This window comes from Micromonospora antibiotica, assembly GCF_017599305.1.
GTDB lineage: Bacteria > Actinomycetota > Actinomycetes > Mycobacteriales > Micromonosporaceae > Micromonospora > Micromonospora antibiotica.
Window position 1 is genome coordinate 339,712 of sequence record NZ_JAGFWR010000001.1, and the last position, 458,909, is coordinate 798,620.

Consider the following 458,909-nt stretch of genomic DNA (forward strand, 5'->3'; position numbering starts at 1 on the left):
GGTCTGCCACGGCGGCCCCTTCGTCTCCGTGGTGAAATGCCGGGACAGCCGCTTGCGCCAGGTGGCCCAGGTGCGGCCGGACCGCTTGTGGCAGATCCGGGCGGCCAGTCGGCTCCAGGTGTCGACCGCGCCGATCTCCGGGGACAGCTCGACGAGGTCGCGGACGGCCAGCGCGTACTCGGACACCGCCTTCGAGCGGTACCGGGCCTCGTAGTCGGCGGCCAACTGCTCGCGCGGGACGAGGCAGTGCCGCTGATGCCGTCCCGTCGGCGGGGTCGGCGTGCTGGTGTCGGAGGTCATGCGCGGACCTTTCGCAGAGCTGCCGGATCGGGGGTTGGTTCGTACCCGTACCCAGCCATGATGACCGCCTCCATCAATGCCCGTGGTCGGTTTCTGGCCGGGTGGTTGTCCGGGTAGGACGCTGCTGTCGTGGCCCCGGTTCCGTTGCCCCGAGAGCGCCCGGCCACGCTCCACTTTGGCCGGGTGGCACCCGTGCTGCCCGGCCAAAGTGGAGTGTGCTGGACGGCCCGACCGGTCGTTGTGCCTGGCGTGCGGGGGCGGCCGCCGACGGTTGGGCGGCCGGCCGGGCACACCTCGACCGATGGGTTCCATCGGCGGGTACTGCGTCGTCAGAGGTGGAGACATGGGAAGCGGAAGATCGACCGGGGGCGCGCCACCGTGCCTGGACCGTCGTCGGGTGGGCCGGTGCCTGCGGTCGGCGGCGTTGTTCGCGGAGGGGGCGGTGGCGATGGCGCTGGTGTTGGGCCGCGAGGACGCCGTCGGCTGGGCGGGTGCCGTCGCGGCGGTGTTGCGCAGCACCGCCGAGCTGGTGGAAGGCCCGGCGCAGCGCTGATCTCCCGGGTGTCGGGGGCCGGTTCCGGCCCCCGACACCCGGGGCGACATGGCGGCGGCGGCAGGCGTGGTGTTCCCTGGAGGGACCACCGGTCGTCCGGCGTCGCCGGTCGTCGTTCCCACGAGGGGCGGCGGCCCGGGACGACCCCCCGGCGACCCGATGTCACAGCGAGGTGACCATGAGTCAGATGCCAGCGGCGGTGTCGATCCGGGAGGTCGGGCCGCGCGACGGGCTCCAGAACGAGGAGCCGATCCCCACCGGGGCCAAGGTGCGGTTGCTCGACGCGCTCTCCGGCACCGGGGTCCGTCGGATCGAGGCGGTGTCGTTCGTGCACCCCAGGGCGATCCCGCAGATGGCCGACGCCGACGAGGTGTGGCGGCAGGCCGGGAAGGTCGACGGGGTGCGTTACTCGGCGCTGGTGCCCAACACCCGGGGTGCCGAGCGGGCCCTGGCCGCCGGTTTCACCGAGATCGAGGTGGTGGTCTCGGCCAGCGACACGCACAACCGGCGCAACGTCAACCGCTCCACCGACGAGTCGCTCGACGACATCGCCGAGCTGATCGACCTGCTGCACTCGGCGGGCGCGCGGGCCGAGGTGATCGTGGCGACCAGCTTCGGCTGCCCGTACGAGGGGGACGTCGATCCGGGGCGGGTCGCGGGGATCGTCGAGCGGGTGGTCCGCGACGGCGCCGACCGGGTCGCGTTCGGCGACACCACCGGCATGGGTACGCCCCGGCGGGTCCGCGAGCTGGTCACCGCCGTCCGCGACCGGGAGCCTGACGTGCCGGTGCTGCTGCACTTCCACAACACCCGGGGTACCGCGCTGGCGAACCTGCTGACCGCCCTGGAGTTGGGGATCACCGAGTTCGACGCCAGCGTCGGCGGCCTCGGCGGCTGCCCGTACGCGCCGGGGGCGAGCGGGAACCTGGCCACCGAGGAGGCGGTGCACATGCTGCACGACATGGGCATCGACACCGGCATCGACCTGGACGCCCTGATCGGGGTGGCGGAGTTGGCCGAGGAGCTGCTCGGCAAGCGGTTGCCGTCGGGGGTGCTGCGGGCCGGCCCGCGTACCCGGTTGACCGCCCGGCCCTGACCGCGACGGGGAGGGGCCGGCGTGGTGCCGGCCCCTCCGTCGGATCGTCCGCTGGGTCAGCCCACGGTGAGCAGGCCCGGCCAGCTGTCCTTGAAGACCTGGCTGCCGGTGCTGCTGCGGCGGTCGTTGGCGCTGAGGGTACCGGCGAACAGGCTGCTGACCCGGTTCGCCTCGGTGGTGCTCGGGTACGGGTTGGTGCAGCTCGTGCCGGCGCTGCCGCCCGACATCAGGATCGCGCAGTTGCCGTTGTAGTTGTCGGGCAGGCCGAGGATGTGCCCGATCTCGTGGGTCATGATCCGCAGCGGGCTGTACTGGGCGGCCTGCTGGGTGTCGATGTAGACCCGGCCGTTGCCGAGGCTGGTGCGCTGGGCGTACGAGCCGCCGCCGGTGATCTGGTAGATCCGCAGGTTGGTGCCGCAGTTCGCGGTGAGCGTCAGGTTGTTGGTGGCGTTGTTCCAGATCGACGCGGCCTGGTTGGCGATGCCCGCGTAGCTGGGCGCCTGGCTGGTGTTGTAGCAGATGGTCATCGCGGCGGAGGCGGGCGCGGGGTTGGCGACCGTGAGGCCGAGGGTCGCCGTCGCCGTCGCCAGGGCGGCGACGGCGAGGCGCTTGATGCGTGAGTTCATGACTCACTCCAATCCGGAGGGGGTGTCTGGAGCGTAGCCACATCGATAGTTGAGTATCAATATCCAGAGCGGAAGTCGGTCGGGTGGTCGGGTGAGGCCCGGATGCGCTAGCCTAACGATCGTTCAGGCTGGTCGGCGCGTCCACGACGCCGACGGCGCGGGTGGCGGTCGGGCGCGTCCACGGGGCGCGGGCGAGGGGGTCGGCGTGACGCTCGACGGTGCGGCACTGGAGCAGCTGCGCAAGCGCGCCCGCTCCGGCGGGGCCGACAAATACCATGCGGCGAACGCCGGCAAGGGCAAGCTCTTCGCCCGGGAGCGGGTCGCCATCCTGGTCGACGAGGGCTCGTTCGTCGAGGACGGCCTCTATGCCAACGCACTGGCCGAGGGGCTGCCCGCCGACGGCGTGGTCACCGGCACCGCCACCATCGACGGCCGGCCCGTCTGCCTGATGGCCAACGACTCCACGGTCAAGGCCGGCAGCTGGGGCGCGCGCACCGTCGAGAAGATCATCCGGATCATCGAGCGGGCCTACTCGACAGGCGTGCCGATGGTCTACCTGGTCGACTCGGCCGGCGCCCGGATCACCGACCAGGTCGACCTCTTCCCCGGCCCCCGCGGCGCCGGCAAGATCTTCTGGAACCAGGTCCGCGCCTCCGGGGCGATCCCGCAGGTCTGCGCGTTGTTCGGGCCGAGCGCCGCCGGTGGGGCGTACATCCCGGCGTTCTGCGACGTGGTGGCCATGGTCGAGGGCAACGCCAGCATGTACCTCGGCTCCGACCGGATGGTCGAGATGGTCACCGGGGAGAAGACCACCCTGGAGGCGATGGGTGGGGCCCGGGTGCACTGCGCCGAGTCCGGCGTCGGGCACTTCCTGTGCAGGACCGAGGCCGACGCGCTCGACGTGGTGCGGGACTACCTGTCCTACCTGCCGTCGAACTGGCAGCAGCAACCGCCGGCCGCGCCGGCCGTCGCCGCGCCCGCCAAGGCCGACCTGGCCGCGCTGGTGCCGGCCAGCGAGCGGCAGGCGTTCGACATGCGCCGGTACGTCAAGGGCCTGCTCGACGACGGCTCGTTCTTCGAGATCCAGGCACTCTGGGCCAGGGAGCTGACCATCGGGTTCGGCCGGCTCAACGGCGAGGTCGTCGGCGTGGTCGGCAACAACTCGATGTTCAAGGGCGGGGTGCTCTTCGTCGACTCGGCCGACAAGGCGACCCGGTTCGTGCAGCTCTGCGACGCGTTCAACGTGCCGCTGCTGTTCCTGAGCGACGTGCCCGGGTTCATGGTCGGCAGCGCGGTGGAGAAGCAGGGCATCATCCGGCACGGGGCCAAGATGATCACCGCGATCTCCGAGGCGACCGTACCCAAGATCTGTGTGGTGGTGCGCAAGGCGTACGGCGCGGGCCTGTACGCGATGGCCGGCCCCGGCTTCGAGCCGGACGCGACGATCGCCCTGCCCACCGCGAAGATCGCGGTGATGGGTGCCGAGGCGGCCGTCAACGCCGTCTACGCCAACAAGATCGCCGCGATCCCCGACGAGGCCGAGCGGGCCGCGTTCGTCGCCGCCAAGCGGGCCGAGTACGAGCGGGACATCGACGTGGTACGCCTCGCCAGTGAGCTGGTGATCGACACGATCGTCGAACCGCACGAGCTGCGCGCCGAACTGGTCCGCCGGTTCACCGCCGCCCGCAGCAAGGACCGGCACTTCTCCCGCCGCCGGCACGGTGTCACCCCGGTCTGACCGACCGCCGCCGGTGACCCGCCTGACCCGCCGCCCGCAACACGAACCGCCGCCCCGACCACACCGGTCGGCACCGGACCGCCCGGTCACTGACCGCCGGGCCACCGCCACCGCCGTCGACCGGGACCGACCGGTCGTCCAGCCGATCCGCCGTCCCCGGCGTCACGAGCGTCCGGGGGAGGCACCCGCACAGGAGGAACCGATGGACTTCCGGCTCAGCGAGGAGCACGAGGCGCTGCGGGAGAGCGTGCGGGACTTCGCCCGCGACGCCGTCGCCCCGGTGATCGCCGAACACTACGAGCGGCACACCTTCCCGTACGAGATCGTCCGGCAGATGGGCAAGATGGGGCTGTTCGGTCTGCCCTTCCCCGAGGAGCACGGCGGCATGGGCGGCGACTACTTCGCGCTCTGCCTGGCCCTGGAGGAGTTGGCCCGGGTCGACTCCAGCGTGGCGATCACCCTGGAGGCGGCGGTCTCCCTCGGCGCGATGCCGATCCACCGGTTCGGCACCGACGAACAGAAGGCCCGGTGGCTGCCGAGGCTGCTCAGCGGCGAGGCTCTCGCGGGGTTCGGGCTCACCGAGCCGGGCACCGGCTCGGACGCGGGCGGCACCCAGACGCGGGCCGTCCTGGACGGCGACGAGTGGGTGATCAACGGGTCGAAGGCGTTCATCACCAACTCGGGCACCGACATCACCGCGCTGGTCACCGTCACCGCGGTCACCGGCACCAACCCGGACGGCTCGAAGGAGCTGTCCACCATCATCGTGCCGTCGGGGACACCCGGCTTCACCGTCGCGCCGGGGTACTCGAAGGTGGGGTGGAACGCCTCGGACACCCACGAGCTGACCTTCGACGACTGCCGGGTGCCGGCCGGGAACCTGCTCGGCGCGCGGGGTCGGGGCTTCGCCCAGTTCCTGCGGATCCTCGACGAGGGGCGGATCGCCATCGCCGCGCTGGCCGTCGGCCTCGCCCAGGGCTGCGTCGACGAGTCGGTGAAGTACGCGAAGGAGCGCCAGGCGTTCGGCCAGCCGATCGGCAACTACCAGGCCATCCAGTTCAAGATCGCCGACATGGAGCTGAAGGCGCACACCGCCCGGCTGGCCTACTACGACGCCGCCGCGCGGATGCTCGCCGGTGAGCCGTTCAAGCGGCAGGCGGCGATCGCCAAGCTGCACGCCAGCACCGTCGCGGTGGACAACGCCCGGGAGGCCACCCAGATCCACGGCGGCTACGGCTTCATGAACGAGTACCCGGTGGCCCGGTTCTGGCGGGACTCCAAGATCCTGGAGATCGGGGAGGGCACCTCCGAGGTGCAGCGGATGATCATCGCCCGCGACCTGGGCATGTGACCGTCCCGCCCGGGCGGGTGGGGCACCGCGTGGCGACAGCGGTTTGTCGGGTATCCGCAGCCCTTCGTCAGTAGGCCGACGAAGGGCTGCCCGGCGTCGTATCCCGACCGTACCCTTCCTGCCCATGACCCCGGATCATGATCACTCGCCCGGCGTGGGTGGTCGTACCCCGATCGGGGAGCTGGTGCGGTCCCACCGCCTGGCCGCCGGTCTCACCCAGGTCGACCTGGCGCAGCGGGCCGGGGTCGGCGTGCGGACGGTCCGTGACCTGGAACGCGGCCGGTCGCACCGGCCGCAACGCACCACCACCGAGCTGATCGCCGGGGCGCTCGGCCTGACCGGCCAGGCCCGGGCCGGCTTCCTGGCCAGCGCCCGTGGCCAGGCCCTCCCCGCCCCGACCGACCCGGGTGGCGGCGGCCCGCCGCACCGACCTGTCGTCGGCACCGTCCTGCGGGACCTCGACCTGCCGGGTACGCCGATGGCGCTCCCCCCGGCGGTCGAGCTGATCGGCCGGGAACGGGAGCTGACCGAGCTGACCGGGCTGCTCACCGGCGACGGCTGGCCCCCGGTGCTGAGCCTGGTCGGCCTGGCCGGGGTGGGCAAGACCGCGCTCGCCCTGGCCGTGGCGCACGCGGTGGCGCACGCCCACCCCGGCGGGGTGGCCGGCGTGCTGGTCGGCACCGGCTCCGACGGCAACGACGTGCTCTCCGCGGCCTGCGCGGTGCTCGGCGCGGCCCGGCTCGCCGAGTTGGCCGCCCGGCTCCGGGGCTGCCCGGCGCTGCTGCTGGTCGACGCGGTCGAGCGGGCCCCCGACCCGGTGGCCGAGGTGCTGCACCTGCTCGTCGCGGCGGTACCCACCCTGCGGGTGGTGGTGACCGGACGACACCCGGTCGGCATCCCCGGTGAACTCGTCCGCCCGGTGGCCCCGCTGGAGGTGCCCCCGGCCGACGTGGTCGACCCGGCCGAGCTGGCCCGCTGGCCGGCGGCGGCCCTGTTCACCACCCGACTGACCCGGGTCCGCCCCGAACCGCCCGGCCCCGACGAGCTGCCCGCCCTCACCGCGCTGGTACGCCGGCTCGACGGCCTGCCGTTGGCGATCGAGCTGATGGCGGCCCGTGGGCGGATTCTCGACCTGCCCGAACTGCTCGACCGGTACGGCGACCGGGTGCTCGACCTGGCCGGCCCGGAACTCGGCGGGCGGGGTTGGGAGGCCGCGCCATCGGGTCGTACCGGCGAACCGGCCCGCACGGCGGTGGCGGTGACCCTGCGGGAGGCGGTGGCCACCAGCTACCGGCTGCTCGACGACGGCGAACAGGCCGCCCTGCGTCGACTCTCGGTCTTCGCCAACCGGTGGTCGGTGGAGCTGGCCGAGGAGCTGCTCGCCGACGACGTCGACCCGGATCCGGCGACGGTGGTCGATCCGGTGCCCCTGCTCGACCGGCTGGTCGAGTTGGGCCTGCTCAGCGTCCGGGGTACCGGGTCGCTGCGGTTCCGCCTGCTCGACGCGGTCCGCGAGTACGCCGTCGAGCAGGCCGCCGGCCGGGGGGAGTTGACCGCCGTACGACGCCGGCACGCGGTGGTGATCACCCGGCTGGTGACCCGTACCGCGCCGGATCTGGTCGGCGCGCGACAGCCCGCGGCCGCCCGCCGGCTCGACGAGGCGACCGGGGACATCGGCGCGGCCCTGGCGCACGCCGCCGGGGACGACCCGGTCACCGCGCTGCGGTTGGCGGCCCGACTGACCCGCTGGTGGCGGATGCGGGGGCGGGACGTCAGCGGTCGGCAGTGGCTGCGGCGGCTGCTCGCGGACCCGCGTACCGCCGATGCCGATCCGGTCCTGCGGGCGTGGGCGCTGCTCGGGGTGGCCCGGCTCGCCGCCGAGCACGGCGCTGCGGCACAGGAACTGTCCGCCGCCCGCGCCGCGCTCGTGGTGCTCGCCGGCCGGGCCGACGTGGCCGGTGAACTGACGGCACGGATCGTGCTCGGCACCCTGCTGGTCGCCACCGGGGGCTACGACGAGGCGGCCGAACAGGCGCACGCGGTGCTGACCCTGGCCACCCGGCACGGCCGGACCCGGGACATGGCCGTCGCCCAGCACCAGCTGACCTGGCACGAGATCCGCCTCGGTGACCTGCCGGCCGCCCGACGTCGACTTGCCGCGGTGGACCGGCTGGCGGCCCAGTGCGGGGAGCCCCGGCTGCGCCTGCTGGCCCGCGCCGACCTGGCCGAGGTGGCCCGGTTGGAGGGCCGGCACGGCGACGCGGTGGAGCAGGGTCGGCGGGTGGTCGCCGCTTTGGTCGGGGTGGGGGACCCGGGGCACCGACGGCGGGTGCTCGGCACGGTGGGCCTGGCGCTGGCCCGGTCGGGCCGGGTGGACGAGGCGGCCGAGGTCCTGGCCGAGCTGCGCTGCGACGGTCGTCCGGGCCCGTCCGGGACCCGGACGGCGGCGGAAGCGGGGACGGTGGTGGGTCGTCCGGCCGGGGGTGGGCCGGTCCGGGCGGAGGAGGGGGTGTGCGCGTTGATCGAGGGCACGATGGCGCTGCACCGGGGGGACCGGGAGCTGGCTGCGGAGTGGTTCGCGGTGGCGGTCGCCGCCGGGGAGCTCGGTCAGGACCGACGGGACGTGATCGAGGCGCTGGTCGGGCTGGCCGCGAGCACCGGTTCCGCCGAGGTGCGGCAGCGGTTGGCGCAGGTGTGCCGGCGCAGCGGCATCCGGCTGCTACCGGAGGAGGAGAACCTGCTGGCCTAGGTGTGGGAACGCCCGTCGGCCGAGGCGCAGGAAAGCCCGTCGGTCGAGGTGCGGGGGTGGCGCGAGCGAACAAGCCCCCTGGTCAAACCCCTCGCTCAATCGCTCGCGCCGGCACCCCCCGGTGCTCCCCCCGCGCGATGAAGGCTAGCCAGCCGGGACATCCGATTTGTGGGGATCGGCGAGTGTGCGTCCGGTGGGTCGGACGGGTTCTGCCGCTTTTTCTGCCGGTGGGTCGCCCGGGTCCCTGTGGGCGGGTCAGCAGGCGGACGCCGGCTCGTCGGTGGGTGCCTGGTCGGTGCTGCCGGCCGTCGCCCCCGGGTGGACGGCGTCGCGTACCCGGCGCAGCCCGTCCAGCATCGCGGCCAGGGTCTCGGGTTCGAGCTGGCCGGTGAACCACTGCTCGATGATCCGCAGGTGACCCGGCAGGGTCTCGTCCAGCCGCTGCATGCCGGCCGGCGTGACCACCGCGTACGAGCTGCGCCGGTCGGACGGGCAGGCGCGACGGCGGAGCAGCCCGTCGCGTTCCATCCGGTCCACCACCCGGGTGACGCCGCTGGTGGACAGGGAGGTCTGGGCGGCGAGGTCGGTCATCCGCAGCTGGTTGCCCGGCGAGCGGGCCAGGCGCATCAGCACCTCGAACTCGACTGCGGAGAGGTCGTGCTCCTCGTACTGCGCGGTGAACCGGGCGGTGAGCCCGGCGTGCGCCTCGACCAGGAGGCCGACGGCGGTGATCCGGGGGTCGTCGAACACGTTTTCGTTCACCAGACCATCCTAACAGTGCTTGACACGGGGAATATTGCTGTGGCTATAGTTGCTCAGGCAGTCGTTGGGCTACTAAACAATCTTCCCCGGAGGGCAGTTACATGACCAGCACCGAGTCGGTTACCCGCGACTGGGACGGCCTGACCATTCCCGCCGCCGGCACCTACCTGCTGGACGCCGCGCACAAGCGGGTGGGCTTCGTCGCCCGGCACATGATGGTCAGCAAGGTACGCGGCGAGTTCGCCGACGCGACCGCCACCATCACCGTCGCCGAGGACCCGTTGCAGTCCGCGGTCACCGCCACCATCCAGGCGGCCAGCATCAACACCGCCCAGGCGGACCGGGACGGCCACCTGCGCAGCCCCGAGTTCCTCGACGTCGAGCAGTTCCCGACGCTGGAGTACCGCAGCACCGCCGTGAAGTCGCACGACGGCAACGAGTTCGTCCTGCTCGGTGACCTGACCATCAAGGGTGTCACCCGTCAGGTCGAGCTGGAGGTCGAGTTCGAGGGCGTCGGCCGCACCCCGTTCGGCACCGACGTGTTCGGCTTCACCGCCAGCACCGAGATCGACCGTGAGGAATTCGGCCTGACCTGGAACGTCGCCCTGGAGACCGGTGGCGTGCTGGTCGGCAAGAAGATCAAGATCGAGATCGAGGGCGAGGCCATCCGGCAGGCCTGAGCCACCCCGTTCCCGGGCCCCCGCTCTCCACGAGCGGGGGCCCGACGCGTACGGGTGTGGATTGTCACTGACCGGCGACGGCGCTTCCCGGTGCCGGGGCGACGGCGGCGGGGTAGAGAAGGCGGCAAGCGCATACCCGGTGGGCACTGGCCCCGGCGCGTGGGCGCTCTTACCGTTGTGGTTCACACTGCGCACCGGGACGCTCACCGTCCCGGGCGTCTCACGCCGGGAGGAAACAATGGGTAGGGACGTCGAGCAGGGCGCCTTCTCCCGGGAGGACCGGATCCGCTACCGGCAGAAGGTACGGCGGTGCCTGGACGTCTTCGCGTTGATGCTCGACGACTTCGGCTTCGACGCCGACCGGCCGATGACCGGCCTGGAGATCGAGCTCAACCTGATGGACCCGGACGCCGAACCGGCGATGCGCAACGACGAGATCCTCGCCGCGATCGCCGACCCGCTCTTCCAGACCGAGCTGGGACAGTTCAACCTGGAGCTGAACGCGGCACCCCGGCTGATCGAGGGGGCCGGGTTCGCCAACTACGAGACCGACCTGCGCAGCAGCCTGGACCGGGCCGACGAGCGGGCGGCCAAGTCGGACGCCCGGATCGTCATGGTCGGCATCCTGCCCACCCTGACCGAGCAGCACCTGGTGGCCGACAACCTCTCCACCAACGAGCGCTACCGGGTGCTCAACGACCAGATCGTCGGTGCCCGGGGCGAGGACATCGAGCTGGACATCCGGGGGGTGGAGCAGCTCCGGACGCACACCGACTCGATCGTCCCCGAGGCCGCCTGCACCAGCCTCCAGTTCCACCTCCAGGTGGCCCCGGACAGCTTCGCCGACTACTGGAACGCCTCCCAGGCCATCGCCGGTGTCCAGGTCGCGGTGGGCGCGAACTCGCCGTTCCTCTACGGCCGGCAACTGTGGGCCGAAACCCGGATCGCGCTGTTCCAGCAGGCCACCGATACCCGCCCGGACGAGCTGAAGGCCCAGGGGGTACGCCCCCGGGTGTGGTTCGGTGAACGCTGGATCACCTCGATCTTCGACCTGTTCGAGGAGAACGTCAGGTACTTCCCGCCACTGCTGCCGATCTGCGCCGACGAGGACCCGGTCGAGGTGCTGCACGGTGGCGGCGTCCCGCAGCTGTCCGAGCTGCGGTTGCACAACGGCACCGTCTACCGCTGGAACCGCCCGGTGTACGACATCATGAACGGCCGTCCGCACCTGCGGGTGGAGAACCGGGTCCTGCCGGCCGGCCCGACCGTGGTCGACATGCTGGCCAACGCCGCCTTCTACTTCGGGTTGGCGCGCGGGCTGGCCGAGTCGGACCGGCCGATCTGGAGCCAGCTCACCTTCAGCTCCGCCGAGGAGAACTTCCACGCCGCCGCCCGACGGGGCATGGACGCGGTGCTGCACTGGCCCCGGCTCGGCGAGGTGCCGGTCACCAAGCTGGTCCTCGACACCCTGCTGCCGAAGGCGGCCGTCGGGTTGGACCGGTTCGGTGTCGCCCCCACCGAGCGGGACCGCCTGCTCGGCATCATCGAGCAGCGCTGCCGTACCGGCCGCAACGGCGCGGTCTGGCAGACCGAGACGGTGTGGGCCGCGCAACGGCACCGCAACCTGGACCGGGACGCGGCGCTGCACCACATGGCCAACCGGTACGCCGAGCTGCAACGCAGTAACGAGCCGGTGCACACCTGGCCGGTCGACTGACCCCCTTCATCCCGCCTGCCCTTTTCCGCCCTGCCCCACCCCTTCCGCCCTGCCCCACCCCTTCCGCCCTTCCCTCGACGCAGCGTTGCCCAGGTCGGCGACGGCGGGTCGGCGGAGACCGTTTACCGCGAAGGGCGTATGCCTGGCTGGCATATTCATGCCGCAATGTCATACCTGCTTCGCCTGACGGTGTGTCGCGACGCCGGATGGGTGTGTGCCGCCGACGCGGGAGGGCGGTGCCCGACGAGTCGGAGGGCCGGGCGAGACGCGGCCCGGAGAGGGCCGGCATCCGGGAAGGTCAGGGGGTGCGGCGTCCGGGGCGGGGCCGGGGCACGGCGGGTGGGTCCGCCGGCAGGCTGGCCGGCGACCCGGGGTCCTGCTCCGGAGACCCACTGGCCGGCAACCCGCCGGTCGGAGACCCACCGGCTGGCAGCCCACCGGCCGGCGGAGCCGTCGGGGCGGCCCGACCCCGGCGGACCGGCCGGGCCCGTCCCACCGCCGAGGGCGTCGGCTCCCCACCCGGGGCGTCGGTCGGGGTGGCCGGGGGGTCCGCCGGGGCGGCCGTGGGATCAGCACGGGTGTCCGGGTCGACACGGGCGCCCACGTCGGCCCGAGCGCCCACGTCGGTGCGGGCGTCCTGGTTGGCCCGCGCGTGCAGGTCCGCAGGGACGCCCAGGTCCGTAGGGGCGTCCACGTCGGCGCGGGCGTCCGGATCGGACGGTGGGACCGGATGGGTGTCGGCCGGCCGGTCGTCCAGCTCGCCGGTGCGGGGGTGCGGTACGGATGCCGTCCGCGCGGCGGCACGCCGCTCGGCCCGCTGGGCGAGCGAGGCCACCAGCACCGACCCGGCCGCCCCGACGATGACCGCGTACGGCGCGACGAGGTGGGCCGAGACCTGGGCCGGCGAGATCGTGGCCAGCCGGGGGACGGCGAGGAAGTAGGCGACGGCGACGAGCAGCGGGCCGGCGGCACCGGAGACCACCGCACCGAGTCGCAGCTCCGCCCTACGGGCGGCCCGCCGGGCGGCCAACGCGCCGATCAGCAGCGCCGAGCCGAGGGCGAGCAAAGCTCCCGGCCAGTAGAGGTGGTCCCGCAACCAGAAGCGGGGGCTGTCCTGGGCGATCTGCCAGATGCCGAGTTGGGCGCTGGTCAGCCCCCGTCCGGCGAGCACCCCGTCGACGACGGAGACCACGGCCAGCAACCAGAGCCAGCCGACGGTGGCGGTCACGTTCGTCGCCGCGGCCCGGGAGTGCAGCGTCCACACCGCCACCACCAGCCCGATGAGTACGCCGACCCCGGCGTATCCGGCCGCGACGGTCTGCGGCGAGAAGGTGTCCGGCACGGAGGCGGCCCGGGACGGCACCGCGACCAGCAGCACGGTGATCAACGCGCCGACCGCGCCCGCCACCGCGAGGGTGACCCGGTGCAGGGCGCCGCCGGTCTCGACGTCCGTACCGCGTTCGTGCAGCCGCTGGGCGCAGACCGCCCCGCCGACGGTGGAGACGGCGGCGATCCAGGTCGCCCAGGCGAGACTGGCGAACCAGGACGGCTCGGTGGCCCCGACGTCGACCGGTGCCCAGTTGATGATGCCCAGGCCGTAGCCGAAGCCCAGTTGCGCGGCACCCACGCCGGCGGCGACGCCCACCGCCGTGAGCACCGATCCTCCCCAGCTCCGTCCCGCCATGCCGGGACTGTAGCGTCCCCTGGTCGGGGCGGCGAGTCGGACGAGCGGCGGAGCACGGCCGGTGACCGGTGGGCAGCGGCCGGTACCGTCTCGGGGACGAGGCGGGAGCGGCATGGACGACGAGTACACCGAACAGGACACTACGGAACGCGACCGGCCCGGCCGGGGCAGGCTGCTGCTCGGCGGCACCCTGGCGACGGTGCTGCTGGCCGCCGTCGGTGGCACCGTCGGGTGGGTGCTGGCCGACCCCGGTACCCCCGACACGGGGGCCAACCCGGCGGCGGGCCCCGGACCGGCGAGCCCGTCCGCCGCACCGACCACCGTCCCGCCGACCACCGCGCGGGCCACGACGCCCCCGCCGCCCGCCGCAACCAAGGGTGGCCTGACCGTGCCCCGGCTGGTCGGTCTCGATTTCGAGAAGGCGCGCGACGAACTGCATGACCGCAAGCTCGGCTGGCGGCTGGTCTTCGGCACCGGCTCCGGGCGGACGGTGGTCCGTACCGTGCCCGCCCAGGACACCTCGGTCCGGCCGGGCACCACGGTGCGGGTCGAGGTCAGCGGGCCGGCCCCCGAGGTCGAGGTGCCGGACCTGGTCGGCGAGGACTGTTCGGACGCGGCTGACGAGCTGGGTGACGTCGGCCTGTTCCCCCGGTATCCGACCGGGAACCGGGGCGAGGTCACCGCCCAGGTGCCGGCGGCCGACGCGACCGCGCACTGGAACGACGCGGTGGCGATCTCCTGCGGTGACGGTCCGACGCCGACGGCCGAGGCGACGCCGACGGGGTAGGGGGCGGGTCGTCGCGTCCATCCCGGTGGATGGTGCCCCGGACCGTTACGTTGGGGGCCGAGGGCCACGACCGTCTGGCCGGCCGGGGAGACCGACCCCGGATCCGGGGCCTACCGCCCGCCAGGTGGCGAGAGGACGTGCGATGAGCGACGACCGCCAGGAGCCACCCGCCGACGACGCGACCCGTCCCCTGCCGCCGGCACGACCGGGGGCCGGTGGGCCGCCCGACGCCACCGCCCGGCAGGAGCCGGCGGACGCGACCCGTCCGTTGCCGCCGGTCGGTGGCGGGCCGGCCGGTTCGCCGGTGTGGTCCGGGCGGGCCGGGGTGCCACCGCCGCGTCCGGACGAGCCCCGGGAGCCGGCCGAGTGGTACGGCGAGGATCAGCGCGGCCGGCGCTGGTGGACGCCGATCCTGCTGGGCGTCCTCGGGTTGCTGCTGCTCGGGCTCGTCGGAGCAGGGATCTGGCTGGCCCTGCGGGCGGCGGATTCCCCGTCGGACGAGACACCGACCCCACCGCCGACCGCCCCGACCACGACCGCCCCGACCCGTGCCCCGACGACGAGCGCGCCGACCACCGCAGCGCCGACGACTCCGCCGACCACCCCGCCGACGACCGGCCCCGCCGCCATCGCCGTGCCACCCCTGGTCGGGCTCTCCCAGGAGACCGCGGAGAACCTGCTGGGTCGACTCGGCCTGTCCGCCCGGGTACAGACGCGGGAGTCGGACCGGCCGGCCGGCACCGTCCTGTCCACCGACCCGGGGCAGGGTGAACTGGTGTCGCCGGGGGACGAGGTGACCCTGGTGGTGGCCGCCGAGCCGACGGCGTCGCCGACCGGGGCCGGCACCGCCACGCCGACGGCCAGCCCCACCGGGTGACGGTTGCGCCGCCGGCCCGGGTCGACGTCCGTCGCCGCGCCACCCTGCCGTCTGGTGCCCACCGGGCCCGTCGGGGCTCACCACATCCGGCGTCGGGTGCCCACCAGACCCAGACCGGCCAGGGAGATGGCCAGCCCGAGCAGACCGGAGTAGAAGAGCGACTGGGCGACGGTCTGCGGGTCGTCCGAGGGACGTCGGGGCTCGGTGAGCGTGGACGTGCCGCCGCCCGCCCCCGACTGCGCGCCGTTCGGGTCGGCCGTCGGTCCGGCGGCGGCGTCGGCCGGTCCGCCGGGGCCAGGGTCGGCCGGTTCACGGGCGGCGGCGTCGGCCGCTGCGCCCGAACCTGCGTCGGCCGCTGCGGCGGAGCCGGGGTCGGTGGGCGCGGCGGGGTCGCCGGCCGGGAGGTCGCCCTGCCCGACCACGGTGATCTCGGGCGCCGGTACCGGCTCGGCGAGCCGGGTGGCCGATGTGGCCGGGTAGTGGGTCACCACCGCGACGGTGATGACCGCGCCGATCAGGGCGAGCAGTCCGAAGGCGTATCGGATACGGGACCTGTGGTGCCGCCGCGCGGCGGGCAGATTGACCATGGCCATCCCAGGTTCAGGGGCCGGAACGCGCGGGGTGGAGACGTTCGCCGGGGTGGGCGTACCGAGTCTATGGCGGCGGTACGCCCTCCGACCTGGTAATCGGGGAGTCAGCCCACCGCGATCGGTGCGCGGTTGACCGGCCGGCGCGAACGGGCGGGGTGCTGACGGGGCACGGTCGCCGCCCGGAGCTGGGTCAGCCCGGCCTGCTGGACAAAGATCGACCGGCGGCTGACGGCGTCTCCCGACGCGTTCAGCTGGTAGCCGTCAAGCCAGAGCCAACCGTCGTACGTCGGCCAGTCGAGCACCCGGATCACCCGGAAGGTGATCGGCCTGAGGAACTGCACGCTGGCGGCACGCGTCACGTGCAGAACGTCACCGGAGCGGGGAGGCACATGGGCTCCTGGGAGGGTATGGCCGGCGTCGCGGGCCGGCCGGTGCGGAACGGGGACGAGGTGCGGGTCCGGCGACGGGGTTGTGCCTCGCGGGCCGGTGCTCGGTGTGGTGCTGGTCGGGCCGTACCCGCTGGTGGTGGATCGCCACCCGACCATCACCCGGCTGCTCACGGGTGTTACCGCTCCCACCGCCGCAGCCTCCGGGCGTGCAGCGGTGGGGTCATCAACCCGAGGCAGGTCTCGATGACACAACTGGTCCGGGGCGCCCGCCGGCCCGTCCGCTCCCCCGGTGATGATCACTCGGTGAGATCGGTCGAAGGCGGTGAGTTACTCGAACCATACGGACAGACTGCATCAGCGTCGTGCTGGATGCAAGTTGCACGTCGACTTTTGCCGATACGTGAGTGCGACACGTGAACCGGGCGCTTGATCACGCCGACTCCGGGGCGGCACACTGGACGCCGGTTCCGCCCGCCGCGGCCGGTCGGCGACCGGGCTCCACCCCTGCCGCGAACGATGCCCGCCGCCCATGGTCGCGCCCTTGGCGGTAATGGACGCGGGCGCGATCGACCGGAGGTAACCGGGTGGGCCCGAGGCACCAGCTTTCCCCGTCAACAGGACCCGGGGCGACCCGATGAGCGAACGGCGGAGCCCGACCATCCGGCGTCGCCGGCTCGGGGCCGAGCTGCGCCGGCTGCGCGACGGTGCCGGGATCACCATAGAGGCGGTCGCCGAGCAGTTGGAGTGCTCCGCCTCCAAGGTCTCCCGGATCGAGACCGGTCACACCTCGGCGACCCCGCGTGACGTCCGGGACATGCTCCGCATCTACGGGGTGGTGGGCGCGGAGAGCGACGAGCTGGTGCAGATCGCCCGCGAGGCGCGGCAGAAGGGCTGGTGGCACCCCTACAGCACGGTGCTCGTCGGGGCGTACGTCGGCCTGGAGGCGGCGGCCGGTTCCATCCGGGCGTACGAACAGCAGGTCGTGCCCGGTCTGCTGGAGACCGAGGAGTACGCCAGTGCGATGATCCAGGCGGCCCGTCCGGACATCTCTCCCGATCAGGTGCAACAACGGGTGCGTGTCCGATTGGGCCGTCAGTCGTTGTTGACCCAGGACGATCCGGTCGATCTGTGGGTGGTGCTCGATGAGGCGGTGTTGAGTCGGCCGGTGGGCGGCGACGCGGTGATGCGTGGTCAGCTCAGACGGCTGGTGGAGGTGGCCGAACTGCCGAACGTGACGCTGCAGATCCTGCCTTTCGAGGTGGGAGCGCACGCCGGCATGGACGGGACCTTCACGATTCTCGGTTTCCCCGACTCGGTTGATCCGGATGTCGTGTACGCGGAGAACGCCACGGGTGGGCTCTTCCTGGAGAAGAGCGACGAGCTACAGAAGTACAACTTCATCTTCGATCAGATTCGGGCAGCGGCCAGGCGACCGGAGGAGTCCATCGCACACATCGCAGAACTGGCAGAGGAGCCGTTGTGGAAATGGCGACCAAGAGGTTCCCCGAGGACCTGACGCAGGCGACCTGGTTCAAGAGCTCAAAAAGTGGGCCGAACTGTGACAACTGCGTCGAGGTAGCTTACGTGATCGGGGCGGTCGGGGTGCGGGACTCGAAGGACAAGACAGGTCCCGCCCTCGTATTCGCCCCCGGGGAATGGAACGCCTTCGTCGCCGACGCTCGGAACGGCGCGTTCGGCCAACACTGACCAACGCAGCGTGGCGTTGACCGCGGGTCGGTCGGGGGACACTCCCCGGCCGGCCCGTCGCCACTTGCGCCCCCGCATCGTTGAACCTCGGTACGGCGCTGGTCGATGACCCGCCACACGCGGCGGCAACCAAGCGAGGCAGGCGAGAGCACATGACGACGATCGGTTCAGAAAACCTCACCCACGGCCCGGGCCGGGTCGAGCGCTTCGGCGGCAAGTACCGCAGCGCCCGCCGCGACACGATGCTCACCGAGGTGGGCGCCGGCGACACCGACTTCGATGGCGACGGTGTCCTCGCACCCGAGCAGGCCGGGCCACCGATGACGTCGCTCGACCCGAACCCGCTCGCCGAGCCGTCGTTTCCCAAGGACACCTGGTACACGGAGGCACCCGAGTCGATGATCGACCACCCGCTGCTGCGTGGCCTGCTGCTGGAGTTGCCGCCCAAGGGGAGCGTACCGCCGCCCGGCTGGCTGGACCGGTGGTTCGAGGCGACCCGGGCGATCCTGGAACTGCTATACGTGCAGGGAGCCGGCCGCAGCCGGTGAGGCGGGCAGGCCGACCAGCGCGGGTCCGGTGCCCGGCAGCGTCCGCTCCGTGAGCCGGTTGTGCCGCAGGCCGTGGCGTACCCCGATGGCGAGGACGGCCAACCCGCCGACGGTGAGCGCGACCCCGGTGACCCCGTTGCCGGCACCCAGGTCCAGCCCGGCGGCGGTGAGCAGCCCCGGCACGGTGGCCAGCGCGGTCACCTGCACCGGTAGACCGACCAGCGGGTGCCCGGCGGCGGCCCGTAGACCGTACGGCGCGGGGGTCTCCGGCGCGGCGGCGAACGCGCCCGCGCCCGCCCGCAACCTGCGGACCCGGCGCACCGTGCAGACCGCCACCGCGAGCGCCGGCACCGCCACCAGTGGAAGCTGCCCGGCGGCCCGGTCGACCGGGGTGTCCCCACCGCTGACCGTGCCGGCGACCAGCACCGTCGCGGTCAGTGCGAGCCCGGCCACGGAGAGGGCGAGCAGCCATCCGGTACGCCGTCGCAGTGCGCGGGCCCGATCCAGCCGGGGGAGGCCGTCCGCCACGACGCCGGCGGCGAGCCAGACGGCGGCGATCGACAGCAACACGATGAGATGCCCATCCATGGACACAGCCTTGCCCACAACGGCGGGCGGTGAATCCGGGGCGGGCCCCTGTTCCACCCGGACGCGCCCCCGTAGGGGTGGACCGGTCAGTCGGCCGGCCGGGATCCGCAGTGGACCCTCAGACCGCGAAGGTGGCCGGCCGTTCGGTGGCCGGGGCCGGTGGCCGGGCCTTCCACAGGCCGGTCTTCTGGCCGGCGAGGCGGGTCAGGTAGGCGGGGTTGAGGATGACGTACCGCCGCCAGAGCCGCTTCGGCTCCAGGCCGAGCCGCCAGAACCACTCCAGGCCGGCCCGCTGCATCCACGGCGGCGGCTGCCGGAGCAGGCCGGCGTGGTAGTCGAAGGCCGCGCCGACGGCCATCAGCGGCATGTCCAGCAGGGGCCGCATCGCGTACGTGAAGACCTCCTGGCGGGGGCAGCCCAGGCCGACCAGGACCAACCGGGCACCGCTGGCCCGGATCCGGTCGGCGATCTCCACGTCCTCGCCGGGCTGCACCGCGCGGAACTTCGACGGCTCCACCCCGGCGATCTTCAGGGCCGGGAACATCCGCTCCAGCGCCGGGATCAGCTTCGCCAAGGTCTCCTCGGTCGAGCCGTACAGGTAGACCGGCAGGCCCTCGTCGGCGAAGCGGCGCAGCACGTGCAGGGTCAGCGTCGGGCCGTAGACCCGGTCGGCCAGGCCGGCGTGGTGCAGCAGGTTGAGCGCCCAGCGCACCGGCTGGCCGTCCGGGGTGACCACGTCGAAGGAGTTGAGCCGGGCGTTGTGCGCCGGGTCGAGCACCCCGGTCATCACCCCGTGCACGGCCAGCGCGGTCAGCGCCAACGGCCGGCGGTCCCGGGCCGCCGCGACGACCTGCTCGGTGGCCGAGGTGTAGTCGGTGGCGTCGACCAGGACGCCGAGGACGTTGCGCTTGCCCTGTGCGGTCATGCTCCCGGCACCCACTTGTCGACGTTGGCCTGGTAGATCTCCCGCATGATCATGGGTACGTCGTAGACCTGCTTCCAGCCCGGGTAGTCGGCCTGGAACGCCTCGTTCGAGCCGATCCACCACTTGTGGTCGCCGATCCGGTTCGCGTCGACGTACTCGGTGATCATCTCCTGGCCGGTGATCTGCTCGGCCAGCGCGAACGCCTCCCGGTTGGAGGTGTTGGAGTGCCGACCGCCACCGAGGTTGTAGACCGCCGCCGAGCGCGGCTCACGGAAGAACGCCTCGAACGCCGACACCACGTCGGAGCTGTGGATGGCGTCGCGGACCTGTTTGCCCTGGTAGCCGAAGATCTTGTAGGTGCGGTGCTCCATGTTGGCCCGCATCACGTACCCGAGGAAGCCGTGCAGCTCGGTCGCGGAGTGCGCCGGGCCGGTCAGCGTGCCGCCCCGGAAGCAGGCCGTGCGCATGTCGAAGTAGCGGCCGTACTCCTGCACCATCACGTCCGCGGCGACCTTGGAGGCCCCGAAGACCGAGTGCAGGCAGGCGTCGATCGACATGTCCTCGCGGATGCCCTGCTCGTACGGGTGGCCCGACTCGATCTCCCAGCGGGTCTCCTGCTCCACCAGCGGCAGGCTGTTGGGGCGGTCCCCGTAGACCTTGTTGGTCGAGCAGTGGATCACCGGCGCCTCGATGCAGTGCTCCCGCACGTTCTGCAGGACGTTGAGGGTGCCACCGGCGTTGACGTCGAAGTCGGTGAACGGGTCCCGTACCGCCCAGTCGTGCGACGGCTGGGCGGCGGTGTGGATCACCACGGCGATGTCCCGGCCGTACCGGGCGAAGAGCTTGCCGAGGGTGTCCCGGTCGCGGATGTCGATGCTGTGGTGCGCGTACGCCGACCCCAGCTCGTCGGTCAGCCGCCGGACGTTCCACGCGGTCGAGGCCTCGGCGCCGAAGAACTCCTGCCGCATGTCGTTGTCGATGCCGACCACGTCCAGACCGAGCCCGGCGAAGTGCCGGACCGCCTCGGAACCGATCAGACCGCCCGACCCGGTCACCAACGCGACACTCACACGACACCCCTGGTCAAAGGTAGGAGGCTGGAAAAACCACCGGAGCATAGCCTGACGTCCGGTACGCCCCGATACGAAGTGAGGGCCCCGCGACTGCGGAGCCCTCGTCTGATGGTGGGGATGGGGGGAGTTGAACCCCCACGTCCTTTCGGACACACGGACCTGAACCGTGCGCGTCTGCCATTCCGCCACATCCCCGTGGCACGACCGTCGAACGCGGTGGTGCGTCGACCCCGCCGTCTCCGGCGGGCCCGGAACATCCTACCCGGTCCTGCGGTCTCGCCTCGACCGGTTACCGTTCCTGCGAGCGGTCACCCTTCGTGGCGGACGAAAGAGTAGCACGGGCCTGGGGGCCGCTCCGAACGGGCCGCCGCGCGGTGGCCGAGCGGCGCGCGAGCTGCACGCGCGCCGTCCAGATACCATCATGTCCTCGGGACCCGAGGAGGAGCCGGTGAGCGTGCTGCAACGCTTCGAGAAGCGTCTGGAAGGCCTGGTCGAAGGGGCCTTCGCCAAGGTCTTCAAAGGGGTGGTCCACCCCGTGGAGATCCTCAACGCCATGCAGCGGGAGGCCGAGGCGCACAAGGCCATCCTCGCTGGTGGCCGCACCCTGGTGCCCAACCGCTACGTGATCGATCTCTCCCCGTACGACCACAGTCGGTTGGCGCCGTACGCCGCTGCGTTGGCCCAGGAGCTGGCCCAGTCACAGGCGGAGTTCATCGGTGAGCAGGCGTGGACGGTCTACGGCGACGTGATCGTCGAGGTCGAGCGGGGCGAGGGGCTGGACACCGGCATGTTCCGGGTCACCGCCGAGGTCTACACCGGCGGCGAGGTCGCCCCGGTGTCCTCCCCGGGCGGCTACGACCCCGGCCCGCCGGCCTACCCGGCGTACGACCAGGGCGGTGGCTACGGCCCGCCGCCCGGCCACGGCGGTGGCGGCGCGCGCAACGTCCGGCTGGTCTCGGGCGACGGCCGCACCTATCCGTTGCAGATGGGCTCGACCGTGATCGGCCGGGGCGACCAGGCCAACCTGCGCCTGCCCGACGTCGGGATCTCCCGGCGGCACGCCCGGCTGGACTTCGACGGCGGCCAGGTGGTGCTGACCGATCTCGGGTCCACCAACGGGACCATGGTCAACGGCCAGCGGGTCTCGGCGGTCGCCCTCAACCCGGGCGACATGATCCAGCTCGGCACCACGACGCTGACCTTCCGCGTGGACGGCTGACCCGCCTTGCCGGAACTCGTCATCACCGTCGCCCGGTTCGGGTTCCTCATCCTGCTGTGGATCTTCGTGTTCACGGTGGTGGGTGTCATCCGTCGGGATCTGTTCGCCGGTGCCCGGTCGGGCCGGCTGGTGGCCGCGCCGCGGGGGGTCGGCGCCTCGACCCAGCAGCAGGCGGCGAAACCGGCGAAGGCGAAGCGGGGCCGGGCGGCCCACCAGTTGGTGGTCACCGCCGGCCAGCTCGCCGGCACCCGGATCACCCTCGGCGAAGCGCAGATCACCATCGGTCGGGCCGAGGACTCCACCCTCGTCATCACCGACGACTACGCCTCCGCGCGGCACGCCCGGCTGGTGCCCCGGGACGGTCAGTGGTTCGTCGAGGATCTCGGCTCGACTAACGGCACGTACCTCGATCGCGCTAAGGTCACCGGACCGACCCCCGTCCCCCTCGGCGTGCCGATCCGTATCGGCCGCACCTCTCTCGAATTACGGCCATGACTCTGACCCTGCGCTATGCGGCCCACAGCGACCGCGGTCTGATCCGAGACGGAAACCAGGACTCCGTCTACGCCGGGCCGCGGCTCCTCGCCGTCGCCGACGGCATGGGCGGCATGGCCGCCGGTGACGTCGCCAGCAACATCGTCATCGGTGCCATGGCGCCGCTCGACGAGGACGTCCCGGGGGACGCGCTCGTCGACGCGCTGCGATCGGCCGTGGGCACCGCCAACCAGCAGCTCCGCGACACCGTGGACGCCAACCCGCAGCTGGAGGGGATGGGCACCACGCTCACCGCGACCCTCTTCTCGGGCAGCAAGCTCGGCATGGTCCACATCGGCGACTCGCGTGCCTACCTCCTGCGCAACGGCGAGTTCGCCCAGATCACCAAGGACGACACCTACGTCCAGATGCTCGTCGACGAGGGACGGATCAGCGCGGAGGAGGCGAGCAGCCACCCCCAGCGCTCGCTGCTCACCCGCGCCCTCGACGGCCGGGACATCGACCCGGAATACAGCGTCCGGCAGGTGCTGCCCGGGGACCGCTACCTGATCTGCAGCGACGGCCTCTCCGGCGTGGTGAGCGCGGAGACCATCGGTGACAGCCTCCGGGAGTACACCGACCCGCAGCAGTGCGTCGAGCGGCTGGTGCAGCTCGCCCTGCGCGGCGGCGGACCGGACAACATCACCGTGATCATCGCGGACGCCACCGACCAGGACATCGTCGAGGCGAGCCCGATCGTCGGTGGAGCCGCCGCCCGGGACCGGGGGATGGCCACCGCGGCCGACGACTCCACCCCGGCGGCCCGCGCGTCGGCGCTGTCCGCCCCGCGCCCGCCCGCACCGGAGGAACCCGCCGCCAACCGGGACGACGACCCGGAGCGCCCCCGCCGGCCGCTGCGTACCGTGGCGATGCTGGCGGCCCTGCTGGTCATCCTCGGTGGTGGCCTCTTCGCCGGCTGGAGCTACACCCAGCGGCAGTATTACGTCGGGGCGACCGACAACGGGCAGCTCGCGGTCTTCCGGGGGGTCCCCGGCCAGGTCGCCGGCCTCGACCTGTCCAGCGTGAACTCGACCAGCCAGGCCAAGCTCGACGACCTGACCCTGGCCGCCCAGGAGCAGGTCAAGCAGGGCATCCAGGCCAAGAGCCGGCCGGACGCGCTGCGCCGGTTGGCCGAGCTGACCAGCGAGGACCCGGGCAACCCGAACCTGAAGCCGGTCTGCCCGCCGGTTCCCTCCCTCGTCACCGGCTCCCCGGTGCCGGCGAACCCGCCGGTGACGCCCGGTCCCGGTACGCCCAGCCCCGGCCCGACCGGCAGCACGGGGACCACCTTCACCCCCACGCCGTCCACCACACCCGACGCCTCGGCCTCCGACGCGGTTCCGCCGGCCGGAGACCCGGCGGGCTGCCGGTCGCCCGAGTGACCGCCGGCTGAGATCCGAGGGACACCTTCTTGACCGCAGCGGCCCAGCCGGTAGTCTCGCCCGCCACGACGGGCGAGCGGCCCGGCGTACGTATGGCGCGGTCCCGGCGTAACGCCGAACTGTCCCTGCTGGCGCTGGCGATGGTGCTGGTGGCCGCGTACGGGGCGATCGTCGAGGCTAATTTGCTCGACACCGTCACCCGCGACTTCTGGATGCCGGCCGCCGCACTGGGGCTGGTCTTCTTCGGTATGCACCTGGTGATCAGGTGGTTGGCACCGTTCGCCGATCCGGCCCTGCTGCCGGCGGTGGCCCTGCTCAACGGCATCGGGGTGGGCTTCCTGCGTCGCCTCGACCTGGGCAAGGCCGCCCCCGCCGACCGGGAGACGCTGGCCATCTTCGCCGGCACCGGTGGCCGCCAGCTGGCCTGGACGCTGGCCGCGGTGATCCTGGCCGCCGGGCTGCTGGTGGTGATGCGCGACCACCGGGCGGTCTCCCGGTACGCGTACACGCTGGGGTTGGCCGGCATCGTGCTGGTGATGATCCCGGCGGTGCTGCCCGGCCGGTTCTCCGAGATCAACGGCGCGAAGCTGTGGATCCGGGTCGGTGGGTTCAGCATCCAGCCCGGTGAGTTCGCCAAGCTGGCACTGCTTGTCTTCTTCGCCTACTACCTGGTCCGCAAGCGTGAGGTGCTGTCGCTGGCCAGCCGCCGCGTCCTCGGCATCGACTTCCCGCGTGGCCGGGATCTCGGCCCGGTGGTCGGGGTCTGGCTGATCAGCCTGCTGGTCCTGGTCTTCGAGAAGGACCTCGGCACGTCGCTGCTCTACTTCGGCATGTTCGTGGTGACGCTCTACATCGCCACCGAACGGGTCAGTTGGCTGCTGATCGGTCTCGTCCTCTTCTTCGGCGGCGCCTACCTCGCGTACGTGCTCGGTGGCACGGTGGGTGGGCCGTTCGCCAACTTCTACACCCGCGCGGAGATCTGGCTCGACCCGTTCGCCGAGCCGTACGACCGGGGTTACCAGCTGGTGCAGGGGCTGCTCGGCCTGGGCAGCGGTGGCCTGTTCGGGTCCGGGCCGGGCGCCGGGGAGCCGCTGGAGATCCCCGAGGTGCAGAACGACTTCATCTTCGCCGGCATCGGTGAGGAGATCGGCCTGTTCGGGTTGACCGCGCTGCTGGTGGTCTACCTGCTCGTCGTCGAGCGGGGGCTGCGGGCCGGGCTGGCGGTGCGGGACTCGTTCGGCAAGCTGGTCGCCGGTGGTCTCGCCTTCACCCTGGGGCTCCAGGTCTTCGTGATCGTCGGCGGGATCAGCAAGCTCATTCCGCTGACCGGTCAGACCACCCCGTTCCTGTCCGCAGGTGGCTCGTCGCTGATGGCGAACTGGCTGCTCATCGCGGTGCTGCTGCGTATCTCCGACGCCGCCCGGCGGCCGGTGGCCCAGGGTGGCGGCCCGGCGGCCCGGCCGGGTGGCGGCCCGCCGGAACAGCTGCACGGTGCTCCCACGGAGGTGATCCGCCCGTGAACGCGCCCCTGCGCCGCGTCGGCGTCGTCGTCATGGTCCTGTTCGGTCTGCTCTTCGCCAACCTGAACTGGATCCAGGCCTACAAGGCGGACGAATACCGCAACAGCGATTACAACGGCCGGGTCCAGGTGGCCGAGTACGAGCGCCGGCGGGGCAACATCGAGGCCGGCGGCACCGCCGTGGCCACCAGCAAGGAGACCGGCGGCAAGCTGAAGTTCCAGCGCAGCTACCCGGCGGGGACGAAGTACGCCCACGTGCTCGGCTACAAGCCGGTCAACCTGGGTGACACCGGCATCGAACGGCTGGAGAACGACTTCCTCGCCGGAACCAGCGACGCCCTGCTCGGCAACCGGATCAAGGACATGTTCACCGGCGACGAGAGCGGCGGCGGCAACGTGCTGCTGAGCATCTCGAAGCGGGCCCAGGACACCGCCTACGAGCAGTTGCGCAACAACCGCAACGGGGTGAAGAAGGGCGCGGCCATCGCCATCGACCCGCGTACCGGTGCGGTGCAGGCGCTGGTCTCGATGCCCAGCTTCGACCCGAACCCGCTGGTCGACCACGACACCAACGTCGCCTCCGCGGCCTACAACAAGTACGAGCAGGACCCGGACGGCCCGCTGAAGAACCGGGCGCTGTCGGAGGTGCTGCCGCCCGGCTCCACCTTCAAGATCGTGATCGCCGCCGCCGCCCTGGAGAACGGGGTCGGCAAGGACACCGAGATCCCGGCCGGGCCGAGCTGGACCCCGCCGACGTCGGGCACGGAGATCCGTAACGCCGCCGCGTCGATCTGCCCGGAGGCGCAGGTCACCCTGATGGACGCGGTCACCGAGTCGTGCAACACCGGCTTCGCCCAGCTCGGCGTGAAGCTCGGCGCGGACACGGTGAAGGAGAAGGCCCGGCAGTTCGGCTTCGAGCAGGGCGACCTCACCGTCGGGCAGCTCGGCGAGGGGGGCCTGCCGGTGGCGGCCAGCCGGACCGGCGACATGCAGAACCCCGACGGCGGCACCGACCCCGCCGCGCTGGCGCAGTCCTCGATCGGCCAGAACAACGTCCGGATGACCCCGCTCCAGGGGGCGCTGATCGCCGGTTCGGTCGCCAACAAGGGCCGGCAGATGCGTCCCTACCTGGTCAAGCAGCTCCTCGGGCCGGACCGCACCACCAGCTACTACAACGCCCAGCCCCGGGAGCTGCGCCAGCCGGTCAGCGGCCAGGTCGCCGACGACCTGCGGGACATGATGGTCAGCGTGGTCAAGAACGGCACCGGCAGCTCGGCGGCCATCGACGGCTACACCGTCGGTGGCAAGACCGGCACCGCGCAGTCCGCCCCGGACCGGCCCGACCACGGCTGGTTCATCGGCTTCGCCCTGGACAAGAACGGCAACGCCGTCTCCGCGGTCTGCGTGGAGCTGGAGCAGGCCGGCAGCGGCGGCAGCGCCGAGGCGGCCCGGATCGGCGGCAAGATCATGCAGGCGGCCATCGCCGATGCGGGGGGCCGCTGACATGCTCAGCCCCGGGGTGCAGCTCGGCAACCGCTACCGTCTCGACGAGCGGATCGCCAGCGGCGGCATGGGCGACGTGTGGCGCGGCACCGACCAGGTGCTGGGCCGTACGGTCGCGGTGAAGAGCCTGCTCCCGGCGCTGCTCGACGAGCCCGGCTTCGCCGAACGGTTCCGGGGCGAGGCGCGCACCATGGCCACCATCAACCACCCCGGCGTGGTCGACGTCTACGACTTCGGCAGCGACCAGGAGATCGCCTTCCTGGTGATGGAGTACGTCGAGGGCGACGCCCTGTCGGCGACGCTCAGCCGGGTCGGCCGGCTCACCCCGGCCCGGACGATGGCGCTGCTCGCCCAGGCCGCCGACGCGTTGCACGCCGCCCACGAGAAGGGCATCGTGCACCGGGACGTCAAGCCGGGCAACCTGCTCGTCCGGCCCAACGGGACGCTGGTGCTGACCGACTTCGGCATCGCCCGGTCCGAGCTGGTCGGTCAGCTCACCGCCGCCGGATCGGTGCTCGGCACCGCCTCGTACATCTCCCCCGAGCAGGCCACCGGCGCGGTGGCGACCCCCGCCTCCGACGTGTACGCCCTCGGTGTCGTGGCCTACCAGTGCCTGGCCGGTCGGCGACCCTTCGAGGGCGACAACCCCCTCGAAATCGCCATGCGGCACGTCCGGGACACTCCCCGGGCCCTGCCCGGGGACATCCCGCCGCAGGTCAAGGCGATCGTGGAGCGGGCCATGGCCAAGGAGCCCGGCCACCGCTGGCCGAGCGCCGCCGCGCTGGCCGCCGTTGCCCGGCAGGCCAAGCAGGTCCTCTCCCAGCAGGCCCGCGCGGGGGGTGGACATCCCGGCCCGGTGTCCGGTGGCCCGGTCTCCGGTGGTCCGGTCTCGGGTGGCCCGGTCTCCGGGGCGGCGCCGGCCTCCCCCGCCGGCCCGATGGCCCGTGCCCAGGTGCCCGCCGTACCCCGGCAGCAGCCGGCGGCGCTGGCCCACCAGCACCGTCCGCCGGTCAGCGGGCAGGCCCGTCCGCCGGTCGGTGGGCAGTCCCGGCCACCCGTCAGCGGTCAGGCCAGGCCGCCGGTAGCAGCCCGGCACCCGCAGCCACCGGTGGCGCAGCAGCGCCCGCCGGTCCAGGCCACCCCGATGACCCGGCCCTACCCGCAGCAGCCCCGGGGCGCGGCGGCAGTCCCGTCGGCCCCGCTGCGTGCCGACCGACCCATGGGGTACGCCCGGCAGCCGCTCCCACCCCCGGCCCCGCCACAGCGTTCCCGGTCCGGCATGGTGACCCTGGCGATTCTGCTGGCGGTACTGGTGCTGGTCTGTTCCGGGGTGCTGGCCTACGCGGCGCGACAGCGGACCAGCGCCGGTGATCCCAGCGCGCCCCAGATGACGTCCGGCGCGCTGAGTGCCTTCGGACGCGACGATCCGGCCGGGACGTCGTACCGTCGGGTGGTACGGCTCGAACCGGGTGCCGGCGAGACGACGACGAGCGAAGGACGACGAACGCGATGACAGCCCAGGCCCGCCTGCTCGGTGGCAGGTACCAGGTCGGCGAGCTGCTCGGTTACGGCGGCATGGCCGAGGTGCACCGTGGCCGGGACCTCCGGCTCGGTCGGGACGTCGCGATCAAGATGCTCCGGACAGACCTGGCCAGGGACGCCACCTTCCAGATGCGGTTCCGCCGCGAGGCGCAGAACGCCGCCTCGCTGAACCACCCGGCGATCGTCGCCGTCTACGACACCGGCGAGGAGACCGCCCCGACCGGCGAGACCCTCCCGTTCATCGTGATGGAGTTCGTGAACGGGCGGACCCTCAAGGAGGTCCTCGGCGTCGAGGGGCGGCTCCAGCCGCGCCGGGCGTTGGAGATCTGCGCCGACATGTGCGCGGCCCTGGAGTTCAGCCACCGGCACGGGATCATCCACCGGGACATCAAGCCCGGCAACGTGATGCTGACCCAGACCGGTCAGGTCAAGGTGATGGACTTCGGCATCGCCCGTGCCCTGGCCAGCGGCGCCACCACGATGACCCAGACCAGCGCGGTGATCGGCACGGCCCAGTACCTCTCCCCGGAGCAGGCGCGCGGTGAGGCCGTCGACGCCCGCTCCGACGTGTACGCCGCCGGCTGCGTGCTGTTCGAGCTGGTCTGCGGTCATCCGCCGTTCGTCGGCGACAGCCCGGTCAGCGTGGCGTACCAGCACGTGCGGGAGGCCCCGCCGACGCCCAGCGACATCAACCCGGACGTGACCCCGGCGATCGACGCGATCGTGCTGAAGGCGCTGTCCAAGAACCCGCTCAACCGCTACCAGAGCGCCGGTGAGATGCGGGCCGACCTGCTCCGTGCCGCGGCCGGCCGGCCGGTGATGGCGACCCCGGTGATGAGCCAGGACGAGACCACCCCGATGGCGGCGGCTGCGGCCGGTTACCCGACGCAGGTGGTCGGTCAGCAGACCCGGCACATCCCGGCCCGGGTCGGTGACCCGCAGCGGCGCAAGAGTTCCGCCTGGGTGATCGCGGCGTTCGCGGCGGTCGGCGTGCTGGCGGTGATCGCCCTGGTCGCGGCCCTGCTGATGAACGGCGACGAGACCAAGACGAGCCCGGTGCCCAACCTGGCGGGCAAGACGCAGGACGCCGCCTTCACCGAGATCCGCAACGCCGGCCTGGTGCCGGCGACCGGTGACCAGGTCTTCGACAGCACCTGCAAGGTGGGTACGGTCGCCCGGCAGGACCCGCCGGCCGGCACCCCGCTGGCCGAGAACCGTCAGGTGACGGTGAACATCTGCGGCGGCAAGCCCGAGGTCAGCATCCCGACCGGCCTCAAGGGCAGCAAGGTCGACAGCGCGCAGGCCCGCCTGAAGGACGCGAAGTTCGTCGTCACCGTCGTGGACAAGGACAGCGAGGAGAACGAGGACATCGTCCTCGACGTGTCCCCGCCCGAGGGGGAGAAGGTGCCGGAGGGCACCAAGGTCACCCTGACCGTCTCCCGGGGCAACGTCCGCGAGGTGCCGAACGTCAAGGACCTCAGCCAGGCGGAAGCCATCCGGGCCATCGAGAACGCCGGTTTCAGGGCCAACCCCGAACTCGGCTCGGAGGTGCCGGCGGACGAGGCCGGCAAGGTGCAGAGCCAGAACCCGAAGGCCGGCACCAAGAAGACGAAGGGGAGCACGGTCACCATCGTGGTGAGCGTGCCGGAGGTGACCGAGCCGCCGACCCCGCCGACCCCGACCACGCCGGTGCCGACCACCACACCGCCCGGTGACGGCACCGGGGGCGGGTTCCCGCTGCCCACCCCGCCGTTCCGGGTCGAGGACCAGTGACCCGTACCCTGCGATGACGTTCAGGCCCGGTCCGGTTGGACCGGGCCTGGCTCTTTCGGCGGTGACCCACCGGCACCGGTCGGCGCGTGCCCCGGCGCTCGGGCGGCGTCGGCCGTGTCAGTTGGTGGCGAAGGCGGCCCGGCGGCGGGCGTCGACCTCGGCGGCCAACTCCGGGGCGCGTTCCAGGGCCTCCGGGTGCCCGCAGGCGGCGACCCAGTTCGCCAGCATCAGGTGGCCGCCCTCGGTGAGCACCGACTCCGGGTGGAACTGCACCCCCTCGATCGGCAGGGTCCGGTGCCGCATCGCCATCACCACACCGGACTCCGTCCAGCCGGTGACCTCCAGCTCGTCGGGGAGCGTCTCGGGGAGCACCGCCAGCGAGTGGTAGCGGGTGGCGGTGAACGGGTCCGGCAGGCCGGCCAGCACTCCGACGGAGTGGTGCCGCACCTCGGAGGTCTTGCCGTGCAGCAGCTCCGGTGCCCGGGTGACGGTCCCGCCGAACGCCTCACCGATCGCCTGGTGGCCGAGGCAGACGCCGAAGATCGGTAGCTCCCCGGCGTACCGGCGGATGACGTCGAGGCAGATGCCGGCGCGGTCCGGGCTGCCCGGCCCCGGCGAGAGCAGGACGCCCGCCGCGCCGACCCGGCCGACCTCGGCGACGTCGATCTCGTCGTTGCGTCGGACCTCGCACTCCACCCCGAGCTGGCCCAGGTACTGCACGAGGTTGAACACGAAGGAGTCGTAGTTGTCGATCACGAGGACACGCATGGGCTCACTGGTCCGGAGAGGGGGCGGGTGGGGTGTTGTTGCGGTCGGTGTCGTACGGCAGGTCGTGCCCGTCGCCGGCCGGCGCGTCGGGATCGACGGCGGAGTCGCCGCCCGGGTTGCCGGAGTCCTGGGTCACCTGGACGTCGTCGAAGGGCAGCAGCGGCTCGGCCCAGGGGAAGATCACATACCAGAGCAGCGCCACCGTCGCGGTGGCGAGCAGCACCGATCCGATGAGCTTGCCGGGCAGCCCGAAGGGCAGCTTGCGCCAGATGAACGAGTACACCGTGGTCAGCCTCGCAGTTCCGGCGGTGGGCCCTCGGACTTGGGCTGCGCGCGGTCGAGCTCGGCGTGGACGATCAGCCGCTGGTAGTTGTCGAACTTGGGGTTGCAGGTGGTCAGGGTGAGCAGTTTGCGGGTGGCCTTCGCGTTCGGCTCGCCCGGCACCGGAGCAACGACCTCGACCTGGTCGGGGCGGACGATCCGGGTCTGGTAGACCTTGTAGACGTACCAGTCCTGCTTGCCCTCCAGCAGGATCGCGTCTCCGGTCTTCAGCTCGTCCAGCCGCCAGAAGGTGGCCCGGTTGCGGTGCCCGGCAACGGAGAAGTTGCCCACCTCGCCGGGGAGCGCGCTCTTCGGGTAGTGGCCGGGGGCGTACCGGATGTCCTCCTGGGTGACGCCCTCGACGACCACCCAGTTCTTGTCGAGGCTGGGGATGTAGAGCCCGGCGATGGGCTTGCCCTCGGCGGGGGCGACCTGCTTGGCCGGGGTGCTCGGGCTGACCGTCGGATCGCCGGTCGGGCCCCACGCCTGTTCCAGTTGCTTGTTGAGTTTGCTCTGGTGGGCGTCGACGAGGGCGGACTTGCCCCAGATCTCGTACCCGGCGAACAGGAGCACCACCAGTCCGAAGGTGATCAGCACTTCGCCGCTGACCCGTACCCCGGTGCGCAGCCGTGAGCCGAAGCTGGGCCGGGTCAGCTCCGAGTAGACGCTCTTGTAGCCCTCCCCGGTCTGTTCCGGGCGCAGCTGCACGACCCGCTCACCCCGCCGGGGCGGGGGTGGTGGCGGGGCGGGCTCGTCGGAGCCGGGGTGTTCGGGGGCGGGCGGCACCGCACCCATCAGGGCGGTGGAGTCCAGCGCCGGGTTGTTCGGTCGGGCCGGCACCACCGGCAGGAGCGCCGTGGCCGCCGGGTCCGCCGGGCGGTCCGGTCCCGGCCGGCCGTGCTCCACCGGCCCGTTCCCGGGTACGCCCCGACCGTGGCCCGTGCCGGGGGCGGGGGCGCCCGGCCAGGCGGGTGGCGGTTGGCGTGCCGGGAGCACGGGGGCGGGCCAGGGGCCGGTGGGTTCCGGTCGGGCCGGCTCGGTGCGGGTGGCGGCGGGCGGCGCGGACCGGTCGACCCTGGGGAGGAACGCGGTCGGCTCGTCGTGCTGGTCGCCGCCGTGCGGGCCCCCGCCCTGCCGGGTCATCGCGGCACCGTCGCCGATCGCAGCGCCGTGGAGTCCTCGAACGCGGGCACGGTGACGGAGCCGACGTGCTCGGAGTAGCCGAGCTGGTAGTGGTCGACCGCCTGCTTGAACAACCCGACTCCCTGCGAGCCGGCGAGGGCCTGCTGGAGGGCAGCGGGATCGCCGATTGCTACGATCTTGAATGGTGGCGAGTACACCCGGCCGTGCAGCAGCAGGGTGTTACCGACGCAGCGTACCGCGCTGGTGGAGAGCACGCGGACGTTCATGATGGACATGGCCTCCGCGCCTCCGGCCCAGAGGGCGTTGACCACGGCCTGCACGTCACCCTGGTGGACGACGAGGTCGTCGTTGGTGGCGCCCTTGGGCAGGGTGCCGTCGTTGCGGCGGGGGGCGTCGTTCAACTCGACCGTCACCCCGGAGCCGGTGAGCGCGGTGAAGCCGGCCGCCTGTTGGAGGCCCTGGGCGCGGTCCCGCTGCTCCTTGATCGGTGCGTCGGTGTCGGCCAGCGTCTCGGTCTCGCCCTCCACGTCGGCGCGCAGCCGGGCGGCGCGCAGCTCGCTGGCGGCCACCTGCTCCCGGCGGTCCTCGATCAGCTGGGTGAGCTGGGGCCGGCGGTCCTCCCGCAGGGCGGTGCCGCCCGCCGTGGTCGCCGTGGTGGTGAAGAGCAGTCCGGCGGCGGCGGCGATCAGCGGCACGCCGATCGACCAGCCCGGTCGGCGCTGCCGGGGGCGGCGGGGCAGGAAGGCGGCGACCGCCCGGCGCATGGCCTTCTGCCAGGACGCCGCACCGGATGTGTACTCCATCCTGCGTTCCTCTCCCGTCGTCTGGTGACGTCCGTCACGGTGCGGATCGGGTCGTCCACGGCGCGTCGACCCGACCGAATCCGGTCACCGTGGGCACCGGATCGACCCCATTCATGGCCTGAACCGGCCTTCCGGACTACGCTAGCTGTCGAACATTATTGGCCATGGACCGTCGCCCCCGCGCCCGGTTGTCAGGCCGGACGAGGTCGTCACCCCTCTGGAGAGCGTCGTGCCCAAGTCTCAGGTCCGTAAGAAGAAGGTGTACACCCCGCCGACGGACGTCCGTCCGACGACGACCGCGGCGACGCGCAAGCCTAGCCCGGTGTGGCTGCCGGTGACCGCTGTCGCGTTGATCGTCGGCGGCATCGGCTGGCTGGTGGTCTACTACCTCTCCGAGCAGGAGTATCCGGTCGCCTCGTGGGGTTACTGGAACCTCGCGGTCGGTTTCGGCGCGATGGTGGGTTCCCTGGTGCTGCTCTCCCGCTGGCGTTGAGCCCGGCGCTGCGGCGCCCTCCACGACACGACCCAGGTCATCGCGTACGCCCCCAGCCCGGCGCTTCGGCGTCGGGCCCCCTATGGTGTCCGCAGGGCGGCGTGGCCTGGTGCGAGAAGATTCACGTTACCGTCGGGTAACTTTCGCGTAGGCTGCACCGCATGACCGAGCGGAGCGAGGTCGTCGACCGGTCCGGTCGGGGGTGCGGCGGCGGTAGGCCGGGCACCTCCTGAACCGGTCCCGGCCGCCGCGCCGCTCGCCAGGCAGCAGACCGGGAGGCCAACTCGATGGGCAGCGTCCAGATCGTCACCACGGTCCTCGCCGCCGCCATCACCGCGGTGGCGGTGTGGCTCGCGGTGCGTGCGGTGCGGAAGATGGTGGCCGTCATCCGGCTGGGGCAACCCGCGCCGGAGCGGTTCACCGACAAGGGCACCCGGGCGAAGACCATGCTGGTCGAGACGGCCGGCCACACCCGGATGCTCAGGTGGGGCGTGGTGGGGGCCGCGCACTGGTTCGTGATGGTCGGCTTCATCGTGCTGTCACTGCTCGTGCTGGAGGCGTACTTCGAGGTCGTCTCGTCGACCGGCGGGCTGCCGCTGATCGGTGGCCTCGCCGTGTACGGCCTGGTCACCGAGGTGATCGCGGTGCTCGGCACGGTCGGCATCGGAGTGCTGATCGCGATCCGGGTCCGCAACCGGCCGACCCGGCCGGGTGGGCGCTCCCGGTTCACCGGCTCCACCATGTGGCAGGGCTACTTCGTCGAGGCGGTCGTCCTCGCCGTGCTGGTCATGGGGTTCGTGATCCGGGGCTTCAAGGTCGCCACCGACCACTTCGAGTACCCGCTCTGGGCCACCCCGGTCAGCCACGCCGTCGGCGCGCTGCTGCCCGCCTGGCCGGCCGGCGTGAGCATCGCCGCCCTCGTCAAGATCGTCATCTCGATGACCTGGCTGATCGTCATCGCGCTGAACGTGACGATGGGCGTCGCCTGGCACCGCTTCCTGGCGTTCTTCAACATCTTCTTCAAGCGCGAGCCGGACCGGCCGGCCGGCTCCGGGCTCGGCCCGCTGCGGCCGATGACGAGCCAGGGCAAGCCGCTCGACTTCGAGGAGGCCGACCCCGAGAAGGACCAGTTCGGCGTCGCCCAGGTCGAGCAGTTCACCTGGAAGGGGCTGCTCGACTTCAGCACCTGCACCGAGTGCGGGCGCTGCCAGTCGCAGTGCCCGGCCTGGAACACCGGCAAGCCGCTGTCGCCCAAGCTGCTCGTGCTCAGCCTCCGCGACCACGCGTACGCCAAGGCGCCCTACCTGCTGGCCGGGGGCGGCAAGGACCTGACCGGTGAGGAGAAGGCCACCGCCGCGCAGCTCGCCCACCTCGACGTGCTCACCCTCGCCGAGGCCGACAAGCCGTTGATCGGTGACGCCGAGGCCGGCGGTGTGATCGACCCGGACGTGCTGTGGTCCTGCACCACCTGTGGGGCCTGCGTCGAGCAGTGCCCGGTGGACATCGAGCACGTCGACCACATCGTCGACATGCGGCGCTACCAGGTGCTGATCGAGTCGAGCTTCCCGTCCGAGGCCGGCGTCATGCTGCGCAACCTGGAGAACAAGGGCAACCCGTGGGGTGCCCCGCAGAACACCCGCGAGGACTGGACCAAGGGCCTGAGCTTCCCGGTGCCCCGGGTCGGCGAGGTCGACGACTTCGAGTACCTGTTCTGGGTCGGCTGCGCCGGGGCGTTCGAGGACCGGGCCAAGAAGACCACCCGGGCGGTCGCCACCCTGCTCAACGAGGCGGGCGTCTCCTTCGCCATCCTCGGCGAGGGCGAGACCTGCTCCGGTGACCCGGCCCGGCGGATCGGCAACGAGTTCGTCTTCCAGATGCTCGCCCAGCAGAACGTCGAGACCCTCAACGAGGCGTTCGAGGGCCGGGACAAGACCAAGCGCAAGATCGTCGCCACCTGCCCGCACTGCTTCAACACCCTCGGCAACGAGTACGGCCAGCTCGGTGGCGAGTTCGAGGTGGTCCACCACACCCAGCTCCTGGCCCACCTGGTCAGCACCGGCAAGCTCACCCCGGTGCAGCCGGTCGACGGCGGCGTCACCTACCACGACCCCTGCTACCTGGGCCGGCACAACCGGGTCTTCGCGGCCCCCCGGGAGGTGCTCGGCAGCGCCGTCAACGGCGGTGGCAGCGCCGACGGCACCCTGATCGAGATGCCCCGCAACAGCGAGCGCTCCTTCTGCTGCGGCGCCGGCGGCGCCCGGATGTGGATGGAGGAGAAGATCGGAAAGCGGATCAACGTGGACCGGGTCGAGGAGGCCATGTCCACCGGGGCGCGCACGGTCGCCGTCGGCTGCCCGTTCTGCTCGACGATGCTCAACGACGGGGTGAACGGCAAGGGCGCCGGCGAGCAGGTCGAGGTGGTCGACGTGGCCAGCGTGCTGCTGCGCTCGGTCAAGCCGGACACCGCCCCGGGCGAGAAGGAGACCGCGCCGACCGCCGGCTGAGGTCGTACCCCCGCCGGGGCGGACGCACGACGGCGGCGGCACCCACCGGTGCCGCCGCCGCAGCGGTCGTCAGGACGTCGTGCTGGTCAGGACGTCGTCGTGGTGATGATGGCGGCCGTGGTGGTCACCGTGGTCGCCATCATGATCGCGGCCTGGGTCTCCTCGATCGCCTTCTTCGTCGCCGCGGACGCCCAGTCCCCGTCGGCGATCTCCGTGGTGCGGGCCTTGAGCCGCTCCTTGGGCAGCTCCCGGAAGAGCTTGCGGTCCAGCCCCACCGCGCGGGTCAGGCCGAGCAGCGCGGCCGTCCGGGCCTCCACCGGGCCGTCGGCGAGCAGCGCGTCGAGCATCCGCTGCCGGGCCGCCGTCTCCGCCGCCGGCTCCGCGCCGGTCGGCGACGGATAGCGGGTACGCGGAAAGACCAGCAGCACCCGGTCGGAATCCCGGCGCAGCACCCCCGAGTCGACCAGACCCGACAGCACCCGGTCGGGCAGCCCCTTGGCCAGCCGGCTGATCCAGTCCTTGGGTCGGCGACGCTTGCCGTCGGCGGCCACCCGGGCGAGGGCGTCGTCGAGCACCGGCCGGCCGACCGGAGTCGGGTCGGTCACCACCAGCCGGTCGTCGGCCACCTCGACCCGGGCGGCGAGGGCCAGTTCGAGCAGGACCGCCCCGGACAGCCCGTAGTCGAGGTGCGGCCGGCCGAGCCGGTTCACCCCGGTGTCGTCGTAGGCGAGCAGGACCAGTTCGTCGGCGAGGGTGAGTGGTGCCATGCCGTCCACGCTAACCCGGTGGCGCGAGTCCCGCCGCTGGGCCGACCCGACGACACCGGTGACGGTGAGCCACGCCCCGGTGACTGCGGGACGCGGTCGTGAAACAATCACGCCCATCGACTCTCTGCTGCTCGGTACGCTGTTGCCCCTGGTCGGCTTCGTGCTGCTGACCGCCGGCAACGCGTTCTTCGTCGCGGCCGAGTTCGCCCTGGTCACCGTCGACCGGGCGGAGATCGACCGGCGGGCCGAGGCCGGCGACACCACCGCCGCCACCGTCCGCCGGGCGCTGCGCGAACTGTCCTTCCAGCTCTCCGGGGCGCAGCTCGGCATCACCCTCACCGCGCTGCTCACCGGCTACCTGGCCGAACCGGCCCTCGCCCGGCTGTTCGACCCGCTGCTGGCCCCGCTGGGCGGTGCGGACCGGTTCGGTCCGCTGCTCGCCCTGGCGTTGGCCACCCTCCTCTCGATGCTCTTCGGCGAGCTGGTGCCGAAGAACCTGGCGCTGGCCCGGCCGATGCCCGCAGCGCTGGCCACCGCCGGGCCGATGCGGGCCTTCTCGCGGACCTTCGGCTGGCTGATCAGAGGGCTGAACAACTCGGCCAACCGGCTGGTCCGCCAGCTCGGGGTGGAGCCGCAGGAGGAGTTGGCCAGCGCCCGCTCCCCGGAGGAACTGGGCCTGCTCGCGGCCATCTCGGCCCGCGCCGGGGCGCTGCCACCGGACACCGCCATGCTGCTGCGGCGCACCATCCGCTTCGGCGACAAGCGGGCCGCCGAGGCGATGACCCCCCGGGTGGACGTGATCGCGCTGCGGGCCACCGCCACCGTCGCCGAGCTGCTCGACCTGTCCCGCCGGACCGGTCGGACCCGGTTCCCGGTCTACGAGGAGACCCTCGACCTGGTCACCGGGGTCGCGGCCGTACCGGACGCGCTCGGGGTACCGCTGGCCGCGCGGACCGGCACCACCGTCGCCTCGGTCGCCCGCGAGCCGGTGTACGTGCCGGAGAGCCTCGACCTCGACGGCGTGCTGGCGGCGTTGAAGGCCGCCGGGGCCGACCTGGCGATCGTGGTCGACGAGTACGGCGGCACCGACGGGGTGGTGACCGTCGAGGACCTGGTCGAGGAGCTGGTCGGGGAGATCGCCGACGAGTTCGACCCGGCCACGGTGGACGACGCCCACGACACCGGGCTGACCGTGCCGGGTGGGGAACGGACCGTCCTGGTCGACGGGGTGCTGCGGGAGGACGAACTGTACGAGCAGACCGGGTTCCGGCTCCCCGAGGGCCCGTACGAGACGCTGGCGGGGTTCCTGATGGCCCGGTTGGGGCACATTCCGATGCCCGGCGAGACGACCGGGGCGGACGGTTACGAGTTCACCGTCGTCGAGGTGGAGCGGCACCGCATCGAACAGGTCCGGGTGGTCCGCCCCGAGGAGCCGCACGTCGATGACTGAGCTGCTGGTCGCGGTGCTGCTGCTGCTCGGCAACGCGTTCTTCGTGGGCAGCGAGTTCGCGTTGATCGCGTCCCGGCACACGGTGGTGGAGCCGTTGGCCGTGACCTCGAAGCGGGCCCGGTGGGCGTTGTCGGCGATGAACCAGATTCCGCTGATGATCGCCGGGGCGCAGCTCGGCATCACCGTCTGCTCGCTCGGGTTGGGCGCGATCGCCGAGCCGGCCCTGGCCCACCTGCTGGAACCGGTGTTCCACGCGGTGCTGCTGCCAGCGGGCGCGGTGCACCCGGTCTCCTTCCTGATCGCCCTGGGTGTGGTGGTCTTCCTGCACACGGTGGTCGGGGAGATGGTGCCGAAGAACATCACCCTGGCCGGGCCGGAGCCGTCGGCGCTCTGGCTGGGGCCGGCGATGTTGGCGTTCTGCCTGGCCACCAAGCCGTTGCTGGTGGCGATGAAGTGGGCGTCCCGGCAGGTGCTGCGACTGTGGGCGGTGGAGGCCGCGGACGCGGTCAAGACGGTCTTCACCGCCGAGGAGCTGGCCGGGTTGGTGGCCCAGGCCCGTACCGAGGGGCTGCTCGACGCCGAGGAGCACGCCCGGATCACCGGCGCGTTGGCGTTGCACGCCCGGACGGCGGCGGACGCGCTGCAGCCGTGGTCGACGGTGACCACGGTGGCCGAGGACGTCTCACCGGCCTCTCTGGAGGTGCTGGCGACCACCACCGGCCGGTCCCGCTTCCCGGTGGTGCAGCGTTCCACCCGCCGGGTGCTGGGCTTCGTGCACGTCAAGGACGTCCTGGGGTACGCCGGGGCGTCCCGTCGGGCGCCGGTGCCGGCCGAGGTCTACCGACCGCTGGCCGTGGTGCCACCGGACCGTACGCTGGCCGATCTGCTGCTGGCGATGCGACGCGAGCGGCGGCACATGGTGCTGGTGAGCGACGGTCGCCGCCCCCTGGGTGTGGTCACGCTCGACGATGTATTGACAGCAATCGTTGGAAATTGAGCGAACACCCTTTGTGTGCAAGCGATTGCACTGATGTGATGGAGGGCCCACCCGCCTTGATTCCCCACCGGGACTCCCCCTAATGTTGCACCGGCCGCTGTGGGTCGTCTGCCTCCTTCTTCCCCTTAGCGAGGCGCCCGGCGGTCGGTTGCAAAGGAGTCGACGCCGGTGGCAACCATGCCCCCTCAACGTCACGTCCAGGGCCAGCCGCCCGCCCGGCCGGCAGTCCTTCGGCGGGTCGCCCGCCGCCTGCTCACCGTGGTCGCGGCGGTCGCCGTCGGTGCCGGGATGCTCGCTGTGCCGGCCCACGCCGCGCCGTCGCCCGAGGAGATCGAGGCGGCTCTCGACAAGCAGTGGGAGCAGCTCGAACCCACCATCGAGAACTACAACAAGGTCCGGGCGCAGCTGAAGGTCAACCGCAAGAAGTCGGCCGACCTGCAGAAGAAGATCGAGCCGTTGGCCCTGCAGAGCGAACTGGCCCTCGGCCGGGTGGGTGACCTCGCCTCCCGCTACTACAAGTCCGGGCCGTCGCAGGAGTTGAGCGCGCTGCTCACCACCAGTCGGCCGGGCACCCTCGCCGCGCAGCTGACCATTCTGGACCGGCTCGCCGCCGAGCAGCGGCGGGAGGTCGAGGCGGTGCTCGTGGTGCGTCGCAAGTACGACGCCGAGAAGCAGAAGCTCGACACCCTGATCGCCGCCGAGGTGCAGCAGGAGAAGGACCTCGCGGCCAAGAAGACCAAGATCAACGCCGAGATCAAGCGGCTCCAGGCGGCCATGCCGAAGACCACCGTCAAGGTGAACGGCTGCCCCACGATCAACGGGGTGGTCAGCTCCGCCGCCCGGACCGCGATCGCCACCGCCTGCGCGCAGGTCGGTGACCCGTACGTCTGGGGCGCCACCGGGCCGAACTCGTTCGACTGCTCCGGGCTCACCCAGTTCGCCTACAAGGCGGCCGGCATCTCGCTGACCCACTTCACCGGTGCCCAGTGGAACGAGGGCAAGGCCATCCCACGCTCCGAGGCCCGCCCCGGCGACCTGGTGTTCTTCTTCAGCGACCTGCACCACGTCGGCCTCTATCTGGGCAACGACATGATGGTGCACGCACCCCGGACCGGTAAGCCGGTCCAGGTGACCAGCATCAACTACATGCCGGTGGCCGGCTTCCGCCGACCCTGACCAGCGCAGACGCCAACCCCCGGCCCGCTGGGCCGGGGGTTGGCCCGTCTTCCGGTCACGGAGTGTGCCGGCCCGGCGGGTTGCGGATCGATAACGACCATCTCTACTCTGGTCAATCGTCGGTCGGCACCAGGTCCGCCCCACCCGGGGTGGCGTCGGCCGGCACCGCCGAGTCGCCTCCGGGCGAGCCGGGGACCCAGGTACGCCGGGGTGAATCCGCAACCACTGCGGTAGGGCGCTCCCTTCCCGCCCGAACCCGTCAGCTAACCCGGTAGGCGGTCGAGGAAGAAGGAGCCCGGAGCCCGGTGGCACACGATGCCCCGCGCCCACCGTCACGCCGGTCGACCCAGGTCGCCCGCGAGACGACGGTGCCGCGCCCACGTTGGTCCCGCTTCACCACCACCCTCGCCACCCTGGCCGCCGTCGCGGTCGCCCTGACCGGTGGCGCCACGGCAGCCCACGCCGACCCCTCGGTCGCCGAGATCGAACGACAGATCGACCAGGACTGGAACAAGCTCGAACCGATCATCGAGCAGCACAACGCCACCCGCACCGACCTGGCCGCCAAGCGCCGGCAGGCCGACGAACTGGGCAAGCGGATCGCCCCGCTGCAACGGCGGGTGGACCAGGCGATGAACCAGGTCAGCGGCCTCGCCGTCCAGGCGTACAAGGGCGAGAACATGTCCACCGTCAATGCGCTGCTCGGCAGCCACAGCCCCAGCCAGGTGGTCGAGCAGCTGGGGTTGCTGGACCGGTTCGCCAGCCGCCAGCAGCGCGAGGTGCGGACCGTCGCGGCGCTGCGCGACGAACTCGCCGCGACCAAGGCGCCGTTGGACGAGATGGTCGCCCAGCTGACCCGTACCGAGGCCCAGTTGGCGGCGAAGAAGAAGCAGATCAACACCGAGATCGACAAGTTGCAGAAGCTGCGGCTGAAGGTCTACGGCAACGGCGGCGGGGGATCACTGCGCCCGGCACCCTGCCCGGCCGGCTACCCCGGCGGCCCGTCCGGCACGGCCGTCAAGTTCGCCTGCGCCCAGATCGGCAAGCTGTACGTGTGGGGCGCGGCCGGCCCCAACAACTACGACTGCTCCGGGCTGACCATGGCCGCCTGGGCGAAGGCCGGGGTGTCGCTGCCGCACAACGCCCGGCAGCAGCGCCAGGTCACCGACCGGGTCAGCCGGGCCGACCTGCGCCCCGGCGACCTGGTCTTCTACTACTCCGACCTGCACCACGTCGGGATGTACGTCGGGGACGGCTGGGTCGTACACGCCTCCCAGGCCGGCAAGCCGATCACGATGAAGCGGGTCGACGACGGGCCGGTCAACAGCTACGGCCGACCCGGCTGAGCCACGCGTCCGGGCCCCCCGGATCCGGGGGGCCCGGACGCGGTGTGCCGCACTCCGGTACGACCGTGCTCCGGCGGCCCGTCCCCGGGATGCGGCCCGCACCGCCAGGCTGTGGTCCACGCCCTTGAGGTGCGGCCGGGCTGGTGGGTTGTGGCCGGTGCCGCCGAGGTGTGGTCCGCATCCTCGGGTGCGGCTGCGCCGGTGGGCTCGTGGCCCGCGTCCGTGGGTTGCGGCCCGCGTCCGTGGGTTGCGGCCCGCGTCCGTGGGTTGCGGCCCGCGTCCGTGGGTTGCGGCCCGCGTCCGTGGGTTGCGGCCCGCGTCCTCGGGGTGCGGCCCGCGTCCTCGGGGTGCGGCCCGCGCCGGTGGGGTGTCGGTCAGCGGGTGGGCCAGATGCGCCAGTTCTGCCAGGAGCGGCTCTGCGTCGGCCCGCGCTGGCCCTGGTAACGCGACCCGTACACCTCCGAGCCGTAGGGGTGCTCGGCCGGCGAGGAGAGCCGGAAGATGCAGAGCTGGCCGATCTTCATGCCCGGCCACAGGGTGATCGGCAGGTTGGCCACGTTCGACAGCTCCAGCGTGACGTGGCCGGAGAAGCCCGGATCGATGAAGCCGGCGGTCGAGTGGGTGAGCAGGCCCAGCCGGCCCAGGCTCGACTTGCCCTCCAGCCGGCCGGCGAGCTGGTCGCCGAGCGAGATGACCTCAAGCGTGGAGGCGAGCACGAACTCACCCGGGTGCAGCACGAACGGTTCGCCCGCCGGCACCTCGACCATCGACGTCAGGTCGTCCTGCTGCACGGCCGGGTCGATGTGGGTGTAGAGGTGGTTGTTGAAGACCCGGAACAGCTTGTCGAGGCGCACGTCGATGCTGGACGGCTGCACCAGACTCGGCTCGAACGGCTCCAGCGCCAGCGTGCCGGCCTTGATCTCGGAGACCAGGTCCCGGTCGGAGAGCAGCATCGGGCCACCCTATCGAGCACGCCAGTCCGCCCTGCCCACCGGGCCGTCCCGCCGGCCTCGTCGGCGCGTCGGCCGCCCCGACCCACCGGGCCGCCCGCGGTCGTCGTCGGCGGTGGCTGCGGGGCGGATGCCGGGCCCTTCCACCTGCGTGTCGGACTGATTTTCGAACGCCTGTTCGATAGGATGACGGCATGGCATCCTGGTCCGCATTCGCCGCCGACGAGCCACGACTCGCCGACGGGATCCGCCTTCTCCTCCAGCAGTACGGGCCGGGTTTCGGCTACCTGGCCACCGTCCGCGCCGACGGTGGTCCCCGGGTGCACCCGGTCTGCCCGCTGGTCACCGACGGCGGGCTCTTCTGCTTCGTCGTCGACTCACCCAAGCGACGCGACCTCGAACGTGACGGCCGCTACGCGCTCCACTCGTTCCCGTCGGAGGAGAGCGACGACGAGGCGTATCTCGCCGGTCGGGCCGAGCCGGTGACCGATCCGGCCCGGGTGGCGCTGGTGGCTGCGATCGGTCGGGCCGCTCCCCAGGTCGACTGGCGGCTCTTCGAGTTCAGCGTGGACGTCGCCATGCTGACCCGGCGTGACCACGGCGGCCAGTTGCGCCCCGACGGCGGGCGTCCCGCCGTGCAGGTCTGGCTGGACCCGACAGCGGGCCGGCCGGGTGTCGCCGACCTGCCCGACCAGCGGCCGGCCCGGCGTGGTCGGCACGGGTTCGACACCCGGCGTACCGCCGCCTGACCCGGAAGACGACGGTGCCGGCCCCGTCCGGGAAGGACGGAGCCGGCACCGGTGCCTGCGGTGTGTCGGTCAGGCCGACGCGCGGTAGGCGGTCCACGCGTTCACCATGCGGCTCGCCTGACCAGCGGTGAACTGGTACATGCACGAGTCGTAGGTGTAGTCCATGAAGTTGGTGATCGGGTCCTTGCCGGACGCGGTGCAGGTGTCCCGACCGGTCGGGCACTCGAAGGCCGGCTCACGCTCGGCCGGGGTGTCCGAGACGCCGTCGCCCGAGCCCGAGCAACCGCCCTGGAAGGTGTGGTAGAGGTTCAGCCAGTGGCCGACCTCGTGGGTGCCGGTGTCACCCAGGTTGTAGTTGGTGGCGGCGCCACCCGGCAGCGACTCGCCGAGCACCACGACGCCGTCCATCACGTCCAGGGTGCGCTTGGGGAAGGTCGCCCAGCCGAGCAGGTCGTCGCTCAGCTCACCCAGGTAGAAGTTGAGGGTGTTCTTGCCACCGGTGCGCAGCTGGGTCTTCATCGCCCGCTCGGCCGAGGAACCCTGCACGATCGGGTACCACGACGCGTTGGTGACCCGGTTGATCTTCTGGAGCTGGAAGGTGAAGCCGGTGGCCGCACCGCCGGTCGCACCGCTGTACGCCTGGTTGAGCACGCTGATCTGCTCGTTGATCATAGATTCGGGGATGTTGCCCCCGGCCCGGGTGCTGTCCCGCTGGATCACGTGGACGACGACCGGGACGGTGATCGGGGCCAGCGCCACCGTCGTGCCCTCGCTCGAACCGGTGCGGATGCTGGACTTCGACCGCAGGGCGCTGTTGCGCAGGGCGGCAGCGAAGTCCGCCTCCCGCTCCTTGACCTGCGTGGCGGTCAGCTGGTTCGGGTCGTGCCGCTTGTGCGCGGCCTTGCTGCCGCCGCGAACGCGCGCGTCGGAGTGGACGTCCTCGTGGACGTCGGCCGGCTCCGCGCAGGGGGCGTTATCGGGGGCTGCGGAGTACGCGGAAGCCGCAGGCACGACGCCCACCGCAGCGGTGCTCAGCAGCAGCGCGAAGGTCGTCGATGCGACACCGGCGGCACGCCGGGTCAGCAGGTTGGGACGTAGTCCCATGGGCCCACCTCTTTCTGGCGGCGCGACAGGGGGTATGTCGCGCCGAGGTCGTGAACGTGGGGGTGACGTTACAACTGATCGACACGTTTGAGAACGTCCCTAAGCTGCTTCTGTGAAACATCTGACCGTTTCATTTCAGCAGTTGGTGGTCGATCGGCTACGGAAGGTGTCCGGCGACGTGCGGGGGTGCCAGGGTGCGCGGGCATGGTCACCTCAGGTACAGTGGTCCCGCTTGCGGGTGTAGTTCAATGGCAGAACATCAGCTTCCCAAGCTGACAGTGCGGGTTCGATTCCCGTCACCCGCTCCACCACGAAGGCCCTGACCAGGATGCGCATCCTGGTCAGGGCCTTCGATGTTTCAAGGTCAACGATCATGCGCCGTGCCATTGGCGTGCCATTAGCCCTGCTCGCCGCCAGCCTCGTCCCGGTCAGTCGGCCGCTTCCTGCCCTTCTTCCCGCCGGCCTTCTTCCCGCTCTTGCCCTTGCCGCCGGTCGCCTTCGTGGTCTTCTTCCGGTCGGCCCGCACCGCCTCGTGCAGCGCCTGGGCGATGGCCCGGTCGGCTTCCGCCGTGGCGTGCTGGTAGATCAGCGCCGCCTGCGGCGAGTCGTGCCCCATCCGGGCCATCAGGTCCCGGGTGCTGGCCCCGGTCTGGGCGGCGAGGGTGTTCCCGGTGTGCCGCAGGTCGTGGAAGTGCAGGTTGGGCTGACCGATCCGGGAGACGTTCGCCTTCCAGTCGATGAGCTTGTTCAGGTTGCCCCGCCAGATCGGGCGCCCACTCTCGGTGGTGAACACGAACGCTTCCGGGTTGTCGTCGACCTCGGCGGCCAGGTGGTCACGGACGACCGCGACGACCGCCGGGGGCAGGGTGATCGTGCGCCGGCCCGCCCGGGACTTCGGCGGACCGAGCACTAAGCCGACCCCACGCTGTTCGGTGTACGCCTGCCGTACCCGGATGGTGCCGGCCACCGCGTCGACGTCCTGCCGTTGCAGCGCGGCGACCTCACCCCAGCGCAGGCAACCGAAGGTGGTGACGAGGACCAGGGCGCGGTACCGGGGTGGCACGACGTCGGCCAGCTTGAAGACCTGGGCGAGGGTGAGCACCGGGCGTTCCGCCGGCTTTTCCTGGTCGGCACCCGGGATGCGGCACGGGTTGCGGGGCAGGATCATGTCTTCCTTCACCGCCGTCATCAGCACCGCCCGCAGCAGCCGGTACGCCTTGGCCGCCATGCTCACCGAGACGCCGTTGCCGAGCAGTTCCGCCCGCCAGTCGCGGACCATCGGGGTGTCCAGCCGACCCAGCTCGACCCCACCGAGGTACGGCACGATGTGCTTGTCGAGCAGCCAGCCGTACAGGTGCACGGTCCGGGGTCGCAGGTTCGGCCGCTGATCGATCCAGCGTCGCGCGTAGTCGGCAAGCTTGATCTTGGCCTGGGTCGGGTCGGTCCACTCGTGCCGGGCAATCTGCGCCTCAACCAGCGTGAGGTACCGGTCCGCGTCGGACTTCCGGGCGAACGTCTCCGGCGCGTTGCGTATCTGCCCGTCCGGGCCGGGGTACCGGGCCTGATAGCGCCCCGACGGCAGCTTGCGGACGCTGCCGAACCGGCGGTGACCTTCCTTGTTAGCCATCACGCCACCCGCTGAAGGTCGCGCCACACACCCGAGGCGGTCAGCGGCTCCACCCGCCCGGACTCGACGTGCGCGGCCAGGTCGACGGCCTTGATCCGGACGCTACGGCCGAGCTTGTGGAACGGGATACGCCGTTCGGCGACCAGCCGGCGGACGTACCGCTCACTCATGTTGATCCGGGCCGCGGCCTGCTCGATGGTCAAAACCTCGTCCACTGTCGCCTTCCTCTCCGTCGTGCCGTGCGTTGTGCTGAGTTGCCGAAAGATCGGGCGACCCCTGGGCAGCCCGGTTCTTCACGGCGAGTAGTTCGGACCGCCAGCGGGCGCGTTCGCTGATCGACCGCATGAGCCGATGGGACAGCGGCCCCACGTCCGGGTCGTCGGGCCGGGCGAGTTCCCAGGCGTGCCGGACCCGTTCGACGGTGTCGCCCTGGTCGTCGACGAGCTGCCCGGGGCCGCCGGCCGCGCCGCTGTCGGCGTTGGCGCTATCGGTGGTGACGCCGAGCAGCGCCCGCACCCAGGCCCGGACGTCGTGCTTGTGGTCGCTGAGCGTCTTGCCGGACCAGTCGCGGGAGATGAGGATGCGCCGGCCGCCGATGCCGAGGGTGTCCCGCTGGTGGACCTTGCCCCTACAGCGGCCCGGCTTGAGCTTCGCGTTCGCCTTCTTCGGTTGGACGCCGTAGAGCAGCCAGTTCGCACACCGGTCGGTGCAGGGGGTGACGCGCAGTTCCCGCCACAGCCGATCGAGGTGTTTGCGTTGCCGGTCGGTGCTGGCCTTGTGCACGTCGCCGGTGTGCTTGGTGATGTACTTCGTGACGTACCGGATGGTCCGTTCGGCGTCGGTGGTGCCGGGCATGACGCCCCGGGCGTCGACCTGGGTACCGAAGCGGACGACGTGCACCGGTTCGGCGTGCGGGTCGTTGTCAATGGCGTCGAGTGCTTCGCCCCAGGTGGCCAACGGGCACCGGGTGTCCGGGTCGACCCACGCCGAAGCGTCCTCGTCCCACACCGGGGGTCGGTCGGCGGTGTACCGCTGGACGTCGACCGCCGGCCACCACACCTGGTGATAGGTGGCCGCCGCGACGGTGCGGAGGGTGTCGCGGGGAATCGTGCCCCGGATGGCGAAGTGGGCGTGTGGGGCGAGTCGGCGTTGTGGCTCGACGCAGCCGGCGTACTGGACGTTCCAGCCCTCGCAGCGGCGCAGGTTCTGCCAGAACCGGTCCAGGAGGCGGGGGAAGTGGACGGCGTCCCAGGCGGCGCGGCGGTAGTCGTACCGGTCGGGGTTGACCGGGGTGCCGTCGGGGCGGACCGGGCCGTAGGAGTCGAGGGTGAGGGTCAGCCACATCGACGGCCGGTAGGTGGTGCCGTCCGCAGCGGTGTAAGTCCTGCCGACCGTGCGCCGTTCGACCTTTCGGCGTGGCAGCTCGGGTGCGTCCTGCCGCCGTTTGGTGGAGCGCTTGCGCCGGCGGCCGGTGTCGTCGGAGTCCTCGTCGATGCCGGCGTGGGGTGGTCCGACCCGCCCGCGTAGGCCCTCCGCCGTGATGGCTTCTTCGACCTCGCTGATTCCCTCGTCGAGTTCTTCGACCTGCTCCCACTCGGCGGCGCGGATGGCCTCGTCGCGGGAGAACTCCAGGTGTGCGCGGAACAGGATGAGCGCCTTCTGTTCCTCGGTCGCGGGTTCCGGTGGCGGTAGGGGTTCGTCGTCGCGGTGCCAGCCCTCCCGGATCTGGGCCTGCCGCAGTCGGCGGTTCTTCTTGGCACACGGGGCGCACTTGTCTTCCCGGGTGGCCCCACAGGGCAGGTCGATAACCTCGGTCAGGCCGGTGTCGAGGTCGGTGCGGCGCATGGCGAGGGGGCGTACGCAGACGCCGTACTCGGCGGCGATCTCCTTGAGCACGTCGACCGAGCGCGGGAGCGCCATGCGGGCCGCCCGCGACCCCGGCCGAGGAACAGCAACCGGGGTCGGGGCGACGGGTTCGAGGCCCGGGAGGGTCGGAGCAGTCATCGGCCCACCCCCGCCGTGAGCGGAATGCGGTGGTTCCGGGTGTGGGTGCGCCGGTACTGTCCGGGCTCACCAGAAACCCGAGTGACGAGGTCGACATGAGCGGCGATGACGGTACGACGGTGCTGTGGCGTCCGACCGGGCCGGAAGAGTTGGATCTCGTCCGCGAGTCCGGATGGCGGGCGTGGCCGCCGCGTCTGCCGGATCAGCCGATCTTCTACCCGGTCCTGAACGAGGACTACGCGGTGATGATCGCCCGGGACTGGAACGTGCCGGCGTCCGGCGTCGGTTACGTCACCCGGTTCCGGGTGGAGTCGGAGTTCCTGCGCCGGTACCCGGTCCAGCAGGCCGGCGGGAAGACCATCCTGGAGCTGTGGGTTCCGGCTGAGGAACTGGACGAGTTCAACGCGCACATCGTCGGGTTGATCGAGGTCGTGCACGAGTTCCGGTAGCCACCGGCCGGCGGCGACGGTGGCGGTCATCGGATGATCCCGACGACGTGCGGCCGGTTCGAGGGGACGACACGCGGAGGCAGCACGGCCGCCGGGGCAGAGATGGCAGCCGGGGCCGGGACAGCCGGCGGGACAGGGTCGGCCGGACGCTCGGGTTCCGGGTCGGTGGTGGCCTGCTCGGGCACGTCGTACCAGTCGCCCGGGGGTTGGTCCGGTTCGGGAGCCGGCGGCACGGCGGGGGCGTTGGACAGGACGACCTTGACCAGGGCGAGGAACGCCAGCGACGGTACGGCTGCCACGGTCCAGCCCCACACCGACGGTTCGGCTTCCGCGACCTGGGCGGCGAGGGACAGCAGCGCGAACGCGACCAGGAGCGAGCCGACCAGGCCGACGGGCCGACCCGTGCGACGGCGGGCGCGGAGTTCCAGGCCGAGGTAGATGGTCATGAGTTCGACGGCTACGGCGTTGGCCCAGCCGATCCAGTCGGGTTGGCCGTGGGTGACGGACAGGTCGTGGACGTGGGTGAAGGCGGCTGCGCCGGCCATGGTGCCGATGGCGAGCAGGATCACCAGGCGTACGGCGGTTTCGGTGCGTGTGGTCATCGCCACTCCTGCATCGGCTTCTCGCGGATGGTGAGGTCGATGCGGATGCGCCGGTCGGCCATGTCGGGGCGGCGGTTGACCATGTGCGCGAGGCCGTGCAGGGCGGCGGCGGTCTGGTCGGCGGGGCCGACGAGCCGGATGCGCAGCGGACGCCGGAACCGGTTGATGACACGGGCAAGGGTGGTCATGGCGGTTACCTCCGGGCCGGTCGGATATCAGTGCGGATGTAGTCGGGAGGGGTGCCGAGCGTGGCGACGGCTTCGGAGAGGCAGCGCCACAGCGCCCACGCCTCATCGGGGGTCAGGGACATCCGCCGCCGGCCCGCACCGACCGCCAGATAGACGGGGTACGGGTCGGGTCGGTCGGGGTCGACGCGGACGGACACGGCGGTGACCGGTTCGGGGGTGCGCAGCCGGTAGAAGCGCCGGCCGTCGGTGCCGGTCATCGGGGTTCGCCCTGGTCGGTGTCGAGGATGGTGCGCAGCGCGTCGGGCAGCAGTGGCCCGCGTCGGGGCCGGGGCAGGGACGGCCGGGCCGGTTCCGGGGTGGACTCGCGGCCGACCTGGGCGAGGATGTCCGCCGCGTCGGCCGGAGCCGGGTATCGCTGGGCCAGGTCGCGGATGTCGTCGTCGCTGACGTAGGAGAACCGGACCCGCATCGGTTCCGGGGTGCCGTCGAGGATCACGTACCCCACGCCCTTGGCCCATCGGGGCATCTGGTCGGCGAGGGCGCCCCGGTTGCGGGCACCGTCACCCAGCACGAGGTCAACCTGAGCGGCTTCGGTCAGTCCGAGGGCGATGCGGGTCGGGAACAGGTCCCGGAACGGCAACACCTCCTTACGCGGGTCCTGCAACGCCGCCACTACCAGCACCCCGACCCCGGCACCCTGCGACAGCAGCAACCCCAGCGAGCCGGCGATGCGCTTACGGAGGTCGACGTCTTGCAGGTACGCGGTCAGTGCGGCCATCTCGTCGATGACGACCACGACCAGGGGGTCAGCCTCGGTCGGCGTGTGCACCCGCACGATGCCGGCGAGCCGGGTCTGACGCTCCCGCATCACCGTCACGGCCTCGTCGAGGAGATCGGCCATGGCCTCGAACGACTTGCACGCGAACCGGGCGAACAGCGGCCGGCCCATGGCGAACTCCATCCCGCCTTTCGGGTCGATCACCCACAGCCGCACCAGGCCCGACGTGATGCCACCGGCCAGCGAGCGGACCAGCGACCACAGCACCGAGCCCTTCCCGGAGCGGGTGGCCCCGCCGATCAGCACATGGGTGGCGAGCAGGTGCAGCGACCACGTCCCCAGGTCCTCCCGCCGCGCCAACGGCAACGCCGTGAAGTCGGGAACGGCCGGGATGTCGAACGGCGGCACGACCGGCCGCAGCGCGTCGGTGCGGACGAGCACCAGGTAGACCAGCGTCGGCCGGTCCCGGAACCGCAGCCGATCCACCCAGCCGAGCAGCAGCGCCCAGTAGCCGGTACGGGTAGGCGGGGTGTCGGGGCGCTCGGAGTAGACCCGGGCGTGCCGCCGGCCGAAGGCGTACGCGAGGTTCGCGGTGACCTGTTGGAAGTCGGCCGGGGTCTGCCCCCGGACCATCCGCACGGTCAGCACATCCAGGGCCTGATCCGAGCGCACCCGCAGCAACTGCGGCAGGACCGGCAGATGGTCATACGTTGCGGCCAGGCCGCACAGGGTCATCGCCTCCTGCCAGGCCCGCCGGTAGACGACGACCTGACGGAACCGGCCGAGCAACGGCCCGGCGCACCACCGCCACCAGGACGCCTCATCACGCCACCGCCACAACGCCGACACCGCCGATGCCAGGACCAGCGGCACGATCAGGCCCGGCCAGCCGTACTCGGTGTAGAGGACGACGGCGGCCACGGCCAGGCCGACGGCGACCGGGTGACGCAGGCACCACCAGCACACCCGGGCGGCCCAGCGCAGCACCAGGCCGAGCACGACCAGCCACATCGGCAGGACAAATCGCTTCGGTCGGACCACCATCAGATCCCCGGCGGTCACCATCACCACCCCGCCACGGGGCCGGCGCATCATCGCCCACCCCGCAGGGACACGAACCGGCCCGACGCATCCCGGACCGGAGGAAACGGAAGGACGAGCTGCCCGACACAGCCAGCACACCGGCCATCGGCACCGGTGGACGGGTCGAACCGGGACTGACACACCTCGCACCGAGGCGAAGCCGGGGCAGCCGAACGCCTACGCTTGGACACGTCACTACCTCTCTCGACAGAGCAGGGGAAAGAGACACCAAGGGGGCGGGGCTGCCGTCCGCCAAGACCAGACAGCCCCGCCCCCAACCTTCAGCGGCTACGCCGCCGTCTTCTTCGCCACACCCGCCGGGGCACGCATCCCGGTCGCCCGCAGCGAGTACGCCATCCGGTTGTTGTTGGTCACGTACGGCGTGACCGTCATGCCCTCGAACTCCACCGCCTCGAACGGCGTACCTGTCGGCGGCACCGGCTGGTAGTCGGCGGAGATCTTGACCGTTGTCTCCCGGGAGCGCTTGCCAAGCTCCGGGTCCAGGTCCATCACCCGCACCTGCCACACCCGCTGACCGGTCAGCTTGTCCTTCGCCGGGCTACGCCGCCCGGTCTTCTCGTCGTAGTCCTCGACCTCACCCAGCGACTCGGGGACCAGGGCGCACCCCGCCGGGAACACGTCCTCACAACGCACGGCGAACCTCGTACCGCCACGCAGAGCCATCGCTCAACCTCCAGGTTGTTGGCATGTCTGCCAAGTGGAACTCCAAGGTAGACCCCACTTGGCAGACAAGTCAACAAGCTTCGCGGTCCCCTGCGGATCAGTCGACGTGCCAACTCCCGTACGAACCGATTGACATCAATGTGACAGAACCTTGCTTTTCGAACTACGCACGAGGGAAACTGGCCGGCCTTCACTGTCAGCGTCCGACCATGTGCGGAGTGTTTGTGACCACCCCTGATGACCCGCAGAGCCAAGCCCGACACAATGAGACGGAGGCGCGGCCTGTCAGCGCTTTCGAGGCTCAGGAGAGATACCGAGAAATCGGCAAGAACTACGAACTGGCAATTGATCAGCTCCGCACGGCCAGATCCGCCCAGTTCGCATACTGGCTAATCCTGATTTCCAGCTTCGCACTAATTGCACTACTTGCCTACTCGGTAGTTGTCGGGCTATGGCACGAGAAGCCCGTCACAACCCGCTATGTCGGGCTGATTGCACTGTTGGTTTTGTGCATTGGCATGGGTTGGCTCGTCCTCAAAAACCGCCGCAAGATAATTGAGTTCGATGTGATGGTGCGCAACCTCGGGCATGACCGCCAGAGTGCCGCCACTCGAATACCATCAGAGTCCCTGGAGTCGCTCCGTCTGTACCGGGAGGCGTCGCAGGACATTGTTGCACAGTTCCGCACCCGCGCTACTCGCAACCTCAGGGCACACAATACCGTTCAAGCCATTATCATCATCGGCTCCGTAGTCGCCTCCACCACCACGGCAGTCATGGCCGGGGAGCACCCGTTGAGCTGGGTTTCAACAGGTCTCACCGCCTTCATCAGCATCACCGCAGGGCTGGCTGCCTACTTCAAATTCCGCGAGCGCGGTTACAACTTGCAACTGACTGCCGATGAAATTGAGAAGCACTACAACGCCACACAGTTCCGTTTGAACGAATATGCAGAACACGGCGACGGAAAGGAAGCGTCGAGGCTGCGCCTATTCGCACAGAATGTCGAGCGCTTGCGCGACGAGCAGCGCAAACGTGAACTCCAACTCGAACAGTCACCAGGGCAGAAAGAGGAGCGATAAAGGCCAGTCGGGAAATATTGCCCAACGGGTGATGCTCCAGCCCTCGGTTTGACCTATGCCACTTCGAGGGTGGAACCACCAAAGGCGGCGGCATCGGGCTACGTGGTGGCTTTGCCGCCGAAGCCGTGCGGGACCATCGAGGCCAGGGCGGCGGCTCTGGCCTCGATGATCATCATCCGTGCTTGGTATTCGGCGGGTTCGCGGTGTGCGGCTTGGCTGGTGACCTGGCCGGGCCACTTGCGGTAGAGCAGGCCGTATTCGCGGGTGAAGTAGCCGGGGGTGACGGCGTTGGCGGCCAGGAGAAGGCCGGTGTCTTCGGAGGCGGGTAGGGCCATCCAGCCGCCGAGGGCGAAGACGAGGTCCCGGCGTAGGCACAGGGTCGCGGGGTGTACGGATGCCCGGTAGTCGTTGGCCTGCCAGAAGGCCAGGACCGCGCCCCGGTCGATGACCCCTCCGGCCGGGTCTTTGTCCCATCCGGCGGTCGACCCGTCGGGCAGCAGGTCGAGTACCCGCGAGGTGGTCCATCCGATCTTTGGGTTCGCCTCGAACGCGGCGATGTCCCGAGCAAGCGCGCCGGGGGTCAACTGGTCGTCAGCATCGAGAACCTTGATGAGGTCACCGTCAACCCGGGACAGCGCAAGGGTTCGGGCGACACCAGGCCCGCCCGGTCGGCCGGTGCCGAGGCTGATTCGGGGGTCGTCGGGCAGGACGTCGGTCAGGGCTCCGGTCTGTCCGTCTTCCTGGACGAGCCATTGCCAGTCCCACCCCGGCGGCATCTCCTGCTTGGCCAGCGATGCGTACGCGCCAGCCAGGTACTCGATGCTGGGCGCGTGGACCGGGGTGATGACCGAGACGAGCTGCGTCAAGTTTTCCACCGCTGGAGTTTGTGGGAGTAGACAAGCTCGGTCCGGTCCCCCGGCATCACCACGTCAGCCACCTCGACCACCCGGCCGGTGGTGTCGACGGAGGTCTTCCGCACGGTGAGTACGGAGACACCCGGGTCGATGTCCAACAGTTCGGCCTCATCCGGCGACGGCGGACGCGCCCGGATCTCGTCGTCGATGCGGTCCAACTCGATGCCGAGGGTATAGAGCTGATGCTGTGTACCGCCGGGCCAGGGTTCCTTGCTGGCGTCGAGCAGGTCCGGGTTCGCGGCGACCAGGTCGTAGGGCAGGTAGGAGTACGACACGGTCAGCGGTGCGTTCTCGTGCCGCGAGGATGTCCAGTAGACCCGGCGCAGCAGCGGCGCACCCGGCTCGACCTGGAGGGCCGCCGCCATCTCGGCATCGGCATCGACGCGGGTGTACTCGGCGTGGAACTTGAGGTCATCGACGGTCAGGCCGGTGTCGTGTTCCGTCGCGCCGGTCTTCAACCGTTCGTCCTCGTCGAGCAGGACCCGGTCCTTCTCCCACTGGTACCGCTCGGTGTTGCGACGGCGTACCCGCTGGCGGGGTGCCCGCACGTAGGTGCCGCGCCCCTGCTCCGCGCGGACCAGGCCCCATTCACGGAGCTGCCGGATGGCGTTGCGGACGCTCGTGCGGGACAGCCCGGACGACTCGGCCAGCTCGGTTTCGCTCGGCATCAGCGTCCCGGGGGCAAGCTCCCCGCCCATGATCTTCACCCGCAACTCTTCCGCGAGTTGCAGGTAGCGAGGGCGCCAGTCCCGGCCATGCACACCGGTCACCGTACCCCCTAGACGTTCCAACGTCTGCCAGGTGGTCCCCCCAGCCGGCCGCTCCGGCACCACCGGCACCACCACCGCCCCTGCTCGCGGGGGCTGCCCACGACGCCCACCAGGACCACGCGCCCCAGCACCCCGCCGGCCGTTGGTGCTCACCGCGTCTCTCCCGCCCGCCCGCGCCGCCCGGCCTGTGCCTGCATGGCCTCTCGGGCGTGGGTCAGTTCCTCGATGAGCCGGTCGACGTTGGTCAGCGTCAGGAGCACGGTTTGCGTGGTGCCGTAATGGGTCGCGTCGAGCTTGATCGCCGGGTCGCGGCGGGTGAACCGGTCGATGAGCAGTTGCAGACTCACCCACCCGGTCCCCTCCCGCCCGATCGTGGCCAGGTACCCCCGGTGCATCGGATCGTTCGGCCCACAACCCCGACACCACGGCGGACACACCACCGGCCGAGGCGACGCCGGCAGCCGCCGGTTCGTGGGAAAGCCGTCACTCATCGCCGGCCCCCTGCCCGCCGGCCTGCGCCAGCAACCCGCGCAACTGCGCCACCAACTCGGCCGCCTCCGGCAGCGACAACTCCGCCCAGGCGTTCCCCGCCCGACACGACGCGTGCACGCACACCAGCGGAGCACCGGGGGTCTCCGCACTGATCAGGTACGTGACGATGAGCCCACTCGCCCGCTTCTCACCAACCCGGAGCATGTGGCCGCGATGACGACGGGCCATGTGCGCCATCACCGGCGGCACCAGATAGCCGCAGCGTTCCGGCGTGCACCAGTCCGGGTGACTCGTGACCGGGGCCGGCTTGCTCAGGCGGGTCATCGTGTCCACCGCCCACCATGGCCCCGGTGCGCCTGAGCCACCGTCATCAACGGCGCATACCGCAGCACGGGCAGTTCCCGCGTGACGCCGACCGACCACCACGGCGCAGGGCCGACCGATCCGCCGGACGACGCCGACGGCGTGTTGCCGCTGGTGGTCGGGATCGGTGTACGTCGGCGGGGTCGCCAGGACGAGAACCAACCGTGTCGACGGTGAGAGCCGGGCATCGCACCTCCACAGGTAGACGAGGAACCGGCGGCCGACCACAAGCGTTGGTTGTGGCCGGCCGCCGGCCCGGATGAAGGCACGGCGCACCGTCCGACGCCGGACGGGTCGGATATCGCCGAGCCAACTTGTCTACGCGGCTACCGCAACCGGTCCCACAGGACGCCGCGCATAGGTGCGACCAGGGCCGACACCGCGACCACCCCTGACACGAGCCGTCACCCCGGCCGCACACCAGGAAACGTATCTACAAGTGGACGAGTTGTCTAGACGTCGAAACGCGTCGCTTGCTTGGCACTTGGTACAACAAGTGCCAGGTACGGTGAACAGGTGCCCACCCCGCACTACGGACAACCCCGCTACCGCACCATCGCCGACGAACTCAGACGCCGCATCGAGAGCGGCGTCATCCCGCCGGGAGCCCTTCTGCCCGCCGAGAGCGCACTTACCGCCGAGTTCAGGGCAGCGCGCGGCACGGTTCGTCAGGCCATAGCCGCATTACGCGAGGCAGAGTTGGTGGTCACCGATCACGGGCGCGGGACATACGCTGTGTCTCGCCGAAACGCGCCAGGACAGGATGGGTGTTCCCAGACGGAGATGCAACAGCGCCACATCGCTGCGGATGCAGAATTGGCAGCCATTTTCGCTGTCGATGTAGGCACGGCACTTTTGGAGCAGCAGAGTCTCACCCGAACAAACGGGGCCGTCGGAACAGTCGTCAGAACCTACCGATTGCTTTATACGGAGAGCTAGAGCAGTTCACACCTTCGATACGTCTTCAAGGCGGCCGTGAATGGGCGGCACGCGCCGTCGCTAGGGCGCGCGTCCATGGCTCCGCTGGCGCCCCGACTCCGGCCAGACAGCATGCCCGACGGCTGGCGTGAAAGCGGGGAGCCCAGGGGCCGCCGCAGATCGACAGATCGCTGACGGGTGAGAGGTGGGGCGGCCGGCCAAGCCGCGAGGCCACGAGCCCGGGCGGCGTAGGGAGGGCACGCCGGCCGTGTCGGCAAGCTGGCGATGGTCGCGGGGTTGCGGTTACTGCGCCTCCGGCGGGGGGGGGGCTTGGGCTCCGAGATGGTTGCAACCCGTCGCCGGGTTGCGGTCCGTGGTTGGTTGCGCGGGCCATCCCGCCCCACCGTCGACCCGGGCAAGCCGAGCAGGCCACCGCCCGCCCGCCAGCGTCCGACTGTGCGTCAACGCCGTCTTCATGTGGCGGGCAGGGCGCTGGCCCCGCTCCCAGGAGTGGCGGCTCGATGACAAACGGGATGGCACTCAGCCCTGATGTGGCTCCGCACTACGAAGTTGTTACTGCTCGACTTCGTACCGGCCACGGAATGCGTGGGCCGGGGATGCGGTCACTCAATCTTTGCAGCTGCGACAGTGCAACCCGCAGTTGCTCGTCGGAGAGAGTCTTTGAGTTTTCATGAACTAGTGAGTTGCGAATTCTCATTAGTAGCCGAAAATTGTTGATTTCATCGTCTGACCAGATATTTTTGTCGCGCATGACCGCAAGAATGATTCCTAAAGGGCCTTCAGCGGAAGCCATGCCGATCTCTCGCGCAACAAATTTGCGTGCATTTATTTCAACCTTTGAGATTAGCTCTAGGAACAGTTTAGACCCGTTAGTTCGCCGTGCTCGACGCGATTTGAATTGAAAGTCAATTATCTCGTATAGCGTCTCGCCGGCGATGAAGGCGGCGCCTCCGAGAATGAATTGGAGCCAGGGAAAGCTATTGCCCTGGACTCTCTCCATATTGATGACGAAAACAATTATAGTAGTACAAATAAACCCGACTTTGATTACTTGATAAAAGAGGTTCCTCCGCATGCCGCGCAGCTTCCCAAGGTAGTGAGTTCTGGCGTCAGCTGCCGATATCCGGCGGATCGCTTCTGCGAGATCGTCTTTTCTGATGCTTCCTTCGATTCCGTCGGTCGCGCGAGTATGTTCAATCTCGTTGAGGATGCGGTCCCGGGTTGAGGCTAGGTAGCTAGACAGCAACTCCGAAGCTGCGGGGGTGAGGTTGGAGCTCAGGGGATCTACGTTCTCGTTCTTGTCTTTACTCACGATCGCCTCCGCACTGCAATAATCGCATACCCCTGTGCAATCGCGCCAGCTGTGACGCATCCGATCAAGCCAAACCATTGCAGCTTAGAATTCAGGTAACTCCCGAACACTCCCGCTAGTATGGCTGCAACAAATGCTAATAGCTGCGCCGTTACGACCCCCGGGGATGGTGGAGGGTTGGGGTCCTGTCGAGGGCTTCGCACTTCCTTGTTTGCTTTTACCACCATAGTGGTCGTTATCTCGGGAGCGTTCACTACGTCTGCGCGTTCGGCTTCTTCGAGGCGCGACGTCTCTCTTGAAAGCGCTAGGCTGAATTCATGTACAGATTCGGCGAATTTACTTACTGCCGGATCGGTCATCCCGCCCGGTATCAGGATTTCGATGGTGATTAAGCGGTCCGGCGCTTGCGCTGCAGAAACTCGCTCCCCCGAGAAGGAGTATGAATATCCCTCAGGTGCCTCCCCATGCTCAGCGGTACCTTGTGGCCGAGTAGCAGCAGACCGTGAGTCCACAGACGCTCCACGTCTTAGGGGGCGAGCATCGCTCTAGGTAACTCTCTGATGCTAGATGAGATCTATCCCCTTGTCGTGGTCGGGTTCATGCCCGATTCGTTGCCCAATGTGGCGGTCGGCATCGGGTAGTCGGGGTGCCGTTGAGTGGGTGGGCGATGTCGCTCTTGTGTCCATGGCCTAGCCGCTACCACGCCCGACCGCCGTGTGTCTCAAGCTGAAGTCCAGCTGAGGCCCCTGGGAGGCGGGAGGCCCGGTTGCTGTCGATAGCAGTGGTGACAGCAACGGAGCTGGACGCTGGAGAGCGGCAGCGGAGAGCTTCGGATCAGCGCCTGACGTCAGAGACGTGTGGGACTGTGCCCGGACGGGACCGCTTGAACCCAAACAGTGCCAATCCCTGCCACCCGAGTCTCGACGCCCCGCGGAGACGTCGAGCTCAGAGTGCCGAAACCGACCCCTGTCACAGATCAGCTGGTGGCCGCGTGCCGCACATCAGTCGACGGAGGAAGATCAAGCGACTTGCGCTGCTGCTGAATTGTTCTGTTCTGGATCAAGGCACCGTGCTGCGCACGGTGCGACGCGGTGGTCCCGTCCGGCGGCAAGCCGCCCCGGCCGCCTCCGGCACCGGGGCGGGAAGCCGCCGAGAACCGACGGGCTGCCGCGTCCAGGCCCGTCCCGACCGGCTCGGGACCAGGCCGTGACGATCGCCAGCTTGGTTGGCCTCCGCCGGGCTTCCGGCGATCGACTGCCGCACCGGCTCCGCCGGCTTGCCATCGAATCGCGTAGACGAGCCGATCGGGCGTCTGGAGACTGCAGTCCATGAGAGAGCCGTTCGTGCTGCGCCGCCCTGGTGGCGCGCGGTGGGTCGTTCATCCACCTGAGGACCCTTACGGCGACGGTTACGTGTTCACCGTCGCCACCGAGCTGCACGAGGACGGGATGACGGCTTCGACCGTGGCCATGATCGACGGCTTGTGCAGCAGCCCGGACATTGTCGCTCTGCCGGTCTTCCTCGACTCCCTGGCCGCAGGGTGGGAGGGGTGGCAGGGCGTCCGCACCTGGACGTCAATGGAGCGGGAACTCTGCTTCGACGCGCGTCACGACGGGCGCGGTTACGTCTCGCTCGGCGTAACCCTCCGTCCGCCGGGGTTCGACCCCGATGACACGGGATGGTCAGCCAGAGCGGTCTTCGTGCTGGAAGCGGGCGAGGAGATGACCCAGGTGGCCGCCGACCTCAGCGCCCTGCTCCAGCTGTAGCAATCCCCTCGTGGCGTGCCATTAGCGTGCCATTAGGGCAGGACAACCGGGGTCAACCCAGGCCACCGGGGACCACCGCGACCAGGCCGCCGGCCCTTCGCCCTGCCGCCCATCGTCGATTCCCAAGCTGACAGTGCGGGTTCGATTCCCGTCACCCGCTCCACCACGAAGGCCCTGACTCGGATGTGAATCCGAGTCAGGGCCTTCGATGTTCTGTGGCCAACCAGCGCGCACCGTGCCGATGGCGGGAACATTAGCGGGCAGTACAGCACGACGCTGCTTACCTGGCTCGAAAGCCAGCTGATCACGGGCTCGGCCGACAGCGGGTTGTCGCGGTGACAGGTCATGACCTTGGGCCGGGGTAGCGGCTCCACGTGCCGCCTGCGTTGGTGGCTTGGCGGTTGCGACGAGACATGCAACCCCGGTCCCACCGGTCCCGACAAGAGATCCACGTGCAGGACGAACGCGCGGAAGCCCTTTCGCTGGCCGTTGATCCGTTCTGGCGTGATTGACACGTTGAGAACACCTCCGTGAAGTGACGTCGCCCAGGCGGCGACCCCGGCGACCTGAAGCCCTCTGGATCGGCATGGCGGGGCAGCGGATACACGTGCGCGTCCTTTAGACCTGATGACGTGAACGATTCACACCGACGGCCGAAGCGGTGTCGACGTCAGCACACTCCGCCGCCCGCCGCCCGCCGCCCGCCGCCCCGCCCGCCGCCCGTCACCCCGCCCGCCGCCTGCCGCCCGCCGCCCCGCCTGCCGCCCCGCCGGTCGCCTGCCGTCCATCACACCCTCCTGCACACCTGTCACGCCCCACTCACCGCCTGATTCGTTGACGACATCAGCTCGAAAGGACGCGCCAGGACCACCCGGCCCGCGCGCTCCCGGGCCGACCTGGACGACAGCCCGGGGCGGAAACCTCGCCACTACCCCCGCCAAGGATCATGTGGGGTGCCATCGACCCTGCTCCGAGGAGATCGCCGTGCCGGCGAAGCTGACCAGGGACGAGGCCGTCGCCCTCGTCGAGCGGATCATGCGGCTCGACTATGCCGACGACGGCGAGCTGAACTACTGGCTGGACAGACTCGCACGCGACCTCGTCTGTCCGGACGTCTCCGATCTGATCTTCACGACCACCCCGGAGCTGACGGCCACCGAGGTCGTCGACCGCGCGCTGGCCTACCGGCCGATCGTGCTGCAGGCGACCCCGTGGTCGGAGACCGAGGAGCAGACCCGGCCTGACTGACCCACGTGGGCGCGGGCACCCGGCACGGGAACGGCGGGGGCGGCGTCGGGACGTACCCTGGTGATCATGCGGATTGGCATCGTGATCCTTCCCGACCAGCGGTGGCCGGAGGCGCGTCGGCGCTGGCAGCAGGTGGACGCGTGGGGCTTCGACCACGCCTGGACGTACGACCACCTGGGTTGGCGGGATCTGGTCGACGGCCCGTGGTTCGACTCGATGTCGACGCTGACCGCCGCTGCCACGGTGACCGAACGGATCCTGCTCGGCACCCTGGTCGCCTCGCCCAACTTCCGGCATCCGGCGGCGTTCGCCCGGCAGGTCACCACCCTCGACGACATCTGCGGCGGGCGGCTGATGCTGGGTCTCGGCGCGGGTGGGATCGGCTTCGACTCGGTGGTGCTGGGCGGGGAGACGCTGCCGCCCCGGCCGCGGGTGGACCGGTTCGGCGAGTTCACCGAGCTGCTGGACCTGATCCTGCGGGAGGACGGCACCACCTGGCGGGGTGACTGGTTCTCCGCCGTGGACGCCCGCAACAACCCCGGCTGCTTGCAGCAACCCCGGGTGCCGTTCGTGGTGGCCGCCAACGGGCCCCGGTCGATGCGGTTGGTCGCCCGGTTCGGTCAGGGCTGGGTCACCACCGGCACCGGCGAGGAGGACCTGACGGCCTGGTGGGACGGGGTGGCGACGCTCTGCGCCCGGATGGACCGTACCCTCGACGAGGCCGGCCGCGAACCGGCCAGTCTGCCCCGGTACCTCTCCCTGGACTCGGCACCGGTCTTCTCGCTGAGCAGCGCGGACTTTTTCGCCGAGCAGGTCGCGCGGGCGGCGGCGCTCGGCTTCACCGACGTGATCACGCACTGGCCCCGGGCCAGCAGCTGGTACGCGGGGGACGAGGCGGTGCTGGCGGACGTCGCCACCCGGCTGCTGCCGGAGCTGCGCACGCCCTGACCGGTCGCCGCACGCCCTGACCGGTCGCCGCACGCCCTGACCGGTCGCCGCACGCCCTGACCGGTCGCCGCACGCCCTGACCGGTCGCCGCACGCCCTGACCGGTCGCCGCAGCACGCACTGGCGGGGGCCGCACACACTGACGGGGTGCGGCCCGGGGCTGGTTCAGGTGCCCAGGTCGCCGGTGCGTGTCCCGCCGTCGCCGGCCGAGACCAGCCGGAACCGGATGCAGACGATCTCGGTGTCGTCGGTGACCGGGGTGCCGGCCCGGGCCCAGAAGCCGGCGTGCCCCGCCCGCCAGTCCTCGATCGAGCGGTCGCCCTCCCCCTCGGAGCGGGCGAAGTCCCAGGGGACCCGGGCGAAGGGGACGACGTCGATCCCGGTCACCTCGACCACTCCGACGAGGGTGTCCCGGTCGTCGACCAGGGCCAGCCGCTCGCCGACGTGCTCCAACTCCTCGGTCTCGTCGGCGTACTCGGTGAGCAGACCGGCGGTGGCCGTCTTCACCCCGGCCAGCACCAACGTGTTGAGGGTGCTGCGCAGCTCACCGGGGGTGCCGAGGGCGAGCGTGCGGAGTCCGCCGATCCGTGGCCACATGCGGCCGAGGCTACCGGGGTGCCGCTGTCCCGTCGCCCGATTTCGACGCCCCACGGTCGGCCCCGCTCGTGCGGTTCACCTGGCCGGGCTGACACCGGAGCGTGGGTCAGGGCAGGTTAGCGGGGGTGAGTAGCCCGCGGGCGCCCAGTTCGGCGGCGACCGGGTCGGGCAGGTCGACGACCACGGCGGCGACGCCGACCCAGTGTGCGCCCCGGGCGGCGCAGAGGTCCCGGACGGCCCGCACCTGGGCTCCGGTGGCGACCCAGTCGTCGACCATGAGCACCCGGTCGTCCGCGCCGAGCCGGTCGTCGCGTACCGCCAGGTCGACCTGCCGGCCCCGGAAGTCGGGTGGGCTCTGCGCCCAGGTCAGCGGGCCGGCGGGGAGTCGGCCGTCGCCGGGCTTGTGGGCCGGGACGAAGCCGACACCGAGGGCGGTCGCGGCGAGCGGCCCGAGCATCAACCCGGTCACCGCGGGGGCGACGACGACGGTCGGCCGGTCGGTGCGGAACGGTGCGACCAGGGCCGGTCCGAGCCCGGCCAGCACCTGCGGGTCCCGCCACCAGCCGGAGACGTCGCTGACCAGGTGGCTGCTGCCCGGCCCCGGGTCGACCCAGCGGAACAGCTCGACCAGGCGGGCGCGCAGCGCGGCGGTCATGGCCCCATCCTCGCGGGTACGCGGCGCGGCGGTCATGGCCCCATCCTCGACGGTGAATGCCAGCGGTGGCATTCTGGCCCGTGCGGCCCACCGGCCGTCGGCTGATCGGTCACACGTATCACTGTAATTCCGGGCATACCACCATGATCGCGTTGACTTCGGAAGTGCTTCTGTCGTTACCGTCCGAGCCGCTATGAAGGCATACGAAAGGACCGAGCCGGTGGTTGGCAGGCACTCCCGTACCCGGATCTTCTCCTCGCCCGCCGGCATCGCGGCCACCGCCGCGCTCGGTGTCGCGCTCGCCGTCGGCGGCACCGTCGGCGCGGTGCAGTTGACGGCCGACGACGCGCCAGCCCCCGTGGTCGTGGACCCGGTCACCCCCGGCGTCGTCGGCACCACCGCCGCGCCGACCCCGAGCCCGAGTGCCAGCCCCACCGTCTCCCCGACCGCCAGCCCGTCGCCCACCGCCACGGCCAGCCCGAAGGCGACCCGGACCCAGGCCGCCTCCCGGAGCAAGCCGCGCACGCCCGCGCCCAAGCCGTCCGCCACCACGAAGAAGGCGGCCCCGAGGAGCAACGTCGTCGACAGCGGCTCGTGCGGCGCGTCCTTCTACGACGAGGGTCAGTTGACCGCCAACGGGGAGAACTTCGACCCGAGCGCGCTGACCGCCGCGCACAAGACCCTGCCGTTCAACACCAAGGTCCGGGTGACCAACCCGGCCAACGGCAAGTCCGTCACCGTGCGGATCAACGACCGTGGCCCGTTCGTCGACGGGCGCTGCATCGACCTGTCCCGGGCCGCCTTCGCCGCGATCGCCTCGGTCGACCTGGGTGAACTGACGGTCAGGTATGAGGTGCTGGGCTGACGGCGAACGGTGACAGCAGCGGGACGGCCGGGTAGAACACCCTCAATCGTGGGGCTAGGTTCATTCTCCGGCCCGGTTCCATCAGGCATGCTGTCCCACGTACGTAAACATGCCTTCCAGTTGGGCCGAGGCCCACTGAGTCCCGGGTCCCGCGCCGGCGTCGGCGCGGCCGTCGGGCTGCTCGCGCTCGTCTCGGCGATCGAGTCGGCCGACGGCCGTGCGGTGCACTACGTCGCACTGATGACGGTGGCGCCGATCCTGGCCGCCGGTTTCGCCTCGTGGCGGGCGGTGGCCGGGGTGGGTTTCCTCGCGCTGCTGGTCGGGGCCGGTTTCGCGGTGGCCGATCCGGCGATGAAGCTGACCACTGCGGTGTCCCTGGTCGGGATCGCCTTCGCCACCGTGGTGGCGGCGAGCGTGGCGGCGGTCCGGCAGGGGCAGGTGGTGCAAATCGGCGAGCTGTCCCGGCTGGCCTCGGTGGCTCAGCAGGCCGTGCTGCGTCCGCTCGGCCCGCAGGTCGGGACCCTGGCGGTGGCGGCCCGGTACATCTCCCCCACGGCCACCGCCGAGATCGGCGGTGACCTGTACGAGGCGATAGACACCCCGTACGGCGTCCGGATGATCATCGGGGACGTGCGGGGCAAGGGGCTGGACGCGGTCCGGCTCGCCAGCATCGTGCTCGGCTCCTACCGGCACGTCGCCTATGAGCGGCCCGACCTGCGGGCGGTGGTGGCCGACCTGGACCGGGCGGTGGCCCGCAACGTGGGGGACGAGGACTTCGTCACCGCGGCCGTGGTCGAGGAGCGCGGCGGGACGCTGACCATCGTCAACTGCGGCCATCCGGCACCGTTGCTGCTGCGTCGGGGCGCGGTGATCCCGCTGGAGCCGCCCGCGCCGGCCCCGCCGCTGGGTTTCATGCCGGTGGTCCGGCCCCGGGTGGAGCGGCTGGAGCCGGGCGACCGGCTGTTGCTGTTCACCGACGGTCTCGGTGAGGCGCGGCGGGACGGCGAGTTCTTCCCGACCGCCGACCGGGCGTGGCGGCTGCTCGGCCACGGCACGGTCGGCGACGGTCTGGCCTCCCTGGAGACCGCGCTGGTCGAGTGGGTGCACGGGCGGCTCGACGACGACATCGCCCTGGTGCTGATGGAGTACACCGGGCCGCGTAGCGGGGTGACGGTGGCGGTGCCGTCGTGGGAGGTCGGCGCGGCGGAGAACTGACGCGCGCCGGGCTGTGATCGCCGTCACTTCGACGATCGGGTTGTCGCTGCCTACCGGTGAGTAATACAGTGGGGGTTACTGATCGGTAACACCTGTCCGGAAGCGGGGCCAGCGAGCATGACCCACTACAAGAGCAACCTTCGGGACCTTGAGTTCAACCTGTTCGAGGTCTTCGGGGCGGACCGGACGTTCGGCCAGGAGCCGTACACGGACCTGGACGTCGACACCGCCCGCAGCTTCCTCTCCGAGGTCGACCGCCTGGCCCGTGAGGACCTCGCGGCCAGCTACCAGGACAGCGACCGCAACCCGCCGGTCTTCGACCCCGCGACGCACACCGCGCCGCTGCCGGAGTCGTTCAAGAAGTCCTACCAGGCGTTCATGGACTCCGAGTTCTGGCGGCTGGACCTCCCCGAGTCCCTCGGCGGCAGCAGCGCCCCGCGCGCGCTCTGGTGGTCGCTCGCCGAGCTGGTGCTCGGCGCCAACGCGCCCGTCTGGATGTACGCCTCCGGCCCGTCCTTCGCGCACGTGCTGGAGGTCGAGGGCACCGACGAGCAGAAGAAGTGGGCCAAGCTCTTCATCGACCAGCAGTGGGCCTCCACCATGGTGCTCACCGAGCCGGACGCCGGTTCGGACGTCGGCGCCGGCCGGGCCCGTGCCGTCCAGCAGCCGGACGGCTCCTGGCACATCGAGGGCGTGAAGCGCTTCATCACCTCCGGCGAGCACGACCTGAGCGACAACATCGTCCACTACGTGCTGGCCCGTCCGGTCGGCGTCGAGGGCGTCGGCGGCCCGGGCACCAAGGGGCTGTCCCTGTTCGTCGTGCCGAAGTTCCACTTCGACGCCGAGACCGGCGAGCTGGGCGAGCGCAACGGCGTCTACGCCACCAACGTCGAGCACAAGATGGGCATCAAGGTCTCCAACACCTGCGAGCTGACCTTCGGCGAGCACGGCGTACCGGCCAAGGGTTGGCTGCTGGGCGAGAAGCACGACGGCATCCGGCAGATGTTCATGATCATCGAGTACGCCCGGATGATGGTCGGCACCAAGGCGATCGCCACCCTGTCCACCGGCTATCTCAACGCCCTGGAGTACGCGAAGAACCGGGTGCAGGGCGCCGACCTGACCCAGCAGGCCGACAAGGCCGCGCCCCGGGTCACCATCACCCACCACCCGGACGTGCGCCGTTCGCTGCTGATGCAGAAGTCGTACGCCGAGGGGCTGCGGGCGCTGGTCTGCTACACCGCCACCTGGCAGGACAAGATCGCGGTCGCCGAGGCGGCCGGCGACGAACCGGCCACCAAGCTGGCCAGGCGGGTCAACGACCTGCTCCTGCCGCTGGTCAAGGGCGTCGGCTCCGAGCGGGCCTACGAGCTGCTCGGTCACGAGTCGCTCCAGACCTACGGTGGCTCCGGCTTCCTCCAGGACTACCCGCTGGAGCAGTACGTCCGGGACGCCAAGATCGACACCCTGTACGAGGGCACCACCGCGATCCAGAGCCTCGACCTGATCTTCCGGAAGATCGTTCGGGACAACGGCCGGGCGCTCACCTCGGTCGCCGGTGAGATCCAGGAGTTCATCAGCACCGAGGCCGGCAACGGGCAGCTCAAGGAGGAGCGGCAGGCGCTCGGTCGGGCGCTCGCCGAGATCCAGAACATCCTCGTCGTGCTGACCGGTTGGCTCGGTGAGGCCCAGGGCGGCGACACCCGCAGCCTCTACAAGGTCGGCCTGAGCAGCCGCCGCTTCCTGCTCGCCCTCGGCGACCTGGTCGTCGGGTGGCTGCTCCAGAAGCAGGCCGACGTGGCGCTGAAGGCGCTGGCCGGTGAGGTCTCCACCACCGACCAGGCGTTCTACACCGGCAAGGTGGCCGCCGCCCGGTTCTTCGCCCGTGAGGTGCTGCCCCGCATCGGCGCCGACCGCCGGATCATCGAAGGCGCCGACCTGGACATCATGGACATCCCGGAGGAAGCCTTCTGACCTGACCGCCGTCCCGACCGGGTCGAGCCGGCCGGATTCGGCGGGTGACGCGTATGGGGCCGATGTGGCGGTGTCCGGGAGTCTGGACATCACCACATCGGCCCTTCTGCGTCGACGATGAGGATCGGGACAGCGTCACCTTGAGGCGCGCGGGAAGCGGTCGGGAGAGGGGGCCAGATTTGCCGGGTGCGATCCCGGTAGGAGGGCTGCTGGGCGGGTAACCCGCGCGGACCACGTCAGGGCACGCCCAACGGCCACCGCACGGGGGAGTGCAGCGCACATGGGCATTGGTAGCGGCATCTTTCTCATCGCGCTCGGCGCGATCATGACGTTCGCCATCCGGGCCGACGTCTGGTGGATCAACCTGCGCGCCGTCGGCTGGGTCTTCATCCTGGCCGGCCTGGCCGTGCTGCTCACCACGCTCTGGTTCTGGCAGGACCGGCGCAAGCGGGCGCGCACGCTCATCGTGGAGGAGAACCGGCTCTCCCACCCGACCGCGATGATGCCGCCGCCGCCCGATCCGCCGCCGCCCACCGCACCCCCGTCCTGACCGGCCGCCCCGCTGGACGACACCGGCCGCTGACCGGCCGCCGCGGGAAGACGTCACCAGAGCCGGGCTGCCCGGCGGGTGGGTCGGGTCAGCCGCGGGCGGTGTGCCGGTCGACGACCGGGGTGTCGCCCGGTGTCAACTCCGCCCACGGGGCTGCCGCCCGGTGCACCACCAGACCGGTGGTACGCAACCCTTCCCGGTCGGCCCCTTCCGGGTCGAGGAGCGCCGACAGCAGCGAGATGCCCGGGTTGTGGGCGACGAGCAGGACCGTGTGGGCCTCCGGCTCGACCATCCGCACCAGGTCGAGCAGGTCGCCCGGGTGCGCCTCGTACGCGGCGGCGGCGTACCGCACCACCGGTGCTGTCCCCGCCGGGCCACCCTCCGGCGGGACCCCGGTCATGCCCAGCGCCACGTCGTGCCAGGTCTGCCTGGTCCGGCGGGCCGCCGAGCAGATCACCACGTCGGGGAGGAGACCCTGCCCGGCCAGCCACGCCCCGGCGGCGGCGGCGTCGGCGTGCCCGCGTGCGGTCAGTCGCCGGTCTACGTCGGAGCCGCTCCCGGGCTGTTCGGCCTTGGCGTGCCGCAGCAGCACCAGTGTCCGTGTCTCGGCCTCGCCGTCCGTCATTCCCCCAGCTTGCCTGATTGACGCGAGTGTCGCCTGGGTATGTCAGTGGGGCCACTCGCTCATCGATGCCCTCGATGGCCGTGGCGGGTGGGTAACGCCAGCTGACAGCCAAGGAGGCGACGTCATGGGCATCGGTGCCAGCATCTTCCTCATCGCGGTGGGTGCGATCTTCGCGTTCGCCGTCGACGCCGACCTGGGATGGCTCAACCTCGACGTGGTGGGCTGGGTGCTGATGCTCGCCGGCCTCGTCGGGCTGCTGACCACCCTCTTCTTCTGGAACAGCCGTCGCCGGGCGGTGGTGACCACCGCCGTGCGTCAGGACCAGGTCGTCGCCGACCGGGTCGTGCCAGTGCAGGGCGGCCAGGTGGTACGCGAGGAGTACCGCGAGGCGCGCGGCCCGGGTTACCCGGTCTGACCGCACCGCACCACATGATCTCAGGGGCCCCGCAACGGCGCGGGGCCCCTGAACTGTTCCCTGCTCAGGCCGGCTCCGGCTTGCCGCGCGGCCGGAGCGACCGCCCCCGGACCGGCCGGAGACTAGTGATCAGGCGAAGAGGGCGAAGTAGATCGCGATGTGGTGACAGAGGGCGGCGAGCAGGGTGCAGGCGTGGAAGAACTCGTGGTGGCCGAAGACGGTGGGCCAGGGGTTGGGCCGCCGCAGCGCGTAGAAGACCGCGCCGATGCTGTACATCGCCCCACCGGCGGCGAGCAGCACCAGCACGGTGACCCCGCCCTGGCGCAGGATCTGCGGGAGGATCGCCACCGATACCCAGCCGAGGGCCAGGTAGAGCGGGGCGGAGACCCAGCGCGGAGCGTGCGGCCAGATCAGCTTGACGGCCACACCGGCCAACGCCCCACCCCAGACCAGGCCGAGCATCAGGGTGGCCATCCGCCGGTCGAGCAGCAGCACACAGAGCGGTGTGTAGGTGCCGGCGATGAACACGAAGATCATCGAGTGGTCCATCCGGCGCATGATCTGGTAGCCGCGCTCCGACCACACCCGGCGGTGGTAGAGGGCGCTGGTGCCGAAGAGGCCGCAGACGGTGACGCTGTAGATCAGGCAGCTGACCAGGGGCGCCCAGCCGGGACGGGTGGCCGCGACGGCGCAGAGCACGGTGCCGCAGACGAGCGCGACGAAGAACGCGTAGGTGTGCAGCCAGCCGCGCATCCGGGGCTTACCGATGTCGACAGGCTTGAGTCGAAGCGGTGCGGAGGTGGTCACGGAATCAGGTTACGGCACCGTAGGTTACTTCTAGGTAGTGCGACCCGTCACCAGACCTGTCGAGTCTAGCGACCCTGGACGGCACATCGATCGGGGAGTATGGCGGGATGCGCATCCGACCCGTGGGCCGGCACGCCCTCCTGCTCGACTGTGACGACCCCGGCCAGGTGGAACGGTGGCGGGCCGAGTTGTGGCGACGCCGCGCCGCCGGTGAGCTGGACGCCGCCGAGATCGTCCCGGCGGCCGGCACCGTCCTGCTCGACGGGGTGCCCGACCCGGAGTCGACGGCCACCCGGATCGCCGGCTGGACCCCCGACCCGGTCACCACCACAGCCGACGCCGGCACCGTCGACGTTCCCACCGTGTACGACGGTGAAGACCTGCCCCTGGTCGCCGCGCACTGGCGACTGACCGTGCCCCAGGTGGTGCAACGGCTGCGGGACACCGAGTTCCGGGTGGCGTTCTGCGGCTTCGCCCCCGGCTTCGGCTACCTGACCGGCCTCCCCCCGCAGTACGCGGTGCCCCGACTGCCCACCCCGCGCCCCCGGGTGCCCGCCGGCTCGGTGGCCCTGGCCGGCCCGTACGCGGGGATCTACCCGACCGCCTCGCCGGGTGGCTGGCTGCTGGTGGGGCGGACCACGCTCACCCTCTTCGACGTGGCCGCCGACCCACCGGCCACCCTCACCCCCGGCACCCGGGTCCGGCTGGTGACCCGGTGATCGAGGTGCGTCGGGCGGGACCGCGTACCACCGTGCAGGATCTGGGGCGGCCCGGGTGGGCGCATCTCGGCGTACCCCGGTCGGGGGCGCTGGATCCGGCGGCGCTGGCGCTGGCGAACCGGCTGGTCGGCAACCCGGCGGACGCCGCCGGTCTGGAGTTGACCCTCGGCGGCGGTGAGCTGCGGCTGACCCGGGCCGGCACGGTCGCGGTGACGGGGGCCGACGTCGAGATCCGGGTCGACGGCCGCCCCGGCGACGTGGGCCGGCCGTTGGCGGTGCCGGCGGGGGCGGTGCTGCGGATCGGGTCGCCCCGGCACGGGCTGCGCAACTGGCTGGCGGTCGACGGGGGGATCGCCGTCGACCCGGTGCTCGGCAGCCGGTCCACCGACACCCTCTCCGGCCTCGGCCCACCCCCGGTCGGCGACGGCGACCGGCTCCCGCTCGGCCCGCCGGCCGGGCCACCCGCCCCGGTGGACTTCACCGTCGGCCGGCCGGTGCCGGACGAGCTGTGGCTGACCCTGCGCCCCGGCCCACGCGCCGACTGGTTCACCGCCGACGCGCTGGCGTCGCTGCTCGGCACGGCGTACACGGTGAGTCCGGTGAGTGACCGGATCGGTGCGCGACTTGTCGGCGCGGCGCTGCCCCGCGCGGTGGCCGGGGAGCTGCCGAGTGAGGGCGTGGTGCTCGGCGCGGTGCAGGTGCCCGCCGACGGCCAGCCGTTGATCTTCCTGGCCGACCATCCGACCACCGGCGGCTACCCGGTGATCGGGGTGGTGGACGACGTGACCGGGCTCGCGCAGGCCCGACCGGGGACTACGGTGAGATTCCATGGACCTCAACGCTGACCTCGGCGAGGGATTCGGCATCTGGCGGCTCGGCGATGACGAGGCGCTGCTCGACCTGGTCACCTCCGCCAACGTGGCGTGCGGCTTCCACGGCGGCGACCCGTCGACCATGCGGCGGGTCTGCGCCGCCGCCGCCGAACGCGGCGTCGCCGTCGGCGCGCAGGTCGGCTACCGGGATCTGGCCGGCTTCGGCCGCCGGCACATCGCGTACGGCTTCGACGAGCTGCGTGACGAGGTGACCTACCAGCTGGGGGCGCTAGACGCGTTCTGCCGACCCCACCGCACCCGGGTCCGCTACCTCAAACCGCACGGCGCGCTCTACCACGCGGCGGCCACCGACGAGGTGCAGGCCGCCGCCCTGGTCGCGGCGGTCAGTGGGTATGACCACGAGCTGCCGATCCTCTGCGCGCCCGGCTCCACCCTCGCCCAGCTCGCCGTCGGCGCGGGCCTGCGGGCGGTCCCCGAAGGCTTCGCCGACCGGGGTTACCTGCCCAACGGGGCGCTGGTGCCGCGTACCGCGCCGGGCGCGCTGGTCACCGACCCGGAGGAGGTGGCCGTCCGGGCGGTCCGGATGGCCACCGAGCAGACGGTGGTGGCGGTCGACGGGACCGTCGTGCCGTGCCCGGTCGCGTCGATCTGCCTGCACGGGGACAGCCCCGGCGCGGTCGCGTCGGCCGCCCTGGTGCGGGCCGCGCTGATCGACGCCGGGGTCACCCTCACCCCGTTCGCCTGACCGTCCCCGGTGGCCCGGCGGCCTGATGGCCCGGCGGGTGGGTCAGTTAGGACCGTTCCCACCGCCGGGCCGTTGCCGGTCGCGGTCTGCTGCTGCGGCGGCGGGCGCTCAGGTGTCCAGGCCGCGCAGTACCAGCGGGACGCGGGTCGCGCCGTCGTCGACGACCCGCACCGGGACGCCCCAGTCCTGCCGGGTCAGGTGGCAGGCGGCATGCTCGACGTCGGCGTCGCAGGTGGCGGCCTGGGCGGTCACCTGGAGCACGCCCTGGGGTACGGCCGGGTCGATCACCAGCCGACGGGACAGCTCGGTGCCGGTGCCCGCCCCCTCGACCAGCAGCTCCGGCGGCGAGGCCGAGACGACCAGCCGGGTCGACGGCCCGTACGTCTCGTCCAGCTTCTGCCCCGGCGCCGGCGTGAAGATCACGTCCAGGGTCACCTCGCCGGCCGCGACGTCGGTGGGTTTGCGTTCCAGTCGGTGCCGGGGACCGTCCACGGTGTCCGCCCCGGCGGCGGTCAACGCGCCCGGGGCGAGCCGGGTCAACCGGTGCGCGGCCGACTCCACCACCAGCACCCCGCCGTCGGCGGTGAGCACCAGGTCGCTCGGCTCGGCCAGCCCCTCGGCCACCGTGGCGACCAGGCCGGTCGCCGGGTCGAAGCGGCGTACCGCGCCGTTGTAGGTGTCGGCGATCAGCACCGAACCGTCGGGCAGCGCGCACACCCCCAGCGGATGCTGGAGCAACGCCCGGTCGGCCGGCCCGTCCACGTGCCCGAAGTCGAACAGCCCCTGCCCGACGGCGGTGCCGAGCACGCCGTCCTGCACGTAGCGGATGGCGCTGGTCTCGCTGTCGGCCACCCACAGCCGCGCGCCGTCGGCCGAGACGGACAGGCTGGACGGCTGGGCCAGCCACGCCTCGGTCAGCGGCCCGTCGCGCAGCGCCTCGACGGTGGTGCCCGCCCACATGCCGGCGGTCCGCTTGATCGGGTCGAACCACCAGAGCTGGTGGATGCCGGCCATCGCCACGATGACCTTGTCGTCGTACCAGGCCAGGTCCCACGGGGAGGAGAGGTCGACGGAGCGCGCGTCGTGGGCGTGGTCGTCGACAGTGGAGCGCCACTGCCGGCCGGTGCCGGCGACCGTGGTCACCTCGCCGGTGTCGAGGCGTACGCCACGCAGCAGGTGGTTGACCGTGTCGGCGACCAGCAGGTCGTAGCCGGCGACCTCGGCGACGTGCGCGGGCAGCAGGCAGAGCCCCTGCGGCTCGGCGAAGCTGGCCGACGCGGCCGGCCCGTCGACCCGGCCCCGCTCGCCGGAGCCGATCCGCCGGACCGGCGTCTCGCCGTCGGGGGCCAGCTCCACGAGGCTGTGCCGGGCCGAGTCGGAGACCAGCAGGTTGCCGCCGTCGAGCAGCACGGCCTTGCCGGGGAAGCGCAGCGTCGTCTCCGGTGGCGTCGGCGGCACGTACGGCCCGTCGCCCCGGTGCAGGGTGCCCTTCGCCTCATGGGTGGCGATCAGGTCGTCGACCAACCGGATCAGCCCCTCGGCGTGGCCCTCGCCGGCCATCGTGGCGACCACGTAACCCTCCGGGTCGACCACCGCCAGGGTGGGCCACGCCTTCGCCGCGTACTGCTGCCACATGTCCAGCTCGGGGTCGTCGAGCACCGGGTGGTGCACGCCGTACCGCTCGACGGCGGCGGCCAGCGCGGCCGGGTCCTTCTCGTGCTCGAACTTCGGCGAGTGCACCCCGACGACGACCAGCACGTCGGCGTACTTCTCCTCAAGCGGGCGCAACTCGTCGAGCACGTGCAGACAGTTGATACAGCAGAAGGTCCAAAAATCGAGCAAAATGATCTTTCCCCGCAGGTCGGCGAGCTTCAGCTCCCGCCCACCGGTGTTCAACCAGCCCCGACCACGCAACTCTGGTGCCCGTACCCGTGCGCTCATGCCCCCATCGTGCCGCACCGCCTGCCGACGGGTCGCACGAAGGGCTCAGTGGTCGGGTGGCCGTGCCCAGGACAGGAAGCGGTCGGTGAGATTGTTCGACCGGCCGCTGTCGAGCTGGGTGAGGTGCTCCTCCGCCTCCCGTTGCAGCGCCGACAGCAGGGCCAGCAGAGCCGGCCGATCGTCGGCGAACGCGGCGCGCAGGGCGAGTTTCGCCTCCCCGCACGGCCACGGGTTCGCGTCGAGGCGGCACAGCCAGATCGGGCGCAGCGGCCGATGGGCGAGCCCGTCGAGCGGCGTCACGTCGACACCATCGAGCCGTGAGCTGCCGGCTTCCTTGCCGCCGACCTTCCTGCCGTCGGCTTCGCCGCTCCGGTTTTCGGTTTCGGGGTCGTCCGTTTCACCGCCGCCCGTGGTGCGGGTGGCCGAGGCGCTGCCGGAGGCGGGGAGGGGAGCCAACGCACCCCGGCGCGGCGGACGTACAGCTCGCGCCGTCGTCGGGCCAGGCCGTCCGGCCCCAGCTCGTACGCCTCGATCCAGGTCCAGCCGTCGTACGTGTGGCGGTCGGGCAGCTCACGGATCACCCGTACCGTGATCGGCCTGACGAACTGCGGGCTGACCTCGTGGGTCAGGTGGATCAGGTCGCCGCCCCTCAGTCTCGGTTCTTTCATCGTCCCGGCCCCCGGTTCCGGCTGTCCGTCCAGCGATCCGGCACGACGACGTTCGTCATCCGGCCCGGCCCCCGGTAGGGCGGAATGAACGGGCCGATCGGACCGGGGACGATCGGCGGCGCGGGCGGTGGTGGGGGCTGCGGGGCTGGTTTGGGGTGGGGCTTCGGAGCGGGTTTCGGCTGGTCGTCCTTCTTCACGGGACCTCCTACCCATCGGTGCTGGCTCGCCATGTCGCCGAGATAGCGGTATCGGTGCGAGCGGAAACCGCTATCTCGGCGACATGAAGTCGGTCTCCTGATCCCGACCCCCGCCGGTGGCCGGGTTGGTGACACTCCGGTGTGGAATCCGCTACTCTCGGCGGCGAAGTGTGATGGCGGTGACCTGGTCGATCGATCACGACCACAGATCAAGCAGACCATTCCTGGTGACGTGATCGAACGGTCACCGATCGGCAGTGACTCGTATCCACTAGGCATCGACTAGGCATTTCCGCAGTCGACGACACGCCACCGAGGGGGACATGCCGGCTCGTGCCAGGGACGCGACACCGAACCTCGCCCTCTACAACCTCCGTGACAGGGGCGGGCAGACACAGCAGGATGTGGCCGACGCACTCAACCGGCTGGGCGTGCCGCGTGGAAAGAGATTGGCGATCACTGCCAACCAGGTCAGCAGGTGGGAGCGAGGTGTCACGTACCCGTCTGCGCTGTATCGGCAACTCCTCGCCGAGCACTTCGGCGTCTCGGTGCAAACGCTCGGGTTGACGCGTCAGCGCATCACCCCAGATCAGGCCGTATCCTCCGCGTTGGACTCGGGAGGCTTGGTCATTCAGCATGGGTCGGATGCGACAGTGCATCCTCAGGTCGAAGCCAATCAGGACGAATGGCGAGCCGTCCGACGGAAGTTGAACGGCCACCGGGTGCCGCTGGCACGAGAGGCTGCCCGGCTGTACGGCAGCGAGCACCGGCTTGGTGACACGGGCCTGATCACGGCATCGGGCTGGCTACCCCCTGCCCCGATTGAGCTGAGTGAGTTCGGTATCGCATTCTCGCCGGCATCGTCGCCGCCGCTGGTAACGGGCACCGAGGACGCGGCGGCCCCCGTTCGCCCGCTGATCTCACCGGATCGCAGACACCAGCGTTACAGTCTCGCGCTCCGCGACGTCGAGCAGCCGCAGCTCTTCGAGAACCGGCTGGCCTGGCACCTCACCGGGGTCGACTGGCTCCGCACGGACCGCGCGTTGACCTTCACCGAGGGGACCTACTTCGGTGGTGTCGACGTCTCCGAGGCTCTGGCCCACGAGATGGCTGCCTCCCACATCACCGGCGACGGCAGCGGGATCCTGCCCGCATCATGGCGCAATCTGGCGTTCCGCCGGCTGGTGGGTGACCCGTTCGCGTCGGATCACCGGCCAGTAGTGCCGTCGTCCGTCGACACGCTGACGTTGCGGGCCGACCCCGACGGGGTGACCTTCGTGCTGCACCACCGGGCGGTGGGCAAGGTGGCGATGGCGGGTGGAACCCTGCACATCATGCCCGCCGGTGTCTTCCAACCGTCGAGCGTCCTGCCGGCGGCGCAGGCCGACGATTTCGACCTGTGGCGCAACATCGTCCGGGAGTACAGCGAAGAGTTCCTCGGCAACGCCGAGCACGGTGGCGAGGGTGCACCGGCCGACTATCACGCCGAGCCGTTGGCGTCGCTCGTCGAGGCGTACCAGGCCGGTGGTGTTCGGGTCTTCTGCCTGGGCGTGGCATTGGACGCCCTCACCCTGTGGGGAGAGATCCTGACCGTCGCGGTGTTCGACGGTCCCACGTACGACCGGCTCTTTGCCGACATGGTCACCTTCAACGCTGAGGGCACGGTGGTCACGACGGGCCGGCTCAAGCCGACATCGGCGCTGCCGTTCACCCGCCACACCATCGACGAGATCACCAGCGGCGGGCAGCTCGCGCCGGCTGCCGCTGGCTGTATCCAGCTTGCCTGGGAACACCGCCGGACGATCCTGGGAAGGGATTGACGTGCACGTATTGGTTACCGGTGGGCTGGGTTTCCTCGGGCACGCCGTCGCTCTCGACCTGCTCGCCGCCGGCCATCGGGTCACCGTGCTGAGCCGGGGGCGTACCGACCGTAAGCCGGCACCGGGTGCCGACCTGGTGACCGGCGACCTCCGCGACCGCGCCGGGATCGCGGCGGTCGTTCGGACCGGGTCTTACGACGGTGTCGTGCACCTGGCCGCGCTCACCAGCGGACGCGACTCGCTTGCCAACCCGCTGACCTACTTCAACGTCAATGCCACCGGCACGCTCCACCTGCTGATGGCGTTGGATTCGGTACGCGACCGGGCGGCCCCGGCGTCGTTCGTGCTCGCCTCTACCAACATCGTGTACGGGTCACAGCGCAGCGGCACGCTGTCGGAAGACCTGGAGGTGCACCCGGAGAGCCCGTACGGCGCGTCGAAGGTCGCGGCGGAGCAGATGGTGGCCGGGTATGCCGCGACCGGCGCGTTCGGGGCGATGACTGTGCGCCCGTTCAACGTCGCCGGGGCGGTCGACGGGATCGCCGACACCGACCCGGTGCGGCTTATCCCAAACGTCTTCCGCGCGATGACCGGCCAAATCGACTACCTCACCCTCAACGGCGACGGCTCAGCTGTACGGGACTTCGTGCACATCGCCGACGTCGCCACCGGCATCCGCCTCGCCCTTGACGCGTGTACACCCGGCACCCACCATGTCCTCAACCTGGCCTCCGGGGTCGGAACGAGCATGGCCGGGGTGATCGCCGCCGCCGAGCAGGTCACCGGCCGGTCCGTGGCGGTGCGGCAACGGCCCCCGAAGCCGGAGCCGTCACACCTGGTGGGGGAGATTAGCAGGGCGCGGGCGCTTCTCGGCTGGGAACCGGCCTGCTCCGGCCTGACTCGGATGATCACGGACGGTTGGACAGCCTGGCAACGCCTCGGCTGAGCCCGGCTGACGAACCTTGTGATTGCTGTCGTCAAATACGCCTCGGGTGCGGATCTGACCCGATGTGAACGCTCTCCCCTTCAGGGCCGAGCTGAGGTCTCCGACCTGCTCATTATTCGGTGCTCGGTAGGGCGACCTCTATATAGGCCCGTAAGGTCTCATATGCCTCGTCCCAGGCTGGCACCCTCCCTGATGTGGGACCACTGCACGCTCTCACCAGCTCCGACAGGACATCGGATACGAGTTCCGGACGACGTCGCGAAAGATCAATCAGCGCGCCTTTAGCCTGCTGCCGTATGTCGGCTTCATTATGCCTCAATAGTAGTATAAAAACCCTTTGGAGCTTGCCGGTAGGTGGAGCCTGACACAGCGCTCTTACGGCTTTGGTTCCTATAAACCCAAACTCGGTGGTGGCGAGGGTGGTCAGGGCGGTGATGACGGGTGGGGTGAGTGCTCCGCCGTCGGCCAGCGCGGATCCCGCGTGGATGCGGATGTGCGGGTCGGTGGTGGTGGTGGCGAGGGTGGTCAGGGCGGTGATGACGGGTGGGGTGAGTGCTCCGCCGATGGCCAGCGCGGATCCCGCGCCGATGCGGATGTGCGGGTCGGTGGTGGTGGTGGCGAGGGTGGTCAGGGCGGTGATGACGGGTGGGGTGAGTGCTCCGCCGTCGGCCAGCGCGGATCCCGCGCCGATGCGGATGTGCGGGCTGGTGGTGGTGGTGGCGAGGGTGGTCAGGGCGGTGATGACGGGTGGGGTGAGTGCTCCGCCGTCGGCCAGCGCGGATCCCGCGCCGATGCGGATGTGCGGGTCGGTGGTGGTGGTGGCGAGGGCGGTCAGGGCGGTGATGACGGGTGGGGTGAGTGCTCCGCCGTCGGCCAGCGTCGATACTGCGCCGATGCGGAGGTCCCGGTCGGTGGTGGTGGCGAGGGTGGTCAGGGCGGTGATGACGGGTGGGGTGAGTGCTCCGCCGTCGGCCAGCGCGGATCCCGCGCCGATGCGGATGTGCGGGTCGGTGGTGGTGGTGGCGAGGGTGGTCAGGGCGGTGATGACGGGTGGGGTGAGTGCTCCGCCGATGGCCAGCGCCGATCCCGCGCGGATGCGGATGCGCGGGTCGGTGGCGGTGGCGGCGAGAGTGACCAGTGTGGCGGTGATGGCTGGGGGCAGCGGGCCCAGTCGCGCGGCGATGCCAGCCAGTCCGCACCAAATCTGGTGGTTGGCGGAGGTGAGTTTGGTGGCCTGGCTTTCCAGGGCAGCATGGAATCGATCAGCGGCCTTGGTGCCGCTCAACGCCGCTAACCGTGCCGATAGGGCGCTCCGATATGCGGCGAAACGGCACCTGCTGTGCTTCTGGTCCAGCCACTCGTCGATTGCCTGGTTGATCACCGCGTCGATGGTCGCGGTCTTCAGGGGTGTGTCGTCGGCGAGGACCCGGAGCATGAACAGGAAGTCCCGGCCCAGCAGTTCCTCGTACGGGCTCGGGTTGCCCTCGGCCGGATAGATCGCCTTCGCCACCACGTCGTCGATCTGTTCGACGTAGTCGGTGCCGATCAGGCCGAGCGCGAGCAGGATCGGCTCCTCGTAGCGGGGGTCGTGCAACCGGCGGCGGATTTCGCTGATCCGGTCGGTGGCCGAGCCACGGAACGCCAGCGCCCGGCCGGCGTAGTACTCCTCGAAGGTCAGGTGGGCGAAGCCGTACCGGCCGGGAGCACGCTCGACCAGCAGGCCGGTGTGCGTGTCGGCCTTGTCGACGAAGTCGAGCACCCCCAGCCCGGCCTCGGTGCGGAGAGGGTCGGCGGCCTCCAGCACCCGCGGATCCCACCCGGTGCCCTGGTGCGCCGCCCACAACGGACCGAGCACTTCAAGTAGCTCTGCCCGGGTGGCGGCGCCCTCCGGGCGGTGCTCGTGCATCCACCAGCCCAGCTCGGTCAGCCACCGGGTGAGGATCCGCTCGTCGGGCAGGTCGGCCTCGGCGACCCCCTGGGCGCTGCGCCAGGTGCGGCCGAGCGCGTTGCACACCTCCACGTACGCCTCGACCCGCCGGTGCGGGAGCCGGCCGCTGGCCCGGTGCACCAGCACCAGCGCGGTCAACAGCAGCGGGTTGGCGGCGAGCCGGCGTACCCCGGCGTTGGTCGTGAGGGCCTGTTCGATCGCGGTGGCCTCGCGTGCGCCGGCCAGTCGGGTCGCCTCGGCGGACCGGCCCGGGGTCTCGGCGCGTTCGACCTCGCGGCAGTAGACGTCGAGGAACCGGGTGATCGTCGGGTCGTCCATGTCCTGGAGCCGCACCGCGCGGAACGGCTCCGGCAGCGGGGCGGCCTGATAGCCGGCGATTCGGCTGGTCACCACGAACCGGTTGCCCTGCCGGGCGTGAGCGGTTACGAAGTTGACCACCGCCGTGACCACGCCCCGGCGCAGCTCCGCCGAGGCGATCTCGTCCAGGCCGTCCAGCAGCACCAGGCAGCGGCCGGCGTCGAGTTGGCGGCGCAGCAGGTCGGTCAGGCCCGGCAGGGTGCACTCGGCGCGGCGGAGCTGGCGGGGCAGGAACTTGCCGATGCCCCCCTCGGGGAACCCCTGGCGGGCGTACTCGCCGATGCGGAGGTAGACCGGGAACAGCGCGTCCCGGCCCTGGACCTGCTCGCCGCTGATTAGCGCTCGGGCGTGGGTCAGGGCGAGGTAGCGCAGCAGAGTGGTCTTACCCGTTCCCGGATCGCCCAGGACCAGTAACTGGGCGGCGTCGCGGGCCGCATCGAGGACCGGCTGCCTTGCCGGCTGTTCGGTCTCGGCGGCGAACCGGTGGCCGTACTGCGTCTGCAATCGGTCGAGGGCGGCCTCGAAGCCGGTGTGGTCCAGCTCCTCCGCGGCCACCAGGGCGGCCAGCCGCTCCCGCTCCCGCTCGAACCAGGCCCGCGCCCGATCGCCGGGATTGCGGTCCCGCCGCGCCTGTAAGCCGACGAACACCTCGCCCAACGGAAGCTGCACGGTGGTGTTCCGGACCACCCCGACGGTACGCAGGTAGCGGTGCTGGTCGATCAGCCAGCGCAGGTAGGCGACCCGGTCGTCGTCGGTGGCGTCGACCGCGCCCAGGCGCTCGGCGATGCGGGTGGTCGCCTGGGCGGTCGACGCGGCATCGGAGCGGCCGAGCATCCCCTGGAGGGCCGCCTCGCGGCGTACCTCGGCGTCCAACCCGTCGAGCAGGGCCTTGAACGCGGGCCGCAGCAGGCCGATCCGGTCGAACCGCTCGTCGTCGGAGGCGGCCGGGCCCAGCGAGTCGACGGCCCGTTCCGCCAGCCGCACCGGCGAGGTCGGCACACCGGGGACGAGCACCTTCGACAACTCGGGAGCGCCCTCGTGCACCCAGAAGCCGTCGTTGACGTCGAACTCGGCCAGCCGGTCACCGTACGACCTGTTCAGTTCGGTGAGGGCGCGGCACAACGCCCGTTCCAGGGCCTTGCGTTCCGGGTCTCCCCACACGCGGGCCTTGACGCCCTTGGCGGCGGCGGTGCCGATCTCCTTGCCGAGCTGCGCCAGGATCGACTTTGCCAGCGCCGTGGCCAGCGCGACAGGGTCCATGGCCGGCAAGTGTAGGCGTCACCGACCACAAGAGAGGGTCACATAGCCGACCGGCTCCCGGTCGGCACGCACGTCGATACCCGGCCGGACCGGGCATCGCGACCCGGACGTCGGTCGGGACGGTCGACGCGCCGGCCCGCCGCGTCAGCGGGTCAGGTCGACGGTGACGGTGACCCGGCCCCGGTCGTCCCGGCGGGCCACCGCGTGCCCGGCCCGGTCGACCCCGTCGAGGTTCAGTGAGATCGGGCCGCCCTCGCCCAGGAAGTTCCGCCACCACTGCTTGGCGTCGGGCATCGCGACCTGGATGACCACCGTGTCACCGGTCTGTCGGTAGGCGACCGGGGTGCTGAACGTCCGCCCGGAACGGCGACCGGTGTAGGTGACCACGACCAGGTGCCGCCGGAGGAACCGCCCCCAGCGGGGCGACGACCGCAGCGCCATGACCCGGGTGTTGAACGACCGTGCCAATCCCGAGGGAAACGATCCTCGTTGACCCATCCGGGCCTCCGTCGTCGATGTGAGAGCTCCACGCCGACCGTAACACCGACCGGTCCCCCGGAACGTGAGGGAGAACCACGATTGCCGGCCAGGACCGGGGGGAGTGACACCGGCGTACACCGATATGCCTGTCAGTCATATTTATGCCTGTCAGGCATACCGCTCTCCATGCACGGTGTGGGTCGCCGGCGCCGCGCCCGGAGGGGCGAGGCGCAGGTCGCCGCCGCGCCCGGAAGGGCGGTGGGTCGCCACCGCCACCGCCCACCGCCACCGCCACCGCCCACCGCCACCGCCACCGCCCACCGCCACCGCCACCGCCCACCGCCACCGCCACCGCCCACCGCCACCGCCACGGCCACCGCCGGAGGGCCGGCGGTCAGGACGGGGGACGGCGGTCACGCCGGAGGGGCGGCGGGCACGGCGGAGCCGCGCGGGAGGGTCCGACCCTGCTCGCGCGGCCCCGGACGGGACGGTCAGCAGCGACCGACCATCGTCTTGACGTCGTAGGTGGTGTTGACCCAGGTGTCGGCCACGTAGCCGGTCACGCCCGTCGCCGGGTTGGTGATCCGGTCCCAGGTGGACGACGGCCAGTAGCCGCCGCTGACGTACTCGCCGAAGGTGTAGCAGGCGATGTTCACCGTAGCGCCGTAGTTGACGGAGCCGGCGATACCGTAGGTGGTGCCGGGCCCGGTGCGGATGTTGAGCGACGGGTTGGCCAGGATCGTCCCGGTCACGCCGACCGGCGGGTTGCCGCCGCCGAGGCGGGCCACGGCGGCCTGCGCGGCGGACAGATAGCCGGCGTACGCCCCGTTGTTGTACGTCGACCAGGGCTGCCAGTTGCTGCCGCCGCTGGAGATGCTGTAGGCGGCGTTGGCGTTGCACTGGGCGTTGTACGCGCAGCTGTCGGTGACGGTGGGGTGGTAACAGTTGTTGATCTGCCACAGCCCTCGGTCCAGCGAACCGTTCGAGCAGCCGCTGGTGGGGCCATTGCTGCCGACCGCCGACGGGTTGCAGGAGGACTCGGCCATCGCCACGGCCACGGCCGTGACCAGCGGGTTGTTCCGGAACCCGGCGGCGTACGCCACCTGGGCACACAGGTCGATGCCGACCGCGTTGACGCCCACCCGGTTCGCCTTCGCACCGGTGGCGGGGCCACCGACGCTGGCCGGCTTGGCCTGGTCGGCCGGGCGGGACGCTGCCTTGGTCTGGTCGGCCGGGCGGGGGGCCGGCGCGGCCTGGGCGGCCGGGCCGGTGGTGGCGGATGCGGCGGTGGCGGGGGTGGGCATGGCGCTGACGCCGACGACGGCGACCAGCGTCAGGCCGAGGGCCAGACGCAGGGCACGTCGGGCCGCGGGGGCGGCAAGGGGGAGACGCATCGTGATCCTTTCGGCGGACGACCGGAGGGGAGCCGGGCCGGGTGGGGGCGTCAGCGCCCGGTCCACTCCGGGTCGGCGTAGGACCAGCCGAGGTACGGCGCACCGGGCCAGCTCTGCGAGACGCGGCGGACGGTGGCCGCCGAGGTGATGTAGTTGCCGTTGCCCTCGGAGAGCATCACGTGGCCGTAGTACCCGTTGATCGACGCGGCGGCGTAGAAGACCAGCGCGCCGGCCGGCGGGGTGCCCGTGGTGCGGATCATGCCGCGCGACAGCAGCGAGTTGTAGTGCACGATCGCCGACGCGTAGCCGCTGGCCGCCCGACCGTAGGCGTGCCCGACGAAGTTGTCGCACCAGCCGTCCCACTGGTGGTTGGAGTCACCCAGGTCCCCGTTGGTGTACGCCTGGCCGATCACCGAGCGGGCCCACGCCATGGCGCGGTCCTCCCGGGTGCCGGTGGGTGGCGGGGTGGTGGAGCACTCCGGCTCACCGGCGAGGTACTGGTTGAACCCCGGCGTGTTGGTGTAGTAGTCGCTGATCCAACCGCTGGCCGGGGAGCTGATCCGGTGCCAGACGGTGTTGCCGGAGATGTTGCGCCCGCGTACCGCGCACTCGGCGACGAACCCGGTGCCGTCGCCCAGGAGCGCCACCGAGCCGGCGTTCGCGTCGTACGGGCTGGTGCGGACCATCAGGCCGGCGCCGCCCGTGCCGGCGACGCTGTAACCGGAGATGCCGGCGAACGACGGTGCGGCCGTGCCCACCAGGACCACCGCCGTGACGGCGCAGGCGGTGAGGATCCGCCCCACGAGTCGCGGCAGTCCCCGGCGGGGCACTGCGCCGGTGGCATTCGTACCGTTCGGCTGGTACACGCGGTTCTCCTTGTCGAGAGTTCGGCACCGCCCCGGAATCGGCGCGGTGGGCCCGTCGGACGGTGGCTCGCGCGGTCCGGTATCCCCGGGGTGAACGCGATTTCGAGCCGTTCGGATGCGTGCCGGGGCCGACACTCCCCGTGAGATCATATTCAGCGGCACCTATCCGGCGGGTGGCTGCTCCGGGGTCGATCCTGTCCTGACGCCCGCCTGTAAAGCACTGGCATGACACACGTTGACACCAGGGTTTACACGCAGGGGAGGGCCCATGACGGGGCGAAGTGGACGACTTGACGGCCAGGTTCCCGCCGACGCCGGGGACCACGACGACAACGGCCGGAATCATGCGGGCGTTGCCCGGGACCACGACGGCGAGGGCGGCGGACACGACGGCGAGGGCGGGGATCACGACGGCGAGAGCCGGCACCGCGAATTCGTCGCTGACCTGGCCCGGCTCCGGCGCGAGGCCGGGCAACCGTCGCTCCGGAAGATGTCCGCGACCGCGCACTACTCGCACACCGCGCTGGCGGGTGTGCTGTCCGGGGCCCGCCTGCCGTCGCTGGAGCTGACCATGGCGTTCGTCCGGGCCTGCGGCGGTGACGAGGCGGCCTGGCGGGCCCGCTGGCACCGGGAGGCCGGCTCGGGGCCGCCGCAACCGGGCTCGCAGCCGGCGGGGTCGCAGCCGGCGGGGTCGGAGCCGGCGGGGTTGCAGCAGCCGGGGTCGCAGCCGGCGGGGTCGGAGCCGGCGGGGTTGCAGCAGCCGGGGGTCTCGACACCGCGACGGCCGGTGACGCGACGGCCGGCGGTGCCCCGGTGGGCGCTGGCCGCGACGGCAGGGCTGACCGTGCTCCTCGCCGGCTCGATCGTGCCGCTGCTGGTCGACGCGCGCTCCCACCCGAACCGGCAGGCCGAGCGACCCGTGGACACGTCGCTCCCGGCACCCGCCGCCGCTCCTCCGACCGACGGGGCCGACCCGCAGGAGGAACGCTGCCAGGTCGACGCGGTCAGCGCGGAAACCGTCCCGGTCCCGGACCCCGACCCGAAACAGCCGCCCTACGGGAGCCTGACGCTGCGCTACTCGCCGCGCTGCCGGGCCGCCTGGCCGCTGTTCGTCTCCACCGAGCGGGTCCCGACCGGGGCGACAGTCCGGCTGTCGGCCACCCGCCCGTCCGACGGGGCGGTCACCCGGTTCGACTACCCGTTCATGGTCAAGCGCCAGGTGTACAGCGTGTTCGGCAACGTCCTGCGGACCACCCCGGGGTGCGTGTCCGTCACCGTCGACATCACCGCGGCGGACAACCGCAGCGTGCTGGCGAGCGCGCGGACCCCCTGCGTACGACCCGACGCCCGGACATGACACCGCCCTCCGCGCCGGGCGCGGAGGGCGGTGCTGGCTCGTCGGTCAGACGTGCTGGGTCTCGGTCGTCGAGGGGTGCAGCTCGGCGGTGGTCTCCGTGACGAACCGGCCGGTGCTCGCGCTGCGGTGGACCTCCTGGTCCCCGCCGCCACCGACCTGCTCGGTGGTGGTGTGCCGGGGGTCCCGCTCGGTGGTGCTCTCCTTGACGAACCGGCCGCTGCGAGCGCTGCGGTCGACCTCGTTCTCGTTGCCTGCCATGGGGGTTACCTCCTCGGGCCACGTCACTGTGCCCCATAGACTGCCCAGCCCACAGCGCCCGAAACACCGACGGCGGGGCACGGTCCACCGTGCCCCGCCGTCGGTACGCCGTTACTGGCCGGCCGGCTTCAGGCAGAGCACCCGGTCGACCCCGCCGCCCGGCAGCACCACGTGCGGCTGGGTCGGATCGGTGCACTTCTCCTTGGCGTCCACCTTGGACACCACCGTGAAGGCACCCGGTTCGTTGCAGCCCGCCGCGCTCGCGTTCTCACCGGACTGCTTGACGCAGGAGCCGACGGCCGGGTTGAAGGGAGCCGGCCCGTCGTCCGAGCCGATCTTGCCGAGGAGCATCAGCAGGCCCAACGGGACGGCCAGGATCAGCACCGCCACGATCAGCACCAGGGCGAGCACCCGTCCGTTGCGTACCTTCGGGGCGGGCTGCTCGGCCTTCTGCTCCGGCTCCGGGTCCGGCTTGAACGCGTCGAAACGCCCCTGCTCCGATTCCGCCGGCCAACTGGCGGTACCGGACTGCTGACCAGCCGGTGCGGACTGCTGACCGGCGGCCGGGAACTGCTGACCGGCGGGCGGGAACGGGGAGGCGTACCCGCCGTGCGCGGGGTCGTGCGCCGGGTGGCCGTAGCCCGGCACGGGTGCGGCACCGGCCGGTGCGCCGCTGGTCGGGCCGGCACCGTACGGCTCGGCCGGCCGGTCCGTCGGCCCGTGCGGGCGGGTGCCGTTCATCGGCCGGTTGCTGCCGGCCGGGTCGGCGAAGGCCGGGATGCCGCCACCGAACGCGGGCGGGGCGGCCGGCGGCGCGGACGAGGGCGCGTCGGCACCGAAACCGTGCGCCCGGTCCTGACCGTCGAACCGGGACCGCTCCGGACCGTCGAACCGGGTCCGGTCCTGGTCGTCGAAGCGGGGGCGTTCCGGCTCGTCGAACCGGGGCTGCTCGGCACCGTCGAACCGGCTGCGGTCCTGGTCGGCGAAGCGGGGGTCGTGCTCGGGCCGGTGGTCGTCGTGCTCCGGGGTCTCCTCCGCAGGCTCCGGGCGGGCCGGTCGCCCGTACACCCGGGGCTGCGGAACCGCCGGACCACCCGGACGGGCCCCCTGGTCGCTGGGGGGGACGACCCGGCTGGCCATGGGTACCGAGGCGCTGGCGGAGGCCCGGCCGACAGCACCGGCCTCCCCGGCGTCGGCGGCCGGCACCTGGGCGCGACCGGCGCCGGCGCTCTCGGCCTCGGGGGCGAGTCGCTGGGCGGGCAGTGCCGGACCGGCCGACAACTGCGGCTGCTCCGGCGCACCCCAGGCCGCTGCCTCACGGCCGTGCGGCGACTGCTCGGCGGGCCCACCGAACGCGGCCGGCGGGACGTAGTCGGCGGGCGGCGCGGCGGCCAGGCTCGCCCCGGGGACGCGCTGCTCCTGCGGCGGGAGCGGCACCGCGTTGGCCGGTGAGATGCCGGGGGCCGGCCCTGGCTGGTAGATCGGCTGGTCCTCGTTGCGCCGGGGCTCCCACGCCCCCTCGGCGGGCTGGCCGGCGGGCTCGGGGTGGCCCCACGCCTGCCCGGGCGCCCACGGCTCGGCGTCCGGCACGACCGGGCGCTCGACACCCGTCCGCTGTGGCGGGTGGTGGTCACCGGCGGCACCGCCCCAGGCGGGGGGGCCGTCGGGTGCGGACACCGACGCGGACGCCCGCCCCGGCAACTCCGGGGGCGTCCAGGCCCCGGGCTCCGGGCGGTCCTCCCGGGAGGGTACGGCGGCGGCACCCCGGGTGCCGGCCTGTGGTGCCGGCCACTCCTGGCCCGGTGCCGGGTCGTCCTGTTCGGTGCGGGGCGGGGCCCCGGCGGGCCAGGCATCGAGGGCGGGCTGCTCGCGGCGGCCCTCCCAGCGGGCCGTGGCGGGCTCTTCCGGTGCCCCCCACGACGGCTGCCGGTCCTCCTGCGACCCGTTCGACCAGTCACCGGGACGACCGGCGTCGTCCGGTCCGGACCGGTTGGCGGACCAGCCGCCGGAGCGGGCCGGATCGTCCTCGGTGGACCAGCCCTCGGCACCCGGTGCGGTGCCCGGCGACGCGTGGCCGCCCGGGTGTCCACCGGTCTCCGGCTGCGGCCACCCCGCCTGGTTCGTGGGCTCCGGCTGGGCCGGTACGGGCACCGAGGCCCGACCGGCGGAGCGGTGCGCCTCGTCGGGGTGCGCCGGAGCACTGGTCGCCCAGCCGCCGGAGTTGCCCGGCCCGTCCTGCGGGTCGGCCGGCCAGCCACCCCGCGCCGGATCGGCCCCGGCCCGGTCCTCGGCCGGCCAGCCGTTACCCCGGGCGGCGTCGCCCGGCCAGCCGTTGGTGCCCGCCGCCTCGTCCCGCTGTGGTGCGGGCGCGGTACCCCAGCCGTTGGTGCCGGGGGCTGCTTCCTGCTGCGCGGCCTCCTGGCCCGCCCAGCCGGCGGGCGAGGTCGGGGCCGGATCGGCCGGAGTGGACCAGCCACCGCCCGCCGGCTTGTCGGGCTGCGGCACCCGGGCGGCACCCCGGGCACCGGCGTCGGACTGCGCCCAGGCCGGGGCGGGCTGCTCGGACTGCGCCCACGCGGGCTGCGGAGTGGACTCGGCGTTTCCGGCGGCCGGTGCGGGCGCGGTTGCCCAGGCGGGCTGCTCCGGCTGTCCGGCCCAGGCGGGCTGCGACGGGCCGGCCGGTGGGGTCCACGCCTCGGTGGGCGGTGACTGCCGGGCCGGCGGGGCCCACGCCTCGGTGGGTTCGGACTGTTGCGGAGCCTGCGCGCCACCCCAGGCCGCCGGTGGGGCGGGGGGTGTCCAGGACGGACCGGTCGGGTTGGCCCGGCCGGTGGGGGGTGGTGGCGCCCAGCCGAGGTCGGGCGTGGCGGGGGTGCCGTACCCGGGGTCCTGCTGCGGCTGTCGGTCGCCGTACGGCACCGGTCCGCCGGAGCCCGGCGGCACCTCGTCCGGCTCCTGGCCGGGGCGGTGCTGGCCCTCGGACGTCATGGGTGCGCCTCCTCCATCACATGTCGGCCGCCGATGCCGTCCGTCCGGTCGGCCGTGTCGCCGGTGCCCGGCGGGTCGGCCGTGCGGGCTCCCCGCACGGTATCCGGTTCGCGCGCGTGGCACCCAGGGAGCACCGGCCGTCACTCCACGTCACCGGGCGGTGTCGATCGGCATCCATCGGGCGCGATCGGTGCCCAGGTCGGCGGTTGGCGACCGGAACCACCGTACCGGGCGTCATGGCGAGGGGGAATCCCGGTCTCAGGGGGTTGAGAACGCCGACGACCCGCCCGGGGCCCGGGCGGGTCGTCGATCTGGAGGAGGGGGAGAAAAGTCGGTGTGGCGTCAGCTCAGGTGACGCTGGGCGATCGCGAGGATCTCCTCGCGGACCGCGGGCGAGTTGGCGGAGCGCAGCGCGTGCTCGATGGCACGGGCCCGACGGGTGGCGTCACGACGGGTGCGGATTCGCTCGATCATGCTCATGGTGTCTTTCCTTCGGCTATTCGGTTGTCGGCCCCTTGATGACTCCATTGAACACCCGCCGGCCGCCGATTGCCATCGATTATTAGGTGAGCTGCAACACGGGCCTAAGGATCGTAGGTCAGGGGGCGATCTGGGCCACTGTTTCTTCCCCCAACGGCCACGGCCGGTGTGCCGGGTGTTCACCCTGGGCACACCGGCCGTGGCCGGAACGTCACCGGTCTCAGGTCCAGGCGAGCAACGCCGCCTCCGGGTCGGCGAGGAAGTCCCCGATGTCGCGCAGGAACTTCGAACCCAACTCGCCGTCGATGATCCGGTGGTCGAAGGAGAGCCCCAGGGTGGTCACCTGGCGTGGCTTGACCTTGCCCTTGTGCACCCACGGCATCTCGCGGACCGCACCGAAGGCCAGGATCGCCGACTCACCCGGAGGCAGGATCGGGGTGCCGGTGTCCACCCCGAACACCCCCACGTTGGTGATCGTCAGGGTGCCGCCGGACATGTCCGCCGGAGAGGTCCTCCCCGCCTTGGCCGTCTGCACCAGACCCGTCATCGCATCCGCCAGCTCACGCAGCGTGAGTCGACCGGCGTCCTTGATGTTCGGCACGATCAGGCCACGTTCGGTGGCCGCCGCGATACCGAGGTTGACGTACTCCTTGACGACGATCTCGTCACCGGCCCAGGTCGAATTGACCATCGGGTGCCGCCGGACCGCCAGCAGCACCGCCTTGGCGACCAGCAGCAACGGCGAGACCCGGACGTCCCGCCACTCCCGCCGCCCGCGCAGCCGGTCCAGCGCCTTCATCGCCCGGGTCACGTCCACGGTCAGGAACTCCGTGACGTGCGGTGCGGTGAACGCCGAGCGGGACATGTTCTCGGCGGTGAGCCGACGTACCCCCTTGACCGGGATGCGCTGCTCGCGGTCCGCGCCGAAGCTCGCGGCCGAGGTGGCCGGCGACGTCGCCGCCAGCGGCTCGGCCACCGCCGTGCTCCCGTCCACCGCCCGCTGTACGTCCGCACGGGTGATCGACCCGAGCGGACCCGACCCGGTCACCGTGGCCAGGTCGACCCCGAGGTCCTTGGCGAACTTGCGCACCGGCGGCTTCGCCAGCACCGGGCCGGCGACCCGGCCGTTGCCGTTCACCGTCGGCGCGACCGGCGCCGCAGCGACCGGCGCCGCAGCGACCGGAGCCGCAGCCACCGGCGCGACCGGAGCCGGCGTCGTGACCTGGGCCGGCCCGGTCGGCCGGGGGCTGGTGTCAGGTTGCCGGGGCGGGCCGTCCCTGCGCTGCCGACGCTTGGCCGGCGCGTTGCGCGGGCCGTAACCGACCAGCACGGCGGTACGCCCACCCGGGGCGACCCCACCGATCAGACCCGGCTCGACCATGCCCTCGGCGGGCGCGACCTGCACCGCCGCCAACGAAGCGGCCGACGGGGTGGGCAGGTCCGCCGACGCGGCGGCGGTCGTCGACTCCGGCACCGGCCCGGCACCCGGGTCGGTGTCGATCGCGATGATCGGGGTGCCGACCTCGACCGTGCTCCCCTCCGGGTGGAAGATCGACCGCACCTCACCGGCCCACTTCGCCGGGATCTCCACGGCCGCCTTGGCCGTCTCCACCTCGACGATCGGCTGGTTCAGCTCGATGACGTCGCCCACCTTGACCAGCCAGGCGAGGATCTCCCCCTCGGTCAGACCCTCACCCAGGTCGGGCAGGTTGAACTCCTTGATCCGGGACATCGCGCTCACCAGCCGAAGGTGCGGTCGACGGCGTCGAGCACCCGGTCGAGGTCGGGCAGGTACTCCTCCTCCACCCGGCTGGCCGGGTAGGGGGTGTCGAAACCGGTGACCCGCAGCACCGGCGACTCCAGGGAGTAGAAACACTCCTCGGTGACCCGGGCCGCGATCTCCGAGCCCAGCCCCAGGTTGCCCGGGGCCTCGTGGACGACCACGCACCGGCCGGTGCGCCGCACCGACTCGTAGACGGCGGTCAGGTCCAGCGGCGAGAGCGTACGCAGGTCGACGACCTCCAGCTCCCGGCCGTCCTCGGCGGCGGCGGTCGCCGCGTCCAGCGCGGTACGCACCATTGGCCCGTACGCCAACACGGTCGCGTCGGTGCCCGGCCGCACCACCCGGGCGGAGTGCAGCGGGTACGCCCCGGACAACGGGGCGTCCAGGTCGACCGGACCCTTCTCCCAGTAGCGCCGCTTCGGCTCCAGGAAGACGATCGGGTCGTCCGAGGCGATCGCCTGCTGGATCATCACGTACGCGTCCTGCGGATTGGCGCAGGTCACCACCTTCAGCCCGGCGGTGTGCGCGAAGTACGCCTCCGGCGACTCGGAGTGGTGCTCCACCGCGCCGATGCCCCCGCCGTAGGGGATCCGGATCACCATCGGGATGGTGACCTTGCCCTGCGAGCGGTAGTGCATCTTGGCCACCTGCGACACGATCTGGTCGTACGCCGGGTAGACGAAGCCGTCGAACTGGATCTCGCAGATCGGCCGGAAACCCCTGATGGCCAGGCCGACGGCGGTGCCGATGATGCCGGACTCGGCCAGCGGGGTGTCGATCACCCGCTGGTCGCCGAAGTCCTTCTGCAACCCGTCGGTGATCCGGAAGACGCCGCCGAGCTTGCCGACGTCCTCGCCCATGATGACGACCTTCGGGTCGTTCTCCAGGGCCCGGCGCAGACCGGTGTTGAGGGCCTTGCCGAGGGTGAGCGTCTCCGTGGCCATCAGTGCGCGCTCCCCTCGAACGACTCCAGGTAGGTGCTGAACCGGGCCCGCTGGGCGTCCAACTCGGGCGAGCCGTGCGGGTAGACGTGGTCGAACATCGACACCGGGGCCGGGTCGGGCAGTTCGAGCACCCGTTCGCGCAGGTGCACCGCCTCGGCACGGGCCTGCTCGTCGACCTCGGCGAAGAACGCGTCGTCGGCGATCTGCTGCTTGTCGAGGAACGCCTTCATCCGGGCGATCGGGTCCTTGGCCTGCCAGGCCTCGACCTCACTGGCGATCCGGTAACGGGTCGGGTCGTCCGAGGTGGTGTGCGCGCCCATCCGGTAGGTGTACGCCTCGATCAGGCTGGGGCCCTGGCCGAGCCGGGCGTTGTCCAGCGCATGCCGGGTCACCGCGTACGACGCGAGCACGTCGTTGCCGTCGACCCGGACACCGGGGAAGCCGAAACCGCCGGCCCGCCGGTAGAGCGGCACCCGGGTCTGGCGTTCCAGCGGCTCGGAGATGGCGTACTGGTTGTTCTGGCAGAAGAAGACCAGCGGGGCGTTGAAGACGCTGGCCCAGACGAACGCCTCGTTGACGTCGCCCTGACTGGTGGCGCCGTCGCCGAAGTAGGCGATCACCGCCTCGCCGTCCTCGGTGCCGGTCTTGCCGTCCATGTGGACGCCCATCGCGTACCCGGTCGCGTGCAGGGTCTGCGCCCCGATGACGATCGTGTACATGTTGAACTTGAACTCGTTCGGGTCCCAGCCGCCCTGGTCGACGCCACGGAACAGGCCGAGCGGCATGATCGGGTCGATGCCCCGGCAGTAGAGGACGCCGTGCTCCCGGTAGGTCGGGAAGGCCATGTCCTGGCTGCGCAGAGCCCGTCCGGAGCCGACCTGGGCCGCCTCCTGACCGAGCAGCGAGGCCCACAGGCCCAGCTCGCCCTGCCGCTGCAACGCGGTCGCCTCGGCGTCGAGCTTGCGGACCAGCACGAGGTCGCGGTAGAGGCCGCGGTACTCCTCGTCGGTGAAGTCGACGCGGTACTCGGTGCCGTCCGGGCCGGTCGCGCTCTCGATCCGCTCCCCGGTGGGGGTGAGCAGCTGTACGAGTTCCGGCTCAGCGGTCGCGGCGGCTCGCCGGGACCGGGGTGCGGCTCGCCGGCCGCGGCTGGAGACCGCAGGGTCGCCCTTTGCCATCCGTCTCTCCCTGTCGTGTCTGTGCCCGAGCCGGGGGGTCACCCGTCCGCGCACAACGTGCGCCGGCCCGGCTGTTGCCGGACTGGTTCCTGGCGGCCGTGCCTAGCCCCGGTGGGGGTTGCCGCACGACCTGAGCCGGATCCATGGGTCGAACCCGGTTCGGGAGCGTCGGCGAGCAGCCATGCCTGCCACGGGGTACGCGGAGGTGCGGCTGCGTTGCCGTCGTGCCTGAATGATTGCAGAGGAGGTGAGCGGCCCCACAGTATGGCCCTCCCGCCGGTGGCGACATGTCCGCTTGGTGACCCGTGGACTTTTTTGTCGCCGCGCCGGCCGCGCTGCGCCTGCGCCGCCCCGCGCCGCGCCGCCCCGCGCCGCGCCGCCCCGCGCCGCGCCGTGCCGGCCGCGCTGCCGGCGGGCGATCGTCGCCGGACCGGCCGGGTGACGGACTTTTTGTGTGTCGACACGCTGTGGTGCCTGGTGAACTGGGCGTCACTGGGTCAAGCTGACCGGTATTGGTGGGCGTTTGGCGCATAATGTCCGTTCTGATCCGTGCTGCCCACCGGCGAACACGTCCAGGTCGACGAGGGAGTGTGCGGTGTCCGAGCCAGGTGACGGTCCTCCGGTCCCCCTCCTCGGCCGACACCGGGCCGGCGGCGGCAGCTACCGGCGGATGATCGGCGTCCACCGGGCACCCGGCGTCGGTGCGCCGCACCGGGGCTACCTGTTCACCGTCGCCCTGCTCGCCGGGGCCGCCTCGATGCCGGTGCTCGCCGCGATCAGCGCCGGCTCGGCCACCGTGGGCAGCACCGCGTTGCCGGACGACGGCACCCCGTTCCTGCCCACCCCGTCGGTCGGGCCGGTCGTCGTCCCGGTGCCCGCCACCGGTCAACCGGCCCTCCCACCGGCCACCGCACCGGCACCGCCCGCCACCGCCCCGGCTCCCGCCACCACCGGCCCCGTCCACCGTCGGGCTGTGCCCGCCGCCACGCCCCGGCCGATCCGCCGGACGTCGGCACCCAACGCACCGTCCCACCCCATCCCCACCCCCCACCCGACCCCCACCGCCACACCCCACCCCACGCCGAGCCCGAGTCCGGACCCGGACCCGGACGTCGAGCCGACCGCCACCCTCTCCGAGCCACCGCCGGACCCGTCGCCGACCTCGGCACCCTCCGACACCGCCACGCCCACCTCCGCACCCCCGCCCACCCCCGCAGCCACGTCGACCCCGGAGCCCGGCCCGACGCCCGGGTCCACGTCGCCTCCCGCGCCCACCCCGACGCCAGGCCAGACCGCCTCCCCCGAGACCCGACCCACCGTCACGGTCACGCTGGTCCCCACCGCGCGGCCCCGACCCACCGCGACGGCGATCCCGGCCGGCACGACCCACCCCACGCGTCCACGGTCGCAGACCCGTCCCGTACCGCGCGTCGGACCAACCGCCGGTCGCCCGGCGATCCCGGTCGCCCGCCCGTCGGCCACCCCGGTCCCCGCACCGCAGGCACCCGCCGTGCCCGTGTCGCAGACCTCCGCCGGGTCCGCGTCGACCCTCCACGACACCACCGACCCGGACGGTACGGTGACGAACGAAGCCGCAGGCTGAGCCGCAGCGGCCCGGATGCCGTCGGTCGACCCGTCGACCACTGCGGTGTGCCGGATCGGGCACCACGGATGCGGGGGCGGAACGCTGAGTACGCGCGACGAGGGCGGCGACCGGGCCGCCCCCGACCTGGCCGACCCTGCTCCGTTCGGAGGGTCACCTGCCGCTGCCGAGCCGGTCGGGTCGGGGGCGGTGGCGACCCGGGTGGCCCGGCTGGTGACCGAGGTGACCGCGCCGGCCGTGCTGGTCACCGCGCTGACCGTGGCGATCGGCTGGCACGGTGCGGGTGGGGCGCGCGGACTGGCCTGGGGGCTGCTCGCCACGGTCTTCGCCGCCGGTATCCCGTTCGCGTACATCCTGGGTGGGGTGCGGCGGGGTCGACTCACCGATCATCACATCGGTCGCCGTGAGCAGCGTCGGGTGCCGTTGCTGCTCGGGCTCGCCTCGGCGGCCACCGGGCTGGCCCTGCTCGCGGCGCTCGGTGCACCGCGCCCGGTGCTGGCCCTGGTCGCGGCCGGGGTGGTCGGCCTGGTGGTCGCGGTGGCGGTCAGTCACTGGTGGAAGATGTCCATCCACTCGGCGGTGGCCGCCGGCACGCTGGTGGTGCTGGTGCTCACCTTCGGCCCCCGGCTGCTGCCGGCCGTGCCGCTGCTCGCCCTGGTCGGCTGGTCCCGGGTGCGGCTGCGCGACCACACGGTCGCGCAGGTCGTGGTGGGCGCGCTGGTCGGCGGCCTGGTGGCCGGGCTGGTCTACGCGCCGCTCTCCTGAGCCCCCGTGCCGCCGGGCAGACCTGGCGCAGCGCCCCAGGCCGGTCGCAGCGCCCGGCGACCAGTGCCGGTGGGACGGGTGCCGGTGGGATCGGTGCCGGGTGGTCGGTCCGGGCAGTGACGAGGTCGGGGGCGGTGATCCGGTCCGGGCGGTGACCCGGCCGGGCGGTGACGAGGTTCGGGCGGTGACGAGGTTCCGGGCAGTGACCAGGTCCGGGCGGTGACGAGGTCCGGCGGTGACGAGGTCCGGCGGTGACCCGGTCGGGGCGTGGGCCCGGCGGGCGGTTCAGGGTTCGGGGCGGAGCATGGGCGGGTGGAGCCGGGTGGCCGGGCCCCGGCGGAACAGTTGGGCAGGTCGCCCCCGGTCGCCCTCGGTGGCCCGGCCGGCGGGGCTGACGAAGCCGGGGGTGCCGGTGACCTTGCGGTGGAAGTTGCGCGGGTCCAGCCGGGTGCCCCAGACCGTCTCGTAGACGGCCCGCAGCTGGGCCACGGTGAACTCGGGCGGGCAGAAGGCGCTGGCCAGCGGGGTGTACTCCAGCTTCGCGCGGGCCCGTTCCAGGCCGTCGGCGACGATCCGGTCGTGGTCGAAGGCGAGCTGGCCGGGGGTGAGCCGGTCGACCGGCACCCACTCCGCCGAGGCGGCGTCCGAGCCGGCCACCGGGGTGGGCAGGTCGGGCAGCAGGGCCAGCCAGGCGACGGTGACCACCCGTCCGCGCGGGTCGCGGTCCGGCTGGCCGTACGTGCCGAGCTGCTCCAGGTGGCCGGCCGGCTCGGGGAGCCCGGTCTCCTCGGTCAGCTCCCGGACGGCGGCGTCGGGCAGATCCTCGTCGATGCCGACGAAGCCGCCGGGCAGCGCCCACCGGCCCTCGTCCGGTGGGATGCCCCGGCGGACCAGCAGCAGGTGCAGCGCGTCGGCGCGCACGGTGAGGACCACCAGGTCCACCGTCACGGCGAAGGGCGGGTAGTCGGTCATCTCTTTATCACCACCTTGACGATAACCTATCAGAGTGGTTATCGTCGGGTGGACGAAAAAGAGGAAGGTGTGAGACATGGCCGACGTGACGAGGCGACTCTTCCTGCGCCACCTGCGCGGGACACCGACCAACTGGGTGCGGCTGCACGTCGACGGGCGGGTCCGGCGGGAAGGGACCGGCCAGTCGTTCTGGTACCGACCGCTGACCGCCGTGCTGAGCGAGGTGCCGGTCGACGACCGGGAGCTGCCGCTGCTCTTCCACGCGCGTACCGGCGACTTCGCCGACATCACCGTCCAGGCCACCGTGACCTACCGGGTGGCCGACCCGACGCTGGCCGCCGCCCGGCTCGACTTCTCGATCGACCCGCGCACCGGTAAGGCCCGGTCCCGACCGCTCGACCAGGTGGCCACCCTGCTGGCCGAGCTGGCCCAGCAGCCCGCCCTGGACCTGCTCGCCCGGGTCCCGCTGGCCGAGGCGCTGACCACGATCGCGCCCATCCGGGAGGCGGTCTCCGCAGCGCTCGACACCGAGCCCCGGCTCGCCGACATCGGGGTGGCTGTGGTCAGCGCCCGGGTGGTCGCCGTCCGGCCCGAACCCGAGCTGGAACGCGCCCTGCAGACCCCCACCCGGGAGGCCGTGCAGGTGCAGGCCGACCGGGCCACCTACGCCCGCCGGGCCCAGGCCGTCGAGCAGGAACGCGGCATCGCCGAGAACGAACTCCAGAACAAGATCGAGCTGGCCCGCCGGGAACAGCAGCTCGTCGAGCAGCACGGCGCGAACACCCGCCGCCGGGTCGAACTCGACGCCGCCGCCGAGCTGGCCACCGCCCAGGGCAAGGCGGAGCGGGAACAGGTCGCCAACGCCGCCGCCGCCGAACGGGCCCGGGTGTCCGCCACCGCCGAGGCGGACAAGGAACGGCTGCTCGCCGCCGGTGCCGCCGACAGGGAACGGGTGCTCGCCGTGGCCAAAGCCGAGACGGTACGCGCCGTCGGCGCCGCCGAGGCCGAGGCGGAGGCGGCGAAGCTGGCCACGTACGCCACCCTGCCGCCCGGGGTGCTGCAAGCCCTCACCGTCCGGGAACTCGCCGGCCAGCTCCCGCCGATCGGCCAGCTCACCGTCACCCCGGACCTGCTGGCCGACCTGCTCGGCCGGCTCACCGGCCCGACCGGAACGGTGGACCGGTGAGCGGCACACTGACCCCCCGGGTGGTGGTGGTCCGCCGCCGCAGCGAGCTGGAGGAGTTGCTCGCCCGGCACGGCACCCGGGCGGCGGCCCAGTGGTACCTGCGCGCCCGGGGCCGGGACCTGGCCGAGGTGGTGGACCGGCACGAGGCCCTCCAGACGGCGCTGACCGCCGTCGGGGCCGCCGTACCGGCCGACTGGCGGCGTGGCACGGTCGACCGGGACGACCTGCCCCGGTTCCTGTTCGGCCCGGAGGACGTGATCGTCGCCGTCGGCCCGGACGGCCTCGTCGCCAACGTGGCGAAGTACCTCACCGGGCAACCCGTCGTCGGCGTCGACCCGGAACCGGGCCGCAACGCCGGGGTGCTGGTCCGCTGCACCGGCGACCAGGTGGCCGCCCTGCTGCCGGCGGTGGCCGCCGGGACCGCGCCGCTGCGCCACCGGGCCATGGTCCGGGCCACCCTCGACGACGGACAGGAACTCGTCGGCCTCAACGAGGTGTACGTCGGGCACTCCTCCCACCAGTCGGCCCGCTACCTGCTCGACGTCGGCGGGGACGGCCGGCCCCGGCAGGAACGGCAGTCGTCCTCCGGGGTGGTCGTCGGCACCGGCACCGGGGCCACCGGCTGGTGCGCCTCGATCGCCCGGGACCGGTCGGCAGCCGTCCCGCCGCCCGCCCCGCAGGAGCCGGCCCTGTGCTGGTACGTGCGGGAGGCGTGGCCCTCACCGGTCACCGGGGTCGAGCTGGTCGCCGGCCGGCTCGACGGCACCGACGCGCTGGAACTGACCGCCGAGTCCGACGGTCTGGTGGCGTTCGCCGACGGGCTGGAGGCCGACCGGCTGACCCTGCGGTGGGGCCAGCGGGTACGCCTCGACGTCGCCCCCGGCCGGCTGGCCCTGGTCGAGCCGTAGACCGGCCGGGGACGTCACGGGGCCACCCCGGCGCGTCGCCGGGTGGTCAGCGCGTCGCCAGGCACGCAGCGCGTCGTCGGACGGTCAGGGGGTGTCGTCCCCCAGCCGTTGCCGGTTGGCCTCGATCCAGGCGTCCAGGGCGACCGGGTCGTCGGGGTCGATGCCGTCGGCCATCAGCTGGGCCACCGCCGCCGTCGCCGGGCTGCGCCGCTCGCCTGTCGAATAGAGCCGGGCGAACTCCGGCACCAACTCCTCGATCGCCTCGTCGGTCTGGGTGCCGGCCCGTTCGGGCAGCCCCCGCCGCCGGGCCGCGAACGCCGCCCAGGCCCGCAGCACCCGGGGCAGCAACGCCGCGTCGTCCATGTCCAGCACGGCCCGCCGGTGCACCCAGTCGAGCAGGAACAACCCGGCCACCGCCGGGCTCCAGCGCAACGGGTCGGCGTCCGGGAAGCTCGCCGAGTGGTCGAAGAGCAGCCCCAGGCAGAAGTGCAGCGAGGCCAGCTCGGCGTCGCTGTCGAGGGTGTTCAGCCCGTGTCGGGCCGCCTCGGGGGAGGACAGGAAAGCCCGGACCAGCGTGGTGCGCTCGTCGGCGCTGAGCGGCTGCGCGTCCCAGCCGGTGGTGCCGGCGCTCGGCTCGGGCAGCACCGCCAGCCGTGCCCCGACCAACGCCCGGTCGGTGGCGAGCGAACCCTCGGCGGGCAGGTCACCCAGGTCGTCGGTGATCGCCAGGTGACGACCCACCTCGCCGTGCATCCGGGCCGGGTCCTCCTCCCGGAACCAGGTCAGGTCGTCGTCGGCGCACATCTGCCGGACCTGCTCCAGGATCCGCTCGGCCGGCCCACCCACGAAGACGTCCTTGGTGATGCCGATGTTGTGGTCGACCAGTGCCACCAGGGCGTGCTCCGGCCCGCCCGACTCGTCGTCGTAGGCGAAGGTGGCCAGGTAGGAGGTCTGGTCGCCGTACACGTCGCCGTACGACCAGGTGCCGGTGAGGTGGACCCGGCCGAGCTGACCGGCCCAGGCCGGGGCCTGCGCGCCGGGGCGGACCTTCGCCGCGCCCTCGGCATCGGGCACCAGCGCGGCGAAGACCTGACGGATGGTGGTGGCGGCGGCCGTCCGGCGGCGGGAGGTGGCGGCGAGGAAACCGGAGACGAATTCCCGGACCGCCGTTTCCCGGTCGGTCTCGGCGATCGCGTAGACGCTGCCCAGCAGCGCCGTGCCGAGCATCTCGGCGTCGAGCGCGCAGTCCAGCCTGGTCACGTCGCGGGCCGCGGAGAGCACCGCGTCGTAGGGGGTCTTTGGCGTGGCCATGGCACGACCCTACGCCGCCGCGCAGCCCCGGACACCTGTGCCGGCGGCGGCGTTCACCGGGTGGCGTCCTGCCAGGCGCAGCGGGCGAGGGCGTACCGGTCGAGGAGGGCCCGGACGGGGATGAGGACGTATTCCGCGCCGACCCGGGAGACCGCCTCGGTGAGCCGCTGCTCGGCCCGCTGTCGGGCCCGTCGGGCCGCCCAGCGGATCACCGGCCGGGTCACCGCGGCCACCAGCAGACCGGCGAGCAGCCCACCGAGCAGGAGCACGGTCGGCAACGGTGCCTCCCCCACCCGGGGGTAGTCCAGCGCCGGCAGACCCAGGGCACGCAGCGCGTAGCCGAGCACCAGCCAGCCGAGCCCGGCCACGGCGGCGAGGGTGACCAGCCACTGGAGGGCGCCGACCAGCCGCCACCAGAACGGCCGGCGGTCCATGCCCAGGTCGGTGCCGGCGACCGCGCCGTCCAGCGCGTCCGGCAGGTCGGCCAGCCGGGACCGGGCGGCGGCGGTCACCGCGGCCGGCCAGGGTGCCGGGAGTTTCTCGCCGGACCGGTCGCCGACGGCGCGGATGGCCAGCCCGAGGGCGGACTGCTGGGCGGCGGTCGGGTCGGGCACGGAGGTGGCCGCGAGCACGGGCTCCGCCGGGCGCTGCGGATCGGTGGTCGGGCCGGGCAGGTGCAGCCGGTGCAGCGGGTCGGGGCGCAGTTTGCGCCAGCCGCGTACCAACGGCCAGCCGGTGGCCCCGCCGGCCCGGTGCCGGTACGCCCCCTCGACCGCGGCGGCCACCGCCGGCACCCCGGCCGACTCGGCCAACGCCCGGTCCAGGGCGCGGACCGTCGCGGCGTCCGGGACGTGCCCCGGGGCTTCGACGGCGACCAGTTCGCCCAGGGCCGCCGCCACCGTGTCGGCGTCGCCGGAGAGCCGGCGCAGCGCGGCCTGCCGGTCCGACACCGCCCGTTCCAGCGCCTCCCGTAGCCCGGTCATCCCGTCCGGCTCGACCGCCGTGGTGGCCAGCAGCGGCACCCCGTCGAGCCCGTCGACGTCGAGCAGCCGGCGCAGGTCGGCCAGCACCCGGGGCAGCTCGGCCGGGGGCAGCCGGTCGGCCTGGTTGAGCACCACCACCGTCACCTCCCGGTGCCGGTGGAACTCGCGCAGGTAGCTGTTGTGGATCACCCGGTCGGCGTACTTCTGTGGGTCGACCACCCAGACCACCAGGTCGACCAGGCCGAGCAGCCGGTCCACCTCCAGCCGGTGGGACCGCTGCACCGAGTCGAAGTCGGGCAGGTCGAGCAGGATCAGACCGTGCAGGGCGGACTCGTCGTCGCCGTCGAGCGCGCTCTCCCGGACGAACCGGTGCCGGGGCAGCACCCCGACCCAGTCGAGCAGCCGGTTGCCGCCGTCCAGCGGCCCCCAGACGCAGGCGTGCGCGACACCGGTGGTGGGCCGGCGCACCCCGACCGGGGAGAGTTCCATCCCGGCCAGGGAGTTGAACAGGCTGGACTTGCCGCTGCCGGTGGCGCCGGCCAACGCCACGACGGTGTGGTCCCGGGACAGCGACAACCGGGTGCCGGCCCGCTCGACCAGGGTGTGCGCGCCGACCAGCCGGGTGTCGGGCACCTCGCCGTCGACCGCGTCGAGGAACCGGCGGATCGCGTCGAGGCGGGCCACCAGCGCGTCGGCGTCGACCCGCTGGTCACGCCGGAGCGCCTCGCGCATCCGACCGACGATGTTGGTCACCGGGTGCCGTCCTCGGAGGTCGGGGTCGGGATCGGTAGGGCCTGGCCGGTCTGGCCGGCGAGGCCGCTGTGGTGCCGGGCCAGCTCGACCCGGCCGCCGGCCCGGCGCAGCGCCGCGCCGACCTCCGCACCGGGTCGGGCCCCGTCGGTGCGGGCCAGGTAGCGGGCCGCCTCCTCGTCCAGCAGCGCGCGGACCCGTTCCAGCAGGTCACCCCGGGCCTTCGCGGCGAGGGTACGCACCGCCTGGTCACCGAAGATCGCCTGGAGTACGGCCTGCGCGGCGACGGTGGTGCCGGCCCCGGTGGCCACCTCCAGCCCGGTCGGGATGAACGCGGTGGAGGCGAAGACGGCGATCATCACGGCCAGCCCGGTGGCGTTGACCGCGTACGCGGCCGTCCGGGCCACGAACCGCCGGTCGCCGCCCTCCTCCCGGACCAGCTCCAGCACCCCGCGCTGCCAGTCCCGGACCAGCCGCTCGGCCCGCTCGGGCAGGTCGGCCGACGGGTGCGCCAGCGGCGGGTCGAGCAGCGCGGCCCCGGCCGGGTTCGCCTTCCAGGCGGTGTACGCGTTCTCCGCCGCCTCGGAGGCGACCCCGCGCAGCAGGGTGACCAACTGTGACTCGATGGCGTTGCGCAGGTCGGTGGCGGGGGTGGCGGGCCGGCCGGTGACCGCGGCGACGACCCGGTCGCGCAGCCGGCCGATCCGGGCCTCCAGCGTCCGGAAGAACTCGCCGGTGCCGACGAACTCCTGCCAGCGGGCGAGGACCTCGCCGCGGAGCAGCCGGCCGTCCTTCAGCCCTTCGGTGACGGTCCGGTGCGCGCCCTGGTAGGCGGCCCGGACCCGGTCGTCGAGGGCGTCGGCGGCGACCATCTGCTCGTCGGCCGCGTCGGCGAGCATCTCCACCGTCGGGTGCAGTGAGGCGAGTGCGCCGTCGAGGGTCTGCCGGACCACGGCGGCCCGGGCCTCGGCGTCGGCGGCGAGCCGGGCGAACCAGGTGCCCAGCGGTGCGGTGACCCGGTCGGGCAGCAGGCCCTGGCCGTCGACCCAGGTCTCCGGCAGGACGAACAGCGGTGCCGCGCCCAACTCCTGGGCGGCGAGCATCTCGGACAGGTGGGCGGCGATCTCGTCGGCGGCCTCGGGGGGCACCCGGTCCAGCACCATGGCGATCGCGGCACCCCGGGAGCGGGCGGTACGCAGCAGCTCCCACGGGACGGCGTCGGCGTACCGGGCGGCGGTGGTGACGAAGAGCCAGAGATCGGCGGCGGCGAGCAGTTGGCCGGCGAGGGCCCGGTTGGCGTCGACCACCGAGTCGATGTCGGGGGCGTCGAGGAAGGCCAGCCCCGGGGGGAGCGCGGGGGCGGTGACCAGGTGCAGGGTGCCCGGGTCCTCGCTGGGTTCGTTGGTGCGGGTCAGGCCGGGCAGCAGCTCACCCTGGCGGAACCAGGCGGCGTCGGCGGGGTTGCAGACCAGCACCGGGGAACGGGTGGTGGGGCGGAGCACGCCGGCGGCGCTCACCCGGGCCTGGACCAGGCTGTTGACCAGGGTCGACTTGCCCGCGCCGGTGGAGCCGCCGACGACCACGAGCAGCGGGGCGTCGAGTCGGGCCAGCCGGGGCAGCAGGTAGTCGTCGAGCTGGTCGGTCAGCGCCCGGCCGGTGTGCCGGGCCGGCTCGGCCGAGGGCAGCGCGAGCGGAAACCGGGCCGCGCCGATCGCGGCCCGCAGGCCGGTGAGGGCGGCGGGTAGGCCGTCTCCGGTGGGGCCGGGCGGCGTCTCGTCGGTCTCCGACGGCCCGGTGCGGGCGGCGACGGTGGGCGCGCCGGACCGGGTGGCGGGATCGCCGTGCGTCGTCACCGCTAAAGCGTGCCCGACCGATGCAACAGAGACAACCGGAGGGTAGTAACGGTCGGGTTGCGTCGGGTCGGCTCAAGTCGACTTGCGCTTTGGCGATCGCGTGGCACTATTGAGTCAAGTTCACTCAAGTGTGGTGTGGTCGCTGCGGGCGGCCCTCCCGGGCAGGCCCTCCGACCTGCCCACCCGTAACGAAGCGAGGAAGCGAAGATGGCACGTGCGGTCGGTATCGACCTCGGCACGACGAACTCCTGCGTCAGCGTTCTCGAGGGCGGTGAGCCCACCGTCATCGCCAACGCTGAAGGCTCGCGGACGACCCCGTCGATCGTCGCGTTCGCCCGTAACGGCGAGGTGCTCGTCGGTGAGGTCGCCAAGCGCCAGGCGGTGACCAACCCGGACCGGACCATCCGCTCGGTCAAGCGGGAGATCGGCACCAACTGGACCGTCGACATCGACGGCAAGAAGTACACCCCGCAGGAGATCTCGGCGCGCACGCTGATGAAGCTCAAGCGGGACGCCGAGGCGTACCTGGGTGAGCAGATCACCGACGCGGTGATCACCGTTCCCGCCTACTTCAACGACGGGCAGCGGCAGTCCACCAAGGAGGCCGGCGAGATCGCCGGGTTCAACGTGCTGCGGATCGTCAACGAGCCGACCGCGGCGGCCCTGGCGTACGGGCTGGACAAGGGTTCCAAGGAGCAGACCGTCCTCGTCTTCGACCTGGGCGGCGGCACCTTCGACGTGTCCCTGCTGGAGCTGGCCGAGGGCGTCGTCGAGGTCAAGTCGACCAGCGGTGACAACCAGCTCGGCGGTGACGACTGGGACCAGCGGATCATCGACCACCTGGTGAAGACGTTCCGTGGTGAGCACGGCATCGACCTGGGCCAGGACAAGATGGCCCTCCAGCGGCTCCGCGAGGCGGCCGAGAAGGCCAAGATCGAGCTGTCGGCGGCCACCACCACCAACATCAACCTGCCGTACATCACCGCCGGCTCGGCCGGCCCGCTGCACCTGGACGTGACGCTCAGCCGCGCCGAGTTCCAGCGGATGACGCAGGACCTGCTGGACCGCTGCAAGGGCCCGTTCGAGCAGGCCGTGAAGGACGCCGGCATCAAGATCGCCGACGTCGAGCACGTGATCCTGGTCGGCGGCTCCACCCGGATGCCGGCCGTCACCGACCTGGTCAAGCAGCTCACCGGTCGCGACCCCAACAAGGGCGTCAACCCGGACGAGGTCGTCGCCGTCGGCGCCGCCCTCCAGGCTGGCGTGCTCAAGGGTGAGGTCAAGGACGTCCTGCTGCTCGACGTGACCCCGCTGAGCCTGGGCATCGAGACCAAGGGCGGCATCTTCACCAAGCTCATCGAGCGCAACACCACCATCCCGACCAGGCGCTCCGAGGTCTTCACCACGGCCGACGACAACCAGCCGTCGGTGCTGATCCAGGTGTTCCAGGGCGAGCGCGAGATCGCGGCGTACAACAAGAAGCTCGGCACCTTCGAGCTGACCGGCCTCCCGCCGGCGCCGCGCGGCGTGCCGCAGGTCGAGGTCGCCTTCGACATCGACGCCAACGGCATCGTCAACGTGCACGCCAAGGACCTGGGCACCGGCAAGGAACAGAAGATGACGATCACCGGCGGCTCCTCGCTGCCGAAGGACGACATCGAGCGGATGCGCCGCGACGCCGAGGAGCACGCCGACGACGACAAGCGTCGCCGCGAGGAGGCGGAGGCCCGCAACGTGGCCGAGGCGCTCCAGTGGCAGACCGAGAAGTTCCTCGCCGAGAGCGGCGACAAGCTGCCGACGGAGAACCGGGAGCAGCTCAACGAGGCCCTCGGCGAGCTGCGCGGCGCGCTCGGCGGTCAGGACATCGAGAAGATCAAGGCGGCCCACGAGCGGCTCGCCCAGGTCTCCCAGCAGGCCGGTTCGCTGCTCTACGCGCAGCAGGCCGAGCAGGGGGAGCAGCCGGGCGCGGCTGGTCCGGGTGCCGGTGCGGGCGCGGGTGCCGGTGCGGCCGGAGCCCCGAAGGCGGGCGGCCCGGACGACGTGGTCGACGCGGAGATCGTGGACGAGGACAAGAAGTGACGGTCCGCGCCGGACACGAACTCACCGCACAGGGATCGAGGTAGTCGTATGACGGAGAAGCCACGAGCCGCCGACCCGGGCGCCTCCGGGTCGACGCCGGGTGGCTCCGAGCCCGCCGACGACGGGCCGCGGGTCGTCATCCGGAACAACCGCAAGCTCGGCAGGACCGAGGAGTCGCCCGCCGCCGCCGACGCCGGGGCGGACGCCCCGGCCGAGGGGCTGGTCGAGGAGGCCGAGGTGATGGTCGACGAGATCGAGGCCGAGGCGACCGCGCTCGACGGGCCGGCACCGACCGGTCCGCCGGTGGTGGACGCACCCGCGCAACCGGTCGACGGCAGCCCGACGGGCTCGCCGCTCGGCGCGGAGCTGGAAGCCCTCCGGGCCGAGCTGGACGAACGGACCCGGGACCTGCAACGGGTGTCGGCGGAGTACGCCAACTACCGCAAGCGGGTGGACCGGGACCGGGGCGTGGTCCAGGAGCAGGCGACCGGCTCGGTGCTCGCCGCGCTGCTGCCCATCCTGGACGACCTGGACCGGGCCCGGGAGCACGGCGACCTGGTGGGGCCGTTCGGCACGGTGGCCGAGCAGCTCACCACGGCGCTGGGCAAGTTCGGCCTGACGCCCTTCGGCGAGAAGGGCGACCCGTTCGACCCGACCCGGCACGAGGCGGTCGCGCACCAGACCTCGCCGGACGTGGACGAGCCCACCTGCGTCCAGGTGATGCGTCGGGGCTACCTGCTCGGTGAGCGGCTGCTGCGGCCGGCCATGGTCGCGGTCGCCGACCCGGAATAGTGCACGGCCATCCGGTCGCCCCGCCCACCCGCACCCGGTGGGCGGGGCGACCGGGCCACATCTCACGGAAGGGGGTGGACCGGTGAGCTCCAAGGACTGGATCGAGAAGGACTTCTACGCCACGTTGGGCGTGGAGAAGTCCGCCTCCTCAGACGAGATCAAGAAGTCGTACCGGAAACTGGCCCGGGAATCGCACCCGGACCACAACCCCGGTGACCCGAAAGCCGAGGAACGGTTCAAGGGCGTCTCCGAGGCGTACGCGGTGCTCGGCGACGACGCCAAACGCCGCGAGTACGACGAGATGCGCTCGCTGTTCGGCTCGGGCGCGTTCCGTCGGGGCGCGCCCGGCACGGGTCAGCCCGGCGGTGTCCCGTTCGACGTCTCCGACCTGTTCGGCGGCGGTGGCGGGGACACCCGGTTCGGTGGTGGCGGCTTCACCGACCTGTTCAGCTCGATCTTCTCCGGCGGTGGTGCCGGTGGTGCCGGTCCGACGCGGGCACGTGGCCCCGCCCGAGGCCGGGACGTGGAGACCGAGGTGGCCCTCGACTTCGACGACGCGGTACGAGGTGTCACCCTGCCGTTGACGCTGCGCGCGCCCGGGGTCTGCGACACCTGCCACGGCAACGGCGCGAAGCCCGGCACCCAGCCCACCACCTGCCCGGTCTGCCACGGTGCCGGGGTGACCACCCGCGACCAGGGGTCGTTCAGCTTCTCCGAGCCGTGCCGCAACTGCCAGGGCGTCGGCACGGTCGTCGAGGAGAAGTGCCCCGAGTGCCACGGCACCGGCGGGGTCACCAAGACCCGCACGTTGAACGTCCGGTTCCCCGCCGGGGTGGCCGACGGGCAGCGGATCAGGTTGGCCGGGCGGGGCGAGCCGGGTCAGCGCGGCGGGCCGGCGGGCGACCTGTTCGTCCAGGTCAAGGTACGCCCGGACGACCTGTTCGGGCGTACCGGTGACGACCTGACGCTGGCCGTGCCGATCACCTTCGCCGAGGCGGTGCTCGGCACCGACCTGCGGGTGCCCACCCTGGACGGCGCGGTGACCCTGCGCGTACCCCCGGGGACGCCGTCCGGGCGGGTGCTGCGGGCCCGGGGCAAGGGTGTGGTGCGCCGCGACGGTCAGGCCGGTGACCTGCTGGTCACGTTGGACGTGGTGGTGCCGGCGACGGTGTCGGACGAAGCCCGGGCGGCGTTGGAGTCGTTCGCCGACGCGACGCCGCCGGCGGCCCGGGAACATCTCGACGCGCGGGTGCGTCGGGTCGGTTGACCGGTTGACGGGTGCGGAGGTGAGTGGAGATGTCGGACGGGTTCGTCGGTTCGGGTGACGCCGCCTACGAGGCCAAGGTGCTGATGATCTCGGTCGCGGCACGGATGGCGGGGATGCACCCGCAGACGTTGCGTCAGTACGACCGGCTCGGCCTGGTGCAGGCCGGTCGGGCGGCCGGTGGTGGGCGACGCTACAGCGTGCGGGACGTGGTCCTGCTGCGTGAGGTCCAGCGGCTCAGCCAGGACGAGGGTGTCAACCTGGCCGGGGTGAAACGGATCATCGGGCTGGAAGGCCTGGTGGAGCAGGCCCAGCAGCGGGTGGCCCGACTGGAGGCGGAGTTGGACGCCGCCTACCGCCGGATCGCCGAGCTGGAGACGCTGGCCAGCGGTTTCTCCCGGGGTGACCTGGTGCCGACCAGTCGCACCTCCACGGCGCTGGTGGTCTGGCGTCCCCGCCGCACCCCCGACCGCTGACCCTGGCCCGGCCCGCCGGGTCGGCGGTGGTCTGCGGTCGGGGTTTTCCGGCGGTGGGTGGTCGTTCCGGCTAGCCTGTTGTCAGGTCCAACCAGGTCAATTCGGACTCCGACGGCGGGGGGAACCGTGGCGGAATCGGCGAAGAAAGTGGCCCGGCAGGCGGAGGAGCGGCTCAACAAGGTGGCCGAGAACGTCCGGGAGAAGTTCGACCGGGTCACCGAGGGCAAGTTCTCCGACACGGTGAAGAACGGCAGGTTCGCCGAAGGGACCGACCCCGGGGCGGACCGGGAGCGGACCGGGGAGAAACGCCGCAACCAGGGCGGATCGGCACGCTGACGATCCGTCGACGTGCGGGCCGGGACCCACGGGGGGTCCCGGCCCGTTCGCCGTCCGGCTGTGGGTGCTGCGGGTGCGCCGCCGGTCAGCCGAGCCGGCGGTTGTCCCGGACCAGGCCGCCCTCGCACCAGTCGTGGTAGGTGAAGAGTTCCTGCCGGGCCAGCAGCGCCCGACTGTTGTACGCCCAGTTGCGCAGCAACTCGTCGCCGTCGCGCTCGGCCTGCTCCACCAGTTTGCGGAAGCGACGCCTGGGGTGGGCGCGGAAGTTCGTCCGGATGCCGTCGGCCGCGTAGATGTAGAGGCAGTGCAGGGCGAAGCGGCGCGCGGGGCAGGCCGGGTCCAACGCCAACTCGAACAGGGTGAGCACTAGGTGGTCGCCGGAGACCAGCAGGTCCCAGTCTTGTGGCAGCGAGGTCAGCGGCACCGAGTCCGGCTGGTACGCCCAGGCCCGTAGCTCCCCCGGCGACGGGTCGACGGGGTTGGCGAAGCCGTGGAACGGCGGATCCTGCACGCTCACCGGCAACCTTCCGCTCACATCCACGGGGTGCCTCCGTCCGCCCGCGGGACCCTGTCCTGCTGGGGCGCAACGCTAGCCGCCGCTGCCCGGCCGGCGGAAGACCCCGCCGGGAGCAATTCGGCAACGGAGGCCCTGGCCAGGCCACCTGTGTGAGGGGCCTGGCCGGGCGGTTCTCAGTCCGTGGCGGGTACCGGCTGGGGCTGTCGGGCGGCGATCCGTCGACGCAGCCGCTGCTTGAACCAGCGCATGTCGGGCAGGCGGGCGAGCATCGGACCGGTGATCACGGTGATCAGCACGTACGCCGTGGCGAGCGCCGCCAGTTTGGGTTCGACGGTGCCGGCGGCGACGGCCAGACCGGCGATGACGATGGAGAACTCGCCGCGCGGCATCAACGCGAAGCCGGCCCGCCAACGGCCCGGTTCGGCGATGCCGGCCCGGCGGGCCGCCAGGTAGCCGGTGAGCAACTTGGTCCCCATGGTGACCACGGCCAGCACGATCGCGGGCAGCAGCACCGGCGGCATGTCCCGGGGGTCGGTGACCAGGCCGAAGAAGACGAAGAAGACCGCGGCGAAGAGGTCCCGCAGCGGGGAGAGCAGTTCGGTGGCGTGGTGCGCCACCGGCCCGGACAGGGCGATGCCGACCAGGAACGCCCCGACGGCGGCGGAGACCTGGAGCCGGGCGGCGATGCCGGCGACCAGCAGGGTCAGGCCGAGCACCCCGAGCAGCAACGCCTCCGGGTCCTTCGCCGACAGGGCGGCGGAGATCAGGTGGCCGAAGCGGATGGCGACGACCAGCACGAGCACCACGGTGAACACCGCGACACCCAGCGCGATCCCACCCTTGACCAGGCCCACGCCGGCCAGCAGCGCGGTCACCAGCGGCAGGTAGAGCGCCATCGCCAGGTCCTCGATGACCAGCACGGAGAGGATGACCGGGGTTTCCCGGTTACCGACCCGGCCGAGGTCGCCGAGCACCTTGGCGATCACCCCGGACGACGAGATCCAGGTGATGCCGCCGAGCACCACGGCGGCCACCCAGCCCCAGCCGAGCAGCAACGCGAAGCCGAAACCGGGCAGGGCGTTGAGCGCCGCGTCGATCAGGCCAGCCGGGGCCGCCGAGCGCAGGTTGCCGACCAGCTCGTTGGCGCTGTATTCCAGGCCGAGCATGACCAGCAGCAGGATGACGCCGATCTCGGCGCCGACGGCGAAGAACTCTTCGCTCGCGGCCAGCGGGAGCAGGCCACCGTGCCCGAAGGCGAGCCCGGCGAGCAGGTAGAGGGGGATGGGGGAGACGCCGAACCGGCGGCTGAGCCGGCCGAGCAGCCCGAGCAGCAGCAGGAGCGCGCCGACCTCGATGAGCAGTGTGGTGGTTTCGTGCATCCGCCTCAGCCGTCCGGGTCACTGTCGGCGAGGATGGCTGTCACACCGTCGAGACCCTGCCGGGTCCCGACCACGACCACCACGTCACCGGCCGCGAAGCGGAAGGTGGGATCGGGCGAGACGTTGACCTCGCCCTGCCGGAGCACCGCCACGATGGAGGCGCTGGTGCGGGTACGCGCCTTGGTGTCACCGAGCCGCTTGTTGACGTACTTCGACCCGGCCGGAATGGCGATCTGCTCGGTGAGCAACCCGGCCGCCTGCTCGCGCAGGCCGGAGAGCTGACCCAGCATCAGCGACGCGCCGAGGATGTCGGCCAACGCCTCGGCCTCGTCGTCGGTCAGCGGGATGTCATGCTGGCAGGAGTCGGGATCGTCCGGGTCGTAGAGGACCAGGTCGCGGCGGCCATTGCGGTGGGAGACCACGCCGAGCCGGCGACCGGACTCCGTCATCAGATCATGACGTACGCCGATTCCGGGTAGGGCGGTCTGTTCGACACGTACTCGCACGGACGAGAGGCTATACCCTGCGCCCAAGCTGGGCCCGTTGGACGTCTGTGCTGCTGGCGAGCGCTTTCCGGCCGGTACCGCCTGTGCTCGCCGACTCGCCGGTCGGTAACCCCGACCCGCGCTGCGGGATCAGGGGGAGGCTCTGCGCGGTGTGACGTAGGTTCCCTTGCCCTGGTGGCCTTCGACGAGGCCCTCCGCCTGAAGGATCAGCAGTGCGGAGCGCACGGGTTCGGCGGAAACCTCGTAGTGCGCGATCAACTCACGCAGGGATGGCAACTTGTCGCCCGGCGAGTACTCGCCGGAGGCGATCTTGTCGCGGATGTCCTGGGCGATGCGCTGACGGTCGGAAACTCGGGGCATGGCGGCAACTCCTGGTAGGCCCCAAGATCCTCCCATGGCAGCACGCGACCCGCCAAGACTTTGCGTGCTTTGCATGGTGAGTGGTTGTCTTCCAATGGTTTGCATTGTATGTTGCTTCGGCGGGGCCTTCAGCGGAAAGCCTGGTAGGCAAACCGGCCTCCGGTTGGCATCCGTGGGCTGGCACGACTGGGCCAGAAGGTGCGTCAGTCGTGCCAGCCCTGAGATCGGCATGGACCGCGTCCGGTGGCGGCCATGCGAAGCGGCCCTGTCGTCGTACCGCCGAGGTGGGCTGCGACGGCAGGGCGGGCAGCCCGGCCGGACCAGCAGCACGGCCGGGCTGCCCTTCCAGCACCGCGCCACCGAGCCGTCCCACGAAGGAGCGCCATGGTGTACGAGTCGCCGCACCCACCGTCGAAGCTCGACCCTGGTCAACTCGGTTGGGTCGACATTGCGGTGTCCGAGCCGTCGCGATACCGGCTTCGGCGCGAGATCGCCCCGGGTCAGCTGGGCGGGGCGCGATGACCGGGCGGTACGTCGTACATCTGCCGGTCAGCGCTGCGGACCTGGCGCGGGCCAAGATGCTCGCCCGGACGGCGGCCCGCTCGCTGGCGTTCCTCGCCCACGTCGACCCCGGCGAGACCACCGTCTCCGCCGAGGATGATCAGGGGGTACGCCACCGGGTCTTCTGCGACAACCGGCTGGACAGTGGCCGGCGGTGCGTGCTCCGGGCCGACCACGAGACCCCCTGCACCGCCCGCCTGCCCCGCTGACCCGGGGCTGGTCGGTGACTGGCTGCCGGCGAACCGGTTTGCGGGTGCCTTCCGACCAAATCAGGACGGCAGGCGTCGCCAGGCCGCCGCCCGGCCCAGCCCCTCCGAAGCGATCGCGCCCTCACGGCGTAGGCGGTCCAGTACGACACGGATCGTCGGGTCACTGATGCCGGGCAGCGCCGTGCGGATATCGGCGACCCGGAAGATGCGCGGAGCGTGGTGGAGCACGTAGTCGAGCACCCGGTCCTGCTTCGAACCGTCTGCCCGACCCGAAGCCGCGCGTTCGGCGAACATGCGATACGCGGTCGCCAGGATGTTGACGAAGTAGGTCAGCCACGGCCAGGGATCGGCCTCGCCGTCGTGCCAGCCATGTGTCGAGTCCAGCAGTGCCTGGTAGTAGCCGTCCGCGCTCGCGGCGATCTGCTGCTCCAGGCTGACGTACCTCGACACCGAGTAGCCGGCATCCATCAGCAGGGCGTTGGTGAGTGCCCGCGTCACCCGGCCGTTGCCGTCCTCGAAGGGGTGCACGACGAGGAGGTCGAGTACGAAGAGGCCGACGAGGAGCACCGGATGGTGACGCCGCGCCGTCGCCTCGGCCGCGTAACGATCGATCAGTTCGGCGACGAAGTGGGGCGTGTCCGACGCTCGTACGGGCCGGAAGCGGACAGTCAGTTCGCCGGTGGCGGCGCGGTCGACGACGACGTTGTCCTCGGTCTTGAACTGGCCACCCGGCGCGGCGGTGTGGGCGAAGAGCAACTTGTGCAGATGGAGTAGGAGGCCCGGATTCAGTGGTCGCCAGGAGCCCTGGAAGAGGTAGTCCTGCGCGTCCCGGTAGCCGGCCAACTCCTGTTCGCTGCGCGTTCTCAGGTTGGTGACCCGGCCGGCGAGGATGCGGTCAGCCCGGGCGCTGTCGTCGACGACGATCCCCTCGATGGCCGACGAGGCGGTGATGCTCGCTACCCGGGCCCGGTCGGCCAGCTGGTTGAGCAGCCCGGGTAGCTGGTCGCGGTAGAGATCCTCCGATCCCCGGCCGATGTCCACCGTGCTCAGTGCCGTCACGACCGGGCCGGGAACGTGACCGATGCAATGGTCCAGTTTGGCGAAGCTGAGCACGGCAAACTCCCGGAAAAGTCCCCAACGGTGACGTGAATTATTTAGTTTAGTAGTTTCTTTGGGTAGTTTGCTGCGCGAGCCCCGGCGCGTTCGGTCTCGACTCATTGTGATGCGAGTCACACCAGCAGAGTTGAGCGGAATAGGCTCAACTCTGGTGGTGTCTCTTACTAGTGGACACGCCGATCCCGGGGGAGCCCATGAACACGGAACGACTCACCACCAAGAGCCGCGAAACCATCACCGGTGCCGTCGCGCTGGCCAACCAGCGTGGTCACGCCACCGTGGAACCCTGGCACCTGCTGTCGGCACTGCTCGACACCGACGGTTCCACCGCTGCCGGCCTGCTGCGCGCTGCGGGTGCCGACCCCGCCGAGCTGCGCCGGGCCGCCCAGCGCGCGGTCGACGCGCTGCCCGCCGCCCGTGGGTCCAGCATCGCCGAGCCCACCCTCGCCCGCGAGTTCGTCAACGCCATCGGGGCCGCCGAGCAGATCGCCCGGCCGCTCGGCGACGAGTACACCTCCACCGAGCACCTGCTGGCCGGCCTGGCCCGGGTGGGTGGCGCGGTGTCCAATGCGCTGAAGTCCGCCGGGGCCACCGAGGAGAACCTGGTCGCCGCGTTCCCGACGGTGCGGGGCGGGGACCGGCGGGTCACCACCGCCGACCCGGAGCAGACCTACCAGGCGCTCACCAAGTACGGCGTCGACCTGACCGCCAGCGCCCGCGACGGCAAGATCGACCCGGTGATCGGCCGGGATTCGGAGATCCGCCGGGTGATCCAGGTGCTCTCCCGGCGTACCAAGAACAACCCGGTGCTGATCGGCGAGCCCGGCGTCGGTAAGACCGCGATCGTCGAGGGCCTGGCCCAGCGGATCGTGGCCGGCGACGTGCCCGAGTCGCTGCGGGACAAGAAGCTGGTCTCGCTCGACCTCGGCGCGATGGTCGCCGGGGCGCAGTACCGGGGGCAGTTCGAGGAACGGCTCAAGTCCGTCCTGGAGGAGATCAAGAACTCCAACGGGCAGGTCATCACCTTCCTCGACGAGCTGCACACCGTGGTCGGCGCGGGCAAGGGCGAGGGCTCGATGGACGCCGGCAACATGCTCAAGCCGATGCTGGCGCGCGGCGAGCTGCGGATGGTCGGCGCGACCACCCTCGACGAGTACCGCGAGCACATCGAGAAGGACCCGGCGCTGGAACGTCGCTTCCAGCCGGTGCTGGTCGGCGAACCCACCATCGAGGACACCATCGGCATCCTGCGCGGCCTCAAGGAACGCTACGAGGTGCACCACGGCGTCCGGATCACCGACGCCGCCCTGGTCGCCGCCGCGTCGCTGTCCGACCGGTACATCACCGACCGGTTCCTGCCCGACAAGGCGATCGACCTGGTCGACGAGTCCGCGTCCCGACTCCGCATGGAGATCGACTCCCGGCCGGTCGAGGTGGACGAGATCGAACGGGCGGTCCGCCGGCTGGAGATCGAGGAGATGGCGCTGGCCAAGGAGCCCGACGCCGCCTCCGCCGAGCGGCTGGAGCGGCTGCGTAAGGAGTTGGCCGACAAGCGCGAGCAGCTCACCGCCCTCTCCGAACGCTGGCAGACCGAGAAGAGCCACATCACCAAGCTCTCCACCGCCAAGGAGGAGCTGGAACGCCTCGGCGGCGAGGCCGAACGGGCCGAACGCGACGGCGAGCTGGAACGCGCCGCCGAGCTGCGCTACGGCCGTATCCCGGCGCTCAAGGCCGACCTGGCGCGGGCCGAGGAGGAACTCGCCCGGCTCCAGGCCGACGGCGCGATGCTCAAGGAGGAGGTCGGCGCGGACGACATCGCCTCCGTCGTCGCCTCCTGGACGGGCATCCCGGCCGGCCGGCTGCTGGAAGGCGAGACCGCCAAGCTGCTGCGGATGGAGGAGTCGCTGGGCGGCCGGGTCGTCGGCCAGGCCGAGGCCGTCGGTGCCGTCTCCGACGCGGTACGCCGGGCGCGGGCCGGCGTCGCCGACCCGGACCGCCCCACCGGCAGCTTCCTGTTCCTCGGCCCCACCGGCGTCGGCAAGACCGAGCTGGCCAAGGCGCTCGCCGAGTTCCTCTTCGACGACGAGCGGGCCATGGTCCGCATCGACATGAGCGAGTACGGCGAGAAGCACTCCGTGGCCCGCCTGGTCGGTGCCCCGCCCGGCTACGTCGGCTACGAGGAGGGCGGGCAGCTCACCGAGGCGGTGCGCCGCCGCCCCTACTCGGTGATCCTGCTGGACGAGGTGGAGAAGGCCCACCCGGACGTCTTCGACATCCTGCTCCAGGTGCTCGACGACGGCCGGCTCACCGACGGTCAGGGTCGTACCGTCGACTTCCGCAACGCGATCCTGATCCTCACCTCCAACCTGGGGTCGTCGGTGATCAGCGACCTGACGCTCGCCGACGAGCAGCGCCGGGAGGGGGTGCTCGCGGTGGTCCGCTCGCACTTCAAGCCGGAGTTCCTCAACCGGCTCGACGACATCGTGGTCTTCGCCGCGCTGCGCGGGGACGACCTGCGGTCGATCGTCGACATCCAGCTCACCCGGCTGCGTCGGCGCCTCGGCGACCGCCGGCTGGCGTTGGACGTCAGCGACGCCGCCCGGACCTGGCTCGCCGAGCACGGGTACGACCCGATCTACGGTGCCCGCCCGCTGCGCCGCCTGGTCCAGTCGGCCATCGGCGACCAGCTCGCCAAGGCCCTGCTGGGTGGCGTGATCCGGGACGGCGACACGGTACGGGTCGACCTGTCCGACGACAAGAACGCCCTCACCGTCACCTCCACCTGACCCCCGCCCCGCCGCCCCGCCCCTCCCGCCTCGCCAAGTGCCGCCCCGCCCCGGTGATCAAGAGGTTTACGTCACGAGAGCGCTTTCCCTCGACGTAAACCTCTTGATCACCCCCGCCCCGGCCTTCCTGCGCCGGTGATCAAGAGGTTTGCGTCACTGGGAGCGCTCTCTGGTGACGCAAACCTCTTGATCACCGCGGTCGGGCGAGAGCGGCGTGCGGTCGGGCGGAGGCTGAGCGCGGTGGGCGGGAGCTGAGTGCGGTGGGCGGGGGCTAAGTGGGGTGGGTTGGGTGGGGGTGGGGGTGGGGTGGGTGGTCAGGGGTGGGGCGGGGAAAGGAGAGGGGCATGTTCGGGATGCGGAAGAAGAGCGGCGACCCGGAGCTGGACGCCGCCGTGCGGGAACTCGCCGGGGCGGACACTGTCGCCTTCGGCGGGGTGGGGTTCGCCGGCACGCTGCTGCCGGTGACCGAGGCGTACCGGCGGGTGGGGGAAGCGTTCGCGCAGCGCCCCCGGCAGGCCCGTGAGCAGGTCGACTGGCTGCTGCGGCATGGCTCGCCGGCCGGCCGGGCGTACGCGGCGACGCTGTTGGAGGAGGTCGATCCGGCGGCGGCCCGGGATGCCTGGGCGGCCCTACGCGGCATCGACGACGAGTTCACCACCTTTACCGGCTGCACGATGGGCAGCACCACGCTGGGCGGGTACGCGGCGGACCGGTTGGCTGGTCAGCACACCGACGATGACACTCGGTAGCTGACTGTTCACTCAGAATCCGCTGAGTTTCCCCAGGTGCGCGGGGTGCGCGGGGTTGTTACCGTCTCCGCCGATGCACTTGGGGAGGTGGTCGGGGTGAACGGTTCGGTCGCGTACGTCGTGGCAACGTTGGGATGTCTGATCGGGGTCGCCGGGATCGTGGTGGCGGCGGTGGCTTTCAGCCGAAGTCGGAAGCCGAACCGGCCGACACCGGCGAAGGACCCGTTCCGCGACACCGACTCCGACGCGCTGCGCGGGGACCCCCGCAAGCTCAAGCCCGGCGACATCGTCGAGATCCGTGGGGTGTCCTACGCGGTTCGTGGCTCGGTGCACCTGGTCGAGGGCGGCTGGAGCTGGGCCGAGCACCTGCTGGACACCGTCGAGGGCGACAAGCGCTGGCTCTCCGTCGAGGAGGACCCGGACCTGGAGCTGGTGCTCTGGACGGCCGAGCCGGCCGCCACGATCACCCCGGGCGCACCCACCCTCGACTTCGCCGGCCGCCGCTACTCCTGGGAGGAGTCCGGCCAGGCCCGCTACTCGGCCACCGGCAGCACCGGCCTCGACCCGTACGGCACCGTCCGCTACCAGGACTACCGGGGCCAGGGCGGCGAGCGGCTCTCCTTCGAGGCGTACGGGGACGCCGGCTGGGAGGTGGGCCGGGGCGAGCGGCTGCACCGCGCGGACGTGATGGTGTACCCGCAGTCCGGCCCGGAAGGGTCCTGATCGTGCTGGTCAGCCTGGACACCCCGTACGTCGACACCTGCGCCGCCGACCTGAGCCTGGCGCTCGGTGGCCCGGAACGCCCCGCCCTGCACATCCGTGACGTGACCCTGCCCGGCGGTGTACGGCTGCGGCTGCGCCTGCTCGGCGCGTCCCACCAGGTCGTCCTCACCACCCCGACCGGGCTCACCACCCCGGCCGCTCCGACCGGGCTCGCCGACGCGGACATTCCGACCGCGCTCGGCGCCCCGGCCGCCTTGACCGGGCTCGCCGACGCGGACATTCCGACCGCGCTCGGCGCCCCGGCCGCTTCGACCGGGCCCGGCGGCGCGGACACCTCGGCCGGGTGGGCGGACGCGACGGGTCCGGCAGCGGCGGGTGGGCTGGTCGAGACGGTCGCCTGCCTGCCCGGTCGGCCCCCGCACCTGCCCGGCGACCTGCACGACGAGGCGGGTGGCTACCGGTTCACCGCGACCGTGCTGCGCCCCGCGGAGGGGGAGCTGCACACCCGGATCGCCGCGCTCCGCGCCGACCTGGCCGACGACCCGTACGCCCTGGTCGGGGTCTTTCCGGGGGACCCGGACGCGGTCACCGCGCTGGCCGTACGCCCCGACGCGCCGGACGGCACGGTGGGCTGGCGCACCTGGCACGCGTACCCCCAGACCAACGAACTGGTCCTGACCGAGACGGTGGTGACGCTCCCGCACGATCGGCGAGCCCCGCAGTCGCGAACGAGGGAGACACCGTGACGTACCGACGTTGGTTCGTGGTGGGGGTGGCCTTCGCGGTCGTCGGCGCGTTGGTCGCCGCCTTCGCGATCTTCTACGGCAACTTCTCGCCCCGGGGCTACATCGAGGACCGCTACACCCGGGCGGCGGCCCGGGACATCGGGCGGGACGCCGTCGCGTACACCTCGAACCGGACCCCGAGCCAGGTGGCGGACGACGTCACCGGTGCCTGGAAGCCGGCCGACCAGTACGTCGACGGTAGCGGCGTCTACCTGCGCTACGACGACGACTCGCTGGTGATCCTGCCGATCGCCGCCGGCTCGCTGATCCTGCTGGAGCGGATGCGCACCGCCTACCCGCGTTACCACTCGACGGTGGGCAGCCACTGGGGTTGGGGTCGGGGCAGCACCGTGCGTGGTGGCGGCCCCGGCTCCGGCAAGTGACGCGTACCGATCCCGACCGAACGAACCCCTGGAGCACGCTGTGCAGAACCTGGTCACCGACCTGCTGGTCACCCTCGCCTACGGGGTGGTCGGTGTCGTCCTGATGGCCATCGGCTACGTGCTGGTGGACGTGGCCACCCCGGGCAAGCTCCACGAGCTTATCTGGACCGAACGCAACCGTAACGCCGCGTTGCTGCTCACCTCGAACCTGGCCGGCGTCGGCATCATCGTGGTGGCCGCGATCGCCGCGAGTGAGGACGACTTCCTGCTCGGCCTGGTCGGTTCCGCCGCGTACGGGATCGTCGGCCTGGTCATCATGGCCCTGGCGTTCGTGCTGCTCGACGCGTTGACCCCGGGCAAGCTGGGCACGCTGCTGGTCGACCAGCAGCCGCACCCGGCGGTCTGGGTGTCGGCGATGGTGCACCTCGCCACCGGCGCGATCATCGCCGCCGCCATCAGCTGATGACCACGGCGAAGCAGCCGGCGAAGCCGAAACAGAACGTGGGTGCCTGGGTCGTCTGGATCGTCGTCGGCCTGATCGTGGTGGTCTGCGTGGGCAGTAGCCTCTTCAACCGGGACTCCGGGGGCACCACCGTGCCCGCCCCGGCGGCCGACGAGCGCGCCGACACCGTGCCGCTGCTCGCCCAGGCGACCGCCAGCCAGGGCATCTGCTACGGCTGGCGGCTGGAGGAGTCGTTCCTCTCGCCGGTGAGCGTCGGCTCCAACCTCGGTGACGGGGTGGCGGTGGAGGAGGACGACCGCTGCCCGCGCTGGGTGCAGGTCCGGGCCCGGATCATGTACACCGCGGAGAGCAGCGAGAGCAGCGACTCGGCGACCATCACCGTGACCGGCTCGGGCGACTTCTCCCGGGCCGACCTCTACGCCGTGCAGACCGGTCTGACCCGGTTCGGCCTGCACGAGGACGTCTTCGTGGACGACCCGGGCTGGGCGATCTGCCGCGCCGCCGTGGCGTTGCCGCTGCTGGTCGCCGAGACGGGTGCGGCACCACCGGCGGCCACGCCGACCGCCGACCCCGGCGCGGTGGCGGCCCCGCTGCCGGACACCGGCAGCGACTTCTGGCGGGACCGCTGGGGTACGGTGCTGGCCGCCGCCGGCCTGCTGCTGGTCGCCGTCCTGCTGATCACCGTCGGGTTCGTCCAGCGCGGCCGGCAGCGGGCGGCGACGCCGGCCGGGCGTTTCCGGGGGGCGCGGTGAGCACGGTCGACGACACCCCGGCGGTCCGGCCGCGCTGGCGGTGGGCCCGCGCGTCGGTGCTGCTCGCGGTCTTCGTCTGCGCCGCCTGCGGCCTGGTGTACGAGTTGGCCCTGGTCGCGCTCGGCAGCTACCTGATCGGCGACACGGTCGGGCAGGCGTCGATCGTGCTCGGCGTGATGGTCTTCGCGATGGGGATCGGGGCGTTGGTCGCCAAGCCGTTGCAGCCCCGGGCCGCCGCCGCGTTCGCGGTGATCGAGCTGACCCTGGCCCTGCTCGGCGGTCTGTCGGTGCTCGGTCTCTACGCCGCGTTCGCCTGGCTCGACCTGTACGGCCCGGCGCTGGTCGGCACCGCGTTCGTGCTGGGGCTGCTGATCGGCGCGGAGATCCCGCTGCTGATGGTGATGCTGCAACGCATCCGGGAGCAGGCCGCCGGCAGCGCGGTCGCCGACCTGTTCGCCGCCGACTACGTCGGCGCGCTGCTCGGCGGGCTCGCCTTCCCGTTCCTGCTGATCCCGGTCTTCGGCCAGCTCAAGGGCGCGTTGGTGGTCGGCGCGGTGAACGCGGTGGCCGGCCTGGCCCTGGTCTGCACGGTGTTCCGCGCCGAGCTGAGCCGCCGGGCCCGGCTCGTGCTGGGCGCCGGTTCCGTGGTGGTCGCCCTCTGCCTGGGGTACGCCTGGGTCACCGCCGCCGACTTCGAGGTGACCAGCCGTCAGCAGCTCTACCGCGACCCGGTGGTGCACGCCGAACGCTCCCGCTACCAGGAGATCGTGCTGACCCGGTCGGTTCGCGAGGTCGGCCACTCCGTCACCGACCTGCGGCTGTTCCTCAACGGCGACCTCCAGTTCAGCTCGATCGACGAGTATCGCTACCACGAGGCGCTGGTGCACCCGGCGATGCGTGGCCCGCGCGGTGAGGTGCTGGTCCTCGGTGCCGGCGACGGCCTCGCGGTCCGCGAGATCCTGCGCTACCCGGACGTGCGCCGGGTGACCGTGGTCGACCTCGACCCGGCGGTGGTGGCGCTGGCCCGGTCCGAGCCACAGCTGCGCGCGCTCAACGGCGGTTCCCTCGACGACCCCCGGGTCCGGGTGCTCAACACCGATGCGTTCGGTTGGCTGCGGACCGCCGGCGAACGCTTCGACGTGGTCGTCGCCGACCTGCCCGACCCGGACGAGACGGCCACCGCCAAGCTCTACACCGTCGAGTTCTACGCCCTGATCCGTTCGGTGCTCGCCGAGGGCGCCCGGCTGGTGGTGCAGTCCGGGTCGCCGTACTTCGCGCCCCGGTCGTACTGGTCGATCGAGGCGTCGATCCGTGAGGCCGGCTTCGCCACCGTGCCGTACCACGTCGACGTGCCGTCGTTCGGTGACTGGGGGTTCGTGCTCGCCGCGCCGGGCGGCACCCCGCCGCCCCTGGAGTTGCCGGCCGACGCGCCCCGGCTGCGTTTCCTCGACCCGGGGGTGCTGCGGGCGGCGGCGGCCTTCCCCGCCGACCGGGGCCGCCTGGACGTGCCCTCCTCCACCCTGTTGCGACCCAGGGTGCTCGACTACGCCCGCAGCGAGTGGCGCGGCTACTAGCCTCGGAGACGATGTCACCGTCGCTGCGCCGCCGGCTGCCACCGCGTGCGGTGGACGCTGCGGCGTACCTGCAGGCGTTCGTGCTGTCCGGGGTGGCGACGGTGCTGGTCACCCGGGCGTTCCTGCACGCCACCGGCTACCCGCAGCTCGGCGGCGGCGGCCTGCACATCGCGCACGTGCTCTGGGGTGGCCTGCTGATGACCGTCGGCCTGGGCGTCGCGCTGGTCTTCCTCGGTGGGGCCGCCCGGATGGCCGGCGCGGTGCTCGCCGGGGTCGGTTTCGGGCTGTTCATCGACGAGGTCGGCAAGTTCGTCACCGCCGGCACCGACTACTTCTACCGGCCGGCCGCCGGGATCATCTACGCCGTGTTCGCCCTGCTGGTGGTGATCACCCAGGCGCTGCGCGAACGGATCCGGCTGACCCCCGGCGAACGGGTGGCGAACGCGTTGGACGTGATCGTCGGCGGGGTCGGCCGGGGGTTGACCGACCGCCGCAGGGTGGCCACCCTGCGGCTGGTCCGGGGTGCCGGCCCGGAGGTCGAGTCGGCGGTCTCCGCGCTGCTGGACGTGGTGCCGCGCCGGGAACCACCGCCACGGCGGTTCTGGCAGCCCTGGGTGGCCCGGCTGCGTGACGCGCTGCTCCGGCTGACCGCCCAGCGTTGGGTGGTGCTGCTGGTGGTGGCCTACCTGGTCATCGAGCCGGTGGCGACGGTGGTGGCGGTCACCACCGAGGGGGTGACCGGCGAGCTGGACCAGCTCGGCGAGTGGGGCGCGGTGCTCGGGGTGTCGGCCACGGCGGTGGTCGCCGGGGTGCTGAGCATCCGCGCCGCGTTCCTGCTCCGTAACGACCGGCGGGCCGCGTTCCGGCTGTTCAAGCTGGCCCTCCTGGTCGACCTGCTGTTCGGGCAGATCTTCAACTTCACGGTCAACCAGTTCGGCGCGGTGACCGGGCTGGCGGTGGACCTGCTCCTGCTCGGTGTGGTGACCGCCGAACACCGCCGGTTGGTGCGCGAGTCGTGACCCCGGGGGAGCGCCCGCCTGATCCGCTTCGGTCGCGGCCCCGCGCCCGGCCGATGGATGATTCGGCAGGTCGATCATCGGGTACGGCTCCGTCGTAGCCGGTACGACGGGACTGCGGACGTTACCGTGGTGCGGTGATCTAGGAAGGAGAATCATGGTCGATTCCCACAGCACGCCCGCCCGGACCCGTCCGGGTCTGGTGACGCTCTCCAGCTATCTGCTGATGTTCTTTGCGGCGCTCCAACTGATCGGGCTGATCCTCACCCTCGCGATCAGCGGCAAGCTCCGCCAGGCGTTCGAGGACGCGTTCGAGGGGACCGCGAGCGAGGTCGAGGGGCTCGGCACCGCCGTCGTGGTCTTCGCCGTCGCCGCGTCCGCCATTCTGCTGCTGATCGCGCTGGCCCTCGTCGTCCTGGCGATCTTCAACAACCGGGGCAAGAACGGCAGCCGGATCGCCACCTGGGTGGTCGGCGGCATCATGGTCTGCTGCGTCGGTGGTGGACTGGTCAACGGTTCCGCCGGTTTCAGCGGTTCCGCCGGCTCCGGCTCCGGCAACGCGCCGAGCGCCGAGGAGTTGGAGCGCAGCATGAACGCCGTGCTGCCCTCCTGGTACAACCCGGTCAGCACCCTGCTCGGCGTGCTCAGCCTGTTGGCCCTGCTGGCGGCGCTGATCCTGCTCGCCCTGCCGAAGTCCAACGAGTTCTTCCGCAAGCCCAAGGGCGGCTGGGAGCCGCCGGTTCCCGGTGCCGCCTACCCGGCCACCCCGGGCTACCCGGCTACCCCGGGCTACCCGGCGACGCCCGGTTACCCGGCGACGCCGGACTACCCGCAGCCCGGCACCCCCGGCCAGCCCGGTGCCCCCGGACCGTCGTCGACCCCGGGTCAGCCCGGCCCGTCGGCGTCCACCCCGGGCGTGCCGGACCAGCCGCAGCCGTCCGACGGCCAGTCCTGGCAGCCGCCGTCGGGTGGGGAGCCGGACCGGCCCGCCGGAGGCAGCGGCCCGGACGACCCGCAACGCCCCGCCGGCAGCTGACGGGCGCGTAACAGCGACACCGACGATTCCCTCCGAGTAGGTTGCACACCGACGCCTACCGGAGGGAATCGTCGTGTCGTACCCGGATCAGGTGCCGGCCCGCCGGCCGGTCGTCGTCACCACGGCGGCGGCGCTGCTCGGGCTGATGGCGCTCGCCGCCGGGGTCTACGCCGTGACCACCCTGCTCGCCCTGCGCGGCACCGTCGACCGGTTCCGGGTGGCCGCCGCCGACACCGCCGCCGACCCGGGCGACGTCGACGGCGTGATCCGACTGCTGCGGCTCGGCACGGTCGGCGCGGCGGTGCTGACGGTGCTGGTGGGGCTGCTGCTGGTCGGCCTCGCCGGTGGGCTGCTCGCCCGTCGTCGGGCGGCCAGGATCGGCGTCTGGGTGGTCTGCGGGCTGGGCCTGCTCGCCGGTGGGTGCGCGCTCGCGGCGCTGGTCGGCCAGCGGGTCAGACCGCTGCGGCTGGGCAGCGGGGACCAGGGCGTCGCCGACCTGTTCGGCACCCTCGACGACGCCTACCCGTCCTGGTGGGTGCCGGTGAACGCGGGGGTTTCGGTGGGCCAGGCCCTCGGCTACCTTGTGGTGGCCGTGCTGCTGGTGCTGCCGGCGGCGAGCACCTGGTTCGCCACCCGCCGCCCGGTGGGCCCCGGGTCCGGGCCGCCCCCGTTCACCCCGGCGTCCGAGCCTGACCCCGGTGCCGTTCCGCCGGTGCCGCCGCCCCGTTGAGGAGCAACCGTGACCGCCGACCGACCGGCTCCGGGCCGCCGCGCGCTGATCACCGGTGCCACCGCCGGCATCGGTGAGTCGTTCGCCCGCCAACTCGCCGCCGAGGGCTGGGACCTGATCCTGGTGGCCCGGGACGCCACCCGGCTCGACGCGACCGCCGCCGAACTGACCGGCCGGTACGGCAACCAGGTCCAGGTCGTACCGGCCGATCTGTCCACCGACGACGGTTGCGCCCGGGTGGAACGGCGACTGACCACGGGCGACCCGGTGCACCTGTTGGTCAACAATGCCGGGCTCAGCCTCAGTCGGCCGTTTCTGCGTTCCACCGTCGCCGACGAGACCCAATTGCTCCGGTTGAATGTGCACGCGGTACTCCGGCTCACTCTCGCCGCGCTCGGGCCAATGATCGAACGCGGCGATGGGGCAGTGATAAATGTCTCTTCGGTTGCCGGGTTCGGCCCGGTGATGCCGGGCTCCACCTATCCGGCCAGCAAGGCATGGGTCACCAGCTTCAGCGAGTCGATCGGGCAATCCACCCGGGTGGCGGGCGTGCACGTGATGGCGCTCTGCCCCGGCTACACCCGCACCGGCTATCACGAGCGCACCGGCATCGACATGTCCGGCATGCCACGGTGGATCTGGCTGCAGGCCGACGACGTGGTCGCCGAAGCCCTGCGTGACCTGCGGAAAGGCAAAACGGTCAGCGTGCCGGACTGGAAGTACAAGCTGGCCGTCGCGAGCCTTCGACACGTACCGCGGCGGTTGTTGCGGGGTGCCTTCCGGGACCGGCGGGGGCAGCTCGATCCGGCCGGGGAGTGAGCGGGCGTCGGCGCGGTACGGCGCGCGGGCCGCCCGCTGTCCTGCGACAACTCTGCCCGTGCGATCGCGCAGCGTAGCCGTCCATCGCCAGTCATCGGTCGATCGGGTGACCGATCCGGGTGGGCCGCACACACGACCCACAGACTTGCGCAGTACCCTCTATCGGCATGGGGGACCACGACGACCTGCGTAAATTCATCACTGACCTGGCTGTGGTCCATGGCCGGGTCGTGCTCTCCTCGGGGCGGGAGGCGGAGTGGTACGTCGATCTGCGTCGCGTGACTCTCCATCACCGGGCCGCTCCCCTGGTCGGTCGGGTGATGCGGGAGCTGACCGCCGACTGGAATTACGACGCGGTCGGTGGGTTGACCCTGGGTGCCGATCCGATCGGCATCTCGATGTTGCACGCCGCCGCGGAGACCGATCGACCCCTGGACGCCTTCGTGGTCCGCAAGGCCGGCAAGGCGCATGGTCTCCAACGGCGGATCGAGGGTCCTGAGGTGGCCGGCCGGCGGGTACTGGCGGTGGAGGACACCTCGACGACGGGCGGCAGCGTGTTGACGGCCGTCGAAGCACTACGCGAGGCCGGGGCGGAGGTCGTGGGCGTGGCGGTTATCGTCGACCGTGGCGCCAGCGACGTCGTACGCGCCGCCGGACTGCCGTATCGGGCGGCCTTTACGTTGGCTGACCTCGGCCTTGTGGCGTGAAAATTTGCCGATTCGGATCTGCTGATATGCAGGCGGATCGATGCTGCTGGTGGAAGGATGGAATACGTGGGAACTGCGTTGGCTGAAATGACCATGCCTCAGATCTCGCCGCTTGCCGGCGAGCCGATCGAACGTGCCGATGCCGAGCGGCTGGCGGGGGTCCTCAAGGCCCTCGCCGACCCCGCTCGGCTGCGGCTGCTCAGCCTGATCCAGTCGGCGCCCGAGGGCGAAGCGTGCGTGTGTGACCTCACCGCGCCGCTCGGCCTCTCGCAGCCGACGGTCAGCCACCACCTCCGCATCCTCACCGAGGCCGGCTTGCTGGAGCGGGAGAAGCGTGGTGTGTGGGCCTACTACCGGCTGGTGCCGTCGGCGATCGCTACGATCGCCGACCTCCTCACGCCGCCGCGCAAGCGGGCCACCAAGAAGGCCCGCTGACTGCACCCGTCGCCCCCACCAGGGGGTGACGTCCGATGGCGTACCAGGGGTGGCGTCATCGGGTGGTGACGGTTCTCCGTCACCGGTCAGTTTGCTGATCCACCACCGTGCCCGCGGTGGCGTACGCGTATGCAACGGCCGGTCCTCTCCCCGAGGGCCGGCCGTTCGTCGTCCCGGCGTTCAGCGGCCCTGACCGTGCTCCGGGTACCGTCCACCGTCCTGCGGCGGCTGGGGCTGACCGTAGGTCTGCGGCGGGAACTGCTGGTCGCGGCCGTGCGGCTGGCCGGGCTGCCCACCGCCGTGGGGCTGCTGCTGCCCGTGCTGCTGCGGGTCACCGTACTGCTGCCCGTGGTGCGGGTGGTGGTGCTCGACGGCGTCCCGGACGGCCTCGACCGCCCCCACCGCGCTCGCGGCGGCGACCACCGCGACGGCCTCACCGCGCCGACGGGCCTTACGGTCGCGCAGGAACTCGAAGAAGATCGGCAGCACCGAGATCAGGATGATCAGCGCGACCACCGGCAGGATGTACCGGTCGATCTTGTCGCCGATGGCGTTGTAGATCTGGTCGGCGAGCAGGTAGCCGATCAGCAGGATGCCGTCGACCCAGAGGATCGCCCCGACGACGTTCCACAGGAGGAACTGCTTCGCCGGCATGCCGAGCGCACCCGCCACCGGGTTGAGGAACGTCCGCACGATCGGGATGAACCGGGCCAGCACCACGGCCTTGGCCGGGCCGAACTTCTGGAAGTAGAACTCCGCCTTCTCCACGTACTCCTTCTTGAAGAGTCGGGAGTTGGGGCGCTCGAACATCCGGCGGCCGTAGCGGGCCCCGAGCCAGTGCCCGAGCTGGGCCCCGACGATCGCGCAGACCGGCCCACCGATCAGCAACCCGGCCAGGGAGAGCCGGGTGCCGTCGCCGAACATCGCGTCGGCCACCGGCGAGGCGGCGACCCCGGCCAGGAAGAGCAGCGAGTCGCCGGGGAAGAAGAACCCCACCAGCAGACCGGTCTCGGCGAAGAGGATCACCCACACGCCGACCAGTCCGAAGGTCTGGAGCAGATCCTTGGGGTCGAGCGGATTCAGTGCGACCGTCTCGGCGACCACCCGCGTCTTCTCACCTGTGTCCACGGCCACACACCATACCGAGCCCGCGAAGCGTCGGTCGCGGCACGCGCCCCTTCGACCGGCATCTCACCCCGGACGGGCCGCGACGCGGCCCCACCCAGGCCACGACGCGCCCGGATCGGGCCAGGACGCACAGCCCGCCCAGACCGGACGCGTCTGCTCAGGCCACGACGCGCGCCCGCTCAGGCCACGAAGTGCGACCGGCGGCGGCGGGCCGCCAGATAGCTGCCGACCCCGGCCACCAGCAGCACGCTACCGATGGTGACCACCAGGCCGGTCGGGGAGCCGGTGATCGGCAACGAGCCGTCGTCGCCGCCCTGACCACCCGCGGCGGGATTCACCAGGATCTTCGCGGTGTCGTTGCTCGGGTCGAGGTCCTTCGCGCCCACCGGGCCGTTGCTCAGCTCGACCTTGCCCGTCAGGGTGCCCGCCCGATCGATGCGGAACGAGAACGGCAGGGCGACCTTTCCGCCCTTGTGGATGAGGTCGTACTGGTAGCAGGAGTACGCGCGGGCACCCGGCCGGCCGCCCTCCTCGTCCTGGATGTCGGCGTCGAGGCAGTTCTTGGGCACCTTGGCCGCGTAGGCGCCCTTCGGCACGGTCATCGTGACGATCGTGTAGAAGTCGCGGCCGCCGTTGGACGACGAGGCCGGTCCCCGGTTGGTGTAACCGATCTTGACCGGTACGGTCTCGCCCACCTTGGCGGTGATGCGCACCTCGTCGGCCGCCAGGTCGGCCCGCTGGTTGCCGGTGACGGTCAACTCGACGGGGGTTTCGTTGTCGGCCGGCTCGATGTCGGTCTGCGGTACCCGGGACGTGCCGCCGGGCAGGCGGGTACCGGTCGACTCCAGCCGCAGCACACCGCCGGTCCCCTGCTGGTCGAGCGTGTACTTGGGCCGCTCGTCCGCCCAGTCCTGCGGGGTCAACCAGGTGGCGGTGCCGGTCTGGGTGTTCGGTGCCGAGACGTCGCCGGGCACGGTGACACCGAAACCGCCACCGACCCGGAACACCCGGCCTGGCGCGATCACGTCGTCGAAGGTGCAGACGAACAGGTTCGGCGTCCAGTGGTTCAGGCCGCCCTTGCTGCCGTAGCGGCAGTTCTGGTAGCGCTTCGACGGGGTGAGACCGTACATGGCCGACATGAGGAGCACCGCGCCCTGGACGGTCTCCTTCCCCTGGTTGCCGACCGACAGCCCCACCGGCGCCGTGGCACCGGGACCACCGGTCAGCGTCACCGCGGGACCCGCCACCAGATCGACCCCCTCGCCGATGGTGACGGTCGAGGTGGTGCTGCTCGTACCCCACTTGGAGCTGGTCACGGTGAAGCGGATCTTGCCATTCTGACCCACCTTGGCGCCTGCGCGTGGCAGCACCGGAATCAGGAGCAGGTCATGGCTTTCGCTGTCGATGGCCGAGCAGGTCAGGACGGTGCCCTCGCGGGTGCAAGCCGAGCCCAGTGGATTGCGCACGTCAGCGAAGGCATCGACGGCGCTGTAGTCCACGGTGACGGTGTGCTCGAGCGGGGAATGATCGCCCAGCCAACCGAGGGACACCCGTCTGCCCGGCCCGCCCGGGGTAAGGGTGATGTTGTCGGCGGTGATGTCGAACCCTGCCGCCGCGACCACCTCGGGAGAAGCGGCAGGGCTGACGGGGGCAGCCGGGGCAGGGCCGGCGGAGGCGGTGACGAACGCGCCCACCGCACCGAACCCGGCCAGCCAGCGTCGCATTGTGTGCTTACGCATCAATGTTCCTGTCCTGCAAAAGGGTTGGCAGTCGTGGCGTAGCGTACGGAACAACTCGGGCGGTTACCGCCCCGCTACGGCGGGCAGCGAGCCGAATGGGTCGAACGATTGGCGACTTCCACCGCAACGGCCACGGTCTGCCGTGCCGTGTGGACGCAGTGGGTGTCGCCGACCGTCAGAGGCGGGGGTCGACCGGCTCCGACTCGCAGGCGAGGATCGCGAAGACCAGCGCGTGCCGACGCCACAGCGGGACGTCGGCGGCGTACCCGTCCAGGGCGGCCAGGCCGAGCGCGTGCTCGCGCAGCGCCAGCCCCCGCTTACGGCCCAGTGAGCGGCGACGCAACGCGGCGAGCTGGGCGGGATCGGTGTAGCCGGGGCCGTAGATGATCCGCAGGTACTCCCGCCCCCGGCACTTGATCCCCGGCTGGAGCAGCGAACCGCGTGCCGACCGGGCCGCCGGACCGGCGTACGGCTTGACCACCATCCCCTCGCCACCGGCCCCGGTCAGCGCCGACCACCACTCGGTGGCCTCCGCCACCGCCGCCTCGTCGGCCAGCTCCACCACCTGCCGTCGGGTCGGGGTGAAGAACTCCGGGTCGGCCGCGCAGAGCCGGTCGGCCAACGCCAGGTGCCAGCCGTGGTCCCGGTCGGTGAAGGTCACCTTCGCCCCGGCCAGCACCGCGAACGGCGCCAGGGTCACCCCGCGTAGCCCTTCGGTGGGGGCCACGTACGCCCGGTAGGCCGCCGAGTAGCCCTCGATCTCCGCCAAGCGGGCCGCCATCCGGTCCCGCAGCGTGTCCACCGGCAACCCGCGGGCGCTCGCGGCCTCCAGCGCAGCCAACGCCGCCGGCACCGCCGCCCGGCCGGCCGCCCCGACCCCGGCGTACTGCTCGCGGATCAGCCCGCCCGCCTTCGCCGACCAGGGCAGCAACTCACAGTCCAGCAGCAGCCGGTCGGTGCCCAGCTCGTCCCACAGCCCGGCCGTGCCGACCGCCGCCCGGACCCGGTCCAGCAACTCCCCGTCCAGCGGGGGGCCGAAGAACGGCCGACCGGTACGGGTGTGCACCACCCCACCGCCGAACCGGCCGGGTTCCCGCTCGACCAGCACCACCGCCCGGGAACCCATGTGCTTCTCCTCGCACACCACCTGCTCCACCCCGGCCGACCGGTAATCCTCGAACGCCTGCGCCGGGTGCTCCAGGAACCCCTCCACGGTCGACGTCGAACACGGGGCCATGGTCGGCGGCAACCAGACCAGCCGGCCCGGGTCCACCGCGAACCGGCTCATCACCTCCAGCGCGGCGGCGGCGTTCTCCGCCGGCACGGTCAGCGTGCCGTAGGCGTGCTCCAGGTGCCGACGCCCGGTCACGTCGGCCAGGTCGAGCACCGTGTCCGGGCGGGTCGGCGGGCTGACCAGCGGCCGGGCCGGGGCGTACCACTCCCGCTGGGCGTCGACCGAGACCAGCTCCCGTTCCGGGTAGCGCAGCGCGGTGAGCTTCCCGCCGAAGACGCAACCGGTGTCCACGCAGATCGTGTTGTTGACCCATTGCGGCGTCGGGGTCGGGGTGTGCCCGTACACGACCGTCGCCGCACCCCGGTAGTCGCGCGCCCACGGGTAACGCACCGGGAGGCCGTACTCGTCGGTCTCGCCGGTGGTCTCGCCCCAGAGCGCGAACGAACGGACCCGGCCCGACGCGCGGCCGTGGTAGGCCTCCTTCAGGCCGGCATGCGCCACCACCAGCCGGCCACCGTCCAGCACGAAGTGGCTGACCAGGCCATCGATGAAGGTCGCCACCCCGGCCACGAACGCCGGGTCCTCGGCGTCGAGCTGCGCCATCGTCTCGGCCAGGCCGTGGGTGAGTTTGACGTCCTGGCCCCGCAGCTTGCGCAGCAACTTGTGCTCGTGGTTGCCCGGCACGCAGATCGCGTGCCCGGCCGCCACCATGCCCATCACCAGGCGCAGCACGCCGGGGGAGTCCGGGCCGCGGTCCACCAGGTCACCCACGAATACGGCGGTACGACCAGCCGGGGGCACCGCGTCCACCGGGCGACCCGCGTCGTCGCGGTGCAGCAGGTAACCCAGCCGCGTCAACAACGACTCCAGCTCCGCCCGGCACCCGTGCACGTCACCGACGATGTCGAACGGCCCGGTCAGCTCCCGCCGGTCGTTGAACAGCTTCTCCAGCCGGATCCGCGCGGCGTCGATCTCCTCGACCCCGCGCAGCACGTGCACCCTGCGGAACCCCTCCCGGGCCAACTGCCCGGACGACCGGCGCAGGTCACGTTGCATCCGGGCCAGCACCTGCCGGCCGTGCGTGCGGTCGGTGCGGGCCTCGGTCCGTTCCCAGGCCAGCGCCTCCGGCACGTCCAGCACGATCGCCACCGGCAGCACGTCGTGCTCCCGGGCCACCGCGACCAGCCCGGCGCGGGCGTGCGGCTGGAGGTTCGTCGCGTCGACCACGGTGAGCCGGCCCCGCCGCAGCCGCACCCCCGCCACGTGGTGCAGTGCCCCGAACGCGTCGGCGGAGGCGGACTGGTCGTTCTCGTCGTCGGCGACCATCGCCCGGAACGCGTCCGAGGCGAGCACCTGGCTGGGCGCGAAGTGCCGGGCGGCGAAGGTGGACTTGCCCGAGCCGGAGACACCGACCAACGCCACCAGGGCCAGCTCGGGAATGTCGAGAGTGGTCATCGGGTCGCCTCCTGGCTGCCCACGGCGGTGAGGACGGCGAGCTGGGTGGGGTGGCCCAGCTCGGGGTCGTGGTCACCGACCCCGCTGATCGTGGCCGTGTAACCGTGGTCGGCGGCCACCCGGTCGACCCACGCCGCGAACTCGGCACGGGTCCACTCGAACCGGTGGTCGGGGTGCCGGAACCGTCCCGCCGGCAGCCCCTCGTACCGCACGTTGTATTCCGCGTTGGGGGTGGTCACCACGAGCGTGCCCGGTCGGGCGTGACCCAGCACGGCATCCTCCAACGCGGGCAGCCGCGCCGGGTCCAGGTGCTCGACGACCTCCATCAGCACCGCCGCGTCATAGCCGCGCAACCGGTCGTCCCGGTAGGTCAACGCCGACTGCCACAGCCGGACCCGGTCCTGCTGCCGCTGGGGCAGCCGGTCCAGCCGCAGCCGACGGGCGGCCACGGTCAGCGCCTGGGGAGCGACGTCCACGCCCACCACCTCGGTGTAACGCCGGTCGGCGAGCAACGCGGTGAGCAGCGCACCGCCGCCACACCCCAGGTCCACCACCCGGCTCGCGCCGCTGGCCGCCAGCGCGGCGAGCACCGCCTCGCGCCGCCGCACCGCCAGGGACGCCCGCCCAGGGTCGGCGTCCGCCGGGCCGGTGGCCTCGTCGACACTGTCGTCCGGCACGGGTACGTCGGCCAGCCGCAACTCGGCCAGCCGGGCCATCGCCTGCCCGGCCAACGCACGCCGGTGCGCCAGGTAACGCCGGATGATCAACACCCGGTCCGGGTGGTCGGCCAACCAGCCCGCCCCGGCCCGCAGCAGCTTGTCGATCTCGTCCGGGGCGACCCAGTAGTGCTTGGCGTCGTCCAGCACCGGCAGCAGGACGTACAGGTGGTTGAGGGCGTCGGCGAGGCGGACCGTGCCGGTCAGGCAGAGGTCGACATACCGGCTGTCACCCCATTCGGGGTGCTGTTCGTCGAGCGGGAGCGGGGCTGCGGTGACCGCCCAGCCGAGCGGGGCGAACAGCCGTACCGCCAGCTCCGCACCGCCCCGGCAACGCAGCACCGGCACCCGGATGCTCAGCGGGATCGCCGTGCCGGCCAGCTCCGGGCGGTCCCGGGACACCCCGCGCAGCGCGGAGCGGAACACCGTGGACAGCGCGGAGGACAGCAGGCTCGACGCGGCGTAGGCACGGTCGTTGACGTACTGCCCCAGGGTGAAGTGTTCCGGGGTGGACGCCGCCCGCCGCCCCACTCCGAGGCGCTGCGGATCAACCTCGACCAGCAGGGCGGCCGTGCACCGCTGCTCCGTCGCCTCCGGGTAGAACACGTGCGCGGTGCCCGCCGGCAGGTCGAACTCCTGCACCCGGTCGGGGTGCTTGACCAGCAGGAAACCGAGATCCGTCGCCGGCTGGTGGGTGGTGGTCAGGGTGAGCAGCACGCGCCCATGATCCCAGCGTGGCCGATCCGGCGTCGTCCTCATTTCCCTCGGGCCGTCGCTCCTCGGGCCGTCGCTCCTCGGGCCGTCGCTCCTCGGGCCGTCGCTCCCCGGGGCGCAGCGGTCCGGAGCCGTCGCTCCCGAGGGCCGTCGCTCCCCGGGGCTGCCGCTCCCCGGGGCCGCAGCGGTCCGGGTGCGCGGGCGGCGAGGCGCAACGCCCGGCGGGTCCGGCCCGGTCGGGTGCGCAGGCGGTGGAACGCGACGCCCCGCCGACCCGGGCGGGGTCGACGGGGCGTCGGAGGTGCGGCGGAGGTCAGGCCACGAAGCGGGTCCGGCGGCGGCGGGCCACCAGGTAGCCGGCGGCACCGGCGACGAGCAGCAGTGCGCCGACCCCACCGACCAGGGCCGTCGAGCTGCCGGTGATCGGGAGCGGGCCACCGTCACCGGCGCCCGCGCCCCCGTCACCCCCGCCGGGGCCGTCCGTGCCGCCGTCGGGGCCGGTCGCGTTGACGAGCAGCTTCGTGACGTCGTTGGCCGCGTTGGTGTCCTCGGTGAACCCTTCACACTCGCACTTGGCGTTGATCGTCACGGTGCCTGCGGCGTCCGGGACCACCTTGTCGATCCGCAGGTCGAACGAGAAGGTCTGCTTCTCGTTCACGGCGAGGTAGATGTCCGGGAGGCAGCGGTACGCCTTGGCGCCGGGCGTGCCGGCCTCCGACCAGTCCGCGTCGCCATCGGCGAATGGCATGCAGGTGTCGGGCACCTCGACGGCGGTGGTGCCGGTCGGCACGACGACGTCCACCTTCGTGACGGGGCTGCCGCTACGGCTGAAGTCCAGCGACGCCGGTCCGTCGTTACGGACGCCGATGGTGGCATTGACCACCTGACCGGCCTTGCCCTTCACCGAGTTGCCGATCGCGGCCAGGTCCGTCCCGTTCTTACCGGTGGCCTTGACCACCACGCTGGACCAGTTGTTGTAGGGGTCGGTGTCGGACTGGAGACCCCGCCGGTTGCCACCCTTGCCCAGGCTGAGTTCACCGCCGTCGCCGGGCTTGCCGATCGAGACGCCCAGATGCGCCAGGTACGTCGTGAAGTCCTCGAACTCCGCCACCGTCATCCAGTTGTGGTAGCCGTAGCTGCGGCCCGGGGCGTAGGCGTCCTTGCCGAGCAGGTACGGGGCGTCAGCGGTCCAGCTCTCACCGGGAGCCGCGACGAGGTCGGTGAAGCTGCACGTGCGCAGCTGGTCACCCTCGTAGGTGCAGTTGCTGTACTTCTTGCCGGGGCGGATGGCCCGGTCGTGGTCGAAGACCGCCACGGCACCCTTGACGGTGCTCTGCCCGACGTTCTGCACCGTGAGCGGGGCGGTGAAACTCCCACCGGGGGCCGTGGACCGCGTCACCTCGGTGCCGCCGGCGAGGTCGACACCCTCGCCGACCCGGACCTTGGCGGTGTGGCTGGCCGACTTGGCACCGTCCGCGCTGACCGTCACCTTGAGGTCGCCGCTGTCGCCGTCCTGGGCGTCGGCGGTCGGTGCGATGACGACGTTGAAGTAGCCGCCGATGCCCCACTCCTCGAGCTCGACCTCGAACGGGTCGGTGCAGACCAGGACGCCCTGCTGCGGCGAGGTGCAGTCACCGCTGCCCACGCTCTCCGGCTTGACCGTCACCTTTCCGCTGAGCCCGGCGAAGTCGTAGCGTACGCTCAGGCCGCGCAGGACGGCCGGCACGGAGCTGTGCAGCGTGGGCGAGTTCGTCTTGCCTTCGGAGCCGAGTGCGACGGTCGTGTCATCGAAGTAGATGCCAAGATTGACCTTTGCGCTCTCGGCCGACGCCGGGGTGGCCGAGGCGGCGACGAATGCTCCGGCCACGCTCAGCCCGGCGAGCCAGCGCCGGGTCGAGTGCTTGAGCATCATGGATTTCCTCCCGTGGGTGAGCAGCGAAGCCTGCGAATCCTATGGATCTCGCGCTTCCCGTGCTGCCCGTGATGCCGCGCGGGTCCAGAGATGGGCCGAACGGGCCGGCTGAACCGACACAACGGCCGGGTCGGGTCCGTGGACGGTTGCGGCGAGCCGCCGGACCGGGTCGCCGACGGGACTCGGATGGTGGAGGAGGATCAGGCGACGAAGCGGGTCCTGTGACGGCGGGCCACCAGGTAGCCGCCGAGGCCGGCAACGAGCAGCCCCCCACCCAGTGCGGCGAGAGATGCGGCGGCGCCGCCGGTGATCGGCAGTGAACCGTCCCCGTCCGGTTCCCCACCGGCACTGCCGTCGGCGGCCGGCAGGAACACGATCTCCGCCCGGTCGTTGCGGTGATCGGTGTCACCGTCGAGGGTGGTGGTCACCGCCCCGGCGGTCCGTCGGGTCAGCCGGTCGACGCGCAGCGTCAATGCGTAGGAGAAGGTCTCCCCGGCATCGGCGAAGTCCCCGGGACCACCGCACCCGTAGGACGGTGCACCAGGCTCGCCTATGTCGCCACCGTTCCACTTCCCGTCGGTGACCGGGTAGCAGTTCCAGACGATGTCGACCACCGTCAGGCCGTCCGGGATGTCGACCTGCACCAGGGGTTGTTCCCGCCACGTCTCCACGGTCGTCGGCCCCAGGTTGCGGAAGCCGATCGTCATCTTCACCCGGTCACCGACCCGCACCCGGGCCTCGTCGCCCACGGCGGCGGCGTCCGCCGTCCGGTCGCCGGTGATGGTCACCCGGACGTCGGTCCAGCTGTTCCGGACAGCGGGATCGGTCCGTGCCGCGGACGGCTGGGCGACCAGGCGCAGCTCGATGCCGTTACCGGGAGTGTCGGGCGGTTTCGGGGCGGTCGGGTCGTTCTCGACCAACGCCCAGTCGTCGGTGGTCCACCACTGGAGCCGGTTGGTCAGCACCAGGCCGCTGCGGGCGATCCGGTTCACCCTGAACGGCAGCGGATCCGAGAGGCGGTAGGTGACGCCCGGTTCGAGTTCCGTGTCGAAACGGCAGACGAGCGGGGTGCCCTCCCTCCACCGGCAGTTGCGGAAGTTGTCGCGGTACGTCAACAGCCAGTCCGGATCCATGGTGAGCACGACACCGCGTTCGGGTCCGGGGCCGGCGTTGCGCACGGTGCCGGTGACGTCGAGCAGGTCGCCGGGTTCGACGCTCAGCTCCGCCTTCGGTGCGGTCTGCAGGTCGACCCCCTCGACGACGGTCACCGTGGTGGTCCGGGTGCCGCTGGCCGCGGACGACGTCACGTCGAAGCGAAGCTCGACCCGGGTGTCCAACGGCGCGTCGGACCGGGCGTCGATCTGGAAGAACAGGGTGGGAAACTCGTTCGACATGGCCGCCTTGCCTTTTTTGGCGGTGCAGCGCAGGTGCCTGTCGGGTTGGGCGCAACTCCAGCCGTCGCCCGAGGTGGTGAGGCGGCCGACCTTGTCCAGCTCGGATAGGTCCAGGCCGAGGTGGAAGGGCTCGCCTTCGGCGAGGTGGGTGATGTCGATGCGGACCTGACCCGAGGTGCCGTGCCCGGGGGCGACCAGCAGGTTCCGCGATTCGATCTTCACCGCGCCGGCTGCGGTCGGCGCGGCGGCGGCGGAGACGAACGTGCCAACGGCCAGGGCGGGGGTGGCGGCCGTGCCGACGAACACGCCGACGGCGACGAGGGTGGCGAACCAGCGCCGTAGGTGGTGCCGAAGCATGAGGACTACCTCCCGGCGGGTGACGGAAAGTGGTCAGCCTCTCACGCAGGTCACACTCCGCGTTGCCCCGCCACGCCGGGACGTCGTCGGTCGGCCCGCACCGTCAGCGGTAGTCGTCCTCGTCGGCGGTGACCACCCGGGCCTGCTCCATCGCGTCCCAGTCGTCGACCTCCAGCCCCCGGTGCGGCTCCGCGTCGGTCTCGTCCGGACCGACCACGGCGGCCTGCTCGACCGCGTCGGCCGGCTCGGCCTCCGGGTCGCGTTCCTGCGGGTCGAGGTGGTCGCTCGGGGTGAAGTCCTCGTGGGGCTGACCCATCGTCCCTCCCTGGTGCCGGCGGCCTGTCCACCCCACCGTACGGGCTGGTGGCGGAGGTCGCCCGGTGGGCGCGGGAACGCGGGAACGTCCCACCGGGGACGTCGGGTGGTGTCAGGATGGGTCGGTGGGCTTCCTGATCCGACTGGTGATCACGGCGATCGCGCTGTGGGTCACCACGCTGATCGTGCCCGGGGTCGACGTCACCGGGCGCAACGGCGCGAACACCGCGCTCACCCTGCTGGTGGTGGCGCTGATCTTCGGCGTCGTCAACGCGGTCCTCAAGCCGGTGATCAAGGTGGTCGGCTGCGTGTTCTACCTGCTCACCCTCGGGTTGTTCGCGCTGGTGGTGAACGCCCTGCTGTTCATGCTGACCGATTGGCTCGCGCGCGCCCTCGACCTGCCGTTCCGGGTGGACGGTTTCTGGGCCGCCTTCTGGGGGGCCATCGTGATGGCCGTGGTGACCTGGTTGATCAGTGTCGCCGTACCGGACCGGTGGGAGCGCCGGTGAGCCGACCGGTGGACGGCCACCGGGGCGGTGGTGCCCGCCGTCGCCTCCTGCGGGATACTGCCGACGGTGGACAGCGCGGTCCGGCGCACCGATGGAAGTCAGCGGCCAGCGCGGCCGAGAGCGGTAAGTAAGGAGCTTTTCACATGCCCATCGCTTCCCCCGAGGCTTACGCGGAGATGCTGGACCGGGCCAAGGCCGGCCGGTACGCGTACCCCGCGATCAACGTGACCTCGTCGCAGACCCTGAACGCGGCGCTGAAGGGCTTCGCCGACGCGGAGAGCGACGGCATCATCCAGGTCTCCACCGGTGGTGCCGAGTACCTGTCCGGCCCGTCCGTCAAGGACATGGTGACCGGTGCGGTGGCGTTCGCCGCGTACGCGCACGAGGTGGCCAAGAAGTACCCGGTCAACATCGCGCTGCACACCGACCACTGCCCGAAGGACAAGCTGGACGGTTTCGTCCGGCCGCTGATGGCCATCTCCCAGGAGCGGGTGAAGGGCGGCCAGGAGCCGCTGTTCCAGTCGCACATGTGGGACGGCTCGGCCGTGCCGGTGGCGGAGAACCTGCAGATCGCCGCCCAGCTCCTCGACGAGGCCGCCAAGGGCAAGATCGTCCTGGAGATCGAGGTCGGCGTCGTCGGTGGCGAGGAGGACGGCGTCGAGAACGCCATCAACGACAAGCTCTACACCACCGTCGAGGACGGCCTGGCCATGGTCGAGGCGCTCGGCCTGGGCGAGAAGGGCCGCTACATGGCGGCGCTGACCTTCGGCAACGTGCACGGCGTCTACAAGCCGGGCAACGTCAAGCTCCGGCCGGAGATCCTCAACCAGATCCAGGAGGCGGTCGGCGCCAAGTACGGCAAGGACAAGCCGCTCAGCCTGGTCTTCCACGGCGGCTCCGGCTCGCTGCTGGAGGAGATCCGGGAGGCGCTCGACTACGGCGTGGTGAAGATGAACATCGACACCGACACCCAGTACGCGTTCACCCGGCCGGTCGCGGACCACATGCTCCGCAACTACGACGGCGTCCTCAAGATCGACGGCGAGGTCGGCAACAAGAAGCAGTACGACCCGCGTACCTGGGGCAAGCTGGCCGAGGCCGGTCTCGCCGCCCGGGTCATCGAGGCGTGCGAGCACCTGCGCTCCACCGGCACCCGGATGAAGTGACCCTTCCGCGTATCCGCCGACGGCCGGCTCCCCGCCCGGGGAGCCGGCCGTCAGTGTCGCGGCGGTGACCGGGACGGACCTCAGCCGGTCGCGGTGAGCACCCGGACGGCCTCGTGGACGTCGTCGGTGAGGTGGATGCTGGCGGACAGGTCACCGGCCGGCGACCCGGCGAACAGTGGGCGCAGCAGCGACTCGATCGGCAACTCCCGGGTCCAGTACGCCTGGTCGAGGAAGACGTACGCCCCGCTCGCGCCGTCCGTGCCGTAGTACGTCTTCGTCGCCGCCTGGAACACCTCCTGCACGGTGCCGGCCCGGCCGGGCGCGAAGACGATCCCGCCCCGGGCCAGCCGCAGGATGGTGTCCTCCCGGATGGCGTTGGAGAAGTACTTGGCGATCCGCCCGGCGAACAGGTTCGCCGGCTCGTGCCCGTACAACCAGGTGGGGATGGCCAGCCCGCCGGAGCGGGCCCAGTCCAGGCCGGGGCCGCGCTGCTGCGGCACGGTGGCGACGTAACGGTCCCGCACCGCCAGCGCGGCGGCCGTGTACCGGTCGTGATCGGTGAAGTCGGGGGCCACCGCCAGGAGGTCGATCGCGGTGTCCAACTCCCGCGCCGGCCAGGCCGCCAGGAACGCGCCCAGGTTGGCCGCCTCCATCACCCCGGGGCCGCCGCCGGTCACCACCAGCCGGTCGGCCCGCGCCAGCTCCCAGCCCAGCACCGCCGCCATCCGGTACGGCACACTGCCGCGCGGCACCGCGTGCCCACCCATCACCCCCACCACCGACTGCGGCCCGTGGGTGGCGAGCCAGGTCCGGGTCGCGTCGGCCAGGGCGTTGTCCACCCCGTGGTCGTGCAACCGCTGCCCGAGCGCCTCCTTCACGTCCGGCAGCGCGCCACCGTGGGCGCGGAAGTGCTCGTAGACCCGGGTGTCGTACATCCCGGCGAACCCGCCGTCGGCGAACCCCTCGGCCAGGTCGGTCGGGGTGTACAGGTGGGCCGGCTGGGTCGGGTAGGGCAGGCCGGAGAAGGGCGGCACCACGTTCGCCCCGCGCCGGACCAGGTCCGCGCCGACCTCCCGGCCGGCGAACCGGCAACCCACGAAGAGGGTCCCGGTCACCTCCGTGGCGGTCAGGTCGGGAACCGGATCGAGGTCGAGGCGCAGCCCCTGCACGGTCAACCCGGCGAGGCTGCCGGCGACCAGGTGCCGGTCGAACTCGGCCCGGGTCTCGATCTCGTCATGACTGGTGTCGTGCGGCGCGATGACGTCCGCGGGAGGTGGGGTCGGCACCCCGCCATCCTGCCCCCACCCCGCCACCCCCGCGCGGCGGCAGGGGCACCGACGACAGGAGCCCGGCGACCGAGGTCGCCGGGCTCCTGCGTAACCGGGTCCTGGGGAGGCTCCGGACCAATAGTTGTAGTGGAAAATATCTTCGTGCGGCATGGGCCGCAGGGTCGACCGGCGGGACCGCTGGGGTGGATCGCCCGAGCCGCGCGGGTCGCCGGTGCGACCGCAGGGCCGGTACGGATGGCCGAGGGTTCACCCGACAGGGTCCCGGGCGTGACGTAGACCTCCACCGTTCAGCCACCGTATGCACCCGACCCCCTCGCGCGGTGCAGGGCGAAGCGGGTTGAATGGGGCGATGCAGAACCTGTTGCCTGAGCCTCCGGCCACCCTCCTGCCCGCGCACGACGACGCGGACGCCGCGCTGGCCACCGCCGCCGAGCACGGCACCGACGAGGCGTACGCCGAGGTCGCGGCCCGCTTTCCCACCCACAGCGCGGCCTGGGCGGCCCTGGCCACCCGTGCCCTCGACGGCGGTCAGGTGATCGCCGCGTACGCGTACGCCCGCACCGGCTACCACCGTGGCCTGGACCAGTTGCGGCGCAGCGGCTGGAAGGGGCACGGCCCGGTCCCGTGGTCGCACGCCCCGAACCAGGGCTTCCTGCGCTGCCTCTACGTCCTGTCCCGGGCCGCCGGGGAGATCGGCGAGGCGGACGAGGCCGCCCGGTGCGCCCAGTTCCTCCGCGACTGCGACCCGGCGGCCGGGGACGCCCTCGCCAGCGCCTGACCGGCCGGTCGACGCCGGCCCGCCCCCGACAAGTCCGTGCGGGGTGGGCCGGTGCCGACGGTTACGGGCCGCTCAGAGCCCCTCGGCCACCGCTGCGGCGATCTTCAACCAGGCGTCCCGGGTGGCCGAGGAGAGCCCGCCGTACCGGATCGGCTCACCGGTGTCGATCAGCCGCTCGTACGGTGCGAGCAGCACCGCCCTGGTCCGGGCGGCGAAGTGTTCCTGGATGGCCGGCAGGTCGATCTCCTTGCGCGACGGTGGCATCGACACCACCGTCACCGCCTGCCGGACGAGCCGGTGCCGGCCGCTCTGTTCCAGGTGGTCGAGCATCCGGGCGGCCGTCTCCGCCGAGTCGTTCCGGGCCGACATGGTGACCACCAACTGGTCGGTGGCGTCCATCGCGGCCTGCCAGTTCTGCGCCCGGACGTTGTTCCCGGTGTCCACGAAGATCAGCTTGTAGAACCGGCTCACCACCTCGCGGATCTCGGCGAACGCCGCCGCCGTCAGCATCTCGCCCCCGGTGGCCGACTCGTCCGAGGCGAGCACGTCGAACATCCCCTCGCCCTGCGAGCGGACGTACTGCGACAGGTCCCCGATCCGGCCGTGCGGCCCCTGGAACTGCCCGAGGTCACGCAGCATGTCCCGGACCGTCCGGGAGTGGAAGTCCTGCTGCGCCCGCATCCCCAGGGTGCCCTGGGTCTCGTTGTTGTCCCAGGCCAGCACGTAACCGCCGCGCTTCTGTCCGAAGGTCATGGCGAGCAGCAGGATGGCCACCGTCTTGCCGGCGCCGCCCTTGGGGTTGACCACGGTCACCTGGCGCAGCCCGCCGAAGTTGCGGCGCACCATCTCGATGTCCCGCTTCACCTCCTGCTCGTGCTGCCCCGGCGGGAGTTTCACCAGGCCGATCCGGTTGACCACGGCCCGTACGCCCATCGTGGCGATCGGGTCGGCTGGCCGGATCTGCCGACGGCGGGCGAAGTCCTCGGCGGTCGGCGCGATCCCGCTGTCCGGTGACCAGCCCAGCTCCGGGTAGCCCACCGGGTCGGGATAGGCCGCCGAGGGCCCGGCGGCCGGTGCCGTCCCGGCCGGCGGGGGCTGCTCCGGCCACGACGACCGGTGCCAGCCGCCGGGCACCTGCGGTCCGGGCAGCAGGCCGGATTCCCCGGGACCCGTCACCCCGGGCCGGGCCGGTCCGGGAGTTGCGGGTCCGGTCGGTTCGGGGCCGTGGGTGGCGGGTCCGGGAGTTGCGGGTCCGGTCGGTCCGGGGCCGTGGGCGGCCGGGCCGGGAGTTGCGGGTCCGGTCGGTCCGGGGCCGTGGGCGGCCGGTCCGGGAGTTGCGGGCCCGGCTGGCCCGGGGCCGTGGGCGGCCGGGCCGGTCGACCCTGGGCCGTGAGCGGCCGGTCCGGGCGTGGCCGGCGCGGAGGCGGTCGGGTCGAGCGCGTCCGGTCCGGCCTCGTCCGCCGCGTGGCGCTCCGGCCCGAGGCGTTCCGGGCCGGGATAGGTCGGGCCGGGATGGGTCGGGCTGAGGTGCTCCGGCTCGGGGAAGGTCGGGCCGAGGTGCTCCGGGTCGGGGTGGGCCGGATCGGATGCGGCGGTATGGCCGGGCCCGGGTCCGGCGGGGCCGAGATCCGCGTCGGGGGCGGTGGGCCTCGGCGGCGGTCCGGCAGCGGTCGGGGTCGACTCCTCGACGCCGACCGCGAGTCGCTGGGGCGGCAGCGCCCAGGGCGACTCGCCTCGGCCTGCGGGCTGTGCCGGCACCGCCGCCACGACTGCCGCCGCCTCCGGTCCGGGCTCCTGGACCGGGGTGGATCTCGGCCGCTGGAGGGGCCCGAACCTGCCGAGATTCCACTCGGTCGGGTCAGTGCCGTGCGCCACGACGGTCGCGTTACGCGCAGGGGACGGCGGGGCTGGGTGGGGTGGGCCGTCGGGCGGGTCCGTGGGCGCCGACGGAGCAGCCCCCCGGGCCGGGCCGGGCGGCGGCACCGGTGGGCCGGCGAGCGACGGATCCAGCGAGAAGGGCAGGTCGATGTCCACCCGCCCGGACCGGCCCGTCGCCGCCCGCCCGGGTGGGTCGTCGTACCTCGGCGGGTCGTCGTACCTCGGCGGGTCGTCGTATCCCGGGGGGACGTCGTATCCCGGGGGGAGGGCGGGGGTGGGGGTGGGGGTCGGTTCCGGGTGGGTGGGCGTCCAACCGTCACCGGGTGGGGCCCAACCACCGTCGGCCGGCGTCGGCGTCACCTCCGCCGCGAGCGACGGGTACGCCGTCGGCGGGAAGACCGGCGGGGGTTCACCGGCCCAGTGCGGCACCGGTTCGGTCGGGTCGGGCGGCCAGAGCGGTTCGATGTCCCGCTCCGGCACCGGCGGCTGGCCGGGCAGTCCTGCCCGGTCGGCGTTGTCGTCCACCACGGCTCCTCCCCATTCCTCCCGCCGAGGATAGGCCGTCCCGTTGCCGTCACGCCGGGTGACGGACGCGGGTGGGTGGTCAGCCCGTGAAAACCGCCCAGGCCCCGGGCTCGGTCCACCAGGAACGCTTCCGGCTCAACTCGCCCTCGACCCCGTCGTCGAGGAACGGCACCCGTTCGTCACGGGGGATCACGGCCACCGCCCGGCCCCGGGCCCGACGTACCTCGTAGCGGATCTTCTTCTTCCTACCCAACGTGGAGCGGGTCGGCACGGGAACGGCCACCGCGACCTCCACCAGACCGTCGGTCGGGTCGCCGGCGGTGAGCAACGGCAGCGAGTCGAGGGTGGCGTACCCGCCGGCGTTGCCGATCGCGCAGGCCAGGATCGGGTCCGCGCCGTCGGTGAGCACCGCGTCGTCCACCTCCACCCGGCCACGCCAGTGCAGCGGCCGGCCCGCGTCGTCGGCAGCGCCGAGCAGCGCACCGTCCAGGGTCACCGAGCCGCCGTCGTTGCGCAGCAGGTCGAGGCGGCGCACCCCGCCGTCGAGCACGGCCGCCGCCACCGCCGCCGGGTCCCGGGGCAGGCCGAGCTGCCCGGCCAGATCCCGGTGCGGGCCACCCCGGGCCGGATCGAGCGGGAGTACGCCGATCGGCGGCAGATCGGGCACCGTACGGTTGCCGGCCAGTTCGGCGGGGCGACGGCTCGGCGGTGGGGCGTACCGGCGGACCAGGCGGCGCACGACGGCGCGCAACTGGGCGTCGGTGGCGGTGGCGACGACCAGCCGGACCTTGCTGTCCGGGTCGGGCCAGGTGAGGCCGTCGGGGCGGGCCGGGGCGTCCAGCCGGGCCAGCACCTCGTCGACCTCGGCGTCGGAGCGGGCGACGACCGTCTCCACCCGGGCCCCCCGGGCGGTCAACGCGTCCGCACAGGCCAGCACCGGCACCCGGGGCGTCTCGCAACGCTCCCCGTCCCGCTCGGCGGGCGGCTTCCCGGTGGGGTCGGAGGTGCCGCCGCAGCAGCCGTCGCCGCTGCCGCAGCCCCCACCGGGAGCGTCCCGCTCCGAGCCGAGGGTGAGCAGCACCACGTCGTACAAACCGGGCCTCCTGACCTTCGACGCGAACCCCTGCTGGCCACGCCGTTCCTACTTGTTAGCCTGACACCCCGGGCTCGCCAACCGGTCGCCACCTGGCACCCGAGCCTTCTGGAGGCGGAAAAGATGCCAGCGATCGTGCTCATCGGCGCTCAGTGGGGCGACGAGGGCAAGGGCAAGGTTACCGACCTGCTGGGTGAGCGGGTCGACTACGTCGTGCGCTACTCCGGCGGCAACAACGCCGGCCACACCGTGATCACCCCGGACGGGCAGAAGTACGCGCTGCACCTGATGCCGTCAGGTGCGCTCTCCCCGAGCGCGATGATCGTCATCGGCAACGGGGTGGTGGTCGACCCGAAGGTGCTGCTCGCCGAGATCGACGGGCTCGCCGAGCGGGGGGTGGACGTGTCCCGGCTGCGGATCTCCGGCGACGCCCACCTGATCATGCCGCACCACCGGGCGCTGGACCGGGTGGTGGAGCGCTACCTCGGCTCGGCCCGGATCGGCACCACCGGGCGCGGCATCGGCCCGGCGTACGGCGACAAGGTCGCCCGGATGGGCATCCGGCTCCAGGACCTGCTCGACCCGGGCATCCTGCGCAAGAAGCTGGAACTCGCGCTGCGCGAGAAGAACCAGCTGCTGTTCAAGGTCTACAACCGCAAGGCGATCGACGTCGAGGAGACCGTCGAGGAGTACCTGCGGTACGCGGAGCGGCTGCGGCCGTACATCGCCGAGACCCGGGTGATGCTCTGGGACGCCCTCGACCGGGGCGAGACGGTGCTGCTGGAGGGTGCCCAGGCCACCATGCTCGACATGGACCACGGCACGTACCCCTTCGTGACCTCGTCGAACCCGACGGCTGGTGGGGCGTGCGTGGGTGCGGGCATCCCGCCGACCGCGATCACCGGGGTCATCGCGGTGAGCAAGGCGTACACCACCCGGGTGGGGTCCGGTCCGTTCCCGACCGAGCTGTTCGACGACAACGGCCAGCACCTGCGCAAGGTCGGCCACGAGTACGGCACCACCACCGGCCGGGAACGCCGCTGCGGCTGGTTCGACGCCGTCGTCGCCCGGTACTCCTGCCGGCTCAACGGCGTCACCGACCTGGTGATCACCAAGCTGGACGTGCTCACCGGCCTGCCCAAGGTCCCGCTCTGCATCGGGTACGAGATCAACGGCGAACGCTTCGACGACATGCCGATGACGCAGACCGACTTCCACCACGCCACCCCCATCTACGAAGAGCACGACGGTTGGTGGGAGGACATCAGCAAGGCCCGCACCGAGGACGAGCTGCCGGACAACGCCCGCCGCTACATCGCCCGCATCGAGGAACTCACCGGCACCCGCGTCAGCGTCGTAGGCGTAGGCCCCGGCCGCGAAGAAAACGTAGTCCGCCACCCCCTCCTCCCCTAACCCCGCCCCCTCCCCCCCCCGGCCCCCTCCCCACCCCCCGTCGCGGTCCCGCTCCGCCCTCGGTGATCAAGAGGTTTGCGTCACGGATTGGCCTTTCGTTGACGTAAAGCTCTTGATCACCTGTGGAAACCCGGGGGTTGTCCACAGGGTTATCCACAGGGGTGGAAGTGGGGGTGGGTGGGGCGTGAGGGTGGCGGGGTGATGCCGCTCGAAATTCTCCGTCGGATCGCCCTCAGGCAGGACGGGATGGTCACCACGACGCAGGCCCTCGCGGCCGGGCTGACCCGGGACCATGTCCGGCAGCTCTGCCGCTCCGGCCGGTGGATGCGGCTGTCCCGTGGCTGCTACGCGCCCACCGGGCGGCCACCGGACGCGGTCGCCCGGCGGGCCCGCATCCGGGCGGCAGTGACGAGCCTCGGCCCCGACGCCTTCGCCGTCCTCGACAGCGCCCTCCTGCTGCACGACATCGCCGGGCCACGCCGACCCGCGGTCCACGTCTCGGTGCCGGTGGACCGACCCCGACCGCAACGGCACACCGACCCCACGCTCGTCGTCCACCAGTTCACTGTGGCCCCGGGCGACCTCGCCGAGGTGGATGGCATCCTCACGACCTCGCCGTTGCGCACTGTGACGGACATGATTCTCCGGCTCGACCGGTACCCGGCGGTGTCCGTGCTCGACTCGGCACTGAACCGCGGACTCGTCACCCCGGAGGACCTGGCCAGCGCGCCGACGCTCATCCGGGGCCGGCGAGGTGCCCCGGCGGCCCGCAGTCACCTCGCCGAGGTGGACGGACGCGCCCAGTCACCACTGGAGACCTGGTCACGCTTGCGTTGCGTGGACGGTGGAGTCCCGCCCGACACCCTGCAACAGGAGGTCCGGGACGAGGACGGGCACCTGCTCGGCATCGGTGACCTCGGCTGGCGGGCCGCGCGGCTGATCGCCGAGGCCGACGGTGCCGCCCCGCACGGCACCCCCGAGGCACTCTTCGCCGACCGTCGCCGGCAGAACCGTCTGATCAACGCGGGGTGGCGGATCCTCCGCTTCACCTGGTCCGACGCGCTCCGCCCGGACTACATTCCCCACACCGTCCGCCAGGCCATGTCCCTCACCCGCACCCCGCCCCACCCCGAATCCCCACACTGACCCCGCTCCACTCCGGATTCCACCCACCCCGGATTCCACCAACCCCGCCGAGCCCCACCCCGGATCCACACCTCCCTCCACCCCACCGAGCCACACCCCATCGAGCCCCCACCCCATCGAGCCCCAACCCACCCCGCTGCCCTCACCCCAAACCCTCACCCGCCCTACCCGCCCTAGCCGGTGATCAAGAGGTTTGCGTCAAAGTTGATCTCTAATCTGACGCAAACCTCTTGATCACCGGGGCGGGGCGGGGGCGAGGCGGGGCGGGGCGCGGGGGCGGGGGCGAGGCGGGGCGGGGGCGGGGTGGGGGCGAGGCACGGTGGGGTGGGGGAGGGGTGGGTAGGATTCGTCGCCGTGCGCGTACTTCTTCTGGGCGGTGGCGGGCGGGAGCATGCGCTCGCGCTGGGGTTGGTCGAGGATCCGGCTGTGGAGGTCCTGTTCGCGGCGCCCGGTAACCCGGGGATCGCGGGTGTGGCGGAGCTGCGGCAGGTCGATGCCGTCGATCCCGTCGCGGTGGCCGAGTTGGCGGTGGAGGTCGGTGCCGACCTGGTGGTGATCGGGCCGGAGGCACCGCTTGTCGCCGGGGTGGCCGACGCGGTACGCGCCAAGGGCGTCCCCGTGTTCGGTCCGTCGGCCGAGGCGGCCCGGCTGGAGGGTTCCAAGACCTTCGCCAAGGAGATCATGACGGCGGCCGGGGTGCCGACCGCCCGCGCGTACACCTGCACGGATGCGGAGAGCGTCGGGCGGGCGCTGGACGAGTTCGGCACGCCGTACGTGGTGAAGAACGACGGGCTGGCCGCCGGCAAGGGCGTGGTGGTCACCGACGACCGGGACGTCGCGTTGCGGCACGCGCAGGAGTGCGGCCGGGTGGTGATCGAGGAGTACCTGTCCGGGCCCGAGGTCTCCCTGTTCGTGGTGACCGACGGTGAGGCGGCCCTGCCGTTGTTGCCGGCGCAGGATTTCAAGCGGGTCGGCGACGGCGACGCCGGCCCGAACACCGGCGGCATGGGGGCGTACGCGCCGCTGCCGTGGGCACCGCCGGGCCTGGTCGACGAGGTGCTGGCCGACGTGGTCCACCCGACGCTTGCCGAGATGCGCCGCCGGGGCACCCCGTTCGCCGGCCTGCTCTATGTCGGGTTGGCGCTGACCGCCGCCGGCCCCCGGGTGATCGAGTTCAACGCCCGCTTCGGTGACCCGGAGACCCAGGTGGTGCTGGCGTTGCTGCAGACCCCGCTCGGTGGGCTGCTGCACGCCGCCGCGACGGGCACGCTGGCCGCGCACCCGCCGCTGCGGTGGCGTGACGGTGCGGCCGTCACCGTGGTGGTGGCCGCCGAGGGTTACCCGGCGACCCCGCGTACCGGTGACGTGATCACCGGTGCCGACCACCCGGGCGTCATCCACGCCGGCACCGCCCGCCGGGCCGCCGACGGCGCGTTGGTCTCCGCCGGCGGCCGGGTCCTCTGCGGTACGGCCACCGGCCCGGACCTGACCGCCGCCCGCGATGCCGCCTACGCCCTGGTACGCGGCATCGAGTTGGCCGGCTCGCACCACCGCAACGACATCGCCGCCACCGCGATCGACGGCCGGATCACCGTCCCGGACTGATTTGCGGCCCGCGCGGTGGCCGGGGAGCCCGCCCGACGCTGAGCGCGGCGGATCGCTCCTGGGGCGGTGGTCGGCTCACCGCCCGACGCCAGACCGACGCCAGTGCGGCGACCAGTTCGCTGTCCCGGACCGACCGCCGCCAGTGAGGCGGCCCGGTCACCGTTGAGGGCGGCCCGTTCCCTGGCAGCGGCCGTCCCCGGACAGCAGCTGTTCCCGACCGGCGGCCGCCCCCTGGCAGCAGCTGTTCCCGACCGGCGGCCGTTCCCGAGCAGCGGTCGGTTCACCGTTGCGGCGAGGGGCCGTCGCCGGCGCAGCGGGCGGTCGCCGGGGCCACCGGGTTGTCCTGCGGGTCGGCCGTCAGAGCAGGGACAGGGCGGCGGCGATGACCCGTTGGGCGGTGGCGCTGAGTTCCTCGCCCTTGGCGTCGGTGCTGGTGATCGAGTATTCCACCCGGAAGCGGCCGTCCCGGGTGGAGGCGGTCCCGGCGAGGTAGCCGTACCGGGAGCCGGTCTTGATCCACAGGGTTTCGCCGTCGGGCAGCGGGAACGCGGTGAGCCCGGCGCTGTAGCGGGCCGGCCCACCGCTCACGTCCGGCACGCCGGGCAGGGTGAACATCGTGCTGAGCTGGGCCGCCGGCACCACCCGACCGGCGAAGAGCGCGGTGAGGAAGGTGTCCAGGTCGGTGAGACTGGAGATGATGTTGCCGGCGGCCGGGGTGAAGGTCTGGCTCCAGGTGGTCACGTCCACCAGTTCCGTCCGGCCGTCCCGGTCGACTGCCTGGTAGCCGTGGGCGTGTGGGCCCCGGATGCGGAGGGCGTCGCCCGGTGCGTAGGTGTCGCGCAGGCCGAGCGGTCGGGCGATGCGCCGGTCCAGTTCCGTCGCGTACGGGTGGCCGGTGACCTTCTCGATGAGCAGCCCGGCGACGATGTAGCCCATGTTGGTGTAGTGCTGCCTCGTGCCGGGGTCGAACTCGCGGGGGTTGTCGAGGCCGAGCCGGACCAGCTGTTGCGGGGTCCACCTGTCGTACCGGTGGGCGAGTTGCCACTCGATGTCGTCCGGCACGCTGGGGCTGGGTAGGCCGCTGGTGTGGTCGAGCAGCTGCCGGACGCTGACCGTCGGGTAGTCGGCGGGGAGCAGCCCCGGCAGGAGCCGCTGCACCGACGCGTCGAGGTCGAGCCGGCGTTCGGCCACGAGTTGCAGCACCATGGCCGCGGTGAAGGTCTTGGTGACGCTGCCGACCCGGAACCGGGCGTGTGGCGGTGCGGGGTGCTGGCTGCGCAGGTCCCGTACGCCGGTGGTGCCGGTCCAGCAGCCGTCCGGCGTGGTGATCCTGACCTGGGCGCTGGTGGCGTCGGCGTCGGGCAGCCCGGCTATCGCCTGCCGGACGGGGGTCGGGTCGAGGGTGCCGGGCCGGCAGCCCGGAGCTGCGCGCCGGTCACCGACGGTGGAGGTGGGAGCGGCGAAGGCGAGCGTCCCGGGTGCCGTGACGCCGAGCAGGGCGCCGAGCGTGGTGGCGACGAGGACCGTACGCCGATTCATGATCTTCATGGTGTCGAGCCTGCCGGTCACGGGGAGCGACGGCATCGGGGACAGCCCCCCACGGCACCCGGATCGTCGGCTCGGGGAGACCACCCCGGGGCCGACGGCCCGCCGAGCGTCCACCGTGCCCGTGCCCGCGCCCGGACCCGCCCGGCACCCAGGTCGACCCTGCCCGCAGACCGTCGCCCGACGAGGTCAGGGACAGGTCAGCCGTAGTAGCGGCGGAGTTCCCGGGTGAGCACCTTGCCGGTGGCGTTGCGCGGCAGGTACTTCACGAAGATCACATCCCGGGGTACGGAGAACCGGGCCAGGTAGTGCCGGACGTACTCGCGTACCGCCTCGGGGTCGAGGGTCTCGCCGGGGTGCAGGGCGAGGAACGCGGCGAGCCGTTGCCCGTACTCCGGATCGGGTACGCCGAGCACGGCGGCCTCGCGGACCTGCGGTAGCCGGGCGAGCAGGTCCTCCAACTCGGACGGGAACACGTTCTCCCCACCGGAGACGATCATGTCGTCGGCCCGGCCGTCGACGAAGACCAGCCCGTCGGCGTTGACCCGGCCGAGGTCGCCGGTGTCGAGCAGCCCGTCGTGGATCTCCCGGCGGGCCCCCGAGGTGTAGCCCTCGAACAGCATCTCGTTGCCGACGAAGATCCGGCCGACCCGCCCGGCCGGCACCGGCTTCCCGTCGTCGCCGAGGAGTTCCAGTCGGGTGCCGTGCGGGGGGCGACCGGCGGTGGTGGGTGCCTGGCGCAGCTCGGCGGGGCCGGCGATGGCGGCCCAGGAGACCTCCGTCGAGCCGTACAGGTTGTAGAGGACGTCGCCGTAGGTGTCCATGAACCGGGTGGTGAGGTTGCCGGGCAGCGCCGAGCCGCTGACCGCGACCACCTTCAGCGCCGGCCGGGGCTCCGGTGGCGGCACGTCGAGCAGGCGTTGCAGCATCACCGGTACGGCGAACAGCGCCTGGCACCGGTGGGTCACGAGCGCGTCCAGCGTGGCGGCCGGGTCGAACCGGCGGTGCAGCACGATGGTGGCGCGCAGCGCGAAGGCGACCTGGAGTGCCGCGTACCCCCAGGTGTGGAAGATCGGGGCGGCGACCAGCACGGTGTCGTGGGTGTGCAGCGGGATGCGGTCGATGATGGACACCAGCGGGCCGAAGCCGGTCGGGACGGGCCGGCGGGCGCCCTTGGGTGTGCCGGTGGTGCCGGAGGTCAGCACGATGGTCCGGCCGTCGTGGGCGGGCGGGGTGAGCCGGTCGGCGGGGAGCGCGGCGGCGATCAGGGCGTCGAGGCCGGCTTCGTCGACCCGGTGCACCTCGGCGGGGACGCCGAGGACCCGTTCGGCGAACTCGGTGTCGTGCACCAGCAGCCGCAGCCGTTGCTCGTCGGCGACGGTGGCGAGTTGCGCGGCGGACAGTCCGCTGTTGACCAGCACCGCGTCGGCGCCGAGCAGGGTGGCCGCGACGATGCCCTCGATGAGCCCGTGGTGGTTGCGGCACAGCAATCCGACCCGGTCCCCGGCCTGTACGCCGAGCACGCTGCGCATCGACCGGGCCAGTCGTTCGGCCCGGTCGAGCAGTTCCCGGTAGGTGAGTTCGTGGCCGTGCTCGTCGACGACGGCGACCCGGCCCGGGTCGCGGGCGGCGGCCTGCCGCAGTTCGCCGGCCATGCCCCAGCCCCACTGGCGCAGTGCGGCGAGTTGTGAGGCGACCCGGACGGGGTGCCCGGGGGTGAGCAGTCCCCGCCTGGTCAGTGTGGCCACGATGAACGGCAGGTCCATCCGGCGACCTCCTTCGGGGTACGACGTGGGGCCGGCCGGGGCCCTCACCAGGGATTCCTTTCCGATCATGCGTCGTCGCCGGCCGACCGCCCAGTCGACGTCGCCCGTGGTGGACGGGCGGTGACGGGGCGGTCGACCGGTGGCGACGGTCAGCGGATCTGGACGCCGGAGATGGCGCGGGAGATGACCAGCCGTTGGATCTCGGAGGTGCCCTCGAAGATGGTGTAGATCTTGGCGTCCCGGTACCAGCGTTCGACCGGGTGGTCGCGCAGGAAGCCGGCCCCGCCGAGGAGCTGCACGGCCCGGTCGGTCACCGAGACGGCCACCTCACCCGCCTTGAGTTTGGACATCGAGCCTTCGCCGGCGGTGAACGGCCGGTTGTTGCGGCCCATCCAGGAGGCCCGCCAGACCAGCAGCCGGGCGGCGTCGATCTCCATCTTCATGTCGGCCAGGGCGAACGCGACGGCCTGGTTGGCGATGATCGGCCGGCCGAACTGGACCCGGTCCTTGGCGTAGTCGAGGGCGTACTCGTAGGCGGCGCGGGCGACGCCGAGCGCCTGCGCGCCGACGGTCGGCCGGGACAGCTCGAAGGTGCGCATCGCGGCCTGGCCGCTGGACCGCTGGCCGGACCGGGCCCGCGCCAGCCGCTCGTCCAGCGCGTCCTTCCCGCCGAGCAGGCAGCGCCCCGGCACCCGGACGTCGTCGAGGAAGACGTCGGCGGTGTGCGAGGCGCGTAGGCCCAGTTTCTTGAGCTTGCGGGTCGCGTGCAGCCCGGCCGTCCCCGGCGGTACGACGAACGCGGCCTGCCCACGGGAGCCCAGCTCGGGGTCGACGGAGGCGGTGACCACGTGCACCCCGGCGATCCCGCCGTTGGTGGCGTACGCCTTCTGCCCGGTCAGCACCCACTCGTCGGTGGCCTCGTCGTAGACGGCTCTGCTGCGCATGGCGGAGACGTCGGAGCCGGCCTCCGGTTCGGTGGTGCAGAACGCGGCGACGGCGGGGGCGTCGACGGTGCCGAAACACTGCGGCACCCATTCGACCATCTGGTCGGGGGTGCCGGTGCCGTAGATGGCGGCGACGGCGAGTGAGCTGCCGAAGATGCTCAGCCCGATGCCGGCGTCGCCCCAGAAGAGTTCCTCACTGGCGATCGGCAGGGACAGCCCGGTGGGGTCGGCCCAGCAGGTGGCGAGGAACTCGAAGCCGTACAGGCCGATCTTCGCCGCCTCCTGGATGATCGGCCAGGGGGTCTCCTCCCGGGCGTCCCACTCGGCGGCGGCCGGGCGCACGACCTCGGCGGCGAAGCCGTGCACCCAGTCCCGCAGATCCCGCTGTTCCTCGTTCAGGTCGAGCGAGAACTCGGTCATCGTCAGGCCTTGGGGATGTCGAACAGGTTGGCGATGTTGGCGGCCAGGCCCAGGTCGCCCTTGGCCTTCAGCTTGCCGGTCATGAACATCATCACCGGGTTGGCCCCACCGGAGACGATCCTCAGGAACTCGACCGGGCCCATGGTGAGGGCGAGCTTGGGGTCGTGCTGCGGCGGCTCGTTGACGGTGCAGGTGCCGTCGGCGATGACGATCTCGTAGGTGTCGGTGCCACCGTCGGGCCGGCCGGTGATGTTCCAGTGGATGACGGCGCTGGTGGTGCCGGCGCGGTCGGCGCGGAAAATCTGCGGCATCCGACCGAAGACCTCGCTGAGCACCTTGCCGCGCAGGTCGCCGGACATCACCTCGGCGATCTTGTCGTCCGGGGTGGACTTGACCAGCTGGGCGAACTCCTTGGGGCCGAAGTTGGCGAAGTTGGCCGGGTCGAAGTCAGTCATGGGAGTGGCACCTCTCGGGGCGGACGATTTTGGTTACTCAAGCGTAACCTTACGCACGAGTAGGTATGCTCGCAAGAGTGTCCAGCACACCCAGCTTCAAGCGCCTCCCCCGGGCCGTACGCGAGCAGCAGATGCTCGACGCGGCCGTCAAGGTCTTCTCCCGACGCGGCTTCCACGCCGCCAGCATGGACGAGATCGCCGAGGACGCGGGCATCTCCAAGCCGATGGTCTACGCCTACCTCGGCACCAAGGAGGAGCTGTTCATCGCCTGCCTGCACCGGGAGACCGCCCGGATGATGCTGGCCATCGCGGGGGCCGCCGCCCCCGACCTCCCGCCCGACCAGCGGCTCTGGCGTGGGCTGCGGGCCTTCTTCGGCTTCGTCGGGGCGCACCGCGACGGCTGGGCGGTGCTCTACCGGCAGGCCCGGGGCTCCCAACCGTTCGCCACCGAACTGGCCGCGATGCGCGCCCGGCTGGTCGAGGTGGTCGCCGGGATGCTCGACCACGCGCTGCGCGCCCGGGGCCGGGAGGTCGCCGCCACCGAGCTGGAGGTCGTCGCGTACGCCCTGGTCGGCGCGAGCGAGTCGCTTGCCGACTGGCTGGCCGACCACCCCGAGGCCGAGCCGGAGAAGACCGCCACCCGGATGATGAACGTCGCCTGGCTCGGTGCGGCCCAACTCCTCGACGGCGTCACCTGGCGGCCCCCGACGGACTGAGCAGTCCCGGCGACCACTGTGCGCAGGCCCGGTCGATGGTCGCCGGACCAGCCGTGCCCGCCGGGCCGACCTCGCCGCCAGCCCTGCTCACGCCCGCCGGGCCGACCGCCTCCGGCGTGCCGCCGCAGCGGTGGTCAGCGGCCTGCGGCGGCGCGGCGACGGGCCCGGTGGCGCAGCCAGCGGGCCAGCTCCACCAGCCCGGTGGCGGCCAGCGAGAGACCGATGCCGACGAGCAGTCCCCGGACCGGGTCCCGCTCGAACGCCAACCCACCGAAGTAGCCGAGCAGGCCGCAGTACCCGCTCCAGACCAGCGCGGCGACGGCGTCGAAAAGCAGGAAGCGGGGGAGCGGATACCGGACGGCCCCCATGGTGAGCGTGACGGCGGTCCGGCCGCCCGGGACGAAACGGGAGGTGGTGAGGATCGAGCCGCCCCGCCGGTCCACCGCCCGGCGGGCCCAGTCCGAGCCGGCCCGTCGCCGGCTGCCGTCGGGCGAGCAGGCCAGCCGGCCTGCCCCGCCCCGGCCGATGCCGTACGAGACGTGGTCGCCGACGAGCGCGCCGAACGCCGCCGCCGTGATCACGGCGGCCAGGTTCGGCTCGCCGCTGGCGGCGAAGACCCCGGCGGTGATCACCACGGTCTCGCTGGGTACCACCGGGAGGAACGCGTCGACCGCGGTCACCACGATGATCACCAGGTACACCCAGGGTGAGGTGACGGTGTGGTGGAGCAGGTCGAGCACCGACTGCATGCCCTCATGCTCGACGCTGGGCCACCGCCCCGGGGCCGAGTCGCCGGATCAGGCGCACCGACCGGATCAGGGCCGCCGAACCGGGTCCACCGGCCCGGGGCCGGGCGGGCCGGATCAACGGCTCTTCACGGTCGAGGATCATGGGAGGTTCTCCTGCGAGGATGAGCGGGTGATCGTGCCGATGAGGCATTCGTCGATGGGATCAAGGCTCCGCGGGATCGACGGCCCAGGACACGGGTGCTGAGCCCCCATGGGGGGTGGATGAAACTCCACTGCACAACCCACGCCCGCCCGGCCAGGATCGAGACATGAGTACAGGCATCACCCGCCCGGCCCCTTCCCGACGGGATCGGATCGGGCTGCGATTCGTTCTGTTGGGGCAGTCGCTGATTTTGACGTTCGCCTCGGTTCTGGGCCTGGCCCTGTGCTGCCTGTGGATCACCGCGGTGCTGGTCGTCGGGGCCGGAATCGGGATTCCGGTGGCCCTGGCGCTGACCGTTCTGGTGCGCTGGCTGGCCGACCGGCACCGGGAGTGGGCGACGAACAGGCTCGGTGAACCGATCGCCCGCCCGTACCGACCGATCCCGGCCGGGAACTGGTGGACCCGGCTCTGGGCGATCCTGCGAGACCCGGCGAGCTGGCGGGACTGGCTCTGGTTGGGGATCAACTCCGTGATCAGCGCGTTCACCGTCGGGATGTCGTTTCTGCTCTTCCTCGGCGGCCTCTTCTACCTGATCTACCCGTTCCTGTTCTGGGTGACCCCACCCACGGTGTTCCGCACCCCCTTCGGCCCCCAGTTCGAGCTGCACAGCGTCCGGCAATCGTTGGTGATGCTGCCGCTCGGACCGATCTTTTTCACGGTCTGGTACGGCAGCGCAGCCGGGCTGGCGAACCTGAACGCCCGGGTGATGCGTTCGCTGCTGGCCCCGACCGAGCAGGTGCAACTGCGTGCCCGAGTGGAGGAATTGACGTCGTCCCGGGCCGAGACCGTCGACACCCAGGCGAGTGAACTACGCCGGATCGAACGCGATCTGCACGATGGCGCGCAAGCCCGGCTCGCCTCGCTCGGGATGAGTCTCGGGCTGGCCGAGCAACTGCTGACCGATGATCCGCAGGCGGCTCGCCGGTTGCTGGCGGAGGCCCGCGAGTCGACGACCAGTGCCCTGGTCGAACTGCGTGACCTGGTTCGCGGCATTCACCCGCCGGTGCTGGCCGATCGCGGTCTGGACGGCGCACTGCAGGCGCTGGCCCTGGTCAACCCGGTGCCCACCTCGGTCGTGATACACCTATCCGGCCGGTTGCCGGCACCGGTCGAGTCGGCAGCCTATTTCGCGGTCGCCGAGGCCCTGACCAATGCGATCAAGCACGCCGAAGCGAACCGGATCCTGATCACGCTCGAGTGCGTCGAGGAGGCCGGCGGACTGTTGTCGATCCTCGTGTCGGACGACGGGCGTGGCGGAGCAAGCATCGACGCCGGTACCGGTCTGCGAGGCGTCGCTCGTCGCCTGGCCGCCTTCGACGGCACTCTGGTCGTCGACAGCCCGCTCGGCGGCCCCACCGAAGTGAGGATGACGCTGCCATGCGAATTGTCATAGCCGAGGACCTGGCCCTGCTGCGCGACGGCCTGGTCCGGATCTTCCAGGCCTACGGTTTCGACGTGCTGGAGGCCGTCGACAACGGCCCGTCCCTGGTCCGGTCACTGCTCACATACCAGCCCGACATCGCGGTCGTCGACGTCCGGCTGCCACCCACCTTCACCGATGAGGGTTTGCGAGCCGCTATCGACGTCCGTGAACAGCTCCCCGGGTTACCGGTGATGGTGCTGTCGCAGTACGTCGAGCAACTCTACGCCAGGGAATTGATGTCCGATCGGGCCGGAGCCGTTGGATATCTACTGAAGGACCGGGTTTCGGACGTCGGGCATTTCATCGACAGCGTGCGCCGGGTAGCGGCCGGAGGCACCGTGATGGACCCGGACGTGGTAGCCGCACTGATGACCCACCGCGCCTCGGATCTCCCGTTGCAGGCGCTGACTCCACGTGAACGCGAAGTGCTTTCACTGATGGCCGAGGGGCGATCGAATGCTGCGATCGCCGCGCGGATGTTCGTCACCGAGAAGGCCGTCAGCAAACACAGCAACAACATCTTCACCAAGTTGGGGCTCGAACAGTCCGAGGAGGACAATCGTCGGGTTCTCGCCGTCCTGGCCTATCTGGAAGGCTGATTTCGCCGTCCCGCCGCTCCGGGGCAAGGGGGAGTTTCGTCCACCCCCACAAGGGTTCGGGCACCCGTGTGCTTCTGCGCTGTTGCCTGGAGGCTGGTGCTGTCGAAGAAAGCACCACCTTGGGAGGATCGTCATGACCCAGTCCCACTTCTTGTCGTCGTCGCGCAATCGCGGGGCAGCCCTGACGCTGGCCTTGCTCCTCGCCGCCGGGTCGGCCGCGTGCAGTGATTCATCGGCGTCCACCCCGGCCGCGACGGGAGGCTCCCAAGCTCCCTCCAGAGTCGCGGTTTCACCCGGCCCGACCGTGTCGTCGAAGGCTTCGACGTTGCACATGATCGACGTCGGAGGGCGTCAGTTGGCCTTCCATGTCACCTCCGGGCACCTGCCCGCCATCGTCTTGGACGCGGGCGGCGGTGAGGATTCCTCCTACTGGAAGGACCTGACCCCGCGACTCTCACAAGACACTGGATCCATGATCATCACCTACGACCGGGCAGGTCTGGGCGACAGTGATGAGGTATCCGGCCCGTGGGACGTCCAGTCCGCTGTCGCCGACCTGCAGGCCGGTCTACGCGAGCTCGGCGTGACGCGCGAGGTGGTGCTGGTGGCACACTCGCAGGCCGGTGAGGTTGCCACGAATTTCGCCCGCGCCAACCCGCAGTGGGTCTCCGGCGCGGTGCTCGTCGACGCGAACCTGCCGCCGTTCTTCACCGATGCGCAGATCGCCCGCCTCGTGGCCGCCAGCACGTCGCAGATCGAGGAGGCGAAGAAGCAGCCCACTACGAAGGAGAACCGACAGCTCATCGCCACGGCAACGAACTTCGGCCCTGCCCATCACGCCTACCACAAGGTCTCGTGGCCGAAGACGGTACCGGTGATCGTCATGGTCGCCGAGAAGACACCCTTCGACGGCTCCCCGGAAGACGCGCAGCGGTGGCGCGATGCGGCCGCCAGCTTCGCGGAAGCCGGGCCCGACCGCGAACTTGTCACTGCTAAGGGAAGCTCACACGACATCCCTCTTGACCAGCCCGACTTCGTCCTCGACGAGATCAAGAAGATGGTCAGCCGCTTCTGAGCAGCAGCACACGCGCAACCGGGTAACCACGCAGGCGTGACTCGCGCTCACCTCGGTCAGAGGTGTGGCGCGAGTCACGCTCCCCGGAGAGATCGACAGGCAGGCTTCAGACCCCGACTAGACCCTGATCTGTGAAGAGCCGGACCAGCTCCGGCCGGGGCAAGCCGACCCCACGACCGAGCCCCGGCGACCGTTCGGCCCACCGCCCGGGGGATCAGCCCCCCGCTGGGGAGCCGGGAGCGGATCGCGGGCCGGTAGGCCGTGCTCCCGCTTGTCGGCGGCGGTGGGACCGTGCGAGGTGAGCACCACCGGGGCGGCCAGCGCCCCGGCCACCGCCGCCGGCCAGTCGGTGGGCGTGGGGTCGTACACCGGGCGGGTCCGCAGCAGACGGGCGGTGAGGGCCGCCTGCCGGTCCAGGTCGCCGGGTGGGCCGGGGTGCAACCGGTCGACACCGTCGTAGCGGCGGCAGATCCGCAGCGCCGGGCGGGCCGGGTCGGGGTGGGTCAGGTCGAGGTGGGTGAGGGCGAGGCCGTCCACCCCACCGGCCACGTCCAGGGCGTACCGGTGGGCGACCGCGTCGAAGTGGCCGAAGCGGAACCGGCCCTGCCACGGGTTGGTCGGGTTGTGCGGATCGGTCAACGGCAGCGCCCGGTCCTCGGTGACCAGCGGACCGGGCCCGTGCCGGGTGGTGACCGTCCGCACCACCCCCAGCCGGTACGCCGACCCGGCCGCCCCCGCCTCGGCGAGCAGCGCCTCGGCGTTGGCGAAGGTGGTGGTGCTCCACGTGGTGTACGGGTGGAAGCCGTGCCACTCGTCCAGCAGCACCCCCTGTGCCCCCTCGAAGACGCAGGTCCCCGCCCGTAGCACCCCGGCCAGGTACGACCGGTCGACGATCGCCACCCGGTCGGCGAAGCCGGTGAACGCCGGCAGGCAGTCCGCCACCGGTGGGGCGTCCAGCGGACCGAGTTCGGCGGTCAGCCGGTCCCGCAGCACGGTGAGCCGGCGGCGCAGCAGTTCCGGGTCCCGGCAGTCGGCCACCCGGGGCGCCTCGTCGGGGTGGGCGAGCCCGTACCGGACGGACTCGCCCACCCCCAGCCCGCAGGAGCCGTGCCGGGCGGCCCCCCGGGCGATCTCCCGGAGCCGGTTGGCGGCCCGGTGGTACGGCGTGGCCAGCAACGCCTCCCCGTCGACGGTGAGCCGGTCGAGGGCGTCGGGCACCCCGACCGAGGCGAGGTGGTCGGCCTCGGCGGCCAGCGCCAGCGGGTCCACCACCTGCTGCCGGGCCAGGTGGGTGCGTACCCCCGGGTGGAACGTCCCCGCCCCGAACTGGGCGAACGTGTGGTGCCGGCCGTCGGGCAGCACCACGTTGTGGGCGGCCTGCGCACCCCCGTTGAACCGCACCACGGTGTGCACGTGGCGGGTCGCGCAGAGCCAGTCCACGACGGTGCCCTTGCCGGCGTCGCCGTAACCGAGGTCGACCACGATCACGTGCCGGCCGGGCCCGGTCCGGTCCCGTCCCGTCGGGACCGGACCGGGCCGCCGGGTCGCGGGGGCGGGGACGTCGGTCACAGCCGGGTCACCCCACCGGCGTGGCGCGACCCGGTCGGGGCCGGCAGCGTGGAGACCTCGGTACGCCGGCCGCCGGCCAGCGGGGCCAGCGCCTTCGACACCGTGCGGCCAGCGGTGGAGCCGGCCCGGTCGAGGTCCCGCAGCCCCTCGTCGAGGTCGATGGCCTGCTCGCCGAGGCCGACGGTGAGCGCGATGGTCTCGCAGACCGCGTCCAGGTCGTCGAGGACGACGGCGCGCTGCCCGAGCAGGTCCCGCCAGAAGTCGAGCACCTTGGCGTTGCCGGCGTAGTGGCTGCCGGCGGGGAGCAGGTAGTAGGTGTCCCAGCGGCGGGTCACCTCGTCGACGATCTGCCGCAGCGGCACGTCCTCGCCGAGGTCGTCGCCGATCAGCCGGCGCACCTCCCGCCGGCTCACCCGGGGGTACGCCAGCTCGTCGCCGATGATGAACAGGTAGCCGCGCCGCCCGCGCTTCTCCCAACTGTCGGTGACCGTGTGCCGGGCCATGAAGTACATCGCCAGCTCGTACGACTCGGTCATCTGACCGCCGCCGCCGCCCTCCAGCACGATCCGGCCGAGGTCGTCGTCCATCCGGTTGTCCGACTCGAACTGCCCCACCTGCAACGGCACCCGGTCACAGGTGGCGTCGCCGATCGCGCCGAACAGCACCTGCGGGTCGCGGGCGTAGCCCTGGCGCAGCAGCAGCCCGAGCAGTTGCGGCAGCTTGGCCTGGAGGGTACGGGGCACGTGCCCCATCGAGCCGGTCACGTCGAACAGCACCGCGATGGGTGTCGACTGCGGGTGCTCGGCGTTGTCGCGGCTCTCCCGCAGGGCGTCGTGCGGGTCGAGCGCCGGGTGCACGGTGCGGGCCCCGCTGTCGCTGTAGGAGAACGCGCTGGTGCCCTTCTTCTTCCGGTAGCGGTCGGCGGCGTCGTACACGTCGGTGGACCAGATTCCGCTGCCCATGGCAGCCTCCCTAGGGGTTGAGGGTGAACGGTCGGAAGGTGCGTGGCCCGTAGAGCCGGTCGAGCACCTCGTCGAGTTCGCCCAGCAGTCGCCAGGCGTCGTCGGGTCGGGCGGCCAGCGCCGGGCGGCGGCAACCGTCGGCGAAGGCGCGTAGTTCACGGGGGGCACGGTCGCCCATCAGCCAGCTCATGCACGCCGCGGCCATCGCCAGGTCGGTGCCGGGGCCGGCGGGCCGCCGCGCGGTGACCTCCGGCGGGTACCAGTCCTCGTGCCCGGGGACCAGCGCCGGGACGGTGGCGCCGTCGACGGCGGAGAAGCACCAGTCGACGAGCACCACGCCGTGCGCGTCCGGCTCGATCAGCACGTGCCGGGGGAGCACCGCGCCGTGCACCACGCCGGCCCGGTGGGCCAGGCCGAGGGCGACCAGCAGCCGCCGCCACATCCAGGCCGCGTCCCGGGCGTCCAACCCGTCGGGGTACGCCCGGCGTACCGCGTCGAGGTCGTGCAGCCCGGGTACGGCGGCGAGCACGGTGATCCGGCGTTCGGCCCCGTTGGCGGCGTCCCGGTGCCGGAAGGTGTCGACCAGCCGGGGCACGTACGGCAGGTGGCGCGGGTCGCCGCGTTCCTCGATCTGCCGCAGGGCGTGCGCCTCGCGGGCCAGCAGGTCGTTGTCGGCCGGGTCGCGGGGCAGTTTGAGCAGGCGGTCGGCCCCCACGTCGTAGAGGTCGGCGAGGTCACCGACGTGGGCGAGCGCCCCGAGCCGGTATCCGCCGAGCACGACGGTGGCCGGGCCGGTGGCGGCGCGGCCGTCCGGTGCCTGTCGGCCGGCGGTGGCCGTCGGGTCGCCGGGGGTGCCGGTCGGGTCGCCGGGTGCCGGGGTCCGGGTGGCCTGCCAGCGGGTGGTGACCTGGATGAACGCGTCGGTGGCGGCGGCGCGTACCTGATGGTCGAGCGCGCCCAGCCGGTCGGGGTGCAGGGCCGCGACCAGCTCGCGGTAGCGCTGCGCCGGGGTGTCGACGCCGAACAGGTCGGCGTCGGTGCGGGCCGCCGTGACCAGCCGGATCGCCTCGTCGGTCCTCACCGGACGGTCTCCTCCCGGGCGGGGCGCAGCAGCGCCGGGTGCAGCAGCCGGGCGTCGCCGGCCCGGTAGAGCCGGGCCCGGGGGCCGCCCCGGGCACCGCCGCGTTCGGTGTTGCCGCCGGTGCTCTCGACGAAGCCGGGGACGGAGAGCACCTTGCGGTGGAAGTTGCCGGCGTGCAGCGGGTGCCCCCAGACCGTCTCGTAGACGCCGCGCAGCTCGGCGATGGTGAACTCGGGGCCGAGGAAGCGGGTGGCCAGCGGGGTGTATTCGAGCTTGGAGCGGGCCCGTTCCAGCCCGTCGTCGACGATCCGGGCGTGGTCGAAGGCGAGCTGCCGGCTGGGCAGGGCGGTGACCGGCAGCCACCCGGCCTCGTCGGCGTCGCTGTCGGCGACCGGGTCGGGCAGGTCGGGGGCGAAGGCGAGGTGGGCGACGGAGACGATCCGCATCCGGGGGTCCCGGTCGGGTGCGCCGTAGCTGGCGAGTTGTTCCAGGTGGACCCGGCGCAGCCGGTCGCCACCGAGGCCGGTCTCCTCGGCGAGTTCGCGGCGGGCCCCGGTGGTGAGGTCCTCGTCGGGCTGGACGAAGCCGCCGGGCAGCGCCCAGTGCCCCTGGTAGGGGGGTTGGCCACGCCGGATCAGCAGCAGGTGCAGCGCGCCCTCGCGGATGGTCAGCGCCACCACGTCCACGGTGATCGCGGTCGAGGGGTAGGCGCTGGGGTCGTATCCGGCGAGGAAGTCCTGCTCGTTCACGGCGTCCCTCTCAGGTTGAGAATTACTCTATCTGAGAACAACCTAGCTGACGAAGAAGTGCTCCGCAACAGGTTGAGCTGGTGCAGCGGCCGACCGGCGCTGTGCGTCCCGTCACGCGGGCCGCCCGGCCTCAGCGGACGGTGCCCACCAGGTGGGGGCGGCCGGTCCGGGTGTCGTGCAGGGCGAAGTCCCAGCCCGGGGCGGCGCTGAACGCCACCGTCGACGGCAGCGGCACCGGCAGCTTGAACCCCACCTCCACGGTGTACGCCTCCGGCAGCCGGCTCTCCAGGGCGGCCAGGCAGCGCGCCTTGCTCCACATGCCGTGCGCGATCGGCCGGGGGAACCCGAACAGCCGCGCCCCCAGCCGGGAGGTGTGGATCGGGTTGTGGTCCCCGGAGACCCGGGCGTACTCCGTACCGACGCGGGGGGTGAGCCGCCAGTGCGCGGTGGCGGCCGGCGGCGCGGGGCGCCCACCCGGGTCGCGCCCGGCACCCCCGCCGGCCCCGCGCTCCCGACCGAGGTACGTCGACACCCCGCGCCACACCTCCTCGCCACCGACCGAGCCGACCAGGACGACGTCGACCTGCCGCCCCCGGGCGTGCGGCCGGAGATTCTCGGCGTACGCGACGAAGTCCCACGGTTCGTCGGCCCGGACCGGGCGGTGCACGGTGATCCGGTTGCCCAGGTGCACCACCCCGGCCAGCGGGAACGGGAACTCTGGCAGGGTCATCAACCGCAACGCCAGCGGGAACCCCAGCACGTGCGGGTAGGTCGCCGGCAGCGTGTCGGCCAGCCGGAAACCGCAGACCCGGTCGTACCCGGCGAGGTGGGCCCGGTCGACGGTGACCCCGGCGACGGCCAACTCGACCGGGGGTGCGGCGTCCGGCCGGCGGGACCTGCCGATGCCGGGCAGCGCGTCGCGCAACGCCCGCCGGTAGAGCGCGCCCGGTCGGGGCAGACCGGGCAACTCCACCCGGGCCCGCCCGGCCCGCGCCGCCAGGTCCCCGTCGGCGTGCCCCGCGGTCGGACCCGCCGGACCCCCGGTGGCGTACGCCGACAGGTCCGTGGTGGCGGGTGTCGTCGGATCCTCGGGTGCCGGCGGACCCCCGGAGGCGTACGCCGACAGGTCGTGGGTCTCGTCGACGCTGCGGTCGGGTCCCGGGCCGGCGGCGCGGGCGGCGGCCAGCGCGGCCGGTGAGATGACCTCCGTCGGCCCCTCGATCAGGTCGCCGACCGACAGTTCGCCGTCGCCGGACTCCTCGGGTCGGTTCCTGCGCCGCGCCATCACGCCCCCAGCAGACTCTGGCCGCAGACCCGGACCACGTTGCCGCTGACCGCGCCCGAGGCCGGCCAGCCCAGCCAGCCGATCGTCTCGGCGACGTCCACCGGCAGGCCGCCCTGCGCCAGGCTGTTCATCCGGCGACCCGCCTCCCGGACCACCAGCGGAATACGGGCGGTCAGCCGGGTCTCGATGAAGCCGGGGGCGACCGCGTTGACGCTGATCCCCCGCCCGGCCAGTGCCGGGGCGAGCGAGTCGACCAGGCCGATCACCCCGGCCTTGCTGGTCGCGTAGTTGGTCTGGCCCCGGTTGCCGGCGATCCCGGCGATCGACGAGACGGCGACCAGCCGGCCGCCCTCGGGGATCAACTCCCGTTCCAACAGCACGTCGTTGATCCGTTCCTGACTGGAGAGGTTGACGTCGAGCACCGCGTCCCACCGGTCGGCGTCCATCCGACCCAGCGTCTTGTCGCGGGTGATGCCGGCATTGTGCACCACCACGTCGACCCGTCCGTGCCGCTCGGCCAGGTGGTCGGCGAGCCGGGTGGGGGCGTCCGCCGTGGTGAGATCGAGCTGTACGGCGGTGCCGCCGATCTCGTTGACGACCGCCGCGAGGGCGTCCCCGGCCGCCGGGACGTCCAGCGCGACGACCTGCGCGCCGTCGCGGGCGAGCACCCGGGCGACCGCCGCGCCGATGCCCCGGGCCGCGCCGGTGACCAGCACCACCTGCCCGGCCAGCGGCCGGTTCCAGTCCGCCGGTACGACGGCCGGGCCGGTGCCGACCCGGACCACCTGCCCCGAGACGTACGCGGAGCGGCCGGAGAGCAGGAACCGCAGGGTCGCCTCCAGACTGGTCGGGGTGCCGGCGTCACCGGTCGCGGTGACGTGGACCAGTTGCGCGGTGACGCCCCGACCGAACTCCTTGCCGATGCTGCGGGTCAGCCCCTCCAGGGCCCGCTGGGCGGTGGCCTCCCGGGGCGAGCCGCACTCGGCCGGCGGGGTGCCCAGCACGATCACCCGACCGCTGGGCAGCACCGCACGGGCCTGCGGGTGGAAGAAGTCGTAGAGCTGGCGCAGGCCGGTGGAGTCGGTGATGCCGGTGGCGTCGTAGACCAGGGCCCCGAACCGGGCGGACGTCCCGCCCCCGGCCGGTGCGCCGCCGTTCCCCGCCCGCTCGTCCCGGCCTGCGGGTCCGTCGGCTGCGGCGGCGGCGCCGTGCCCGGCGGTCGGCCCGTCGGCTGCGGCGGAGTCGTCGCGCCCGGCGGCGGGTGGGGCGGTGCCGGTGCCGGTGCGCACGTCGACCCCGGCGGCGGTGAGGATGGCGGCGACCGGGTCGGCGAGTCGGCCGCCGGTGGCCGCGCCGAGCAGGACCGGGCCGGGCAGCAGCGGGTCGCCGGGGTTGTGCCGGCGCAGTCGCGGTGGATCGGGCAGCCCGAGGCGCTTGACCAGCGCGCGGCCGGCCCCCGATTGGACGAAGCTCGCGTACCTGTCGGTCATGGGCGTAGCCTACTGGCCAGTAGGTTGTGGGCAAGTCCTGAAACGGAGGCGGGATCGTGCAGAGCATCCGGCGGGTCGCGGTCATCGGCGGCAACCGCATCCCCTTCGCCCGGTCCAACTCCCGGTACGCCAGCGCGTCCAACGCGGACCTGCTCGGCGCGGCGCTGGACGGGCTGATCGCCCGGTTCGGGCTGGCCGGGCAACGGGTCGGTGAGGTGGTCGCCGGGGCGGTCCTCAAGCACTCGAAGGACTTCAACCTGACCCGCGAGGTGGTACTCGGCTCGAAGCTCGACCCGCACACCCCCGCGTACGACATCCAGCAGGCCTGCGGCACCGGCCTGGAGGCAGCGATCCTGGTCGCCAACAAGATCGCCCTCGGGCAGCTCGACGTGGGCATCGCCGGGGGCGTCGACACCACCTCCGACGCGCCGCTGGCGATCAACGAGGACATGCGCCGCACCCTGCTGAAACTCAACAGCGCCCGAACCCTCGGCGAGCGGCTGAAGATCGCCGCGAAGCTCCGCCCGCACCAGCCGTTCCGGCCCGAGCTGCCGCGTAACGCCGAGCCCCGCACCGGGCTGTCGATGGGCGAGCACGCCGCCCGGACGGCGCTGCGCTGGCAGATCGACCGGCGCTCCCAGGACGAGTTGGCGCTGCGCTCGCACCAGCGCCTCGCCGCCGCGAACGACAGGGGCTTCTTCGACGACCTGATGACCCCCTATCTGGGGCTGACCCGGGACCAGAACCTCCGCCCCGACACCAGCCTGGAGAAGCTCGGCGCGCTCCGGCCGGTCTTCGGCACCCGGGGCCCGGACGCCGAGCAGGCCACCATGACCGCCGGCAACTCGTCCCCGCTGACCGACGGCGCGTCCACCGTGCTGCTCGCCTCCGAGCAGTGGGCGCGTGAGCACCAACTGCCCGTACTGGCCTGGTTCTCCTGGTCGGAGACGGCGGCGGTGGACTTCGTGCACGGCGACGAGGGACTGCTGATGGCCCCCGCGTACGCGGTGCCCCGGATGCTGGACCGGGCCGGGCTGACCCTCCGGGACTTCGACTTCTATGAGATCCACGAGGCGTTCGCGTCGCAGGTGCTGGCCACCCTGGCGGCCTGGGAGTCGGCGGAGTTCGGCAAGGACCGGTTGGGGCGGGACGCCCCGCTGGGCGCGATCGACCGGGACCGGCTCAACGTCAACGGCTCGTCGCTGGCCGCCGGGCACCCGTTCGCCGCCACCGGTGGCCGGATCGTGGCGACGCTGGCGAAGTTGCTCGCCGAGAAGGGCGGCGGTCGGGGACTGATCTCGATCTGCGCGGCCGGCGGGCAGGGCGTGACCGCCATCCTGGAGCGCTGACCGCAGGCTCCACCACCCGGCCGGGCCGCGGGATCGCCGCCGGGCGGGACACGCACCCCATCGGGGGACGAACCACCCGAAGGCTCACTTTTACGTGCTGACCTCCGCAGGATGAGGGCGCTACTCGTCCCGTTCCAGGAGGTTTGTGGTGAAACGTAGCCGTTGGCTTCTCGCCGTGCTCTCCAGCGCGGCCCTGGCCCTCCTCCCCGGGGCCGCCCCGTCGGCCGGTACGCCGGGCGGCGCGGCCCGGACCGCCACGCTTGTCGACGACGCCTCCCGAGGGCCGGACGACAACCGATCCGGCCACGGCGGACAGCCCACCACCCGCGCCGAGCAGCCCACCGCGCGCGCCGAGCACAGCCGGCCCCGCACCCCGCAGCCGCCGCCTGACACACCGGGCCTGTGCCGGCCCGGCCTGCCGCCGGACGCCCCGCAGACCACCCGGTTCTATGACGACAACCGGCTGCTCGGGCCGGCCGTACTGCCGACACAGTCCCCGGTCGGCCCGCTGCTCGCCGGCTACCGACGGTTCGGCGCGCAGAGCGAGTCCCAGTGGATCTCGAACTACACCCTCAACGGGGCCGGGACCACGCTGGTCTTCCCGCCGGAGAACGGTTTCTTCCTCGGCCCGGACGGCAAGCCGGTGAAGCAGCGGCAGACCATGCTGCCCGGTTACCGCCTCGACCGCTTCGGCTTCACCGGTGGCGCCTTCCTGGCCCCGCTCGGCACCCCGTTCAACTCCCGCTCCCTCGCCCCGCAGAGCCTGAACACCCCGCCCACGCCGCCGGCCACCACGCCGGCCGCACCGCTGGCGAACTACCACACCTACTGCGTACTCAAGCCGTTCGACGTCGACTCCGGCCCGATCGCCCCCTGGTTCGCGCAGCCCGGCATGGGCACCCAGTTCCAGCTCAACCCGGAGTACGTGCCGCAGGCCGGCAAGCTGCTGACCGTGCAGTGGTTGCTCGACCACCACGTCATCGTCGAGGAGTATCTGGGTGGGGACACCCCGCCCTGCCCGACCGACACCGTGCCGCGTCAGGGTGGGGCGGGCGGCGGGCTGCGTGCCGCACCGGTCTGCTGATCCGCTGCCGTCCCTTCCCCGCCCCCTGGAGGTCACCGTGGACCGGCACGAGTTGCGTAACGCCCTCTTCGCGACCGGGATCTCCCCGGACGCCTTCGAGCTGGAGGGGGTGCACGAGCACGTTCCCCTGCCACCCGACTTCTGGTTCCTGCGCCGGTCCGCCGACGGGCGGTGGGAGATCGGGGCGTACGAACGCGGGGTGTACGACGTCCGCCTGGCCTACGACACCGAGCCGGAGGCGTGCGCGGGGCTGTGGCGGGCACTGACCGGTCGTCCCACCCCACCCTGACGTGCCGCCCGGCCCCGGCCTGGCCGGGGTGATCCACTCATCGGGGGCGGAACAGCGGTGTACCGGCCCGCGCGATACCGCTGTTCCGCCTCGCGGGAGTCGATCAGTCCGCCCCGCTGGGATCGATCAGGTCGATCTCAGCGGACGGTGTTGTCGGGGCTTCCTACCGTGGTGTCAGCCCGCCCGGACGTCCTGGTGGCGGTGTCCCGTCGAGGAGTGTCATGCCCGGTCGTGCCCTGCTGCGTACCGCTGCCGTTGCCGTTGCCGTCGTGCTCGCGGCCGGCGGTTGTGCCCCCACCACGAGGGATGTCGAGGGACCCCCGGCGGTCGGGGCGGCCGGCGGCCCGGCGGGGTCGGGCCACGCGAGGACCGGCTCCGGCGACACCGGCACGGTCACCGACGGCGGGGCCCCGGGCGTGGGGATCAAGGAGGCCGACCCCACCGCCGGCCCTTCGACCGGCGGTCCCACCGGCAGCCCTTCGACCGGCGGTGGCGGGGACAGCGACGGCGTCAAGTCCGGTACGAAGGCGAACGGCCCCACCATCAGCTACTTCCGGGTCACCGACAAGCCGCGCTGCCCGGCCGGCACCACCGTCAATCCGATCGCCGGCGGCGGCGTGCTGATGGAGTGGCGGGTCGGCAACGTGACCTCGGTGGCCCTGTCGGTCGACGGCCCCGGCATCTACCGCGACGACTACCCGTCGGCCGGCAGCGAGGAGTTCACCTTTCCCTGCTCGGGCCGGGAGGGCGACATCCAGCGGCACACCTACACGTTGACGGCGCGCAACGTGTACGGCAAGCAGACCAAGACCATCGTGGTCACCGCACCGGTGCATGACATCCCGAAGGTCTGACGCTGATTTCCGTGGACCACGCGGCCCGGCCGGCTCCGCCCGCCGGAAAGGTACGGCCGAGGCGGCGACGCCGCTGGTAAAGTCCGGTCCGCACAGACCTTCATTGAGACACGTATTCCGACGGGGGAGTGGAGATGCGCCGACAGTCCGGAGCACCAGACGGGACGGTCATGTCGGCTATCTACCCCAGGGTGGCGTTCATCAATGGGCTCCCTCAATATCGGGATCGTCGCGCATGTTGATGCGGGAAAGACGAGCCTGACCGAGCGGCTTCTTCAGCACACCGGTGTCATCGACCAGGTCGGAAGCGTCGACGCCGGTAGCACCCAGACCGACTCCATGGAGATGGAGCGGCGTCGTGGGATCACCATCCGGTCGGCGGTGGTGTCGTTCACCATCGACGGTCTTCCGGTCAATCTGATCGACACACCCGGGCATCCCGATTTCATCGCCGAGGTGGAGCGGGCGCTACGGGTGCTCGACGGCGCGATTCTGGTGGTCTCGGCCGTCGAGGGGGTGCAGGCCCAGACCCGGATTCTCATGCGGACGCTGGCCCGCCTGCGGATTCCCGTCCTCGCCTTCGCCAACAAGATCGACCGCGTCGGTGCCCGCTACCAGGAGTTGCTGGACGGCATCGGGGAGAAACTGACCCCTCGCCGGCTCGCGATGAGCACGGTGACCGGTCCCGGCACCGCCGGGGCGCGGGCGCTGTCCCTGCCGTTGTCCGCTGGCGGGCGGGCCGCGTCGGTGGCCGACCTGCTGGCCGAGGGGAGCGACGCGTTCCTTGAGTCCTACCTCGATGACACGACGCACCTCACCGAGGGCGACTACCGCGCGGAGTTGAGCCGCCAGGTGCGGCAGGCGCGGGTGGTGCCGGTGTACTTCGGCTCGGCCATCACCGGCGAGGGCGTGGGCGAACTGTTGCGGGCCGTCCGGGAGTTCCTCCCACCGTCGGCCGGCGACCCGGTGGCGCGGTTGCGGGCGAGCATCTTCAAGATCGACTGGGCGCCCGGCGGCGAGAAGGTCGCCTACGCGCGGGTGTACTCCGGCCGGCTCACGGCCCGCGAACCGGTGGACACCTACCGCCGTGGCCGCACCGGCGAGGTGATCGGGGGAAACGGCAAGGTGACGTCGGTACGGGTCTTCGCCCAGGGCACCACCACCCACGAGACTTCCGCCGGGCCCGGCGACATCGCCAAGGTGTACGGGCTGGCACACGTGCAGGTCGGCGACCAGCTCGGTGCACCCGAAGGACTGCCATCCGGTGGCTTCTTCGCGCCGCCCAGCCTGGAGACCGTCGTCCGGGCCGCCCGACCCGCACAGAACGCGCAGTTCTACCAGCGCCTGCAACGGCTGGCCGAGGAGGACCCGCTGATCAACGTACGCCGCAACGAGGCGGACCGGACCGTCTCGGTGGCGCTCTACGGCGAGGTGCAACGCGAGGTCATCAAGGACCTGATGCTGGACCGGTACGGCATCGAGGTGGTCTTCGAGGAGACCACGACGGTGTACGTCGAGAAGGTGGTGGGCGTCGGCCACGGGCTGGAGGTGATCTGGCAGAACGAGTTCGCCGCCACCGTCGGCCTGCGCATCGCACCGGGCCCCACCGGCAGCGGAGTGCGGTACCGGATCGAGGTCGAGCCCGGTGGGCTGCCCGCCGCCTTCCACAGGGCGATCGAGGAGACCGTCCGGCAGACGTTGCAGCAGGGGTTGCACGGCTGGGAGGTCGTCGACTGCGTGGTCACGTTGACCGACACCGCGTACTGCAGCCCGATCACCTCGGCCGGCGACTTCCGCAAGCTCACCCCGCTGGTGCTGATGACGGCGCTGAGCGCGGCGGGGACAACGGTGCACGAGCCGGTCAACCAGTTCGAGGTGGAGGTGCCCGACGACACGGTCCGCGCGGTCATGTCCCGGCTGACCGCCGCGCGGGCGATCGTGGACCAGTGCGACACCCACGGCCCGGTCAGCCGCCTGCACGGCACGATCCCCGCGAGCAGCGTCCACGACATCGAGCGGCAACTACCGGGCCTGTCCCACGGCGAGGGCGTCTTCGTCTCCGCGCTGAGCGGCCACCGCCGCACCACCGGCACCCCGCCGACCCGACGACGCACCGACGGCAACCCGCTGCACCGCAGGGAGTACCTGGCACACGTACTCAAGCGGGGGTGACCGGTCGCCCGGCTCCACGCGGACACCGGGTGGCACGCGACCGCCGCCCTGGTCGGCCCGACCAGGGCGGCGGTCGTCGGGTAGGAGAGAATGAGGTACGTGACGACGATCCCGAACGTGCTCGCCCACCGGTACGCCTCACCCGAACTGGTCGCCCTCTGGTCCCCGCAGGAGAAGGTCCGGATGGAGCGGCGGCTCTGGCTCGCCGTGCTCCGCGCCCAGCGGGACCTCGGCGTGGCGGTGCCCGACGGCGTGGTCGAGGCGTACGAGCGGGTGGTCGACCAGGTCGACCTGGCGTCGATCGCCGAGCGGGAGCGGGTCACCCGGCACGACGTGAAGGCCCGGATCGAGGAGTTCAGCGCGCTCGCCGGGCACGAGCACGTGCACAAGGGGATGACCTCCCGCGACCTCACCGAGAACGTCGAGCAGCTCCAGGTGCGCGCCTCGCTGGAGCTGATCCGCGACCGGGTGGTCGCCGCGCTGGCCCGGCTGGCCTGGCTCGCCCACGAGCACTCCGGCCTGGTGCTGACCGGCCGTTCGCACAACGTCGCCGCGCAGGCCACCACCCTGGGCAAGCGCTTCGCCTCGGCCGCCGAGGAACTGCTCATCGCGTACGAGCGGCTGGAAGACCTGATCGACCGGTACCCGCTGCGCGGCATCAAGGGCCCGGTCGGCACCGCGGCCGACCAGCTCGACCTCTTCGACGGGGACGCGGAGAAGGTCGCCGAGCTGGAGCGTCGGGTCGCCGGTCACCTCGGTTTCGCCCGGGTGCTGGACAGCGTCGGGCAGGTCTACCCGCGTTCGCTGGACTTCGACGTGCTGTCCGCCCTGGCGCAGGTGGCTGCCGCGCCGTCGTCGCTGGCCACCACGATCCGGCTGATGGTCGGTCAGGAGCTGGCCACCGAGGGCTTCAAGCCGGGTCAGGTCGGCTCCAGCGCGATGCCGCACAAGATGAACACCCGTTCGTCGGAGCGGGTGAACGGCTTCGCGGTGATCATCCGGGGTTACCTGTCGATGGTCGGCGAGCTGGCCGGCGACCAGTGGAACGAGGGGGACGTCTCCTGCTCGGTGGTCCGCCGGGTGGCCCTGCCGGACGCCTTCTTCGCCGCCGACGGGTTGTTCCAGACCTTCCTCACCGTGCTCGACGAGTTCGGGGCGTACCCGGCGGTGATCAGCCGGGAGCTGGAGCGCTTCCTGCCCTTCCTGGCCACCACCAAGATCCTGGTCGCGGCGGTGCGCCGGGGCGTCGGCCGGGAGGCCGCCCACGAGGTGATCAAGGAGCACGCGGTGGCGGTCGCCCTCGCCATGCGGGAGAAGGGCGCCCCCGACAACGACCTGTTCGACCGGCTGGCCGCCGACTCCCGCCTCGGCCTCACCCGCAGCGAGATCGACACCCTGGTCGCCGACCCCGCCACCTTCACCGGTGCCGCCCAGGCCCAGGTGGACGCGATCACCCGCCGCATCACCAGTGTCGTCACCGCCCACCCCGAAGCCGCCACCTACTCCCCACCCCCCATCCTCTAACCCCCCGCACGCGTGGCCCGGCATCGGCTCACCCCCGTGATCAAGAGGTTTACGTCAGCCGTGGAGATCAACCAGCCCCAAACCTCTTGATCACGCTCTCCGGGCCTGGCCAGGCGTCGGCTCTCCCCGGTGATCAAGAGGTTTGCGTCACTAATGGAGATCGAATTGGCGTAAACCTCTTGATCACCGGGGCGAAGGGGCGGGGCCGAGGGGGTGGGGGAGCTGGGGGTGGGGGAGCTGGGGGTGGGTTAGGGGGTGGGGGTTTCGGGGGCGGAGGTGAGGTTGGGGGCGCTCGCCGGTTCGGCGATGCCGCCGGGGGCTTCGGTGAAGCCGGGGTCGTGGGCGGTCTCGGCGGCGATGAGGGGCTGGTCGTGCGGCATCACGTCGGGGACCTTAGGAGCCACGATCACCGCGGTGCCGTAGGCGCAGATCTCCATCCACATCTCGCCGCAGTCGCGGCTGTCGAAGCGCATTCCCACCACGGCGTTCGCGCCGATGCGCAGGGCCTCCTCGCCGAGCCGGGCCACCGAGTCGGTACGCCAGCGGGTGAGGTTGTCGGGGGCCATCGGGTCGTACGCGCCGCCGCGCAGGTTCTTGACCCCCTCGCGGTACGGGTTCCGGGTCCGCGCCATCGACGACACCACTTCGCCGAGGATCTGGCGGATCTCGTAGCCGGGCAGTTGATCCGTCGTCACGACCAGCACGGTTCCGATGCTGTCAGTAGTCGCAGGGCGTCGGAGCGTGCCGTGTGTGGCTGGTCGGATGCTGCAAAACGAGGCGGCGCGGACGGCCGGCACGCGACCGGCCATCCGCACCGCCCGGGGTGGTAACCGTCAGACACCGGCCGTCGAGGTGATCCAGGCCCGGTTGTACGCGACGCTGCCGTAGTTCTGGATGCTGGACCCGTCGGCGGTGGAGGCGACGCCGACCTGCCTGCCGTCGTAGAACTGGGGGCCGCCGGAGTCGCCGCGCCACGCGTTGCCGTTGACCCGGGTGCTGCGGATCGCCTGGCCGCCGTACGCGTCGCTGGCGTTGGTGCTGGTCACCCGCACCGAGGCGGTCTTGAGCTGGTTGGACGCCCCGCAGCCGCTGTAGCAGGTCATGCCCCAGCCGTAGATGGTGTTGGTGGAGCCGACGGGCGGGTTGCTGCCGGCCAGGCTGACCGGGGTGTTGGTGACGGTGCTGGCGAGCCGCAGCAGGGCGAGGTCGTTGCGGGTGTAGGAGGCGCTGACCGTACGGGTGGTGCCGCCGGAGGCGTAGTAGACGCTGCCGACCCGGACGGACATGGTGCCGCTGACGCAGTGCCGGGCGGTGAGTACCCACTGGGCGGCGATGACGCTGCCGGAGCAGGTGAACGACCCGTTGCTGAAGACGGCGGCGGCCCAGGGGGCGGAGGAGACGGTGCTGCCGCCGATGATCGGCTGTGGGCCGGCCGGGGCGGCGGTGGCCCCGGAGGCGGCGACGAGGACACCGGCGAGGGCGGTGGTCAGCACCGCGAGCGTGGAGCGGAGGCGCATGTCGGGGGACTCCTTCGGCTCGGGCCCGGGATCGCCGGGCCGGGTCGGCCGCCGGGGCGGGGGTGGCCCGCCGGTACGGCGACCATGCATCGACACTTGGCGATAGAGGTTAGGGGTGGCCCGGCTCGTTCACAAGATTCTGATCTGGATCGGTCGATGTGACAGAGCTGACCCACGACGCGCTCGTCCCTGTTTGTCGGATACCGGTCGCAAATCTGGCGTTGGGCCACGTATTGCCTGCTCAGGGCGGGTGTGTGGGGGCGACGCGTCGACAATCGGCAACAAAACCGCATCAGAGCGGCAACGAACGGATCTCGGCCGCCCGTCCGGACGACCGGTAACGTCGATCACTGCCTGAACTGCGCCCGGCCGGTGCGTCCGGACCGGAATCTGCCAGGTACGCTGGCCTCGCTCGCCCGTAGTGGGCCGGCACCCAACTGCGTACACAGTCAGGAGTGCCCAGTGCCTCGCGTCGTCGTCGACGTCATGCTCAAGCCCGAGATCCTCGATCCTCAGGGCCAGGCCGTCGCAAACGCGCTGCCGCGGCTCGGCGTCAGTGACGTCGCCTCCGTCCGGATCGGCAGGCGGATCGAGATCGAGTTCACCGGCGAACCGGACCTGGACCGGGCCCGGGAGATCGCCGACAAGCTGCTCGCCAACCCTGTCATCGAGGACTTCACGGTCCGGGTCGAGGCCGACGAGACCGCGGACGCGCACTCGTGACCGCCCGGGTCGGAGTGGTGACCTTCCCCGGCTCGCTGGACGACGGGGACGCCGCCCGCGCCGTGCGGATCGCCGGCGCGGAGCCGGTCCGGCTCTGGCACGGTGACCCGGAGCTGCACGGGGTGGACGCCGTCGTCCTCCCGGGTGGCTTCTCCTACGGCGACTACCTGCGTTGCGGGGCCATCGCCCGGTTCGCCCCGGTGATGGAGACCCTGGTCGACGCCGCCCGGGGCGGCCTGCCGGTGCTCGGCATCTGCAACGGCTTCCAGATCCTCTGCGAGGCCCACCTGCTGCCCGGCGCGCTCACCCGCAACCAGCACCTGCACTTCCGCAACCGGGACCAGGGCCTCCGGGTCGAGTCGGTCGGCACCGCCTGGACGAACACCTTCCAGTCCGGCCAGGAGATCCTCATCCCGGTCAAGAACGGCGAGGGCTGCTACGTCGCGGACACCGCCACCCTCGACGCACTGGAGGCCGAGGGGCGGGTCGTCGCCCGTTACGTCGGCGGCAACCCGAACGGTTCGCAGCGGGACATCGCCGCGATCACCAACGCTGCCGGCAACGTGGTCGGCATCATGCCCCATCCGGAGCACGCGGTCGAGGCGCTCACCGGCCCCTCGCTGGACGGCCTCGGCTTCTTCACCTCCGTGCTCAAGCACCTGGTGGGGACGCCGGCGTGACGGTGCGCGGCGGGAACATCGGTCGGCTCCACCGCCCCACGGGCGGGTACGAGCGCAGCGAGGAGAGGTCATGACCACCCACCAGGACCCGGCCGTTCGGGCAGCCGCGGGCTCCGGCCCGGCGGAGCCGCACGCGGCTGTCGCGCCCCCGGCCGGCACAGCCGCAGCCGGCCGGCACAGCGGTCCGGCACCGGCCATCGACTGGACGGACGGCGTGGACACCGTGCAGCGGGCCACCACCACCGGCGACGAGCTACAGCCGTACGCCGAGCTCGGCCTGCGCGACGACGAGTACGACCGGATCCGGCACATCCTCGGCCGCCGCCCCACCCAGGCCGAGCTGGCCATGTACTCGATCATGTGGAGCGAGCACTGCTCCTACAAGTCGAGCAAGGTGCACCTGCGCCAGTTCGGCGAGAAGGCCCCGCCCAGCGACCGGCTGCTCGCCGGCATCGGGGAGAACGCGGGCGTCGTCCGGGTCTCCGACACGCTGGCCGTCACCTTCAAGGTCGAGTCGCACAACCACCCGAGCTTCGTCGAGCCCTACCAGGGTGCGGCGACCGGTGTCGGTGGCATCGTCCGGGACATCCTGGCGATGGGCGCCCGCCCGGTCGCGGTGATGGACCCGCTGCGCTTCGGCGCGGCCGACCACCCGGACACCGCCCGGGTACTGCCCGGCGTGGTGGCCGGCGTCGGCGGCTACGGCAACTGCCTCGGCCTGCCCAACATCGGCGGTGAGCTGGTCTTCGACCCCTGCTACCAGGGCAACCCGCTGCTCAACGCGCTCTGCCTGGGCGTGCTGCCGGTCGACCGGTTGCAGAAGAAGGACGCCGCCGGCCCCGGCAACATCGTGGTGCTGCTCGGCGCGAAGACCGGCCGGGACGGCATCGGCGGCGTGTCGGTGCTGGCCAGCGCCACCTTCGACGAGGGCAGCGAGCAGCGCCGCCCGTCGGTGCAGGTCGGTGACCCGTTCATCGAGAAGCTGCTGATCGAGGCGTGCCTGGAGCTGTACGACGCCGAGCTGGTCGTCGGCATCCAGGATCTCGGCGGCGCGGGCCTGACCTGCGCGCTCACCGAGACCGCCGCGTCGGCCGGCACCGGGATGCGGGTCTGGCTGGAGCGGGTCCCGCTGCGCGAGCCGTCGATGGAGCCGCACGAGATCCTGGCCAGCGAGTCCCAGGAGCGGATGCTGCTGGTCGTCACCCCGGACAAGCTGGAGCCGGTGCTCAAGACCGCCGAGAAATGGGGCGTGCTCGCCACCGCGATCGGCGAGGTCACCGCCCCCGCTCCCGACGGCCGGCCGGGCCGGCTGCTGGTCACCTGGAACGACCACGTGGTGGTCGACGTGCCGCCGGGCTCGCTGGTCGACGACGGTCCGGTCTACGCCCGCCCGATGCGGGAGCCGGCCGACCTGATCCTGCTCCAGGCCGACCGGGCCGAGACGCTGCCCCGGCCGAGCACCCCGGAGGCGCTGCGGGAGACCCTGCTGCGCATGATCGCCTCGCCGAACCTGGCCGACAAGACCTGGGTCACCGAGCAGTACGACAGGTACGTGCTGGGCAACACCGTGCTGGCCCAGCCCGAGGACTCAGGCGTGATCCGGATCGACGAGCAGAGCGGCCTCGGGGTCGCCCTCTCCGTCGACGGCAACGGCCGGTACGCCCGCCTGAACCCGTACCAGGGGACGAAGCTGGCGCTCGCCGAGGCGTACCGGAACGTGGCGGTGACCGGTGCGAAGCCGATCGCCGTGACCAACTGCCTCAACTTCGGCTCGCCGGAGGACCCGGGCGTGATGTGGCAGTTCGCCGAGGCCGTCCGTGGCCTGGCCGACGGCTGCCTGGAGCTGGGCATCCCGGTGACCGGCGGCAACGTCAGCTTCTACAACCAGACCGGTGCCGCCGCGATCCACCCGACCCCGGTGGTGGGTGTGCTGGGGGTGCTGGACAACGTGGCCGACCGGGTGCCGATGGGCTTCGTCCCGCGTACCGGCGGCGACCACGACCAGTTGTTCCTGCTGGGCGACACGCACGTGGAGCTGTCCGGCTCGGAGTGGGCCTGGGTGACGCACGAGCACCTGGGCGGGATGCCGCCGCAGGTCGACCTGGGCCGGGAGCGCCAGCTCGCCGAGCTGATGGCCGAGGCCGCCCGGGTGGGTCACCTCAGCTCCGCACACGACCTGTCCGACGGCGGTCTCGCCCAGAGCCTGGTGGAGTCCTGCCTGCGTCGGGGGGTCGGGGCCCGGATCGGGGTGCCGGAGCGCTTCGCCGACGGTTCGCTGCCGTTCGTCTTCCTCTTCAGCGAGTCCGCCGGCCGGGTGCTGGTGACCGTCCCGCGCGGGCACGAGAAGGCGTTCACCGCCCTCTGCGACGAGCGGGCCGTGCCGTGGGAGCAGATCGGCGTGACCGACCCGGCGAGCGGTGCCCTGGACGTGCACGGCCAGTTCCGGATCGGTCTGGACGAGCTGCGGGCCGCGCACACCGCGACCCTGCCCCGGCTCTTCGGCGGGCCGGAAGCGGCCCAGGTGCAGGTCGAGGCGGTCCGGACGGGCACCACCACGATCGCGCCGGCCACCGCCGGGCAGCCGGTGGACGTGCCGGACCGGCAGCAGCCGGCGGACGCGGACGACCCGGCCGGCGAGGTCGTGGCCGCCCCGACGACCGCCGCGCCGGTCTCGGGTGGCCCGGTGCCGGGTGGTCCGGAGACCGGTACCGCACCGGACGCCTCCGCTGACTCCACGCCGGCACCGGACGCCCCGACGGGCACCACCCCGGCGCAGGCCCCCTCCGGGGCGGACGACGCGCCGACGGCCGGTGGACAGGGCACCGACGTACCGACGGCGGGGTCCACCCCGCAGGCCGGCGCGGACGACGCCGCGGCCTCCGGGGCCGGTGACGGCGACGGGCAGCGTCCGACGCCCGACCAGCGCTGAGGCGGTGGCCTCGGTCGTCCACGCCCAGCCCGGATCGGGTGCCCGGTTCGACTGGGGGCTGACCGGGGCGGCGGAACTCGGCCGGGTCTGCGCGGCACTGGTGGTGGTGGACGTGCTGTCGTTCACCACCGCCGTCGAGGTGGCGGTGGCCCGGGGGATGCGGGTCCACCCGTTCCCCTGGTGCGAGCAGGCAGCCGACTACGCGGTGCGGGTCGGCGCGGTGGCTGCGGTGGGTCGCCGGCAGACGAGCGCGGAGCACCCGTGGTCGCTCTCCCCGGCGGCGCTGGGCAGCGCACCGCTCGTCGCCGACCTGGTGCTGCCGTCACCGAACGGTTCCGCGATCAGCGCCGCCGCCAGTGCCACCGGGCGGCCGGTGGTCGCTGCCTGCCTGCGCAACGCCCGCGCCGTCGGGCATTGGCTGCTCCGCCACGGGTACGGCGGGACGGACGCACCGGTGGGGGTGGTGGCCGCCGGTGAACGCTGGCCGGACGGCACGCTGCGCCCCTCGGTGGAGGATCAGTTGGGCGCGGCCAGCGTGCTGGACGCGATCTCCGGGGTGCCCGGGGGACTCTCGGTGGAGGCGGCGGTGGCGCTCGCCGCCCTGGCCAGCACCCCCGACATACCGGCGGCGGTACGCGGGTGCGTCTCCGGTCGGGAGTTGATCGAGGCGGGCTTCGCCGGTGACGTCGAGGTCGCCGTGCAACGGGACGTCTCGACCGTGGTGCCGGTGCTCCGCCAGGGCGTCTTCTCAGCCGGCTGAAACGGCCCGGTGTCTTCTCAGCCGGCTGAAGCGGCCCCGGCCGGCGCGGACCGGCCCGCTGCCGGTGGCTGCCCCGCCGCGACACCCGGGCCGAAGCCGGCCGTCTACCTGGGCTGTCGGGCGTTCCCGGCCTGACCGTCGGTCGCCCGGGTGTGGGTCACAGCGACTGCGGGCCGCCCGGTGTGTCGGGCGGCCCGCAGTCGTCGGTGTCGTCGGTGGGTCAGTCGTCCAACCAGTCGAGGCGGCGTCCGCCGCGCTCCGGAGCCGGCCCGTCCGGCCGGGCCCGTCCGGCCGGGGGCTGGTCGCGGCCGGCCTGTGGCTGGTCGCCGTAGTATCCACCCTGTTGCTGGTCGTAACCCTGCTGGTCGTATCCGCCGGTGCGCTGCGGCGGCGGCTCCTGAACGTATCCGCCCGGTGACTGCTCGGCACCGTAGCCACCGGTCTGGCCGTACCCGCCCTGCGGGGAGCCGTAGCCGGGTTGCTGGTCGTAGCCCGGGCCCTGCTGGTCGTACCCGGCGGGCTGGTCGTAACCACCCTGGTGGGCCCCACCACGCTGCTCGTAGCCGCCGTGCTGACCGCCGCCACGAGGGTCGTAGCCGCCCTGGTGGGCACCCCCGCCCTGGTGGCCCCCGGTGGGCTGGTCGTACCCGCCGTGCTGGCCGCCGTAGCCCTGGGCCGGACCGGAGTCGTAGCCGGCCTGCTGGCCGTAGCCGCCGCCGGGGTAACCGCCGGTCGGCTCCCCGCCCCGGCCGTAGCCGCCCTGCTCGGGCTGGCCGTAACCGGCCGCGCCGGACTGGCCGTAGGCGTCCGGCTCCGGCTGGTAGGTGCTGGTCGGGTAGGGGTCGGCCGCCGGGGCGTACGAGGTGCTGTCGCCGGTGTACCGGCCGGTGGGCTCGTCGTAGCGGTCGCCGCCGTAACCGCCGGCCTGCTCCTGCGCCGGATAGCCGGCGGCACCGGCCGTCGCGCCGTAGTCGCGACCACCGTAGCCACCGCCCGAGGCGGGGGCGTTGCCGTAACCGCCGCCGGAGGCGGGGGCGTTGCCGTAGCCGGCACCCGAGGCGGGGGCGTTGCCGTAGCCGGCGCCGGAGGCGGGCGCGTTGCCGTAGCCACCAGCCGGTGCGGGCGACGCACCGTAGGCACCCGCCGCGCCGGCAGCTCCTGCCGCACCGGCTGCGCCGTAGCCACCACCGGAGGCGGGCGCGTTACCGTAGCCGCCCGGCTGACCGTAGCCGGCCTGGCCGGCGGGCTCCTCGCCGTAGCCGCCGGCACCGGCCCAGTTGTCCTGCGGTGCGCCGTAGGGCTGCGGCGGGGCCGCGTACGGATCCGGCGGGACGTCGTCGACGACCGGTCGTTGCAGCATCGTCGGCGCGTCGCTCAGCGCGGAACTGCCGACCATCGTCGGGTCGGGGCCGGCACCGACCCGATTGACGACCCGGGTCTGGTCGTCGGTGCCGCGTGGGCTGCGGGGACCGGGGACGCCGCCTGCCGCTCCGGCACCGGCCGGACCGTCGCCGTCGTCGGCGTTCTTGCGACGGATCCAGAGCAGCACGATGGTGCCGACACCGGCCGCCACCAGCAGGCCGCCGAGCAGGATGATCAGGAAGGAGCCGAAGCCGCTGTCGTCGTCCTGGGACGCCGCCTGCTGCTGCCCACCGGTCGGTTCGGTGGTCTCCTCGGCGGTGGTGTCCCCGGTCGTCTCGTCCGTCGGCGTCGCCTCAGCCGTGGTCGACGGGGTGGCGCTCGGGCTCACCTCGACCTTCAGGGCCAGGCTGATCCGCTGGTTGCTCAGGCTCTGCCCGGCCCCCGCGCTGATCGGCTTGGTGGCGACGATGCCGTCCTTGCTGGCACCGAGGACCATCGAGCCGGGCGCGATCGGGTTCGCACTGGACCCGGTGATCCGGAAGTTGCCGCTGCCGTCGCTGGTGGTGTTGAACTGCTTGCCGGTGGAATCCTCCAGGCCCACCACCGCGTTGGGCACCGCGTCTCCGGTGGCCGTCACGACCACCTTGCCGGAGATCGACTTGACCGTCGGCTTGTCCTGCGGCGCGGTGGTCTGCGGCGCGGCCTTGGCAACCAGGGTCACGGTCGTGCTGGCCGAGTTCTCGGCACCGTTGGCGTCGACGGCCTTGACGGTGATGGTGGCGGAGCCGTTCGACGCGTCGTCGGCGAGGCTGAAGGTGGCGCTGGACCCGCCGCTCTGGTCGACCTTGGTGCGACCGCAACCGTCCACGCAGCGGAGCTTGCCGTTGCTGGAGGTGACAGAGACGTCGACCGGGGAGTCGTCACCCACGGTGAGCGAGTAGTTGACCCGGGTGGACTTCCCGGCCTCGACGGAGCTCGGGGACGCCGACACGTTGGTGACGCTCGGAGCGGCGAAAGCGGGTGTGGCGGGGACGGTGAGCAGGGCGCCGGCCACCAGCGCTACGACCACACCGGCCCGCTGCGTCCAGGCACGTCGGTGTGTTGACACGTCAACCGCCTTCCGGTCTGACCTCCCCGGCGGGGGCCGGGGATCATCACGGTACGAATACGCCGTCGGCAACTATGCCTTGTCTGACCGGATCGGCGCGACCCAGGGGCCAGCGTGGCATCCGAGAGCCAGGGGTCGTATCGTCCCGTCGTGTCCTCTCCGCACATTAAGTCCGCCGCGGTGCTGGCGGCGCTGACGGCTCTCGATGAGGGGCGTACGCCCGAACGACCGGTGTATCGGGAGGCGGTCCGTACCCTTCTGACCGTCCTCGCGGAGCGTGCCCCCGGCCGATCGGTGGAGGTGCGTGTCCCACCTTACGGTGCAGTTCAGTGCGTAGCGGGTCCGCGACACACGCGGGGCACCCCGCCGAACGTGGTGGAGATGGCGCCGGACACCTGGTTGGCGCTCGCTACCGGTCGGTTGTCGTGGGCGCAGGCGGTCACGGACGGTCGCGTACAGGTGAGCGGAAACCGGGCGGACCTCACCGACCATCTGCCGCTCTAGCTGCACCGTTAGGCGCGAGCGGGTGACTGGGTGGAGGGGGATCGTGACTTTCTGTATTGACTCGTGTTCGCGTACACTGTCAGGCGACGACAGTGGTCCAGGGCCGAAAGGCGCGGAGCAGCCCCCGGCTCCGCCAGGCCAGTCCAGACCAGCATGAGGGAGCGGCAGTGCCCCGAGGCGATGGCCGGCTGAGCCACGACCTTGACCCCCAGCGACCCGGCCCCCAGGACGCCTGTGGCGTCTTCGGCGTCTGGGCCCCGGGTGAAGAGGTTGCCAATCTCACCTATTTCGGTCTGTACGCCCTCCAGCACCGCGGCCAGGAGGCCGCCGGCATCGCGGTGAGCGACGGATCGGGTGTGGTGGTCTACAAGGACCTGGGTCTGGTGGCCCAGGTGTTCGACGAGCCGACGCTGAAGAGCCTGCGGGGCCATCTGGCGATCGGGCATGCGCGTTACTCCACCACCGGTGGCTCGACCTGGGAAAATGCCCAGCCGACGATCCGTTCGACCACGTCGGGCACCACGATCGCCCTGGCGCACAACGGCAACCTGGTCAACACCGCCGAGCTGCAGAAGGAGGTCGCCGAGCGCGGCCTGCTCGACGACGGGGCCACCAACGACACCTCACTGGTGACCATGCTGCTGGCCAGCCGCCCCGACCTGTCGGTGGAGGCCGCCGCGCTGGAGGTGCTGCCGCAGCTGCGCGGCGCGTTCAGCTTCGTCTTCATGGACGAGTCGACCCTCTACGCCGCCCGTGACCCGCACGGCGTCCGCCCGCTGGTGCTCGGCCGGTTGGAACGCGGCTGGGTGGTGGCCAGCGAGACCGCCGCGCTGGACATCGTCGGCGCGAGCGTGGTGCGCGAGGTGGAGCCGGGTGAGCTGATCGCGATCGACGAGGAGGGGCTGCGGTCCAGCCGGTTCGCCGCGCCGGAGCCCAAGGGCTGCCTCTTCGAGTACGTCTACATCGCCCGCCCGGACGCCACCATCGCCGGCCGCAACGTGCACGCCGCCCGGGTGCAGATCGGCCGGCAACTCGCCAAGGAGCACCCGGTCGAGGCGGACCTGGTGATCCCGGTGCCCGAGTCGGGCACGCCGGCCGCCATCGGTTACGCCGAGGCGTCCGGCATCACCTACGGCGCCGGCCTGATGAAGAACCCGTACGTCGGGCGTACCTTCATCCAGCCGTCGCAGACCCTGCGTCAGCTCGGCGTACGACTCAAGCTGAACCCGCTGCGGGAGAACGTGCGGGGCAAGCGGCTGGTCGTGGTCGACGACTCGATCGTGCGCGGCAACACCCAGCGGGCGATCGTGCGGATGCTCCGCGAGGCGGGTGCGCTGGAGGTCCACGTCCGGATCTCCTCCCCGCCGGTGAACTGGCCGTGCTTCTACGGCATCGACTTCGCCACCCGGGCCGAACTGCTGGCCAACGGGCTGGACAACGAGGGCATCCGGCGGTCGATCGGTGCCGACACCCTCGGTTACGTCTCGCTCCCCGGTCTCATCGCCGCGACCGAACAACCCCGCAGCCGGCTCTGCCGGGCCTGCTTCGACGGGGAGTACCCGATCGACCTGCCGGCCGGGAACCTGATCGGCAAGCACGTGCTCGAAGGGGTGGGCCGGCGGGTCGCCGACGCCCCGGACGCCTCCTCCGAGCACCACACACCGCTCGTCGCCACTCCGGGCGGCGCGACCGCCCACCGCCCGTAGTACACCGGGGCCGTCCGGCCACCGTCGGCGCGGCACCGAGAACCACAAAGGGGAGAACCGTGACCTACGTGTCCGAGCGCAGCGGCGCAGGAAGTAGCCCGAGCGGCGCCGGTGGCGACCGCCAGCCCTGGACGGCGGGCACCAGCCGCACCACCCGCAAACGCTCGGTCTCGTACGCCGACGCCGGGGTGTCGATCGAGGCGGGCGACCGGGCGGTGGAGCTGCTCAAGTCCAAGGTGAGGGAGACCCGGCGGCCGGAGGTCATGGGTGACCTGGGCGGCTTCGCGGGCCTGTTCCGGCTGGACACCAAGAAGTACAAGAACCCGATCCTGGCGTCCTCCACCGACGGGGTGGGCACCAAGCTGGTCATCGCCCAGCAGCTCGACATCCACGACACGATCGGCATCGACCTGGTCGCGATGGTCGTGGACGACCTGGTGGCGTGCGGGGCCGAGCCGCTGTTCCTGCTCGACTACATCGCCACCGGCGAGGTCGTGCCGGACCGGGTCGCCGAGATCGGCGCGGGCATCGCCGACGGTTGCCGGTACGCCGGCTGCGCGCTGCTCGGTGGCGAGACCGCCGAGCACCCGGGCGTGCTGCGTCCCGACGAGTACGACGTCTCCGCCACCGGGGTCGGGGTGGTGGAGGAGAGCGAGATCCTCAGCCCGGACCGGGTCGAGGTGGGCGACGTGGTGATCGCGATGCGTTCGTCCGGGCTGCACTCCAACGGCTACTCGCTGGTGCGGCACGTGCTGCTCGGTGCCGGCCGGATGCGGTTGGACGTGGTGATCGACGACTTCGGCCGGCAGCGCACGCTCGGCGAGGAGCTGCTCACCCCGACCAAGATCTACGCGCAGGACTGCCTGAAGCTGATCACCGAGGCGGAGGTGCGCTCGATCGCCCACGTCACCGGCGGCGGCATCCCCGGCAACCTGGTCCGGGTGCTGCCCGAGCACGTCGACGCGGTGGTCAACCGGGCCACCTGGAAGCCGCAGCCGATCTTCGACCTGATCCAGTCCAAGGGCCGGATCGAGGACTCGGACATGGAGTCGACGTTCAACATGGGCGTCGGCATGTTCGCCATCGTCTCCGCCGAGGACGCCGACCGCGCGCTGGCCACCCTCGCCGGCCGGGGCGTGGACGCCTGGCAGGCCGGCGAGATCATCGAGGGCACCGGCAACGTCCAGATGGTCGGCCAGCACACCCGGGGCTGATCACCTTGCGCTGATCGGCCGAGCATCTGATCGGGGGTTCACCCGAGCGGCCATCGCCGCCTAGCCTGAAGGACACTTCGGGCAAGCGGGAGGAGGGTCGATGACTGCTCGTGTCCGGTCCGTGACGGGCATGCGGGGCGTCGCGGCGATCCCGTCGTACGTGGTGATGCAGCCGACGACGCTGTGCAACCTCGACTGCGCGTACTGCTATCTGCCGCACCGGGCGGTCGACCGGCGGATGCCGGTGGCGGTGGCCGAGGCGGTGGCCGCCGCGGTGGCCCCCTGGGCGGCGCAGGGCCGGTTCTCGGTGGTCTGGCACGGCGGGGAGCCGCTCGCCGCCGGGCGGGAGCATCTGGCCGCGCTGATCGCCCCGTTCCCCGCCGGGGTCGAGCACCATGTGCAGACCAACGCCACGTTGATCGACGACGCCTGGTGCGCGTTCTTCGTCGAGCACGGGGTGCGGGTCAGTGTGAGCGTGGACGGCCCACCCGACCGCAACGGGGAGCGGGTGACCCGGGCCGGCCGGCCGGCGTACGACCGGATCGTCCGGGGGATCGCCGCGTTGCGTCGGCACGGTCTGCCGTTCTCGGCGCTGGCGGTGGTGAGCCGGCCGACGCCGGGGCTCGCCACGGAACTGTACGACTACTTCCTCGACCTGGGTTGTGACGTCCTCGGCCTGAACATCGAGGAGACCGAGGGGGTCAACACCCGCAGCAACGCCTACGACGCGGCGACGGTGACCGGGTTCTGGGCGGAGCTGGTGTCGGCCTGGCGGCGGACACCGCGGCTGCACCTGCGGGAGGTGGAGTGGTCGTTGCGGTACGCGGCGGCGGTGCTCGACGGCGCGGAGGGTGACCTGCTGCCCCGGCAGCTCGACCCGATCCCGACGATCGGGCACGACGGCTCGGTGACCGTGCTCTCCCCCGAGCTGGCCGGCTTCTCCGACGCCCGCTACGGCGACTTCAGCAGCGGCAACGTGCTGGCCACCCCACTGGCCGAGATCCTGGCCGGGGCGGCGGGCACGGACTGGGTGGGTGAGTTCCTCACCGGTGTCGAGGCGTGCCGGTCATCCTGCCCGTACTTCGGCTTCTGCGGCGGTGGCCACGCGGCCAACCGCTACTTCGAGCAGGGGCGGTTCGACGGTACGGAGACCGAGCACTGCCGCAACAGCAAGATCCGCCTATTGGAGGGAGTGTTGGAGCATGCCCGAGACCACGAGTCACCGGTCGCCTGAGCGCGTCGGGGCTGGCACGGACCAGGTCGCCGACCGGGTGCGGGAGGCCGCTGGGGAGATCTCCGCCCTGCTCCACGAGGCTGACGCCGCGCGTCGTTCCCGGTCGGAGGCGTCGGGCGGGGAGGGTGCCGGCGCGGTGTGCGCCTGGAACCACTTCGAGAACATCCCGACCTTCTACAACTGGAACAACCGACCGCGTTGAGCCCGGCGACGACGGTTCACCGCACCGGCCGGGTAGCGGTGGCCGCCGGGATCAGGGACCGCGCCGATCGGCCGGAGCGTGCTCCGGGACGGCGGGGTCCCTGATCGTCGGTGGTAGCGCCGCTCTGGTCGGGCACATGCGTGAGCACGCGGAGAGTTGCCGCGTGCTCAATGTGACCGGAGGTCAGCGGGTCGCCGGAGCCCAGGGGTCCGGATCGTCGCCCGCATGATCCTCGTCGTCGTCGTCGACATACTCTTTGTAGTCGTCGTCGAAGTGCTGTTCGGACTTCCCACCAGCACTCGCCAATTCGCGCTGCAAGGCGGTGAGGTCGGTGTTCGGGGAGTGGTACTTCAACTCCCGGGCCACCTTTGTCTGCTTGGCCTTAGCACGGCCGCGCCCCATGGCTCGACCCCCTCGCACAGAATGCGGGGCAGCCCGAAGGCGGGCCCCGATGACGTCAGGCATCTCTCGTGGCTCTTACGGTACATGGGGATGCCACCGTTCGGCACCTCGGGTTACCGTCTGCCGGCCCTGCGCGTCGCAGTCACCCGGCCGTCACCGATTGTACCGGGTAAGGGGTGATCGCCGGAGCTGCCCATGACGCCGGTCAAACCATCCCAAAAGCCACGTAATCCCCATGCTGTCGAGCGGGTGTCCCCACCCCGGCGGCGGTCGGGCCGGGAACCCGGTGGGCCGCCGGGGGCGGTGTCCCGGGCGCGGCCGGCCGCCAGGCCCGGGACGGACGCTCACCGCAGGTGGATGGCGCGCAGCCGGCCCACCTCGGCCATCCGGCGCTCGGCCAGCCGGTCGGCCGCCACGGCCGGCGGCACCCCCTCGTCGTCGGCCAGCCGCAGGATCTGCCGGGTGGTGTCGAAGATCCGGGTGGCCCGCAGCTTCGCCCGGTCGAAGTTGAAGCCCTCGATCTCGTCCGCGACCTGGATCACACCGCCGGCGTTGACCACGTAGTCGGGGGCGTAGAGGACCCCCCGGTCGGCGAGCTGCTTCTCGATGCCCGGATGGGCGAGCTGGTTGTTGGCCGCCCCGGCGACCACCCGGGCCCGCAGCGCCGGCACGGTGTCGTCGTTGAGCGCCCCGCCCAGGGCGCACGGGGCGTACACGTCGATGTCGGCGGCGACCAGCGCGGAGGTGTCGTCGACCAGGGTGACGCCGGGATGGTTGGTCCGCGCCCACGCCAGTGCCCTCGGGTCGACGTCGGTCGCCACCACCTCGGCCCCGTCATCGACCAGGTGACCGGTCAGGTGCCGGCCGACCTTGCCGAGCCCGGCCACCCCGACCCGACGCCCGCGCAGGCTCGGGGTGCCCCACACGTGCTCGGCGGCGGCCCGCATCCCCTGGAAGACCCCCCAGGCGGTGAGGACCGACGAGTCGCCCGCGCCGCCGTGCTCCACGCTGCGGCCGGTCACGTAGCGCGTCTCCCGCGCGATCACGTCCATGTCCGCCACGAAGGTGCCGACGTCGCAGGCGGTGTAGTAGCGCCCACCCAGGGACTGCACGAACCGGCCGTACGCGCGCAGCAGCGACTCGCTCTTGAGCTGGTCCGGGTCACCCCAGATGACCGCCTTGCCGCCGCCCAGGTCCAGCCCGGCCAGGGCGTTCTTGTACGCCATCCCCCGGGACAGGTCCAGCACGTCGGCCAGTGCCGCCGCTTCGCTGGCGTACGGGTAGAACCGGGTGCCGCCGAGCGCGGGGCCCAGCGCGGTCGAGTAGATACCGATGATCGCCCTGAGGCCGCTCTGCCTGTCCTGACAGAAGACGACCTGCTCGTGACCGGCTGATCCCGGGTCGTCGGTGCTCGCGAATACGCCCATGGCACGCTCCTGTGTCGGTGTGCGCCCTCGTGGGGCGCGGACCTGGTCGGCTGCCGGCGGGGATGGTGCCGGCCCCTGACCAGCCTAGTGGCGGTCGGAGACCGTGCCGTAGCCCGACGGGCCCGGCACCGGGTCGTCCGCCGCCGACCGGCCCCGGTCCGGCCGGACCACCCGGCACCGGGTCACCTGCCGCCCGCCGGGCACCGGCCCGGCCGGGCACGACGGCGGCGGCACCGGCACCGGGTTTCGTGGGAGGATCGCGCGGTGCCGTCGCTCTTCGCTTCTTACCTGCGCGTGTACGAGCCGCTGACCGCCTTCGACCGGGACCGTCAGTCGTACTGGCGGCGCTACGTGCGGGAAGGGCGGGCGGTGGCCCCGTTGGAGGGGCCGGGCCGGCAACGGACCTCGGTCATCGCGGCGCTCGGCGCGGGCTGGACCCGGCTGCCCGACCTGCCCGACGAGGCGTACGTGCTGGAGATCGACGATGCCCTGCTGGTCTGCCCCTGGAACCTGCGGGTCCGGGTCGCCGAGGCGGCGCTGAGCGCCCGCGAAGGGGTGCCGTCGGTGATCGCCGACGCGTTCGTCCCGCCGATCCTGGCCGGGCAGGCCAAGTCGGTGGTGGAGGACTGGCGCAGCGGTGCCCGGGTGCTGGAGCACGGGGTGCCCCGGCTGCACGAGCAGATCGCCACCTGGGGCGTACCGCTGCGGTGGTTCGTGCTCTTCGAGGGGGGCGAGCGGGACCTGGTCACCCGGCCGGGGCGGCGGGCGTTGCGCTACCGGACGGAGATCTCCAGGGCCCGGCGACGGGCCTCCCGGGCGCTGTCGGTGCTGAAGAAGTCGATCGGTGAGGCGCCGATCACCGAGGCGGTGGAGGAGGCCGCCCGGTGGTTGGAGGAGTTCCACCCGCGCTCGGTGGTCGAGCTGGACTACGGCGGTCTCGTGCAGTTGCTCTCCGACGAGACGCTGGCGGGGGACGACTCGCCGGAGCTGGTGGCGACGGGTCTGGCCGGGCTCTCCCGGGGTGAGGCGGACGAGGCGTCGGCGGCCTATGACCAACTGGTTGCCAGGTGGCGGGCGATCCAGTTGCTGGAGCGGTGCAATTAGCCATAAAACGCCCAGTAACAACGCCAACCATGAGACAGTCTCGTAGTTGACGCATCACGAACCGTGATCATGAGTCCGAATAAGGTACTTTCTGCCGTGTAAAAGTCAGATAAATCGGGCATGGTTCATCCGTCCGTCTAGGGACCTTCGGCCGTTCGGCCCATGTCGGACATCGGGGACTAGCCGGACCATGGGAGACGCGTCGGCCGGCGGGACCCCGGCCGATGTCTATCCATGTGGAGGAGTGACCGATGGCATCGCGAACGCACGAACCAGAGCCGCTACTCACGCCGGCCGAGGTGGCGTCGATGTTCCGTGTCGACCCGAAGACGGTGACCCGGTGGGCCAAGGCGGGGAAGCTCAGCGCGATCCGAACCCTGGGCGGACACCGTCGGTACCGTGAGTCGGAGGTGCGGGCGTTGCTACAGGGACAGATCCCCCAGCAGCGCCAGGGGGACTGACCCGGTCAGAGCGTTTCGACCTCAGGGGCGGGCGGACGTCGCGGCAAGCGGCGACCGACCGCCCCTGAGTCATGTACGTGGTTGGTGCGGTCACCGGCCGGGCCGACGGTCACGGCCCGACGGTGACCCGGATACCGATGGTGCCCGCCTCGCCCCGGCGCAGCCGGCTGCCGAGCAGGGTCAACCGGCCCAGCAGCCGGTACTTGCGCTTGAGCAGGTCACGCACCCGGCTGCTCTCCTGCGGCCCACAGAGCACCGCGTGGCCCGGCACCGCCTCGCCCAGCGGACGGCCGCGCACGTCACAGGGGGCCACCGTCACCGTGCCGTCCCGCCGGATCCGCTTGACCTTGCCCGAGTCGGCGACCGTCCAGATCGCCAGGGTGTCGTCGTCACGGACCGCCCAGACCGGGGTGGACACCGCACGACCGTCCTTGCGGAACGTCGTCAGCAGGACGTACTTCTCCGCCGCCAGGCGGTCCAGATCGGTCACGCCGCCCAGGATACGGCGACCGCTCCCGGATAACGTGCAGGTCGTGACCGGAGAACCTCGGCTGGGCGACGTGTTCGGAGAACTGCTGCGCGACGCGTACGCGGTGCACACCGGGATCGGCCCCCGGCCGTTGGTCGGCGGACGGCTGCCCCGACCGGTCATCGAGATCATCGAACGGGACGACGGACTGGTCAACGGGGCCCCCGCCGCGCACTACCTCGACGGGCCGGAGCACTGGCAGCCGTACGACCACCGGGCCGTGGACCGGACCCGGGGGGCCACCCTGGACGTCGGCGTCGGGGGCGGGCGGATCGCGCTGGTGCTCCAGGAGCGCGGGGTGCCGGTCACCGGGCTGGACACCTCACCGGGGGCGCTGCGGGTCAGCCGGCACCGGGGGGTCCGCGACCTCGTCCTCGGCACCGTCGACGAGCACGTCGCCGATGGCCGCCGCTACGACACGTTCCTGCTGCTCGGCAACAACCTGGGGCTGATCGAGGGGCGGGAGCGGGCCCCGGCGTTCCTCGCCGCGCTCGCCGCGCTGGCCCGGCCCGGCGCGCAGGTCATCGCACACGGCACCGACCCGTACGGCACCACCGACCCGGTGCACACCGGCTACCACGAGTGGAACCGGCAGCGGGGGCGCCTCGGGGGGCAACTACGGTTGCGGCTGCGCTACCGCGAACTCGGTACCGAGTGGTTCGACTACCTGGTCTGCTCCGCCGAGGAGTTGGCCGAACTGGTCCGGGGCACCCCGTGGCGGCTGACCGACGTGGACGACCGCGACGCCCCGTACTACCTGGCCACCCTGCGGCTGGCGGGGCCCGGCGGGCGGTGATCGGGGCCCGGTGGGCGGTGAGCGGGGGCGGGGGCCCGGTCGGGCCCCCGCGTCCGGATCAGACCTGGACGGTCGGGGGAAGCGGCTCCGGGGGGAGGCCACCGTCGCCGTCGACCACCTCGTCCGGGGTGCCGTCCTCGTCGATGTCGACCATGGTGATGTCGACCTTGCCGTCGCCGTCGGTGTCGAACTGGAACAGGTCCGCCCGGCCGTCGCCGTCGGTGTCCACCACCCACACGTCGGTCTTGCCGTCGTTGTTGGTGTCGGCGCGGAGCAGGTCGACGCGCTCGTTGCCGCGCGTCTCCACGACCGCCGTGCCGTCGGTGGTGCCGCTGCCGTCCACGGTCTCCGGTGCCTGGCTCATGTCGACTGGTTCCTTCCCTTGACGTTGGCCCGTCTGTACCCGGTGCGACGATCCCCCACGCATACCGCCGGGAACGGTGCTGCATAGGGTCGCACCCATGAGCGAGCGAAGCGAGCGGTCGGGCGTGCCGGAGACCCCGCACGTCACCGTGCGCAGTGAGGGAGCGTCCATGAGTCGTCTTGTCGTCGTCGGGGCCGGCACGATGGGGCTCGGCATCGCCTACGTGGCGGCCGGCGCGGGCTACGCCGTCGAGTTGGTGGAGGTGGACCGGGGACGGGCCGAGGCTGCCGCCGTCCGCCTCGACGAGCTGTGCGCGCGGGCGGTGCAGCGGGGCAAGGCCGGTGCCGACGAGGCCGCCGCGCAGCGGGCCCGGATCACCCTGCGGGGCGCGCTCGCCGAGGTCGCCCCGGCACCGGAGGTGATCGTCGAGGCGGTCCCCGAGCGACCGGAGCTGAAGCGGTCGGTGCTCGCCGAGGCGGAGCGGCTGCGCCCGGCGCTGCTGGGCAGCAACACCTCCAGCATCCCCATCGGCGAGTTGGCCGGGGGCCTGGCCCGACCGGAGTCCTTCCTCGGGCTGCACTTCTTCAACCCGGTCTGGGCGATGGCCCTGCTGGAGGTGGTGGTCGGCGCGGCCACCGCGCCGGAGACCACCGCGGCGGCCGTCGCGCTCGCCGGCCGGCTGGGCAAGGACCCCGTCGTGGTACGCGACCTGCCCGGCTTCGCCACCTCCCGGCTCGGGGTGACCCTCGGCCTGGAGGCGATCCGGATGGTGGCCGACGGGGTGGCCGCACCCGCGGACGTGGACAAGGCGATGGTGCTCGGCTACCGGCACCCGGTCGGCCCGCTGGAGCTGACCGACCTGGTCGGGCTCGACGTGCGGCTGGACATCGCCCGCACCCTCCAGGCCGCCTACGGTGACCGGTTCGCCCCGCCACCGCTGCTGGTCGAGATGGTCGCCGCCGGGAAGCTCGGCAAGAAGTCCGGCCAGGGCTTCTACGCGTGGAAGGACGGTCGCCGGCAATGAGCGGACTGCGGGTGGAGGAGCTGCCCGACCGGGTGGTGGTGACCCTGGACCGGCCGGAGAAACGCAACGCCATCGACGCCGACCTGATCGGTGCGCTGCACGACGTCTGCGCCGCGCTGGAGGCCCGGCCGCGGCTGCTGCTGCTCACCGGCGGCACCGACGGGCTCTTCGCCGGCGGGGCCGACATCGGTCAACTGCGCGAGCGGGGCCGGCTGGACGCCCTCGCCGCGATCAACTCGGCGGCCTTCGCCCGGCTCCGGGCCCTGCCCATGCCGAGCGTGGCCGCCGTCGACGGCCCCGCGTTGGGCGGCGGCGCGGAGCTGGCGTACGCCTGCGACCTGCGGGTGTGCACGGCCCGCGCGGTCTTCGGCCAGCCGGAGGTGCGGTTGGGCATCCTGGCCGGCGCGGGGGCGACCCACCGGTTGCCGGCGCTGGTCGGCGAGGGCCGGGCCAAGGAGCTGCTGTTCACCGGCCGGCGGGTCGACGCCGACGAGGCGCTGCGGATCGGCCTGGTCAACCGGGTGGTGGCCGGACCGGCGGAGCTGCTGCCCACCGCGCACGGACTGCTCGACGAGATGGCGAAGGGTTCCGCGTTGGCGTTGCGGCTGACCAAACTGGCGGTGGACGCCCCGCCCGCCGCCCACCCGCAGCTGGACCTGGTCAGCCAGGCGGTGCTCTTCGAAGACGAGGAGAAGCACCGTCGGATGACGGACTTCCTGGAACGTCGGCGACCCCGCTGAACGGCGGTGGGGGCGGCACCACACCCGGTGCCGCCCCCACCCACGTCGCGTCAGTGCCGGATCGGTACGCCCGCGTCGGCCAGCGCCTTGATCAGCCCGGCGGACTCACCGAAGCCGATGACCAGCACCGCCTCCGGCTTGTAGTTCTTGATCTCGCCGGCCAGGCTGCCGAAGTCGACGGGCGGGGCCTTGGCGTCGGCCGGCGGCTCGTAGGTGAACAGCTTCACCCGGTCGGTGCCGAAGCCGGCCCGCTCCAGCTCGGCGCGGACGGTCTCCTGGAGGCCCTCGCCGTAGGAGTCCTTGCGGGCCACCACCACGATCTTGTGCGGTCCGTCGCGGAGGATCACGTCGGCCAGGGCCCGGCCCTGGAGGCTGTCCGGCGGGGCGGTCCGGAAGTAGAGGCCCTTGTCGTCGGCCTGGCTCAACCCGGAGTCGGTGTTGGACGGCGAAAAGAGGATCTTGCCGGCCGCCACCACGTCCGGCAGCACCGCGCTGGAGATGCCGGAGGCGGCGGCCCCGATGATGACCTGGACCTTGTCCTTGACGTGCGAGGCCACGGTGGCCTTGGCGACGGCCGGGTTGGTGCCGTCGTCACCGTCGATCCACATCACCGGGTCGCCGAGCACCCCACCGGCGGCGTTGATCTCCTTGAGTGCCAGCGCCACGCCGGCCGCCAACGGGGGGTTGGCCAGGGCCAGGTCACCGGTCTTGGGCAGCAGGCCACCGAGGATCAGCGGGGAGCCGTCGCTGCTGTCGTTGCGCCCGCCCCGCTGCTTCTTGGGCTTGGGGGCGGCCTTGGTGCTCACCCCGGACTCGTCCCCCGCACCGACGAACTCGGTCTTCGCGTCGTTGATCTTCTGGTTGTCGAAGTGCAGGGTCGCGTAGCTGGCGGTGGCCGGCTCCCCGAGGTCGGTGAAGCCGGCGCGGGTCAGCGACGGGCCGCGGTACTCGATGTCCTGGGCGTCGCGGGCCAGGGACAGGCAGCTCGCCGCGTCGGTGCAGCGCTGACCGTTGGTGGTCACCCCGACGATCTGCTTGGCGATGTCGGCCGGATCGGTGCTGCCCGCCAACTGGGCGGCCAGCGCACTGATCATGACCGCGTCGTACGACTCCGCCGCGTAGAGGTAGTCGGTCAACTTCGGGTCGATGGAACGTAGCCGCTGCTTGAAGTCGTCGGTGAGCGGCGTGAGCGGGGTGGTGCCCTTCATGCCGTCGACGAGATCCGCCCGGTCCTTCAGCTCGGCGGCGAAGGAGTTGAGCATGTTGCCGTCGGTGCCGTACAGGCGTACCTGCGGGGCAGCCGTCTCCTCGGGCTTGTCGGTCGTCCCGCAGGCGCTGGTGACGAGCAGGAACGACGCGCAGGCCGCCAGGATGGCCGCGCGCGGGCCGCGTGTAACGAGCATGGTCGTCCTTCCTCCGGCGCAGGTCCGGTGGGCACCATAGCGTGCCGACGACAACCGTGGGACCAGGGAGGCCGCCCTGGTCGCCGGCCCGACAGCGGACCGTACGCTCTGTCACGTCGGCTCAGCGGGTGGTCACCATCTCGGCGCTGTCTTCGCTTGACCTGGCGTCCTACTGTGCCGCAGGTGACCGACGTACCGGATCAGACGCTGGCCGACGCTACCGCCGTGCTCCATTCGGCGCTGACCGGGGACGGCGCCGCGGTGGCCGGCACCTTCGACGCCGTGGTGGACCGGTCCGGCCTCGCCGGTGCCTACACGGTCGCCTGGACGCTGGCCGCCACCATGGTCGGCGACCCGCCACCGCCGGGCACCTGCGCGTTGGACTTCCCGGGCATCGACGACGCGGGGTACGACACCCGCTGGGTGGCCCGCTTCGTCAGCGCGTACGCCAACCACGACGCCGACACCGGTGAGGCGCTGTTCGGGGCGGCGGTCGCCGACGGGCAGCTGCCGGACTGCCTGCTCACCCTCGCCGGTTCGACCGTGGCGACCCTGCGCAGTCGGGCCGGTTGACGGCGCGACGCCCGTGCGGACGCCGCGCCGGCCGGCTCAGTACGCGTGGTACGCCACCAGCGGCTCGTACTCGTAGCGCAGGTTGGTGAAGCGGACCTTGAAGTTCGCGCCGTCGCGCACGTTGGTGGCGACGGTGATCCAGTCGGACTTCGCCGGCAGGTAGGTCAGGTAGTTGCACTTGTTGGTCTTGTCGATGAAGACCACACACGCCTCGGTGCCGAACTCGCTGCTGTTCTTGACGTTGACGTCCTTGCACCTGGTGCTCGCCTTGTACGGCCCGGCGTCCCCGCCCCACCCGCCGACCTGGAAGTACGACCGGACCGCCCCGCCATAGCAGGTGGCGGCCGACGCGGAGAGGTTCGCCTCCGGGGCGGCCTGGGCGGGTGTGCCGAACCAGAGCAGGGGCAGGGTGGCGGTGAGCGCGGTCAGGCGGGCGGTCCGGGATGCCATGGTGGTGCCTCCAGGGAAGAGGGGCGGACCCTGCGTCGTGCACAGGGTGCGGTGAGTGGCGATGATATCTGTCGATCTCTGATCCCGCTGTGACACAACCGTGAACCTTTTGTGGTACCTGTGACCCATGTCCGAGGCGATGCTCAGCAAGGTGCGGAAGCTGTTGGCCCAGGCAGAGGACGCCGCCTGCACCCCCGCCGAAGCGGCCGCCTTCACCGCCAAGGCCACCGAACTGATCGCCCGCTACGGCGTCGACCGCGCCCTGCTGGCCGCCCGCGACCCCACCACCGACCCGGTCGGCGACCGGCTGGTCGACGTCGTCGCCCCGTACGCCCGGGACAAGGCCGGGCTGCTCGCGGCGGTGGCCGACCCGCTGCGCTGCCGCTGCATACGCCGACCCGCCGGCACCGGCTTCGCGCTGCACCTGTTCGGCTTCGCCAGCGACCTGGAACGGGTCGACCTGCTCTTCACCTCGCTGCTGGTGCAGGCCGCGCACGGCCTCGCCGGTACCGTGGTCCCACCCGGCGAACACCCGGCGGCGTTCCGGCGCTCCTGGCTGGCCGGCTTCGCCCGGGTGATCGCCGAACGGCTCCGGGCCGCCGAGGCGGGCGCGGTGGCGCAAGACGGCACCCCGTCGGTCGCACTGGTGCTGGCCGACCGTTCCGACCGGGTGGCCCGCCGGGTCACCGAGGTCTATCCCCGGCTGCGGACCGCGCCCACCCGCCGGCTCGCCGGCTCCGGGTTCGGCGCGGGGGAGGCGGCCGGCCAACGGGCCGACCTCGGGGGGCCCGACGCGGTGCACGCCCCGACCACCCCACCCCACCCCGGACTCCCCGGACGGTGAACACCGGTGGGGTCAGTGCGGGCCCGGGGCGGCGCCGGTGAGGGTGGCGAGGTAGCGGCCGAGCAACTCGTGCCAGCCGGCCGTCAACGCCGCACGGTAGCCCTCGGCGGCCTCACCGTGCCGGTCGAAGTGCCGGTGCTCCAGCTCGATGCGGGTGCGCCCCGACTCGTCCGGCAGGAACAGCACCTCCACCTCGCTGGCGCGCGCCGGGTCGGGCACCGGGAGCCGGTCGGGGCCGAGTTGCCAGGTGAAGACGAGCCGCCGTGGCGGGTCCCAGGTGAGCACCCGGCCCCAGTCGCCCCGGAAGCCGTACGGGCCGATCTCGTAGAGCATGCCGCCGGCCCGGGGCTCCATCCCCAGCTCGGCGAGCGCCGCCGGGCCGGACCAGGTGTACTCCCGGACCCACCAGTCGGCCAGTGAGCCGGTGAAGACCGCGAAGGCCTGCTCGGCGGTGGCGGGGACGAGGAGCGTGGAGCGCAACGAATACCGGTCGACGTCCTGATGGACGCCCTCCGGATTCGCCTTCTCCTGCCCCATAGGCCCGGACCATACCGGCTGATGAGGCGCTCTGCAGCCTCGCGTACTGGCCCCTTCCGGACAATGGACATGGACCGGGCGCGGTTGGGCATCACCGGGCGGGAACGGGCTCGGGTGACGGCCACCGTGCAGCCGCGAAGCGGACGGCCCGCGACTGCGCGACAGGGACACCGTGCCCGGCGGCTACCGGGGCGCGGTGGTCGCGGGGGGAGGTCTCGATCGGCACAGGGCCAGATCGCGGGTGCAGCTACCCGGGGTCGGGGCGGCGGTGGGCTGCCGGTGGGCATTCCGGCCGGAACGGGGGCAGGCCGGGTGGGCGCCGCGTCTGGGCCGGATACACGAAAACGGTGACCGCGTTTCCGCAGGTCACCGCTCTCTGTAGCCCGGCGAAAGGCTATGTGGCCAGGGGCGGGGTCGAACCGCCGACCTTCCGATTTTCAGTCGGACGCTCGTACCAACTGAGCTACCTGGCCTGGTGCTTCGGGACATGTTACCCGGAGGGCGGGTTCTCCGCCGACAGGGTGACACGTCCCGATACGCAGAACGCCGCGCAATGGTGCACGCGGCGTCGGCGCTGGCGGTCCTGACGGGACTTGAACCCGCGACCTCCGCCTTGACAGGGCGGCGAGCACTCCAACTGCTCCACAGGACCTAGCTTTGTTGCCTCCGGCTGGGCCGGATCGTGCCCCCAACGGGATTCGAACCCGTGCTACCGCCTTGAAAGGGCGGCGTCCTGGGCCGCTAGACGATGAGGGCGGCCCCGCCATCATTGCACACTCGCAACTTCAAGCGGACTTGCTCCCATCCGGCCCCGCCGGAGGCATGAGAAGCATATGCCATGCCCCGGCGGTCGACCAAACCGGTATGCCCGCCGGGGTGCGGCCCGGCAAAGTAGCAGGTCAGCGAGGTGGTGCGATGCCGAAACGGCGCTTGAGGTCGCCGATGACCTGCGGCACGGCGCCCAGGGTGCGGCTCCGGTCACCCCCGCCGTCGTGCATCAGCACCACCGCACCGGGGCGGGAGGCGCTCCTGATCCGCCCGGAGATCACCCCGGAAGTGGGCTTCGCCCAGTCCTGGGGGTCGACGGTCCAGTGCAGCGACCGCATGCCGAGTTCCTTGGCGACCTGCACCACCTCGGGCGTCCACCGGCCACCGGGCTGCCGGTAGAACGGCACCTTCGCGCCCGGAACGGCCTTGGTGATGGCCTGGTTGGTGCGCACCAGGTCGGCCCGGATGTCGGCGACCGGCCGGCGACCCAGGTCGACGTCGTGGTGCCAGCTGTGGTTGCAGAGCTGGTGCCCCTCGCGGACGATCCGGGCCACCAGCTCCGGGTGCTTGCGGACCTGGGTGCCGACCACGCAGAACGTCGCCTTGACCTTCGCCGCCCGGAGCTGGTTGAGCACCTTCGGCGTCCAGGTCGGGTCGGGTCCGTCGTCGAAGGTCAGCGCCACCGCGCGTACCCCGGTCGCCTTACGCAATCCGGCGGGCAGCGTCTTGGGCTTGGGCCGCAGCCGGGGCTTCGGCTTCTTGGTCGGCGGCGGCGTCGGCACCGGGGTCTGGGCCGGCTCGGGTGCGGAGGTCGTCGGGGCGGGCGCGGCGGCCGGCCGGACGTGCCGGGGCTTGTCTCCACAGCCGGCGACCAGCAGGAGCAGACCCAGGACAACCGCCAGGACGGGGCGTGAACGCATCGTCACTCCGAGGGATGGGGGTACGCGGACGGCCCCGACGGTAGTTCACGAAAGCGAAATATGTCAGGCCAGGTCGGTCCCGGTGGACTGGTCCAACGAATCCCGGACGGCCAGCGCGAGCGACACCGCCTCGGCCAGGTCGACCGGTCGGACCACTCCGGCGGGCAGGGTGTCGGCCCGCCAGCCCGGCCCGGCGGCGAGCACCAGCAGCGGTCGGCGGGGCACCGCGAGCAGGGCGGAGAGCTGCCCCGGATCGGCGGTGGGGCGGGTGTGCGACCAGACCACCACGGCCGCCGGCCCGGTCCGGTTGACCGCCTCGACCAGCGCGGCCACCGGCACCCGGGCGCCGAGCATCCGGTACGCCACCCCCGCCTCGGCCAGCGCCGCGGCGAGCGCCTCCAGGGGCAGGGTGTGCTGCTCCTCGTCGGCGCAGGACAGCAGGATGCGGGCCGGCCCGGTGGCCCGGCCGGAGCGGGCGACGGCGGCGAACGCCTCGGAGACGCACCGGGACATCAGGTGCTCCACGTCGATCAGGCCGGCGGTGGCCACGAACCGCTCACCGATGCCGGCCAGCACCGGCCGGAGCAGCCCCTCCCAGGTGGCGATCACCCCGTCGGTGGCCAGCGCCTGGGAGATGGTGTCGCCGATCGCCGCCGCGTCCAGTCGCATCGCGGCGCGGGCCAGCCCCCGGGCCGCCGGTCCCGCCCGGCCGACGGGGATGGCCTGTCCGCCGCCGTCCCGGCTGGCCCCGGCCGGCAGGCGTACCGCGGTGCCGGGGCTCTGCTTCGCCCAGCGGGCCGCCTCCGCCGGGCTGACCCCCTCGGCGGTGAGCTTCCGCATGATCTCCAGGCGGGCCAGGTCGGCCGGGGTGTAGCGCCGGTGGTGACCGGGGACGTGCTCGCTCGGGCCGAGGCCGTAGCGCTGGTGCCAGGTACGCAGGGTGGTGACCGCCACGCCGAGCCGGCGTGCCACGGCCCCCGCGCTCAGCGGCTCAGCGACCACCCGACCGCTCCGACGCGTCGTCCACCCGGCGGCCGGACGGTATTGCGGAGCCGGCGGCGGGACCCCCGGCGGGAGCCTCGGGACCCCCGGCGGGAGCATTGGGGTCGGCGACGGCAGGAGCGTCGGGGCCGGTGGTGGTCGGGGCCGGCCGGAGCAGTCGGCTCACCACGCCACCGAGCCAGGGGGCGTACGGGCGCGGGTCGGCGTCGATCTCGGTCATCAACCGGGTCGGGTCGACCCAGCGCAGCTCGGCCACCTCGTCCGGGTCCGGCCGCAGGGTGAGTGCGGCCGGCACGTCGGCCCGCAGCACGTGGTCGTACTCGAACTCGACCCGACCGGTGGCCGGGTCCTCGGCGTAGTAGAGGTAGACGCCGACCTCGGTCAGCGACACCGGCCCGGCGCCCAGCTCCTCGGCGAGCCGGCGGTTGGCGGCCTCCGCCAGTGACTCGGCCGGCAGCGGGTGCCCGCAGCACGAGTTGGCCCAGCGCAGCGGGAACCGGGTCTTGACCGGGGCCCGCTGCTGCAGGAGGACCCGGCCGTCCGGGTCGACCAGCAGCACCGAGAAGGCCCGGTGCAGGCGACCGGGTGCCTGGTGGGCGGCGGCGACGGTGGTTTCGCCGAGCACCCGTCCGGTGTCGTCGACCAGCTCGACGAGGTGAGCCTCCCGGGATTTCACGCGGTCACCGACCCGCGCCGGTGATGCGGTTGGCGGCCAGCTTGCCGGAGATCAGCACCATCGGCACACCGACACCGGGCTGGGTGCCGGAGCCGGTGAAGACCACGTTGGGCAGGCTGCGGTGCAGGTTGGACGGGCGGAACGGCCCGGTCTGGAAGAGGCTGTGCGCGGCGGCGAACGGCGTACCGGCGGCCATTCCCTGCTCCTCCCACTCGGCGGGGGTGATCGTACGCAACACCTCGATGCCGGCGCCGAACCCGACGTACCCGCGCTCCTCCAGCGTGGCGACGAGCTGGTCGGCGTAGCGCCGGCTCAGGTCGCCCCGCCAGTCGAACGGGGCCCGGTCGAGGTTGGGCACCGGGGCCAGCACGTAGTAGGTGTGCCGGCCGTCCGGGGCGACCGACGGGTCGGTCCGGCTCGGGTTGGTGACCAGCAGCGACGGGTCGCTCATCAGCTCGCCGCGCCTGATCACCTCGTCGAAGGTGCCTTTCCAGGACCGTCCGAAGTGGATGTTGTGATGAGCGATCTTCCCATACCCCTGCGTCGATCCGACGTGCAGGACCACGCAGGACGGCGAGTAGGTCAGCTTCCGCTGCCGACCCTCGGGGAGCAGGTCGCGGTAGGCGACCGGCAGGTCCGGGTTGAGCACCACCACGTCGGCCGGGATCAGCTCGCAGTCGGCGGTGACCACGCCGGTGGCCCGGCCGTTGGCGGTCTCCACCCGGGCGACGGTGGTGTCGTAGCGGATCTGGACGCCGTGCTTCTCGGCCGCGCCGGCCATCCCCTTGGAGACGGCGTGGATGCCGCCGCGCGGGAAGTAGACCCCGGCCACCGAGTCGAGGTACGCGATGACGCTGTAGATGGCCAGCGCGTCGTGCGGCGAGAGCCCGGCGTACATCGCCTGGAAGGAGAAGATCCGCTGGGTACGCGGGTCGGAGAAGAACTGGTTGATCTTGGTTTGGAGTCGCCGGAACGCCCCGTTCGCCAGCAACTTCAGCAGGTTGCCGGTGAGCAGGTCGGTCGGGGCGTCCAGGTTGCGGTCGATGAAGTCGGCCCGTTCCCAGTTCCACAGGTTGCGGGCGTAGTCGACGAACCGGAGGTAGCCGTCGGCCTCGCGGGGGCCGCAGACCCGGGAGATCTCGGCCGCCATCCGGGTGGTGTCGGTGATCACGTCCAGGGTGGAGCCGTCCGGGTAGTAGGCCCGGTAGGCGGGGTCGACCGGGGTCAGGTCGAGCCAGTCGTGCAGCTCCTCGCCGACCGCACCGAGCGCCTCGGCGATCAGGTCGGGCATGGTGAGCACGGTGGGGCCGGTGTCGAACTCGTACCCGTCGACGCTGAGCCGACCGGCCCGTCCGCCCGGCACCGGCTCGCGTTCCAGCACGGTCACCTGCCGGCCGCTGCCGGCCAGGTGCAGCGCGCACGCCAGGCCGCCCAGGCCCGCGCCCACGACCACCACCCGGTCCGTACGTCCCGTCACGGTCCGCACGCGACCACCTCCTTCAGAAAGTTGCCCATCATGCCCGCCGCGTCGCGGCGGCGGTGGCGAGACCGGTCAGCGCGGTGCGCGCCGTCTCGTCGATCGACGCGGTCTCCAACGCGGCGAGCGCGTCGGTGACCCGGTCGGAGATCATGCGCTCGACCCGGCCGACCGCTCCGGTGTCGGCGACGATGTCGGCCAGCCGGGCGACCTCGCGGATGCCGACGGCGGTGCCGGCCCGCTCCAACGCCCGCCGCTGGCCGCCGGTGGCGAGTTGGCGGGCGAGCATCAGCAGCACCGTCGGCTTGCCGGTGCGCAGGTCGTCGCCGGCCGGCTTGCCGGTCGCCGCCGGGTCACCGTAGACGCCGAGCAGGTCGTCGCGGAGCTGGAACGCCTCGCCGACGGCCAGCCCGTAGCGGGTGTACGCGGCGATCAGCGGCGCGTCGGGCTCGGTGCCGGCCAGGCAGGCGCCGAAGAGCAGCGGACGCTGGACGGTGTAGCTGGCCGTCTTGTAGCGGGCCACCCGCAGCGCCCGGTCCACCGACCAGTTCGCCGCGTCGTTCTCGCCGAGCACGTCGAGGTACTGCCCGGCGATGGTCTCGACGCGCATCTGGTCGTAGCAGCGCCGCACCTCCAGCATCCGGGCCGGCGGCACGGTGGCGTGGGCGAGCAGCCGGTCCGCCCAGACCAGGCAGAGGTCGCCGATGAGGACGGCAACCGACTCACCGAACCGACCCGGATCGCCGGTGTGTCCGGCGGTGACGTGCCGGGCGGCGGCGGCCCGGTGCACGGTGGGCAGGCCCCGTCGGGTGTCCGAGGCGTCCATCACGTCGTCGTGCACCAGGGCGAAGGTGTGCAGCAGTTCCAGGGCGGCCAGCGCGGGCAGCACGGTGGGCAGTGGCGCGTCGCCGCCCACCACGCCCCGCCAGCCCCAGTAGGCGAAGGTCGGGCGGACCCGCTTGCCGCCGGCCAGCACGCAGTCGCGTGCCGTCGCGGCGAAACCGCCCATCGCTGCGTCGATCTCGGTCAGCGTGTCGACCTCGCGGGCGAGGAACGCCGACAGGGTGCCGTCGACGTCGTCGACCAGGTCACGGGCGAAGGCGGCCAGTACGCCGTGGACCGGATCGTCCGTCGCTCCCGGCTGTGCCGGCGCGACGCGGAGCGCGTTACCCGCAACTGCGTCGTTGGCCATGGGGGCGAGCGTACCCTAGGGTTACGAGTTGCGTCGATTGCTGCGTCGAATCAGAGGAGGCCCGGTGGACACCGATCTCACCGCTGCCTATGCCCGCTGCCAGGAGCTGCACAGACACCACGGGCGCACCTACTATCTCGCCACCCGGCTGCTCCCCGCATGGAAACGCCGACACGTGCACGCCCTGTACGGGTTCACCCGCTACGCCGACGAGATCGTGGACCGCACCGAGGACCTGCCCCCCGCCGAGCGGGCCGCCCGGCTGGACGCCTGGGGTTCCCGCTTCGTCGCCGGCCTGCACGGTGAGCCGGTCGACGACCCGCTGCTGCCGGCGGTGCTGCACACCATCGCCGTGTTCGACCTGGACCGGACCGACTTCGCGTCGTTCCTGCGCAGCATGGCGATGGACCTGACCGTCATGTCGTACCCGACCTACGACGACCTGCTCGACTACATGGAGGGCTCGGCGGCGGTCATCGGCACCATGATGCTGCCCATCCTCGGCAGCTCCGACCCGGTCGCCGCCCGGGAACCGGCCCGGCAGCTCGGGTTCGCCTTCCAGCTGACCAACTTCATCCGGGACGTCGCCGAGGACCTCGACCGGGGCCGCACCTACCTGCCCGACGAGGACCTCGCCAAGTTCAACGTCACCCGCGAGGACCTGCTCGCCGCCCAGGCCGCCGGCCACAGCACCGACAAGATCCGCGACCTGATCGAGTACGAGGTGACCCGCGCCCAGGCCCACTACGCCGCCGCCGCGCCGGGCATCACCCTGCTCGCCCCCGCCTCCCAGGCGTGCATGCGCACCGCCTACGCCCTCTACGGCGGCATCCTCGACGAGGTCGCCGCCCAGGACTACGACGTGTTCGTCAAGCGGGCCGTGGTGCCCCAGCGGCGACGGCTGGCGGTGGCGGCGAAGGCCCTGCTGACCCGTACCGGCACCCCGGTCGTGGTGCCCGGCCCGGCCCTGACGTGAGCGGCCGTACGGCGGTGGTGTTGTTCACCCGCGACCTGCGGGTGCACGACCACCCGGCGCTGGCGACGGCCTGCGCCGCCTTCGACCGGGTGGTGCCGCTGTACGTCCTCGACCCGACGTTGGCCGACCACTCGCCCAACCGCACCCGGTTCCTGCACCAGTGCCTCGCCGAGCTGCGGGACACCCTGCGCGGGCTCGGCGGTGACCTGGTGATCCGCCGGGGTGACCCGGTGGCCGAGGCGGTCCGGGTGGCCCGGGAGGTGGGTGCCGAGGGCATCGGCCTGTCCGCCGACGTCAGCCGCTACGCCCACCGCCGGGAACGCCGGCTGCGCGCCGAGTGCGACCGGCACCGGCTCGCCCTGCGGCTCTTCCCCGGCGTCACGATCGTCGAGCCGGGGGCACTGCGACCCGGCGGCGGCGACCACTACCGGGTGTTCACCCCCTACCACCGGGTCTGGTCGGTGGCGCAGTGGCGCGAGGAGCTGGCCGCGCCCCGGCGGGTCACCCTGCCCGACGGGGTTGCGGTCGGCCGGCTGCCGGCCCTGCCGAAGGGCGAGTCGCCGCAGGCCGCGGTCGGCGGCGAGACCGTCGGGCAGCGCCGGCTCACGCAGTGGTTGCCGACCCTGCGCCGGTACGACGACATCCACGACGACCTGGCCGGTGACGAGACCTCCCGGCTCAGCCCGTACCTGCGGTTCGGTTGCCTGTCCCCGCTGGCGGTGGCGAACCGGGCCGACGACCGGGGGCACCCGTTCGTCAGGCAGCTCTGCTGGCGGGACTTCTACCACCAGGTCACCGCCGCCTTCCCGGAGATCGCGGCGAAGGCGTACCGGCGCGGGGCCACCGAGGACTGGCGGTACGACGCGGCGGCGCTGACCGCCTGGACCGAGGGTCGGACCGGAATGCCGATCGTGGACGCCGGGATGCGCCAACTGCACGCCGAGGGGTGGATGCACAACCGGGCCCGGCTGATCACCGCCGGCTACCTGACCAAGGTGCTCGGCCTGGACTGGCGGCCCGGTCTCGCGGTCTTCTCCCGCTGGCTGCTCGACGGGGACGTGCCCGACAACTCCGGCAACTGGCAGTGGGTGGCCGGCACCGGCAACGACAGCCGCCCCTACCGCGGGCTCAACCCGGTCCGCCAGGCCGAACGCTACGACCCCGACGGCGGGTACGTGCGTCGTTGGGTGCCCGAGCTGGCGGCGGTGGCCGGCAAGGCCGTGCACCAGCCGTGGCGGCTGCCCGCCGAGGTGCGACGCACCCTCGACTACCCGCCGCCGCTGGAGGTGCCCGACGCCGACCCGGTCTGGCTGCGCTGAGGTCTGGTCCGTCGGCCGGGTCGGCGGTGCCGGGCCGCTTGCGCCGGGCCGGGTCCCGGGCGGTGCGGGGTCGGGTCCGGCGGTGCGGGGCCAGGGCCGGCGGTGCGGGGTCGGGTCCGGCGGTGCGGGGTCGGGTCCGGCGGTGCACGCGGGCGGGAATTCCGGGGTGGACCGGTGGCCGGGGGTGGGGTCGTGCGGAATGCTGACGGGATGGCAGAGCCGGAACTGGTGGACGTGGTCGTGGTCGGGCTCGGCGTGGGCGGCGAGGAGGTGGCCGGGCGACTCGCCGAGGCCGGCCTCAGCGTCGTCGGCGTCGAACGGGACCTGGTCGGCGGGGAGTGCCCGTACTGGGGGTGCATCCCCAGCAAGATGATGATCCGGGCGGCGAACGCCCTGGCCGAGGCGCGACGGGTCGACGGGCTGGCCGGGTCGGCGCAGGTCCGGGCCGACTGGGCGCCGGTGGCGAAACGCATCCGGGAGGAGGCCACCGACACCTGGAACGACCGGGCCGCGGTGGACCGGTTCACCGGCAAGGGCGGGCGGTTCCTGCGTGGCAGCGGCCGGCTCGACGGTCCCGGCCGGGTCCGGGTCGGTGACCAGGTGTTCCAGGCCCGGCGGGGGATCGTCCTCGGCACCGGTACCCGCCCGTCGATCCCGCCGATCGAGGGGCTGGCGGGCACCCCGTACTGGACGAACCACCAGGCGATCGAGGTGGCGGAGCTGCCGGCGACCCTGCTGATCATCGGGGGTGGGGCGATCGGGCTGGAGCTGGCGCAGGTCTTCGCCCGGTTCGGGGTCGGGGTGACCGTGCTGGAGGCGTCCGGCCGGGTGCTCGCCCTCGAAGAGCCGGAGTCGTCCGAGGTGGCCGCCGCCGCGTTGCGTGCCGACGGGGTGGAGATCGCCACCGAGGTCAAGATCGAACGGGTCGGCCACGACGACGACACCTTCACCGTGTACGCCGCCGGTGACCGGTCGTTCAGCGCCGAGAAGCTGCTGGTGGTGACCGGTCGCCGGGCCCACCTGGACGAGTTGGGGTTGGACACCGTCGGGGTGGACGCCACCCAGCGCTACCTGCCGGTGGACGACCGGATGCACGTCACCGACGGGATCTGGGCGGTCGGCGACGTGACCGGCGAGGGCGCGTTCACCCACATCGCCATGTACCAGGCGTCGATCGTGGTCGCCGACGTGCTCGACCGCGCCCGGCGGGCCGAGGGCGGCCCCGACGCCAGCGGCACCGCCAGCGTGGTGGGCGGTGCGATGGGCGCGGCCAGCGCCGTCGGGGGTTCGATGGGCGCGGCCGGCCCGAGCGGCGCCGCCGGCACCGTGCCCCGCGCCGACTACCGGGCGCTGCCCCGGGTCACCTTCACCGACCCGGAGGTGGGCGCGGTCGGGCTCACCGAACGGCAGGCCCGCGAGCGGGGCATCAACGTGCAGGTCGGCTTCACCGAGCTGTCGTCGTCCACCCGGGGCTGGATCCACGGTGGCGAACCGGGCGGCTTCATCAAGGTGATCGCCGACGCCGACCAGGGGGTGCTGATCGGTGCGACGTCGGTCGGCCCGGCCGGGGGTGAGGTGCTGTCGGCGCTGGTCGTGGCGGTGCACGCGGCCGTACCGGTCAGCCAGCTGAGGCACATGATCTATGCGTACCCGACGTTCCACCGGGCCATCCAGAGCGCCCTGAACGACCTGAGCTGAGCCCGGCGCACCGGCCGGCGCGGCGCAACCGCCGGGTCGGCCGGTCCGGTCCGGCCTCGGAGCAGGGGGCCGGGTTCCCGGTCCGCGCCGGCCGGGCGGGGTTCCCGGTTCATGCCGGCCGGGTGGGGTTCCCGGTTCATGCCGGCCGGGTGGGGTGCGCGGTTCGTGCCGGCCGGGCCGGAATTACTGTCCGTGCCGGCCGGCTCCGGCGGCGAAGCGGGCCGAGCCGGCTGTGGCGTCCGCCGCCAACGAGTCGATGCCGTAGGCGAACTCGGTGGCGAACGCCTCCGGCTCGGGCCGGCCGGCACCGGCCAGCACCGAAGCCCGGTCGTTGCGCAGGCAGGTCTGCGGATGCCGGGCGATCTCGGCGGCCAGCCGCTCGGCCGCCGTCCGCGCCTCACCCGGCGCGACCACCCGGTTGACCAGCCCTATCGCGTACGCCTCGTCAGCGGGCACCGGGCGGCCGGTGAGGATCAGGTCCATCGCCCGGCTCTGGCCGATCAGCCGGGGCAGTCGTACCGTGCCGCCGTCGATCAGCGGCACTCCCCAGCGTCGACAGAACACCCCCAGCACCGCGTCCGACTCGGCGACCCGCAGATCGCACCAGAGCGCCAGCTCCAGGCCGCCGGCCACCGCGTACCCGGAGATCGCCGCGACGACCGGCTTGGACAGTGCCATCCGGGTCGGACCCATCGGGCCGTCGCCGTCGGGCTCGACCCGGTTGCCGCTCGGCGTGCCGATGGCCTTGAGGTCGGCACCCGAGCAGAACGTGCCGCCCGCGCCCCACAGCACCGCGACCCGGGCCTCCGGGTCGGCCTCGAACGCGCGGAACGCGTCGGCGAGCGCCCGCGCGGTCGGCCCGTCGACGGCGTTGCGCGACGCCGCCCGGTCGAGGATCACCGTGGTCACCGCCCCGTTCCGGGCAACATGCACCGCCATCCCCCCAGCATCCCCCGCCCACCCCCGCCCGGCCACCCCGCCTGCGCCCGCAGGCCCCGCCGGTTGCGCGGGGCTTGCGGGTGCGCTCCCCGCCCCGCCTGCCCGCCCGCCCCGCCTGCCCGCCCCGTCTGCCCGCAGGCCCTGCCTGCTGTGCGGGGCTTGCGGGCAGGGCTTGCGGGTTGCGCTGGGGCGGGGTCCCTTGGGGCTTGGGCGGCCCATCGGCACGGCAATGGCGGGGATCTGCGTGGGCGGGTGGTGCCGGGGCGTGGTCGGCCGGTGCGGCCCGGTGTCACGCGGGCGCGGGGTGGGGTCAGCGGCGGTCGGTGATCCGGGTGAGGAAGGTCTGCCAGGCGGCGGGGGTGAAGGTCAGGGTGGGGCCGTCGGGGTCCTTGGAGTCGCGGACGGCGATCATCCCGGGCAGGTTGCCGGCCACCTCGACGCAAGCGCCGCCGTTTCCACTGCTGCGGGTGCTCTTGCGCCAACGGGCGTGGTTCAGTTCCATGTCTGGGCCACCTTCGTGATCAGATCGACGGACTGCCAGTGGGACAACGCCTCGCCGCGCACGTTCTCCCACGCTGTCATCATGGCCGCGAGGTCATCGAGATCGCTAATCACCTGCCCCTGGAGTTGGTTGTCGAGATAGCCGGCCACCCGGTGATCCGGGTTCGTCGCGATCACGAAGGGACCGTTCAGGCCGGCGTACTCGCCGACGGTGGCCGGCACGACGTGCACCCGGACGTGCGGCTGGTCGCAGGCCGTGGCGAGGGTGAGCAGCTGCTCGTGCATGGTCCGCCGGCCGCCGACCGGCCGGCGCAGGACCGTCTCGTCGAGCACCACCGTGAGCTGCGGCGGATCGTCACGCTTCAGGATGGACTGGCGGGCGAGCCGGGCCGCGAGGTGCCGGTCGACGTCACCCCGGGGCAGCGTGCCGGCACCGAGCAGGACGGCTCGGGCGTACGCCTCCGTCTGGAGCAGGCCGGGTAGGACGGCGGGCTCGAACCAGCGCAGCGACAGGGCATCGCGTTCGATCTCCTGCCAGGGACGGAACCACACCGGCTCACGACGTCTTGAAGTGTCCGGCCAAATGTCTACGATGTCCCGCCGCAGTGCCTCCGCTGCGGCCACCCGGTGCCGGGCATGCGGGATCCGCCCTTCACTCAGCCAGCGGCCCACCGTCTTGGGATCGACACCCACGCGCTCGGCGAGGGATTCAGTGGTGTAGCCGGTTTCGTTGAGTGCCGCGCGCAGCGCATCGTTCACGACTCCTCCATCGGACGTCTCGAATTTCTGGTCACCATACGCCTACGCGGTGTATCTGTCTGACCACACCGAGGCACGATCTGCTGGAGGGCGGCGCGACCGGTGGAGGCGAAGGAACCCGGTGGTCGACGTCCAGCCCGGGGCCGCCCCGCCGAGGACGGGTGGGGCGGCCCCGATCCACCCGGAAGGAGAACCGCAGTGCGACACCGCTCCCTGCACCACACCCGACCGCACCTGCCCATGCGTCCACTGTGGCGGTGTCGGGGCTGCGGCGCGGAGTGGCCGTGCCAGCCGGCCCGGCTCGCCCTGCTGGCGGAGTACCGCGAGGACCGGACCGGCCTGCTCGTCTACCTGAGCACCCTGATGGCCGAGGCGGGTACGCAACTGTCCCAGCTCAACGGGAACGTCGTACCCGAGAATCTGATGGGTCGTTTCCTCGGGTGGGCCCGAGCGCGCGGGTCGGACGCCAGCCCCTGACCCCGGCCGGCGGCCCACCCGCCGGGGCGCTGGTGGGCGGGATGCCGCGGCCGGTTGGTGCCCGCGTCCCGGCACGCCGCTGATCAGGGCAAAGGGCAGATTCAGCGGGATGCCGCGGCCGGTTGGTGCCCGCGTCCCGGCACGCCGCTGAACAGGGCAGAGGGCAGATTCGTCCCGGCCGCCCGGTTTGCGGCCCGGTCAGCCGGGAAGTCGGAGAACGTGCGAGCGTTGATGACGAAACTCGAACAGGCCGCCGCGTTGGACCAGGCCGGCGACCGGTTGCAGCGTGCCGTCCAGGCGACCCTGCGCCCACAGCGGGTGCGTGACCTGCTGCACGGCGTCTTCCTGGGCCATCCGCTGCACCCCGCGATGGTGCAGGTGCCGGTGGGGGCCTGGATCAGCGCGGCAGTGGTCGACCTGCTTCCCGGCCAACGTCGAGCAGCCACCACACTGGTCGCGCTGGGCACCGTGAGCGCGCTACCCGCCGCCGTGGCCGGACTCAACGACTGGGCGGAACTCTCCCGGGACCAGCGTCGGGTGGGACTCGTCCACGCCGCCGCCAACACCGTCGGCCTCACCCTGTACGCCGGCTCCCTCGCCGCCCGGTTGACCGGCCGGCACGGCGTCGGCCGGGCGCTGGCCTACCTGGGGCTGGGTGCGGCGAGCGCCGGGGCGTACCTCGGTGGGCACCTGGCGTACAAGCAGGGCGCGCAGGTCAGTCAGAGCGTCTCGGAGCTGCACCGGATGAGCGACGGTTGGCATCCGGTGGCCGAGCTGGCCGCGCTGCCGCAGCGGAAGCTGGTGACCCGCGAGGTGGACGACGTCTCGGTCATCCTCTACCGGCACGGCGACGAGGTCACCGTCCTGCTGGAGCGCTGCCCGCACCAGAGCGGTCCGCTCGGTGAGGGTGAGGTGCAGGAGATCGACGGGCACGCCTGCGTGGTCTGCCCCTGGCACGGCTCGGCGTTCCGCCTCGACGGCGGCGAGGTCGTCCACGGTCCCTCCGCCACCGACCAGCAGACCCTCCCCACCCGCGTGGTCGACGGCACCCTCGAAACCCGCCTCCCCTAACCCGGAAGTACACCTACTTCCTCCAGACCAGGGCCCCTTCCTTCCTCCAGACCAGGGCCCCTTCGCGCAGCGGAGCGACAAGAACTAACCCCATCCCTCCAACCCACCTACCCCGTCTCTCCCCCGCCCCGTTGATCAAGAGACCTAGGCCCAACATCCCCGTTGATCAAGAGGTTTGCGTCAAATCCCCCCGTTGATCAAGAGGTTTAGGTCAAAGTTGATCTCCAAATTGACGTAAACCTCTTGATCAACGGGGCGAGACAGGCCGGGCGAGGCCAGGCGGGGCGAGGTGGGTGGGTGGGGGCGGGGGTCAGTCGCGGCGGTGGCGGCCGGTTACCAGGTCTCGGGCGGCGGAGGCGCGGCTGCCCATCGAGCGGCCCGGGGTGCGGCCGGCGGTGCGGGTGGTGGACATGCGGGCGGCGGCGATCCGGGCGGCCGAGGTGCGGCCGGCGGTCACCCGGACGGGGCGGCGGCGCAGGCCGAGCACCGCACCGATCTGCGCGCCGACGATGCTCGCCACCGCCAGTACCGCCGACACGGCCAGCGGCCGGTTGATCGCGTCGGCCGGGGTGGCCCGGGACGCCCCGGCGGCCATCGCCGGTGGCACGCCGACCGGTCGCTCGGCGGGCGGTTGGGCGGTCTGCGGGGTGGCCGTCTGCGGCGTGGCCGGACCGATCTTCCCCGGCTTCGGGGTGGCCGGACCGGTCGGCTTCGAGGCGGCGGGTCCGGTCGGCTTGCCCGGGGTGGCCGGTGAGCCGGGGGCACCCTGGTGTTGCGGGTCGGCCTGGCCGCCCGGCGTGGTGACCGGCGGGCGCGGGGACGGTTTGCGGGGCGTGTTCGGGACCAGGTGGCCGCTGGCGTGCCGACGGGCACCGGTGTCGTCGGCCTCGGTGGGGAGTTTGATGAGCTGGCCCGGCCGGATCCGGTCGGCGTCGCGCAGGTCGTTGAGCCGGGCCACTTCGGGATAGCGGTCGAAGTCGTCCAGGTAGCGTTCCGCGACCTCTCCCAGGTAGTCGCCCCGGGCCACCCGGTACATCGGCTTCGCCGTCGACTTCCCGTCCTCGACGCCGGTCCGGGGGACGGGACCGAGGCCGGAACCGGGGACCGCGCCGTGGGTGACACCGGCGCTGGCACCGAGGCCGGCGCTGGGGGCGGCACCGAGCCCGGTACGGGAGGTGTCCAGGGTGGTCGCCACGCCGGTGCCGGCGGCGGCCGGGAGCGGCTGGGCCAACGTCACGGCCGCGCTCGCCGCCGGGCTGGCCGCGACGATCAGGGCGACCGAGCCCAGCAGGGCTGCTGCCGCCCGCTGCTGCCGGCTCATCCCGGGCAGCCGGGGCGTCTGCCGGCGGGTGATCTGGGCACCCATCTCCACCAGCACCGAGAAGGCGAACGTCGCCCAGCCGAACCAGCCGACCAGCGCCAGTGCCCGGATGAAGAGCTGGCCGTCGTCCCGGCTGGTCAGCACGGAGCCGACCTCGGTGAGGGTGGGCAGGTGGTCCGGCAGCGGGTTGCCGGCGAAGGCGAGCAGGGCGATCGGGGCGCCGACCAGCAACGCCACCAGCACCACCAGCGACCCGAAGCCGGTGAGCAACTGCCCGGTACGTCGGGCAGTGGAACCACGCGGTGTGGCCATGCTGCCCTCCTTCCTACGGTCTGCCGGTGCGGGACACCGGATGGGTGGGCCTACGGTCTCGGTGCGGGACCCCGGTGAGCGGGCCTACGGTCTGGGTGCGCAACGGACGGAATCCGCCAGGTCGACGGGCTCATGGTCGGTCGGTGAGGGTGCGGGCGGTCGCCTCGCCGACGACGGTGACGGTGCGGTCCATGCCGATCAGGCCGAGCATGTGCCGGCGGTAGACGACGGTGACGCGTACCCGGATCTGTTTCTCGCCGGCCACCACCGGGAAGCTGACCTGCTGGCTGGTCACGTCGGAGTTGCCCCGCAGGTACTGGGTGACGGCCGCGCGGGCACCCGGCTCGTCGATCACCTTGGGCCGGCCCTCGATCGCGGCGGCCCGGTCGATCACCTGCCCGCCGCTGCGGGCCGCCTCGGCGGCCAGGTCGTCGGCGCGTTGCAGGGTACGCAGCTGACCCGCGCCGTCGTACGCGACGCCGATGATCGCCAGCACGCCGATCATGGTGACGGCGAGGAAGAGGCTGATCCGGCCCTCGTCGCCGGTCGGACGCGTGGTCACTGCCGGGTCCGGTAACGGTCCAGGGGGGAGGCGAAGGTCGCCTCGACCCGTTTGTCACCCATCGGCAGCCCGGGGAAGCGCATGCCGGCGAAGGAGACCGTGCAGCTCACCCGGACCCAGATGCTCACCGGTTCGCCGAGCGGCCGCCGGAACGCCGTGCCCACCGAGGTGTGGTCGGAGTTGCGCGTCGAGCCCCAGACCGTGACCTGGGGTGCGCTCGTACAGTTGAGGCCGCGCCAGTCGAGCTGCCGGCGGGCGGCCGTCCGGGCGGCGCTCTCCGCCGTGCCGGCGTCGCGGGCGATCGAGGCGGCCCGCGCGGCGTCGTGCGCCGCCGCCTCCACCGCCTCGTCGGCCACGGCAACCCGGCCGGCCACCCCGGCCAGCATCAGCAGCGCCAGGAACGCCGGGGTCAGCACCGCCACCTCCACCGACACCGATCCCCGGGTACGCCCCGCCGCCCAATCGGCCGACACGTCGCCCGGGTTGTGCCCGGCGGCGGGTCCGACCACCTCGTCGGGGCTGCCGGATCGCGGGGCGTGGACCACGGCCCGGTCGCCCCGGACACGTCGTCGGGCGGGCCGGGTCAGCAGCTCGCGCCAGGTACGCCGGGGCGGGTGGGCGGTCACGGGTTGGTCCACCGTTCGGCCGTGCCGTGGGCGGTCTGCCGGACGTCGAACCGGACGGCCGGGATGACGCTCAGGGACTTCCCGGTGACCGTGCAGGTCACCTCGGTGGCGGTGGCGGCGCAGGTGGTCTTCGCGCCGACCAGCCAGTCCCCGGCGGCACCCAGGAAGTGTTTGGCGCGGGCCTCACCCGCCCCGGCCGGCGCGTCGAGGACCCGTTGCGCGTTCACCCCGCTCTGGGCGGCGTGCATCGCCGTCGACCGGGCCACGAACCAGGCGGCGATCTGGACGGAGCTGAAGAGCAGCACCAGCACCGCCGGCATCACCACGGCCAGCTCCACGGGGTTGGCCCCCCGGTCCGTACCCCCGGCGGTGAGCCTGCGGTGGGCGGCCCGGCCTACGGCGCGGAGCCCGGTCGGGGCGTCCCGCCCGGCCGTGGACGCGCACGGGGGTGCGCACCGGGACCTGGCGGTGGGGGCCGTCCGGTCCCGGCGCGAGCCGGTCAGGGGGAGACTGGTCACGGGTTGTCGATGCTGTTCATCCAGTCGGTGGCCTTGGTCAGGACGATGCCGGTGACTGCGACCCCGGCCACCACCAGGCCGGCGATGATCACGGCGGTCGGGACCGGGCTGTCGCCCCGCTCCGCCTCACGGCGTAGCTCGGCCAGGCGGGCCACGGTGGCCGCGTAGAGGAAGGTGACGAGGTGCATGGCGGGACTCCTTGGGGAGGTGGGTTACTCAGAGGCGGGCGATGAACGGATAGAGGACGAAGGCCAGCAGCACGAAGACCAGCAGCGAGCCGGGAATGTCCAGCCGACTGGTGACGCCCTCGGCGCGGGCCAGGTTGTCGGTGCGGATCTGGTCCCGGAGCGACTCGGCGCGGCTGCGCAGCGTCTCGTGCACCTGGGCGCCCTCGCTGCCGGAGGACCGCATGATCGCCCCGACGTCACCCAGCTCCGGGATGCCGATCTTCTCGGCCAGCGCCTGCAACTCGTCCCAGGGCGAGTGCATCTGCATCTGGGCGATCCGCAGCGACTCCCTGATGCGGGCGAAGACCCAGCCGTCGCAGACCGCCGCCGCGCGTTCCAGCGACTGCACCGGGCCGTGCGCCGCCGACAGCTGCAGCGCCACCAGATCCAGGTAGGTGCAGACCGCCGAGCGGAACTCGTCCCGGGCGGCGTCCGCCTTGGCCAGCACCGCTTGGTGCGCGAGCAGCGCGCAGACCAGCGCCAACCCCAGACTGCCCAGCACCGGTACGGCCACCGGAATGCTCACCCCGGCGAGGAAGAGCAGGGCCCCCGCCACCGTCGGGATGGTCAGCCCGACCAGGCCGGAGAGCAGGATCGACATGGTGTACTGCTCGGGGGTCTGGTCGAGCAGGGCGAGCTGGCGGTGCGGCGGGCGCAGCCAGCGGGAGAAACCACCCAACCAGTCCGGCCCCCGCCCGGCGGTGACGGCGGTGCCCGGCGGTTGGTGCAGTCGGCGCAGCGCCGGGCCGAGCGCCGGGGAGGCCGGCAACACCTCCCGGACCAGCAGGAACACGCCGAGTCCGATGGCGGCACCGCCGAGCACCGCGATGGTGAGCTGCCAGTTGAGCATCATGCGACCAGCTCCGCCGGGTCGGGGCGGGGCAGGAACCGGGGCGGCGGTGGGGGCTGGCTCATCGCGCGCACCCACACCAGCAGGGCGATGAACGCCGTCGCGAGCACCGCCATCAGCACCTGACCGAACAACGTCCCGTACGGCCGGACGTACTCGGTGTTGACCAGCCCGTACGCCAGCACGGCCAGGGTCATCCCGGTGAGGAAGCGGACCGCGAACCGGGGCTGGGTGCGTTTGGCCTCCACCTCGCGCCGGGTGGCGACCTCGGCGGAGGCGGCCGACGCGATGGAGCCGAGGACGTCGCCGAGGCGTTCCCCCCGGTCGGTCAGGTGCAGGATCAGCGCGGCGACCACCTGGTCGCAGACCGGGTCACCGATCTCGTCGGCGAACGCCAGCAGGGCTGACCGGGCCGTCCAACCGGCCTGGAGACGGGCGGCGAGCAGCCGTACCTCCTCCTGGATCTGGTCCGGGACGGTGGCGATGGTGACGATGATCGCCTGCTGGAGGCCCTGCCCGGTGTTGGAGACGTCCTTGAGTCGGCGGGTCCACTCGCCGACGGCCTCGATCCGGGTGATGGCCCGTTCCTCGGCCCGGCCCACCGCGAACAACCAGGGCACCCCCGGCACCGCCACCGCCACGATCAGCCCCACCACCGGCAGCCCGGTCAGCAGGAACGCCAGTGCCCCCGCCACCGCCGCCGCACCGAGCGTCATCTGGTGGGCCCGCTGGTCCCGCCGGTTGGTGCCCGAACCGAGCCAGAGCCGACGCAGCCCGGTGGTCGAGGTGCGGGTCGGGCGGGTGGGCTTGGTGGTGCCGAACAACGCCACCACGGCCAGCACCATTCCGCCGACACAGGCCGCCCCGGAGACCACGGCGAGCAGTTCGATGGTGCTCATCGGCGCACCACCGGGGCGAGGCGGCTGTGCCGGGGGCGACGCCACGCGCCCGCCCCGGCCTCGATGAAACGGGACAGCAGCCGGGCGTCGTAGCCGACCCGCAGCAGCTGGCCGCGGACCCGTTCCGGCAGGTGGCGGGGGATGGCCCGACCGTCCGGGCCGGGCCCGAACACGGTGGTGGTGGTGATCCGGTTGGCGTCGCCGACGCCGATCACCTCCTCGACGTGGGAGACGAACCGGTGCTTGCGTCCGCCGATCGCGGTCTCGTCCTCGACGGTGACGTAGACGATCAGGTCGAGGGCGTTGCCGGCCATCCGGCGGGCCTGGTCGACGGTCATCTCCCGGCCGTGCGCCAGCGCCAGCTCGATGATCCGCTCGCTCACCCCGCCGGGGGTACGGGCGTGGATGGTGCACATCGATCCCCGGCTGGTGGTCATCGCCTGGAGCATCGGCACGATCTCCCGGGACCGGACCTCGCCGACGATGATCCGCAGTACGCCCATCCGCAGCGACACCGGGATCAGGTCGGCGATGCTCACCTCACCGGCCGGTCGACCGTCCAGGCCACGTTCGCCGTGCCCCTCCCGGGATTCGAAGCTCATCACCGCCCGGTGCTTGTCGCCGCGCCGGGCCGGCAGCAGTTCCCGGCTCTCCTCCAGCAGCACGTACGGTTCGTCGGGCGGGATCTCGTCCATCAGCGCCCGGATGACCGTGGTCTTGCCGGCCCCGGCCAGCCCGGCGACCATGATGTTCAACCCGGCCCGCATGGACGCCCGCAGGAAGTCACGCAGCAGCGGGTCGATCATCTCGTCCAGGTCGGGGCGGCTGCCGGCCAGGTCGTCGAGGCTGACGTCCAACGTGTTGTGCTTGCGGATCACCGCGTAGGGGCGGTGGCTGACCAGGAACACCGCCGCCAACCGGCTGCCGTCGGGCAGTTGCAGGTCAAGCGTCGGCTTCGAGGTGGACAACGACCGTTCGGTCGCCCCGGCCCGGCGGGCCGCCGCCTGGAGGATCTCCACCAGCTCGTCGTCGCTGTCGGCGATCGGCTCACCCCAGTCGACGCCGCCGCCGTGGCGGGTGATGCGCACCTGGTCGCAGCCGAGGATGTGCACCTCCTCGATGGTGTCGTCGACCAGCAGGGTCTGTAGCCGGCCCAGCCCGACCAGCTCGGCGGTCACCTGGTCGAGCAGGGTCCGTTCCTCGTCGGCGCTGAGCGGGGTGCCGGCCCGGCGTACCGCGTCGGCGTAGCCGGAGACCACGGCCACGGCGAGCCGGGCCCGCTCGACCTCCTCGGCGTCGGCGTCGAACTCCCGGCCGCGCTGCCACTGGGTGAGTCGTTCGCTCAGCTCCCGGCGCAGCTCGCGGACCACCGCGAAGTCCACCTTCGGCCGGGGTGGCGCGGTCGGCGCGGGTACCGGCGGGGCGGCGGCCGGTGGCGTCGCCGGGGCGGTGGCGTGGTGCCGGCCGTTCACCGGGGCCAGCGGCGGCATGGTGGAGGTGACCCCGGGCGGCGGGGTGCGGGGGTCGTGGGAGACCGGCTCAAACCGCATCCGGCACCCCCTGCGCCGGGGTCGGCCAGGCCAACCGGGCCCGCCGCTGCTCCAGCAGCTCCCGCACCGGGGTCTCCAACGCGGCCGCCGCGCGCATCAGCGGCCGTCCGGCGCGGATCGTGCCGCCGAAGCTGAGCGCCTGCGCGGTACGCGGGTCCTGCGGCAACCGGGCGATCACCGGCACCCCCAGGGCCTTGCCGATCTCGCCGGTGCCGTGCCCGTCGCCGACCACCACCAGTCGCAGCGTGCCGGGGGGCACCCGGTGGTTGGTGAAGTCCCGTTCGATCGCCCGGATCATCGACCGGGTGCCGGAGAGGCCGGGCAGCTGCGCCTGGGTCACCAGCAGCACCACGTCGGCGGCGCGCAGCAGCGGCCACGGCGGCCCGAAGACCTGCAGGCGTCCGCAGTCGACGATCACGTCGTAACCGGGCCGGCCCTTCTCCAGGGTGTGGAAGTAGTCGGCGAACCGTTGCCACAGCGGGGCGACGCTGCCGGCCTGCGCCGGGTCGACCACGCCGGGCAGCAGCAGCCGTTCCCGCCTCGGCGCGTCCAGGTCGACCAGTTGGGACCAGAACGTCGACTCCAGGCTGCCGTCGCGCAGCTCGCCCACGGCCAGCTCACCGATGCCGCGTGGCCCGTCGAGGGCACCGCCCAGGTAGCCGGCGAGCACCGAGCCGCCGGCCGGGTCGCACTCGGCGAGCACCAGCCGCCGGTGCCAGCTCAGGGTGCAGGCCAGCGCCGTGGTGGTGACGCCGGGTGAGCCCTTCGCGGAGACCAGCGCGATGATGGCCATGGTCAGGCCGCCTCGGTCAGCACGAGGGCGATCCGGTCCTGCGCGGCCAGCACCACCACCGCCGGGACGTCGCGTACGGCGAGTGCCAGGTAGATCACCACGTCGTCGTTCTCGGGGACGACGGCGTCGATCACCGTGGCGGTGAACCGGGTGGCCGACGGCTGGTTGTCGGCATCCTCGTCCGGGGTGCTGACCAGCAGCACCTTGTCACCGGGGTGCAGTTTGCGGGCCGGCACCTTGCTCGGTTCGAGGCCCAACGCGATCTGCTGCTGCCCCTGGCCGAGCAGTGGGGCGTCGGTGAGCTGGGCCATGGTGAGCAGCGAGCCGGGGACCAGGGACACGGCGGCCCGCTTGCCGACCACCTCGTCCCGCTTCTTCGCCGGCACCGGGGACAGCCCCGCGCCCCCGGAGACCTGCACACTGACCAGGTCGTCGGCGGCCAGGATGCGGCCCACCTCGACCGGGCGGGCGACCGCCAGGTAGCTGCCGGTGGCCCGCACCGAGGTGACCGCGAAGGCCGCGCCGAGCCCACCCAACGCGATCAGCAGCACGGCGAGCCCGAGCAGACCGGGCCGGGTACGGCGCTGCCGGACCACCTTGGGTGGGGCGACCGGCGCGTCCACCGGACCGCTGTTACGGGTGGCCAGACTCACTGGGACATCTCCGTTCGTGGCTGCGGGGCTCGCAGGATCGAGCGGTGGGCGCTCATCGGGTCACCACCTGGAGTTCCTTGATCTGGATCTCGACGACGCCGCTGGTGCGGGTCTGCGCGATGTCACCGCTGCGGCCACCGCCGACCCAGTGCACGTTCCAGAAGGTGGTGGCGCTGACCCGGTAGTTGTTGGCCTTGGGGTAGCCGTCGTATCCGCAGGTGGGCGACTTCTTGCCGGCGTTCGGGCCGGTCGTCTTGTAGGGCGTGCCGGGGCCGGTGCAGGTGACCTTCTTGCCGTTGCCCATGGTCCACACGGTCCGTTGGACCTTGGCGGTGATGGTGACGGTCAGCCCCCGGTCGCTGGCCGAGGCGGTGAGCGGGCCGAAGTAGTTCTGGCCGGGGCTGGCCCACATCCAGACCGGCAGGCCGACCAGGCCGGGGCCGACGCTGCGCCGGGGCGCCACCGAGGCCCTGGGCGGCAGCAGGCTGATCGAGGCGAGCGCCCGGCGGGCCAGCTCCTCCGGGTCGGGCGGGGTGCCGAACCCGGGCGGCGGCCCGTCGAGCAGCACCATCGACTGGTCGCCCAAGTCCCCGCCGTTGCAGGTCCGGACGTACCACACCTTGCCATCGGCAGCGTCGGGCTGCGGCTCGGCCACCTTGTAGTAGCAGCCGCTGGCGTTGTCGAACCAGCCGAGCAACGGGTTGTAGCAGGGCAGCGGCTTGCCGTTCCACTGGCACTTCGGGGTGGCGCCGGGGCTGTTCGGCCCGCCCGGTCCGTCGCCGCCGCCGGGATCACCGGGGGTGCCCGGCTCGTCGTCCCAGACACTGCAGTCGTTCTGACCCGGCGGGCACTCCACCCCCGGGCCGGCGGCCTGCGCCCGGGCCGGCGCGGCGAACCCGGCCGCGAGCACGGCCACCAGCAGGCCGGCCAGCACCCGACGGAGGGGGAGACGTTCGGTGCTCCGTGTCAACATGGCTGGTCCTCGTGTGCCGCGCCGGCGCTGATCAGCCACCGGCCGTCCGGGTAGCGGGTCGCGGTGGCGGTCGCCAGGTGCCGGCTTCCGCCGGAACCGGGCACCACCCGCTTGTCCTTGACATAGACCAGCCGGTAGCCGGTGGCGTCCAGGCAGTCCTGGATCTCCACGGTCGGTGGGTCGCCGTCCAGGCTGACGGAGGTGACGGTGGGTGCGGACTTGAGCGTCCCGGTGCGTACCGCGCCGTGCCGGCGGGTGTCGTCGATGGCGACCCGGACCCGGGTGAGCAGCGGGTCGGCCAGGAACCGGGTCAGCTTCGGGTGGCGGGGGTCGCTGTCCCGGCTCGCCTCACGGGAGGCGTCGAGATAGCCGGCGTACGCCGCCAGCGCGGCCCGCTCGGCGGCCCGTTCGGCCTCGGTCGGCTGGCGGGTGTCGCTCGCGGGCCGGGGTGCGGGCGCGGTGGTCGTCTCCGGTGAGTCGCCGCAGCCGGCGGCGGAGCCGGCCACCACGGCGACGACCAGGCAGGTGGTCCAGCGGCGGGAATGCCGAGTACGCATTGCCGTGCCCCTCCTCGGTATCACCCGGCGGCGGCGGTCGTGGCGGCCTCCGGGCATGCGGCGGTACGCCGGGATGATGTCGATCGGACATGTCCGGGTGCTGTCGCATTTACCTGTGCGGATCTTCTGCCAACTGTGGAGCGTGGTGTCCGGTGTGGGCGGTGACGCGGCTGCGCGGGGTTGCGTCCCACCCAAGGGGCGAGCATAGGCTGACGTGCGCCGATGCAACAGAGGCAATTCAACTGCGCACTCTCGGTGATGGGCAGGAGTGACGACACGTGGGCGATGTCCAGGGGGGCCGGCCGGGGCGACCGGTGCCGGCCGAACGAGGGCCGGTGCCCGTCGACCGGCCCGGCCCGGCCGTCGAACCGTCCGCGCCACCGGGGGATTTGGGGTGGGTCGAGGCGGCCGGTCCGATCCGTTCCCCGGCCGTCACGGCCACCACCGCTCACCCGTCCGGACGGGTGAGGGCGGTTCCGGGCTCCACCGCCGCCGACGAGCTGATACCGGACCGTTACGTCGGCCCGGACGGGAAGTCACCCTCCGTGTTTTTTCTGCGGCGGCTGGCGGGGGCCCTGGCGGTCGTACCGGTCCTGCGGCTCGCGGTCGCCCGGTACGCCGTACCCCCGGGGGTGGTGGACCGGGCCGGGTGCGACGGCTGCGGCGCCCCGATCGGGCTGGACCGGCCGCTGCCGGCGCTCGGGCCGGTGGCCCGCTGCCCGGCCTGCCGGGGGCGGATCGGCGCGACGCCGCTCGCGGTCGAGGCGCTGTTGCTGGCGGCCGTGGCGGTGCTGGTGCTGGTCGACGGTCCGCTGGCCGAGCGGGCCGCGCTGGCCTGGTGGCTCGGCTGGGCGATCCCGCTGGTCCTGGTGGACCTGGCGGTGCACCGGCTGCCGGACCGGCTCACCTGGCCCGCCGCCGTCGGCACCTGGGCGTTGCTCGGGGTGGCCGCGTCGACCGGGGCGGGTGCCGGGCCATGGCTGCGCGCGATGGCGGCCGGCGCGGCGCTCGGTCTGGCCTTCGCCACCACCACGCTGCTGCTCGGCCGGCGCGGCTTCGGGCTCGGCGACGCCAAGCTGGCGCTGGGGGTGGGGGCGCTGCTCGGTTGGCAGGGCTGGGGCCTGCTGGTGACCGGCCTGGTGCTGACGTTCCTGCTGTCGGCACTGGTCAGCGTGGTGCTGTTGGCGAGTCGTCGGATCGGCTGGTCCAGCCACCTACCCTTCGGCCCGTTCCTGGTCGCCGGCACCTGCGCCGCCCTCCTGCTGACCGGCTGAGCAGACCCGGCCGCTGACCCCGCTCAGTGGCCGGCCCGATCCCGCTCAGCGGCGGGCCCGGGGGCGGTGGGGACCGGTTCCCGCCCGGCCGGGACGCCACGACGGCGCAGCGTCCCGGCGACGGCGCGGGCCGTCACCGGGGCGAGCAGCAGGGTCACCGCCACGCCGAGGAGCAGGCCGGCGAGGACGTCGTGCGGGTAGTGCACGCCGACGAACACCCGGGAGAGCGCGGCGAGCAGGGCCAGCGGCACGGCGAGCAGACCCCACCGGGGGGACAGCAGCAGCACTGCGGTGGCCAGCGCCCCGGCGATGGTGGCGTGGTTGCTCGGGAACGACCAGTCGCCCACCGGCGGGCACTGCCCGGCCAGGATGGCCACCGCACCCCGGCAGGGCCGGTCCTCGTCCACCAGTGACTTGAGCACCTCGCTGCACCCGTACGCCAGGACGACGGCGGCCGGCGCGACCAGCGCCAGGGCCCGGCCCCACGGGTCGGCGTGGCGCAGCCGGGACACGGCGACGGCCACCAGCAGCAGGCCGAGCAGCAGGATCACCCCCTCGGTGAAGTGCACCGCGAACCACTGCACCGGGGTCGGGGCGGAGTCGGCCACGTCGACGGCGTCGCGGTACCACTGCTCGCTGATGTCAGGAATGTCTGCGGTAAAAGTCTTTTCCATCACTCACCTCACCAAAGTGTCATACCGCTTTCAGTGCCACCGAGGTGGAGGAAACCGGTGGAACCGTCACATGCTGCGGGATGCGACGGCGGTTCGCCGCCCGCGTCACAGCGAGTTCACAGCGCCCCCGCGATTGGCCGCCCACCGCCGCCGGGTACCTCCCCACCGTGCAGATGGACGAGACCTGGCAGATCCGGCGGACCGCCACCGACCTGGACCGACTCAGCGAGACCGAGTCGGTCTTCGCCCTGTCCAACGGCTGGGTGGGCTGGCGGGGCACCCTCGACGAGGGCCAGCCCTACGGCATGCCGGGCAGCTACCTCAACGGGTTCCACGAACGGCGGCGACAGAGCTACCCCGAGGACGGGTACGCCTTCCCGCAGGAGAGCGACACCGTGATCAGCGCGCCCAACGCCGCCCTGATCCGGCTCTGGGTGGCCGGCGAACCCCTCGACCTGCGCACCGGGACCGTCCGCGCCCACGAGCGCACCCTCGACCTGCGGGCCGGCGTGGTACGCCGACACACCGAGTGGATCTCACCGGCCGGGCACGGGGTACGCGTCCGCAGCACCCGGCTGGTCTCCCTGCCCCGGCACGCCGTCGCCGCCGTCGACTACCAGGTCGAACCGCTCGACGACCGGCCGGTCGAGATCCGGGTCTGCTCGGACGTGCTCGCCAACGAGCCGGTGCCCGAACGGGCCGACGACCCCCGGGCCGCCTCGATCGTGCCCGACCCGCTCGACGCCGAGCTGCACCGCCCCGACGGCCACCGGGGCGTGCTGGTGCACCGCACCGACCGCAGCGCCCAACGGGTCGCCGTCGCGGTGACCCACGAGACGGACGTGCCGACGGGGTTCACCGACGGCGACGACCACACCCCGGACCGGCTGCGCACGACCCTCGAAGGGCGGCTCGCCCCCGGGCAGCGGCTCCGCCTGACCAAGTACGCCGCGTACGAGTGCACCCCGGTCGACGGCGGCACCCCCGACGAGCTGGCCGACCTGGTCACCGCCGAGGCCGACGCCGCCCACCGGCACGGGTTCGACGCGCTCCTGGCCGACCAGCGGGCCACCCTCGACGAGCGGTGGCGCACCGCCGACGTGGAGATCGACGGCGACCCGGAACTCCAGCAGGCCGTCCGGTTCTCCGTGTTCCACCTGCTCCAGGCGGGCCGGGTCGACGGCGACCGGACCATCGCGGCGAAGGGACTCACCGGCAACGGCTACGACGGGCACGTGCTGTGGGACACCGAGAGCTACGTGCTGCCGGTGCTGACGTACCTGCTGCCCGGGGTGGCCCGGGGGGCGCTGCGCTGGCGGCACGACCGCCTGCCGCAGGCCCGGGACCGGGCCGCCGAGCTGCGGCTCACCGGGGCCACCTTCCCGTGGCGCACCATCGGCGGCCGGGAGTGCTCCGGCTACTGGCCGGCCGGCACCGCCGCCCTGCACGTCAACGCCGACATCGCCGACGCGGTGCTGCGCTACGTCACGGTCACCGGGGACCAGGAGTTCCTCGCCGACACCGGGCTGGAACTGCTGGTGGAGACGGCCCGGCTGTGGGCCGGCTACGGCCACTGGTCCGACGACGGCGCGTTCCACGTCACCGGGATCACCGGCCCCGACGAGTACGCCGCCCTGGTCGACGACAACGTCTTCACCAACCTGATGGTCCGGCGCAACCTGCGGGGCGCCGCCGACGCCGCCGGCCGGCACCCGGAGCGGGCCACCGCCCTCGGTGTCGACCCGGCGGAGATCGCCGGCTGGCGGGCCGCCGCCGACGCGGTGCACCTGCCCTACGACCGCAAGCGCGGCGTGCACCAGCAGGCGGCGGGCTTCACCGAGCAACCCGAGTGGGACTTCGCGGCGATGACCGACGACGACTACCCGCTGCTGCTGCACTACCCCTACCTGGAGCTGTACCGGCGGCAGGTGGTCAAGCAGGCCGACCTGGTGCTCGCCATGCAACGCTTCCCGGGGGAGTTCACCGCCGAGGAGAAGGCCCGCAACTTCGCCTACTACCAGGCCCGCACCGTCCGCGACTCGTCGCTGTCCGCCGGCTCCCAGGCGGTGCTCGCCGCCGAACTGGGTCACCTCGACCTGGCGTACGACCTGTTCGCCGAGGCGGCCCTGCACGACCTCGCCGACCTCGGCGACAAGACCGGCGACGGGCTGCACCTGGCGGCCCTGGCCGGGGCGTGGACGGCGGTGGTGGAGGGCTTCGGCGGGTTGCGCGACGACACCGGGGTGCTCTCGTTCGACCCCCGGCTGCCGGCCCGGATCGACCGGCTCGCCTTCCACCTGCGCTGGCACGGGCACCGGCTACGGGTCACCCTGACCCGCGACGGGGCCCGCTACGAGCTACCCGACGCCGACCCGGAGACGACGGTCGACCTGCGGCACGCCGGGGAGCCGGTGACGGTCACCGGCGCGGCGGCGGTCACCCGGCCCCTGCCGCAGGTGCCCGACCCGGGGCCGGAACCGCCGTCACCGCACGGCCGGCGGCCGGCCCGCCGGGCCTGACCCGCCCCGCATCCGCTCCCGCACCACCGCCAGCTCCTCGAAGGCGTACGCCCAGTTGTGGCACTTGAAGCTGCGCAGGCCGGTGATCGGGGTGTGGCAGTCGAGGCAGTGCACCCCGGCGATCGCGTCCGGCACCTCGGTGTTGACGTAGCGGCGGTCACCGAGGATCACCGTGGCGATCATCAGCGGGTCGTGCACCCCCTTGAGGGCCGAGGCGACGATGTCCAGCCAGGTGGTCCGGCGTCCGCACTTGGGGCAGTCCGGTTCGTCGCCGCTGACCCACAGGGGTGCGCCGATGCTCTGCGCCGGCATCCCGAGCAGCTTCTCCAACCGGCGTACGTCGTGTTCCGGGGTGGTCCAGCGGTGCCGCCCCGGCAGCGAGGCGGGTGAGTCGTACACGGCCCGGAACAGGGCCGGGTCCACCTCCACGGTCTCCCGGTCAGTGTTCATCGGATGCCTCCTCGCCGACAGTCGGTGTCACCGTCATACCGGCCCGGGGCGGTCCCGTGCTGCCGGCTCGCCGACACGGCGGGTCAACATGTCGTCGCCCGGGGTGCTAGACATCAGGGCGCGACGTGCCCGCCGCCCGGCGGTGGGTCGTCCCGCAGCGACGTGAGGGGAAAGGGAGGGCCGGTGACCGCGCCGACCGACGCCGAGATGGGGCCGAACGTGGCCCGGATGTACGACTATTACCTCGGCGGGTGCCACAACTTCGCCGCCGACCGGGCCGCCGCCGAGCAGATCCTGCGGATCTTCCCGGACACCGGGATCGCCGCGCAGGCCAACCGGCACTTCCTGCGCCGGGCCGTGCGGCACGCCGCCGAGCTGGGCGTACGCCAGTTCCTCGACATCGGTGCCGGGCTGCCCACCCAGGGCAACGTGCACGAGATCGTCCGCCGGGTCGCCCCCGAATCGACGGTGGTCTACGTCGACTACGACGACGTCGCCGTCACCCACGCCCGGCGGTTGTTGCCGGCCGACGGGCGGACCAGCGTGGTCCGGGGCGACCTGCGCCGGCCGGACGAGTTGCTGGCCCACCCCGACGTGCGGGCGGCGATCGACTTCGGTCGCCCGGTGGCCGTGCTGCTGGTGGCGGTGCTGCACTTCGTCACCGACGCGGAGCAGCCGTGGGACGCCGTCGTCCGGCTGCGGGAGGCGACGGTTCCCGGCAGCCCGCTGGTCGTGTCCCACCTCACCACCGACGGTGCCCCGCCGCTGCCCACCCGGCAGGGGCAGGCGGTCTACCAGCGCAGCAGTGCCCCGCTGGTGCCCCGCCCGCACGCCGATGTGCTGCGTTTCCTCGACGGGTACGACCTGGTCGATCCGGGGCTGGTCCGGGTGGCCGAGTGGCGGCCCGACGGGGAACCCCGGGAACGGATCTCCCACGGCTACGCGGGGATGGGCCTGCGCCGCTGACCGTCGCGCCGGGTGATCCGCTGTCCGAGGTGGAGCACCAGCAGGGCGACCACGGCACCGGCCGCGCCGAGGGCGTACATGGTGGGCACGCCGGAGGGCAGCGTCGCGCCGCCGACGGCGGTGCCCAGGCCGATCCCGAGATAGATGGCGGACGAGTTCAGCGACACCACCAGGGGGGCCTGCTGCGGCGCGGCGGCGATCAACCGGTGCTGCTGTGCCGGGGTCTGACACCAGCTCGCCGCGCCCCACGCGCCGACCAGCAGCGCCACCAGCACCGTCGGGGCGGACCCGGCGGTGCTGAGCGCACCGAGCACGCCCAGCGCGACGGCCAGCGCGGCATAGCCCGTCGCCAGCACCGGCACCGCACCCCACCGGTCGGTGGCGTACCCGGCGGCGACGTTGCCGACGACCGCCCCCACGCCGTAGAGCAGCAACATCAGGTTGACCTGGTACGCGTCGACGTCGAGCGCGCCGAGGGTCGGCACCGCGAAGGCGTACACGGTGTAGCAGGCGGCCATCCCGATCACGGTGAGCGGCAGGACGGCGAGCACGGCCGGTCGGCGCAGCGCCGTCAGCCGGGCGCGCAACGGGACCGCCGGGCCGCCGGGCAGCGCGGGCATGGCCAGCCGGACGGCCGCCGCGACGGCGAGCGCCAGCAGGGCGACCGCGACGAGGGCGGCCCGCCAGCCGAGCCACCGCCCGGTCAGCCCGCCGAGCGGCACGCCCAGCGCGGTGGCGACGGTGAGCCCGCCGATCACCACGGCCAGGGCCCGGCCCCGTTGCGCGGGCGGCACCAGCGAGGCGCCCACGGCACCGGCGTTGGGGGTGTACGCGGCGGCGCCGGCGGCGGCGACGATCCGGCCGAGGAGCAGCACCGGCAGCGTCTCGGCAGCCGCCGCGACGAGGTTTCCGGCGGCGAGCACCAGCAGCGCGGCGACGAGCAGGCGACGGCGTGGCAGCCGGGCGGCCAGCGTGGACAGCAGTGGGGCGAGGATCGCGTAGGAGATCGCGAACACCGTCACCGACTGCCCGGCGGCGGTGGTGGTGGTCCGCAGTGCGGCGGCCATGTCGGGCAGCAGCCCGGCGACGACGAACGCGTCGGTGCCGACGGCGAAGGTGCCGGCGGCGAGGATCAGGGTGAACCGTAGGCCGCGCCCGGGTCCGGCGGTGGTGGCCGGCCCCGGGCCGGTACGGGTGTGCGGGTGGGACATGAGGTCTCCGGTTGGCGGGACGGCGTGCGGCGGCACGGCGGGCCGTGCCGGGCACGGGGACTCGGGGGTGGACGGTCGTCGGGGCCGGCGGGTGCGCCGGCCGGGGTCGCCGGTCGGGCGCGGGTGGGCCTGCGGGTGGTGGCGGGGTGCGCCACCGGTCGGTGCGACCGTGGGTCGGGGGTCGCGGAGGTCGCGGGCGGGCGTCAGCCGCGCAGTTGCGCGTAACGGCGACGGGTGCGCTCGGCTGCGCCCGCCGGAGCGGATTCGAGCAGGTCGGCCAGGGTGTGGCTGGCCAGCTCGCGACGCCAGGCCAGGTCGGCGCGGTGCATCACGGTGCTGATGGCACACGGGGTGCGGAACTCCGGCGCGGAGGGGTCCACCCCCGCGCCCCGCTGGCGGATCTCGGTGCACCGGAACGGGTTGTCGGGCCCGTCGACCGCCACCAGCACGTCCATCACCGTCACGTCCGCCGGTCGGCGGGCGAGTCGGAACCCGCCGCGCGCGCCGGGTACGGACTGGAGGATGCCGGCCCGGGTCAGGGCCTGGAGGCACTTGGTGAGGTACGCCGGGGGCAGCTCGAACCAGTCGGCGAGCCGGGCGGCGGGCATCGGGTGTTCGTCGCCGATCCAGGCGAGCGTGAGGCAGCAGTGCAACCCCCACTCGACCTGCTCGCTCATCCGCATAACCAGGATATTAGCTGTCCTGATTATGCGGCGGGGGGCGACACCGACGGCCGGTTACCCCGCGCGCCGGGTCCGGTGCGGGACCAGGGCGGCCGGCCGGCCGGAACCCCGGTCACGGCCGTCGCGCGTGCCGGTGCCGGGTGGGGCGGTCGCCGTGGGCGTGGACACGGGCCGTGGCGTGCTCATATGCGCAGCGCATAATGGTTACGGTCTCCGCGCTGTCCGGTGGAGGCGAGGGGCAGCGACGGCCGCCGGTCGGGGGTCGGGGCGACGAGCGGAGACGGCGGTACGGTGACCCAGGCGATGCCGAACGTGACCCGGAACACGCGTCAGCGCGGCGAGGTGCTGGCGTTGCTGCGCGAGGTCGACGGTTTCCACACCGCGCAGCAACTGCACCAGATGCTGGTGGCCCGCAAGGCGCGGGTGGGCCTGACCACGGTCTACCGCACCCTGCAACTGCTCGTCGACGCCCAGGAGATCGACTCCACCCGGCTGCCCGGCGGTGAACAGCTGTTCCGCCGGTGCAGCCAGAGCCGGCACCATCACCACCTGGTCTGCCGCCGGTGCGGCAGCACGGTGGAGGTGGCCGGGCCGGCGGTCGAACGGTGGGCCGACCAGGTCGCCGCCCAGCACGGCTTCACCGAGGTCGGGCACACCTTCGAGATCTTCGGCACCTGCGCGCAGTGCGCCCGTTGACCCGCAGCACACCGCACCGCCCCCGGCGATAACCGGACCCCCGTCGTCGGCGGGCCGCCGCCCGTGTCCGACCGTCGGGCACCGTCCGGTTGTCACCCGCGTCCGCTCGTCCGGCACCCGCTCGGGTTGTCGCCCGCATCCGGTTGTCGGGCACCGTTCGGGTGGTCGCCTGCGTCCCCGCTGCCCGGCCCCGCTCGGGTTGCCGCGTGTGCGGTGCCGTCCGGTGTGCCGGACCGCATTGGTGTCCTCCGGTCCGGCACACCGGTGCGGTCAGCAGTTGCGCAGCTCGGGTGACTGGTTCAGGAGCTGACCACGGGTGGAGATGAAGCGGCGGTAGGGCTCCGAGTCCACCGCCGCGGGGCGGAACGCGGCGACCCGGTGGCAGTTCTGGAACGCCAGCTTCACGCCGAAGTGGCGCTCCAGGCTGGCGCGGATGGCGTCGCTGGCCAGTGCGCGCAGCAACTGCCCCCGCTCCGCCTCGCCGGGCGGGGGTACGGAGTTGTCCGCCCGCTCCGCGCCCGACGACTCCAGGTCGGCGACGACCCGGCTCACGGTCTGCCAGGCGTACGGCAGGGATTCCCGAACGCAGGCGACGAAGTCCCGGTCGTCGACCGGGCCCGCTTCGGCGGCTTCCAGCAGGGCGGGTGACACGGTGAGAGACATGATCCTCCTCAACTGATAATGATAACGATTGTCGTTAGCGCTGACCCCGTGAGCACACCACGTCACTCCGCCCGCGTCAAACACCGACACTCCCGACGGTGCGCACGCAGCGGAGGGTGGGTCTCAGGTGGACCCGACCCGGCGGGCGTGGTCGGGTAACCTGTGGCTCAGCGGGCCGTTAGCTCAATGGCAGAGCTGAGGACTTTTAATCCTTAGGTTCTGGGTTCGAGTCCCAGGCGGCCCACCAGCAATCGCAGCCGAGCTGCGGAAATGCCTGACGAACATCAGCAGGCACCACCAGGGCGGCAGTTCGGCCCCGCTCCTGGTCCGCACGCAGATCCTGCCGAGCGTCGCCCGCGTCCGGTAAGGGCGGCCGGCCACCTCGCACCAGCCCGCCCGCGACTGCGACCGGCAGGTGTCGACCCGTGCCGCTGGTCCGCGCGGGACCCGGCAGCATCGGTGCGGGTTCCACCCCGTTGCCGGGGTCGTCGGCAGGGACAACGGGCGTCGATCGAGCCTGAGAATTTTTGATCATAATTATGGTGATTTTGCATACAGCAAGTGCGGCAATATGTCGTCATTTCGGGTCAGTGTCGGCATTTCGCGCCGGGGGCCGAGGCATAAATCAGCTTCTACCGGCGCTAAGATGGAGCAAACGTGGTGCGGGGCTTCTCCGGTTGCGGCTCGCGACCTTGAGGTTGCGGGGTGGCCGTGTGTGCTCTGCCGCCCTGCGTGTGCTATGAAGGTACGGCGACTTCCTATGGCCCATAGGTTGCAGCCGGTGGCTCGTTGCATGACTGGTCGCTTGAGTTGGTGCCTCCAGGACGAGGCTGAGGGATCAGGGAGGCAAGGGTGGCCCGAGTCGGATTGGTGGCGTCGCGGGTGACGACGGCCGCAGCCGACCTGGCTGACAAGGTCGGCTTCGACAAGGTCACCCTCTCGGCCGTGGCTCGCATCCTCGGCATCGCCGAGCCCAGCATGTACTCGCACGTCCGTAGCGTCGCGGAGCTGCGTAAGGGTGTCGCCGTGCTCGCCGCCACCGAGTTGGCGGACTGCATCGGGGAAGCGCTCGCGGGTCGGGCCGGCAAGGACGCGTTGGTGGCGTTCTCCAATGCCTACCGGGAGTTCGCCCGCACCTGTCCGGGCCGGTACACCGCCACCCACATCCAGCTCACCGAGGAGGAGCTGTCCCGGTCGACGGGCCACCAGCGCATCTTTGCGATGACGATGGCGATGTTCCGCGCCTACGACCTGAGCGAGGGTGAATTGACCGACGCGGTCCGGCTCGTTCGGAGTTCTCTGCACGGCTTCGTCTCACTGGAGTCGATCGGTGGTTTCGGGCATCCCCGGGACGTGCAGAAATCTTGGGAAAATGGCATCGAAGCAATTCACGTGATGCTCACCGAGTGGCCCTCGTCCGGCGCTGCGCGATAGGCGACCCCCGGCGGTAGTCCGCCGCCAGCAAGCGCGCTCCCCCGGCCGCGCATTTAATGCCTGGGGTAACTCTTCATTCCCGTTTTCCGGGTGCCGTCGTACGCCTCACTATCACTCTGAGTAATTGTAGAGTGACCCGTTGCGTCCGGGCATACACATTGATAGATTTGCACTGATGTTTACATGTGTAACAGCGCCCGACCCGGCGCGAGGGAGGCTTCAACGGGTCAATCACTCCGCACTGCACCGTGATTTTATTGTGGAGGCAAAGATGACTACGGGGACGACAGATTCGACGAGCGATGACGTGAATTATTCGGGGGATTCGAGGCACCACCGGGTCGAGGGGGGCGAGACCAGCCCGACCGTGGAACAGGTTCCCCTCCACGAGCTCAGCGGGTCCTGCTCGCCGAGAATCGCCGGAGCGGACGGATCCCACGTACAGACGCTCGCGGTGTGCGCCGGGCAGCTACCGCCGATCATCGTGCACCGGCAGACCATGCGGGTGGTGGACGGCTGGCACCGGTTGCAGGCCGCCGGCATCCGGGGGGACGCCACCATCCCGGTCCGGTTCTTCGACGGAAACGAGCAGGACGCCTTCGTCCTGGCCGTACGACTGAACGCCAAACACGGTCTGCCGCTCTCGGCCGCCGACCGGCGGGCCGCCGCCGAACGTATCGTCGCCTCCCATCCGAGCTGGTCCAACCGGGCCATCGCCGCCGTGGTCGGCATCGCCGACAAGACCGTCGCCTCGATCCGACGGCAGCGCAACGAAGGCGTCGCCTCGGAGGTGAGCCGGGTCGGCCTCGACGGCCGGACCCGGCCGGTCTCCAGCGCCGACGGACGCCGACGTGCCGGTGAGTTCATCGCGCGGCATCCGGACGCGTCGCTGCGGGAGATCGCCCGCAGCGTCGGCATCTCACCCGGAACCGCCCGCGACGTCCGGACCCGCCTGGAGCGTGGCGAGGACCCGGTCGCCACGAAGCAACGAGACACCGACGCCAGGCAGGACACGGCACCGGTCCGCCAGGTGACGCGACCGCCCCGGGACGATCTCGCCGCCCGGCGCACCAGCGTCGAGCAGCCGACGCCGGTGTTGGACCTCCGGCGGGACCCCCGGCTCCGCTTCACCGACGCCGGCCGCCTCCTGCTGCGGTTCCTGGAGTTCCGTGCCCTCGACGAACTGCAACGGCGACGGCTGTTGGAGGCCGTGCCGACCTACCAGTCGGGCGCGGTGGCACGCATCGCCCGGGAATGCGCGCGGAGCTGGCAGATGTTCGCCGATCAGCTGGAACGGCGGGAACGCTACTCCGCGTGACACCGGCACCAACGGCGCCGCCGGGCGGAGATCCGGCGGCGTCGTTCGTGCCGGTCACCGGACGGGGGCACAGCGCTCCCCGTCGTTGCGGTACTCGTGCCGCGTGCCCTCGTGGACGATCGACGACACCGCGTCCACCAACCGATCGACGTGTTCCACCGGAGTCCCCGCGCCGAAGCTCGCGCGTATCGCGTGCTGGCTGCGCCCCTGCGGCCGGGAGTCCCGCCCGGAAGCGGGACCCTGGTGCACGGCACCGACCAGCACACGCATCAGGGGATGGGCGCAGAACAGGCCGTCCCGCACGCCGATCCCGTGCTCGGCTGAGAGCGCTGCCGCCACCTGCGAACTCCTCCACCCCTCGATCACGAAGCTGACCACGCCCACCCGTGGTGCCCCGTCGCCCAGCAGGGAGAGCAACGTGACACCCGGAATGGCGGCCAGGCCGCCCGTCAGCCGGCGCAACAAGGCGTCCTCCCGCTCCACGAGAGCGCTGAACCCCGCCTCGGCCAACGCCCGGCAGGCCGACGCCACGGCGTACGCACCCACGACGTTGGGCGACCCGGCCTCGTGCCGGGTGCTGCCGCCGTGCCACTGCACGTCGAGGGTGCCCGCCGCCGTCACCTCCACCCGCCGGCTCGCCCCGCCGCCGGCCAGGTAGGGCCGTGCCGCACCCAGCCAGTCGGCCCGACCGGCCAGGACACCGGCCCCGAACGGGGCGTACATCTTGTGACCGGAGAACGCCACGTAGTCGACGCCCAGGGCGCCGACGTCGATCGGTCGGTGCGGTGCCAGCTGGGCGGCGTCGAGCACCAGGCGGGCACCGGCGGCGTGGGCCACCGAGGCCAGCTCCGCCACCGGCCACAGTTCGCCGGTCACGTTCGACGCCCCGGTCACACAGACCAGCCCCGGTCGTCCCCGGCTTCGTCCGGCCAGCGCCGCGGTCAACCGGTCGACCGCGTCCTGCGCCGAGCACGGTGCGGCAAGGACGGTGGTCGCACCGTCGTGCCACGGCAGCAACGCGGCGTGGTGCTCGGTCTCGAAGACATACACCTCGGTGTCCCCCGGAAGGGCCCCGGCGAGCAGGTTGAGCGAGTCGGTCGTCGAGCGGGTGAACAGGACCTCGTCGTCGGGCCGGACACCGAGATGCTGGCGGACCGTGTCCCTGCTGCGCTCAAGCAGCGCGGTGGACAGCTGCGAGAGATAGCCCGCGCCGCGGTGCACGCTCCCGTAGTACGGCAGGAAAGCCGCGACGTCGTCCCACACCCGTTCCAGGGCAGGGGCGCTCGCCGCATAGTCCAGCGCCGCGTACGTCACGTGTCCGCCGGTGACCAGCGGCACCGTGACGTCGCGACCCAGGACCGGCAAGGGTGCGCGAAGCGCCGGATCGATCGGCGCAGAGGTGGAAGTGGCCGGCATGGAGGACCTCCTGTTCCTGGGTGCACGCCCGACGGGCACGGACTGGTTCCCTCGACACGGTGAGCGCGGGCCCCGGGCCGGAGAGCCGGTTCACCTCACCGCCGCGGACGCGGCCCCCGAGGCGGCGCCGACGACTGCCGGCCGCCCCAGCCGGTCGCACAGATCCCGCGCTCCCAGCACGGCCAGAGCCATGCTGGTGAGGGTCGGATTGCACGCCGTACGCGTCGGGATGACACCGTTGCCGGCCACGTACAGCCCGCGCACACCCCAGACCTGCGAAACCGGGTCACAGACACTGGTGCCGTCGTCCGAGACTCCCATCCGTACGGTGCCCTGGTAGTGCAGGGAGCTGCCGGGCGGATGCACCCAGGGCACCTCCCCCTCGACCGGCCGGCCGAGCAGCCGGCTCAGCCGCAGCACCGCCTCCCGCGCCGCCCCGATCGTGGCCCCGTCTGCCGGGCTCGGCCGGTGACGCAGCCGCATCACCGGCAGGCCGGCCCAGTCACGCTCGTCATCGCTGAAGGTCACCCGGTTGCCCGCAGCCACGTCCTGCGGCACGAAGAGGTGCACCGCGGCCCACGGGTGCGGGGCAGGGACCGGCAAGGTGGTCGGATCGAGGGGAGTCACCATCCCGTGGAACGGGAAGGTCAGGTCGTCGTAGGGAATCCAGGTGACGCCCCGGGCCGGGCCGGCCGGCACCTCACCGGCGAAACCGTGCAGCTCGGCGGCGAGCGACACCTGAGCGTGCTCGTTGAGGTACCGACCCAGCGCCGGTGGTCGGATGCCCGAGGCGAACAGCAGTTGCGGGGTACGCAGCGAGTCTGCGGCGACCACCACGTGCCCGGTGCGCACGGTGGAGACCGATCCGGTGGCGAGATCGCGCAGCTCCACCCCGGTCACGCCACCGTCGTCGGTCAGGACCCGGCTGCACAGGGTGCGGGTACGCAACACGACGTGGCGGCGCCGGTCGCCGAGCAGCCCGCCGAGGACCACGTCGACACCGGCCCGCCGTACCGACCCGTTCTCGACGGTCAGCGCCATGGGCAACGGCTGAACGCGCCGGTGCGCAGCGCGGCCGTCGTCGAGTGCGGCACCCAACCGTCGCCGTATCCGTGACTCGACGGGCGAGTCGGCGAACTGCCGTGCCGAGACGCGCAGCAGACGTTCGGCGACCCCGAGCGCCCCGTCGAGCACGGCCGGGTCGAGAAAGTCGATGCGCTCGGCACCGGCGGGCCGTGGGCAGGCTGCGAACCACTGGGTGGCCATGCCGCCGACGTTGCAGGCGGCCTGCGCGGCGGGGAGGGAGCCGCCCGGGTCCACCGGGAACAGGCCCGGACGGCTGAGAAAGGCACCGTCACGTTGACCGCGCGGAACGTTGTGGGCGATGCCGGAGGCGACCGTCGTGCCATGCCGGACCCGCAGCGGCCCCTGTGACGCGACCTGGGCCCGGTCGAGTTCCCCCGGATCCGTGACGTGACTCAGATGCCGGCCCGGTGGCTCGGTCACCGCCGGACCAGCCTCGACGATCAGGATGCGCACGGCCGGTACGGTGTCCGCGACCAGCCGCGCGTAGACGGCACCGGTGAGGCCGCTGCCGACGATGACGACGTCCGCGACGTCGGTGGACTCGCTCATCTGTGCTCCTCAGCCGGAGTCGAGGTGCGGACCGCGGTCACAGTGACCGTGCGATCACGACGCGCTGTATCTGGTTCGTCCCCTCGATGATCTGCAGCAGCTTGGCCTCCCGCATCCAGCGTTCGACCGGATGGTCCCGGACGTAGCCGTACGCGCCGAGCACCTGGACGGCGTCGGTGGTCGCCCGCATCGCCACGTCGGTGGCGAAGAGCTTGGCCCGGGCGGCCATCGCCGTGACGACGCCGTCCGGCTGGCCCTCGTCCAGGGCCCGGGCGGCCTCCCGGACCAGGGCCCGCGCCGCGGCGACCTCCGTCGACATGTCCGCCAACAGGAACGCCACACCCTGGAAGTCGGTGATTGGACGATCGAACTGCCGCCGGTGCCTGGCATAGGCGGTGGCGTACTCCAGGGCTGCCTGGGCGAGCCCGACGGCACAGGAGGCGATGCCGAGGCGGCCCCGGTCGAAGAGCCCGGCCGCGATGAGGAAGCCCTTGCCGCGTCGGCCGATCAGCCGGTCGGCCGACACCCGCGCGGCATCCAGCACGACGGAGGCGGTCGGCGACGACTGCACCCCCATCTTCCGTTCCGGCCGCTGCGGCGAGACACCCGGCGTGTCGGCGGGGGCGAGCAACACCGACAGTCCCCGTACGCCCTCGCCACCGGTGCGGCAGAAGACGTTGTAGTAGTCGGCGACGCCGGCATGGCTCGTCCAGGCCTTCGTGCCGTCCACGACGTAGACGCCCGCGGCCTCGTCCAGGCGGGCCGCGCAGGCGATCGCGCCGACGTCCGACCCGGCCGCCGGCTCGGAGATGCAGTTGGCACCGAGCAGGTCACCGCCGAGCATGTCGGGCAACCAACGGCTGCGCTGCTCCGGGCTGCCCCACCGGGCCAACGGGTAGCACGACAACACGTGGATGTTGACGGACTGCGCCACCGCCAGCCAACGGCTCGCAAGTGTCTCCAACACGCTCAGGTAGACCTCGTACCGCTGACCGCCACCCCCGTACTCGACCGGGTAGGGCAGGCCCAGCAGGCCCACCCGGCCCAGCGTGCGGAGCAGGTCCCGGGGAAAACTGCCGCGTGCCTCGAACTCGTCGACGAGGGGCGACAGCTCCTTGTCGGCCAGTTCCCGGGCCAGCGACAGCAGGTCCCGGACCTCCGTCGCCTCCGCCGTCCCCGGAGGTGCTCCCTGCGGGGTCCGCCCCGTCACCACCGGGTCGCCGCCGGCCACGTCGCGTCGACCCGGCGGACCGCGTACTCCCAGTACGACCGGATGGACAGATCGGCGTAGATGAAGTCGCGCTTGAGCTGGACGTCCTCGTCGGAGGCCCAGACGTACGGCACGCCGGTCTGCTCGGCCAGCAGTTGCAGGCGGCACGCCCGCTCCAGGACCTGCGCGAGCACCGCGGCGTGCCGGACGCTCCGACCGACCACCACCCCGCCGTGGTTGCGCAGCAGCAGACCCTCGCCACTGCCGAGGCTCTTGGCGATCGCCTCGCCGGTCGACTGGTCGAGCACCGTGTTGCTGGTCTGCGTGAACAGCCCGAGCCGGCCGGTGAAGTAGGAACCGTCGTGCGAGAGGGGCCGCAGGTGCAGATCGGTGGCGCCGAAAACGAGCGTGTACGGCGCATGGCTGTGCACGATCCCGTTGACGTCCGGGCGGGCCCGGTAGATGGCCTGGTGCAGCGGCAGCTCGGGGGGCGCCAACGGGTCCACCGGAGCGTGCGGGTCCGTCGACGCGGCCACCACCTGGGCCGGGGTCGCCTCGTCGAAGCCGCAGAGGGCGTTCTTGATGAAGAACACGTCCGAGCCGGGCCTACGTGCCGAGATCTGACCCTGGTTGAAGTCGTCGTGACCGTCGAGCGACAGCATGCGTGCGCCGTACGCGATCTGCCTGCTCAGGTGCGCCGGAACCGGACGAGGAGTCACCTGGTCGGCCTCGGGGCTCATCGTTGGTCCTTTCCGCCGTCGCCGCCCATGACGGCCAGCATCTGGTCGAAGACGTCGTGTGCGTGGTGCACGCCCACCGGCAGACTGGTGGCCGCGGCAGCGATACCGATCGCCCCGGCGGCGGCGGTCCGGATGGACCCCACCGTGTGCACCAGGGCGAGCGACTGCCCGTCCCAGCCGAGTCGCAGCTCGTGGTCGCTGACCGCGTCACCCGCGCGTAGCGAGGCCACGTCGCTGACCTCGTGCTCGGTCAGCGACGTCCACAACCGGCTCAGCTGAACCGCCGTGGTGCTGGGCCGGTGCGCCTTGCGGGCCGGGTGACGCTCGAAGACGGCGGCCTCGGGGACCGCGCCGGTGACGCCGGCCCGGGCCATGGTCGTCACCACCTCGGCGACGCACCGCACCGCCCTGCTCAGCAGGTAGTTTCCCAGGGTCAGGTTGGGGGCGGCCACCACGGCGACGGACCGGCCCAGCCGGCCCAGCACGGCCTGCTGCTGCTCGTCCAGTCCCGAGACGCACTGGACCAGCGGGCGACGCCAGTGGTGACAGAGTTCGGCGACGCCGGTCAACGCCGCGGGCGCGGAGCAGTCGACGACGACGTCGGGTGCCGTCTCGGTGCGTGGATCGGGCAGGGCGCGGGAGGCGTAGACGCGTACCTCGTGCCCCTCGGCCCGGGCCAGGTCGCGCACCGCGGTGCCGAGTCGGCCCCGGCCGACCACTCCCACTACCGGCTCAGACATGCGCCGACTCGTCCTGTGCCGCGACCAGGGCGACGATGCCGTCGACCGACCGAAGTCGATCATCCTCCTCGTCCTGGTCGATCTCGATGCCGAAGGTGTTCTCGATCGCGTCGATCATGCGGATGTAGGACAGCGACGAGTACCCCAGCGCCGGAAGCGATCCGCCCGCCCGGTCGAGGTCCGCCTCGCTGAGCCCGCCCTCGGCCGACTCGGTGATGATGCGCGCGACTTTCTGTCGAATTCTGGTGCCGCTTTCCGACATGACCATCTCCTTGCACGTTGCGGCTATCGGGATCGATACGTGGCGTCTCAGCCGTCGGTGCGGTCGACGGCGAACAGTCCTTCGAGGGCCGCCATCGCCGGCTTGCCGGCGGACCCCCGGGGGATCTCGGGGACGACACGGACCAGGCTGGGAATCTTGTACGGTGCGAGCCGGTCGGCCAGGAAGCGTCGGGGCCCCGAGGGGTCCAGCGAGTCGTCGGCGGCCAGCACGGCAGCCAGGGCGGGCACGCCGTGCCGGTCCAACACCTGGAGCACCACGGCGTCGCGGACACCGGCAGCCGCCCGCAGGGCCTCCACCACCTCGGTGGCATCGATCTTCCGGCCGCCCACGTTGATCACCCGGTGGCTGCGTCCACTCAGGAACAGGCTGCCGTCGGCCAGGTAACCGCGGTCACCCGTGCGGTAGTAACCGTCGTCGGTCATCCGGCTCTCCAACAGCCCCGGGGCGTTGAGGTAGCGGGTGCCCATGGACTCGCTGCGTACCTCGACGGGACCCGGGTTCGCCCTGGTCCCCGCGCGCAGCAGTACGCCCGGCAGCGGCCCACCGAGGCCCAGGTCGGTCAGTGGATCGGTGGCGAAGGTGAGCGGGCCGGCCTCCGCGGCGCCGAAGTAGTTCCGCAACGGCACCCCGGTCGCCTCGACGAACCGGTGTTTCGTGCCGGGATCGAGCGGCGCCGCCGACGAGATGGCCATGCGTAGCCGGCCGAACGAGCCGTCGGTCACCGGTCGGCGTACCAGCGAGTCGTAGAGGGCGGGAAAGCCGACCAGCCGGGTGGCGGCGCACGCCGCGACCGCCCGGCCCACCGCACTGCCGGACGGCAGACCGTTGGGCAGGTGCAACCGGGCACCCACCAGGAACGCCGACAGCAGCGAGGTGTTGAAGGCGAGGCCGTTCGACAGGGACGCGAAGCAGGCGATGCTGTCGTCGGCGTCCAGGCCCGTCCCCGTCGCCCAGTTGACTGCGGCCCGGTGCACCGCCTGCCCGCGGAACTCGATGCAGTGGGGCCGCCCCGTCGAGCCGGAGGTGAAACGGCAGACCTCGGTCTGCGGGTCGAGTGCGGCGCGGCCGGCGGACGGGGCGCCGGTGACGGTCAGGGTGCCCAGCTCACCACGTGGGGTGCCCCAGCCGGGCGCGGGGGAGTCGTGCACCAGGAGGTCGAGGCCGCAGTCCTCCCGGATCGCCGCTGTCTCCTGCACCCCGCTGACCCGGTCGATGAGGAAGGGGACCGCGCCGCAGCGGAGGGCGGCCAGGTAGGCGACCACGTAGGCGACACCGTTGCCGGCCCGGATTCCGATCCGGCCACGGTCTCCTCCCGGCAGCAACCCGGCCAGCGTGTCGGCCCAGACCGCACTCGACCGGATGAGCTCACGGTAGGTCAGTGTGGTCTGCCGGTCGGAGACCGCCGGCCGGTCGCCGTGCCGTCGGGCGGCGTCGTCGATCACCTCGATCAGCATGTCTCAGGCCTCGTCATGGGCGTAGGCGCGTTGCAGCCGGTCGAGCTTGACCGCCACGACGCCGGCCTGACCGACCAGGGCCACGTACAGGGCTTCGTCCCTCTGCGGCAGCGCACTGAGCCGGTGCCAACCGGCGGCGTCGAACCCGCCGATGGTGGTGATCGCCAGTCCCGCGTCGGCGGCACCCAGACACAGCAGGTGGGCCAGTACGCCCGCCCGGAACAGGGCCGCGTCCACGCCGTCGATGCCGAGCTGGAAGATGGCGTCCCGGGGGGCGTGGAAGACCACCGCCGCAGCGGCATGTCGGAGGTGCTCCTGACCCATGCAGATACGCACCAGTTCGTCACCGTCGACCACGTGCTCCGCCACCGGCTCCGGGGCGAGCGTCCCGTCGTACACCCGGTAGGCCCCGGCCGCCAACCCCGCCACCCGGCGGGCGAGCACGGTGATGCCGAACGTGCCGGTCACGGGAAGGTCCCACGGCAGGCGGGTCCCCGTGGCCCTCAGCGCCCGGCGGACGTCGCCCACCGGCACCGTCTCGCCGGTGAAGTCCTTGGCGGAGCGTCGTCGCGGCGCCGCCACGGCCAACGGGCCGGCAGCCGCCACCCGGGCCGCGGTGAACGACCCGGTGCCGCTGTCCGCGACGGGCGTTCCCGGCTGCGGTCGGGCCGGAAGACGTTGCCAGCACTGCTGTTCGGGGTGCTCGGGCAGCGTCTGCCTCAGCGGGGCCCGGTGCTGGTCGACGCAGGCCCAGCTCTCCCGAGGTGCGGACGACGGAGCGGTCGGCGAGTCCAGCCACAGTGCGCTGTGGACGAAGCGGCAGCGGCCCGGCAACCCCAACACCTGATCCAGCGGGCGCACCTCGCGTGCTGTCAGGCCGCGTGTCCGCTCGAAGCGCGACTGAGCGAGACAGAGCAGATGTGTGCTCAGGTGGGCGGCGTCCAGGTGCGCGTAGAGGTAACCGCGGTCGCCGTACTTCCGCATCGACAGCCACGGGCGCACGTTGGTGAGCAGCAGGGTCCTGCCGGGCCCCGGCAGCGGCAGGCCGCCAGGCCACTCGGCTGGTCCGATGCGGCACTGCAGATGGACCGACCGGCGTGCGGCGTCCACCGCGAAGACCGCCAGTTCCCCGGCGTGCTCCGCGACGACCGCGTGCTCGTACGGGTAGAGCGCCCCGGCCGAGGGCACCGAGATCCCACCGTGCCGGGATCCCCGGCAGGCCACCTCGAGGAGTTGCAGCACCGGATGGAGCTCGGCCGGTACCGGGATGCGCCCGGGGCGTGGCGCGTCGGCGGCCGGCGCCGCGAGCGCCATCCGGTGCCAGAAGGCGACGACGTCCGGCTCGGCCTCGGTGGAATGGCGGGCCAGCGACGCCGGGATGCCCCGGTCGCCGTCGAGACCGTCGGCGAGACCCCCGGACACATCTTCGCGAGTGTTCCAGGAATTGTGGTACGCGACCGAAGATCGATCCATCAGCAGTCCGCTTCTCGTCTGCCGGCGCCACAATTCAACCATGCCGCAGGAGTGGCGGATGGTGTGCGCCGAGATGCGTGTGGAATTGCTTGTCGGCCGACCGCTGAAACAGGTCCGGCGCGAAATCAACCATGCCAGACCAACTATTGGCGGTCCAGCCCGGCAACTGCGGGATTCCGCAGTTGTACGGATGCGGTCGCGGTCAGTGGGTCCGCGACAGGATCGTGAGCAGTGCCTTCTCCAGGTCATCGGCTGAGGCGGGCCCGATACGCCGGGCCCGCCACGCGACGAAGTCGTCCGGGCGCACCAACAGGACGCCGGACCCGTCGATCCCCACCGAGGCGGCCCACGAACCTTCCGGGTCCCCACCGGACGTCTGGTCGATGCAGTGCACCGCCAGCCGCAGACCGAGCCGTCGGCTGACCTCGTCCGCCACGGCGTGCCAGGCCTGACCCTGCGGGCCGGCGAACAGGGTGAGCCGGTAGTCGACCAGGTCGAGGGTCGACACGGTGGCACCGTCGTGCCGCAACCAGCGGTGCGGCAGGCGGGAACCGGGTGCGCCGTCCAGGTCGAGCTCGACCTCCTCGGTCGAGGGCAGCGCCGGCACCGGATCCAGCACCGCTGTCGACGCGTACCGGTAGCCGAGGTGCACCACGGGCGCGTGCAGGGCACCGGCGTCGGCGCGACGTCGCGCCCCGGCGCTGCCCGTGGCCCAGTGCAGGGACGGGTCCGCCAGGCGGAGCGTCGACTGTTCCAGAGCCGTCCGGGCGACCGGGCGGCGCTCCGCCTCGTAGGTGGCCAGCAGGTCGGGTCCGGCTGATCCGGCCAGCACGTGTGCGATCTTCCAGGCGAGGTTGTGCGCGTCGGCCACCCCGGTGTTCATGCCGAACGCGCCGACCGGCGGCACGACGTGCGCGGCGTCGCCGGCCAGGAAGACGCGGGCGGCGCGGAACCGATCGGCCAGCGCGGCCCGTACCTGCCAGGTCAGCGTGCTGATCACCGCCACCGGGAGGTCGGCGCGGCCGACTGCGGCGCGGATCAGGCTCCGACACCGTTCGGGCGTGAAGTCCTCGGCGTGCTGGCCGGCGGTGGGCGAGTACCGCACGACGTAGAGCCACTCGTCCCGCCCGTCCACGGGCAGCAGGCCACCGGCCGCCTCCGGGGTGGTGATGTCGCACATGACGAACGGTTGGCCCTGCGTGAACTCGTCGAGGTCCGCCTGGAACAGCACGCTGACCAGCGGATCGCCGATGGCGCCCCGGCCGGTCACGCCGATGCCGAGGGCCTCTCGCACGCCGCTGCGCGCGCCGTCGGCGGCGACGAGGTAGTCGCAGGTCACCTCGTACGGCCCCGGCGGGCCGGTCAGGCTCACGGTGACCCCGTCCGGCCCCTGCTCGAAACCGGTGAGCTCGGTCGAGAACTCGAGGCGGGCTCCCAGCGCCCTGGCGCGGTCGATGACCACGCGGTCGAGCCGTCCCTGCGGGCAGGTGCCCCGCAGGATCTGCGGCGTCGTCCGCCGGAACGGCTCGGCGCGGGGGGGTGCCTGCCGGGCCAGCGCGGGCAGGTCCGCTTCGGCCAGGGTCGGTGTGCTGATCATCTCCAGGTTGCCACCCGACATGTCCACGCACACGCGGTCCACCTCGTCGGCGATCCCGGCGGTCCGCAGCAGCTCCACCGTCCGGGGCCCGATGCCCATGGCGCGGGGGTGACGCAGCGGTGCGGGATGCCGTTCGACGAGGAGCGTCGAGACCCCCGACCGGGCCAGGAACATCGCGGTGAACAACCCGACGGTGCTGCCTCCGACGATCACGACATCAGTTTTTCGAGGTGCCACGGGATCTCCTTCTCCGAGTCCATGCGGTTGCCTTGCCGTGCCAGCGATAGCCGTTTTCGCGGGGCGCGTCAACTGGTGTTCAAAATTGCGTGCGGGTGATCCGGACAGGCATTTCCGGCTGTTACGGTGCCCCTGCGTTCGGCGCGAACGTCAGCCCGATCCCCCGCCCTTGCGGCTGCTGTCCCTCTTTTCGCGGAAGGACCATTCGCCTTGATGATGAACGAGGTCTACTTCGACTCGGTCGGCGTCCGTCTCGGCCGTAGGCTGGACCTCCGCGAGGCGGTCGCGGACGGCCGCTACCCGGACGCCGAGTACGTGGGAAACGCGCTGCTCGCGGTGTGCGTGTCGGACGACGAGTTCGCACCCGACCTGGCCGTCGCGGCCGCACGGCAGGCCCTGGAACGGCGTCAGCCGTCCGCTGCGGACGTCCGGCTCCTGCTGCACCACGGCACGTACTTCCAGGGGCAGGACGTGTGGACGCCGTCCTCGTACGTGCAACAGCAGACGATCGGCGGCAGCGCTCCGGCGATGGAGATCGACCAGAAGTCCAACGGAGGTCTGGCCGGTCTGTTGATCGGCGCGTCCTTCCTGTCCGCCTGTCCGGACGACGCCACGGTGCTGATGACCACCGGCGAACGATTCTGCCTCCCCGGTTTCGACCGATTTCGTACGGAGAGCGGGACGGTGATGGCGGACGGTGGCACCGCGCTCCTGCTCAGCTCCCGGCCCGGCTTCGCCCGGGTGCTGTCCTGTGTGCTCAACGCCGACCCGTCGCTGGAGGCGATGTATCGGGGCACCCGGCTCAAGGACGCGCCGCACGCCGGGGACAAGCCCCTCGACCTGCGGGGCCGCAAGGCCCGGTTCATGCGCAAGAACCTCGACGATCTCGAGGACATCTCCCAGCGGATCGCCAGCGGGTTCTGCGACACGATCGGTCAGGCGTTGGACGAGGCCAAGGTCGCCGCGGCCGACGTGCGGCGCTTCGTCCTGCCCAACAACGGTCGCACGGTCCGCTGGTGGACGATGCTGGCCGAGATGGGTGTCCCGGACGACCGGACCACCTGGGAGTTCGGGCGTCGGGTGGGACACCTCGGCGCGGGGGACCAGGTGGCCGGTCTGGAGCATCTGCTGACCACCGGGTGCCTGGCCGTGGGTGACCACGTCGTCCTGGCCGGGAGTGGCTACGGCTTCAACTGGGGCGCGGCCGTCCTGGAGATCGTGACGATTCCGGACTGGGCCCGAGCCTGACCGTCCGGCATGCCTGCCTTTCGAAAGGAGCACCATGTCTTTTCCAGCCCTGGTCGAGCCTGCGGCCGCCCTTCCTGACGGCGAGGCCGCTCGGCAGGCGCACCAGCTGATCCTCGGCGGCTTCGGATCGACCGGTCAGCGGCGGCTGGCGGCCGGCCGCGTTCTCGTCGTGGGCGCGGACGAGGTCGGTGGGCTCGTCGCCGCCCACCTCGCCGACTCGGGCGTCGGTGTCATCGGCGTCGTCGATGCCGCACCCCCACAGCCCTGGGACGATCACCTCGGCATTCCGGACGGCGGCTGCGCCACCCGCGCCGAGGCGTGGGTGACCGCTCTGCGGCGGACGCGCCCCGCCCTGCGGGCCGAGGTGGTGCCCGGGCGCTTCGACCTCGCGAGCGCCGAGTCCATGGTCGACTCGTACCACCTGGTTGTCTGTGCGGGCGAGGACGCCGCCCGTTGCCAGCTCGTCGACGACGTGTGCGCCCGGGCCGGGATCCCCTTCGTGTGGGGCGAGCTGGACGGCGGCCGGGCTCGCCTGTCGGTGTTCTGGGACGGGCAGGGGCCGGGCTTCCGCGATCTGCACCACGAGCGGCCAGGCGCCTACTTCCGGGGCATGTCGGGGACGCTGCGGCTGTGGGGCGGGTGGTTGGCCGCGGCCATGAGCATGGAGGTGGTCAAGCTGCTCACCGGCACCGGTGAGCCGCTGGTGGGTCGTGTGATGACGTACGACGCGACGCTGGGTGAATGCTCGGTCCGGCCGTACGAACGCCGGCCCGGTGTGGACCGGCCGGCCGAACTGACTGCGGCGGAGCCGTTCTTCGGTCTGTTGTCACCGGCGGCGGCCGAAGCAGCCCGGGGCGGGACCATCTCGGTGCTCGCCCTGCGCGACCTGGTGGCAGGCGGCGAGAAGTTCGCGTTGGTGGACGTACGGGAGCCCGAGGAGTACGACTACGTGCACCTGCCCGGCTCGACGTTGATCCCCAAGGGCGAGTTCTTCAGCGGGGACGCCACCGAGCGCCTTCCGCGCGACCGCCGGGTCGTGTTGATCTGCCGGTCGGGGATCAGGTCGGCGGAGGTGCTGGCCCTCGTGCACCGCAGCGGTCTCCCGGACGCCGTCCACGTCGGAGGCGGGATCCTCGCGTGGGCGCACCAGCTGGATCCCTCCATGCCGGTCTACTGAGGGCGGTCGAGCCGCTGCTCTGCTGAGGGCGGTCGCGCCGCTGCGCCCGGGTTCACCGTCCGGGCGCAGCGGCGCGCGTCGACCAGGGTTACGTGCTGGCGACCTGCTGGATGAACGCCGCCACCCGACTCTTGATGCGCTCCACCTTTTCCGGCACCGTGAGCGTCTCCTCCATCCGCAACCCCGGCGGGAGGGCTTTGAGCCCCCGCACGTAGAGGGAGCAGTTCAGGTCGGCGCACATGTACAGCCCGACGGTGTCGCCCTTGCGTCCGGCCGGGCCGGACTTGCGCGCTGCCATCAGCGTGACACCACCCGAGCCGTGGGTGGTGAGGCACAGCGAGCACATGTTGCGCTGCAGGCCCGGCAGCCTGTCCGGGTGTCGCAGCATCACGCCGATCGGCGCGTCGTCCTCGCCCTCCTGCCAGACGAGGTAGCTGCGTTCGGGTGCCCGTGGGTCGGTCCACCCGAGGAAGTCGAGGTGCTTCCACGGAAGCTCCTCCACCTCCCGCGGTAGCGAGATGCGTCGTGACTCTCCCTTTGAGCAGTTTATGAAGGAATCGCGGATCGCGGCCTCAGCCAGCTGCTTCATGGAGCGACTGTAACAACACAAATCACCTAAGGCAAACGGCTATATGCTATAGGTAGAGAGGTGAAGAAGACCTTCATCCGGCAGGTCACCCGTCCCGACGAGGAGACACGATGAGTACGGACCAGGCAACGACAGATCAGAGCCCGCCACCGAGCCTGGACCGGGCGCTACTGGGCAAGGTGATGCTCCTGGCCCTCGGAGGATTCGTCGGGCTGCTGGACAGCACCATCATCGGGGTGGCCGTACACAGCCTGTCGGCTGCGTTCTCCGCCACCCTGGCCCAGACGCAGTGGGCCTCCACGGCCTATCTGCTGGCGATGGCGGTCGTCATCCCCGCCACCGGGTGGGCGACACAGCGCTTCGGTTCGGCAGCGACCTGGGTCGCCTCGCTGAGCGTCTTCCTGGTCGGCTCGCTGGCCTGCGGACTGGCCTGGTCGCTGGGCAGCCTCATCCTCTTCCGCGTGGTGCAGGGCCTGGGCGCGGGCATGCTGTTCCCGCTCATGCGCATCCTCGTGGTGGAGATCGCCGGACGGGAGCGGATGGGCCGCGCCATGGCCGTCATCGCCATTCCGGTGCAGATGGCACCCATTCTGGGGCCCGTGGTGGGCGGGGTCCTGATCGAGAGCCTGTCGTGGCGCTGGGCCTTCCTGGTCAACGTGCCGATCGTGCTGGTCGCCGTGATCCTGTCCGCCCGCCACCTGCCCAACCGCAAGGGGCAGGACGCGCCACGACTCGACGTCTTCGGCCTCGTCACGATGGGTCTGGGCATCGCCGGGTTGCTCTACGGGCTGAGCATGCTCGTCGACGGAACCCCACCCACCGCCGTGCGGGTCTGGGCACCGCTGCTGCTGAGCGTGGTCTCGCTGGCCTGGCACGGCATCCGGGCGAGCCGCGCCACGCGTACCGGAGTCGTCGAGTTCGACCTGTTCCGGGATCGCGCCTTCACCGCCTCGACGGCGATCACCCTGCTCAACAACGCGGCCCTGTTCGCCGTCGTCTTCCTCGTCCCGTTGCTCCTACAGGAGGGCGACGGCCGCGGTGCGGTCGACGCCGGCCTGGCGCTCGCTCCACAAGGCGCCGGGATGCTGGTCGCTGTGCTGGTCGTCGGCAAGATGGTGGACCTGAAACACAACTCCCGGGTGATGGTCCTCGGCGGGCTGGCGGTGGTCGCGGTGACCACCGTCCCCCTGGCCTTCGCCGAACCCGGATCGGCGCAGTGGCTGATCGTCGCCGCGCTGTTCGTCCGTGGTATCGGCCTGGCCTTCGTGGTGTCACCCACCATGCTGACGCTCTATCACTCCCTGAGCCAGGAGCGCGTCCCGGCCGCCACCACGGCGAATGCGATCATCCAGCAGATCGGGGGCGCGGTGGGCACCGCGGCAGTCGCGCTGCTGCTGCAACCGCTGACCCGGCAGCAGGGCAGTGAGCTCGGCGGCTTCCACGCCACCTTCTGGGTGGTCGTCGGGGTCGTGGTGCTGACCGCGGTGCCCGCGGTGTTCCTCCCGGCACGGCGCAAGCCGGTCGTGAGCTGAGCCGGGCGGCCGGGTGGCGCAGCCGGTCACCGGTGTCCACGGACACCGGACCGGCTGCCCACCCGGTGCCGCGACGAGCAGGCCCGGCTGCGGAGCCGGATGGGCGTACGCGGTCCTCAGGCGTGCCAGGCGGACACCACCCGGGCGGCCTGGTCCCCGTTGAGCCGTGGATCGCAGAGGGTCGTGAACGGACCAACCGGTTCGTTGCCGGCGACCGGCACGCACTCGGCGACGGTGTTGGGTGTCGTCTCCAGGTGGAGTCCCCCGGGTACGCCCTCCCCGGCGAGGACCGCCAGTTGAAAGCGTTCGACCTCGGCGACCACGTCGGCCACGGAGCGCGTCTTGCGACCGCTGGGGCTACGGATGGTGTTGCCGTGCATCGGATCGCAGAGCCAGATTGCCGGATGCCCCGCCCGGCGTACGGCTCGGACCAGCGGCGGCAGTGTGTCGGTCACCCGGCCCGCCCCGAGCCGCGCGATCAGCGTGAGCCGGCCCGGACGGCGCTGCGGGTCGAGCTTCGCGCACAGCTCGAGCAGTTCACCGGCGCTGATTCCCGGACCGACCTTGCATGCCACCGGGTTGTCGATGGCCGCCATCACCTGGACGTGGGCCCCGTCATGACGCCGGGTGCGCTCACCGATCCAGGGCCAGTGCGTCGAGGTCAGCAACGAACTGCCGCCGGGGGCCCGCCGCAGCAGGGGAATCTCGTAGTCGAGCAGCAGCGCCTCGTGACTCGTCCACACCGGGTCGACGCCCGCCTGCCCGGGGTGGCGGCCCAGCAACTCCAGATGCGCCAGCACGGTGCGAGACATCCGATATCCGTGGTACAACCGCACCGGGTCCGGGGAGCGGTCCGCCATGGTGTGCCCGGGACGATTCACCAGCGCCCCGCGGAAGGCGGGCAGGTCCACACCGTTCACCCGCTCGAACGGCTCGGAGCGGGGCTTGGCCAGTTGACCTGCCAGTCGTCCGACCCGCAGGACCGGTAGCCCGGAACCAGCCGTCATCAGGGCGGCGAGTTCGTCGATCAGACGGATCCGGTCGCGGACGTGCGTGGCCGTGGCCTCCCGGGGATCCTCGACGCAGTCACCGCACTGCAGGACGCGACGCCGGCCGTCGGCGACCTCGGCCAGCAGGCGACTCAGCTCTTCGACCTCAGGCGAGGTGACCAGCGGTGCGCTCCAGGCCAGGGTGGCGCGGGCCCACTCGAGCAGGTGGCGGTTGCGCCAGACCGGTTGCTGGTGCGGCGGTTCCTTGAATCCCCGCCACACGTCGCGCAATCCGTCCGGCACGCGGATCTCGTCGTCGGCGAGGACGTCGTACCGGAATGCCTTCTCGGTCACGGCAGACTCCTTTCAGTTGCTGAACGTCGTGCTGATCGCCGTCGTCGAGCGATCGATGACAGGACTCTTCGGGTGGGCGAGTGCGTAGTTCCGCACTTGGACGTGCGCGGTGGACGGTCTGCCCGGGTCGGGCCGGGATGTTCGCCGGCCGGCTGCGCTTCGGCCTGGCCGGCTGCGCTCCCGCCGTGCCGGCTGCGCTCCCGCCGGGCCGGCTGCCGGGCGGGCGGTGGCGGCGGCGCCGGGGTCGCCCCGACGTCCCCACGCACCAGCAGCGGCGGGGCGTGCCGCCGGTCAGGCGAAGGCCTCGAAGCCGAGAGGCTCCCGGGCGAGCAGCCCTGCCAGGTAGGTGGCCACCGCACTGCCCTCGGGATAGTTCCTCGTCAACCGGACCATCTGCCGGGTACTGATGAAACCCATTCGCCAGGCGATCGCCTCCAGGCAGGCGACGGGCTCGTTGCGGTGCTGGAGCAACTGCACGACGTTCCCGGCGGCCAGGAGGCTGTCGTGCGTGCCGGTGTCCAACCAGACCGTTTCCGGTCCGAGACCGACGATTCTGGCGCGACCCTCACCGAGGTAACGATTGTTGAGATCGGTTATCTCCAGTTCACCGCGGGCGGAGGGTGTGAGTGCCCGCGCGTGATCCACGACGTCGGGAGTGTAGAGATAAAGGCCGGTGACCGCCTGGTTCGATGATGGGGAAATCGGCTTCTCCGCCAGTCGGACCAGGCTCCCGTCGCGGTCGAGTTCGGCGATTCCGTACCGGGTGGGATCGGAGACGGGGTAGGTGAACAACGTGCAGCCCGACACCTGCTCGGCTTCTGCCCGAAGCAGCGGGCCCAGGTCGGTGCCGTGGAATATGTTGTCGCCCAGCACCAGGCAGACGTTCTCGTCGCCGATGAAGTCGGCGCCCAGGAGAAATGCCTCCGCCAAGCCACCCGGCCTTTCCTGGACGGCGTACTCGATATTCAGTCCGAGTTCCGCTCCCGTCTCGAAGAGTTGTTGGTAGAGCGACAGGTGGTCAGGGGTGGAGATGATCAGGACGTCCCGGATGCCGGTAAGCATGAGAACGGACAGCGGGTAGTAGATCATGGGTTTGTCGTAGACCGGCAGCAGCTGTTTGGACAGGGCCTTCGTTGCGGGCCTCAGCCGCGTACCCGAGCCGCCGGCGAGAACGATACCGCGCATATTTCAACCTCTCCAGGAGAAGATGTTCGGTGGTGGATCACCACCAGTCGTTTCCGCCGGCACCGACTCTGCCGGCACCATTCGACCGTTTCGGTGGGGCTGTTTCGCACCCGGTCTCGTCGCGGGTCACGTGATCGAGGCAAGTCGATCTAGCGTGGCCCGACGTTCGCCGTGGCTCTGGTGGTCCCGACACCCGGTGCGCCCTCGCCGGGGTGCGTGGGACCAGTGCGGGTTCGGTCAACGGCGATTGGTCGGCGTCACTGCCGGACGGCCGGGTCCCGGGTGGCTGTTGAACATCGACGTGCTTCGGGCAAGGTGATTTCGATCATGGCCCGAGTGGATTGCCTGATGCGGCGGAGTTCTTCGCCAACTGCACCGTACCGACTCTTCTCGGCGGTGTCCTCCAGCCGTTGACGACAGCTTGTCAAAGTTGCAGCGACTCATGTAGACCAATTTGTGGCCCGTAGCGGCCGTGGCCCCGGGCGGACAATGGAACGAGGAAGAGGTGGCTCGATGTGCCCTCTCACCGTGAAGGACGATCGACGTCCTTTGGAGGCCCTGCTGGACCTGCTGGAACGGCACGAAGAGGCGCAGGTCGGGGCGGCGGCTGCGATCCGGTCGGTCCGGGCGAAGGTCGCGGCCCTGGCGACATGTGGATGGCCGGTCACGGCGGGCGCCACCGGTATAGAAGAGGTGGCGAGCTGGTCGCGGATGGAGGACTTGCTCAAGAACGCTGCGGTTCACGCCGCCGGTGAGATGATGTGGATGGATCCGCCGGCACCGGCCCAGCAGATTGTCACCGACGCCGTGAATCGCCACCGTACGGGCATCGACGCCGGGCTGGTGATCCGAGTGATCCGACAGAATGCCTCCGTCGGCGCCGCACGGATCGCGGGACCATTGCAGAAAATGGCTTCGGTCAGCGTGCAGGTGCGCAGCACACAGCTCGTTCCGTTCCGTTTCCTGGTCGTCGACGACGATCTTGCCCTGATCTGGCCGACCGGCCCGGGCAATAGGATTTCCGGCCACCTGCTCGTACGACAGGAAACTGTCGTCGCGCTGCTGCGACGCGTCTTCGAGTTCTGCTGGAGTACCACCACGGAAAGCCCCACGGCCGTGACGCCGGGCGTCGCACCCGACGATCGGGACCCGATCGTCCGGTACACCTCCACCGACCTCGTCGACAGCCCGTTGCGCCTGACGGAGCAGCAACTGATGATCCTGCGGCTGTGGGCACGTGGCCGGCCAGACACCGCGATCGCCCGTGAGCTGCAACTGTCGGCCCGCACCCTGCGGCGGCTCGTCTCCGCGCTGCTGCGGAGGCTGGGCACCAGCAGCCGCTTCGAGGCCGGAGTGGTGGCCGGCCGCATCGAGGGCCTGTTGGACTTTCCGTCGTAACCGATCGTCGACGACAGCTCTGGGGAGCAGACATGGACAGAGGTACCACGCGCGCTGTGCTCGTCACCGGCGCCAGTCGCGGGATCGGCCGGACCATCGCCGTACGGCTCGCAACCGCGTCGACCGTGGTCGCCGTCCACTACCGTCGCGACGACGCGATGGCTGCGGAGACGGTGGACCTGATACGTGCCCGGGGTGGGACGGCGTTCGCCGTCCGTGCCGACTTCGCCGACGACTCGGGTCTGGACGTGCTCCTCGACGGACTGGCAGCGGGTCTCCGACACCACACCGGCGACACCACGCTCGACGTGCTGGTCAACAACGCCGGGGTGGGCTGCCGGGCGGATGTCGCCAAACTCGTCCCGGAACAGCTCGACCGGGTGTTCGCGATCAACGTGTGTCTCCCGGTGTTCCTGGCGCAGCGGGCCCTTCCCCTGATGCGCGACGGGGGTCGGATCGTCAACATCTCCTCGCTGGCCACCCGGGTGGCGCACCCCGAGATCGTCGGTTATGCGATGAGCAAGGGGGCACTCGAGGTCTTCAGTCAGGCACTGGCCGAGCAGCTCGGTCCACGTGGGATCACGGTGAACAGCGTCGCTCCCGGCCTCATCGACACGGAGTTCCACGGTGACCGGCTGCGGCAGCCGGGAACGGCGGCGGAGCTGGCGTCGAAGGCCGCGCTCGGCCGGATCGGTCAGGTGGACGACGTCGCCGACGTGGTCGCCTTTCTGGCGTCCGATGCCGCACGCTGGATCACCGGTCAGCGCATCGAGGTCGCCGGCGGGACCTCGCTCTGAACCGGGAGTCGCCAGGCAGTGGGCGCGGCGCCCCGATCGTGCGGCTGTCGCCCGCGACATGAGAATGTCCGCATCCGGCCACGACCGGCAATGGTCAGATGCGCGCCTGTACCGGTCGGCGACGGTCTGGCAGCCTTACCCGTGAGCCGCCCACCGATCGCCCCCGGTCGCCGGCAGCTCGATGTCATGACGATTCTGGAATACCAGCGCGGCTGACCGTCGGCACTGTTGCCGCCTGCCCCGCGCGCCGGCCGCCTGATGCGGCCCGCCGGGGTCGTACGCCCTGTACAGCCAACCGCGTCGAACCATGGTCGAGTCCGTGCCCCGACCGGGTCGGCCGGAAGAGACCGATTGTGGTCGGTCGGTCCTCACTTCGGCGTTCACTGAGGAGATCCGTTGACTAGTGGTGCTGCGCGGCCAGGCGGTGGTCGACTCGAATCGTTGACCGGCGCGCGATTCGTCGCCGCGTCGATGGTGTTCCTGTTTCACGTGGCGACACTGCGGCTGTTCGCCGACGGCACCGGTGTCTCCGGTGCGCTCACCTCTGCGACCAAGAGCGCCGCCACCGTCGGCGTCTCCTTCTTCTTTCTCCTCAGCGGCTTCGTCCTCACCTGGTCCGCCCGGCCCGACGACACGTACCGTGGGTTCCTCCGGCGACGGCTGGTCAAGATCTATCCCAACCACGCGGTCACCTTCGGGCTGGCGATGCTCGTCTTCGCCGCTGCCTCCACACCGTGGTCCACCGCGCTGCTCAATCTGCTGCTGTTGCAGGCATGGGTGCCCAAGCCGGACGTCTTTCTCAGTGTGAACGGCCCCAGTTGGTCGCTGTCCTGCGAGTTGTTCTTCTATGCGATGTTCCCCCTGCTGCTGCCCCGGCTCGCCCGGATCAGGGCCGGGCAGTTGTGGGCGTGTGCGGCCGGCGTCGCCGGTACGGTGATCGCGTTGCCCGTGCTCGGGTCGCTGCTGCCGGCGTCACCGCGGTTCCCGGAGGGCTTCGCCGGCACCGTGCTGGCCGACCAGTCCGTCGACCAGATGTGGTTCCTCTACGCCTTTCCGCCGGTGCGGCTCCTGGACTTCGTACTCGGGATGCTGATGGCGAGGATCGTGCTGACCGGTCGGTGGGTGGGCCCGGGGCGGGGCGTCGCCTTCGCGCTGACCGTCGTCGGTTACCTGGTCGGCCTCATCGTCCCGATGACGTACACCGTCAACGCGGTCCTCATCGTGCCGTTGGCGCTGCTGGTGCCCGCACTGGCGGTGGGCGACGACCGCGCGGGCCGGTCGTGGCTGAGCAGCCCGGTCATGCGTCGGCTCGGGGAGGCGTCGTTCGCGTTCTACCTGGTGCACGAGATCGTCCTGATCGTCCTGCGGGCGGGCATCGGCTTCGACCGTGAACTCGGACGGGGTGCCGGCCTGCTCTTCGTCGCCCTCGCCTTCCTGCTCAGCCTCGGCCTGGCCGTTCTTCTCCACCGCCTCGTCGAGTCACCTGCGATGCGCCGGTGGGGCCGACCGCCGCAGGGCAAGCGCATCGAGACCGACGCCGCCGTCCGGGTCGAACCGTCGTAGCCGATCCGCCTGGCATCCCCGCTCATCCCCGTCAACCAAACGTGAGGAATCGTCATGCGCTTCTTGTTCGTCACGGGTGGGAGCCCGGCCACGGTCTTTCCGCTGACGCCGCTGGCAACCGCCGCGCGCAACGCCGGTCACGAGGTGATCGTCGCCTCGACGGAGGAGACGCTGCCCGCCATCGTCGGGGCCGGCCTGCCGGGCCTCTGCGTCTCACCGGTTCCCATCCGCCACCACATCACCACCGATCGCTCCGGAGCTGCGATCACGGAACCGACCGATCCGGAGGCTCACATGATCTACATCGGTCATGCCTTCGGCCGGTTGGCGGCGGCCTGCATCGACCCGCTGCTCGACTTCGCTGCGCAATGGCGACCGGACGTCGTGGTGGGCGGCATGCTCACCTTCGCGGCGCCGCTGCTCGCCAGCAGGTTGGGCGTTCCCTACGTGCGGCACTCCTGGGACACCGGTGAACCACCTGTCGTGGATTCGGCCGCCGAACGGGAACTACGCCCGGAGCTGGAGCGCCTCGGCCTGGACCGGCTTCCCGTTGCCGACCTCTGGATCGACATCTGCCCGCCGAGCCTGCGTCCGGCCGACGCCGGCCCGGCCCAGCCGATGCGGTTCGCCCCGACGAACATGCAGCGCCCACTGGAGCCGTGGATGTACGTCCGGGGCGAGCAGCGCCGCATCGTGGTGACAGCCGGCACGAAGGTCGCCCGCGGCAACTTCTTCGACTACCTGGTCGACCTCGTCGGCAAGGTGAAGACGGTCGGGGCCGAGGTCGTCGTGGCGGCGCCGGCAGCCGTCAGCGACGAGCTGTCGCAGCGGCTCGGTGTGCGGGCCGGCTGGTTGCCGCTCGACGTGGTGGCCCGCAACTGCGATGTGCTGGTGCACCACGGTGGCGGCGGCACGGCCCTGACCGGCATGGCGTGCGCCGTGCCGCAGCTGCTGATACCGAACATGCCCAAACTCCTGGCGCCGTCGCGTCGTCTCGCCGACTCCGGTGCGGCCGTCATGCTCCTGCCGGGCGAGGACACCGCCGAGGCGATCGCGGCCGGGGTCGACCAACTGCTCCACCAGCCGATCCACCGAGAACGTGCGGCGGTGTTGTCCCAGGAGATCATGACCATGCCGTCAGCGGCCGATGTCGTGGACGTGGTGGAGAAGTTGTGCTGAGGCACCCCGACACCGTCCCGCCGGCCCGGTCAGAGGCGACGGCGTCCCATCCGTTCCGCCGTGGAATCGACCCACTCTGGAGGACCAGCCCTCATGTATGAGGATCAGTTCCGAGGTCAAGTCGCCATCGTCACGGGTGCGGCCGGCGGTATCGGGGAGGCTGTCGTCTCCGCCCTCTGCCGGGCCGGTGCCTCGGTGGCGGCCCTCGACGTCGACGGTGACCGCCTGTCGGCGCTCTTCGGTGCCCACGACGACGTGCCCGGCACCGTCACGCAATTCACCGCCGACGTCCGCTCCGCCGTCGAGGTCGAGGACACGGTGGCCGCAGTGGAGGAGCGACTGGGCCCCGTCGCCTTCCTGGTGAACTGTGCCGGGGTGCTGCGGGCGGCGACCGCGGTCGAGCTGACCGAGCGGGACTGGGACGACACCCTCGCGGTCAACGCCCGCGGCGTCTTCCTCATGTCGACGGCCGTCGCAAGGCGGATGACGCCGCGCCGACGGGGCAGCATCGTGACCGTGGCCTCGAACGCGGCCGGAGTACCCAGGGTGCGGATGTCCGCCTACGCCGCATCGAAGGCGGCGGCGACCGCCTACACCAAGACGCTCGGGCTCGAACTGGCCAGCAGCGGCATTCGCTGCAACGTGGTCGCCCCGGGCTCCACCGACACGGCGATGCTGCGGGGACTGTGGGGCGGTGGTGACGGAACGTCCGTGTCCGTCGCCGGTGTCCCGACCGAGTACCGCGTGGGCATCCCGCTCGGCCGCCTCACGACCGTCGCCGACGTCACCAACGCCGTGATGTTCCTGCTGTCCGACCAGGCGGCCAACGTCACGATGCACGACTTCTACGTCGACGGTGGCGCCGCCCTCGGGCGTTGACCCGTCCGGACCAGGGAGATGAACTTGGACACCACCACTACGCCGTACGCGATGCCGGACCCCTGCGAACTACCCGTCAACACGGCCGGCTGGCGGCCCGATCCGCGCCGTGCCGTGCTGCTGGTGCACGACATGCAGCGCTACTTCCTGAGGTCGTTGCCGGCTTCGGGTCAGCCCGGCGGGGCACTGATCGCGAACACCGCAGCGCTGCTGCGCCGTTGCCGACAGCTCGCGGTGCCTGTCGTCTACACCGCGCAGCCCGGGGACATGACGCAGGTCCAGCGCGGACTGCTGCGGGATTTCTGGGGCCCCGGCATGACCGCCACCGCACAGGACCGGCAGATCAGCGACGAACTGGCCCCGGGTGAGCGCGACACCGTCTTGACGAAGTGGCGCTACAGCGCCTTCCACCGCACCGCACTACTGGATCACCTCCGCGACGTCGGGCGGGACCAACTGCTGGTGTGCGGGGTGTACGCGCACGTCGGATGCCTGATGACAGCGGTCGAGGCGTACTCCCACGACATCGAGACGTTTCTCGTCGGCGATGCGGTGGCCGACTTCTCGGCTGAACACCACCGGATGGCCCTGCGGTACGCGGCCGACCGGTGCGCCGTCGTGCTCTCCACCGAGGCCGTCCTCGCCGAGCTGGGCCAGCGGTCGGTGCCCGCAGAATCCGTCAACCCTATCGAGGGGGAGCTATGCCGTTCGACGATGGACGTTTCGCCCGGTTGATGGATCAGGTGCTGGGGGCGGAGCCGCCGGCGTTCGCCCTGTTGCATCGGCCGGAGGCCGTGGGTGGCCGGGTCGAGCTGCTCGTCGGTGACGTCGGGTGCGTGCGTACGCTGGCCGACCTGCCGTTGCCCCGGTTGACGGGGCCAGGACAGCCCCGGCACGACCTGTTGGCCATGGTGCCGTACCGGCAGCTCACCGAGACCGGGTTCGAGTGCCACGACGACGGTGCCCCGCTGGTCGCGATGACCATCCGTGAGCAGGCGGTCGGTTCGGTGGCGGCCACGTCGAGGTTGCTGCCCGACGGCGTGATAGACCTCGGCACCCCGCAGTTCGACATCGGGGACGACGAGTACGCGGAGATCGTGCGCCGGGTGCTCGTGAACGAGATCGGACACGGCACGGGTGCCAATTTCGTCATCAAACGCACACTCACCGCGCCGTTGCGCAGCTCGCCCGTCCAGACCGCGCTCACGGTGTTCAACCGGCTGCTGGCCGACGAGCGTGGCACGTACTGGACGTTCGTCATCCACACCGGCTCCCGCACGTTCGTCGGCGCGACACCGGAGCGACACCTCAGTCTCTTCGACGGCACCGCGATGATGAACCCGATCAGCGGGACCCTGCGTTACCGGCCCGGTGGACCGGCGCTGTCCGAGGTGCTCGACTTCCTGGCCGACCGCAAGGAGACCGGGGAGCTGTACATGGTCCTGGACGAGGAGTTGAAGACGATGGCCCGGGTCACCGACCGGGGCGGGCGGGTGGTGGGTCCATTCCTGAAGGAGATGGGCAACCTGGCCCACACCGAGTACCTGATCGAGGGGTCGACGTCACTCGACGTGCGGGACGCCCTCCGCGAGACGATGTTCGCGCCGACCGTGACGGGCAGTCCGGTAGCGAACGCCTGCCGGGTGATCAGGCGTTACGAACCCGACGGGCGGGGCTACTACAGCGGCGTGGCGGCACTGTTCAGCCGGGACGTCAACGGCGGTCGCTCACTGGATTCGGCGATCCTGCTGCGTACCGTCGAGATCGTGGACAGCCGACTACGGATCACGGTCGGTGCGACGCTGGTGCGTGACTCCGACCCGAGGCTGGAAGTTCTCGAAACGCACGCCAAGGCGCAGGGTGTGTTGCGTGGACTCGGCGTGGCCCCGGGGCCCGACCGTACGGCGTCCGCCAGGTCGAGCCTCGCGGGTCACCCCGCGGTACAGGCGGCGTTGGCGGCGCGCAACACCGACCTGGCGCGTTTCTGGTTCGATGACCGGGACGGGCGCACCGGGGTGCCGCAGGTCGCGCAGCTCGCGGGACGGCGGGCGGTGATCGTGGACGCGGAGGACTCGTTCACCGCCATGCTGGCCCATCAGTTGCGCGAGTTCGGGCTACAGGTGACCCTGTGCGGGGCCACGGAGCCGTTCCCCCGGGAAGAGGCCGACCTGGTCGTCATGGGGCCGGGCCCGGGCGACCCGAACAACCGCGACGACGTACGGATCGACCGTCTGCACACCCGCATCCGGGACCTGCTGCACGCCGGTACGCCGTTCCTGGCGGTCTGTCTCAGCCATCAGGTCCTCGGTTCGCTTCTCGGGCTCGACCTGGTGCGACGCAGACGACCCAACCAGGGCGTCCAGCGGGACATCGAGTTCTTCGGCCGGCGGGTCCGGGTCGGGTTCTACAACACCTTCGCCGTCCGCAGCGCCGACGACCATCTGTGGCCGGCCGGGGTGGGGCCGGTGGCGGTGAGCCGGGACCCGCGGACCGGTGAGGTGCACGGGTTCGTCGGTTCACACTTCCGGTCGGTGCAGTTCCATCCTGAGTCGGTGCTCAGCACGGACGGCACCTCCATATTGGCCGAGATGGCCACGTCCGTGCTGTCCGGATCCGTGCACGAACTGGCCGCCGTCGACACGTCACGCGGATGACACCGAATTCATCGCCGAGGGGCACAGTGTCCACAATTCTCGTCGCCGGTGGCGGCATCAGCGGGCTCGCCGTGGCCCTCGGGCTGTCCCGCCAGGGCCGGCACCGGATAGAGGTCTTCGAGCGCAACGCCCAGTTCGCCGAGCTCGGAGCCGGAATTCAACTGGCCCCGAACGCCTTCCACGCACTCGACCTGCTCGGTGTGTGCGATCAGGTGCGGTCGCGGGCGGTCTACATCGACGAACTGGTCCTCAGAGACGGCCGGTCCGGGGAACGACTGGTGACTCTGCCGGTGGGAGCCGACTACCGGCGACGATTCGGTAACCCGTACGCCGTGGTCCATCGGGGTGATCTGTACGCGCCGCTGCTGGCCGCGTGCCGCGCCGAGGAACGGATCCGGCTCAGAGCCGACAGCCCCGTGGTCGGGTACCGCACCTCCGACGAGTCGGTCGTCTGCGAGCTGGCCTCCGGTGAACAGGTGGTGGGCGACGTCCTGATCGGTGCGGACGGGATCCGCTCCCGGGTGCGGCACCAGCTCGTCGGTGACGGTGAGCCCCGGGTCACCGGGCACACCATCTTCCGCTCCGTGGTCCCGACCAGCTCCGTCCCCGCCGAACTGCGGTGGAACGCGGTGTCCCTCTGGGCGGGCGAAGGTTGGCACCTGGTCTCCTACCCGATAGCGGGTGGGCGGGAGCTGAACATCGCCGCAGTTCGTGACGACGGAGCCACCCGGGCGGTCAGTGGTGAACCCGTCGACCAGCACCTCGTACCGGCCGCCTTCCCGGAGGCGGGAGGGCAGGCACGCCGGCTGCTGCACCTCGGCCGGCAGTGGCGCAGGTGGGTGCTGTGCGACCGGCCGCCGGTGGCGCGGTGGGTGCAGGGGCGGGTCGTCCTGATCGGCGACGCCGCCCACCCGATGCTGCAGTACGCCGCCCAGGGCGCCGCGCTGGCGTTGGAGGACTCCGTCGTCCTCGCCCGGTCGCTGAGGTGCGACCCCGACGAGATCCCGGGCCGCCTCCTGCACTTCAACGAGGTACGCCGGGAGCGCACCTCCCGCGCGCAGGAGGCGGCGCGGTGGTTGGGCGATGAGCTGTACCACCCTGCCGGCGTCCGGGCGCGGACACGGGACGCGATGCTGAAGTCGATGACCGCCGACGATCTCATGGAGGCGGTGTCCTGGGTGCACGGTTTCCGGTTGGGCGCGCAGGAGGCGTCACCCGCACCGCCGTGACCGGCACCCGGCGGTCACCGCCACAGTGTCAGCCAGAGATCGGCTTGGAACCCGGACGATCGCGGGTCGAAGGTGACGGTGCGAATCTCGACCAGGGCGAGAGCGTCGTCGTCCGTACGTGTGCAGAGCCAGAGGCCGGACCGTGGTTCGACGACTTTGCTCTTCCTGTCGGACGGGGCGGCTTCGTCGCACTCCTGCGGCGTCGAGGGTTCGCGCGGCACGGTGGCCATGCCCAGATAGAAGATCATCCGCAATATGCCCTCGTCGCAGTTGTCGTAGAAGGCGAGGTCCCGGGCGTCGCTTGAGGTGCCCACCCCGGTGGGTCCCGTAGCGAGTGTCACGGCTGCACGGTCCGCGTCGACCGTCGACCGGGTCGCCGTGTTCTTCGTCCTCCAGTCGGAGGCGCACTGGCCGGCGACAGCCGTGAGGCGGCGCTTCTCGTACACCAGGGAGTAGTGCCTGGGCAGCTGATGCCTGACGATGACAGCTGCGAGCAGCAGCAGCAGGAGTAGTAGTAGCGCGCGGACGGTGGGGGACTTCAGAAAACGGCGGACGCCCGACTCGGACGCGATTTTCAGATAGGACTCGACGACGTCGTCCATCGCCCTCGACCCGGCCAGTTGGTCGGCGATGTGTGGCCCGTCCCAGATCTGCAGATCGACGCCGTGTGCGGATCGTGCCCATTGCTGGAGTTGGTGCTGTGTGGCGATTGCCATTCCCTGGGCCGTGAAGAAGATCACCCGTTGCACCGGTCGTCCGGTGGTGCATGCTTTCGTGACGTCACTCCTGACCTTCTTCGGAAGGTCGTTCTTCTGGATTGTGCAGCAGAAGGCGAGGTCCCCGTCGGGGGAGAAGGTCTCGCTCCAGTAACTCTCGCCGTCGCGCCCCTGGTCACCGCCGGCGCTGACCGGGCCGGTGGAGATCCGAACATTCGGGGCGATGAATTTGCTGGTCAGGTGATGGCAGATCTGCTCAAAATCGTGATGCCCGTTCCTCTCTCCGAGCAGGTCCAGGGCGATGCGGATCTGCGTGGCCCGATGGATCTGGTTGACGGTCGTCAAGGCAGCCGCCGGGGCCGGCGCGTCAGCAGTCGGATGAGGTGCCGCACCACAGTGGTCATCGCTCGATCTGCCCTGTCTTCTCGGGCGGCCGGAGAGGCGCCCTGCCGGATCGCCTCAACTCCTCCACCGCGCAAGGGGGTGCTACGCGTAGCCCGTGATCGTACCAACGCGGCTGCCAGCAACGGGGCCTTCGCCTCGCGTGGGAGCGGACGTGCCGGGACGGGGTGGGGTGGGACCGGGGCGGGAGCCCGGCGGCGCTGTCAGCCGACGGCTCAGCCGGCGGCCGGCTCCCGGGTGTCGGCCGGTACGACCATCGGCGCTCCGGTGACCGGGTCGGGGACCACCTGGTTCGGCATCCCGAACACCTCGGCGACGAGCCCGGCACCGACGGTCGACGCCGGGTGCCCCTCGGCCACGATCCGGCCGTCGCGCATCGCGACCAGGTGGGTGGCGTACCGGGCGGCGTGGTTGAGGTCGTGCAGCACGGCCACCACGGTGCGTCCCCGGGTGACCAGGCGGTGCAGCACGTTGAGCACGTCGATCTGGTGTGCCACGTCCAGGTAGGTGGTGGGCTCGTCGAGCAGGACGAGGGGTGTCTCCTGGGCGAGCACCATGGCGATCCAGGCCCGTTGGCGTTGCCCGCCGGAGAGTTCGTCGACCCGCCGGTCGGCCAGCTCGGTGGTGCCGGTGGAGTCGAGCGCCGACTCGACGGCCTCCTCGTCGGCGTGGGAGAAGCGGCGCAGCACCCGCTGGTGGGCGTAGCGGCCCCGCCCGACCAGCTCGCGGACGGTGATCCCCTCGGGCGCGGACATGGTCTGCGGCAGCAGCGCGATCCGCCGGGCGCGTTCCTTCGCCGGCAGGGTGACCAGGTCCGATCCGTCGAGCGTGACCCGACCCTCGGCGGGGCGGAGCAGCCCGGAGAGGGCGCGCAGGAGCGTCGACTTGCCGCACGCGTTGGGCCCGATGAGCACGGTGAACGAGCCGTCGGGCACGGCGAACGACAGGTCGGCGCTGACGGTCCGCTGGTCGTACCGGAGGGTGACGTTCTCGGCCCGCAGCCGCGCGGTCAGCTGGTCGACCATCGGGTCCTCCTGATCTCGTGGACGAGCAGCCAGAGCAGGTACGCGCCGCCGAGGGTGACCGTGACGACCCCCACCGGCACGGTCAGCGGGATCACGTGTTGGGCGATCAGGTCGGCGCCGAGCAGCAGCAACGCCCCGACCGCGGCGGTGGCGGCGAGTGGCAGGCCCGGTGCCCGGACGAGCCGGCGGGCGATCTGCGGGGCGGCCAGGGCGACGAAGGAGATCGGGCCGGCGACGGTGGTGACCGCACTGACCAGGGCGACCGCGATGACCACGAGGACGGCGCGGTTGCGGTCGACCGCGACTCCGCTGGCGGCGGCGACGTCGTCGCCCAGTTCCAGTTGGGCCAGGGCCGCCGCCCACAGTGGGGTGACGGCCAGCAGCACCAGGATGATCGCGGCGGCCGGCCAGACCACGTCGGCGGTGGCGGTGTTGAGGGAGCCGGCGCCCCAGGCGGCGGCGAACAGCGCCGTCTCCAGGTCGGCGCGCAGCAGCAGCCAGGTGTTGGTGGCGGCGAGCATCGAGGAGACGCCCACCCCGACGACGATGAACCGGAACCCGGAGAGCCCGTCCCGGTAGGCGAGCAGGTAGATCGCCAGCGCCGCCAGCAGGCCACCGGCGAGTGAGCCGAGCATCAGCAGGTGCCAGCCGCCGCCGAGAAGCAGCAGGGCGGTCAGCATGCCGGTGAACGAGCCGTTCGCCAGGCCGATGATGTCCGGGCTGGCCAGCGGGTTGCGGGTGATGGTCTGGAAGATCGCCCCGGCGACGCCGAGCGCCGCGCCGAAGGCGACGGCCGCGGCGATGCGGGGCAGCCGCCACTCCAGCACGACGGTGCGGGTCAGCCCGTCGATCCGGCCGCCGAGCACGCCGAGCACCTCGTCGAGGCGCAGCGGGAAGTCGCCCAGCCAGAGGCCGACCACCCCCAGCGCCGCGACGACGAGCGCGGCGGCGGCGCCGACGGCGGCTTCGCGTACGCCGACGGTCACGTGCCGGTGGTCGGTGCCGAGCAGCAGCCGGCGACCCCCGGCGGTGCGGCGGACCGGCCGGCTCACAGCGCGGTCGCCCGTCGGCGTCGGGCCAGCGCGATCAGCACCGGAGCACCGACGAACGCGGTGACGATGCCGACCGGCATCTCACTGGGCAGCACGGCGACCCGGCCGAGCACGTCGGCCAGCAGCACCAGCATCCCGCCGGCCAGCAGCGACCCGGCGAGGATCCGGCGCTGGTCGGTGCCGACACCCCAACGCACCAGGTGCGGCACCACGAGCCCGACGAACGAGATGGGGCCGGCGATGGCGCTGGCCCCACCGGCGAGCAGGGTCACCGCACCGAGCACGAGCAGCCGGGTCCGGACCAGGCTGACGCCCTGGGCGGCGGCCAGGTCGGGGCCGAGCGCGAGCGCGTTGAGGCTGCGGGCCGCGACCAGCGCGGCGAGCAGCCCGGCCACGATCAGCGGGAGCACCGGCAGCAGCACTGCGGTGTCACGTTCGAGCAGGCTGCCGGCGTTCCAGCCGCGCATCCGGTCGAAGGTGTCGGGGTGGGTGAGGGTGATCCCGGTGGTCAGGCCGGCGAGCACGGCACCGGTCGCCACCCCGGTCACCAGCAGCCGGGTGGGGGTGGCCCGCAGGTCGGCGGCGCCGCCGACGGCGTACACGGCGGTGGCGACCAGGAGCGCGCCGAGCAGGGCGAGCCACATGTAGCCGGCCGGCGAGGTGATCCCGAAGAAGGCGATGCCGGCGGCGACGAACGCGGCGGCACCGGCGTTGACGCCGAGGATGCCCGGTTCGGCGAGCGCGTTGCGGGTGAACGCCTGCATCAGCGCGCCCGCGACCCCGAGGCCGGCTCCGACGAGTAGCCCGGCGAGGGTGCGCGGCAGGCGCTGCCCCCAGACGACGTACTGCGCGGTGTCGCTGCCGGCGCCCCGCAGCGCCTCCCAGACGTCCGCCGGGGGCACCGGGTTCGCACCCACGAAGACCGACAACACCACCGACCCCACGAGTACGACGACCGCCCCGACCAGCCACCGCCGGGCGGTACGCCGACGCGCGGCACGGCCGGTGGTCGGCCGTACCGCGCGGGCGGGTGTGGTGGCGGTCAACTCGACGCGGTGAGGATGCGTTCGAGGTCGTCGAGGACGGCCTGCCCACCGACCGTGCCGACCCCGGTGATCCAGAAGGACTGGTCGACGAGGTGCAGGCGGGGGAAGGCGGCGGCGTTGGCGGTGACCGAGGCGGGGATGGTGCTGCGGTCGTTGACGTCGACGGTGGTGACGAAGACGTGGTCGGCCTTGGCTTCCAGCACCCGTTCCGGGGAGACGTCGACCGAGATGGAGTTCTCCCAGTCGCGCTCGGGGGTCTTGAAGCCGACGCACTCCAGTGCGCTGCCGGCGAACGAGGTGGGGCCGTAGAGGGTGAGGACGCCGTCGCGGGGGCGGATGAGCTGCGCGCTCTTGCCGGCGGTGCCGAACTTCTTGGCGATGTCCGCGCACCGCTGCCGGAAGTCGGTGAGCAGCTTGTCGGCGGAGTCCGCACCGCCGAGCGTGGTGGCGGTGAACTTCACGTTGTCCTGCCACGGGTCGGCCTGGGACGCCATGAACACGGTCGGGGCGACGTCGGTGAGCTGCTGGTAGAGGGCGGAGTGCCGGGATTCGGTGCCGATGATCAGGTCGGGCTTGAGGGCCGCGATCTTCTGCACGTTGGGTTCCTGGACGGTGCCGACGGTGGTGATGCCGGCGGCCTTGTCGCCGAGGTACTTGGGCACGCCGGCGGCCTCGTTGAGCACGGCCGCGCCGACCGGGGTGAGCTGCAACGCGATGGCGGTGTCGAGCTGGACCGGTTCGAGGACGACGACCCGGGTCGGCTTGTCCGGCACGGCGGTCTTGCCGCGCGCGTGCTCGACGGTCCTGGTGTCGCCGACGCTGCCCGCCGGCTCGGAGTCGTCGGAGCCGCAGGCGGCCACGGCGAGCACCGCCGCCGAGGCGACGGTGAGGGCGAGGAGGCGTCGGCGGAGTGTTCGAGGGGTCGGCGTACGCATGGTGCGAGGTTCCCGTCTGGCTACTTACAGTGATTGTCCACTAACATTTTTAGGTTAGCATTACCTAATCATCCACCTCGTCGCGGGCCGGGCGGTCGTGCCAATAGCCCTGTGTGTGGACCTGCTGTGGATCGACGCGCGCCTCGGTGAAGAGCCTGCGCACCTGCGCAATCCTGCTACTCTCCGTAGCTGTCCAGGCGTAGAACTGTGCCCCCGACGATGCCGCCGCCGGCCCGTACTCGGCCAACCAGTCGCCCACCATGGCGGTGAGGACCGTCCCGCCCGGTGCCCCGCGACGCAACCGGACCTCGACCGTGTGGCCGGCGGTCACCTCGTCGAGGGTGGCGGCGTCCGCCGCGACGCCGGCCTCCAGCAGGACCGTCGCCCGCACCCCCGGGCCGAGACCGGACAGGATGCCGCGCACCGCCGGGTACGCCGTCTCGTCCGCGGCGATCAGCACCCGGGTCGCCGGCCCCGGCTCCCACTGCACGCCGTACCCGGGTTGGCCGGCCCCCACGTGCGGGCCCGACAGGAGCAGCCGGTCGCCCGGCCGGGCCGTCGCCGCCCAGCCGCTCGCCGGGCCGTGCGGCTGGTGCAGGTAGAAGTCCAGGTCCAGCTCGCCCGTCGCCGGCCGGGTCCGGTACGCGGTGTAGCTGCGCAGCCTCGGGCGCACCTCGCCGGGAACGGACCGCCACTCGCGTCGCCACGTCTGCTCGGGCAGCCCCGCCCGCAGCGCGGTCGGATAACCACCGTCGACCGGCAGCATGATCTTGATGCGCTGGTCGAGCTGGTACGGCGCCATCTCCCGCAACCGCTCGTCGCCGAGCGTCACCCGGACGAACCCGGGCGACACCCGCCGGGTCGCCGTCACGGTCGTCGCGAACAGGACGTTGGGCGAGTTGCCGAATGCTGACATGCCGGCAGAGGTTAGCGTGCCCCGTCCGGGCAGCTCACCGCCCCGGACCCCGGCGGGTGATCAGGGCCCACCCGGCTCGTGCCCGGGTCACCCCCGGCGGCGGCGTTCCCGGGAACCGGCCACTGGACCAGGAAGAATGCGCAGAACATTGACGGTGACCATGGCGATGATCCAATCTGACGCCGGCCCGGGTCAGGAAGTCCGGGCTTTCATTGCGTCGGCGAAGGAGCTCGCATGCCACACATCACGTTAAATACCAACGAACCCGGAATCCGTGGCCTGTTCCGCTTCCGGCCGGAGACGGCGTTGCCACTGAACGGGCTGGTCGAGGCGCTGCTGTGTGCACCGGGCACGTTGACCCGGGGCGAAAGGGAACTCATCGCAGCCTATGTGTCCGGCCTCAACGAGTGCCGCTACTGCTACTCCGCCCACGCGGCGTACGCGGCGGCGCAACTCCCCGAGGGCATGCCCCTGGTCCAGCAGGTGCACGACGACGTCGACAGCGCCCCGGTGTCGGCCAAGATGCGCGCGCTGCTCGACGTGGCCGGCGCGGTGCAACGCGGTGGTCGGGAGGTCACCGCAGACCTGGTGGCCGCCGCCCGGGCCGAGGGCGCCACCGACGTGGAGATCCACGACACCGTGCTGATCGCCGCCGCGTTCTGCATGTTCAACCGCTACGTCGACGGCTTGGCCACCGTCCTGCCGGACGACCCGGACTTCTACACCGACCGCGCGCAGCGGATCGCCGCCCACGGCTACCTCGGGGTACTGCAACAGGAGGTCATCCACGAGTGACCGGCCCGGCGGGCACCGGCAGGTCGGCGGGCGTCGGCGCGGCACGCCGTCACCGGGCCTGCCGGAGCGCGTCGGCGAAGTCGGCGACCTTCGCCGACCGTGGTACGCGGTGAGCCGCCCGCCCACCGGGTGCCGCGGCGGATCGTCGACCCGGGCGGATCAACGCGGGTCGACGGGTGCGCCCGGTCCTTTCTGGATGGTGTGGCCTGGCTATTGTCAGCGGGTGATCCATCGAGGGATCTCTTTTGCACGGGGAGAGTAGATGATGTCTTGGCGCCTTCGCGCGCTTTCCGCCACCGTGGCAGCTGCCGCGGTGGCCCTGTCGATCACCACTGCGGGCGGGGCGGCAACGGCCGCCGGCCCCGTCCTGGAGATCACGTCGATCGCCTTCGACCGGCCGCAGGTCGACGTCACCCAGGACTACGCCGTGGTCGACCTGACGTGGACGATCACCGACCGGGCGGCCAGGGCCCAGCGCGTCAACGGCGCGGTCGAGCTGCGCCAGTTCGCCGGAGACGAGCAGGTCGGCCAACCCCACACGGTCTCCTACGACCTGCTCGGGGGTCGTACGCAGGTCGGGGGCACCGGAACGGCCCAGCAGTCCACCTACGTCTACGAGTTCGTGGTGCCGCGTTACTCCGTCGCGGCCGAGACGGTCTGGCGGGTGACCAAGGTGACCATCGCCGACGACGTCGCCCACGCCCGTACGGTGCGTGACCCGGGCCCGGCGGCGTTGGCGGTGACCCAGCTCGTCGACTCCCAGGGGCCGGTGGCGGAGCAACTCTCCTTCGACTTCGGTCAGCCGAGCGGCTTCTACGATGACGGTTCCGGGGTGACGTTGCGCTACCGGGTGCAGGTCGTCGACGAGTCCGCCTTCAGGAAGGGCAAGCTCACGCTCGCCGGCCCGGGAGGTGCCCGGCTGACCTCCACGTTCCAGCTCGTCCAGAGCGGTTCGCAGTGGTCGTGCAACGGTGAGACGGTCTATGAGCCGACCTGGGCGTTCTGCCCCGTCTCGATCGTCGTGCCGGCCGGTTCACCGTCCGGCACGTGGCGGGTGGCCCGGCTCGACCTGACCGACAGTTGGGGCAACACCCGGACGGACACCTCGCCGCAGGGGCCCGAGCCGATCCAGGTCAGCCGCAACGACGTGGTCAGCGCGTCGGGCTTCGCGCTCGTCCCGGCGCAGGTGAACAACTGGCGGGGGCAGGCGACGACGTCGCTCAGCTTCACGCCGCACGGTGCGGTTGGTGGCCTGACCGCTGTCGACGTGGACCTGTCCTGGTGCTCCCAGCTGTCACACACCCCGACCGTGGGTGAGAACGGCGTGGCCTCGGTGGAGATCCGGGTGCCGGCGGGCTGGGCCAGCTCCTGCCGGATCGACGGGATCAAGCTGACCGACGGCGCGGGTAACGTCGCGTTCTACGGCACCACCTACGCTGCTCCCGAACTCGACCTCACCGTCACCCGGGTGCCGGACGAGAAGGCGCCGGTGGTGCTCTCGGCGATGCTGCCCAAGGCGACCTGGACGTCCCAGGAGACCGCGGACGCCTGGGGCCTCGGCTTCGACGTCACGATCGAGGTCGACGAGTTCGCTCCGATCTCGTCGACCAGCGCGACGATCTACGACAGCACCGGAGCTTCGCGGGGCGGCATGTACGGGGGGCAGCACGACGACGGCACCGGTCTTCTCCACCTGGCGGTGTCGACCGGCCGGTTGGAACCGGGCCGGTACACGATCGGGTTCACGCTGGACGACCAGGCTGGAAACTCGAGTTCGTGGGGCTATCCGAACAATGCCGGCACCCCGCTTCCCGGCGGTCCGTTGACCCTGACCGTGGTCGCTGACTGACGGTCGGACGGACCGCCCGGTCGGGCCGTTCCTCCGAGCGGGGCGGCGGGCCGCCCCGGCCCGGGTCCTGCCGGAAACCGGAGGGCGACCCTGTCGCCGTGCCCCGATGTCGGGCCGACGCCACCTGGCGTCGGCCCGACGTCTTTTCGGGCACCCCGACGGGTTCGACCCCGGCCGATGACCCCCCGCCGGACGGCAACTCCGCGTGACGTATCCTGTACGCGACTCTGGGTAATTGTTGAGGGTGATTTGACAGTCTCGATCCTGTTATGTCATTGCAAGTTGTGATCAATCTTGACCTTCTTGATAAACGCTTCCTAAGGTCTCTTTTGGTCGCCGGCATGATCAGGAGAGAGAATTGATGGACGAGGTGTCCCTTTCCGATCGCCTGAGCGACCAGCTGAGGCGTTTGTGCGAGGCCAGCGGAATCAGTGCGGCAGAACCGGTGGAACTGCTGGAAAGCCTGCTCGGGCCCGCCGGCCCGCAGCCGTTGTCGGCCCCGCCGCGTTGGCCGTCCAACATCGCCGACGATCACACTCCGGTGGAGTTCTCCATCGCTTTCAGCGGCACCGAACCGCCCACGGTGCGGATTCTCGGCGAGACGCTGGGAACGCCACCCGGCCGGTTGACCAACATGTTCGCCACCCGGCGGTTCCTCGACCGGCAGGCACACCGCGCCGGACTCTCCACCACCAGGCTGGATTCGGTACGCGACCTGTTCGCCACGTACGACCCGCAGGGTGTCTTCGCCCTCTGGTGCTCACTGGTCTTCCGCAACGGACGACGCCCCGAGTTCAAGGTCTACCTCAATCCGGAACTCCGCGGGGTCGACCGGGCACCGGGCCTGGTCTCCGAGGCCCTGCACCGACTCGGCCTGGGCCGGTCCTACCGGGCGATGCTCGACCACGGCATTCGGCCGGGCGAACTGGGTCACCGGGACCGGCTGACGTTTTTCGCCCTCGACCTGCACGACGGTGCCCAGGCCCGGGTCAAGCTCTACCTGACCCACCACGACGCCGAGGTGTCCGACGTCGTCCGGGCGGCCGGCGTGGTCCACGACGTGGACGCGACCAGCCTCGCCGAGTTCGCCGCACTGGCCGGCGGCGGCCGGACCCGGTTCGCCGGTCTCCCGCTGGTCGGTAGCTACACCCTGGTCGAGGGGGTCGACCGGCCCGTCGGCTACAGCCTCTACGTGCCGATCCGGGGCTACGTCCGGGACGACGAGGAGGCGTACGACCGGGTGGTGGCGGTACTGGACCGCTACGGGTTCGACCGCACGGTGCTGGACCGGGCGCTCGCGGCGGTGGCCCGCCGACCGCTACGCGACGGGGTCGGGCTGATCCCGCACCTGTCGTTGCGGTTGGGCGCCCCCCGCCCGGGGGTGACCGTCTACCTGTCCGCCGAGGCGTACCAGGTGAGCCCCCCGGTACGCCGACCGTCGACCGTGGACCTCGTGGCACTGGCGACCCCCACCGGCCGGGCCGGCGCTCGACACCCCTGATCCCCCAAGGAGCGAACCGTGGTCGTGGACCTGCACCAGATGTTGCCCCCGTACCGGATCAAGGTGGTCGAGCCGATCCCCTTCCTCAGCCCGCAGGAGCGGCGGGCGGCCCTCGCGGAGGCGGGATACAACCCGTTCAACCTGCGCGCCGACCAGATCACCGTCGACCTGCTGTCCGACTCCGGCACCGGGGCCACCTCGGCGGCGCAGGAGGCCGCCGCCGCGCTCGGCGACGAGTCGTACGCCGGGGCACGCTCCTGGTTCCGGTTCCGCGACGAGGTCCACGACCTCACCGGCTATCCGCACATCCTCCCCGTGCACCAGGGCCGGGCCGGCGAACGCGTGCTCTTCAGCGGCCTGCTCAAGCCCGGCCAGCTCTGCCTCAGCAACACCCACTTCGACACCACCCACGCCAACGTCGAGCTGGCCGGCGCGGAACCCCGGGACCTCCCCTGCCCGGCCGCGTTCGACCTCGACAGCCCGGAACCGTTCAAGGGCGACATCGACCTCGACGCGTTGGAACGTACCCTCACCGGGCCGGAGCGCGACCGGGTCGGCCTGGTCCTGATGACCATCACCAACAACGGTCTCGGCGCGCAACCGGTGTCGATGGCCAACCTCACCGCCGTGCGGGACCTGTGCCGCCGCCACCGGGTGCCGTTCTTCCTGGACGCGGCCCGGTTCGCCGAGAACGCCTGGCTGGTCGGGCAGCGCGAGCCGGGCTACCAGGACTGGACGCCACGACAGATCGCCACCCACGCCTTCGGGCTCGCCGACGGCTGCGTGGTGAGCCTCAAGAAGGACGGCCTGTCGGCCATCGGCGGGCTCATCGGGCTACGCGACGACGACCTGCACGCCCGGTGCGAGGCCAACCTGATCGCCACCGAGGGCTTCTCCACCTACGGCGGGCTGGCCGGCCACGACCTCGAACGGCTCGCCCAGGGGCTACGCGAGGTGGTCGACCCCGGCTACCTACGGGCCCGGGCCGCCTCCACCGCCCGAATGGCCCAGCTGATCAACGAGGCCGGGGTGGACACCGTCCAACCGGCGGGCATCCACGCCCTCTACCTCAACGCCGGCCGGCTGCTGCCGCACCTGTCGCCGCACGAGTTCCCCGGCCATGCCCTCGGCTGCCAGCTCTACCTCGACGGGGGCATCCGCTGCGCCGAACTGGGCTCGCTCTACCTCGGCGGGATGGACGACCGGCACCGGCTGGTCACCCCGGCCCCCTTCGAGCTGGTGCGCCTGGCCATCCCACGCCGGGTCTACACCGACACCCACCTCGAGTACGTGGCCGCCGTACTCGCCGACATCGCCAAGGAACCCGGGCGGGTCCCCGGGTACCGGGTGGTCTCGTCACCACCCCTGCTGCGTCACTTCAAGGTGCGGTTGACGCCGCTGACGGCGGCGGGCAGCGCCGACTGACCCCACCCGCGACGCTGCGGCTCCGGCCCGGGCCCCACGGCCCGGGCCGGCGTGCACCACCGCCCTGGCCGGCGGCACCACAGCCGTGGGTCGCCGCCCGGCGGGTCGGAGGCCGCCGCCCGCCGCTCAGGCCGTAGCGGGCAACCGGGCCAGGGCGTGCCGCACCAACTCGATCAACGCCTGCTTGCTGGAGGCCCGGTCCCGCGCGTCACACCACAGCAGCGGCACGGTCTCGTCCAACTCCAGCGCGGCGCGGATCTCCTCCTCGGTGTAGGGACACTCACCGTAGAAGCGGTTGACGGCGGCGACGAAGGGGATACCCCGGCGCTCGAAGTAGTCGACCGCCGGGAAGCTGGTGCCGAGCCGGCGGGTGTCGACCAGCACGATCGCGCCCACCGCACCCTGCGCCAGCTCGTCCCAGATGAACCAGAACCGGTCCTGCCCCGGGGTGCCGAACAGGTAGAGCACCACGTCGTTGCTGATGGTGATCCGACCGAAGTCCAACGCGACAGTGGTGCTGGTCTTGCCCTCGACACCGGTGATGTCGTCGACACCGATGCTGGCCTGGGTGAGGACCTCCTCGGTGACCAGTGGCGGAATCTCGCTGACCGATCCGACCAGGGTCGTCTTGCCGGTGCCGAAGCCACCCGCCACGACGACCTTCACCGATTTCCGATCCACGTGTATCAGTCCCTCTTGTCTAGATCCGCTGGAGGCCGGCGAGTACCGTCTCCAGCAGCCACCGGTCGGCGATCTTTTCCTGTGCCGGCGAGCCGATGTCCAGAAAGCCCTGCTCGTGGAGCACGTCGACCATCACCTTGGTGATGGTGAGCGGACGGTGCAGGTAGGCGCCGATCTCGGCAATGGAGATCCAACCGGTGCACTGCTGGAGGATCTCCCGGTATTCCTGCTCCAGCCGGGTCTGGTCGGCCGGCAGGGCGATCACCTGGGTGGCCAGGTCGAGGCTGGTGTTACGGGGACTCGTCCGCCCGTTGACGAGGATGTAGAGCGGCACGAGCCGGCCGGCCTCCGCCTCGTCGTCGCCGTCCCACACGTCGTGGGTCACGATTTCAATCCGGGTCGGTCGGCGAGCATCACGCCGTCGAGGCGGGCCTCGGAGCCGAGGTAGTCGCCGATCCGGGTCACCAGGCGACTCATCTCGTACGCGACGGTGCCCATGTCGACGGACTGTTCACAGAGCACCGCCAACCGGGCGTTCTGGCCGGCGGCGGCGACGAACAGCGTCCGTCCCTCGTACTCGATGATGACCTGCTGGACCGGGCCGCTGTCGAACCGTCGGCCCATCCCCGCCGCGATGCTGTGCAGGGACGACGCGCCGGCCGCCAGCAGCTCCCCGGCGTCCTGCGGGAGCGACGTGGACTTCTGCACGATCAGCCCGTCGGTGGACAGGACAACCGCGTAGACAACGTCAGGGACCTCTACCAGATCGTCCAGGATCCAGGTCAGATCGTTCTGCGGTGCCGAGTGGGTCATACTTTCCTGCCTTGGTCGTCTCTGCTGGCTGGATCTCCGTTTTTCGCCGCCCGACCAGCGGCCCAGGCCCGCTGGTATCTGGTGAACCGGTCCCTGGCCTCCTCGGGTGACCGCACGGCAGCCGGGGCCGCCTCGGACGCCGGTGCGGGCAGGCCGTCCTCGCGCAGCTCGGGAGCGAGATGCTGCTGCGGCCGTCGGTGCGGCAGGGGGGGCCGGTCGGCGACCTGAGGGCCGGACGCACCACTGCGGACCGCACCACGCTGCGCCGGAACGTCGGTCATGATGCCCCCGATGCGGTCAGGCTGCCGGTCCCCGGCAGGATCGGCCGGTGCCTGCACCGACCCACCCGCCGCCGTGGCCACCATGGCGGCGGGCCGGGCCCCGGCGGCAGGGTGCAGCTCACGCCGGCCACCGCCGACCGGCAGCACCGCACCGACGCCGGGACGCGACATCGCCGTGGCGACCGTGCCGAGCGGCAGGACGCCCGGGTCGGTGCGGTCCAGATCGGCGGGGAACGGGTCGGTGGCGATCACCCGGTCGGGCAGCAGCACGATCGCCAGCAGACCCCCGTACGCCGAAGCGCGCAGGCTCACCTGGACGCCGTCCCGCTTGGCCAGTTCCGCCACCACGTGCAGACCGACCTGCGCGCCGTCCTTGAGCGCCGTCACGTCCGGGGTCGGCGCGGTGGCCAACAGCTCGTTCGCCCGTTCCAGCGCGTCCGCCCGCATGCCCACGCCGGCGTCCTCGATCTCCACCGCGATGCCGCGCTTGACCTCGATGCAGGTGACCCAGACCGTGGTCTCCGGCGGGGAGAACGCCAACGCGTTGTCCAGCAACTCGGCCACCAGGTGGACGGTGCCGGCGACCGCCGGCCCCACCACCGCCACGTCAGGTGCGCTGCGCAACGTGATTCGCTGGTACTGCTGGGCCTCCGCGAAGGCCGCCAACAGCACCCGCCGGACCGGCACCGGGTTCTGGAAGCGGCGACCGATCTGGCCGCCGGCCAGGATGACGAGGTTCTCCAGGAAACGGCGGGTCTGGGTGAGCTGGTGGTTGATGTCGAACAGCTCCGCCAGCAGCTTCTCGTCACCGATCCGGTTCTGCAGATCCTCGATGACCTTCAGACCGCGTTGCAGCGGGCGTTGCGGACGGCGCGCGACACCCATCAGCATCGCGATGCCCGCCGCCCGGGTCTTCGCCTCGTCGACGGCAGCGCCCGCCGCCGCCTGCAACGAGCGGTTGATGACCTCGGCGACCCGACCGATCTCGTCGCTGCCGTAATCCTGCAGGGGCAACTCGGCCGCCAGGTCGACCTTCTCCCGCCGGCGTAGCCGCTCCATCATGGCGGGTAGCTGCTTGTCGACCACCGACTCGGCGTCCCGGCCCAACTGGGCCAGGCGGACCGACAGCGCCCGGTCCACCAGGATCTGCGACTGGCGGACCGCCCAGATGATCGCGGCGATGACGACGAGCAACGCGATCAGACTGCCCAGGGAGGCGGTCAGGAGCTGGGTGTTGCCGGTACGCAGCGTCCGGGCCGACACGGTGTCGGCCTGCACCACGGTCAGATTGATCAGATCGTCGGAGACCTGTCGGGTGAGGGTTTCCCACTGGGCCCGGTTGAACGACAGCGCGCGGGGCGCCCCGGAACGCCAGGGCCCATTGCTGACCAGCGCCTTTTCCGCCGCGACGAGTTGCTTCCAGGAGTCGCTCGCGGTGATCTCGGCATAGCGTCGGCGGGCCTGCGGTTCCAGGTGTGGCGCCACGTTGGTGAGGCCGGCGTGATAGGCCCCCACCAGGTTGGTGAAGTCGAGATGGTCCTCCGGGCTGAGGGTGCGCGCACCGAAAGCACCGTCAATGGTGGAACCGGCCCGCGACATCAGGTCACTGGCCCGGAACGCCTCGGTCGCGGCGATGCCACCCTGGGCGGCGATGACGTCCGGGACGATTCTCGCCTGCGTGTCGAAGAGGCCGGTCGCGGCGTCGAGCAGCCGGTTGTAGAAATCGTAGACACCCGTCCCGTTGGCGGACCGGGAATCGATGGTGCTCCGTACGCTGGCCATTTCGTCCAACAGGTCGGCCAGCGTCTCCCACCGCGTCACGATCGAGTCCGGGGCGCTGGCCAGCGCCGAGTCGGCGGCGGGGCGCAGGGCCGCCAGCAGCTGGTCGGTCTGCTGCCGCTGCTCGATGAGCCTGCTCAGGTCCCGCGACGGCTGGGTCAGGTAGCTGACGCTCAGCCGCCGTTCCTGCTGGATCGACGACAACGCGGACACCGCCGGGATCGACACCTGCCGGACGCTGTTGGCGACCTGACGGTTGTAGAAGCCCTGGAAGATGAGATAGCCGGAGGCGACGAGCCAGACGACCAGGGCGACGACGCTGGGAATGAGCACCAGCCTGATCACGCGTCGTTTGATTGACTGCGGTCGACCGGCACGCCGACCCGATGTCGTCGGGGGGGCCTGATCGTCTGAGGCGCGGCGCGGGTCTTCGCGGTCGGCCTGTTTGTGCGCCAAGTCGTCGTATCCAATCCTGGTCAAGCCATAGACACCAGCGGTCCTGCGCCACTGGTCGACGCCGATGTGTGCCAACCCTACCGTCTATCCGGTCAGGCACCGGGCCACAATCCGGCGACTGTGGACGGTCGCGCCATTCGTACTGGTCAGACATTCGGAATGAGCCGTGGTCGATCACGCCCACCCGAATGACGTGACGTGTGTCACGGCAGCGGGGCGGAAGCGCGCCGGGAACGCCCGACCGGAGCACCCCGCAGAATTTCTCCGGACACCACGAAACCGGCGGACGGTCACCGGCGTCCAGTGTGTGCCGCGGTGCGATCACCGCTGGCGGGAAGCTCAGGTGGACGACCCCCGCGAACGACCGCGGGGCCGGGTGGAGGAGCACGGCATGGCGAAGGTGAAGTGGATTACCGGGATGGCGCTGCTGGTGTGCTCCGGGGCGCTGATGGCCTGCGGGGACACCACCGCCACGCCCACCGGGGCCGCGTCGGGCAGCGCCACGCCGTCGAGCACCGGCACGCCGTCCGCTGCCGCGACGCCCAGCGGCACGGCGCTGCCCGCCGACCCGGCGACGTCCCCGCCGACCCCGGCGCCGGCCAAGCCCACCGGGAAGCCGGCGACCACGGCCAGCGTGACCCCGGTGCTGTCCGGCAAGCGGGAGGTCACCATCGTCCGCGTGCAGTCGACCGAGTCCGGGGTGTCCCTGGACGGCGGCGCGCTGGTCGAGGTCGACGACGACAGCGGACGCCAACTGTTCGTGCCGACGCCGGCCGGTGCCGGCAAATACCTGATCAAGTCGTACGGCAAGCGCGACAACCACCCCGCCAGCGACGACCCGGCCTGCTGGCAGGTGGTCAACCCGGCCAATGGCGGGTCGCTCACCGTCGAGGGGGCGGCCTGCAACCCCCGCAAGTCGGCCCAGCTGTTCACCATCGCGAGCGCGGGCAAGGGCGCGTACGCGATCAGCAACAACTCGGCGTTCCTCCAGTTCTCGCCGAGCCGTGGGCTGATCCTGGAGGAGCTGGGCGACGCGCCGCTGCGGAGCACGTTCCGGCTGGTCGACAACGGCCCGGCCCGTACCCCGGCCGGCGGCTGACCCGCGATCGGGAGACGGTGCCGGCGGGCCCCGTCCGGCACGGCGAGGGGGCGGCGTCCGGTCGACCGAACGCCGCCCCTTGCCGGCGGCCACGGCGGGCTGGGCCTGGCCTCGGGGTCGGTCTGGCCCCGGGGTCGACCCCCAGCCCCGGGGTTGGCGATGCGGTGCGGGTCGGCGGTGCGGTGCGGGGTTGGAGTCGCGGTGCGGGGTCGGCGATGCGGTGCGGGGTTGGAGTCGGGTGCAGCGGGTACCGCAGCCGGTATGCGGATCGTGATCGTGGGGGCCAGTGGCAACGTGGGCACGGCGGTGCTGCGCCGGCTGGGCCGGGAACCGGGGCTGGACCTGGTCGGCGTCGCCCGCCGGCTGCCCGGCCCGGACGCCGGGGCACCCTACGCCGGGATGCGCTGGCACTCCTGCGACGTCGGGGCGCCGGGCGCGGTCGACCAGCTCACCGCGATCTTCACGCAGGCCGATGCCGTCGTGCATTTGGCCTGGCAGATCCAACCCAGCCACGACCAACGCACCCTGCACCGGACCAACGTCGGCGGCAGCCGCGCGGTGACCGAGGCCGTCGTCCGGGCCGGGGTGCCCGCCCTGGTGTACGCCTCGTCGGTCGGCACCTACGCGCCCGGCCCGAAGGACCACCCGATCAGCGAGCGGTGGCCGGCGACCGGGGTGCCCGGCTCCTCGTACAGCCGGGACAAGGCCGAGGTCGAGGCGATGCTGGACACCGTCGAGGCGGCACACCCGCAGCTGAGGGTGGTCCGGCTGCGCCCCGGGCTGATCTTCCAACGGGACGCGGGCACCGAGATCACCAGGTACTTCCTCGGGCCGCTGGCCCCGGTGCGGCTGCTGCGGTACGGGCGGATTCCGCTCGTACCGGCCAACCGTCGGCTACGGATGCAGGCGGTGCACGCCGACGACGTCGCCGACGCGTACGCCCGGGCGGTCCTCGGTGAGGCACGCGGCGCGTTCAACGTCGCCGCGGACCCGGTGCTGACCCCGGAGCTGGTGGCCCGGCACTTCCAGGGCTGGACGGTGCCGGTGGCCGCCCCGGTGCTGCGTACCGCCGCCGCGCTGACCTGGCGGCTGCGGCTGCAACCGGTGGATGCCGGCTGGGTCGAACTGGGACTCAACGCACCGCTGATGTCCAGCGCACGGGCCGAGACCGAACTCGGCTGGCAGCCACGGATCGACGCGGTGACCGCGCTCAAGGAACTGTTCGCCGGGATGGCCCATGGCGCGCACACCGCAGGCCCGCCGATGTCCGGCGACACCGACCTGCCCGGCCGCCCCGCCGGCCTGCTCCGGGGTCGGGCCCCCGGCCAGGGCGACCCCTACTGACCGGCGACGCCCCGCCCCTGCACCGGACCGACCCACTCGTGCACGTCCTGCTCGTGCACGTCCTGCTCGTGCACGTCCTGCTCGTGTGGCCGGCTTGCGTGCGGCCTGTTCGTGTACGGCCCGTTCGGGTGTGGCCGGCACGCGCGGCCTGTTGGTGTGTGCCGGCTCGTGTGCGTCCTGTTCGTGTGTGGCCGGCTCGTGCGGCTGGCAAGGTCACGCTCGATCCTGGTTGTAGTGGTCTCCGCCCGCTCGGATGCCACTACAACCAGGATCGAGCACGATCTTGCCTGGCGAGTGCGGGGCGGTGGCGCAGCGCAGTGCGGGGTGGCGCAGTGCGGTGCGGGGCGTGGCGGGTGGCGCAGCGCGGGGCAGTGCGGGGTGGGGCAGTGCGGTGCGGGGCGTGGCGGGTGGGGGTGGCGCGGTGCGGGGCTTGGTATGCGGAGGGGGTGGGTCAGGCGTGGGAGAGGGCGAACGCGGTGAGGAAGCCCAGGACGGTGATCAGGCCGACCAGCAGGTGCGCGTCCTCGAACGCCTCCGGGACCATGGTGTCGGTGATCATCGCGAGGATCGCCCCGGCGGCCAGCGCGGTGATGGTGGCCAGTACCTCGGGTGGGGCACCGCCCAGCAGGGTGTTGCCGAGCAGCGCGGCGACCCCGCTGATCAGGGTGATCGCCGTCCACAGTGCGAAGACGTAGCGGCGGGAGCGGCCGGCCCGGCGCATCCCGGCGGCGCTCGACAGCCCCTCCGGTACGTTGCTGAGGAACACCGCGATCACGGTGACCAGGCTGACCGGGCCGCCGGTCAGCAGGCTCGCGCCGATCACCACCGATTCGGGTACGCCGTCGAGCAGTGCACCCACCGCGATCGCCGACCCGGACCCGGGCTGCTCCTGCTCGGAGGGCTGCTCCTGGCCGGACCGCTTGCGGTGCCGGGCGCCCCGTCGGGCGAGGAGCACGTTCGCCCCGGTGTACGCCAGCGCCCCGCCCGTCGCCCCGAGCGCGGTCGGCAGCAGACCACCCTGATCGTGCGCCTCGGCGATCAGCTCGAACGACACGGCGGAGAGCAGCACGCCCGCGCCGAACGCCATGATCGACGCGACGACCGTGCGGGGTACCCGGGCGAAGTACCCGACGGCTGCCCCGATCAGCAGGGCGGAACCGGCCAACAGGCCCCACGCCCCGGCTTGCAACCACTGTGGCATTCCGGGGACCGTACCCGCCCCGGGAGCGCGTCAACCAGACCCGCGCCCGGTCCCGCCCCGGCGGCACCCGGGCTGCCCGGCGACCCGGCGGCATCCGGGCTGCCCGGCGACCCGGCGGCATCCGGGCTGCCCGGCGACCCGGCGGCATCCGGGTGGCCGGGGACGCGGCTCGGATCGGATGGTCAGAAATCGGCGAAGAGGTAGGGCAGGGCGCGGGGGAAGAGCCGGCGCAGCTCCGCCGCCGCCGCCGGGCCGACGTCACCCAGCCCCCGCAGGTGCACCTCGGCCGGGTCGAGCACCCCGTAGGCCAGCGCGGACAACCCGGCGGCGGTGAGCGTGACCGCCGGCACCGCGACGCCGGAAGTCACCACCGACCGGCCGGCGGAGGACAGCTCCAACCGGCCGGAGGTGCCGTCGAGCAGGTGGGTGCCGGCGAGCCAACGGTCGTCGACCAGCTCCACCCGGACCCGGCCGGGCCCGGCGGGCAGCCCGGCGAGGGCGTCCACACCAAGCAGGCGGGCCATCGGGGCGGGCGAACCGGGTCGGGTCACCCGGGCCTCGACGTGCACGGCCAGATCGGTCAGCCACAGTTCGGGCAGGTCGTCGGCGGGGAGCCGGAGGCTGATCCGCTCCACCTGGTCGACGTGCCGGGCGAGGAACTGCAACAGCAGGGCGCGCGCGTACGGGTCGGCGGCGAGCAGATCGTCCCCGACCAGTTCACCACCGTGGTCGTCGATCCGGTAGGTGAGCGCGCCGACGACGCTGCCGTCGATCGTCGCGGTGATCAGCCAACGGTCGTCCCGGTCACGCAGCCCGACGTCCCGGAACTCGGGGAAGATCGCGAAGCCGTGCCGCTCCCGCAGGCACCGCTCGGTGAACGACCGGTAGCGGGCGTACCCGGAGCCGATCCGTTCCCAGGTCACCGTGCCGGGCAGCTCGGCGCGCAGCAGCGGTGCCAGGTCGGCCGGGGAGAACCGGGCGGTACGCGCCCGGGGCAGCCCAACGTAACCGAACCGCTCGTAGAAGCTGGCCCGGAACGGGTACAGCGCGCTCACCGGGTGCCCGCCGTCGCGCATCTCGTCGAGGAGCTGACGCAGCAGGGCGCGCACGTAACCCTGGCGGCGGGCCAGCGGGTGGGTGGTCACCCCGGCGACCCCGGCCATCGGCAGTACCGCGCCGCGCAGGTTCTGCCGCATCGGTACGGCGCTGGCGGTGGCCCGCGCCTCGCCGCCCTCCTCGACCACCAGCGTCCGGTTGCCCTTGTTGTAGGGCAGGTAACGGTGGAACGCCTCGACCCGTTCCCGGCTCAGCGGGGACGCTTCGAAGGCGTACGCCTGGAGCGGGAAGCTGGTGGTCAGTCGTTCCTCGGCGGCCAGGCGACGGATGAGCATCCGTCCATCCCAACCCGGCCGGCGGCCGGCCGCAACCCGGTTGGCCCGGTTCAGCCCTCGGTCACGTCGGAGACCACCACGGTGACGTTGTCCGGCGCACCGGCCTGGTGGGCCAGTTTGACCAACTGCTCGCCGCAGTGCTGGCGGTCCTGGTAGCTGGTGAGCGCGCCGTGGATCGCCTCGTCGGCGACGTAGTCGGAGAGCCCGTCGCTGCACAGCAGCACCCGGTCCCCGGCGAACACGGTCAGCACGCCGATCGCGGGTGGCGCGTCCGCCCCCTGCACGGCCCGGGTCACCAGGGACCGCTGCGGGTGGTGGCGGGCCTGGTCGGGGGAGAGCGCACCCTGGTCGACCAGCGCCTGGACGAAGGTGTCGTCCCGGGTGAGCTGGGTCAGCTCGCCGTCGCGCAGCAGATAGCAGCGGGAGTCGCCGACCTGGGCGAGGACCAGGGTGTCCCCGGCGAGCAGGCCGGCGGTCAGCGTCGTACCCATGCCTTCGCGGGCCGGGTCGGCGGAGATGGCGGCGCGGATACGGCGGTTGGCGGTGGAGACCACGGCCCGCAACGCCTCGGCGGCCTCGTCGGTGCCGGTGGGCGGGACCAGCTCGTCCAGGATGCGGATGACGATCTCGCTGGCCACCTCGCCGGCGGGCAGCCCACCCATGCCGTCAGCCACCGCGACCAGGCGTTCACCGGCGAGGGCTGAGTCCTCGTTGTTGGTGCGGACCAGGCCGACGTCGTTGAGGATGGCCGAGCGGAGGATCAGCGTCATGCGTCAAGCTTGCCGGATACACCCTCCCTCCGTCTCTACGCACTAGTACGTAGGGTGGGAGAAATGATCCCGGTGTCGATGGTGGGTCGCGTCGGAGAGCTGGCGGAGCTCGACCGGGCGTGGTCCACCGTGGCCGGATCGGGCCGGTCGGCACCCGCCGTCACGGTGATCACCGGGGCCGCCGGGGTGGGCAAGAGTCTGCTGGTCGCGGCGGCCGTCGAGCGCCTCGCTCCCCGTCCGGCGGTGATCCTCACCGGCACGGCGCGGGTGCACGATCCGGCCCCCTACGACTGGTTGGCGGCGGTGCTCAGCGTCCGCGACGTCGGGCCCCTGGACCTGCCACCGGACGCGCTGGCCTGGTTGGCGCAGCAGCCGACCGCGCCGCGCGAGCGGTACGCCCCCGGCACGCTGCTGCGGCTCGCCGTGCGTACCGTCCGGTTGCTGGTGGGTGCCGGCCCGGCCGTGCTGGTGGTGGAGGACCTGCACGACCTCGACCCGGCCAGCCTCAACCTGGTCGTCGAGCTGGCCACCGCGCCGCAGCTGCCGGCGCTGCTGGTGGTGGCGAGCCGGCCGCCGGCCGACGCGGTCGCACCGGACCTCACCCGCCGCGTCCTGGCCCGCCTCTGCGGGGTACGCGGTGCGGTGCGCCAGCATCTCGGCCCGCTCGGCGTCGCCGAGGTGGCCGAGATCCTCACCCAGGTGTACGACGAGGGCCCGCCACCGGCGCGGGTCTGTGCCGCGGTCTGGCAACGCACCGGCGGCAACCCGTACGCGCTCACCGAGCTGTTGGCCGTGCACGCGGGTCGGGGGATGGCGGCGTTGGTGCGTGAGCCACTGCCGGAGCACCTGCGGACCCCGGAGCGCAGGCCCGTGCCCCGGCCCGCCGCCCCACCCGACGCCGAGCTGACCGGTCGGGAGGTGGACGTGCTCGGCTGCCTGGTCGCCGGGATGTCCAACAAGCAGGCCGCGCGGGCGTTGGGCATCTCGGTGCGGACGGTGACCGTGCACGTGTCGAATCTGCTGCGCAAGACCGGTTCGGCGTCGCGTACCGAGGCGGCGCTCTGGGCGGTGCAGCACCGGGTGCCGGGCGCGGGTCAGCTGCGGGGGTAGCGCAGCAGCAGGCTGGCGGCGACCTCCTCTTCGCCGAGGGCGGCGTAGCCGTGCGGCACGTCGGAGGTCCAGCGCAGGTGGCCACCGGCGGCGGCGGTCAGCGGGGCGTCGAGCGGGCCGGCGCGGAGCATCCCGGCGAAGACCGTGACGTGTTCGGTGACCCCGGGCCGGTGGGCGGGGGAGACCTGTTCCCCGCCGGGGCGGACCCGTAGCCGGTACAGCTCGTAACTGGCGTCGGTGTCGGTGAACGACTCCAGCAGGGTGGCGACGACCGTGGCGCCCCGCACGGTCGGGGTGGCGGCGGGCCCGGCGAGCACGGCGGCCAGCGGTACGCCGAGCTGGGCGGTGATCGCGTAGAGCGTCTCCAGGGTGGGGTTGCGGGTGCCGTTCTCCAGCGCCGAGAGGGTGGCCTTCCCGACTCCGGCGGCCCGGGCGAGCGTGGACAGGGAGATCCCACGCTCGGCGCGGAGGGCGCGGATCCGCTGGCCGACCGCCCCGGCGTCGGCGTCGAGCGGGGGCCGGCGGGCTGGGCGAGGCGGGGTCATCCGGCTATGGTGCTACACGCCGCCGTTCCGTAAACGGAACGATGGGCGACCTGACCCGACCCGGCACGCCGGGGCGGTCTGCGGGTCGTCGGTGGGGAACGGACGCGAGGGAGGCTGTGGTGGGGGATCGGTTGCAACCGGTGCTGGCCGGCGTGGTGACCGCCGTGGTCGGCTTCGCCAGCTCGTTCACCGTCGTGCTGGCCGGGCTGCGGGCGGTCGGCGCCAGCGAAGCGCAGGCCGCCTCCGGGCTGCTCACGGTGAGCGTCGCCGCCGGGATCTGCGCGACCTGGCTCGGCCTGCGGCACCGGATGCCGATCGCCATCGCCTGGTCCACGCCGGGCGCGGCGCTGCTGGTCGCCACCGGGCCGGTCCCCGGCGGCTGGCCCGCCGCCGTGGGCGCGTTCGCGCTGTGCGGGCTACTCATCGTCGCCGCCGGCCTCTTCCCTGCCCTCGGCCGTGCGGTGGCCGCGATCCCCGCCCCGGTGGCGGCCGCGATGCTGGCCGGGGTGCTGCTGCCGCTGTGCACCGCCCCGGTACGCGCGCTGGTCGAGGTGCCGGCCCTGGCCGCCCCGGTGATCGTCACCTGGCTGGTGCTGCACCGGTTCGCCCCCCGGTGGGCGGTGCCGGCCGCGCTGGTGGCGGCGGCGTTGGCGATCGCCCTGACCACGACCGGCGTGGGAGTCACCCCCGGTGACCTGCGGCCGGTGGTGTCGCCGACCGTGCCGACGTTCACCCTGCCCGCCGTGTTCGGCCTGGCGCTGCCGCTGTTCCTGGTCACCATGGCCGCGCAGAACGTGCCCGGCACGGCGGTGCTACGCGGCTTCGGCTACCGGCCGCCGCTCGCCCCGGCGCTGCGCGCCACCGGGCTGGCCAGTGCGCTCGGTGCCGCCACCGGCGGACACGCCGTCAATCTCGCCGCGATCACCGCCGCCCTCGCCGCCGGCCCCGACGCCCACCCCGATCCGGATCGGCGCTGGATCGCCTCGGTGACCGCCGGCATCGGCCTGGCGCTGCTCGGGCTCGGCGCCGGCGCGGCGACCACGCTGGTGCTGCTCTCCCCGCCCGTGCTCATCGAGGCGGTCGCCGGGCTCGCGCTGCTCGGCGCGTTGGCCGGTGCCCTCACCGCGGCCCTGACCGCGCCCCCCGCGCCCCCGTCTCCCCCCGCGCCCCGGTCTCCTGCCACGCCCCTCGTTCCCGCCACGCTCCCGTCTCCTGCCACGCCCTCCGCTTCCGCCACGCCCTCCGCTTCCGCCACGCCCTCCGCTTCCGCTGTACCCCTCGTTCCCGCGACCTCCGTCCCGGCGTCCACCGCTCTGCCGGCACCCGCGACCCCCGTCCTGCCGGCACCGGTGTCCACCGCTCTGCCGGAGCCGGCGACCGCCACTGCGTCGGCGGTCGTTTCCGATCCCCGGAGCCGGGAGGCCGCCGTGGTCACCTTCGTGGTCACCGCCTCGGGGGTGAGCCTGCTCGGCGTGGGCGGGGCGTTCTGGGGACTGCTCGCCGGCTGGCTGATGCTGCTGCTCTTCCGTCGCCGCAGGCCCGTCCCTGCCACCTGACGGGCCTGCGGCGACCGGTCCGACCGCCCCACCGCCGCGCCCCCACCCGGGATGGCGGGACGCGACGCGGTTCCGCCGCCCTCCCGGCACCTGCTCCCGCGTCAGGAGGGCGTCGCACCGAACCTTCTCGGCCACCGTTCAGCGAGGGGGAACTACGTCTGCGCGTCCTTTCGAGCTGACGGCGTCAACGACTCATCTGCATGCCTGCTGGCTGCCGGCTCGCCCGCTCGCCACCTGGCTGCCCGTTCACCGGCTCGCCACCTGGCTGCCCGCTCACCCGTTCGCCGGCTCACCACCTGGCCCATCCGTTCACCCGTTCACCCGTTCGCCCGTTCACCCGGGCGACCGGTCCCGGCTTCGCTGCGGTGCCGTGCCTCAGGCCGGTGATTCGTTGACGCCGTCAGATCGAAAGGGAGCGCAACAGGTACTGGTGCCCCGGTGGCATCGCTGTCGAGGTGCAGCTTCGAGTACCCGCCTCGACCGGGCTCCCACCGCCACCGGGCTCCCACCGCCACCGACGCCCGGCGGGACCGCTGTCGAGGTGGGGGGCTCGCGCACCGGAGCGGATGCCGCCGGCGCGTCGGTGCCACGGCGACCGGCCGGGCCGCCGTCGGCGTCGCCTGGCGGGTATGGGGCGGGTGGGTCACTCCTCCGGAGGCAGCTCACCCACGGGGACGTGCAGGCGTACCTGGTCGTCGGTGACCGTGGCGATCTGGTCGGCCAGCACGTACACCGCGCCGGTGCGGGCCAGTTCGGTGGAGACCTTGAGATAGCCGGTGCGCAGCAGGCGGGCCGCCAGGTCGGCCGGGACGTCCGGCTCCTCGACGGCTGCCGACTCGATCAGCTCGTTCAGACTGCCGCCCGGGTCGGCGGTCGACGCCTGCACGGTCACCGCGTTGGGATCGCCCCGCTGGACGAGGTCGACGGTGCCGATCTCGACCCCGACGGTGTCGACCACCCGCATGCCGGTGGTGACCCGGGAGATGACCGCCCGCTCTGCCATGCCCTGCTGCTCCATCACCGCCCGGTTCCCTGCGCCGCCCGCCGCTAAACCGCCGGACGTCCCGCCGCTAGACCGCTGGGCCCCAGGCGCCGGGCGGACGCGGGGACAGCTCCCGCCAGGCGTCCGTGCCCTCCAGCAGGGCCCGGACGGTCTCCTCGGCCTCGTCGGCACTGCCGTGCTCGTAGAACTGGGAGACGCCCTCCGCGCCGCCGGCCCGCTGCTCGACGTGCCACCGGTCGGCGTCGACCCGGAGGAACACGTCCCGCCGGGCCAGTCGTCCCCATTTGCCGTTCCACCAGTGCCTACGCTGCTCCATGGCCGGACTCTATCGAACATGTGTACGAAAAAAGTCGGCCCCCGCGGGAATTCCGCAGGGGCCGATGTGCACCGGTCGGTCAGCGCGGGGCGGGCGGCTCCGTCCGGCGTCCGAGCACGTCGTCGAGCGCGCCGCGCTGCCCCGGAGCGGTGTGGCCGCCGGCCAGCAGCGCGTCGCGGATCTCGGTGAGCAGCTTGACCTCCTCACTGGGGGCGGCGGGCGGCGGCTCCTCGCCCCGCTTGCGCCGCTCGGCGAGCCGGTTCATCGGGTAGACGACCAGGAAGTAGAGCGCCGCCGCGGTCAGCGCGAAGGTGATCGCCGCGTTGACGAAGGCGATCCAGTCGAACGGGATGCCGCGGAACTCCGGCGTCGAGCCCTTGAGGCCGTCCTTCTTGCCGGTGATCAGCACGATGATGACCCGGACCAGTGGTTCGAGGAACGACTTGGTCAGCTGGGTGACCACGCCCGTGAACGCGGCACCGATGACGACACCGACCGCCAGGTCGACGACGTTGCCACGCATGATGAAGTCTTTGAAGCCCTTGAGCATCTGCTGCACTCCTGTGCCGTCCGATTCTCCGTCGGGGACAACCTATGCCCCGGTCGGCGGCTCCAGAAAAGCACCGGCCTCGATCGCCGCCCGCCCGGGGTCGCCGTCCCGGATGGCCGCCACCAGTCGGCCGTGGTCGACGTACCGCTGGGGTTGCAGGGTGTCACCGATCGCGTGCGCGACGGTGCTGCGCAGGGCCGCGCCGACCGAGGCGTACAGCTCGGCCAGCATGGCGTTGTGGGCGGCGGCGACCACCGCCGTGTGCAGGGCGACGTCCGCCTCCACGAACTCGGCGACCCGGCCCGACCGCCAGGCGGCCTCCCGGGTGGCGAGCGCGCCGTCGAGCGCCACCAGATCCTCCGGGGTACGCCGCAGCGCGGCCAACCGGGCCGCCTCGACCTCGAACGCCCGGCGGACCTCGACCACCTCGGCCATCCGGTCGTCGGTGAGCCGGCGGGCCACCACCGGGGCCAGCTCGTCGGTCGACACCACGTACGTCCCGGAGCCCTGCCGGCACTCCAGCACCCCGGCGTGCACCAGTGCCCGGACGGCCTCGCGGACGGTGTTGCGCCCCACCCCGAGCGCCGTCACCAGTTGCGGCTCGGTGGGGATGCGTCCACCGACCGGCCATTCGCCGCCGAGGATCCGGCCCCGGAGCTGCTCGATCGTCTGGTGCACCCGCTGACCGCGCGGGGGCACGGGTGGGGAATCGACGGACGGTGTCACCGGTTACACCAACTGCCGAAATTCATCCCATGATTGTAGGTTCGAGGTCATGACCCCGCCAACCGCACCCGCCGTCGAGGCGCCGATCGAACCGCCCGCCCACCGGCCGGCACACCGCGCCCCGTCGCCGGCCACCGGCGGCGCGCTGGTGCTGGTCGGGATGCTGCTGGTCGCGCTCAACCTGCGGGCCGCGGTGACCAGCCTCGGCGCGCTGCTCGACGAGGTACGCACCGGGCTCGGTCTCTCCGGCACGATGGCCGGGTTCGTCACCACCCTGCCCACCATCGCCTTCGCCGGTCTCGGCGCGCTCACCCCGTGGCTGATCCGCCGCTGGCCCGCAGCCCGGGTGCTGGTGGTGGCGATGCTCGCCCTCACCGTCGGTCAGGTGCTCCGGGTGGTCACCGACTCGGCGGCGATCTTCGTGCTCACCAGCGCGCTCGCCCTGGCCGGCATCGCAGTGGCGAACATCCTGCTGCCGATGCTGGTCAAGCAGCACTTCCCACACCGCACGGGGCTGGTCACCGGGGCGTACACGATGGCCCTGACGGCGGGTACGACGGTGGCCGCCGCCTCCGCCGTGCCGGTGGCGCACGCCTTCGGCTCCTGGCGGGCCGGGCTGGGCGTGTGGGCGGCGTTGGCGGCGGTGGCCGTACTCCCGTGGGTGCCGCTGGCGTTGCGGGCGCGCGCCGCCCGACGGACCGCGCCCCCGACGGCGGGCCCGGCCGTCCGCACCCGGGTCCAGCCGGCCCGCACCCGGCTCGGCTGGGCGATGGCGGTCTACTTCGGCGCGCAGTCACTGAGCGGGTACGCGGTGATGGGCTGGCTGGCCCAGCTCTTCCGGGACGCCGGCTTCCGACCGGAGAGCGCCGGACTGCTGCTCGCCGGGGTCACCGCGCTCGGGGTGCCGGTCGCCCTGCTGATGCCGACGCTGGCCGGCCGGCTCCGGACGCTGCGCCCGCTGGTGTTCGGGCTGACCGCGTTCTCCGCGGCGGCCTACCTGGGGTTGGCGCTCGCACCCCGGGACGGGGCGCTGCTGTGGGTGCTGCTGCTCGCCTTCGGTCAGGGCGCGTTCCCGCTGATCCTGACCACCATCGGCCTGCGGGCCCGCACCGCCGACGGCACGGTGGCGCTGTCCGCCTTCGCGCAGAGCACCGGATACGTGATCGCCGCGCTCGGGCCGCTGCTCGTCGGGGTGCTCTACGAGGCGACCGGTGGGTGGACCGCGCCGATGGGATTCCTGCTCGCCGCGCTGGCGGTGCAGACGACCGCGGGCATGGTGATCGCTCGTCCCCGGTTCATCGAGGACGAGCGGTGAGGAAACCGGTCAGGACGAGGCGGGGGTGGGATCGCCCGCGACGGCCTCATCGACAGTCGGGTAGGTGTGCAGCACCTCGACCAGCCCACTGACCTCGAGGATGCGCAGCACGCCGCGCTGCGGGGCGGCCAACCGGACCACGCCGCCGGCCTCGTCGCAGCTGTTCTTGGCCCGGACGAAGACCGACAACCCGGTCGAGTCGCAGAACGACACCTCGGCCAGGTCGAACACCAGCCGGCTGCGCCCCTTGTCGAGCAGGTCGGTGATCTGGTCCTGCAACTGCGGTGCGGTCGCCATGTCGAGTTCGCCCGCGACCGACACGACGACGACGTCGCCGCGCTGTTCCGTGTGCACCGTCAGGGACATTCAGACCTCCTGTTATTGGTGGAACGGTATCCCACGAACAGCGGGACACGCAGAACGGGAGCGCTTCCGGTGGGACCGATCATTCCTTTGCTGCGGGGCAACTACCGGGTCTGCCTCCGGTGATAGAGTCCGGCCGGCCCAGCTCACAGGAGGTAACCATGGCGTTGACCGCAGACGGAGGCGACCGACTCGTCGAGCTACTGACCGGGCACGGCGAGCGGGTGGTGCAGCGGTGGACCGAGGTCGTCGCCACCTCGCTGCGCGGTCGGCTCAGCCAGGCCGAGCTACGCCTCCAGGTGCAGGAGCTGCACGCTAGCATGATCAATGCCGGCGGTGCCGGCCTGGCCGACCTCCAGGCGCCCTCGGCGGGCGAGCTGCGGGCGGTGCTCGCCGACCTGTCCCGCAGCCGGGCCCGGCAGAGCTTCACCGCCACCGAGACCGCGACCAGCATCTACGCCCTCAAGGACGTCCTGGTCGAGCTGGCCGAGACCGACGGCGTCGAGCTGTCGCTGCGGGACGTCCTGGACTTCACCGGCCTGGTCGACCGGATGGGGCTGCTCACCTTCGAGACCTACGTGCAGACCCGCGAGGGGCTGATCGCCGACCAGGCCGAGCAGCTGCTCGAACTCTCCACCCCGGTGGTGAAGATCTGGGACGGTGTGGTCGCCGTGCCGCTGGTCGGCACCCTCGACTCGGCCCGCGCCCAGGTGGTGATGGAACGACTGCTCCAGACCCTGGTCGACACCGGCTCGCCGTACGCCATCATCGACATCACCGGCGTGCCGGCGGTCGACACCCAGGTCGCCCAGCACATCCTCAAGACGGTGGTGGCCGCCCGGCTGATGGGCGCCGACTGCATCATCTCCGGCATCCGCCCGCAGATCGCGCAGACCATCGTCGCGCTCGGCATCGAGTTCGGCGACATCGCCACCAAGGCGAGCCTGGCCGACGCGCTGCGGCACGTGCTGCGCCTCACCGGGGTGGAGGCGTCCCGCCGCCACCCGCGTCGGGAGGCGTGATGGAACGGGTGCCGATCCTCAAGATCGGCGACATCCTGCTGGTCTCCATCCAGATCGACATGTCCGACCAGACGGCGGTCACCCTCCAGGAGGACCTGGCCGAGCGGATCGTCGCGACCGGCTGCCACGGCGTCATCATCGACATCACCGCGCTGGACATCGTCGACTCCTTCGTCGGCCGGATGCTCTCCACCATCGCCTCGATCTCCAAGGTGCTCGACGCCGAGACGGTGGTCGTCGGGATGCGTCCCGCGGTCGCCATCACCCTGGTCGAGCTGGGCCTGTCGCTCAACGGCATCCGCACCGCGCTGAACGTGGAGCGGGGCATGGAGCTGATCGCGGCGACCCGCGACGACGACCTCGGGTACGACGACCCCGAGGACGTGGAGTCCGGGACGGCGGCGACATCGTCATGACCGCGGGAGTCGACCTGGGCCCGAAGACCCAGGCGATCGGCAGTGACGAGGACGTCGTCCGGGTCCGTCAGCTGGTGCGTACCGTGGCGGTGGCGGTCAAGCTCTCCCTCGTCGACCAGACGAAGCTGGTGACCGCCGCGAGTGAGCTGGCCCGCAACACCCTCATCTACGGCGGTGGCGGCACCGCCGAGGTGACGGTCGTCGAGGACGGCCGGCGGCGCGGGGTGCGGATCGTCTTCGCCGACTCCGGGCCGGGCATCGTCGACCTGGGTCTCGCCCTCACCGACGGCTACACCACCGGCGGTGGCCTGGGCCTCGGCCTCAGCGGCTCCCGTCGACTGGTCGACGACTTCGACATCCAGACCGCCCCCGGCGAGGGCACCCGGATCACCATTACCAAGTGGTCCCGATGATCCACGACATGGTGCCGGACGCGGGCCACTGGTACCGGGTGGAGAGCGGCAGCGCCGCCAGCACCGTACGACGCGCGGCGGAACGCCTCGGCGGGCAGCTCGGCCTCGGTGAGAACCGGGTCGCCGAACTGGCCATCGTCGCCGCCGAGCTGACCAGCAACCTGGTGAAGCACGCCCAGGAGGGTGTCCTGCTGCTGCGCCCGGTGCGCACCGGCGACGCCGCCGGGGTGGAGTTGATCGCGGTCGACTCCGGCCCCGGGATGGCCGACCTGACCGTCTCCTCCCGCGACGGCCACTCCACCACCGGCACCCTGGGCATCGGCCTCGGTGCCATCACCCGGCAGGCCAGCTGGTACGACGCCTGGTCCCGGCCGGGGCGGGGCACCGTCTTCGCGGTGCAGGTGTGGGCGAAGGAGGTGCGGGCCACGCCGGCCTGGGCGGCGGGGCTGACCCGGCCGATCACCGGCGAGCAGGTCAGCGGCGACAGCCACGCGATGCGTACCGAACAGGGGCGGCACCAGGTGCTGGTCTGCGACGGGCTGGGCCACGGGCCGTTGGCCAACGTGGCCGCCGAGGCGGCCGTCTCCGCCTTCCGGGTCGCGCCGGCCGGTCCGCCAGCCACCGTGGTGACGCACCTGCACCGTGCGATGTCGCACACCCGGGGGGCCGCGTTGGCGGTGGCGGAGCTGGACCCGGCGGCGGGTCTGCTGCGCTACGCCGGGCTGGGCAACATCGCCGGGACGGTGCTGGCCCCGGACGGCACCCGGCGGGGGCTGGTGTCGCTGCCCGGCATCGCCGGCCACCAACGTCCGACGGTGCGTGAGTACGACTACCCGTTCCCGGCCGGCGCGACCCTGGTGATGCAGAGCGACGGGGTGGTGGACCGGTGGCGGTCCGAGGACTATCCGGGGCTGACCGGGCGGGCGTCGGTGGTCGTCGCGGCGACCCTGCTGCGCGACGCCGGAATCCGCCGGGACGACGCCTGCGTGCTGGTCGCGAGAACTCCGTCGTGACCGCCCGCGAGCCACTCCTGCGGATGGCGTTGCGGGTGGAACAGGACATCTTCGGGGTACGCCAGCGGGGCCGGGAGGTCGCGGCGGCGATCGGGCTGGAGCACCAGGACCAGGTGCGGTTCGCCACCGCGCTCAGCGAGGTGGCCCGGGACCTGCTGCGTACCGTGGCCGGCGCGGACGTCAGCTTCGCCCTCGTCACGGAGCCGGACGGGCGGCGGTTCCTCAGCGTCGACCTCGCCCCGTTGCGTCCGCTGCCGGGCAACCGGTACGAGCCGCAGTCCGGCGCGGTGGCGCGATTGGTGGACACCCTGGGGCTGGCGGAGGCCGCGGGATATACGGTCGTGAGGATGTCCCGACGTGTCCCGGCCGCCGCTGCGGCGCTGACCCCGCCGCGCCTGGCCGAGCTGCGCGCCGAGCTGGGCACCAGCGCCCCGGCCAGCGCCCTGGACGAGTTGGCCACCCAGAACGGGCAGCTCATCGCCGCTCTCGACGAGGTACGCAGCCAGCGCGACGAGTTGGCCGTGCTGAACGCCGAGCTGGAGGAGACCAACCGGGGCGTGATGGCGCTCTACACCCAGCTCTCCGAGGAGCTGGAGGCGACCAACCGGGGCGTGGTGGCGCTCTACGCCGAGCTGGACGAGAAGTCGGCCCAGCTGCGCGCGGCGAGCGAGTCGAAGAGTCGCTTCCTGGCCAACGTCAGCCACGAACTGCGGGCCCCGGTGACCGCGATCATCGGGCTGGGGCGGCTGCTGACCGACTCCGCGTCGGACCCGCTCACCGCCGAGCAGGCCCAGCAGGTCGAGCTGATCCGGTCCTCGGCAGCCGACCTGCTCTCCCTGGTCAACGACCTGCTCGACCTGGCCAAGGCGGAGGCTGGCCGGATCGAGCCGGAGTGGGTGCAGGTCGACCTGCGGGCGGTCTTCGGGCAGCTGCGGGGGACACTGCGGGCGCTCACCCTGCGTTCCGAGGTGGAGCTGGCGGTGGAGGAGCCGCCCCCGGGCACCGAGCTCCGCTCGGACGAGGTGCTGCTGGCCCAGGTGCTGCGCAACCTGCTGCACAACGCGGTGAAGTTCACCGACCGGGGTGAGGTGCGGATGTGCGCCGAGCGGGTCGACGACCGGGTCCGGATCCGCGTCTCGGACACCGGGCCGGGCATCCCCGCCGAGCTGCACGAACGGATTTTCGAGGAGTTCTACCAGGTGCCGGGGACCAGCCGGCGCAGCGGCACCGGTCTCGGTCTGCCGTACGCGCGGCGGTTGGTGACGCTGCTCGGCGGCACCCTGACGTTGGCCAGCGAACCGGGTCGGGGCAGCAGCTTCACGGTGGACCTGCCCGTGGCGGGGGTGTGAGGTGGCCGGCGTCCCGGCGACGATCCTGGTGGTCGACGACAGCCCCACCAAGCGCTATCTGCTGGTGAGCTGGCTGACCCGGGCCGGTTTCACGGTCTGGGAGGCGGAGAACGGCACCGAGGCGCTGGCCCGGGTCGGGGTGGACCCGATCGACCTGGTGGTGCTCGATGTCCGGCTGCCGGACCTGAGCGGCTTCGAGGTCTGCGAACGGATCAAGGCGGACCACCCGGCCATTCCGGTGATCCACGTGTCCGCGCACGCGGTCGACGTGGTGGACCGTACCCAGGGACTGACCCGGGGTGCGGACGCCTACCTGGCCGAGCCGATCGAGCCGGAGGAGCTGGTTGCCACCGCGCATGCGGTGCTGCGCTACTACCAGGCGCGGCAACGGGCCGAGTTGCTCGCCGAGCGGCTCACCGGGTTGGCCGACACCACCGTGGCGGTGCACGCCGCGCCGACCTTCGCCCGCCTGTTGCAGGAGGCGGCGGCCGGCGCGGCGCAGATCTTCCGCAGCCCGGCGGTGGTGGTCGCGGAGACCTTCGACGGGGATTGCCTGGCCGGGGTCGCCGCCGGTCCGGGCGCGACGGCGGAGGTCGTACCGTGGGTGGTCGACGACACCGGCGTGCCGACCGGGGCGACCGTGCGGGTGGACGCCCCCGACGGGTGGGGGTTGGTGCGCTGGCCGGACGGTGACACGGTGACCGTGGCCGCCGCCAAGCTGCGGGAGGACCGCGCCCCGCTGTACGTGGTGGTGCCCACCGCCACCCAGACCGCCCGGACCCCGGTGCTGGTGCAGCTCGCCCAGGCGGTCGCCTCGGCGGTGGAGGCACAGCGCTCCTACGACGAGGAACACCGGATCGCGGTGACCCTCCAGCGGAGCCTGCTGCCCCGACGGCTGCCCGACGTGGCCGGCCTCGACCTGGCGGTGCGTTACGAGCCGGCCAGCGCGCAGACCGAGGTGGGCGGGGACTTCTACGAGCTGGTGATGCTCGACGGGCACCTTTTGGTGGCGATCGGCGACGTCGCCGGTCACTCGCTGCACGCGGCGACGGTGATGGCCGAGCTGCGGCACGCGATGCGGGCGTACGCGGTGGAGGGGCATCAGCCCGGGGTGATCCTGGAACGGCTCAACGTGCTGATGCGTACGCTGCTGCGCAACGAACTGGCGACCCTGTGCATCCTGCTGCTGCACCCGTCGACGGGCCGGATCAGACTGGCCAGCGCCGGGCACCTGCCGGCGCTGGTGACGGTGGACGGCCGGGTGGAGTACGTGCAGCAGTCGGCCCCGCTGCTGGGGGTGCGCGCGGACCGGCCGGAGGATCTGGAGTTCACCCTGCCGGCGGGCGCGACGCTGGTGCTCTACACCGACGGGCTGATCGAACGGCGGGACACCACCATCGACGACGGTCTGGCCGCGTTGGCCGCCTGCGCGACGGTGGTCGACGACGACCTGGACGGCTTCTGCCAGCGGCTGCTGGTCGAGCTGGCCCCGCCGGAGATCCACGACGACGTCGCGGTGGTGGCGGTCCGCCGCCGCTGAGTGGTTCCGACTGCTTCCGGAGTCTGCCCCACCACGCGGTGGATGCCCTTGTGCGTCACCGGGCGCCACCACCACCCCACCCCACCCACCCCCACCCCACCCCCGCCGCCCGATGCGGGCCCCGACTCCCGATCCGGCCCCGGCGGTGGTCCGCCGGCTCGACCGAGCCACCGAGGTCCCGCAGTCCCAACCCCTGTCGTGGTTACTGAGGGTGCTCAGAGACGGGTTGACTCCCGACGTCGCTCACCGTAACTAAGAGCCAACCTCGAATTACTCCCCTCTCCATCCTTTGCTCTGCTGCCCTATCCGCGACAGCGTGCTGAGCTGCAACTTTGACAATCACCATAGGCGCGTCGCTTTTCCAACCTGACACGGTGAGTAGCTGTCGCCTCGATGGCAGCAGAGCAAAGGATGCGGAGTGGGGAGATGGGGGGTGGCGGCTGGTGTTACTCATCGTTATCGACAGGGGTGGGCTGGTTGGCGCGGGGATCGCCGGAAGTGGGGACCAGGATCGTGGAGAGTTCCTGCGGCCATGGCGACGACGAGAGCTCTCCACGCGGTGCGGCTGACCACCGGTGTGGTCCCCGGACTGGTCCGGGCGGTGAGGTCGTCGGCCGACCACCGGGCGGGCTGAGCGACCCACCGGGCGGGCCCCGAGCGACCCGGCGGCCGGGCCCCGAGCGACCCGGCGGCCGGGCCCGGCCGGCCGAGCCGGCGGCGAAGCTGGTCGCCTGCTCTCCGCGCCGGTCGGGCCGACGCCGTCCGGTGCGGGTCGCTGGCTCGGACGTGGGTGGGGATCAGTGCAGGGAGCGGGCGTAGCCGGTGGGGGTGTGACCGGTGACCGCGGCGAAGTCGCGGGCCAGGTGGGCCTGGTCGCTGTAGCCGAGGTCGGCGGCGAGGGCGGCCCAGTCGGGCAGCCCGGTGACGACCTGTTCGATCGCCTCCAGCAGGCGGTAGCGACGGATCACCCACTTGGGACCGACGCCGACGTGGTCCAGGAAGAGCCGCTGCAACCGCCGGACGGAGAGATCGTGCCGGCGGGCCAGGTCGTCCACCCGCAGCACGCTACGGTCGGTGCGGATCGACTCGGCGAGGGCGATCGCCTCGGCCGCCGCCGGGTCGGGCTGTGGCGCCCAGGCGAGCAGGAAGGCGTCCAACGCCCGCCGGCGCTCGTCGTCCGTACCCCCGCAGCGGGGCGACGCGACGGCGGACCCGGCGGCGCGGGGCGTGGTCGGGCCAGCGGGGTGGGTGGCGGCGGCACCGGGGGTGGTCGACCCGGCGGCGCGGGCGGCGATCGGGTCGGTGCGGAGCGGGACGTCCCGGTCGGTGAGTTCGGCGACCGGGCGACGCCAGAACGGGCGGAAGCCGCCGGGACGGAACTGGATACCGCTGACCGTTCCGGTGCCGGTCAGGGTGACCGTGAACAGCCGCCGACCGACCCCGGCCACCTCGGCGGTCTCCGGGCCGCCGGCATCCTGCCGGAAGACGACGTTGACCGCCGGGTGCGGCACCACCTGCTGGGTGAACGGCGCGGTCAGCGCCCAGTCGGCCAGCCAGTAGTGCTCCACCCACGGGCGCAGCGCGGGGGCCGGCAGGTGCCGCCGGAACCGCAGCTCCCGGCGCAGCCGGGCCGGATCGAGGATGCCCCGGTCATCCGCGCGTGGCTGTCGCATTCGTTCAAGACCACCTTCATACGCTGGCCGTATGCCAACGAAGACTAGTGAGCTGCTGGCCGCCGCCGCCCCGGGGACCGTGGAGTTGGTCCGGGCGATCGGCGACGACCAACTCGACCTGCCGACCCCGTGCGCGGAGTACGACGTCCGCGGACTGATCAACCACGTGTACGACGTGGCGGTCAACTTCCAACGCCTCGCCGCCGGGCAGGAGACGGACTGGTCGGTCAAGACCGATCACGTGGCCGAACCGGGCTGGCGGGACCGGTTCGCCACTGAGGTGAAGCAGCTCGTCGTGGCCTGGGACGACCCGGCCAGCGAGGAGGGCGTCGCGCCGGCGATGGGGCTGCCCCGGTCGACGATCGGCCTGATGGGGGTGGTGGACCTGGTGGTGCACGGCTGGGACCTGCGCGGGCCACCGGCCAGCCGTACCAGCCGGCGCGGGAGAGCATCGCGGCGCTGCACGGCTTCATGGACGAGATGGGCCCGATGGGCCGGCAGATGGGCGCCTTCGGCGCGGAGGTGCCGGTCGGGGCGGACGGGACCGAACTGGACCGGCTGCTCGGCCGTACCGGTCGCGATCCGGCCTGGACGAGCTGACCGCTCCCGCCCACCGGGTCGCCGCACCCGGTGGGCCGGGCCGCCCACCGAACCCGCCGGACCCCCTCGCCGGATCGACGGAGTCGCTTGACATCGACTATTCACTGGATGAATAGTTGGCCGGGTGTCCACGTCGCACGTGCTGCTCGGGTTGCTGGCCGCCGGCAACCGGCACGGCTACGAGCTGAAGCGCGCCCACGACACCCGGCTGCCCCGGGCCAAGCCGCTCGCCTTCGGCCAGGTCTACGCCACCCTGGGGCGCCTGCAACGGGACGGCCTGGTGGTCACCGCCGGTCAGGAACGCGAGGCCGGCCCCGACCGGACCGCCTACGCGCTCACCGACCAGGGCCGGGCCGCGCTCGCCGGCTGGCTCGCCGCCGTCGAGCCACCCATGCCGTACGTCACCAGCGCGCTGTTCACCAAGGTCGCGGTGGCGTTGCTGGTCGCCGACCTCAACGCGGCCCGGTCCTACCTGATCGCCCAGGCGCGGGCGCACACCGACCGGCTGCGCGAACTCACCGCCGTCAAGACGGCACCCTCGACCACCCTCGATGACGTCGTCGCCGTCGACTACGCCGTCGCTCACCTCGACGCCGACCTGAGGTGGCTGCGCACCACCCTGGCCCGCGTCGCCGACTGGCACCGGGAGGTGCACCCGTGAGCCGACTCCAGGCCCGCGACGTGGTCCGGTCGTACGGCCCGACACCGGCCCTGCGCGGCGTCAGCCTCGACGTCGCCGACGGCGAGATCGTCGCCGTGACCGGACCCAGCGGCTGCGGCAAGTCCACCCTGCTGCACTGCCTCGCCGGCATCCTGCGCCCCGACGAGGGGGCGGTGCGCTGGAACGGCGAGCGGATCGACACCTGGCCCGAGGCGGCGCGGTCCCGGCTGCGCCGTACCGAGTTCGGGGTGTTGTTCCAGTTCGGTCAGCTCGTCCCCGAGTTGACCGCGGCGGAGAACGTCGCCCTGCCCCTGCTCCTCGCCGGCACGGGGCGGCGAGAAGCAGGGCGGGCGGCGGGCGAATGGCTGGACCGCTTCGGCGTCGGGCACCTCGCCGACGTGCGCCCCGGCGCGATGTCCGGTGGGCAGCAGCAACGCTGCGCCACCGCCCGCGCCCTGGTCACCGGGCCCCGGGTGATCTTCGCCGACGAGCCGACCGGTGCCCTCGACACGCTCAGCGGCGAGGAGGTCCTCACCCAGCTCGTCCAGCTTGCCCGGGAACAGGGCACCACCATCGTCCTGGTCACCCACGAACCCCGGATCGCCGCGTACGCCGACCGCGAGGTGATGCTCCGCGACGGCGTGGTCGACCCGACGGGCCTCGGCCTGGACGAAACCCTCGTCCCGCTCCCGGCGGCCGGCCCCGGCACGGACCCCCGGTGAGGCCGGGCGTCGCGCTGCGGCTCGCCCTGGCCGGCAACCGCACCGACACCGTCCGGGTCGTGCTCACCGCGCTCAGCGCCGCCCTGGCCAGCCTCGCCGGGCTGGCCGCCCTCACCGTGCTGGCCATCCCGACCCCACCCGGCGGACGGGGCAGCAACAACTCCGAGCAGTACACCAACGCGCTGCTACGCGAGCCGGGCCTGCGCGGCGGCACGGCGGTCGCGTTGCTGCTGCTCGCCGTGCCGGTGCTCGCCCTGGCCGGGCAGTGCGTGCGGCTCGGCGCCCCGGCCCGGGACCGGCGACTCGCCGGGTTCCGGCTGGCCGGGGCCACCCCCGGGCAGGTGACCGGGCTGGTCGCGGTGGAGGCCGGGCTGGCCAGCCTGCTCGGCACCCTGGCCGGGCTGGGGACGTACCTGGTGGGCCGGGTGCTGCTGCACCGGCCCGACGCCCGGGGGCTGCTGCCGCTGCCCACCGACGTGCTGCCGTCGCCGCCGGTGATCGCGGCGGTGGTGCTCGGCCTGCCGGTGCTGGCCGGGCTGGTCGGTGTCGTCCTGCTGCGCCGGGTCACCGCGACCCCGCTCGGCGTGGTCCGGCGGACCCGCCGGGAACGTGCCCCGAGGCCGTGGGCCGGGCTGCTGATCCTGGCCGGGCCGACCGCGTTCGGCCTGCTCGCCCCGATCAACAGGTGGTACGCCGACCGTGCTCAGGACCCACCGGCGCTGCTGGAGCCGGCGCTGATGGCCGGCGGTGCGCTGGCCGCGCTGGTCGGGGTGGTGGTCGGCACCGGCTGGCTGTCGTACACGGCCGGGCGGTTGCTGCACCGGTGGGGTCGCGGGGCGGCCGTGCTGCTGGCCGCCCGTCGGTTGACCGCCGACCCGTGGGCCGGCAGCCGGACCCTGGCCGCCCTGCTGGCGGCGGTGATCGTGGGGGCGGGTGCGGCCGGGCTCCGGGCCTCGATGATCGCCGACATGGCGGCGAACCGGGCCACCGGCCAGGGCCTGGCCGGCGGTGAAGACTTCTACCTGAACACGATGGACCTGGTCGACCGGGCCGCCCAGCTGGCCGTGGCGCTGGCCGCCGGTGGCCTGGTCGTCGCCCTGGTCGAGGGGATCGTCGCCCGCCGCCGGACGTATGCGGCGCTGGTCGCCTCCGGGGTCCCCCGCAGCGTCATCGGCCGTTCCGTCGGCTGGCAGGCGCTGGCCCCGGCGGTGCCGGCCATCGTATTGGCGCTCGCCAGTGGCCTGCTGCTCATCTGGGGCGTCGCGGGCCGCCCACGCACCTACGGGGCGCACTCCTTCCAGGTGTGCACGGGCGACGCCGTCCGGTGCGCCGACCCGTCGGTCCTGCGCACCGTGTGGGTGCCCGAGGTCGTGGTGACACCCGAGCTGCCGTGGGCGCAACTCGCCTGGGTCGGTGCGGGTGCCCTGGTCGCCGTGCTGGTCACGGTCGGTGTCGGCCTGCTCTTCCTGCGGATGAGCACCGCCGTCGAGGAACTCCGCACCGGCTGACCGCGATCAGCCGGTGCGCAGCGGCAACCGCCCGCCGGTCCCGGGCCGGCCCGCCGAGCGTTGCCGGCCCGCCGAGCGCTGCCGGCCCCCGGCCGGCCCGGGGACCCGCCCCGGCCCGGCGGGGACCGGTGGCGGCGGTCAGGCGCGGCCCAGCCGGTCGAGGATCCAGGCGTTGATGAACGCCTCCTCACGCCAGGCGTCGTACCGGCCGCTGGGGCCACCGTGGCCGGCACCCATCTCCGTCTTGAGCAGGTAGTCGCCCTGCGGGGCCACCGCCCGCAGCCGGGCGATCCACTTGGCCGGCTCGTGGTAGAGCACCCGGGTGTCGTTGAGGCTGGTCACCGCCAGGATCGCCGGGTAGTCGGCGGCGGTGACGTTCTCGTACGGGGTGTACGACTTCATGTACGCGTACACCTCCGGGTCGGCGAGCGGGTTGCCCCACTCCTCCCACTCGGTGACGGTCAACGGCAGCGACGGGTCGAGGATCGAGGTGAGCGCGTCCACGAAGGGCACCTGCGCCACGATCCCGGTGAACGCGTCCGGGGCGATGTTGGCGACCGCGCCCATCAGCAGGCCACCGGCCGAGGCGCCCCGGGCGACCAGTCGGTCGGCCGCCGTCCAGCCGGCCTTGACCAGGTGCCGGGCGCAGGCCACGAAGTCGGTGAAGGTGTTCTTCTTGGCCAGCATCTTGCCCTCGTCGTACCAGCGGCGGCCCAGTTCACCGCCGCCCCGGATGTGCGCCACGGCGAAGACGACGCCCCGGTCGAGCAGGCTGAGCCGGGCGACCGAGAACCATGGGTCCATGCTGGCCTCGTACGAGCCGTACCCGTAGATCACGGCGGGGGCGGAGCCGTCGCGTGGGGTGTCCCGGTGGCAGACCAGCGAGATGGGCACCCGGGTGCCGTCGTCGGCGAGCGCCCACTCGCGGTGCTGCTCGTAGTCGGCCGGGTCGTACGCGCGGCCGTCCGGCCCGGGGAGCACCGGCTTGCGGCGACGCAGCGTCAGTTCCCGGGTGACCAGGTCGTAGTCGTAGACCGAGTCGGGGGTGACCAGCGAGGTGTAGCGGAACCGCAGCTGCCGGGTGCGGTATTCCGGGTTGGCGTCCAGCCCGACGCTGTGGATCGGCTCGGGGAACTCGATGTCGTGGCCGTCGCCGCCGCCGACGGGGAGCACCCGCAGCCCGGTCAGCCCGTTGCTGCGCAGCGAGACGACCAGGTGGTCGGCGAACGCGTCGACCGACTCCAGCCGGGTGCCGGGGCTGTGCGGGATCAGCGGCACCCAGTCGCCGGGGGCGTCCGCCGAGGTGTACGCCAGCGCGAAGTCCTCCGCGCCGTCGTTGTGCAGGATCAGGAACCGGTGGCCGTGGTGCTCGACGCTGTATTCGACGCCCTGCCGGCGCGGGGCGATCACCGCCGGCTCGCCGGTCGGGTTGTCGGCCGGGATGACCCGTACCTCGCTGGTGACCTTGCTGGTGCTGTCGATCAGCACGAACCGCTCGGATCGGGTCAGCTCGACGCCCACCCAGAACCGCTCGTCCTCCTCCAGATGTACCACCACGTCCTCGCCCGACGGGGTGCCGACGGTGTGCCGCCACACCCGGTTGGGTCGCCACGCCTCGTCGACGGTGATGTAGAACAGCACGGTCGCGTCGGCCGACCAGGCGGTGCCGTAGAAGGTGTCGGGCACCTCGTCGCCGAGCAGTTCGCCGGTGCTCAGGTCCTTGATCCGCAGGGTGAAGCGTTCGTCGCCGGAGAAGTCCGTCGAGTAGGCCAGCCACCGCCCGTCGGGGCTGACGTCGAACGCGCCGAGGGAGAAGAAGTCGTGCCCTTCGGCGAGCTGGTTGCCGTCGAGCAGCACCTCTTCGCCGTCGAGCGGGGCGCCGTCCGCGCTGACCGGCGGGTCGGTCTCGTCGTCGCGGACCGCGCGGCGGCAGTGCACGCCGTACTGCTGGCCCTCGATCGTGCGGGTGTAGTACCAGTGGCCGCCCTTGCGGGTGGGCACCGACAGGTCGGTCTCCTGGGTGCGCTGCTTCGTCTCGGCGAACAGCGTGCCGCGTAACGCTTCCAGGTGCGCGGTGCGCTGCTCGGTGTAGGCGTTCTCGGCGGTCAGGTGGGCGATGGTCGCCGGGTCGTCCTTGGCGGCCAGCCAGGCGTACTCGTCGACGACGGTGTCGCCGTGGTGGGTGCGCTCCGCGCGGACCTGTCGGGCGACGGGCGGGGTGGTCTCGGTGGTCACGCCGCCACGTTACCGGCCCGTCGCGCTGCGCGGCGCGGTCGAACCACCACCCACCTCTTTAGAACATGTGTACGATGACTGTCATGTCGACGCCAGCGGGTTCGAGCGGTGCAGCGGAGATCACCCGCCGGTTGGCCGGGATCTGCGGTCCCTCCTTCGCCCGGTTCGCGGGCGCGGCGGACGAGGTCGCCGGCCGGCTCGCCCGGTGGGTGGCCGTCCCGGGTGGGCCCCGGGCGGCGGCCGAGGTGCTGCGGCTCGCCGCCCGGCACGACCTGTCGGTGGTGCCCCGGGGCGCGGGCACGAAGATCGACTGGGGTGCCGCGCCGGCCCGGGTCGACATCATGCTCGACACCGGCCGGCTCGCCGGGGTCGGCCACCAGCCGGCGGCCTCCCCGGTGGTCGAGGTGGGTGCCGGCACCCCGCTGCGGGCGGTGCAGGCCACCCTGGAACGCGCCGGCCGTCGGCTGGCCCTCGACCCGCCGTCCCCCGGTGCCACCCTCGGTGGGGTGCTCGCCGCCGACGAGTCCGGTCCGCTGCGGCACCGGCACGGCACCCCCTGTGCGCAGCTCGTCGGCCTGCGGTGGTTGGACGCCGACGGTGAGCTGGTCAGTGCCGGCCGCAGCGCCGCGGAGCTGTCCGGGGTGAGCGCACCCGTCGGTCTCGACCTGGGCCGGTTGCTCTGCGGTTCGCAGGGCGGGCTGGGCGTGCTCGTCTCGGCGACGCTGCACGCGCAGGCGCTGCCGGCGAGCCAGGTCTGGGTGTCCCGGCCGGTGTGGAGCCCGCTGGAGGTGCACGACCTGGTCCGGGCGGTGTTCGCCGCCGACCTCGACCCGGCGGCCGTCGAGCTGGACCTGCCGGCCACCGGGTCCCCACCGCGCCCGGTCGCCGCCCCGGCGGCGGGCGCGACGTCGGGGCCGCCCGGTCGACCGATGTCCGCCGCCGAGGCGGCGGCCCGGGCCAACCATCCCGCGATGTCCGGCCGGCGGGCCGATCCGCCGCCCGCCCGGGGCAGCGCCGGTGAGCTGGCGATCCTGCTGGAGGGTGACCGGTCCGAGGTGGCCGAGCGGGCCGACCGCCTGTTGGCCGTGCTCGGTGGCGCGGCGAGCGTCGCCCCGTTCGCCCCGGCCTGGTGGGGGCGCTACCCGTTCGCCCCGGGCGACACCGCGTTGCGGGTCGAGGCCCCGACCAAGGATCTGCACGCCGCCGTCTACGCGTTGCGCGACGCCGCCGGCACACCCCTGTCGGTACGCGGCTGCGCCGGTGCGGGTGTGGTGCACGCCGCGCTGCCCGGATCGTTCCCCGTCGACCGGGTGGCCGGCATCCTGGCCGCCGTCCGGGGGGTGTTGCTCGCCCGCCGGGGCCGGTGCGTGGTGGTCGCCGCTCCCGCTGCGGTCCGCCGTGAGGTCGACGTTTGGGGTGAGGCGGCGGTGATCCCCCGGCTGCGGGAGGCGAAGGAGCACCTCGACCCGCACCGCCGGCTCGCCCCCGGCCGCCTCCCCGGCGGCCTCTGATCAACCCCCGGCGACCTCTGACCAGCCCTGGCGGCCTCTGAGTGTCGAGGGGATCGGGGGTGGATCAGGAGAGGGCGTCGTTGCGCAGCACCAGGATGGCGATGTCGTCGCGGGGTGACTCGACCGAAAAGTTGATCGCGGTGGCCCGCAGTCGCGCCGCGACCACGTCGGCGGAGTAGCCGGCCAGCGGCGCGGCGGCCTCCCGGAGCCGCTCGGTGCCGAAGAGTTCCCGGCCGCGTCGCCGCTCGGTCACCCCGTCGGTATAGAAGATCAGCGCATCGCCCGGCGCGAGCAGGATCTCCTCCGCCGGTGAGGTGATCGAGTCGAGCAGGCCGAGCGCGGTTCCACCGGTCCCGACGAAGTTCGCCCCGCCGGGACCGTGCAACAGCACCGGTCGGTCGTGCCCGGCCAGGTGCAGCGAGACGTCGAGCCCGTCGCCGTCGTCCGGCCCGACCGCCGCCAGGGCCAGCGTGCAGTAGCGTCCCCCGCCGCGCTCGACAAGCGTGTCGTTGAGCCGGGCCAGCACCTCGGGCAGCGGCTTGCCGTCCCCGACGAGCACCCGGATCACGTCCCGGACCAGCCCGGTCACCGCCGCCGCCTGCACCCCCTTGCCGGACACGTCGCCGACCACCACCAGCCAGCGCCCGTCCGGCAGCGGCACCACGTCGTAGAAGTCGCCGCCGACCTCGGCCTCGTCCCCGGTCGGGACGTACTCGGCGGCGAAGCCAACGCCCTCGACGACCGGGAGCACCGGCGGCAGCAGCGACTGTTGGAGGGTCTGCGCCACCCGACGCCGTTCGGCGTGGATCCGGGCGTTCTCGATGGCGAGGCCGGCCCGCCGGGCCACGTCCTCCAGCACCGCCACCTCGTCGGCGTCGTGCCGGTGCCGCTGGTGCCGGCCCACGGCCAGGGTGCCGAGCTTCTGGCTGCGGGCGACCAGCGGCACGGCGAAGCCCTCCATCGGCCCACCGAGCGGCACCTGGGACCCGGTGCGCGACGCCTCGCGCAGCCGGGCCTGGACCGAGTCCGGACCGGATTCCTGGAGCACCTTGTGCAGTTGGGGCAGGACCGACTCGTCGGCGTGGCTGCACGCGGCCAGCTTGAGCCGGCCCCACTCGTCGGTGGTGTGCACCGCGCACCACTGGCCGAGCCGGGGCACCACCAGTTGCGGGATCAGCGCCATGGTCAGGTCCACGTCGAGCGACTGGGCGAGCAGTTCGCTGGCCTCGGCGAGGAAGGTCAGCCAGGCCGAGCGGCGGACGTCGGCGCGGCGCAGCCGGTCGTTCTCCAGGTGCAGCGAGAGCCGTTCGGCGGCGAGTACGGCCAACGGCCGGGCGTACGCCGACGGTGCGGCGTCCAGCTCCAACTCCCCACCGTACGGTCGGTGCACCGCCAGCGGCACCCGGAGCAGCTCGTTGCCGGCGCGCGGCTGGCGGCCGTACCGGGCCAGCACCTGCGGGCCCTCTCCCTCGCCCCGGTCGAGCCGGATCACCCCGCCGGCCGCGCCCACCATCTCGGCGACCCGGGTGAGCAGGTCGGTGGCGAACTCGGGCAGCGGTTCGTCGGCGTACGGGTCGGGCCTGGTCTGGGTCAGTTCGCTCATCGCTGCGGCGCTCGGTGCGGTGGTCGCCAGGTCGCTCTCGGCCTGCCCGGGTGGCGGGTACGGGGACAGCGGCCCGTCGCTGTGGTCGCCATGGCGGTCCAGCCGGAACCACACCCCTTTGCCGGTGGGCAGGTAGGTGGTGCCCCAGCGGCTGGCGAAGTGGTCGACGAGCAGCAGCCCGCGCCCCCGGGCGGAGACCTCGCCGATCTCGTCGGTGTCGTTGCGGCTGCCGACGATCAGCTCGTCGACCGGCCCTGCGGCGAAGTCGGAGACGGTGACGGTCAGGCCGATCCGGTCGGCGACGACCTCGATGTCCAGTTCGGTGCGGGCGTGCTCGACGGCGTTGGTGGACAGTTCGGTGGTGAGCAGCAGTGCCTCGTTGAGCAGTTCGTCGAGGTCCGCCTCGGCGAGCACGGAGCGGACGACGGCGCGGGCGGCGGCCGGGGTGCGCCGGTCGGCGGGCAGTCGGACGCGCCGGACGTGCTCGTCCCGTCCCGCGTCTGTCCCGGCCCCCGGCTCCGTTGACACCCCCGTATCCTCTACCGCGACCGCCCGGGTGCCAAGCCGCACCACGCACCGTCACACCTGTCGCACCGATCGGCAGGTTGACGACACCCCGTCGTCGGGTGCGGGTCGGCGACCAACGGCTACGTGTCGACCTGTGGTGGTGGCGGGGTCGGGCCGGGTGCCGGGACCGCGTCCCGCCTGCGGTGTCGCTGTCGGGGCGGTGGTGGCACCGGCAGGGACATGTCGGGCACGTCGTGTCCGCTGCCCGGGTCCGGACGCGGGCACAATGAGGGAAAGTCGGCGTGTCGGCACGCCGGGGACCCTCCGAGCTGAGCGAGGAAAGATGACCGCGAAACAGTCGGTGACGGCGGACGTGTCCGCTTCCGAGCATGACGCGCTCCTCGGTGAGCTGTCGGAGGCGCTGCGGCGGGTCGGCCGGGGTGACTTCAAGGTGCGGCTGCCCCGGCGTGCGGGTGCGGCCGGTGAGGTGGCGGACGCCTTCAACGAGGTGGTGTCGCTCCAGGAACGGCAGCACCTGGACCTGCGCCGGATCAGTCGGGTGGTGGGCCGGGACGGCCGGCTGACCGAGCGCCTCGACGAGGAGGGCCTGGACGGCTCCTGGGCGGAGGGCCAGCGGGCGGTCAACTCGCTGATCGACGACCTGGGCCGGCCGACCACCGAGATCGCCCGGGTGATCATGGCGGTGGCCGACGGTGACCTCTCCCAGCACATGGAGTTGGAGATCGACGGTCGCCCGCTGCGCGGTGAGTACCTGCGGATCGGCCGGACGGTCAACACGATGGTCGGGCAGCTCTCGTCGTTCTCCAACGAGGTGACCCGGGTGGCCCGGGAGGTGGGCACCGAGGGCAAGTTGGGTGGTCAGGCGGACGTGCGGGGTGCCGCCGGCACCTGGAAGGACCTCACCGACTCGGTGAACACCATGGCGTCGAACCTGACCGGTCAGGTGCGGTCGATCTCGCAGGTGGCGACGGCGGTGGCCCGGGGTGACCTGTCGCAGAAGATCACGGTCGGGGCGCGCGGCGAGGTCGCCGAGCTGGCCGACACGATGAACTCGCTGACCGACACGTTGCGCCTGTTCGCCGAGCAGGTGACCCGGGTGGCGCGGGAGGTGGGCACCGAGGGCAAGCTCGGTGGGCAGGCCGACGTGCCGAACGTCGCGGGCACCTGGAAGGACCTCACCGACAGCGTCAACTCGATGGCGTCGAACCTGACCTCTCAGGTGCGTAACATCGCGCAGGTCTCCACGGCGGTGGCCCGGGGTGACCTGAGCCAGAAGATCACCGTGGCGGCGCAGGGCGAGATCCTGGAGCTGAAGGACACCGTGAACACGATGGTGGACCAGTTGTCGTCGTTCGCCGACGAGGTGACCCGGGTGGCCCGCGAGGTCGGCATCGAGGGCAAGCTCGGTGGCCAGGCCCAGGTACGCGGGGTCTCCGGCACCTGGCGGGACCTGACGGAGAACGTCAACCAGCTCGCCGGCAACCTGACCAGCCAGGTCCGCAACATCTCCCAGGTCTCCACGGCGGTGGCCAAGGGTGACCTGTCGCAGAAGATCACGGTGGACGCGCAGGGCGAGATCCTGGAGCTGAAGAACACCGTCAACACGATGGTCGACCAGTTGTCGTCGTTCGCCGACGAGGTGACCCGGGTGGCCCGCGAGGTGGGCACCGAGGGCAAACTGGGCGGTCAGGCGCAGGTGAAGGGCGTCTCCGGCACCTGGCGCGACCTGACCGACAACGTGAACTCGATGGCGTCCAACCTGACGTCCCAGGTGCGCAACATCGCCTCGGTGACCACGGCGGTGGCGAAGGGCGACCTGAGTCAGAAGATCACCGTGGATGCCCGGGGTGAGATCCTGGAGCTGAAGTCCACGGTCAACACGATGGTGGACCAGTTGTCGTCGTTCGCCGACGAGGTGACCCGGGTGGCCCGGGAGGTGGGCACCGAGGGCAAGCTCGGCGGGCAGGCCCAGGTACGCGGGGTCGCCGGCACCTGGCGGGATCTCACCGACAACGTGAACTCGATGGCGTCGAACCTGACCAGTCAGGTGCGTAACATCGCGCAGGTCTCCACGGCGGTGGCGAAGGGTGACCTGTCGCAGAAGATCACGGTGGACGCGCAGGGCGAGATCCTGGAGCTGAAGAACACCGTCAACACGATGGTGGACCAGCTCAGCTCGTTTGCCGACGAGGTGACCCGGGTGGCCCGTGAGGTGGGCACCGAGGGCAAGCTCGGCGGGCAGGCGCAGGTCAAGGGTGTCTCGGGCACCTGGCGCGATCTCACCGACAACGTGAACTCGATGGCGTCCAACCTGACGTCCCAGGTGCGCAACATCGCCTCGGTGACCACGGCGGTCGCCAAGGGCGACCTCGGTCAGAAGATCACGGTCGACGCGCAGGGCGAGATCCTGGAGCTGAAGAACACCGTGAACACGATGGTCGACCAGCTCAGCTCGTTCGCCGACGAGGTGACCCGGGTGGGTCGCGAGGTCGGCATCGAGGGCAAGCTGGGCGGTCAGGCCCAGGTCAAGGGCGTGAGCGGCACCTGGCGGGACCTCACCGAGAACGTGAACCAGCTCGCCTCGACCCTGACCACCCAGCTCCGGGCGATCTCCCAGGTCTCCACGTCGGTGACCCGGGGCGACCTCACCCAGCGGATCGCGGTCAAGGCGCAGGGCGAGGTCGCCGAGCTGAAGGACAACATCAACCAGATGATCGTCACCCTCCGGGAGACGACCAAGAAGAACGCCGAGCAGGGCTGGCTCGACTCCAACCTGGCCCGCATCGGTGGCCTGCTCCAGGGCCAGCGGGACCTGGGCGAGGTCTGCCGCATGATCATGATGGAGGTGACCCCGCTGGTCGACGCGCAGCTCGGCGCGTTCTTCCTGGCGGACACCTCCGACGGGGTGATGCGGCTGCGGCTGACCGCGTCGTACGGGTATGTGGCGCGGGGGCACGACGTCACGTTCGGGCCCGGTGAGGGGCTGGTCGGTCAGGCGGCGCTCTCCCGCCGGACGATCCGGCTCAACGCGCTGCCCGACGGGCGGATCACCCTGCGGTCGGGGCTGGCCGAGACGCTCCCGTCCGACCTGGTGGTGCTGCCGATCCTGTTCGAGGGGGAGCTGCTCGGGGTGATCGAGTTCGCCAGCGTGGCCCGCTTCTCGGAGCTGCACCTGGCGTTCCTGGAGCGGCTGGTGCTCACCATCGGTGTCGCGGTCAACACCATCCAGGCCAACCGGCGTACGGAGGAGTTGCTGGCCCAGTCGCAGCGGCTGGCGTTGGAGTTGCAGGACCAGTCGGCGGAGTTGCAGCGCACCAACGCCGAGTTGGAGGACAAGGCGAAGCTGCTCAGTGAGCAGAAGGGCAACATCGAGACCAAGAACCGGGAGATCGAGCTGGCCCGGCTCGGCCTGGAGGAGAAGGCGCAGCAGCTCACCCGGGCGTCGGCGTACAAGTCGGAGTTCCTGGCGAACATGAGCCACGAGCTGCGTACCCCGCTGAACTCGCTGCTGCTGCTGGCCCGGTTGCTGGTGGAGAACTCGGAACGCAACCTCACCCCGAAGCAGATCGAGTTCGCCCGGACGATCCACGGCTCCGGCTCGGACCTGCTGCGCCTGATCGACGACATCCTGGACCTGTCCAAGATCGAAGCCGGTCGGATGGACGTCGAGCCGACGGAGATCCGGTTCGCCGAGATCCGCAACTACGTGGAGCAGGCGTTCGCCCCGCAGGCGGAGGACAAGAACCTCGACTTCCAGGTGCGGGTGGCCAAGGAGTTGCCGCCGGCCCTGGTGACCGACGCCCAACGGTTGCAGCAGATCCTGCGCAACATGCTCTCCAACGCGGTGAAGTTCACCGACAACGGCGCGGTCACCCTGCGGATCGCCCCGGCGGCGGAGAACGCGGTCTTCGACGTGCCGGCGTTGACCAACGCCCGCCAGGTGATCGCCTTCACCGTGATCGACACCGGCATCGGCATCTCCGACGACAAGCTGAGCATCATCTTCGAGGCGTTCCAGCAGGCCGACGGCACCACCAGCCGACGGTACGGCGGCACCGGGCTGGGCCTGTCGATCAGTCGGGACCTGGCCCGGCTGATCGGCGGCACGATCACCGTGACCTCCGCGCCGGGGCAGGGTTCGACGTTCACCCTCTTCGTACCGGATGTGCTGGCGCCGGACGCGGTGGTGGCGCCGCAGTCACCGTCGCCGGAGCGTGCGGGCCTGCCGGCGTCGCTGCTGATGCCGCCGATGGAGTTGCTGCCGGCGCCGGAGGCCCCGGCCACCCGGCAGTTGGACGGCGCGACGGTACTGATCGTCGACGACGACGTACGCAACGTGTTCGCGTTGACCAGCGCGTTGGAACTGCACGGGATGACCGTGCTGTACTCGGACAACGGCGCGGACGGGGTTCGCGTGCTGGCCGAGCATCCGGAGGTGGACATCGTGCTGATGGACGCCATGATGCCCGACCAGGACGGTTACGAGACGACCCGGCAGATCCGCCGGAACCACCGCTTCGCGGACCTGCCGATCGTCTTCCTCACCGCGAAGGCGATGCCCGGCGACCGGGAGTCGGCGCTGGCGGCCGGGGGTAGCGATTACATCACCAAGCCGGTGGACCTGGACGGGCTGATCGAGCGGATGGCGTCCTGGATCAGTGGCAGCCGAGACAAGGAGAATTCGTGACCCAGACTGCCAAGGCGCTGCTGGTCGACGACCGTCGGGAGAACCTGATGGCCCTGGAGGCGATCCTCCAGGGGCTCCCGGTGCAGTCGGTGGCCGTGGAGAGCGGTGAGGCGGCGCTGAAGCAACTGCTGGTGGACGACTTCGCGGTCATCCTGCTGGACGCCCAGATGCCCGACATGGACGGCTTCGAGACGGCCAGTCACATCAAGCGCCGGGAGCGGACCCGGCACGTGCCGATCATCTTCCTCACCGCCGCCGACAAGGACGCCCAGTTGGCGCTGCGCGGCTATGCGGTCGGCGCGGTGGACTACCTGACCAAGCCGTTCGACCCGTGGGTGTTGCGGGCGAAGGTGTCGGTGTTCGTGGAGCTGTGGGTGAAGACCCGGCAGTTGGCGGCGCAGTCCGACGTGGTGCGTGAGCGTGACGCCCAGTGGCGGGTGCTCACCGACGCGGTGGACGCGGCGGCCACCCTGCTGCGGGTCGAGGACGACCCGGAGGCCCGGCAGCGTGCCCTGGACATCCTGGAGCAGGCCCGCTGGGGCAACACCGCCTGACCGACGCACCGACCCGCCGCGCCGTCGACCGCCGGAGCGACGCACTCGTCATGCGTCGGTCGACGGATGCCGCTGCGGGCAGTCCACCGACAGGGCGACGCCGGAGCGTCAGGCGGCGGGTGGGTCGGCGTGGCCGGTGGTCGCCCGCCGGGCCCGCCAGCGTTCGCCGAGCGAGTCGAGTTCCTCCTGGATGAAATAGAAGAAGTCCCGCATCTCGGCCACCCGTTCGCCGCCCGGGGTGGCGGTGCCGCCCAGCGCGGTGACGCCCGCGTCGGCGATGTCGATGAAGTTCTTGTAGAGGCCGGTCTTGGTGATGGTGCCCTCGTACCAGGGGTTGTCGGGCAGCCGGTAGTGGTCCCGGCGCGAGCGCGGGACCGGTTCGCGGACCAGCATGCTGACCTGGGTCAGGTGGCGTACCGCGCCGGATACGGCTGCCGCGCTGACGCCGAGCCGCTCGCCGATCTGGGCGGCGGTCAGCGGGCCGTCGGCGCTCATCACGGCGAACAGCACCCGGGCGGACATCCGGGGGAAGCCGACGTCCGCGAAGGCCATCGCCATCCGTTCGACGAAGAGGTGGACCTCGTCGTCGTGGCCGGGTCGACGGTCGTCAGGCATCGGACGCTGCTCCTCGGGCTCGGAACGGTTCAGGCGATGGTGCCGCACCGAACAGAGTCTTCACAACTTTGTGAAACGAGTGTAGCTTCCGAATTGTGGAAACTCCGATAGCGGTGACCGGCCTGGTGAAGACCTTCGGCCGCACCCGGGCCCTCGACGGGCTCGACCTGAACGTCCGGGCCGGTGAGGTGCACGGCTTCCTCGGCCCGAACGGCGCCGGCAAGTCGACCGCCATCCGGGTCCTGCTCGGGCTGCTGCGGGCGGACGCGGGGGCCGTCCGACTGCTCGGTGGTGACCCGTGGCGCGACGCCGTCACGCTGCACCGCCGCCTGGCGTACGTGCCGGGCGACGTCACCCTCTGGCCGCAGCTCTCCGGCGGCGAGGTGATCGACCTGCTCGGACGGATGCGCGGCGGGCTCGACCCGAAGCGCCGCGCCGAGCTGCTCGCGTCGTTCGAGCTGGACCCCCGCAAGAAGGGGCGCACCTACTCCAAGGGCAACCGGCAGAAGGTCGGCCTGGTCGCCGCGCTCGCCTCCGACGTCGAACTGCTCATCCTCGACGAGCCCACCTCCGGGCTGGACCCGCTGATGGAGGAGGTGTTCCAGCACTGGATCGACCGGGCCCGCCGCGACGGCCGTACCGTGCTGCTGTCCAGCCACATCCTGGCCGAGGTGGAGGCGCTCTGCGACCGGGTGACGATCATCCGCAACGGCCGCCACGTCGAGACCGGCACCCTGACCGAGCTGCGTCACCTGCACCGCACCGCGATCGACGCCGAACTGGCCGGCCCGGTCGACGGCCTGGCCGACCTGCCCGGCGTGCACGACCTGCGGGTCGACGGCGACCGGGTCCGCTTCGCCGTCGACACCGTCGCGCTGGACGCCGCGCTGCGCCGGCTCACCGAGATCGGGGTACGTAGCCTGGTCAGCCAGCCGCCGACGCTGGAGGAGCTGTTCCTGCGCCACTACGAGACCCCGGCCCCCGACGCCCCGGTCTCGGCCGCGCCGGGCAGCGACCAGCCGACGGGGGTACGGCGATGAGCACCCTCACCGGCACCGGTCACCTGGCCCGGCTGATCCTGCGCCGGGACCGGATCGTCCTCCCGCTCTGGGTGCTGCTGCTGACCGTCCTGCCGGTGTCCTACGCGGGCAGCTTCTTCGCGCTGTTCCCCACCGCCGCCGAGCGGGCCGCGTACGTCACCGGCACCGCCCGCAACCCGTCGGTGGTGGCCCTGCTCGGCCCGGTCTACGGCGACAGCGTCGGCGCGTTGACCGCCCAGCGGGGCGGCTTCCTCCAGGTGATCGTCGGGCTGGCCGCCCTGCTCACCGTCATCCGGCACACCCGCACCGAGGAGGAGGCCGGTCGACGGGAACTGCTCGGCGCGACCGTCCTCGGCCGGTACGCCGGGCTCACCGCCGCGCTGCTGGTGACGTACGCGGCCAGTCTGCTGCTCGGCCTGCTCACCGCCGCCGGGCTGGCCGCCACCGGGCTGCCGGCTGCCGGCTCGCTGGCGTACGGGCTGTCGGCGGCGCTGGTGGGGGTGGTCTTCGCCACGGTGGGCGGGTTGGCCGCCCAGCTCACCCAGACCGCCGGTGGGGCGCGCGGGATCGCCGTCGGGGTGCTCGGGGTGGCGTTCACGCTCCGGCTGGTCGGGGACACCTCCGAGCACGGGTGGCCGAGTTGGCTCTCCCCGCTGGGTTGGGCCGCGCGCATCCGCGCCTACGCGGGGGAGCACTGGTGGGTGCTGGCCCTGCCGGTCGCGCTGACCGTGCTGCTGGCCGTGGTGGCGTACCCGGTATCGGTGCGGCGGGACCTCGGGGCCGGCGTGCTGCCGTCGCGGCCGGGTCCGGTGCGGGCCGGGCGGGTGCTGTCCGGGCCGTTCGGGTTGGCCTGGCGGCTGCACCGGGGGCCGCTGCTGGGCTGGTCGGTGGGCTTCCTCCTGCTCGGGTCGGTCGTCGGTGGCGCGGCCGAGGCGGCCGGCCGGTCGGTCGCCGGCAACGCCGCGTTGGAGCAGGTGATGGCCCGGCTGGGTGGCGCGTCGGGGCTGGCCGAGGCGTACCTGGGGGTGTCGTTGGGGGTGGCCGGGCTGGCCGCCGCCGGCTACGGCGTCCAGGCGGCGTTGCGGATGCGGTCGGAGGAGGCCGCCGGTCGGGCCGAGCCGGTGCTGGCCACCGGGGTGCACCGGTCGACCTGGCTCGCCGCACACCTGGTGTTCGTCCTGCTGGGGCCGGTGGTGGTGCTGGCGTTGGTCGGGCTGGCGGCCGGCCTGACCTACGGGCTCAGCATCGGTGACGTGCCGGGGCAGCTGCCCCGGATGCTCGGTGCCGGCCTGGCGCAGGTGCCGGCGGCCTGGGTGCTCGCCGGCCTGGCGGTGCTGCTGTACGGCCTGTTGCCCCGGCTCTCCCCGGCGGCCTGGGCGGTGCTCGCGGTGGTGGTGCTGCTCGGTCAGCTCGGCGCGGTGCTGGAGCTGAGCCAGTGGCTGCTGGACCTGTCGCCGTTCACCCACACCCCGCAGGTGTTGCGCGCCGGCTGGAGCGTCACTCCGCTGCTGGCCCTGACCGTGCTGGCCGGGGTGTTCTGCGCGGTCGGCTTCGCGTCCTTCCGCCGCCGCGACATCCCGGTCGGCTGACGGCACGACATCTCCCGGCTGGCCGGCCGCGCCACGACGCGTCGGCCGGCGGGCCCCCTTGCCGGGGGCGGGCCCGACCGGTCAGCCGGAGGGGGTCTCGTTACGGATCATCAGGGCGGAACGCAGGCCGGTGATGTCGAGGACGCGCAGCAGGAAGTCGCCCACGTTGCTCAGGATCAACAGGCACTGGGAGTGGCTGGCCTTGCGACTGAGCACGACCAGCGTGCCGAGCCCCTGCGAGTCGCAGAAGGTCACCCCGGCCAGGTCGAGCACGATGCGCGGCGGAGGCTCGGCGAGCACCTCGTTCACGACGGTCGACAGTTGGGCGGCGGTGAGCATGTCGATCTCACCGGCCAGGCGCAACACCACTTCGTCGCCAGTCCGGTGTACCGTGATGGACAGCTCGGCACGATCCACGCCGTCAGCCTAGCGCGATCCCACCAACCTGGCCCGGTGAGACGATCCGCCGTGCCGATCACCGGGCGAGCGGCAGGTCCGCCCACCGGCTCCGGTGGGGTGAGCCGGGTAACCCGGCCCCGGGGTGGCTGCGGATTCCCCGCCCGGCGCTGACACAATGGGCCGCATCGTGACCGATACCTTTTCCGCCGGGACCGGCCGCTACCCGGCCGACGCACCGGCCTCCGAGGCCCTGTTCGACCGCGCCCAGGCCATCGTGCCCGGCGGGGTCAACTCCCCTGTGCGCGCGTTCCGTGCCGTCGGTGGCACCCCGCGCTTCATGGTCCGGGGGGAGGGTCCCTGGCTGTACGACGCCGACGGGCGACGCTACGTCGACCTGGTCTGCTCGTGGGGGCCGCTGATCCTGGGCCACGCCCACCCCGAGGTGGTCGAGGCGGTGCGGGAGGCCGCCACCCTCGGCACCAGCTTCGGCACCCCCACCCCGGGTGAGGTGGAGTTGGCCGCCGAGATCGTCGAGCGCACCCCGGTCGAGCAGGTCCGGCTGGTCAACTCGGGCACCGAGGCGACCATGTCGGCGATCCGGCTGGCCCGCGGGTTCACCGGCCGATCCAAGATCATCAAGTTCGCCGGCTGCTACCACGGCCACTCCGACGGGCTGCTCGCCGCCGCCGGCTCCGGTGTCGCCACCCTCGGCCTGCCCGACTCTCCCGGGGTCACCGGCGCGGCGGCCGGCGACACCATCGTGCTGCCCTACAACGACCTCACCGCCGTCGAGGCGGCGTTCGCCGCCCAGGGGCCGCACATCGCGGCGGTCATCACCGAGGCCGCCGCCGGCAACATGGGCGTCGTCGCCCCCCGTGACGGCTTCAACTCCCGGCTCGCCGCAATCGCCCACGCCCACGGCGCGCTGCTCATCGTCGACGAGGTGATGACCGGGTTCCGGGTCTCCCGCGCCGGCTGGCACGGCCTCGACCCGTCCGACGCCGACCTGTGGACGTACGGCAAGGTGATGGGGGGCGGGCTGCCCGCCGCGGCCTTCGGCGGGCGCACGGAGATCATGTCCCGGCTCGCCCCGGCCGGCCCGGTCTACCAGGCCGGCACCCTCTCCGGTAACCCGCTGGCCTGCGCCGCCGGCCTGGCCACCCTGCGGCTGGCCGACGACGCCCTCTACCGCCGGCTCGACGACACGGCCGCCGTCGTGGGCAAGCTCGCCGCCGACGCGCTGGCCGCCGCCGGGGTCCCGCACCGCCTGTCGTACGCGGGCAGCATGTTCTCGATCTTCTTCACCGACGCCGACGTGGTCGACTACGACAGCGCCCGCACCCAGCAGGTGCCCGCGTTCAAGGCGTTCTTCCACGCGATGCTCGCCGCCGGTGTCTACCTGCCGCCGAGCGCGTTCGAGTCGTGGTTCGTGTCGGCGGCGCTCGACGACGCCGCCCTGGAGCACATCGCCGCCGCCCTGCCGGCTGCGGCGACAGCAGCGGCAGCGGCAGGCCACGGGGGGTAAACACCAATGAGCAAGACCGTCGTCCATGTGCTGCGGCACGGCGAGGTGCACAACCCGGACCGGATCCTCTATGGCCGGCTGCCCGGCTTCCGGCTGTCGGAGCTGGGCGTGCAGATGGCCAAGGCCGCCGCCCAGGCCGTCGCCGAGCGGGAGGTCGTGCACGTGGTGGCCAGCCCGCTGGAACGCGCCCAGCAGACCGCAGAGCCGATCGCCGGGCAGTTCGGGCTCCCGGTCGGGGTGGACGAGCGGCTGATCGAGAGCGCCAACTGGTTCGAGGGCAAGAAGGTCTCGCCCGGGGACGGCTCGTTCCGCGACCCGCGCAACTGGTGGGTGCTGCGCGACCCGGTCACCCCGAGCTGGGGTGAGGCCTACCGGGCCATCGCCGAGCGGATGTTCGCCGGGCTGCACGCCGCCCGGGTGGCCGCCGAGGGACGCGAGGCGGTCATCGTCTCCCACCAGCTTCCCATCTGGACGCTGCGCCGCTACGTCGAGCGCAAGCGGCTCTGGCACGATCCGCGCCGCCGGCAGTGCGGGCTGGCCAGCCTCACCTCCTTCCATTTCGACGGGGCGAAGGTGGTCGGGATCGGCTACTCCGAGCCGGCCGCCCACCTGATCGCCATGTCCGCGACAGCCCGGACGGCCAAGGGGGCCTGAGATGCGTTCCCGGAGGCCGTTGGCCGTCCTGCTCGCCGCCGTCACCGCCGGGGCGGCGCTGGTCGGCTGCTCCTCCGGCACCGACGAGAGCCGGTGCGCCAACAACGGCGGCATCGTCGAGTGCGCCCCCGACCAACGTTCCGCCGCCCCGAAGATCGCCGGTGACCTGCTCACCGGCGGTGGGTACGACACCTCCCAGGCCCGGGGCCAGGTGGTGGTGCTCAACTTCTGGGGTTCCTGGTGTGCGCCCTGTCGCGCCGAGGCCGACGACCTGGAGGCCACCTACCAGGCCACCAAGGCATCCGGGGTGACCTTCCTCGGCATCAACGTGCAGGACAGCCGGGACAAGGCGATCGCCTTCGAGGAGGGCCGGGTCACCTACCCGAGCCTGTTCGACCCGGCCAGTCGGCTGGCGCTGGCGCTGGACATCCCGCCGAACACCATTCCGGCCACCGTCGTGCTCGACCGGCAGGGCCGGATCGCCACCGTGATCCGGGCCGCCGTCACCACCGACGGGCTGCGCCCGATCGTCGAGCGGATCGCCGCCGAAGAGCCGGCGTCGACCGGTTCCCGCTGATGGGCGAGACGTTCCGCGAACTCGCCCAGTCCGGCCCGCTGCTGCTGGCGATCGGCGCGGCGGCGCTCGCCGGGCTGGTCAGCTTCCTGTCCCCGTGCGTGCTGCCGCTGATGCCCGGCTACCTGTCGTACGTGACGGGGCTGGCCGGCACCGACCTGGAGGGCCGCGCCCGGCCGACCACCCCGACCGGCGCGGACCCCGCCCCGGGCGGCGGCCCGGCACCCGGCGAGGGCCCGGCCTCCGACGGCGGTTCGGCCCCCGACGGCGGTCCCGGCGGCACGGTGGCGGTGGCGACGCGGGGGGCGGCCCGGCCGGTGGCGGCGGTCAAAGGCCGGGTGCTGGCCGGGACGTTGCTGTTCATCGCCGGCTTCACCGTCGTCTTCACCGCCACCGCGATCCTCTTCGCCGGATTCGGTCGGATCTTCTTCGACTACGAACGCACCTTCCAGGTCGTCATCGGCGCGCTGATCGTCCTGCTCGGGCTCAGCTACCTGGGCGTGCTCCCCGGGATGCAGCGGGAGCTGCGGATCCGCCGGCTGCCCGCCGCCGGGCTGCTCGGTGCGCCGGTGCTCGGCGCGGTGTTCGCGTTGAGCTGGATGCCGTGCACCGGCCCGACGCTGGGTGCGGTGCTGGGGATGGCCGCCACCGGTGGGCAGACCGACCGGGCCGTGGTGCTGGCGGTGGCGTACTGCCTCGGGTTGGGGTTGCCGTTCGTGGTCTTCGGGTTGGGCTTCCACCGGCTGCTCGGGGTGTTCCGGGCGGTCCGGCGCAACAGCCGGTGGGTGACCCGGATCGGCGGGGTGCTGCTGATCCTGATCGGCCTGGCGCTGGTCACCGGCGGCTGGCAGAACTTCGTGATCTGGTTGCAGACGACAGTGGGCCCCGGCGAGGTGAGCATCTGATGACGACCGTCGACGACCGGCCGGCCAGCCCACCCGCCGAGGCCCCCCGCCGCCGGCCGAACCCGGCGCTGGCCCTGCTGCGCAACTCGTGGCGGCAGCTCACCAGCATGCGTACCGCGTTGATCCTGCTGTTCCTGCTCGCGGTCGCGGCGATCCCCGGCTCGGTGCTGCCGCAGCGCGGGGTCAACCCGGAGAACGTCGACAGGTACTTCGTCGAGCACCCCGAGCTGGCTCCGCAGCTCGACCGGATCGGCGCGTTCGAGGTGTTCGGTTCGGTCTGGTTCTCCGCCATCTACCTGCTGCTGTTCACCTCGCTGGTGGGCTGCATCCTGCCCCGGATGCGCGAGCACGTGCGGGCGTTGCGGGCCCGGCCGCCGGCCGCGCCCAAGCGGATGGACCGGCTGCCGCAGCACACCGTGCTGGAGTCGCCGGGGGCCGCCGACCCGCAGGCCATCGCTGCGGTGCTGCGCCGCCGCCGGTGGCGGGTGCAGGTGCGTGGCAACGAGGTCTCCGCCGAGAAGGGCTACCTCAAGGAGACCGGCAACCTGCTGTTCCACACCTCGCTGGTCGCCGTGCTGATCGGCGTCGCGCTCGGCTCGTGGTACGGCTGGCACGGCAACCGCCTGCTGGTCACGGGCGCGGACAACGCCTTCTGCAACACCCGCCAGCAGTACGCCGAGGCGAAGCTCGGCCCCCGCGTGGACAGCGCCGACCTGCCGTCGTTCTGCCTCACCCTGGACAGGTTCGACGCCCGGTTCCTGCCGACCGGTCTGCCGGAGAGCTACCGCGCGACGGTGACCGTGGACCGGCCGGACGGCTCGGACCGGCGCACCGCCGACTTCTCGGTCAACTCGCCGCTGCGGCTCGGCTCGGCCAACGTCTACCTGCTGGGCCACGGCTACGCCCCGATCCTGAAGTACACCGACCGGTACGGCCGCAGCCAGACCAGCGCGGTGCCGTTCCTGACCAGCGGCGACGCCAACCTCACCAGCGAGGGGGTGGCCGCCTTCCCGGACGCCAACGTCGACCCGGCGACCGGCCGGCGGGACGCGAACCAGCAGGTCGCCTTCGAAGGGCTCTACCTGCCGACCGCCCCGGACACCGCGCCGTTCGCGTCGTCGCGGTTCCCGGAGGAGCGCAACCCGGCCGTGGTGCTGGCCGCCTACCGGGGCAACCTGGGGCTGGACGCGGGCATCCCCGGCTCGGTCTACCAGCTCGACCAGCGGCAGGTGACCAACGGCAAGCTCAAGCAGGTCGGCAACAAGAAGCTCGCCCCGGGTGAGACGTGGACCCTGGACGACGGCAGCAAGCTGGAGTTCCTCGGCACCAAGCGCTACATCACCCTGTCGGTGCGGCACGACCCGGGCGAGAAGCTGATGCTGGGCGCCTGCGTGGTGCTGCTGGTCGGCCTGATGGGTTCGTTGTTCGGCCGGCGTCGGCGGGTCTGGTTCCGGGTGACGCCCCCCGACAGTGGATCTCCGACGGGCGGTAGTAGTTTGGTGTCGGCCGGTGGGCTGCCGCGCACCGATCATCCAGGGTTCGCCGAGGAGTTCGCGTCTCTCGTCGCTGCGGTACGCGACGACGGGCGGCCCGACCGGTGGGCGCGAGAGGGAGTCGAGTGATGTCCGCAGTCTCCGACCAGTTGGTGACGTTCGCGATCCTGGTGTACCTGGTCGCGATGATCAGCCACGCCGTCGAGTACGCCCTGGGCAACGTCCGCGCGGTGTCGGCCCGGGTCGCCCCGGCCCGGGAACTGGTCGGCGCGGGTGTCGGCGGCGGAGGTGTCGACAAGGTCGACGCCGCGACTACGCCCCCCACGAGTGCGCCGCCGTCGGCCCGGCCGAGCCGTTCGGCGGGGCGGGCCAGGCTGGCCGGGCGGATCGCCGCCGGGCTGACCGTGCTCGCCGCCGCGCTGCACCTCGGCGCGCTGGTCACCCGGGGCATCGCCGCCGACCGGATGCCCTGGGGCAACATGTACGAGTTCGTGCTGACGGTCACCTGGATCGGGACCGCCGCCTGGCTCGTGGTGCTCTGGAAGCGGCCGGCCCTGCGTCAGCTCGGGCTGTTCCTCACCCTGGTCATGGTGCTGCTGCTGGCCTTCGCCGAGCTGAAGCTCTATGTCCCGGTGGTGCCGCTGATGCCGGCGCTCCAGTCGTACTGGTTCATCATCCATGTGTCGACGATCGTCTTCTCCTCCGGCATCTTCCTGCTGGGCGTGGTGCCGGCGGTGTCGTTCCTGCTGCGCAACGGCTACGAGCAGGGGCGGCGCAGCTTCCCGTACACGTTGGCCCGGCGGCTGCCCGGGGCGGCTGACCTGGAGCGGCTGACCTTCGCGCTGCACGCCTTCGCGTTCCCGATCTTCACGTTCGCGGTGATCGCGGGTGCGATCTGGGCCGAGGCGGCCTGGGGTCGGGCCTGGGGCTGGGACCCGAAGGAGACCTGGGCGTTCATCTCCTGGGTGGTCTACGCCGGTTACCTGCACGCCCGCGCCACGCCCAGTGTCCGGCGCAACGTGGCGACCTGGATCGCGGTGCTGGGCTTCCTGACCGTGCTGATGAACCTGTTCGGGGTGAACTTCTTCTTCACCGGCCTGCACTCGTACGCCGGGGTGGAGTGAGTCGGCCGGTGAGCACCCGGTCGACGCCCAGGGTCACCTGGTAGGCGACCTCCGGTACGTCGGCCAGGTCGAGGTGCTCGGCCCGCAGGGCGAGCTGGGCGTGCAGTTCCCGGGCCACCGCGTCGCGGATCTCCTTCAGCAGCGGGGAGAGTCCGTCCGGGTCGCCCACGGTGTACGCGTCGTCCATGCGTCCCATCCTCTACCGGAGGACCAGGTGTGTCGATGCCCCTGGCCGGCAGAACGTCTACCTCTCCCGAAGTCGGTCAGCGGTACCGACCGCCAGCGGTCGTCGGTGGTCGTGATGCCTTCCCGTTGGCTGACACCTTGACGCTCCATAAGGCTGATGACATCATCGCCGAACGATGTTTGCGTAAACAATTTAGGGCTTAAATCGGACATTGGCTTCGGCTGCGGCGTCCGGGTGGGCGGCGCTTCTTGTCGATGTTTGCGTAAACATCGACAAGGGTGACGTGGTCGACGTTGACGGCCGGTGGGGGAGACGCCGTGACCCCCGGCCCATCCGTCTGCGAGGAGAGAGGACAACGACCAGCCGCTGGACACCGACTCGCCCGGCTGACAGTTCCCTGAACTCCGCCGTACCGCCACCTGGTCACTCCCGACGCGGCGGACCCGGACGAGAACCTCGTTCCCCCGCTATTGGAGCCGCACATGTTTCCGAAGCAGACAGGCGCCAGATCCGGCGCCGCCCCGCTTTCCCGTCCCGTCCCCCTCCTTGTCCTGCTCCTGCTGCTCGCCCTGGTCGCGGCGGTCGGCACGGTCCTCCTCCCCACGGTGAGCGAGGCCATCACCCGCTCCTCGCAGACCATGTACACCCCGCCGTCCGGCACCCCCGCCCCCGGCACGCTCTACCCCAGGGGGATACGGCTGGAGCACAGCGGGTCGGCCAACGGCACCATGCTCGCCACCTTCGAGCAGTACACCAACGGCAAGCCCGTCTTCCCGATCTACCGCAGCACCGACACCGGCAACTCCTGGACCAAGATCTCGGAAGTCGCCGACACGCAGAACGGCTGGGGCATGCGCTGGCAACCACAGCTGTTCGAACTGCCCACCGCGATCGGCAATTTCCCCGCCGGGACCATCCTGGCCGCCGGCGACTCCGTCCCCAGTAACCGCTCCGGCTTCAAGATCGACATGTACGCCAGCACGAACCAGGGGCAGACCTGGACCTTCGTCAAGAACATCGTCAACGGCGCAGGCAGACCGGTCTGGGAACCCTTCTTCCTGGTCAACGGCAACAGACTCATCGTCTATTACTCCGACGAGCGGGACAGCAACCACAGCCAGAAGCTGGTGCACCAGGTCAGCACGGACGGCATCAACTGGGGCCCCGTCGTCGACGACGTGGCGACCTCCACCCGAAGCGACCGACCCGGCATGTCGACAGTTGCGAAGCTGCCGAACGGCAACTATGTGATGACGTACGAGTACGGGGGCTCGCCGGCGGGAAACCTCGCGGTCTATTACAAGATCTCCTCCAACCCCGAGGCGTTCGGCTCAGTCACCGGCCAGGTCCTGAGGTCGACCGACGGCCAGACCGCCTTCTGGAACCCGTACATCACCTGGCTTCCCACCGGCGGCTCCAACGGCACCCTCGTCGTCAGTGCGCAAAGCACGACCGACGTGTTGGTCAACACCCAGGGCGGTGCCGCGAACGCCTGGACCCGTGTCGATTCCAAGGTCGCCGGCGGGTACAGCCGCGGCATGGTTCCGCTGGCCGACGGCCACAGCCTGGTGGTGCTCAGCGGCGGCTACAACGGCAGCACCGTCAACTCCGTCACGTACAGCACCATCGACCTGGGCGGCGTCGTGCCGACGACACCGGCCCCGTCCACGGGGACAACGACGGCGAGGCTGATCGGCGCCCAGTCGGGTCGTTGCCTCGACGTGCCGAACAGCAACTCCGCAAACGGGACCAGGCCGGCGCTCTGGGACTGCCACACCGGGGCCAACCAGCAGTGGACGTACAACGCCTCCACCCGCCAGTTGCAGTCGCTCGGCAAGTGCCTTGACGTCTCCGGTCAGAGCACGACGCCGGGCGCCACGGTGGTCCTCTGGGACTGCGGCAGCGGTGCCAGCCAGCAGTGGACCCTCACCAACAACACCGTGGTGGGAGCCCAGTCCGGGCTGTGCCTGGACGTCGCCAACAACGCGACCGCGAACGGATCAGCGGTGAACATGTGGACCTGCAACGGAGGCGCCAACCAGCGGTGGACCCGCGGCTGACACCAACCTGACGTCGGAGGGATCCGGAACGCCTCGTTCTGGATCCCTCCGACGTCTTTCTCGGATGGCGTCAAGAACCGACCGCTGCTTTATCGTGTCGTTCAACAGCCCGTCGGGCTGTGAAAGGAGCACCGTAGCGATGATCCCAGCGTCGCCGGACGGTGTGCCGCGGGCCCGCGCAGGATCGTCAGGCACCACCCGGCGTCACCGGCGCGTGTCGATGGCGGACGTGGCCCGAGCGGCCGGGGTCTCCGCGCAGACGGTATCCCGCGTCTCCACCGGCCATCCCGGGGTTGTCGCGTCCACCCGCCAACAGGTTCTCGCGGCGATGCAGCAGTTGGGCTACCGGCCCAACAGCGCGGCCCGGGCGCTGAAGAACGGCGAGTTCCGCACCATCGGCGTCATCATCTTCACGCTGTCCACCACGGGAAACAGTCGGCTGCTCGAAGCGATCGCCACCCACGCCAGCCGTGCAGGTTACGTGATCACGCTCATGCCCGTGGCGACACCCACCCAGCACGGCGTGCTGGGCGCGTTCACCCGACTGGGCGAGCTGGCGGTGGACGCTGTCATCGTGGTGATGGAGGTGCATCTGCTCGACGCCGCGATGTTCGTCCTCCCGCCAGGGGTGCATGTCGTGGTCGTCGACTCCGATGCCGGCGACCGTTACAGCGTGGTGGACACCGATCAGGCCGACGGTGCGCGGCAGGCCGTCCAACACCTGCTCGACCTCGGCCACCACACCGTCTGGCACGTCGCCGGGCCGCCGGAGTCCTTCGCCGCCGGGCGTCGGGCGACGGCGTGGCGCTGCGTGCTCGAAGGGGCGGGTCGGCCCGTACCGTCGATGTATCGCGGCGACTGGTCGGCCGAATCCGGCTACCGCGCCGGCCTCCTGCTGGCAGACGAGGCGTCGTGCACCGCGGTCTTCGCCGGCAACGACCAGATGGCCCTCGGCGTGCTGCGGGCGTTGCACGAGAAGCAACGGATCGTTCCCCGCGACATCAGCGTGATCGGCTTCGACGACATCCCGGACAGCGCCTCGTTCATCCCACCGCTGACCACGATCCATCAGGACTTCGCCGAAGTGGGCCGCAGATGCGTCGAGACCGCGCTGCGACAGATCCGCAACCAGCCCGTCGAGCCCGGTACCAGCCTGGTGCCGAACCGGCTGGTGACACGGGCCAGCACGGCAACACCGCGAACCGCCTGACCAAACCGGGCCGCTCCGGCCGGTGCTTCCGCGCCTGGCTCTGAAGTGGTCAGGTGCCGAACCAGCCGGGGACGTCGAGGCGGAAGGAGTCCGGCGGGGTGACCGCGCGCAGGTCGTCCTCCAGGGCGGCCACCCGCTCCGCGCCGAGCCGGGCTACCCACTGCTCGCGTAGCGCGTCGAAGATCGTCGCCGAGCGGCGTAGCCCGTCGACACCCTTCTCCGTCATCCGGACCAGCTTGCGGCGGGCGTCGGCCGGATCGTCGGCGCGTTCCAGGTAGCCGAGGGCGACCAGCCGGTCGACGGTCTTGCCGGCTGCCTGCTTCGAAATGCCGAGGCGTTGACCCAGGTCGGACGCGGTGGTGCCGGCGACGCCTACCGCCTGGAGGACGAAGCCGTGCGCCGGCCGCAGCTCGGGGTGGCCCTGCCGGGCCAACTCGGCGTGCAGGTCGTCGACCAGGCTGCGGAAGCCGGCGAGCAGCAGCAGGGGCAGCACGAAACCGGGCCGCTCGGGGTCACCCGTCGACATGTTCGACAACCTGGTTTACTGTTTCGACAACCACGTTGACCATCGTACGTGAGGGGTACCGCCATGTCCCGACCGACCTTCACCATCCACACCCTCGACACCGCGCCCGACGCCGCCCGCCCGACCATGGCCGGCGTGCAGCGGAAGCTCGGCCACCTGCCCGGCGCGGTCGGCCTGCTGGCCGAATCCCCCGAACTGCTCAAGGGGTTCCTGACCGCCTCCGCCACCTTCGAGGCCACCGACCTCGCACCGGTCGAGCGGGAGGTGGTGGTGCTGACCGTCGCCACCCGCAACCGGTGCCACCTCTGCGTGGCGATGCACACCGCCACCCTGCACCGGCTGGGTGCCGCCGCTGACCTGATCGCCGCGCTGCGCGACGGCACCGAACTGCCCGAACCCCGGCTGGCGGCGCTGCGCCGGTTCACCCGCGCCGTCCTCGATCACGCCGGTGACGTGCCGGACGACGAGCTGACCGCCTTCCTCGACGCCGGCTACCGGCCCCGGCACGCCCTCGACGTGGTGCTCGGGGTCGGGACGTACACCATCTCGACCCTCGCCAACCGGCTCACCCGCGCCCCACTCGACCCGCCCCTGACCGCGTACGCCTGGGAGCCGGCGGCCTGACCGGCCGACTCCATCCGAGAATAGACATCCCCTTTCGATGGCACGAAACTAAAGGAAAGCTTTAGTTTCGTGCCATCGGTCGACCACAAACTAAAGTTTTCCTTTAGTTTGTTACCCTTGTCGGGTGGCACCATCCGGCCAGCGGACGAACCGGCGCGCGCTGTTCCAGCTCGCTGCTCGTCAACACGGCTACGTCACCGCCGCGCAGGCTCGGGACACTGGATACTCGTATCAGGCGCAGAAATACCACGTTGATCACGGCAACTGGGTGCGGGTTGACCGAGGAGTCTTCCGGCTGGTGGATTGGCCGGCGCATCCGGCGGACCATCTCGTCCGTTGGGTGCTGTGGAGCGGAGCGGTGGGCGTGGTGAGTCATGCCAGCGCGCTCTCCGTACACGACCTTGGTGATCTCGACCCGGCCAGGGTGCATCTGTCGGTTCCCGCGCGGTTCCGACGCTCGGCCCCGGAGATCGTCCTGCACCGACCGCTTCCCCCCGAAGTGGACATCGAAGATCGAGAAGGGTTCCGGGTGACGACCCCGAGTCGCGCACTTGCCGAGTGCGCACAGGCAAGGATCGAGCAACAGTGGCTCGACGGTGCTGTCGCCGAGGCGCTCAGCCGGGGCCTCATCACCCCACGGCGCCTGCGTGCCGCCGCCACGGAACTGGGCCCGACGGCAGAGCTGGGTGCGCATACCGCGCTGCTGGCGGCAGGCCGATGAACAGGAGATACTCGACGCCTTCCGCGCTCCGCGCTGCCCTCGACAACCGCGTCCTCGAACGTGCGCGACTGCTCGGCAGAGACCCCAACTGGCTCCGTCGCCGCCTTGCCTTCACCCGGCTCCTGGTGCGACTCGTCCATCAGAACACCGATGCCTGGGTGCTCAAGGGCGGTATGGCGGTCGAGCTGAGGCGGCCCGGGCTCGCACGATCGACCCGCGACGTCGACCTGGTGATAAGGCCGGGTCTGGTAGCAGATCCGGGCGACGGAACGGAACTCCACGAGGCGCTGGTCGAGGCACTGCTCACCGACCCCGATGGTGACGGGTTCAGCTACTCGGCCACCGCGCCGACTCGGCTACGCGACGACGCGTACGGCCGTCCGGCCTGGCGCTTCTCGGTCGAGAGTCGTCTTGCCGGCCAACTCTTCGCCAAACTCAAGCTGGACGTGGTGGCGCGACCCGAGGAACTGGGCGGCGTCGAGCTGCGCGAACTGCCTGACGACCTGGCATTCGCCGCCATCCCCACCCGGGCGATCTGGGTAGCTGACCTGCGGCAGCAGTACGCCGAGAAGCTGCACGCCCTGACGCGGCTCTACGAGACCGGGCTGTCCACCCGGGTCAGGGACCTGGTCGACCTCGTCCTGCTGGTGGAGGACGGTGTGCCGGCTGATGAAACGCTGGTCAGGCGGGTGCACCACGTCTTCTCCATCCGAGGTACCCACACCGTGCCGGATGATCTCCCCGAACCACCGCCATCGTGGAACGTCAGGTACGAAGTCCTGGCAGCGGAGATCGGTCTCGTGGTGGCGTCTGCGATTGAGGCGCACAAGATTGTCTCCGGGCACTGGTCGCAGGCTCGTGCCACAGGGAGCAGTGACACACCCGAATGAACGGGAACACCCATGTTGGTCTGACCGAACTGAATCTCTAGTTCGCGCTGCTGGCCGACCAGAAACTGAAGCTCACCGACAGGCGCGGGCGGTCCAGCCGAGGAAGCGCTCGTACAGTGCTCCGGGTTTCGGGGTGTCGTCGGGGTGGAGCCGGTACAGGTCCTCGACGGCGGTGTACAGCATCCCGGCCAGGTAGATCGACAGGGCGACCCGGCTGTTCCGGTAGTCGGCCGTAAGGGTCAGCCGGGCGTTGGCGCAGGGCCACGGACCGCCGCAGGCCCGGCAGAGCCACAGCGGCCGGAGTGGGACGTGGAGCCGGGAGCGCTGAGCAGGGCTGGTCATCGGGTGCTCCTCACCTCGCCTGTGGACCTGGGGTGGGTCGTGGCGTCGCCGACGTGCCGGCGCTCCCGGCGTGCGGGACGTCCGTCGCCGACGTGCCGGACGGCCCCGCCACGGTTCCGCCCGTCCTTTCGGTCGGATCCGGGCGGTTCCGGGTGTGCACAGTCTGATCAGGACGGAATACGATCGGAAGGCGATCGGTCACCCTGTGTGTTCCCCGGCGGTGGCGGTGAGGTCGGTGAGGAACGCGGTCTGCGATGGTGAGGAGACGTGCGGATGGACGAGCGCTTACGGGTGCTGATCGAGGAGCTGCGGCACATGCGGGCCGCCCGGAAGATGACCCAGGAGGAGTTGGCCAAGGCGGTCAACTACTCGCCGTCCACCGTGGCGATGGTCGAGACCGGGGCGCGCAAGCCGCCGCCCGACTTCTGGGAGCGGGTCGATGCGGCACTCGACACCGGCGGCGCGTTCGCCCGGATGCTGGCCCGCCTCGGGTCGCCGCAGTGGATGCGGGAGTGGGAGGCCAACGAGCGGCAGGCCACCGTGCTCCGGTCATTCGAGAATGTGGTGGTGCCGGGGCTGCTCCAGACGGCGGCCTATGCCCGCGCGCTGTTCCGCAGCGTCGGTCTCTTCGACGAGCAGGAGGTGGAACAGCGGGCCGAGGCGCGGTTGGCCCGGCAGGCGGTGCTGGCCGTTGAACGACCGCCGCAACTCGTCGCGGTGCTCGACGAGCACGTGTTGCGTCGCCCGGTCGGCGGACCGGTAGTGATGCGTGAGCAACTGCTGCGGCTGGTGAAGGTCGCCACCGAGCACACCCGGGTCCGGCTGCACATCGTGCCCGCCTCGGTCGGGGCATATCCAGGTGTCGCCGGGGCCTTCGTGCTGGCTACGCTGCCTACTGGGGAGGATGTCGTCTATCTGGACGATCAGCTCAAGGGTCAGGTGATCGACCACACCGAGGACGTGCTGGCGGTCCGGTCGGCCTGGGAGTCGATCCAGGGGGAGGCGCTGCCGCTCCAGCAGTCGATCGATCTGTTGACGGAGGTGGCGAAGTCATGGAGCTGACCGGCGCACGGTGGCGCACCAGCACCCGCAGCAGCACCAACGGCGGCAACTGCGTCGAGGTGGCCGACAACCTTCCCGGGCTGGTCGCCGTCCGCGACAGCAAGGACCGCGACGGTGGCGTGCTGACCTTCAGCCCGGCCGCCTGGCGGTCGTTCGTCGCGCTCGCCCGCACCCGCTGACCCGCCCCGGCGAGGGTCTGCCTCCGTAGAATCCTGTCGTATTACAACGTGTTCCGCTTGCGGGGTGCGCGAGCGCGAGTAAGTCTGGACCGACGAGGGCCTGGACAACGCCAGCCGCAACGGCGTCGGCGTGGACGAGACGACCCAGGCCCTGCATGCCCCGTCGGGCCTGCGGCACGAACGTGCTCTCGGGGATTTGCTGCTCATCATCATGGGATGGCCGAGAGTGGTCGAGTGATCGCTGCGCTGTGTGACCGCATCGGCGCGACGAACACATACAAGATCATCGGGGCCCGTGCACTGCGCGGCACTGACCTCGACGAATGGAGGAGGCGAGTCCTATGAGCGAGCCGGACTTTGACCGGATGACCAAAGACGAGGTCGTGGCATGGTTCCAGCAGACCGACAGCCTGGCGCCGGTCATCAGGTCCATGACGGCGACGCCGGCCTCCGGCACCGCACCCGAGACGCCGATGGTGCTGGTCAGCACGCGGTTGCCTGTGGAGTTGGTGAAGCACCTTGACCGCCTTGCCGAGCAGGCCGCAAGCCGTCGCTCCGACGTTATCCGCGAGGCCTTGACCAGCTACGTCACCGTTCGCAGTGAGCCCGTTAGTCACGACGAAGCCGAACATGCCCTTGATGTGCTGCGTCGTATCGTCACCGCCCGTACCACCGAAGGCTGCGCCGACGCGGCATGACCACGGCAGGCCACCTCTGCGCGGCCGACGTCCAGGTCGACCCGGTGGGGCCGGCTCCGGGTCAGTCGCGCAGAAAGGGGAGCAGCAGGGCGGTCAGCTCGGCGGGGCGCTCCTCGAACAGCCAGTGGCCGCAGTCGGCGACCACCCGGCCGTCGACCGTGCGGGCGTAGCGGCGTACCTGGTCGGCGACCTGACCGCCGAGGCTGGCCGCCGCGCCGACGGCCAGCACCGGCATCGGCAGCGGATTCTCCCGGTACGCCGTGTTGTCCGCCACGTCCTGCGCGAAGGCCCGGAAGTAGCCGAAGCTCGCCAGCAGGTGGGCCGGGTCGGTCAGGTGCCGGGCGTACTCCTCGATGTCGGCCGGGCCGATGCTGCCCTTGTTCACCATGATCGAGTCGGTGAAGCGGTCTACCCAACGCGCCTCCCGGCCGGTGACCAGGTCCTCCGGTAGGCCGTTGGTGACGTTGAAGAAGCCGAAGTTCCACACCGCCGGCCCGGCCGTGCTCAACGCGGGGAACGCGTAGATGCTCTCGTCCGGGATCGGTGCCTCGGTCAGCACCAACCGGGACACCGTGTCCGGGTGGGCGGCGGCGTAGGCGTACGCGACCATGGTGCCCAGGTCGTGGCCGACCAGCCGGATGTCGTCGGCCAGGCCCAGGCCGGTCAGCAGCCCGTGCAGGTCGGCGGCGACTGTCTTCTTGTCGTAGCCGCCGGGTGGGGCGTCGCTGTCGCCGAAACCGCGCAGGTCGGGCGCGATCACCTGGTACGACGTGGCCAGCTCCGGCAGCAGCGCCCGCCACATCCGCCAGCACTGCGGATAGCCGTGCAGCAGCACCAGGGTCGGCCCCCGGCCGCCCCGGACGTAGTTGATCCCCACGTCACCGACCTGTGCCCGCTGCTCGGTGAAGCCCGCCGGAACGCGTCCGTCGCCCATGCCCGCTCCCGTCCCGCACCTCGACGGCCCGACCGGCCGACCCACCGTCACCCGTCCAACGAGCAGCTGTCGACCGGAGAGACGCACCTGCCCGCACGGAGAGACGTGCGCCGAGATCTTGGCAGGAAATGGCCCCTCTGAGGGCCTCTTCCTTCCACGATCTCTGAGCGGGGCGGTCGCCGCCCGCGAGGGGAGGCGTGCCCGCCCGCGAGGGGAGGCGTGCCCGCCCGTGAGGGGGCGTGCCGGTCCGGGTGGGGAGGCGCACACCGCCGGGCCCCACCCGGCGTGGGCGGTGCCGGCGGGGGTGCGGGAGACTGGCCGTATGGCGGCACGTGGCTTCCCGTACACCGATCTCAAGGACTTTCTCGCGGCCCTGGAACGGGCCGGCGAGCTGCGGCGGGTGACCGTCCCGGTGGACCCCACGCTGGAGATCAGCGAGGTGGTCACCCGGACGGTACGGGCCGGCGGGCCGGCGCTGCTGTTCGAGCGGCCCACCCGGGGTGAGATGCCGGTGGCGATCAACCTGTTCGGCACCGAGAAGCGGATGGCGATGGCGCTCGGCGTCGAGTCGCTCGACGAGATCGGCGACCGGATCGGCGCGCTGGTCAAGCCGGAGCTGCCGGTCGGCTGGTCCGGCATCCGCGAGGGCCTGGGCAAGGTCATGCAGCTCAAGTCGGTGCCGCCGCGCAAGGTGAAGACCGCCCCCTGCCAGGAGGTGGTCTACTCCGGTGACGACGTCGACCTGGGCCGGCTGCCCGGCCTGCAGGTCTGGCCCGGCGACGGCGGGATCTTCCACAACTACGGGCTGACCCACACCAAGCACCCCGAGACCGGCAAGCGCAACCTCGGCCTCTACCGCCTCCAGCAGCACTCCCGCAACACGCTCGGCATGCACTGGCAGATCCACAAGGACTCCACCGCCCACCACGCGGTCGCCGAACGGCTCGGCCAGCGGCTCCCGGTCGCCATCGCCATCGGCTGCGACCCGGTGGTCAGCTACGCCGCCTCCGCGCCGCTCCCCGGTGACATCGACGAATACCTGTTCGCCGGGTTCCTGCGCGGCGAACGCGTCGAGATGGTCGACTGCCTGACCGTGCCGTTGCAGGTGCCGGCGCACGCGCAGATCGTGCTGGAGGGCTACCTCGAACCCGGCGAGCGCCTGCCCGAGGGCCCGTTCGGCGACCACACCGGCTTCTACACCCCGGTCGAGCCGTTCCCGGTGCTGCACATCGAGACGATGACCACCCAGCGCAACCCGGTCTACCACTCGATCGTCACGTCCAAGCCGCCGCAGGAGGACCACGGCCTCGGCAAGGCCACCGAGCGGATCTTCCAACCGCTGCTCAAGCTGCTGATCCCGGACATCGTCGACTACGACCTGCCGGCCGCCGGGGTGTTCCACAACTGCGCGATCGTATCGATCCGCAAGCGCTACCCCAAGCACGCGCAGAAGGTCATGAACGCGATCTGGGGCGCGCACCTGATGTCGCTGACCAAGCTGATCGTGATCGTCGACGAGGACTGCGACGTGCACGACTACAACGAGGTCGCCTTCCGCGCCTTCGGCAACGTCGACTACGCCCGCGACCTGCTGCTCACCGAAGGCCCGGTCGACCACCTCGACCACTCGTCCTACCAGCAGTTCTGGGGCGGCAAGGTCGGCGTCGACGCCACCCGCAAGCTGCCCACCGAGGGCTACACCCGGGGCTGGCCGGAGGAGATGACCATGTCGCCGGAGGTCACCTCCCTGGTCGACAAGCGCTGGAAGGAGTACGGCATCTGATGGCCACCGCCGTCGCCCCCGCCGCCCGCCCCGGCCGGGTCAAGTCCTTCCTCAAGCTCGTCGCGATCGAGCACTCCGTCTTCGCGCTGCCGTTCGCGTACCTGTCGGCGCTGACCGCGATGCAGGTCAACGGCGGTCGGGTGCGCTGGCTCGACCTGCTGCTGATCACCGTGGCGATGGTCGGGGCACGGACGTTCGCCATGGCCGCCAACCGCATCCTCGACCGGCGGATCGACGCCCGTAACCCACGTACCGCCGGGCGGGAACTGGTCACCGGGGCGGTGAGCGTGCGGACGGCCTGGACCGGCGCGGCCGTCGCCCTGGTGGTCTTCCTCGCCGCCGCCGCCCTGCTCAACCCGCTCTGCCTGGTGCTCGCCCCGCTCGCCGTGATCCCGCTGGTCGTCTACCCCTACGGCAAGCGGTTCACCGACTGGCCGCACGCCATCCTGGCCATCGCCCAGGCCGTCGGCCCGGTCGGCGCCTGGCTCGCCGTCACCGGCACCTTCGCCGGCTCGGGGCCCGCCTGGCTGCTCGGCGCGGCCGTCGGCCTGTGGATCGGCGGCTTCGACCTGATCTACGCCTGCCAGGACGACGAGGTCGACCGCCGGATCGGGGTACGCAGCGTCCCCGCCCGCTACGGCCGGCGCTTCGCCCTGCACGCCTCCACCGTCGCGCACGTGGTGACGTTCGCGCTGTTCATCTGGTTCGGTGCGCTGGTCGGCTACGGCTGGCCCTGGTGGATCGGGCTGGCGCTCACCGCGGTCGCCTTCGGCTACCAGCACGTGGTGGTCACCCCCACCGACCTCAGCAAGGTCAACCGGGCCTTCTTCACCGCCAACGGTTTCGTCGGCATCGCCCTGTTCGCCTTCGCCCTACTCGACCTGGTACTCCGCCTCAACCTCGACGCCTGACCCCGCCCCTCCCCTCGCCCTGCCCCCTGCCCCTGCCCCTGCCCCTGCCCCTGCCCCCTCGCCCCGGTGATCAAGAGGTTTGCGTCAGGTGATCAAGAGGTTTGCGTCAACTTTGATCTTCAAGTTGACGCAAACCTCTTGATCACCGGGGCGGGGCGGGCCGGGGCGGGCCGGGGCGGGGGTGGGCCGGGCCGGGGTGGGGTGGGGTGGGTGGGGGTTAGGGGTGGGTGGGGTAGCGGGCGCTTTCCAGGGTCCAGTCGATGGTGCCGCGGACGGCGTTCGCTATGCCGTCGAGGTGGGTGGTGACGGATTTGTCCAGCGCGGGACCGAACGACGGGACCGCGGCGCGTTGCGCCTGGAAGCGGGCCATCGTGTCTCGCCACCGCTCGGCGACCAGCTCCACCGCCTCCGCCACCGGTACGTTCCGCTCGGCGGCCAGCGCCAGCACCAGGTTGTGCCCACCCGAGGTGACCCGGTCCCGTTCCATCGAGGCGAGGTCGTTGTACCAGGAGAGCAGGTCGTTGCCGAGGGTGCCGATCCGGCGCAGCAGCGGATGGTGGTACACGGCGTCGGGCAGCACCCGGCCCCCGACGAACTCGATCAGCGGATACGACACGTACGCCGCCGAGGTGGCCCGGCGCAGCGCGATGTACTCGGCCACCCCGGGCACCCGCCCGTTCTCCTTCGCCACCGCCTCCCGCCAGTTGCCGTCCAGGTGGTCGCCGACCGCGTCGGCGAACCGCAGCCGCCAGCGCGCCGGCATCCGGCGGCGGGGGGCCCGCCACGCCTCCACCAGCAGCCGGCGCAGCGGACCACCGAAGTTCGGGTGTCGCCGTCGGGGGCCGTCGTGCAGCAGGGTCAGCGTCCCTCGCCGTAGGGCCCGGATCTGCTCCGAGGGCAGCCGGTCCGGCCCGTCGCAGGCATCGTCGACCAGGAAGAACCAGGTGAAAAGGGCGGCCACGGTACGCAGATCCGGCTCGCTCGCGTCCGGATAGAGGCGGCCGGCGTACCGGGCGAAGCCGGCCCGGTCGAGCCGGTGCAACGCCTCGGTGCCCAACGGCAGGCCCAGTCGGGGCAGGCGGTCCAACAACCAGTCCTGCACCCCCTCGGCGTACGGGGAGAGCCGGGGCGGGATCGGGCACGCCGACCGTAACGACCAGAGGATCTCGTCGACCATTACCGATGTCTCCCCCGTACGATGTGGATCATCCGATCGCAGCATCGCAGGTCCGCCGCTGACGCGCCGTCCGGGCTGGTCGACGAACGCCTGGCCCGCGGGCATGACGACGGTGAGTGGATCAACCGGTCCCGCCCCGTGATGCGGTCGTCGGGTCGGGACGCGCGGAGAGGGTGACCGCCGGAGCGGACGGGCGATTGCGGGGGTGGGCGGCGGCTGCCGGCGTACACCAGGCAGGCTGGGCGTATGCGCGAACCATGGGTGGTGGGGGTTTCGGGGGCGTCCGGCACCCCGTACGCGGCGGCCGTCGTCCGGGGGTTGCTCGACGCCGGGCAGCCGGTGGACCTGATCGTGTCCCGGGCCGCCCGGTTGACCGTTCTCGACGAGACCGGCCGGCCGTTCCGGGACGGCCACTGGGCCGAGGACCTCGCCGGTTGGCTGGGGCGCGACCTGACGGGCGACGACGTACGACACTGGCCGGCCGGCGACATCGCGGCCGGCCCGAGCAGCGGCTCCTACCGGGTACGCGGGATGGCGGTGGTACCGGCCAGCACGGCGGCCTGCGCCGGCATCGCCATCGGCCTGTCGAAGGATCTGCTGCAACGCGCCGCCGAGGTCAACCTCAAGGAGCGGCGGCCGGTGGTGCTGGTGCCCCGGGAGACCCCGGTGACCCGCAGCCACCTGGAACACCTGATCGCGCTGCACGACGCCGGTGCGGTGGTGCTGCCGGCCAGCCCCGGCTTCTACGGTGCGGGGGCGTCGGCCACCGCTCAGCAGTTGGTCGACTTCGTCGCTGGCAAGGTGCTGGACGCCCTGGGGGTGCCGCACACCCTGTTCCGGCGCTGGGCGGGCCAGTTGGCCGCCGGGCGCTGACCACCACGACCGCCGCCGTCGACCGGAATGTGCCCGGCGGCCGGAACCGTGTGCCCGGCCGCCGGAACCCTGTGCCCGGCCGGCTCCGGGCGGGCGGAACGTGTGCCGGTCGCCGGGAGAGGTGCCTGGCCGCCGCCGTCTACCGGGCCGTGTAGCCGGTCGCCGTCGTCGACCGGGACGGGTGCCGGGGCGCAACGATCGGTCCCGGCCGGTCCCTACCCGGTCAAGCGGCGGCGGGCCGGACCTTTCGGCCGGCCCGCGCGTCCGTCTCGCACCATTCAGTACATCCCGGCATTGGCCGGACCCGGCCCGGTCGAGGCGGCTGGGCCCACATTGCGTGGTTTGCCCATGTCATCCGCCTCGTCCAACATGCCCTCCCCTTCCAGCAGGGCCCGCACCTCGGATTCCCGAAACCGGCGATGCCCGCCTGGAGTCCGGATGCTGCCTATCCGGCCGGCCGCCGCCCACCGCGTCACAGTCTTCGGGTCCACCCGAAACAGTGCGGCGACCTCACCCGGTGTCAGCAGGCGATCTCCAGTGTCCACAGCCCCCTCCTCGCGTCGACGAAGCCCTCGGCTGAACACACTGCCCCCGGCCGGTGCGAGCCCAGAGCCGTCATGAGGGACGTATGGCAATTACAGCACCAGCGAACTGGCCTGTCCGCCAAACGCGAAAAACGCACGGAGTGGGAAGTTAGTAAATGGTACCGGCGCGGGACTCCCTTGACCGTCGGTCTGCGAACTGTCACCTGCTGTCAGATCCAACGGATGCCGGTCGCCGGACGTTACGCCCCAACGGATAGGCTCACCCTCCGTGGACGCGATCGACCGGAGCCTCGTCGAACTACTGCGCGGTAACGCCCGCCTGTCGTACGCCGAGCTGGCCCGGCAGGTCGGCCTCTCCGCGCCGGCCGTGCACGAGCGGGTCGGCAAGCTGGAGTCCAGCGGCGTCATCCGGGCCTACCGGGCGGAGGTCGAGCCGGAAGCCATCGGCCTCGGGGTGACCGCGTTGATCGGCATCGTCGAAGACTCCGGCGGGGACACCGACGACGTGCTGGAGACGTTCCGGCAGATGCCCGAGATCGAATCCTGCTATTTCATGGCCGGCGTCGAGTCCTTCCTGCTCAAGGCCCGGGTGGGCACCATCGCCGAGCTGGAGCAGCTGATCGTGCGGCTGAGCCGTACCCCCGGGGTGGCCTCCACCCGCACGGGCATCGCGCTGTCGACCAAGTGGGAGAACCGGCCCCAGCCGATCGACCCGCCGGCCTCCTGACCGGCCGGCACGCCACCCACCGGTCCCCTCCCGCCGGCCGTACGCGCAGCGTGGCCGTCCCCGCCGTCGGCGGCGGATGCCGGGTCGACCCGAACGCGAGCCGACCTCGCTTGTACCGTTGCCGTCGTGACTCATCTGGAGCGGTGCGACGAGGCCAGCCGGGTCTGGGTGACCGAGGCGATCGCCGCGGTGGAGGCCGACGCCAACCGGTCGGCCGACACCCACCTGCTGCCGTTCCCGCTGCCCCGGCAGTGGGGGATCGACCTTTATCTCAAGGACGAGTCGGTGCACCCCACCGGCTCGCTCAAGCACCGGTTGGCCCGGTCGCTGTTCCTCTACGGGCTCTGCAACGGCTGGATCGGGCCGGCGACCACGGTGATCGAGGCGTCCTCCGGCTCGACGGCGGTCTCCGAGGCGTACTTCGCCCGGATGCTCGGGCTGCCGTTCGTCGCCGTGATGCCCGCCTCCACCTCACCCGAGAAGATCGCCCAGATCGAGTTCCACGGCGGGCGTTGCCACCTGGTCGACGACCCGGCCAAGGTGGTGGTCGAGGCGCGCTGGCTCGCCGAGGACAGCGGCGGGCACTTCATGGACCAGTTCACCTACGCCGAACGGGCCACCGACTGGCGGGGCAACAACAACATCGCCGAGTCGATCTATGCCCAGCTCTCCCTGGAACGGCACCCGGTGCCCGCCTGGATCGTGGTCGGTGCGGGCACCGGCGGCACCAGCGCCACCATCGGCCGGTACGCCCGCTTCCAGCGGCTGCCCACCAAGCTCTGCGTGGTCGACCCGGAGAACTCGGCGTTCTACCCGGCGTGGCAGGCCGCCGACTGGTCGGTACGCACCGGCCGGGGTTCCCGGATCGAAGGGATCGGTCGACCCACCGTCGAGGCGTCCTTCCTCCCCTCGGTGGTGGACCGGATGACCCAGGTGCCGGACGCCGCCTCACTGGCCGCCATGCGGGCCGGCTCGGCGGTGCTCGGCCGGCGGGTCGGTGGCTCGACCGGCACCAACCTGTGGGGGGCGTTCGGGTTGATCGCCGAGCTGCTCGCGCAGGGTCGGACGGGCTCGGTGGTCACCCTGATCTGCGACGCCGGGGATCGGTACACCGACACCTACTACGATGACGGGTGGGTGGCCGCACAGGGCCTCGACCTGGCCCCGCACCTGGCCACCATCGACCGGTTCCTCACCACCGGCGACTGGCCGACCTGACGGCGTCGCGGTGGCTGGCCGGCAGTGCCACCGTGGGTGACACCGTGGACGTGCCGCGCCGCCGGGTAGCGGCCGTAACCCGGCGGGCTCCAGCCGTCGTGCGGTCGGCTGCCGGCCCGGGCGCGGATCAGCCCAGGTCCGCCCGGTCGGCGAGGCCGGGATAGTGCCGGACCAGCCCCTCGCCGTCCACCTCCAACTCGGTGCGGAAGGTGTCGCTGGTGAAACCCACCCGACCCGGCCCGAGCGCGGTGTAGACCTGCTCGCCGACCACCACCTCCAGGCTCGGCGTCAGCACCCAGGCCACGGTGATCCGGTGTTCGGTGCTGGACGTCGCCCCGGCCAACCCCAGTCTGCGGATCGGCAGGCTGTTGAACAGCGCCGAGCCGGCCAGGTCGACGTCGACGGCGTCGTGCAGCCGGTCGGTGTCCTCGATGCCGGGCAGGCCGGCCGGTGGCTGCCCGGCCGCCCGCAGCACCGCGTCCAGGTCGCCCTGCTCGCCGGTCGTCACCCGCCAGCCGTCCGTCCCGCGTTCCAGGCGTACGGTCCGCGACCAACCGGCCCCCTCGGCCTCCACGGCGAGCGAGTCCGTGCCCCCGTCCGCGCCGGTCACCAGCCGGTAGCGGCAGGTGTGGGGGACCGGGTCGACGGCCAGTTGGGTGCCGTGCGCGGCGAACCGGGGGCCGTCGTCGAGGACGGCGTACTCGGCCCCGGCAGTGTCCGTCCGGCTCCAGAACAGTGATCGCGCCATGGTCCGGACGTTACGCCAGCCGGACGCAGCCGGCAGCGCATGCGCGAACGCCGCCCCGGAGCGCGGGCTCCGGGGCGGCGTCGGACAGCACGGATCAGTGGGTACGCGCCGGGGGCCTACCGCCGAAGCCCTGCCGGTCGTCACGCGGCCGGTCGTCGCGGACCCGGCCCTCGGTGCGGAACCCGCCCCGACGGTCGGTGGCACGCGGCTCACCGGCACCGAACCGGCGCTCCCCGGAACGCTGCTCGCCCCGGGTGTCCCGGTCGCCGAAACGCTGCTCGCCCCGGGCGTCCCGGTCGCCGAAACGCTGCTCGCCCCGGTCACCGAAACGCCTGTCGCTGCGGTCGCCGTAACCCCGGTCGGCCGGTGCGCGATCCCCGTAACTCCGGTCGCCGGTGGGCCGGTCGCCGTAGCCGCGTTCGCCGGCCGGCCGGGTGCCGTGGCCCCGGTCGCCGCCGTAGCCGCGTTCGCCGGTGGGCCGGGCCCCATAGCTCCGGTCGCCGGTGGGCCGGTCGCCGTAGCCGCGTTCGCCGGTGGGTCGGGCGCTGTAACTCCGGTCGCCGGTGGGGCGGGTGCCGTAGCCCCGGTCGCCGCCGTAGCCGCGCTCGCCGCCGTAGCCGCGCTCGCCGCTGGGCCGGGCGCTGTAACCCCGGTCGCCGGTGGGCCGGTCGCCGTAGCCGCGTTCGCCGGTCGGCCGGGTGCCGTAGCCCTGGTCGCCGCCGTGACCCCGGCTGTCGCGACTGCCGGAGTAGCCCCGGCTGTCACGGTTGCCGCCGTAGCTGCGGGAGTCCCGGTCGCCGAAGCGGCGCGGGCGGTCACCGTGCCGGCGGGGCTCGGGCTCCTCGCGGACCACGACGGGGACGCCGCTCGGCTCACGGGCCCCGGTCAGCTCGGTCAGCACCGCGTCACCGACCCGGACCCGGGTCTCCGCCGGGGACACGCCGGCCTTCTCCATCATCGCCAGCGTGGTCCGCCGCTGCTTGGGCAGCACCAGCGTGGCCACCGCGCCCGACTCGCCGGCCCGAGCGGTACGACCCGCCCGGTGCAGGTAGTCCTTCGGGTCCTTCGGCGGGTCGATGTGCAGCACCAGGGAGACGCCGTCGACGTGGATGCCCCGGGCCGCCACGTCGGTGGCGACCAGCACGTCCATCCGCCCCTCCTTGAACTCGGCGAGGGTCTTGGTACGCATCCGCTGGGTCTTGCCGCCGTGCAACCCACCGGCCCGTACGCCGACCGCGCCGAGCTGCTCCACCAGCCGGTCGACCCCGAGCTGGGTACGGGCGAAGAGCATGGTCCGGCCGGGGCGGGCCGCGATCGACGCCGCCACGGCGAACTTGTCGTGCGGCGGGATCAGCAGCAGGTGGTGGTCCATGGTGGACACCGACGCGGTCGACGGGGCGGTGGAGTGGGTCACCGGGTCGGTCATGAACCGCCTGACCAGGGTGTCGACGTCACCGTCCAGGGTGGCCGAGAAGAGCAGCCGCTGGGCGTTCGCCGGGGTCTTGGCGAGCAACTCGGTGACCTCGGGGAGGAAGCCCATGTCGGCCATCTGGTCGGCCTCGTCCAGCACGGTCACCTCGACGTCGTCCAGGACGCAGACGCCCCGGTTGATCAGGTCGCCGAGCCGGCCGGGGGTGGCCACGACGATCTCGACACCCCGGCGCAGCGCGTCGACCTGCCGGTCGTACGGGACGCCGCCGACGGCGGTCTTGAGGAAGATCCCGACGGCCTTGCCGAGCGGCAGCAGCGCGTCGTTGACCTGCATCGCCAGCTCGCGGGTGGGGACCAGGACCAGGGCGCGCGGGTGCAGCGGCCGGGCCCGGTTGCGTTCGGCCAGCCGGGCGATGATCGGCAGGCCGAAGGCGAGGGTCTTGCCGGAGCCGGTCTGGCCCCGACCGAGCACGTCCCGGCCGGCGAGGGCGTCGGGCAGGGTGGCCCGCTGGATCTCGAACGGGGTGGTGATGCCCTGCCGGGCGAGGGTGTCGACCAGCTGCCGGGGCAGTCCCAGGTCGGCGAAGCCCACGACGGGGGCGGCCGGAGCGGGTTCGTTGCCGGTGGCGTCACCGGTCGGCAGGTCGTGGGCGGACGGAATGGTGCCGGAGTCAACAGAGGTGGTCAAGAAAGGCCTTTCGAGCGGGGCGCATCTTCGCGATGGCCCGCCGCAGCATGAGGTACGCCGCCGAATCGCCCGCAAGATCGCCCAGGGGCACGCCACGCGCGCCAGGTCAGTGATCCCGACCAGTGTACGGCGATCCGGCGGTGCCGCCAGTGAACCCCGAGCCGGTAGTGGGCGGACTCACCCCGATCCGGTGGGCCTTTTCCGCCCGACGGATACGCCCACCAGCACCTGCGTGCCGCCCCGGTCGGCCCGGCCTCACTCGGACAGCATGTTGCCGACCAGCCCGTCCATCACGTCGTTGGCGAGCAGGACGACCAGCACGCTGATCGCGACCAGCAGCCCGAGTGAAGCGGCGAGCACGATCACCACCCGGGTGGTCCGGGATCGCGGGGCCGGCGTGTCGGACCACCCCTGGGCCAGGATGTGCCCGGTCAGCGAGCCGGAGTTCTCCACCGGGTTGGCTGCCGGGAACGCGATCGTGGAGTGCCCCGGGCCGTCGGTGCCGCCGTAGCCGATGCTCGCCAGGTCCGGACCGCCCCGGTACGAGGTGCCGGTGGCGGGGCGGGTCACGCCGTCGGTCGTTCCGACCGGGGCGGGGGCGAAGCGGGGTGGTTCGGGCGGTGCGGGTGCCGGCACCACCGGCAGCGCCGACGTCGCCCCGTCAGCGGCCGGGTCGGGCACGACCGGGGCCCGGAACGTCGGGGTGGTCGCGCCGACGGCACCCGAGCCGGTGCTCGCCACCGGTGCCGGGGGCGCGGACGCCGGTGGGGTGAAGGTTGGTGGGGTGAAGGCGGGTGGGGGCGGGGATGCGGGTGGGGTGACGGCAGCGGCCGGCGGGAGCGGGGGCGCGGACACGGACGGCGGCGCCGAGGTGGGCGCGGTGAAGGCGACGGGTGCCGGGGCTGACGGTGTCGCGGCGGGCGGGTTGGCGGTGCCGGTGGCGGGCGGGCTGGCGGTGCCGGCGGGGGGCGGGCCGGCGGCGGTGCGGACGACCGCGGAGGCGCTGGCCCGGACGGTCGGGGTCGCGCGGCCGGGCATGGCCGGTGGCGGCGGGAACGGGGGTGCCGGCATCGGGCCGGGCGGTGCCGGCGACGGCGGCACCACCGGACCCGGGGGCGGCACCGGCGGCCCCGGTACGGGTGGGACCGGACCGGGCGGGACCGGGGTGGGACCCGGCGGAGGGCCGGGCAGCGGCGGGACCGGCGCGGGGAACGGGCCGGGCGCGGGCGGCTCGGGGGTGAACGGTGTGGGACTCGGGCCCGGCTCGGGGGTGGGGGCCGGCGACGGCTCGGGAACGGGCGACGGCCGTGGGGCCGGCGACGGCTCGGGGGCGGGCTCCGGGTCCGGGGTCGGCGGGGTGGGCGGCTGGACCGGGGTCGGTGGGGTGGAGGGCTGCCCTGGGGTCGGCGGGGCGGGCGGCTGGGCCGGGGTCGGGGGCTGCGCCGGCTCGGGCGGCTCCGGGCTGACCGGTGCCGACCGGTACACCCCGGGGGCCGCGTCACCCGGCCGGGTCCCCGCGTCCGCTGCCGCGCCTTCGGCCTCGGCGGCGGAGATGCGACTCAGCCCGGGGACCGAAACGCTGGCCCGGGCCGTCCCGCCGTCCGATCCGCCGCGTTGTCCGGGAACACCGCCCGGAGTGGCCGGGCCGACCGGGCCCGAACCGCCGGGAGCCGGGTCACCCGGTTCGGGTGTTCGCGAGGCGGGGACGGTGGACGGGCCGGCGGCGGTGGGGCTGCCCGCCCGGTAGGTGGTCGCGGTGGCCACCCCGGAGGGCAGTTCGTCACCCTCGGGCGGCACGGTCATGGTGTGCACGCTGGCCGTGGCGCGGGCCGACCCGTCGGCGGCCGGACCAGGCCGGGCCGGGGTGTCGGCGGCCGGACCAGGCCGGGCCGGGGTGTCGGCGGCCGGACCAGGCCGGGCCGGGGTGTCGGCGGCCGGACCAGGCCGGGCCGGGGTGTCGGCGGTTCCGGTGGGCCGGCCGGAGACCTCGGTGGGTCGGCCCGGGGTGTCGGAGGTCGCGGCACCGGACCGGTCGGGGGCGTCGGCGGATACGACGGGTCGGTCCGGGCTGCCGGTGGCCGGGTCGGGCTCGGATCCCTGGTCGACGTGTCGCACCGGAACCTCTTGCTCAGCCATGATCGCCCTCCGCGCACCCTCGCACCCGTGCCCTGTGAACGGCGACCGGATGTGCCTCGTGTCACCGTGCCACATCTCGCCCCGTCGGCACAGTCGGAGTGCCGAGGGTGGTCGCAACGGTGGCGGTCGGTCAGCTCCCGGTGCTCGCCGAGGCGGTCGCCGAGGTGGAGGTGGACGCCGACCGGCTGCTCTCCGGGGCGCCGGTGCTGCCGGCTGTGGTCGGGTTGGTGCTGCTGTCCGGCGTGCCGGTGCCGGTGCCGGAGACGCTCGGCGTCGGGTCGGGGCTCTTGCTCGGGGTGGGCGTGGGCTTCGGCGTCGGTGGCTTCGTCGGTGCGGTGGTCGCCGTCGGCCGGGGCGTGGGCGTGGTGGGCTTCGGCGACGCGGTGGTGGGCTTCGGGGAGGGCGTGGTGGGCTTCGGCGACGCGGTGGTGGGCTTCGGCGTCGGGGACGGCGTCGGGACCTGGGTGATCGGGGAGCCGGGGGTGTTCACCGCGCCGACGACCCGGGTGGCGGCGTAGAGACCGGACCACCGGACCTGGGAGATCTTGACCACGTCGCCGCTGCGTGGCGCCTGCACCATCCGCCCCCCGCCGATGTACATGGCGACGTGGTGGATGGTCGTCCAGCTGCTGCCCGAAGCGAAGAAGAGCAGGTCGCCGGGGAGCAGGGCTGCCTGGGAGACCGTCCGGCTCCGCGTGGCGTAGTACTGGTCGCGGGCGACCCGGGGCAGGTCGTAGTAGCCGGCGGACCGGTAGGCGGCCCACATCAGCCCCGAGCAGTCGAAGCGGTCCGGGCCTTCGGCCGCCCACAGGTAGGGGTCGCCGAGCTGCGCGAGCGCGTACCGCACGGCGGCGAGCGCCTGCGGGCTGGCGTTCAGCCCGGTGCTGCTCTGCCCCTCGACGTACGCCGCACCCAGCTTCTGCTCGGCGGCCTCCTGCTGCTTTTCCAGCGCGATGAGCTGGGCCTGGTTGTCCGCACGCAGCTTGGCGATCTTGGCGTCGTTGTCGCGCAGCGCCTTCTGCACCGCGGCGAACTGTTCCTCCGCCCGCCGGACCCGGTCGGTGGCGGCGGTGACCGCCTGGGCGGCGACCTGCTCGGCCGTCCGGGCCCGGGACAGTTCGCCGGCCGCCGCGGTGGTCTCGTCGTCGGCCTGCTGCCCCCGGGAGACCCGCTGCAGGACGCTCAGCCCGTGCAGGTCGCGGGCCAGTTCACCGGGCGGCAGGGCGGCGGCGGCCTTGAAGGCGTTCGCGGCGACGGCGTTGGCCTGCTGCTCCGCCACGGTCAGCGCGCCCCGGGCCCGGGTCAGCTCACCCTGGACGCCGGTGAGCTGGACCCGTGCGTCGTCGCGTTGCTTCTGCAACTGCAGGAGCTGGTCGGCGAGCTGACCGTTCTGCGCGGTCAGGGTGTCGATCTGGGACAGCAGCGGGCTGGTCGGTAGCCCGCCGACCGGCAGGGTCGGGTAGCTGGGCTGGCCCGGGAGCGGGTAGCCGGGCGTCGCCGCGCCGGGCAGCTGCAACCCGCCGGTGACCACCGGCCGGGAACCGGTGTCCGGGACGGTGTTGGGCAGCGGCGGCTCGGCATAGGCCGGGGTGGCCAGGACCATCGCGGCGACCGCGCCGAGCAGCGCCGACCAGAGCGCCGGCCGCAGCACCGGGGAGATCACCGGGACCCTGCGTCGTCGCTGTCGTCGCCCGTGCCCGCTGTCGACCATTCCGCTCCCTGTGCCGGGTGATGGTGCCGCCGCGTGAGGTGGGGCGCGACGACCCGGGACGCCGGGGTGTGCGCCGCGTCCCATCCTGTCTTACCGCACCGGGACAACGATGTCGATGCGTGAGCAGCTTGGAGAACCCTGGGAGTGCGGGTGAGGTAGGTCGCTGGCGGTGCCCGTCCTGCCGACCTGTCGCTCGTCCGACGTAGGCTCGATCCGACCGCAGGTGGAAGGGACGTGGCTTTTCGATGGACGCCGGACTCAAGCGTGAGCTCGAAGCGAAGGTGTACGCGGGGGAGCGACTGACCCGCTCGGACGGGATCGCCCTCTATGAGAGCGACGACCTGACCTGGTTGGGCCGGCTGGCCCACCACCGGCGTACGGAGTTGAACGGCGAACGGGTGATGTTCAACGTCAACCGGCACCTCAACCTGACGAACGTCTGTTCCGCCTCGTGTGCGTACTGCTCGTTCCAGCGCAAGCCGGGCGAGAAGGACGCGTACACGATGCGTATCGAGGAGGCGGTCCGCAAGGCCAAGGAGATGGAGGACGAGCAGCTCACCGAGTTGCACATCGTCAACGGCCTGCACCCCACGTTGCCCTGGCGCTACTACCCGAAGGTGCTGCGGGAGCTGAAGGCGGCGCTGCCCAACGTCAAGCTCAAGTGTTTCACCGCGACCGAGGTGCAGTGGTTCGAGAAGATCAGTGGCCTGTCGGCCGACGAGATCCTCGATGAGCTGATGGACGCCGGCCTGGAGTCGTTGACCGGCGGCGGCGCGGAGATCTTCGACTGGGAGGTCCGCCAGCACATCGTCGATCACGCCTGCCACTGGGAGGACTGGTCCCGGATCCACGCGTTGGCCCACGCCAAGGGCATGAAGACCCCGGCGACGATGCTCTACGGCCACATCGAGGAGCCCCGGCACCGGGTCGACCACGTGCTGCGGTTGCGTGAGTTGCAGGACGAGACCGGCGGGTTCGCGGTCTTCATCCCGCTGCGCTACCAGCACGACTTCGTCGACTCGGCGGACGGCAAGATCCGTAACCGGATCCAGGCGCGCACCACGATGGCCTCGCCGGCCGAGTCGCTCAAGACGTTCGCGGTGTCCCGGTTGTTGTTCGACAACGTCCCGCACGTGAAGAACTTCTGGGTGATGCACGGCCTGTCGGTGGCCCAGCTCTCGCTCAACTTCGGCGTGGACGACCTGGACGGCTCGGTCGTCGAATACAAGATCACCCACGACGCCGACTCGTACGGCACCCCGAACACCATGCACCGTGACGACCTGCTCAACCTGATCTGGGACGCCGGCTTCCAGCCGGTCGAGCGGGACACCCGCTACAACGTGGTCCGCGAGTACGACCGGGCACCCGCGTTGGCGTCCCGGCGTGCCGAGCCGCAGCAGGTCTGGGCCTGACCCGGCCGTATGCTCGTCACACCATGACCGGACAGCAGCCGACCGCGCAGCAGCGCAGCGGGTTTCCCCGCCGCGACGCCGAGGGACGCATCCTCACCCTGGGTGACCTGCTCGGGGTGAGCCTGGCCGGTTGGGTGATCGGCATGCTGGCGCTGGTGCTCTTCGACTGGGCGTTCGCCGTGGCCGGTGCGGGCGACTTCGGCCGTACCAACGGCTGGCTCGCGGTGATCCTGCCGGTCTGGCTGTTCTGGGACGAATTCCGGGCCTGGGACTTCGGCGCGGCCCGGGTGGTGGCGGCCCTGGCCGCCGCGGTGGTCGCGGTGGTCGCCGGGCTGCTGGTGGCGGGCCTGGCCGCCGGGCTCGCGCCGCTGTTCACCGGCGGGTTGGCCGCGCTCGCGTTCACCGTCGGGTACGCGGTGCTCTGGTTCCAGGGCGTGCACTGGCTGGCCCGACGGACGGGCTGAACCACCGGCGTCGGAGCCCCCGGCGCAGAGTGCAAGGAGTGGGGAAGACGTGAGCGCGAGGAGTGAGCCGGTGTTGCGAGCCCCGCAGTCGCGAACTGGGGTGGCCTGGTGAGCGCGAGGAGTGAGCCGGTGTTGCGAGCCCCGCAGTCGCGAACTGGGGTGGCCTGGTGAGCGCGAGGAGTGAGCCGGTGTTGCGAGCCCCGCAGTCGCGAGCTGAGGTGGCCTGGTGAGCGCGAGGAGTGAGCCGGTGTTGCGAGCCCCGCAGTCGCGAGCTGAGGTGGCCTGGTGAGCGCGAGGAGTGAGCCGGTGTTGCGAGCCCCGCAGTCGCGAGCTGGGGTGGCCTGGTGAGCGCGAGGAGTGAGCCGGTGTTGCGAGCCCCGCAGTCGCGAGCTGAGGTAGCCCGGTGAGCGCGGCGGTGAAGTACACGCTGGCCCGGATCGGGCTGTTCCTGGTGGTCGTGGCGGCGTTGTGGCCGGTCGGGATGAACCTCTTCCTGAAGCTGATGGTGGCGTTGATCTTTTCCGCTGCCGCGTCGTTCTTCCTGCTCCGGGGCTGGCGGGACCAGATGGCCGAGGAGGTGGCCGCCGCCGCCGAGCGGCGACGCGCGGAGAAGGAGCGGCTCCGCTCCGCCCTGGCCGGCGACGACCAACCCGCCGAGGGCGACGAGCCCCGCTGACCCCCGCGCGTCCGCTCGAACCGCGTCCGCCGGAACAGGCCGCGCCGGGCGCTCGCTGCGTGGCCCGATCGGCCGTGATCCACTCCAGATCGGCCCCGTGGCGGTGTCGCGGCGTGGTGATACCGCTACTTCGACCGTCCGGAGTGGATCATGCCGGTCGGGGAGGGGATCACCAGTTGGTCGAGCCCGGGACCACCGGCCATGGGTGGTCGATCGGCTTGATCAGGTACGCGATGCCGCCCGACCCACCGGCCACCGTGCCGTTCGCCCGGTAGCGCTTGGTGCGTAGCCAGATCTGCTCGAACTGGTCGCGTCGGTAGACGTTGCGGACCTCGGCGTTGGACGCCGACGCCGGGTCGTTGACGATCACGTCGCCGTCGGCGGTGAAGCCGACGATCACGAAGAGGTGGCCGGAGGTGCCGTAGTTCGACCCGTCCAGCTCGGTGTCGAGGAAGGACTGCGAGGTGACCACGGGGATGCCGGCCCGGATGAAGCGTTCCGCCTCGTCGAGGGAGTGCAGTCGGGTGACCCGGGCCTCGATGCCGGGGAAGCTGGCCGCGTACGCGGTGTTGAACGGCCAGTTGCCCGCGCCTTCGTACTCGTTGTCCCAGGTCATCCGGGCGGCGTGGACGACCTGCGGGTCGGGGTGGTCGGGGTCGATCCAGGACAGGTCGTCCGCCGACGGCAGCTTGCCGTAGTGCTCCAGCACCATCGTGGTGGACGTCGGGCTGCACCAGACCTGACCGCCGCCGCCCCACTCGGGGTAGCTGCCCCGGTGGATCATCTGGGAGCGGGCCGGCACGGGCAGTTCGGTGCCCCAGGCGATGTGGCCCCGGCTCGGGGTGACGGTGAACCGGTCCGGCACGTGCGAACTCATCGCGCCGAGCATCCGGACCCGGGGTGCGGCGGCCTGGCCGGGTGCGCGGTAGAGGGTGAGCCGCAGTTGGTACGACCGCAGCAGCACCCCGGCGGCGGCGTCGTCGATGGCGAAGGTGTCGGTCCACACGCTGGACCAGGGGTCGCCCTGACCGTCCAGGGTGGCGCGGGCGATGTCGCGGTCACCGGAGGCCCAGCGGGCCATGACGTACCACGGGGTGTGGTCGCCGGTGGTGTAGGTGCCCTGGAGTTCGACCTGGAGCCAGGTGCCGGCCGGGGTGTCGGCGTTCCAGGAGGCGACGAGTTCGGTGGCGTCGAAGCCGATCGTGGTGGGTGGCGAGGTCCAGGTGGCGTACTCCCAGGTGCGGGTGGTGCCGGTGTGCGGGTCGGTGAACTCGGTGGTGCCGGCCGGGCGGCCGATGGTGAGGCCGGCGCGGTGTCCGGGTGCGGCGTACGTGCCCCGGTGGGTGCCGGCCCGCCAGTCGGGGTGCCGGGACCACTCCTGGAAGGTGATCTGCTCGTCGTGTCCGCCCGGGGGTGGGCGGTCCCCGGCGGGTGGGGGCGTCCCGGTGGGTGACGGGCCGGCGGCGTGGACGGGTGCGGTGCTGGCGAGCAGGGTGAGGGTGGCGACGCCGACCAGGGCGACCGCGCGCAGGGCTCTGCTGGACATGGCAACTCCGCGGGGTGGGGAATCGTTGTCGTTCACTGTCCCGCCCGGCAGGAAGTTTCGCCAGGGCTTGCAGGTGAGAAAGTCATTGCCGATGTGACGATCCGGTCGGGATGGTTGGAGACAGTCACGGATATTGATATGACCATGTGACTCCTGGTGAAGTGGGCACACAACGGGATCTCCCGTACCCCGAGGAGGATGTTCATGGCCTTCCGCACCTCCCCCTTCCGGCGTCGCCTGGCGCTCGCCGTCGTCGCCGGCCTCGGCCTGACCGCCGTCGCCACCGGGCCGGTCTCCGCCCGCCCGGCCCCGGAGCCCGAGCCCGCCGCCGCCGAATACCGGGTGCTCGGCCCGCGTACCCTCGCCGACCGCAACGCCGTCGCCCGCACCGGCGCGGCGATCGACTCCGCTGAACACGGCGTGCTGTACGTCTCGGCGACCCGGTCCGAGGCAGCCGCGATCACCCGGCTCGGTTTCCGGCTGGAGCAGGAGGCCGCGCCGGCTCCCGCCGAGGGGGCCAGTGCCCTCGCCTTCCCCCCGGCCGACTCGAACTACCACGACTACGCCGAGCTGACCACAGTGGTCAACCAGGTGGTCGCCGACCACCCGGCCATCGCCCGCAAGATCAGCATCGGCAAGTCGTACGAGGGCCGCGACCTGATGGCGGTGAAGATCTCCGACAACGTCGGCACCGACGAGGCCGAACCGGAGATCCTGTTCAACTCCCAGCAGCACGCCCGCGAGCACCTGACCGTCGAGATGGCGATCTACCTGCTCAACCTGTTCACCGACAGCTACGGCACCGACTCGCGGATCACCAGCATCGTCAACTCCCGGGAGATCTGGATCGTCCCCACCGTCAACCCGGACGGCAGCGAGTACGACATCGCCACCGGCTCCTACCGGTCCTGGCGCAAGAACCGGCAGCCCAACAGCGGCGCGGCGGCGGTCGGCACCGATCTGAACCGCAACTGGGGCTACAACTGGGGCTGCTGCGGCGGCTCGTCCGGTGCGCCGTCGTCGAGCACCTACCGGGGGCCGTCCGCCTTCTCCGCGCCGGAGACCAAGGCACTGCGGGACTTCGTCAACAGCCGGGTCGTCGGCGGGGTGCAGCAGATCAAGGCCAACATCGACTGGCACACCTACTCGCAGCTGGTGCTCTGGCCGTTCGGCTACACCACGGCCAACACCCCCAGTGGGATGACCGCCGACCAGTACAACACCTTCGCCACCCTCGGGCAGCGGATGGCGGCCACCAACGGCTACACCCCCGAGCAGTCCAGCGACCTCTACATCACCGACGGCGACAGCCTCGACTGGATGTGGGCGACCCACAAGATCTGGGCGTACACCTTCGAGATGTACCCCGGGTCGTCCGGGGCCGGTGGCGGCTTCTACCCGCCCGACGAGGTGATCCCCGCCCAGACCTCCCGCAACAAGGAGGCGGTGCTGCTCCTGTCGGAGTACGCCGACTGCCCCTACCGGGTCATCAACAAGCAGAGCACCTACTGCTGACCCACCGGACGTCACTCCGGGTGGGGTCCCGTAAGCCCCCGACGGGACCCCACCCACCCCCACCGACCAGACGATCTTCGCTGGTCGTGCGCTACCGTGGCACCCGATCGACCCGCAGCGAAGCCGGTGCGAAACCGGCGCTGTCCCGCAACTGAGATGCCCCACCGTGGTTCCCGGCCCCGCCGGTGACCCGCCCCGGCGCCCGGCCCGAGTGGCCGGCGTCGTCGTGTGTGGGGACGAGCCAGGTCGCCTGCGGTCGGTCGCGACACGCGCTCTCGAGGAAGGGCGCCTCGCGGACGGGCACGCCAGCGGCCCTGTCGGCGAAGCACCACGCTCCTCGACCGACAGGAGGACCGATGTCCCGACGTACCCCCCGGTTGTTCGCCGCGACCCTCGCGGTGGCGGCCCTCGCCCTCGGCGCGTGCGCCGAGAAGACCTCCGACGACACCCCCGCCGCCGGCAGCAGCTCCGGCGCCGCCTTCCCGGCCACCGTCGGCAACCTCACGCTGGACAAGCGGCCCGAGAAGATCGTCTCGCTGTCGCCCACCGCGACCGAGATGCTGTTCGCCATCGGGGCCGGCTCGCAGGTCACCGCCGTCGACGACCAGTCGAACCACCCGGCCGACGCGCCCAAGAGCGAGCTGTCCGGTTTCCAGCCCAACGCCGAGGCGATCGCCGGCAAGAACCCCGACCTGGTGGTGCTCGCCAACGACACCAACAAGATCGTCGCCCAGCTCACCGCGCTGAAGGTCCCGGTGCTGCTCACCCCGGCGGCGGCCACCCTCGACGACACCTACCGGCAGCTCACCGACCTGGGCACGCTCACCGGCCACCCGACCGAGGCGGCCGACGTGACCACCCGGATGAAGGACGAGATCGGCAAGCTCACCAAGGACCTGCCGCAGCGGTCCACGAAGCTGACCTACTACCACGAGCTGGGGCCGGAGCTGTACAGCGCGACCAGCAAGACCTTCATCGGCTCGATCTACGCGCTGGCCGGGCTGCAGAACATCGCCGACGCCTCCGACGCCGACGGCAAGAACGGCGGCTACCCGCAGCTCTCCCAGGAGGTCATCGTCAAGGCGAACCCCGACTTCGTCTTCCTGGCCGACGTGAAGTGCTGCCAGCAGAGCGCCGACACGGTCAAGGCCCGCAGCGGCTGGGCCGGCATCACCGCCGTCAAGAACAACCAGGTCGTCGCGCTCGACGACGACGTCGCCTCCCGCTGGGGGCCGCGCGTGGTCGACCTGCTCCGGTCGATCGTCGACGCCACCGCCAAGGTGCCCGCGTGACGGTCCACCCAAGGTGACCGTGCGCCCCACCGGCCCCGGACCGGCCGGGACGCCCGACGCGTCCCGGCCGTCCGGCCTGCCCGACCCCGGCCCGGCCGCCGTTCCCCCGGCGGGCTCCGAGCCGGCGGGGTCCCGCCCGGCCGTGCCCGCCCCGGCTCGACGGCCCGGCGTCGGGTGGGTCCGCACCCCGAAGGTCGCCGCCGGTACGCCCCGACCGGCCGGGCTGCGTAAGCGTTGGCTCGCCGCCGGGGTGCTCGCCGTGCTGGTGGCCCTGGTCGCCGGGGTTTCCCTCGGCCCGGTGGGCCTGCCCCCCGGTAGCGTCGCCGCCGAACTGCTCAACCTGCTGCCCGGGGTACGCCTCGACAGCGGGCTGACCGAACGCGAGATCGCCATCGTCACCGAGCTGCGGCTGCCCCGGGTGGTGCTCGGCCTGCTCGTCGGCGGTCTGCTCGCCCTGGCCGGCGGCTGCTACCAGGGGGTGTTCCGCAACCCGTTGGCCGACCCGTACCTGCTGGGGGTGGCGGCCGGCGCGGGGCTCGCGGTGACCGCCGTGATCACGCTGGGCGGTGTCGGGGCGGGCGGGGCGCTGACCGGGATGCCCGTCACGATCCCGCTCGCCGCGTTCGTCGGCTCGCTCGGGGCGGTCGCCCTGACGTACCTGCTCGGGGCGGCCGGTGGGCGGGACCGGTCACCGGCCACCCTGATCCTGGCCGGGGTGGCGGTGTCGGCGTTCCTCTCCGCCGGGCAGACGTACCTGCTGCAACGGCACTCCGACAGCATCCAGATGGTCTACTCCTGGCTGCTCGGGCGGCTGGGCACCGCCGGTTGGGGCGACGTCCGGCTGATCCTGCCGTACTTCGTGCTGACCGCCGTGGTGGTGCTGCTGCACCGGCGGGAACTCGACGTGCTCTCCGTCGGCGACGACGAGGCGGCCAGCCTCGGCCTGCACCCGCAGCGGTCCCGCTACCTGCTGATCGCCGCCGCCTCGCTCGGCACCGCCGCCGCCGTCTCCGCGTCCGGCCTGATCGGCTTCGTGGGGATCATCGTGCCGCACACCGTACGGCTGCTGGCCGGGTCGAGCTACCGGGTGATCCTGCCGCTGTCGATGCTCTTCGGCGGGGCGTTCCTGGCGCTGACCGACGTGGTCGCCCGGACCGCCGCCGCCCCCGCCGAGATCCCCATCGGCGTGGTGACCGCCCTGCTCGGCGGCCCGTTCTTCGTCCTGGTCCTGCGCACCGCCCGCCGGGTGTTCCCGTGAGCGCGAGGAGTGAGCCGGTTTTGCGAGCCCCGCAGTCGCGAACAGAGGTGTTCCCGTGAGCGCGGGGAGTGAGCCGGTGTTGCGAGCCCCGCAGTCGCGAACGAAAGGCGGTCCCGTGACCGTGCCGGCGGTGCAGGTGCGGGGGCTGCACGTGCGGCTCGGTGGGGAGGTGATCCTGGCCGGCGTCGACCTGACGGTCGCCGCGGGTGAGTGGGTCACGGTGATCGGACCGAACGGTGCCGGCAAGTCGACCCTGCTGCGGGCCGTCGGCGGCCTGCTGCCCGCCCCGGGCGCGGTCTCGCTGTTCGGTACGCCGTCCGGCGCGCTGCGTCGCCGGGACCGGGCCCGGGTGGTGGCGACGGTGGCGCAGTCCCCGGTGGTGCCGGCGGGCATGTCGGTGTTCGACTACGTCCTGCTGGGGCGGACCCCGTACATCGCGCCGTTGGGGCGGGAGTCGGCGGCGGACCTGGCCGCCGTGCACGACGTGTTGGACCGGTTGGATCTGACCGGGTTCCAGCGGCGGGAGCTGTCGACCCTCTCCGGTGGGGAGCGACAGCGGGTCTTCCTGGCCCGGGCGCTCGCCCAGGGCGCCACCCTGCTGTTGCTGGACGAGCCGACCAGCGCGTTGGACATCGGCCACCAGCAGGAGGTGTTGGAGCTGGTCGACCAGTTGCGCCGGGCGCACGGCCTGACCGTGCTGGCCACCATGCACGACCTCTCCGTCGCCGGTGAGTACGCCGACCGGATGGTGCTGCTCGCCGACGGCCGGGTCGTCGCGGCGGGCCCACCCGAGCAGGTGCTCACCGAGGAGTTGCTGTCCCACCACTACCGGGCCCGGGTCCGGGTCATCCCCGGCGACCACGGCCCGCTGGTGGTCCCCACCCGCCCCGAGCCCCGGCGAACCTGAGGGTCGACGGTGCCGGGCCGCGCGGTCGACGGTGCCGGCGGGCGTCCGGATGCCGTCGGGCGGCTGGTCAGGGGGTATCGGCGGCGGGGCGAAGTAGGGAGAAGTAGGCGCCCTGGGGGTCGCGGAGGGCGGCACGGCGGCCCAGCAGGGTGTCCCGGGGTGGGGTGACGATGGTGCCGCCGAGGGTGGTGGCGCGGGCGGCGGTCGCGTCCACGTCGGCCACCGCGAAGAACACCGACCAGTACGCCGGCCGCGCGCCACCGTCGTCGGTCGTCGGCAGCATCCCGGCCACGATCCGCGCCCCGCACCGCCAGCCGGTGTAGCCGGGCCCGCCGGCGGGTTGCTCCTCGGGGTGCCAGCCGAAGACCAGTTCGTAGAAGACCTTCGCGCCCTCGGGGTCGGGGCTGACCAGTTCGTTCCAGCACATCGCCCCGGGGGCGTCGAGCAACTCCGCGCCGGGCATCCGCATCGGCTGCCAGACGCTGAACACCGCGCCGGCCGGGTCGGCGAAGACCGCCATCCGCCCCGCGTCGAGGACGTCGAACGGGGCGACCAGCACCTGCCCGCCGGCCGCCTCGACCCGGGTGGTGACCAGGTCGGTGTCGTCGGTCGCCACGTACGTCGACCAGACCGGCAGCTGGTCCGGGTCGGCCGGTGGGCCGGCGCCCGCCACCGCCCGGCCGTCGCGGCGGAAGGTGGTGTAGCCGGCCGGCCCGGGTTCCGGTGTGATCCGGCCGGTCCAGCCGAACAGTTCCGGGTAGAACCGCCGGGCGGCGTCCAGGTCGGGGGTCGCCAGGTCGGTCCAGCAGGGCGTGCCCGCGGCGACGGTGCGCACGTCGGCCCCTCTCGGCTGCGGGGGCGTGCCGGCGCGACGCCCTGCCGGCATCGTGGCACCGGTCGCCGGTCACCGGGCCGAACCGGCGAAAGGTCAACTGAACCGGCGACCCTCGTCGCGCCGGTACGCCCAGCCGGAGAGGGCGGCGAGCAGCACGATCCAGACCCCGAGCATGGCCAGGGCGAGCGGGTCGGGCCGCCAGTCGCCGACCGCCGCCCACATCAGTTCGACCGCCCCCCGGGTGGGCAGGAACGGCGCGACCACCTGGATGAAGCCGGGCGCGTCGCCCGGGGCGGAGAGCAGACCGCCGCCGAAGGCCAGCGGGAAGAAGATGACCTGTGCGACGACGATCGCCGCCTTGCTCGGCAGGGAGTAGCCGATGGCGAGACCGAGCAGGGTGAACGGCACCGACACGACCGCGACGGTGACCGCGCCGAGCAGCAGCCCGACCGGGGTGACCCGGGCGGCCGTGGCGACCGCCGCGATGATCACGACGGGCAGCATCGACAGGTAGGTCAGCACCAGCCCGGCCAGGATCCGCCCGGCCAGGCGGGGTTCGGGCCCCGCCGGCAGGGTCCGGGTGTACGGGTTCCACGGCTGGTCGCGGTCCTCGGCGACGCCGATGCCGTACTGGAAGATGTTGGCGCTCATCACCGCGAAGGTGACCATCGCGGCGGTGGCGTAGGTGGCGCCGGTCGGGTCGTCCCCGGCGAACGGGACGACGAAGAAGAGCATCGCGGCGGCGGGGAAGAAGGCGCTGCCCACCACGGCGACGGGGACGCGGATGATCTCAAGGAGCTGGTAGCGGGCGTGGACCAGGGTGAGCGGCACGGCGTCGACTCCTCAGGCGGTGGGTCGGCCGCCGACGGCGGCGCTGGTGGCGGTGCCGGTCCCGGCCGGGTCGGCGGTGGTCCGGGTCGGGTCGGCGGCGGTGATGGTGAGGAACGCCTCCTCCAACGAGGTGGGGCGGACCTCCAGGTCACGGAACGCCACCCCGGCGGTGACCAGGTCGCGGACCAGTTGGTCGGCGTCGGTGGTGAGCAGGTGGGTACGCCCGTCGGTGTGCTCGGTGGCGACCACGCCGGGCAGCGCGGGCAGGTCGTCGGCGGCCAGGCTGACCCGGCGGACACCGACGATGTCCCGGATCGCGCCGACGGTGTCGTCGGCGAGCACCCGGCCCTGCCCGAGCACCACGACCCGCTGCGCCAACGCCTCCACCTCTTCGAGGTAGTGGCTGCTCAGCAGCACCGTTCCGCCGTCGGCGTGGAACGACCGGATGGCCTCCCACAGGGTGTGCCGGGCCTCGACGTCGAGCCCGGTGGTGGGTTCGTCGAGGACGACCAGCCGGGGCCGGCCGACGAAGGCCAGCGCGACGGCGAGCCGTCGCCGTTGCCCCCCGGAGAGCCCGCCGGTCTGTCGTTTCGCCTGGTCGGTGAGGCCGAACCGGTCGAGCAGTTCGCCCCGGGGCACTGGGTCGGGGAAGTGCGCGGCGACGAAGTCGACCACCTCGCTGACCCGGAGGGTGCCGGGCAGGCCGGTCTCCTGCGGGGTGACGCCGAGTTGCCGCCGGGAGGCCGGCTGGCGGGGGTCGCCGCCGAAGAGTTCGACCCGGCCGGCGCTGGGCCGGCGTAGCCCGACCAGCATGTTGATCAGGGTGCTCTTGCCGGCGCCGTTCGGCCCGAGCAGGCCGACGAGTTCTCCGGCGGAGACGGTCAGGTCGACCCGGTCGAGGGCGAGGACGTCGCCGTACCGGCGGGTGGCCTGGTCGGCGTGGGCGAGGATCATCGGGTCTCCCTGGGGGCGGGCGGGTCGAGCAGGGCGCGGATGTTCTCGGTGTATTCCTCGAAGGCCCGCCGCCCGCGCCGGCTGAGCCGGACCAGGGTGGTCGGGGTGCGTCCGCGGTGGGTCTTGTCGATCTCGACGTAGCCGGCGTCCTCCAGCTTGCGCAGGTGGACGGAGAGGTTGCCGGCGGTCATCGTGAGTAGTTCCTGGAGGCGGGGGAAGGTGATCCGGTCGCCGTCGGCCAGGGTGGCGAGGGTGACCACCACCCGCAGGCGGGCCTGGGCGTGGATGACCGGGTCGAGTTCGGTCATCCGTGCCGCCGCCGGGCGAGCGCGCCGGCCACCAGCAGTCCACCGCCACCGGCCACCGAGACCACCAGCGCGTGCCAGCCGGGGCCGGCGATGACGCCGACGATGTTGACGGCGGTGAGCCAGACGCCGAGGCGGAACAGGGTGCGGTCGAGCCAGATCGCCCCGCCGGCCATGTGCAGGGCGCCGGTCAGCCCCACCGACAGGGCCGACCAGAGCAGCCCGGCGAGATCGGGCGGCAGGCTGTCGGTGACCCGGCCGATCACCACGGACAGGCTGAAGAACCCGAGGCCCCAGGCCGTGCCGTACCACCTGCCGCGCTGCGCGGACTCGCCCGCGACGTGCCGGTAGGCGCGGGCGCTGCCCACTCCGAAGACCACCGCGGCGGCGGCGAGCAGCACGAACAGCAGGGTCAGCGGCAGCCAGGCCGGCATGTCGACGAGGGTGCGCCCGTCGGGGGAGAACCGCAGGAAGTAGACCCCGAAGCCGATCAGCCAGGCGAATCCCCAGGGCCAGTAGTGCACCCGGGGGTCGGGTTCGAGCCGTTGGACCGTGCTGGCCTGCTGCTCGCGGATCAGCCGCATCGCCTCGGCGGCGTCGAGCGGGGCGGCCTCGTCATCGGGGGTCATGCAAACTACTTTAAAACACAAAGTCGAGGGGTGGTGGGCCGGGTCGCCCACCGGACAGCGGCTGTTCCACCCGGTGCGGTGGCAGCACCACCGGCGGCACGGCGGAGGATGCCCGGCCGGGCGGCCCTCACCCTCGCCACCGGCCGGGGTCGGCCACCGGCGGTGGTCGGCTCCGCCGGTCGGGGTCGGCCACCGGCCGTGGTCGGCTCCGCCGGTCGGGGTCAGCCACCGGCGGTGGTCGGCTCCGCCGGTCGGGGTCAGGGCGTCGGTGGTTCGGCGAGCGGGCCGGGCAGCGGAGCGGTGTGCAGCACCGACAGCCCGGACACGGCCCGGGTCAGCGCCACATAGAGGCGGTGCAGGCCGCGCGGCTCGGCGGCCACGATCGCGGCCGGCTCCACGACCACCACGTGGTCGTACTCCAGGCCCTTGACCAGGGTCGCGGGGACCACGGTGACCCGCGCCGAGGCCGTCGGGTCGTCGGCGGTCGCGGTCGGCACCCCGGCGGCGGCGAGGGCCGCACGCAGCCCGTCCACCGCGTCGTCGGCGGCGATCACCCCGACCGAGCCGTCGTGCCCGAGCGCCGCGCGCACCTCGGTCACCGTCGCCGCCGCCAGATCGGCCACGGTACGCACGTCGAGCGCCCCGTCACGCCGCAACGACACCGCCGGGGGTACGTCGACCGCCAACTCCGGCAGCAGCCGGTTGGCGAACGCGACCACCACGGCGGGCACCCGGAAACCCACTGTCAGCGGCACCACCACCGCGTCCGGCTTGCCCAGGTGGGCCAGGGAGTCGCGCCAGTCGGTGGCGGCCCACGGCGCAGTGCCCTGGGCCAGGTCGCCGAGCAGGGTGATCGAGCCGTGCTCACTGCGTCGGGCGATGGCCCGGCACTGCATCGGGGAGAGGTCCTGCGCCTCGTCGACCACCACGTGCCCGAACCCGGCGGCCCGTTCGATCAGCCCGGCCGCCTCGTCGATCAGCACCGTGTCTGCGGCGGTCCACCGGGTCGCCTTCGGCGTCCGGCCCAGCTTCGTGCCGTGCAACAGGGCCTGCTCGGCGGGGGTGAGCAGGCCGTCGGCGGCGGCGGCCAGCAGGCCCGGATCGGCGAGCAGGGAGTGCACCAGCCCCTCCGGGGTCAGCGCCGGCCACGCCGCGTCGAGGAAGGCGGTCACCGGTCGGGACTTCCCCATCCGGCGCAGCCAGGCGTCCCCCGGCGACTCGGCCCGGCGGGCCTCGGCCTGGCGTTGCAGCAACCCCACCACCCGGGCCCGGACCCGCTCCCGCCCGGTGTCGTACGGCAGGCCCTCCCGGCGGGTCTCCTCGATCACCCGGTGCAGCGGGTCCAGGCCGATCCGCCAGCGGAACGACCCGTCCGACACCATGATCGGTTCGGTGGGGGCGGTGATCCGGGCGGCTGCGGCGCGGCGGAGCACCTCGGCCATCCGGGGGTCGTGCTTGAGGGCGGCCACCGCCGGGTCGTCGACCGCCCGGACGGGCACCCGGGCGACCAGGTCCTCCACGGTGGCCTGGGCCACCTCGACCTCGCCGAGGGCGGGCAGCACCGCCGCGATGTACGACAGGAACGCCCGGTTCGGGCCGACGATCAGCACCCCGGCGCGGCGCAGCCGCTCCCGGTGCAGATAGAGCAGGTACGCCGCCCGGTGCAGCCCGACCGCCGTCTTGCCGGTGCCCGGGGCGCCCTGCACGCAGATCGAGTCGGCCAGGTCCGCCCGGACCAGCTCGTCCTGTTCGGGCTGGATGGTGGCGACGATGTCGCGCATCGGCCCGACCCGGGGGCGTTCGATCTCGGCGGTGAGGATGCGGCTGGTGGTGCCCAGCTCCTCGCCCCGGTCCAGGTGCTCGTCCTCGAAGCTGGTCAGCGCCCCGGCACTGAACCCGAACCGCCGTCGTACCGCGACGCCCTGCGGGTCGCGGGCGCTGGCCCGGTAGAACGAGCGGGACACCGGGGCCCGCCAGTCCAGCACCAGCGGCTCGCCCCGCTCGTCGGTGACGTGCCGCCGGCCGACGTGGTAGCCCCGGCCGGCGTGCTCGGGGTCGGTGGGGCCGAAGTCCAGCCGGCCGAAGAACAACGCGGTGGTCGGGTCGTCGGCCAGTTCGGCGACCCGCCGGGCCAGGTGCCGGCCGAGCTGCTCGGCGGTGTACGCGTCCCCGGCGACCTTGTCACCGGTGGCGAAGAGCGACTGGGCGCGTTCCCGCATCCGGCGGAGGGCCTGCCGGGAGGTCTCCAGGTGGGCCTGCTCGGCGCTGAGTTCCGTTTCGAGGCGGGTGGGTTCGGGGTGGGTCCTGCCGCGTTCGTCGGTTGCGGGCACGGTGATCCTCTTGGCGGTCTCGATCGGCTCGCCCGCGTATCCAGGACAGGTCCTTGGCGCGTGGGGACGTCCGCTGCGGTGGCTACCTCACCACGGCCGTCGAGCGGTCAATCAGCCTACGCGCCGCCCAGCCTCCACTCCACCCAATTCCCCGCCCCGGTGTGGCGGCCGGTTGCTGGCCGGGGTCCCGGGCAGGCGGGATCATGGGGTCATGACCGAGCCGCACCCCGAGCCGCGCCGGATGACGATCAGCGACCCGCAGGTGATGCGGGCGCTGGCCCACCCGGCCCGGATCGCGATCATGGAGCATCTGAGCACGCGTGCGGGGGGCGGGACGGCCACCGAGTTGGCCGAGATCGCCGGGTTGTCGCCGAGTGCGACCAGCTACCACCTGCGGGCGTTGGCGAAGTTCGGCCTGGTCGAGCAGGCACCCAGCCGGGGTGACGCGCGGGAGCGGGTGTGGCGCGCGTTCAGCCAGAGCTGGCTGGTCGAGGCCGGACAGGGGGCCGGCCCGGAGGCGCGGGCCGCCGAACAGGCCCTGGTCGAGGCGCACTCCGCGCGGGACGCCGAGCGGATGCGGACCTGGCTGCGGCACGCTGCCGACGAGCCCGCCGAGTGGTATCGCGGTGCCCTGTTCAGTGACTCGTTGCTGCTGCTCACCGCCGAGGAGCTGGCCGGGCTGAACGACGCGGTGATGGCGTTGTTCGAGCCGTACCGGCAGCGCAACCGGCTGGTCGATCCACCGGCCGACGCCCGCGTCGTCGCGGCCCAGTACCGCACGATCCCGCTCTAGACCCGCCCCTGTCCCGCCCCCGGTCAGGTGCGTAGTCGCTGTGACGCTGACGTGGCGGTGTCAGGGCCGTCGAATACCGCTACATCGATGACAAGGAGTTGATCAGCCACGGGTAGGGGTTGCTTCGACCAGTTGTGAAGGACTATTTTCGAAGTATGTCCTTCACAACTGGCGGGTCGCGCTGGTCCGACGTCTGGATCGCCGCCACCGCCCGCGGCACCACCATCTGCGGGGACTTCCTCGCCGCCACCGCGCTGGCGCTGGCCCTCCAGTCCGCCGGGGCGAGCGGCCTGGCCGTCTCCGGACTGCTACTGGCGGCCACCCTGCCGCTGGTGCTCTGCGCGCCGCTGGCCGGCCGGCTCGCCGACCGGGTCGACAGTCGTACCCTGCTGGTCACCGTCGGGTCGATCCAGGCGGTGATCTGCGTCCTGCTCGCCTTCGCCACGCAACCGGTGGTCGTCATCGGCCTGGTCGCCCTGCTCGCCTGCGGGCTCGCCGTCACCCAGCCCTGCCTGGCGGCGCTGCTGCCGGCGATGGTCCGCCCCGGCGACCTGCCCCGGGCCAGCGCCGTCAGCCAGACCGCCGGCTCGCTCGGCGCACTCGCCGGGCCGGTGCTCGCCGGGCTGCTGGTCGGGGAGTTCGGCACCCGCGTACCGCTGCTGTTGGATGCCGTCAGCTACCTGGCGCTGGTCGGCGCGGGCCTGGCGCTGCGCACCCGGCGGGGCGGCCGGCGGGCGGTGACCGCGACCGTCGGCACCGGTCCCGCCCCGACCTGGCGGCTGCGCGCGGACCCGCTGATGCTCGCCCTGGTGGTCAGCACGGCGGCGGTGATCACCGCGATCGGCGGCATCAACGTGATCGAGGTGTTCTTCATCCGGGAGACGCTGGACTCCTCGGCCACCGTCTACGGCCTGGTCGGGGCGGCCTGGATGGCCGGCATGCTGCCCGGCAGCTGGCTGGCCGCCCGGGTGGCCCGCCGGCTCACCGACGACGGCGCGCTGGTCCACGGGGTGCTCGCCACGCTCGCCGGGTGCAGCCTGGTCGTGGTGCTCGCGGCGACCGTCCCGACGGCGGCGCTGCTGGTGCCGCTCTGGCTGATCGGCGGCGCGGCCAACGGCGGTGACAACGTCTTCGCCAACGTGCTGACCGCCCGGCGGGTGCCCGAGCCGCTGCGCGCCCGCGCGTACGCCGTCATCGGCGCGGCGGTCCAGGGCGGCTCGATGGCCGGCTACCTGATCGGCGGCGCGTTGCTGGCGGTGCTCCCACCGCGCCCGCTGATCGCCGCCGCCGGGATCGCCGGCCTGCTGGTGGTGCTGGCATTCGTGCCGGTGGTCACCCGGGCGGTGCGTCACTCCCGCTCCGGCCCGGGCACACCGACGTGGAGCGGGGACGGGCCGCCGCTGTCGGAGGCCGCCGGACCGCCCCCCCGGTCGGGGCAGGCCCTCCGACGAGGGGAGACGGTGCGGGGTTGACCACTCCCCGGGCCTCCCGATGAGCCGCCCCGGACCGGCGGGGATACGGTCGGGTCATGGCTGAGCGCGTGGCACGTCCCCGGGTCGGGCACATCCAGTTCCTCAACTGCCTGCCGATCTACTGGGGGCTGATGCGCTCCGGCGCGCTGCTCGACGTCGACCTGCACAAGGACTCGCCGGACCGGCTCAGCGCCGCGCTGGTCGCCGGTGACCTGGACATCGGCCCGATCTCCCAGGTGGAATACCTGCGGCACGCCGACGAGCTGCTGCTCCTGCCGGACCTCGCGGTGGGCAGCGACGGGCCGGTGCTCTCGGTCAACGTGGTCTCCACCAGGCCGCTGGCCGAGCTGGACGGCGGGCGGGTCGCCCTCGGCTCGACCTCGCGTACCGGGGTGCTGCTGGCCCAGCTCCTGCTCGCCGACCGGTACGGCGTCCACCCGGAGTACTTCCGCTGCCCGCCGGACCTGACCCAGATGCTGCTGGAGGCCGACGCCGGGGTGCTCATCGGTGACGTGGCGCTACGCGCCCTCTACGAGGCGCCCCGTCGGGGGTTGGCGGTGACCGACCTCGGGCAGGCGTGGCGGGAATGGACCGGGCTGCCGATGGTCTTCGCCGTCTGGGCGGTCCGCCGGGAATTCGCCGCCGCCCACCCGGGCCTGGTCAAGGAGGTGCACGAGGCGTTCCTGCGGTCCCGTGACCTGTGCCTGGCCGAGCTGGACCAGGTGGCCGAGGCGGCGGCCCGGTGGGAGCCGTTCGACGCGGCGACGCTGGCCACGTACTTCCGTGCCCTCGACTTCTCGTTGGGCGCGCGGCAGGTCGCCGGCCTGCGCGAGTTCGCCCGTCGGGCGGCGGCGACCGGCGAGGCCCCCGCCCTGCCCGACGGCGGCCCGGAGTTCTTCGCCGGCTGAGCGCACCGGCCCCGGACCGCCCCCGGTCAGGTGGCGGGTTGGAGCAGCGCCTCGGTGATCTTCTGGCAGTTCTTCATGCCGTATTCGTAGCCCAGGTTGATCGGGTAGCGGACCATCACGCCCATCGTCCAGGTGTCGCCGATGGCCAGGCAGTTGATGTGCATCTCCTGCTCGCGGGTCCGGTCGATCCAGCCGTTCTTGATGGCGATCTTCTTCTGCTCGGCCGCCGGGAACGCCTTGCGGATGCCGAAGTCGCCCGAGCCCCGAACCAGCTTCATCTCGTTGAGCAGCCACTTGGTCCACGTGGGGCCGGCGGCGCGGCCGTCGGCGATGCAGTTGCCGAGGCGGGCGGTGTCGCGGGGGGAGAGGTTGGTCCGGCTCCAGCCACCGTCGGCGGACACGCTGCTGTCGGTGAGCTTGCAGATCGAGATCAGCCGCTTGATCGAGGCCGACCGGCCGACACCGTTGTAGAACTGCTCGGCCCGGGTGTTGTCGCTGTCCCGGATGATCCGGGTGGCGTCGGCGAGCTTGGCGTCGCTCGGGGTCTGCCCGGCGTCGGCGGCCCGGCGCAGGTAGTCGGCGACGATCCACGACTTGATCAGCGAGGCGGTGGTGCTGGTCTCGCCCATGTTGTCCGAGCCGATGATCTTGCCGGTGCGGCGGTCCAGCACGCTCCAGGAGTACCAGCCCTGGAGGTTGAGGTCGAGGTCCCGGTCGGCGAAGGGCAGCGGCGTCAGCGAACGGGTCGAGGACGGTGCCGGGGTGGGCAGGTTGGGGCGGTTGTGCCGGTCGGCTGCCCCGTCGGAGCGGGGTGCGGCGGACGAGTCACCCCAGTGCGAGGCGGCGGTGGATTCCAGCGGCGAGCCGGGCAGCAGCCGCAGCGAGACCAGCACCAGGCCGACCAGGATCGCGGCCACGGCGATCAGCTTCACCGGCTGGCTGTCGTGCCGACCACGGCGGTTGCTCCGCCGGCTGCCCGCCATCAGAGCTTCCCGACCGGCTGCGGCACCTTGAGCGCGGCGCCGGGCTGCGGGGTGACCAGTTGGGTGGCGACGCTGGCGCACACCTTGGCGCCGTAACTCAACGGCTGTTTGATCGAGTAGCGCATCATCACGGCGAGGCTCCACTTGTCGGTGACGGCGAGGCAGCTCACGTGCCAGTTCCTGTCGTAGCTGAGGGGGGTCCAGCCGTTCTTCATCGCGACCGGGCCCTGCTTGGTGATCTCGTCGGGCAGGCCGTCGATGATGCCCCAGCGGCCGCCGCCGGAGCGGGCCATCTGCTTGCTCACGCTGCCCCGGACCTGGGCCATCTCGTTGAGCACCCACTTGGTCCAGTGGGGGCCGGCGGCCGTGCCGTCGGCGATGCAGTCACCGAGCCGGGCGGCGTCGCGGGGGGACATCCGGGTGAAGCTCCACCAGCCCTCGTAGCCGGGGACGTTGCCGGGCCTGGTGTCCTTGAGGCCGCAGATGTTGATCGCCCGCTTGAGCACCGGGCCGGGCTGACCGTTTCTCAGCGCCCGGTACGAGCCGCCCGACTTCGCATAGATCCGGTTGGTGGCGTCGTCGTTGCTATCCCGGATGGCCAGGCTCGCGTTCTTCAACATCGATGCCGGCGGTTTCTCGTCGCCGAGCTCGCGCAGGTAGTCGGAGACGATCCAGACCTTGAGCATCGACTCGGTGGAGCTGGTCGAGGTCATGTTCTTCGAGCCGGAGAGCTGACCGGTCTTGCGGTCCTGCAGGGCCCAGGCGAAGAACTCCCCCGTGAAGTTCACCGAGACCGGGGCGCCGGCCAGGGTGGGCGCCGGTGGCGCGGTGGGTGCGGGCGCGGGCACCTTCTCCGCCGTGCCGCCGCCGGTGCCGCCGGTCGGGTCGTCGCCGGCGAGCTTGGCGTAGGCGGTCGGCACCAGCAGGCCGGTGCCGAGCAGCACCGCCATAACGGCGAGCACCATGATCACGCGAGATCGCATGCGTGGGTGAACTCCAGATGTCAGGCCGGGGGGACCGGCTGCTTCCGCGGGTGTCGGCTCGACCGCCGAGGCCGGGGGAGTGGCCTGTGTCTCGCTGGCGATCGTCGGTAGCCGATCGGTGGTGACCGGGGAAGTCTACGTCCGGACAGCCGACTCGCCAGAATCCGACGCACGGCAAACTGCCGGGAAGTCGAGATATAGGCACGGTTTGTGCCCCTTGTGGCTATTCATCTTTGATCAGTGACTCAAGTCATATCCGAGCAGGTGTCCTGGTGTCGACCGAGCGCATCCGCCTGGTAACGGAAGCCGCTACTCAAATCCTGTTACACCCTCTGGTGCCATGGGCGGCGAGCTGTAACACTTGGCGAATGTATGGCAACGACTTCGTCCCGCAGGAGGACGCGCCCGGCGGTGGCCTGCTCGGTCAGGTCGAGGCCGCCGAGGTGGCGCTGCGTGAGGCGGCGGCCCGCAGCCGGGAGGGTGCCGCCGCGCCCGGCGAGGATCCGGCGGCGTACTTCGCCGACGTGATCGACGCCGATCAGAAGATCGAACCCCGCGACTGGATGCCCGACGCCTACCGGCGGACCCTGGTCCGGCAGATCGCCCAGCACGCCCACTCGGAGATCATCGGCATGCAGCCGGAGGGGAACTGGATCAGCCGGGCCCCCTCCCTCAAACGCAAGGCCATCCTGCTGGCCAAGGTGCAGGACGAGGCCGGCCACGGGCTCTACCTCTACGCCGCCGCCGAGACCCTGGGCGTCAGCCGGGACGAGCTGGTCGAGCTGCTGCTCGACGGCCGGCAGAAGTACAGCTCGATCTTCAACTACCCCACCCTCACCTGGGCCGACGTGGGCGCGATCGGCTGGCTGGTGGACGGCGCGGCGATCGTCAACCAGGTCCCGCTGTGCCGCTGCTCCTACGGCCCGTACGCGCGGGCGATGATCCGGGTCTGCAAGGAGGAGTCCTTCCACCAGCGGCAGGGCTTCGAGATCCTGCACACCCTGTCGCACGGCACCCCGGCGCAGCGGGCGATGGCGCAGGACGCGCTCGACCGCTGGTGGTACCCGTCACTGGCGATGTTCGGCCCGCCGGACGGTGACTCCACCCACTCCGCCCAGTCGATGGCCTGGAAGATCAAGCGGTTCTCCAACGACGAGCTGCGGCAGCGCTTCGTCGACATGTGCGTGCAGCAGGCGGAGATCCTCGGCCTCACCATCCCCGACCCCGACCTGCGCTGGAACGAGGAGCGGCAGGCGTACGACTTCACCCAGCCGGACTACGACGAGCTGATGCGGGTGATCAAGGGGGAGGGTCCGTGCAACCGGCAGCGGATGGAACACCGCCGCCGCGCGCACGCCGACGGCGCGTGGGTACGTGAGGCGGCCACGGCGTACGCGGCGAAGCAGCGGGCCGAGTCGCAACGGGAGAAGGTGGCCGCGTGAGCACGCCCGGTGAACCGCCCCGGACCCCGGTGACCTCGCCGCTGTGGGAGGTCTTCGTCCGGGCCCGACGTGGGTTGTCACACACCCACGTCGGCAGCCTGCACGCCCCCGACGCCGAGCTGGCCCTGCGCAACGCCCGGGACCTCTACACCCGCCGGCAGGAGGGCGTCTCCATCTGGGTGGTGCCGGCCGGCGCGATCACCGCGTCCAGCCCCGACGAGAAGGACGCCTTCTTCGACCCGGCCGCCGACAAGGTCTACCGCCACCCCACCTTCTACGAGGTGCCGGACGGGGTGGACCACCTGTGAAGGGTCCTCTCGACTTCACCCTCGCCCTCGCCCTCGGCGACGACGCGCTGGTGGCCGCCCAGCGGCTCGGCGAGTGGGCCACCCGCGCCCCCGAGATGGAGGAGGACATCGCGCTGGCCAACATCGCCCTCGACCAGCTCGGCGCGGCCCGCCTCCTGCTGTCGTACGCGGGTGAGCTGGAGGGCGCCGGCCGGGACGAGGACGCGTTGGCGTTCCTGCGCGACGACCGGGAGTTCCGCAACTGTCTGCTGGTCGAACTGCCCAACGGCGACTTCGCGGTGACCATGGTGAAGCTGCTGCTGCTCGCGGCCTACCAGGTGCCGCTCTACACCGCGTTGGCCGGGTGCGCCGACGAGCGGCTCGCCGCGATCGGGGCCAAGGCCCGCAAGGAGTCCGCCTACCATCTGGACCACGCCGCGTTGTGGGTGAAGCGGCTCGGCGACGGCACCGACGAGTCGCACCGTCGGGCCCAGGCTGCGGTGGACCAGCTCTGGCCGTACCACCATGAGCTGTTCACGGCGGACCCGGCGGCCCCGGTCGACCCGGCCGGCCTGCGGGCCGACTTCGACGCCGTGGTGCACCCGGTGCTGGCCGAGGCCACCCTGACCCGCCCGGCGACCGGCTGGACGCCGGGCGGTGGCCGCGACGGGGTACACACCGAGCACCTGTCCTTCCTGCTGGCCGAGATGCAGGTGCTGCACCGCGCCCACCCCGGGGCGCAGTGGTGAGCCGGCCCGGGTGGCACCGGTGACCGACCCCAGGACGGCCGTGGCGGCGGTGGTGGACCCGGAGATCCGGGTGATCACCATCGACGAGCTGGGCATCCTGCGGGCGGTCGACGAGGACCCGACCACCGGCCGGGTGCTCGTCACGATCACCCCCACCTACACCGGCTGCCCGGCGATGGACGTGATCCGGGCCGACATCCGGCGGGCCCTGGCAGTCGCCGGGCATCCCGACGCCGAGGTCCGGACGGTCTTCAGCCCGGCCTGGAGCACCGACTGGATCTCCGAGGGTGGCCGGGCCAAGCTCGCCGCCGCCGGCATCGCCCCGCCGGCTCCGGCCGGTACGGCGGGCCCGTCGCCCGCGCCGGGGTCCGGCCGCCCACCCGGGGTGGTGCCGCTGACCCTGGCCGTCCGCTGCCCGCGCTGCGGATCACCGGAGACGGAGCAGGTCAGCCGGTTCGGCTCCACCGCGTGCAAGGCGCTCTGGCGCTGCCGTTCCTGCTCCGAACCCTTCGACCACCTGAAGGCGCTGTGACTGTCACCATCACCCGCCCGGTCCGCCGCCGGCCGGCTTTCCACCCGCTGGCGGTCGCCGCCGTCGACCGGCTCACCGACGACGCCGTGGCGATCACCTTCGCGGTGCCCGAGGAGCTGCGGGCGACGTTCGCGTTCGCCGCCGGCCAGCACCTGACCGTCCGCCTGCCCGCCGTTGCCGGGTCGGCCGACACCGCCGTCACCGTGCCGTCCGGTGCGGTCGACGGGCCGGGTGTCGAAGGTGGGCCGGCTGCGGCCGGTGCCGCTGGTGCCGCCGGTGCGGACGTGCGGCGGTCGTACTCGATCTGCTCCACACCCGAGGAGCTGGCCCGGCACGGCCGGTTGCGGATCGGGGTGCGGGAGATCCCCGGCGGCGCGTTCTCCAGCTACGCCTGCGGCGCGCTGCGGCACGGCGACACCGTCGACGTGCTGCCCCCGCTGGGACACTTCACCACCGCGTTCGCGCCGGACCGGGTGCGCCACTACGGCGCGGTGGTCGCCGGCTCCGGCATCACCCCGGTGCTCGCGCTGGTCGCGACGGCCCTGGCCGTCGAGCCGGCCAGCACCTTCACCCTGGTGTACGGCAACCGCACGGCCAACACGGTGATGTTCGCCGAGGAGCTGGCCGACCTGAAGGACCGCTACCCGACCCGGCTGCACCTGGTGCACGTGCTGTCCCGGGAGCCGGGTGAGTCGCCGTTGCTGTCCGGCCGGATCGACGCCGACCGGCTGACCCGGCTGCTGGACACCATCGTGCCCGGCGACGCGATCGCCGAGTGGTTCCTCTGCGGCCCCTACCAGTTGGTGCTGGACGCGAAGGCGGTGCTGACCGGCCGGGGCCTGCCCGAGTCGGCGGTGCACACCGAACTGTTCCACGTCGACACCCCACCCGAGCCGGTGCGCCGGACGGGCGAGTCGACCGGTGGCGCGGAGGTGACCATCGTGCTGGACGGCCGGTCGTCCCGGTTCACCATGGGCCGCGACGAGCGGGTGCTGGACGCGGCGCTCAAGGTGCGCGGCGAGCTGCCGTACGCGTGCAAGGGTGGGGTCTGCTCGACCTGCCGGGCGAAGGTGGTCTCCGGCGCGGTGACGATGGCCCGCAACTACGCCCTGGAGCCGGACGAGGTGGCCGCCGGGTACGTGTTGACCTGTCAGTCCAGCCCGACCACCGACACCCTGACGGTCGACTACGACGGCTAGCCGGGTCGGCGGCGCTGCCGGCAGTGGTTTTCGAGCTTCCGGGGGCCGGCGACCCTGTCCTCGCTCTCGGGCGAGGGTCCTTTGTCTGTTGCGGGCCGGCGGCGGTGCCGCTGCCCACCCCGCCGGACACGATCGGGCGGGGGTCCTATGTCTGTTGCGGGCCCTGTCGAGCTGATGACGTCAGCGACTCACCCGGGATCGATGGGTTTGTGCTTGATTTGCGATCCCGGCGACCTGTCAACCGGTGCGGAGGTGGGCGGTCCAGTAGGTGAGGTCGGAGTGGTGCTCGGTGAGGGCGACCGGCTCCCCACAGGCCTCCCCGATCAGCCTGACCGCCTCGTCCAGGTGCGGCGGATTGCCGTCCCAGTCCTCGTCGCGGAACAGTTGCAGCCCGACCTCGCCCCGATCGTCGCCGAGCGCCTGCGCCGCGTCGGGTGACACCAGCACCACCGTGTAGCGGGCGGCCTCCCGCTCGGCCTCGCTCGGCGGCTCCGGCTCGTCCCGCCTGCGCCGCCGGAACCGCTCGACCACGGACGGGATCGGACCGGGCGAGTCAGCCGGATCGTACGGCTGCAGCCAGGTGGGTGAGGGACGGACGATGTTCGAGGCGGTCACTTCGACACTCCTTCATCTTTTGACGCAAGCCTTGGCTCGAATAGCAATTTGCGATTATGGTGAGGTTGCTCAGGGTGAGATGTCAATAGCGATCGGTGGGGAGTCCTGGTGGCGAAGCAGAGCGCGCCGACCGTGGTGGGCCGTGGGTTGGGTGGCGAGTTGCGGCAGGTGCGACGGGCCAGACGCCTGACCGGCTCGGGGGTGGCGACCCAACTCGGCTGGCAGCCGTCGAAGCTCTCCCGGATCGAGACCGGCCAGCAGGGCATCCGGCTGGAAGAGATCGCCGCGCTGCTGGCCATCTACGGTGTCGTCGGCGAGGAGCGCAAACGGTTGCTCGACATGGCCAGACGCGGCCGGGAGCCGGGCTGGTGGGAGACGCACTCGGCCGGCCTGACCCCGTGGTCGCGTACCTTCATCCGGTTCGAGGCCGAGGCGACCCGGATAGTGGGCTGGGAGCCGTTGCTGGTGCCGGGCCTGCTCCAGTTGCCGGACTACACCAGCGCTCTGATGAAGGCGTGCGGGGTGGCCCCGGCGGACGCCCAGGCTCGGGTCGCGGCCCGACTGGGCCGGCAGGCGATCCTGGCCCGGGACGAGCCACCGGAACTGAGTCTGGTCATCGACGAGATGGTGCTGCGTCGGCCGCTCGGCGGTCGTCGTCTGATGGCCCGACAGCTCCACCATTTGATCGAGATGATGGATCGGCCCAACGTGACGCTCCAGGTGTTGCCGCTGGAGTGCGCCGGGCACTCCGGGTTGGACGGAGCGTTCGTCCTGTTCGACTTCGATCGACTCCCGCCGGTGGTGCACCTGGAACACAGGATCTCCAGCATCTTTCTGGAGAAGCCGGATCAGGTGGACGTGTTCCGTCGGGAGGCGGATACGCTGGCGAGGTCGGCGTTGAACCCGGCCGAATCGATGAAGTTGATAGGCCAGGTCGCAGCGGAGCACGAGCGGGAGCGAGCCGCAGATGATGATCGCAGAGTTGTCGGAGGCTTCCTGGCGTAAGTCGACCCGCAGCGGCTCCGACACCAACTGTGTCGAGGTTGCCGCAGCAGCCCATGTGGTGGGGGTGCGGGATTCCAAGGACCGGTCCGGGCCGGTGCTGGCCTTTGACCGCCGGTCCTGGGCCGCGTTCGTCGCCGACCTGCCGGCGCGTTCCGGGGCCTGAACTCCGGCTACCGGCCGTGCTGCGGATCCTGGCGGTGGGACGTAGGCGCGGTGCGCGATGGTGAGCTGCCCGCAGCTCATGACGCAGAGATCATGAGGTCCGTCCCCGCCGTTGCCGGGTTTTCCCGTAGTTTTGTCTTACCCTTACTCGGAAGGGTCCGCTAAAACTGATGGGAAACTCCGATGACCGGCAAGGAGCCAGCAGGGGCGCTCGCTCGCATCCTCGCGGGGGAGACCGCCGACTCGCTTGAGTCGAGGACGCTGGACTTCAAGCGGCAGGGCCGGTCCCGGGAGGATGCGCTTCGGATGCTGGCGGCGGCAGCGGCCTGTTTCGCCAACGACATCGGCGGCGTGCTGGTGGTCGGGGTGCACGACCGGATCGCCGGTGCGGAGGCGTTCGAAGGCACCGACCTCGATCCGCTCCGGGTCGTTCAGCGGATCTACGAACTCACCGAGCCGTCGCTCATCGTCTCCAGCCACGAGATCGAGCACGCGGGGCGTCGGCTTCTCGTGGTCTCCGTTCCCCGCAGCCCCGACATCCACCAGGTGGATCAGCGTACGACCCATCGGGTCGGCACCTCCTGCGTGCCGATGACCGCAGCGCAGATCGCTTCCGCACTGGCCGATCGACACAGCGTCGACTGGTCCGCTGGCGATGCGGAACTGGACAGGTCGGATGCGTCGCCGGTGGCGCTCGACATCGCGCGGAGTCTGCTCCGGCAGAGTCCCGACCCGGCGCGGCGGCGCTACGCCTCCGAAACCGACGGCGACCTGCTACGGATCCTGGGCCTGCTCGGTCCCGAGGGCCGTCTCAACCGCGCTGGTGCGCTCCTCCTGGTGGATCCCGGCCCCCAGGAGGATGCCCGGGATCTCGCGGTCTACCAGTTCCGTAAGACCCCGGCGGGTGAGCCGACCGTCGTGCAGCGGATCGCCGGGCCGCTGCTGCGCACCCTGGTACGGGTGCTGGAGATCATCGACGCCCGGGTGGACAAGACACCGGTCAACCTGCCCGGTGGCCAGCAGGTGCAGTTGGCCGATCTGCCGGAGGCGGCGGTCCGGGAAGCGGTGGTGAATGCGCTCGTCCACCGTGACTACCGTCTTGACGGACCGGTGCGAATCGAGCATGCCCCCACCCGACTGCTCGTGGCCTCACCCGGGCCATTGGTCTTCGGAGTGACTGTGGAGAACATCCTGACCACCACCTCCCGGCCACGGAACCCGGCGCTGGCCAGGGCTGTCCGGGTCTTGGGGCTCGCCGAGGAGGCGGGTGTCGGAGTGGATCGGATGTACCGGGAGATGGTCCGGGTGGGCCACCAACCGCCACGGTACGTCGAGGAACCCGATCAGGTGACCGTCACCCTGCTCGGTGGCGCACCCAACCGGCATGTCACCCGCTATGTCGCGGCGCTGCCCGAGGCTGAGCAGGACGACGCCGACACCCTGCTGATCCTCTACCACCTGTTGACCCATCGCGTGGTGTCCGCCGTCGACGCGGCCCCACTCCTGCAGAAGGATGTGGTCGAGTCGCAGGAGGTGCTGCTGCGACTGAGCACCGAGCCGGTGGCGATGCTGGAGCCCACGCGGGAGACCGCCCGACGGCGGGCCCCGAACTATCGGCTGCGTAGCCCGGTGCTGAGCGCTCTCGGCCCGGCGGTCCGCTATCGCCGAGGACAGGGCGACGACGCCGAGCGCAAGGTCGTCGAGCTGTTGCGGGCTGCTGGCCAGATCAACGCACAGATGGTGCGGATCGCTCTCGACCTCGACGCTCAGGCGACGTCACGACTGCTCAGCGACCTGGTCGATCGAGGGCTGCTGGTCCGCGTCTCCGAATCACGCCGGGGCCCCTCGGTCACCTACGGTCCCGGTCCGGAGCTACCGGCCGCCAGCCGTCGCCGGCCGGGACGGAGCCGGTCGGTTGAGGTGGACGAGAATCCCCTGCTCTGAAACGGGACGACCGACCGGTGTCGAGGTGGTGCCGAAAGCGCCCGGTCCGGTGTTGGCCTTCGACCGCCGGTCGTGGGCCGCGTTCGTCGCGGCTCTGCCGGCTCTCTCGGAATCCTGAGCAACCAGTCAGGGGTACGTGGAATCACCGGCCCTGCCGGAGTCGGTCGTACGGGTCGATGATCTCCGTGGGGCGTAGGGCCGGGGCGGCGTGCTCACGCAGTGTCGGCGAGGCGACGTAGTACCTGCCCCGGGTCTGGCCACGTTGTTCCAGGAGACCCGATCGCAGCAGCGCCCGGAGGTCACGGACGGCCTGGTCGTCCGTGAGGGATTCGTCGTGCTGGTAGACGGTCCGGCGTACTCTGCCGCCGGTCGCCGCGAGTTGCAGGGCGCTGACCACGCGTTCGGGCAGTCCGTCCTGGCGTACCCGGTGGTCGAGGAGTTCCCAGAGTCGGGCGGCCTGGTCGATGCGTTGCCGGACCAACTGTGCCTGTTGGTGGTGCGCACTCAGGCAGAAACGGATCCATGGGCCGGTGTCGTTCGCCGGTTGCCAGCTCGAACCGCCCACCTCGGCCAGCACGTCGTAGTAGGCGTAGGTGTTCCGGCCGGCGCCCAGCCACTCCTCGATGGAGGAGAACTCGGGGGCGAGCACGCCGTCGCGGGCAAGGACCAGCGTGTGCAGGCAACGCGACATACGTCCGTTCCCGTCGCGCCAAGGATGGATCTTGACCAGGTTGAGGTGGGCCATCGATGCGCGGACGAGGAGAGGGGTGTCGGGTTCTGCGCCGCCGAGCCAGTCGATCAGCTCGGAGATCAGGCCCGGCACCTCGTCGGCATCCGGGCCGGTGTAGACGCGACGGCCGGTATGGGCCTCATCGACGTAGATGTCACCGGGTCGGTACCGCCCGGGCCATTTGGTTAGTTCATGCCGCATCATCATGAAGTGCAGGGCATTGAGGAGCATGTGCTGCCAGGCGAATTCCCGGGACTTGCCCAGTTGTTGCACATAGGTGAGCGCGTCGCGGTAGCCGGTGATGACGTCCCAGGTGCCTGGGTTGGTTTCCATCGGGTCTTCCCCGGTCACCGCGGCGACGGCGTCGTCCAGCCCGACCTGGTAACCCTCGATCGAGTTGGACCCCTGGATCGCGTGGGCGATCAGGGACCTGCGCAGGTGCCCGCTCCACCGGCGTGGCTCGGCGACCTGGTAGCGAAGGGCCTCCCGCATCGCCTCCACCTCGGCGAGGACATGCTCGTCGGCGCTTGTCAGCGTGGGAGTCGGATACAACATGGGAGAATCATATAATGATTCCAGCATTGTGCCAGAATTATTCAAGCATTTGGGGTGGGGTGTCACGGCGGGCGCGTGCGCCACGGTGACCCGATCGGCCTTCGGTCAGTACACGAATGCTCGTGGTGCGGGACGCGTCACGGTCGACGCACCACCGGAGGGTGGGACGGGAGGTCGGCGTACGCTCGGTGGTGTGACGGCGAACCGGGAGATCGACGACATCCTGCAACGTGGCGCGGACGGCGGGCGGATCACGCCCGAGGAGGCGCTGCTGCTCTACACCGAGGCGCCCTTCCACGCGTTGGGCGAGGCGGCGGACGCGGTACGTCGGCGGCGCTACCCGGACAACATCGTCACCTACCTGATCGACCGCAACATCAACTACACCAACGTCTGCGTGACGGCGTGCAAGTTCTGTGCCTTCTACCGGGCCCCCAAGCACGCCGAGGGGTGGACCCACCCGACCGAGGAGATCCTGCGCCGCTGCGGTGAGGCGGTCGAGCTGGGCGCCACCCAGGTCATGCTCCAGGGCGGCCACCACCCGGACTACGGGGTGGAGTACTACGAGGAGCTGTTCTCCTCGGTCAAGAAGGCGTACCCGCAGCTCGCGATCCACTCGATCGGGCCGAGCGAGATCCTGCACATGGCCAAGGTCTCCCAGGTGAGCCTGGACGAGGCGATCGCCCGGATCAAGGCCGCCGGGCTGGACTCGATCGCCGGTGCCGGTGCCGAGATGCTGCCGGACCGGCCGCGCAAGGCGATCGCCCCGCTGAAGGAGTCCGGCGCGCGCTGGCTGGAGGTCATGGAGCTGGCCCATCGGCAGGGCCTGGAGTCAACCGCGACGATGATGATGGGCACCGGCGAGACCAACGCCGAGCGGATCGAGCACCTGCGGATGATCCGCGACGTGCAGGACCGCACCCGGGGGTTCCGGGCGTTCATCCCGTGGACGTACCAGCCGGAGAACAACCACCTCAAGGGTCGCACCCAGGCCACCACCCTGGAATACCTGCGCCTGGTGGCGGTGGCCCGGTTGTTCTTCGAGACCGTGCCGCACCTGCAGGCGTCCTGGCTGACCACCGGCAAGGACGTCGGCCAGCTCGCCCTGCACATGGGGGTCGACGACCTCGGCTCGATCATGCTGGAGGAGAACGTCATCTCCTCGGCGGGCGCGCGGCACCGGTCCAACCTGCACGAGCTGATCGGCATGATCCGCTCGGCCGACCGGATCCCGGCCCAGCGGGACACCCTCTACCGGCGGCTGGCGGTGCACCACACCCCCGCCGACGACCCGACCGACGACCGGGTGGTCTCGCACTTCTCCTCGATCGCCATGCCCGGTGGCGGGGCCGGCCGTTCCCTGCCGCTCGTCGAGGCCCGCTGACCCCGACCGTTACGTAGGGTCACTGATCAGGCTTTCCGGGTGACTGGCTGATCGGGTTCGGGTGGTCGGCCCGGGGGATATTCGTGGTCGCCGTTCGGGCGAGGTGGCAGGGGATCAGCCACCACAAGACGCAGCAATTCCGGCGGGACGCGGCGCGTTGGGCGGATGTCTGCCACGCGGCGCTCCGGCGCGGGGGTTGGCGCGGCCCGACAGCGCCCGCTAACGTGCGCCCGACGTACCTTGGTTTCCCCGTCGGGAAGCCCGTACGAGCGTCGTACGTCCTCCATCGGCCCGGGAGGGCCGTTCATATAAAACGGGGGCGGGACGGGTGACCGTCCCGCCCCCGCTCATCCTCCGTTCGGCCCCGTCTGGGACAAAATCGCACGTCACGGCTGGCGCACCGGCGTCGATCTCGGATAACGTCCGCTCGGTTCGCCACATCAGCCACACCTTTCCCAGCAGTCCCTAGCCCCCCGGGGGATCGATGACTCTGTTCCACCGCTCGGCCCTGGCCCGTGTCGGCGCCGTGGCCCTGCTCGCCGTGGGTGGCCTGGCCACCGTCGCCGCCCCGGCCACCGCCGCCGACCAGGCGGAGCTCGACCTCGTTCCGCTCAGCTCCCAGCTGGCGCTCGGTGTCAAGGAGGCCAAGGCCAAGCCGTTCAAGTTCTCCGTCCAGAACTTCCGGGGTTCGGTCGACGCCAAGGACGTGAAGGTCACCGTCGAGACGGCGGGCCTGAAGGCGAACAAGGTCGGGGTGCTCGTGCCGGACGGCTGCGCCGTCAGCGGCACCGCCTTCACCTGCTCGCTGTCCGACCTGGGCGGCACCACCGACGACATCGCCGCCGGCACCACCGAAGAGTTCGGCATCCCGCTGTTCGGCACCGACACGCGCGGCAAGGGGGGCGTGCTGAAGGTGACCGTGAGCGGGTCCAACACCACCTCGGACTCGGTCGACCACGAGATCATGGTGGTCAAGCCCGGCTACGACCTGACCACCTGGGTGCAGGACGTCTACGCCGACGTGGTGGTCGACGGCGACGAGGCCGGCGAGAGCGGGCTGACCGGCGTCAAGCCCGGCGGGACCGCCCCGCTGGACTGGGCGCTCTACAACGGCGGCAGCCGCCGGGCCACCGGCGTCTTCTACGGGATCGCCCTGCCGGACGGCGCCACCTTCGTCGATCTGCCGGAGAGCTGCGTCATGCAGGACCTGGGTGGCGTGGTGGCGTACTGCGAGGACACCGGCGCGGTGCTGCGGCCGGGCGAGTTCTACACCGCCGACGTACGGGTGAAGGTCGGCTCGGGCGTCACCGAGAAGGTGCTCACCCCGGGCGTCCTGTTCGCCGCCGGGCTGACCGAGGCCGAGGGCACGCCGGAGGAGCAGCCGCAGGTCGCCAGCAAGGCGCAGCGCAAGATCTTCACCGAGACCGACGACGGTGACAACACCTCGCTGTTCGACGTCTTCGTCGACCTGACCACCGGTCCGAGCCCGTCGCCGAGCCCGAGCACCAGCCCGACCGGTCAGCCGAGTCCGAGCGCCAGCGCCAGCCCGACCACCGGTGGTGGCACGGGTGGCGGCGACGGCGGTCTGCCGGTGACCGGCGCACAGGCCACCCTGATCGGGGGGATCGGTGCCGCCGTGCTGCTCGCGGGCGGGGCGCTGCTGATGCTCGCCCGTCGGCGTCGGCTCGTGCTGGTGACCCCGGGCGACGAGAAGCCGCAGAGCTGAACGGCGGCAGGTCGGCGCACGACTGAGCGGTAGGACGTGGAGCGGGCGGGGTGGTCATCCACCCCGCCCGCCCTGCGTCCCGGTCGCCCCGGCCCGGGGTGACGGGCGGGGCGGGTGGCGACCCAGCGCCGGGTGGGTGGGCGGGGGCTGGCAGAGTGGAGGGGTGAGCCGTACCCCGCAGGGCCAGCGCGCCGGCCTGGACAAGTCCCCGCACGAGGTCGCCGCGATGTTCGACGGGGTGGCCGCCCGTTACGACCTGACGAACACGGTGCTGTCCTTCGGGCAGGACCGCTCGTGGCGGCGGGCCACCCGGGCGGCGCTCGGGCTGCTCCCCGGCGAGCGGGTGCTGGACGTGGGCGCCGGCACCGGGGTGTCGACCCAGGAGCTGGCCCGTTCCGGGGCGTACGCGGTGGGTGCGGATCTGTCGCAGGGGATGCTGCAGGCCGGGCGGCGGGTCCGGCCGGAGGTGCCGCTGCTGGCCGGGGACGCGTTGCGGCTGCCCTTCGCCGACGCCTCCTTCGACGCGGTGACGATCTCCTTCGCCCTGCGCAACGTCAACGACACCGATGCGGTGCTGCGGGAACTGGCCCGGGTGACCCGGCCGGGCGGGCGGCTGGTGGTCTGCGAGTTCAGCACGCCGGTGCACCCCGCCTTCCGTACCGTCTATCTGTCCTATCTGATGCGGTCGTTGCCGGTGGTGGCCCGGACGGTGTCCAGCAACCCCGACGCGTACGTCTACCTGGCGGAGTCGATCCGGGCCTGGCCGGACCAGGCGGCGTTGGCGGCGCGGATCGGCGCGGCCGGTTGGGGTCGGGTGGCGTGGCGCAACCTGACCGGCGGGGTGGTGGCCCTGCACCGGGCCGTCCGCGGGTGACCGTGGGTGAACGGCAACTTTCCCTGATATCCGATTTTGGTGCACTTTGCGACGTATGCTCCCCTGCATGACGGGAGTAGCACCCGGCGGCCCACCGGCCCCCACCGACGACGCCGCCGCCGAGCTTGCCGCCCAGCTCAGGGAGCTGGTCGGCGCGGACCCCGCCGAGGTTCGCCAGGTGGTGGCCGAGGTGCTCGGCGCGCTCGACCGGGCGGCGGGCGGAGCGCTGCGTGACCAACTTCCGGCGGCGATCCGGGCCGAAACCGGCCTGGACGGCGTCCGGAACTGACGGGCGGACCCACCCCGACCCGCATGTTTCCAGGAAGTTAGGTACCCCTCACCCGGCAGCGGAGTAACCACGGTCATAGACTCCAACCCGATCGGGCTTGTGAAGCATTTCACGAGCGTGCGGGAGGAGGCGCAGATGACTTCGGTGGAGAACGACGCCGACGTGATCGTGGTGGGCGCTGGTCCCGGCGGATCGGCGACGGCGTACCACCTGGCGCGGCACGGCGTACGCGTGCTGCTGCTGGAGAAGACCGAGTTCCCCCGCGAGAAGGTGTGCGGGGACGGGCTCACCCCCCGGGCGACCCGGCAGCTCATCCGGATGGGCGTGGACACCTCACCCGAGGCCGGCTGGCTGCACAACAAGGGCCTGCGGGTGATCGGCGGCGGGGTACGCCTCGAACTGGACTGGCCCGACCTGGCCAGCTTCCCCAACTACGGCCTGGTCCGCACCCGGCTGGACTTCGACGACCTGCTCGCCCAGCGGGCGGTCTCCGCCGGTGCCGAGCTGCGCACCGGCGTCAACGTCATCGGCCCGGTGCTCGACGCCGACGACCGGGTGGTCGGGGTGACCGCCGAGGTCGGCCCCGACCGGGAACCGGCCACCTTCCACGCCCCGCTGGTGGTCGCCGCCGACGGCGTCTCCGGCCGGTTCCCGCTCGCCCTCGGCCTGGCCAAGCGGGAGGACCGGCCGATCGGGGTGGCCGTGCGGCGTTACTACCGCTCGCCGGCCAAGCACGACGACGACTACCTGGAGTCCTGGCTGGAGCTGCGCAGCAAGGACAACGACGCGCTGCTGCCCGGCTACGGCTGGATCTTCGGCCTCGGTGACGGCCGGGTCAACGTCGGCCTCGGCGTGCTCAACTCCTCCTCCGCGTTCGGCAAGACCAACTACCGGCGGCTGCTCACCGACTGGCTGGCCAACACCCCGGCGGACTGGGGGATGACCGACGAGGCGAACGCCGACGGCCCGATCCTCGGCGCGGCGCTGCCGATGGGCTTCAACCGGGTACCGCACTACACCCGGGGGGTCCTGCTGGTCGGCGACTCCGGCGGCATGGTCAACCCGTTCAACGGCGAGGGCATCGCGTACGCGATGGAGTCCGGCGAGTTGGCCGCCGAGGTCATCGTGCAGGCGCTGGCCCGGCCGGCCGGGCCGGAGCGGGAGCGGGCGTTGACCGCGTACCCGCAGGAGCTGAAGGCCCGGTTCGGCGGCTACTACCGGCTCGGCGGGATCTTCGTCAAGCTGATCGGTCGGCCCGAGGTGATGCGGATGGCGACCAAACACGGCATGCCGCACCCGATGCTGATGCGCTTCGTCCTCAAACTGCTGGCCAACCTGACCGACCCGCGCGGCGGGGACGCGATGGACCGGGTCATCAACGCGATGACGAAGGCGGCCCCGGCCGTCTAGACCGACCCGCCCGAGGCCAACGACGGTCCCGGGCGGGACAAGAGATCGACCCCCGCTGACGGACGTCACGGTGGACGTGAATAGTGTGAATTTTGTCAAGCACCTGGGGCAGGGGAAGGACGAGCAGGAGAAAAGATGTCGCTCTCGCCTTACGCACCGATCATCGGGCTGTTCGCCCTCGCCGCGGCGTTCTCGCTGTTCTCCGTGGCCGCCGCCCGCTTCGCCGGTCCCCGGCGCTACAACAAGGCCAAGCTCGAGGCGTACGAGTGTGGGATCGAGCCCAGCCCGCAGCCCGTGGGCGGCGGCCGGTTCCCGATCAAGTTCTACCTGACGGCGATGCTCTTCATCGTCTTCGACATCGAGATCATCTTCCTCTACCCCTGGGCGGTCTCCTTCGACGCCCTGCCGATCTTCGGCTTCGTGGAGATGGTCCTGTTCATCGTCGCGGTCTTCGTCGCGTACGCCTATGTGTGGCGGCGCGGCGGCCTGGACTGGGACTGAGGGAGGAACGTCAGATGGGCATCGAGGAGAAACTCCCCGCCGGCGTCCTGCTCACCTCCGTGGAGAAGCTGGTCAACTGGTCGCGGAAGTCGTCCGTCTGGGGCGCCACCTTCGGCCTGGCCTGCTGCGCCATCGAGATGATGGCGGCCGGCGGCCCGCACTACGACATGGGCCGCTGGGGCATGGAGGTCTTCCGGGCCTCGCCACGCCAGGCCGACCTGATGATCGTGGCCGGCCGGGTGAGCCAGAAGATGGCCCCGGTCCTGCGCCAGATCTACGACCAGATGGCCGAGCCCCGCTGGGTGCTCTCCATGGGCGTCTGCGCCAGCAGCGGCGGCATGTTCAACAACTACGCGATCGTGCAGGGTGTCGACCACGTCGTCCCGGTCGACATGTACCTGCCGGGCTGCCCGCCCCGCCCCGAGATGCTCATCGACGCGATCCTCAAGCTCCGCGAGAAGATCATGTACGAGCCGCTCGGCCCGAACGGCCGCAAGATGCAGGCGGCCCGCCTGGAGCGCGGCGACGTGCCCGTGGTGCCGTACGGCTCGATGCCGTCGTCGTACCGCAACGACAAGGCCCGCCGTGCCGAGTGGACGAAGGCGGTCCGCGAGGGGCGCGAGGAGCAGTTGCGGATCGAGAACTGGATGAACGCCCAGAACCACCTCCAGACCCAGGCTGGTCCCAAGTGAACGCGGCGCAGCGCAGCCCCGCAGTGGTGAACGGAGGGCAGGCAGGGTGAGCGCGAGGAGTGCAGCGAAGCGGAGCCCCGCAGTGGTGAACGGAGGGCAGGCACGGTGACCGCGCCGAACGACAGGAAGAACGACGGCGGGGTGCCGGTGCCGGTCACCCCGGCCGGTGCGACCAGCGGCGCTCCCGCCGAGCTGCCGCCGTCCAGCCCCGCCGGGCGCGGCATGTTCGGCATGCAGGGCACCGGCGACGTCTCCGGCTACGGCGGCCTGGTCCGGGTGCGCACCCCGATCGAGGAGGCCCCCCGGCCGTACGGGGGCTACTTCGACGAGGTCCGCGACGCGCTGGAGGAGGCGTACCCGCACTTCGCCGACGCGATCGAGAAGGTCGTCGTCGACCGGGGCGAGCTGACCCTGCACGTGCGTCCGGAGCGGATCGCCGAGGTCTGCCAGGTGATGCGGGACGATCTGGCGCTGCGCTTCGAGCTGTGCTCCTCGGTGTCCGGTGTGGACTACCTCGGTGCCGACGAGCGCCGGCTGCACGTCGTCTACCTGCTGACCTCGATGACCTACCGGCGTCGGGTCCGGCTGGAGGCGGCGGTGTCCGCCGAGAGCCCGCACCTGCCCAGTGTCACCGCCGTCTACCCGACGGCCGACTGGCAGGAGCGCGAGGCGTACGACATGTTCGGGATCATCTTCGACGGCCACCCCAACCTGACCCGGATCCTGATGCCGGACGACTGGGAGGGCCACCCGCAGCGCAAGGACTACCCGCTCGGCGGGGTCCCCGTCGAGTACAAGGGCGCGGAGATCCCGCCGCCGGACCGTAGGAGGTCATACCAGTGACCACGTCCAACTACGCGACCGAACGGGAGACCACCGAGGGGCGGGTCTTCACCGTCACCGGTGGGGACTGGGACCAGGTCGTCTCCGGCACCGATCCGATCAACGACGAGCGGATCGTCGTGAACATGGGTCCGCAGCACCCGTCGACGCACGGTGTGCTCCGGCTGATCCTGGAGCTGGAGGGTGAGACGGTCCGCGAGGCCCGCTCGGTCGTCGGCTACCTGCACACCGGCATCGAGAAGAACCTCGAGTACCGCAACTGGGTGCAGGGTTCGACCTTCGTGACCCGGATGGACTACCTCGCCCCGATCTTCAACGAGACGGCGTACAGCCTCGCGGTGGAGAAGCTGCTCGGCATCACCGACGACATCACCGAGCGGGCCACCACGATCCGCGTGCTGATGATGGAGCTGAACCGGATCTCCTCGCACCTGGTGTGGCTGGCCACCACCGGCATGGAGCTGGGCGCGATCTCGATCATGTTGTACGGCTTCCGCGAGCGGGAGTACATCCTCGACATCTTCGAGACCATCACCGGCCTGCGGATGAACCACGCGTACGTCCGGCCGGGCGGGGTGGCGCAGGACGTGCCGGACGCCGCGATCGTCAAGATCCGCGAGTTCCTCACGATGATGCCGAAGAAGCTCAAGGAGTACGAGGACCTGCTCTCCGGCCAGCCGATCTGGACCGAGCGCACCCAGGGTGTCGCGGTGCTCGACGCGACCGCCTGCCTCGCGCTCGGCGTGACCGGCCCGGTGCTGCGCTCCGCCGGCCTCGGCTGGGACCTGCGCAAGACCATGCCGTACTGCGGTTACGACAGCTACGAGTTCGACGTGCCGACCCACCCGGACGGCGACGTCTGGGGCCGCTACCTGGTCCGGCTCGCCGAGATCCGGGAGTCGCTCAAGCTGGTCGAGCAGGCGCTGGACCGGTTGCGGCCGGGCCCGGTGATGGTGGCCGACCGCAAGATCGCCTGGCCGGCGCAGCTCGCCATCGGCGTGGACGGCATGGGCAACTCGCTGGAGCACGTCGCCAAGATCATGGGTCAGTCGATGGAGTCGCTGATCCACCACTTCAAGCTGGTCACCGAGGGCTTCCGGGTCCCGCCGGGCCAGGTGTACGTCGGCATCGAGTCCCCCCGGGGCGAGCTGGGCGTGCACGCGGTCTCCGACGGTGGCACCCGGCCGTACCGGGTGCACTACCGGGAGCCGAGCTTCGTCAACCTCCAGGCCCTCCCGGCGATGGCCGAGGGCGGCCTGATCGCCGACGTGATCGCCGGTGGCGCCTCGCTGGACCCCGTGATGGGTGGATGTGACAGGTGAGCGCGAGGAGTGAGCTTGCGAGCCCCAGTCGCCCGCGCGAGGAGAGAGCGCAGCGAGCCCCGCAGTCGAGGGCCGAGGCATGCCCAGTCGCGAACGGAAGGCGACTCTGATGACGACGTTTACTGAAGAGACCCGGGCCCGGGCGCGGGAGATCATCGCCCGGTACCCGGCCGACCGGTCCCGCTCGGCGCTGCTGCCGCTGCTGCACCTCGTGCAGTCCGAGGAGGGTTACGTCTCCCCGGCCGGGGTGACGTTCTGCGCCGAGGTGCTGGGCCTGAACAAGGCCCAGGTCGGCGCGGTGGCCACCTTCTACACCATGTACAAGCGCCGGCCCACCGGTGACTACCTGGTGAGCGTCTGCACCAACACGATGTGCAACGTGCTCGGCGGCCAGGAGGTCTACGACACCCTGGTCGAGCACCTGGGCGTCGGGCACGACGAGACGACCGCCGACGGGAAGATCACCCTGGAGCACGCCGAGTGCCTGGCGGCGTGCGACTACGGCCCGGTGATGACGGTCAACTACGACTTCTTCGACGGCGTCGACCCGCAGGGCGCGGTCGGCGTGGTGGACGAGCTGCGTGCCGGGGGCCGGCCGATGCCGACCCGGGGTGCCCGGCTGTGCACGCTGAAGGAGATGGCCGTGCAGCTCGCCGGGTTCGCCGACGAGCGCGACGGTGCGGTCGCCGACGGTGGGCCGGGTGCGGCCACCCTGCGTGGCCTGCGGCTGGCCGAGCAGCACGGCATCTCGGCACCGGGCTACGACCCGAAGACTCCGATCCGCAGCAAGGCCGAGGCCGACCGGGCCGCCGCCGAGGCGAAGGCGAAGGCCGAGGCCGCCAAGGCTCCCGCGCCGGCCGCACCGGCGGCGAAGCCGGAGCAGATCACCGGCAGCACCGCGCCGGACGTCAAGGCGCCGGACGACAAGTCGCCGCAGGTGCGTACCGCCGAGACCCGGCAGCCCGACGCGGCGACCGCCGTGCCGGACGCCCCCGGCACCAAGGTCCCGACGGACGGCCCGCCACCGGCGTCCCGCGACGCGCAGGCGGCGCAGGCGGCCGGGGTGGCCGCGAACACCCCCGCCGGTGACGGCAAACCCGCCGGCGACGAGGCCGGTGCGCAGGAGCGCAACCTCAAGGAAGCCGAGGCGGAAACGGGCGCTGCCGGCGCGGGCTCCGCCGTCGCGAGCGAGACGGGGGCCCAGAAGTGACCACTCCCCGGCCGGAGACCCTGGCCAAGCTGACCCCGGTGCTGACCCGGCGGTGGATCTCCCCGGACGCCTGGCGGATCGGCAGCTACGAGAATCTCGACGGCTACGCCGCGCTGCGCAAGGCCCTCAAGGCCCACCCGGACGACCTGATCCAGCTGATCAAGGACTCCGGGCTGCGCGGGCGGGGCGGCGCGGGCTTCCCCACCGGCCTGAAGTGGGGCTTCATCCCGCAGGGCGACGGCAAGCCGCACTACCTGGTGGTCAACGCCGACGAGGGCGAGCCGGGCACCTGCAAGGACCTGCCGCTGATGACCCACGACCCGCACTCGCTGGTCGAGGGGGTCATCATCGCCTCGTATGCGATCCGGGCCAACCGGGCCTACATCTACATCCGGGGCGAGGCGGTGCACGCCGCCCGCCGGCTGCGCAACGCGGTGGCCGAGGCGCAGGCCAAGGGCTACCTCGGGCGCAACATCCTGGGCACCGGGTTCGACCTGGAGCTGGTGGTGCACTCCGGTGCCGGGGCGTACATCTGCGGCGAGGAGACGGCGCTGCTGGACTCGCTGGAGGGGTTCCGGGGCCAGCCCCGGCTCCGCCCGCCGTTCCCCGCGACCCACGGCCTGTACGCCAGCCCGACGGTGGTCAACAACGTCGGCACCATCGCCAGCGTCCCGTACATCGTGCTGGGCGGTGCTGACTGGTGGAAGTCCATGGGCACGGAGAAGTCCTCCGGGCCGATGATCTACTCGCTGTCCGGTCGGATCGCCAACCCGGGCCAGTTCGAGTGCGGCCTGGGCGTCACCCTGCGCGAGCTGATCGAGCTGGCCGGCGGGATGCAGCCCGGTCACCAGCTGAGGTTCTGGACGCCGGGGGGGTCGTCGACCCCGCTGCTCACCGCCGAGCACCTCGACGTGCCGCTGGACTTCGAGGGGGTGGCGGCGGCCGGCTCGATCCTGGGCACCACGGCCACCCAGATCTTCTCCGACCAGGACTGCCCGGTCTACGCGACCTACCGGTGGCTGGAGTTCTACCACCACGAGTCGTGCGGCAAGTGCACCCCGTGCCGGGAGGGCAACTACTGGATGGTCCGGGTCTACCGGCGCATCCTGGCCGGCCAGGGCACCCACGAGGACCTGGACACCCTGCTCGACACCTGCGACAACATCCTCGGCCGCTCGTTCTGCGGTCTGGGCGACGGCGCGACCAGCTCGGTGACCTCGTCGTTGCAGTACTTCAAGCAGGACTACCTCGACTACATCGAGGGGCGTACCGCGCCGAAGCTGTCGGACAAGCAGCTGGTGGGGGCGCACTGATGAACGCGAGTCCTGCGGTCGCGAAGGGAAGGCGACTCTGATGACCGACGTAGCCAAGCAGACCGAGACGGTCACGCTCACCATCGACGGCGTCGAGGTCACCGCCCCCAAGGGGGCGCTGCTGATCCGGGTCGCCGAGCAGTTGGGCACCGAGATCCCGCGCTTCTGCGACCACCCGCTGCTGGCCCCGGCCGGTGCCTGCCGGCAGTGCCTGGTCGAGGTGGAGGGGCAGCGCAAGCCGGTCGCCTCCTGCACCCAGACCGTCGCCGAGGGCATGGTGGTCCGCACCCAGCTCAGCTCCCCGGTCGCCAAAAAGGCGCAGGAGGGGGTGATGGAGCTGCTGCTGCTCAACCACCCGCTGGACTGCCCCATGTGCGACAAGGGTGGTGAGTGCCCGCTGCAGAACCAGGCGATGTCCACCGGCCGCACCGACTCCCGCTTCCACGAGCACAAGCGGGAGTACGTCAAGCCGATGGAGATCAGCACCCAGGTGCTGCTCGACCGGGAGCGCTGCGTGCTCTGCCAGCGCTGCACCCGGTTCTCCGAGGAGATCGCCGGCGACAAGTTCATCGACCTGATGGGCCGGTCGTCCGCCGAGGAGATCAACATCTACCGGGACGACGCGTACGGCGCGGAGGGCGACTCCGGCGACGTCCCGTTCAACTCGTACTTCTCCGGCAACACCGTGCAGATCTGCCCGGTCGGCGCGCTCACCGGGGCGCAGTACCGGTTCCGGGCCCGCCCGTTCGACCTGGTCTCCAGCCCGAGCGTCTGCGAGCACTGCTCGGCCGGCTGCGCCCAGCGCACCGACTGGCGGCGGGGCAAGGTGCTGCGCCGTCTCGCCGGGGACGACCCGCAGGTCAACGAGGAGTGGAACTGCGACAAGGGGCGGTGGGGCTTCCAGTACACCCGCGCCTTCGACCGGCTCACCACCCCGCTGGTCCGCGACGAGAAGTCCGGTGAGCTGCGGGAGGCGTCCTGGAGCGAGGCGCTGACCCGGGCCGCCGACGGGCTGCGGGCCGCCCGCGACGAGGGACGTGGCACGGCGGTACTGACCGGCGGCCGGCTGACCGTCGAGGACGCCTACGCGTACGCGAAGTTCGCCCGGGTCGCCCTGAACACCAACGACATCGACTTCCGGGCCCGGCCGGTCTCCCGCGAGGAGTCCGACTTCCTGGCCAGCAGCGTCGCCGGGGTCACCGACGTGACCTACGCCGACGTGGAGAAGGCGTCCTCGGTGGTGCTGGTCGGGCTGGAGCCGGAGGAGGAGTGCCCGATCCTCTTCCTGCGGCTGCGCAAGGCGTACCTGAAGAAGAAGCTGACGGTCTACGCGATCGCCCCGTTCGCCACCCGGGGCCTGGAGAAGCTCGGGGCCAAGCTGGCCCGGGTGGTGCCGGGCGAGGAGGCGAGCGTGCTCGCCGAGCACGACACGGTGGCCGAGGCGTTGAGCGCCGAGGGCGCGATCCTGTTCGTCGGCGAGCGGCTGGCCGGGGTGCCCGGTGGCCTCTCCGCCGCCGCGGACGTCGCCCGGCGTACCGGTGCGAAGCTGGCCTGGGTGCCGCGGCGCGCGGGTGACCGGGGTGCGGTCGACGCGGGCTGCCTGCCCAACCTGCTGCCCGGCGGGCGTCCGGTGACCGAGCCGTCGGCCCGCGCCGAACTGGGCGAGGCGTGGGACATCCCGGCCGGGGTGATCCCCAGCCAGGCCGGTCGGGACACCGACCAGATCCTGGCCGCCGCCGCGAACGGCCAGCTCGGCGCCCTGGTGGTGGCCGGGGTGGACCCGGCCGACCTGGCCGACCCGAGGCTGGCCGAGCAGGCGCTCGACGCGGTGCCGTTCCTGGTCAGCCTGGAGCTGCGCAATTCGGCGGTGGCCCGTCGGGCGGACGTGGTCCTGCCGGTCGCCCCGGTGGCCGAGAAGGCCGGCAGCTTCCTGGACTGGGAGGGTCGGCTGCGTACGTTCGAGGCGGTGTTGCACACCGCCGCGATGACCGACGCGCGGGTGCTGGACGCGATCGCCGCGCAGCTCGACGTCCGGCTCGGTACCGGCGACGTGTCGGGCATCCGCCGGGAGCTGGGCGCACTGCCGCCGACCCGGGCCGACCGGCCGGTCAGCCCGTCGGTAGCCCCGGCGACCGTGCCCCAGCCGGGTGCGGGCGAGGCGGTGCTGGCGACCTGGCACCAGCTGATCGACCTGGGCAGCCTCACCGACGGCGACGAGCACCTCGCCGGCACCGCCCGCCCGCCGGTGGTCCGGCTGGGCAAGGGCACCGCCGAGACGCTCGGCGTGGCCGACGGCGACCCGGTCACGGTGGGCACCGACCGGGGTGCGGTCACCCTGCCGGCGGCCATCACCGAGATGCCCGACGGCGTCGTCTGGCTGCCGACCAACTCTCCCGGTTCGACCGTCCGGCGCAGCCTCGGCACCGCGTCCGGCACGGTGGTACGGATCTCCGGAGGTGCACAGTGAACACCCTCCTCCTGGCGCAGGACCCGACGCTCGCCGACTTCGGCCGGGACCCGTGGTGGCTGGTCCTCATCAAGATCGTCTTCGCGTTCGTCTTCGGTCTGCTCGCCACCCTGCTCGGCGTCTGGTTCGAGCGGCGGGTCGTCGGCTACATGCAGGTCCGGCCCGGCCCCAACCAGGTCGGCCCGTTCGGCCTGCTCCAGACCCTCGCCGACGGCCTCAAGATGGCCTTCAAGGAGGACATCCTCCCGAAGGCCGCCGACAAGGTGGTCTACTTCTTCGCGCCGGTCATCTCGGTGGTCTGCGCGGTCACCGCACTGTCGGTGATCCCGTTCGGCCCGATGGTGAGCATCTTCGGCCACCGGACCCCGTTGCAGGTCACCGACGTACCGGTGGCGGTGCTGGTGCTGCTGGCCTGCTCGTCGCTGGCCGTCTACGGCATCGTGCTCGGCGGCTGGGCCTCCGGCTCGACGTACCCGCTGCTCGGTGGCCTGCGCTCCAGCGCCCAGATGATCTCCTACGAGGTCGCCATGGGGTTGAGCATCGTCGCGGTGTTCATGACCGCCGGCACCATGTCCACCAGCGGGATCGTCGCCGCCCAGGGGGACGCCACCCGGCTCACCATCGCCGGCGTCGAGATCCCCGCCCCCGGCTGGTACGCGATCCTGCTGCTGCCCAGCTTCATCATCTTCTTCATCGCCACCGTCGGCGAGACCAACCGGGCGCCGTTCGACCTGCCCGAGGCCGAGTCGGAGCTGGTCGCCGGCTTCATGACCGAGTACAGCTCGCTGAAGTTCGCGCTCTTCATGCTCTCCGAGTACGTCGCCATGGTGACCATGTCCGCGGTGACCACGACGCTCTTCCTCGGTGGCTGGCGGGCCCCCTGGCCGATCACGCTGTGGGCGGACGCCAACACCGGTTGGTGGCCGATGCTCTGGTTCTTCGGCAAGGTGCTGCTACTGGTCTTCGTCTTCGTGTGGCTCCGGGGCACCCTGCCCCGGCTGCGCTACGACCAGTTCATGCGCTTCGGCTGGAAGGTGCTGCTCCCGATCAACCTGGTCTGGATCCTGGTCCTGGCCGGGCTGCGCTCCATCGAGGACTGGCAGTCGCGGGACCGGCTGCTCGCCACCGCCGTCGGCGCGGGCGTACTGCTGCTGGCGACGCTGCTGTGGCCGAGCCGCAAGCCGGCCTCGAAGCCGACCCCGCAGGAACAGGCCGACAACCGGCCGTACGGCAGCTTCCCGTTGCCCCCGCTGGATCTACAGGTACCGCCGAGCCCGCGCACGAAGCGTGTGGTCGCCGAGCGGGAGCCGGCCAACATCGCCACCGGCTCCGACTCTCAGGAGGTGTGACGTGGGCGCGATCACCGGAACGTTCAAGGGCTTCGGTGTCACCTTCTCGCACATGTTCAGGAAGGTCGTCACCACCGACTACCCGTTCAAGCCGCCGGTCTCGGCGCCGCGCTACCACGGGCGGCACATCCTCAACCGGCACCCGGACGGCCTGGAGAAGTGCATCGGCTGCGAGCTGTGCGCCTGGGCCTGCCCGGCGGACGCGATCTTCGTCGAGGGTGGCGACAACACCGACGAGCAGCGCTTCTCGCCGGGCGAGCGGTACGCCAGCGTCTACCAGATCAACTACGCCCGGTGCATCTTCTGCGGGCTCTGCATCGAGGCCTGCCCGACCCGTTCGCTGACCATGAGCAACGAGTACGAGCTGGCCCGGGACAACCGGCAGGATCTGATCTTCACCAAGGAGCAGTTGCTCGCTCCGCTGCTCGAAGGCATGGAGCAGCCGCCGCACCCGATGCGGCTCGGTGACAGCGAGAAGGACTACTACGTCGGCGCGCTGACCAACCCGGGCACCTCGGCCGGTGCCGAGCAGTCCCCGATGGGGCCCGGCCGCTACCAGGTCGAGGAGCATCCCGGGGTGACCTTCCCGGGTGCCGAGCAGGCGGCCCAGCGGGCGGCGGGCAAGGGAGCCGGAGCATGAACACGTCCACGGTGCTCGCCGCGGCGGGCCAGGTGTCCGGGGGTGAGGAGGTCACCTTCTGGATCCTCGCCCCGTTGGCGCTGATCGGCGCGATCGGCATGGTCTGGGCGCGCAACGCCGTGCACTCGGCGCTGTTCCTGGTGCTCACCATGCTCTGCCTGGGCGTGTTCTACGTGCTCCAGGCCGGGCCGTTCATCGGCATGGTGCAGATCATCGTCTACACCGGCGCGATCATGATGCTGTTCCTGTTCGTGCTGATGCTGGTCGGCCGGGACGCCTCGGACTCGCTGATCGAGACGCTGCGCGGCCAGCGGGTCGCCGCGGTGGTGCTCGGGCTCGGCTTCGCCGGGCTGGTCGGCACCGGCCTCTACCGGGCGCTGAACGGGGTCACCGCCGTCGGCCTGGACCAGGCCAACGCGGAGGGCAACGTGCAGGGCATCGCCCGGCTGCTGTTCACCAAGTACGTCCTGGCCTTCGAGCTGACCTCCGCGCTGCTGATCACGGCGGCGATCGGCGCGATGGTGCTGGCGCACATCGAGCGGCGCAAGGAAGACAAGATGGACCAGGTCGCCACGATGAAGGCCCGGTTCCGCCCCGGCAACTACCCCGGCCCGAAGCCCGGTCCGGGCGTCTTCGCCACCTCCTCCTCGGTGGCCACCCCGGCCCGGCTGCCCGACGGCCGGCTGACCGACCGCAGCACCCCGGCGATCCTGCCGCAGCGGGAGCTGACCGCCGAGGAAACCACCCTGAAGGGGACGGAACGGTGAGCCCTGACTACTACCTGATCCTGGCGGCGGTGCTGTTCACCATCGGCGCGGTCGGCGTGCTGGTGCGGCGCAACGCGATCGTGCTGTTCATGTGCGTGGAGCTGATGCTCAACGCGGCCAACCTGACGCTGGTCACCTTCAGCCGGATCAACGGTGACCTCAACGGACAGATCATGGCGTTCTTCGTGATGGTGGTGGCGGCGGCCGAGGTCGTGGTCGGGCTCGCGATCATCATGTCGATCTTCCGGACCCGGCGCTCCGCGAGCGTCGACGACGCCAACCTGCTGAAGTACTAAAGGGGCCCTGCGGTGGATGAGATTCTGACGTACGCCCAGGCGGCAGAGCCAGCGGGTGCCGTCACCTACGCGGCGGCTGACGGCCTGCTGAGCAGCGTCTGGCTGTTGGTGGCGATCCCGCTGGCCAGCGCGGCGATCCTGCTGCTGCTCGGCCGGCGGGCCGACCGCTGGGGGCACTGGCTGGGCGTGGCCGCGATCGGTGCCGCGTTCGTGCTGGGGCTCACCTCGTTCTTCCAGCTGCGCGGGCTGGAGAACAAGTCCGTCGAGCTGAGCCTCTGGGACTTCATCACGGTCGGCAACCTGCGGGTCGACTTCGGTCTGCTCTTCGACCCGCTCGCCGCCGTCTTCGTCCTGCTGATCACCGGGGTGGGTTTCCTGATCCACCTCTACGCGGTCGAGTACATGGCGCACGACGAGGGCCGGCGACGGTTCTTCGCGTACTTCAACCTGTTCGTCGCCGCGATGCTGCTGCTGGTGCTCGGCAACAACTACGTGATGCTCTACTTCGGCTGGGAGGGCGTCGGCCTGGCGTCGTACCTGCTGATCTCCTTCTGGTACGGCCGGCCGAGCGCGGCCACCGCCGGCAAGAAGGCGTTCCTGATGAACCGGGTCGGCGACGCCGGCCTGGCGATCGGCATCTTCATCCTGTTCGCCACCCTCGGCACCACCCAGTACGACGAGGTCTTCTCCTCCGTCGGCGGGCTGGCCAGCGGCACGGTGCTGGTGCTGGGCCTGCTGCTGCTGCTCGGCGCGGCCGGCAAGTCCGGTCAGTTCCCGCTCCAGGCGTGGCTGCCGGACGCGATGGAGGGCCCGACCCCGGTGTCGGCGCTCATCCACGCGGCCACCATGGTCACCGCGGGTGTCTACCTGATCGCCCGGTCCAACCCGATCTTCTCGGCCAACGAGACGCTCCAACTCGTGGTGGTCAGCGTCGGCGCGTTGACCCTGCTGATGGGCTGCATCATCGGCGCGGCCAAGGACGACATCAAGCGGGTGCTGGCCTGGTCGACCGTCAGCCAGATCGGCTACATGTTCCTCGGTGTCGGTCTCGGTGGTGCGGCGTACGCGCTGGCCATCGTGCACCTGCTCGCACACGGCTTCTTCAAGGCGAACATGTTCCTCGGTGCCGGCTCGGTCATGCACGGCATGAACGACCAGGTGGACATCCGCCGCTTCGGCGGGCTGTCGAAGTACATGAAGATCACCTGGATCACCTTCATGATGGGCTGGCTCGCCATCATCGGCATGTTCCCGTTCTCCGGCTTCTTCTCCAAGGAGCCGATCATCGTGGCCGCGTTCGAGCGGGAGGGCTGGACGGCCTGGCTGTTCGGCGGGGCGGCGCTGCTCGGCGCGGGGCTGACCGCCTTCTACATGACCCGGTTGTTCGTGCTGACCTTCCACGGCCCGAAGCGGTGGACCGAGGACATCGAGCACCCGCACGAGTCGCCGAAGCTGATGACCATCCCGCTGATCCTGCTGGCGATCGGTTCGGTCGGCGCCGGTTTCCTGCTCGCCACCTCGGTGCCGGACTGGCTGACCGCCACCGCCGGACTGGGCGGCGAGCACGCCGAGCATGCGGCGGTGCTGCCGCACTGGCTGCTGACCGCGCTGTCGCTGGTGGTGACGGTGCTCGGTGCCGGGCTGGCCTGGGCGCTGTTCCGCAACGGTACGGCCACCGCGCCGCAGCCGGCCGGGGTGCTGGTCACCGCCGCCCGGCGCAACCTCTACACGGACGCCTTCAACGAGGTGGTCTTCGAGAAGCCGGGCATCTTCCTCACCCGGGCGCTGGTCTTCCTCGACAACCGGGGCATCGACGGGCTGGTCAACGGCCTCGCCGCCGGGGTCGGGGGCGGTTCGGGTCGGCTCCGGCGCTGGCAGACCGGCTTCGTCCGGTCGTACGCCACCTCGATCCTGACCGGCGCGCTGCTCGTGGTGGCGGCGTTCCTGGCGGTGCAGGCGGGGTGGCTGGCGTGATCGACCTCAATGCGACAGCCCCCGCCGGCGGGCCCCGCATCCACGACGGAGGTAAGGCCGCATAATGTCCAACTTCCCGTTCCTCTCGGTGCTGACCGTGGCACCGCTGGTCGGCGCCCTGGTCGTGGCCTTCCTGCCGCGTCGCCGGCCCGATCTGGCCAAGCAGGTCGCGTTCGGCTGGTCGCTGCTGGTGCTGGCGCTGTCGGTGGTGATGTGGGTTTCGTTCCAGGCCGACGGTGACCGGCTCCAGTTCCGCGAGTCGTACCCGTGGATCCCCACCTGGGACGTCAACTTCACCTTTGCCGTCGACGGCATCGCACTGGTCATGCTGATGCTGATCGCGGTGCTGGTGCCGCTGGTGATCCTGGCGTCCTGGCACGACGCCGACGCGTCGAAGCGGTCGGTGCCGGCCTACTTCGCCCTGCTGCTCGTCCTCGAATCCACGATGATCGGCGTCTTCGCCGCCGCCGACGTCTTCCTGTTCTATGTGTTCTTCGAGGTCATGCTGGTGCCGATGTACTTCCTGATCGGCAGCTACGGCGGCCACCAGCGGCAGTACGCGGCGGTGAAGTTCTTCCTCTACTCGCTGGTCGGCGGGCTGTTCATGCTGGCCGCGGTGATCGGCCTGTGGGTGGTCGGCGGCAAGACCTTCGACTGGCAGACGCTGACCCAGGTGGACATCTCCACCGGCACGGAGCGCTGGCTGTTCCTCGGCTTCTTCCTCGCCTTCGCGATCAAGGCACCGTTCTTCCCGTTCCACACCTGGCTGCCGGACGCCGGTCGGGCCGCCCCGGCGGGTGCCGCCGCGCTGCTGGTCGGCGTGCTGGACAAGGTCGGTACGTTCGGCATCCTGCGGTACTGCCTGCCGCTGTTCCCGGAGGCGTCGAAGTGGTTCGCCCCGTGGGCGCTGGCGCTGGGGCTGATCGGCATCCTCTACGCCGCGCTGCTCGCCGTCGGCCAGTCCGACCTGAAGCGGCTGGTGTCGTACACCTCGATCGCGCACTTCGGGTTCATCGGGGTCGGCATCTTCGCCTTCACCACGCAGGCGGGCACCGGCGCGGTGCTCTACATGCTCAACCACGGGCTCGCCACCGGCCTGCTGTTCCTGGTCGTCGGGATGCTCATCGCCCGCCGGGGCTCGTCGCTGATCTCCGACTTCGGTGGGGCGGGCAAGCTGGTGCCGCTGCTGGCCGGGGTGCTCTTCTTCGCCGGTCTGGCGTCGCTGGCACTGCCCGGCACCGCGCCGTTCGTCTCCGAGTTCCTGGTGCTGATCGGCACGTTCACGGTGAACAAGCCGGTCGCGGTGATCGCCACCCTGGGCATCATCCTGGCGGCGGCGTACGTGCTGTGGATGGTGCAGCGCACCACCCAGGGCACGCTCAACCCGGAGCTGACCGAGGTCAAGGCGATGCACCGCGACCTCACCCTGCGCGAGAAGGCAGTGGTCGCCCCGCTGATCGCCCTGATCCTGCTGCTCGGCTTCTATCCCAAGCCGGTCACCGATGTGATCAACCCCGCCGTCCAGGCGACCATGCAGGACGTCGGCAAGACCGATCCCGCCCCTGAGGTCGGCAGCGTCCAGGAGGCTGCGCAGTGAGCGCGAGGAGCGAACGAGCGCAGCGAGTGAGCCCCGCAGTCGCGATCGAAAGGCGGCATCCGCAGTGACCGAACTCAAGTTGCCGTCGATCGACTATCCGTCGATCGCCCCGATCCTGATCATGCTGGGGGTGGCCCTGCTGGGTGTCCTGGTGGAGGCGTTCGTACCGCGTCCCCGCCGGCACCTGGTGCAGCTGACGCTGTCCCTGGTGGCGGTGCTCGCCGCGCTGGTGATGGTGGTGCTCAACGCCGACGCCCGGCTGGTCACGGCGGGTGGGGCGCTGGCCGTGGACGGTCCCGCCCTGTTCCTGCAGGGCACCATCCTGGTGCTCGCCGCGATGTCGTTGCTGCTGATCGGCGAGCGGTCGGTGGAGCGCGGTGGTGCGTTCGTCGCCCAGGCGGCGGTGACCGCCGAGTCGGCCGACGACCGGAAGCAGGCCGAGGGACGCAACGGGGCCACCGAGGTGTACCCGCTGACCAGCTTCGCGATCGGCGGCATGCTGATCTTCGTGGCGGCGAACGACCTGCTGACCATGTTCATCGCGCTGGAGGTCTTCTCCCTGCCGCTCTACCTGCTCTGCGCGCTGGCCCGTCGCCGGCGGCTGCTGAGCCAGGAAGCGGCGATGAAGTACTTCCTGCTCGGCGCGTACGCCTCGGCGTTCTTCCTGTTCGGGGTGGCCCTGGTGTACGGCTTCACCGCCGGCATCCCGGGCCGCTCGGCCGGCGTCGACTTCGCCACCGTGCACGCCGCGGTGAACGAGTCCCCGGCCAGCGAGGTGCTGCTCTTCGCCGGGATGGCGCTGATCGCCATCGGCCTGCTGTTCAAGGCTGCCGCCGCCCCGTTCCACGTCTGGACCCCGGACGTCTACCAGGGTGCGCCGACCCCGGTCACCGGCTTCATGGCGGCCTGCACGAAGGTGGCCGCGTTCGGGGCCCTGCTGCGGGTCTTCCACGTGGCGTTCGATCAGACCGCCTGGGACTTCACCCCCGTCCTCGGGGTGGTGGCGGTGCTCACCATGCTGGTCGGCGCGGTGCTGGCGGTCACCCAGACCGACATCAAGCGGCTGCTGGCGTACTCGTCGATCGCCAACGCCGGATACCTGCTGGTCGGGGTCCTCGCCCCGACCGGGGCGGGCGTCTCCGGCACGATGTTCTACCTGGCCGCGTACGGCTTCTCGGTGCTCGCCGCGTTCGCCGTGGTGACCCTGGTCCGGGACGCCGACGGGGAGGCCACCCACCTGTCCCGCTGGGCCGGGCTGGGCCGCCGCTCGCCGTTCTATGCCGGGGTCTTCACCTTCATCCTGCTGGCCTTCGCCGGTATCCCGTTGACCAGCGGCTTCATGAGCAAGTTCGCGGTCTTCGGCCCGGCGCTGGAGAGCGGGCACGCCTGGCTGGTGGTGGCCGGTGTGCTGACCAGCATGGTGCTGGCCTTCCCGTACCTGCGGGTGGTGGTGATGATGTGGCTGTCGGAGCCGGGCGAGAGCACCCCGACCGTCGCGGTGCCGGGCGGGCTGACCGCCACCGCGCTGATGATCGGGGTGGCCGCCACGCTGATCCTCGGCGTGCTGCCGGCACCCCTGCTCGACCTGGCGACGGACGCCGCAGCATTCGTCAGGTGACCCGTTTCCCGTGGCCGTGGGGCCGGTGCGCTCAGGCGTGCCGGCCCCACGGCCGTATCCCCCGTCCGGAGCAGGTCGAACGGGTGTGGCATGGTTGATGGTGTGGTGATTCCGGCGGGGGAGCGTTCAGGCGGCGTCGGCTCCGGCGGTCGTCGGGGACGGGCGGGCACGGGTCAGGTCGGCGCGCTCGGCGTGCACCTCGCCGATCCACGGGTCGAGGCGTCCGTGCTGGGCCTGCTCGACGACGTCGAGGTCGAGCTGCGGGCCAGCGTGGCCAGCGCCGATCCACTCGTCACCGAGGCGGCCCGGCACCTGGTCGAGGCGGGCGGCAAGCGGTTCCGTCCGCTGCTGGTGGCCCTGGGTGCGCAGTTCGGTGACCCGGCGGGCCCGCAGGTGGTGCCGGCGGCCGTGGTGATGGAGCTCACCCACCTGGCCACCCTCTACCACGACGACGTGATGGACGAGGCCGCCGTGCGGCGGGGTGCCCCGAGCGCCAACTCCCGCTGGACCAACTCGGTGGCCATCCTGGTCGGCGACTACCTCTTCGCGCGGGCCGCGGACATCGCCGCCGACCTGGGCCCGACGGCGGTCCGTCTCCAGGCCCGCACGTTCGCCCGGCTGGTGCACGGCCAGATCGCCGAGACCGTCGGTCCCCGCACGCAGGACCCGGTCGACCACTACCTGCGGGTGATCGCCGACAAGACGGGGTCGCTGATCGCCACCTCGGCCCGGTTCGGCGGGATGTTCGGTGGGGCGTCCGAGGAGCACACCGAGGCCCTCGCCGGCTACGGGGAGACCATCGGGGTGGCCTTCCAGCTCTCCGACGACCTGCTCGACATCGCCTCCGAGTCGACCCAGTCGGGTAAGACACCCGGCACCGACCTGCGCGAGGGGGTGCCGACCCTGCCGGTGCTCTACGCGCTGGCCGGCGACGACTCCGACGCGGCCTCGGTGCGGCTGCGGGAGATCCTGTCCACCGGCCCGCTCGTCGACGACGCGCTGCACGCCGAGGCGCTCGGCCTGCTGCGGGAGTCCCCCGCGCTCAAGCGGGCCCGGGAGACCGTCCGCAGCTACGCCGAGGACGCCCGTGCGCGGTTGGCCCCGCTGCCGCAGATCCCGGCCCGGCGGGCGCTCGAATCCCTCTGCGACTACATCGCCGACCGCACCAGCTGACCTGCGCCGCTCGACGACCGGCCCGACCGGGTACCGTCGGCCGCCCCCGTTCGTCACCCGCTGACCTGTGCCGCTCGACGACCGGCCGGGCCGGCCGGGTGCCGTCAGCCGTCCCCGTTCGTCAGCCGGCGGCGGAGCGCCGCAGCAGCCGGCTGCCGGTGAGCATGAGCACGGCGGCGAGGAGCATGGCGACCCCGGCGGCCAGCCACATCACCGGGTAGCCGCGGGTGCCGGCGAGCGCCCCGAGCCCGAGCGGGCCGAGGCAGCCGCCGGCGTACACCCCGGTCTGGGTGATCGAGGTGGCGGCGGCCGGGGCCTGCGGGTGCAGCCGGACCACCGCGAAGTTCAGCAGGCCGGGCCAGGCCCAGCCCAGCCCGAAGCCGAGGACCACCCCGGCGGTGAGTGGCACCGGACCGGCCACGGCCAGCAGCCCCAACCCGACCGCCCCGACCACCAGCATCGCGGCGATCAGCGCGACGTGACCGGTGTCCCGCCGGTCGGCCAGCCAGCCGACGCCGATCCGGGCGGCCACGCAGACCGCGCCGCCGAGGGTGAGCACCAGCCCGGCCGGGCCGGGAGCGAGCCCCCGGTGCACCGACGAGTCCACCACGAAGGTGCCCAGCGCGTTGGCCGCGCCCGCCGCGAGGGTCGCCGCCACCCCGACCACCACCAGCGCCGTGGTGGCCCCACCGCCGCGTTCCGCCGCACGCTCCCGCGCCGGTCCGGCCACCTGCGGGGGTACGGCCGGCAGCGCGGCCAGGGCGGCTGCGGCGGCGGCCACGAACGCCCAGCGCCAGCCGGCGGTGAGGGCGATCGCCGGCACCGCCGCCCCGGCCAGCAGCGTGGAGGCGGGAATGGCGGCCTGCTTCACCCCGAACGACAGGCCCTGCCGCCGGGCGGGTACGTGCCGGGCCAGCGCCGCGTTGCTGGCCAGTTGGCCCAACGCGTTGGCGGTGGCGCTCAGCGCGAGCAGCCCCACCAGCACCGGGTACGACCGGGCCAGCCCGGCGATGGCGAGCAGGCAACCGGCGGCGAGACCGATGGCGACCCGGGCCACCACGGCGGGGCCGACCCGTTCCACCAGCCGGCCGGAGGGCATCGAGGCGAGCGCGCTGACGCCGAAGTAGATCGACACGGCCAGTCCCAGCCCGGCGGGGGAGAAACCGAGGTCGTCCCCCATCTGCACGGCGAGCCCGCCGACCAGGAAGACCGGCAGGACGCTGGCGACGGTGGTCGCGACCGCTGCGACGCCGGCCCGCACGGGGCGTACGGTGGGCCGGCTCGGCGGGGGGCTGAGCGCGGTGTCGGTCATCGTGGGCTCAACCTACGCGAGTCGAGTTCCTGACAACCGTCGGCGTGTCGCCGGGTGACCCGCCGTATACCGCCTGATCTGGCATCCACCACCCGAACGGGCGTTCCGTCTCGGCCCGGTATTTCATATGGTGTAAGTCCCCGGCTGCGGAGGTGGTTGTGCGTGACCCCCTGGCGGAACCTTCGGACCTGATCCGGAGCGTTTCCCGCGCGCTACGCGTGCTCGAGTCGGTCGGTCGTGCCCCGAAAGGGCTGACCGTCAAGCAGATCGCCCGGCGGTGCGAGCTGACCGTCGCCACCACCTACCACCTGGTCCGCACCCTGGCCTACGAGGGTTACGTGATCCGTCGGGAGGACGGCACCTACATCGTCGGCCTGGAGATCGCCGACCGGTACCGCGAGCTGGTCACCGCGTTCCGGGGGCCGGCCGCCGTCGGGGAGTCGCTGCGGCGGGCCGCCATCGACACCGGGTGGAGCCACTACCTGGGCCGGTTCGTCGGCGGTCAGGTGGCGGTCACCGCCGTCGCCGAGGGAGCCCGCTCGCCCTACCTGGAGGACATGGTCCCCGGCTTCGACGAGGGTGCGCACGCCACCGCCCTGGGTAAGGCGCTGCTGGCCACCCTCACCACCGAACAGCGCCTGCGCTACCTGCGCGAGTACGGCATGCGGCCGTTCACCACCGCCACCCTGACCACCCCGGAGGCGTTCGAGGCGGACCTGGCCGCCGGCGACCGGCGCGGAATGCAGTTGGAGCTGGGGCAGTTCCGGCAGGGGGTGGCCTGTGCCGCCGTGCTGGTCACCCCGGACAAGGACATGGAACGGCGGGTGGTGCTGGCCTGCGCGCTGCCGGCCAGCGAGATGATGACCTCGGCCCGGGTGGTGCGGGCCAAGCTGCTCACCGCCGCCCGCGCCGTCGCCGACGGCATCGCCGCCGACGCCTGACCCGTCACGGGCGAGGGCCCCCTCCCGGACCGAAGCGGGTGGGGGCCCTCGTGGCCGGTCCGGCGGTGGACCGGCCCGGGGAGCGCGTCAGCTGCCGATCGGGCCGCCGTCGAGCCGCCAGGTGACCACCACGCCCGGCTTGGCGTAGTCGCCGTCCGGCCAGGTCGACGCCGGCTTCTCCACCGACGCGCCGGTGATCTCGCCGGGGTGCTGCACGGCCACGAACACCGACCGGTTGTCGCCGGTGATGAACGGCCCGCAGGTCTCCGCGCCCAGCGGCACGGTCAGGAACTGCTTCAGGTGCCCCCGCTCCGGCCCCTCGACGGCGGTGGCGAAGAGGCCGTCGTTGCTGCCCAACGCGTTGCCGTCGGTCGAGATCCACAGGTTGCCGGTGGCGTCGAAGGCGACGTTGTCCGGGCAGGAGATCGGCGAGACCTTGGTCTTGTCGTACCCGGCGAAGTAGGTCGACGGGTCGGTCGGGTCACCGGCGACGATCGGCAGCGACCAGGCGAAGGACTCCGCCGTGTTGTCGCCCCGGTCCTCGACCAGCTCCAGGATCTGCCCGTGCTTGTTGAGGTTGCGCGGGTTGATCTCGTCGGCCGCCGGCTTACCGGCCTTGCCCCGGTCGGTGTTGTTGGTCAGCGCCACGTACACCTTGCCGGTGAGCAGACTCGGCTCGACGTCCTCCGGGCGGTCCATCTTGGTCGCGCCGACCTTGTCCCCGGCGAGCCGGGTGAAGGTGAGCACGTCGGCGGCGGTCATCCCGTCGACGAAACTGCGGTTGCCGCTGACCAGCTTGATCCACCGTCCGGTGCCGTTGAACGCGCCGTCGGCGGGCAGCTTGCCCGTGCCGTCGATCTCGGCGGCGCTGGTCTGGGCGAACTGCGCCACGTAGAGGGTGCCCGACTCGAGCAGGGTCAGGTTGTTCTTGCGGGCCACCCAGGAGTCACCAGGCATGAACTTCTTGTCGGAGACGAACTTGTAGAGGTAGTCGAAGCGCTCGTCGTCGCCCATGTACGCGACCACCCGCTTGTCGCGGGCCACGATGACGTTGGCGCCCTCGTGCTTGAACCGGCCCAGCGCGGTGTGCTTGCGCGGACGGCTCTCCGGGTCGAACGGGTCGATCTCGACGATCCACCCGAACCGGTGCGCCTCGTTGGGGTGCTTCGCCAGGTCGAACCGTTCGTCGGCCCGCTCCCACTTGCGGCTGCCGCTGGGGTAACGGGCGGCGGTGGTGATGCCGTACCTGTCGAACCTGGGCTTCAGCTCGGCGGGCGCGGCGTCGGCGCCGACGAAGTACTGGTTGAAGTTCTCCTCGCCGGACAGCACCGTCCCCCACGGGGTGACCCCACCGGCGCAGTTGTTCAGCGTGCCGACCACCGTGCGGCCCTTCGGGTCGGCGGCGGTGCGCAGCCAGGCCGAGCCGGCGGCCGGGCCGGTCAGCTCGAACTTCGTGGCCAGCGCGGTGACCCGCCGGTTGTACGGCCGCCGGCCCTGGCCGACCGGCCGCCACTGCCCGGTGCCGTCCACCCGCTCCAGTTCCACCACGGACATGCCGTGCGCGGCCATCGCGGTGCGCAGCTGCTCGACGGTGAGGTTGTCCAGGCCGGTGAAGCCGGGGAACATCAGATCCTCGTTGGTGTACTCGTGGTTGACCACGAGCAGCGCCCGCTTGCCCCGCCGGTCCAGCGGCAGCACCCCGACGAAGTCGTTGTTGTAGCCGAACTGCTTGGCCTGGGCGGCGGCGGTCTGCCCGTGCAGGTCGAACCGGGGCGCACCGGGCAGCACCGGGTCACCCCAGCGGATGACCACGTGGTGGTCGTACCCGTTGGGGACGACCAGGGTGTCGAGCTGGTTCGGCGGGATCGGCTTGAAGGTCAGCGCCCCGCTGCCGACACCGCGCTGCGGAGCGGTCGGGTCGCCGACCTCCGGCACCACCGGGGTGGCCGGCGCGGCGGCGGCGGGGACGGCCCCGGCCAGCGCGCCGGTGGCGGCACCGCCGAAGCCGAGCACCAGCGCGCCCACCGCACCCGCCCGGACGACGCCCCGACGGGACACCTCGCCCTCGACGAGGTCGCCGAAGTAGGTGTTGTCGGACGTGTTGGGCACCGGGTGGTCGCAGGCGTTGCCGCAGCGGTACAGACAGGTCATCGCATCGCGGCTGCCGTGCCGGGTGGCACCGAGCAGCGGGAGCAGCCGGGGACGGTCGCTCATGGGAAGGAGCCTCCTGGAGACAGGTCGGTGGCACGCCGTTTTCACCTGCTCGACGTGCGTACCGGGCGGACGCTGCCAGGACGGGGTGAGCGGCCACCGGACGCGGTGTGAACCGGATGTGAACAGCAGTGGCCGGTGAACCGATCAGCGTCACGGCGCGTAGTAACGGGCGGACACATTCGCCGGACTCGTCGCGCGGGAAGCGAGGGATCACCATCAGCGACCACGACGCCCAACTGCTGCGCGCGCTGCACGACGAGCACGCCGAGGCGCTCTACGCGCACGCGTTGCGGTTGGTCAACGGGGACCGCACCCGGGCCGAGGACCTGGTGCAGGAGACCCTGCTGCGCGCCTGGCGTCACCCGGAGTCACTGGACCCGCGACGCGGCTCGGTGCGGGCCTGGCTCTTCACGACCGCCCGGAACCTGGCGATCGACGCCTGGCGGCGGCGGTCGACCCGGGTCGGCGAGGTGTTCACCGACGACCTGCCCGAGCAGCCGGAGACGATTGACGAAGCGGAACGCGCGGTGGAGGCCTGGACCATCGCCGAGGCGCTGAGCCGACTGAGCCCCACCCACCGGGAGGTGCTGGTCGAGTGCTTCTACCAGGGCCGCTCGGTGTCCGAGGCGGCGGCCCGGCTGGGGGTGCCACCGGGGACGGTCAAGTCCCGCACCCACTACGCGCTGCGTTCACTGCGGCTGGCCCTGGCCGAGATGGGGGTGACCGGATGACCCGCTGCGAGTTCGCACACGACGACGGCGCGTACGTGCTGGGTGCCCTCGCCCCCGCCGACCGGGCCGCCTACGAGCGGCACCTGTCCGGCTGTGCGGCGTGCCGGGAGGCGGTGGCCGAGGTCGCGGTGCTGCCGGGCCTGCTGGGCCGGCTCGACCCGACCACGCTGGAGGAGTTCCTCCCCCCGCCGCCGGAGATCAGCCGGGTGCCCGACCTGATCGCTGTGGCCCGGGACCGCCGCCGCCGCGAGCGGACCCGCAACCGCCGACGGTACGCGCTGACCGCGCTCGTCGCCGCCGCGTTCGCCCTGGTGCTGGGCTTCGGCGGGGCCGCCGCCCTGCGCCCGGCCGGCCCGCCCGCGCCGACCACCCAGGCGGTGCGGATGGTGTCCATGGCACCGGTGTCGCCGAAGACCCCGGCGTTGCACGCGGAGATCGGGCTGAGCGGCACCAAGTGGGGCACCGAGGTCACCATGCACTGCGGGTACGACGCGACGGCCGGCTACGGCAAGGCGAACACGTTCCGACTGGTGGCGCGCGGCCCCGACGACGCGACGGAACAGATCGCCTCCTGGCTGGCCGCCCCCGGCGACGACGTGAACCTGCGTGGCGCGACCCGGTTCACCGACGCCGACCTGGTCCGTCTCGAACTCCTGCGCGCCGACGGGACCCTCGTCCTCAGCTACGACGTCCGCTGACCCCCAGGGGGCGTCGGGTGGGGTGGCTCAGTGGGCGGCGGCCGGGAGCGGCGCGGTGGCGCGGGCGGCGGCCCGGCTGCGCCGGCCGTGCCGCACCGCGTCCAGGGTGAAGATCAGCAGGGCCAGCCAGACCAGGGCGAAGCCGGCCAGCCGGGCCGGGGGCATCGGCTCGTGGAAGATCAGCACGCCGCAGCCGAGCTGGAGGATCGGGGCCACGTACTGGAGCATGCCGAGCGCGGTCAGCGGCAACCGGTTGGCCGCGCCCGCGAAGAGCAGCAGCGGGATGGCGGTCGCCGCCCCGGCCGCCACCAGCAGCGCGGTGTGCCCGGCCGAGACGTGCCCGAACGTCGAGCCGCCCCGGCTCACCAGCCAACCCAGGTAGGCCAGGGCGGGCAGCGCCAGCACCGCCGACTCGACGAACAGCCCCTCCGCCGCCGGCAGCCCGAGCCGCTTCTTGGCCAACCCGTATCCGGCGAAGCTGACCGCCAGGGTCAGCGCCAGGTAGGGCAGCCGACCGTAGTCGACGGTGAGCACCGCGACGGCCGCCGCCCCCACCCCGAGCGCCACCCACTGCGCCGGGCGCAGCCGCTCCCGCAGCACGAACACCCCGAGCAGCACCGACACCAGCGGATTGATGAAGTAGCCGAGCGCGGTCTCCACCACCCGGTCGGAGTTCACCCCGTAGATGTAGGTGCCCCAGTTCACCGCGATCAGGGCCGCCGCGACGACGATCCCGGCCAGCGTCCGGGGGCGGCGGGCCAGCGAGCGCAGGAAACCGACGTTACGCAGGGCGGCGAGCAGCAGCGCGACGAACAGCACCGACCAGATGATCCGGTGGGCGAGGATCTCCACCGGCCCGGCCGGGCGCAGCAGCTTGAGGTAGATCGGGAAGAAACCCCAGATCAGGTACGCGCCAAAGCCGTAGAGATAGCCGAGCCGCAACGGAGTCACGGTCCCACCGTAAGGGGTGGGACCGGCTCGGGTTCGTTGCCGGTGAGCGGGGTCACCGCCCGTTCACCCACGCCATCCACTGCTGCGGTGGCGCGGGCGTGAAGCCCACCTTCGCGTACACCCCGTGGGCGTCGAGGGTCGTCAGGGCGATCCGGCGTACGCCGAACCCGGCGAGGTGGTCGCGGACCGCGCCGGCCAGCCAGGTGCCCAACCCACGACCCCGCGCCTCGGGGGCGACGTAGACGTCGCAGAGCCAACCGAAGGTCGCCCGGTCGGTGACCACCCGCCCGACAGCCACCTGCGCGCCGTCCTCCGGGCGGTAGACGCCGTACGGGATCGACCCGGCGAAGGCCCGTTCCGTCGTCTCCCGACTGCGGTCGAGCGCCCAGTAGGCGTCGGTGGAGAGCCAGTGGTGCACCCGGTCCCGGTCGATCCGCTCCGGGTCGGTGCTGAGCTGGTAGCCGTCAGGGCGGGTCAGCGAGAACACGTCGTCACGCTAACCCCATCCGGGGCCCGCCCCGCCAGCCAATTTCCGTCAGGTGGCCGCAGCTGGCCGGCCCGGCCACCGCCGTGCGGCTGGCATCCTGCCGGCCACCGCCCCGCGCCGGTCGGCATCGGGCGGTGGCCGGCAGGCGGGTCAGTCGCGGTCGAGGATGGCGCCCAGGATCCAGGTCACGATGCCGACGAGCAGCGCGCCCAGCACCGCCTCCGGCCAGAACCCGTCCACGTGGAAGGGTAGGTTCGCCTGGTCGGCGATCCAGCTGGTGAGCAGGAACAGCAGACCGTTGACGACCAGTGCGATCAGCCCGAGGGTGAGCAGGTAGAAACCACAACCGACGGTCTTGATGATCGGCTGGAGCACCGCGTTGACCACGCCGAAGATCACCGAGACGAGCACCAGGGTGACGATCGCCTCGCCGGCCGAACCGGTGTCGAGGGTGATGCCCGGGATGAACAACGTCGCCAGCCAGAAGGCCACCACCGTGGAGCCCAGCCGGATCAGAAGACCCTTCAGAAAATCCATGGCCGGGATCGTGCCACGCCTGGTCCACCTGGGGAAACCGTCGTGGCTTTCCGGTCAGCGCCGGCCGGGGCGCCCGACCAGCTGCGACTCGATCGCGGTGGGCGAAAGCAGTGCCCACCGCAACGCCCGCCGGTTGACCACCGCCACCATGTCGTCCCGGATCCGGGTCAGCCACTCCGCCGAGCCGCCCAACCCCAGCGCGGTGCCCGCCAGGGCGGCCTCCGCCGGGTCGAGGGGTTGCAGCACCGCCAGGTCGGCCCGGCCCAGGGTGTCGACGTCCAGCGGGGTCAGCTCGTCCCGGACCACCAGGGTGGACACCCAGGCCGCCCCGGGTGGCGGCTCGGCCATGGTGCCCGCGTCGACCACCACCAGCAGCGGTCGCAGTGGCGAACCGGTGGCACCCGGTGGCCGCCCGGTCGGGACCACCACGACCCCGCCCTGCTGCCCGCCGACCCCCCGCACGAACGGCTCCCAGGAGCGCGGCCGGCCGGTCTGCACCAGCACCCCCGCGCCCAGCGCCAACGACCGCAGCACCAGCAGTTGGGCCGCGGCCAGCCCACCGACCAGCACCAGCCGGGTGCCCTCGGCGCGGAACAGCCGGACGGTCACCGCACCACCGTGCCGGTTGGCCCCCACCATCAGCCCGGCCCCACCCAGGGTCAGCTCCGGTGGCTCCACCTGCGGTGCGGTCCCCTTCGCCAGCACCGGCACCGCCAACGGCAGCGTGGCGGCCAGGCCGGGGAGCTGCCCACCGTCGAGCCGGCGCAGCTCACCACCGGCGTCGGCGGCGAGCCGGCACAACCCTTCGGCGGCGAGCGCCAACCCGGCCGGCGTCGGGGCGGCCAGTCGTACCGTCAACTCGGCCGGTGGGGGTGCGGTGTCGCCGCCGGACTGCGGACCGGCACAGAGCGACACGCTGGTGGCGGTCGCCGGCAGCGCCAGGAGCCGGGCCACCAACCGGCGACCCGGATCGGCCCGGGCGTCCGGCCAGCGGTCCCACCGGAAGGTGGCCTGGTGCAGGCCGCCGGTGCGCACCGTCGACCAGGTCTCCCGCACGGGCTGACCGGCGTCGTGGTGGGCGAGTTCACCCAGCACCCGCAGCGCCGCGTGCTCACCGAGCGGTCGGGCCGGCACCGGCCCGATCCGGCGGCCGATCCGGCGTACCGTACCGGCCAGCGCCCGGCGCAGGTCGCTGTCGGACCAGCCGGGCGCACGCAGCACCCGCACCGCGAGCAGGGCATGTTCCTGCCCCGGCAGCCGCCCCTCGGTCAGCTGCCGGTAGGACGTGCCCGCCGCGCCACCGGCCACCCCCGCCGCCGGGGCGGGCACGGCGTGCAGCAGCACCTGCACCCGCACGGGCGGTTGCGCCGTCCCGGCCGGCGGCAGCAGCGTGCCGGGGGCCGGCAGCGGGTGGGACCGGTCGCCGAGCAGGTCACCCGGGTCGCCCAGGTCGAGCAGGACGGTCAGCCCGGTGCTGTCGTCGATCACCCCGGCCGGCCCGTCGGCCAGCTCCACCGGGCCCAGCACGGCGCCGGGGAGCACCAGGTCCAGCAGGGCCGCCAGGGCGGCGTCGAGGGGTAGCCCGCGCCGTCGGGTGAGGTAACCGGTGGCGGTGCCCCACCAGGCGAAGAGCCACCGCCCACGCCACCGCCCCCAGGCGAGGCCGGCCAGGACGACCGCCCCGACCGCGGCGAGTACGGCCGGCACCGCGCCGCGACCGTACGCGGCCAGCGGCAACGCGAGCGCCACCTGCGTGGCGACCACCTGGCCGGCACGCACGGCGGAGCCCGTGCGGGCTCGGGGCGGGCCCCCGTGGCTCCGCGGCGGCTGTCGCCGGGCCGGACGATCGGTCGTGCCCGCCGACACCGCGCCTCCTCCGTCACGCTCTCCGCCCACCCCGGGACCTGGTGGTCGATCTGCTGCTGTGTCGTGGCCGATCCCGGCGCGGCCGGTGTCGGCGTCGTCGTGGTGCGGGCACCTCGTGCTGCGGGTGGGCCCCGGTGCGGGTGGGCCCGTGGTGATGTGCGTGCGGCTCGTGGTGTGCCGGTGACCGACCCGGGTGGGGTCGGGTGTCCGGGTGGATCGCCCCCACCGGTGGGGATGGGTCCGACCACAGCGGACCGCAACGCGACGGAGGCGTGACCCATGGTAGTGGCCCGGTCGGTCCGATGGGGACCCCGGCCGGCCGCCCATGCCGAGGTTGTCCACAGGGGAGGGCGGCGGGGTAGCACAACCGGGATGGTGCGACTACCGTCAGCGACGAGTTTCGCCGACATCGTCCCGCCAGGCCCACTGCCGGCGGGCCGCCGTCCCCCATGGCGGGCGTGGATCGGCTCCGACCGAAGAGACGAGGTGACGTCCGGATGGCCCAGACCCAGGCAGAGGCTGCGGTGATGCAGCGCACCGCTGCGAAGTTCGAGCAGGTCGACCAGTCGTTGCAGGCCATGCTGACCGGCCTGATGACCGAGCTGGAGGTGTTGCAGCAGGCCTGGCGGGGTGCCGGTGGGCGCTCGTTCGCACAGGTCAAACAGCAGTGGGGAAAAGACCAGGCCGCGCTGCACCAGGCGCTGCGGGAGACCGCGACGGCCATCCGCACCGCCGGCCGGCACTACGACGTCTCGGACACCGATGCCGCCAGCCGGGTCGCCGGCACCAATCGCGGCATCCAACTGCCACTCTGAACCATCCCGGGGAGGGACCATCCGATGGACCACGGTGTGCTGGTCGTCAACTTCGCCGCCCTGCACCAGGCCGGCGCGGACATCCAGAAGGCGTTGAACACCCTCGACGCGCAGCTCGGTCAACTGGAGCGGGATGCCGCCCCGCTGATCGCCGGCTGGGACGGTGAGGCCCGGCAGGCGTACGAGCAACGGCAGGCGCGGTGGCGGTCCGCCTCGCAGGACCTCCAGGCCATGCTGCGCGACATCAAGCTCGCGGTGGACGACTCCGCCGCCGACTACCTCAACACCGAGAAGCGCAACGTCGGCCTGTTCCAGTGAGCCGCCCGTGCTGGCGGCAGCGTCCGACGACCCACCGGTCGGGCGCTGCCGCCAGGCGGGCCCGGCCGGGTGTCGTCGTCGGGCGGATCCGGCCGGGCACTGCCGTCAGGCGGACCTGGCCGGGTGCCAGCGTCGGCGGCCGCCCCGGGGGAGCACCACCGCCAGCAGCACCGCCACCGCGAGCGCCCCGCCGGTGACCGTGGCGACCAGCAGTGCCCGGTCCCGGGCCGCCGCCCGGCGGTGCTGCCGGGCCAGCAGCGCCGGGTCGGCCCGCTCCGCCGGCAGCGCCAGCGTCGACCGGGCGGCCGGCCCGGGACCGGTGCCGGTCTCCACGACCGCCCGGTACGGGTTGAGCACGCCGGCCCCGTAGCCACCCCGCCGCCCGCCCGGCGCCGGATCGGTGGTGCCCACGATCCGGCGCGTCACCTCGGCGGCGCTGAGTTCCGGCCGGTACTGCCGCAGCAACGCCGCGGTGGCCGCCACGAACGGGGCGGCGTAACTGGTCCCCTCGGCACGTTGATGGCCCTGCCCCGGCGCGGCCATCAACACCTCACTGCCCGGGGCGACCAGGTCGACGTACGTCCCGACCTGCGAGAACGAGGTGCGGGTGCCCGCCGGGGTGATCGCACCGACACCGAGCACCCCGTCGTACGCGGCGGGGTAGGGCAGCGGGTCGCCACCGTCGTGCAGGTTGCCGGCGGCGGCCACCACGACCACGTCGCGCCGGACCGCGTAGTCGATGGCGTCCCGCACGGCCGGGTTGTCGGCGTACAGGACGACGGAGAGGTTGAGCACGTCGGCGTCGTGGTCCACCGCCCAGCGGACGGCCCGGGCGAAGTCGGCGGCGCTGACCGTACGCCCCGACTCGCGCCCCTCGACGACCTGCTGTTCGCTCACCCGTACCGGCAGGATGCGGGACCCGGGAGCGAGCCCGCGGAAGGCCACCCCCGCCCCCTCCCCGGCGGCGATGATGCTGGCCACTCCGGTGCCGTGACCGGCGCAGTCGCGGGTGCCGTCGCCGCCCGGGTCGAGGAAGTCCGCGCCGTCGAGCACCCGGCCCCGCAACTGGGGGTGCCGCCGGTCGACACCCGAGTCGATCACCGCGACGGTGACGCCGGTGCCGGTGGCGAGCGGGGCGATCCGCTCCGGGGCGTACCGTCGCTGGGGCCAGGGGAGGGCGGCGACCGGCCTGGCCGGCGCGGGCGCGGTGGCGCAGGCCGGGGCGGCGTGGGCCGGGGTGACCGACGACACGGTGACCGCCGGCAGCGCGGCGAGCAGGGCCGCCGCCAGAATGGTGGGCGCTTGTCGGCTGCCGGGTCGGGGCATCGACCGCCTCCGTATCGTGTCGACTCCGTAACGCGATGTTAGTGCCTGGTCAGCTACCAGGTCGGCCGGCCGGTGACCGACTTATTGTGATCTTGTTTTCACCTTGTAGGTTGTACGCGACGCCTGTGGCCTGATCCGGGAGGAGAGGTGGCCGTGACCGACTGGGAGCCGGCTACCGAGGCCGAGACGGCGATGCGTGACGCGCTGCGCGCCAGCGACCAGGAACGCTACTTCCGGATTCTGGCTGGTACGGACCTTTTCCTTCCGGTCTCCGGCCAGGCTCTCGCCGGGGCGACGCCGATGGGTTGGGGCACCTGGACCACCGGTGGCCGGACCCACGTGTTGGCCTTCACCTCGGCCGCCGCCATGCACGCCTGCCTCGGCGCCTCCGCCGGTCCGTGCCGGCGCAGCCGCTACGCCGACCTGGCCGTCGAGTGGCCCAACCACGAGTGGTGGCTGGCGGTGAATCCCGGGCTGCCGATCGAGGGCTACCTGCCTGCGTGGTTCGTGTCCCAGCTCTCCCGGGGCGACGTGCGGTTGCCCGGTCGCGCCCCGGGCGTGCGGTCCCGCCAGGAGCCCGACCGGACGCCGGGTTGGCTCCCGGCCGACGGGACGTCCGACGTCGAACCGACCGCCGACCTCTCCGCCGGCCCCGCCGGCTGGGCCCCGCCCCGCCCGGTCCCCTCAGCAGCCTCGGTACCACCCGCCGGTGGTGCCGCCCGCCCGGCGGAGGGTGCGTCGCTGACCGACGAGCGGGGTCATCCGGTCGCCGCGCCCGGTGGCCCACGCGACGTCGCTGCCGGGTCGCCCGATCACGGCCGGTCCGCCGGCCCGGCGTCCCCCGACCCCGCTCCGGCACCCGGCCAGCACAACGGCGGCTGGTCCACGGTCCCCCGCCGCCGCCTCCTGGGCGAGGAAGCCGCCGGTCCGACCAACGGGCGTACCTCGTTCTTCGAACCGTCCGCCGCCCGGGGCGCCTCCCGGTCACCGCGGGACAACCCGCTGCGTTCCGGCGAACGGGCGACGCCACCGGCCCGGCCCGGCATGGGTGGTCAGCCCTTCCCCCGGCGTCGTCCGGCGCCCGCCCAACCGGTCGAGGACGAAACCACCCGGGCGTTCCAGGTCGGCCCGCCCGGCCAGCCGTCCCGCCCCGCTCCGGGCAACGGGCCGGCGGCCGCCGGCCGTCAACCCGACCCGCTGGCCGAGGAGCCGACCCGGGCCTTCCGGGTGGGGCCGCCTGCCGCAGAGGCGACCCAGGCCCTACCCCGCCGGCAGCCGGCCCCGGACGCGTCGGCGGGCATCCGGCAGCCGCCACCTGCCGGCCCGTCCGGCGGCAGGGCCGACATGTTCGCCAGCGCGAACGGCATGCCCGCTGCGAACGGTATGCCCGCCGCGAATGGCACGTCCGGTCCGGTGCCGGACGAGGCGGAGGAGGTGCCGCCCTCCGCCGCCGAACCGGTCTCCGGGCCGCCGGCGTCGCGCCGGGGGTTCACGCCCATCGTGATAGAGGGGGTGATCCTGGAGTCTCGCGACCTGCCCGTCGCCCCCGCTCCGGCCGCTGCCCCGACCCCACCGGTCGTCCCGACGCCAGCTCCCGCGCCGCCGGTCGTGCCCGTGCCAGCTCCCGCGCCGCCGGTCGCGCCCGCGCCAGCTCCCGCGCCGCCGGTGGCCCCGGTGGCGGCTCCCGCGTCGCCGGTGGCCCCTGGGCCGTCGTTCGGCCCGGTGGCGGCTGCGGGCGGCCCGGTCGCCGAGGACACGGTCAACCTCAACGGGAACGCCGGGCCGCCCGCGCCACCCGTTCAGCCCTCCGCCGCCGGGCCGACCCCCTCGGCGTCAGTCGCCGGGTCGACCTCCCCGACGCCCGCCACGGGTGCGGCCACCCGGCCCGCCTCCGACGACCTGTGGACTCCGGCCTCCGAACGGGCCGCGAAGGCGGTTCCATCGCAGGTGGCGGCGGGGCCCGCTGCCGTCCCGGTGGCTGCGGCGGTGGACCCGGGTCCGGTCACCGCCGCGTCGGCCGGGTTCGCCACGACGCCCCCGCCCGTCGCCGCCCCGGCAGCCCCGCCCGTCGCCGCCGTCGACGAGTCGTTCCTGCCCGCCAACGAGGTCGAGGAGAACCTGCTGGACGCCGCCGGTGCCGGCAGCACCGACGGTTTCCTCTCCACCCTGCTGCTGGCCCGGGTGCTGCTGCCGGTCAATCCCGATTCGGTGACCGGCAGCCGGCCCGGCGAGCCCGGCTTCGCGTGGCGCACCGGCACCACGGACGGCGAGACGTTCGTGGTGGTCTACACCTCACCGGAACGGCTGGCCGAGCACGACGTACCACCGGTCGAGACGATCGAGGTGCGCTTCGTGCAGTTGATCCGGTGTTGGCCGGACCCGAGTTGGGCGTTCGCCGTCAACCCCGGCACCCCGGTCGGGGCCAAGCTCCCCGGCGAGCAGATCGTCGCCCTGGCCAGCTGGGCGGCCGAGGTCGGGCTGGGCGACGAGGCGGACCTGGAGCCGGTGGCCGCCGCCGAGGCGCCGGCCGAACGCACCCGGTACGCCCCGCCGGCCACCGATCCGTCCCGCCCGGTGGTGATGCAGAAGGCGATCGCCCCGAGCCAGCTCGCCTACTACCTGGAACGCGGCTACGACCGGGTCTCCGGTTTCGTGCACCGGGCCGGTGAACTGGCCCACCTGACAACCCCGGCGGAGCTGCACGACGCCCTGGGACTGGGCTACCCGGGCTCCCCCTTCGCCCGCGACGCCGAGGCGGCCTACGTGCTGCGCTGGCCGGCGTACCGGCCGAGCCTCTACCGCATCCCGTACGGCGGGCAGAACGAGGCGGCGATGCGGGCCATGGAGGGCTGGGTCATCGAACGTGCGCCGTTCCGGGGCAACGGATTCGCCCCGGGGGAGAGCAGCGACGTGGTGGCTGAGTTCAAGGTGGACAGTGCCCGGCTGCCGCACGGGGCGCAGCTCTGGCGGATCGGCGCGGAGGGCACCGAAGGGGTCATCGCCATCCTGGACACCGACGCGCTGGTCTGGCGACGGGTGGGGCAGTCGTGATGCGCGACGGCTACGTGGCCCGTTGGCAGGGCCGGGAATACCAGGTCAGCCCGGACGGCGACCATGTACGGATCTACCAGCCGGAGCCCGCGGACGGCTTCGAGGAGGTACGCCCCGGCCGGTACGTGCGGGTCGTCCCGGCCGGCGAGGTCGAGAAGTTGGCGTACGTGCGGACCACCTGCACCTGGCAGGGGCAACCGTTCATCGTGCTCGGTGAGCACGACGGCTGGCTGCGGGTCGAGTACACCGGTGGTCGCTGGCCGGTGGCGCAGGCGATGGGGCTTGAGGTCTTCGACTTCGGCGTCTACCAGGGTTGGGCACCGGCCGCCGAGGTCGTCGACCTGCGCGAACAGCGGGTCTGACCCTCGGCCCACGGTCGTCGGGCCAGCCGGCAGCGGACCAGCCGGCAGCGGGCCAGCCGGCAGCGGGCCAGCCGGCAGCGGGCCAGCCGGCAGCGGATCCGTCGACACGGCGCTCGTGACCGTCGGCAGCGGGTGGCCGGCGGTGAGGGTGGCCCGCTCACCGTCGTCGACCGGGTACGGGCCGGGTCAGGACTTGGTCCAGCGCAGGATCTCGCCGAGCACCACGTCCCCGGCCTCCACGTGGGGGAAGTGGCCCACCCCGTCGAGCAGCCGCCACTCGTAGGGGGCGCTGACGTACCGGCCGGAGCCCTGGGCGGTACGCGGCAGGGAGGCGACGTCGGCCGCCCCGTGCAGTTGCAGGGTGGGGGTGACCAGGGGTTTCTGCATCAGCCGGACGAAGCGGTAGCCGTGTAGCCGCAGCACCGAGCGGAAGGCCCACCGGTAGCCCTCCAGGGCGCAGAAGGCGGCCTGCGGAATCAGCATCGCCTCCCGGCAGCGTTGCGCGTAACCGTCGAACTCCGGGCCGGCCACCCAGCGGGGCCCACCCCAGCGGTGCAGCATCCGGGTCACCTCGGCGGCGTCGTCCCGGGTGAGCACGTGTTCGTACCGGGGGAGCTGGAACTTCAGCGCCGGGGTGGAGGCGGCGAACTGGCCGCGCGGGTCGGCGAAGATGGCCGCGCGCAGCCGCAGCGGGTGGGGTGCGCCGAGCACCACCAGCCGGCGTACCAGGGTGGGGTGGAACGAGGCGGCCGTCCAGCCGATCAGTCCGCCCGAACCGGCGCCGACCACGGTGGCGGAGCGTTCCCCGAGGGCGCGGATCAGGCCGGCGACGTCGGCGGCGAGGGTGTAGCCGTCGTACCCCCGGGGGGGTTTGTCGCTGGCGCCGTAGCCGCGCAGGTCCACCGCGACGGCCCGGAAGCCGGCGTCGGCGACGGCGGGGAGCATGGTGTGCCAGGCCCACCAGTGCTCGGGGAAGCCGTGCAGGAAGAGCACCATCGGGCCGGTGCCCGCCTCGACGACGTGGAACCGGCTGCCGTTCGCGCCGACGAACCGGTGCGTCCACGGCCCCTCGGTGAGGACGCAGGACTCGTCGACGGGCCCGCCACGCTGCTCGGTCATGGGGCACAGCCTAGGACCTCGGCACCGGTCGATCGCCCCGCCGACCCGGGCGGCGCGGCCGAACCGGCTGAGCGGGCTCAACCGGGGCGGTCGGATCGGGTGGAATCGGGCCGCCGGCAGTGCTCGGTCGGGCTGAGTGGGCTCAGCGGACCACGTTGATGGCGACGATGCCCACCGGGATGCCGGGACCGCAGGTGGCGGCCGGATCGGCCGGCCCGACGGTGACCAGGACGGTGGTGCCGGTGGCGAAGGTGCCCAGGCCGGTGCCGTGTAGCGCGTACTCCCGGCCGTCGTCGGTGACCAGGCCGTAGCAGGGGCCGTCGCCGCCGCGGGTGATCCGGCCGGCGAGCCGGTCGGCCCGGCGCTGGTCGGTGGGGTGACGTGGGGGCGCGGCGGGCCGCCGCAGGGTCGGCGGGGTGGCGGAGAGTGGCGTCGGCCGGCCGGCGGGCGGGGCCCCACCCGGGCCGGGGTCCGACGCCCGGGTGCCGGGCGACGGGTCGGTGGTCGGGGTCCGGTCGTCGGTCACGGTGCCTCCGTTCCCGGCGCACCCGACGTGGGTACGCGCACGGCCAGCGTGCCACGTCGTCGGTGGGCCGGCACCCCTCGCCCGGAGCCGGGGTGGCTGACAGCGACCTGCCCGGAACGGGCCGATGCCCGGGCAGGAGACCTGCCCGGGCATCGGGTACAGCGGATGGTGCGCTGATCAGCGGATCAGGAGAAGCGAACCTTCACCGAGGTGCCGTTCTGCTCCACCACGCGGATCTTGGTGCCGGTGGCCGGGAGCTTGACGCCGTGGTTCGGCAGCTCCGGGTACCAGTACTGCTTGGTGTCGTCGAACAGCGGCTGCGCGGCCTGACCACGGACGTACTGCGGCACGCTGTTGATGTGCAGCGTGAACGAGTCCGCCTTCTTCAGGCTGAACGGCGCGTCGTACACCTGGACGCGGGCCCGCCAGGGGGCGCCGGTCAGGTTGTACAGCGGCTCCGGGTGCGCGTCGATGATCATGTTCCGACCCTCGCCCGGGTGGTCGAAGGTGTCGTTGTCGGCCCACCGGAGGTTCCAGTAAGAGATCAGCAGACCCTCCTGGTACGCGTAGTGGTCCACGTAGTCCGGTCGGGTGTTCGCGTAACCGAAGTAGTACGGGCCGGTCTTGAGGTACTGGTCGTACGACACGTACGACCGGTTGCCCGCGATGTAGTAGTTGTCGAACTTGCGGATGTAGGTCTCGGCCACGACGCTGAACCCGTTCAGGGTCCAGCCGGCGGCACCGGCCTCCGCACCATCGGTGAGCACGGTCTGCCCATCGGCGGTGATGGTGATCGCGTCACCGTAGAAGCCGCCCTCGGAGACACCGCCGTCGGTCTGGTAGCGCAGCCGGAACTGCACCACCTTGCCGGCCGCCGCGTTCATCGGGATGTTGACGTCGACCCACTGGCCGTTGCTGGAGCCGTCCAGGGCGAAGCGCCCGGGGGAGATCTCCTTGAGGGCCTTGCCGTTGGCGGTACCCGGCAGGGTGGACCAGGTCTGGCCACCGTCGGTGCTGGCCTCGAAGAAGAGGTAGTCGTAGTCCGCCTCGATCGAGTAACGACCCTTCATGGTGAGCGCGGCGCTGGTCTTCCCCGTGAGGTCGATCGTCCGCGTCATCGTGGTGTTCAGGTCGTCGTCGTTGCCGGAGAAGAACTGCTTCGTCCCCTCGAACGGCTTGCCGTTCTGGAAGCTGTACTCCCGCTGCGGCAGCACGACCACGGCAGCCTGCGCCTTGTCGGAGTTGTACTCCTGCGGGCCCAGGTTGAGGGTCTTCTGCTGGCCGGCCACCACGACCTCGTAGTCGAGCCAGTTGAGCTGGAGCTTGTTCCACGCGCCGAGGTCGCCGCCCCGGTCGCCGATGCCCTGGTCGTTCTTGGCACCGAGCCGGCTCTGGGCCATCAGGGTCCAGTGCTCGTTGTTGTTGTCACCGCTGTTGATGACGTTGTAGTCGTCCGGCAGACCGAGGTCGTGACCGTACTCGTGGTAGAAGACGCTCCGGCCACCGTTCTCCGGCTGGATCGTGTAGTCGCCGATCCAGACGCCGGTGTTGCCGATCTGGGTGCCGCCGCCCGGGAAGGTCGACGGGCCCGTGTTGCCCTGGTCAGAGGCGAAGGCGTACCACCGGTGGCTCCAGATGGCGTCCTCACCCTGGATCGGGTCGCCGTCGGCCTGGTCGCCGCCGGAGTGGACGATCTGGAAGTGGTCGATGTAGCCGTCCGGCTCGTTGAAGTTGCCGTCGCCGTCGTAGTCGTACCGGTCCCACTCGTCCATCGACTTGACGTCGGCGGCGATCTGGGCGTCGGTGCGGCCGGCCGCCTTCTGGTCGGCGACCCACTGGTTGGCGGCGTCCCGGACCAGGTTCCAGGTGTTGTTGCAGACGTTCGAGGCGCAGGGGTAGCCGTTGGAGCGGCCGTACCGGGCCTCGTTGTACTTCACCTTGACCCAGTCGGTGACCTCACCGTCGACGCTGTAGCGACCCGAGGACTGGGCCTCGTAGTACTGCTTCAGCGACTCGTCACCCTGACCGGTGCCGAAGTAGATCTTCCGGTAGTAGTCGGCGTTGTAGTCCGGCTGCCAGACGGTGGAGTTGTCCACCGCCCGGTTGGGCGCCGGGATCTCGTTGTGCAGCGGTCCGTCGAACCGGGTCGGGCCGGGGACGGCCGGGGCCGTGTCCTGGTCCGGGTAGCTCGGGTGCCGCTCGTTGCCGAACTCGGCGAGGATGACGAAGATCTTGTCGGTCTTCTCGCGGCCCAGTTCGACGTACTGGTCCTGCGTCTGGGCGACGCCCGAAGCCGTCGTCCGGGCGTTGTTCCGCCCCGCAGCCTGGGTCTTGCCAACCTTGACGACCGTGCTGCCGTTGATCTTCTGCGCCTTGACCTTACCCGAGAGGACCTCGCTGAGGCCCTCCTGGCGCAGTGCCCGCCGCTTCGTCTCGAGCGGGTTGGGCAGATCGTGGTCCGCGTTGGCGGGCTCCGCGATCGACGGGGCGGCCGTCGGGAGCTTCGGCGTCGGCGCAGCGCTGGCGGACGTACCCGTCACCAGACCTGTCGCCGTCAGCGAGAGCCCGAGCAGACCCACTGCGACTTTGCGCACGTGGTACCTCCGGTGTGAGGGAACCGACCCAACGGGGGTACGGGCCGGCATGGAACGTCCCACTAGTGGGACCCATGGTGAACATAGACACTGCCGGGACGGGTGGGAAGATGTACGCGTCGATTTGTTGCAAGATTTTGATGAGATCGCTTTTCACCGTCACACACCGCATGTTCATCAACGGTCATGAGCAGCGCGGACGCCCCGGCAGGGAATCGCAGTGATGTATTTCGATTGGATTGCTGCGATGCGTGAAACAGTGGGCCGGCGGCATCTCCGCCACCGGCCCACTGTTCACCAAAACGGTCAGTTGCTGACCCTTACCGCCGCATCGTCGGATTTACCCGGCGCAGGGTTCAGTACTTCGCCGGAGTGATCCGGACGACCGCGTACGAGTTGTCCGGCGCGGCCGACTCGATCTTGATGGAGACCCCGTTGCGGACCTTCGAGTCCGACGGGTTGCCGGTACCGAGCACGATCGCCCCACCGCCCAGCGTCACGCCGTAGAACTCGGTGGCCGGCGTGCCGTCCGGGTTCACCACCCGGGTGGTGTACGGCTTGTTGCCCCGCGACGGGAGCACCACCGAGGCGTCGTTGTCCCGGGCGTACGGCGCACCGTCGCGCATCTCGATGCCGGGGTACCAGCCCTTGGCGTCGTTGAAGCCCGACACCGGGTGCTGCCGCGGGAACTTCGTGCAGTACGCGCTGTACGGCTCGTCCGCCGCCTCCAGGCACTCGGTGAACGGGTACGTCGGGTTCAGCGAGAACGCCGCGTTCGCCGACTGCGGCCGGCTCGGCAGGTTGTCCAGCACCGACGGGTCCTTCTCCGCCGCCTCACCGGTACGCCGCAGCGGATCGTAGTGCGAGTCCACGATCAGCAGTCCGCCCTTGGCCCCGTAGCTGGGCAGCGCGGTCATCTGCCCGGTGACGTGGTTGACGTCGCCCAGCATCGTGTCCCGGTACCAGACCAGCATCCCCGGCGCGTTGTACGAGATCCGGTCCACCTTCCACGCCTCGTGCGAGTAGATGGTGTCGTAGGCGTACTTCAGGCCCATGTCGAAGCCGTCGAAGTTGCGCCACTCGGCCAGGTAGTACTGCGCCTTGACCTGGGTGCCCGGGTCGATGTGCCAACCCGCGCCGGTGGTGTCGGTGAAGGTGCCACCGGTCAGCGTCCAGCCGTTCGTGCCGCCCTCGACGTCATCGCTGAACGTGGTGGCCCCACCGCCGGTGACCGAGAGGTCGTCGGCGAACCAGCCCCGCTCCTGGAACGCCTCGTCGGTGGCGTACCGCAGCCGCACCTGCACGGTCGTGCCGGCGTACGCCGACAGGTCGATCCAGTCGTGCCGCCAGCCGTCGGTGCTGCCGGTCAGGCCGTACTTCTTGTTACCGAAGTCGACCATGCGGCCGTTCGGGTCGGCGTAACCGTCGTTCGTGGAGACCAGCGCCCCGGCCGCGTCGTAGACCTTCTGCTCGGCCCAGGTGGCTCCGCCGTCGGTGGAGACCTCGACGAAGCCGTAGTCCCAGTCCTCCTCGATGACGTAGTTGTTCCACATCCAGAACTTCGCGTCGGTGGCGGCCGGGACGGCCACCTGCCGGCTGAGCTTGACGTCCGCCCAGGCCTGGTCGGCGCCGCTGTACCACATCCCGGTGCCGCTGTGCGGCTGGGCGAGGGTGACCACCTTGTCCGGCAGGTCGATCTTGATGCCGTCCTGGGTGCCCACCGGGGTCCGCGAGGTCTGCCCGAGCGACGCCGTACGGGTCCGCGTGCCGGGGGCGATGGTGAGCGGATCGGCCCAGCCCAGCACCCACTTGTCCCAGATGCCCATGTGCGTCGGCAGGGCCTGGAAGATCTCACCGGTGTGCGAGCCGGACGCCATCAGGTCCCAGAAGTCGACGTCCGAGTCGGCGTTGCCCGAGGTGTCGTAGAGGTCCGGCAGGCCCAGGTCGTGACCGAACTCGTGGGCGAAGACGCCGACCCCGGCGTCCTCCGGCTGCACGATGTAGTTGGACGCCTTCAGGTTCGTGCCGGGGATGGTGTAGCCACCGGCGACCGTGGAGGAGTGCGCCCAGACCGCGTACACGCCCTGGTCGCCGCCGCCACGGGACTTGCCCTGGCCGGCGTGCACCAGCACCAGGTGGTCGATCACGCCGTCCGGCTCGTTGACGTTGCCGTCGCCGTCGCGGTCGCCCTGGTCCTCGATGTCGTAGTCGGCCCAGGGGAAGTTCGGGTCGGCCGCGGCCAGCGCGTCGATCGCGTCGGTGGCGAGCCGCCCCGCGCCCTGCGGGTTGTCCGGGTGGCCGTTCATCGCCTGCTGCCGACCGGCGACCCAGGCGCCCGTCTCGTCCTGGAAGCAGCGCGAGGCCGCGTACCAGCCCTCCGAGTGCGGCACGGTGATCCACGGGCTGGCCTGCCCGTCCACCGTGTACGCGCCCTTGGACATCTCCAGGTACATGTTGTGCATGGTGCGGCCGGACAGGTCGATGCCCTTCTTGCCGTCCGGGCCCTTGAGGTCCTTACGCACCCGCTCGGTGATGCCCTGCTTGGTGTAGAGCATCTTGTCGAAGTGGGCGGGCGAGAAGTCCGGCACCCACATCGAGTTGTTGTCCTCGTGCGGCAGGGTCGCCGGGTTGGGGATGGTGTTGTGCTTCGGTCCGTTCTGGACGGTGCCGGGCACGCAGGTGCGGTCCTCGAAGACCGTCTTGGGGACCATCACCCCGGTGAAGTCGTCGTTGGCCTGGTCGTTGAACTCGACCAGCAGGGTGAGCAGCTTGGCCGTCTGGGTGCTCTTGGCCTTCTTGAACGCGCGCGGGCTCTGCCCGGTGCGGATCGCCCGCGCCTCGTTGCGGGCCAGTTCCCGGGCGGCCACCGGGTTGCCGCCGGCGAACTTGCGGTCGTACGCGCGGGCCTCGTCCGCCGCCGGGGTGCGGATCCCGTCGGCGCCCCGGACCTCCTTACCCGCGGTGTCCGGCTGCACCTCCGGCTCGGCGTAGTTGAGGTAGTGCTCGTCGGCCCCGATCCGGGTCGGTGTGGCCGGCCCGGCGGGCTGGGCCGCCGCACTGCCGGTCACGGTCAGTGACGCGGCGACGAGGGCGAGGGTGGGCAACGCGACGAGTAGGCGTCGGCGTGCGCCGGTTGGCGGGACAATGTTCATGCCGCTCCAAGTCATGAGGGCGTGAGGGCGAAGGAGCGCCTGACCTGAAAGGCCGGCGCTCATGAGAGGCAAAGTAAGCATATTCATCAATACCTGGCAAGGGGCTCGACCGTTCTCCGTCCGCCCAGCCACCGGGGCCGGACCGATCAGCCGGTTCCGGTTGCTCCCACCCGCCACACCGGACACGCCGTCGGCCCGTCCGGTGTGGCGGAACAGTCAGCCGCCGGTGGCCGCCAGTCTGGCCACCGTGAGGGAGTTCTGGTCCGGCTTCTGCGGCTCCGCGCCGAGCTTCGACCAGGCGACGTAGTTACCTGCGGCGAACACGAGGCTCAACCCGGGTGCTTCGCCGAGCCGCCAGAGCCGCTGCGTCCTGACGTCCAGGGCGTACTGCCCGGCATCGCCACCGCCGCTGCCGTTGCTCCAGCAGACGTAGCGCGGGGAGGAGCTCAGCGTCATGGAGGTGCCGTCGTCACCGAGTGTGACCTCGGTGGCGTCTCCGGTGGCGGTGTCCAGGACGAACAGCGACGCGTTCGGCTCCGGTGCCGGGGCCGACACGATCCAGGCAACCCGACCGGGCTCCGCTGTCAGGGCGGTGACCTGCTGCTCCTTTGCCAGCGGGCCCGTGGTGAGCAGGTCGTCCCGGCCACCGGTCACCTTGCGGATCTCGTACCGGTCCGCCGGGAAGCCGGGGGACACGTCCGCCGAGCGCACGTAGTAGAGGTCGCTGCCCGCCGCAGCGGGGAGCTTCGCGCGCTCGGCCACCACCTCCGCCGCCCGGCTCCCGGTGACGGACCTGCCCAGGACCTGGGCACCGAACTCGGGTTGACCGGTGGTGGGGACGGCCGTGGTCCAGTAGACCCGGTCGGTGCCCACCGAGAGCATCGACGAACCGGGTGGGATGGGCATCTTCCTGCCCTTGGAGACGGCTGCGGAATCGCCAAGCAGCACCGTCCGGCCAGCAGCCCGGTCGAAGCCGTAGACCCGCCAGTCCATCTGGTACATGTCGGTGCTGGTCGTCTCGAGCCAGGCCACGGTCCGCTCGTCGGCGTCCCCGTAGATGGCCTGATGGGCCGCGCCGTGCGGGGCGGGGGACATGCCGCGCACTCGGCTGCCTGCGTAGAGCCCCACCTGGCTCTGGCCGATGACCACCTCGCCGCTGCGGGTGGTGGCGGCCGGGTTGGCCGCGGTGATCATCTGCCCGTCCGGCGTCAGGCCCAGGTGGTTGAGGGTACGCCCGGGCGCCGTCGTGCCGCTCAGGCTGAAGCTGACCCGGAACTCGCGGCCCGGTACGGCGTCGACCGCGTCGGTCGTGGCGTACCGGGACCGGACCCGGAAGGAGGCCCCAGGGCTGCTGGCGGAGCCGCTCGCCGAGATGCCGGGGGTGGGCGCGTCCCGGTGTCCGGGCGAGCCCACCCCCTGCTCGTCGTCGCAGCCACCGACAGCGAGGAGCAACAGCGCCACTGTCAGTGTTCGTCGCACGGTCAGTACACGATCCCGTTGGACTGGAGGAAGCGGGTTGCGAAGCTTGAGGTGCTGTAGCTGAACGATGGCTTCGTGGCGGACCACACCGTGGTCGCCGGGTCGGCCCAGCTTGAGGTCTGACCGGACGCAGTGTAACCGAATCCGACGATCCAGTGACCGATCGTCTTGTTGGTCGGGTGTCCGTTGTAGTGCGATCCGCCGGCGAACTCCACGGTGTCGGCCCCGATCGGCATGCCGTTACCGCCGATGCTGTGGGCGAAGACGGCGACCAGCAGCGAACCACTGGGCTTGGGCACCTGCACGTACCAGTTGAAGCCGCGCCAGCGGTTGATGCCGGTGGCGAACCGCTTGCTGGTCCAGGTGGTGGCCCCGTTCGCCTCGGTGGCCATGTGCGAGCTGGTGGCCAGGTTGGGCTGGGAGAGGCTGGCCCCGTTGTACTTGCTCTTGAACCCGGTCCCGTGCAGGTAACGGAGGATCATGTAACCCGAGGCTGGGCCGCAGTAGTATCCCTTGCTCTGGCCGGTCTGGCTCAGACCCAGGATGCGGCTGCTGGCCGCTGTGGTGCGCAGACCGGCACCGTCTCCCGGATCGACGTAGCCGGAGTCGCCGTACTGGGCGACGTAGTCCGCTTCGAGCATGTTGAGCTGGGTCGGATCGGCCCCTTGGAAGTTGACCGCGTAGTACTCCTGGGACAGCTGGATCTTGAGGGACGTCTGGCTGTCCGTCGGCTGCTCGATCGAGGGATCGGTGACGTCACCGCCGGTGAAGTTGCCTTCGATGCCGTTGTACGGCTGGTCGGGGTCGATCACCTCGGCCAGTGCCGAGGTGGGGGCGGTGAGCGCGACGGCGCACCCGATCATCAGGGCGGCGAAACCGCCGGCAGCGCGCCGGTAGCTCGTCATCGCTGTCTTCAAGTGATCCTCCACAATGTGGGTAGGGTGAACCGCCCAGCCTTTCCGGCGGTTCACAGAATCGATTCGGTGCGGCTGGGTCGAATCGTAATAACGGTGCGACGGATCCGCCTGTCCCGCATTCTGGGGACAGGGTCGCCTTGGTAGTGGAAAGGCGGCCCAACGACTACCGCGTCCAGCGAAGAAACACGTTCACCACGGCGAAAACAACGTCACGAATCGGTACGCGCAAAGGCGCACCGCCTCAGGGCTGAGAAGCGAGCGCCGCCCGGGTGAGGAACGCCTTGTTGCCGTGTCCGAGTTTCGCCTTGAGTCGCTTGACGTAGGTGTTGACGGTGTGCACGCTCACCCGCAGTCGAGCTGCCGTCTGGTTGTGGGTGAGCCCGTTGGCGATGCAGTCGAGAACCTCACGTTCCCGCTGGGAGAGTCGTTGTCGGCCAGGCCCGGGGTCGCGCTGCCCGGTGCCCGGCGTGGGCTGGTCGACGGGTGTCGGGACGGTGTCGGCCGGTCCACGCCCGGCCAGCATGGTCACCAGGTCGTGGACACCGTCCTGCTCGTCCGGTGCCGCGCCGGTGACCAGCAGGAGGCAGTGCCCGGCGGGCAGACTCCCCGCTGCGTCAGCCTGGGCCCCGGCGGAGCCGCTGCGCGGCAACCCGCCCGGGTCGGTGGCCGGTGCCGGCTGGGTGACGGTCAGACCGGCCGAGCCGAGCAGGTCGCCGACGACACGCCGGAAAGCCGGATCGCCGCCGAGAACTGAGATTTGAATCATCGGTCGTCCTCTGAATAGGAACACGGCAGCCCGATCCGACGGTCGGTATTCACCGTCGGATTGAACTCGATCGAAAGAACGCGGAACGGGATCTCGTTCGGCGCTTCTGTCGCTATTGCTGCAACCTGCAGCCGGCCTGGTGTTCCGGAGGACGTTCAGTCTCTGATCGAAAACGCCACATCGATGCCATCACCCCCGTGTAGGCAAACTATCCAATAGCTCGGTCAGGTGCTCGACGGTCCTGCGCAATCTCGTACCTTGACGGTGACGATTGTCGCACGGGCGGTTCCCCGTGCGCTGCCCCGTCCGAGCGCGCAGCCAGGCGTAGAAACGGCGGTGGGTGCCGGTCCGCGCGGACCGGCACCCACCGACGGGCAGGGCTGTGGTCAGTCCTCGTCGGACTTCCCGCCACTGAGCCCGGAGGAGATCAGCTCCATCACCGAGGAATCCTGGAGCGTGGTGACGTCACCGAGCGAACGGTTCTCCGCCACGTCCCGCAGCAACCGGCGCATGATCTTGCCGGAGCGGGTCTTCGGCAGCTCCGGCACCAGCATGATCTGCCGGGGCTTGGCGATCGGGCCCAGCGTCTTGGCCACGTGGTTGCGCAGCTCGGTGATCAGCCGCTCGCCCGCCTCACCCGAGATGTCGGTGGTGCCGCGCGGAATGGCGAACGCGACGATCGCCTGCCCGGTCGTCGGGTCGGTCGCGCCGACCACCGCCGCCTCGGCCACCGACGGGTGCGACACCAACGCCGACTCGACCTCGGTGGTGGAGATGTTGTGCCCGGACACCAGCATCACGTCGTCGACCCGGCCGAGCAGCCAGATGTGCCCGTCGTCGTCCTTCTTGGCCCCGTCACCGGCGAAGTACATCCCCTCGAACCGGGACCAGTACGTCTCGATGAACCGGTTGTCGTCACCCCAGATGGTGCGCAGCATCGACGGCCACGGCTCACGCAGCACCAGGTAGCCACCGCCGCCGTTGGGCACCGACTGGCCCTGGTCGTCCACCACGTCGGCGACGACACCGGGCAGCGGGGTCATCGCCGAGCCCGGCTTGGTCGCGGTCACCCCGGGCAGCGGGGAGATCATGATCGCGCCGGTCTCGGTCTGCCACCAGGTGTCCACGATCGGCAGCTCACCCCGACCGACGTGCTGGCGGTACCACATCCACGCCTCCGGGTTGATCGGCTCGCCGACGCTGCCCAGCAGGCGCAGCGACGACAGGTCGAAGCCCGCCGGGATGTCGTCGCCCCACTTCATCATGGTGCGGATCAGCGTCGGCGCGGTGTAGAGGATGCTGACCTTGTACTTGTCGACGATCTCCCAGAACCGGCCCTTGTGCGGGGTGTCCGGGGTGCCCTCGTACATCACCTGGGTGGCGCCGTTGGCCAGCGGCCCGTACACGATGTAGGAGTGCCCGGTGACCCAGCCGATGTCGGCGGTGCACCAGTAGACGTCGGTCTCCGGCTTCAGGTCGAACACCGCGTGCGCCGTCCACGCGGCCTGGGTGAGATAGCCGCCGGTGGTGTGCAGGATGCCCTTCGGGCGGGCGGTGGTGCCGCTGGTGTAGAGGATGAACAGCGGGTGCTCGGCGTCGAACGGCTGCGCGACGTGCTCCGCCGACGCCGCCTCCACCGCCTCGTGCCACCAGTGGTCCTTCGCCGACCAGGCGACCTCCTCGCCGGTGCGCCGGACCACCAGCACGTGCTCGATCGACGGACAGTTCGCCACCGCCTCGTCCACGGTCGGCTTCAACGCCGACGGCTTGCCCCGTCGGTAGCCGCCGTCGGCGGTGATCACCACCTTGGCGCTGGCGTCGGAGATGCGGTTGCTCAGCGCGTCGGCGGAGAAACCGCCGAAGACCACGCTGTGGGTCGCGCCGATCCGGGCGCAGGCCAGCATCGCCACCGCCGCCTCGGGGATCATCGGCAGGTAGATCGCCACCCGGTCACCGGCGACCACCCCCAGGTCGGTCAGCGCGTTCGCCGCCTGGCAGGTCAGCCGGTGCAGGTCGGCGTAGGTGAGGGTGCGGGTGTCGCCCGGCTCGCCCTCCCAGTGGATCGCCACCCGGTCGCCGTTGCCGGCCTCCACGTGCCGGTCCAGGCAGTTGTACGCCACGTTGAGCTGACCGCCGACGAACCACTTCGCGAACGGCGGGTTCGACCAGTCGAGCACCTCGTCCCACGGCCTGGCCCAGGCCAACCGGCCGGCCTGCCGCTCCCAGAAGGCGAGCCGGTCCGCGCCGGCCTCGTCGTACGCGTCGGCGGTGACGTTGGCCTGGGCGGCGAGTGCGGCCGGCGGCGGGAACTGGCGCGTCTCGTTCAGCAGGTTGGCCAAGGCCTCGCTCATGCGGTGACTCCTTCGTCGGGTGACCTGCGTCTCTACCCGGCCGAGGTTAGTCCGGGCAGCTCGGGACCGCGACACCCCCGGTGCCGGCCGGCGCGCTCAGCGGCCGTCCCGGCGCGCTCGACGGCCCACCCGTCCCGACCTGATCAGGATCGGACTCGACGGCCCGGCGGCGGGTGGCGTCCGGCCGGAGTCACCCGGTCGCTAGCGTGGCGGAGTGACCACCGACCCGCTCGCGCCCCTGCTCGCGCTCGCCGACATCGCCCCCGCCGTCGAGCGGGCCCGCGAGCGGGTCGACCAGGCGATGCGGCACCGCGCGCTGCGCCGCCACGGTGGCCAGGTCGCGGCCGAGGTCGGCCTGCGCTGCGCGGTGGCCAGCGCCGCCCTGGAGGGGTACGACCACGAGCGCGAGGCGGTCCGCGCCGGCACCGTCACCGAACCGGTGCTCCAGGGGGCGCTACGGGTGGCCGGGGCGCTGCCCGGGCTGACCGAGCTGTGGCCGAAGGCCCCCCGGCAGGCGCTGGCCCGGCTGCACGTGCTCGCCGCCCGGGACGTGGTCGCCGAGGCCGAGCTGGGGCGTCCGGTCGCCGACCCGGTGGTGGCCGCCCGGCTCGACGGGCTGGCCGGGCTGGTCGCCGGCGGGACGACGGTCTCCCCGCTGGTTCTCGCCGCCGTGGTGCACGGCGAGCTGCTCAACCTGCGGCCCTTCGCCGGCCCGTCCGGGGTGGTCGCCCGCGCCGCCGCCCGGTTGGTGCTGATGTCCCGGGGGTTCGACCCGCGTGGCCTGGTCGCTGTCGACGTCGGCCACCGGGAGCGGGAGCCGGAGTACGTCGGGGCGGCCGGGGCCTTCGCCACCGGCACCCCGGACGGCCTGCGCTCCTGGCTGCGGCACTACCTGAGCGCGGTCGAGGTGGGCGCCGACCAGCTCACCGCCGTCGGCGACGAGATCATCGCCGCCGCCTGACCCGGTGGCCGTCCGCGCCCCCCACCCGAGCGGTGCCGCCTGACCCGGTGGCCCTCTGCGCGCCCCACCCGACCGCCGCCGCCTGACCCGGTGGCCGTCCGCGCCCCACCCGACCGGTGCCGGGTGCGCGGTCAGTCCCGGCGGGCGGCCCGGTTCACCCGGGAGCGCAGCGCCCGCCGGGCGACCGGTCCGAGGTCGTCGACGATCTCGATGAGCACGGCGAGCTGGTCGAGTGCCGACATCGCCTGCCGCACGCCCGCCCGGTCCACCCCGTCATAGAGTTCCAGCCCGACGAACGCGGCGCAGACGGCCCGGGACAGGCCGGGCACGTCGGCGATCTCGGCGAAGGGTGACCCGGCGAGCAGCCGGCGCAGCACCGACTCGACCTCGTCCACCCAGAGTTGGAGCGCGGCGGCGGTGGGCGCGGCGAGCCGCTCGTCGGTCTGCGCCCCGGCCAGCATCTGGGCCAGGAAGGAGACGTTGCCCAGCTCGCGTTCCTGCTCGTGCAGCTCCTGCCCGACGGTGAGCAGTTCCCGCAGCGAGCCCACCCCGGCCAGCCGGGCCGACCAGTGCGCGAGCCGGTCGGCCGTGCTGGCCCGGCAGGCCGCCGTCAGCAGGTCGTCGACCGTGCCGAAGTGGTAGAAGACCAGCGCCTGGTTCACCCCGGCGGCGGCGGCGATGGTGCGGGCGGACACACCGGCGATGCCGTGCGTACGGATGGCGGTGATGGCGCCGTCCAGGAGGCGCTGCTTGGTGCCGGACATCGTCCTCCTCGTGGGCCCGCCGGATGCGGCGGTGTGATCATCGCATCGGTCACCAGCTGCGCCAGCCAACCGACCCCGGGCAACCGCAGGATCCAGCCGACCACCGCCCACCCGAGGTGCAGGTGCCCGAGGGCGCGGGCGACGGCGGCCACCCCCCGTTCCGGCCGACCGCCGCCGTCGGTGTACTCCGCCCGCCACAGCACCTCCTTCGCGGCGCTGGCGGGACCTGTCCGCAGGCCCACCGGGTGGCGGCGGGTAAGGAAACGCAAGGTCGCGGCACACGCGCCGCAGTCGTCGTCGAGCCACAGCACCGCCGCCGGTCCCGCTTGGTAGGGCCGCCAACGCGGCCACCAGTCCCGGACCCGACGCCGGTACGCGTGCCACGCCCCACCGTGCCGGTCGGCCAGGTCGTGTTCCTCGTGCGGTCCGGCCACCGCCACGCTGAAGGCGACCGCCACCACCGCCGCCAGCACCAGCGCGGAACTGCGGGTGAGCGCGGCGGTGAGCAGCACCAGGGCCACGGCGCAGGTCTGCATCGGATTGGCCAGATAGGCGTACGGCCCGGTGGTGACCAGCCGTACGGGCGGGTCCCACGGGTACGGCGTGCCGCCACCGTGGGTGACGAACTCGCGGACCGCGGCGAGCGCCGGGGCGGCCAGCACCAGCGCCACCTGGGCGAGGAGCAGCAGGACGGGCCGGGGCAGTTCGGTCACCGTCGCCCAGGACCCGTCGCCGACCTCGAAGGCCAGGCCGGGGACGAACCACAGCAGCAGGGCGGTGAAGACCCCGACCTGGAGCAGCGTGCGCGCCGCCAGGTGTCGCCGGTCGGCACACCAGCGGCCGAGCAGTTGCGCCGGCAGGGCCACCACGAGCAGCCCGACCAGCTCCCCGACCAGCCAGTGCGGGCCGAGCCGGACCAGCGGGTGCAGCGCGGGCATGGCCACCGCGTCGATCCAGAGCAGCAGGCCCAGCGCCACCGGCACCGGGAGGCTCCGGCGCAGCAGCACGGGCAGCGGACCCCAGAGCACGGCCCAGCCGATCCACAGGTCGACCGGCATCCCCCGGTAGCTCCCCCGCACCGGGGTGAACGTGTACCAGCCGGTGCACCGGGCCACCTCGTCGAGGGCGGCGATGCCGATGCCGACGGCGAGGAAGGCCAGCAGCGCCGCCGCCCGACCGGCGCGGCTCCGGTCGACCCGGGCGGCGGCGAGCACGGCCAGCAGCGGCACCGCGAGGCTGAGGTAGCGGGCGGCGATCATCGCAGCGTCATCATGTCCAGCAGGTGTCCCGTGCCCGCACCGAGCAGGACCTGCTGGATCGGCCCGAAGTACCAGGAGGGGTCGAGCCCCCGGGTGTAGTCCACCCGGATGCGCACCTCGGTGTGCCGCTCGTCGACAGCCCGCCAGCTCAGCGTGGCGTGCCGCCACCGGAACCAGCGCGCGGTGATCGAGCTGTCCTCGACGAACCGGAACCCGACCCGCTGCACCCCCACCGTCTCCACCTCGGCGAGGAGGTGACCGCCGGGGCCGTGGGCGCTGCCGTGGTAGCCGAACATCCACCTGTCGCCCGGGTCGAGCCCGTCCCCGCTGACCTGGCCGGGCGTGGGCACACCGAGCAGCCGCAGCGGGACCGAGCGCACCGGTACGGGGCGGGGGCCGGCGGCGAGCCGGGCGGCCACCTGGTCGGCCGGCAGGGCCACCACCCGGACCACCTCGACGGACTGGTCGGGTGCGATCCGGGGTGCCGGTCCGCTGCCCTCCAGCCCCGGCAGGAGCAGCAACGGCACCGCGATGACGGCGTACGGGCGGGAGGCGTCGCGCAGCGCGCGGATCAGGGCGGTGGTCCCGTGGGACACCGCGTAGACCAGGGGGGCGGCGAGGATCACGCAGATCGCCCCCTCGTGCAGCGCGACCGCCGCCAGCAGCAGGGCGACCGTGGTGATCACGAAGACCCGGCCGTGTGCGGTGCGACCGGGCAGCAGGGCGAGTGCGGCGGCGAGGGCCGTCGGGAGCACCACGAACAGCAGGGCGCTGTCAGCCCGCCCGTCGAGCACGGTGGCGACGAACACCATCATGCCGAAGGCCAAGATCAGGCCGGCGAGCACCCAGTTCGCCGCGGTCCGGCGGGGCGGTCGATCCTGCTCGTTCATTGCTACCTCCCGGTTTTGAGCACCTGCTCAAAATCGAGCATAGGCTCATTTGAGCGATCGCTCAATCGAGGGTACGCAGGGGTCGCGCCGGTGGTGGGTGCGGTCGTCGCCTCGGGTGCGGCTGTTCACGCCGGCGTCCTGCGTCGGGCGGTGCGGTCAGTGACGGCGGGACCGGCCAGTGTGCCTCGACGGCGAGGGGCGGCCGGGGTGGCGCGGGTCGGTCGGGTCAGCGGGCCGGCGCGGCACGCCTCGCCAGGTGGCCCGGGCTGGCGAGGCCAGGGCTGGTCGGGGCGGGCGGGGTGGCCCGGGTCGTCAGGCGGCCTGTACGGCGCGGGTGCGGCGGTGCCGGCCGTACCAGGCGATGCCGATCGCCACCCCCACGCCGACGCCGAGCGCCGCCGCGGCCACCGGGACCGCCGGGCGCTCCCGCAGCCGCCGGCCCAGCGGGATCGGATGCCGGAACTCCAGCACCGGCCAGGCGTTCTCCACCGCGAGCCGGCGCAACGCCCGGTCCGGATTGACCACGCTCGGATGACCCACGCACTCCAACAACGGCCGGTCACTGTACGAGTCGGAGTAGGCGTACGAGTCGGCCAGGTCGTAGCCCCGGGCGGCGGCCAACTCGGTGACCGCCTCGACCTTGCTCGGACCGGCCGCGTAGAACTCCACCTCACCGCTGTAGCGGCCGTCCTGCACGCTCATCCGGGTGGCGATCACGTCGGTCACCCCGAGCAACGCGCCGATCGGCCGGACCATCTCCTCGCCCGACGCGGAGACCAGCACGACGTCCCGCCCGGCGGCCTGGTGCTCCTCGATCAGCACGGCGGCCTCGGCGTACACGTAGGGGTTGATCAGCTCGTGGAGGGTCTCCGCGACGATCTGACGGACCTGCTCCACCCGCCAGCCCTTGCAGAGCGCGGCGAGATAATCCCTGGTCCTGGCCATGGTCTGCTCGTCGGTGCCGCCCAGCCGGAACATCAGCTGCGCGTACGCCGACTTCACGACGTCCCGTCGTGTGATCAGCCCGTCCCGGTAGAACGGCCGACCGAATGCCAAGGCGCTCGACTTGGCGATGACGGTCTTGTCCAGATCGAAAAAAGCGGCACTTCGGCCCACGGCGCGCAAGTCTAGTCCGACGATGCGGGGTCGGCGGGTGCCCCGGGGTCAATACCTCACCCGACCTGCGGGAGTACCCGGGCCGCGAATGCTCAACGTGACCGCAGTCACACGCTGCGGTAATAATTTCGCAGGGAGTGGGGTCAACACCACTCGACGTGAACAGTCTGCTCGGGCAGACTTGTCCGCACGACAACGATTCACGTCCCCGAAAGCTGACAGACCCTCGGCGGTCGCACCCCCCCGTGACCGCCGGGCCGGTTCGGCTCAACCCCCCCGGAGCCGAACCATTCGACGACCCCCGTCTCCCCCCGACGGGGGTCGTCCCTTTCCGGTGGGAGCGCTCCGCCCGCGAACTGGTGGATCCGTACGCCGATGACCGGCGAACGGGCTAGCGCGCCACCGCCCTCATCGTCGTACGGGCGGGCAGGAAGCAGGCCAGGGCGCGGCCGTGCCGGTCGGTGACCACCCACGGGTGCCCCAGGTACGTCTGCTGGCGGTAGGAGCGGCCCGCGTCGAGCACCTTGTACTGCCGTCGTTGGCCCTGGTAGTCGAGCCAGTAGACGACGACCTGCGAACTGCGGGCGTTGACGAACTCGACGTACGTCGAGGCTCCGTTCGAGCTGGACCGCAGCGTGTGTTCCCGGGATGCCGGCAGCGGCGTCAGTTCACCCGGTCCGGGCTGGTTGGTCGGCGGCTTCGGCGTGGGGCGGGGCGGGGTGGTCGTCGGGGCGGGCCGGGGTGGGGTCGTCGTCGCGGCCGGGCGGGACGTCGTACCCGTGGCGGGTTGGTGTGGCTGGCGGGGCGGCGGCGCTACCGGCGCGACCGGGGCGGCGGCGCGGGTGGCGAGCGAGGCCGGCGCGGGCGCGTGTTCGGCGACCGGCGTGGGGCTCTCGACGGCCGCGAGGTCCGGGCGGTCCGCGATCCACGAGGGCGTCATCGGGAGGGCGGCGGCGTCGCGCCGCGGGCCCGACCACAACGGTGACAGGGCGAGAACGAGGCTGGCGACCAGGCCGAATGCCACTCCGGCCAGCAGCAGGGTCCGTCCGATGCCGGCGGGTTCGACGGCGTGGGCGGGCGCCGGCAGTGGGCCGGTCGGTGACCCGGTCGGGGAGGCGTCGATCAGATGCCGGCCGGCCGGGGGGACGAGATAAGGCGGCAGTGTCTGGTGGTGCCGGGGTGCCGGCAGCCAGCCACCGATGCGCAGGGTGGTGGTGGTTTCATCGGGTGAGTCGGCCATGGCCCCGGTTCCGAGAGCGGCGGGTGCCACCTTCGCGGTGGCGTGCGGTCACGATTATTGACGTACGACGCCGTATGCCGTCAATCACTCGGGCGGGGTGAACAGGACATTTTTTCGCGTTCCTTCCCGCACGTCCCCGGGACGGTCGGCGTCGTTCGGCCGCCCCGGCTCACCAGATGGTGTGCTGGCGGTGGCTCCGGTGCTGGTCAGGGACCTCCGGTCGGGTTCTACGGGCGGTCGAACGGGCGGTCGGGGAGGGTCCTGCGGCCAGTCCGCCCACCAACCCGCCGGCCGGCCGGCGGTCATAGCAGATCACCTGCGGTGGCGGGGGCTGTCCACAGGCCGTCCCGTTGTCCACAGGCAAGCCGTCGCGGGCGGCACGCACCGGGGGAGCCGGCGCAGGGTCTGAGCCAGCACCCCCGACCGCTGGAGGCCGTGATGCCACCCCGTACCTCCCTTCCGCCCCACCGACGACTGCCGTTGCTGGTCACCTCCGACGGTGACCTCCTCGACGAGCTGCTGCGGCTCGCCGCAGCGGGCGGCACCGAGGTGGAGGTGGCCGCCGACGCGGCTGCCGCCCGTTCCCGCTGGCTCCCCGCGCCCCTGGTGCTCGTCGGCAGCGACCAGGCCCAGGCCTGCCTGCGGGGTCGGCTGCCCCGCCGGCCCCGCACGGTGCTGGTCGGGCGGTCGGGTGAACTCGACCCGGGCTGGGAGATCGCCGAGCTGATCGGTGCCGAGCACGTCGCCGTCCTGCCCGCCGCCGAGCCATGGCTGGTCGACCGGTTCACCGAGTGCGCGCCGGGCGGCAACCCGGCCGGCCCGGCCCGGACGGTCGCGGTGCTCGGCGGCCGGGGAGGGGCCGGTGCCAGCGTCCTCGCCGGTGGCCTGGCGGTCACCGCCGCCCGCGCCCACCTGCGGACCCTGCTGGTCGACGCGGACCCGCTCGGCGGCGGGCTCGACCTGGTGCTCGGCTGGGAGGAACTGGACGGGCTGCGCTGGCCGTCCCTCACCGACGCCGACGGCCGGGTCGACGCGCCCGCCCTGGTCCGCGCCCTGCCGCACCGGGGTGACCTGGTCGTCCTCTCCTGGGACCGGGGTGAGCCGCTGGCCCTGCCCGCGCAGGCGATGGCCGCAACCGTGGACGCGGCCCGGCGGGGTCGGGACTTCGTCGTGGTCGACCTGCCACGCCAGCTCGACGACGCCGCCGTGATCGCGTTGCAGGCCGCCGACCAGGCGTACGTGGTGGTGCCGGCGGAGCTGCGGGCCACCGCGGCAGCGGCCCGGGTGGTCGCCGCCGCAGCCCCGCACTGCGCCACCCTGGGAGTGATCGTCCGGGGCCCCGCCCCCGGCCGGTTGCGGGCGACCGAGGTGGCTCGGGCCCTGGGGCTCCCGCTGGCCGGGACGCTGCGCCCCGAACCGGCGCTGTGCCGGGGGCTGGAACGCGGTGAGGCACCGGCCGCCGCCGGCCGTGGCCCTCTCGCCGCGCTCTGCCGCCGACTGGTCACCGAGCTGACCGGGCTGCCCGTGCCGGGTGCGGCATGACCGACCGGTCCGACGGGTTCGCCGCCCGGGTCCGACAACGGATGGCCGAAGCGGCGACCCCGGTCACCCCGGCGGCGATCGTCTCCGCCGTCCGTGCCGAACCGTCCGCCGCCGTCCTCGGCGACACCGCCGTGCTGCGGATCGCCAACCGGGTGCACGACGATCTGGTGGGTGCCGGGCCGCTCGCCCCACTGCTCGAAGACCCGCAGGTCACCGACGTACTCGTCAACGGTGTCCGGGTCTGGGTCGACCGGGGCACCGGGCTGCACCAGGTGGCGGTGCCGCTCGGCACGGTCGACGACGTACGCCGGCTGGCGCAACGGCTCACCGCTGCCGCCGGGCGTCGGCTCGACGACGGCTCGCCCTACGCTGACGCGCGGCTGCCCGACGGCACCCGGCTGCACGCCGTACTGCCTCCGGTGGCGACCGACGGGCCGTACCTGTCCCTGCGGACCTTCCGGCACCGCCCGTTCACCCTCGACGAGCTGGTCCAACAGGGCACCGTGCCGCACCCGGTGGCACCGGTGCTCGCCGCGGTGGTTGCCGCCCGGCTGGCCTACCTGGTCACCGGCGGCACCGGCTCGGGCAAGACCACCCTGCTCAACACGATGCTGGGCCTGGTGCCGACGACGGAACGCATCGTGCTGGTGGAGGACGCCGCCGAGCTGCACCCGGTGCACCCGCACGTGGTCGGTCTCCAGGCCCGCACGGCCAACGTGGAGGGCGCGGGCGTGGTCGGCCTGAGTGCGCTGGTCAGGCAGGCGTTGCGGATGCGCCCCGACCGGCTGGTCGTGGGCGAGTGCCGGGGCGCGGAGGTGGTGGACCTGTTGGCCGCACTCAACACCGGCCACGACGGCGGGGCGGGCACCCTGCACGCCAACACCCCGGCCGACGTGCCGGCCCGGCTGGAGGCCCTCGGGTTGCTCGGCGGGCTGCCCCGGGCGGCGCTGCACGCCCAGGTCGCCGCTGCGCTCCAGGTGCTGGTGCAGGTCCGTCGAGGCCCTCAGGGTCGACTGCTGGAGTCGATCTGCCTACTGCTGGCGGACGGGTCGGACCGTCTGGTGACGGTGGTGCCGGCCTGGGTACGGGGCCACGGCGTCGGGCCTGCCGGGCCCGCGCTGGTCACCCTGCTGCGGGATCGGGGAGTCCCGGTGCCATCCCTGCTGCGGGCGCCCCGGTCCGGTACGGCAGGGCTGGCGTGACATCCCCCTGGTGGCTGGTCACGACCCTGCTGGCCGGTGCGGCACTGGTGGTCGCCTGGCCGGTAAGCCCCAACCGGCGTCGCCGCCGCCGCGTGCTCGCCACACCGCCGGGCGCCCCGGCCCCTCCGGACACCCGTGGCGCACCTCCGACGGTCTATCGGTGGGTAACCGGTCGAGGTCCGCTGCGGTGGCGGGTGTCCGACCGTCCGCGACGGATCCTGCTGCTGGTCGGGCTCGTGGGAGCGGGTGCGGGTGGTGTCGCCGCCGGGCCGGTCGCCGCCGCTCTCCTGGCCGGCTACGGGATGCTCGGGGCCCGCGCCGTGCGTCGCAGGCGGGCGGCAGGGCAGGCCAGCCGGGAGCGTCGCCGCCAACTGGACCGGCTGGGGGCGCTCGCTGCGGACCTGCGTGCTGGTATGCCCGTTCCGATGCTCGACCGCACCGACGCCCCATCGGGCGCGGACCGTCCGAGCGGCCCCGGCCGACCGGTGGACGGGCTGGCTCCGCCGACCGCCCCCCGCCCGCTCGGCACCGACCCCGGACCCGCTGCCGACCGTGGCGTCGGTACGGACACACCGGTGGGCCTGCTGTCAGTGTCCCGGTCGGGCGACGGACTCCCGGGCCGGGGAAGCCGCTCGGGCACGACGACGGATGATCCGGCCGGGACGGACCGGCTCGAACGCTTGGCTCGGGCGGCGGTCCGACTCGCCGACCGGACGGGGGCGCCCCTGGCCGACCTCCTCGAACGGGTCGAGGCCGACGCGCGGGCGTTCGACCGGGGAATGGCCGCCGCGGCCGCCCAGGCGGCGGGTGCCAATGCCACCGCGCTGCTGCTGGCCGCGCTTCCACTCGGTGGTGTCGCCCTCGGTTACGGCATCGGCGTCGACCCACTGGCGGTGCTGCTGCACACCCCGGTGGGTGCCGGGTGCGCGCTGACCGCAATGGGTCTCCAGGTCGGCGGGTTGCTCTGGGCCGAGCGGCTGGGTGCCACGCCGGGTGGCGGCGGCTGATGTCACCGGCGAACGTGTCAGCCGGTTGCCTGGTCGCGGCCGCGCTGCTGGTCATGGTGCGTGGCAACCGGGCCGGCCGGAGGTGGGACGTACTGACCGGCCGGCGGACCGGTAGACGCCGGCCAGGCTGGTGGCCCGACCGGGTACGGCTCGGAGCCGCCCTGGCGGGGCTGGCGGTCCTGCTGCTGGCCGGCGGTTGGGTCGGAGCCCTGGGCGGGGCATTGACCGCGCTGACGGCGGACCGGATGCTCCGCCGGATCGAACCACCTGCCGTTCGCAAGAGCCGGTCACGGGAGACCGCCGATCTGCCACTGGCCGCCGATCTGCTGGCAGCAGCCATGCGAGCGGGTGCACCGGTGGACCGCTCGGTGCTCGCGGTGGCCGATGCTGTGGACGGTCCACTGGCGGTCCGGCTCGGGCGGATCGGGCGGACGTTGCTGCTCGGCGGCGAGCCAGCGGAGGCGTGGGCACACCTCACGCCGGTGCCCGGGGCCGACCGGGTGGTCGGTGCCGCGCTGCGCTCTTCCCGCAGCGGTGCGGCGCTGGCCGGTGCCCTCACCCGCGTCGCCGACGACCTTCGGGCCGACCGGTCCACGGCGGCGGAGGCGTCCGCCCGGCGGGCCGGCGTGCTGATCGTGCTGCCGCTGGGCCTGTGTTTCCTGCCGGCCTTCATTCTCGCCGGCCTGGTGCCGGTGATCGTCGCCGTCCTCGGCGACGTGCTGTGACCCCTCATCGAGAAAGGGAAACGACAGATGCGCAAACTTCTCCGCCGGCTCCACACCCGGCTGCGCGGCGACGCGGGGATGAACACCGCCGAGTACGCCGTGGGCACCCTCGCCGCCGTCGCCTTCGCCGGCATCCTGCTCAAGGTGCTCACCTCGGGCAACGTGCAGTCGGCCCTGACGGCCGTGATCGATCGGGCGTTGAAGTGAGACCGCGCCGGCCGGCCGGTCGGGACCGGGGTTCGTTCACCGCCGAACTGGCGGCCGGCCTGCCGGCGCTGCTCGTGCTCCTGTTCGCCGGGCTCACCGCCGTCGACGCGGTCACCACGAAGGCGACCTGTCTGGACGCGGCCCGGGAGGCGGCGCTCGCCGCCGCCCGGGGCGGGGACGGCACCGACACGGCCACCCGGATCGCACCCGAGGCGGCGGTCGTCTCGATCTCGGTGCAGGCGGACCGGGTCACCGTGACGGTGCGGGCCCCCGTCCGGGCGCTCGGGGCCCGGTTGCCCCGGCTGACCGTCGAGGCCAGCACGGTCGCCGCCATCGAACCGGGCCTGCCGGGTCCGGGCCTGCCGGGTACCGGCTCGTGATCCGCGCCTGCCGGCCCGTCCGCGTCCCGGGCCCCGCCGAGGCCACCGCCAGGGAGCATGCGCCGGTCCGCGCCGACCGCGCGTCGGAGCGGGGCGGGGCGACCGTGCTGTTGCTCGCCGTCGGCATGGTCTTCGTGCTGGTCGGGGGGTTCGGGGCGGCGATCGGTGCAGCCCGGCTGGCACGGCACCAGGCCCGGGTCGGTGCCGACTTCGGGGCGCTGGCCGGGGCCGGTCAGGTGTGGCAGGGGTCCGGGCCGGCCTGTGCGACCGCCGACGAGTTCGTCCGCGCCAACGCCGCCCGGCTGGTCGCCTGTCAGGTGGACGGGCTCGACGTGGTGGTGACGGTCGAGGTGGCGGTCACCCCGCTGCCGGGACTGCGGCGGTTCGCCACCGTCACGGCCCGCGCCGGACCGGTGCGCGGCTGACCGCCGCACGCCGGTGCGGCAACCCGTCTCCGGCTGCCGTGCCCGAGCACGGCGCGGCAGCCGGAAAGCGGGTTCCGGAGATCCCGGCGAGACGTCGACGCCGTGGAGGCGAGCCGGGCGACGGCAGTCCCGGGCCGTACGGCGGCGAGCCGAGACCGGGCCGGCCGGTGGCTCAGCGGCCCTGGAGCGCGTCCAGGCCGATCGCCATGGCGATCACCAGCCGCCGGTCGATCTGCGGGTGCGGCACCTCGACGACGTAACGGTCCCGCAGCCCCCACTTCTTGATCACGGAGAAGACCGACTGGCCACCCGCGATGAAGTCGAAGTGGTAGGGCAGCCACGACAGCGAGTAGACGAACCGGCGCAGCAGCGCCACCGGCATGCTGCGCTCCTGACCGGTGATCTGCGGCAGGCCGGCCTGCTCGACGTGCCAGGTCGAGCGGAGCAGGGACTGGGCGAAGTCCTTGCGGAACAGCCCGATCGGCGTGCCGGCGTGGTCGGTCACGTCGTACGTGGCACCGAGGTCGAGCCGCTGCCGGGCCTTGAAACCGAGCAGGGGGTGCTGCTTGGAGTCGTCGGTGTAGATGGTGACCTGCTCCTTGAAGGCGAGCCGCTTCTGCTGCGCGAACGCCAACAACTCGCCCTCGGTGCCGTCCGCCGCCACGGCCCGGACCTCGTACTGGTTGACCATCATCCGGATCCGCTGCCGGACGTGGAACTGGTGCTGCGCCTGCAAGCTGTCTAGCTGCATGAAAACTCCTCCGAAGGGTGCGCCGGAGTCTCGCACAACCCCACGGTCAGCGCCCGCCACCAGGCAGCAGCCAGCGATCACCACCGTCAGTGCCAGCCAGCAGTCAGCGGGCGCCGCCGTCAGGGGTGAGCCTCGCCGCTGTCAGGGGTGAGGCTCGCCGCCGTCAGCAGTGAGCGGCCGTCGTCAACGCCCCTCGGCGGTCGCCTTGAGCGCCCAGGTGTTGAGCACCTGGTGGATGCCCCGCAGCCGCTCGTTGATCTGGTCCAGGCGTTCCGCCTGCGCCAGGCTGGCCAGTGCGGCACCCAGCGCGATCAACTGGTCCGGGGTGAGATTGTCCTGGTCGATGGTGTAGAGCAGGTCGACGGTCTCGGCGATGGTGTCGGCCACGGCTTCTCCTCCAAAGGGGGAAGAACGGCAGGGTCGGCGGTGAGGGTGGCACTCCCCATTATCGATGGAAGCGCTCCCATGCATCAATGCCCACTTGTCCTCCGGCTCAAGCACGATCACGGGCCGGAATCGCACCGCACCCGCAGCAACCGCCGACCGCGCCGCGCTACCGCTCGGCGGAGGCCGGCTGGGCAGCAGCCGAAGCAGGAGCCGGCTGGGCAGGAGCCGGCTGGGCGGGAGCCGGCTGGGCGGGAGCCGGCTGGGCGGGAGCCGGCTGGGCGGGAGCCGGCTGGGCGGGAGCCGGCTGGGCGGGAGCCGGCTGGGCGGGGGTCGGCTGGGCAGCAGCCGGGGCGGGAGCCGGTTCGACGGGAGCCGGCTCGACGGGAGTCAGCTGGGCGGCAGCCAATTGGGTGGGAGTCAGCGGGGCAGGAACCAGCGGGGCAGGGGTCGGCTGGGTGGGGACGGGCATCCCGGTGGGGAGGTTGGTCAGGACCACGTCGAGGACCCGGACCGACCCCGGCTTGGACAGCGGGTTGTTGCCGTTGCCGCACTTGGGGGACTGGACGCAGGACGGGCAGCCCGACTCGCAGCCGCACTCGACGATGGCGTCCCGGGTGGCGCCCAGCCAGGCCGCTGCCGTCCGGTAGGCCCGCTCGGCGAAGCCGGCCCCGCCGGGGTGACCGTCGTAGACGAACACGGTGGGCGCCTCGGTGTCCGGGTGCAGGGCGGTGGACAGCCCGCCGATGTCCCACCGGTCGCAGGTGGCCATCAGCGGCAGCAACCCGATCGCGGCGTGCTCGGCGGCGTGCAGGGCCCCCGGCACGTCCGCCGGCTCGACCCCGGCCGCCGCCAACGACTGCGGGGAGAGCGTGAACCAGACCGCGACGGTCCGCAGCTCCCGGGCCGGCAGGTCCAGCGGGCGGGTGTCGATCACCTCGCCGGAGGCGATCCGGCGACGTTGGTAGGAGACCACCTGACTGGTGACGTCCACCTCGCCGAGGAAGAGCCCGACCGGCCCGGCGTCCCGGTAGGAGCGGACCGACACCACCGAGAGCGAGGTGACGTCCCGGGCGTGGGTGGACCAGTCCGGCTCCTCGGCGTGCACCAGCGCGCACCCGTCGTCGAGGTCCAACGCGTCGACCACGTACGAGACGCCCTGGTGCAGGTAGACCGCCCCCGGGTGGACGAGGAAGTGCGCCGACCCGCCGTCGACGGTGCCGAGCAGCCGGCCGGTGGACGCCTCCACCACGCAGACCGGTGCCCCGCCCTGGCCACGCAGGTCGACCTCGGGACGTTCCCGGTGCCGCCAGTACCAGCCGGTGGGCCGCTGCCGCAGGTCACCGGCGCGCACCAACTCGTCGACGGCCTCCTTCGCCCCGTCGCCGAACAGGTCCAGGTCGGCCGGGGTGAGCGGGGACTCGGCGGCGGCGCAGGCGAGCTGCGGGGTGAGCACGTACGGGTTGGCCGGGTCGAGCACCGTCGCCTCGACGGGCCGGCCGAACAGGGCCTCCGGGTGGTGCACCAGGTAGGTGTCGAGCGGGTCGTCCCGGGCCACCAGCACGGCGAGCGCTTCGTCGCCGGAGCGGCCGGCCCGGCCGGCCTGCTGCCACAGCGACGCCCGGGTGCCCGGCCAGCCGCAGATCAGCACCGCGTCCAGCCCGACCAGGTCGACGCCGAGCTCCAGCGCGTTGGTGGACGCCAGGCCGAGCAGCTCACCATGCAGCAGGGCCCGTTCCAGTTCCCGCCGTTCCTCCCGCAGGTAACCGGCCCGGTAGGCGGCGACCCGTTCGCCGAGGCCGGGCACCGCCTCGTCCAGGGCCCGTCGGGCGTTCGCGGCGACGACCTCCGCGCCGCGCCGGGACCGGACGAAGGCGAGCGTGCGTACCCCCTCGGCGACGGTGTCGGCGAGCAGGTCGGCGGTCTCCCGCAGCGCCGACCGGCGGACCTGGTTCAGGTCGTCGGCGACGGCCTCGACGTCGGTGTTCGGCGGCAGCAGCGGCGGTTCCCAGAGCGCGAAGGTGACCCCGCCGCGCGGTGAGGTGTCCTCGGTGACGGCGGTGACCGGCAGGCCGGTGAGCCGCCCGGCGGTCGCCGCCGGGTCACCCGACGTCGCGGACGCGAGCAGGAACACGGGGGTACGGCCGAACTGGTCGCACCGGCGGCGCAGCCGACGCAGCACGTGCGCCACGTGGGAGCCGAAGACGCCCCGGTAGGTGTGGCACTCGTCGACGATCACGTACGTCAGCCGGCGCAGGAACCCCGACCAGTGCGCGTGCCCGGGGAGGATGCCGTGGTGCAGCATGTCCGGGTTGGTCAGCACGAACCGGGAGTGCCGGCGGATCCACTCCCGTTCGGTGCGCGGGGTGTCCCCGTCGTAGGTGGCGGGGCGTACCCCGTCGAGGTCGAGGCCGGCGACGGCGCGCAGCTGGTCGGCGGCGAGGGCCTTGGTGGGGGCCAGGTAGAGCACCGTGGCCCGGGGGTCGGCGAGCAGGGTGGCCAGCGCCGGGAGCTGGTATGCCAGGGACTTGCCGGACGCCGTGCCGGTGGCGACCACCACGTGCTGCCCGGCGTACGCCAGCTCGGCGGCCTCGGCCTGGTGCCGCCAGGGGGCGGTGACGCCGCGTCGGGCGAACGCCGCCCGTAGCTCCTCGGGTGCCCACTGCGGCCACGGCGCCTGCTGCCCGGCGCGGGCCGGCACCCGCTCGACGTGGGTGACCGGGTCGGCCCGGTGCCGGGTGCGCAGCCGGTGCAGCAGCTCGGCGGGCCCTCGCCCGGTGCCGGGGCCTGCGGTAGCGGTGGCTGCGGGGTTCACGTCCTGCACTCTCGCACTGGTGTTCGGTGCTGAACAACCGGCCCGGTGGGTATGGAGGAGCCGCCGCCGGTGACCTCGCCGGGCCGTCCGGCGGGGATGGTTAGATGCCCAGGAGAGTTTACGGCTCTCGGAGGAGGACTGATGGAGCTGTCGCTGGCGACCCGCACCGTGGGGGAGCACACGGTGCTCGAGGTCGGCGGTGAGGTGGACGTCTACACCGCACCACGACTGCGCGAACGGCTCCTGGAGTTGATCGACGGCGGCGCCCGGCGGGTCGTGGTCGACCTGGGCCGGGTGGACTTTCTCGACTCCACGGGCCTGGGGGTGCTGGTCGGCGCCCTCAAGCGGCTGCGTTCGGCCGGAGGGTCGTTCGCCCTGGTCTGCGACAAGGAGCCGCTGCTGAAGATCTTCCGGATCACCGCCCTGGACCAGGTCTTCCCCCTGCATCCGACGGTCGACGCGGCGATCGCCGCCGACCCCACCGGCTCCGGCACGTGATGGCGACGGTCCGGCTCTCCTTCTCGCCGGCCCCGGTGCACGTGCGTACCGCCCGCCTGGTCGGTGTCGCGGTGGCCCGTCGGGCCGGGGTCCGGGAGGATCTGCTCGACGAGGTGCGGTTGGCCATCGGTGAGGCGTGCACCCGGGCGGTCGCCCTGCACCACCAGTACGGGTTGGCCGATCCGGTGCTGGTGGAGATGTCTGACTCCGGAGCGTATTCGGTGCGGGTGGTGGACCGGGCGCCGATCGAGGCGGGGCTGGGCCTGGCCGCGTTGAACGCCGACGAGTTGGCCAACGAGGCGTTGACCGACGAGGCCCTGACCACCGGGGTGGGCTTCGCGTTGCTCGCTGGTTTCGTGGAGGATCTCCAGGTCCGTCCGGTGGCCGAGGGCGTCGGGACCGAGGTCCGGATGGTGTGGCCGGTCGGCCGCTGATCGACACTCTGCGTGCATGAGGCGGTGACCCTTGGTGGGTCACCGCCTCGTAGTGTTGATGGCCTCCTATATCAGATTTTTCCTCATAACACAGTTACGGAGATCATCCGGACACGGTGTCCCCCAGGTGTGACCTCCAACACTGACCAGGGCTACAGTCTGTGAGTTGTCAGCACGTGATCCTTCCCGCAGCCAGCGAACATAGATGTTGATCATCTGCCGTCGGGGCGGGTCGGAGCAGGTGCGCCACCGCATCCAGGCGTCGGCCATACGTCCACTGGCCGGCGCGACAGTGTTCGGTACAGGAGGACATAGATGTCCGGGACCTTGGCCGCCGATAGCGGCGCGCTGTCCCTCACCGGAGAGAACCTGACGTACGTCGTCATCGCCGCGGTCATCGCGCTGGTGGCACTCGTCTTCGCCGCCGCCTTGACCAAGGCCGTGCTGGCAGCCGGTAAGGGCACCACCAACATGCAGGAGATCTCCGGCGCGGTGCAGGAGGGCGCCTCCGCCTATCTGCTCCGGCAGTTCAGGACGTTGGCGATCTTCGTGGTCGTCGCCGTCGTGCTGCTCTTCCTGTTGCCGGTGCACGACACCGACGGCAGCGAACTCGCGGTGAAGATCGGCCGATCGGTGTTCTTCGTGGTCGGCGCCCTGTTCAGCGCGTTCATCGGCGGTGCCGGCATGTGGCTGGCCACCCGCGCCAACCTGCGGGTCGCCGCGGCGGCCCGGGAGGCGTCCGGTGGCCGGGAAGCCGCCATGAAGATCGCCTTCCGCACCGGTGGCGTGGTCGGCTTCCTCACCGTCGGTCTCGGCCTGTTCGGCGCGGCGATGGTGGTCGTCTTCTTCAAGGGTGACGCGCCGACCGTGCTGGAGGGCTTCGGCTTCGGTGCCGCCCTGCTCGCCATGTTCATGCGGGTCGGCGGCGGCATCTTCACCAAGGCCGCCGACGTCGGTGCCGACCTGGTCGGCAAGGTGGAGCAGGGCATCCCGGAGGACGACCCGCGCAACGCCGCCACCATCGCCGACAACGTGGGCGACAACGTCGGCGACTGCGCCGGCATGGCCGCCGACCTCTTCGAGTCGTACGCGGTGACGCTGGTCGCGGCGCTGATCCTCGGCCGCGCTGCGTTCGGTGAGGACGGCCTGGTCCTCCCGCTGATCATCTCCACGATCGGGGTCCTGGTGGCGATCGTCGGGGTGTTCATCACCCGGCTGCGCGCCTCCGACCGCAACGGCCTCACCGCCATCAACCGGGCCTTCTACCTCTCGGCCCTGTTCTCCGCGGTGCTGGTCGCGATCGCCTCCTACTTCTACCTCCAGCCCACCTGGGCCGACCTGCTCGGCCCCGAGTGGCGGCAGAGCCTCGGCGTGGACGGCGGCGACCCGCCGCTCGGCCCGCGCGGGGTGACCATCGCCGCGGTCGTCATCGGCATCGGGCTGGCCGCCGCCATCCAGGCGCTGACCGGCTACTTCACCGAGACCAACCGGCGTCCGGTGCAGGACATCGGCAAGAGTTCGCAGACCGGTGCCGCCACCGTCATCCTCGCCGGCATCAGCGTCGGCCTGGAGTCGGCGGTCTACTCGGCGCTGCTGATCGGCGCCGGGGTGTTCGGCGCGTTCCTGCTCGGCGGCGGCTCCATCACCCTGTCGTTGTTCGCGGTGGCGCTGGCCGGCACCGGCCTGCTCACCACCGTCGGCGTCATCGTCGCGATGGACACCTTCGGCCCGATCTCCGACAACGCGCAGGGCGTGGCCGAGATGTCCGGCGACATCGACGAGAACGGCGCGCGGATCCTCACCGAGCTGGACGCGGTCGGCAACACCACCAAGGCGATCACCAAGGGCATCGCGATCGCCACCGCCGTGCTCGCGGCCACCGCGCTGTTCGGCTCGTACACCGACACGCTGCGTACCGCGTACTCCGACGCGGGCGTGGGTGACGTCGGCGCCGAGATCCTCGGCGCGCTCAACGTCGCCAACCCGCGCAACCTGGTCGGTCTGATCATCGGTGCGGCGGTGGTCTTCCTCTTCTCCGGGCTGGCCATCAACGCGGTCTCCCGCTCGGCCGGCGCGGTCGTGATGGAGGTCCGCCGGCAGTTCCGCGAGCTGCCCGGGATCATGGACGGCACCCAGCGCCCCGAGTACGGCAAGGTCGTCGACATCTGCACCCGGGACGCCCAGCGCGAACTGATGACCCCCGGCCTGCTGGCCATCCTCGCCCCCATCGCGGTCGGCTTCGGCCTCGGGCCGGGCGCACTGGCCTCCTACCTGGCCGGGGCGATCGGGGCGGGCACCCTGATGGCGGTCTTCCTGTCCAACTCCGGTGGGGCCTGGGACAACGCCAAGAAGCTCGTCGAGGACGGCGCGTACGGCGGCAAGGGCTCCGAGTCGCACGAGGCGACGGTCATCGGCGACACCGTCGGTGACCCGTTCAAGGACACCGCCGGCCCGGCGATCAACCCGCTGATCAAGGTGATGAACCTGGTCTCGTTGCTGATCGCGCCGGCCGTGGTGGCCTGGAGCGTCGGCGACGGCCGGAACACCCCGCTGCGCCTGACGATCGCGGCGGCCGCCACCCTGATCGTGGTCGCGGCGGTGGTGTTCAGCAAGCGCAAGGGCGTCGCGATGGACTCCACCCCGGACGGTGGTGGCACCGGCGCGGGCAACGACCCCAAGCAGGTCGAACCGGCCAACGTCTGAGTGACGACGCAGCGGGTTCCCGGCCGTCCCGGGGACCCGCTGCGGGGGCCGACCAGCGCGAAACCTGATCGCTGGCGCAATCGCCCGGAGGCCGTACGCTGCATCGCATGCGTACGTGTCGGGCGAGTGCCGCCGGAAAGCTCACGGTGGTCCTCACCACGGCCGTCCTCGTCGTCGCCGGCTGCGGCGGCGGTCCCAGCCCACGGGCCTGGGCGGCCTCGGTCTGCGAGGCGCTCACCCCGTGGCGGGCCGAGATCAGCAAGCTCACCAGCAGCACCCACCAGCAGATGACCGCGCAGACCACCCCGGCACAGGCGAAGGAGAACCTGGTGCGGCTCTTCGCCGGTGCCGAGCAGGCCAGCGAGACGGCCCGCCGCCGGATCGCCGACGCGGGCATCCCGGAGACCGACCGCGGCGACGAGGTGTCGAAGGGGTTCCGTACGTCCCTGGAGAGGATCAGGGACGCCTACGGACGCGCCGGTGACACCATCGACGCGCTGGACACCGGGCGGGCCACCGTGTTCTACGACGGCGTCCAGGCGGCGGTGGACAAGCTCAACAAGGAGTACGACGCGAGCGCGCTGGACACCGGGCGGCTCAACTCGAAAGAGCTCAAACAGGCCTTCGACGAGGTTCCGGAGTGTCGCTGAGTCGTGCCGACCCGCCCGGGGAGCCGGTGCGTCAGTTGTCGCTGTTCGGCTCCGAGGCGGCCGATCCGTCCGTCGCCGATCTGTCCGGGCTGTTGGCCGGCCCGGGGGAGGTGCACCGGATGGGGCGTACCGCCCGGTTGTCCGTCGAGGTGGACGCGGCCTGGCGGGTGCACGTGCTCGTCGCCGAGCTGGCCCGGCGGGGGCTCGCGGCGGGCTGGGAGGCGACCGGGGAGCAGCGCTGGGTCGTGCGTACCTCGTATCTGACCACCCTCGCCCCGCTGGCGACGGCCTGGCTGGCCGGTGGGGTCAAGCGTCCGCCGGGCCACTTCCACCTGCACGGCCGGCGGTTGCGGCTGTGGCTGGCCGCCGCGGGGGCGGCCGACGAGGCCGGCCTGTTGCTGCGCCTGCATCCCCGGGACGAGCCGTGGTGGCCGGTGGTGCGGGCGGCGCTCGCCGTGGTGGGTCTGCCGGCGGCGCTGGTGGAGGCGGACGCGGGTGGCCCGGCGTTCCGGATCGGCGGGCGGCGGCTGGCCCGGCTGGCCGAGCTGGTGGGCGACCGACCGCCCACCGCCCCCGTCGACCTCTGGCCGTGACCGTCCCGCCTCGCGACGCTCTGCCCCACCCTGCCCTGCACCGCCTGGCCCCGCCGGGCCCCGGCCCGGGTGGTGATCGACCCGACGGCGGCGGTGTTGCGCTGTCGGGTCGCCCCGGATGCGGCACCATCGGCCTACCGGAGGCGGTGGTGCAGACTGGCCAAGTGTCCGATCATGGACAGTATCGCGGACAGTATGCTGGCCGTCTCACTCCGTGAGCAGCGGGATTCGCCCAGGTCGGGGGTCCGTCCCCGTCACCGTGGCCCACTTCCGGGCCTACCCACGGTGTACGGTGGCGCCGTCCGGCCGCTGCGGCCGGCGTGGCGTCGGTGGTGCCGCCGCGCGGACGTTGATTGCCGCCCCCGGGACCCGGAACCCGGGCGGCGCGTTACGTTGGACATCCGGACCAACCGTGGTCCGGCGGGCGCGACACGGCCCGAATCGGGCCTGGAGCAGGAGCGGAGTCGGGGAGAGACGTGCCGAGCAACGCTGGAACCACCCGTCTGGTCATCGTCGAGTCACCGGCGAAGGCCAAGACGATCTCGGGCTATCTCGGCCCGGGGTACGTCGTGGAGGCCAGCTTCGGCCACGTCCGGGACCTCCCCCGAAACGCCGCCGACGTGCCGGCCAAGTACAAGGGTGAGCCGTGGGCCCGCCTCGGGGTGGACGTCGACAACGGCTTCCACGCCCTCTACGTCGTCTCCGCCGACCGTAAGCAGCAGATCAACAAGCTGGTCAAGCTGGCCAAGGAGGTCGACGAGATCTTCCTGGCCACGGATGAGGACCGCGAGGGCGAGGCCATCGCCTGGCACCTGGTGGAGACCCTCAAGCCCAAGGTGCCGGTCAAGCGGATGGTCTTCCACGAGATCACCAAGCCGGCCATCCAGGCTGCGGTGGCCAACCCCCGGGAGATCGACCGGGACCTGGTCGACGCCCAGGAGGCCCGCCGCATCCTCGACCGGCTGTACGGCTACGAGGTCTCCCCGGTGCTGTGGAAGAAGGTCATGCCGAGGCTCTCGGCGGGCCGGGTGCAGTCCGTGGCGACCCGGATCGTGGTCGAGCGGGAACGCCAGCGGATGGCCTTCCGCACCGCGGAATACTGGGACATCCTCGCCACCCTGGCGGTGGCGAAGCCGGGCGAGGGCCCGCGTACCTTCAACGCCACCCTGGTCGCCCTCAACGGCGACCGGATCGCCACCGGCAAGGACTTCGAGCCGACCACCGGCCGGGTACGCCCCGGCGCGGGCGTGGTGCACCTCGACGAGAGCGGGGCGCGGGGCCTGGCGGCCCGGCTGGACGGGCGGCCGTTCACCGTCACCCGGGTCGAGGAGAAGCCCTACCGTCGTCGCCCCTACGCGCCGTTCATCACCTCCACCCTCCAGCAGGAGGCGGCCCGCAAGATGCGGTTCTCGTCGCAGCAGACGATGCGCACCGCGCAGCGGCTCTACGAGAACGGCTACATCACCTACATGCGTACCGACTCGGTGAACCTGTCGGAGACCGCCATCGCGGCGGCCCGCCGGCAGATCGTCGAGCTGTACGGCGAGCGCAGCGTGCCACCGGAGCCGCGCCGCTACACCGGCAAGGTGAAGAACGCCCAGGAGGCGCACGAGGCGATCCGCCCGGCGGGGGACAACTTCCGCACCCCGGGCGACGTGGCCAAGGAGCTGTCCGGCGAGGAGTTCAAGCTCTACGAGCTGATCTGGCGGCGCACCATCGCCTCGCAGATGACCGACGCGGTCGGCTCCAGCGTCTCGGTGCGCATCCGGGCGGTCTCCGCCGCGCAGGAGGAGGCCGACTTCGGCGCCACCGGCAAGACCATCACCGACCCGGGTTTCCTGCGGGCCTACGTCGAGTCCAGCGACGACGAGAACGCCGAGGCCGAGGACGCCGAGCGGCGGCTGCCCACCCTGGTCAAGGACCAGCCGCTGACCGCCGACGAGCTGGCCGCGCAGGGCCACCACACCCAGCCGCCGTCGCGCTACACCGAGGCGTCGCTGGTCAAGTCGCTGGAGGAGCTGGGCATCGGCCGCCCGTCGACGTACGCGTCGATCATGCAGACGATCCAGGACCGGGGCTACGTCACCAAGCGCGGCCAGGCGATGATCCCGACGTTCCTGGCGTTCGCGGTGATCGGGCTGATGGAACGGCACTACCCGCGCCTGATCGACTACGACTTCACCGCCAGCATGGAAAACGAGCTGGACGAGATCGCCGGGGGCGACCACGCCGCCGTCGACTTCCTCACCGCGTTCTACTTCGGCAGCAGCAACGGCACCGGTGACCAGGCCATCGCCCACGCGGGCGGGTTGAAGAAACTGGTCACCGAGGACCTCAGCGAGATCGACGCGCGCAGCGTCAACTCGATCCCGCTGCACACCGACGACGAGGGGCGTGAGGTCGTCGTGCGGGTGGGCCGGTTCGGGCCGTACCTGCAACGGGCCCTGCCCGGCGAGCAGCCGACGCCGAAGGCCGAGGGCGAGGAGGGCGGCAGCCAGGGCGACCGGGCGCCGATCCCGGAAGGGTTGGCCCCCGACGAGCTGACCCCGGAGAAGGTGCACGAGTTGTTCCTCGGCGGGGGCGGCGAGCGCAAGCTCGGCGACGACCCGGCCACCGGGGAACCGATCGTGCTCAAGTCCGGCCGGTTCGGCCCGTACGTCGCCAGCGGCGAGCGCAAGTCGTCGCTGCTGCGGACGCAGACCCCCGACTCGCTCACCCTCGACGAGGCGTTGAAGCTGCTCAGCCTGCCCCGGGTGATCGGGGTCGCCCCGGACGGCGGCGAGGTGGTCGCCAACAACGGCCGCTACGGTCCGTACGTCAAGCGTGGTGACGAGTTCCGCTCGCTGGACTCGGAAGACAAGATGTTCACCGTCACCCTCGACGAGGCGCTGGCCCTGCTGGCCGCCCCGAAGACCCGCCAGCGTCGGGCCGCCGCGCCCCCGCTGCGCGAGATGGGCGTCGACCCGCTGACCGAGAAGCCACTGGTGATCAAGGACGGCCGGTTCGGGCCGTACGTCACCGACGGGGAGTTCAACGCGTCGCTGCGGCGCGGGCAGACCCCGGAGGAACTGACCGTCGAGCAGGCGTCGGAGATGCTGGCCGAGAAGCGGGCGAAGGGCCCGGCCCCGAAGAAGGCGGCGGCGAAGAAGGCCCCCGCCAAGAAGGCGCCGGCCAAGAAGACCACGGCGGCGAAGAAGACGACGGCGGCCAAGGCCACGACCACCAAGGCCACCGCGACGAAGCAGGCCACGACGGCCAAGAAGACGCCGGCCCGCAAGGCTGCTCCCCGCAAGGCCACGGTGGCTGCCGACGGCGAGTGAGCCGCTGAAAGGGGCCTCACGTCCGGTGCGTGATGGCCTACTCTGTCGCGGTGTCCAAATCGGAGAGTGCGGAAGGCGGCCGGCCGCTGAAGGTGGCGGGCATCGTCGCCCTCGTCGCGACGGTGCTGGCCGGAGCGGGGCTGATCGTCTGGCGTACCAGCGGGACAGGGGGCGATTCGCCAGCTGACCCGCCGGGCATCGGTGCGGGTGCGCCGGTCGCCGAGGTCGGGCCGGTCACCACCCCGCCCGACCCGGCCGTACGCCAGGACTCCTCCGGGCGTCGGCTGTTCACCATCCTGGGCGCCGGTGACGTGCTGGTGCACCCGGAACTGACCCATCAGGCGGGCCGGGACGCCAAGCGTGCGGGGCGTTCCGGTGCGCTCGACTTCAACCCGTTGTTCCGGCACGCCCGCCCGACGGTCGAGGGTGCTGACCTGGCGATCTGTCACCTGGAAACCCCGCTGGCCAAGCCGGACGGGCCGTTCGTCGGCTTCCCGAAGTTCAGCGTCCCCCCGCAGGTGGTGGACGCGATCCGGGGCGCCGGCTTCGATGCCTGCTCGACGGCGTCCAACCACAGCATCGACCAGGGCGAGGCGGGGGTCGTCCGTACCCTGGACGCGTTGGACGCGGCGAAGATCGGGCACACCGGCAGCGCGCGGACCAAGAAGGAGTCGCTCACCCCACGGATCTACACCAAGAACGGGGTACGGGTCGGGCACCTGGCCTACAGCCTGCACTTCAACGGGCTGCGACGGCCGGCGGGCAAGGAGTGGATCGCCAACCTCATCGAGCCGCCCAGGATCCTCGCGGCGGCGCGCAAGCTGCGTACGGCGGGTGCGGAGATCGTGGTGCTGAGTCTGCACTGGGGCACCGAGTACGAGAACCTGCCGGACGCCAAGCAGGAGGAGTGGTCGAAGCTGTTGATCGCGTCCCCGGACATCGATCTGATCCTGGGTCACCATGCGCACGTGGTGCAGCCGATCGAGAAGATCGGCCAGAAGTGGGTGGTCTTCGGGATGGGCAACCAGGTCGCCCGGCACGCGGAACCGATCCCCGCCAACCGGGAGGGCGTGATGGGGCGGTTCACCTTCACCGAGACGGCCAAGGGGAAGTGGCGGGTGACCCGGGCCGAGGCCGTTCCCACCTGGATCGATCTGAATCCGGACATCCGGTTGGTGGATCTGCCGACCGCGCTGGCGGATCCGACGACCCCGGCGCACCGCCGGGAGATCTACCGGGCTGCTGCCGCCCGCATCCGGGGCTACCTCTTGGCCCGTGGGGGCGAAGCGGATGGTCTTGAGGTTCTTGGCCCGCCCGGTGGTTCGGCCACGCCGAACGGGTAAATCACGCGGTTGAATATCCGATTCGCTCGATAGTTGGCGAATCGCGCCATCCGGCGGGCGGTGAGCGCTGTTAGCCTCGCACGCCGGCTGGTCCACGGGGAGGAACGGTTACATGGGTGACGACTGTCTACTGTGGGTGCGCGGATGAACCATCCGCCACCGCCGGTGCGGGCGGGCCTCCACCGCCCCGGGGACGGGCAGGGAGAGTTGGCCCGTTGGCGTCTGATCAGCCTGGAGAAACAGCTTCCGCAGCCCCGGCTGCTGACCGGGGTCGGTACGCCGGCACTGGTGGCCGCCCTGCTGCTCACCCTGCTCGCCGTCTTCGCCTTCGCCTACCTGGGCCGCGACAGCGAGGCCGGCGTGCCCCGGGCCGTGACCGACTCGCAGCGGGACTTCGTCAGGGCGGTCGCCCGTGGCCTCGACAGCTCGGTCGCCCGTAGCCGGGAGGAGTTGGCCCGCACGGCAGGCGCCTACGACGCGCGGCCGGCCGGGGCGGCCACCCAACTCGCCGCACTCACCAGAGACCAACCGAAGTGGCGGGGCGTCGGCGTCCTCGACGCGGGCGGAAAGTCCACTGTGGCTGCTGTCGGTCAACCGGTGGCGCTGCCCCCCGGCACCGCCGCCGGCCGGATCGCCCTGCCGGTGGTCGAGGGCAACGACCCCCGGCTGCTCCTGGTCGAGCCGCTGTCCGACGGGCGGTTGCTCGTCGCCGAGCTGAACCTGCACATCCGTACCCTCCGGCTGGACCCGAAGGCGAAGCAGGCCGTCCTGATCGCCGTACCCGGAGGTGGGCGGTCCCTCGTGCAGGGGGCACCCGTACCGGCCGATCCCGCGCTGGACGGGCTGATCACCGGGGCGGTGGGCGCGACGTCCGGGGGGTCCACCGCCACCCGCACCGGCGCACCGGCCGCCGGCCCGGCCGACCGGGACCCGACCGCGCCGATCGCCCCGGTGACCACCGCCGACGCCGTCGGCAAGGTCGGTGTCGTGGTGGTCTCCCTGGTGTACGTCCCGGTCACCGCCGCTGCGGTCACCCGGGAGCCACTGCTGGCCGCGCTCGTCCTGCTGCTGGGTGCCGGTGCGGTGCTGCTGATCCTCCAGTTCGGACTGGTCCGGCCGATGCGGCTGCTCCTCGTCCACGCCAAGGCGGTGGCCTCGGGCAACCCCACGCAGGGGCCGCCGAGGACGGCGAACGCCCAGGTCAACCGGATCGCCTCGGCGTTCGGCACGCTCGCCGCCCAGCAGCGCACGACCCCGGCGGGGCGCGGCCCGGACGACCCGACCGGCGGCGTACCGGCAGGTCTTGCGGTCGTCACGGCGGTCGTCGCGGTGCTGTTGGCCGCAGGCGGGATCCTGGCCACCCTCGCCCCCCACGAGGACGACCTCCCGGCCCAGGTGGTGCGGGACTCGGAGAACCAGGTCGCCGCCGTGGCCGGCGCGGTCGACGACACCCTGGACGGTGGCTACACCAAGCTCGCCCTGGTCGGCGCGGACAACCGCACCGCCGGCACCGGCCAGCTGCGCCGGGCGCTCGACCGCCTGCTCGACGACAACCGCAGGTTCCGCAGCGGCTACCTCGTGTCGGCGAACGGCGGTGTGGTCACCAGCGTGGGCCGGACCCCGCTGCGACCCGGTGGTCCGTTGCCGGGTGAGGGCGGTGTGGTGCTGCACGACGTGCAGGGCCGACTGCCGATCGTCTACGCGTACACGCAGCTGGCGGACGGGCGGTCGCTGGTCGCCGAGTTCGACGTGCGTTACCTGACCCGACTGTTGGAGCGGGTCGACGGGCGACTGCGGGTGGTCGACGTGGACCAGCGGGACATCCTGGATTCGGCCGGCTACCTCGCCTTCGAGCAGGTGTCCAGCCGGCAGGTGCGCACCGCGGCGGCGGAGGCGCTCAGCGGGAAGCCGTACGCCCGGGTGGCGGAGGTCGACGGTGACCATGAGCTGTTGATCACCGCGCCGGTCGCGCTGGAGGGCTCGGCGGCGCACCTGGAGTGGACGGTGGTGGCTGAGCGCCCGGTCACCGACTACGCGCTGCCCGGCAACGAGATGCGTCAGGGCGCGCTCCTGGTGGCGGTCGTCGCGGCGGGCATCGGCCTGCTGCTGTTCAGCTGGTACTACTTCTTCCAACTCCGGCCGTTGCGCAACCTGGCCCGGGAGGCGGCGACGCTCGCCGGTGGGGACAGCAGCCGGGTGATCTCACCGCGCTGGCACGACGACATCGGCGCGGTGGCGGTCTGCCTGGAGGTGTGTCGTCAGGCGGCGGTCCACGGCGAGCAGCGGCTCGGGGGTGCGGCACGACTGCGCGGCACCGAAGGCATGCCCACGGCGATCATGACGAAGGTCCCGCCACGACGGAAGGCGGGTAGCCGTGGTGTCCGGTCGTCCCGCAGGGGTGACTGAGATGCTCTTCCTCTATCTGGTGTTTCTCCTCGCCTGCCTCGGATTGCTGGCGGGCGGCATCATCGAGCAGCGCAACCATCACCGCAGTCTGCACCGCATCCCGCAGCGGGTGCTCGTCAACGGCATCCGGGGCAAGAGCTCGATCACCCGGCTCACCGCCGGTGCGCTGCGTGGTGGCCGGCTGGTCGTGGTGGCCAAGACGACCGGCACGGCGGCCCGGTTCATCTTCCCGGACGCCAGCGAAGAGCCGGTCTACCGCAAGTTCGGCATCGCCAACGTGGTGGAGCAGATCGGCATCGTCCGCCGGGCCGCCGCCTACTACCCGGACGCGCTGGTCATCGAGTGCATGGCGGTCATGCCGCCGTTGCAGGAGCTGAACCAGACCAAGCTGATCCAGTCCACCATCGGCATCCTCTGCAACGTCCGGGAGGACCACCTCGCCGAGATGGGGCCGACCCTGGACGACGTGGCCCGTTCGCTGAGCCGGTCCATGCCGGTCGACGGGATCTGCGTCACCGCCGAGTCCGACCGGCTGCACATCCTGCAGGCGGAGGCGGACAAGCGGTCCTGCAAGCTGATCCCGGTCGACCCCGAATCGGTCACCGACGACGAGATGGCGGGCTTCACCTGGACCACGTTCAAGGAGAACGTGGCCATCGCCCTAAAGGTGGCCGAACTGCTCGGGGTGCCCCGGGAGGCCGCCCTGACCGGCATGTGGACGGCGCCCCCCGATCCGGGGGTGCTCAGCGTCGAGGAGTACCGCCGGGACGGCACGTCGCTGCGGTTCGCGAACATCTTCGCCGCCAACGACCCCGAGTCGACGTTCATGAACATCAAGCAGTTGCAGGAACAGGGGTCGATCCCCCGACCACTGCACGTGCTGATCAACTGTCGGCCGGACCGGGTGGAGCGGAACGGCCAGATGGGCGCGCTGGTTTCCCGGATCGACCCGGACAAGGTCGTCCTGATCGGTGAGCCGACCCGGAGCGCCCGCGTCAAGATCGAGGAGAGCTGGCAGGGCCGGGTGGTCGACCTGGGCGGTCGGATCGGGGCCGAGGAACTGCTCGACGGGGTGCTCGGCAGCATCGACGGGTTCGCCTCGGTGCTGGCGATCGGAAACATCCACGGTCAGGGCGAGATCCTGCTCGCGCAGCTCAGCCGCCTGGACCGCCCCGTATCCCAGGAACCACCCGCTCGTGCGGTGCCGCCGGGGCCACCCGCTCGTGCGGTGCCGCCGGGTCCGCCTGCTCGTGCGGTGCCGCCGGGGCCGGCTGTGCGTGCGGTGCCGCCGGGGCCGGCTGTGCGTGCGGTGCCGCCGGGGCCGGCTGTGCGTGCGGTGCCGCCGGGTCCGCCTGCTCGTGTCGTACCGCCGGGTCCGAGTGTTCGGCCAGTCGGCGAGGCCCCTGCCCATCGGTACGGCGCACCGGGGGGCGACTCGCCGCCCGGACCGGCCTCCGGTGCCTCCCGGCGGCCGGCGGCGACGTACGGCAACCCTCCCGCGCCCCCCGCGCCTCCCGCGCCCCCTGTGCCCCTCGCGCCCCCGGCGCCGTGGCCCGGCCCTCCGACGGCCCGACCGTACGACGGGCCGCAACGCCCCGGCGTGCCCGCCCCCGGGCGTCCGGACCGGTACGCCGCGCTCGCCCCCGAGCAGTTGGACCGGTACCACGCCCAGTCTCCGGGCCAGCGGGACCCGTTCGGCCTGGTGGAGCAGGAGCCGCCGACCCGGCGCGGCCGGCCGGTGGGCGGGCCCCCGGAGCAGGCCCCGGTGGACCACGATCCGCACCGGGGCCGGAGCCGCCGGCCCCCGGCCGACGGCACCGCTGCGACACCCCCCGATCCCGATCCGCAGTCGTCGCATCGACGGCCGTCCGTCTACCGGAGTTCCTCATGATCAACGGAGAGCTGACGCCCGAGCTGTCCACGCTCTGCCTGGGCGTCGGGCTGGTCCTCGCGCTGGCCTGCTACCTCACCACCAATCTCTCCCCCGGTGGCATGATCACGCCGGGTTGGCTGGCGCTGGCTCTGGTCGAGGAGTACCGCCAGGTGCTGGTGATCGTCGCGATGACCGGGGTGACCTGGGGACTCACCCGGGTCATGCAGCGGGTGGTCATCCTTTACGGCAAGCGGCTGTTCGCGGCGATCGTGCTGCTCAGCGTGCTGCTCCAGACCACCCTCTTCCTGGTCATCCAGCAGGACTTCCCGCTGCTGTTCTCGCACCAGACCCTCGGCTTCGTGGCACCTGGCCTGATCGCCTACCAGCTGGTCCGTCAACCGCCGCTGGCGACGATCCTGGCCACCGGGGCGGTCTCCGTGGGTTCGTACCTGATCATCTTCAGTGGCATCCTGGCCGGCCTGGTGCCGGTGAGTTGAGCCGAGACTACGGAAGCAGGCATCCCCCGTGTCACAGAGCAGGAACGGGATCTGGGCGACGCTGGCCGTCGTCCTGATCGCCGCGGGTGTGATCGTCGTCGTGGCGCTCCGCCCCGACCGGTCCGCGTCGACCGCCCCGCCGGGCAGCGCGGCCGGCCCGGGCGCGGCGTCGGTCGCGTCCGCCGAGCTGACCTTCACCCGGCTGGGCAAACCGTCGCGGACCCAGGTCCGCGACGCCGCCGGGCGGGTGCTGGCGGTGTTCACCGACAAGGCCCGCACGGTACGCGTCGCCGGCCCCGAGCGGACCTTCACCGAGCCCCGCTTCACGAAGTCGTCGGTGACCACCGACGCCTGGATCCGGCTCGCCCCGACCCCGTGGAAGGCCGGTGAGGAGAAGGCGGCATGGTTCCGGCCCTGGCTGGACAAGGCGGTGGGGGACGACAGCCCGGACGCCCTCGCCATCGCGATGGACTACCTGGACGACGCGCCCGCCCGCAAGGACGCCGAGGGCCGCCAGTTCGCCGGTGACGCCTCCTTCGGCCCGCTCTCGGCGGCGGACCCGGACGGTCGTGCCGAGAACTCCGACTTCTACGACTACCTCGGTGTGGAGTGGGACTTCCCGGACGGCAAGCACGAGCGGCCGGCCAAGGACCACTTCCGCAGCCTGGACTGCTCGGGTTTCATCCGGATGGTCTACGGCTACCGGATGAAGTACCCGTTGCGGGGCACCAACACCAAGGGCGCCGGACTGCCCCGCCGGGCGTACGCGATGGCCGGTTTCGGCCCCGGCGCGCTGCTGATCCCGAACACCGGTCGGGCGGCCCGGGACTACGGCGTCCTCCAGGAGGGTGACCTGGTCTTCTTCAACCACGGGGCGAACGCCGGCCCGAGCATCGAGCACTCCGGCATCTATCTCGGTGTCGACGATGCCGGTCACCACCGGTTCTTCTCCAGCCGGGTCAAGGCGGACGGTCCGACGTTCGGTGACTTCGGTGGTGAGTCGCTGCTGGACGGGCCGGGCTACTGGTCGGGCCGGTTCCTGTCGGCACGCCGGGTCTGAGCCCGGCCGGCCGGCAACGCGGGGGTGGCGTGGTCGGGTGCCGGGGCTGCGGGCCGGTGGGTGTCAGCGGCGGGGAAGGTCGGCGGCCACCAGGGCCGCCACCAGGTCCGCCCGACGGTCCTCGGCACGGCGTACCGCCCAGGTGATCTCCAGATGGACGAAGACCGCGCCCTGCTTGCGGGCCGCCTCGGCCTGGGTGTTGGTGGTGCCCTCCAACTCACCGCACCTGCTGGTCCAGGCCCGGCAGGCGACGAAGCCGGCGGTGTCCAGCGCGTCGGCCGTGCGGCGCAGGGCGGGGGTGGAGCGCTTCTGCCCGTTGGAGACCACCATCTCCTCGCCGGGGAGGCTCTGCTCGGCGAAGCCGTGCAGTTGGATCTGGTTGATCCGGTTGCGGGCGAACCGCTCGCTGGCCAGTTGGAACAGGCCCTGGGAGTTGTGCGCCGCGTCCGCCCGCCCGTCGCCGGCCCGGCGGTGTGCGCCGGCGACCAGCATGATGCTGCCCGGCGTCGCCCGGAACAGCCGCAGTCCGATGTCCTCCGTGTGCAGGTCCGAGTTGGGGTGGGGCACCTCGACGGCGAGCCGTACCGGTTGGGACAGGTCCACCATGATCAGGCCCCAGGGCCGCTCCGCGCCGGCCCCGGTGACGAACAGCGCGTAGTCGCGCCCGGTCTGCGGATCGCGGCCCCGGCTGGCGGTGAAGCCCAGCTCGGCCAGCAGCCCGCTCGCCTCCGGCAGCCCCGACTGGTCCCCGGTCACCAACAGTGTCACCGCCCGACGGGCCGTCTGCCGTTCCGTCGGGTCCGGGTCGCGGTAGGGATCGGTCGGCTTGAGCCGGCTGACGAAGTCGGTCACCACCGTGTCCGGGGCCGCCGGGGCGGGCGGGGCGGCGGTGGGCTCGTCGGGTGGCTCGCCACACGCGACGAGCCACAGCGACAGGGCCGCGCAGCACGCCAGGAGACCGTTACGGCGGGTGGAGATTCGGGGCATCGCAGGCAGGCTACCGTGCCGTTCCCGCCGTCGTCGTCACCCCTGGCGGCGGGTGGGTCACTCGCCGAGGATGTGGTCGAGGTGGGGGTTGGTGAGGACCCGGCCGGGGTCGAGTCGGGCGCGGAGGTCCTGGAAGTCGGCGAACCTCGGGTACGCGGTCGCCAGGGACGCCGCGTCCCGGTAGTGCAGCTTGCCCCAGTGGGGTCGGCCGCCCAGCCCGGCAGCGACCTCCTCGAAGGCCCGGAAGTAGGGCTCGTACGGCATGCCGACGTACTGGTGGACGGCGAGGTAGGCCGAGTCACGCCCGTAGCCGTGGGACAGCCAGATGTCGTCGGCGGCGGTGAACCGCACCTCGACCGGGAAGAGCACCTTGAACGGCAGCCGGTCGACGATGCGGCGCAGCTCCGCCAGCGCCTGCGGCAGGGCGGCGCGCGGGATGCCGTACTCCATCTCGACGAAGCGGACCCGGCGCGGGGTGCAGAACACGGTGTCGGAGCGGCCGGTGTAGGTGCGCTCGGTCAGTGCCCGCGCGGACACCGCGCTGATGGTGGGGACCAGCGGCGGCACGGCGCGGCCCAGCCGGCAGGCCCCGGCGAAGACCGTGTTGGCGAGGAGTTCGTCGTCCAGCCAGCCCCGCCAGCGCGGCAGCGGCCGGTCGTCGGCCGGCACCCGGTCGTTGGTCTTGAGCTGCACCCGGTCGGTGTACGGGAACCAGTAGAACTCGACGTGGTCGTGCCGGCCGATGAGACCGGGCAGGTCGCCCAGCACCTCGTCGAGCGGGGCGGGGCGTTCGTGTGCGCGCAGGGTGAACGCGTCGACGCAGCGCAGGGTGACCTCGGCGAGTACGCCGAGCGCTCCCAGGCCGACCCGGGCCGCGGCGAAGATCTCCGGGTGTTCCCCGGCCGAGCAGCGCAGCACCTCGCCGGTGCCGGTGACCAGGGTGAGCGCCTCGACGAAGGTGGAGAGGCAGCCGTACGCGGCACCGGTGCCGTGGGTGCCGGTGGAGATCGCCCCGGCGATGGTCTGCGCGTCGATGTCGCCCAGGTTGGGCATGGCCAGGCCGTGCCCGGCGAGCAGCGCGTTGAGCGCCCGCAGGGTGGTCCCGGCGGGGACGGTGACCAGTCGGGCCGCCCGGTCGACCCGGATCTCGGTCCGCAGGGCGGACAGCTCCATCCGCCGCCCGTCGGACACGGCGATGGGGGTGA

General features: G+C 72.1%; 415 protein-coding genes, 6 tRNA genes, 9 pseudogenes and 1 riboswitch (2 of these 431 only partly in view). Of the genes and pseudogenes, 232 read left to right on the top strand and 198 right to left on the bottom strand.

The window, feature by feature from the left end; genetic code table 11:
- Positions 1–300, bottom strand: the beginning of a protein-coding gene (locus JQN83_RS01580) for a hypothetical protein (protein ID WP_208565209.1). It extends 582 nt beyond the left edge of the window; the window shows 300 of its 882 coding nt (coding positions 1–300); its start codon is at positions 298–300; the stop codon falls past the left edge of the window.
- 343 nt (positions 301–643) lie between these two features.
- On the opposite strand from JQN83_RS01580, the gene JQN83_RS01585 reads away from it, so the two are divergent.
- A complete protein-coding gene (locus tag JQN83_RS01585; RefSeq protein WP_208565210.1) occupies positions 644–853 on the top strand; it encodes a hypothetical protein in 210 nt (69 codons plus the stop codon).
- A gap of 178 nt (positions 854–1,031) precedes the next feature.
- Positions 1,032–1,949 (top strand): hydroxymethylglutaryl-CoA lyase, encoded by a 918-nt coding sequence (locus JQN83_RS01590; RefSeq protein WP_372443950.1) that lies wholly within the window; start codon positions 1,032–1,034, stop codon positions 1,947–1,949.
- A 56-nt stretch (positions 1,950–2,005) separates the two neighbouring features.
- Here JQN83_RS01590 and JQN83_RS01595 read toward each other — a convergent pair whose 3' ends face one another.
- Positions 2,006–2,575, bottom strand: coding sequence for a snapalysin family zinc-dependent metalloprotease (locus JQN83_RS01595; RefSeq protein ID WP_208565211.1), 570 nt, complete (start codon positions 2,573–2,575; stop codon positions 2,006–2,008).
- 205 nt (positions 2,576–2,780) lie between these two features.
- On the opposite strand from JQN83_RS01595, the gene JQN83_RS01600 reads away from it, so the two are divergent.
- The 3 genes from JQN83_RS01600 (at position 2,781) to JQN83_RS01610 (ending at position 8,413) form a co-directional block, all read left to right on the top strand.
- The gene (locus JQN83_RS01600) at positions 2,781–4,313 is read left to right on the top strand and encodes an acyl-CoA carboxylase subunit beta (RefSeq protein ID WP_208565212.1); all 1,533 of its coding nucleotides are present in this window, start codon (positions 2,781–2,783) and stop codon (positions 4,311–4,313) included.
- Positions 4,314–4,515: 202 nt separating this feature from the next.
- Positions 4,516–5,664 carry an acyl-CoA dehydrogenase family protein gene (locus JQN83_RS01605; protein ID WP_208565213.1) on the top strand — a complete coding sequence of 383 codons (1,149 nt, stop codon included), beginning with the start codon at positions 4,516–4,518 and terminating at the stop codon, positions 5,662–5,664.
- A gap of 124 nt (positions 5,665–5,788) precedes the next feature.
- The gene (locus tag JQN83_RS01610; RefSeq protein ID WP_208565214.1) at positions 5,789–8,413 is read left to right on the top strand and encodes an ATP-binding protein; all 2,625 of its coding nucleotides are present in this window, start codon (positions 5,789–5,791) and stop codon (positions 8,411–8,413) included.
- A 255-nt stretch (positions 8,414–8,668) separates the two neighbouring features.
- Here JQN83_RS01610 and JQN83_RS01615 read toward each other — a convergent pair whose 3' ends face one another.
- Positions 8,669–9,175: a MarR family winged helix-turn-helix transcriptional regulator gene (locus JQN83_RS01615; RefSeq protein WP_208565215.1), complete on the bottom strand. Its 507-nt coding sequence runs from the start codon at positions 9,173–9,175 to the stop codon at positions 8,669–8,671.
- A gap of 101 nt (positions 9,176–9,276) precedes the next feature.
- Here JQN83_RS01615 and JQN83_RS01620 point away from each other — a divergent pair, with 101 nt between their 5' ends.
- The gene (locus tag JQN83_RS01620; RefSeq protein ID WP_208565216.1) at positions 9,277–9,855 is read left to right on the top strand and encodes a YceI family protein; all 579 of its coding nucleotides are present in this window, start codon (positions 9,277–9,279) and stop codon (positions 9,853–9,855) included.
- A gap of 238 nt (positions 9,856–10,093) precedes the next feature.
- Positions 10,094–11,572 (top strand): glutamate-cysteine ligase family protein, encoded by a 1,479-nt coding sequence (locus tag JQN83_RS01625; protein WP_208565217.1) that lies wholly within the window; start codon positions 10,094–10,096, stop codon positions 11,570–11,572.
- Between the two features lie 520 nt (positions 11,573–12,092).
- Here the strand turns inward: JQN83_RS01625 and JQN83_RS32695 are convergent.
- Positions 12,093–13,256 (bottom strand): annotated as a pseudogene (locus JQN83_RS32695) (hypothetical protein); the annotation flags it as partial.
- A 112-nt stretch (positions 13,257–13,368) separates the two neighbouring features.
- Between JQN83_RS32695 and JQN83_RS01635 the strand changes: the two are divergent.
- A complete protein-coding gene (locus tag JQN83_RS01635) occupies positions 13,369–14,043 on the top strand; it encodes a PASTA domain-containing protein (RefSeq protein ID WP_208565218.1) in 675 nt (224 codons plus the stop codon).
- A gap of 142 nt (positions 14,044–14,185) precedes the next feature.
- Entirely contained in the window at positions 14,186–14,920 is a 735-nt protein-coding gene (locus JQN83_RS01640; protein ID WP_208565219.1) for a PASTA domain-containing protein, read from the top strand.
- Between the two features lie 77 nt (positions 14,921–14,997).
- On the opposite strand, the gene JQN83_RS01645 is transcribed toward JQN83_RS01640, so the two are convergent.
- Positions 14,998–15,513 carry a hypothetical protein gene (locus tag JQN83_RS01645; protein ID WP_208565220.1) on the bottom strand — a complete coding sequence of 172 codons (516 nt, stop codon included), beginning with the start codon at positions 15,511–15,513 and terminating at the stop codon, positions 14,998–15,000.
- Between the two features lie 101 nt (positions 15,514–15,614).
- Positions 15,615–15,899 carry a hypothetical protein gene (locus JQN83_RS01650; RefSeq protein ID WP_208565221.1) on the bottom strand — a complete coding sequence of 95 codons (285 nt, stop codon included), beginning with the start codon at positions 15,897–15,899 and terminating at the stop codon, positions 15,615–15,617.
- 634 nt (positions 15,900–16,533) lie between these two features.
- On the opposite strand from JQN83_RS01650, the gene JQN83_RS01655 reads away from it, so the two are divergent.
- From JQN83_RS01655 to JQN83_RS01665, 3 genes are all read left to right on the top strand, one after another.
- A complete protein-coding gene (locus JQN83_RS01655; protein ID WP_208565222.1) occupies positions 16,534–17,415 on the top strand; it encodes a helix-turn-helix domain-containing protein in 882 nt (293 codons plus the stop codon).
- Positions 17,385–17,606 (top strand): DUF397 domain-containing protein, encoded by a 222-nt coding sequence (locus tag JQN83_RS01660; protein WP_091253343.1) that lies wholly within the window; start codon positions 17,385–17,387, stop codon positions 17,604–17,606. Before JQN83_RS01655 ends, JQN83_RS01660 begins: the two co-directional genes overlap by 31 nt.
- 152 nt (positions 17,607–17,758) lie before the next feature.
- On the top strand, positions 17,759–18,154 hold the full coding sequence (locus JQN83_RS01665) for a hypothetical protein (RefSeq protein ID WP_208565223.1): 396 nt from the start codon (positions 17,759–17,761) through the stop codon (positions 18,152–18,154).
- Here JQN83_RS01665 and JQN83_RS01670 read toward each other — a convergent pair.
- The 4 genes from JQN83_RS01670 to JQN83_RS01685 all read right to left on the bottom strand — a co-directional run bounded on the left by JQN83_RS01670 (position 18,122) and on the right by JQN83_RS01685 (position 20,935).
- On the bottom strand, positions 18,122–18,742 hold the full coding sequence (locus JQN83_RS01670) for a hypothetical protein (protein WP_244251545.1): 621 nt from the start codon (positions 18,740–18,742) through the stop codon (positions 18,122–18,124). The two genes, JQN83_RS01665 and JQN83_RS01670, sit on opposite strands and share 33 nt — an antisense overlap.
- Before the next feature lie 118 nt (positions 18,743–18,860).
- Entirely contained in the window at positions 18,861–19,667 is an 807-nt protein-coding gene (locus tag JQN83_RS01675) for a WecB/TagA/CpsF family glycosyltransferase (protein WP_208565224.1), read from the bottom strand.
- A complete protein-coding gene (locus JQN83_RS01680; RefSeq protein ID WP_208565225.1) occupies positions 19,664–20,737 on the bottom strand; it encodes an NAD-dependent epimerase/dehydratase family protein in 1,074 nt (357 codons plus the stop codon). Before JQN83_RS01680 ends, JQN83_RS01675 begins: the two co-directional genes overlap by 4 nt.
- Positions 20,738–20,849: 112 nt before the next feature.
- A tRNA-Leu gene (locus JQN83_RS01685) sits at positions 20,850–20,935 on the bottom strand.
- Positions 20,936–21,161: 226 nt separating this feature from the next.
- Between JQN83_RS01685 and JQN83_RS01690 the strand changes: the two genes are divergently transcribed.
- The 7 genes from JQN83_RS01690 (at position 21,162) to pknB (ending at position 30,212) form a co-directional block, all read left to right on the top strand.
- On the top strand, positions 21,162–21,959 hold the full coding sequence (locus JQN83_RS01690; protein ID WP_208565226.1) for an FHA domain-containing protein: 798 nt from the start codon (positions 21,162–21,164) through the stop codon (positions 21,957–21,959).
- A 6-nt stretch (positions 21,960–21,965) separates the two neighbouring features.
- Positions 21,966–22,454 carry an FHA domain-containing protein FhaB/FipA gene (locus JQN83_RS01695; protein WP_208565227.1) on the top strand — a complete coding sequence of 163 codons (489 nt, stop codon included), beginning with the start codon at positions 21,966–21,968 and terminating at the stop codon, positions 22,452–22,454.
- The gene (locus JQN83_RS01700; protein ID WP_208565228.1) at positions 22,451–23,875 is read left to right on the top strand and encodes a PP2C family protein-serine/threonine phosphatase; all 1,425 of its coding nucleotides are present in this window, start codon (positions 22,451–22,453) and stop codon (positions 23,873–23,875) included. The genes JQN83_RS01695 and JQN83_RS01700 overlap by 4 nt, the downstream gene beginning before the upstream one ends.
- Before the next feature lie 92 nt (positions 23,876–23,967).
- Entirely contained in the window at positions 23,968–25,395 is a 1,428-nt protein-coding gene (locus JQN83_RS01705) for an FtsW/RodA/SpoVE family cell cycle protein (protein WP_208565229.1), read from the top strand.
- Complete coding sequence (locus JQN83_RS01710) at positions 25,392–26,897, top strand: peptidoglycan D,D-transpeptidase FtsI family protein (RefSeq protein ID WP_208565230.1); 1,506 nt, start codon at positions 25,392–25,394, stop codon at positions 26,895–26,897. Before JQN83_RS01705 ends, JQN83_RS01710 begins: the two co-directional genes overlap by 4 nt.
- Position 26,898: 1 nt before the next feature.
- The gene (locus tag JQN83_RS01715) at positions 26,899–28,410 is read left to right on the top strand and encodes a serine/threonine-protein kinase (RefSeq protein ID WP_208565802.1); all 1,512 of its coding nucleotides are present in this window, start codon (positions 26,899–26,901) and stop codon (positions 28,408–28,410) included.
- A complete protein-coding gene (gene pknB, locus JQN83_RS01720; protein WP_208565231.1) occupies positions 28,407–30,212 on the top strand; it encodes a Stk1 family PASTA domain-containing Ser/Thr kinase in 1,806 nt (601 codons plus the stop codon). The genes JQN83_RS01715 and pknB overlap by 4 nt, the downstream gene beginning before the upstream one ends.
- Positions 30,213–30,329: 117 nt before the next feature.
- On the opposite strand, the gene JQN83_RS01725 is transcribed toward pknB, so the two are convergent.
- The 4 genes and pseudogenes from JQN83_RS01725 to JQN83_RS01740 all read right to left on the bottom strand — a co-directional run bounded on the left by JQN83_RS01725 (position 30,330) and on the right by JQN83_RS01740 (position 33,247).
- The gene (locus JQN83_RS01725; RefSeq protein WP_208565232.1) at positions 30,330–30,980 is read right to left on the bottom strand and encodes an aminodeoxychorismate/anthranilate synthase component II; all 651 of its coding nucleotides are present in this window, start codon (positions 30,978–30,980) and stop codon (positions 30,330–30,332) included.
- A 4-nt stretch (positions 30,981–30,984) separates the two neighbouring features.
- Positions 30,985–31,263 (bottom strand): hypothetical protein, encoded by a 279-nt coding sequence (locus tag JQN83_RS01730; RefSeq protein WP_208565233.1) that lies wholly within the window; start codon positions 31,261–31,263, stop codon positions 30,985–30,987.
- A 5-nt stretch (positions 31,264–31,268) separates the two neighbouring features.
- Positions 31,269–32,423: pseudogene (locus JQN83_RS01735) on the bottom strand (class E sortase); the annotation flags it as partial.
- Positions 32,424–32,440: 17 nt separating this feature from the next.
- Positions 32,441–33,247 carry a DUF881 domain-containing protein gene (locus tag JQN83_RS01740; RefSeq protein WP_208565235.1) on the bottom strand — a complete coding sequence of 269 codons (807 nt, stop codon included), beginning with the start codon at positions 33,245–33,247 and terminating at the stop codon, positions 32,441–32,443.
- 229 nt (positions 33,248–33,476) lie between these two features.
- Here JQN83_RS01740 and JQN83_RS01745 point away from each other — a divergent pair, with 229 nt between their 5' ends.
- Together JQN83_RS01745 and JQN83_RS01750 are read left to right on the top strand one after the other, a co-directional pair.
- Positions 33,477–33,740, top strand: coding sequence for a cell division protein CrgA (locus tag JQN83_RS01745; protein WP_208565236.1), 264 nt, complete (start codon positions 33,477–33,479; stop codon positions 33,738–33,740).
- 287 nt (positions 33,741–34,027) lie between these two features.
- Entirely contained in the window at positions 34,028–36,244 is a 2,217-nt protein-coding gene (locus JQN83_RS01750; protein ID WP_208565237.1) for a (Fe-S)-binding protein, read from the top strand.
- Between the two features lie 86 nt (positions 36,245–36,330).
- Here JQN83_RS01750 and JQN83_RS01755 read toward each other — a convergent pair whose 3' ends face one another.
- On the bottom strand, positions 36,331–37,011 hold the full coding sequence (locus JQN83_RS01755; protein WP_244251548.1) for a GOLPH3/VPS74 family protein: 681 nt from the start codon (positions 37,009–37,011) through the stop codon (positions 36,331–36,333).
- A 142-nt stretch (positions 37,012–37,153) separates the two neighbouring features.
- Here JQN83_RS01755 and JQN83_RS01760 point away from each other — a divergent pair, with 142 nt between their 5' ends.
- The 4 genes from JQN83_RS01760 to JQN83_RS34010 all read left to right on the top strand — a co-directional run bounded on the left by JQN83_RS01760 (position 37,154) and on the right by JQN83_RS34010 (position 41,980).
- Positions 37,154–38,461, top strand: a complete 1,308-nt coding sequence (locus tag JQN83_RS01760; protein WP_244251671.1) for a hemolysin family protein — start codon at positions 37,154–37,156, stop codon at positions 38,459–38,461.
- Positions 38,454–39,458: a hemolysin family protein gene (locus JQN83_RS01765; RefSeq protein WP_208565240.1), complete on the top strand. Its 1,005-nt coding sequence runs from the start codon at positions 38,454–38,456 to the stop codon at positions 39,456–39,458. Before JQN83_RS01760 ends, JQN83_RS01765 begins: the two co-directional genes overlap by 8 nt.
- Before the next feature lie 177 nt (positions 39,459–39,635).
- Positions 39,636–40,634, top strand: a complete 999-nt coding sequence (locus JQN83_RS01770; RefSeq protein ID WP_208565241.1) for a C40 family peptidase — start codon at positions 39,636–39,638, stop codon at positions 40,632–40,634.
- Positions 40,635–40,790: 156 nt separating this feature from the next.
- A riboswitch (cyclic di-AMP (ydaO/yuaA leader) is annotated at positions 40,791–40,927 on the top strand.
- A gap of 12 nt (positions 40,928–40,939) precedes the next feature.
- Positions 40,940–41,980: a C40 family peptidase gene (locus tag JQN83_RS34010; RefSeq protein ID WP_208565242.1), complete on the top strand. Its 1,041-nt coding sequence runs from the start codon at positions 40,940–40,942 to the stop codon at positions 41,978–41,980.
- A 374-nt stretch (positions 41,981–42,354) separates the two neighbouring features.
- On the opposite strand, the gene dcd is transcribed toward JQN83_RS34010, so the two are convergent.
- Positions 42,355–42,933 (bottom strand): dCTP deaminase, encoded by a 579-nt coding sequence (dcd, locus tag JQN83_RS01780; RefSeq protein ID WP_208565243.1) that lies wholly within the window; start codon positions 42,931–42,933, stop codon positions 42,355–42,357.
- Between the two features lie 191 nt (positions 42,934–43,124).
- On the opposite strand from dcd, the gene JQN83_RS01785 reads away from it, so the two are divergent.
- Positions 43,125–43,679: a pyridoxamine 5'-phosphate oxidase family protein gene (locus tag JQN83_RS01785; protein WP_208565244.1), complete on the top strand. Its 555-nt coding sequence runs from the start codon at positions 43,125–43,127 to the stop codon at positions 43,677–43,679.
- A 69-nt stretch (positions 43,680–43,748) separates the two neighbouring features.
- Here the strand turns inward: JQN83_RS01785 and JQN83_RS01790 are convergent, their stop codons facing one another.
- Entirely contained in the window at positions 43,749–44,783 is a 1,035-nt protein-coding gene (locus tag JQN83_RS01790; protein ID WP_208565245.1) for a zinc metalloprotease, read from the bottom strand.
- 234 nt (positions 44,784–45,017) lie between these two features.
- On the opposite strand from JQN83_RS01790, the gene JQN83_RS01795 reads away from it, so the two are divergent.
- Positions 45,018–45,091, top strand: a tRNA-Gly gene (locus tag JQN83_RS01795).
- Between the two features lie 89 nt (positions 45,092–45,180).
- Here the strand turns inward: JQN83_RS01795 and JQN83_RS01800 are convergent.
- From JQN83_RS01800 to JQN83_RS01810, 3 genes are read right to left on the bottom strand one after another with little or no spacing between them, the layout of a single operon-like run.
- A complete protein-coding gene (locus JQN83_RS01800; protein ID WP_208565246.1) occupies positions 45,181–46,410 on the bottom strand; it encodes a tyrosine-type recombinase/integrase in 1,230 nt (409 codons plus the stop codon).
- The gene (locus JQN83_RS01805) at positions 46,410–46,580 is read right to left on the bottom strand and encodes a helix-turn-helix domain-containing protein (protein WP_241773897.1); all 171 of its coding nucleotides are present in this window, start codon (positions 46,578–46,580) and stop codon (positions 46,410–46,412) included. Before JQN83_RS01805 ends, JQN83_RS01800 begins: the two co-directional genes overlap by 1 nt.
- Positions 46,573–48,414: a replication initiator gene (locus JQN83_RS01810; protein ID WP_208565247.1), complete on the bottom strand. Its 1,842-nt coding sequence runs from the start codon at positions 48,412–48,414 to the stop codon at positions 46,573–46,575. The genes JQN83_RS01805 and JQN83_RS01810 overlap by 8 nt, the downstream gene beginning before the upstream one ends.
- Before the next feature lie 95 nt (positions 48,415–48,509).
- Between JQN83_RS01810 and JQN83_RS01815 the strand changes: the two genes are divergently transcribed.
- Positions 48,510–48,863, top strand: a complete 354-nt coding sequence (locus JQN83_RS01815; RefSeq protein ID WP_208565248.1) for a hypothetical protein — start codon at positions 48,510–48,512, stop codon at positions 48,861–48,863.
- 26 nt (positions 48,864–48,889) lie between these two features.
- On the opposite strand, the gene JQN83_RS01820 is transcribed toward JQN83_RS01815, so the two are convergent.
- From JQN83_RS01820 to JQN83_RS01840, 5 genes are all read right to left on the bottom strand, one after another.
- A complete protein-coding gene (locus JQN83_RS01820; protein WP_208565249.1) occupies positions 48,890–49,465 on the bottom strand; it encodes a DUF2637 domain-containing protein in 576 nt (191 codons plus the stop codon).
- Positions 49,462–49,653, bottom strand: a complete 192-nt coding sequence (locus JQN83_RS01825; RefSeq protein WP_208565250.1) for a hypothetical protein — start codon at positions 49,651–49,653, stop codon at positions 49,462–49,464. Before JQN83_RS01825 ends, JQN83_RS01820 begins: the two co-directional genes overlap by 4 nt.
- 5 nt (positions 49,654–49,658) lie before the next feature.
- Positions 49,659–49,910: a hypothetical protein gene (locus JQN83_RS01830; protein ID WP_208565251.1), complete on the bottom strand. Its 252-nt coding sequence runs from the start codon at positions 49,908–49,910 to the stop codon at positions 49,659–49,661.
- Positions 49,907–51,496 carry an FtsK/SpoIIIE domain-containing protein gene (locus JQN83_RS01835; protein WP_208565803.1) on the bottom strand — a complete coding sequence of 530 codons (1,590 nt, stop codon included), beginning with the start codon at positions 51,494–51,496 and terminating at the stop codon, positions 49,907–49,909. The genes JQN83_RS01830 and JQN83_RS01835 overlap by 4 nt, the downstream gene beginning before the upstream one ends.
- Before the next feature lie 306 nt (positions 51,497–51,802).
- Entirely contained in the window at positions 51,803–52,198 is a 396-nt protein-coding gene (locus JQN83_RS01840; protein WP_208565252.1) for a transcriptional regulator, read from the bottom strand.
- 218 nt (positions 52,199–52,416) lie between these two features.
- On the opposite strand from JQN83_RS01840, the gene JQN83_RS34015 reads away from it, so the two are divergent.
- Positions 52,417–53,280, top strand: coding sequence for a DUF4231 domain-containing protein (locus JQN83_RS34015; RefSeq protein ID WP_307798948.1), 864 nt, complete (start codon positions 52,417–52,419; stop codon positions 53,278–53,280).
- 98 nt (positions 53,281–53,378) lie between these two features.
- Here the strand turns inward: JQN83_RS34015 and JQN83_RS01850 are convergent, their stop codons facing one another.
- From JQN83_RS01850 to JQN83_RS32705, 4 genes are all read right to left on the bottom strand, one after another.
- Positions 53,379–54,155 (bottom strand): glycosyltransferase family 2 protein, encoded by a 777-nt coding sequence (locus tag JQN83_RS01850; RefSeq protein ID WP_307798949.1) that lies wholly within the window; start codon positions 54,153–54,155, stop codon positions 53,379–53,381.
- Complete coding sequence (locus JQN83_RS01855) at positions 54,143–54,964, bottom strand: GntR family transcriptional regulator (protein WP_208565253.1); 822 nt, start codon at positions 54,962–54,964, stop codon at positions 54,143–54,145. Before JQN83_RS01855 ends, JQN83_RS01850 begins: the two co-directional genes overlap by 13 nt.
- A gap of 149 nt (positions 54,965–55,113) precedes the next feature.
- Positions 55,114–55,311 (bottom strand): precorrin-4 C11-methyltransferase, encoded by a 198-nt coding sequence (locus JQN83_RS01860; RefSeq protein WP_307798950.1) that lies wholly within the window; start codon positions 55,309–55,311, stop codon positions 55,114–55,116.
- A 136-nt stretch (positions 55,312–55,447) separates the two neighbouring features.
- On the bottom strand, positions 55,448–55,780 hold the full coding sequence (locus tag JQN83_RS32705) for a hypothetical protein (RefSeq protein WP_244251550.1): 333 nt from the start codon (positions 55,778–55,780) through the stop codon (positions 55,448–55,450).
- A gap of 555 nt (positions 55,781–56,335) precedes the next feature.
- On the opposite strand from JQN83_RS32705, the gene JQN83_RS01870 reads away from it, so the two are divergent.
- The gene (locus tag JQN83_RS01870; protein WP_208565255.1) at positions 56,336–56,758 is read left to right on the top strand and encodes a GntR family transcriptional regulator; all 423 of its coding nucleotides are present in this window, start codon (positions 56,336–56,338) and stop codon (positions 56,756–56,758) included.
- A 541-nt stretch (positions 56,759–57,299) separates the two neighbouring features.
- On the opposite strand, the gene JQN83_RS01875 is transcribed toward JQN83_RS01870, so the two are convergent.
- A complete protein-coding gene (locus JQN83_RS01875; protein WP_208565256.1) occupies positions 57,300–58,070 on the bottom strand; it encodes a hypothetical protein in 771 nt (256 codons plus the stop codon).
- 1,328 nt (positions 58,071–59,398) lie between these two features.
- Between JQN83_RS01875 and JQN83_RS01880 the strand changes: the two genes are divergently transcribed.
- The 3 genes from JQN83_RS01880 (at position 59,399) to JQN83_RS01890 (ending at position 62,032) form a co-directional block, all read left to right on the top strand.
- Positions 59,399–59,836 (top strand): DUF6228 family protein, encoded by a 438-nt coding sequence (locus JQN83_RS01880; RefSeq protein WP_208565257.1) that lies wholly within the window; start codon positions 59,399–59,401, stop codon positions 59,834–59,836.
- Between the two features lie 984 nt (positions 59,837–60,820).
- Complete coding sequence (locus JQN83_RS01885; RefSeq protein WP_208565258.1) at positions 60,821–61,084, top strand: bacteriocin immunity protein; 264 nt, start codon at positions 60,821–60,823, stop codon at positions 61,082–61,084.
- A gap of 60 nt (positions 61,085–61,144) precedes the next feature.
- Positions 61,145–62,032 carry an LLM class flavin-dependent oxidoreductase gene (locus JQN83_RS01890; protein WP_208565259.1) on the top strand — a complete coding sequence of 296 codons (888 nt, stop codon included), beginning with the start codon at positions 61,145–61,147 and terminating at the stop codon, positions 62,030–62,032.
- 164 nt (positions 62,033–62,196) lie between these two features.
- Here JQN83_RS01890 and JQN83_RS01895 read toward each other — a convergent pair whose 3' ends face one another.
- Positions 62,197–62,628: an ASCH domain-containing protein gene (locus tag JQN83_RS01895; RefSeq protein WP_208565260.1), complete on the bottom strand. Its 432-nt coding sequence runs from the start codon at positions 62,626–62,628 to the stop codon at positions 62,197–62,199.
- Between the two features lie 106 nt (positions 62,629–62,734).
- Positions 62,735–63,283 carry a phosphoribosyltransferase family protein gene (locus JQN83_RS01900; protein ID WP_208565806.1) on the bottom strand — a complete coding sequence of 183 codons (549 nt, stop codon included), beginning with the start codon at positions 63,281–63,283 and terminating at the stop codon, positions 62,735–62,737.
- A 220-nt stretch (positions 63,284–63,503) separates the two neighbouring features.
- On the opposite strand from JQN83_RS01900, the gene JQN83_RS01905 reads away from it, so the two are divergent.
- From JQN83_RS01905 to JQN83_RS01920, 4 genes are all read left to right on the top strand, one after another.
- The gene (locus JQN83_RS01905) at positions 63,504–64,148 is read left to right on the top strand and encodes a septal ring lytic transglycosylase RlpA family protein (protein WP_208565261.1); all 645 of its coding nucleotides are present in this window, start codon (positions 63,504–63,506) and stop codon (positions 64,146–64,148) included.
- 87 nt (positions 64,149–64,235) lie between these two features.
- Complete coding sequence (locus JQN83_RS01910) at positions 64,236–65,363, top strand: PP2C family protein-serine/threonine phosphatase (RefSeq protein WP_208565262.1); 1,128 nt, start codon at positions 64,236–64,238, stop codon at positions 65,361–65,363.
- A gap of 117 nt (positions 65,364–65,480) precedes the next feature.
- Positions 65,481–67,337 (top strand): acyl-CoA dehydrogenase, encoded by a 1,857-nt coding sequence (locus JQN83_RS01915; RefSeq protein WP_208565263.1) that lies wholly within the window; start codon positions 65,481–65,483, stop codon positions 67,335–67,337.
- 280 nt (positions 67,338–67,617) lie between these two features.
- On the top strand, positions 67,618–67,887 hold the full coding sequence (locus tag JQN83_RS01920; protein ID WP_091253403.1) for a DUF6458 family protein: 270 nt from the start codon (positions 67,618–67,620) through the stop codon (positions 67,885–67,887).
- Between the two features lie 88 nt (positions 67,888–67,975).
- Here JQN83_RS01920 and JQN83_RS01925 read toward each other — a convergent pair whose 3' ends face one another.
- Positions 67,976–68,512, bottom strand: coding sequence for a SixA phosphatase family protein (locus tag JQN83_RS01925; protein WP_208565264.1), 537 nt, complete (start codon positions 68,510–68,512; stop codon positions 67,976–67,978).
- 124 nt (positions 68,513–68,636) lie between these two features.
- On the opposite strand from JQN83_RS01925, the gene JQN83_RS01930 reads away from it, so the two are divergent.
- Positions 68,637–68,927, top strand: coding sequence for a DUF6458 family protein (locus JQN83_RS01930; RefSeq protein WP_208565265.1), 291 nt, complete (start codon positions 68,637–68,639; stop codon positions 68,925–68,927).
- Positions 68,928–69,056: 129 nt separating this feature from the next.
- Here the strand turns inward: JQN83_RS01930 and trhA are convergent, their stop codons facing one another.
- Positions 69,057–69,734: a PAQR family membrane homeostasis protein TrhA gene (gene trhA, locus JQN83_RS01935; RefSeq protein ID WP_208565266.1), complete on the bottom strand. Its 678-nt coding sequence runs from the start codon at positions 69,732–69,734 to the stop codon at positions 69,057–69,059.
- Positions 69,735–69,841: 107 nt separating this feature from the next.
- Between trhA and JQN83_RS01940 the strand changes: the two genes are divergently transcribed.
- Genes JQN83_RS01940 through JQN83_RS01950 form a run of 3 tightly spaced genes read left to right on the top strand, consistent with a single transcriptional unit; the run spans position 69,842 to position 72,031 of the window.
- Positions 69,842–70,453, top strand: coding sequence for a 5-oxoprolinase subunit B family protein (locus JQN83_RS01940; RefSeq protein ID WP_208565267.1), 612 nt, complete (start codon positions 69,842–69,844; stop codon positions 70,451–70,453).
- A complete protein-coding gene (locus JQN83_RS01945) occupies positions 70,450–71,298 on the top strand; it encodes a 5-oxoprolinase subunit C family protein (RefSeq protein WP_307798951.1) in 849 nt (282 codons plus the stop codon). The genes JQN83_RS01940 and JQN83_RS01945 overlap by 4 nt, the downstream gene beginning before the upstream one ends.
- The gene (locus JQN83_RS01950; RefSeq protein WP_208565268.1) at positions 71,282–72,031 is read left to right on the top strand and encodes a LamB/YcsF family protein; all 750 of its coding nucleotides are present in this window, start codon (positions 71,282–71,284) and stop codon (positions 72,029–72,031) included. Before JQN83_RS01945 ends, JQN83_RS01950 begins: the two co-directional genes overlap by 17 nt.
- Positions 72,032–72,139: 108 nt before the next feature.
- On the opposite strand, the gene JQN83_RS01955 is transcribed toward JQN83_RS01950, so the two are convergent.
- From JQN83_RS01955 to JQN83_RS32710, 3 genes are read right to left on the bottom strand one after another with little or no spacing between them, the layout of a single operon-like run.
- Positions 72,140–73,972: an NHL domain-containing thioredoxin family protein gene (locus JQN83_RS01955; RefSeq protein ID WP_208565269.1), complete on the bottom strand. Its 1,833-nt coding sequence runs from the start codon at positions 73,970–73,972 to the stop codon at positions 72,140–72,142.
- 45 nt (positions 73,973–74,017) lie between these two features.
- Positions 74,018–74,272, bottom strand: a complete 255-nt coding sequence (locus JQN83_RS01960) for a flavin reductase (protein WP_208565270.1) — start codon at positions 74,270–74,272, stop codon at positions 74,018–74,020.
- Positions 74,269–74,640, bottom strand: coding sequence for a hypothetical protein (locus JQN83_RS32710; protein ID WP_244251554.1), 372 nt, complete (start codon positions 74,638–74,640; stop codon positions 74,269–74,271). Before JQN83_RS32710 ends, JQN83_RS01960 begins: the two co-directional genes overlap by 4 nt.
- Positions 74,641–75,160: 520 nt before the next feature.
- Here JQN83_RS32710 and JQN83_RS01970 point away from each other — a divergent pair.
- Both JQN83_RS01970 and JQN83_RS01975 read left to right on the top strand, forming a co-directional pair.
- Positions 75,161–76,657 (top strand): helix-turn-helix domain-containing protein, encoded by a 1,497-nt coding sequence (locus tag JQN83_RS01970; RefSeq protein WP_208565271.1) that lies wholly within the window; start codon positions 75,161–75,163, stop codon positions 76,655–76,657.
- A 1-nt stretch (position 76,658) separates the two neighbouring features.
- On the top strand, positions 76,659–77,603 hold the full coding sequence (locus tag JQN83_RS01975; RefSeq protein WP_208565272.1) for an NAD-dependent epimerase/dehydratase family protein: 945 nt from the start codon (positions 76,659–76,661) through the stop codon (positions 77,601–77,603).
- Between the two features lie 112 nt (positions 77,604–77,715).
- On the opposite strand, the gene JQN83_RS01980 is transcribed toward JQN83_RS01975, so the two are convergent.
- From JQN83_RS01980 to JQN83_RS01995, 4 genes are all read right to left on the bottom strand, one after another.
- Positions 77,716–81,168 (bottom strand): NACHT domain-containing protein, encoded by a 3,453-nt coding sequence (locus tag JQN83_RS01980; RefSeq protein WP_208565273.1) that lies wholly within the window; start codon positions 81,166–81,168, stop codon positions 77,716–77,718.
- Between the two features lie 144 nt (positions 81,169–81,312).
- Positions 81,313–81,609 carry a nitroreductase/quinone reductase family protein gene (locus JQN83_RS01985; RefSeq protein WP_244251555.1) on the bottom strand — a complete coding sequence of 99 codons (297 nt, stop codon included), beginning with the start codon at positions 81,607–81,609 and terminating at the stop codon, positions 81,313–81,315.
- Between the two features lie 530 nt (positions 81,610–82,139).
- A complete protein-coding gene (locus tag JQN83_RS01990; RefSeq protein ID WP_208565274.1) occupies positions 82,140–83,042 on the bottom strand; it encodes a transglycosylase SLT domain-containing protein in 903 nt (300 codons plus the stop codon).
- 50 nt (positions 83,043–83,092) lie between these two features.
- On the bottom strand, positions 83,093–83,908 hold the full coding sequence (locus tag JQN83_RS01995; RefSeq protein WP_208565275.1) for a hypothetical protein: 816 nt from the start codon (positions 83,906–83,908) through the stop codon (positions 83,093–83,095).
- Positions 83,909–84,176: 268 nt separating this feature from the next.
- Between JQN83_RS01995 and JQN83_RS02000 the strand changes: the two genes are divergently transcribed.
- Positions 84,177–85,265 (top strand): DUF2690 domain-containing protein, encoded by a 1,089-nt coding sequence (locus tag JQN83_RS02000; protein WP_208565276.1) that lies wholly within the window; start codon positions 84,177–84,179, stop codon positions 85,263–85,265.
- 45 nt (positions 85,266–85,310) lie between these two features.
- Here the strand turns inward: JQN83_RS02000 and JQN83_RS02005 are convergent, their stop codons facing one another.
- From JQN83_RS02005 to pdhA, 6 genes are all read right to left on the bottom strand, one after another.
- The gene (locus JQN83_RS02005) at positions 85,311–85,523 is read right to left on the bottom strand and encodes a hypothetical protein (protein WP_208565277.1); all 213 of its coding nucleotides are present in this window, start codon (positions 85,521–85,523) and stop codon (positions 85,311–85,313) included.
- Between the two features lie 111 nt (positions 85,524–85,634).
- Positions 85,635–88,511 carry an LppU/SCO3897 family protein gene (locus JQN83_RS02010; RefSeq protein WP_208565278.1) on the bottom strand — a complete coding sequence of 959 codons (2,877 nt, stop codon included), beginning with the start codon at positions 88,509–88,511 and terminating at the stop codon, positions 85,635–85,637.
- Positions 88,512–88,853: 342 nt separating this feature from the next.
- Positions 88,854–88,991, bottom strand: a complete 138-nt coding sequence (locus JQN83_RS02015; protein ID WP_208565279.1) for a hypothetical protein — start codon at positions 88,989–88,991, stop codon at positions 88,854–88,856.
- A 220-nt stretch (positions 88,992–89,211) separates the two neighbouring features.
- Complete coding sequence (locus tag JQN83_RS02020; protein WP_208565808.1) at positions 89,212–90,723, bottom strand: dihydrolipoamide acetyltransferase family protein; 1,512 nt, start codon at positions 90,721–90,723, stop codon at positions 89,212–89,214.
- A gap of 5 nt (positions 90,724–90,728) precedes the next feature.
- On the bottom strand, positions 90,729–91,718 hold the full coding sequence (locus JQN83_RS02025) for an alpha-ketoacid dehydrogenase subunit beta (protein WP_208565280.1): 990 nt from the start codon (positions 91,716–91,718) through the stop codon (positions 90,729–90,731).
- Positions 91,718–92,896: a pyruvate dehydrogenase (acetyl-transferring) E1 component subunit alpha gene (gene pdhA / locus JQN83_RS02030; protein ID WP_208565281.1), complete on the bottom strand. Its 1,179-nt coding sequence runs from the start codon at positions 92,894–92,896 to the stop codon at positions 91,718–91,720. The genes JQN83_RS02025 and pdhA overlap by 1 nt, the downstream gene beginning before the upstream one ends.
- A 595-nt stretch (positions 92,897–93,491) precedes the next feature.
- Between pdhA and JQN83_RS33640 the strand changes: the two genes are divergently transcribed.
- Positions 93,492–94,499 carry a hypothetical protein gene (locus tag JQN83_RS33640; protein ID WP_208565282.1) on the top strand — a complete coding sequence of 336 codons (1,008 nt, stop codon included), beginning with the start codon at positions 93,492–93,494 and terminating at the stop codon, positions 94,497–94,499.
- A 189-nt stretch (positions 94,500–94,688) separates the two neighbouring features.
- Positions 94,689–95,264 carry a phosphatase PAP2 family protein gene (locus JQN83_RS02040; RefSeq protein ID WP_307798952.1) on the top strand — a complete coding sequence of 192 codons (576 nt, stop codon included), beginning with the start codon at positions 94,689–94,691 and terminating at the stop codon, positions 95,262–95,264.
- 285 nt (positions 95,265–95,549) lie between these two features.
- On the opposite strand, the gene JQN83_RS02045 is transcribed toward JQN83_RS02040, so the two are convergent.
- Positions 95,550–96,236 carry an NUDIX hydrolase gene (locus JQN83_RS02045; RefSeq protein WP_208565284.1) on the bottom strand — a complete coding sequence of 229 codons (687 nt, stop codon included), beginning with the start codon at positions 96,234–96,236 and terminating at the stop codon, positions 95,550–95,552.
- Between the two features lie 76 nt (positions 96,237–96,312).
- Here JQN83_RS02045 and JQN83_RS02050 point away from each other — a divergent pair, with 76 nt between their 5' ends.
- Entirely contained in the window at positions 96,313–97,422 is a 1,110-nt protein-coding gene (locus tag JQN83_RS02050) for an SPFH domain-containing protein (RefSeq protein ID WP_208565285.1), read from the top strand.
- Complete coding sequence (locus JQN83_RS02055; RefSeq protein ID WP_208565286.1) at positions 97,419–98,330, top strand: NAD(+)/NADH kinase; 912 nt, start codon at positions 97,419–97,421, stop codon at positions 98,328–98,330. Before JQN83_RS02050 ends, JQN83_RS02055 begins: the two co-directional genes overlap by 4 nt.
- Positions 98,331–98,414: 84 nt before the next feature.
- Here JQN83_RS02055 and JQN83_RS02060 read toward each other — a convergent pair whose 3' ends face one another.
- Genes JQN83_RS02060 through JQN83_RS02070 form a run of 3 tightly spaced genes read right to left on the bottom strand, consistent with a single transcriptional unit; the run spans position 98,415 to position 103,227 of the window.
- Positions 98,415–99,641: a hypothetical protein gene (locus tag JQN83_RS02060; protein ID WP_208565287.1), complete on the bottom strand. Its 1,227-nt coding sequence runs from the start codon at positions 99,639–99,641 to the stop codon at positions 98,415–98,417.
- 53 nt (positions 99,642–99,694) lie between these two features.
- The gene (locus tag JQN83_RS02065; RefSeq protein WP_307798953.1) at positions 99,695–101,377 is read right to left on the bottom strand and encodes a GTPase; all 1,683 of its coding nucleotides are present in this window, start codon (positions 101,375–101,377) and stop codon (positions 99,695–99,697) included.
- Entirely contained in the window at positions 101,374–103,227 is a 1,854-nt protein-coding gene (locus JQN83_RS02070; protein WP_208565288.1) for a GTPase family protein, read from the bottom strand. Before JQN83_RS02070 ends, JQN83_RS02065 begins: the two co-directional genes overlap by 4 nt.
- Positions 103,228–103,434: 207 nt before the next feature.
- On the opposite strand from JQN83_RS02070, the gene dnaK reads away from it, so the two are divergent.
- The 5 genes from dnaK to JQN83_RS02095 all read left to right on the top strand — a co-directional run bounded on the left by dnaK (position 103,435) and on the right by JQN83_RS02095 (position 108,174).
- Positions 103,435–105,306 carry a molecular chaperone DnaK gene (gene dnaK / locus JQN83_RS02075; RefSeq protein WP_208565289.1) on the top strand — a complete coding sequence of 624 codons (1,872 nt, stop codon included), beginning with the start codon at positions 103,435–103,437 and terminating at the stop codon, positions 105,304–105,306.
- 48 nt (positions 105,307–105,354) lie between these two features.
- Positions 105,355–106,098, top strand: a complete 744-nt coding sequence (gene grpE / locus JQN83_RS02080; protein ID WP_208565290.1) for a nucleotide exchange factor GrpE — start codon at positions 105,355–105,357, stop codon at positions 106,096–106,098.
- 82 nt (positions 106,099–106,180) lie between these two features.
- Positions 106,181–107,365, top strand: a complete 1,185-nt coding sequence (dnaJ, locus tag JQN83_RS02085) for a molecular chaperone DnaJ (RefSeq protein ID WP_208565291.1) — start codon at positions 106,181–106,183, stop codon at positions 107,363–107,365.
- A gap of 29 nt (positions 107,366–107,394) precedes the next feature.
- The gene (locus JQN83_RS02090) at positions 107,395–107,838 is read left to right on the top strand and encodes a heat shock protein transcriptional repressor HspR (protein ID WP_208565292.1); all 444 of its coding nucleotides are present in this window, start codon (positions 107,395–107,397) and stop codon (positions 107,836–107,838) included.
- 126 nt (positions 107,839–107,964) lie between these two features.
- On the top strand, positions 107,965–108,174 hold the full coding sequence (locus JQN83_RS02095) for a hypothetical protein (RefSeq protein ID WP_208565293.1): 210 nt from the start codon (positions 107,965–107,967) through the stop codon (positions 108,172–108,174).
- A gap of 85 nt (positions 108,175–108,259) precedes the next feature.
- Here JQN83_RS02095 and JQN83_RS02100 read toward each other — a convergent pair whose 3' ends face one another.
- From JQN83_RS02100 to JQN83_RS02115, 4 genes are all read right to left on the bottom strand, one after another.
- Positions 108,260–108,691, bottom strand: a complete 432-nt coding sequence (locus JQN83_RS02100) for a hypothetical protein (protein ID WP_208565294.1) — start codon at positions 108,689–108,691, stop codon at positions 108,260–108,262.
- Between the two features lie 173 nt (positions 108,692–108,864).
- Positions 108,865–110,070, bottom strand: a complete 1,206-nt coding sequence (locus JQN83_RS02105) for a cation:proton antiporter (RefSeq protein ID WP_208565295.1) — start codon at positions 110,068–110,070, stop codon at positions 108,865–108,867.
- Positions 110,071–110,075: 5 nt separating this feature from the next.
- Positions 110,076–110,576 (bottom strand): cation:proton antiporter regulatory subunit, encoded by a 501-nt coding sequence (locus JQN83_RS02110; protein WP_088641912.1) that lies wholly within the window; start codon positions 110,574–110,576, stop codon positions 110,076–110,078.
- A 129-nt stretch (positions 110,577–110,705) separates the two neighbouring features.
- On the bottom strand, positions 110,706–110,936 hold the full coding sequence (locus JQN83_RS02115) for a winged helix-turn-helix domain-containing protein (RefSeq protein WP_208565296.1): 231 nt from the start codon (positions 110,934–110,936) through the stop codon (positions 110,706–110,708).
- Between the two features lie 518 nt (positions 110,937–111,454).
- Between JQN83_RS02115 and JQN83_RS02120 the strand changes: the two genes are divergently transcribed.
- Positions 111,455–111,706: a hypothetical protein gene (locus tag JQN83_RS02120; RefSeq protein ID WP_208565297.1), complete on the top strand. Its 252-nt coding sequence runs from the start codon at positions 111,455–111,457 to the stop codon at positions 111,704–111,706.
- A 60-nt stretch (positions 111,707–111,766) separates the two neighbouring features.
- On the opposite strand, the gene JQN83_RS02125 is transcribed toward JQN83_RS02120, so the two are convergent.
- Positions 111,767–112,765, bottom strand: a complete 999-nt coding sequence (locus tag JQN83_RS02125; RefSeq protein ID WP_208565298.1) for a Fic family protein — start codon at positions 112,763–112,765, stop codon at positions 111,767–111,769.
- A gap of 251 nt (positions 112,766–113,016) precedes the next feature.
- Here JQN83_RS02125 and clpB point away from each other — a divergent pair, with 251 nt between their 5' ends.
- The 15 genes and pseudogenes from clpB (at position 113,017) to JQN83_RS02200 (ending at position 125,780) form a co-directional block, all read left to right on the top strand.
- The gene (gene clpB, locus JQN83_RS02130) at positions 113,017–115,608 is read left to right on the top strand and encodes an ATP-dependent chaperone ClpB (protein ID WP_208565299.1); all 2,592 of its coding nucleotides are present in this window, start codon (positions 113,017–113,019) and stop codon (positions 115,606–115,608) included.
- A gap of 344 nt (positions 115,609–115,952) precedes the next feature.
- A complete protein-coding gene (locus JQN83_RS02135; RefSeq protein ID WP_208565300.1) occupies positions 115,953–116,357 on the top strand; it encodes a hypothetical protein in 405 nt (134 codons plus the stop codon).
- Between the two features lie 96 nt (positions 116,358–116,453).
- Complete coding sequence (locus JQN83_RS02140) at positions 116,454–117,080, top strand: DUF4178 domain-containing protein (protein WP_208565301.1); 627 nt, start codon at positions 116,454–116,456, stop codon at positions 117,078–117,080.
- Positions 117,081–117,082: 2 nt separating this feature from the next.
- A pseudogene (locus tag JQN83_RS33645) lies at positions 117,083–117,256 on the top strand (DUF2617 family protein); the annotation flags it as partial.
- A gap of 48 nt (positions 117,257–117,304) precedes the next feature.
- Positions 117,305–117,826, top strand: coding sequence for a DUF2617 family protein (locus tag JQN83_RS02150; RefSeq protein WP_208565810.1), 522 nt, complete (start codon positions 117,305–117,307; stop codon positions 117,824–117,826).
- Positions 117,823–118,248 carry a DUF4247 domain-containing protein gene (locus JQN83_RS02155; protein ID WP_208565302.1) on the top strand — a complete coding sequence of 142 codons (426 nt, stop codon included), beginning with the start codon at positions 117,823–117,825 and terminating at the stop codon, positions 118,246–118,248. The genes JQN83_RS02150 and JQN83_RS02155 overlap by 4 nt, the downstream gene beginning before the upstream one ends.
- Positions 118,249–118,288: 40 nt before the next feature.
- Positions 118,289–118,711: a DUF350 domain-containing protein gene (locus JQN83_RS02160; protein ID WP_208565303.1), complete on the top strand. Its 423-nt coding sequence runs from the start codon at positions 118,289–118,291 to the stop codon at positions 118,709–118,711.
- The gene (locus JQN83_RS02165) at positions 118,711–119,463 is read left to right on the top strand and encodes a hypothetical protein (protein WP_208565304.1); all 753 of its coding nucleotides are present in this window, start codon (positions 118,711–118,713) and stop codon (positions 119,461–119,463) included. The genes JQN83_RS02160 and JQN83_RS02165 overlap by 1 nt, the downstream gene beginning before the upstream one ends.
- Entirely contained in the window at positions 119,460–121,037 is a 1,578-nt protein-coding gene (locus tag JQN83_RS02170) for a polyamine aminopropyltransferase (protein WP_208565305.1), read from the top strand. The genes JQN83_RS02165 and JQN83_RS02170 overlap by 4 nt, the downstream gene beginning before the upstream one ends.
- Before the next feature lie 35 nt (positions 121,038–121,072).
- Positions 121,073–122,056, top strand: coding sequence for a hypothetical protein (locus JQN83_RS02175; protein WP_208565811.1), 984 nt, complete (start codon positions 121,073–121,075; stop codon positions 122,054–122,056).
- 154 nt (positions 122,057–122,210) lie between these two features.
- Complete coding sequence (locus JQN83_RS02180; protein ID WP_208565306.1) at positions 122,211–123,089, top strand: hypothetical protein; 879 nt, start codon at positions 122,211–122,213, stop codon at positions 123,087–123,089.
- Between the two features lie 73 nt (positions 123,090–123,162).
- Positions 123,163–123,819: a hypothetical protein gene (locus JQN83_RS02185; protein WP_208565307.1), complete on the top strand. Its 657-nt coding sequence runs from the start codon at positions 123,163–123,165 to the stop codon at positions 123,817–123,819.
- 9 nt (positions 123,820–123,828) lie between these two features.
- Positions 123,829–124,638 (top strand): SDR family NAD(P)-dependent oxidoreductase, encoded by an 810-nt coding sequence (locus tag JQN83_RS02190; RefSeq protein WP_208565308.1) that lies wholly within the window; start codon positions 123,829–123,831, stop codon positions 124,636–124,638.
- Positions 124,639–124,805: 167 nt separating this feature from the next.
- Positions 124,806–125,345, top strand: coding sequence for an orotate phosphoribosyltransferase (gene pyrE / locus JQN83_RS02195; protein ID WP_091252187.1), 540 nt, complete (start codon positions 124,806–124,808; stop codon positions 125,343–125,345).
- Positions 125,346–125,402: 57 nt separating this feature from the next.
- Positions 125,403–125,780, top strand: a complete 378-nt coding sequence (locus JQN83_RS02200) for an ArsR/SmtB family transcription factor (RefSeq protein WP_007454255.1) — start codon at positions 125,403–125,405, stop codon at positions 125,778–125,780.
- Between the two features lie 345 nt (positions 125,781–126,125).
- Here JQN83_RS02200 and JQN83_RS02205 read toward each other — a convergent pair.
- The 7 genes and pseudogenes from JQN83_RS02205 to JQN83_RS02235 all read right to left on the bottom strand — a co-directional run.
- Positions 126,126–126,914 (bottom strand): annotated as a pseudogene (locus tag JQN83_RS02205) (DedA family protein); the annotation flags it as partial.
- 173 nt (positions 126,915–127,087) lie between these two features.
- Positions 127,088–128,701 carry a cell wall anchor protein gene (locus JQN83_RS02210; protein ID WP_208565309.1) on the bottom strand — a complete coding sequence of 538 codons (1,614 nt, stop codon included), beginning with the start codon at positions 128,699–128,701 and terminating at the stop codon, positions 127,088–127,090.
- A gap of 121 nt (positions 128,702–128,822) precedes the next feature.
- Positions 128,823–131,336 carry a polynucleotide kinase-phosphatase gene (locus tag JQN83_RS02215; RefSeq protein ID WP_208565310.1) on the bottom strand — a complete coding sequence of 838 codons (2,514 nt, stop codon included), beginning with the start codon at positions 131,334–131,336 and terminating at the stop codon, positions 128,823–128,825.
- Positions 131,333–132,769: a 3' terminal RNA ribose 2'-O-methyltransferase Hen1 gene (locus tag JQN83_RS02220; RefSeq protein WP_208565311.1), complete on the bottom strand. Its 1,437-nt coding sequence runs from the start codon at positions 132,767–132,769 to the stop codon at positions 131,333–131,335. The genes JQN83_RS02215 and JQN83_RS02220 overlap by 4 nt, the downstream gene beginning before the upstream one ends.
- A gap of 310 nt (positions 132,770–133,079) precedes the next feature.
- Positions 133,080–134,675 (bottom strand): LPXTG cell wall anchor domain-containing protein, encoded by a 1,596-nt coding sequence (locus JQN83_RS02225; RefSeq protein ID WP_208565312.1) that lies wholly within the window; start codon positions 134,673–134,675, stop codon positions 133,080–133,082.
- 203 nt (positions 134,676–134,878) lie between these two features.
- Complete coding sequence (locus JQN83_RS02230; RefSeq protein ID WP_208565313.1) at positions 134,879–136,429, bottom strand: LPXTG cell wall anchor domain-containing protein; 1,551 nt, start codon at positions 136,427–136,429, stop codon at positions 134,879–134,881.
- A gap of 103 nt (positions 136,430–136,532) precedes the next feature.
- Positions 136,533–136,745 carry a hypothetical protein gene (locus JQN83_RS02235; RefSeq protein WP_208565314.1) on the bottom strand — a complete coding sequence of 71 codons (213 nt, stop codon included), beginning with the start codon at positions 136,743–136,745 and terminating at the stop codon, positions 136,533–136,535.
- Positions 136,746–136,869: 124 nt separating this feature from the next.
- Here JQN83_RS02235 and JQN83_RS02240 point away from each other — a divergent pair, with 124 nt between their 5' ends.
- Together JQN83_RS02240 and fbaA are read left to right on the top strand one after the other, a co-directional pair.
- Positions 136,870–137,253 (top strand): phage holin family protein, encoded by a 384-nt coding sequence (locus JQN83_RS02240; RefSeq protein ID WP_208565315.1) that lies wholly within the window; start codon positions 136,870–136,872, stop codon positions 137,251–137,253.
- A 143-nt stretch (positions 137,254–137,396) separates the two neighbouring features.
- Positions 137,397–138,419, top strand: a complete 1,023-nt coding sequence (gene fbaA / locus JQN83_RS02245; RefSeq protein ID WP_208565316.1) for a class II fructose-bisphosphate aldolase — start codon at positions 137,397–137,399, stop codon at positions 138,417–138,419.
- Positions 138,420–138,499: 80 nt separating this feature from the next.
- Here the strand turns inward: fbaA and JQN83_RS02250 are convergent, their stop codons facing one another.
- Positions 138,500–139,705 carry an LOG family protein gene (locus JQN83_RS02250; RefSeq protein ID WP_208565317.1) on the bottom strand — a complete coding sequence of 402 codons (1,206 nt, stop codon included), beginning with the start codon at positions 139,703–139,705 and terminating at the stop codon, positions 138,500–138,502.
- 352 nt (positions 139,706–140,057) lie between these two features.
- Here JQN83_RS02250 and JQN83_RS02255 point away from each other — a divergent pair, with 352 nt between their 5' ends.
- The gene (locus tag JQN83_RS02255) at positions 140,058–140,486 is read left to right on the top strand and encodes a DUF3151 domain-containing protein (protein WP_208565318.1); all 429 of its coding nucleotides are present in this window, start codon (positions 140,058–140,060) and stop codon (positions 140,484–140,486) included.
- A 72-nt stretch (positions 140,487–140,558) separates the two neighbouring features.
- On the opposite strand, the gene JQN83_RS02260 is transcribed toward JQN83_RS02255, so the two are convergent.
- Positions 140,559–142,889 (bottom strand): chromosome partitioning protein, encoded by a 2,331-nt coding sequence (locus tag JQN83_RS02260; RefSeq protein WP_443674010.1) that lies wholly within the window; start codon positions 142,887–142,889, stop codon positions 140,559–140,561.
- A gap of 79 nt (positions 142,890–142,968) precedes the next feature.
- Positions 142,969–143,982: a diacylglycerol kinase family protein gene (locus JQN83_RS02265; protein ID WP_208565320.1), complete on the bottom strand. Its 1,014-nt coding sequence runs from the start codon at positions 143,980–143,982 to the stop codon at positions 142,969–142,971.
- A gap of 123 nt (positions 143,983–144,105) precedes the next feature.
- On the opposite strand from JQN83_RS02265, the gene JQN83_RS02270 reads away from it, so the two are divergent.
- The 3 genes from JQN83_RS02270 to purD all read left to right on the top strand — a co-directional run bounded on the left by JQN83_RS02270 (position 144,106) and on the right by purD (position 148,146).
- Positions 144,106–145,395 (top strand): adenylosuccinate synthase, encoded by a 1,290-nt coding sequence (locus tag JQN83_RS02270; RefSeq protein ID WP_208565321.1) that lies wholly within the window; start codon positions 144,106–144,108, stop codon positions 145,393–145,395.
- Between the two features lie 201 nt (positions 145,396–145,596).
- Entirely contained in the window at positions 145,597–146,541 is a 945-nt protein-coding gene (locus JQN83_RS02275) for a type IV toxin-antitoxin system AbiEi family antitoxin domain-containing protein (RefSeq protein WP_208565322.1), read from the top strand.
- Between the two features lie 354 nt (positions 146,542–146,895).
- Positions 146,896–148,146 (top strand): phosphoribosylamine--glycine ligase, encoded by a 1,251-nt coding sequence (purD, locus tag JQN83_RS02280; RefSeq protein ID WP_208565323.1) that lies wholly within the window; start codon positions 146,896–146,898, stop codon positions 148,144–148,146.
- A 357-nt stretch (positions 148,147–148,503) separates the two neighbouring features.
- Here purD and JQN83_RS02285 read toward each other — a convergent pair whose 3' ends face one another.
- The 4 genes from JQN83_RS02285 to JQN83_RS02300 form a co-directional block, all read right to left on the bottom strand.
- On the bottom strand, positions 148,504–149,694 hold the full coding sequence (locus JQN83_RS02285; protein ID WP_208565324.1) for a serine hydrolase domain-containing protein: 1,191 nt from the start codon (positions 149,692–149,694) through the stop codon (positions 148,504–148,506).
- Between the two features lie 197 nt (positions 149,695–149,891).
- On the bottom strand, positions 149,892–151,457 hold the full coding sequence (locus tag JQN83_RS02290; RefSeq protein WP_208565325.1) for an AMP-binding protein: 1,566 nt from the start codon (positions 151,455–151,457) through the stop codon (positions 149,892–149,894).
- Positions 151,458–151,606: 149 nt separating this feature from the next.
- Positions 151,607–152,821 carry an acyl-CoA dehydrogenase family protein gene (locus JQN83_RS02295; RefSeq protein ID WP_208565326.1) on the bottom strand — a complete coding sequence of 405 codons (1,215 nt, stop codon included), beginning with the start codon at positions 152,819–152,821 and terminating at the stop codon, positions 151,607–151,609.
- A 2-nt stretch (positions 152,822–152,823) separates the two neighbouring features.
- Positions 152,824–153,276 carry an SCP2 sterol-binding domain-containing protein gene (locus JQN83_RS02300; protein ID WP_208565327.1) on the bottom strand — a complete coding sequence of 151 codons (453 nt, stop codon included), beginning with the start codon at positions 153,274–153,276 and terminating at the stop codon, positions 152,824–152,826.
- 77 nt (positions 153,277–153,353) lie between these two features.
- Here JQN83_RS02300 and JQN83_RS02305 point away from each other — a divergent pair, with 77 nt between their 5' ends.
- Positions 153,354–153,992, top strand: coding sequence for a TetR/AcrR family transcriptional regulator (locus JQN83_RS02305; protein ID WP_208565328.1), 639 nt, complete (start codon positions 153,354–153,356; stop codon positions 153,990–153,992).
- A gap of 134 nt (positions 153,993–154,126) precedes the next feature.
- On the opposite strand, the gene JQN83_RS02310 is transcribed toward JQN83_RS02305, so the two are convergent.
- Together JQN83_RS02310 and JQN83_RS02315 are read right to left on the bottom strand one after the other, a co-directional pair.
- Positions 154,127–154,741, bottom strand: a complete 615-nt coding sequence (locus JQN83_RS02310) for a DedA family protein (RefSeq protein ID WP_208565329.1) — start codon at positions 154,739–154,741, stop codon at positions 154,127–154,129.
- A gap of 4 nt (positions 154,742–154,745) precedes the next feature.
- Entirely contained in the window at positions 154,746–154,883 is a 138-nt protein-coding gene (locus JQN83_RS02315) for a hypothetical protein (protein WP_208565330.1), read from the bottom strand.
- Between the two features lie 166 nt (positions 154,884–155,049).
- Here JQN83_RS02315 and JQN83_RS02320 point away from each other — a divergent pair, with 166 nt between their 5' ends.
- The 3 genes from JQN83_RS02320 to JQN83_RS02330 all read left to right on the top strand — a co-directional run bounded on the left by JQN83_RS02320 (position 155,050) and on the right by JQN83_RS02330 (position 158,040).
- On the top strand, positions 155,050–156,336 hold the full coding sequence (locus tag JQN83_RS02320; RefSeq protein ID WP_208565331.1) for a sensor histidine kinase: 1,287 nt from the start codon (positions 155,050–155,052) through the stop codon (positions 156,334–156,336).
- A complete protein-coding gene (locus JQN83_RS02325; RefSeq protein ID WP_208565332.1) occupies positions 156,321–156,965 on the top strand; it encodes a LuxR C-terminal-related transcriptional regulator in 645 nt (214 codons plus the stop codon). Before JQN83_RS02320 ends, JQN83_RS02325 begins: the two co-directional genes overlap by 16 nt.
- Positions 156,966–157,098: 133 nt before the next feature.
- Positions 157,099–158,040, top strand: a complete 942-nt coding sequence (locus JQN83_RS02330) for an alpha/beta fold hydrolase (protein ID WP_208565333.1) — start codon at positions 157,099–157,101, stop codon at positions 158,038–158,040.
- Positions 158,041–158,157: 117 nt separating this feature from the next.
- Here JQN83_RS02330 and JQN83_RS02335 read toward each other — a convergent pair whose 3' ends face one another.
- From JQN83_RS02335 to JQN83_RS02360, 6 genes are all read right to left on the bottom strand, one after another.
- Positions 158,158–159,525 (bottom strand): adenylosuccinate synthetase, encoded by a 1,368-nt coding sequence (locus JQN83_RS02335; protein WP_208565813.1) that lies wholly within the window; start codon positions 159,523–159,525, stop codon positions 158,158–158,160.
- Positions 159,526–159,605: 80 nt separating this feature from the next.
- Positions 159,606–160,571, bottom strand: coding sequence for a hypothetical protein (locus JQN83_RS02340; protein WP_208565334.1), 966 nt, complete (start codon positions 160,569–160,571; stop codon positions 159,606–159,608).
- A gap of 10 nt (positions 160,572–160,581) precedes the next feature.
- Entirely contained in the window at positions 160,582–161,652 is a 1,071-nt protein-coding gene (locus JQN83_RS02345) for a serine/threonine-protein kinase (protein ID WP_208565335.1), read from the bottom strand.
- A complete protein-coding gene (locus JQN83_RS02350; protein ID WP_208565336.1) occupies positions 161,649–162,401 on the bottom strand; it encodes an NUDIX hydrolase in 753 nt (250 codons plus the stop codon). Before JQN83_RS02350 ends, JQN83_RS02345 begins: the two co-directional genes overlap by 4 nt.
- A 130-nt stretch (positions 162,402–162,531) precedes the next feature.
- On the bottom strand, positions 162,532–163,401 hold the full coding sequence (locus JQN83_RS02355) for a MaoC/PaaZ C-terminal domain-containing protein (protein ID WP_244251693.1): 870 nt from the start codon (positions 163,399–163,401) through the stop codon (positions 162,532–162,534).
- Positions 163,402–163,685: 284 nt separating this feature from the next.
- Complete coding sequence (locus JQN83_RS02360; protein ID WP_208565338.1) at positions 163,686–165,176, bottom strand: 3-oxoacyl-ACP reductase; 1,491 nt, start codon at positions 165,174–165,176, stop codon at positions 163,686–163,688.
- A gap of 56 nt (positions 165,177–165,232) precedes the next feature.
- On the opposite strand from JQN83_RS02360, the gene JQN83_RS02365 reads away from it, so the two are divergent.
- The 6 genes from JQN83_RS02365 (at position 165,233) to purB (ending at position 172,448) form a co-directional block, all read left to right on the top strand.
- Entirely contained in the window at positions 165,233–166,525 is a 1,293-nt protein-coding gene (locus JQN83_RS02365; RefSeq protein ID WP_208565339.1) for an acetyl-CoA C-acetyltransferase, read from the top strand.
- A 148-nt stretch (positions 166,526–166,673) separates the two neighbouring features.
- The gene (locus tag JQN83_RS34020; protein ID WP_208565340.1) at positions 166,674–167,609 is read left to right on the top strand and encodes a TNT domain-containing protein; all 936 of its coding nucleotides are present in this window, start codon (positions 166,674–166,676) and stop codon (positions 167,607–167,609) included.
- A 37-nt stretch (positions 167,610–167,646) separates the two neighbouring features.
- Complete coding sequence (locus tag JQN83_RS02375) at positions 167,647–167,898, top strand: hypothetical protein (protein ID WP_208565341.1); 252 nt, start codon at positions 167,647–167,649, stop codon at positions 167,896–167,898.
- 221 nt (positions 167,899–168,119) lie between these two features.
- The gene (locus JQN83_RS02380; RefSeq protein WP_208565342.1) at positions 168,120–168,752 is read left to right on the top strand and encodes a hypothetical protein; all 633 of its coding nucleotides are present in this window, start codon (positions 168,120–168,122) and stop codon (positions 168,750–168,752) included.
- A gap of 204 nt (positions 168,753–168,956) precedes the next feature.
- Positions 168,957–170,924 (top strand): elongation factor G, encoded by a 1,968-nt coding sequence (locus JQN83_RS02385; RefSeq protein ID WP_208565343.1) that lies wholly within the window; start codon positions 168,957–168,959, stop codon positions 170,922–170,924.
- Between the two features lie 99 nt (positions 170,925–171,023).
- A complete protein-coding gene (gene purB, locus JQN83_RS02390; RefSeq protein WP_208565344.1) occupies positions 171,024–172,448 on the top strand; it encodes an adenylosuccinate lyase in 1,425 nt (474 codons plus the stop codon).
- A gap of 248 nt (positions 172,449–172,696) precedes the next feature.
- On the opposite strand, the gene JQN83_RS02395 is transcribed toward purB, so the two are convergent.
- Together JQN83_RS02395 and JQN83_RS02400 are read right to left on the bottom strand one after the other, a co-directional pair.
- Positions 172,697–173,257: a YbjQ family protein gene (locus tag JQN83_RS02395; RefSeq protein ID WP_208565345.1), complete on the bottom strand. Its 561-nt coding sequence runs from the start codon at positions 173,255–173,257 to the stop codon at positions 172,697–172,699.
- A 24-nt stretch (positions 173,258–173,281) separates the two neighbouring features.
- Entirely contained in the window at positions 173,282–173,965 is a 684-nt protein-coding gene (locus tag JQN83_RS02400; protein WP_208565346.1) for a S1 family peptidase, read from the bottom strand.
- Between the two features lie 462 nt (positions 173,966–174,427).
- On the opposite strand from JQN83_RS02400, the gene purS reads away from it, so the two are divergent.
- The 4 genes from purS to JQN83_RS02420 all read left to right on the top strand — a co-directional run bounded on the left by purS (position 174,428) and on the right by JQN83_RS02420 (position 179,057).
- Positions 174,428–174,688, top strand: a complete 261-nt coding sequence (purS, locus tag JQN83_RS02405) for a phosphoribosylformylglycinamidine synthase subunit PurS (RefSeq protein WP_208565347.1) — start codon at positions 174,428–174,430, stop codon at positions 174,686–174,688.
- Positions 174,685–175,368 (top strand): phosphoribosylformylglycinamidine synthase subunit PurQ, encoded by a 684-nt coding sequence (gene purQ / locus JQN83_RS02410; RefSeq protein WP_208565348.1) that lies wholly within the window; start codon positions 174,685–174,687, stop codon positions 175,366–175,368. Before purS ends, purQ begins: the two co-directional genes overlap by 4 nt.
- A 70-nt stretch (positions 175,369–175,438) precedes the next feature.
- The gene (gene purL / locus JQN83_RS02415) at positions 175,439–178,297 is read left to right on the top strand and encodes a phosphoribosylformylglycinamidine synthase subunit PurL (RefSeq protein WP_244251559.1); all 2,859 of its coding nucleotides are present in this window, start codon (positions 175,439–175,441) and stop codon (positions 178,295–178,297) included.
- Positions 178,298–178,301: 4 nt separating this feature from the next.
- Entirely contained in the window at positions 178,302–179,057 is a 756-nt protein-coding gene (locus JQN83_RS02420) for a 2-phosphosulfolactate phosphatase (RefSeq protein WP_208565349.1), read from the top strand.
- Between the two features lie 220 nt (positions 179,058–179,277).
- Here the strand turns inward: JQN83_RS02420 and JQN83_RS02425 are convergent, their stop codons facing one another.
- On the bottom strand, positions 179,278–181,527 hold the full coding sequence (locus tag JQN83_RS02425) for a carboxypeptidase regulatory-like domain-containing protein (RefSeq protein ID WP_208565350.1): 2,250 nt from the start codon (positions 181,525–181,527) through the stop codon (positions 179,278–179,280).
- 180 nt (positions 181,528–181,707) lie between these two features.
- On the opposite strand from JQN83_RS02425, the gene JQN83_RS02430 reads away from it, so the two are divergent.
- The 5 genes from JQN83_RS02430 to amcA all read left to right on the top strand — a co-directional run bounded on the left by JQN83_RS02430 (position 181,708) and on the right by amcA (position 186,387).
- The gene (locus JQN83_RS02430) at positions 181,708–182,031 is read left to right on the top strand and encodes a sterol carrier family protein (RefSeq protein WP_372443957.1); all 324 of its coding nucleotides are present in this window, start codon (positions 181,708–181,710) and stop codon (positions 182,029–182,031) included.
- 167 nt (positions 182,032–182,198) lie between these two features.
- Positions 182,199–183,737, top strand: a complete 1,539-nt coding sequence (gene purF / locus JQN83_RS02435) for an amidophosphoribosyltransferase (RefSeq protein WP_208565351.1) — start codon at positions 182,199–182,201, stop codon at positions 183,735–183,737.
- A 59-nt stretch (positions 183,738–183,796) separates the two neighbouring features.
- Complete coding sequence (gene purM / locus JQN83_RS02440; RefSeq protein WP_208565352.1) at positions 183,797–184,951, top strand: phosphoribosylformylglycinamidine cyclo-ligase; 1,155 nt, start codon at positions 183,797–183,799, stop codon at positions 184,949–184,951.
- Positions 184,952–185,081: 130 nt separating this feature from the next.
- Complete coding sequence (amcB, locus tag JQN83_RS02445; RefSeq protein ID WP_307799011.1) at positions 185,082–186,185, top strand: cyclophane-forming radical SAM peptide maturase AmcB; 1,104 nt, start codon at positions 185,082–185,084, stop codon at positions 186,183–186,185.
- Positions 186,154–186,387, top strand: coding sequence for a multiple cyclophane-containing RiPP AmcA (amcA, locus tag JQN83_RS02450; RefSeq protein WP_208565354.1), 234 nt, complete (start codon positions 186,154–186,156; stop codon positions 186,385–186,387). The genes amcB and amcA overlap by 32 nt, the downstream gene beginning before the upstream one ends.
- A 183-nt stretch (positions 186,388–186,570) precedes the next feature.
- On the opposite strand, the gene JQN83_RS02455 is transcribed toward amcA, so the two are convergent.
- On the bottom strand, positions 186,571–186,789 hold the full coding sequence (locus JQN83_RS02455; protein ID WP_208565355.1) for a DUF3073 domain-containing protein: 219 nt from the start codon (positions 186,787–186,789) through the stop codon (positions 186,571–186,573).
- A gap of 344 nt (positions 186,790–187,133) precedes the next feature.
- The gene (locus JQN83_RS02460) at positions 187,134–188,216 is read right to left on the bottom strand and encodes a Glu/Leu/Phe/Val family dehydrogenase (protein ID WP_208565356.1); all 1,083 of its coding nucleotides are present in this window, start codon (positions 188,214–188,216) and stop codon (positions 187,134–187,136) included.
- A 264-nt stretch (positions 188,217–188,480) separates the two neighbouring features.
- Here JQN83_RS02460 and JQN83_RS02465 point away from each other — a divergent pair, with 264 nt between their 5' ends.
- Together JQN83_RS02465 and JQN83_RS02470 are read left to right on the top strand one after the other, a co-directional pair.
- Positions 188,481–189,320 (top strand): DUF8083 family protein, encoded by an 840-nt coding sequence (locus tag JQN83_RS02465; RefSeq protein WP_208565357.1) that lies wholly within the window; start codon positions 188,481–188,483, stop codon positions 189,318–189,320.
- 251 nt (positions 189,321–189,571) lie between these two features.
- A complete protein-coding gene (locus JQN83_RS02470; RefSeq protein ID WP_007073996.1) occupies positions 189,572–189,781 on the top strand; it encodes a BldC family transcriptional regulator in 210 nt (69 codons plus the stop codon).
- 109 nt (positions 189,782–189,890) lie between these two features.
- Here the strand turns inward: JQN83_RS02470 and JQN83_RS02475 are convergent, their stop codons facing one another.
- Complete coding sequence (locus JQN83_RS02475) at positions 189,891–190,271, bottom strand: PPOX class F420-dependent oxidoreductase (protein WP_208565358.1); 381 nt, start codon at positions 190,269–190,271, stop codon at positions 189,891–189,893.
- Between the two features lie 43 nt (positions 190,272–190,314).
- Here JQN83_RS02475 and JQN83_RS02480 point away from each other — a divergent pair, with 43 nt between their 5' ends.
- Complete coding sequence (locus JQN83_RS02480) at positions 190,315–191,106, top strand: class I SAM-dependent methyltransferase (RefSeq protein ID WP_208565359.1); 792 nt, start codon at positions 190,315–190,317, stop codon at positions 191,104–191,106.
- 58 nt (positions 191,107–191,164) lie between these two features.
- Here the strand turns inward: JQN83_RS02480 and JQN83_RS02485 are convergent, their stop codons facing one another.
- Entirely contained in the window at positions 191,165–191,470 is a 306-nt protein-coding gene (locus JQN83_RS02485) for a hypothetical protein (RefSeq protein ID WP_208565360.1), read from the bottom strand.
- Positions 191,471–191,639: 169 nt separating this feature from the next.
- Here JQN83_RS02485 and JQN83_RS02490 point away from each other — a divergent pair, with 169 nt between their 5' ends.
- Positions 191,640–192,494: a 3-hydroxyacyl-CoA dehydrogenase family protein gene (locus JQN83_RS02490; RefSeq protein ID WP_208565815.1), complete on the top strand. Its 855-nt coding sequence runs from the start codon at positions 191,640–191,642 to the stop codon at positions 192,492–192,494.
- The gene (locus JQN83_RS02495) at positions 192,491–193,234 is read left to right on the top strand and encodes an enoyl-CoA hydratase/isomerase family protein (RefSeq protein WP_208565361.1); all 744 of its coding nucleotides are present in this window, start codon (positions 192,491–192,493) and stop codon (positions 193,232–193,234) included. The genes JQN83_RS02490 and JQN83_RS02495 overlap by 4 nt, the downstream gene beginning before the upstream one ends.
- Positions 193,235–193,284: 50 nt before the next feature.
- On the opposite strand, the gene JQN83_RS02500 is transcribed toward JQN83_RS02495, so the two are convergent.
- Positions 193,285–194,637, bottom strand: coding sequence for an ABC transporter substrate-binding protein (locus tag JQN83_RS02500; protein WP_208565362.1), 1,353 nt, complete (start codon positions 194,635–194,637; stop codon positions 193,285–193,287).
- Between the two features lie 183 nt (positions 194,638–194,820).
- On the opposite strand from JQN83_RS02500, the gene JQN83_RS02505 reads away from it, so the two are divergent.
- On the top strand, positions 194,821–195,210 hold the full coding sequence (locus JQN83_RS02505; protein ID WP_208565363.1) for a hypothetical protein: 390 nt from the start codon (positions 194,821–194,823) through the stop codon (positions 195,208–195,210).
- 36 nt (positions 195,211–195,246) lie between these two features.
- Here JQN83_RS02505 and JQN83_RS02510 read toward each other — a convergent pair whose 3' ends face one another.
- Complete coding sequence (locus tag JQN83_RS02510; RefSeq protein WP_208565364.1) at positions 195,247–195,660, bottom strand: hypothetical protein; 414 nt, start codon at positions 195,658–195,660, stop codon at positions 195,247–195,249.
- A 127-nt stretch (positions 195,661–195,787) separates the two neighbouring features.
- Here JQN83_RS02510 and JQN83_RS02515 point away from each other — a divergent pair, with 127 nt between their 5' ends.
- Positions 195,788–196,504, top strand: coding sequence for a DUF2786 domain-containing protein (locus tag JQN83_RS02515; protein ID WP_208565365.1), 717 nt, complete (start codon positions 195,788–195,790; stop codon positions 196,502–196,504).
- 12 nt (positions 196,505–196,516) lie between these two features.
- Here the strand turns inward: JQN83_RS02515 and JQN83_RS02520 are convergent, their stop codons facing one another.
- The 9 genes from JQN83_RS02520 to JQN83_RS02560 all read right to left on the bottom strand — a co-directional run bounded on the left by JQN83_RS02520 (position 196,517) and on the right by JQN83_RS02560 (position 203,076).
- Positions 196,517–197,041 (bottom strand): SRPBCC family protein, encoded by a 525-nt coding sequence (locus JQN83_RS02520; RefSeq protein WP_208565366.1) that lies wholly within the window; start codon positions 197,039–197,041, stop codon positions 196,517–196,519.
- Positions 197,042–197,440: 399 nt separating this feature from the next.
- Positions 197,441–197,514 (bottom strand) — tRNA-Phe (locus tag JQN83_RS02525).
- Positions 197,515–197,616: 102 nt separating this feature from the next.
- Positions 197,617–197,693, bottom strand: a tRNA-Asp gene (locus tag JQN83_RS02530).
- A gap of 31 nt (positions 197,694–197,724) precedes the next feature.
- Positions 197,725–197,797, bottom strand: a tRNA-Glu gene (locus tag JQN83_RS02535).
- Positions 197,798–197,940: 143 nt separating this feature from the next.
- Positions 197,941–198,729, bottom strand: coding sequence for a polysaccharide deacetylase family protein (locus JQN83_RS02540; protein ID WP_208565367.1), 789 nt, complete (start codon positions 198,727–198,729; stop codon positions 197,941–197,943).
- Between the two features lie 63 nt (positions 198,730–198,792).
- The gene (locus JQN83_RS02545) at positions 198,793–199,731 is read right to left on the bottom strand and encodes a MerR family transcriptional regulator (protein WP_208565368.1); all 939 of its coding nucleotides are present in this window, start codon (positions 199,729–199,731) and stop codon (positions 198,793–198,795) included.
- Positions 199,721–200,407, bottom strand: a complete 687-nt coding sequence (idi, locus tag JQN83_RS02550) for an isopentenyl-diphosphate Delta-isomerase (protein WP_208565369.1) — start codon at positions 200,405–200,407, stop codon at positions 199,721–199,723. Before idi ends, JQN83_RS02545 begins: the two co-directional genes overlap by 11 nt.
- A 4-nt stretch (positions 200,408–200,411) precedes the next feature.
- On the bottom strand, positions 200,412–201,893 hold the full coding sequence (crtI, locus tag JQN83_RS02555; protein ID WP_208565370.1) for a phytoene desaturase family protein: 1,482 nt from the start codon (positions 201,891–201,893) through the stop codon (positions 200,412–200,414).
- A gap of 28 nt (positions 201,894–201,921) precedes the next feature.
- Complete coding sequence (locus JQN83_RS02560; protein ID WP_208565371.1) at positions 201,922–203,076, bottom strand: polyprenyl synthetase family protein; 1,155 nt, start codon at positions 203,074–203,076, stop codon at positions 201,922–201,924.
- 64 nt (positions 203,077–203,140) lie between these two features.
- Between JQN83_RS02560 and JQN83_RS02565 the strand changes: the two genes are divergently transcribed.
- The 3 genes from JQN83_RS02565 to JQN83_RS02575 all read left to right on the top strand — a co-directional run bounded on the left by JQN83_RS02565 (position 203,141) and on the right by JQN83_RS02575 (position 207,069).
- Complete coding sequence (locus tag JQN83_RS02565) at positions 203,141–204,052, top strand: phytoene/squalene synthase family protein (RefSeq protein ID WP_208565372.1); 912 nt, start codon at positions 203,141–203,143, stop codon at positions 204,050–204,052.
- Positions 204,049–205,371 carry a cryptochrome/photolyase family protein gene (locus JQN83_RS02570; RefSeq protein ID WP_208565373.1) on the top strand — a complete coding sequence of 441 codons (1,323 nt, stop codon included), beginning with the start codon at positions 204,049–204,051 and terminating at the stop codon, positions 205,369–205,371. Before JQN83_RS02565 ends, JQN83_RS02570 begins: the two co-directional genes overlap by 4 nt.
- 210 nt (positions 205,372–205,581) lie before the next feature.
- A complete protein-coding gene (locus JQN83_RS02575; RefSeq protein ID WP_208565374.1) occupies positions 205,582–207,069 on the top strand; it encodes a dihydrolipoyl dehydrogenase family protein in 1,488 nt (495 codons plus the stop codon).
- A gap of 183 nt (positions 207,070–207,252) precedes the next feature.
- Here the strand turns inward: JQN83_RS02575 and JQN83_RS02580 are convergent, their stop codons facing one another.
- The 3 genes from JQN83_RS02580 to JQN83_RS02590 all read right to left on the bottom strand — a co-directional run bounded on the left by JQN83_RS02580 (position 207,253) and on the right by JQN83_RS02590 (position 209,268).
- On the bottom strand, positions 207,253–208,008 hold the full coding sequence (locus tag JQN83_RS02580) for a crotonase/enoyl-CoA hydratase family protein (RefSeq protein WP_208565375.1): 756 nt from the start codon (positions 208,006–208,008) through the stop codon (positions 207,253–207,255).
- A 310-nt stretch (positions 208,009–208,318) separates the two neighbouring features.
- Positions 208,319–208,510: a DUF397 domain-containing protein gene (locus tag JQN83_RS02585; RefSeq protein ID WP_208565376.1), complete on the bottom strand. Its 192-nt coding sequence runs from the start codon at positions 208,508–208,510 to the stop codon at positions 208,319–208,321.
- Complete coding sequence (locus JQN83_RS02590; RefSeq protein WP_208565377.1) at positions 208,501–209,268, bottom strand: helix-turn-helix domain-containing protein; 768 nt, start codon at positions 209,266–209,268, stop codon at positions 208,501–208,503. Before JQN83_RS02590 ends, JQN83_RS02585 begins: the two co-directional genes overlap by 10 nt.
- 198 nt (positions 209,269–209,466) lie before the next feature.
- Between JQN83_RS02590 and JQN83_RS02595 the strand changes: the two genes are divergently transcribed.
- Complete coding sequence (locus JQN83_RS02595) at positions 209,467–209,745, top strand: flavin reductase (protein WP_307798954.1); 279 nt, start codon at positions 209,467–209,469, stop codon at positions 209,743–209,745.
- A 219-nt stretch (positions 209,746–209,964) separates the two neighbouring features.
- Positions 209,965–210,816, top strand: coding sequence for a Rieske (2Fe-2S) protein (locus tag JQN83_RS02600; protein ID WP_208565378.1), 852 nt, complete (start codon positions 209,965–209,967; stop codon positions 210,814–210,816).
- A 310-nt stretch (positions 210,817–211,126) separates the two neighbouring features.
- On the opposite strand, the gene JQN83_RS02605 is transcribed toward JQN83_RS02600, so the two are convergent.
- The 12 genes from JQN83_RS02605 to JQN83_RS02660 form a co-directional block, all read right to left on the bottom strand.
- Positions 211,127–212,449: a LysM peptidoglycan-binding domain-containing protein gene (locus JQN83_RS02605; RefSeq protein ID WP_208565379.1), complete on the bottom strand. Its 1,323-nt coding sequence runs from the start codon at positions 212,447–212,449 to the stop codon at positions 211,127–211,129.
- Positions 212,450–212,579: 130 nt separating this feature from the next.
- Positions 212,580–212,954: a hypothetical protein gene (locus tag JQN83_RS02610; RefSeq protein ID WP_244251708.1), complete on the bottom strand. Its 375-nt coding sequence runs from the start codon at positions 212,952–212,954 to the stop codon at positions 212,580–212,582.
- A gap of 53 nt (positions 212,955–213,007) precedes the next feature.
- A complete protein-coding gene (locus tag JQN83_RS02615) occupies positions 213,008–213,484 on the bottom strand; it encodes a TadE/TadG family type IV pilus assembly protein (protein ID WP_208565817.1) in 477 nt (158 codons plus the stop codon).
- 149 nt (positions 213,485–213,633) lie between these two features.
- Entirely contained in the window at positions 213,634–214,140 is a 507-nt protein-coding gene (locus tag JQN83_RS32730; RefSeq protein WP_244251710.1) for a TadE family protein, read from the bottom strand.
- An 11-nt stretch (positions 214,141–214,151) separates the two neighbouring features.
- Positions 214,152–214,343 (bottom strand): hypothetical protein, encoded by a 192-nt coding sequence (locus JQN83_RS02625; RefSeq protein ID WP_208565381.1) that lies wholly within the window; start codon positions 214,341–214,343, stop codon positions 214,152–214,154.
- A 28-nt stretch (positions 214,344–214,371) separates the two neighbouring features.
- On the bottom strand, positions 214,372–215,232 hold the full coding sequence (locus JQN83_RS02630) for a type II secretion system F family protein (RefSeq protein ID WP_208565819.1): 861 nt from the start codon (positions 215,230–215,232) through the stop codon (positions 214,372–214,374).
- Positions 215,232–216,131, bottom strand: coding sequence for a type II secretion system F family protein (locus JQN83_RS02635; RefSeq protein WP_208565382.1), 900 nt, complete (start codon positions 216,129–216,131; stop codon positions 215,232–215,234). Before JQN83_RS02635 ends, JQN83_RS02630 begins: the two co-directional genes overlap by 1 nt.
- Positions 216,128–217,681, bottom strand: a complete 1,554-nt coding sequence (locus JQN83_RS02640; protein WP_208565383.1) for a TadA family conjugal transfer-associated ATPase — start codon at positions 217,679–217,681, stop codon at positions 216,128–216,130. Before JQN83_RS02640 ends, JQN83_RS02635 begins: the two co-directional genes overlap by 4 nt.
- On the bottom strand, positions 217,671–218,474 hold the full coding sequence (locus JQN83_RS02645) for a CpaE/TadZ family protein (protein ID WP_208565384.1): 804 nt from the start codon (positions 218,472–218,474) through the stop codon (positions 217,671–217,673). Before JQN83_RS02645 ends, JQN83_RS02640 begins: the two co-directional genes overlap by 11 nt.
- A 2-nt stretch (positions 218,475–218,476) precedes the next feature.
- Entirely contained in the window at positions 218,477–219,127 is a 651-nt protein-coding gene (locus JQN83_RS02650) for an SAF domain-containing protein (RefSeq protein WP_208565385.1), read from the bottom strand.
- A 52-nt stretch (positions 219,128–219,179) separates the two neighbouring features.
- Positions 219,180–220,100: a hypothetical protein gene (locus tag JQN83_RS02655; RefSeq protein WP_208565386.1), complete on the bottom strand. Its 921-nt coding sequence runs from the start codon at positions 220,098–220,100 to the stop codon at positions 219,180–219,182.
- A complete protein-coding gene (locus JQN83_RS02660; protein ID WP_208565387.1) occupies positions 220,094–220,657 on the bottom strand; it encodes a hypothetical protein in 564 nt (187 codons plus the stop codon). The genes JQN83_RS02655 and JQN83_RS02660 overlap by 7 nt, the downstream gene beginning before the upstream one ends.
- A gap of 545 nt (positions 220,658–221,202) precedes the next feature.
- Here JQN83_RS02660 and JQN83_RS02665 point away from each other — a divergent pair.
- Complete coding sequence (locus JQN83_RS02665) at positions 221,203–221,931, top strand: prepilin peptidase (protein ID WP_307798956.1); 729 nt, start codon at positions 221,203–221,205, stop codon at positions 221,929–221,931.
- A 23-nt stretch (positions 221,932–221,954) separates the two neighbouring features.
- Here the strand turns inward: JQN83_RS02665 and JQN83_RS02670 are convergent, their stop codons facing one another.
- Positions 221,955–222,605, bottom strand: a complete 651-nt coding sequence (locus JQN83_RS02670) for a phosphatase PAP2 family protein (protein ID WP_208565388.1) — start codon at positions 222,603–222,605, stop codon at positions 221,955–221,957.
- Between the two features lie 173 nt (positions 222,606–222,778).
- Between JQN83_RS02670 and JQN83_RS02675 the strand changes: the two genes are divergently transcribed.
- Positions 222,779–225,124 (top strand): glycoside hydrolase family 65 protein, encoded by a 2,346-nt coding sequence (locus JQN83_RS02675; RefSeq protein ID WP_208565821.1) that lies wholly within the window; start codon positions 222,779–222,781, stop codon positions 225,122–225,124.
- Here JQN83_RS02675 and JQN83_RS02680 read toward each other — a convergent pair.
- Positions 225,089–225,574: a DUF8243 domain-containing protein gene (locus tag JQN83_RS02680; protein ID WP_208565389.1), complete on the bottom strand. Its 486-nt coding sequence runs from the start codon at positions 225,572–225,574 to the stop codon at positions 225,089–225,091. The genes JQN83_RS02675 and JQN83_RS02680 overlap by 36 nt on opposite strands.
- A gap of 183 nt (positions 225,575–225,757) precedes the next feature.
- Here JQN83_RS02680 and JQN83_RS02685 point away from each other — a divergent pair, with 183 nt between their 5' ends.
- Positions 225,758–226,540 carry an SAM-dependent methyltransferase gene (locus JQN83_RS02685; RefSeq protein WP_307798957.1) on the top strand — a complete coding sequence of 261 codons (783 nt, stop codon included), beginning with the start codon at positions 225,758–225,760 and terminating at the stop codon, positions 226,538–226,540.
- Here the strand turns inward: JQN83_RS02685 and JQN83_RS02690 are convergent.
- On the bottom strand, positions 226,513–227,751 hold the full coding sequence (locus tag JQN83_RS02690; protein ID WP_208565390.1) for an MFS transporter: 1,239 nt from the start codon (positions 227,749–227,751) through the stop codon (positions 226,513–226,515). The two genes, JQN83_RS02685 and JQN83_RS02690, sit on opposite strands and share 28 nt — an antisense overlap.
- A 203-nt stretch (positions 227,752–227,954) precedes the next feature.
- Complete coding sequence (locus tag JQN83_RS02695) at positions 227,955–228,428, bottom strand: RrF2 family transcriptional regulator (protein WP_208565391.1); 474 nt, start codon at positions 228,426–228,428, stop codon at positions 227,955–227,957.
- 309 nt (positions 228,429–228,737) lie between these two features.
- Here JQN83_RS02695 and JQN83_RS02700 point away from each other — a divergent pair, with 309 nt between their 5' ends.
- Entirely contained in the window at positions 228,738–229,130 is a 393-nt protein-coding gene (locus JQN83_RS02700) for a Fur family transcriptional regulator (protein WP_208565392.1), read from the top strand.
- A 270-nt stretch (positions 229,131–229,400) separates the two neighbouring features.
- On the opposite strand, the gene JQN83_RS02705 is transcribed toward JQN83_RS02700, so the two are convergent.
- On the bottom strand, positions 229,401–229,793 hold the full coding sequence (locus tag JQN83_RS02705) for an SCO5389 family protein (RefSeq protein ID WP_208565393.1): 393 nt from the start codon (positions 229,791–229,793) through the stop codon (positions 229,401–229,403).
- 172 nt (positions 229,794–229,965) lie between these two features.
- Between JQN83_RS02705 and JQN83_RS02710 the strand changes: the two genes are divergently transcribed.
- The 3 genes from JQN83_RS02710 (at position 229,966) to JQN83_RS02720 (ending at position 232,545) form a co-directional block, all read left to right on the top strand.
- Positions 229,966–230,040 (top strand) — tRNA-Lys (locus JQN83_RS02710).
- Positions 230,041–230,645: 605 nt separating this feature from the next.
- The gene (locus JQN83_RS02715) at positions 230,646–231,227 is read left to right on the top strand and encodes a TetR/AcrR family transcriptional regulator (RefSeq protein WP_208565394.1); all 582 of its coding nucleotides are present in this window, start codon (positions 230,646–230,648) and stop codon (positions 231,225–231,227) included.
- 454 nt (positions 231,228–231,681) lie between these two features.
- On the top strand, positions 231,682–232,545 hold the full coding sequence (locus tag JQN83_RS02720; RefSeq protein WP_208565395.1) for a ParB/RepB/Spo0J family partition protein: 864 nt from the start codon (positions 231,682–231,684) through the stop codon (positions 232,543–232,545).
- A 54-nt stretch (positions 232,546–232,599) separates the two neighbouring features.
- On the opposite strand, the gene JQN83_RS02725 is transcribed toward JQN83_RS02720, so the two are convergent.
- From JQN83_RS02725 to JQN83_RS02765, 9 genes are all read right to left on the bottom strand, one after another.
- Complete coding sequence (locus JQN83_RS02725) at positions 232,600–233,961, bottom strand: aminotransferase class V-fold PLP-dependent enzyme (RefSeq protein ID WP_208565396.1); 1,362 nt, start codon at positions 233,959–233,961, stop codon at positions 232,600–232,602.
- Positions 233,962–234,051: 90 nt separating this feature from the next.
- On the bottom strand, positions 234,052–235,596 hold the full coding sequence (locus JQN83_RS02730) for a GMC oxidoreductase (protein WP_208565397.1): 1,545 nt from the start codon (positions 235,594–235,596) through the stop codon (positions 234,052–234,054).
- Between the two features lie 37 nt (positions 235,597–235,633).
- Positions 235,634–236,806: an acyl-CoA dehydrogenase family protein gene (locus JQN83_RS02735; RefSeq protein ID WP_208565823.1), complete on the bottom strand. Its 1,173-nt coding sequence runs from the start codon at positions 236,804–236,806 to the stop codon at positions 235,634–235,636.
- Positions 236,803–237,546 (bottom strand): class II aldolase/adducin family protein, encoded by a 744-nt coding sequence (locus JQN83_RS02740; RefSeq protein WP_208565398.1) that lies wholly within the window; start codon positions 237,544–237,546, stop codon positions 236,803–236,805. Before JQN83_RS02740 ends, JQN83_RS02735 begins: the two co-directional genes overlap by 4 nt.
- A complete protein-coding gene (locus JQN83_RS02745) occupies positions 237,543–238,286 on the bottom strand; it encodes a dihydrodipicolinate reductase C-terminal domain-containing protein (protein ID WP_208565399.1) in 744 nt (247 codons plus the stop codon). The genes JQN83_RS02740 and JQN83_RS02745 overlap by 4 nt, the downstream gene beginning before the upstream one ends.
- Entirely contained in the window at positions 238,279–238,548 is a 270-nt protein-coding gene (locus JQN83_RS02750; RefSeq protein WP_208565400.1) for an acyl carrier protein, read from the bottom strand. The genes JQN83_RS02745 and JQN83_RS02750 overlap by 8 nt, the downstream gene beginning before the upstream one ends.
- A gap of 47 nt (positions 238,549–238,595) precedes the next feature.
- On the bottom strand, positions 238,596–240,023 hold the full coding sequence (locus JQN83_RS02755; protein ID WP_208565401.1) for a class I adenylate-forming enzyme family protein: 1,428 nt from the start codon (positions 240,021–240,023) through the stop codon (positions 238,596–238,598).
- 3 nt (positions 240,024–240,026) lie between these two features.
- Positions 240,027–241,496 carry a nitroreductase family protein gene (locus tag JQN83_RS02760; RefSeq protein WP_208565402.1) on the bottom strand — a complete coding sequence of 490 codons (1,470 nt, stop codon included), beginning with the start codon at positions 241,494–241,496 and terminating at the stop codon, positions 240,027–240,029.
- 202 nt (positions 241,497–241,698) lie between these two features.
- Positions 241,699–243,330: an FAD-dependent monooxygenase gene (locus tag JQN83_RS02765; protein ID WP_208565403.1), complete on the bottom strand. Its 1,632-nt coding sequence runs from the start codon at positions 243,328–243,330 to the stop codon at positions 241,699–241,701.
- A 213-nt stretch (positions 243,331–243,543) separates the two neighbouring features.
- On the opposite strand from JQN83_RS02765, the gene JQN83_RS02770 reads away from it, so the two are divergent.
- On the top strand, positions 243,544–244,578 hold the full coding sequence (locus JQN83_RS02770) for a ketoacyl-ACP synthase III family protein (protein ID WP_208565404.1): 1,035 nt from the start codon (positions 243,544–243,546) through the stop codon (positions 244,576–244,578).
- Positions 244,579–244,612: 34 nt separating this feature from the next.
- Positions 244,613–245,755 carry a ThiF family adenylyltransferase gene (locus JQN83_RS02775; protein ID WP_208565405.1) on the top strand — a complete coding sequence of 381 codons (1,143 nt, stop codon included), beginning with the start codon at positions 244,613–244,615 and terminating at the stop codon, positions 245,753–245,755.
- 88 nt (positions 245,756–245,843) lie between these two features.
- Here JQN83_RS02775 and JQN83_RS02780 read toward each other — a convergent pair whose 3' ends face one another.
- Positions 245,844–246,344: an FBP domain-containing protein gene (locus tag JQN83_RS02780; protein ID WP_208565406.1), complete on the bottom strand. Its 501-nt coding sequence runs from the start codon at positions 246,342–246,344 to the stop codon at positions 245,844–245,846.
- Between the two features lie 110 nt (positions 246,345–246,454).
- Here JQN83_RS02780 and JQN83_RS02785 point away from each other — a divergent pair, with 110 nt between their 5' ends.
- Positions 246,455–247,876 (top strand): MDR family MFS transporter, encoded by a 1,422-nt coding sequence (locus tag JQN83_RS02785; RefSeq protein ID WP_208565407.1) that lies wholly within the window; start codon positions 246,455–246,457, stop codon positions 247,874–247,876.
- Positions 247,877–247,992: 116 nt separating this feature from the next.
- On the opposite strand, the gene JQN83_RS02790 is transcribed toward JQN83_RS02785, so the two are convergent.
- Both JQN83_RS02790 and rfbA read right to left on the bottom strand, forming a co-directional pair.
- Positions 247,993–249,219, bottom strand: a complete 1,227-nt coding sequence (locus JQN83_RS02790; RefSeq protein WP_208565408.1) for a 3-deoxy-7-phosphoheptulonate synthase — start codon at positions 249,217–249,219, stop codon at positions 247,993–247,995.
- 291 nt (positions 249,220–249,510) lie between these two features.
- Positions 249,511–250,404, bottom strand: a complete 894-nt coding sequence (rfbA, locus tag JQN83_RS02795) for a glucose-1-phosphate thymidylyltransferase RfbA (protein WP_208565409.1) — start codon at positions 250,402–250,404, stop codon at positions 249,511–249,513.
- A 528-nt stretch (positions 250,405–250,932) separates the two neighbouring features.
- Between rfbA and JQN83_RS34025 the strand changes: the two genes are divergently transcribed.
- The 8 genes from JQN83_RS34025 to JQN83_RS02835 all read left to right on the top strand — a co-directional run bounded on the left by JQN83_RS34025 (position 250,933) and on the right by JQN83_RS02835 (position 260,103).
- A complete protein-coding gene (locus tag JQN83_RS34025) occupies positions 250,933–251,802 on the top strand; it encodes a helix-turn-helix transcriptional regulator (protein WP_208565410.1) in 870 nt (289 codons plus the stop codon).
- Positions 251,803–251,834: 32 nt separating this feature from the next.
- Positions 251,835–252,599 carry an SDR family NAD(P)-dependent oxidoreductase gene (locus JQN83_RS02805; RefSeq protein WP_208565411.1) on the top strand — a complete coding sequence of 255 codons (765 nt, stop codon included), beginning with the start codon at positions 251,835–251,837 and terminating at the stop codon, positions 252,597–252,599.
- 441 nt (positions 252,600–253,040) lie between these two features.
- On the top strand, positions 253,041–254,162 hold the full coding sequence (locus JQN83_RS02810) for an acyltransferase family protein (protein WP_208565412.1): 1,122 nt from the start codon (positions 253,041–253,043) through the stop codon (positions 254,160–254,162).
- Between the two features lie 54 nt (positions 254,163–254,216).
- Positions 254,217–255,341: a glycosyltransferase gene (locus tag JQN83_RS02815; protein ID WP_208565413.1), complete on the top strand. Its 1,125-nt coding sequence runs from the start codon at positions 254,217–254,219 to the stop codon at positions 255,339–255,341.
- 93 nt (positions 255,342–255,434) lie between these two features.
- On the top strand, positions 255,435–256,220 hold the full coding sequence (locus tag JQN83_RS02820) for a 2,3-dihydro-2,3-dihydroxybenzoate dehydrogenase (RefSeq protein WP_208565414.1): 786 nt from the start codon (positions 255,435–255,437) through the stop codon (positions 256,218–256,220).
- A gap of 24 nt (positions 256,221–256,244) precedes the next feature.
- Positions 256,245–256,955 carry an isochorismatase family protein gene (locus JQN83_RS02825; RefSeq protein WP_279632640.1) on the top strand — a complete coding sequence of 237 codons (711 nt, stop codon included), beginning with the start codon at positions 256,245–256,247 and terminating at the stop codon, positions 256,953–256,955.
- The gene (locus JQN83_RS02830) at positions 256,922–258,874 is read left to right on the top strand and encodes a chorismate-binding protein (RefSeq protein WP_208565416.1); all 1,953 of its coding nucleotides are present in this window, start codon (positions 256,922–256,924) and stop codon (positions 258,872–258,874) included. The genes JQN83_RS02825 and JQN83_RS02830 overlap by 34 nt, the downstream gene beginning before the upstream one ends.
- 26 nt (positions 258,875–258,900) lie before the next feature.
- Complete coding sequence (locus JQN83_RS02835) at positions 258,901–260,103, top strand: FAD-dependent monooxygenase (RefSeq protein WP_208565417.1); 1,203 nt, start codon at positions 258,901–258,903, stop codon at positions 260,101–260,103.
- Between the two features lie 14 nt (positions 260,104–260,117).
- Here JQN83_RS02835 and JQN83_RS02840 read toward each other — a convergent pair whose 3' ends face one another.
- The 6 genes from JQN83_RS02840 to JQN83_RS02865 form a co-directional block, all read right to left on the bottom strand.
- Complete coding sequence (locus JQN83_RS02840; protein WP_208565418.1) at positions 260,118–261,164, bottom strand: hypothetical protein; 1,047 nt, start codon at positions 261,162–261,164, stop codon at positions 260,118–260,120.
- Positions 261,165–261,436: 272 nt separating this feature from the next.
- On the bottom strand, positions 261,437–262,234 hold the full coding sequence (locus JQN83_RS02845) for an ABC transporter ATP-binding protein (protein ID WP_208565824.1): 798 nt from the start codon (positions 262,232–262,234) through the stop codon (positions 261,437–261,439).
- On the bottom strand, positions 262,231–263,298 hold the full coding sequence (locus JQN83_RS02850) for a FecCD family ABC transporter permease (protein ID WP_208565419.1): 1,068 nt from the start codon (positions 263,296–263,298) through the stop codon (positions 262,231–262,233). The genes JQN83_RS02845 and JQN83_RS02850 overlap by 4 nt, the downstream gene beginning before the upstream one ends.
- Positions 263,295–264,344, bottom strand: a complete 1,050-nt coding sequence (locus JQN83_RS02855) for a FecCD family ABC transporter permease (RefSeq protein ID WP_244251565.1) — start codon at positions 264,342–264,344, stop codon at positions 263,295–263,297. The genes JQN83_RS02850 and JQN83_RS02855 overlap by 4 nt, the downstream gene beginning before the upstream one ends.
- A complete protein-coding gene (locus JQN83_RS02860; RefSeq protein ID WP_208565420.1) occupies positions 264,341–265,279 on the bottom strand; it encodes an ABC transporter substrate-binding protein in 939 nt (312 codons plus the stop codon). Before JQN83_RS02860 ends, JQN83_RS02855 begins: the two co-directional genes overlap by 4 nt.
- Before the next feature lie 64 nt (positions 265,280–265,343).
- A complete protein-coding gene (locus tag JQN83_RS02865) occupies positions 265,344–266,195 on the bottom strand; it encodes a siderophore-interacting protein (protein WP_208565421.1) in 852 nt (283 codons plus the stop codon).
- A 234-nt stretch (positions 266,196–266,429) separates the two neighbouring features.
- On the opposite strand from JQN83_RS02865, the gene JQN83_RS02870 reads away from it, so the two are divergent.
- The 4 genes from JQN83_RS02870 (at position 266,430) to JQN83_RS02885 (ending at position 271,765) form a co-directional block, all read left to right on the top strand.
- A complete protein-coding gene (locus JQN83_RS02870; protein WP_208565422.1) occupies positions 266,430–266,990 on the top strand; it encodes a carboxymuconolactone decarboxylase family protein in 561 nt (186 codons plus the stop codon).
- A gap of 313 nt (positions 266,991–267,303) precedes the next feature.
- On the top strand, positions 267,304–268,839 hold the full coding sequence (locus JQN83_RS02875; RefSeq protein ID WP_208565423.1) for a hypothetical protein: 1,536 nt from the start codon (positions 267,304–267,306) through the stop codon (positions 268,837–268,839).
- Between the two features lie 445 nt (positions 268,840–269,284).
- Positions 269,285–270,340, top strand: a complete 1,056-nt coding sequence (locus JQN83_RS02880) for a tryptophan dimethylallyltransferase family protein (RefSeq protein ID WP_307798958.1) — start codon at positions 269,285–269,287, stop codon at positions 270,338–270,340.
- Between the two features lie 18 nt (positions 270,341–270,358).
- Positions 270,359–271,765, top strand: coding sequence for a tryptophanase (locus tag JQN83_RS02885; RefSeq protein WP_307798959.1), 1,407 nt, complete (start codon positions 270,359–270,361; stop codon positions 271,763–271,765).
- Between the two features lie 126 nt (positions 271,766–271,891).
- Here the strand turns inward: JQN83_RS02885 and JQN83_RS02890 are convergent, their stop codons facing one another.
- From JQN83_RS02890 to JQN83_RS02905, 4 genes are read right to left on the bottom strand one after another with little or no spacing between them, the layout of a single operon-like run.
- Positions 271,892–272,446 (bottom strand): GTP-binding protein, encoded by a 555-nt coding sequence (locus JQN83_RS02890; protein ID WP_307798960.1) that lies wholly within the window; start codon positions 272,444–272,446, stop codon positions 271,892–271,894.
- 19 nt (positions 272,447–272,465) lie between these two features.
- A complete protein-coding gene (locus tag JQN83_RS02895; RefSeq protein ID WP_208565425.1) occupies positions 272,466–272,831 on the bottom strand; it encodes a DUF742 domain-containing protein in 366 nt (121 codons plus the stop codon).
- Positions 272,828–273,259: a roadblock/LC7 domain-containing protein gene (locus JQN83_RS02900; RefSeq protein WP_208565426.1), complete on the bottom strand. Its 432-nt coding sequence runs from the start codon at positions 273,257–273,259 to the stop codon at positions 272,828–272,830. The genes JQN83_RS02895 and JQN83_RS02900 overlap by 4 nt, the downstream gene beginning before the upstream one ends.
- Entirely contained in the window at positions 273,256–275,664 is a 2,409-nt protein-coding gene (locus JQN83_RS02905; RefSeq protein WP_307798961.1) for a sensor histidine kinase, read from the bottom strand. The genes JQN83_RS02900 and JQN83_RS02905 overlap by 4 nt, the downstream gene beginning before the upstream one ends.
- Positions 275,665–276,166: 502 nt before the next feature.
- Between JQN83_RS02905 and JQN83_RS02910 the strand changes: the two genes are divergently transcribed.
- A complete protein-coding gene (locus tag JQN83_RS02910) occupies positions 276,167–276,874 on the top strand; it encodes an RICIN domain-containing protein (protein WP_244251566.1) in 708 nt (235 codons plus the stop codon).
- Positions 276,875–277,135: 261 nt separating this feature from the next.
- On the top strand, positions 277,136–278,218 hold the full coding sequence (locus JQN83_RS02915) for an NAD-dependent epimerase/dehydratase family protein (protein WP_208565427.1): 1,083 nt from the start codon (positions 277,136–277,138) through the stop codon (positions 278,216–278,218).
- 451 nt (positions 278,219–278,669) lie between these two features.
- Here the strand turns inward: JQN83_RS02915 and JQN83_RS02920 are convergent, their stop codons facing one another.
- The 3 genes from JQN83_RS02920 to JQN83_RS02930 form a co-directional block, all read right to left on the bottom strand.
- Complete coding sequence (locus JQN83_RS02920; RefSeq protein WP_208565428.1) at positions 278,670–279,419, bottom strand: ZIP family metal transporter; 750 nt, start codon at positions 279,417–279,419, stop codon at positions 278,670–278,672.
- A 182-nt stretch (positions 279,420–279,601) separates the two neighbouring features.
- Positions 279,602–280,810, bottom strand: a complete 1,209-nt coding sequence (locus tag JQN83_RS02925; RefSeq protein ID WP_208565429.1) for a GNAT family N-acetyltransferase — start codon at positions 280,808–280,810, stop codon at positions 279,602–279,604.
- Positions 280,811–280,860: 50 nt separating this feature from the next.
- A complete protein-coding gene (locus tag JQN83_RS02930) occupies positions 280,861–281,580 on the bottom strand; it encodes a PP2C family protein-serine/threonine phosphatase (RefSeq protein ID WP_208565430.1) in 720 nt (239 codons plus the stop codon).
- 63 nt (positions 281,581–281,643) lie between these two features.
- Here JQN83_RS02930 and JQN83_RS02935 point away from each other — a divergent pair, with 63 nt between their 5' ends.
- Entirely contained in the window at positions 281,644–282,690 is a 1,047-nt protein-coding gene (locus JQN83_RS02935) for a response regulator transcription factor (protein ID WP_208565431.1), read from the top strand.
- Here the strand turns inward: JQN83_RS02935 and JQN83_RS02940 are convergent.
- The gene (locus tag JQN83_RS02940) at positions 282,675–283,235 is read right to left on the bottom strand and encodes a helix-turn-helix domain-containing protein (RefSeq protein WP_208565432.1); all 561 of its coding nucleotides are present in this window, start codon (positions 283,233–283,235) and stop codon (positions 282,675–282,677) included. The genes JQN83_RS02935 and JQN83_RS02940 overlap by 16 nt on opposite strands.
- 119 nt (positions 283,236–283,354) lie before the next feature.
- Between JQN83_RS02940 and JQN83_RS02945 the strand changes: the two genes are divergently transcribed.
- The gene (locus JQN83_RS02945) at positions 283,355–284,791 is read left to right on the top strand and encodes a benzoate/H(+) symporter BenE family transporter (RefSeq protein WP_208565433.1); all 1,437 of its coding nucleotides are present in this window, start codon (positions 283,355–283,357) and stop codon (positions 284,789–284,791) included.
- Between the two features lie 643 nt (positions 284,792–285,434).
- On the opposite strand, the gene JQN83_RS02950 is transcribed toward JQN83_RS02945, so the two are convergent.
- The 4 genes from JQN83_RS02950 to JQN83_RS02965 form a co-directional block, all read right to left on the bottom strand.
- Positions 285,435–285,794, bottom strand: coding sequence for a hypothetical protein (locus tag JQN83_RS02950; protein ID WP_208565434.1), 360 nt, complete (start codon positions 285,792–285,794; stop codon positions 285,435–285,437).
- Positions 285,795–285,861: 67 nt separating this feature from the next.
- On the bottom strand, positions 285,862–286,110 hold the full coding sequence (locus JQN83_RS02955; protein WP_208565435.1) for a hypothetical protein: 249 nt from the start codon (positions 286,108–286,110) through the stop codon (positions 285,862–285,864).
- 79 nt (positions 286,111–286,189) lie between these two features.
- Positions 286,190–286,660, bottom strand: a complete 471-nt coding sequence (gene mscL / locus JQN83_RS02960) for a large conductance mechanosensitive channel protein MscL (protein ID WP_208565436.1) — start codon at positions 286,658–286,660, stop codon at positions 286,190–286,192.
- A 42-nt stretch (positions 286,661–286,702) separates the two neighbouring features.
- Positions 286,703–287,386, bottom strand: a complete 684-nt coding sequence (locus JQN83_RS02965) for a FadR/GntR family transcriptional regulator (RefSeq protein ID WP_208565437.1) — start codon at positions 287,384–287,386, stop codon at positions 286,703–286,705.
- Between the two features lie 160 nt (positions 287,387–287,546).
- Between JQN83_RS02965 and JQN83_RS02970 the strand changes: the two genes are divergently transcribed.
- Positions 287,547–288,701: an MFS transporter gene (locus JQN83_RS02970; protein WP_244251724.1), complete on the top strand. Its 1,155-nt coding sequence runs from the start codon at positions 287,547–287,549 to the stop codon at positions 288,699–288,701.
- Positions 288,702–288,710: 9 nt separating this feature from the next.
- On the opposite strand, the gene JQN83_RS02975 is transcribed toward JQN83_RS02970, so the two are convergent.
- Complete coding sequence (locus JQN83_RS02975; protein WP_067310147.1) at positions 288,711–289,067, bottom strand: STAS domain-containing protein; 357 nt, start codon at positions 289,065–289,067, stop codon at positions 288,711–288,713.
- 158 nt (positions 289,068–289,225) lie between these two features.
- Between JQN83_RS02975 and JQN83_RS02980 the strand changes: the two genes are divergently transcribed.
- The 6 genes from JQN83_RS02980 to JQN83_RS03005 are packed head-to-tail and all read left to right on the top strand — an operon-like array spanning position 289,226 to position 294,817.
- Entirely contained in the window at positions 289,226–290,086 is an 861-nt protein-coding gene (locus JQN83_RS02980; protein ID WP_208565439.1) for an STAS domain-containing protein, read from the top strand.
- Positions 290,086–290,502: an STAS domain-containing protein gene (locus JQN83_RS02985; RefSeq protein ID WP_208565440.1), complete on the top strand. Its 417-nt coding sequence runs from the start codon at positions 290,086–290,088 to the stop codon at positions 290,500–290,502. Before JQN83_RS02980 ends, JQN83_RS02985 begins: the two co-directional genes overlap by 1 nt.
- On the top strand, positions 290,499–290,915 hold the full coding sequence (locus JQN83_RS02990) for an ATP-binding protein (RefSeq protein WP_208565441.1): 417 nt from the start codon (positions 290,499–290,501) through the stop codon (positions 290,913–290,915). Before JQN83_RS02985 ends, JQN83_RS02990 begins: the two co-directional genes overlap by 4 nt.
- A complete protein-coding gene (locus JQN83_RS02995) occupies positions 290,912–291,928 on the top strand; it encodes a SpoIIE family protein phosphatase (RefSeq protein ID WP_208565442.1) in 1,017 nt (338 codons plus the stop codon). The genes JQN83_RS02990 and JQN83_RS02995 overlap by 4 nt, the downstream gene beginning before the upstream one ends.
- A 23-nt stretch (positions 291,929–291,951) precedes the next feature.
- Complete coding sequence (locus JQN83_RS03000) at positions 291,952–293,277, top strand: ATP-binding protein (protein ID WP_208565830.1); 1,326 nt, start codon at positions 291,952–291,954, stop codon at positions 293,275–293,277.
- Between the two features lies 1 nt (position 293,278).
- Positions 293,279–294,817, top strand: coding sequence for a SpoIIE family protein phosphatase (locus JQN83_RS03005; RefSeq protein ID WP_208565443.1), 1,539 nt, complete (start codon positions 293,279–293,281; stop codon positions 294,815–294,817).
- A gap of 797 nt (positions 294,818–295,614) precedes the next feature.
- Here JQN83_RS03005 and JQN83_RS33655 read toward each other — a convergent pair.
- Positions 295,615–296,490, bottom strand: a complete 876-nt coding sequence (locus tag JQN83_RS33655; protein ID WP_208565444.1) for a helix-turn-helix domain-containing protein — start codon at positions 296,488–296,490, stop codon at positions 295,615–295,617.
- Positions 296,491–296,521: 31 nt separating this feature from the next.
- On the opposite strand from JQN83_RS33655, the gene JQN83_RS03015 reads away from it, so the two are divergent.
- Genes JQN83_RS03015 through JQN83_RS03030 form a run of 4 tightly spaced genes read left to right on the top strand, consistent with a single transcriptional unit; the run spans position 296,522 to position 299,981 of the window.
- Positions 296,522–297,181 carry a maleylpyruvate isomerase family mycothiol-dependent enzyme gene (locus tag JQN83_RS03015; RefSeq protein ID WP_244251567.1) on the top strand — a complete coding sequence of 220 codons (660 nt, stop codon included), beginning with the start codon at positions 296,522–296,524 and terminating at the stop codon, positions 297,179–297,181.
- 33 nt (positions 297,182–297,214) lie between these two features.
- On the top strand, positions 297,215–297,751 hold the full coding sequence (locus JQN83_RS03020) for a PadR family transcriptional regulator (RefSeq protein WP_204958604.1): 537 nt from the start codon (positions 297,215–297,217) through the stop codon (positions 297,749–297,751).
- Complete coding sequence (locus JQN83_RS03025; RefSeq protein WP_204958605.1) at positions 297,748–298,473, top strand: ABC transporter ATP-binding protein; 726 nt, start codon at positions 297,748–297,750, stop codon at positions 298,471–298,473. The genes JQN83_RS03020 and JQN83_RS03025 overlap by 4 nt, the downstream gene beginning before the upstream one ends.
- Positions 298,470–299,981, top strand: a complete 1,512-nt coding sequence (locus tag JQN83_RS03030; RefSeq protein ID WP_208565445.1) for an FtsX-like permease family protein — start codon at positions 298,470–298,472, stop codon at positions 299,979–299,981. Before JQN83_RS03025 ends, JQN83_RS03030 begins: the two co-directional genes overlap by 4 nt.
- A gap of 138 nt (positions 299,982–300,119) precedes the next feature.
- On the opposite strand, the gene JQN83_RS03035 is transcribed toward JQN83_RS03030, so the two are convergent.
- Positions 300,120–302,216: a S9 family peptidase gene (locus JQN83_RS03035; protein ID WP_208565446.1), complete on the bottom strand. Its 2,097-nt coding sequence runs from the start codon at positions 302,214–302,216 to the stop codon at positions 300,120–300,122.
- Positions 302,217–302,299: 83 nt separating this feature from the next.
- Here JQN83_RS03035 and JQN83_RS03040 point away from each other — a divergent pair, with 83 nt between their 5' ends.
- Positions 302,300–303,727, top strand: coding sequence for an FAD-binding oxidoreductase (locus JQN83_RS03040; RefSeq protein ID WP_244251568.1), 1,428 nt, complete (start codon positions 302,300–302,302; stop codon positions 303,725–303,727).
- A 64-nt stretch (positions 303,728–303,791) separates the two neighbouring features.
- On the opposite strand, the gene JQN83_RS03045 is transcribed toward JQN83_RS03040, so the two are convergent.
- Positions 303,792–305,858 (bottom strand): SpoIIE family protein phosphatase, encoded by a 2,067-nt coding sequence (locus tag JQN83_RS03045; RefSeq protein ID WP_208565448.1) that lies wholly within the window; start codon positions 305,856–305,858, stop codon positions 303,792–303,794.
- Between the two features lie 322 nt (positions 305,859–306,180).
- On the opposite strand from JQN83_RS03045, the gene JQN83_RS03050 reads away from it, so the two are divergent.
- Positions 306,181–310,545, top strand: a complete 4,365-nt coding sequence (locus JQN83_RS03050) for a HAMP domain-containing protein (RefSeq protein ID WP_208565449.1) — start codon at positions 306,181–306,183, stop codon at positions 310,543–310,545.
- The gene (locus JQN83_RS03055; protein WP_208565450.1) at positions 310,542–311,099 is read left to right on the top strand and encodes a response regulator; all 558 of its coding nucleotides are present in this window, start codon (positions 310,542–310,544) and stop codon (positions 311,097–311,099) included. Before JQN83_RS03050 ends, JQN83_RS03055 begins: the two co-directional genes overlap by 4 nt.
- A gap of 108 nt (positions 311,100–311,207) precedes the next feature.
- Here the strand turns inward: JQN83_RS03055 and JQN83_RS03060 are convergent, their stop codons facing one another.
- Positions 311,208–311,714 carry a GbsR/MarR family transcriptional regulator gene (locus JQN83_RS03060; RefSeq protein WP_208565451.1) on the bottom strand — a complete coding sequence of 169 codons (507 nt, stop codon included), beginning with the start codon at positions 311,712–311,714 and terminating at the stop codon, positions 311,208–311,210.
- A 95-nt stretch (positions 311,715–311,809) separates the two neighbouring features.
- Between JQN83_RS03060 and JQN83_RS03065 the strand changes: the two genes are divergently transcribed.
- Both JQN83_RS03065 and JQN83_RS03070 read left to right on the top strand, forming a co-directional pair.
- Positions 311,810–312,754: an ABC transporter ATP-binding protein gene (locus JQN83_RS03065; protein WP_208565452.1), complete on the top strand. Its 945-nt coding sequence runs from the start codon at positions 311,810–311,812 to the stop codon at positions 312,752–312,754.
- Positions 312,751–314,343 carry an ABC transporter permease gene (locus tag JQN83_RS03070; RefSeq protein ID WP_208565453.1) on the top strand — a complete coding sequence of 531 codons (1,593 nt, stop codon included), beginning with the start codon at positions 312,751–312,753 and terminating at the stop codon, positions 314,341–314,343. Before JQN83_RS03065 ends, JQN83_RS03070 begins: the two co-directional genes overlap by 4 nt.
- A gap of 81 nt (positions 314,344–314,424) precedes the next feature.
- Here the strand turns inward: JQN83_RS03070 and JQN83_RS03075 are convergent, their stop codons facing one another.
- On the bottom strand, positions 314,425–314,760 hold the full coding sequence (locus JQN83_RS03075) for an STAS domain-containing protein (protein ID WP_208565454.1): 336 nt from the start codon (positions 314,758–314,760) through the stop codon (positions 314,425–314,427).
- Positions 314,761–314,929: 169 nt separating this feature from the next.
- Between JQN83_RS03075 and hemL the strand changes: the two genes are divergently transcribed.
- From hemL to ccsB, 7 genes and pseudogenes are all read left to right on the top strand, one after another.
- Positions 314,930–316,267, top strand: a complete 1,338-nt coding sequence (hemL, locus tag JQN83_RS03080; RefSeq protein ID WP_208565455.1) for a glutamate-1-semialdehyde 2,1-aminomutase — start codon at positions 314,930–314,932, stop codon at positions 316,265–316,267.
- A 6-nt stretch (positions 316,268–316,273) separates the two neighbouring features.
- Positions 316,274–316,921 (top strand): histidine phosphatase family protein, encoded by a 648-nt coding sequence (locus JQN83_RS03085; RefSeq protein WP_208565456.1) that lies wholly within the window; start codon positions 316,274–316,276, stop codon positions 316,919–316,921.
- 1 nt (position 316,922) lies between these two features.
- Positions 316,923–317,498 carry a TlpA family protein disulfide reductase gene (locus tag JQN83_RS03090; protein ID WP_208565457.1) on the top strand — a complete coding sequence of 192 codons (576 nt, stop codon included), beginning with the start codon at positions 316,923–316,925 and terminating at the stop codon, positions 317,496–317,498.
- On the top strand, positions 317,498–318,400 hold the full coding sequence (locus tag JQN83_RS03095) for a cytochrome c biogenesis CcdA family protein (RefSeq protein ID WP_208565458.1): 903 nt from the start codon (positions 317,498–317,500) through the stop codon (positions 318,398–318,400). Before JQN83_RS03090 ends, JQN83_RS03095 begins: the two co-directional genes overlap by 1 nt.
- Positions 318,400–320,022 carry a cytochrome c biogenesis protein ResB gene (gene resB / locus JQN83_RS03100; RefSeq protein WP_208565459.1) on the top strand — a complete coding sequence of 541 codons (1,623 nt, stop codon included), beginning with the start codon at positions 318,400–318,402 and terminating at the stop codon, positions 320,020–320,022. Before JQN83_RS03095 ends, resB begins: the two co-directional genes overlap by 1 nt.
- A pseudogene (locus JQN83_RS34290) lies at positions 320,022–320,178 on the top strand (c-type cytochrome biogenesis protein CcsB); the annotation flags it as partial. The gene resB and the pseudogene JQN83_RS34290, both read left to right, overlap by 1 nt.
- Positions 320,179–320,246: 68 nt before the next feature.
- Positions 320,247–321,017 (top strand): annotated as a pseudogene (ccsB, locus tag JQN83_RS03105) (c-type cytochrome biogenesis protein CcsB); the annotation flags it as partial.
- Here ccsB and JQN83_RS03110 read toward each other — a convergent pair.
- A complete protein-coding gene (locus tag JQN83_RS03110; RefSeq protein ID WP_208565461.1) occupies positions 320,983–321,204 on the bottom strand; it encodes a hypothetical protein in 222 nt (73 codons plus the stop codon). The pseudogene ccsB and the gene JQN83_RS03110 sit on opposite strands and share 35 nt — an antisense overlap.
- Before the next feature lie 482 nt (positions 321,205–321,686).
- On the opposite strand from JQN83_RS03110, the gene JQN83_RS03115 reads away from it, so the two are divergent.
- Entirely contained in the window at positions 321,687–323,264 is a 1,578-nt protein-coding gene (locus JQN83_RS03115; RefSeq protein ID WP_244251570.1) for a ricin-type beta-trefoil lectin domain protein, read from the top strand.
- A gap of 220 nt (positions 323,265–323,484) precedes the next feature.
- Positions 323,485–324,474, top strand: a complete 990-nt coding sequence (locus JQN83_RS03120; RefSeq protein WP_208565462.1) for a LacI family DNA-binding transcriptional regulator — start codon at positions 323,485–323,487, stop codon at positions 324,472–324,474.
- 49 nt (positions 324,475–324,523) lie between these two features.
- Here the strand turns inward: JQN83_RS03120 and JQN83_RS03125 are convergent, their stop codons facing one another.
- Positions 324,524–325,000 carry a MarR family winged helix-turn-helix transcriptional regulator gene (locus JQN83_RS03125; protein WP_208565463.1) on the bottom strand — a complete coding sequence of 159 codons (477 nt, stop codon included), beginning with the start codon at positions 324,998–325,000 and terminating at the stop codon, positions 324,524–324,526.
- 63 nt (positions 325,001–325,063) lie between these two features.
- Here JQN83_RS03125 and JQN83_RS03130 point away from each other — a divergent pair, with 63 nt between their 5' ends.
- The 3 genes from JQN83_RS03130 (at position 325,064) to JQN83_RS03140 (ending at position 327,235) form a co-directional block, all read left to right on the top strand.
- Positions 325,064–325,624 (top strand): carboxymuconolactone decarboxylase family protein, encoded by a 561-nt coding sequence (locus JQN83_RS03130; protein WP_208565464.1) that lies wholly within the window; start codon positions 325,064–325,066, stop codon positions 325,622–325,624.
- Positions 325,625–325,748: 124 nt separating this feature from the next.
- On the top strand, positions 325,749–326,345 hold the full coding sequence (locus JQN83_RS03135) for a type IV toxin-antitoxin system AbiEi family antitoxin domain-containing protein (RefSeq protein WP_208565465.1): 597 nt from the start codon (positions 325,749–325,751) through the stop codon (positions 326,343–326,345).
- A gap of 125 nt (positions 326,346–326,470) precedes the next feature.
- Entirely contained in the window at positions 326,471–327,235 is a 765-nt protein-coding gene (locus JQN83_RS03140; RefSeq protein ID WP_208565466.1) for a nucleotidyl transferase AbiEii/AbiGii toxin family protein, read from the top strand.
- A 72-nt stretch (positions 327,236–327,307) separates the two neighbouring features.
- Here JQN83_RS03140 and JQN83_RS03145 read toward each other — a convergent pair whose 3' ends face one another.
- Complete coding sequence (locus JQN83_RS03145; protein WP_208565467.1) at positions 327,308–327,577, bottom strand: hypothetical protein; 270 nt, start codon at positions 327,575–327,577, stop codon at positions 327,308–327,310.
- Between the two features lie 273 nt (positions 327,578–327,850).
- Between JQN83_RS03145 and JQN83_RS03150 the strand changes: the two genes are divergently transcribed.
- From JQN83_RS03150 to JQN83_RS03160, 3 genes are all read left to right on the top strand, one after another.
- Positions 327,851–328,639 (top strand): helix-turn-helix domain-containing protein, encoded by a 789-nt coding sequence (locus JQN83_RS03150; protein WP_208565468.1) that lies wholly within the window; start codon positions 327,851–327,853, stop codon positions 328,637–328,639.
- Entirely contained in the window at positions 328,630–328,818 is a 189-nt protein-coding gene (locus JQN83_RS03155; protein WP_208565469.1) for a DUF397 domain-containing protein, read from the top strand. The genes JQN83_RS03150 and JQN83_RS03155 overlap by 10 nt, the downstream gene beginning before the upstream one ends.
- 341 nt (positions 328,819–329,159) lie before the next feature.
- Positions 329,160–329,516 (top strand): ribbon-helix-helix protein, CopG family, encoded by a 357-nt coding sequence (locus JQN83_RS03160; protein ID WP_208565470.1) that lies wholly within the window; start codon positions 329,160–329,162, stop codon positions 329,514–329,516.
- A 61-nt stretch (positions 329,517–329,577) separates the two neighbouring features.
- On the opposite strand, the gene JQN83_RS03165 is transcribed toward JQN83_RS03160, so the two are convergent.
- The gene (locus JQN83_RS03165) at positions 329,578–330,450 is read right to left on the bottom strand and encodes an alpha/beta fold hydrolase (RefSeq protein WP_208565471.1); all 873 of its coding nucleotides are present in this window, start codon (positions 330,448–330,450) and stop codon (positions 329,578–329,580) included.
- Positions 330,451–330,772: 322 nt separating this feature from the next.
- Here JQN83_RS03165 and JQN83_RS03170 point away from each other — a divergent pair, with 322 nt between their 5' ends.
- Both JQN83_RS03170 and mqnP read left to right on the top strand, forming a co-directional pair.
- On the top strand, positions 330,773–332,233 hold the full coding sequence (locus JQN83_RS03170; protein ID WP_208565472.1) for a menaquinone biosynthesis decarboxylase: 1,461 nt from the start codon (positions 330,773–330,775) through the stop codon (positions 332,231–332,233).
- Positions 332,233–333,144: a menaquinone biosynthesis prenyltransferase MqnP gene (gene mqnP / locus JQN83_RS03175; protein WP_208565473.1), complete on the top strand. Its 912-nt coding sequence runs from the start codon at positions 332,233–332,235 to the stop codon at positions 333,142–333,144. The genes JQN83_RS03170 and mqnP overlap by 1 nt, the downstream gene beginning before the upstream one ends.
- Positions 333,145–333,361: 217 nt before the next feature.
- Here mqnP and JQN83_RS03180 read toward each other — a convergent pair whose 3' ends face one another.
- Positions 333,362–334,321, bottom strand: coding sequence for a terpene synthase family protein (locus JQN83_RS03180; protein WP_208565474.1), 960 nt, complete (start codon positions 334,319–334,321; stop codon positions 333,362–333,364).
- 246 nt (positions 334,322–334,567) lie between these two features.
- On the opposite strand from JQN83_RS03180, the gene JQN83_RS03185 reads away from it, so the two are divergent.
- Complete coding sequence (locus JQN83_RS03185) at positions 334,568–335,194, top strand: UbiX family flavin prenyltransferase (RefSeq protein WP_208565475.1); 627 nt, start codon at positions 334,568–334,570, stop codon at positions 335,192–335,194.
- A 278-nt stretch (positions 335,195–335,472) separates the two neighbouring features.
- On the opposite strand, the gene JQN83_RS03190 is transcribed toward JQN83_RS03185, so the two are convergent.
- On the bottom strand, positions 335,473–335,739 hold the full coding sequence (locus JQN83_RS03190; RefSeq protein ID WP_084261470.1) for a BldC family transcriptional regulator: 267 nt from the start codon (positions 335,737–335,739) through the stop codon (positions 335,473–335,475).
- 268 nt (positions 335,740–336,007) lie between these two features.
- Between JQN83_RS03190 and JQN83_RS03195 the strand changes: the two genes are divergently transcribed.
- Both JQN83_RS03195 and cds1 read left to right on the top strand, forming a co-directional pair.
- Positions 336,008–336,466, top strand: coding sequence for an Lrp/AsnC family transcriptional regulator (locus JQN83_RS03195; RefSeq protein WP_208565476.1), 459 nt, complete (start codon positions 336,008–336,010; stop codon positions 336,464–336,466).
- Between the two features lie 126 nt (positions 336,467–336,592).
- Positions 336,593–337,684 carry an L-cysteine desulfhydrase Cds1 gene (gene cds1, locus JQN83_RS03200; RefSeq protein WP_208565477.1) on the top strand — a complete coding sequence of 364 codons (1,092 nt, stop codon included), beginning with the start codon at positions 336,593–336,595 and terminating at the stop codon, positions 337,682–337,684.
- A 127-nt stretch (positions 337,685–337,811) separates the two neighbouring features.
- Here the strand turns inward: cds1 and JQN83_RS03205 are convergent, their stop codons facing one another.
- The 4 genes from JQN83_RS03205 to JQN83_RS03220 all read right to left on the bottom strand — a co-directional run bounded on the left by JQN83_RS03205 (position 337,812) and on the right by JQN83_RS03220 (position 344,398).
- Positions 337,812–338,432: a putative glycolipid-binding domain-containing protein gene (locus JQN83_RS03205; RefSeq protein WP_208565478.1), complete on the bottom strand. Its 621-nt coding sequence runs from the start codon at positions 338,430–338,432 to the stop codon at positions 337,812–337,814.
- A 94-nt stretch (positions 338,433–338,526) separates the two neighbouring features.
- Entirely contained in the window at positions 338,527–340,551 is a 2,025-nt protein-coding gene (locus JQN83_RS03210) for a DEAD/DEAH box helicase (protein WP_208565479.1), read from the bottom strand.
- Positions 340,552–340,806: 255 nt separating this feature from the next.
- Positions 340,807–342,687: a hypothetical protein gene (locus tag JQN83_RS03215; RefSeq protein ID WP_208565480.1), complete on the bottom strand. Its 1,881-nt coding sequence runs from the start codon at positions 342,685–342,687 to the stop codon at positions 340,807–340,809.
- Positions 342,688–342,817: 130 nt separating this feature from the next.
- On the bottom strand, positions 342,818–344,398 hold the full coding sequence (locus tag JQN83_RS03220; RefSeq protein WP_208565481.1) for a C40 family peptidase: 1,581 nt from the start codon (positions 344,396–344,398) through the stop codon (positions 342,818–342,820).
- A gap of 245 nt (positions 344,399–344,643) precedes the next feature.
- Here JQN83_RS03220 and mqnE point away from each other — a divergent pair, with 245 nt between their 5' ends.
- The 3 genes from mqnE to JQN83_RS03235 all read left to right on the top strand — a co-directional run bounded on the left by mqnE (position 344,644) and on the right by JQN83_RS03235 (position 346,953).
- A complete protein-coding gene (mqnE, locus tag JQN83_RS03225; protein WP_208565482.1) occupies positions 344,644–345,813 on the top strand; it encodes an aminofutalosine synthase MqnE in 1,170 nt (389 codons plus the stop codon).
- A 23-nt stretch (positions 345,814–345,836) separates the two neighbouring features.
- Complete coding sequence (locus JQN83_RS03230) at positions 345,837–346,277, top strand: hypothetical protein (RefSeq protein WP_208565483.1); 441 nt, start codon at positions 345,837–345,839, stop codon at positions 346,275–346,277.
- A gap of 403 nt (positions 346,278–346,680) precedes the next feature.
- Entirely contained in the window at positions 346,681–346,953 is a 273-nt protein-coding gene (locus JQN83_RS03235; RefSeq protein ID WP_208565484.1) for a DUF4229 domain-containing protein, read from the top strand.
- A 169-nt stretch (positions 346,954–347,122) separates the two neighbouring features.
- On the opposite strand, the gene JQN83_RS03240 is transcribed toward JQN83_RS03235, so the two are convergent.
- Positions 347,123–348,499: a C39 family peptidase gene (locus JQN83_RS03240; RefSeq protein ID WP_208565485.1), complete on the bottom strand. Its 1,377-nt coding sequence runs from the start codon at positions 348,497–348,499 to the stop codon at positions 347,123–347,125.
- 204 nt (positions 348,500–348,703) lie between these two features.
- Between JQN83_RS03240 and JQN83_RS03245 the strand changes: the two are divergent.
- The 4 genes and pseudogenes from JQN83_RS03245 to JQN83_RS03260 all read left to right on the top strand — a co-directional run.
- Positions 348,704–350,011, top strand: a pseudogene (locus JQN83_RS03245) (M14 family metallopeptidase); the annotation flags it as partial.
- Between the two features lie 359 nt (positions 350,012–350,370).
- Complete coding sequence (locus JQN83_RS03250; protein ID WP_208565487.1) at positions 350,371–351,306, top strand: ABC transporter substrate-binding protein; 936 nt, start codon at positions 350,371–350,373, stop codon at positions 351,304–351,306.
- A 223-nt stretch (positions 351,307–351,529) separates the two neighbouring features.
- Positions 351,530–352,564 carry a FecCD family ABC transporter permease gene (locus JQN83_RS03255; RefSeq protein ID WP_208565832.1) on the top strand — a complete coding sequence of 345 codons (1,035 nt, stop codon included), beginning with the start codon at positions 351,530–351,532 and terminating at the stop codon, positions 352,562–352,564.
- Positions 352,565–352,679: 115 nt separating this feature from the next.
- Positions 352,680–353,471 carry an ABC transporter ATP-binding protein gene (locus JQN83_RS03260; protein WP_208565488.1) on the top strand — a complete coding sequence of 264 codons (792 nt, stop codon included), beginning with the start codon at positions 352,680–352,682 and terminating at the stop codon, positions 353,469–353,471.
- 67 nt (positions 353,472–353,538) lie between these two features.
- Here JQN83_RS03260 and JQN83_RS03265 read toward each other — a convergent pair whose 3' ends face one another.
- From JQN83_RS03265 to JQN83_RS03290, 6 genes are all read right to left on the bottom strand, one after another.
- On the bottom strand, positions 353,539–354,306 hold the full coding sequence (locus JQN83_RS03265) for a VOC family protein (protein WP_208565489.1): 768 nt from the start codon (positions 354,304–354,306) through the stop codon (positions 353,539–353,541).
- Positions 354,307–354,399: 93 nt separating this feature from the next.
- Positions 354,400–355,137, bottom strand: coding sequence for an ABC transporter permease (locus tag JQN83_RS03270; RefSeq protein WP_208565490.1), 738 nt, complete (start codon positions 355,135–355,137; stop codon positions 354,400–354,402).
- A gap of 12 nt (positions 355,138–355,149) precedes the next feature.
- Complete coding sequence (locus JQN83_RS03275) at positions 355,150–356,091, bottom strand: ABC transporter ATP-binding protein (protein WP_208565491.1); 942 nt, start codon at positions 356,089–356,091, stop codon at positions 355,150–355,152.
- A complete protein-coding gene (locus JQN83_RS03280; protein ID WP_208565492.1) occupies positions 356,088–356,399 on the bottom strand; it encodes a winged helix-turn-helix domain-containing protein in 312 nt (103 codons plus the stop codon). Before JQN83_RS03280 ends, JQN83_RS03275 begins: the two co-directional genes overlap by 4 nt.
- Positions 356,396–357,025, bottom strand: coding sequence for a transporter (locus tag JQN83_RS03285; RefSeq protein WP_208565493.1), 630 nt, complete (start codon positions 357,023–357,025; stop codon positions 356,396–356,398). Before JQN83_RS03285 ends, JQN83_RS03280 begins: the two co-directional genes overlap by 4 nt.
- A gap of 257 nt (positions 357,026–357,282) precedes the next feature.
- Positions 357,283–359,355 (bottom strand): HelD family protein, encoded by a 2,073-nt coding sequence (locus tag JQN83_RS03290; RefSeq protein WP_208565494.1) that lies wholly within the window; start codon positions 359,353–359,355, stop codon positions 357,283–357,285.
- 211 nt (positions 359,356–359,566) lie between these two features.
- Here JQN83_RS03290 and JQN83_RS03295 point away from each other — a divergent pair, with 211 nt between their 5' ends.
- The 3 genes from JQN83_RS03295 (at position 359,567) to JQN83_RS03305 (ending at position 362,528) form a co-directional block, all read left to right on the top strand.
- A complete protein-coding gene (locus JQN83_RS03295) occupies positions 359,567–360,148 on the top strand; it encodes an ArsR/SmtB family transcription factor (protein ID WP_208565495.1) in 582 nt (193 codons plus the stop codon).
- A 155-nt stretch (positions 360,149–360,303) separates the two neighbouring features.
- Entirely contained in the window at positions 360,304–361,620 is a 1,317-nt protein-coding gene (locus JQN83_RS03300) for an MFS transporter (protein WP_208565496.1), read from the top strand.
- Positions 361,621–361,676: 56 nt separating this feature from the next.
- Complete coding sequence (locus tag JQN83_RS03305; protein ID WP_208565497.1) at positions 361,677–362,528, top strand: menaquinone biosynthetic enzyme MqnA/MqnD family protein; 852 nt, start codon at positions 361,677–361,679, stop codon at positions 362,526–362,528.
- Positions 362,529–362,554: 26 nt separating this feature from the next.
- On the opposite strand, the gene JQN83_RS03310 is transcribed toward JQN83_RS03305, so the two are convergent.
- Positions 362,555–363,511, bottom strand: a complete 957-nt coding sequence (locus JQN83_RS03310; RefSeq protein ID WP_208565498.1) for a serine hydrolase — start codon at positions 363,509–363,511, stop codon at positions 362,555–362,557.
- Entirely contained in the window at positions 363,511–364,494 is a 984-nt protein-coding gene (locus JQN83_RS03315) for a hypothetical protein (protein ID WP_208565499.1), read from the bottom strand. The genes JQN83_RS03310 and JQN83_RS03315 overlap by 1 nt, the downstream gene beginning before the upstream one ends.
- Before the next feature lie 368 nt (positions 364,495–364,862).
- Here JQN83_RS03315 and paaA point away from each other — a divergent pair, with 368 nt between their 5' ends.
- From paaA to JQN83_RS03340, 5 genes are read left to right on the top strand one after another with little or no spacing between them, the layout of a single operon-like run.
- On the top strand, positions 364,863–365,936 hold the full coding sequence (paaA, locus tag JQN83_RS03320; RefSeq protein ID WP_208565500.1) for a 1,2-phenylacetyl-CoA epoxidase subunit PaaA: 1,074 nt from the start codon (positions 364,863–364,865) through the stop codon (positions 365,934–365,936).
- The gene (paaB, locus tag JQN83_RS03325) at positions 365,933–366,244 is read left to right on the top strand and encodes a 1,2-phenylacetyl-CoA epoxidase subunit PaaB (protein WP_208565501.1); all 312 of its coding nucleotides are present in this window, start codon (positions 365,933–365,935) and stop codon (positions 366,242–366,244) included. Before paaA ends, paaB begins: the two co-directional genes overlap by 4 nt.
- Complete coding sequence (gene paaC / locus JQN83_RS03330; protein WP_208565502.1) at positions 366,241–366,972, top strand: 1,2-phenylacetyl-CoA epoxidase subunit PaaC; 732 nt, start codon at positions 366,241–366,243, stop codon at positions 366,970–366,972. Before paaB ends, paaC begins: the two co-directional genes overlap by 4 nt.
- Before the next feature lie 19 nt (positions 366,973–366,991).
- Complete coding sequence (paaD, locus tag JQN83_RS03335; RefSeq protein ID WP_208565503.1) at positions 366,992–367,504, top strand: 1,2-phenylacetyl-CoA epoxidase subunit PaaD; 513 nt, start codon at positions 366,992–366,994, stop codon at positions 367,502–367,504.
- Positions 367,501–368,703 carry a 2Fe-2S iron-sulfur cluster-binding protein gene (locus JQN83_RS03340; RefSeq protein WP_208565504.1) on the top strand — a complete coding sequence of 401 codons (1,203 nt, stop codon included), beginning with the start codon at positions 367,501–367,503 and terminating at the stop codon, positions 368,701–368,703. Before paaD ends, JQN83_RS03340 begins: the two co-directional genes overlap by 4 nt.
- 237 nt (positions 368,704–368,940) lie before the next feature.
- On the opposite strand, the gene JQN83_RS03345 is transcribed toward JQN83_RS03340, so the two are convergent.
- Positions 368,941–369,318: a hypothetical protein gene (locus JQN83_RS03345; protein WP_208565505.1), complete on the bottom strand. Its 378-nt coding sequence runs from the start codon at positions 369,316–369,318 to the stop codon at positions 368,941–368,943.
- A 108-nt stretch (positions 369,319–369,426) separates the two neighbouring features.
- On the opposite strand from JQN83_RS03345, the gene JQN83_RS03350 reads away from it, so the two are divergent.
- The 3 genes from JQN83_RS03350 (at position 369,427) to JQN83_RS03360 (ending at position 372,429) form a co-directional block, all read left to right on the top strand.
- Entirely contained in the window at positions 369,427–370,323 is an 897-nt protein-coding gene (locus tag JQN83_RS03350) for a helix-turn-helix domain-containing protein (protein WP_208565506.1), read from the top strand.
- The gene (locus JQN83_RS03355) at positions 370,286–370,486 is read left to right on the top strand and encodes a DUF397 domain-containing protein (protein WP_372443959.1); all 201 of its coding nucleotides are present in this window, start codon (positions 370,286–370,288) and stop codon (positions 370,484–370,486) included. The genes JQN83_RS03350 and JQN83_RS03355 overlap by 38 nt, the downstream gene beginning before the upstream one ends.
- 182 nt (positions 370,487–370,668) lie before the next feature.
- Positions 370,669–372,429 carry an ATP-binding protein gene (locus JQN83_RS03360; protein WP_208565507.1) on the top strand — a complete coding sequence of 587 codons (1,761 nt, stop codon included), beginning with the start codon at positions 370,669–370,671 and terminating at the stop codon, positions 372,427–372,429.
- A gap of 142 nt (positions 372,430–372,571) precedes the next feature.
- Here the strand turns inward: JQN83_RS03360 and JQN83_RS03365 are convergent, their stop codons facing one another.
- Positions 372,572–373,714 carry a Fic family protein gene (locus tag JQN83_RS03365; RefSeq protein ID WP_244251572.1) on the bottom strand — a complete coding sequence of 381 codons (1,143 nt, stop codon included), beginning with the start codon at positions 373,712–373,714 and terminating at the stop codon, positions 372,572–372,574.
- Positions 373,715–373,907: 193 nt separating this feature from the next.
- Between JQN83_RS03365 and mqnC the strand changes: the two genes are divergently transcribed.
- The 20 genes from mqnC (at position 373,908) to JQN83_RS03465 (ending at position 397,159) form a co-directional block, all read left to right on the top strand.
- Positions 373,908–375,098, top strand: coding sequence for a cyclic dehypoxanthinyl futalosine synthase (gene mqnC, locus JQN83_RS03370; RefSeq protein WP_208565508.1), 1,191 nt, complete (start codon positions 373,908–373,910; stop codon positions 375,096–375,098).
- Between the two features lie 484 nt (positions 375,099–375,582).
- Positions 375,583–376,824 carry an LPXTG cell wall anchor domain-containing protein gene (locus JQN83_RS03375; RefSeq protein WP_208565509.1) on the top strand — a complete coding sequence of 414 codons (1,242 nt, stop codon included), beginning with the start codon at positions 375,583–375,585 and terminating at the stop codon, positions 376,822–376,824.
- Positions 376,825–376,987: 163 nt separating this feature from the next.
- A complete protein-coding gene (locus JQN83_RS03380) occupies positions 376,988–377,698 on the top strand; it encodes a demethylmenaquinone methyltransferase (protein WP_208565510.1) in 711 nt (236 codons plus the stop codon).
- Positions 377,699–377,765: 67 nt separating this feature from the next.
- Entirely contained in the window at positions 377,766–377,987 is a 222-nt protein-coding gene (locus tag JQN83_RS03385; protein WP_208565511.1) for a hypothetical protein, read from the top strand.
- A gap of 135 nt (positions 377,988–378,122) precedes the next feature.
- Positions 378,123–379,397 (top strand): geranylgeranyl reductase family protein, encoded by a 1,275-nt coding sequence (locus tag JQN83_RS03390; protein ID WP_208565512.1) that lies wholly within the window; start codon positions 378,123–378,125, stop codon positions 379,395–379,397.
- A 135-nt stretch (positions 379,398–379,532) separates the two neighbouring features.
- Entirely contained in the window at positions 379,533–379,898 is a 366-nt protein-coding gene (locus tag JQN83_RS03395; RefSeq protein WP_067300536.1) for an NADH-quinone oxidoreductase subunit A, read from the top strand.
- Between the two features lie 14 nt (positions 379,899–379,912).
- Complete coding sequence (locus JQN83_RS03400) at positions 379,913–380,590, top strand: NuoB/complex I 20 kDa subunit family protein (protein ID WP_067300532.1); 678 nt, start codon at positions 379,913–379,915, stop codon at positions 380,588–380,590.
- Between the two features lie 105 nt (positions 380,591–380,695).
- Positions 380,696–381,433, top strand: coding sequence for an NADH-quinone oxidoreductase subunit C (locus JQN83_RS03405; RefSeq protein ID WP_208565513.1), 738 nt, complete (start codon positions 380,696–380,698; stop codon positions 381,431–381,433).
- The gene (locus tag JQN83_RS03410) at positions 381,430–382,755 is read left to right on the top strand and encodes an NADH-quinone oxidoreductase subunit D (protein ID WP_208565514.1); all 1,326 of its coding nucleotides are present in this window, start codon (positions 381,430–381,432) and stop codon (positions 382,753–382,755) included. Before JQN83_RS03405 ends, JQN83_RS03410 begins: the two co-directional genes overlap by 4 nt.
- Positions 382,756–382,864: 109 nt before the next feature.
- The gene (nuoE, locus tag JQN83_RS03415) at positions 382,865–383,965 is read left to right on the top strand and encodes an NADH-quinone oxidoreductase subunit NuoE (protein ID WP_244251573.1); all 1,101 of its coding nucleotides are present in this window, start codon (positions 382,865–382,867) and stop codon (positions 383,963–383,965) included.
- Positions 383,962–385,278, top strand: a complete 1,317-nt coding sequence (gene nuoF / locus JQN83_RS03420) for an NADH-quinone oxidoreductase subunit NuoF (RefSeq protein ID WP_208565516.1) — start codon at positions 383,962–383,964, stop codon at positions 385,276–385,278. Before nuoE ends, nuoF begins: the two co-directional genes overlap by 4 nt.
- A 40-nt stretch (positions 385,279–385,318) precedes the next feature.
- Positions 385,319–387,745 carry an NADH-quinone oxidoreductase subunit G gene (locus tag JQN83_RS03425; RefSeq protein WP_208565517.1) on the top strand — a complete coding sequence of 809 codons (2,427 nt, stop codon included), beginning with the start codon at positions 385,319–385,321 and terminating at the stop codon, positions 387,743–387,745.
- Positions 387,742–389,094, top strand: coding sequence for an NADH-quinone oxidoreductase subunit NuoH (gene nuoH / locus JQN83_RS03430; protein WP_208565518.1), 1,353 nt, complete (start codon positions 387,742–387,744; stop codon positions 389,092–389,094). Before JQN83_RS03425 ends, nuoH begins: the two co-directional genes overlap by 4 nt.
- A gap of 1 nt (position 389,095) precedes the next feature.
- Positions 389,096–389,734, top strand: coding sequence for an NADH-quinone oxidoreductase subunit NuoI (gene nuoI / locus JQN83_RS03435; protein ID WP_208565519.1), 639 nt, complete (start codon positions 389,096–389,098; stop codon positions 389,732–389,734).
- The gene (locus JQN83_RS03440) at positions 389,731–390,501 is read left to right on the top strand and encodes an NADH-quinone oxidoreductase subunit J (protein WP_088646150.1); all 771 of its coding nucleotides are present in this window, start codon (positions 389,731–389,733) and stop codon (positions 390,499–390,501) included. Before nuoI ends, JQN83_RS03440 begins: the two co-directional genes overlap by 4 nt.
- Positions 390,498–390,797, top strand: coding sequence for an NADH-quinone oxidoreductase subunit NuoK (nuoK, locus tag JQN83_RS03445; RefSeq protein WP_091244416.1), 300 nt, complete (start codon positions 390,498–390,500; stop codon positions 390,795–390,797). Before JQN83_RS03440 ends, nuoK begins: the two co-directional genes overlap by 4 nt.
- A gap of 12 nt (positions 390,798–390,809) precedes the next feature.
- Positions 390,810–392,771: an NADH-quinone oxidoreductase subunit L gene (gene nuoL / locus JQN83_RS03450; protein ID WP_208565520.1), complete on the top strand. Its 1,962-nt coding sequence runs from the start codon at positions 390,810–390,812 to the stop codon at positions 392,769–392,771.
- 64 nt (positions 392,772–392,835) lie between these two features.
- Positions 392,836–394,368, top strand: coding sequence for an NADH-quinone oxidoreductase subunit M (locus tag JQN83_RS03455; protein ID WP_208565521.1), 1,533 nt, complete (start codon positions 392,836–392,838; stop codon positions 394,366–394,368).
- Between the two features lie 64 nt (positions 394,369–394,432).
- Positions 394,433–395,986: an NADH-quinone oxidoreductase subunit NuoN gene (nuoN, locus tag JQN83_RS03460; RefSeq protein ID WP_208565522.1), complete on the top strand. Its 1,554-nt coding sequence runs from the start codon at positions 394,433–394,435 to the stop codon at positions 395,984–395,986.
- 90 nt (positions 395,987–396,076) lie between these two features.
- Positions 396,077–397,159, top strand: coding sequence for a polyprenyl synthetase family protein (locus JQN83_RS03465; RefSeq protein ID WP_208565523.1), 1,083 nt, complete (start codon positions 396,077–396,079; stop codon positions 397,157–397,159).
- A gap of 121 nt (positions 397,160–397,280) precedes the next feature.
- Here the strand turns inward: JQN83_RS03465 and JQN83_RS03470 are convergent, their stop codons facing one another.
- The gene (locus JQN83_RS03470) at positions 397,281–398,471 is read right to left on the bottom strand and encodes an MFS transporter (RefSeq protein WP_208565524.1); all 1,191 of its coding nucleotides are present in this window, start codon (positions 398,469–398,471) and stop codon (positions 397,281–397,283) included.
- A 158-nt stretch (positions 398,472–398,629) separates the two neighbouring features.
- Between JQN83_RS03470 and JQN83_RS03475 the strand changes: the two genes are divergently transcribed.
- Positions 398,630–399,412 carry an IclR family transcriptional regulator gene (locus JQN83_RS03475; protein ID WP_208565525.1) on the top strand — a complete coding sequence of 261 codons (783 nt, stop codon included), beginning with the start codon at positions 398,630–398,632 and terminating at the stop codon, positions 399,410–399,412.
- 87 nt (positions 399,413–399,499) lie between these two features.
- On the opposite strand, the gene JQN83_RS03480 is transcribed toward JQN83_RS03475, so the two are convergent.
- Positions 399,500–401,626 (bottom strand): PhoX family protein, encoded by a 2,127-nt coding sequence (locus tag JQN83_RS03480; protein WP_208565526.1) that lies wholly within the window; start codon positions 401,624–401,626, stop codon positions 399,500–399,502.
- A 215-nt stretch (positions 401,627–401,841) separates the two neighbouring features.
- Here JQN83_RS03480 and JQN83_RS03485 point away from each other — a divergent pair, with 215 nt between their 5' ends.
- Positions 401,842–402,357, top strand: coding sequence for a sigma-70 family RNA polymerase sigma factor (locus JQN83_RS03485; RefSeq protein WP_208565835.1), 516 nt, complete (start codon positions 401,842–401,844; stop codon positions 402,355–402,357).
- Positions 402,354–403,055: an anti-sigma factor family protein gene (locus JQN83_RS03490; RefSeq protein WP_208565527.1), complete on the top strand. Its 702-nt coding sequence runs from the start codon at positions 402,354–402,356 to the stop codon at positions 403,053–403,055. The genes JQN83_RS03485 and JQN83_RS03490 overlap by 4 nt, the downstream gene beginning before the upstream one ends.
- Positions 403,056–403,082: 27 nt before the next feature.
- On the opposite strand, the gene rarD is transcribed toward JQN83_RS03490, so the two are convergent.
- The 4 genes from rarD to eccE form a co-directional block, all read right to left on the bottom strand.
- Positions 403,083–404,006 (bottom strand): EamA family transporter RarD, encoded by a 924-nt coding sequence (gene rarD / locus JQN83_RS03495; RefSeq protein WP_208565528.1) that lies wholly within the window; start codon positions 404,004–404,006, stop codon positions 403,083–403,085.
- 52 nt (positions 404,007–404,058) lie between these two features.
- Positions 404,059–404,493 carry a GNAT family N-acetyltransferase gene (locus JQN83_RS03500; protein WP_208565529.1) on the bottom strand — a complete coding sequence of 145 codons (435 nt, stop codon included), beginning with the start codon at positions 404,491–404,493 and terminating at the stop codon, positions 404,059–404,061.
- A 150-nt stretch (positions 404,494–404,643) separates the two neighbouring features.
- On the bottom strand, positions 404,644–405,030 hold the full coding sequence (locus tag JQN83_RS03505; RefSeq protein ID WP_208565530.1) for a phage holin family protein: 387 nt from the start codon (positions 405,028–405,030) through the stop codon (positions 404,644–404,646).
- A gap of 54 nt (positions 405,031–405,084) precedes the next feature.
- The gene (gene eccE, locus JQN83_RS03510; RefSeq protein WP_372443961.1) at positions 405,085–406,926 is read right to left on the bottom strand and encodes a type VII secretion protein EccE; all 1,842 of its coding nucleotides are present in this window, start codon (positions 406,924–406,926) and stop codon (positions 405,085–405,087) included.
- 467 nt (positions 406,927–407,393) lie between these two features.
- Here eccE and JQN83_RS03515 point away from each other — a divergent pair, with 467 nt between their 5' ends.
- On the top strand, positions 407,394–407,711 hold the full coding sequence (locus tag JQN83_RS03515; protein WP_208565532.1) for a WXG100 family type VII secretion target: 318 nt from the start codon (positions 407,394–407,396) through the stop codon (positions 407,709–407,711).
- A gap of 24 nt (positions 407,712–407,735) precedes the next feature.
- Positions 407,736–408,029, top strand: a complete 294-nt coding sequence (locus JQN83_RS03520; protein WP_208565533.1) for a WXG100 family type VII secretion target — start codon at positions 407,736–407,738, stop codon at positions 408,027–408,029.
- Between the two features lie 105 nt (positions 408,030–408,134).
- On the opposite strand, the gene mycP is transcribed toward JQN83_RS03520, so the two are convergent.
- Positions 408,135–409,355 (bottom strand): type VII secretion-associated serine protease mycosin, encoded by a 1,221-nt coding sequence (gene mycP, locus JQN83_RS03525; RefSeq protein ID WP_208565534.1) that lies wholly within the window; start codon positions 409,353–409,355, stop codon positions 408,135–408,137.
- A gap of 153 nt (positions 409,356–409,508) precedes the next feature.
- Here mycP and JQN83_RS03530 point away from each other — a divergent pair, with 153 nt between their 5' ends.
- Together JQN83_RS03530 and JQN83_RS03535 are read left to right on the top strand one after the other, a co-directional pair.
- The gene (locus JQN83_RS03530) at positions 409,509–412,406 is read left to right on the top strand and encodes an SseB family protein (protein WP_307798972.1); all 2,898 of its coding nucleotides are present in this window, start codon (positions 409,509–409,511) and stop codon (positions 412,404–412,406) included.
- Positions 412,403–412,768, top strand: a complete 366-nt coding sequence (locus JQN83_RS03535; protein ID WP_208565535.1) for a UCP033725 family protein — start codon at positions 412,403–412,405, stop codon at positions 412,766–412,768. Before JQN83_RS03530 ends, JQN83_RS03535 begins: the two co-directional genes overlap by 4 nt.
- Positions 412,769–412,954: 186 nt before the next feature.
- On the opposite strand, the gene JQN83_RS03540 is transcribed toward JQN83_RS03535, so the two are convergent.
- From JQN83_RS03540 to acs, 8 genes are all read right to left on the bottom strand, one after another.
- Positions 412,955–413,887, bottom strand: coding sequence for an alpha/beta fold hydrolase (locus JQN83_RS03540; protein ID WP_208565536.1), 933 nt, complete (start codon positions 413,885–413,887; stop codon positions 412,955–412,957).
- A 142-nt stretch (positions 413,888–414,029) separates the two neighbouring features.
- On the bottom strand, positions 414,030–414,413 hold the full coding sequence (locus JQN83_RS03545) for a hypothetical protein (protein ID WP_208565537.1): 384 nt from the start codon (positions 414,411–414,413) through the stop codon (positions 414,030–414,032).
- A gap of 185 nt (positions 414,414–414,598) precedes the next feature.
- Positions 414,599–416,992 carry an immune inhibitor A domain-containing protein gene (locus tag JQN83_RS03550; protein WP_208565837.1) on the bottom strand — a complete coding sequence of 798 codons (2,394 nt, stop codon included), beginning with the start codon at positions 416,990–416,992 and terminating at the stop codon, positions 414,599–414,601.
- Between the two features lie 371 nt (positions 416,993–417,363).
- Complete coding sequence (locus JQN83_RS03555; RefSeq protein WP_208565538.1) at positions 417,364–420,159, bottom strand: immune inhibitor A domain-containing protein; 2,796 nt, start codon at positions 420,157–420,159, stop codon at positions 417,364–417,366.
- 216 nt (positions 420,160–420,375) lie between these two features.
- Entirely contained in the window at positions 420,376–421,611 is a 1,236-nt protein-coding gene (locus JQN83_RS03560) for a hypothetical protein (RefSeq protein ID WP_208565539.1), read from the bottom strand.
- A gap of 29 nt (positions 421,612–421,640) precedes the next feature.
- Entirely contained in the window at positions 421,641–422,543 is a 903-nt protein-coding gene (locus JQN83_RS03565) for a C39 family peptidase (protein ID WP_208565540.1), read from the bottom strand.
- A gap of 253 nt (positions 422,544–422,796) precedes the next feature.
- Positions 422,797–423,321 carry a helix-turn-helix transcriptional regulator gene (locus JQN83_RS03570; protein ID WP_208565541.1) on the bottom strand — a complete coding sequence of 175 codons (525 nt, stop codon included), beginning with the start codon at positions 423,319–423,321 and terminating at the stop codon, positions 422,797–422,799.
- Positions 423,322–423,707: 386 nt separating this feature from the next.
- A complete protein-coding gene (gene acs, locus JQN83_RS03575; RefSeq protein WP_208565542.1) occupies positions 423,708–425,672 on the bottom strand; it encodes an acetate--CoA ligase in 1,965 nt (654 codons plus the stop codon).
- 214 nt (positions 425,673–425,886) lie between these two features.
- On the opposite strand from acs, the gene JQN83_RS03580 reads away from it, so the two are divergent.
- Entirely contained in the window at positions 425,887–426,633 is a 747-nt protein-coding gene (locus JQN83_RS03580) for a Fic family protein (RefSeq protein WP_208565543.1), read from the top strand.
- Positions 426,634–426,764: 131 nt separating this feature from the next.
- Here JQN83_RS03580 and JQN83_RS03585 read toward each other — a convergent pair whose 3' ends face one another.
- The 5 genes from JQN83_RS03585 to JQN83_RS32745 form a co-directional block, all read right to left on the bottom strand.
- Positions 426,765–427,397 (bottom strand): TetR/AcrR family transcriptional regulator, encoded by a 633-nt coding sequence (locus JQN83_RS03585; protein ID WP_208565544.1) that lies wholly within the window; start codon positions 427,395–427,397, stop codon positions 426,765–426,767.
- Positions 427,292–428,656 (bottom strand): methyltransferase, encoded by a 1,365-nt coding sequence (locus tag JQN83_RS03590; protein ID WP_208565545.1) that lies wholly within the window; start codon positions 428,654–428,656, stop codon positions 427,292–427,294. The genes JQN83_RS03585 and JQN83_RS03590 overlap by 106 nt, the downstream gene beginning before the upstream one ends.
- Positions 428,653–429,546: a hypothetical protein gene (locus tag JQN83_RS03595; protein WP_208565546.1), complete on the bottom strand. Its 894-nt coding sequence runs from the start codon at positions 429,544–429,546 to the stop codon at positions 428,653–428,655. Before JQN83_RS03595 ends, JQN83_RS03590 begins: the two co-directional genes overlap by 4 nt.
- Before the next feature lie 312 nt (positions 429,547–429,858).
- On the bottom strand, positions 429,859–430,662 hold the full coding sequence (locus JQN83_RS03600) for an HAD family hydrolase (protein WP_208565547.1): 804 nt from the start codon (positions 430,660–430,662) through the stop codon (positions 429,859–429,861).
- Positions 430,663–431,053: 391 nt separating this feature from the next.
- Positions 431,054–431,902: a VHL beta domain-containing protein gene (locus tag JQN83_RS32745; protein ID WP_244251576.1), complete on the bottom strand. Its 849-nt coding sequence runs from the start codon at positions 431,900–431,902 to the stop codon at positions 431,054–431,056.
- Positions 431,903–432,340: 438 nt separating this feature from the next.
- Between JQN83_RS32745 and ssd the strand changes: the two genes are divergently transcribed.
- From ssd to JQN83_RS03640, 7 genes and pseudogenes are all read left to right on the top strand, one after another.
- A complete protein-coding gene (ssd, locus tag JQN83_RS03610) occupies positions 432,341–433,444 on the top strand; it encodes a septum site-determining protein Ssd (protein ID WP_208565548.1) in 1,104 nt (367 codons plus the stop codon).
- Positions 433,441–434,646 (top strand): TadA family conjugal transfer-associated ATPase, encoded by a 1,206-nt coding sequence (locus JQN83_RS03615; RefSeq protein ID WP_208565549.1) that lies wholly within the window; start codon positions 433,441–433,443, stop codon positions 434,644–434,646. Before ssd ends, JQN83_RS03615 begins: the two co-directional genes overlap by 4 nt.
- Before the next feature lie 653 nt (positions 434,647–435,299).
- A pseudogene (locus JQN83_RS34295) lies at positions 435,300–435,653 on the top strand (hypothetical protein); the annotation flags it as partial.
- Positions 435,654–435,706: 53 nt separating this feature from the next.
- A complete protein-coding gene (locus JQN83_RS03625; RefSeq protein ID WP_372443969.1) occupies positions 435,707–436,378 on the top strand; it encodes a type II secretion system F family protein in 672 nt (223 codons plus the stop codon).
- A 27-nt stretch (positions 436,379–436,405) separates the two neighbouring features.
- Positions 436,406–436,585, top strand: a complete 180-nt coding sequence (locus tag JQN83_RS03630; protein WP_091244508.1) for a DUF4244 domain-containing protein — start codon at positions 436,406–436,408, stop codon at positions 436,583–436,585.
- The gene (locus JQN83_RS03635) at positions 436,582–436,965 is read left to right on the top strand and encodes a TadE family type IV pilus minor pilin (RefSeq protein WP_208565551.1); all 384 of its coding nucleotides are present in this window, start codon (positions 436,582–436,584) and stop codon (positions 436,963–436,965) included. The genes JQN83_RS03630 and JQN83_RS03635 overlap by 4 nt, the downstream gene beginning before the upstream one ends.
- A 125-nt stretch (positions 436,966–437,090) precedes the next feature.
- The gene (locus tag JQN83_RS03640) at positions 437,091–437,390 is read left to right on the top strand and encodes an Rv3654c family TadE-like protein (RefSeq protein WP_244251762.1); all 300 of its coding nucleotides are present in this window, start codon (positions 437,091–437,093) and stop codon (positions 437,388–437,390) included.
- A 172-nt stretch (positions 437,391–437,562) separates the two neighbouring features.
- Here the strand turns inward: JQN83_RS03640 and JQN83_RS03645 are convergent, their stop codons facing one another.
- From JQN83_RS03645 to sftH, 3 genes and pseudogenes are all read right to left on the bottom strand, one after another.
- Positions 437,563–438,141, bottom strand: a complete 579-nt coding sequence (locus JQN83_RS03645; RefSeq protein ID WP_208565552.1) for an LURP-one-related family protein — start codon at positions 438,139–438,141, stop codon at positions 437,563–437,565.
- A 183-nt stretch (positions 438,142–438,324) separates the two neighbouring features.
- Positions 438,325–438,528: a hypothetical protein gene (locus JQN83_RS03650; RefSeq protein WP_208565553.1), complete on the bottom strand. Its 204-nt coding sequence runs from the start codon at positions 438,526–438,528 to the stop codon at positions 438,325–438,327.
- A gap of 469 nt (positions 438,529–438,997) precedes the next feature.
- Positions 438,998–441,349: pseudogene (gene sftH, locus JQN83_RS03655) on the bottom strand (DNA 3'-5' helicase SftH); the annotation flags it as partial.
- A gap of 132 nt (positions 441,350–441,481) precedes the next feature.
- On the opposite strand from sftH, the gene JQN83_RS03660 reads away from it, so the two are divergent.
- The 11 genes from JQN83_RS03660 (at position 441,482) to JQN83_RS03710 (ending at position 456,717) form a co-directional block, all read left to right on the top strand.
- Positions 441,482–441,838, top strand: a complete 357-nt coding sequence (locus JQN83_RS03660) for an STAS domain-containing protein (protein ID WP_208565554.1) — start codon at positions 441,482–441,484, stop codon at positions 441,836–441,838.
- Complete coding sequence (locus JQN83_RS03665) at positions 441,835–442,272, top strand: ATP-binding protein (protein ID WP_091244524.1); 438 nt, start codon at positions 441,835–441,837, stop codon at positions 442,270–442,272. Before JQN83_RS03660 ends, JQN83_RS03665 begins: the two co-directional genes overlap by 4 nt.
- Before the next feature lie 315 nt (positions 442,273–442,587).
- A complete protein-coding gene (locus tag JQN83_RS03670; RefSeq protein WP_208565555.1) occupies positions 442,588–444,975 on the top strand; it encodes a sodium-translocating pyrophosphatase in 2,388 nt (795 codons plus the stop codon).
- Between the two features lie 107 nt (positions 444,976–445,082).
- Complete coding sequence (locus tag JQN83_RS03675) at positions 445,083–445,625, top strand: hypothetical protein (protein WP_208565556.1); 543 nt, start codon at positions 445,083–445,085, stop codon at positions 445,623–445,625.
- On the top strand, positions 445,622–446,218 hold the full coding sequence (locus JQN83_RS03680) for a hypothetical protein (RefSeq protein ID WP_244251764.1): 597 nt from the start codon (positions 445,622–445,624) through the stop codon (positions 446,216–446,218). The genes JQN83_RS03675 and JQN83_RS03680 overlap by 4 nt, the downstream gene beginning before the upstream one ends.
- Positions 446,219–446,694: 476 nt before the next feature.
- Complete coding sequence (gene topA, locus JQN83_RS03685; RefSeq protein ID WP_208565558.1) at positions 446,695–449,538, top strand: type I DNA topoisomerase; 2,844 nt, start codon at positions 446,695–446,697, stop codon at positions 449,536–449,538.
- Positions 449,539–449,588: 50 nt separating this feature from the next.
- Entirely contained in the window at positions 449,589–450,881 is a 1,293-nt protein-coding gene (locus JQN83_RS03690) for a CapA family protein (protein WP_307798977.1), read from the top strand.
- 144 nt (positions 450,882–451,025) lie between these two features.
- Positions 451,026–453,287: a cache domain-containing protein gene (locus tag JQN83_RS03695; RefSeq protein WP_208565560.1), complete on the top strand. Its 2,262-nt coding sequence runs from the start codon at positions 451,026–451,028 to the stop codon at positions 453,285–453,287.
- Position 453,288: 1 nt separating this feature from the next.
- Positions 453,289–455,178: a poly-gamma-glutamate synthase PgsB gene (pgsB, locus tag JQN83_RS32750; RefSeq protein ID WP_244251577.1), complete on the top strand. Its 1,890-nt coding sequence runs from the start codon at positions 453,289–453,291 to the stop codon at positions 455,176–455,178.
- Positions 455,175–455,657 (top strand): poly-gamma-glutamate biosynthesis protein PgsC/CapC, encoded by a 483-nt coding sequence (locus tag JQN83_RS03705; protein WP_208565561.1) that lies wholly within the window; start codon positions 455,175–455,177, stop codon positions 455,655–455,657. The genes pgsB and JQN83_RS03705 overlap by 4 nt, the downstream gene beginning before the upstream one ends.
- Positions 455,658–455,685: 28 nt before the next feature.
- Complete coding sequence (locus tag JQN83_RS03710; RefSeq protein WP_208565562.1) at positions 455,686–456,717, top strand: NlpC/P60 family protein; 1,032 nt, start codon at positions 455,686–455,688, stop codon at positions 456,715–456,717.
- 63 nt (positions 456,718–456,780) lie between these two features.
- Here the strand turns inward: JQN83_RS03710 and JQN83_RS03715 are convergent, their stop codons facing one another.
- On the bottom strand, positions 456,781–457,704 hold the full coding sequence (locus tag JQN83_RS03715) for a hypothetical protein (RefSeq protein ID WP_208565563.1): 924 nt from the start codon (positions 457,702–457,704) through the stop codon (positions 456,781–456,783).
- Between the two features lie 57 nt (positions 457,705–457,761).
- Positions 457,762–458,909, bottom strand: the 3' portion of a protein-coding gene (locus JQN83_RS03720; protein ID WP_208565564.1) for a D-arabinono-1,4-lactone oxidase. It continues 160 nt past the right edge of the window; only the last 1,148 of its 1,308 coding nucleotides appear in the window; its start codon lies beyond the right edge, outside the window; its stop codon occupies positions 457,762–457,764.

Coding starts and splice junctions, on each gene's coding strand:
- JQN83_RS01670 (WP_244251545.1), bottom strand. CDS start 18,742: ATGGATGGGCATCTCATCGTGTTGCTGTCGATCGCCGCCGTCTGGCTC.
- JQN83_RS01590 (WP_372443950.1), top strand. CDS start 1,032: ATGAGTCAGATGCCAGCGGCGGTGTCGATCCGGGAGGTCGGGCCGCGC.
- JQN83_RS02050 (WP_208565285.1), top strand. CDS start 96,313: ATGGCCGACGTGACGAGGCGACTCTTCCTGCGCCACCTGCGCGGGACA.
- JQN83_RS02980 (WP_208565439.1), top strand. CDS start 289,226: ATGGCGTTGACCGCAGACGGAGGCGACCGACTCGTCGAGCTACTGACC.
- JQN83_RS02015 (WP_208565279.1), bottom strand. CDS start 88,991: ATGAGCATGATCGAGCGAATCCGCACCCGTCGTGACGCCACCCGTCGG.
- JQN83_RS01940 (WP_208565267.1), top strand. CDS start 69,842: ATGCGCATCCGACCCGTGGGCCGGCACGCCCTCCTGCTCGACTGTGAC.
- JQN83_RS01915 (WP_208565263.1), top strand. CDS start 65,481: ATGACCCACTACAAGAGCAACCTTCGGGACCTTGAGTTCAACCTGTTC.
- JQN83_RS03160 (WP_208565470.1), top strand. CDS start 329,160: ATGAGCGAGCCGGACTTTGACCGGATGACCAAAGACGAGGTCGTGGCA.
- JQN83_RS03240 (WP_208565485.1), bottom strand. CDS start 348,499: ATGTCCAGCAGAGCCCTGCGCGCGGTCGCCCTGGTCGGCGTCGCCACC.
- JQN83_RS02460 (WP_208565356.1), bottom strand. CDS start 188,216: ATGGGCGTATTCGCGAGCACCGACGACCCGGGATCAGCCGGTCACGAG.
- JQN83_RS03470 (WP_208565524.1), bottom strand. CDS start 398,471: ATGACCGACACCGCGCTCAGCCCCCCGCCGAGCCGGCCCACCGTACGC.
- JQN83_RS02575 (WP_208565374.1), top strand. CDS start 205,582: ATGGCAGAGCCGGAACTGGTGGACGTGGTCGTGGTCGGGCTCGGCGTG.
- nuoE (WP_244251573.1), top strand. CDS start 382,865: ATGACGACGTTTACTGAAGAGACCCGGGCCCGGGCGCGGGAGATCATC.
- JQN83_RS03715 (WP_208565563.1), bottom strand. CDS start 457,704: ATGCCCCGAATCTCCACCCGCCGTAACGGTCTCCTGGCGTGCTGCGCG.
- ssd (WP_208565548.1), top strand. CDS start 432,341: ATGCCACCCCGTACCTCCCTTCCGCCCCACCGACGACTGCCGTTGCTG.
- JQN83_RS03365 (WP_244251572.1), bottom strand. CDS start 373,714: ATGTTGTATCCGACTCCCACGCTGACAAGCGCCGACGAGCATGTCCTC.
- JQN83_RS03315 (WP_208565499.1), bottom strand. CDS start 364,494: ATGCGATCTCGCGTGATCATGGTGCTCGCCGTTATGGCGGTGCTGCTC.
- JQN83_RS02020 (WP_208565808.1), bottom strand. CDS start 90,723: ATGTCCCGGATCAAGGAGTTCAACCTGCCCGACCTGGGTGAGGGTCTG.
- JQN83_RS02910 (WP_244251566.1), top strand. CDS start 276,167: ATGGCGAAGGTGAAGTGGATTACCGGGATGGCGCTGCTGGTGTGCTCC.
- JQN83_RS02230 (WP_208565313.1), bottom strand. CDS start 136,429: ATGCTTCGGCACCACCTACGGCGCTGGTTCGCCACCCTCGTCGCCGTC.
- JQN83_RS02950 (WP_208565434.1), bottom strand. CDS start 285,794: ATGGCAGAGCGGGCGGTCATCTCCCGGGTCACCACCGGCATGCGGGTG.
- JQN83_RS02785 (WP_208565407.1), top strand. CDS start 246,455: ATGAGTACGGACCAGGCAACGACAGATCAGAGCCCGCCACCGAGCCTG.
- clpB (WP_208565299.1), top strand. CDS start 113,017: ATGAACACGGAACGACTCACCACCAAGAGCCGCGAAACCATCACCGGT.
- JQN83_RS01675 (WP_208565224.1), bottom strand. CDS start 19,667: ATGACCGCACAGGGCAAGCGCAACGTCCTCGGCGTCCTGGTCGACGCC.
- JQN83_RS03540 (WP_208565536.1), bottom strand. CDS start 413,887: ATGACCGAGCAGCGTGGCGGGCCCGTCGACGAGTCCTGCGTCCTCACC.
- JQN83_RS02580 (WP_208565375.1), bottom strand. CDS start 208,008: ATGGCGGTGCATGTTGCCCGGAACGGGGCGGTGACCACGGTGATCCTC.
- JQN83_RS02625 (WP_208565381.1), bottom strand. CDS start 214,343: ATGCACCTCGTCACCTTCCTCTACGCGGCCACCGTGGCCCGCCTGGCC.
- JQN83_RS02510 (WP_208565364.1), bottom strand. CDS start 195,660: ATGGCATCCCGGACCGCCCGCCTGACCGCGCTCACCGCCACCCTGCCC.
- JQN83_RS03705 (WP_208565561.1), top strand. CDS start 455,175: ATGATCAACGGAGAGCTGACGCCCGAGCTGTCCACGCTCTGCCTGGGC.
- JQN83_RS02360 (WP_208565338.1), bottom strand. CDS start 165,176: ATGACCGACAGGTACGCGAGCTTCGTCCAATCGGGGGCCGGCCGCGCG.
- JQN83_RS01785 (WP_208565244.1), top strand. CDS start 43,125: ATGGCATCCTGGTCCGCATTCGCCGCCGACGAGCCACGACTCGCCGAC.
- JQN83_RS02675 (WP_208565821.1), top strand. CDS start 222,779: ATGGACGAGACCTGGCAGATCCGGCGGACCGCCACCGACCTGGACCGA.
- JQN83_RS02270 (WP_208565321.1), top strand. CDS start 144,106: ATGCCAGCGATCGTGCTCATCGGCGCTCAGTGGGGCGACGAGGGCAAG.
- JQN83_RS02340 (WP_208565334.1), bottom strand. CDS start 160,571: ATGGGCAGCGGAATCTGGTCCACCGACGTGTACGACGCCGCCGACCGC.
- JQN83_RS03310 (WP_208565498.1), bottom strand. CDS start 363,511: ATGGCGGGCAGCCGGCGGAGCAACCGCCGTGGTCGGCACGACAGCCAG.
- JQN83_RS02455 (WP_208565355.1), bottom strand. CDS start 186,789: ATGGGGCGCGGCCGTGCTAAGGCCAAGCAGACAAAGGTGGCCCGGGAG.
- JQN83_RS02005 (WP_208565277.1), bottom strand. CDS start 85,523: ATGGCAGGCAACGAGAACGAGGTCGACCGCAGCGCTCGCAGCGGCCGG.
- JQN83_RS03630 (WP_091244508.1), top strand. CDS start 436,406: ATGCGCAAACTTCTCCGCCGGCTCCACACCCGGCTGCGCGGCGACGCG.
- JQN83_RS03625 (WP_372443969.1), top strand. CDS start 435,707: ATGGTGCGTGGCAACCGGGCCGGCCGGAGGTGGGACGTACTGACCGGC.
- mqnE (WP_208565482.1), top strand. CDS start 344,644: ATGGACGCCGGACTCAAGCGTGAGCTCGAAGCGAAGGTGTACGCGGGG.
- JQN83_RS01625 (WP_208565217.1), top strand. CDS start 10,094: ATGGGTAGGGACGTCGAGCAGGGCGCCTTCTCCCGGGAGGACCGGATC.
- JQN83_RS02215 (WP_208565310.1), bottom strand. CDS start 131,336: ATGACCACTCTCGACATTCCCGAGCTGGCCCTGGTGGCGTTGGTCGGT.
- JQN83_RS02780 (WP_208565406.1), bottom strand. CDS start 246,344: ATGAAGCAGCTGGCTGAGGCCGCGATCCGCGATTCCTTCATAAACTGC.
- JQN83_RS03585 (WP_208565544.1), bottom strand. CDS start 427,397: ATGTCCGGCACCAAGCAGCGCCTCCTGGACGGCGCCATCACCGCCATC.
- JQN83_RS03085 (WP_208565456.1), top strand. CDS start 316,274: ATGAGCAAGACCGTCGTCCATGTGCTGCGGCACGGCGAGGTGCACAAC.
- JQN83_RS01930 (WP_208565265.1), top strand. CDS start 68,637: ATGGGCATCGGTGCCAGCATCTTCCTCATCGCGGTGGGTGCGATCTTC.
- JQN83_RS03505 (WP_208565530.1), bottom strand. CDS start 405,030: ATGGATTTTCTGAAGGGTCTTCTGATCCGGCTGGGCTCCACGGTGGTG.
- JQN83_RS03355 (WP_372443959.1), top strand. CDS start 370,286: ATGATGATCGCAGAGTTGTCGGAGGCTTCCTGGCGTAAGTCGACCCGC.
- JQN83_RS02970 (WP_244251724.1), top strand. CDS start 287,547: ATGCTGCTGGTCGCGCTCAACCTGCGGGCCGCGGTGACCAGCCTCGGC.
- JQN83_RS01910 (WP_208565262.1), top strand. CDS start 64,236: ATGCTGTCCCACGTACGTAAACATGCCTTCCAGTTGGGCCGAGGCCCA.
- JQN83_RS01740 (WP_208565235.1), bottom strand. CDS start 33,247: ATGGAGTACACATCCGGTGCGGCGTCCTGGCAGAAGGCCATGCGCCGG.
- mycP (WP_208565534.1), bottom strand. CDS start 409,355: ATGCCCCGACCCGGCAGCCGACAAGCGCCCACCATTCTGGCGGCGGCC.
- JQN83_RS02255 (WP_208565318.1), top strand. CDS start 140,058: ATGCAGAACCTGTTGCCTGAGCCTCCGGCCACCCTCCTGCCCGCGCAC.
- JQN83_RS02860 (WP_208565420.1), bottom strand. CDS start 265,279: ATGCGTACGCCGACCCCTCGAACACTCCGCCGACGCCTCCTCGCCCTC.
- JQN83_RS01715 (WP_208565802.1), top strand. CDS start 26,899: ATGCTCAGCCCCGGGGTGCAGCTCGGCAACCGCTACCGTCTCGACGAG.
- JQN83_RS02605 (WP_208565379.1), bottom strand. CDS start 212,449: ATGGCCACACCGCGTGGTTCCACTGCCCGACGTACCGGGCAGTTGCTC.
- JQN83_RS03275 (WP_208565491.1), bottom strand. CDS start 356,091: ATGATCCTCGCCCACGCCGACCAGGCCACCCGCCGGTACGGCGACGTC.
- JQN83_RS32745 (WP_244251576.1), bottom strand. CDS start 431,902: ATGGCCGACTCACCCGATGAAACCACCACCACCCTGCGCATCGGTGGC.
- JQN83_RS03115 (WP_244251570.1), top strand. CDS start 321,687: ATGTTTCCGAAGCAGACAGGCGCCAGATCCGGCGCCGCCCCGCTTTCC.
- JQN83_RS02865 (WP_208565421.1), bottom strand. CDS start 266,195: ATGTCAGCATTCGGCAACTCGCCCAACGTCCTGTTCGCGACGACCGTG.
- JQN83_RS03215 (WP_208565480.1), bottom strand. CDS start 342,687: ATGGCTGAGCAAGAGGTTCCGGTGCGACACGTCGACCAGGGATCCGAG.
- JQN83_RS03390 (WP_208565512.1), top strand. CDS start 378,123: ATGACTTCGGTGGAGAACGACGCCGACGTGATCGTGGTGGGCGCTGGT.
- JQN83_RS02560 (WP_208565371.1), bottom strand. CDS start 203,076: ATGGCCAACGACGCAGTTGCGGGTAACGCGCTCCGCGTCGCGCCGGCA.
- JQN83_RS02775 (WP_208565405.1), top strand. CDS start 244,613: ATGTCTTTTCCAGCCCTGGTCGAGCCTGCGGCCGCCCTTCCTGACGGC.
- JQN83_RS01900 (WP_208565806.1), bottom strand. CDS start 63,283: ATGACCGCCGCGCTGCGCGCCCGCCTGGTCGAGCTGTTCCGCTGGGTC.
- JQN83_RS03205 (WP_208565478.1), bottom strand. CDS start 338,432: ATGGCGCGATCACTGTTCTGGAGCCGGACGGACACTGCCGGGGCCGAG.
- JQN83_RS02490 (WP_208565815.1), top strand. CDS start 191,640: ATGAGTCGTCTTGTCGTCGTCGGGGCCGGCACGATGGGGCTCGGCATC.
- JQN83_RS01815 (WP_208565248.1), top strand. CDS start 48,510: ATGAGCGGCGATGACGGTACGACGGTGCTGTGGCGTCCGACCGGGCCG.
- JQN83_RS02770 (WP_208565404.1), top strand. CDS start 243,544: ATGATGAACGAGGTCTACTTCGACTCGGTCGGCGTCCGTCTCGGCCGT.
- JQN83_RS03015 (WP_244251567.1), top strand. CDS start 296,522: ATGCCAACGAAGACTAGTGAGCTGCTGGCCGCCGCCGCCCCGGGGACC.
- JQN83_RS01690 (WP_208565226.1), top strand. CDS start 21,162: ATGTCCTCGGGACCCGAGGAGGAGCCGGTGAGCGTGCTGCAACGCTTC.
- grpE (WP_208565290.1), top strand. CDS start 105,355: ATGACGGAGAAGCCACGAGCCGCCGACCCGGGCGCCTCCGGGTCGACG.
- JQN83_RS02740 (WP_208565398.1), bottom strand. CDS start 237,546: ATGAGCCCCGAGGCCGACCAGGTGACTCCTCGTCCGGTTCCGGCGCAC.
- pknB (WP_208565231.1), top strand. CDS start 28,407: ATGACAGCCCAGGCCCGCCTGCTCGGTGGCAGGTACCAGGTCGGCGAG.
- JQN83_RS03670 (WP_208565555.1), top strand. CDS start 442,588: ATGTCCGGGACCTTGGCCGCCGATAGCGGCGCGCTGTCCCTCACCGGA.
- JQN83_RS03570 (WP_208565541.1), bottom strand. CDS start 423,321: ATGATTCAAATCTCAGTTCTCGGCGGCGATCCGGCTTTCCGGCGTGTC.
- JQN83_RS01585 (WP_208565210.1), top strand. CDS start 644: ATGGGAAGCGGAAGATCGACCGGGGGCGCGCCACCGTGCCTGGACCGT.
- paaA (WP_208565500.1), top strand. CDS start 364,863: ATGTATGGCAACGACTTCGTCCCGCAGGAGGACGCGCCCGGCGGTGGC.
- acs (WP_208565542.1), bottom strand. CDS start 425,672: ATGAGCGAGGCCTTGGCCAACCTGCTGAACGAGACGCGCCAGTTCCCG.
- JQN83_RS01980 (WP_208565273.1), bottom strand. CDS start 81,168: ATGGACCCTGTCGCGCTGGCCACGGCGCTGGCAAAGTCGATCCTGGCG.
- JQN83_RS03150 (WP_208565468.1), top strand. CDS start 327,851: ATGGACGAGCGCTTACGGGTGCTGATCGAGGAGCTGCGGCACATGCGG.
- JQN83_RS01925 (WP_208565264.1), bottom strand. CDS start 68,512: ATGACGGACGGCGAGGCCGAGACACGGACACTGGTGCTGCTGCGGCAC.
- JQN83_RS02025 (WP_208565280.1), bottom strand. CDS start 91,718: ATGGCCACGGAGACGCTCACCCTCGGCAAGGCCCTCAACACCGGTCTG.
- JQN83_RS01955 (WP_208565269.1), bottom strand. CDS start 73,972: ATGAGCGCACGGGTACGGGCACCAGAGTTGCGTGGTCGGGGCTGGTTG.
- JQN83_RS03590 (WP_208565545.1), bottom strand. CDS start 428,656: ATGATCGCCGCCCGCTACCTCAGCCTCGCGGTGCCGCTGCTGGCCGTG.
- JQN83_RS03165 (WP_208565471.1), bottom strand. CDS start 330,450: ATGGGCGACGGACGCGTTCCGGCGGGCTTCACCGAGCAGCGGGCACAG.
- JQN83_RS03285 (WP_208565493.1), bottom strand. CDS start 357,025: ATGACCCCCGATGACGAGGCCGCCCCGCTCGACGCCGCCGAGGCGATG.
- JQN83_RS02730 (WP_208565397.1), bottom strand. CDS start 235,596: ATGAGCGAGTCCACCGACGTCGCGGACGTCGTCATCGTCGGCAGCGGC.
- JQN83_RS03145 (WP_208565467.1), bottom strand. CDS start 327,577: ATGACCAGCCCTGCTCAGCGCTCCCGGCTCCACGTCCCACTCCGGCCG.
- JQN83_RS01950 (WP_208565268.1), top strand. CDS start 71,282: ATGGACCTCAACGCTGACCTCGGCGAGGGATTCGGCATCTGGCGGCTC.
- JQN83_RS03595 (WP_208565546.1), bottom strand. CDS start 429,546: ATGAACGAGCAGGATCGACCGCCCCGCCGGACCGCGGCGAACTGGGTG.
- JQN83_RS01660 (WP_091253343.1), top strand. CDS start 17,385: ATGGCGACCAAGAGGTTCCCCGAGGACCTGACGCAGGCGACCTGGTTC.
- JQN83_RS02290 (WP_208565325.1), bottom strand. CDS start 151,457: ATGGACCTGCCGTTCATCGTGGCCACACTGACCAGGCGGGGACTGCTC.
- JQN83_RS02760 (WP_208565402.1), bottom strand. CDS start 241,496: ATGGATCGATCTTCGGTCGCGTACCACAATTCCTGGAACACTCGCGAA.
- JQN83_RS01810 (WP_208565247.1), bottom strand. CDS start 48,414: ATGACTGCTCCGACCCTCCCGGGCCTCGAACCCGTCGCCCCGACCCCG.
- JQN83_RS03170 (WP_208565472.1), top strand. CDS start 330,773: ATGGCGGCACGTGGCTTCCCGTACACCGATCTCAAGGACTTTCTCGCG.
- JQN83_RS01840 (WP_208565252.1), bottom strand. CDS start 52,198: ATGGCTCTGCGTGGCGGTACGAGGTTCGCCGTGCGTTGTGAGGACGTG.
- JQN83_RS02645 (WP_208565384.1), bottom strand. CDS start 218,474: ATGGCCATCATCGCGCTGGTCTCCGCGAAGGGCTCACCCGGCGTCACC.
- JQN83_RS01820 (WP_208565249.1), bottom strand. CDS start 49,465: ATGACCACACGCACCGAAACCGCCGTACGCCTGGTGATCCTGCTCGCC.
- JQN83_RS02920 (WP_208565428.1), bottom strand. CDS start 279,419: ATGCCACAGTGGTTGCAAGCCGGGGCGTGGGGCCTGTTGGCCGGTTCC.
- JQN83_RS01990 (WP_208565274.1), bottom strand. CDS start 83,042: ATGCGTCTCCCCCTTGCCGCCCCCGCGGCCCGACGTGCCCTGCGTCTG.
- JQN83_RS03465 (WP_208565523.1), top strand. CDS start 396,077: ATGGTTGATGGTGTGGTGATTCCGGCGGGGGAGCGTTCAGGCGGCGTC.
- JQN83_RS03360 (WP_208565507.1), top strand. CDS start 370,669: ATGACCGGCAAGGAGCCAGCAGGGGCGCTCGCTCGCATCCTCGCGGGG.
- JQN83_RS02870 (WP_208565422.1), top strand. CDS start 266,430: ATGCCACACATCACGTTAAATACCAACGAACCCGGAATCCGTGGCCTG.
- JQN83_RS03230 (WP_208565483.1), top strand. CDS start 345,837: ATGACCGGACAGCAGCCGACCGCGCAGCAGCGCAGCGGGTTTCCCCGC.
- JQN83_RS01595 (WP_208565211.1), bottom strand. CDS start 2,575: ATGAACTCACGCATCAAGCGCCTCGCCGTCGCCGCCCTGGCGACGGCG.
- JQN83_RS02495 (WP_208565361.1), top strand. CDS start 192,491: ATGAGCGGACTGCGGGTGGAGGAGCTGCCCGACCGGGTGGTGGTGACC.
- pgsB (WP_244251577.1), top strand. CDS start 453,289: ATGCTCTTCCTCTATCTGGTGTTTCTCCTCGCCTGCCTCGGATTGCTG.
- dnaK (WP_208565289.1), top strand. CDS start 103,435: ATGGCACGTGCGGTCGGTATCGACCTCGGCACGACGAACTCCTGCGTC.
- JQN83_RS02930 (WP_208565430.1), bottom strand. CDS start 281,580: ATGACGCTGATCCTCCGCTCGGCCATCCTCAACGACGTCGGCCTGGTC.
- JQN83_RS02500 (WP_208565362.1), bottom strand. CDS start 194,637: ATGCTCGTTACACGCGGCCCGCGCGCGGCCATCCTGGCGGCCTGCGCG.
- JQN83_RS02725 (WP_208565396.1), bottom strand. CDS start 233,961: ATGCCGGCCACTTCCACCTCTGCGCCGATCGATCCGGCGCTTCGCGCA.
- JQN83_RS02310 (WP_208565329.1), bottom strand. CDS start 154,741: ATGCAGTCGGTGCTCGACCTGCTCCACCACACCGTCACCTCACCCTGG.
- JQN83_RS03565 (WP_208565540.1), bottom strand. CDS start 422,543: ATGACGAGCTACCGGCGCGCTGCCGGCGGTTTCGCCGCCCTGATGATC.
- JQN83_RS03425 (WP_208565517.1), top strand. CDS start 385,319: ATGACCGACGTAGCCAAGCAGACCGAGACGGTCACGCTCACCATCGAC.
- JQN83_RS02955 (WP_208565435.1), bottom strand. CDS start 286,110: ATGGAGCAGCGTAGGCACTGGTGGAACGGCAAATGGGGACGACTGGCC.
- JQN83_RS02135 (WP_208565300.1), top strand. CDS start 115,953: ATGTTCGGGATGCGGAAGAAGAGCGGCGACCCGGAGCTGGACGCCGCC.
- JQN83_RS02990 (WP_208565441.1), top strand. CDS start 290,499: ATGACCGCGGGAGTCGACCTGGGCCCGAAGACCCAGGCGATCGGCAGT.
- JQN83_RS03455 (WP_208565521.1), top strand. CDS start 392,836: ATGTCCAACTTCCCGTTCCTCTCGGTGCTGACCGTGGCACCGCTGGTC.
- JQN83_RS01610 (WP_208565214.1), top strand. CDS start 5,789: ATGACCCCGGATCATGATCACTCGCCCGGCGTGGGTGGTCGTACCCCG.
- rfbA (WP_208565409.1), bottom strand. CDS start 250,404: ATGCGCGGTATCGTTCTCGCCGGCGGCTCGGGTACGCGGCTGAGGCCC.
- JQN83_RS02700 (WP_208565392.1), top strand. CDS start 228,738: ATGCCGAACGTGACCCGGAACACGCGTCAGCGCGGCGAGGTGCTGGCG.
- JQN83_RS03090 (WP_208565457.1), top strand. CDS start 316,923: ATGCGTTCCCGGAGGCCGTTGGCCGTCCTGCTCGCCGCCGTCACCGCC.
- JQN83_RS01655 (WP_208565222.1), top strand. CDS start 16,534: ATGAGCGAACGGCGGAGCCCGACCATCCGGCGTCGCCGGCTCGGGGCC.
- JQN83_RS02915 (WP_208565427.1), top strand. CDS start 277,136: ATGCGGATCGTGATCGTGGGGGCCAGTGGCAACGTGGGCACGGCGGTG.
- JQN83_RS03640 (WP_244251762.1), top strand. CDS start 437,091: ATGGTCTTCGTGCTGGTCGGGGGGTTCGGGGCGGCGATCGGTGCAGCC.
- JQN83_RS02995 (WP_208565442.1), top strand. CDS start 290,912: ATGATCCACGACATGGTGCCGGACGCGGGCCACTGGTACCGGGTGGAG.
- JQN83_RS03400 (WP_067300532.1), top strand. CDS start 379,913: ATGGGCATCGAGGAGAAACTCCCCGCCGGCGTCCTGCTCACCTCCGTG.
- JQN83_RS02805 (WP_208565411.1), top strand. CDS start 251,835: ATGGACAGAGGTACCACGCGCGCTGTGCTCGTCACCGGCGCCAGTCGC.
- JQN83_RS01635 (WP_208565218.1), top strand. CDS start 13,369: ATGGACGACGAGTACACCGAACAGGACACTACGGAACGCGACCGGCCC.
- JQN83_RS02105 (WP_208565295.1), bottom strand. CDS start 110,070: ATGCACGAAACCACCACACTGCTCATCGAGGTCGGCGCGCTCCTGCTG.
- mqnP (WP_208565473.1), top strand. CDS start 332,233: ATGGCCACCGCCGTCGCCCCCGCCGCCCGCCCCGGCCGGGTCAAGTCC.
- JQN83_RS01985 (WP_244251555.1), bottom strand. CDS start 81,609: ATGGCGCTGCGGTCGTCGCCCCGCTGGGGGCGGTTCCTCCGGCGGCAC.
- JQN83_RS02385 (WP_208565343.1), top strand. CDS start 168,957: ATGGGCTCCCTCAATATCGGGATCGTCGCGCATGTTGATGCGGGAAAG.
- JQN83_RS33655 (WP_208565444.1), bottom strand. CDS start 296,490: ATGCGACAGCCACGCGCGGATGACCGGGGCATCCTCGATCCGGCCCGG.
- JQN83_RS01605 (WP_208565213.1), top strand. CDS start 4,516: ATGGACTTCCGGCTCAGCGAGGAGCACGAGGCGCTGCGGGAGAGCGTG.
- JQN83_RS03645 (WP_208565552.1), bottom strand. CDS start 438,141: ATGCAGCTAGACAGCTTGCAGGCGCAGCACCAGTTCCACGTCCGGCAG.
- JQN83_RS02275 (WP_208565322.1), top strand. CDS start 145,597: ATGCCGCTCGAAATTCTCCGTCGGATCGCCCTCAGGCAGGACGGGATG.
- JQN83_RS02090 (WP_208565292.1), top strand. CDS start 107,395: ATGTCGGACGGGTTCGTCGGTTCGGGTGACGCCGCCTACGAGGCCAAG.
- JQN83_RS02120 (WP_208565297.1), top strand. CDS start 111,455: ATGACCGGGCGGTACGTCGTACATCTGCCGGTCAGCGCTGCGGACCTG.
- JQN83_RS01700 (WP_208565228.1), top strand. CDS start 22,451: ATGACTCTGACCCTGCGCTATGCGGCCCACAGCGACCGCGGTCTGATC.
- JQN83_RS02655 (WP_208565386.1), bottom strand. CDS start 220,100: ATGTTGACACGGAGCACCGAACGTCTCCCCCTCCGTCGGGTGCTGGCC.
- JQN83_RS03050 (WP_208565449.1), top strand. CDS start 306,181: ATGACCGCGAAACAGTCGGTGACGGCGGACGTGTCCGCTTCCGAGCAT.
- purL (WP_244251559.1), top strand. CDS start 175,439: ATGACCACCCACCAGGACCCGGCCGTTCGGGCAGCCGCGGGCTCCGGC.
- JQN83_RS02200 (WP_007454255.1), top strand. CDS start 125,403: ATGGAATACGTGGGAACTGCGTTGGCTGAAATGACCATGCCTCAGATC.
- JQN83_RS03280 (WP_208565492.1), bottom strand. CDS start 356,399: ATGACCGAACTCGACCCGGTCATCCACGCCCAGGCCCGCCTGCGGGTG.
- JQN83_RS02690 (WP_208565390.1), bottom strand. CDS start 227,751: ATGTCCCACCCGCACACCCGTACCGGCCCGGGGCCGGCCACCACCGCC.
- JQN83_RS02325 (WP_208565332.1), top strand. CDS start 156,321: ATGCGAATTGTCATAGCCGAGGACCTGGCCCTGCTGCGCGACGGCCTG.
- JQN83_RS02295 (WP_208565326.1), bottom strand. CDS start 152,821: ATGACCGAGTTCTCGCTCGACCTGAACGAGGAACAGCGGGATCTGCGG.
- JQN83_RS02515 (WP_208565365.1), top strand. CDS start 195,788: ATGTCCGAGGCGATGCTCAGCAAGGTGCGGAAGCTGTTGGCCCAGGCA.
- JQN83_RS01825 (WP_208565250.1), bottom strand. CDS start 49,653: ATGACCACCCTTGCCCGTGTCATCAACCGGTTCCGGCGTCCGCTGCGC.
- JQN83_RS03675 (WP_208565556.1), top strand. CDS start 445,083: ATGCGTACGTGTCGGGCGAGTGCCGCCGGAAAGCTCACGGTGGTCCTC.
- JQN83_RS03110 (WP_208565461.1), bottom strand. CDS start 321,204: ATGGACGACGCGTACACCGTGGGCGACCCGGACGGACTCTCCCCGCTG.
- JQN83_RS02640 (WP_208565383.1), bottom strand. CDS start 217,681: ATGCGGTTTGAGCCGGTCTCCCACGACCCCCGCACCCCGCCGCCCGGG.
- JQN83_RS02660 (WP_208565387.1), bottom strand. CDS start 220,657: ATGCGTACTCGGCATTCCCGCCGCTGGACCACCTGCCTGGTCGTCGCC.
- JQN83_RS02045 (WP_208565284.1), bottom strand. CDS start 96,236: ATGACCGACTACCCGCCCTTCGCCGTGACGGTGGACCTGGTGGTCCTC.
- JQN83_RS03040 (WP_244251568.1), top strand. CDS start 302,300: ATGTCGACGCCAGCGGGTTCGAGCGGTGCAGCGGAGATCACCCGCCGG.
- dcd (WP_208565243.1), bottom strand. CDS start 42,933: ATGCTGCTCTCCGACCGGGACCTGGTCTCCGAGATCAAGGCCGGCACG.
- JQN83_RS03295 (WP_208565495.1), top strand. CDS start 359,567: ATGACCGAGCCGCACCCCGAGCCGCGCCGGATGACGATCAGCGACCCG.
- JQN83_RS03660 (WP_208565554.1), top strand. CDS start 441,482: ATGGAGCTGTCGCTGGCGACCCGCACCGTGGGGGAGCACACGGTGCTC.
- JQN83_RS02630 (WP_208565819.1), bottom strand. CDS start 215,232: ATGCTCAACTGGCAGCTCACCATCGCGGTGCTCGGCGGTGCCGCCATC.
- JQN83_RS01725 (WP_208565232.1), bottom strand. CDS start 30,980: ATGCGTGTCCTCGTGATCGACAACTACGACTCCTTCGTGTTCAACCTC.
- JQN83_RS02935 (WP_208565431.1), top strand. CDS start 281,644: ATGATCCCGGTGTCGATGGTGGGTCGCGTCGGAGAGCTGGCGGAGCTC.
- JQN83_RS03555 (WP_208565538.1), bottom strand. CDS start 420,159: ATGAACATTGTCCCGCCAACCGGCGCACGCCGACGCCTACTCGTCGCG.
- JQN83_RS02395 (WP_208565345.1), bottom strand. CDS start 173,257: ATGGCCGGTCGCGTGCCGGCCGTCCGCGCCGCCTCGTTTTGCAGCATC.
- JQN83_RS02900 (WP_208565426.1), bottom strand. CDS start 273,259: ATGACCCACTCGGCACCGCAGAACGATCTGACCTGGATCCTGGACGAT.
- JQN83_RS03480 (WP_208565526.1), bottom strand. CDS start 401,626: ATGAGCGACCGTCCCCGGCTGCTCCCGCTGCTCGGTGCCACCCGGCAC.
- JQN83_RS02975 (WP_067310147.1), bottom strand. CDS start 289,067: ATGTCCCTGACGGTGCACACGGAACAGCGCGGCGACGTCGTCGTCGTG.
- JQN83_RS02470 (WP_007073996.1), top strand. CDS start 189,572: ATGGCATCGCGAACGCACGAACCAGAGCCGCTACTCACGCCGGCCGAG.
- JQN83_RS03490 (WP_208565527.1), top strand. CDS start 402,354: ATGACCCGCTGCGAGTTCGCACACGACGACGGCGCGTACGTGCTGGGT.
- JQN83_RS32710 (WP_244251554.1), bottom strand. CDS start 74,640: ATGAAAGAACCGAGACTGAGGGGCGGCGACCTGATCCACCTGACCCAC.
- JQN83_RS02300 (WP_208565327.1), bottom strand. CDS start 153,276: ATGACTGACTTCGACCCGGCCAACTTCGCCAACTTCGGCCCCAAGGAG.
- JQN83_RS03185 (WP_208565475.1), top strand. CDS start 334,568: ATGCGCGAACCATGGGTGGTGGGGGTTTCGGGGGCGTCCGGCACCCCG.
- JQN83_RS01705 (WP_208565229.1), top strand. CDS start 23,968: ATGGCGCGGTCCCGGCGTAACGCCGAACTGTCCCTGCTGGCGCTGGCG.
- JQN83_RS01970 (WP_208565271.1), top strand. CDS start 75,161: ATGCCGGCTCGTGCCAGGGACGCGACACCGAACCTCGCCCTCTACAAC.
- JQN83_RS03375 (WP_208565509.1), top strand. CDS start 375,583: ATGACTCTGTTCCACCGCTCGGCCCTGGCCCGTGTCGGCGCCGTGGCC.
- JQN83_RS02380 (WP_208565342.1), top strand. CDS start 168,120: ATGCCCGGTCGTGCCCTGCTGCGTACCGCTGCCGTTGCCGTTGCCGTC.
- fbaA (WP_208565316.1), top strand. CDS start 137,397: ATGCCCATCGCTTCCCCCGAGGCTTACGCGGAGATGCTGGACCGGGCC.
- JQN83_RS03385 (WP_208565511.1), top strand. CDS start 377,766: ATGACGGGAGTAGCACCCGGCGGCCCACCGGCCCCCACCGACGACGCC.
- JQN83_RS02815 (WP_208565413.1), top strand. CDS start 254,217: ATGCGCTTCTTGTTCGTCACGGGTGGGAGCCCGGCCACGGTCTTTCCG.
- JQN83_RS02060 (WP_208565287.1), bottom strand. CDS start 99,641: ATGGCCACGCCAAAGACCCCCTACGACGCGGTGCTCTCCGCGGCCCGC.
- JQN83_RS02315 (WP_208565330.1), bottom strand. CDS start 154,883: ATGATCCTCGACCGTGAAGAGCCGTTGATCCGGCCCGCCCGGCCCCGG.
- JQN83_RS02000 (WP_208565276.1), top strand. CDS start 84,177: ATGACGGGGCGAAGTGGACGACTTGACGGCCAGGTTCCCGCCGACGCC.
- JQN83_RS02750 (WP_208565400.1), bottom strand. CDS start 238,548: ATGTCGGAAAGCGGCACCAGAATTCGACAGAAAGTCGCGCGCATCATC.
- JQN83_RS01895 (WP_208565260.1), bottom strand. CDS start 62,628: ATGTGGCCACGGATCGGCGGACTCCGCACGCTCGCCCTCGGCACCCCC.
- JQN83_RS02285 (WP_208565324.1), bottom strand. CDS start 149,694: ATGAAGATCATGAATCGGCGTACGGTCCTCGTCGCCACCACGCTCGGC.
- JQN83_RS02115 (WP_208565296.1), bottom strand. CDS start 110,936: ATGCCCCGAGTTTCCGACCGTCAGCGCATCGCCCAGGACATCCGCGAC.
- JQN83_RS01800 (WP_208565246.1), bottom strand. CDS start 46,410: ATGGCTAACAAGGAAGGTCACCGCCGGTTCGGCAGCGTCCGCAAGCTG.
- JQN83_RS01880 (WP_208565257.1), top strand. CDS start 59,399: ATGAGAGAGCCGTTCGTGCTGCGCCGCCCTGGTGGCGCGCGGTGGGTC.
- JQN83_RS02330 (WP_208565333.1), top strand. CDS start 157,099: ATGACCCAGTCCCACTTCTTGTCGTCGTCGCGCAATCGCGGGGCAGCC.
- JQN83_RS03130 (WP_208565464.1), top strand. CDS start 325,064: ATGTCCCGACCGACCTTCACCATCCACACCCTCGACACCGCGCCCGAC.
- JQN83_RS03220 (WP_208565481.1), bottom strand. CDS start 344,398: ATGGTCGACAGCGGGCACGGGCGACGACAGCGACGACGCAGGGTCCCG.
- JQN83_RS02585 (WP_208565376.1), bottom strand. CDS start 208,510: ATGGAACTGAACCACGCCCGTTGGCGCAAGAGCACCCGCAGCAGTGGA.
- JQN83_RS02320 (WP_208565331.1), top strand. CDS start 155,050: ATGAGTACAGGCATCACCCGCCCGGCCCCTTCCCGACGGGATCGGATC.
- JQN83_RS03520 (WP_208565533.1), top strand. CDS start 407,736: ATGGACCACGGTGTGCTGGTCGTCAACTTCGCCGCCCTGCACCAGGCC.
- JQN83_RS02755 (WP_208565401.1), bottom strand. CDS start 240,023: ATGCTGATCGAGGTGATCGACGACGCCGCCCGACGGCACGGCGACCGG.
- JQN83_RS03180 (WP_208565474.1), bottom strand. CDS start 334,321: ATGGTCGACGAGATCCTCTGGTCGTTACGGTCGGCGTGCCCGATCCCG.
- JQN83_RS02695 (WP_208565391.1), bottom strand. CDS start 228,428: ATGAGCGAGCAGGTCGAGTGGGGGTTGCACTGCTGCCTCACGCTCGCC.
- pdhA (WP_208565281.1), bottom strand. CDS start 92,896: ATGGCAAAGGGCGACCCTGCGGTCTCCAGCCGCGGCCGGCGAGCCGCA.
- JQN83_RS01755 (WP_244251548.1), bottom strand. CDS start 37,011: ATGGCACCACTCACCCTCGCCGACGAACTGGTCCTGCTCGCCTACGAC.
- JQN83_RS01790 (WP_208565245.1), bottom strand. CDS start 44,783: ATGGGACTACGTCCCAACCTGCTGACCCGGCGTGCCGCCGGTGTCGCA.
- JQN83_RS01920 (WP_091253403.1), top strand. CDS start 67,618: ATGGGCATTGGTAGCGGCATCTTTCTCATCGCGCTCGGCGCGATCATG.
- JQN83_RS02225 (WP_208565312.1), bottom strand. CDS start 134,675: ATGCTCAAGCACTCGACCCGGCGCTGGCTCGCCGGGCTGAGCGTGGCC.
- JQN83_RS03000 (WP_208565830.1), top strand. CDS start 291,952: ATGGCGTTGCGGGTGGAACAGGACATCTTCGGGGTACGCCAGCGGGGC.
- JQN83_RS02680 (WP_208565389.1), bottom strand. CDS start 225,574: ATGAACACTGACCGGGAGACCGTGGAGGTGGACCCGGCCCTGTTCCGG.
- JQN83_RS02180 (WP_208565306.1), top strand. CDS start 122,211: ATGGTCGATTCCCACAGCACGCCCGCCCGGACCCGTCCGGGTCTGGTG.
- JQN83_RS02540 (WP_208565367.1), bottom strand. CDS start 198,729: ATGCGTTCACGCCCCGTCCTGGCGGTTGTCCTGGGTCTGCTCCTGCTG.
- JQN83_RS03250 (WP_208565487.1), top strand. CDS start 350,371: ATGTCCCGACGTACCCCCCGGTTGTTCGCCGCGACCCTCGCGGTGGCG.
- JQN83_RS02670 (WP_208565388.1), bottom strand. CDS start 222,605: ATGGAAAAGACTTTTACCGCAGACATTCCTGACATCAGCGAGCAGTGG.
- JQN83_RS01620 (WP_208565216.1), top strand. CDS start 9,277: ATGACCAGCACCGAGTCGGTTACCCGCGACTGGGACGGCCTGACCATT.
- JQN83_RS02235 (WP_208565314.1), bottom strand. CDS start 136,745: ATGGGTCAGCCCCACGAGGACTTCACCCCGAGCGACCACCTCGACCCG.
- JQN83_RS03120 (WP_208565462.1), top strand. CDS start 323,485: ATGGCGGACGTGGCCCGAGCGGCCGGGGTCTCCGCGCAGACGGTATCC.
- JQN83_RS03060 (WP_208565451.1), bottom strand. CDS start 311,714: ATGCCTGACGACCGTCGACCCGGCCACGACGACGAGGTCCACCTCTTC.
- JQN83_RS01765 (WP_208565240.1), top strand. CDS start 38,454: ATGACTGAGCTGCTGGTCGCGGTGCTGCTGCTGCTCGGCAACGCGTTC.
- JQN83_RS02520 (WP_208565366.1), bottom strand. CDS start 197,041: ATGGGGCAGGAGAAGGCGAATCCGGAGGGCGTCCATCAGGACGTCGAC.
- JQN83_RS03305 (WP_208565497.1), top strand. CDS start 361,677: ATGGCTGAGCGCGTGGCACGTCCCCGGGTCGGGCACATCCAGTTCCTC.
- pyrE (WP_091252187.1), top strand. CDS start 124,806: ATGGGGGACCACGACGACCTGCGTAAATTCATCACTGACCTGGCTGTG.
- JQN83_RS03125 (WP_208565463.1), bottom strand. CDS start 325,000: ATGTCGACGGGTGACCCCGAGCGGCCCGGTTTCGTGCTGCCCCTGCTG.
- JQN83_RS01665 (WP_208565223.1), top strand. CDS start 17,759: ATGACGACGATCGGTTCAGAAAACCTCACCCACGGCCCGGGCCGGGTC.
- JQN83_RS03515 (WP_208565532.1), top strand. CDS start 407,394: ATGGCCCAGACCCAGGCAGAGGCTGCGGTGATGCAGCGCACCGCTGCG.
- JQN83_RS03615 (WP_208565549.1), top strand. CDS start 433,441: ATGACCGACCGGTCCGACGGGTTCGCCGCCCGGGTCCGACAACGGATG.
- resB (WP_208565459.1), top strand. CDS start 318,400: ATGACGACCGTCGACGACCGGCCGGCCAGCCCACCCGCCGAGGCCCCC.
- JQN83_RS01640 (WP_208565219.1), top strand. CDS start 14,186: ATGAGCGACGACCGCCAGGAGCCACCCGCCGACGACGCGACCCGTCCC.
- JQN83_RS02610 (WP_244251708.1), bottom strand. CDS start 212,954: ATGATCGGCGTGCTGGCGATCATCGGCGTCGCGTACGACGGCGCGGGT.
- JQN83_RS02010 (WP_208565278.1), bottom strand. CDS start 88,511: ATGACGTCCGAGGGCCAGCACCGCCCCGGCCAGGAGCCGGACGAGGTG.
- JQN83_RS03300 (WP_208565496.1), top strand. CDS start 360,304: ATGTCCTTCACAACTGGCGGGTCGCGCTGGTCCGACGTCTGGATCGCC.
- JQN83_RS01770 (WP_208565241.1), top strand. CDS start 39,636: ATGCCCCCTCAACGTCACGTCCAGGGCCAGCCGCCCGCCCGGCCGGCA.
- JQN83_RS01645 (WP_208565220.1), bottom strand. CDS start 15,513: ATGGCCATGGTCAATCTGCCCGCCGCGCGGCGGCACCACAGGTCCCGT.
- JQN83_RS02820 (WP_208565414.1), top strand. CDS start 255,435: ATGTATGAGGATCAGTTCCGAGGTCAAGTCGCCATCGTCACGGGTGCG.
- JQN83_RS02985 (WP_208565440.1), top strand. CDS start 290,086: ATGGAACGGGTGCCGATCCTCAAGATCGGCGACATCCTGCTGGTCTCC.
- mscL (WP_208565436.1), bottom strand. CDS start 286,660: ATGCTCAAGGGCTTCAAAGACTTCATCATGCGTGGCAACGTCGTCGAC.
- JQN83_RS02925 (WP_208565429.1), bottom strand. CDS start 280,810: ATGCTCATCCGTCGCCTGGCCGCCGAGGAACGACTGACCACCAGCTTC.
- JQN83_RS03440 (WP_088646150.1), top strand. CDS start 389,731: ATGAACACGTCCACGGTGCTCGCCGCGGCGGGCCAGGTGTCCGGGGGT.
- JQN83_RS02705 (WP_208565393.1), bottom strand. CDS start 229,793: ATGTCTCTCACCGTGTCACCCGCCCTGCTGGAAGCCGCCGAAGCGGGC.
- JQN83_RS01805 (WP_241773897.1), bottom strand. CDS start 46,580: ATGAGTGAGCGGTACGTCCGCCGGCTGGTCGCCGAACGGCGTATCCCG.
- JQN83_RS01835 (WP_208565803.1), bottom strand. CDS start 51,496: ATGGTGACCGCCGGGGATCTGATGGTGGTCCGACCGAAGCGATTTGTC.
- JQN83_RS03395 (WP_067300536.1), top strand. CDS start 379,533: ATGTCGCTCTCGCCTTACGCACCGATCATCGGGCTGTTCGCCCTCGCC.
- JQN83_RS03095 (WP_208565458.1), top strand. CDS start 317,498: ATGGGCGAGACGTTCCGCGAACTCGCCCAGTCCGGCCCGCTGCTGCTG.
- JQN83_RS02485 (WP_208565360.1), bottom strand. CDS start 191,470: ATGAGCCAGGCACCGGAGACCGTGGACGGCAGCGGCACCACCGACGGC.
- JQN83_RS02400 (WP_208565346.1), bottom strand. CDS start 173,965: ATGCGCCTCCGCTCCACGCTCGCGGTGCTGACCACCGCCCTCGCCGGT.
- JQN83_RS02940 (WP_208565432.1), bottom strand. CDS start 283,235: ATGACCCCGCCTCGCCCAGCCCGCCGGCCCCCGCTCGACGCCGACGCC.
- JQN83_RS02830 (WP_208565416.1), top strand. CDS start 256,922: ATGCCGTTCGACGATGGACGTTTCGCCCGGTTGATGGATCAGGTGCTG.
- amcA (WP_208565354.1), top strand. CDS start 186,154: ATGCCCGAGACCACGAGTCACCGGTCGCCTGAGCGCGTCGGGGCTGGC.
- JQN83_RS01830 (WP_208565251.1), bottom strand. CDS start 49,910: ATGACCGGCACCGACGGCCGGCGCTTCTACCGGCTGCGCACCCCCGAA.
- JQN83_RS02165 (WP_208565304.1), top strand. CDS start 118,711: ATGACCACGGCGAAGCAGCCGGCGAAGCCGAAACAGAACGTGGGTGCC.
- JQN83_RS32705 (WP_244251550.1), bottom strand. CDS start 55,780: ATGACCCGCCTGAGCAAGCCGGCCCCGGTCACGAGTCACCCGGACTGG.
- JQN83_RS01750 (WP_208565237.1), top strand. CDS start 34,028: ATGGGCAGCGTCCAGATCGTCACCACGGTCCTCGCCGCCGCCATCACC.
- JQN83_RS03070 (WP_208565453.1), top strand. CDS start 312,751: ATGAGCACCCTCACCGGCACCGGTCACCTGGCCCGGCTGATCCTGCGC.
- JQN83_RS03695 (WP_208565560.1), top strand. CDS start 451,026: ATGAACCATCCGCCACCGCCGGTGCGGGCGGGCCTCCACCGCCCCGGG.
- amcB (WP_307799011.1), top strand. CDS start 185,082: ATGCGGGGCGTCGCGGCGATCCCGTCGTACGTGGTGATGCAGCCGACG.
- JQN83_RS02745 (WP_208565399.1), bottom strand. CDS start 238,286: ATGTCTGAGCCGGTAGTGGGAGTGGTCGGCCGGGGCCGACTCGGCACC.
- JQN83_RS03155 (WP_208565469.1), top strand. CDS start 328,630: ATGGAGCTGACCGGCGCACGGTGGCGCACCAGCACCCGCAGCAGCACC.
- JQN83_RS02635 (WP_208565382.1), bottom strand. CDS start 216,131: ATGAGCACCATCGAACTGCTCGCCGTGGTCTCCGGGGCGGCCTGTGTC.